Consider the following 461,373-nt stretch of genomic DNA (forward strand, 5'->3'; position numbering starts at 1 on the left):
CATGCCTCTGTCGATATCGATGATGGTAATGTCTTGTTGATCGATGACTATGGTCATCATCCAAAAGAAGTCGACGCCACCATTAAGGCCGCTCGTCAAAGTTTCCCTGATCGTCGTTTGGTAATGCTATTTCAACCGCATCGTTACAGTCGTACCCGTGATTGCTTTGATGACTTTGTCGAAGTGCTCTCAAGCGTAGATGAGCTATTATTGTTAGACGTCTATTCAGCAGGTGAAACACCAATTACAGGCGCTGATACCAAGTCACTAGCGCGCAGTATTCGTTTGCGTGGTGAGGTTGAACCGACGATTATTGATAAAGATAATTTAGCCCCTGTCATGCAACGTTTACTAAAAGCCAATGACATGCTCATTACTCAGGGTGCAGGTAATGTGGGACAGATTGCTGTCGACTTGGCTGCCAATAACCTTTACATTTAGTAAGCTAAAAATTTTAGGAACTGTCCTTATGACAACGAACGATAATCAAGAAAGTATAAACAATAATGATGCTATTGATGCTGCTGAGGATAAGACAGCCATTATCAATCCAGAGTCCGCTCTAGCCGCTGCTGCACAAGCAGAAAAAAATGATATGGAAAACAACCAGTCGAACCAAGACAAACCATTGCGCGCTGATGCCAACGAAGTAAAAGATGCTGGACAATTTGGTAAAGTAGCCGTCATTTATGGTGGCAGCAGCAATGAGCGCAGCGTATCGTTAGATAGTGGTGCCGCTGTATTGCAGGCGCTACAAAATCAAGGCGTTGATGCCATTCATTTTGATCCTAAGCATCAAGACATTACTGAGCTTCGTGACTATGATCGCGTGTTTAACGTGTTACATGGTCGCGGTGGCGAAGATGGCTTGCTACAAGGCGTATTGCAATGGTTTGATATTCCGCAGACGGGCTCAGGTATTCTGGCATCAGCGCTAGGCATGGACAAAGTTCGTACCAAGCAATTATGGCAAGGTTGCGGTTTAGCGACGGCACCATTTTCATTATTGACGGCCGATACCGACTGGCAGCAAGTGGTTAACATGCTAGGTTTACCACTTATTATCAAGCCCGTTCATGAAGGCTCCAGTATTGGCATGACCAAGGTCAACAATCTTGATGAGTTGCCAGCGGCTTATGCAACAGCGGTACAGTGCGGTGATGCGGTCATGGCTGAGCGCTGGATTACTGGTCGCGAGTTTACGATTGTCATTATCGATGATGAAGCCTATCCGGTCATCCGTCTTGAACCTGCTGATATCACTAACTTCTATGATTTTGAAGCCAAGTACAATCGTAATGATACCAGCTACTATATTCCTTGCGGCTTGAGTGATGCTGATGAAAAGCATTTACAAGACTTGAGCCTTGCGGCATTTCGCGCAGTAGACGCAAAAGGCTGGGGCCGTATCGATGCCATGCAAGATGAGACGGGCAATTTTTGGTTACTTGAAATCAACACCGTACCAGGTATGACCAGTCATAGTTTGGTACCGATGGCAGCTAAGGCGCGTGGCATGGATTTCGATACACTGTGCTGGCATATCCTTGCGCAAACGTTATAAACAATTGATAACCTTAGCTCAGATGTTTTTATCTAGGTTAATATAAATAACGCAGTTTATGACAGAATTATTGATAGCATAGATGTGTAGAAAACGGCTATTAACGAGTAAAAATAACCGTTCGAATAGCACTGATACTGTTGGTTGTTGGCAAACATAAGCATAATTGAATGTATCGCTAGCCCTGCTATACCACAGCTTCATGTAAACTTGTGTAAATTCGTTGTCCGTAGTAGGGGTTAGGCTATTGTTTGACCGCAAAATACGTTAATATTGTAATTATTGAATCGTTTTAGTGATATTTATGAATGATTTATGACCTTGCGTTGTAAATCGAGAGAAATAGACGCTTAATCGAGAATGATAGCGTCTCAAAGACGTTTTTAGATAAAATTTTTGATAGTATATTCGTTTAATATGTCGCTGCAAAATATAAGCAGACTCACCTTTAACAAAAGCACTATTGGCTTCATGCAAATAGCTTTATGCAAAAACAGGGACAAAGGTCATTATGGCTCAAACTGTCAACGACGTAACTGACTTGATGAGTGATAAAGCCCGTCGTCCAACATCTAACTTCCAAGTACCGAATTCGGTCAGATATTTTTTTATGGTATTGGTGTTAGGTTTGCTAGTGCTTATATTAATTATGGGTGGTAAAGCCTTACGTGATGCGCCTCCAGCTGCCATTCATGTCAGCAATCAGGGACTCACGGTTGCTCAGTACCAAAAGCTACAGCAAGTCATGAATCAACAGAAAGTGAGCAGTTTTTTTACTTCTGATTTACAAGCATTAAGAGATATTACTACGGGTCTTGCTTGGGTGGATCAAGTGAGTGTGACTCGTGATTGGCAACGTGGCATTGTGGTCACAGCGTTGCCCAAGCAGGCAGTTGCAAATTTTGGTACAGAACGTTTGGTTGATGCAAAAGGGATTGTTTTTGTCCCTGCTGATAGTAAGGATTTGACCCAAGCCCAGTTTGCCACTTTGCAAGGTGAGATAACACAAGCGCCGGTCATCATGCAACAAATGCAACAAATCAACGATTGGTATGCACCACTCGATATGCAAGTTGCAGATATTATCCTGTCGCCAAGAATGACATGGCTCATTCGTTTTGATAACGGTCAGCGAGTCATTGTTGATAATGAAAATACCGCGCAAAAGCTGCTGAATCTTAGTCAATTACTAGGTAATCAATTAAGTAATCGCCGAAGTGAAATACAGTCTGTAGATTTACGTTACAAAAATGGCTTTACCATCGCTTGGAATATGGCACAACCAGAAATCGAAGCACCAAAAAGCTGACTGTCATAAAAAATAGTGAGTAGCAAAAACAGTAAGCAAAAGTAGTTGATAAACCACCATTAATTAATGACACTTTGTTTATTTAGCATAGAGATTGTAGGTGCGGTAGGATATAACGGCGTAAAGATGGTGATTTTTTTAATGATTTAATGGAGACGTCATTTGGTCTCCTGTTTAGCGATAATTTGTCTGGTACCATGAAAAATACTGAAAATCTGGTTGTTGTCCATCTAAGTGCCACGGCAGTGTATGTCGTTATTGGCAGCGTTGTCTCTGCAAAAGACATTCGTATTATGGGTGTAGGGCAAGTCAAAAATAGTGACTTCTATCAAGGTCAAATAAAACATCGCGAACGCTTGCAAGGCGCTATCAGGCAAGCCATTCAAGAAGCAGAAGATACTGCCAATTGCCGTGTGCATAGTGTGTGGTTGACCTTGGCAACGCCTGAGCTCCTGAGCAAAAACAGTGCGGGCGAAGTACTAGTAGAGGATGAGGTCGTACGTGCCAAAGATATGGTACAGGCATTGTCCAACGCCAAATCACGCGACTTGTCCTCAGACTATTATTTGATGCATTGTTGCCAGCAAGGTATCTATGTCGATGAACAAGACTTTATGGTCGACGATGCGATTGAGACGGTAGCGCACAATATCAGCGTGATGTATCACATGATGATGATGCCGGTCGCCAGCCGTCAGAACATACAAAAACTATTGCAGAGTTGTGATGTCGGCATCGATCATATTGTCTTTGATGCGGTGACCAGTGCAGAATATAGCTTGATGAGTGATGAACGCCAGCAGGGTGTCTGTTTGGTTGATATCGGAGCGAGCACGACTAGCATCTGTGTTTATAAAGAAAACAAGTTGATTTTTACCCATTGTATCGCGACTGGCAGCCATGAGGTGACGATGGATATTTCAGCAGATGTCGGTATATCGATGATAGAAGCTGAAAAACTGAAAAAATCGCATGGTACGGTCGATGTCAATAGCGTCGATCCTAGCTCGTTCTTTATCTTTAAACCGCAAGGGACCAGCGACGAGATTAATATTGGTATTTATAACTTAGCCCGTATCATTGAAGCGCGTTATGTGCAAATCTTTACTGAAGTGGCGCGTCAATTGCATGAGGCAGATTTGATCAGCTATATTGATAAAGGCATCGTGCTGACAGGCGGCGGTAGTGTGATCAAAGGCATGATACCCTTTGCTAAGAAGCTGCTTAAAATGCCAGTCGTTTTGACCAATACCCACCCAGCAATCAGCGCTTATAATCACTTTGATAATGACGAATCATTCAAACAGCTAAATATCCAAGTCAATGATCGCGCTTATCAAACGGCATTTGGTACACTACTATATAGCCAAAGCGAGCAGTTTCGCCACAGTGAAAAAAGCGAACCGGAAGCGATTCAAAAAAACAGAGTAACTGGCGTCTTTCAAAGTGCAGGGCAACGTTTTGCTAGTGTGCTTAAGAAGATACTATAACTCCGCTGCTAACGATGTTGGTATAAACATATTTATATAAAAGAATGCTTATACAATAAGCGTTGTTGTTTTGAAAGATGTACCACAATTAAGCGTATAACGTAATATCAAAAGTAACATTGAAAGCAATATTGAAAGTAACATTGAAGTTAATACCCTGAGCAATGATGACATATTTTCGTCCAAGCTTAACGGTTTAAGATATAGCCCTGTTTTATTTAAATACATTTATATATAGTAAGTCGATAGCGCGTCATATGAGTGCGTTACCATGTATCGACCATCACGCTATCTGCAACTGGAGAATCTTTTTTATGTCAAAATACACCATGCCAGATGATAACCAGCTTCAAAATAACGGCCAAGCAAGCTTCACAGTATTCGGTGTGGGTGGTGGTGGCGGTAATGCGGTTGAACATATGGTACAACAAGGAATTAGAGGTGTGACGTTCGTCTGTGCTAATACGGATAAACAAGCACTTGATCGTCTGACAGCGCCGCATAAGTTACAACTTGGCGCAAAAACTAACCGTGGTCTAGGCGCTGGTGCCAATCCAGAAGTTGGACGTGAAGCAGCAGAAAGCGAAGAAGAAGCCATCCGTGCGTTACTCGAACATTCAGATATGGTCTTTATTACCGCTGGAATGGGCGGCGGTACTGGTACGGGTGCAGCGCCAGTCGTGGCTCGTATTGCCAAAGAGATGGAAGTATTGACGGTCGCTGTTGTGACTACACCCTTCAAGTTTGAAGGCGGGAAGCGTATCAAAGCAGCTAAGGCTGGTATTGAGCAACTGACCAACTTCGTTGACTCTATCATTACCATTCCAAATGACAAGCTGATGAGCGTCTACGGCAATATCTCTATGCAAGATGCGTTCAAAAAAGCGGATGATGTGTTATTACACGCCGTGCAAGGTATTGCAGAGACCATCGCTAGTGAAGGTATGATCAATATTGACTTTAACGATATCCGTACGGCGATGACTGCTAAAGGTCACGCCATGATGGGTATTGGTCGTGCAAGTGGCGATGATCGTGCGCGTCAAGCAACCGAAAAAGCCATTAGATCGCCATTGCTTGATGATTTACGTTTAGAAAATGCTAAAGGTCTACTGGTTAACGTTATCTCTTCTGAGTCGTTATCACTAGATGAGATGAGCAAAATCAGCGCAATCGTTGAAGAAATTACCGATATCGATGATGCTCATATCTTCTATGGTTCTGTCATCGATGAAAAAATGGGTGAAGATCTACATGTGACCGTTATTGCAACGGGTTTGACGTTGGATGAAAATGCAGGCCAAGAGCCAGAAGTAGTGGAGCAGCCTGTGCCTTCTGTGAATAGCACACAGCCTGTTGATCCTAACTTGCATACCAGTGCACTAAACAGCCAAAAGCAGTCACAAGCGCAGCTGCATCAGGATAGTCTAGCGCGTGCAAATCCGACGCAAGAGCAGCCCAAAACCAAGACTAACAGCATTCAAGACTATTTAAAGCGTCAACAAAATAAATAGGTATTCTGCAATATTATTGGTCAGAAAAAGCCAGCGCTATGTCGCTGGTTTTTTTGTGCTCGTCCATAAGAAATGATTTGTTTTGAAACATTATTTTTTAATAAGCCGTTGTTAGAGCGTGTTGAACATTCACAGATAGTCTCTGTCAGTACATGATTAAAGGATCAAACATGCCTTAGTCATGTACCATGCGATATATGCTGTAATCACTATATTTATTCCTAAATATCTGTTTATTAAGGTAATTTATAGGTCGGTAAAATATAATTCATTCGAATAAAAAAATCACGATAAGTGTTATCAATCAAAGAGATAAGAAAATTAACGCTTTTTAACTGTGGCGAATGAGGTGTGGATAATGGTACACTAGGTCAATTGTAACAAAATATGTGGGAAAACAGCCATGAACCAACGAACCATAAAAGCAGCGATAGCTGTTACAGGTACCGGTCTCCATAGTGGTCAGCCTGTTGATTTAGAGTTTCATCCACAGCCAGTTGATACTGGTATTGTTTTCGAGCGCTCAGATATTGAAGGCAGTCAGCCAATTCCAGCCAGTGCTTTCTTAGTACAAGATACTATGATGTCATCCAATCTCGTATTCGGTGGCGCACGTGTAGGTACTGTAGAACACTTATTAAGTGCAATTGCTGGACTGGGTGTTGATAACCTGTTGATTCGTGTTTCCGCATCAGAAATACCTATCATGGATGGTAGTGCTGCACCGTTTGTCGCGTTATTGATGCAAGCTGGTTTTTGTGAGCAAGAAGCTTCAAAGAAGTTCATTAAGATTGTAAGACCAATAAAAGTAAAAGTAGACGATAAATGGGCAGAGCTACGCCCTTATGAAGGCTTTGAATTAAATTTTGAGATTGACTTTGATCATCCTGCTATTGATAAAAACTTTCAGCATGCACAACTACAGTTTTCTACGCAAAACTTTATAGAAGAGCTGAGTTCAGCGCGTACTTTTGGTTTTTTACGAGACATCGAAGCCCTACGTCAGAATAACTTGGCTTTAGGCGGTAGTATGGAAAACGCGATTGTCATCGACGAGGCCAATATCCTTAATGAAGAAGGCTTACGTTTTAATGATGAGTTTGTGCGCCATAAAATTTTGGATGCTCTAGGCGATTTATATCTGATTGGCTATCCAATTTTGGGTCGTTTTAACGCTTATAAATCTGGTCATGCATTAAACAATTTGTTGGTACGTGAGATATTGTCTAATCCTGATAGCTTTGAAATTGTAACTTTTGATGACAATGTAACCTGTCCTATCGAATATTTGCCCCTAAAAGGGGTAGCAGTTGAAGGATGAATACAGGAATACACACGAAGTATCGAAACATTTACGCAATATTACATAAAATGGTTATAAGAACCGTTAATTTATATTCTCGTATATAGATATATAAGTAAGTATTTTTAAACAATACAACGTTAGCGTAGATAATACCGACGCTGTAGGTAATCAAAAAATCATCTGTTAGTCGCATTCACATTGTGAAGCTGACTAACAGATGATTTTTTTTGTTTACGTCATTACAAAAACCTAGCGTAAATGGCCACGATTTTTGGAAATAGTTACATAACTTTACATTATGAAGTCGGGATTTTTAATGATTTGCTAAGCGCAAAAGTGCTTTTTTGAGCTTTTCATCAGTGGTGACATGCTCTGCGGCCTGTGATATAGTCCGCTTTGTGTTTTGGCTAAGAGCCTGATTTTCATTGGCTTTGTGAGACTTTGATAAAGTTGCTGATAGCGCTAACGGTTTTTTAGATGAAAGACTATGCGCAGATATTTTAGCTACAACGACGCGAATTTGCTTGAGTTGTTTAAATGTAATCGACTGCTCTGTTAATATCTGCAAATAAGCGTTCTGTAAATAGCGAATATGGTTAGCAGCGGTCATTGAGCCCACACTGAGTGTTAATTGCTTAGAGGTTAAGCCAACGACCCAGCAGGTACTAAGAATTTCTTCCGGTAGACAGTCTATTAGAAGCTCTTTTATCTCAGTGGTTGCTTCAATATATAGACGCATATTGTCAGCAAGGGTTTGGGGTAGCGCGCTACCAGCAAAAGCTTGATGATCAATAAGTTGGGCAAGCCGATTAGGCTGTTTTTTTGACATCGTAATGACTCATCTAATAGGTGACAAAATCGATATTCATAACAAATAAGCTCAATATATATATGGGATGGATAGCAAACGATTTATGAAGCAGAAGACCGCGCTGCCAATAATACCAGCGTTAGTTACTGTAGAAAAAAGAGTGAGCTGTTGTACTAAGGATTTTATCATGTTTATTTGATGATTATGTCCTCTAAACTAATTGATGCTTTGTCACGGATGACGAGCAGTCTTGTATTAACAAATAGGTAGTAAATTTATGAAACAAGCTTTATTAATTTTGTCAGTACTGGGAATGGGCATAGCACAAACGAGTGGTGCTGCCGAGACCACCTTTCAACCAAATAATACCTTGAGTCATACCATCACCAACATCTCTACTTCTGCGAACTACGGTTCTAGTCGTAACATCTATAGCACTAATAGTGGTGCTCATGTATATAGCAACGACGAAATCAGTCAAGCGATTGACAACTTAAGCGAACATGCCAAGCAAAAAGAATATCAGCTTGCCTCGCTAACCAGTCGTTTATCGTATGAGCAGCGTCAGCAGCAAGCCAGCCGTGTGCCTGATCGCAACTCTGCTCCTGCCATGGCAGCAGCAAGCGCGTCACGAGTAGCGCTATCTAGAAGCTCTGGTTACTGTGCTCGCTATGTACGCAAAGCGCTACAATCAGCAGGTTATGAATTTACGCCAAATCCTTCAGCTTATCAGTACGCCTCTCGTGGTACGCTTGCTCAAGCAGGCTTTAGCAAAATCAGTAACGATATGTCGCCACAAGTTGGTGATGTTGTAGTCTACAATCGCACGTCAAGTCGTCCACATGGTCATATCCAGATCTTTGATGGCAATGATTGGGTATCAGACTTCCGTCAAAATAGCATTAGCCCATACAGTGGTACTTATAGCTATACTACATGGCGTGACTCGCAGTACGTTGATGATGCATCAGACCGTGGTATCTACCTTGCAATGGCTGACTAATAAGCGTCAAGTACATCGTGTTTTAAGTAAACCGTTTTCTCCGAATCCAGTAATGCTCTTAATGACATTGCTGGTTTTTTTTGTTTTAAAATATTAGATACGCGTTATCGTTCAGTTGCTATCGATGACGCTAGCTGGTTAAGTAAGGCAGTTTCAGGATCAAACCTAGACCAGTAGCGACGGTCGTGAAAGTCAGGCGGAGAGGCATGTGTAGGTGCGAAATATAAAGCGGTTTCACCGAACCATAAAATGACGCAAGGATGTATGTGCTCAATAGTCATATTACTGATAGCAAAATTTTGGCTAGACAGTTTGTCTAATGGCACACCCAAGGTTCGCTCGCAGCTATGATGTGTATACGTTTTCGATAATTTTTTCGAGGCATTGGCATTTATTGATGGTATTTGCGTATTTGCGTGGTCAGTCCAGCTAATCTTTGCGGGTGTACGCCCATTTGCTAATAACAAGCGGGGTGGTGGCAGAGTGGCAGGGTTTCGATAGCTGTCAAACTGATAAAGCGCATAACGACCATCTGGGCTGGCGTTAACTTCAATATAAGTTGAATTACTGCTAAGGTCAGTCATATCGTGATTATTTATTGAGTTACCTGTTATAAAGCATTCAAGACAGCTCTCTTCCCACAAATAGTCAGTAAAGCCGACGTTTGCTTCTTCCCAAGTAGGCCAGTCTAATTGGCTAACCAAAGATTGTGTGGGCAAGATGATTTGATAGGTTAGCTGTAAATGCAACTGTGGCTGCTGCATGATAGTCGCATGCACAACGACTTGGATAGCTCTTAGCGTGTCTATGCTAACGCCAAGCTGCTGGGCATTATCTGCTATCTTTTCAGTGGCGATGCAAAGGTTAAAAGTCTGGCTCATAATTTGGTATGACTCAAGTAGTTATAATAGGGTCTGTTAAACATTCAAATGTGGAACTGGCAGTCCTAATATTTGATTGTTCAACAGACCCTAAGTTCACAAAAAGATAAAAGCCGCGAGCAGATTGCATCGCGGCTTTTAGGTTGTATCAAAACACTCAAATCAAGCTGAGCATGACACACTATTGCGTGTGACGAGCAAGGTTTGATAGCTTAGGGTTGGCGTTTGGATTTTTACGTAGTAACAATGCCATGCGGCCAATTGAATGTACCAAAGAGGCCTTTGCTGCTGCGGCAAGCTCAGCACCGATGACATCGCGTTCTTCTTTTGTGCCAGCAGGTAATTTCACTTTGATGAGCTCATGATCTGATAAGGCGCGATCAATCTCTTCAGTAATGGTCGGGGTAATACCTTTATTGCCAATCATAACGACAGGTTTTAGCTCGTGACCGATGCCTTTTAGGCGTTTGATAGTAGCGTTATCGAGTTGCATAGAATTCCTAGGTGTTGGTAAAAATAAAAATGGTACTGTCAAAAAACAGTGATTGATCATTATAGATAATCTGTACCCATCTTGCATGAGATCAGCAGGATTTTGCACGATTTTACGTGTCGAAAATGTTAAACTGAATGTTTGGTCACATTATAAACGCTACTGCCTTATAAAGCAGTGTTTTAACCAATAGAATTTGGTCAGTTTGCGACCATCAACGAATAAATAGCCTGATTGATGACACATCTAGAGTAATCGACGCTTTATTGAATTTAGTTCGTCAGTGATAGAGCGATTCAAAAAATTGTATTCAGGTTTTGTAAGGTAATAGGAGCAGGTATTTTGGCCACGCGTATTGAGAACAAAAAACTGTCAAAGAGCAGCAGTGCTTGGATGAAAGAGCATATTGACGATCATTATGTCCAAAAGGCGCAAAAAGATGGCTATCGTGCCCGTGCCGCTTATAAGTTATTAGAAATAAATGAAAAGACCAACCTTATCAAAAAAGGCATGACGGTCGTTGATTTGGGTAGTGCACCGGGTAGTTGGTCACAAGTTGCTGGCCAATTGGTAGGTGAACAAGGTATCTTGATTGCCTCTGATATTTTAGCGATGGATACCTTGCCTGATGTTACCTTTATTCAAGGTGATTTCCGTGAAGCTGAGGTTTTTGACGCCATTATGGCAGAAGTCGGTGACAGGCAGGTTGACGTAGTATTGTCTGACATGGCACCCAATACTGCTGGCAATAGCGCAATTGATCAGCCGCGTATGATGTACTTGTGCGAGCTGGCAGTGGACTTTGCACTTGCAACCTTACCAGAAGGTGGCGCGCTTATTATGAAAGTGTTTCAGGGCGAGGGTACACAAGAATTACGCAAGCAGATGCAGCTCGATTTTAGTAAGATTCGTAGTATCAAACCAGGTGCATCACGACCGCGCTCAAAAGAGATGTTTTGGATAGCGATTAAATAGTTTTAACATCAATGAGTTGTTGCTATTGTAAGCGAGATGATGAGTCACCATAAAGTATCATTATCGCACTATAAAAACCGCTACAATCGTTAACTGAATAAAAGTGAAACCTGCTTGAATTATGCAGGACAACACCACATATCATGGTATATTAACTTTGTTTCGAGCATATGTTTTAAGCAAAGTCGTCTGAAAATAAGCGCTTTATCAGCTCATTTACGATAGGTCAATGATAGCGAGTACTTGTTAATGCGTCTTTTTAGTCGCTGCAATGCAAGTACAGTGTTAAATGTCTAGGCAGTTATTCAAGCAATGAGCAATGCGTTTATAGACGTCACGTGTTTAGTAAACACACCAATAAGTAAGGGATGGGAATAACTAGTGAGCGACATGGTAAAAAATACCTTATTGTGGCTGGTGGTAATCGGCGTTTTGGTGCTGGTGTTTAGCGGCTTTGACCAATCGTCTGAGCCGGATAGCCTTAACTACTCTGAATTTGTGACCGCTGTGTCAGAAAGTCAGGTAGCCAGTGTTGAAATTGATGGCGAGCAGATCACCGGCGAAAAGAAAAATGGCTCATCTTTTGAGACCATTAGACCAGCCGTGGCTGATGAGCAACTAATGCCATTATTGCGCGAGAACCAAGTTGAGGTTCAGGGCACAGCACCGAAACGTCAAAGCGTGTTGATGCAGTTACTGATAGCCAGTTTCCCAATCCTATTGATTATTGGTCTGTTCTTATTCTTTATGCGTAATATGCAGGGCGGTGCAGGCGGTAAAGGCGGCGGCCCAATGAGCTTTGGTAAATCAAAAGCCAAAATGCTGACCGAAGACCAAATCAAGGTCAACTTCGAAGACGTGGCGGGTTGTGAAGAAGCCAAAGAAGAAGTGGTCGAAGTGGTCGAGTTCCTGCGTGATCCTGATAAATTTACCAAACTTGGTGCAACCATTCCACGTGGTATCTTGATGGTAGGCCCTCCAGGGACAGGTAAAACGTTGCTAGCAAGAGCGATTGCTGGTGAAGCGAAAGTACCATTCTTCTCAATCTCAGGTTCTGATTTTGTTGAGATGTTCGTTGGTGTCGGTGCCTCGCGTGTGCGTGACATGTTTGAGCAAGCGAAGAAAAGCGCGCCCTGTATCATCTTTATCGATGAGATTGATGCAGTCGGTCGTCATCGTGGCTCTGGTATGGGCGGCGGTAATGATGAACGTGAGCAAACACTTAACCAACTATTGGTTGAGATGGATGGTTTTGAAGGCAATGAAGGCGTCATCGTCATTGCGGCTACCAACCGTGCAGACGTTCTTGATAAAGCGCTATTACGTCCGGGTCGTTTTGACCGTCAGGTACAAGTTGGCTTGCCAGATATCAAAGGCCGCGAACAAATACTAAAAGTACATTTAAGAAAGTTGCCGAATACCGTTAGTGTTGATGCGAACTCTCTGGCTCGTGGTACGCCAGGATTTAGCGGGGCACAGTTAGCCAACCTTGTTAACGAAGCCGCTTTGTTTGCTGCGCGTCGTAACAAGCGTAGCGTTGATATGAATGACTTTGAAGATGCCAAGGACAAGCTGTACATGGGTCCTGAGCGTAAATCAATGGTCATCCGTGAAGAGGAACGCCGTGCCACTGCTTATCATGAAGCAGGTCACGCGCTAGTGGCTGAGCTACTACCAGGTACCGACCCAGTGCATAAAGTCACGATTATGCCGCGTGGTTTTGCCCTTGGGGTAACTTGGCAGCTGCCTGAGCATGATCAAACCAGTATGTATAAGTCAAAAATGCTCAGTGACATTGCAATTCTATTCGGTGGTCGTATCGCTGAAGAAGTCTTTATCAATCAAATGTCGACGGGTGCCTCAAACGACTTTGAACGTGCAACCAAAATGGCACGAGCGATGGTAACTAAATATGGCATGTCTGATGCCTTAGGTATCATGGTCTATGAAGATGATGACAATTCACAAGGTTACTTCGGTGGCGGTGGTCGTACGATTTCTGAAGCAACGCAGCAAAAAGTTGATGACGAAGTTCGCCGCATGCTAGAAGAGCAATATGATATCGCTCGAGAACTGATTGAAGGCAATCAAGAAAAAATGCATGCGATGGTTGATGCGCTGATGAAGTGGGAGACCATTAATAGTGATCAACTACAAGACATCATAGCGGGTGAAGCTCCACGTCCACCTAGAGTGTACCAGCATAATGAAGTTAATTTAGCTAAAGATAATGTGAAAACGACGGGTTCAACTCCGCCGCCATTACCAGCGATGTAGTTTACCGCTCATGAGTAGCAAACATAAAAAGCCCTTTTTAATAGAGGGCTTTTTTATTGTCATCATTTTATGAAGGATTTAGAAAGACAGCAGATTTACTGATATCATAAGAGAAAAATAGAGCGCTAGCCCAGTTTTTATAAATTTAATCTACAACGGATTGGCTATGTCATTATTTCAACCTTTACCTATTTATACTGTTTCTAGTCGCGAAAAAACTTTAGATTTATCGCAACCACACATTATGGGCATCCTCAACGTCACACCCGATTCATTTTCAGACGGCGGCCAGTTTAATGCTATTGATAGCGCGCTTGCTCATGCCAAAGAGATGATAGCGGCGGGTGCGACCATTATTGATATTGGTGGTGAATCTACCCGTCCAAATGCTGACGCTGTTGCTACCACTGAAGAAATGCAACGAGTTGTGCCGATCGTTAAAGCAATTAGACAGCAACTTGGTAATGCCGTTTGGTTGTCTATCGATACCAGTAATCCTACCGTTATGCAGGCAGCTTTTGAGGCAGGCGCTGATATTTGGAATGATGTACGAGCGCTCAAACGCGAGGGTGCAGCAGCGTTAGCGGCGGAGCTTGATATACCAGTTATGTTGATGCACATGCGTGGTGAGCCGACGACGATGAATAATCTTGCGCGTTATGATGATGTGATCGCTGACGTCAAAGCGGAGCTAAGCGCTCGTATCGATGAGGTCACGAGCGTTGGTGTTAAGCGTGAGAAAATAATGATCGACCCAGGTTTTGGTTTCGCCAAAAACTACGAACATCATTGCGCGCTATTGTCTCAGCTAGGAGAGTTACAAAGTCTTGGCTTGCCCATGATGTTCGGTATCTCCCGCAAACGTTTTTTAGCAGAAGTATTGACCAAAAGTGGCGTCGAAGCGGTGGCTACAACTGAGGCGTTAGAACGAGATACGGTCGGCGTTGCTGCTGGTATATTTGCCCTGCAACAAGGTGCTAGTATTATACGTACTCATAATGTCGCGATGATGCAGCAAGCAGTGGCGTTATGGCAGCAGTTATCTGCCTACAATCAACACTAAAAAATCAATGCTAGAATAGCCCTAATCACTGCTATCGCACTATATGAATATCTAATAGTTAACATTTAATATTAATCTGAACACCTACTAAAATAATGAGAGTAATTCTATGACCACTACGACCCAGCCAGAGCCAACCAATGAACAGCGGCGTGTCATCTATCAAGCCCGTCGTGGCTTAAAGGAATTGGACTTTTATATTGACCTATATGTGAAAGAGCTTTATTTAACAGCAGACCCCGCTGAGCAGGAAAGCTTTGCCCAGATGCTGACTCATGAAGATCCAGATTTATTGGATTATTTTACCAATCAAAATCGTCCAGATGATGAAAGCATATGGGCGCTAGTGAATAAGATTAAAACATGGCGTCATACTAAGGATATATAGTCGATTTACTTTGAAACAGATACAGTGCGATTGGGATGAATTTTTCGTAGCCTCTGTGATAGCAGGAAGTAAAATTTATAACAGTCGTACCTAACGAGTAATGTATCGATTTTATTCCGAACTGACCATATTATAGCTGGATAGCTTAATTGATAAGCTATCCATGATTCTGAGTTTCCTTTTATGTGGTTAAATTTGTATTGATGACTGAGACAATCTGATAAATATGATGGTTCTTCCCATATGACAGGTCTGTATGTATGACAATGATTACCTCACCACGGATTGATACTGCTATCAAGACCGCTAGCCATTTGCGTACGTTACTGTATCTTGGTTTGGCGTCAGTCATGCTTGGATTGGCATGGCTTGCTGCATTGGCGCTGTGGCAATATGTACTGATATTAACGATCACGGCAGCCGTCGTTAGCTATCTGGCATTGTCGCGTCCTATTTTATTGCATCTAACGCAGCCACCGCTCGACCAGCGTGTCGATCAACAGTGGCAACTTCTGATACGTACGAGTCAAGGTGATGGGCTATGGCAAGCACAATTGAGGACTGTTCAACATAATTATTGGACGATGAGCTTTGATTTTATTATTACAGAGCCTTATCAGCGCCCCTTTTCCATGACTGTATTTCGCGATCAAGTGAGCCTTGAGCAATGGCGAGAGCTAAATATTCTGGCGAATGTGAATGCTGCAACAACAACTTGATTGGGCACACGAGGTTTCTCCTGAATGACATTAGGGTCTGTTGAACATTCAAATATTAGGACTGCTGATCGCTAAAATTACATCAAACTAGGCGTAAACCGACGATAATGTCGAGACCTTAGCTAGGTTTACAACAACGTTTGGGGTGATTTTAGCATTAGCCTTTCAGGGCAGAGCTATTTTTTGCCAATACATGGCGAAATTGTCTACCCTAGAATGACTAGGCATCAAAAATTTCACTGCGTATTGTCTAAAAAATAGCCACTGCCAGTGCCACATTTGAATGTTCAACAGACCCTAGGTTTGTAATGATTTTAATAGGCCAATATGGTGAATAACAAAACACCTATCTCGATAGTAAGATAGATTTGTTATATTGAAATACGAAAACATATTCAGCTTTTATGCCATCTATTGATTTTATAACAGTCTGGTCAGATGACATAGCGGCTTATGAACAACAAATAAAATGAACAAAAAGGAAGAAATTATGAGCTTATTAGGGAATTTAGTCAGTCAAGTAGCACGTAGTGCGATGGCTCCAGATGATGCACAGCGCAATCCTGTCAATCAGCGTACGACACCACGCCGCACTGGCGGGCTGGGTGATATTTTAGGTGGGGTATTGGGCGGTGGCCAAACCGGCGGTTATAACCCACAGCAGTATGATCGTCAGACGGATAATGGATTTGGTCTGGACGACATTATAGGTAGTCTCACTGGCAGCAGTCAACGCGGTGGTATGAGCACTGGTGCGGGTGGCTTGGGCGACATCCTAGGTAGCGTACTGGGTGGTCAAAGTAATAGAAGTAGTAGCGGTGGTAAAGGCATGCTGGTTGCCGCTCTCATGCCCATGGTGTTGAGCTGGATTCAGCGTAATGGCGGCTTAGGCGCTGCTCTCTCAAAAATTACAGGTATGGGTCACGACAATCAAGTACGTTCTTGGATGAGTAGCAATGAGGTCAATGATAATTTGGACCCCAATGAGATTAACCAATTATTTGACGAAAACGAGATTCAGCAAGTAGCTGCACAGACCGGTGCTAATGAGACTGAAGTGCGTCAAGGTTTAGCGGAGTTACTGCCAGAAGTGATGAACCAATTGACGCCAAACGGCAACCTAGACAATGAAGCTGAGGCCAATCAAGAGATTGAGCAAATCATTGGTCAGTTATCGAGTCGACTGGGTACGTTAAAATAACCACGCTAAAATAACTGCTTTTTAACAAACCAGTATTGATAAAAATGTAATAAAAAAAGAGTATGTCTAATGACGTACTCTTTTTTTAGACTAATCAATCGTTATGAGTCATTAGTCTAAAAGCGCTCATCTAACGTGTCTAGCGTATAGTTTAGCGCAGCAAAGCAAATATCACTCTTGAAACCTCTATATTGTAAAAATCGCAGTTGGCGAGCTTTGTCTTTTTGCTCAGTGGGGATGTCGTCACCATATTTTTTGGTGCGGGCGGCAACCGCTAATTTCAGCCAATCAATCCCTTCGACGAGGTTGTCAGCGCTGTCATCTACAAATTCGCTAAATTCATCTGACTCTGTATTCGCCATATCGATTAGCTCGTCGATATTATCAGGCATGGCCATCTTTTTACGATAAAACTCCTGCTTGATACGTCCACGTCCCCGACCTTTACGAATATTTTCACGAATAAGCATGAGGGTAGTGCGATAGTCACTTTGATAGCCTTTCTGCTCAAACTCTTCGAGTAGTGCATCGATTTTGGCAGGATTCTGCTCCTTATCGAGCAGCTTTTGTTTTAACTCAGCCTTGCCATGTTCACGGCGTGATAAATAGTAAAATGCTAACCAACGTAAGCGGCTTTCCGCTTTAATGGCATCAACATCGGCCTGTCGTTGTTCAGGGGTACGTAGATAGGCTTTTAATGCGGATGGCAAATTGTCCATTTGATTAACTGCAGCAGTGTCTTTCTCTGGCTCTGATAAATGCTCATCGGTGGAACCAAATGTGGTGTCGTCGATGACATTATCTGTATCTGAGTTTTCCTTTATATTGGACTTGTCATCGAGCGAGTTATCATGAATGTCACGTTTAACTTCCGCTAGCATCTCTTTGATACTTTGCGGTTCAGGCGATTGATAGGTAGGTACGTTATTGGGCTCTGGCTCGAAGTTAGCAGCCGGATGGAAGCGTTTCTTACGCTTTTTAGACTTGGTTTTAGAGGATTTGGATGAATGTTCAGGAGTAAAAAATGAGCTAGTGTCGTTGTCGGAATGATCAAAGGTTTGGGACGTTTCATCGTCCTCAGAAGTTGAGCGCGCGGGACTAGACTTTGGATGTTTTGATTTAACTACAGGCTGTTGTCGCTTAGCAGATTTTTTAGAGAGATACTTTTGAGTGGCTGTTTTTTGTTTAGAGACAGAGGTACTAGCTGAATCGGCTTCCGACTCAGCTAGAATTTCGGCTAATGTTTTAATCTTCATAACTATTGGGGCGTGTCCTCAATTCAATCGATGGTCATCTGAATGGGTCAAAAATGGTTAAATCCTGCCAAATAGAATCAAATAGCTGACTAATATATCGATATTATCTGCGCTATTTCTCTCTTTTGACTGCAACTTATCTCATTTTTATTGCCACTTTTAAAATGAGGACAGGCCCTAGTTAGCTAATCAGTAAAAATAGTCAGGTAACGATTATTGTACTGGACTTGCCGCTGTTTCTTTATTAGCTTTGGCTACCTCTGGTGCTTTACTATCGTCGGCAACACTACCATCATCGGCAACACCTAGCTTTTCAGCACGGATTTTGGCTTCAATTTCTTCAGCAATGACAGGGTTTTCTTTGAGGAATAACACTGAGTTTGCTTTACCTTGACCGATTTTTTCATCACCATAGCTATACCAAGAACCTGCTTTACCAACTGCGCCAATTTCGACACCCAAATCAATCACTTCGGCTAAGTGGTTGGTACCTTCACCATAAGTGATTTCGAACTCGGCTTGACGGAATGGCGGTGCCATTTTATTTTTAATGACTTTCACACGGGTTTGGTTCCCGATGATTTCATCACCGTTTTTGACTGCACCGATACGGCGAATATCCATACGGACTGAGGCGTAGAACTTGAGGGCGTTACCACCGGTTGTCGTCTCAGGGCTACCAAACATGACACCAATTTTCATACGGATTTGGTTAATAAAGACCACCATACAGTTGGAGCGTTTGGCATTACCGGTAATTTTACGTAGCGCTTGGCTCATTAGCCGTGCTTGCAGACCCATGTGTGAGTCACCCATTTCGCCTTCAATTTCTGCACGTGGTGTCAAGGCTGCGACTGAGTCAATGACGATCATGTCGACAGCACCCGAACGTACCAACATGTCGGTAATCTCAAGCGCTTGCTCGCCATTATCAGGCTGCGAGACTAGCAAATCATCGGTCTGTACCCCAAGTTTACGCGCATAGACAGGATCTAGAGCATGCTCTGCATCGATAAAGGCACACACGCCACCTTGCTTTTGGCATTCTGCAATCGCCTGCAAAGTCATGGTGGTTTTACCTGAGCTTTCTGGGCCGTAGATTTCAACGATACGCCCTTTTGGTAAGCCGCCGATACCAAGGGCAATATCTAGACCAAGCGAGCCTGTGGATACTACATCGACATCAAGCGCAGCAGAGTTATCGCCTAAATGCATAATGGTATTTTTACCAAATTGCTTTTCAATTTGACCTAGTGCCGCTTTGAGTGCTTTGGCTTTATTGTCGTCCATACTGGATTCCTTATCTTCAATCATTGGTGTAAGACTATAAATTTGGTGTTATAAAGAAAATATTCGTACCATGACAGTTAATGGCTTAATAGTGCTGATAATTATCTACATAGTAACCAGCGTTCAGCTAGATTATGTAGGTTGTCATATCGATGAGATAGATAGTAATATTGGATATATCACCTTACTATACAGTAAAATCAAATAATGATAAAAGTAAAATTAAGTCCGTAATTAATGGCTACAGGGGTAACTTCTAGACTGTATTAAGCTCGTTAATCATGAAGCGCTTCTTTGTGCCACTATTACTTAGGTAAGACAATTATAACAAAAACCACGGATCATATAGGGGGTTCGATGATGTTAAACGACACTATATGTCGCATGATAAACGACTGAAATTTTATATAGACTATGCTGGAATTTATGTATTATTTCAGACGGGATAATGGGGTAGTTTGTCAATAGATTTATAAGTTGTCCACAACAAATAAATAGCGTTTATTTACCTTATGTGAAACATCGCTAATATTAAAATAATATTTTAAAATATTAAAAATAATTTATTATGATTTAAATTTCCATATAAGTTATTGAATAATATAGGTTTTTAAATTGTACAAAAAATGAACGATTTTACCTAACCCTTTAAGCTACCTAGGAAAATTCTTGTCAAGTAGCGACTTATACACAGGGTTATCCACAGCTTATGGGGAGAACTCGTGCAGCCCTTATAGTGCCAATGTTTGCATGAATGTATAGTGTCAGCGAATCATTCAATTATATGTTTTGTGCCATCATGCAACTATTTTTTCATCTGGAAATTTCGTCAAAATTGCTATGTTTCACATATTGCTGCTCTGTAAATTTAATAAATAAAACTCTTCAAAGCGTCTCAAACAGAGGGTTTGGCTGATTAAATACTGAATATATCTAGATAAAATGAGGATGGGTAATACCAGCTGCATAAAAAAGCGGCTAAATGTCTTAGCCGCTTTGTCAAAAATCATTAAGGGTAACGCGATAAGGCTTACTCTTTAATATAGATTAAATCCCAGACACCATGCCCGCGCTCTAAACCGCGGCGCTCAAACTTGGTCATTGGACGAAAGTCAGGGCGGTCAGTAAAGTTGCCTGCGCCCGCTTGATTGGTGAGTCCTGAAAAACCGTCCAAAACCTCAACCATCCAAAAGGCATAATGCTCCCAGTCGGTTGCCGTATGGAACCAGCCACCTTGTTTTAAACTGCGCGTGACCATCGCCATACGCTCAGGGCTGACAAAACGACGCTTATAATGGCGCTTTTTTTGCCATGGATCAGGGAAGTAGAGCTGAATACGGTCGATATGATTTTCTGGAAGCTGCTTGAGCAATTGGATGGCGTCGCCGTTAATGATTTTGACGTTATTTAAACCCTTTGTACCTGCCATATAAGCACATTTACCGATACCTGGCTCGTGTACTTCAACACCCACAAAGTTACGCGTCGGCTCGGCAGCTGCCATCTCAATGAATGAGTCACCCAGTCCAAAACCAATCTCTACAGTAAGCGGCGCATCAATACCGTTGGGCGTATCGGCGAATAGTACGCGCAAGTCATCGATACCATCAAGATTGCCGTCACCGAAGCTGTTATTAACCAAGTAGTCAGCAAACTCTGGATCAGTGAGAGCCATCTCGGCGTTCTTATTCATGTGCGTGCGCCGTTTCATAAAAGTATTCACAATACGAATATGTTTATCATTTTGCGAAACGGTCTCGATGGCAGTATTAGGCTCAGCCACTTGATTTATATCATTTGAGTTATCGGGATTAGAGGATTGGTTCATAGGGTTACTAAGACTTTATAAAGTTGCGAATATGAGCGTATTATAGGTTAAATATGAGCAAGTGTGAACGTTCAATTATCAGGCAGTTGCTGATGGCGTAAACCGTTTTCACTCTCCTTTCAAACATTTTCTAAGTCTTTGTACATAATTTTAAACCGGCGTCGATGATATCGTCCGTAGAAACTTTGGCGTCAGCAGGTGATAAATAGTTTTTATCTGTCTCAGTATCTGTCTCAGTATCGCGCCAGATTGTATCTTTTGTACTGAGTGTTTTCATTGGTGGCTTATCAATGTCTGTATTTGAATCAGCATTGAGCATATAACGCTCTCCACTGAGGGTTGTTATAGAAACAATTGATTTGTCGTCAATGTCATCACATCTTATTACCACACTCTCGGCAGTAAATGGCCATTGACCTACAAAGGTGCTTTGATCAAAACCTAGCTCATTTTTATAAGGATCAGATATGGCACTGACGTTAACGATGATAAGGGTTATAGCAGTAGCGATTAGAACGGTAATAATCATAATCATAATGGTTATGATTATATTGCGCTTGAGTGTAGACATGAGATGCTCACGAATCAAATAAGGACAAGAGCTTAGTCGCTCTATGATTGGCTTTTGCATCAGTTTATACTAAAGATATTCTATAAATATGAAATATTAATGAAGAATATAAAGAGTGTATTTAATCTAATTATTCGCTGAAAAAAGTATCTTACAGTGATTATTGATACGCTTTTTATCGAGAGCCTACTGCTATGTTATTTATCGAGACGGATTCACCGCCACCTTTTTACCAAGAACAGCTGACTGCTGCCAAGCGTGAGCAGTTGGATAAATGGTTTATCGGTCATCGTACCCAACGCTATTATCTCAAGCGCTTCGCGGAGTTTGATAAGCAAGGCTATTTGTCGCCAAAATGGCACTGGGCCGCGTTTTTTATTACTTTTCCTTGGCTGCTATATCGCAAGCGCTATATGGATGCGATCGTCTATAGCGTGGCAGGTTGGTCTTTTATTCAGCTTAATATTGCGATTGTGTTGGTTGTCTTTGAATTTGTGGCGATGTCTTATATTCCTGATGCGTATCAAATGGCAACGCGGCTAGGTATTGCAGCGATGATTTGGCTGTATTGGGCGTGTATGGTGGCGCGTTGGACAGACGCTTATTATTACCGTATGGCACGGCGCGAAATCGCTGACGCCGTTGATGACCATCCACGAGATGACACCGCGCAGCAGGCACATCTGCGCCGAGAGGGTGGGGTGAGCTTATTTGGTTTGGGATTGGGTTTTGGGCTTTTTGCTTTCGCCTTACTGGTGATTAAGGTACAGTTTTTACCTATTATCGCGAAGCCAAAAGCCAATGAAATATTATTCAATGCTTATGACATCACCAAAACGACGCAGAATCGTGTGGCTGTCATTTACCAACAGACTGGGCAGTGTCCCATTGATTTGCCATTTAACATAGACGACCCGCAAGTGCTGGTGCGTATTGACACTCAAGTGCCGGGCGTTCCTAAAACAGATTGTGCTGTCATAGGAACGATTCATGATGTTAAATTCCCACTGCGTTATCTCAATGAGCAAACAGTGGCTTTCTATCATGTGGAAGATGGCGATAGTTGGCAATGCACCAGCTCGCTAAACGAAAAACTGGCGCCGCCAAACTGCTCAACGGATTAAGAAAGGTAGTTAGGCTTTAGGATCAGGAACGATATCGTCTTTTTCATCAACGGGCGTCGCTTGGTTTTTTAGGGCGTCAGAAAACTCACTCAAATCCATCTTACGCGCCTTGCCAATATCCTCATCAAACAAGCTTTCAAGCTCTGCCATTGATGATTGTACTGATTCAATCAGGCTAGCTTCATCATCATAGATGGCTTGCTGACGTTCAATCAAGTCGTCATCATAATCACGGAAAGTCTGTACGGTTTCGCGTGCTTTTTCTGGAGAGATGCCGAGCAGCTGCAAGGACTCACGCGACATATCTAACGACGATAAATAAGTCTCACGCCAAATATGACGCACCCCAACTTCACGTAGGCGATAATAATGCTGACGATCGCGCGCTCGTGCCAAGACGATTAAATCAGGGTAGTTCTTACGCAAGTATTGAGCGGTGGTAATAGAGCGCTCTAAGTCGTCAATGGCAAGAATAAACACACGTGCTTTTTTGATACCAGCGGCACGTAATATTTCAGGGTTTTTTGGATCACCATAATAGACTTGATTACCAAAGCGACGGACAAAATCCACCCGATTGGCAGAGCGTTCGATGGCTGTGAATTCGATATCATGCATGCGTAATACACGACCGATAATCTGACCGACACGGCCAAAGCCCGCGATAATGACCTGATGCTCATGATCGGGAATGGTGTCGTACTCACGGCTGGGTTTGCTTTTGGCAAATAATGGCTCTCCTATTTTTTCTAATAGTAAGAATGCCAATGGCGTCAGCGCCATAGAGATGGTCACAATGAGATTTAGGGTGTTTGCTAGCTCAGGTCGCAGAACGTTTTGGGCGGTAGCCACACTGAACAAGACAAACGCAAATTCACCCCCTTGAGCGAGAGTCACCCCCAATCTGATACTGGTTGGCCATCGATTGCCAGATATTTTTGCGATAGCGGTGACCACACCGAATTTGATAAACATCAATGCCATCGCACAGCCGATAATAAAGATGGGCTTGGCCAAAATGAGTTTGACATCAGTCAACATACCGACTGACATAAAGAATAGCCCCAATAGCAATCCTTTAAAGGGTTCGATACTGGCTTCTAACTCGTGACGGTACTCCGAATCTGCCAGCAATACGCCAGTTAAAAATGCGCCAAGCGCCATCGATAGACCAATTTGACCCATCAAGATAGAGACACCCATGACGATAAATAGCGCGACCGCAGTCAGTAATTCTGTCGCACCACTAGAGGCGACAAATTTAAAGAAAGGTCGAACCACATAGCGGCTGGCAAAAATCAGTCCAGCGAAAACGGCGAAAACCTTGCCAAAATAGATTAAGTCATAGCTCTGCTCGCGTACCCCTGACAAAAACGGAATGACCGCTAATAAAGGAATCACGGCAATATCTTGGAATAATAAGATGGTAAACGCTTCACGACCATGGGTACTAGACAGCTGCTGTTTTTCAGTCAGTATTTGTAGCACAAAAGCGGTGGAAGAGAGCGCCAAGCCGAAGCCGACAATAAAAGCAGTATCGAGTTGTAAGGAGAAAAATTGATATAGGATACCCATCAATAAGGTGCCGGACAGACCGACTTGCAAGCCGCCAAGGACGAATATTGAGCGGCGCAGCGCCCAAAGCCGTGAAGGCTGGAGCTCAAGACCAATGATGAAGAGCAGCATCACCACGCCAAATTCAGAAAAATGTAATAAGCTCTCAGCATCGCCCGCTACATCTAGCGCACTAGGCCCTAATATCAGTCCGGTGATCAAATAACCAAGGACGGTCGCAATACCAAAGCGCTTGCCAAGGGGTACAAAGAGCAGCGCGGCTCCCAAGAAAATCGTAGCTTGTAACATTAAATTTGGTGAGCCGGCGGCGGCAGCGAACATCTGGAATCCTCAAAATTGGCAATAAAATAAGCAATGTAAAACAGTCAATATAAAACAAGAAAGACAATAATAAATAACGCGAGCATACGTTATTTTTTGCGATAAATCTTCCACACGCCATTATCGGCAAGCGGATTGTTATAAGCGTCATTACGACGCTTACGCGGTGTCTGCCGACTGTCTATCATTTTAAAATTGGGCAAAGCGTGGACAATGAGTCCAGTACGATAAAAGCGCACGCGCTCAGGTTCTAACATCTCACCTTTATTATCGCGACAAAAGACGTACGCACGCAAATCAATAAATTCACGATGAGCGACCAAACGAGCCTCATCGTCGTTATCAAATACGGCTGCCATACGCGCAATCTCATCAGCGCTATAATCCCCGCATTTATCCGTAAGTGCACCGACTGAGCCAAAACTTTTAGATTCTTTAGCGTGAGTTTTGGTTAGATGCAGTCGTTGCACATGATAAATAAACTGCGGTATTTCGAGGCTGGCTGGTAGCGGCAGATAATCAGGTGGTAGATTGGCCGCAGGATAAAAGGCCATCGCGCGTTCGAGCAGAGTCTGCCAACACTGTTGATAGGCTTTGACTTCGGCTAAATTGCCTTCATAGATAGGCATGTCGCGAACTTGTCGCAAAATATCAGGTGGAAATTGCGCATCACGAAAGCTGGCGATGTCTTCTTGCAGGGTTGATAGCAAAACCTTGGCGTGTTTTTTGCCATCTTTTGAGGTAGGGTCGTCGATATAGTCTGGGGCGACAAAAGGTGCTGAGCGTCTAGACATAGTGGTATATCATCAATGAATAAATTAAAAAGATACTAATAAGTATGTTTGCCAATGTTCAATAGGGTTTGAATTGATCATTTATCATTAATTGATAGTTATTATAACCATATAAACTTACTGGCACTTTATTTTTTTAAAGTGATTGAGCAAATTTTAATGGGAGTTGCCAATATAGCAGCCATATGAAGAGTTGGCTTAGTATTAAATTAGCATAGCTTAATCTTAATATTAATACAGCATACAGATTTTGCTGAGTAGCGTTATTGACAGACTCTAATATAGCTGCTCAATGATTGTGACCAATATGACCCCCATTATCAACGGCTCGCTCGGAGATGTCACAGACTAACGCATCGCTATGGGTAGCTGTTTGCAGATGCGATAAGCTTTCGACCTGAATAGTCGCATGATGAATGCCAAGTGTTAACAAGCTTTTTTCCAGATCCTCAATCAGCAGACTTGATTCGTGAATACTCATTTCTCCATCGACGACAACGTGACAAGACAGTGCATTTAAGCCGCTGGTGATACTCCAAACGTGCAGATCGTGTACCTTGTGTACTTGAGGATGGGCGATCAGTTTTTGCTCCACATTGACTAGCGATATACCTGCTGGCGTGCCTTCCATCAAGATGTGGACTGAATCGCGTACGACGCGGTAACCGCTGATTAAAATCAGGATGGCAACGATGACTGACGCCGCCGCATCTGCCCACAACCAACCAAAACCTATCATTAGTAACGCGGCAATAATAGCCGCAACCGAACCCATCAAGTCGCTCAAGACATGCAAATAAGCACTTTGCATATTCAGATTCACTGGTGCTTTGCTATCAGATGCTTTGTCTGTACTGGCGCCGTGGCTATGCTCATTTTCAGCGTGGCTACCTCGGTGCATCAACCAAGCGACTAAAATATTAATCAGCATGCCAATGGTCGCAATGATAAGCATCCCTTGGGTAGCAATGTCAGGCGGTGAATTAAATCGTTTAATCGCTTCATAAAAAATCATCAGCGCGATAATAACCAAGGTAGCGCCATTTACCCCCGCCACCAAAATTTCAAAGCGTTTATAACCAAAGGTCTTTTGATGGGTCGCTGCTTTTTCACCAATTTTGAATGCCATTAACGTCGCGCCAAGTGCTACCGCATCGCTGAGCATATGACCGGCATCGGATAATAGTGCCAAACTACCGGTGAGCCAGCCACCGATCGCTTCGATAAACATGTAGCCAGTGATTATAATAAAGCTAAACAGTAAAGTGCGCTGATAGCCTTTGGTATCGCGCGGTGCCGTGGTCTGCTCTAAGTGTTCATCGTGGTCGTGAGTGTCTTGCTTGTCATGAGTGTAATTGCTCTCATTATCTTGAAGCAGAGGTTCAGGCATATCAGCATCGCTCTGATGAGAATGGTTACTTCGTTCAGGGTTTGAATTATTTTGACTCATAACAACACTCAGGATGATAGAAAGTAAAATGGATGGTTTATAAAGCTGGGTTTGCTGTGCATAAACCAGACAGATATACAGAATTTAGCACATTTAATAAATGCTTGCTGTATCTAGGGCGTGTCATCAATTAGCACATTTATATATTTAGTGGTCTTAAAATGGCTAAATTTTGCTAAACATCATCAGAAATTTTGCCAATATGTTCATATTAGCGGCTATTTCTTCCTTGTTTATCTGTAATTTTTCTCATTTTAAGCCTCACAATCTAATTGATGACACGCCCTAGGCGGTAAACGATGAATGACCGATTTTGAATAGCGTCCTTTAGTAACGGCGAGCTATAGTGTGATGATTGTAGTTAAAGGATCACGATTAGGAATTGGGCGTCACCAACCGACAGGATCGATATCCAAAGTAAGCTTCAGATATTTGGCACTGGGCAAGGTAAGTACCAATTGCCACCATTGATTTAATACCCGATGTAACTGTCGTCGATCTTTGGCTAGCAGTAGCAATTGTGCATGGTAGCGGCTATTCTTCTTGCTCATCGGTGCGTCGATAGGACCAAGCACAGCAAGATTATGGCCATTAGGTAGACTGGCAATCGCATCTTTCAATGCTTGCGTAGTGGAAGCAAGCGTTTTGCCTTCGCAGCGTATCAGGGCAGCATGGCTATGCGGCGGTAACCCCATCATTTTACGCTCTTGCAATAGCTCGCGAGCAAAGGACAGATAACCATCTTTTACCAGCTTTAATAACAGCTCATTATCTGGCTGCAAGGTTTGAATCAATACACGACCAGACTTATCACCGCGTCCAGCACGGCCAGCCACCTGAATCATCAGCTGTGCGGTATGTTCTGGCGAGCGAAAGTCGGCGGATAAAAAGCCACGATCAGCATTGGGCAAACAGACCAAGGTAACATTGGGAAAGTGATGGCCTTTGGCGACCATTTGCGTGCCGACTAAGATAGCAGGCTTACCTTCATTAATACGCTGATAGATATTCTCCCAGCTGTCTTTACGTCTGGTCGTATCACGATCGATTTGGATAATAGGATACAACTCTTTACTGGTTTGCGGATTGGCAAAAATCGCGTGCAGGTTTTCGCTGAGTCTTGTGGTACCCATCCCTTTGGCATCTAGGTTTTGACTGCCACAATCGGGGCAAACGGTGGGAATATAGGCTTGCCAATCACAATGATGGCATTTTAAGTACGAGCTGCTTGAATAGGAATTGGGTTGCGATTGACTATTATAATGAACGGTTAAATGCGCGTCACAGCGTGGACAATCTGCCTGCCAACCACAAGCCTCGCATAGCAAAACTGGCGCATAGCCGCGACGATTTAAAAATATCAATACTTGATCGCCCGCTTCGAGCGTTTGCCGTATCGCGCCAATTAACGCATCTGTCAGCCCCGTATCATAGCGTGCACCATCATTTTGAGTCTGTTGATGGGTACTTTGCAAGCGCGCATCAATCAGCTGCATGGTTGCAGGCTTTGCATTACCAGGGCGAGTCTGCAGTTGGCATTCTACTAATTTGCCGTCATCGACCAGTTTTAAATGCTCAAGAGACGGGGTCGCGGTACCAAGTACGACGGGAATGTTGCATTGCAGGCCGCGATAAAGCGCGACGTCGGCGGCATGATAACGTAGAGTATCTTGCTGCTTATAAGAGCCGTCATGTGCTTCGTCGACGACGATAAGTCCCAAATCAGCAAAGGGATATAGCACCGCTGAGCGCGTCCCGATAATGATTTGAGCATGACCCGTGCGGCAATCTTGCCAGCCTTGTAGACGATGAGTGTTGGTCATGCCGGAGTGTAGCAAGACAATATGGGCAGCAAAACGACTGGCAAAGCGCGCGCGCGTCTGCGGGGTCAAACCAATCTCCGGTACTAAAATCAAAACCTGCTTGCCCGCTTCTAATACGGCTTGCATCGCTTGCAGATAAACTTCGGTCTTGCCACTACCAGTAATGCCGTTCAGTAAAAACCCCGTGTAGCGCTCAGCTTCGTGCGCCGCAATAATAGCCGCAACGGCAAGCGCTTGCTCATCATTGAGATCGAGTGGCATTTTTGCGAGTTTGACATGAGCAGGTGCTTGTTTTGGCTCAATATAGCGCTCGATCAGGCCTTTATCTTCCAGCGTTTTTAAAAAACTGCGCTGCATGCCTTCTAACAGCAGCACATCTTCGCTCGCACCGCGCTCACCGTGTAGCTTAAGCATATCAAATTGTTGCTTCTGCTTTTTGGCATTGGCACGAAAATCGCCATCAGCAATATGCGGCAAAATTCGCCAGTGCGTAATCAGCAAGTCTAGCGGCTTGCCTTGACGAACGAGACTGGGCAAGATGACAGCTAACACATCACCAAGCGGATAGTGGTAATAGCTTGCCAACCAATACGCCAGCTTTAGCATGCTGGTATCCAAAATCGGCTCAACATCTAAGCATTTATTAATAGGTTTGAGTTTTTTCATCGGTACGCTGCTATCCGCTTCAGCGATATGAGCGACCACGATACCGATTAAGGTTTGACGACCAAAGGACACTTCGACGCGGCTACCAATTGGTGGTATCCATGGTGAGTTATTATCTGGCAAAGCATTCATATCTGCCGGTAAGCTATAGTCAAACACCCGATAAAGGGGCACGGGCAGAGCAACTTGTACCAACATAAAATACATCTCTATTGTTTGGGTATTTAAATAATGAGAATAATAGTAAGCCCAAATAGTGATATTTGGGCTTACGCTAACAACCGTTATTTTTACTCAATTACTTAAGAATTGAGTGTGATGAGCATCAAGATTATTCAATATATAGAATAGACTCAATTTCGACCACACCACCTTTTGGTAGAGCAGCGACTTGTACGGCTGCGCGGGCAGGGTATGGCTCGGATAGGTTGGCCACGAACACTTCATTTAAAACGGCAAAATCACTTAAGTCTGTCAAAGATACATTGAATTTAACCACGTCATTTAGACTGCCGCCAGCTGCTTCACAGATAGCTTTGATATTTTCGAACACTTGCTCAGCCTGTGCTTTAAAACCTTCTCTCAACTCCATGGTTTCAGGGTCGAAACCTAACTGTCCTGAAATATAAACGGTGTTACCGACTTTGACGGCTTGTGAGTAAGTGCCAACAGCGGCAGGGGCTTTATCAGTTTGAATGGTTTGACGGGTCATATTATATCCTTAAGGTGTTTTTTTCGTTTGATTGATTGGATTTACTGACTAAAAACGAAGTAGCAAAGTTTATCATTGTTTTGGGTTGTTCTGAAAATTCGAGATTAAAAGTAAGGGTATTTAACACTTCTATCTACAGCTGATAGAGTCGCATGATATTGGGAAAGCCCAGCAGCGAGCGCAGTTCGCGAATACCTTGTGCTAAATGATTGCGACTACGGACCACAATATGAATGATAGTGTCAGTATGGCGCACATCGACCGTTTCCACCCCCATATTTAACTGGCGCAGATGGTAGATAACCTCGCTGATTTGTTCGTCGCTGAGGGCAAGAGACAGCTTCAGATAAGCCGAAAAACGGACTTTGCTAGCGTGCTCACCGGATTCATTTTGTTTGATGGCCCTGTCATTGCGCCAGCGCAGCTGTATCACTTGATAAGGGTTGTCTTTGCGAATATCGTCGAGCGAGAAGCATTTATGGCGATGTACCACCAAGCCGTGACGGGATAAATGACCAACGATAGGGTCGCCATAGATCGGATGGCAACAATTGGCAAAATCAAGCTCTACCCCTGAGGCATTGACAATCAATTGTTGCGGTTGGGCATCATCATCATTTTGTTCTTTAGCCTGCAAGTCACTGACTTCGTCGCTAAATAAGCGAGTGACCACCAGTTGTGGTAGTAGTGTGCCCGAGCTAATCTGTTCAAATAGCGCACTTTTTTCTGTCAGACCACGCCATTCTGTCAAGTTTTTCCAGTCGCTGTCCGTTAAATCATCGAGGCTTTTTTGATAGGTTTTTAGCGCGCGATCCAAGGCTTGTTGACCATGATGCTGTTTATCAGCAGCAGATAAATCCTTAAACCAGCGTAAAATCTCTTCACGGGCTTTATTGGTCACGACAAACCCGAGCCATTCTGCCTTTGGCTCTGAGTGGCTATTTACTTCAATCTCGACCAATTGCCCGTTTTTGACCACCGTGCCCAGCTTGGCTTTGTTGCCATCGATATTGGCACCGACGGCCACATTACCGACCATAGGTCCAACAGCATAAGCAAAATCAAGCGCTGTGGCTCCTTGTGATAGCTCATAAGCGCGACCTTTGGGACTATAACAAATAATTTTACTTGAATGCAGGTAATCCATCAGCTCGCTAATCGTCGAGACGGCAGCAGTAAAGTCAGGGCTATTTTGATTTAAGCTGTCTTCATCAACCAAGTCTTTCATATTGCGTAATGACGCCTGAATGACTGATTGACTGACATCGGAGGCGTGTTCTGCCCCGATAACGCCAAGCCTTGCCGCATTTTGCATTTGCTTGGTCAAAATAGTGACTTTTACAAAATCATTATCCCGCTCATAAATAAGGGTCAGGGATTGATTGCCACCCGGTAGTGGGCGACGAATATTGTCAGCAATATGGGTATCATCGATTTGATATTTTTTGATAAGGTAATAAGCCAGTTTGTCGCAAGCTTCAATATTGTCGAGCACAATCTCAAAAGCATAGTGACGAAGTAGCGCATTAATTTCACCGCGATTGCGGAAAAACTGTCGATATATCACCACGCGATTGTCTAATACTTTGACGAGGCCATTGAGCCCTAAATTGTTTAAGACAATAGTCAGATAGCTATGAATAGCCTCTCTTTGAAAATTACGTCCCAGCCCGTGTTGCAGCAGCTTATCTGAAATCTTGTTATACATACCAGAATCAAGATTGCGGTAACACAGCACTTCAATATAATCAGCAATGTCATTGAGACCCATCAGACGGGCAAATGGCACATAAAAATCTAACGTCTCTTGCGCCGTCGTGCGCTGTTTTTCAGGACGTACCGCATCCAGCGTCGACATATTGTGTAAGCGGTCGGCAAGCTTAATGATTAACACCCGTGGATCAGCAAGGGTAGCCGTCAGAATTTTATGAAAAGTCGCCGCTTTATTTTGTTGCTTATTATGGGTCGAAGATTTTAATTTGGTGACACCATCAACCAGTCTAGCAACCACTTTGCCATAACGTTGCTCGATTTGCTCATCGCTAACGTCGGTATCTTCGACAGTATCATGTAAAATCGCTGCAATAATGGTATCTCGATCTAAACGAAAACCTGCCAATATTTCAGCGACCGCAATCGGATGAGTGATATAAGGCTCCCCTGATTTACGCTTGTCTTTAATATGCGCAATATCACCGAACTCACAGGCATCAACAATATCACGGCGTTCGGCAGCAGTCAGATAGCCAACTGAACGGAGCAAATTATATTGAGCATCATCGACTAGATGATGACTGAGTTTGGGAAGGGTTTGACTCATAAAGTGACGATCCTATTTTCCATTACCTATAATTGATTAAGCCCTGTTAAGGTAAATGGTGACTGAATGAATACTAATCTATCGTTAAAGCAAGATAATATCGATGTATGGATATATGGATAAAAAAGCAACCGTATGCAAGCTGTACCAGCATATCGTTTACAGGGTTGATGCTGTCACGCTTTTAAATTGCAGCGACCATATTATAAAAGAAAACGATCATTGTAAAAAAGAGTAATAATTATAATAGAGAGCAGTAGAAAGGCGAGACCACTCTCTAATTAATCGTAAATCGTATTCAATGTCAACTGCTAAGCGCTGGTGCCAGAAAAAAACTTATAAATTTATACCCAGTGGTATGATTTTGGGCGCAAATGGCTTTCATGATAGCCAAAAGCATACAGTTGTAAACGAAAAACCACAGCATAAGCTGTGGTTTTTATCATCAATATGCATTTGCATGTCAAACAGCTTTTACTAGAAGCTATGATCGCCTGACAGTGCTAAATCCATTGAGCTAGTAGCAAAATTATGCTCTGGCTGATTTAGAATATCGCGAGTGATTTTGCCCGCGGCAATTTCACGTAGAGCCAATACCGTAGGCTTGTCGTTATCGACTTCAACCAACGGTTCAGCGATACCTTTGGCCAGCTGACGGGCGCGCTTGCTTGCGACCAAAACCAGCTCAAAGCGATTATCAACATTATCCAAACAATCTTCAATCGTCACTCGTGCCATAAATAGCTACCTCGGTTGTTTTTATTAGTTACAGACATAGTCCGTCACTCAAATAAAAATAATATCAAAAATATAAAGGGGGATAGCTGGACATTGTAGCATTTTTTGCCTAGCTAGGTGGTTGCTTTTTATGTCCGCTTGCCAAATTAAACCCTACTGACAGGCAGTAATAACCTTACTCTTGTACTTTATTGCTTAGCAAGTTGCTAATCGTACGATGATAACGCTGCTGTTGGCGTTTAAGCGTCTGTCTATCAGCGACGATAATGGCTTTTAGCTCAGTCAAGGCGACTTCGAAATTGTCATTAATGATGACAAAATCAAAATTCACATATTGCGCCATCTCAGTCACTGCGCCTGCTAAACGCTGCTCTATGACTTCTATCGTGTCTTGCGCGCGAGTCGACAAGCGCTGGCGTAACGTGGCAATGCTTGGTGGTAGAATAAAAACCATCGTCGCGTCAGTAAATATTTTTTTGACTTGTAGCGCTCCTTGCCAATCAATCTCCAAAATCACATCGACACCGGCCTCTAATTGCGCACGTACGCTTTGTTCTGAGGTGCCATAATAATTGCCAAACACTTCGGCGTGCTCCAAAAACTTATTGTCGCCGATGGCAGTCACAAATTTATCGACATCGGTAAAATGATAATGATGACCATTAATCTCACCCGGACGTGGGACGCGAGTCGTATGGGAGACACTGACGGTCAAGTCATTGGTGGTGGCAAGTAGCTGCTTTACCAGTGAGGTCTTGCCCGTACCAGAGGCAGCGGTAATAATAAATAATGAACCTGTCATACAAAGTGTCCTAATGGGGTGTGCCCTAATAAAGTGTGCGCTAATAAAAGACGAAAAGATGCGATAGTGAAACGCCAAAGCATCAAAGGCTGGTAAAAATATAAAATGCCATCATGTAAGGTTAGAGAAACCATAACTACTGCCTAATTATAAACTGCTTTTGACACTTTTGTTTTTTTAAAGACCGACTGCGTCTATAGCGACTGGGACGGTGGTATTTTAAAAGGCAATAAAAGCAAATTATGCTAAAGTAGCGTATTGAATGCATCCCAACTTTTGACGTTAAGCTTTTGACGTTAAGCGATAAATACAAATTATCTAATGATAGGCCATCTTATGCAAATTTATCTTGCCAATCCACGTGGTTTTTGCGCTGGTGTCGATCGCGCGATTGCGATAGTCAACGAAGCATTGACCCGCTTTGAGCCCCCTATTTATGTCCGTCATGAGGTCGTCCATAATAAATTTGTGGTCTCGGATTTGGCCAATCGCGGTGCGGTATTTGTCGAAGAACTTCACGAAGTACCCGATGGTGCAATCGTTATTTTCTCTGCGCATGGGGTCTCAAAAGCGGTCGAAGATGAGGCGACTCGTCGTGACCTGACCGTCTTTGATGCCACTTGTCCGCTAGTCACTAAGGTACATATCGAAGTCGCTAAATTTGCCCAAGATGGTATGGATGCGGTGTTGATCGGTCATGCTGGACATCCTGAAGTTGAGGGCACAATGGGGCGATTTAACCGTCGTCATGGTGGAGAGATTCATCTAGTCGAAAATGAAGCCGATGTCGAAAATCTGACTGTGCAGGATGGCGAGCGTTTGGCATTCGTTACCCAAACGACTTTGTCGATGGATGATACGGCTCGCGTCATCGATGCACTGCGCGACAAATTCCCTAGTATCGAAGGACCGCGTAAAGATGACATCTGTTACGCCACCCAAAACCGCCAAGATGCGGTCAAAGATTTGGCCAGTCGCTGCGAGATAGTATTGGTGGTAGGCTCACCAAATTCCTCAAACTCAAATCGTTTGCGTGAATTGGCAGAGCGGATGAATTGCCGTGCTTATTTGATAGACAACGCCAGCGAAATGGACAGTAGCTGGTTTGATGGCGTAGAGAATGTTGGTGTCACCGCAGGGGCTTCAGCGCCAGAAGTATTGATTCAAGAGGTGCTACAGCAGTTGCAAGATTGGGGCGGTGACTTGCCAAGTGAGCTGTCAGGTATCGAAGAGAATGTCATATTTAGTCTGCCCAAAGCCTTACGTATTCCGGTCACGCAAGTAGGTAAGTAACATGAAAAAGCACAAAAAAAAGTTCGTATTGGCCGAAGCCACAGTCGATGACATTAATAAGCAATTGAAAATTAATATGTTTGTGATTGTTATTTTGGTATTGATGCTTATTCTTAATACGGCACAATTTATGAAAGATTATAGTGTCTTATATGGTGCCCTCATTGCTATCATGGCTTTTTTCCTTTTTATAATGGCTAAGAGTCGCACGTTGCTCAATATGAGAAAACAAGAGCTTACTAAATAAACAATAAAGGTAAGCCACGCCTGAAAATTACTAGGAAGTGATTAACACGCTCTAGTAACGCATAACTTTTTTATACAACCATAACCACTTCTCACAACAGTTACAAAATACTGGATGAATGAGCAAGATTTGAGACAACATTAAGGATGGTGAATGTCAGCTTATTACAACTTTATTAAACGTGAACAGCAAGACGATGGTGTGATGATCGCACATTATCAGCCCACCAAGAATGCCCAAGGCGCTTGGAATGAGCACGAGCAGCATATGGCACCAGCGACAGGATTACTGACCGCTGAGCTTAGTAGATTTGCTCCACAAGAGAATATGAGAATTGCCCGTATTAGTCTCGATATTTTGGGACTTATACCGCTCGATGAGTTTACTGTTACTACCCGTTGTATTCGTCCGGGCAGAACCATCGAGCTGGTTGAGTCGGTACTGAGCAGTCGTGGCCGTGATGCTATTATTGCTCGTGCATGGCGACTGATGACTCAAGATACCAGTGAGATTGCAGGGCTAGAGGATCAAAAAGCACAGTACCAACCTGAAGAATTGGCAGTCTGGGATGGTATGAAAGGTTGGCCAGGTGGTTTTATTAAAACAGTGCGCTTAGTCACTGATGCTGATCGTCGCGCTGGGCGTGGTATGGTTTGGATCACCAATGATGTTGAGATGGTCGAGGGCGAACCGACGGATGATTTGGTGCATTTATTGGGCATGGTCGATACTGCTAATGGCGTCGTGCCACGGCTTGGTCTCGGACTATCAAAGTTGGAGTGGATGTTTCCCAATACTGATTTGCAGATTCATATGCATCGCGCGCCGCAAGGACGTTGGCTCGGCATTGACGCGGTACAACAGTATGGCGCTGATGGGATTGGGGTGACCAGCGCAGTGTTGCACGATATATATGGGCCGTTTGGTCGCAGCGAGCAGATTTTGACCATTCGTCCGATGCCACGTTAAATGTTGAGTAATTTTATTGTTTTAAAAAACAAAACAAAAATATATATTTAATATATTTTACAGAATTATAGTAATCGGTTGTAATGGTGTCTATCAAGACAATATTACTGCACTGAAGGTTACTATGAAAACACATATGCACTTTTCAAATAAGCTAACGACCATTTGGGATTTATTGATAGAAGCTTACTCAGAATAAAGTTTAATATAGTCAGTTCAATATAATTTCGATACAAGGAAACCGAGTGCAAGTTATACATTAGTATGCTTAGCGAGGATGACGATGTAGCGGATTTATATAGACTTGACTATATGCCTTTTTAAATGATTATGTGAGTATATGGCTCACAAAAAACACCGCCTTAGCAAACTAAGACGGTGTTTTTTATTGAATAACCCTTTTGCGCTTGAAATTTTCTTCTATGCCCCTATTAGTATAAACAGCTTAACGGTATCCAACAGGCTAGCTTTGATAATGCTATTAAAGCGGTCTTGGCAGGTTCATCGTTATTTTATAATAAGTACTTAATAGAATTCAAAGGAGTGTTTTATGAGTGAAGCAACTCAAGCTAAAGGTCTGAATCCAGAATTAAAAAAACATACGTTTGAAGCGGAAGTGGCACAGTTGCTGCATTTGGTGACGCATTCGCTATATTCTAATGCCGATATCTTTGTCCGTGAATTGGTATCTAATGCCTCTGATGCCTGCGATAAACTGCGTTTTGAAGGGACTAATGATGACAGTCTTTATGAAAACGATGGTGAGTTAAAAATTCGCATCGCCGTCGATGAAGATGCTAAAACGATTACCTTTACCGATAATGGTATTGGTATGAATGAAGCGGATGCCATCGAAAACTTAGGTACGATTGCTAAGTCTGGCACCAAAGCATTTTTAGACAAATTGTCTGAGTCGCAAAAGCAAGAAGGTCAATTAATCGGACAGTTCGGTGTTGGTTTCTATTCAGGCTTTATCGTGGCAGATACGATTAGCGTAGAATCACGCAAAGCGGGTGAGCCTGCAGATAAAGGCGTACGTTGGGTATCCGATGGCACTGGTAGCTTTACCGTTGAGCCTATCACCAAAGACGCGCGCGGTACTGCCATCACGTTGCATCTAAAAGAAGAGTACGTTGAAGGCGAAGACAGCTATCTAGACCGCGCCAAAATTAAGCGCTTGGTGAATAAATACTCTGACCATATCAGCCTACCGATTCAAATGCGTAAAGAGATCTGGCAAGAAGACGTAAAAGAAGATGAGAACGACGACGCACCTACTGGTGGCGAGATGGTATTGACTGACGAATGGGAAACCATTAATAAGGCCAGTGCATTATGGACACGTTCAGCATCTGAGATTGAAGATGATGAGTATGTTGATTTCTATAAAAACATCTCATATGACATGGATGCGCCGCTTACGTGGACACATAACCGTGTAGAAGGCCGTGTTCAGTACACGCAGCTTTTGTATATTCCTAAAAAAGCGCCTGTAGATTTATATACTCGTGAGCAGCAGCATGGTCTCAAGCTTTACGTCAAGCGCGTCTTTATTATGGACGAGGCTGAGCAGTTGCTACCGATGTATCTACGCTTTGTCAAAGGGGTTATCGATTCAGCCGACTTGCCATTGAACGTCAGTCGCGAGCTATTGCAAGAATCGCGTGATGTGAAGTCTATCCGTGATGGTAATGCACGTCGTATTTTGACCTTGCTGGCAAGTTTGGCCAATAGCGAAGACAGTGATAAGCAAGAGAAGTTCGCGCAGTTCTACGCCGAGTTTGGTGATGTCATCAAAGAAGGTCTAGGCGAGGACATGGGCAATCAAGAACGTATTGCCAAATTGCTACGTTATGCGACCAGCACGCAAGACAGTGTGACGACCAGCTTTGAAGACTATAAAGCGCGCATGAAAGACGGTCAAAAGGCCATCTATTACATAACGGCTGATAATTTGGCAGCGGCAAAGAATAGCCCGCAGCTTGAGTTGTTCAAGAAGAAAGGCATCGAAGTTATCTTGATGACCAGTCGTGTCGATGAATGGGCGATGAACTTCTTAACCTCATTTGATGAGACACCGCTACAAAATATCGCCAAAGGTGCGGTTGATTTGGGTGATTTGCAAGACGAAGCCGAAAAAGCCGAAGCCGAAAAAGCCGAAGAAACCATGAAGCCAGTGGTTGATAAGCTAAAAGCAGCGTTAGGCGAGCGTGCGAAAGACGTGAAAGTGTCTACGCGCTTGGTCGATAGCCCAGCCTGTTTGGTCGTTGGTGAAGGTGAGTTGTCGCCGCAAATGATTCAGATGCTCCAGCAAATGGGTCAAGATGTGCCAGCGAGTAAGCCGACACTAGAAGTGAACCCAGATCATCCGCTGATTAAGAAGCTTGAGACCAGCGAGCAATCTGATGTCGATTTTGACAAGCTGGCGCAAGTCATCTTTGATCAAGCATTACTAGCAGATGGCGGTCAATTAGATGATCCAGCCGCTTACCTAAAACGCGTCAATGAGTTATTGATGAGATAGTGTTGAGTCGTTGATATAGAAGGAGGTCTTGTATGCAAGGCCTCCTTTTTTTAATTGATTTTCGGTCAGATTTGAGCGATTTTTTACAAATCAGCCTTATCCTCTTGACCGACAATCCGTTACAATCGCGTTAGATTGGCGAGCCATACTATTGACTCATGCTATTCGTTTTTTTGCTTATTCTATAGTGGATCAAACATAACGTCGCTGTGTGTAAGCCGCGCAAAAAATGTAAATAAATAACATTGAACGGCTGCTGCATCAAAATACTTATCATTGATTCACTTTATTTCTTTCGACTGGCTAGAGGTCTAAGTCTTTGTCACTTACGTCGCTAAAAACCGTATCGCTTCAGCGCTTTTCACTCAATTTCGCTGCCAATATTATCGCAACTTTATGGATGCTAGTGGGGTCAACGCGCGCGTTTTCTTGGGTTAAGCCCACCTTTATTCAGTTTGCGGTCTTCGCGCTATTGGCACTTGGTAGCAACGTGCTTTTCTCATGGCTGGCTGCTGAAGGCGGCAGTATTTTTAATGAGCAAGGATTGGTCAGCTATCTCATTTGGCCGATGATTATTTTATTGAGTGGCATTATTTTGGCACGGCGAGCGGGCAATCAAGCGCTGGTTTTTGTGCCTGTGGTGCTATGGTTGGTTGCTGACACCTTGTCGGCATTGTTACAAAGTCTGGTGCAGTTTTTTGGCAGTTATGGTTGGCTGCCGGACTGGAGTTATTCATTTTTACCCATTCTGTTTTTAGTGCTGTTCTTATGGCAGACGCTTGCCTTATTGTGGATTTTTTCTCGTCGCATGCGCACGCCATGGTGGGAGCGTATTATTGTGCTGGTAGGCGCAGTGGCGCTGCTGACTATTTGGCAGCGTAATGTCGCTGACCAACCCATATTTAAGCAAATTCCTGTAGAGCCGGTGTTAGAAGAGGCCGCATTGTACGAGCAGCCACGTCTGTTGCAACAAGCGCTTGATGGCATTGATCCAAGTATCGATGGCAAGACTGACTGGTACTTTATGGGTGTGGCTGGGTTCTCTGATCAAAATGTTTTTCGCTCCGAGATTAATAAAGTACGTGAGCTGTTCGATGTGCGCTTTGGCACCAGCGGTCATTCGCTCTCACTCATTAATAATCAGTACAGCTGGCTCGATGAACCAATTGCGACTAAGACCAGTATTTTGCGCGGCTTAAAAAGAATTGGTCGGCAGATGAATGCCGATGAAGATGTGCTATTTCTCACGCTATCCTCACACGGTACTGAAAATATCGTGCAATTGGCGAATCCACCACTTGCGATAGATAATTTAGATGCTACTTGGTTGCGTGAATCTTTGGATGCTTCAGGTATTCGCTGGCGTGTAATCGTCGTATCAGCGTGTTACTCAGGCTCGTTTATCGATGAATTGGCCTCACCAACCACAGTGGTGATTACTGCCTCAGCAGCTGATAAAGCTTCGTTTGGCTGCACTAATACGGCAGAAATGACTTATTTTGGGCAAGCCTTTTTTGCTGAAAGCCTGCGTGAAAACACCAGCTTCGAATCTGCCTTTAAGGATGCCCGCTTACGAGTGACTGAGCGCGAGAGTGTGATGGGTTTTGAGCCATCAGAGCCACAGATGGTGATTGGTAGCCTAATGGAGACGGCGCTACCTGCGTTTGAGCAAGTATTGTTTGATAAAACCCGTCCACCAGTCGCTAGCCTTACGAATAATGCGGGTTCTACCACCGTTAATATTTTACCCAGTAATACTGCAAACACCGCTTCCAACAGTACCTCTAACTTGCCAGTGGATGCTACCAGTGATATTGATTAAAATTTGAGCGCTATTTGACTTGTTATCAATGTGCTTTTTGCCTTATAAAGCGCTTTTTATAAGTCATCATTTATTTTACCTTGGATAAAGAGGAAGTTACTCATGAATAATACTTATAATAAAAGCCTGTCTGCTAACAGCCAGCTCACGCAAAAGAGTGTGAACCGCTGCTTTGATGGCGAGCAGCATTACTATAGTCATCAATCGACAGCGACGAAAACGCCGATGACGTTCAGTATTTATCTGCCTGATGAAGCGCTCGCAGGGCGGTTATGTCCTGCCGTTTTATATCTATCGGGTCTGACCTGTAATGCTGATAACGTCACCCATAAAGCGCATTTTCAACAAAAATGTAGCGAGCTTGGTATGATATTTATCGCTCCAGATACCTCTCCTAGAACTAGTGAAGGCAGTGAAGTGCCGAACGATGAGCGCTATTTTGTCGGTCAGGGCGCAAGCTACTATGTGGATGCGAAACAGCAGCCGTGGGCAGAGCATTTTAATATGCAAAGCTACATCGTCGATGAGCTATACGATTTGCTGCGCTCAGAATTTCCCATCCATAGCATGGGTATCACTGGACACTCCATGGGCGGTCACGGGGCGTTACTGTTAGGTTTTAAATTCCCAAGTAAGTTTGTCAGTGTCTCCGCCTTATCGCCCGTCTGTGCTGCCAGTGAGTCGGCATGGGGGCAAGCCGCCTATACTGAGTATTTCGGCGATGACCAATCACTATGGTCGCAAGCAGATGCATCGAAGATGATCGAAAAGGTCGGTCAGCAGTATGCCAGCATCTTGATTGACCAAGGCGCTGCGGATAATTTTTTAGCAGAAGGTCAGTTGCAAACAGGCAAACTTCAAGACGCTTGTACAAAAGCCAAGCAGCCTTTAACATTGCGTTATCAGGCAGGTCATGACCATAGTTATTATTTTATTCAGAGCGTTATCAACGACCATATCGAACATCATTGGCGCATGGCACAACTTAGCTAAGCGTCGATATCGAACTCTTTTCACTAAGCTGCTCAACACGCGCTAATGTTTAAAAGGTAAAATTATGGCAAGTTATCAAGATTTAACAGCATCTAATTCTGATGCGAACTCAATAAGTGATACCCATTCAATACGTGACACTCATTCAGAGTCTAAAAACGCGCAATCAGCACTTGCGATTATGCAAGCCGAAATGGATGCCGCTCTAAAAAATAAGCAGCATAGCAATAGTGACCGAGTCTCTAAAGCTAACTCAGATGAGTTCATCGCAAAAAATATCAATGACGCTGGTGACAGAGTGCTTGATGAGATTCAAGTCTCGCGAGTGATAGAGATGGCATGGGAAGACAGAACACCATTTGGCGCGATCGAGCACAGCTACGGTCTTAATGAAGCTGGCGTGATTAAGCTCATGCGCCAAGAGCTCAAGCCGTCGTCCTTTCGATTATGGCGTCAGCGCGTGAGCAACCGTGCTACCAAACATCAAGCGAAACGAGATTTTGGCGTCGGGCGCGCCTATTGTAAAACCCAGTACAAACAGCGCTAGAGCATGTCCTCAATCTAAACAGAAATGACTAAAGCTGACAGCAATTTTATTTTATTAATACTTTATTTAAACATCAATTAGGTAGCCAAATTATGATCAGTCCTTCTAAACCATATCTTATTGCACCATCGATACTCTCAGCTGATTTTGCACGTTTAGGCGAAGAAGTTGAAAAGGTATTAGAGTCAGGTGCCGATGTGATTCATTTTGATGTAATGGATAATCATTACGTACCCAATTTGACGTTTGGTAGTATGATTTGTAAGGCGCTGCGTGACTATGGCATTGATGCACCTATCGACGTACATCTGATGGTGTCACCTGTTGATAGTATGATTGAGCAGTTTTTGGAAGCGGGTGCGAGTATTATTACGTTTCATCCAGAAGCCAGTGGACACATTGATCGTTCGTTGCAGCTCATCAAAGATGGCGGTGCCGAATGTGGTCTGGTATTGAACCCAGCGACGCCATTACATTATCTCGACTATGTCATGGATAAAGTGGATCAGATTCTATTGATGAGCGTCAATCCTGGCTATGGTGGTCAGTCGTTTATTGAAGGTACTCTGGACAAGGTGCGCCAAGTTCGTCAGCGTATCATCACCAGTGGTCGTGATATCAGGTTAGAAGTCGATGGTGGTGTCAAAGCCAGTAATATCCGAGCCATCGCTGAAGCGGGCGCTGATATGTTTGTCGCTGGTTCTGCGATATTTAATCAAGAAGACTATAAGGCTGCTATCGATGCCATGCGTGTAGAGCTTGCATTGGCCAATAATAGCTAATAGTTATTAATAACTGCTAATAACTGCTAATAACTGCCGTATGACGTGATAGCAAAATTGACCCAATACCACTGGGGCCAAAAAGTATTAACATGTGCTGTATAATTTATAATGATGCCTAACAGCAAGTTCCGTAAAGGTAGGTGAAATATGGACACAAAAAATTCAATCAACTCGTCAGCGTCACCTGAACCAGTGGCAAGCAAAGCGCAGCAACGCAGCTTAGTACCCAAAGGTATTACCATTGGCTTGGCTATGTTTGCGCTTGTCTTAAGCTTGGCAGGTTACGGCTTTCGTCTCATGGTAGGTGATGATACTGGCGAAGTATTACGCCACGCTGCGGTCATCGTGCCTGCATTTATGCTGGGCATTCCGCTGTTGTTCTGGATAGGGTCACGCATATTTAACAAGATCAAAGGCACACATATAGAAGGCTGGAATGCGATTAGCTTGGGCTATTTAACCTCTTGTATATCGATACTATGGTTGATGGGCACTTATAGTTAATTTTTTAGTCACCAAGATGAGGTTGCTGAATAGCTATAACCTTATGAATGTTCAACAGACCCTAATATGGCAATATGTTTCATAAGCGGTTTTTACACACTTTTTCATCATTAAGTCATGCTCTATAAGCATGACTGGAATTTTACATGCGAATCATACCGACCAAGATTGCTAACATTATTTATCCAAAAGACTTACCAAATGGTTTATTTACCAGCTTAATTATCGCGTGTCTGCTGTTAGGGCTGGCATCACTGCGTCATGGTACAGATTTTCAAGGCTGGCTAAATGTCATCGAAAACTGGCTGCTTATGCTGTTGATATTTCCGACTGCTACTGCCACCGTTGCCTTACCGTTCAAATATCGAGATCCAACGCTAGAGTTAAAGCTCATGTATTACCTTGGCATGTTTGTGGCTTTCTTATTCACCATCGCAAAACTACGCTATTGGCGTTAATTGGTTTGCAGCGTCAGCAGGCGAAAGTTGCATTGATATGTAAGACTTGCGTGACAGCCCTTGAATTCTAAGGTCAAAGCGTCCATTGTATGAGTAAGATAGTTTTACCCGCGTTACTGTCAAATGCTAGCTTTATTAAATGAATTATTAGGGTTTCTTTGCAGCGATAAACGGGATAATAAGGATAACGTGAATGCCATACGACATTGATAATGAAATAGAAGTAGACAACGAAAGTACCGATCAATTTGCAGGATTTGCCAAAGAGACCACACTCGAGCTAGTAGAGGCGGATGATGGTCGATTGTTATTGCGTGACGCTGAACAAGATGAAGCGCCGCTGATGACCATTGATTTTTCTGAAAAACTAAAAGAGTTGCTTGGTAGTGATACGCAAGCGATAGGTCAGCACATGATTCATGCAGCGATTCAGGTCATTATGCAAAAGCAGATGAGCCAATGGCATGCGCATGTCTATGATAAAGAGCCAACACACTACAGTTAATCTGCACGGCTGTTTCTGCATGGCTATTAATAATAGCGAGTAAGTTAGTAAGGCAAGTTAAGCACAAATAGTCAAAACGTCAGCAATAAAAAAGGGTATATCAATTGATATACCCTTTTTTTGTTCAAATAATAGCAATTATTTGATTTTAGCTTCTTTAAAGATCACATGCTGGCGTACTTTTGGATCAAACTTTTTGATTTCCATTTTGCCAGGCATAGTGCGCTTGTTTTTGGTAGTGGTGTAGTAATACCCAGTACCAGCGGTTGATACTAACTTAATTTTATCTCTCATGATAGCTTTCCTGTAAATGAGGGGTCTTCAAACGATAGGTACGGATCTAAAAAATTAAATGGCTACAATAGATGTAGCAGAATAGCAGCTTAAGTGACAAAGATAATCGATGTCCTTAAGCTACCAGTCGTCACTTATACTTTTTGACCTTGTGCGCGCATATCTGCTAACACTTTATCGATACCAAGTTTGTCAATAGTGCGCATACCTTTGGTAGACACACGTAGACGTACAAAACGATTTTCAGACTCTACCCAAAAACGATGGTTATGAAGGTTTGGTAGAAAGCGACGACGGGTTTTGTTGTTTGCGTGCGAAACATTATTACCCACCATAGGGCGCTTTCCAGTCACTTGGCAAACTCTAGACATGGCGAACTCCTAATCTATGAGGTATGAGTTTTTCTCATACCAGTCTGGGCAAGTTGCACGTATTTGCGGCATGGACACAGCAAGCGGCAGCTTTGCACCAAACAAAACTATATGAAGGTTGAGCTGATATGACTGTCATCTAAAGGCAAATAACAGGCTAACCAATTCAGAAAATTTTAAAGCCGACATTTATACCATAAAAGTAATGAATACTCAAATATTTTTATGATAATTGTCTGCTTCAACGCGAGCTATTATACCTGAATTGAGCGAACTATGTGATTGATTATTTAACGGTAAAGGTTAATTTTTAGTTGTAAGTTATAACAAAAGTCAGTAAAGTTGCTGTTATAAAATTAATACAATCTGTTAATACAACTGGCTTTAATGTAAATCTATGTATCATTGCCAATCTATTATGATTCTGTGTAATGTTATTTTACTTATTTGCTCGAAAAAATTACTGCCTATGCGGAGTTCAAAACATGTCATATAGCTCATTACCACTTAGCTCTAAACTATTTCAATTTACAGCGCTAACATTGGCTTTAACTCTAGCAGGCTGTGGCGGCGGTGGTACTGATACGGTTGCACCAGAACCTGATTTGGGTGTGACGCAACCTGGGACGGGTGATAATGGTAATAACGGTGGTGGTGAGCAAGTCCCAAGTGTTGAACCTGATTTCTTTTTACAAAAGCTCAGTACAGCGCCTACTATCATTGAGCTATCCAATGAGCAAACGAACTTTAGTGTCACTGTCAAAGCTGCCGAAGTGAGTTCTGGTGGCGCGATGGCTGGTAAAGCAGTGACCTTGCAAGTAGTCAATTCTGAAACTAATGGTATTACCATCGAGGGCCAGAGTACCCAAACGACTGATAATGACGGTAATGCTGTATATACGCTTAAGCTCAACCCGCAAGCTGTCGCTGATAAAGATAGGCTAATAGCAGAAGGCTTCACTTTAGTGGCGACTGCCAATAAAGCAGATGGTACAGCTATCGCACCGCAAGAGCTAAAAGTTTCGGTAAGTAGAGAAGGCAGTGGTGATGGTACTCAAGTTATCGAAAGTGAGCTTGATATCAGTACTTCGTTGACTACCAGTTCGGTCTCCAATAACGTCTTAAACGTATATGGTGACACAGCAACCCTTAGTGTGATTGCCAAAAATAGCAAGGGTGCTCGTGTCAAAGACGTAGCGGTTGGCTTGGGTATTGCCAACGTCAAAGGAGTTGCTATCGTTGGTGGTAGTACTACAGTTACTGATGCTAACGGTTTAGCTACTTTTACGATTCAAGTTGACGATAAATTATCAGTCGCTGATCGTACAGCGCTAGTAGGTAAAACCATCGCTTATGCTATCAACATTGCAGAAGAAAATGGCGCTACCAAAGAAACTAATGGTGAGTTTAAAGCAGCGCTGCCTATCTCTGATTATGCTTTAACAGTGATTGGTAGTTCTAGTCGTCTTAGTGCTTATGGTGACAGCCAAACTATTGCTATTACTGCTACTGCCAAAAATTCCAAAGTACCGACAGCTATCAATGGATCGACGGCCACCATCAAACTTAATAATGGATTGACTGGAGTAAGCCTAAGCACTAATAAAGTGACTTTAGACGCTCAAGGCCAAGCCAATGTGACTTTGAATGTTGATGCTACTGTGAGCGCGGCTGACCGCAAAACTCTTATCAAAGACGGCATTAGTTATACGGTTGTTTTAACTGAGCCTAATCGTTCGTCAACCTCAAAAACAGCTTCTAGCACAGTTTATCTACCTACTGCAGAATATAAAATCAACTTTAATGAAAGCAATAAGAAGGAACTATCAAGCTCAGGTGGTAGTGCCGTTATTAGCTTCCGTGTCAACAATGATCGCGGCGGCATCATTGCAGGTCAGAAAGTTACAGCAAGCTTACCGAAAGGCTTAGCTGATGCTGGTCTACTAACGCTACAGAATAATTCTGAGCAAGTAACAGATAGTAAAGGTGAAGTTAGCTACACAGTACGAGTGCCTAACAACTTGACAGAAGATCAGAAACTGCAGTTAGAAAAGGCGACAACATTTGCTTTAACAGCAAGCATCATAGAGTCTTCAGGAGTACCTAGCTCTGTCAGTAGCGAAAAGATTCGTATTGGTTCAGACATAGGCCAGAGCGATATCCAATTGTCAGTACAAAGCTTGCCTGCAACGGTTAGCGCGCTAGCAGAGCAGTTCAAATTGCAGGTTGCTGGTAAACGTAAGAACGGTAGTGCAGCAGTGGGTCGTACAGTCAAAGTAGTGTTAGATCAAAGTACAAGTACTGGAATTACTATTATCGGTAATGAGCTGATTACTGATAGTAGTGGAATAGCAGAATTTAGTATTGGCATCAGCAAAAACTTAACGCCAACGCAACGTGAAAATTTGATAAAGTCGGGCATTGGTTATACAGCGGTAATAACGGACGAGGATGGCACTCAGTCTAGGTTGCCAGGAAATATCAAAGTTGAGCAGCCAGTAACCAGCATTCAGTTTGCTTCTATTGCGACACCATCTATCAGTGAGCTAGGTGGTAACGGTAATATCAATGTTAAGCTTACGACTAAAGGTAGCAATGTTAAGCCAGTTTCAGATAAAGAAATTACTATTCAATTGGGAGCCAAGGCACTTAGTTATGGAGTCACTGTCACTCAGTCGGCGATGACTGACTTTAATGGTGATGCCTTATTTGCGGTTAATATACCAAGTGATCTAACAGCCGCTGAACGTGCCGACCTTAAAAATACTGGTATTAACTATCAATTGTCTTATGTTGAAAATGGTATTGTCTATAACTCTGCAGCCACAAAAGTCACTATTATCACTCCAGTGGTCACTCTAAATATTCTGAATGCTACCAATAATATTAACAGTCAAGCAGGCTATATCCTCAATAACGTTGGTAGTAATGCTAGCATACAAGCCCAGTTGAATGACCAATCCTCTGGTGAGCAAATTGCCAATCAGCCTATTAAGTTAGTGTTTAATAATAGTGCATTAGCAGGATTGCTGACGGTCAACGGTCAAATCGGCTCTTCTAATATCACTGCAAATACGAATGAAAATGGTCTCGTTAGCTTCAATGTCGTGGTTTCAAACGATCTGACTGCTGAGCAAAAAGCTGCGCTAAGTACAGAAGTTTTGACAGCGACTTTGACTGAGACACTAACAGGTAAAAAGCAGCAAGTTAATGTCAAAGTCCAGTCTATGGCTTCTGCTATTTCTTTGCTTGTTAATTCATCAAAAGCTCTAAACTTAAACGGTGGTGAAACACAGATTGAAGTAGTGGCAAAAGACAAAAAAGGTAACGTAGTTACTGGTCAAAAAGTTTTCCTTGCACTGCCAGCTTCTGTCGCTAGTAAAGGGGTTACCTTAATATCTAGCAGTCAAACAACAGATAGTTCGGGTAAAGCTGTATTTACTATTGCCGTACCAAATAACTTAACCGATGCACAAAAAGCTGCTATCGGTAATAGTATTAGCATTGGATTATCTGCTGCTGACGTTAATGGCAACATTGTTACTCAAACAGCCAATGTCAGAACCGAAACACCAGTAGGCATTACAGAAGCACTGAGTATTGGTACTAATAAAGTGGTCAATACTCAAGGGGATACTTTTAAGGTATTTGTTAGAGCGACAGATAGTGATAGTAGCATTGCTAATCGAGAAGTGCGCTTGAACGTCAACGACCCTATCAGAACTGGGGTTAGTGTATCTGGTGACGGTGTCGCAATTACTAACAGTGATGGTGTTGCTACCTTTGATCTTGTACTAGAAAAAGGTGCCAACGTTAATCAGGCAATTTTGGAAGCAGGAATCGAGTTAACTGCAACCACCACCACTGCAAAAAATGTTAATTTAACACAAATTTATACCGTCGCTGTAGACACAGCTACCGTAGAGAGTTATCAGATCCTAGTATCATCTGACAAGCCTACGCTTATCACAGGTGGCGATCAAACCAATGCTATCTTCCGAGTGACTGATAACAGTGGCGGTATACTTGTTGGTGTACCAGTACAACTAAGCATTGAGAATCTAGAGGCAAGCGGTGCAGCCCTGACCACATCAAGTACAGTTATAAGCGATGAGGCTGGCAGGGTTGATGTCGGTGTATTGTTAGCAGCCAACAGTATCAATGCTCGCCTAAATCACAGTGTCGTGATCAATGCTAAGATCGTCATGCCGCAATATGATGCTAATGGTACTGTCAGTATGCAAGTACGTGAACAAAAATCCCTAAGCTTATCTGCAATCGGGACTACGCTCACACTAACGGCATCTGAAACAAACTTAAAAGATAATAGTACGACCACTTTGTCATCTATCTTAACGGATGGAGCAGGGCGCGCGATTGCCAATGCCAAAGTAGAGCTTGTTGATAGCGAAGGTGAAGTCATTGCAGATGATACGACTACTGATACAGATGGTAAAGCCAGCTTTACTGTCAATGAAAGTGACTTGGTTTTTGATAATAACGGTAATTTACGTGTCTTTGTAAGAGCCTCGGGTGAGCGTGCATTAACGATCCAGCGCAGTACCAGTAGTGTTGATTTGGTCAAGGTATCGCAAGCAGGTATTAGCTTCATCAATATCGAAGACGTTTATGATGTCAATGTTGCCCAAAATATCAACATACAAATTCGTACTAACTCTACAGCCGAAGCGACTGCGTTGCTTGGTAAGCGTTTGGAAGTGCAGACGACGATTGGAACATTTGGCAATAATAGTGTCATCTCAACCAAAGCGATAACAGCTGCCAATATTCAAGGTAATATCATTACAGTTCCAGTCGTACTGACATCGACACTTGCTGGTACTGCAGTATTGCAAGCGACAGTGCTTGGTGAGATGAGCAATGGTCAGCTCAAGTATCAAACAACCGTAGATACGCGTTTTAGAGCCACCACGCCAGCTAAGATGTTGTTCCAAGCTGTCAAATCAGTCATCACGCCAGGCAGTAGCACTGAGCTTGTGGCAACGGTCAAAGATAAAAACGATGTGCCTGTTGAAGGGCAAACCGTGGTATTCAGTCGCGATGCTGATTCGTCAGCAGGACGTTTGTCTGCAGCCACTGCCATCACTGATAGCAAAGGTCAGGCACGTGTGGTGTATTTGGCAAACGCCAGCTCACCGATCAATGGGGTGACTATTAACGCTCGTCTACTGAGAGACCCTACCAATATTGGCAGTAAGCCTATCAATATTACCGTTTCAAAAGATGCGGTTTATACGACATTGACGTTCGCTAACAAGATATCCTCTGACGATATTTACTATACCGTACGTGGCTCGATATCGGTTATGGATGGCTCAGGAAAAGCGGTCGCTGACAAAGAGGTATCCATTAAATCTTATGCAGTTGAATATGCACAGGGTCGAGTGTGCTTACTTGATAGCAGTATCTTGTATCAAGAGGCTGATACTGTAGATGTAGATGGCAATGTCAATACGCCAGAACCTAAAACGTTCTCTGAGAAGACATCTGTCCTACTACAGTCTAACTGGATCACAAGTGAGGACAGCCCAGAATATAACTACATCTTAGATAACGATGATGATGTAAACAATAACACTGTACTTGATACTATTAATCCAGTCGCTATCATCGGCGGAACATTCGCTGACGACGGTTACTCGTTTGTGACGGATGAAGAAGGTCGTGCTGATTTCGAGATTCGCTATCCTATCCGCTATTCAAACTGGGTAAAAGTAAGGTTTGATGCCTCAACCTTCCTAAATGGGAGTGAGAATACTCAAAGTTTGAATTACTCGCTACCGTATTTGGAAAGTGATCTAGATATCACTGGCAATACCCTATTCAGTCCTTGGATCGCTGATGCCAGTCCATTCGGTCCAGGCAACGCAACCTGCGTGAATAGCTTAAGTGTCAATATTAACGCTGAAAAAGATACTACGAAAGTTATACTTTCTCCATATCAGCCGAGCTATGCTGTATCGATCAATGGCATTGGCCCAGATGCACAGTCACAGGGTTATAACAGCTATATTGTAGACTTCAATCAAGCGTTCGAATTAGGCGCTACGTTAGGAATCGTTAGTAATGGCGCAGGTTTTACCAAAACCATCAAAGTCGAATAATACTAGCAACGAGTTAATAGGCTGAATGGCCCTATTACCAAAACCCCTAACCTCGCGTTGGGGGTTTTTACGTTATGAATCTTAATAACTAAAAAAAACCAACTCAGTCAGCAAAATATCGTAAAAGCGACTAAAATAGCGGTTTTCTTATACTACGAATAGATTCTAAAACCAGTAGTAAATTTTGATTTATTTTTTAGATTGGGCGCACTATGTTAAGTAATAAGACATCAGATACCACAATAACAGCTTCATCTTCTAACAATACCTCTGTTAACCCTGCCATTGATACCGCTACTCTTTTGATTAAATGTAAAGATCAAGCCGGTATCGTACAAGCGGTATCCGAGTTTATTCATCGCTATGGTGGCAACATCATTACTCTTGATCAGTATTCAACCGCTCATGAAGGCGGACAGTATTTTATGCGCTTAGAGTTTGCGCTATCAGGGTTAAGCGACATCATTGATAATTTTGAAGCCAGCTTTGGGCATACGGTTGCCAAGCGTCACAATATGACTTGGCGCTTACACGATAATGCTATTCAAACCAAAGTCGGTATTTTGGTCTCCAAGTTTGATCACGCTTTATTAGATTTGTTATGGCGCCACCAGCGTGGATTGCTCGATTGCGAGATAACCTCTGTCGTTAGCAACCATGAAGATTTACGCCAAGCGGTAGAAAACTTTGGTATACCTTTTCATTATGTGCCAGTGACCAAGGACAATAAGGCAGAGGCTGAAGAGCAGATTCATGAGCTAATGGCAGGCAATGACTTGCTAGTATTGGCGCGCTATATGCAGATATTGTCGTCTGATTTTGTGAGGCGTTGGCCGATGCAAATTATCAATATTCATCATTCGTTCTTGCCAGCCTTCGTCGGTGCCGACCCGTATCGTCAAGCTTATGATAAAGGCGTCAAGCTTATCGGTGCGACTGCGCATTATGTCACCGCAGAATTGGATCAAGGGCCTATCATTGAGCAAGATGTGCACCGTGTCACGCATCGTCAAGGTGTGGTAGAGTTGCGGGCTATTGGTCGTGATATCGAGCGCAATGTGTTGGCACGTGCCGTCAACTGGCATGTGCAAAATCGCGTCATTGTGACCGGCAATAAAACAGTGGTTTTTAATTAGAGCGGTTTTAAAGTTAAAAGAAAGCATTAAAAATAGAGTTAATGAAAAGCCGCCAGTAGTATTATCTAATACTACTGGCGGCTCCGCTTGTAATCACATTACGGTTTTAAAGCTAAGTTTATAAAAGCATCTCTAACACAAATTTGCTGCCGACAAAGCCAATAGCCAGTAGGATAAAGGCATAAATGGTGATGTTGGCCGCACGTTTACCACGCCAGCCAGCGCGCCAATTACCGAATAGTAGCGCGCCAAATAATAACCAAGACAGCAGGCTAAACACGGTTTTATGCACAATATGCTGTGCCATCAAGTCTTCTACATAAATAAATCCGATGCCCAGAGCAATACTTAGTAGGACGAATCCTACCAACAGCATATCGAACAATAGACTCTCCATACTTTGCAGTGATGGCAGTTTATTGACCCAAAAGCGATGGATAGTTTGATGCTTAAGCTCACGGATTTGTAGCCGCAAAAATAGCGCTTGCAGCGCTGCCATCAGCAGCACACAATAGGCGGCCAGTGATAATAAAATATGCGCCTCAAGACCAACGCTAATATCCGTGAGCGGTTGATAAGGAGCGCGGCCTATATAGCCGATCGTCATGCCTATCAGGGCAGTCGGTGCTGCCAAAATGCCGAGGCTAAGAATGGGGCGATAAAGACAGAACAGCACATAAAAGAATAAGAAAAACAGACTCGTCAGGCTAAACACATTAAATAAATTGAAATTTAGCCCGTATAAGGTGACGACGTACGGATAGAGTAGCGTCGCGTGTGCGAGCATGCCGACCAATAACAAGCCCAAACTGATGCTTTTATGGATAGGTTTATCCTGAATAAGCGCCCAGCCGATGTGGAAGCTGACGATGATATAAGCCATACTAGCAAGTAAGAATGCAAGGTGCACAGTTAAAAAGCCTCATCTCTTTATGAGCGTAAGATAGCCGCTCAATATAATGCTAAAGTGATCGTGTCAGAATGATTAGAATAATCGTCCAATTTATCATAAAATGGCAACCAATTGAGTGTCATCTTATTTATTCCTCATAAATGCTGAGCGATGGCATGATAAATAAGATCTTGTATCGGTAACTGATGAGTTTACCCAGCAACTATTTTGCAAAACGTCTATAAGTTTTTAATCACCTTAATGCTATAGTATTGATAATATGCTGTTTTATTTGCTTAAATTGCGACCATTAACGTAAAAACACACCTTAATATTATTTATAAGCCATTGGCATGGTTTACCTAACAATTATTTTAATTGCGAATTATTTTAACTGAGAGTTATTTATGTTTGATACCTTAACAGAACGCTTATCGTCGAGCCTGCGCAATATCGTAGGGACTGGGCAACTGACTGAAGACAATATCAAAGACACGCTGCGTGAAGTGCGCATGGCGCTGCTAGAAGCCGACGTGGCGCTACCAGTCACCCGTGACTTTGTAAAGCGCGTCAAAGAGCAAGCGCTTGGCGCAGAAGTGCTCAAAGAGTTGGCACCGGGGCAAGCCTTTGTCAAAATTGTCCACGATGAGCTGACGGAAATGATGGGCAGCGCCAACCAGCAGCTTGAAATGACAGGTAAGCCGCCAGTGGTTTATCTACTAGCCGGTTTGCAAGGTGCAGGTAAAACCACTACCGCTGGTAAATTGGCGAAGTTTTTACAAGAGCGTCATAAGAAAAAGGTGATGCTAGTCTCGGCTGACGTTTACCGTCCGGCAGCGATTGCCCAGCTTGAGCAAGTGGCTGGTCAAGTGAATGCTAAGTTTGTGAATTCAAGTACCGATGAAAACCCCATTGATATCGCACTACGCGCTATCGAAGAAGCCAAGATTCAATATCAAGATATTCTAATTATTGATACCGCTGGTCGTCTGCATATTGACGACAATATGATGGATGAGATCAAGGCGTTAACGGCAGCGGTCAATCCATCTGAGACCTTATTCGTCGTCGATGCGATGACCGGTCAAGATGCCGCCAATACTGCCAAAGCCTTTAACGATGCGTTGCCATTGACGGGTGTTATCTTAACCAAGACGGATGGCGATGCTCGCGGCGGTGCGGCGCTTTCTGTACGCGCCATCACAGGTAAGCCGATTAAGTTCTTAGGTCGTGGTGAAAAATTAGACGCGTTAGAGCTATTCCATCCTGAACGTATTGCCCAGCGTATCCTTGGTATGGGTGACGTACTGAGTTTGGTTGAAGAAGTCGAGCAAAAAATCGACCGTGATAAAGCCGAAAAAATGGCGAAAAAGATGCAAAAGGGCGGTGATTTCGACCTTGAGGATCTTTTGACCCAGTTCCAACAAATGAAAAGCATGGGCGGCATGGCAGGATTTTTGGATAAAATGCCCGGTATGGGCGGCTCAGATATGCAAAAAGCGGTTGAAGATGCCAAGCCAGAAGAAAAAGTGCGTGAAATGGAAGCGTTGATTAATTCGATGACACCATTTGAGCGTAAAAACCCTGATAAAATTAACCCAAGCCGTAAGCGCCGTATTGCCGCAGGTTCTGGACGTGAGATTCAAGACGTCAATCGTTTGCTCAAGCAGCACAAGCAAATGGCAAAAATGATGAAAATGATCTCCAAGCCTGAAGGCATCAGTAAAATGATGAAATCGATGCAAGGATTGATGGGCGGCGGCGGTGCTGGTGGCGGCGGTGGCGGTCCTTTATTTGGTGGCGGTGGTCAGCAAGGCGGCGCTAAAGACGTGAACCCACAACAAATGGCCAAGCAAATGGGTCTGGATCCAAACAACATGCCAAGCACCGAAGAGATGCAAAAGCAAATGCAGGAAATGCAACATCAAGCACCAAAGGATTTTAAAAAGCGTTTTTAATTAATATCTGCTCGGATCAATAAGCCGTTTTAATGACAGCCCCATGGCAAAAATAGCCTTGGGGTTTTTTATGTCTGCTACATTCTGATGGATTAAGTATGAAAAACGCAGAAAGTCATAAAATTTGCTTATCCTAAATGCTATGATAGGCGCTGTTTTATAATGCTAAGCGAATAGGCTGAGGTGAAGATGTTTTTAGCAATGGATACCGTATTTGATCAGTGTTCGATCGCGATTTTAGATGCCAGCGGTCAAGTGCTGTCGAGTCATACGGAGACGGGTAAACGCCAGCAAACCCAACAAATTCTGCCGATGATTGATGCCGCTTTGTCCGAGGCTAAGCTGAACCTTGCTGATTTGCAAGCCTTGATATTTAACCGTGGCCCTGGTGCTTTTAGCGGTATACGGATCAACACGGCAGTGGTACAAGCGTTGTCTGTCGCCCATGATATTCCTTGTGTGGGTGTCTCAAGCCTACAAGCGATTGCGCAAGCGGCGTATCAGAAATATGGTGTGACTGACGTGTATAGCGCCCTTGATGCGCGTATGCAGCAAGTTTATTTTGGGCAATATGTTGCAACAGATAATCTGATGCAGGCGGTTAATCAAGAAAATGGTGAAGATACCGAGCAGCTGCTCGATTATGACAGCCAGACAGTGCTTAATATTCCTATCTCTGGCAATGGTGCGTCGCTATTAGCATTACATGACGGTCAGATCATTCAGGCAGATATTCACCCTGACGCTACCGTAATAGGGCAGCTTGGTATTGCTCAGTTTATGGCGACAGGTGGCACAGAAGCATCACAAGCTTTACCAAAGTACTTACGTAACCAAGCGTGGAAAACCCTTAAAGAGCAAGGTAAAGCGTAGTCAATCCCTATTATTTTTAACGCTATGTAAAATATAACAACACACTAAAAACTGTACTAACCAATAGGTCTGTATCTAGGAAAGCCATCGTGGATATCATTTTATTAATTCAAGCTGTCATCATGGGTATCGTTGAAGGTATCACTGAATTTTTACCCATCTCTAGTACTGGCTACTTGATTTTATCAGCGGATTTGATGGGCTTTTGGACCAAAGAAAAAGTCGATTTGTTTGTGGTAGTGGTGCAGCTTGGTGCTATCTTAGCCGTCATTTATGATTACTGGGACAGACTCTGGCAAGCGCTCATGGGTCTACTGACCGGTAAAGCAGAAGGCATGAGTAATCCAAGACAGCTTGGATTGAGCTTAATTGTTGCGACTATTCCGGTGATGATCGTTGGTTTTACCTTCGCTGATGAAATCAAAGCCTATTTATTTAATCCTATCGTCGTGGCGATTATGCTGATTATCGGTGGTCTACTGATATTCTATGTAGAAAATCGTCCCAAAGTGATTATTGCGAAAGAAGCAGAAGACGTTAGTTTAAAAACAGCGTTGATGATAGGTCTGCTGCAATGTCTGGCATTGATACCGGGGACATCACGTTCAGGTGCGACGATTATCGGTGCATTATGGTTGGGTGTCTCTCGTAAAGCTTCCGCTGAGTTCTCCTTCTTTTTAGGTATTCCTGTCATTATCGGTGCGGCATTATTGGATTTGCTCAAGCACCACGATGTGTTGACTAATAGTGCAGACTGGCTGGTTTTAGGCATAGGTACGATCGTATCATTTGTGGTGGCTTTACTTTGCATTCGCCTGCTAGTCGCTTGGGTCAGTCGTCGTGATTTCAAAATATTTGCATGGCTACGTATCATCACTGGCGTCATCGTTTTGGTCGCTGCTTGGGGTTTTGGCTATCAAATGGCTGGCTAGATTTTCACTATATTTTTTAGCCTTAGAAGCAGTAAATAGGGTGGAGCAGTTATGACCGTTTTACACCAAGAGTCTAAAAAAGCTAGTACCTTTATGATGCATTGCCAACTTCTCTACGTTAGCGAGTCTCAGCAAGCCCAAGTCGAGCGCATACAAGCGCTGATCGCTGTACATCAACTGTCAATTATTCTAGATATTGAGCTGTTTACTGATAAGCTCAATCAGAAACGTCGCCAGCAATTAAGCCAGACATCAATTCAACCTATTCTCTTGTTAGATGAGAAAAACAAGCTTTCATGGCTGAGTGATGGATTGAGCGTTGCGCCAGAATGGGATAAATTACAACGCCGTGTAGTGAGTGCAGGGCGTAAGTCTGAGTTATTATTACAAGCGGCCAAAGTCACATCGGACAGTATAGTCATTGATGCGACGGCTGGTTTTGGTCATGACAGCCTGATATTGGCCAGCACGGGTGCACAGGTCATTATGCTAGAGCAGCAGCCCTTGATGGCATTGTTACTGTTAGTAGAACAGCAGCGTATGAGTGGGCTAGCAAATTGGCAAAAGCTGATGAGCCGTTTGCAGATTATCAATACCGATGCGCTCAGTTATTTTGACAGCTTGAATAATGTATCGGCAGCTGACCATAGTAAGCTGGTCGATGTGGTTTATTTGGATCCTATGTTTCCAGAGAATAGCTATCAAGATAGCAAAACAGGTAAAGGCGCTAAAGTAGGCAAGCATATGCAAGCACTACACCAATTAGCGCTCCCGCCCACAGCAGACGAAGAGCTGCAATTGCTACAAAGTGCGCAAGCAGTCGTCCGTCAAAATGGGCGAAACACACAAGTACAAGGCCGTGTGGTTGTTAAGCGTCCGCAACTTGCGCCGCAACTTGCGCATCAGCCAGCAAGTGAAAGCTGGCATAATGAAGCCGTACGTTTTGATGGCTATTTTGTTTGATGGGTTTTTGACGATGACAAGTCTACTTATTTAATAAGCTTAATGGACACGCGTAGAGATATTACGCTCAGATACTGAATATTTAGAGATGACACTGCCATGACTAACACTCACTCCGCTTTGAGTTTTAAAGAAAAGCTATATGCCTATATGCAGCTGACGCGCTTTGATAAGCCTGTGGGTATTGAGCTGTTACTGTGGCCGACGCTATGGGGCGTACTATTGGCCGCCATGGGTCAGGCGCAGCAGAACGGAGCGACGGCAGGTCTGCCAAGTCTTAAGATATTTTTGCTTTTTGCCCTCGGCGCGATTTTTATGCGGGCGGCAGGTTGTGCGATTAATGATTTTGCCGATCGTAAGGTGGATGGTCATGTGACCCGCACCAAAGGACGCCCGCTCGCTGATGGTCGCCTATCGGGTAAAGAGGCTATCGCTGCCTTTTTTGTGTTGGTGTTATTAAGTGCCAGTTTGCTGTTTTTCCTGCCCGTTGAAGTGTTCTATTGGTCGCTTGGTGCGATCATACTGGCATTCATTTACCCATTTATGAAGCGTTTTACCCATTTGCCACAAGTGTTTTTGGCAGCGGCTTTTGGCTGGGCGATACCAATGGCTTACGTGGCGGTACAAGGTGCTCCTGATGTTTGGTGCTGGCTGTTGTTTATCGCCTACATGTGCTGGACAGTGGCTTATGATACTCAGTACGCCATGGCTGACCGCGAGGATGATTTGCAGATTGGGGTCAAATCAACGGCCATATTATTTGGTCGTTATGATGTGATTATTATATCAATACTCCAAATGCTGTTTTTACTGATTATGGGCGCGGTCATGTGGCATTACTTTGCACCGACAACGTTAGGTATAACACCAGTATTTGGTCTCGCATTAGTGGCGATGATGTTTTCCAAACAGAACAGCGCTTGTGCCAGTCGCAATGCTTTGGCTTGCTTTCAGGCGTTTTTAGCCAATATATGGGTGGGACGTTACGTCTTTGCTCTCATAGCAATCGCTTGTATATGGACGACTTTTAATGGATAAGTTCAATAAATTTTCGAGATTAAAAACGAAAAAATCATCTGATACCAATACTAATGCACCTGTCATCGATTATCAGGCAAAGCTGGCTGAGCATGGGTTGACACGTGAGCAAGTTATCGCGACCGAGCGTAAACTGGCTAAGTTTGCTAATACGATGGATTCGCTCGTACGTGTGCCTTTTACCAAACAAGGAATGGGTGCCGATGCGGCGCTTTCGACCATTCCGTTGGCAGGAGATTTGGCAGGATTGGCGTTAACCAGCTATGCCTTTATATTAGGTCGTCAACTGGGTGTGCCTGCGCACAAAATGACGCCAGCTGTCAGATTGGCACTCATTGATATGGTGGTTGGCATCGTGCCTGGTATTGGGACGCTACTCGATATCTTTATTCGTCCCAGTCGCAAAACCTTAGGTATCGTGCATGAGCATCTACAAGACGAATACGGCATCACTGAAACCATGCATCTGGATCGGCCGTTTTTGCATCAATCACTAGAAGACAAGCAACAGCGCAGTCGCTTTGGTTTTTTTTGGCGCAATCCAGTTGTTGCTTGGTTGTATTTACATATCCCTGATATGCTCGGCGTAATGGTCATTGTGGTGATTGGCTGGGGACTGTGGGCAATGATTAGCTGGCTCGTGAGTCTGTTTGGTAAGACCACTGGTTTTGGCTAGAGGAAAATAGAAAGACCAAAAAGGCGGCACACGTTATTATCTAATATTAACGTGCGCCGCCTTTTTTATGACAAATTTTTATAAGTATTCAGGCTCAGATATTACTCAGTGATGACCTCTGCTTCAGCACTGACAGCATCGAAGCTAGTGACTTTATTATTTCGAATAAGATCAATAGTGCCGCCACCCGCATGGCTGACCAGCTGAATACTGCCGTCGCTTGATCGATAAGTTGGGTTATTGCCTTGACCTTCAGGCGCGCTTAAAGTCATTTTCGGTTTGTTCGGTAAGGTGACGATAGCATTGAGCACGCCCGCTGCCGAGGTCTCAAAAACGACAGAGAGTGATTCGCCAGCCGCATTTTTATAACGGACATCCGTGATTTGCGCGCCTTTAATGGCTTGTTCAGGACTGGGCGCTATGCCAGCATTATTCACTGACGGCTCAGTTGCACCAAGGTCGTTTTCTAGCTCAGTTAAGCTCACATCTTGTTCTGAATTTACTTCAGGCTTTGCGGTATCCTCACCATTATCAGCGGCCGTATCAACATTAATATTGGTAGTCACTGGCGTTGTTTGCGTTGAAGTTTCAGCCGCAGCTGTAGCGTCATTGATTGCTTCAGGTTCTGGATCTTTTTGGCAGGCACTCAATAGTGAGATACTCAAAAAAATAGCAGAAACAGCCTGAAAATAGAGGGTAGGTTTGGTTGGATTAAATATATGGGTTTTCATAAGGAGAGGAATATCCGTAAAGAGAGCTTTATTTAAACATAGGGACTCACGTAAAACCATCTATAACTAAGATCAAAAATTACAGTCATATCAAATACAGGCTTTCACAGTCATTTGCTATCACTATCAGTTTTTGTTCATTATTGGTAAGTATCATTTATTTCAGCTTTAGACTATCTGCTGCCACGCTGCTTTCTTTATAGACATCATCTAAATATCGACGGCTGGCAAGTAATTTGTCCACAACGCCACTTTGGCTTTGGATATTGAGTTTCTGTGAAAAATCTAAAATCGAGTTTAATTGATCTAATACTATGTCATAGCTGGTATTTTGTTTGTCGGTATCAATAATGACCGTTGTTGCATAGTATTGATCAAGGCTAAGGTAGTCGCTAATCAATTCTGGAACACGTGTGGCGATGAGTTTGTTGAGGGTAAATAGTTGTGATTCAGTGATTTGTTCGTGGTGGGTAGATTCGTACTGCTGCCCGATACTATCCATCGTCACTCGAAATGTCTTAGGTACTTGCTCGTCATAAAGTAGTTTGATAAAAGGATGGTGAGCTGAAAAGTTAATAATGCTGAGCCCATTAGCATGTTGATTATTCACCTCATTTTTTGCAGCGATACCTGCTTGAGATTGAGTGGCGACAATATTTGCAGAAGCTAAATATTCTTGATGCCGCTGTATAGAAGCAATTTGCGTGTGCTTAGATTTTTCTTTCATCACAAAAAATATGGGCACAATAACAATTAGGCTAAGCAAAATGAGTAGGGTAAAAAAAGACATGTTAGGGCTCTGTCGTTTAAAGTGTTATTTATTTTAAAAATAATTTTAGATTACAATATAACATGCTTGTGTTATGTTAAGGCAAAACAGCGGTCGATAAAAGTTGTATCTCGCTTCTATGTATCTAACTATCAATAAGTGTTTGCCTGTTTCTAATTAAGGACGATGATGAATAATGACACGATTACTAAGAGTCAGCTAGCTGCTTATAAACCAACTACTGCTTACGTCGGGACTTCTTGGGCGGTGATGTTGGTGGGTATACTGGCGTATTTACTTGGCTTATGGAACGCTCAAAGTATGTTGTTAAATGAAAAAGGCTATTATATAGCGGTGCTGGCGCTCGGTCTTTATTCAGCAATTAGTTTGCAAAAAACCCTTCGTGATCGTAGTGAAGGTATCCCAACAACCAATATGTATTATCTAATCAGCTGGGCGGCTCTTGGACTTTCTATTGCGCTTATCGCGATTGGTTTGATGAATGCGGGAAGCTTAAGCCTAAGTGAAAAGGGCTTCTATATGATGGCATTTACCATGAGTTTGTTTGCTGCCGTAACCATTCAAAAGAATACTCGTGATGAAGCGCAGATTCGAACCTTAACCACGCCGATGATTACGACTGATACTCAAAGTAGCACTAAAATTGCTCATCAAGGATCCCGCGACTCTGACTCTGGAAAATCACTTTTTGGTGCGGTTAAATCTAGAATGGAAAGCGGTGATTAAAACCTTTGACTAAAATTTTCAAGTCAGCGGTGTTTGTAAGCGCGTACGGTTTGGCGACAGTCGCGCAAGCGTCGCCATTGAGAAGGGGGCAAACGATCCTAACATCATATCTGTCAGCGCTTCAGCACATATTGGTGCAATGGCATACCCTTTAGCCCCCATCGCACTCATGACCCACATTCGTTTGCTGTTTGTTAGTACGCCAACGATTGGATGGTAGTCAGGCGTTTGAGTGCGAATACCTGCCCGTCCTTGCCACAAACTGAGATCTGTTGGAATGACAGAGTCCATCTCAGGAATGGCAGTCACTAGTTTATCGCGGCTAATTTTGTGCTCTTCTTTACGGATATCTATATCTGTGTCATTACGTATAAAGCTCGCGCCCAGTAATAAATAGGGCGCACTCACTATCACATTATTCAAAGTTTCATCGCCAGTTTTAGCAGTAAATAATGCACAGTAGCCACTATATTTAAGCGGTATTTTGGGTAGGCTTGTGAGCTGTGCGACTGTGGGCGTAAACCAAGAAAGCTGACCGCGAATTTTACGGCAATCAAAAATACGCTTGTCCAGCTCATGACTCTCAAAAGCAGCGCAAATCACCACATTATCAGCGCTAATGGATATTATCTGTTTATCCTGATTACTGCCCTCAATACAGACACTTTCTTCTGTTTCACTAGCACTCGTAACGTCTAACTGCTGAAAGCGAATGAGTGGGTGCGTCAAGATAGTATCCTTTAATGCTTGTGGATTGACCAAGCCAGACTGTGGTAAGTACAAATTCTCTGATAAATCTTGTGTTTTGAGGCCGCTCGCGTTTTGCGCCTGTTCGCAGGATAGCGTGGTTGCCATGTCATCAGGATAATCAGCGATTTGCTCTGTACCGATATTGGCCTTGATTAATAAATCGAGCGCGCCAGTTGGCTCCAGTATCGGTGCTCTACTTTCTTGCTCAGCTTTTGCATTCAGCAAGCGATATAATCTGCTGCTATAAAGATAACCTATGGTATGCAGATGTTCGTCGACATGATGAATGGGCGTCATCTTGGGAGCGAGTAAGGCACGCGGGTTACCTGAAGCGCCTGCTAAGGGGGCTGATTTATCTAGTAAGGTGACTTGAATACCTCGAGTGACCAGCGACCAAGCCATTAATAACCCAGAGACACCAGCACCAATAACGATGGTATGGGCGGGCAGATTATCATTAAGTTTGGCAGACTCGCTATTGTTGTCTGTGGCGGGCGCTACGGTACTAGCATTATCGTAAAAGGTGATGTCTTTACTATTATCATCGTTTAAGTTTATAGTATCCAGCATGATCGCCGTTAGCATTTGATTCTTACGGCCAAAGCCTTTTACTTTTTTAATCTGAAAGCCACAGTCTTGCAGCCCACGTTTTACGATACCGGCACAGCTATATGTGGCAGCGGTGGTCGTTGGTCGCGATAAACGCTGCATTTGTGCAAAAATACTATCTGTCCATAAAGTACTATTGCAGGAAGGTGCAAAACCATCTAAAAACCAAGCATCAACATAAGGCGCATGAAAGCTAGCAGCGTTATTTGCCAGTTTGGCTAAGCTTTCAGCAGCATCACCCAACCATATATCGACGGTCAGATTGTCCTCAAAGAAGTTTAGACGATGACAGCCAGCGATGAGAGGTGGGTATGCTGTTAGCAATGGCTCAATGAATTCAGCAAGCTCAGGCGCACGCTGTCCCCATAGGGCAAGGATCTGCGTTAAATCTGCAAGCGGGATGGGATATTTTTCAGTCGTTATAAAATGCAAGCGAGCAGTCGCTAATTGAGGGTGCATATCCCGCAGCTGTCGCCATAGCTGCCAAGTCGCTAAGAGGTTCAACCCAGTACCAAAACCCAGTTCAGCGATCGTAAAGCACTGCTTTTCTGCAAGGTTTGCTAGCCGCTCTGGCAGTTGATTGTGCGCTAAAAACACATGACGTGACTCTGCTAAACCATCAGCATTTGAAAAGTAAACATCACCAAACTCGCCCGATACAGGCACTTTATTACCCGTATCATCCATCTGCCAGTGAATCTTAGCAGGGGTAATGACGTTTGGCTGTTCAGCGTTATTTAGTTGAGCGTTAGACATGGCGAAGTTCTTAGGAAAGTTGCTAGCTACAGCCTGACCAAAATAAAATCACTACAGCGTCAACCTCGCTGATCATACTCATGTATGGCTTACACTCGGTTTTTGTTGTGAATGTTATTTTAGGTTGACTGTATATGTGAAGAGTCAGAAAAATTGAATTCCATAAAGTGCCGTTAAGCCAAGTGCCGTTAAGTATAGACAGACAATCAAATAATTTTAATCAATAAAAATAGATATTACCAACGTTCGCGGCGCACAAACACCAACCAAGACACAAAAATACCCACCAATAAGCTGATTAACACCGTGAACGCGCCATATAAAAACAGTTGACCTTTACTCTCATAGACCAAGACATTGGCTTGGGTTTGCAAGTCATTGACCTGTCGTTGGAGTTGGGCATTACGACTGAGTAACTCTTGATTGGCGGTATTTAGCGCCTTGTTGGAGGGTTGCAGCTGTGCCGCCAAGGTATTGTTAATATCAAGGCTTGAATTTGGGGTCGTTACTGGCGCGGTAGCCGCTTGTTCCGCTAACGGATCAGTCGTACCTGTATTCACACTCGTATTGGTAACGGTGGGGGCAGCGTGCGCTGACATAGCCGCGATTAACATGACAGCAGCAAGGCTACATTGATAGTGGCGACTTTTTGACAAGGATGCGCACTGATTCACGACTGTGCTACTTTGTCTGATACACTGTAATCGGGCTTGGGTAAGGTATGGATAAAGGGTCTGATATCGACATGACTGTACACACCGTCACGCAAGTAAGGCTCAGCGTTCGCCCATGTCTGTGCTGCTTCAAGAGAGTCAAAGTCAGCAATGATTAAGCTGCCTGACATCTCGCTTTTACCATGTTCAATAGGTGTCGGACCGGCGATAATTAACCGTTGTTCGCGATCTAATGCTTGCAGGCGCTCGACGTGCTCTGCACGAGTAGTCTGCCGTTGTGCGCTACTATTAGCAACGTCATGACCAATAATGGCAAATAAAGACATAATAATTCCTTAATAAATAGTAATAATAAATCGTATCATCATCAATATTAGGATTTTGCAGCAACGAGTTATGATAAGACAATAAACTTGAGTACCGAATGGTGAATGTTGGATCATTCTAGCGGCTACTTATCTAGCGACTACTTATCTAGCGACTACTTATCTAGCGCTTATTTAGCCGTTTTATCGGTCAGCGCTGGATTGATATGTTTTTTTAGCAGCGCAAACTGAGCGACTACGAACACCAACATAATAGGAATCCAGCCATAAGTTTTGAAGTTGATCCAAGCCTCATCCGACATGGTAAATGCCGTGATATAATGCAGTACGCCCATAAAGGCAAAAAACAGCGCCCAAGCGACGGTTAGTTTTTTCCAACCGCTAAGCGTCAAGGTAAAAACTTCTTTCATCGCTAGCTGCATCAACGGCTTATTGATAGCGGCACTGACAAACAGTGTCAAAGCAAAAATGCCATTAATAATCGGTGATTTCCAACGCAAGTAAATGTCATCGCGTAGCAAAAGCGTACCGCCACAAAATACGATGGTCAATAATAGAACCACCCATTGCTGCTTATCAAATTTGCCTTTTTGGCGGATAAAATGAATGGCGTAGACAACAATAGTGGCAATCAGTAAAGCGCCTGCTGCCGCCAAAATACCTTGGGTACGGGCGACAATAAAAAAAGCGATCAAGGGAACAAAGTCTAATAGGGCTTTCATAGCGTGTGGCATGTCCAACGAAACGTATGGGGTAGTTTACACGTCTACTGCGCCAAAAAAAAGCAATCAACACGATAATCGTTTTATATGACATCCCTTAGCCATTTTTTGGCATTTTATTGATACCATACTCATAAGCGTTATTACATTCAAAACCTTAAGGCCACTTTATATGAAAATCGACTTACATTGTCACAGTACCTGCTCAGATGGCACTTATGCGCCAACGGAAGTGGTGCAACGAGCCCATGCGGCTGGCGTCGATGTATTGGCATTGACAGACCACGATACATTATTGGGTATCGATGACGCGAGAGCCACTGCCATTGCCTGTGGCATGACGCTTATCAATGGTGTTGAAATCAGTTGCGAACATACCTTGAATGGTGGTTACGGTAAAAATAAATCCACCAACAAGATCATTCATGTGCTGGGACTGGATTTCACTGACCGCGAAAAAATGCATGCAACGCTGCAGCAATTACAGGATAGCCGCGCCACGCGTGGTCAACGAATCACTGAAAAGCTCAGCGAGCTATTAGATATCAACTATGATGAGCTGTGGCAAGCCGTACTGGATAAAGCGAGTGGTAATCCACAAGCGGTTGGGCGTGCACATATCGGTCAAGTGTTGTTTGAGCGTGGCGAAGTGAAAACGGTACAAAAAGCCTTTGATAAATACTTGGCAGACAATAAACCCGCTTATGTAGCAATCGAAGCGCTCACGATGCAGCATGGGATTGAGCTGATTCACGCGTGCGGCGGCAAAGCAGTACTGGCGCATCCAACGCGTTATCAGCTCTCAGCGACGCGAGTGCGTAAGCTTATCGAAGAGTTTGCTCAGCTGGGCGGTGACGCTTGTGAGCTGCCTGCGAATAGTGAACCGATTAGCACTCGTAGAATGGTCGATCGCAGCATAGCAGAGCACAAGCTCGTTACCTCGATAGGGAGCGACTTTCATGGTAGTAATATGCCGTGGCGACGGATAGGTGATGTACCGACGTTGCAGCCAGAACAACAAGGCATTTGGCAGTCTTTTACGGCATTGGCTTAGTCCAAAATAAGGTATCACTCAGACCCAATAGATAAGCTAAACTATCTTTGTTTAATAATGCTTAAATGTTATTTAATATTTTCAAAGGGCCACTCTTGATTATATTAAGTCATGAACGATAATAATCATTAAAATTTGACTCGCAATTATCAAGTAAAGCCATGACGCAAAGCCACGCCATAAAACAAGATGCCAGATATTGACGTATAAATCACTTAAACAGATTGATAGTTAAAGGAAAGATTGCCACACTAAATGCGACAATTTGGGTTTAATATAAGTTAGCCCCTTTATTTTCTTGTTTGGTCTTAGCTCAATCACTTTTATTATCTGCGGTAGCCCAATTATGGCTGTAAAGATATCTCATTTAGGCTATAAAAAACTCTCCCGAGTTATTTTTGAATGGCAGGCGGCCGATAGGGCGTCGCTGTTGGCCTTATTTGTGTTGATAGAAGTGTTTTCCCATTGGCTATGGTGCTTGATGGTCTGGTGGTGTCGAGATACGCTCAATGATTATGTCAATATTCAACTGTTATATCCACTATGGTTAGGGGTGACGGTAACAGGATTGTTTATTTGGTGGCTAATCGGCTGCTTATCTCGTAGCGGAAACAACGGTAAAGATTTGGATAAATGGCAAATAATGTTCATTGTGCCTTATACCATTTATATTGCCGTGATCATCGTGATGATAGGCTACAGCAGTTTGTTTGCAGGGGTATCGCTGGTTGGTGGTGCGATGCTAGGAATGGTGTTGATCAAGCGTCGTTATGCTTGGCGGGTATTTTTGCTGCAGGTTTTTCTGATTTTGTTGGCTATCGTATCGCCTTATCTTGGTATTGATTTGCCTAGCTTGCGTCAGCTAACGGTGATTTATCCCATGCTTGATACTCCAAGTTATTTGAATTACAACGAAGTCATGGCTATCGAAAATGCCGTTGCCGCCTCCGCTTTTGAAAGTGCGACATTGGACTGGGACAGCATGAGTGAATTACAGCTCTCTTCAACATTTTTTTGGCGATTAACCCATGTGTTTTTGGCATTGCCCAAAGCTATTTTTATCGTTTATATGTTTCGCACCTTGCTATTGATATTGGATGACAGCAAAAAAGAAGTGCTGCTACATGCCAATCAAGACGAATTGACCAAGCTAAAAAACCGCCGTTATGGTTTGACGCAAATGAAACAGGTGCTGAAGTCAGTAGAAGACCATCAAGATATCAGCGTTATTTTATTGGACTTGGATTGGTTTAAAGAGGTCAATGACAATTACGGTCATGAGATAGGAGACCGAGTTTTAGTGGAGGTCGCACAGACGCTCTTGCAGTCTTTAACTGATGAAACCATCATTAGTCGTTATGGCGGGGAAGAGTTTCTGATTGTATTGCCAGATACGAATCACGACACGGCTATGATCATTGCTGAACAACTACGGCTAAGCATTGCTAAGCAAACCATCATTGTCGATGAAAATATAAGTTTTAATGTGACTGCCAGCTTAGGGCTATATACGCTGACGCATGACGAGCGTAATTGCATAAAGCAAGCGTGCAAAACACCCATCCAAAAAGAAGCGTCGCAGTCGCTTGTAATACCGCGGATCATCAAATCATACAGCAGTAAACGAGCGAATCGTCAAACTCCCACAGCGCAGCTACCGCATGATATTTGCCAGCGTTTAATTTGTATGGCGGATAAAGCTTTATACGAAGCCAAAGGCTGTGGTCGCAATCAAGTGGTGAGTGCCAACGAGATGTTGGCAGCAGAAAATAATAATATTAAGGTGCTCTACGGCACATGACTAGCGACCATAGTCGAAGGACCGCATACGCTTTAGTGTATTAATTGTTTTGTTATGCTTGCCAAAACACTGGTGGCAAAGCTGCCTGTCGTCAAAGTAAAATTTAGTACCAAGATTTGCGTCTCACCTTTATCCTGCCACTCCCAAGATAGCGCTTCAATAGGTAGGCGTAGCGCACGTCGTTGTGCTTTTACCTCGCGCTGCTCTAAGCCATTTGCCAAGCGAGCCAATAGCGGATTTTGCTGAATCAGGTCGTTCTCGATATCTGCCGCCACACCGCTGACTTTATCATTGCCTGCACCCCATAGCACAGCAGTGGGATGGATATCACCCGTCTCAAGGCGTGTACGCAACGTATCGTCTATCTCCTCGCTAGTAAATATTGACCCTGAACCATCTAAGTTAAACACTTCGCCTGCCAATCCAGTATTCCAGCTGCCATTACGCACTCGTGCTGCCAATATCTCATTGAAAATCAAACTACGTGCAGCAGACAACTCCATGCTGTTTTGCTCTCGTGGTACGCGCTTACTTTTGCTCTTTTTGGATTGTGGTCGGCTTTGTTGCGGTGGACGCGCAAACAGCGATAATGCTTCTCTAATATTATTGCCATTACGTCCGAAGCGTTGAGGACCGAAATAGTTGGGCACGCCAGTGGTGCCGATGTTTGCTAAATGCTGCTCGACGCGTTGCTTTGCCAATACTAATTGCTCAGGTGTTGGCGATATCGTATCGAAATTAGTAAATTGGATATCACGCAAGGTAATGATGAACTGATTGGCACGATGCGTGCCGCGATTGAGTTTTTTATTGTGCCATTGCTGGTCGATGATAGTGACCGATTCATTGGCTCCGATATCTATCGGTGCAAACTCAGCCGCTGGCAACTGCTTTTTAGGTATTCGTAAGCTGAACCACTGCGTTGTCAATGCATGGCGATCTTTCAGGCCTGAATAGCCAACATCGCGCAGAGGGATCTCTGCCCACTCTGACAGCAGTTTTGCCAGATATGCGGTGTTCATCCCTGATTTTTGGATATGCAGCCATAGGTGCTCACCTTCACCGGTGAATTCGAGCGGCAATAGCTCATTAACGATGAAATCAGTTGCGTTGGCTTTATAGGTTGCTTGCTGTACAGGTGGTTGAATAGGCTGGGGCAACTGCGCAGTATCTGTCGCTGCGGTAATATCGATGCTTGATGTATCAAACTGCTCATTATCTTGAGTGCTTTCAAGAGGGGATTGAGGGCTAGTATTAATATCTGTGATGGCATTAGAAGAAGTCATAAAATCGTCTTTTATTTTGAGGATAAATTTTAACAAGAAGCGTTAAAGATAGGGATTAAAGGTTAAAGATTACGTTTTGCAACGCAGTAAACATACAAAAAAACAGCGTGTGCGAAAGGGTCTTGCTACTATCAATGCATAGCGTTTTAAAACAGCATTTAAAAAACAGAGAGAAAACAATGTTTTTCGTTGAGACTGACTGATGCGATAGGGTTATTTTCAACACGTTTGATTCAGAAAACCATTATAACTGTTAAGGAAGACTTATGACCAATGCAACGATTCACACAGTGACTATTAATAAGACCGATATTGCCAGTGGCGGCATGGAATCGTACAAGCAAGATGATGATAGTATCATCTTAATTACCCGCGACGACGATGCGTTTCAGGCATTCGATGGCAAATGCCCGCATGCAGGCGCAGATTTAGGCACAGGTTTGCGTTGTGGCAATCGCGTGGTCTGTCCTTGGCATCATGCGACGTTTGATAGCCGCGATGGCACACTGCTAGAGCCAGTAGCGACAGAAGGTTTGACTCAATATGAAGTGACCGATAACGGTGACAGCTTGACGGTGAATACCTCAGCGAAGATAGATAAACAGATTGCAAATGACAAACTGACGGATACACATACCCTCATCGTGGGCGGTGGCGCGGCTGGCTTTATGACGGCGCATCAACTGCGTAACACTGGTTATGGCGGCAAAATTACCTTGATTAGTGCTGATGACACAGCCCCTTATAACCGTCCATTATTGTCCAAAGCATTTTTAGCGGGTAATATGCCTGAAGAAAAGCTGCTACTGGGCGGTGCAGATTGGGTGAGCAAACACGATATTAATTTGCGCTTGAATCAAACCGTCAGCGAAGTAATGCCCAATGAACGTACGATTGTCATCAAAGATAAAAATGGTCATAGCGACACACAAACCGCTGATTTCTTAGTGGTCGCAACAGGCGCTGAGCCAAATATTCCGCCTTTTAAAGGTACTGAGCTTGATGGCGTTTATACACTGCGCAGTATGGATGATGCCAAATTGATTAAAGCGGCTAGTCACGATCAGCGTGTGGTGATTGTCGGTACTGGCTTTATTGGTATGGAGGTCGCTTCCGCATTGGCGCAAGCAGGCACGACGGCTTCTATTACGGTCATCGGACAAGATCATCGGGTGATGGGAAATATTGTCTCCGAAACGGTGAGTAATGCGCTGATTAAGCTGCATGAGGAAAAAGGTATTCAGTTTGTCTTTGATGCCAGTGTGACCGAAATCGTTGAGGTCGAAAAAGCAGATGAGACTAGCGACAGCAATTTTTCGCAAGTTGGCGGTATTAAATTAGCAAATGGTGAGCAAGTTGATGCAGACATCGTGATTTTAGGGACTGGTGTAGCACCACGTACAGAACTGTTCGAAGAAGTAAACGCGCCAGATGGCGTGCAAGTGGATGACCATTTGCAGCTACGCGATGGGGTTTATGCATTGGGCGATATAGCTAAAGCTTCTGGACAAATGGGACGCATGCGTATCGAACATTGGCGGGTGGCCTTGCAGCATGGTTTGGTCACTGCTGCCACTATCTTAAACGACCCTAATGTCAACTCACTAGCAGAGCGCATTCCTTTCTTTTGGACGATGCAGTATGGTAAGAGCCTACGCTATAGTGGTCATGCCGCGACACCTGATAACAGTATATTGTTTGGTTCACCAGATACGTTAGATTATATCGAATATTACTTTGATGATGATGGGGAAGACACACGTGCTAGTGCGGCTAGCACTTTAGGGCGTGATAAAGAATTGGTCGCTTTTTCTGAGCTACTTCGCCGTGGTCATGCACCGACGCGCGCGCAGCTCAATGCAGGTTTTGACATGATTGAGCAATCGCAGGAATTATCGCGCTAGCACTATAGACGGATAAGTATTAGTATTTAAACTGGCTTAGGGATCTAAGCCAGTTTTTTTATACATGAATAAAAAGGAAAAATTATAATATGAATGAAAATAATATAAATCAAAGCAATATACAAACAGACCATTTTGATAAAGAGTCCGTATTTTTACGTCAGGCGGAAGCAAATGATATTGGTGCACTAGAGCAATTGTTAAACTGCTGTTATCGGGAAACGGCAGGCTGGACCAATGAGGCAGATTTGGTCGGCGGTATTCGTATCACGCCAGATGAGCTGGCTAATACCATCGCGAATCCCAAACACTATCTGTTTGTGTATCCAAAAACAACCAGTGGTGAACGTGAGGCAGAAGAAACGGGTGAGCTACTCGGCTGTATCGCGGTCGATATCAAAACCAATAATGACTCAAACAAAAAAGCCTACATTGGTATGTTTGCGGTACATCCTGTGCTACAAGGGCAGGGCGTTGGCAACGTGATTTTGCAAGCAGCAGAAACTTTCGCTACTCGTCATTTATCGTCAAATGGGCAAGCAGCTGATAAAAACCCTGCGCGTTTGACCATGTCTATCTTGAGCCATCGTCCTGAGCTGTTGGCTTACTATCAGCGCCGTGGCTATCAGTTAAATGGTAATAAAATGCCATTTCCAAATGATGGCAATAATGGCGAGCCAAAGCGTGAGGATTTAGAGCTATTGGAGTTAGAAAAAATCGTTAGCTAACAAAGTCGATCTGTCTAAATCAACGCCAAAAATGACCAAAGGTCATAAATAGACCAATACTCAGTAAGATAAATGCCACGATAATTAAGCGCTTGAACCAGTTAAAAGCGGGCAAGCGCGTGGCATTATCATCAGACATCAGATAAGCAAACAAAAACAATAAGCTCGCTGCTAAGGTCATGATCCCAATACCAATCGGTAATATAAACAAATACACCTGCCACACAGTCATCTCTCAACAGTCGTTATTACCTGCATCATAGCAGCAACGGGATTGTGCTGTCAGTATGAACGTGACTTCGCTTAAATTTCCCAGAGCTATTAGAATAGAGGTGATTCAAGTATAGAAAATAGATATTGAATAAAAATAGGCAAATATCGAGAAATTAAGTTGGATTCTAAGATATAATTCTATATAGTTCGAGTAACTTTATAGATACATTAAGAACGAGGGGATTAGTGATAAATAATCAACGAAAATCTCAATTATCAGTAATAGTCATATAGATATCACATGACAATTATTGGTAATTGATGAACTTACAAAACCAGTTTTAAGATTTATCAAACGAGTGATGAGTTGATTTTGACTATTTAGACTGAGACATGTTCTTATAAGTTATTCCTAATAAAGTCGTTGAAATATATTAAACCAAGCTATCCTTATTCTTAGAGAGACAAAATGATAAAAAAAATCGCTTTTCTAACGATTACATCAATACTATTTGTTGGTTGTGCTTCTGTACCCACTGAAAATGTTGAAGTATCCAACGTACTCAAGCAAGTGAAAGCACCTAGTGCCAACAATGCTGGTCTATATATTTATCGTAGCAATAGTGTGGTGGGTGGGGCTTTAAAGAAAGATGTGTGGGTAGATGATGAATGTATTGGTGAAACTGCACGAGGCACTTTCTTCTATCATGAAGTACTAGGCAATATGCCGCACAAAGTTTCTACCGAATCTGAATTTTCTCCTAACGATTTAATGATTGATACTACAGCGGGTAATAACTACTTTGTAAAACAATATATTAAGCCAGGTTTAATTGTTGGTGGTGCGGGTGTTAAACTGGTACCTGAAAGTGAAGGCAGGGAAGCAATCGCTGACCTCAAACTCGGAATAAAAGGGACTTGTAGCAAGTAGTGCAAGTCACTATCTATAAAGAAAGGCTACCTCGTTAAGGGTAGCCTTTTTTAATATATTCCAATCTATCAAACTAACGCATCGTCACAAACTCTTCTGAGCCAGTTGGATGAATGGCAACGGTATTATCAAAGTCCGCTTTAGTCGCGCCCATTTTGATCGCGACCGCAAAGCCTTGAATCATCTCATCGACACCAAAGCCAAGACCGTGTAGACCAATGACTTTTTCATCATCGCCCAAGCACACCAGTTTCATCATACATTTCTGACGATGCTGGGTCACCGCGCTGTACATCGAGGTAAATGTTGAGTTATAGCATTTGATATTGTCTTTACCATAGCGCTCAACCGCGTCAATTTCAGACAAGCCAATGGTACCGATAGCAGGGTGGGTAAAGATAACGGTCGGTATCAACGTATAGTCTAAATGCTCATTAGGCTTGTTGTTAAATAGGCGCTCGGACAGACGGCGACCTGCGGCAATCGCCACTGGGGTCAAATCCACACTATCTTCGATAATATCGCCGACCGCATAGATATTTGCAACATTGGTGTTCTGGAACTTATCGACTTTGATTTTGCCGATTTCGTTCGTTTCTACACCAGTTACTTGCAGATTGATGTTGTCTGTCGATGGCGCACGACCAATCGCCCAAATCAAGCAATCTGTCGTGTCTAGACTGCCATCTTTGGTACACAAAGTCAGGCTGCCATCTTCATTTTTATTGACTTCCGTGAGCGTGGTATTGGTATGTAGTTGAATACCATCTTGCTCCATCTCTATGAGCAATGCCTCTACCACACTGTGATCAAATGAGCGCAGCGGCGAGTGCTGGCGTACATACAAATGCACCTCAGCGCCCAAACTGTTTAACACGCCTGCGATCTCGACAGCGATATAGCCTGCGCCCACAATTGCTACGCGTTTTGGCAAATGGTTCAAAGCAAAAAAACCATCAGAATCGATGCCGTATTCTGCGCCCTTGATATCTGGCTGAATCGGGTGACCGCCCGTGGCAATCAAAATATGGTCAGCGGTAATCAACTCGCCATTCACTTCTACAGTATTGGTATCGACAAATTTGGCAAAGCCTTTGATGACTTCTACACCATTTTTGGCCAAATTATTGTCATAAGAGCGGTGAATGTTTTCGATATATTGTTGACGGCTCTGCACCAATTTTTGGAAGTCAAAACCTTTAACATCCACATCGAACCCATAGTCTGGTGCATATTTATGAATAGCCTCGGCAACTTGTGCGCCATACCACATTACTTTTTTGGGAACGCAGCCCAAGTTCACACAAGTACCGCCCAATTGGTTGGCTTCGATGATAGCGCATTTTTTGCCATAGCTTGCCGCACGGTTAATGGAAGCAATGCCACCGCTACCGCCGCCTATGGCGATATAGTCATAATGTTTGGTCATAATGAATCTCTTTATTAAGTTGTTATTGGTGCTGTCTTTGACTCTACCGTAATGGGTCTTATCATCCATCTTACAAGTTTTTTGTGGTTAGGGTATGTTAAGTCGCTTCGATGTGGTTAGTATCTCACTAGAAACAGCCTAATATTTAAATGTCTATACCTGCCTAAACTCACTTGAACCCGCCTAAACCTACTTAAACAATGGCACGACGTCTATAAAATAGCAGTCCGGGAATGGATAAGCCTAATACCAATCCCGAGGTCACAAATAACGCCTCAAACAAATACACCATCATTTGGCTAAATAACTCATCTGAAAAACCGAAATAGCCAATCTGTACCATGCTCACCATCGCCTTATAAGCAGCGATACCGGGCATCATACAGATGACACTTGGCGAAATTAATGCTTTGGGCGGTAGGGTGTATTTCTTGGAAAAATACACGCCTAAAAAGCTGGCAAGCATCGCCCCAAAAAAGCTAGCAACCACGAGATGCACATGTTGATAAACAAGAGCCGTCTTTAGTCCGAAGCCAAACGCGGTCATCAGCAAACAAGGCAAGATATAGCGTTTGGGTACGCTAAACATCAGCGTCCAACCAAGGGTAATAATACACGACAGCGCAACGGTCTCAATGAACCACATCTTAAAACCCCCAGTGCTGTATGCGAAGTAAAACCAGTGCCATCACGATGCCAACGCACGCTGATAGGGTCAGCATATAAGTAAAAACCGCACGTCCAATCCCAATATTGACATAGCCTTTTAAGATATCTGAGAAAGAGTTGATCAAAGGAAAGCTTGGTACTAGTAAGAGCACACTAGAGGCAACCGCAATATCGGCATTATTACCAATATCAAAATAATAGGTCGTCGCTCCAATTAAGGAAGCGATAAATGCCGTCACAATGACGGTGATAAAAGGATTAAAATGCTGCTTGGACAGGTAAATACGGGTGAACATCGCTACCATACCCGCGATAAATGTCACTGCGGTAATCGACCAACTGCCACCATTCAGGTAAGCAAACGCCGCACAAGATGCGCCAACAAATATGCCTACCAGCCACGTTGGATAAACCGTTTTATCTAATTCATCAAACGCAAGAGTGGTGCGGTCAGTCAGCTCGGATTTCAGCTGATTGTTATCTGGCTTGTCGCTATTTGTGTCGGCTTCGGTTTTATTGATAATTTGCTGGATTTGTACCAGTAAATTGACGTTGATGCTTTGATTAATCGTGTCTCTGGTGGTGGTGATACAGCGCTCATCGCAGATGGTGGTCAGGGTAATGGCATTAAAATTCAGCGAACATTCTACGCTGTTCATACCCAATGCAAGCCCCAAGCGTTTGCATAAATCCACCACCACGGCAGACTCAGCGCCATACTGCATAAGGAGTAATCCGCAGCGCACGCATAGTCGAGTAATGTGCTGTTGCTGTACGTAGCTGATAGAAGTCATTGATTAGATACGCATGTTGGCTATTGTGATATTTGTGAATGGTTATTGTGTATCGATACGGAAAGGTAACGATAGCATAACTTGACGTGCTTATTTGCTACTATTATAAAGCGTAAACCCCTGTAGTAAGGAGAATAAAATGCATATCGCTATCTTAACCCTGACTTTTACTTTACCCGGTTGTGGCTCGTTAAAAGAAAAACGCCACCGTATGGGCGGCTTGCATGCACGCTTTGGCAACACACCAAGTGTCGCGATATGTGAGAGTGGGGAGCGAGATCGGCATGATGCCAGTGAGTGGACGTTTGTGATCGTTGGATTGTCTAAACGTGAGGTCGAGTCTCAGTGCAGCCAAATTGAGGAGAAGATAGAACGTACGGTAGATGCGCGTGTGATGAATGTTGAGAGGGAGTTTGTTTAGGTTAATTGGTAATTATCTCAAGTCTGAAAAATGTTTAACTTGTAGGTTGGGTGGAGCTTGCGACACCCAACGTTTACTTTAAAAAAGAATATCCTCATCCGCCCCAATTGATAGGAAGCAAACCATCTGTCACAAATCGATGAAATGAAGAATATTGCCAGTCTTTAGCCTGTTTAACATACCCATGTTTAATAGGGTTCATATGAATATAATCAATATGTGCTCGATAGTCTGATTCATTGCGAATGCAATGCTCCCAAAATCGACGTTGCCAAATACCGCGCTCGCTTTTTTTAAGTCTACTACTCGAAATAGATTCTGTTTTGGCAATGTTATAAGAAAAGTAATATTTAATGAGTTTTATTCGTTTAGAGAAGTCTGCATCATTATTTGGCATAGTACATAACATATGCAAGTGGTCTGGCAAGATAACAATGGCATCAATATGAAAGGGATGTTTTTGTTTGACCGTTTGAAAAGCATGTCGAAGCGTTTCAACTTCTTTGATTAGTAAATCGCTAGATCTATCAGCTAGGTTGATAGTGAAAAAGTAGGTTGCTCCTTTTTGATAATGCCTTCGATACTGCATGCTATTCTGCAAATTATAACTAATAGCTGATATTACTTAATTTTGTTGGGTGTCGCAAGCTCCACCCAACCTACGGATTGTAGGTAATTCCGTGTTTAGATTGTAGGTTGGTGTCGAGGGATGAGACCCAACGAGTTGGTTTTGATGAATATGAGACAGTTGGGTTTCCTTCGTCAACCCAACCTACGAGCTGTCGATGAAGGCGAGCTATATGAGATTGAGTCCAAATGGAGAAGTTTGCCTACAAAGTTTATGAATGATGAAGATTATGAACATGAAAAGGTCTATTTTCATCCTGATAGCGAGACTGAGTTTTATACTGAAGAATCACTACCGCAACTAATTTTGCACGAATTGATGAACATATAATTGATTCAGGTTTTTTTAAATATAAGAATAATGATTTTATAGGCAAAAAATGGTGGCAAGTCTGGAAGTAAGTATTACTATAGTCAAACAAAAAAAGCCACTCCCTAAAGAGTAGCCTTTTATCATCAATCATCTAAAAATTACTGATTAGTGCGGACGGCCTTGACCATGTCCTTCAGGTTTTTTATATCCTTTTGCAGTCATACAGGCCTCTAATTTTCAGCATCAGCATCAGCATCAGCATCAGCATCAGCTTACCTATCGAAATCAAAATAATCCGAGTAGTCCTGCAATAATACCTAATGAAAGACATGTACCAAGAAGTAAAGTCTTACACGTGGACATCTCAAATCCCTGTTCGTGATGACTTGAATAATGTCTTTTTTTATCATAACTCTTGAACAGTTCAGAATTACATATTTCTTTTTTAGTAAGTAAGCCAACGGCAACAGGGGTTTTATAATAAAGTTTATAGTATGTGACTTGAGTACCTACTAGTAATACGTCCTTGCCTGTATATTTACATAAATCGTAGTAAAAAACGGTATCTTCATAGGCATCCCGAATATAGGCTTTGTATAAGATACTATCTATATTAGTAATGATGCCATCACTTATATCAGGACCCATTCTAACCTCTATATTTTGTATGTTGAGTAAATTATGCCCTTTGGCATGCATACCTGTATCTAGTTTTTTATAATGGATGTTTGGGTTTCTATCAATTCAGCCTACGGGCTAACATTGATAAATTTATCTTCTCGTCAATTGAGAGAGTTGACTGTAATTCTTATCTTTTTTGAATTTAGATTCAAAGTGATAATACCAATTCCACATAAATTTAGGTAAAAAGCCATTTTCAGCTTTCACCTCGTTCATCATATTGAACAATCTAACTTTGACGTCATAATCTATTCGTACTGGTGATTTTGTACCTTCAGCTATTAAGTCTTTTAAAATATTGATTTTGTCGTTCCCGAATGACTGAAAATAAAGAAATAGTATTTCTTCGTCTTGATCAGATAGTTTTTCTTTATAAAAAATATACTTTCCAGCCTTTTTAAAATCACTTTTCTCAACGTACAAATTGGCAAGATTTTCACAAAGAAAAGAGTGTCCGTAACTAAGTCGCATATACCCTTGTAGATTGTTGATAGCAGTATCTATGTCATGATTGCGAATAATTTTGTTAATACCATTTCTTAGCTCAGCTTCAGTCACATGAAAGTTCCTTCGATATACAGTGTTGTATAATAGATATTATTCTAAAGCACAAAAAAAGGCCACCCTATTCAGTAGAGTGGCCTTTTATCAATAGTTCATTAACTGGTATCAGCTTACTTCTTTTATGCCTTGTTCAAGCATCGGCTTTAAGAATATACCCGTGTAGGACTCTTTGACTTCTGCCACTTCCTCAGGCGTACCTTCCGCGATGATCAGTCCACCACCTTTACCGCCTTCAGGGCCAAGATCAATCACCCAATCCGCCGTTTTAATGACGTCAAGATTGTGTTCGATGACCACGATAGTATTACCTTTGTCGCGTAGTGCATGCAGGATATTGAGCAGCTTATCGATATCATGGAAATGCAAGCCAGTGGTTGGCTCATCCAAGATATAGAGCGTTTGTCCCGTATCGCGTTTGGCAAGCTCACGCGCTAACTTAACACGCTGTGCTTCACCACCTGATAGCGTCGGTGCAGACTGACCCAAACGAATATAACTGAGACCGACATCCATCAAGGCTTGCAAGCGACGATAAATCGCTGGAATGGCTGAGAAGAACTCAGTGGCATCTTCGACTGTCATATCAAGCACGTCGGCGATGGTTTTGCCTTTATAGTGAATCTCTAAAGTCTCGCGGTTATAGCGCTTGCCTTCACAGGTATCACACGGCACATACATATCCGGTAAGAAATGCATCTCAACTTTGATAAGACCATCACCTTGACACATCTCACAGCGTCCGCCTTTGACGTTGAAGCTAAAGCGACCGGCTTTATAACCACGGGCACGCGCTTCTTGCGTTTGTGCAAACATTTCACGTACTGGGGTAAACACGCCCGTATACGTTGCTGGGTTTGATCGCGGCGTACGACCAATCGGGCTTTGATCGATATCGACCATTTTATCCAAATGCTCAAGACCGCTGATGCTGTCATGCTTATCCGCGATGAGCGTCGAAGCATTGTTTAACTGAGTCGCGGCAAGTGGCATCAAAGTACGGTTAATCAAGGTCGATTTACCAGAACCTGAAACACCCGTGATACAGGTCATGATACCGATTGGTAAAGACAAATCAACATCGTGTAAGTTGTTACCAGACGCACCTTTTAGTTCAATGGTCATCGGTACTTTTTTCGGTTTGGCTTTACCTTTTTCCTCAACGTCTATCGTTTTGGCTTTATGACGAATCGTTGGAATCTCGATTCTTTTCTTGCCAGACATATATTGTCCAGTCAGCGATTCTTTATTGGCCATGATGTCATCGACCGTACCTTGAGCGATGATATGACCGCCATGTACGCCTGCACCGACACCGATATCGATAACGTGATCCGCTTGGCGAATGGCGTCTTCATCGTGTTCAACGACCAATACCGTATTGCCCAAATCACGCAAGCGCGTTAAGGTTTTTAGTAAACGGTCATTGTCACGTTGATGCAAACCAATCGATGGCTCATCGAGCACATACATCACGCCCATCAAGCCTGCACCAATTTGGCTAGCAAGACGAATACGTTGTGCTTCACCGCCCGATAGCGTTTCAGCAGAGCGGGCAAGGGATAAATAATCAAGTCCGACACTGACGAGGAAGTTTAGACGTTCATTAATCTCTTTAAAGATTTTTTCCGCGACTTCACCTTTATGACCGCCAATTTTTAGTGTTTTATAATAATCAGCCGCATCACCGATAGACATTTTGACGATTTCAGCAATGGTGTGCTCATCGACACGGACATTGCGTGAAATTTCATTGAGACGCGCACCATCACAGACGTTACAAGTGGTATCAGCCAAATATTTGGCTAGCTCGTCACGGACGAGATTGCTTTGCGTTTTAGCATAACGACGCTCCAGATAAGGCAGTACACCTTCAAATGGTACGGTCTTGTTAGTCTTACGACCGCGCTCATCGGTAAAGTTAAAGGTCAGCTTTTCTTTACCAGAGCCATTCATAATAAGGTCTTGCTGCGCGTTTGGCAGATCTTGCCACGGTGCATCCATGTCAATTTTAAAGTGCTTGCAGACAGTAGAGAGCAAACCAAAGTAATAAGCGTGACGCTTATCCCAACCATTGATGGCACCTTGATTAAGAGACTTTTCGTGATGGGTAATCAGTTTCTCAGCAGAGAAATACTGACGTTTGCCGAGACCATCACAGCTTGGGCAAGCACCATACGGATTGTTAAAACTGAACATGCGCGGCTCAAGCTCAGAGACTGCACGATCACACACAGGGCAGGAGTGCTTGGCTGACATGACTTGGTTTTCATCGCCACCTTCTTTTGGATTGCCATCCATAAAGTGTAGCGTCACCAAACCTTGACCTAAGCGCAGAGCAGTCTCCAAACTTTCAGCGACGCGGTTACCTAAGTCATCGCGGACTTTAAAGCGGTCGACCACCACTTCGATAGTGTGTTTTTTCTTCTTATCGAGTGTTGGTAGCTCATCGGTGTCATAAACATCACCGTCGACGCGCACACGGACAAAGCCTTGGCCAATGAGCTGCTCAAGTAAGACCGTATGCTCACCTTTACGCTCACGTATGACGGGTGCCAAAATCATGATTTTGGTGTCATCTGGTAGTGCCATGACTTGATCAACCATCTCAGTCACCGACTGCGCGACCATTGGCTCGCCATGCTCAGGGCAAAACGGCGTACCAATACGCGCATAAAGCAGACGCAAATAATCATAAATCTCGGTAATCGTACCGACCGTAGAGCGCGGGTTATGGTTAGTCGATTTCTGCTCGATAGCAATCGCAGGGGATAGACCCTCGATACTATCGACGTCAGGCTTCTCCATTTGCGAGAGGAACTGACGCGCATACGCCGACAAGCTCTCGACATAACGACGTTGCCCTTCGGCATACAACGTATCGAATGCCAATGAAGATTTACCAGAACCTGATAAGCCAGTAATGACCACGAATTTATCTCGTGGAATGTCTAAGTCGACATTTTTTAAATTATGAGTACGTGCGCCGCGTATTGCGATATGGTCATGTGCCATCGGTGATAGGTTTCCTATTTGCTAAAATGGTATTTAAAAAAGATGGTCGTCGTTCAATAATAATATGAGTAACTAATATGAGTAACTAATATGAGTAACTAATATGAGTAACTAATGAATATGGGTAATTTAGGGTGAGTTCATGGGTTAAACAAAAGCGTGGATAGTTCTCAAATGCATATCGTTTGATAAAAGTTAAGCGTTGTATCGAACAATATGAATAACTGTTTTTATTTTGTGCTTTGTTTTGACTTTAATAAGCAAATCTAAATCAAATCAGTGTTAACTAATAGGGAGGGTTTGTTATAAATTTATCCAAGCTGTGTCAGTACAAGCTGTGTCAGTTTAGGATATGTCTTTTTATAAGGACATGCGTCATAAGTGCTGTTTAGGCAACAATGTCTGCGCTGCCTTGCTTTATTGTCATGATGGAGGGATTATTCAAGGTATGGTGACCCATCAGATGCACTTGGTAACAAAATTATGGTGTCACTCCTACAGGTGAGCGCAGGAATGGTCAAAGGAAGCGTAAAAAGACAAAAGTCTCGGCAACCTGATGGCGAATGTCTTATACTAGTGGGCTTAATTTATAGCTAAAGCCTTGATAGAGTCACAATAGTATAAGCAGCGCAGTAGTGATAAATCAGCAATGACGAACCAGTGAGGCAAGTATGAATAGCGTAGAAAAACGGGCAATTCTCGGGGTCGGTGGTATATTTGCCTTGCGGATGATTGGTTTGTTTATGATTGTGCCCGTGTTTTCTGTGTATGGCGACAATTATGCGCATGCGACACCGTTTCTAATTGGCTTAGCGGTCGGTATTTATGGGCTAGGGCAGGCGATCTTTCAGATACCGATGAGTCTTGCTGCTGATAAGTTTCCGCGTAAACCGATTATCTTTTTGGGTCTGGTGCTATTTGCTCTTGGCGGTATCATCGCCGCCAATGCCACGGATATTTATGAAGTCATTATCGGTCGGGCGCTGGCAGGTAGTGGCGCGGTCTCTGCGGTATTGATGGCGCTACTCGCTGATGTGACGCGCGAAGAGATGCGCACCAAAGCGATGGCCACGATGGGTTTAACCATTGCGACTTCCATCATGCTTGCTTTTGCTTTCGGTCCGCTATTGGTCGGTTCGCTTGGTATTTCTGGGTTATTTTGGTTGACCTCAGGGTTTGCTATTCTAGCGATGCTGCTGCTTTTTTTCGTACCGACGCCGCTACGAGTGCTCAAGCATAACTTAGATAATAAATCGATTGGTCAGCAGTTAGCGACGGTACTAAAAATCGGCGATTTAAACCGCTTGCATATCGGTATCTTTGCCCTTCATCTGACCATGACGGCGATATTTGTCATATTGCCGCATCAGCTCAATGAGGTGATGGGTCTATCGGTACGTCAGCAGGGTTTGGTTTATTTGCCTTTGCTATTTATCGGTTTTGCCGTCGCGATTCCTTTTATTATCGTTGCCGAAAAGAAACGCAAAATGCGCCAAGTATTCTTGGGTGCGATTGCCTTGATGACCGTCGCCTTAGCAGTGCTAGCATTGGGTAGTCAGGTCGGCGTCGGTATTATTTTAGGATTGCTGCTGTACTTTATGGGCTTTAACTTGCTTGAAGCAACAATTCCTTCGTGGATATCCAAGCGCGCACCAGTCGCCAATAAAGCCACGGCTATGGGGCTGAATTCTTCCAGTCAGTTCTTTGGTGCATTTGTGGGCGGGGCAATGGGTGGCTTGTTACTGAGTCAGCCTAATCTGCTGGCGTGGGGGATATTGGCTATCATTATGGGCATTTCGTTGCTGCTTATTATCCCAATTGCTGATCCACCGTATTTATCAAGTACGACCGTTACGATTCCCAAAAATATCAACATACAAGATTGGTCGCGGCAAGTGCTAGCAGTCGACGGCGTTGATGAACTGGTGGTTATGGCAAAAGAACAAGTGGCTTATTTAAAGCTGGATAAGACCCAGTTGACAGAGGATTCACGGCAGCAGCTATCGAGCTTGGCGCAAAGTCCATTAGATCTTTAATAGATTAACTATGCAACAATCTAAAGGTTATAGAAATAAGCCTAAATGGGCAAAACTGAGTAGACAATAACCGCGTAGACAGACCCTAATAAGTGAAAACTAAAAATTCATCTCTGTTTAAAAGGAATTAATATGAGTCAGTTTAAAATGCTGTTGAATGGTGCTTTTTTTGGTAAAGATGTTGCTCCCCGAGCAATGGTCAAGCTGGCGATAGGTTTTGGGCTATCTGCCACGCTTTTGACCTCTGGCTGCGCCACCCAAAATATTCAGGCTTATCAAAACAGCACACCAACGCTTGATATGCATGAATTTTTCTCCGGTCAGATTGATGGCTGGGGCATGTTTCAAGGTCGCAATGGCGAGGTCAAAAAACGCTTTTACGTCGATATTGATGCCACTCATGAAGGCGATAATGTCATTGTATTGGATGAGAAGTTTGACTGGGAAGATGGCACAAAATCGCAGCGTATATGGCGACTGACCAAGCAAATGGATGGCAGTTGGAAAGGTACGGCAGGCGATGTCATTGGCGAGGCGACAGGGGAAGTGGTTGGCAATACCTTGCATTGGAATTACGTATTAGAGTTGCCCGTTGAAGACAAGACGTACAAAGTGAATTTTGATGATTGGATGTATCTTATTAATGACGATGTCATGCTCAATCGTTCAGTCATGAAAAAGTTTGGTGTAGAGCTGGGTAGCGTCACTCTCAGTATGCATCGTAATAATAAATAATCGTTGGCATTACTGATATTTTATGGTGTTTTTCAGGGCTCTAAGGAGTCCTTTCTATTTATAATCCTCGCTAAGATGTTGATACTTCAAAATAATGAATAGTATTGCACAGAGGGAAGCTGATTTTTAATAGTGATAAAGATAAAGCCTCAACACTGCACGACGTAGCATGTCGTTTGCTGTATACAGTGACTAGATATTTTAAAAGAAAATAGTTAAAGTAAAGCCATATTACTGATAGAATTAATGGTTTATATTAAAGACTCGATTAAAGCTCGTAATTAAATTATTCATAAGTAAGAGGACGGAACTATGCGCGGAGTTAATAAAGTTATCATCATCGGTAACCTTGGAGCAGACCCTGAGGCACGTCAATTTAGTAACGGCGGTAGCGTGACCAATATCTCGGTTGCGACGTCAGAGCAGTGGACAGACAAGCAAAGCGGTGAAAAGAAAGAAGCCACCGAATGGCATCGCATTTCACTCTTTAATCGTCTAGGCGAAATCGCCGCGCAGTATCTGCGTAAAGGCAGTAAGGTCTATATCGAAGGCAGTTTGCGTACCCGCAAATATCAAGATCCCAATGGTCAAGACCGCTATATTACCGAGATTCGCGCTGAGCAAATGCAAATGCTGGATGGCGCAACGGGTGGTCAGGATAATGGCGGCTTCAGTAATAATAACCAAGGTGGCCAAAATCAAGGCTACGGCAACCAAGGCGGTCAAAGTAACCAGAATAATTTTGGTCAGCAAGCAAACAATCAGCCTGCTCAGCAAGGTGGTTATAACCAATCTAGCAGTGGTCAAAACAGCTTTAACAATAATCAAGGTGCACCTGCTCAGCAGAATCAGTTTAATCAACCTGCTCAAAAGCCTGCACAATCAAAGCCGACAGCAATGCCAGATGGACCTGTCGATGATGATATTCCGTTCTAGGATATACCTTAGAGGAATACGTAAATAAAGAATGTTGATTAAGTTAGATAGAGCCTATATAAATAGGCTCTTTTTTTATGGAGAAAATAAAGTAAGCGTAAATAGTTAATGAAGAAAATACTTATAATTTTAGCAATTACTTTATTGCTCTCGATAATGTTATACCGCATAAAAAAGTGAATTTGAAATACGATAGAATAAGAAAAACTCCTAATTTCTGTTAGCTATTTATCTGCTTGTTTATCATATCAACCATATCTATAAACGAAATTATTCATGGTTGTTTTTATATTTTTTTCGCTAGAGCTTATTCAAATGACCACTTATATCCTATATCAACCGTTCATTCTATTAGATTTCGCTAATACTAACGCTTCATTAAATGTGTTGATATAATCAAAAGTCGCCAATGATTTAGCAAAAATTACACCTTAAATCTTTTAAAAAAAATGGTTTTGAAAGAATTTATAAAAGTTCAAGGTAGGGTTGATTTATAGCCCAAAGTATCAAAAATTATTTAGGCAGCACCGGATTGTGGTCGTGTTTGCTTAAGTATCAGCGTTAGGTTTATCAGATGAATAATAGCGATGTATTTCGAAAAAGCGACTTGGGTCGAGAAGAAATTAAGACGCAAAGTCTAGGTGTGTTGCCGCGAGAGGCGAGAACATTGTTAATCATGATTGATGGCAAAAAGACTTATCAACAATATCTTGATTCGCTTGATAACAGTAAGATGTTCGCTGAGTTTGGCGGGATAGCACCTCTGTTTGAGTTGTTACAAGAGTTTCAGTGTATTGAGTTGATAGCAGATGATAATGCCAGCGTTGCAAGTCAATCGTATGTAACCCCGCAACCAGCGGCACCACATACTGTCATTGAGCAGCAAGTGGCTGAAATACAGCCCACGACGCGAGCAAACGAAGACAGCAAAGCACTTCAGTTTCAATCTATTCAATCGCAGAGCAATAGTGCCGCTGAGTTTGATGCTACCTTTAACGATAAGCCAAAAAAGGCAGCTTCCTTTACTGGCTATTTTAAGCGCAAAGCCGCTGATGTTAATTTTGAGACATTAAAGTCAGAATTGGCGACTTATATCGAAAAAAATGCACCATCTGAAGATGTATGGGGTTACCTGCTAAATCTGGAGCAGTGTACCGATGCCCCGCAATTATTGGCTCTCATACAAAAGATCAAGCGCTCTACCAGTGGTGGTTTATCGCAGGGTGTGGGTGAGTTTTCCAAAAGAATCAAACTCTGAATTTTACTCACTCATCGTAGCGATGCATTTGGCTATTGCTTACAAGAAAATCTAAATAATTTATCGGAGTGCGTTATGGACGTCGCTGAGCTGTCAGAAAAGAACCAGTCAAATATGCTACATGGCGAGCATATTATTATACGTTTGACCTATATTAGCCGTTATAACAAAGACAACCCTAATGGGGAGGTCACGCGTATTCTAGCGCAAGCGCAACAGAATAATGAGCATAATGGCATTACAGGTGCATTGGTATTCAATCACAATTACTTTCTTCAAAGCATTGAAGGAGCGAGACCTGTCATTAATGAGCTATTACGCAAGCTTGTAAAAGACGAGCGGCATTTTTCCCTACAGATTATTGAATGTCGCGAGATTGAGCAGCGCCACTGGAATAAGTGGTCGATGAAATATCTTATCCCAAGTGATGAGAATAAAGGACTGGCGCTTAAATTTTCGACAAGCACTCAGTTCAATCCTTATCTGATGAGCGCCAACCAGATCATGATGCTGATTGATACATTGTCAGAACTTCAAGAGCAAGAAGAAAAAGAGGCTTCTGCCAAGAAGAAGTCTTGGTTTGCTATCAGTTAATTGACGTTTATAAAGGTGCCAACACCCTATCACATTGCATAAGAGACCAGACATGACATCATCAACTTCAGATGCGCATATTTTAATGAGTATGACGTACGTGAGCCGTGCAAACCCAGATGTATCAGCGAAAGACTTTAATGAGATTTTGCAGCAAGCCCAAGCCAATAATGCGGCAAATGGCATCACGGGTATGTTGACCTTTAATAAAGACTATTTTTTACAAACGGTTGAAGGACCTAGAGCACAGATTAATCGTTTATTGTACGCTCTCATTGCCGATCAGCGTCATCACGATTTACAGGTGATTGAAACACGCGAGCTCAAGCATAGAAAATGGGCAAAATGGTCAATGAACTATGCTTCTCCAACCGAATCTAACGCCGCGATTTATCTAAAATACTCTACGACAGTTGATTTCAATCCGTATTTATTAAGTGCCGAATCCGCTCTTGATTTGATGACTGAGCTTAGCGCACAACGGGCTTAGTCTGTTGAATTAACATCGAATAATAAGCAGTATGTCACTTAAGTAATATGACACTTAAGCAGTTCAAAATAAAAGAGGGACATTAAAAATGGCGTTTTGCTAATATAAATTTTTCTCGCCTCCCTAGGCCGTGTCCTCAATTTGAACAGAAGCGACTATCTGAAGGTTTATCGTTTATAGCATTAATACGCTTACCTGTATTGAGCGGACTGACTAATGTTGTTTAATTATTGCTTTTTATAATATTGTTATTTACCGGATTTATCCATAAATTGGTCCAGATAAAGGTTTTTTAAGTGGATAAAAGATACAGTATTAAATTGGGCTAATTATTGGCTATTTCGTATGATATAGCCCGATCACCATAAAATTATTACGATAGTTATTTTGATGACTGCGTTGACATATAACTTATGATTGGTTTTATTGTATTGATATTGTTGCATATTGACTACAAAGTTCATTAATTCCCTATTGTTATGAATACTGTTTTTGTTTATATTGTCCCTACTTATTAATGCCACTGGTAATAGCTTATCAACGTCACTAATAATAACGTTTTGATAAGCAATAAATGAAATTGACTATTAATTTTCGTATTACTACTTATTATTTGTGAATTGACACTCTTTAGCGCTTAATAAATAGTATTATATTTATTAGGTTTATATCCCTTATATAAAAGTTGAATTTATTATGAACAACAATACTGCCCTTGATTTAGACAGCTTAAACGTCGATGAGCTACGTGCCATCACTGAAAACGCCCAACAGTTAATTGCTAAAAAGCAACATCAGCGTTTGTATGATGCTTACATGCAGTTTGAAAAAATTGCCGAAGAGAGTAATAGCACCATCGAAGAGATTTTAAAGGCTGGTGAGACGTTAGAGAAAAAGCGTAATATCAAGTATCGCAACACCGATAATAATGAAGAGACGTGGACGGGTCGCGGTCGCAAGCCACTATGGTTGGTTGATGCACTAGCAGCAGGTCGTGACATTGAAGATTTCGCTATTTAATCTGTCAAGATTCGAATAGCAATGCTAGGCATTACTTTGTCCCTATGACTTTCATAACGATTGAGTCAAAAGTGCATTAGTAGACAGAAGTCAGTATCTTTATTGCCAATATTTTGGTAAAAAGATACTGGCTTTTTTTCTGTCATCTGTATGCTATTGTTTGTTATGATAATGACGTTTTTACCTTATATAAGAGTTGTGTAATTGTGGCCCAAGTCTCTGCGTCGTCTCATAAGCGTCCCCGTAAGCTGTGGTGGCTATTTGGGTTTATATTATTTGCGCTATTTGCCTTATTGCAAATGCCCGCGTCGTGGCTACTTGAAAAATATGCACCTAATAATCCTTATGTGCAGCACGTGTCGGGCAACTTATGGCAAGGCTCAGCGATTTGGCAGCTGCCTTTGTCAGCAACGCCATTGACAGGTGCGGCGAATTGGTCGTGGCAGCCGTGGCAATTATTTTTGGGTAAGTTGGGTGCAGAAGTCGATATCACGACAGAGCAGACCAGATTAAACGGTCAAATAAAGCTGGGCACCAGCGCATGGCAGATTGATGATATGAGCGGCAAGATTGCGCCGGAAACATTGGCCAGTGTGGTCGATTGGCAGCTGCCCAACACACCGATTCAAGTCAATGCGGTATCGTTAAAACGGCAGACCGGTTCGGATAATGATTCCAATAAAAAGTCCTCTGGTTTCAGTGAGGCCGATGGTCAGTTGACTTGGGTCGGCGGTGAAGTAGGTTATCCGAGTGGTGGTAAGGTTTTTTATATCACTATGCCAGCGATGCGTGCCGAGCTTAGTACGGAACAAAAAAATGATAAAAATCTGCTGCACGTTAATTTATTAAATAATCAAGATAAGCGCTTAGGGGATCTGTATGTCGATGGCGATAATATGCTAGATGTTAGCTTGACCCAGCGTTTATTAGAGAATATGCCTGAATACAAAGGACAAGCCCCGCAAGATACGCCCGTTGTCAGTGTGCGCCAGCCATTGTTAGCCGGTTTGGGGACGCGCTAGATGTCTACTGCTACCTTAAAACCCATCATCAATGTTCTCAATCGCTGCGCTGGTTGGCTGCTACTATTAGCAATTGCTTGGCTGTGCTGGACGGCGGCACGGCTATTGTGGTTGTTGCTAGCTGCGCCTTTGGCACCAGCTTTACCGCTAGCTCCTCTACAAAATGCTAATACATCTGGCGATGATTACAGTGGTCTGTTTGCCATTTTTGCCGACCCCGATCCTGTCGCCGCAGCGGTACAGCCACCCCCTAATATTGGCTTAAAAGGGGTTTTGCTAGCCGTGCCAGAGAGCATGTCGTCCGCCTTATTAGACGTCAATGGCGAGGTCAAAAACTATCGCATCGGTGACAGTCTAAAAGACAGTGACTATACTCTGATCGCTGTCGACTGGAATGCCGTCATCATCGCCGATGCCCGTGATCAGCAAACGGTCATTAGAATGGCAGAGGCGATGGCACTCGACCAAAGCGATATGCTAGCAGGTGCCGTCAGCAATCAGCGTTTGCCAAACAGTAACGCATTGCCCAGTGCCCCAATGCCACCACAAGACAATACTGAGTCCACAGCAGAGACGAGTCCTGAGAGCAGCCCGCAATCTGCTATTGATGAGGCCATCACGTCACTGAAAGAAAATCCAGCCAGTTATCTGAGCAGGATGGGTGTCATGGCATCAGGCGAAAACTATCAGGTAACGGCGGCGATGCCTTCAAAACTACGCAATCGTCTAGGGCTAGAGCCGGGTGATCAGGTCTTGACCGTTAATGGTCAAAGTGTGGGCAATAATCCTAGCCAAGATGCTGGTATCCTGCAACAAGTACAGCAAGCAGGCGAAGCACAAATAGAAGTCAAACGTGGCGAGCAAGTGATTACGATTCGCCAGCAATTTTAGGCAAGCAATGTTTTAGTAAGCTCTTTCTTATTAGGCCGTTTTAAGTAAATAATGACCATCTGGTTGGGGCTATGGTAGCAACACGCCAGCTGACAATATTCAGTACATACTAAGCGACATCACTGTAGGTAATTATCAATATGGTACGTTCTCATAAATTTTCAGTCACGCCTTTGCACCATACCTTACAGCGCTTGATGCGCCTATGCCGTCCTCTTTGCCTAGCCATACCGCTATGGGCGGCCAGTACAGGTCCTGTTAGTGCCGAGAGTTGGAAAGTCAACTTGCAAGATGCTGATATTAAAGCCTTTATTAATGAAGTGGCGACCATTACCGATCAAAACTTTGTCCTTGATCCACGTATCAATGGCAATGTGACGGTCATCTCCAATAAAGCTTTGTCTCGCGATGAGATTTATCAGCTGTTTTTGAGTGTGATGCAAGTCAATGGTATTGCCGCGATTGACTCAGGTACAACAGTTAAACTGGTGCCGGATAATGTCGCCAAACAGTCTGGTGTGGCCGTCGATTTGCGCGGTGATAGTGTCGGTGAAGCACTGGCAACTCGGGTCATTTATTTAACCAATACTCAAGCGGCAGAGGTGTTGGGAGTCATACGACCACTCATGCCACAGTCTGCCCATGCTGCTGCTGTGCCTGGTGTTAATGCGTTGGTATTGTCGGATCGCGCAGATAGCTTGAATCAATTAACCGCGCTCATCCGTGATTTAGACAGCAACGTCAATGACAGTTTGCAAGTGATACCGCTACGACATGTCGATGCAGAGCGCATGATGGAGTTGATCAGTGCTTTGGTGGCAAGTGCCGGTAGTGGGCAAGCACAAGGGGGCAATAATCAGCTTAAAGTCATTGCCGATACGTCCAGTGATAGGCTGCTGGTCAAAGGCAGCCCTGAGATGATCGCCAAAGTCCAAGAAATGGTCAATCAGTTGGATACCACGCCTACAAGACGCCTGAGTGGTTTGCGGGTTTTTCGATTGAAGTATGCCAGTGCTGGTCATATTGCAGATATGCTACGTGGATTGCTAGCCAATCAATCTATCAATAGCGCTGGCGCGACCTCGACATTAGAGGCCGCCTCGCTAAATGATGCAAGTACGACAGGTGCATCGATTAATGGTGCAGCCAGTGATAGCATTGGTAATAGCAGTACAGCAGTAGTGCCTGCTAGCAGCGCAAGTGGAACGAGTACGGGGGTGGGCGGTCGGCCATTCAGTATCATCGCTGATGAAACGCAAAATGCAGTGATCGTCAATGCCGCACCCGAGCTGATGTTTGAGATTGAAGACGCGGTCAGCCAATTAGACAGTCGCCGCGCACAAGTATTGATTCAAGCCGCTATTGTCGAAGTATCGGGCGATGATGCGACCCAGCTGGGTGTGCAGTGGGCGCTGGGTAATGCCAACAGTGGCTATGGAGTAGTAAACTTCAACAATGTTGGTGCTAGTGCGACAACCCTTGCGGCTGCCGCCTTAGCAGGTACTGGTACGGCAGGTATCAGCGCTGCTGCCAGCTCTATCGCTGGTGCTTTGATAGGGATTGGAGACAGTCGAAAAGACAGTCAGGGTAATACTGAGTTTTATGGTGCCATCTTACAAGCACTGGATTCTTCTACCAGTGCCAATCTACTGTCTATGCCATCGATTTTGACATTGGACAATGAGAAGGCGAGTATTTTGGTTGGTCAAAACGTGCCTTTTGTGACTGGCTCTTTTACCACCAGTGGCAACAATTCAAACAATCCATTTCAAACGATTGATCGCCAAGATATTGGTATTAATCTCAATGTCATTCCGCATATTGGTGATAATGGCACAGTACGCTTGGAGGTATCACAAGAAGTATCGTCAGTCGTGCCAGGTAGTACGGGTAATGCCAGTGGTTTGATTACCAATAAGAGCCTCATCAACACGACTATTCTAGCCGACGATCAACAGACCATCGCTCTAGGCGGTTTGATGCGCGATAACACCACGACGCGCCAACAAAAAGTGCCTGGTTTGGGTAATGTGCCCTTTATCGGTCGATTGTTCCGTTCTGACAATGACAACACGCAAAAAAGCAACTTAATCATCTTTCTACAGCCGACTATCCTACGCGATGGCGGTGCAGTGGCGAGTGTGACTGAACGCAAGTTTAACCAAATGCGTGTCCTACAGCTGGTCATTGACAAAAACGGGACGATTAAGCAATTGCCCCTAAGTGGGACAGAAGGCTGGGATGGCAATGTCGATGCAGATTACGAATTGATGCCACTCAATCCGCTCGTACCGAGGCGCAATCAAGCACCAAAAGCTACGTCACAAGGTTTTACTAAAGTAGATAGTCCAAGTAGTGGTATCACGACTTACCCTCTCAAGCGTTAAACGCAAGCTCAATCAAGCTATCGTCTCGTGCGGTTTTATTGAAAATATGACACCGTACATAAGCTTGCGTATTCATAACACAGATAAACACAGCCATTACTATATCCCAGTATACTAAGTAATTTAAATACACCGAATATTGATAAAATAATGTTTTAGTGCACTCTAAAAGACAAACAAGCTGTAAAGGGGTGGAGGTGATGGCGCATCGTATTAGCAAAAAAAAATGGCTTATGTTAAGCGCAGTTGGTACGGCTTTATTACTAATACCGCGTCGTAGCAGCCGCCAAACAGGTAAAAGTCGACAATCAGACAGTCACTCACAAAGCGAGATTAAAAAACAAAACGCATCATGATCATTCAGATGCTAAATGTGTACTTTTCTCATGGTGATTTAGCCTATTATGAATATTTTTACTAACAACGATTAAGTTTGGAACCTGTTAATGACTGCTCTTGACTCACCATATATCGCGCCGCATTCATCATCTGTTCTGCCATTGATTGATACGCATACGCATTTTGATGCGCCAATTTTTGATGCGGATAGAGCATTGCAAGTCGAGGCCGCTTATGAGCAAGGAGTGCGCCACCTTATGTTGGTGGGTTATTTATATGAGCATTTCGATCGTCTGTATGAGACTAAACGCCTAATTAATGAAGATTTTCAATCGATTCCAGCGCAAGCAACTATAGTGCAATCATCGATGATTAAGGTTGCTAACCAGCATAACTCGTCTCTAGATGCTCATATTGCGCTGGGTTTGCATCCTTTTTATATCAAGCAGCATACAGAAGCACATCTGGGTAGTATGGCAAAGATGCTCGCTGACGAGCGCCCATTAGCAATGGGTGAGATTGGCTTAGATACTTTTACAGATGAGATGAAACAGCCTAATGTTCTAGCCAAGCAAGAGTATTTTTTTAAGGCACAATTGGATATGGCAGTGACCCATCAGCTACCAGTGATGCTGCATATCCGTAAAGCTCATGCTGAAGCGTTAGCCATATTGAAAGCGCATGATTATAATGCGCATAATTTGGGCGGGGTCGCGCATAGTTTTAGTGGTGGTGAGCAAGAGGCAAAGGCTTTTGTAAAACTAGGATTTAAGCTCGGAATTACTGGACAAGTCACCAATCCAAATGCTAAAAAACTGCGTCGCGCGATTCAAGCAGCCGTTGATAGTTATGGTCTTGAGTGCTTGGTGATTGAAACTGACTGTCCGGATATGACACCCATTATGTGTCAGCATTCAAACAATAGCCAGTCAGCGCTTGGGCAAAATTCAGCCAATGAAGGGGATGACACTTCCGCTCATAATAGAAACGTTCCCGCCAACTTACCATGGGTGCTGCTGAGTCTGAGTGAGTTACTCAATGTACCGTCACATCGCCTTGCCGAGCAACTATGGCAAAACAGTTGCGATGCCCTACGTACTGACTGGCACTATCCTATACTGTCAAAAGGGTAACGGCTACTAACAGTAAAAAGTAACGTGATAGAGAATAAAATAAAAGCAACTTAAGTTATAACCTTCAAAAGAGCGTTTAATCTGTTATGAGTGAAGCACAATTATTTGACCAGTCGTTTGTAGAGCCTAATACCGTTGAGCATTCTGTCGCTCATAACGACAGTGATAGCGCAAGTGAGCAATATGAGCGGCGTTTCCAAGGAACGCAAACCCTCTATGGTCGCTCAGCCGTTGATACTTTTGCGGCAGCACATGTGTATGTGATTGGCGTCGGGGGCGTTGGTTCTTGGGCAGCAGAAGCCTTGGCTCGTACCGCAGTTGGCACTATTACTCTGATTGATTTGGATGTATTGGTGGCTTCTAATGTCAATCGGCAATTGCCAGCGTTAGACAGCACCTTTGGGCAAAGCAAAATTGCGGCGATGGGGCAACGGCTTGGTGAGATTAACCCCAAGGCTACCGTCAACTTAATTGATGATTTTCTGACAGTTGATAATGTTGCCGCACTCCTGCCGAGCCGTGAAGAAGCAAAGGCTGCCATTGCTCAAGGTCATCCTATTGTCATTCTAGATTGTGTCGATGATATGCAGGCCAAACTTGCTATCGCCCTACATTGTCGTTTCAATAAATTAAAATTGGTCTGTGCAGGCGGTGCGGGTGGTAAGATAGACCCTAGTAAGATTACGGTAAGTGACTTGCGCGATAGCTATCAAGATCCACTACTGGCCAAGCTTCGCAATAAATTGCGTCACGAAAAAGGCATTAATAGCGCTCTAAAAGAAAAGTTCGGCATCAAATGCGTCTATTCTACAGAACCACCACGCGTCGATAAAAGCTGTCAAACGGGCGGTTTACATTGCGGCGGTTATGGTTCAGCAGTAGTAGTGACATCGGTCGTGGCAATGCTGATGGTGAGTGAAACGTTACAATTGTTGATAAAGCAGACGAACGTCTGATTCTAATGAATGGAGTCCACCTTGACGATACCCAACTCACCTAAGCGCAGCTACCCAGTCGCCGCAGATGAAGTAGATCGTATTAGCAAGCTCAAAAAATATCAGGTGCTCAACCATAATGATGAGCCTGCCTTTTCTCGTCTGACTGAACTTGCTAAGTTGTTTTTTGACATGCCAGTTGTCACTATTACCTTTATGGATGAGGAGACTCAGTATCTAAAATCTGTGCATGGGCTTGTTGATATATGTACGACGGCGCGTGAAGTGGCTATCTGTAACTATACCTTGCTGTCGGATGGGGTGTTTGTGGTCGCAGATTTGTCAAAAGACAGTCGCTTTGATCAAAACCCATTGGTGACGGAGTCTACCCATCTACGCTTTTATGCGGGTGCGCCCATTATCATGCATGAAGACAACAAGACGTATCGTCTAGGCTCTTTCTGTCTGATGGATACAGAGCCTTATTATGGCTTTGATGCTAAGCAAGAAAAATTATTGGCCCAGTTCGCGATGATGGCTGCCGATGCTTTACAACTACAAGATAAACAACGTGTCGCCAAGCATGCTAATGAGATGAAATCGGACTTTTTGGCCAATATGAGCCATGAAATACGGACACCGATGAATGGCATTATCGGCATGGTAGAGATGCTTAGCGAGACCAAGCTCAGCCAAGAACAACAAGAATACGTGGACAATATAAAAGTCTCAAATGAGCATTTGCTAGCGATTATCAATGGTATTTTGGATTTATCGAAAGTTGAGTCTGGCAAAATGACCATTGATGCCATCCCGATGAACTTGTCTACCTTATGTAATGAAGTAGTCAGTCTCTTTGCTATCAAAGCCCGACAGCGCGGCTTGATTTTAGACTACCATTATATGGAATCGCTATCGCCTTATGTACAAGGGGATCCGGTACGTCTCAAACAAATCATGGTCAACCTTGTCAATAATGCCATCAAATTCACCCGTGAAGGTGGGCGAGTGAGTATCGATGTTAAGCACGTGCCCAATTGTTGCTATATCAATGACAAGTCTAAAAATGACAAGTCTAGAAATGATGAATCTGATGATGTTTTGACTGATGAGACCATTAGTGGTGACAGTATCATTGAAGAGAGCAATACCCAAGAAAACATGACCTTATATATTCAGGTCACCGATACAGGCGTCGGTATCAAACCTGAATCAGTTGACGCGATATTTGATGCTTACAATCAAGCTGATAAATCGACCCATCGTCTGTATGGTGGTACAGGTCTTGGGTTGTCTGTGTGTAAATCTCTGGTGGATCTAATGGGTGGGTGCATTAATGTAGATAGTGTGGTCGGTGTCGGGACTACCTTCACGGTATTGTTGCCGCTACCTACTATCGGTGAGGAGCAGTACGAGAGCTGGCAAGATTCAAACGACTTTACTATGATAGTGCCCACTCAGGAGCGTTCTGGTCATATATTGTTAGTTGAAGATGACAGTGTCAACGCGACGATAGCCAAAAAAGCCCTGAATAATAGTGGTCATACGGTCACGCATGTCACCGATGGGCAGCAAGCGATTGAGACTTTTGCGTTGTACCCTGAGCGTTATGACCTCATTTTGATGGACCATCATATGCCGATTATGGATGGCGTACAGGCGACTATTAAGTTACACGAACTTTATGATCCTCAAGTGCTGCCACCGATTATCGCTTTGACTGCTAATGCCATGGATGGCGAGCGCGAAAAATATCTCAATGTGGGCATGCAGGATTATTGCACCAAGCCCTTTAAACAAGAGCAGCTAAACGCCTTGGTACAATATTGGCTGATGCATAAGCAATCGTCAGCTGATTAAGAGAGTAAGGCAGACTTAATTTTCCAAGATATAGTCAGAGCTCTTTTAAACCGCTACGGTGTTACCCATCCTAGATGTACGCAGTGTACTATTTGCGGTTGGGCGCCTTGTAGCGATTCTAAAATTCCTTGACTATAGATCTACTAAATCTCACAAATGCATTATTTATTGTGCTGATATTTATTGTGCTGATTGTCAAAACCGTTTTAGTGCTTGTTTATGATATTTTTTCGATAACTTTCTGACAAGTAATAAAAAAAGCTTAACCATTTAATAATGGTTAAGCTTTTTTTATGCGTTACTAGGGCGTGTCCTCAATTCAATCGAGCATTCTCTAAATGTGCTAAAAATGGCTAAATTTTGCCAAACATCGTCAAATAGCTTATCAATATCTCGATATTATCTGCACTATTTTCCTCGTTTGATGGCAATTTATCTCATTTTTATCGCCATTTTTGAAATGAGAACACCCCCTAAATCAAGTCGAGCGATTAGTTGACGCGAGTTTGGTAGTCACCAGTACGGGTATCGACACGGACGACTTCACCTTGCTGAACAAACAATGGTACACGCACAACTGCGCCTGTCTCTAACTTAGCAGGTTTGCCGCCACCACCTGAAGTGTCACCACGTACGCCAGGATCTGTCTCCGTGATTTGTAACTCAACGAAGTTGGGTGGCGTGATCGACAATGGACTTCCATTAAATAGAGTGATGGTACATATGGCATTGCTGTTTTCTTTTAGCCATTGTACTGAGTCGCCCATTGCTGTTTTGTCAGCTTGGATTTGCTCAAAGCTTTCAGGATGCATGAAATGCCAAAACTCGCCATCGTTGTATAGATAGTTCATCTCAGTGTCCATGACATCAGCCGCCTCTAAGCTATCACCTGACTTGAAAGTTTGCTCCAATACTTTACCACTACGAAGATTGCGCAACTTGACACGGTTAAAGGCTTGACCTTTACCAGGTTTGACAAACTCGTTTTCAAGAATGGCACAAGGATTGCCATCGAGCATGACTTTTAGACCGGCTTTAAATTCATTAGTAGAAAAACTTGCCACAAGAAACTCCTAAAGGTTGCGAATATATGATCAGTATTTGGGTGTGGAGATAACTGTGCTAAGCGCTGTCGTCACGCCAACTATTCATGGATGACTGGTATGCTTTGATAGGGTACTCACTAAGGGCGTATAATGACGCCTTTTAGGCACAGGTACTAGGTTGTCATGATAAACCATTTAATCACACAAAAAAACTGGCAAACGCAATTATCCGAAGGCATTACCAGCATTGATGAGCTGCTTAGTATCCTAAAACTAGAATCCTTGCGTGCTGACGTTTATGTGCCTGAGCATTTTGAGCTAAGAGTGCCGCGTGCTTTTGTGGCAAAAATGACCGTTGGTGATAGCAATGATCCTTTATTAAAGCAAGTGCTACCTGACCGGCAAGAGCAAGTCACAGTGACTGGCTACGTGGCAGATCCTTTGGCCGAAAACGCTCATAACCCGACCAAAGGCTTGTTGCATAAATATAAATCAAGAGTGCTGTTAACGATTACAGGTGCTTGTGCGATTCATTGCCGTTACTGTTTCCGTCAGCATTTTGATTACAGTGCCAATATGCCCACTGCCGATGCCAAACAAAGCATCATCGACTATATTACTGCCCATCCTGAGATCAATGAGGTGATCTTGAGTGGCGGCGATCCTTTAAACGTGACCAATAGACGGTTATTTGCTTGGTTAGATACCTTGGAAGCCATCCCACAACTGACCACCATTCGGCTACATACTCGTTTGCCAATAGTGATTCCAGCACGTTTGGATGCGTCATTATTAGAGAGGCTAGCACAAAGTCGCTGTCATATCGTCATGGTCATTCACTGTAATCATGCTAATGAGATTGATGTGCTCACAGCAGAGTATTTGCAGCGGGCGCGAGCAGCTGGCATGACTTTATTAAATCAGGCCGTACTTCTAAAAGGCATTAATGACAGCGTTGCTGCTCAAATCGCTTTAAGCCAACGCTTATTTGCCGCTGGCGTATTGCCTTATTATCTGCACGTGTTGGATAAAGTGGCAGGAGCTGCACATTTCGATAGCGACGAGCGGTCAGCAGTCGCGCTTTATTGGTCATTATTGGCAGCATTACCCGGTTATCTGGTACCTAAGCTGGTCAGGGAGTTGCCAGATAGACCGTTTAAGGTGCCGATTGACATTTACAATGGGGCTTAAAAGTTGCATGATGACGAGGCAATATTATTTATGGACAAATAATGACCAATAAGTGCATAAGCAGCTGTTATTACGACCTTCTATCGATAGCTAACGCTTACCCGCTTGCTAATAGTTTGTGCAGCTATCACTGCGTAATAACTAAGGATAGTAATGATAACTTTATCGGATTTTCAAGAGCATCTGGCTTCGACAGAGCCGTTACTGCCTGCTTCTAGCCACTCGACCAACGGTCAAGAGCAGCATTTGCGCAAGTGGGTGGCACTTTTGCCATCGCAAACAGAAGCGCAGCAAGCGGAGCAATTGGAAAAAGTACTCACAGAGTTGAGAGTGGCTGACGTAGATGATCAGCAACGTTTCAAATTAATTCGTATCGTCCTTGATGCTGCCGATCGGCTGATTGCTGCTTTACGTCAGTCTTACGTCCATGAGACGGGAGCGCTGAGTGATGCTCAGTTGGACTGTGTTGCTCAAGTAAAATCTTTATATTATCTTGTTATTCTGGTCTGCGACGGTGTGATACGCCGCGAAATATCGTTGTTAGACAGTCAAAAAACGCCGGCAAGTAGCGGCTGGCAGCGCCGTTTTACGGGCGAAAAATCTGCGCCAATGACGTTAGCCATCGTTATTTACCAGACGATGTTAACGTACCAAAAACTATTGATGGAAGAGGCCATTTGTTATCAAAAGCCACCGTCATATGTCTGGGCTGCACTCAATCGATTGTATTATCTTGCCTGTCAGCGCCATGCTGCAATTCTTGACTTAAGTGTTTATGTCGTTACCAACCGCGCGGACAGTATACATCGATTGTATTGTCAAATATGTTTGCACAGCTTGCTCAATGTGCGCGGATTGCGTCGTTCTAATATCTTGCTGGTCCATCGCTTATTACCGGAGTGGGCTGAACCAATTGTTGCGACCATAGAGCCGCAAACTGAGACACGCGTCTTTGTCAATTTGCATAGTGATAATCCACCTACTTATTTGACCGCCCACTCTAGCATCAATCCCTATGAGAGCCAGTACGACTGTCTCTTCATTGAGCTGGCATCAGTGATAGAGCATCTAAAATCACGCCAGCAAGCATTAATCAATGAGGGTAGCGAAGGCGTTGAGTGCTGTTTGCTGAATAAGATAGCAATGGCGATAACCTATCGCTATATGCAGCCGCAATTAACCGTACCGAATAAGTATAGCGCTAAGCAAGATGCCACAATGGTGATTGGATTTAACGATATTCATTATCATGCTAGTCATGCGCAAGGATTGATAAGCTTGATCGGCACCAAAGAGCTGCCGGATGGGGAGCGACCTCGCTATGATACCGTACCAAAAAAACCCGTGGACAGTAACTTATCAATCGTTGAAACCTTTGACAGCAAAAATGTCCTTTCGCCTTTTCGCACGTTGCAGCTGATGGTAAATCCTGTTGATGTTGATGTTGATGTTGACGTTCGTCCTCCCATTACCACTCCGCCACCGTTACAAATAATGAGTCTCTCTTTATTATGCCGTTCTGAGACGACGACCGCTGACTGGTCAATTGGGGTTGTACGCTGGCTCAATCTTGATACTCATAATCCAGAGGTAGAGTGGCAAGTCCTTGGTCACAAGTTAATCACTTGCGGGCTGCGTCTAGAGGATAGGAAGTCACGCAGTCAGCATTTTGTGCCAGCCTTCATTGTCGCTGGCGATGATCAGCTACAGACGACTTGCAGCTTAATAGTGCCGACCTTTCACTTTCAGACCAATGATAGAGTGATCATGCGCTTGCATAATAAACAGAAATTGTTACGTTTATTACATCCCTTATTGGTGACCGATGAGTTTAGCCAGTATGAAGTGGTACAACTGTAGTTTACGCAAGTATTTATTTGGATAGTGATATAGTCAATCCTATATAAATCGGCTGCGGTGGCAGCCTCTCTAAGTCTACTATTTGCCATACTTCAGCATGTCCAAGTTAAGTTAATATGCAGTCGGTTAAATTATTGTCTATAATGAGAGATACTGCGACTTACATTTTTATGGTCTAGAAATACCTACCTACCAAGTCAGTCATCCTAGACCGCATCAATAAACCAGTATTTTCAATACCCGCTGAGCCTAATACTTGTAGTGCTTGCTTATTTGCTGTGCTATTTTGATGTTAGAAAAAGCAGCAAGGTATCGAAATTAAGCGATAAAAATAAATACGATCATAAGATTCAAAAGGCCTCCTATGCGTACTCAGTCCGTCTTAAATCTACTAGTTATCGATGCCGATCAGCTCTATGCTGAGCGTCTGGTGGATTTGCTAGATTCTTATTATGACAGCATCAATCTAGGCTTTTTGGATGACAAGGAAGAGTTGCTCAAATCACTCCGCCAGCCGTGGGATGTTTTAGTTTTTGGCCAAGCCTATGATATGAGCTTTACCGACATGGTGGGCATCGTGCAAGAGCAGAGTATTGATCTGCCGATGATCTGTCTGATGAGTGCAGAGACAGCTCCGACTGCTCATAATGAGGACGGTTTGCCTTCTGTGATGAATGGCACGATGGTTAAGGCGCTTAGGGCAGACCAAGAGACAGCAGTGGTGATGGCTATTTGCTTACAGCATGATAATTTGCGTAGCCGTCGCCAGCTAAAAGCTCTGCATCATATACTGTCTGAGGCAGAGCAGCGCGCTAATATTTTAATCAAAAACTCCAAAAGTGCGGTTGCCTATCTTGACCAAGGTATTCATATCTTTGCCAATGACCCTTATCTTCAGCTATTTGGTTTTGAATCAATGAACGATATCATTGGTGTACCCGTTATTGATTTGATCGCAGGCGGCGACAATGTCAAAGCCTTTAAGCAGTTTTTGCGACAGTTTGATAAGGGTAGCCGTGAAGAGGTTGAGTTCAAATTCGAAAGCCTACGTAAGGATGGCAGTACCTTTGAGGCAAAACTACAGCTGGCAGCAGCCACCTTGGATAGTGAGCCCGTTACTCAAATTATTATCCAACAAAATAACAGTAATAGTGCTGAGGTTGCCAAGCGCTTGGCAGAAGCTGAGCGTAAGGATAGCTTGACAGGAATCAACAACCGCCACGGTTTTGAAGAGCAGTTGATGACGGTACACCAGCAAGCAATCGATGGCGTACTGACTGCAGGGCTAATGTATGTTCGGCTCGATAACATTGGTAAAATTAGAAGTAGCTTGGGTTTGCAGGGTGTCGATACGACGGTCAAGCAGGTAGCTTATACCCTAGACGATCTGGTGCCAGAGGGTTATGTAAGCCGCTTTAGCGATACAGCATTTACGATACTAGTAGAGAATCAGACAGCCGCCGAGCTCGAACAGCTCGCCGAGCACATTGGCTCACGTATTAGTGGGATGCTCATTGAAGTCGATAAGCGTACGACAAGCACCACCGTTAGTATTGGTATTGTCAAAATCGAAAAAAACACCGCTGAGCCTAAGATTGTATTAGAGCGAGCGATGGATGCCATTGCTCAGATTATGACTGAGACCTCCAATAAAGGTGGCACCTATCATTTATATGATCCAAGCGAGCATGCCAATAGTGATGACCATGCGCTCGCTGAGTCTTTAGTCGATGCCATTGCCAATAACCGCTTTGAGCTATCGTTTCAGGCGATATATGACATCAATAATGACCGTAGTGATTTTTTTGAAGTCTATCTGCGGCTGCCATTGGCAGATGCTGACAATACCGTGTTGACGCCTCAACAATTTATGGCAGTTGCTAAAGCGCATCAATTGCTAGAAAAAATAGATCGTTGGGTACTGATTAATGCCTGTAAAAAGATAAATGACGTCCGTAAGATCCATCCTGAAGCGCGATTATTGATACAATTGACCAGTGCTTCGCTGGTTGACAAAAAGCTGCCAAACGTTGCCAGTCAGCTGATTAATGCCGTTGGCGGTGCTGCAGGAGCATTGACGCTACAATTTAATGAACAAGATATCGCTGATCATTTAACGGTTGCCAAATCTCAATTTGAAGCACTTGACCAAGTGGGCTGTCAGCTTGGTATTACTAACTTTGGCTCGTCTACTAAGTCTGTTGAGATTGCCAGCGTTGTCCAGCCAGATATCGTACGTTTGGCTCGTAGTTACGTGCAAGATATCGATTCTGCGGATAATTTAGAAGCCGTTAAGTCTCTTATCGTGCGTACCAATGCAGTTAAAATCGATGTGTTGATGCCTTACATTGAAGAGGCGGCAACCATGTCTGTCGCTTGGAGTGTGGGTGCGCGCTATCTGCAAGGGTATTATTTGGAAGAGCCAAGCAGTACAATAAAAGTGGCTAGTAGTACATAAGAGCACCTAATCTTGTGTGCAACCATACAGGTATAACCCTAGACGTTTCTTAAGCGTTATTTATTGGTTTAGATGCCGATAAATAACGCTCTATTTTTAAACAGCTATCTATGCGTGCCGACCGATTTTGCCTGATTTCGCCTTGCATTATTATCGATATCGTCTTATATAGCTGGTGCTCCTCAACTAAAGATTGTCAAAAATGTCTATTATCAGTAAGTCATCATTGAGCGGTATTTTTACCGCTGTTCTACTGCTCACCGCCTGCGGGGAAAGTATACCACCTGATCATCGCGCGCCTGTCACGCTGCCACTATATACTGGAGGTAACGCTGTCAATGGTGCCCTAATTTATAAAGAGGCTTGTGGTCAGTGTCATCAGCTCAATGCCGGTCTCAATAAAAAAGGCCCGCAGTTGATGAATATATATGGTGCGCCCGCCGCAGAGCTAGAAGATTACACCTATAGTGATGGGCTAAAAAAATCAGGTTGGATATGGGATGCAAAAACGCTCGATCCTTATATTGCGGATGCGGAAAAAGCCATGCTAGATTCAAAAATGCTATCAAACCCTATGCCTGATGCTAAAGAGCGTGCGGATGTGATCGCTTATCTGTCAACGCTTCGTGCCGCCGCGCCCCTAGTGGAAGATGAGGCAAAGTAATTCCTGATTTATACTCATTATCCAAAAAACGAGCCAATAATTACTATGACCCATACAGCCATCAACATGTCCCTTTCCTCTACACGCCAGTCAACGTCAGAGATACTCAGTCAATCTGCGCCTAGTGCTAGCGACTATCGCCATAATCATCAAAAAATCGCCCAGCTTATGGCACAGTTAAACCAAATTGTGTTGGACAAACCTCAAGCCGTTAAGTTGGCGCTCAGTGGTATATTGGCAGGTGGTCATTTATTACTGCAAGATATACCGGGTATGGGCAAGACGACCTTGGCGCAGGGATTGGCACAGTTATTGGGCTTGAGCTTTAGCCGCGTGCAGTTTACTAACGACATGCTACCAGCAGATATTTTAGGCATGAGTATCTATGACCAAAGTAAACAGCAATTTGAGTTTCGTTCTGGGCCTATCTTTACTCAGCTGTTACTGGCAGATGAAATCAATCGCTCCAGCCCCAAGACGCAAAGCGCATTATTAGAAGCGATGGAAGAGCGGCAAGTCACCCAAGATGGGAAAACCTATTTTTTGCCGCAGCCGTTTTTTGTGATTGCAACCCAAAATCCTTTGCAGCAAGCAGGTGTCTATCCACTCCCTGAATCGCAGCTAGATCGATTCTTACTATGTTTGTCGCTCGGTTACCCATCACCTGCAGCAGAGCGTGAGCTCTTAAAAGGTCAGGATCGCCGCGAGCTATTAAAAGAGTTGGATGCTGTGCTAGATACGGATGCTGTTTTAGTAGCCCAGCAAGGGGTCAAGCAAGTTCATGTCGCGGATGTGGTTTTGGATTATCTACAAAGGCTGGTGGCAAAAACACGAGCAAGCCAAGAGTATCATGGCTTATCACCGCGTGGTGTGCTGTCACTACAGCGTGCTGCACAAGCTTATGCCTATGTATCGGGGCATATGGAGATGACACCTGAAGATATTCAAGCGGTGTTCGCTGCGGTCACTGATCATCGTCTCGGTCAGCGGTTTGTGCCTGCGTACGTGACGGGAGGGCAGGCGACACAAACCATCGCGCAACGCATTTTGGCAGACGTGGCTGTTATTATTTAACCGTTTGATTTTTCATAGCGTGCGTTTATGTCCAAAACTGCTATTCAATTGTGAATGAGAGTATTAATTTTATGGTAAGGATAGGGTAATCATGAGCTTTTTGCCAAAAGCCTTAACCGTACCAGCTACTTCAGCATTAAGCCGTTGGTTTGCCTCGCGTGCGCCTAAAAGTGATAGCGCCACGCTCAATTTGCGTAATGTCTATATCTTTTTTAGCCGTGAAGGGATGCTATTTGCGGTGTTATTGGTCATTACCTTTATCGCTGGCATCAACTATGGCAACAACTTAGTATTGGGCTTATGTTTTTATTTGGTCAGTGTCTGGCTGATCAGCTTTCATGTGACCTTTGCTCATATCTCAGGTCTAAAAGTACAATTAATAGAAGTGACCATGGCAGAAGCGGGTGCGCCTGTTTGGGTGACTTTGCAGCTGCGCAGTGAGAGCCGCCAACCAAGACGGCAGTTGTTATTCAGCTTTGAGCAGGTTGATAAAACAACCAATAAGAAGGCTAATAAGCAAATTAAGCATGACACGGATAGTCAAAACTCTGTGCTCGTTACACGGCTACAAGGTGAGCAAATTATTCGTTTGCCAGTACAGACGCATAGTCGTGGGCAGTTTGAATTACCACGATTAAAAATCAAAACCGTTTATCCTTTGGGCATTATGCGGGCATGGTCTTATGTCTATTTTGCGCGTACGGCGTGGGTCTATCCAAAACCTGAAGCCTTTGACTGGCAGGCGCAGTATTCGGTCGCAAGTCAGGAGGATTTAGCAACAGGCGGGCAATATCGGCAAGGTCAAGATGACTTTGAGCGGCTCGATAATTATATCGAAGGTGAGTCGCTGGCACGAGTTTCTTGGGGGCATGTGGCGCGCGGTCAAGGTATGTTTACCAAGCACTTTGCTGATCCAGTCGGTCATGAACAAAGCTTAGATTATGCCGATATGCCAGCGGTGCATCATGAGCAGAGGCTGGCTCAGATGACGTATGGGGCGATGAGGTTAGGTGAGCTAGGTGTGCCATTTAAGATGCGCTTGCCGAGTGATGCCTCTGCTGCTGCCCCGATGGGAGAAGGTGATAGTTTTGCGCAAGCGTGCTTGCTAAGGTTGGCAAAAACGCCATGACCAGTATCTCTAAAATAAATGACTCAAAGAAACCGGTAGAAGTATTTACTGGCTCTTCTAAATCAGACTTTATAAATTCTGCAAGCTTTGAGCAGTTGGCATTGGGTCAAAATATCGCTTCTCATACTGAACAGGCTAGCGATACTAAATGGACTCGCAAGCTATTTGCCTTGCCAGCGTATTATTGGGTATTAATCGCCCAAATCATTGTCATTTTACCTCATGCCGCGCATCTGCCTTTATGGCTGATTGGCTTTGCTGTGGTTAGTATCGCGGCCCAACTACCACGCATCAAAGCTAAATTCAAAAAATTGCGTCGTTTAAAACGTGTCTATCAAGGCATGCAAATGCTCGGCTTCTTGCTGGGTCTTGTCGGTCTGTGGCTGACGTACAATACAGCGTTTGGACTGGATATGGGCGTGGCATTTTTGGTGCTATGTCTCATCAGTAAGCTGTGGGAATTGTATAAGCGGCGCGATGCTTATGTGGTCTTAAATTTATCGCTATTCGTGCTTGCTGCGCTGTTTTTGATGGATCAAGGTCTTGTCACGACTTTAGAAGTAATCATCGGTGCTGTCATTATCTTATTGGCATTTATTGCACTCAATGACGACGGCAATACTCGCGGTGATGGTCGTCTGCGCACTTTGGGTGTATTAGGTCTTGGGGCACTGCCATTATTGGTTGTATTGTTTTTATTCTTCCCGCGCTTACCACCGCTATGGTCAGTGCAGCTATCGGGTCAGCAAGCAACCACTGGCGTCTCCGATAGTATGTCGCCCGGTGACTTTGCTAATTTGGGACAATCGACTGAGCTGGCATTTCGGGTAGAGTTTGCAGATAAGCGCCCACCGCAACAGCAGTTATATTGGCGTGGTTTGGTGTTTAGCGACTTTGATGGAATTACATGGCGTCCTAGCCCTCAGCAACAACAATGGCGGCCTGCACCGCAAATGCCTGTTTGGATTGAGAACGCCTTTGCTACTATCCCTGATGAAGTGAAAGTTGCGCCTACCAGCTATGAGATTATTTTAGAACCCACACAACAAAACTGGCTATTTGGCCTCGATTATCCTTTTGCCCAGCGCCAAGACATCAGTATTACTTCAAACTTTACCCTATTAAAAGACCAGCCCGTTACTCAGCAGTTCCGTTATGACGTATTGCAATTTGCACCGATGCGCATTGACCCTGTTCTGTCTGAAGCATTACGGCGGCTGAATCTTGCTCTGCCAGCTGATGGCAACCCACAAGCACGCGCACTGGCAAAGCGATTATTCGCGCAATCTGGCTCAGATCCAGTGCGCTATATTGCAGCTATTGAACGCTGGATTAATCAAACAGAATTTCGTTATACACTATCACCGCCACGGCTGAATAAGAACCGTATTGATGAGTTTTTATTTGAGACCAAAGCGGGATTTTGTGAGCATTATTCTTCAAGTTTTACGTTTATGATGCGGGCAGCTGGTATACCTGCGCGGGTCGTGGCAGGCTATCAAGGTGGCGAGCTAAGCCGCGGCGGCAATGTTTGGGAAGTTCGGCAGAAAGATGCACACGCTTGGACGGAAGTTTGGCTTGAGGGTCAAGGCTGGGTACGTGTTGATCCGACAGCTTTTGTTGCGCCTGAGCGCGTTGAGCAAGGCATGGATGCGCTGACGCAGTCGCAGGGAGCTGCGATGTTCGGTGATGGCGCTAGTGCGCAAATCAGCTATCAGCAATATCAAATGCTACAAACCTTGCGCCGCCTCTCAGATCAAGCCAGCTACTATTGGCAAAAAGACGTCGTCGGTTACGATCAGGACAAACAAGCTGACTCATTACTCAAATGGTTCAACATCCGCTCAGTCATGCAGCAAATTATTTGGTTGGCAGCGAGTGCTATCACTGTCATGGCTATTTTAATCTTTGTCATCTGGCAACGTCGCCGCAAGCGCTGGCATCTAGCAGACCTGCCGCTTGCACAGCTATCAAGACGTATTGGTAAGGTGGATAAATCGCTGGCTCGTGATAACAGCGAAGGCCAACTGGCATGGCTTGAGCGCGTGGCACTGGCTATTGATTCAAATGCCGAAGGTGGTACTGATAGCCGTTTAACAGACAGTGGTCACTCAGAAATTGTCCAAGCCAAAATCATGCAGATTCAACAAGATTATCGTCAGCTACGCTATGGGCGTCTCAGTGCACTTGAAATCAGTGATAAAGAATATCAAATAGTGTTCAAACAGCTCAAAAAAAATGTCGGTGAGTTATTTTGATGGCTGTTTGTGAAAGCGTGGTTTAGCGCATGAGAAGAGGTTAAGGGTAATAAAGGAGGTGGCTGTATGGCAATATATGTGGATTTTGTGCAGATAGAATTTAAAGGCTATAAATGGTGTCATATGTTAGCTGATACGCTGCAAGAGCTGCATGAGTTTGCCTTATTGATAGAAGTAGATCAGCGCTTATTCCACCGTCATGCCAGTTACCCGCATTATGATGTTACGGTACAAATGCGTGCGACAGCGATTGAATATGGCGCTATCCCTGCCGGTCGAAAAAAGATTATAGAATGTGCTAAGAAGTTAAAAATAGAGCTACACGAGCAAATCGCACAGTCTAAGAATGGCTAATAAATTAATCTTTTGAAGATATAAAAAAGGTGGGTTATGCTTTTGCATCCCACCTTTTTTGTGTTCATATTTCCATTTATAGCTTACTTTGCAATAGCTGCCTTACTGACACCATCAAGCGCTTTTGCGATGTTAGCTATCTCGGTATCACAACCTTTGATGTTATGACGGTCTTTGAGATATTCAGGATTATTGTACGACAACCAGACTTTTTTATCCGCATCTTCACTGATAAGGATTTTTTGTGGTAAGTCGATGGCGACGCTTTGCTCGCAATTCATCAATGGCGTACCCGCTTTTGGGTTACCAAACATAATCACCTGTGTTGGTCTCAATGTTAAATTGGCACCTTGCGCATTTTTTTGATGATCGACGCGTGCAAATACTTTCATACCTTTACTTTCGATAATCGCCGCCAGCTTATCAGCAGTATCTTGGACGGAATGATTACTTTGCATCGTAACCAAACCCTTTTCAGCATTGATAGCAGTCATCGTTTCTGGCATTGATGGCATTTTATCCGGCGCGTTTAAAATATTTTCAACGCTGGCACACGAGGACATGGCCAAAGCTAAGGCAGCGATAGAGACAATCTTAATCATAAAAATTCCTATTATTATGGTAATTTATTTAGCAAGTGATGCTTGGTTTTGTTAAACGATCTTCTTCTAATATTACAGATATTTCTTAATCATAGTGGATAAGATTCATTTTAAGTAAAACCGAATGTTAAGTAAAACCGAATAGTGGCTTTGTATGTTCATGCTAAATGCTCCGATAGATAATCTACCAGCAATCGAATCTTTGGCGATAAATGACGGTTGTGCGGATAGATAGCCCAGATACTTTCTTCAGGCTCTCTATAGTCATCCAACAAGCTGACCAGCTCACCTGATGATAAATACTGTTGCACATAATAATCCGGTAGCTGCACGATACCCAAACCTTTTAGCGCAGCATCAACTAGGCTATGACCACTGTTATATTGAACGCTGCCAGAAACGCGTAGATTTTTTTCTTTATCAGCATTTTTACCAGAATCTATTTTGCCATCTTCTATAAAGTGCCAGTAGTCACGTGTGCCTAGCAGACAATTATGTTTACTCAGCTCACTCAAAGAGTGCGGTGTACCGTGTCTCTCAAGATAAGCAGGCGCGGCACAGACAAAATTCGTACGACGGCTGAGTTTTTTTGCCATCATCGTTGAGTCACTTAGTTTGCCAATACGAATCGCCAAATCATAGCCACCGTCGATCAAGTCCATTTTTTGATTGCTCAAAAAAGCCGTTACTTCGATATCGCTGTATCGCACCATAAAATCATTGACCAGTGGTAATAATTGCTGCTCACCATAAGTGACAGGAGCGGTCAGTTTAATCCTGCCTTGTGGTTTTGACTGTAGGTGGCTCACTGCTTGTTCAGCGGCATCCAAGCCATCAAGCACACCGCGGCAATGCTGATAAAACACGCGGCCTTCTTCGGTCAGTGAGACCTTGCGCGTGGTTCGATATAGCAATTTTATATTCAAGCGCTTTTCTAACGCGCTGATCTGCCGACTGACTTGCGCAGTCGAGAGGCTCAATTCTTTTGCGGCGCGCGTGAAGCTCTCATATTCTGCCACACAAACGAATTCGCTAATACCATCCCAGCGCATGATTGTTACCACTGTGTAAAAGATATTTGCAAATATAGCATATTGTTATCATCTCAGAAACAACTATAATTATCGACATAGAATGAAATGTTTTACAGACTGCTACAACTGTAGCTTGCCTCTATTAGGTAAGCACTATAAGCTGAATAGGTCTGCGCTGAATAAGCGATAAAATTAATTAAAAAGAGAGACAACTATGTCAGATAAATTTATTAAATCGAAAGCCGCCATTGCTTGGGGTCCAAACCAGCCGCTATCTATCGAAGAAGTGGATGTGATGTTGCCGCGCAAAGGCGAAGTCTTGGTAAAAATCGTTGCTAGTGGCGTTTGTCATACCGATGCATTTACCTTATCTGGTGAAGACCCAGAAGGCGTATTCCCAGCGATTTTGGGTCATGAGGGTGGCGGTATCGTCGAGCAAATCGGCGAAGGCGTGACCAGTGTCCAAGTTGGCGATCATGTTATTCCTTTATACACCGCAGAATGTGGCGTCTGTAAAATGTGTACCTCAGGCAAAACCAATTTGTGTTCAGCCGTGCGCGAGACCCAAGGTAAAGGTCTGATGCCAGACGGTACTACGCGTTTTTATAAAGATGGTGAGCCAATTTATCATTACATGGGCTGCTCAACCTTTTCTGAATATACGGTCTTGCCAGAGATTTCATTGGCTAAAGTCAATAAAGAAGCGCCATTAGAAGAAGTTTGCTTGCTAGGTTGTGGCGTCACGACTGGTATGGGGGCGGTCATGAACACTGCAAAAGTCGAAGAGGGCGCAACGGTTGCTATCTTTGGCATGGGCGGTATTGGTCTGTCAGCGGTCATCGGTGCTACCATGGCAAAAGCCAGCCGTATCATTGCGATTGATATCAACGAGAGCAAATTTGAGCTGGCCAAAAAACTGGGCGCGACTGACTGCATCAATCCAAAAGACTATGATAAGCCAATTCAAGAAGTCATCGTTGAGCTAACTGATGGCGGGGTTGATTACTCATTTGAGTGTATCGGTAACGTCGATGTGATGCGTTCCGCGCTTGAGTGCTGCCATAAAGGCTGGGGCGAGTCAGTTATCATCGGTGTCGCTGGTGCTGGGCAAGAAATCTCAACCCGTCCGTTCCAGTTAGTGACTGGTCGAGTCTGGAAAGGTTCAGCATTTGGCGGCGTAAAAGGTCGTTCAGAATTACCAGGCTATGTTGAGCGCTATCTAGCGGGCGAAATCCCACTACAAGACTTCATTACCCATACCATGCCATTAGAAGACATCAACGAAGCGTTTGACTTGATGCATAAAGGCGAAAGTATTCGTACGGTTATTCATTTTTAGAAGTTAATCTTGAGATATAGTCAAAATACTCTAAAAACGCTACGATACTGCTGATATCAGTTTTTTGTAGTCTCTGTCTGCACAGGCACAGCAAGCAAGAAAAATTGATATCAGTAGTGCGTGATGTATCGATATTACTTTTCACTGACTATAGTAGTTTTAAAATGAATATCGTGTCATAGCAATAAAAAAATGCCGCTTCTACTAATAGAAGCGGCATTTTTGGTTTTATTGCTAAAAAGTTTGATTGCTAAAAATCAGAAGGGTTATTTGCTCTGATTATTAAGAATAATCTGATCGGTAAGCGTACCTAAATCGGATGCTATAAAATCAGGTGTGGGAACATTCGACGCTGATAGCAACGCATTATAAGGTCGCGTGAGAAACGCAGCGTGGCAGCCAGCCGCTTGCGCACCAATCGTATCCCAAAGGTGACAGGCGACCAAACACAACTCTGACATTTCAACAGACAACTCTTTGGCTACCATTTGATAGGTTTCAGGTGCAGGCTTGAACTTGCCAACAGTCTCAACGCTGAAGTGCTGCTCAAAAAACTGACTTAGTCCTGCTTTTTCTAATGGTGTTGGAGATGGACTGCTCGCTGAGTTGGTCAACGTCACCAGTCGAAACCCTGCTTCAGTTAGCTTGGTTAATGCTGGCACCGCATCAGGGTGGGCTGGCATTTTGCTCATACGCTCTTTTAACTCATCGATATCGCTTTTTGTCAGCGTGACATTATGAATATCAGCCGTCATCTGTAAGGCAGCGACGCCAAGTTCGCCAAAAGGTGTATAAAGACCGGATAAGGTCATGGTTTGAGAATAAAGCACCAATTGGGCAAACCATTCTCTCAGTATTTTTTCATTGTCAAATAAGCGAGAAAATAAAGGCGCGAGGGTATCAATATCGAGTAGCGTCTCATTGACGTCAAATACGATAATCGAAGGTGAATGCTCAGAAGACATAAGAGATTCCTTTATTAAGAGTCAATGTAAGAGCTAATAAAACCTAGTCTGGCATGTCAGCCAACTGCTGCAAGATACTCGTGAAGTTCTCCACTCCTTGAGCACCGCTAACCAAATGACGCTCATTGAATATCACCGCAGGTACGCTTTGGATACCTTGCTGCTGCCAATGTTGCTCAGCGGCACGTACTTCTTTAGCAAAACATTGGTCTTCCAGTACTGCTAGCGCCTCGCTACGATCGAGTCCAGTCTCCGACGCAATATCCGCGAGCACCGAATGATCAGAGATGTTTCTGCCATTGGTAAAGTGGGCGGTGAACAATGCTTGCTTTAACTCATGCATGCGACCTTGCTGATGCGCCCAATGTAAAAGCTGGTGCAAGTTAAAGGTGTTGTGCATGCGCATGTCATCACTAAAGTTGAACTCAAAACCAACTTCACTACCAGCTTCCGTCATTCTTGCTCGGCTGGCGTCAGACTCTTGCTTGGTCGAGCCATACTTTTCGGCAATATGCTCCCGAAAATTTTGACCTTCGCTTGGCATATTAGGGTTTAGCTCGAACGGATGCCAATGAATTTCGTACTCGGTATTGGTTTGCTTGAGTGCTTCAGCCAACTGTCTATAACCAACGACGCACCAAGGACAAACGACATCTGATACGATATCTATGCGTAGGGGCTTCTCGATATTTTTCATATGACCTCTCGTTATTTACAAGTTTGTTATTCATGATTTCGTTATTTATGACAGTAATTATAGTCAGTAAAAGTAATATCGATACATTACATACTGCTGACATCATTTTTCTTGCTTACTATGCCTGCGCAGACAGAGGCTACAAAAAATTGATATCAGCAATACCGTCGCGTTTTTAGGATACTTTGACTATAACTACCGTCTTATTCAATAAGATTTTAACTGAAAAAACTGCTGCTCGATTGTTTTCGAACAGCAGTCTCTCTTACAGCAGTATAAAAACACCAGAGGGGTTATTACAACCCCAAATTGGCGGTTTAATTAGTCTGCTTTGTGCCATTCAAATTTTTGGAATGGCTTGTCGATTGGCGTGTTAGCAAGATGGTTGGTGTAATTGCTCATCACTTTTTGCGCCGCAGCAAGGACTACTTCTAGGATTTGACGTTTGGTAAAGCCAGCATCCAAGAATGCTTGTACAGCAGCATCATCTACGTTACCGCGACCACGGACTACAGAGAGTGTAAAGTCACGTAGCGCTTCTAATTTCTCAGTCGGTAGTGTAGTTTCATTGCGCAATGCTTCGGTGATGGCATCATCCACTTTCATGCTTTTGGCGATACCAGTATGTGCAGGTACGCAATAATGACAAGCATGCTCGACGTTGATGGTTTGCCAGACAACGGTGACTTCTTCGTCATCGAAACTGCTGTCCAAAAACAACTGATGTAGACGTTGATAGCCTTCAAGCAATCCAGGCGCTTCAGCCATCACAGCATGCAAGTTTGGAACCATGCCAAATGCTTTGATAGAAACGTCTAGCAAGTCTTTGCTCTCTGCTGGTGCGGTTTCTTTGTCGTGTAATGTAAATTCGGTCATACAAAATCCTTAAGATAAATAGTTGTTAGGTCGTTTTTAAAGTGTTGTAGCTTATATTTCTTAGAGTAGATACCTGAAATCAGATCTCTTAAAAAGGACAAGTCAATTTGAGTGAATACTCAATTTAACATGTCAATCTTCTCTAAGTGAATCAACTGCAACCACTATAAACAAATTTGAGTGATTGCTCAACAATGAATTGTGAAGATATATAGCCAATTTGTAACGGCACCAAAAATGTGACTCATAAAAGGATAATGACTATATTGAAGATTTTACCGAACACATTTAAAACTTGTTCGATTGTCTACTGACGAATATAGAAAACTGACCAATGTAAAAAAGAGTCATCATCATAAATAAGATGCCCGTTAGCAGCATCACTCATGTCTCGACATTCTCTATGATTAAAAACTACCTATGATTAAAAACTACCTATGATTAAAAACTACACTGTAATAACTACAAAGTAAAAACAAAACAACTTTTTTGATACGTCATAATAAATTTATCGATGCCGTCTTTTGAGGCGTATTTTACCATTCCATTATGTTCATCTGCCAGCGAGAAGCCAGCATGTCTACTTTGACCTTAACAATCAATAAACAGGATTATCAGCTCGATAATCTTGACGCCCGTACGACACTGCTCGACGTCTGTCGTCAGCACTTACGAATTACTGGACCTAAAAAAGGCTGTGACCACGGTCAATGCGGGGCTTGTACGATGCTCATCAATGGACGACGGGTTAATTCTTGTCTGACACTTGCCGTCATGCATGATGGGGATGACATCACAACGATTGAAGGCATCGGGATGCCGGATTCGTTATCAGAATTGCAACAAGCCTTTAAAGACAACGACGCATTTCAGTGCGGATATTGCACCCCAGGTCAGATTTGCTCAGCGACCGCATTGATAGAGGAGATCAAACAAAATTGGCCAAGCCATGTCAGCACAGACCTGCAACATCCTGATGGTCTCCTTGTACAAGAAATCGCTGAGCGCATGAGCGGTAATATCTGCCGCTGTTCTGCTTATCCCAATATTATTAAAGCCATCTCGCAAGTGCTGGAGAGTCAATTATCAGAGCCTAATATTCAAACAACTGACAATACTGCGCAACATTCAAGCGTAACAGGTATTTGGTCACCACCGCCTAGTGAGGCGCAACTCGGCAAAGTCTCAGCAAATAATAAGACGGTAAATAATAAAACAGCAACTGCTACAACAGGAGGCCGCTCATGAAACGCTTTGAATACAGTCGTGCTGATGCACCAGAGCAAGCCGCCATATCTGCCAGTGCCAAAGATGCGTCTTTTATCGCAGGTGGTACTAACTTATTAGACTTGATGAAACTAGAGATTGAGACGCCAATTAAATTGGTCGATATTACTCGTTTAGAGTTAGAACAAGTTGAAACCACTGCAGATGGTGGTTTGCGTATCGGCACGCTTGTGACCAATAGCGATTTGGCAGCGCATCCTGACGTTATTGCAAATTACCCAGTATTGTCCCGAGCGATTTTGGCAGGAGCGACAGGTCAGCTACGTAACAAAGCGACCACTGGCGGCAATTTCTTACAGCGTACTCGTTGCTATTATTTCTATCAAACAGACAGTGCCTGCAATAAGCGCGAACCGGGGACTGGTTGTCCTGCTGTCAATGGTGAAAACCGTACGCTGGCTATTTTAGGCACGAGCGATGCCTGTATTGCTCAGCACCCCTCTGATATGGCAGTGGCCATGCGCTTGCTGGATGCCACTATCGAAACAGTTAAGGCGGATGGCTCGACTCGTGCTATCGATGTAAAAGATTTTTATTGCTTGCCAAAAGACACGCCGCATATCGAAAACGTGTTGGAAGCAGGCGAGTTAATCACTCATGTTGTCTTACCTGCACCTGTCAAGGGCATGCATACTTATGACAAAGTACGAGATCGCGCTTCCTATGCCTTTGCGCTGGTATCTTGTGCCGCAGTAATAGATGCTGACGAAAACGGTAGTTTGAAAACGGTACGATTGGCGTTTGGCGGTATCGGGACTGAGCCATGGCGTAACGAAGAAGTTGAGGCATTATTAATGGACACCGATGGCAATAGTGACGTTATCACGCAAGCCGCCGATCTGTTATTGCATGATGCCAAAGGTAATGGTCAAAACGACTTTAAGATACCGTTGACGCGTCGCCTACTAAAACAAGTCATTCAGCGCGCACTAGCGGGCAAGGGAGCATAATCATGTCATTATTTGAATCAATTACTCAGTCAGAACCGACCAAAAAAATGACCATGGATGAGCCTGTCGAGTCTCTGTTTAGCAAAACGGCGAGCAAACTGGTCGGTAAGCCAATCAACCGTGTTGATGGCTCGTTAAAGGTTAGCGGTCAAGCGCATTATAGTGCCGAAATCCACTTAGATAATAAAGCCTACGGTGTTTTGGTCGGTGCGACCATTGCCAAAGGTCAAGTCGAGAACATTGATAGCAGTTCTTTAGACGGCATTCCTAATATTATCAAGGTTGTCACAGACCCTAAGCATTTCTTGCGTAATTCTCAGCAAGGCGGGTTAAAAAAGGCACCAAAGCAGGGAGCAACTGAGATTTTTTATCATGGTCAACCTATCGCTGTGGTCATCGCTGAAACTTTTGAAGCGGCAACAGAAGGGGCGAAGGCGCTTAAAGTTATTTATAAAGATGAGACTGAGCAAGCGGCATTGAATTTTACTAAAGAGCTGTCTAACGCCCATGCAGTCGATGAAAAAAAAGGCTCTGATAAAAATTATGTTCAAGGCGACCCAGAGCAAGGTTTAGCTGATGCAGAGGTGACGCTCGATCGCTTTTATCATACGCCAAGTCAAAACAGCTCTGCAATGGAGCCGCATGCGACATTGGCACATTGGGAAGGTGACAAGCTAATTCTCTATACTGCCAATCAAATGCTTGCGTCTTGCAAGCAGCAAGTCATGGACGCCTTAAACTTAAACAAAGACCAAGTTCAGTTAATCGCGCACTATGTCGGTGGTGGGTTTGGTAGCAAGCTAGGTATCGCCCCTGAATCTATTGCCGCTGCGATCGCTTCAAAAGAGCTTGGTCGTCCAATATTGATTACCATGACCCGTCCACAAGTCATGGAAGCGACAGTCAGACGCTCAAACACTCGTCAGCGCATTGCGATTGGCTGTGACAAGGATGGCGTTATCGATACTTTAATTCATGATACCGTTTCTAGCAATTTGCCTGGAGAGGCATTCTTTGAGCCGACTGCTTTATCTACTCATTACTTGTACCGCGGTAAAAACCGCCGTGTAAACTATGAAATGGTAGACATGAACCAAGTGCTATCAGGCTCGATGCGTGCGCCTGGTGAGGCGGTTGGCATGATTGCCGTTGAATGTGCGATGGATGAGTTGGCTTCACAATTAGATATTGATCCTATTGAGCTACGTCGCCGCAATGAACCCGAAAAAGATCCTAGTAAAGACATTCCGTTTTCGACGCGCCAGTTAATTGCCTGTATGGAACAAGGTGCTGAACAGTTCGGTTGGAGTCAGCGCAATGCCAAGCCTGCCAGTCAATTAGAAGGTGACTGGTGGATAGGCACGGGCATGGCTGCGGCAGCACGTGGGAATCAATTACAACCTTCTGAAGCACGCGCAACTCTACAAGTAGACAAGTCAAAAGCACTCGGTGTCAAAGCAGTTATCGAGACAGACATGACCGATATCGGTACAGGGTCTTATACGGTGTTCTCTCAAGTAGCCGCAGATTTACTAGGACTACCCATTGACCATATTGAGATGAAACTGGGTGATAGTGCATTTCCGCCCGCAGCAGGTTCAGGTGGTAGTTGGGGAGCGGCGAGTGCAGGTAGTGGCGTCTACCTCGCTTGTGAACAACTGCGTGAGATGCTGGCAGAAAAAGTGGGTCTATACCCTGATACGATTCAGCTAGATAATGGTCAAATTAAGCAAGTAGGCAAGCACGATCTAACTGTTATAGAGGCAGCCAAAGAGAACGGTCAAGCGTTCGCTGATAATACTATTGATAAGCTATCAGAAACCACAGGGATTTCATTATCAGAGAATGTATTAGAAGAACAGTCAGAATCAGAAAAATATAATTTTGAGAATACAGAGTTTTATGCGCTTGCCGACGTGGTCGCGGGCTATGATGAGCAAAAAATCAGTGCCAAAGGTCAAATAAAGCCAGGTAAGAATGGTAAGAAGTATCGTCAATCCTCTTTTGGCGCGAACTTCGCTGAAGTAGCCGTCCACAAAGTCACGGGCGAGATTCGAGTGAAACGTATGACGGGTGCATTTGCCGCAGGTCGTATTCTTAACCACAAAACAGCGACTTCGCAATGTTATGGCGGCATGGTGTTTGGTATTGGTTCAGCATTGATGGAAGAGGTCATCCACGATAAACGTGATGGTCGTCTGTGTAATCATGACCTTGCTGAGTACCACGTCCCCGTCAATGCAGATGTACCGCAGTTGGATGTGATATTGGTCGAAGAGGATGATCCTTATACCAACCCGATGCATATCAAAGGTATCGGTGAGACCGCGATTGCTGGCGCTGCTGCCGCGATTGCTAACGCTGTCTATAATGCAGTCGGTGTACGTGTATATGATTTTCCGATTACCCTCGATAAGCTGCTTTATGAGATGCCAGAGTAATTTTTTAAGCCATATGTACGACAGGAACCCGCTTAATGAGCGGGTTTTTATAACTCAATCAGCAGTATATTTCATCATTATCAAAAAAATAAATATCAAATACGAGGCGTTATGAATCAAGTCGCTGACATTCTTGAGCTGGCAAGTACGGCTAAGCAGCAAGGCATTGATGCTGTACTGGCAACGGTCGTACGCACCGAGGGCTCAGCGTATCGTCGTGCTGGCGCGATGATGCTCATCTGTGAGGATGGTCGTTCAGTTGGAATGATTAGTGGTGGTTGCTTGGAGCCGCATATTATCAAACGTGCCTTTTGGCTCACGCGTGACGGTGCCACTGTGCAAGTCTATCAGACAGGCGACGATATTGAATATGCTGACAATGGTCAAGCGAAAGCAGGCGCTAATAAAAATGAAACTAAGCATGATATATATAATGAGCCAGATAGCGATTTAGACGACGTGGACTTTGATGAGTTAAATTTCGGCTTGGGCTGTAATGGGCGAGTGCATGTATTATTTGAGCGACTAACGACAGCAATGCCATTGTTAGCGACAATTCGTCAAGTTCGACGTAATCAGCAGCCGATTACTATGGCTACTTTAATTCGCGCTAATGATTGGCAGCATCAAGATTCTGTATCGCAAAAAAATGATAATTTAAAAATTGGTCTGCGCATTAATTTAGATGAATATCACAACTCGAAAGTCTTCTTAGAACAAGAGACAACAGATGCTTCAAGCGTACTTACCGATACTGTGAAGGAATTAGCAGAATATAAGCTGTCTAATAAAAATGCCGAACATGTGACGGTGGAAAACGGCAAGGCAACAACAGAATGGCTCGTGCAAAGCCTGCAACCACAATTGCGTCTCCTAATTTGCGGAGCGGGTAATGATGTGATGCCGCTGGTGACCATGGCCAAGCTACAAGATTGGCATGTGACAGTTATAGATAGTCGCGCGCAATATGCGACGCGCATGCGGTTTCCTCAAGCGGATACGGTGATGTCGCTATCTTTAGATGACAGTGAGACTTTGCTTCAGCTGAGCCATAACGCAGCAGTCGCTCTAATGTCACACAGCTTGACCCAAGATCGTGCTCGTCTAGCGATACTGCTCGAGCATGCAAACAATTATAAATACTTAGGGCAATTGGGGCCGCGCTATCGTACCGAACGTTTAATCAAGGAAATTAGCATAAACCTTAGTAATCCTACTATGTTAGAAGCTGGTATTCATAAATTGCATTATCCGATTGGCTATAAGTTAGGAGGCGACGGCCCTGAGGCACTCGCGCTCGGTATCATGGCAGAGATAAATGCGGTCATGCACAATCAAATCCCAATAGAAGGCGGCTCGTACAATAATTCTTCAAATATCCCAGCGATGAGTAGCGATACGGATATTGTATCGAGTATCGTATGAACAGCAGTATTTCTATAGAAAACATTGAACGACAAGGCCAAAATCATACGGTCATCATACTGGCAAGTGGCCTCAGTCAGCGTCTCGGTCAACCCAAACAGCTGCTCGTTAAGAATAGTGAGCCATTAATTCGATACATGATCCGATTGGCATTGAGCACCAACCCGCCAGTTATCGTTGTTGTCATTCCTGATAATCATCATTCAATTGCTAGTGTAATTACAGAGTTGGCTGTGCAGTACCCAACGGTTCAAATAGTAGTGAACCCGAAACCTGAAACGGGTATGGCGGATAGTTTACGTTTGGGTATTGAGACAATTGCGGCTTTTGAATCGATTTCAATCGATCGAGTGCTCATCATGGGAGTGGATCAAGTACTATTAGATGAGTCTCATTTAACATCATTGCTAGCGAGCAAGAAGCTTGTAGTAGCCAGTCGCTATCATAATTGGCAAGGTTTAGAAAAACACCAAAGTCTGCATAAAGGTGCATCTGATATCATAGGTTTACCTTTAGCAATTAACTATAAATTGCTTAGACAGTGGCAGTCAGCATTGATAGGCGATAAAGGGCTTCGTAACCTAATCAGAGGATTGCTTGCCGATCAAATAGGTATGGTCGATAATGACCAACTTAGCTACGACATTGATACGCCTGAGCAGCTAGCGTATGCAAAACAACAAGGCTGGCTCGATGGTTAGCTTTACGAATATAATTTATCCCAAACCATGAGACGCGAGAGAATAAAGTTATAAATATGATAGAAACCGACCGTCTGTACCTCAGACAATGGCAAGCAAGCGACTTTGCGACCTTTGCCGACATGAATGCTGATCCAGAAGTAATGCAATACTTTCCTAAGCTATTAACCTCTAAAGTAAGCGATATCATCGCCAATAAGTGCCAGCAGCTTATTGCAGATAATGGCTGGGGGCTTTGGGCAGTTAGCCTAAAAGTTGATGAAGAAAATAGCGGTGGCTTTATCGGGTTTGTTGGATTAAACGATACGCATGCTGATATGTCGTTTGCCCCTGCGGTTGAGATTGCTTGGCGGTTACATAGTGACTATTGGGGACAAGGGTATGCTACTGAAGCAGCTCGTGCGTCTTTAAATTTTGCCTTTACTGAGCTGGGGCTTGAGGAAGTGGTTTCATTTACCGCGGTCATTAATAAGCGCTCGCAACTGATCATGCAGCGCATTGGTATGACGGATACGCAAGACAATTTCTATCATCCTGCGCTCAAATCAACACATCCACTTGCTGAGCATGTGTTGTACAAGATATCTCGTCAGCAGTGGCAAAATATATAGAAAACTTGCCATAAAACTGCTCTGTATTGTTTATTCGTTTTGACCAGTCTCAACCCGCGAAAATGTCAAAATGTGTCCCTTAAAAGGCAAGTCTAGATAAGTAGTATTCTCGGGCTTGACATGCTTGCTGCTAAAGCCAAATTCAGTCATCTTGTTGGTCAGCTTGTTTTTGCGACCACGCCCAGGATCGACCACGATGACCTCGCAGGTTGGCAGAGCATGACGGTCAATGAACTCAGCCAGTATATCAATATGTTGGTCTTCATAGAGTAAGTCACTGCCGATAATCATATCAAACTTGCCAAGATGGCTATTGTCTTCTGCCCAGTCTAAACGCTCAAAATTGATCTCTTTGTTATTATTCAGCGTGGTATTTCTATCAAGGAAATACTCAACCGTTGGATGATAGTCGGTCGCTGTGATGTCAGCATGTCTGTGATTGAGTAGCAGACTAGAGAGCGCCATACCGCAGCCAACTTCCAAAATACGTTTGCCTGCAATATCGTAATCGAGCATATGATTGGCCAGTACCAAGCTTGACGGCCATATTACCCCAAACATTGGCCAAGAAGCCGAGCAAATGCCCAAATTCAACGCTTCATCGTCAGGGTCACTAAATTGTTGGTTGTCACGCAGGGTGCAAATATGGATATCGGTGTTGCCAATTTCAATCGTTTGATAACGCACGCGCACAGTGGTCAGCGAAGTCATAAACTGTCCTAAAAATAAGCAAGAATGCAAAGTTTGGCAGAGGTTGCCACTTTCAGTAAGGTAGGACGTTGGACGAGGTGATTTAAATCTTGGAGGCTTTATATTTTGTAGAAGCTAGGGTTTTATGGAAACTTAAACAGCGGTAAGAAAACATCTTACATGCATGAGAGGAGTATGACCTAAACGTTGACAAGTTGTTGTTAATTCTGAGGGTATTCTTATTACTGTGTGAAATTGACTAGAATTAGAAAGCAGTAGAAAAATGAATGGCATGAGAAGAGTTGGTGTAAGAGACGGCAGTGCGCTTAATTTTATATAAGCGTACTGAGTATTATTCTAGTGTGAAAGGTTGATGTTGAGCAGTATATCAATTGGTTCAACTGAATTAATTGAGAAACCTTAATCCAGAGGTTTTTAGTGCCCATACCAGCTCTACAAAGGCGCGGCTATTGGTCAAAGGTTCGCCATCGATGATGAGAACGTAGCCAGCATTATCTATCCATAAAAACACAAAGCTGGTCTCAGGAATGAGCAGATCGACCTGCTGAAAGAATGAGATAGCTTGGCTTTCTACTGCCCACCCACGTTGCTTTTGTCGTAGCATAAATCCTGAAAAATCAGCTGCCGCGACACTGAGCATATCTGCTTCTTCTTGGCTGTAGCCAATACGTGCCAAGCAAAACCCTTCATCAGAGCCAATGGCAGCACGGCGTTTGCCCGATAAGCTGGCAACCACATAGGGTAAAAACTGATCTAGTGGCAGATTTGGTGCTGGCAATAGGAGAGACAGTTTTTCAATCCAGCCATGTTCTATAAAGCTCTGTAGCCATTCATCAGAATAACGCTGGAGCCAATCAGCAGCGAGCAATGTCTGATCATAAGACAATAAATCCTGTAATGCCAGCTGCTCAACAGTCGGTTCGTTTTGTGAAAATGCTTCAAAAATACCGGCTGGGGTCAGAGTCAAATATGTTTTAGCAGCATTTAAATAAGAAGACATAGTAACTACCATTATGATGAAGGTTATAGAGTGGTGATAAATTAGTTTTTCATATAGTTGAATTCAAATGATTTCGATACAAGGAAACTGAGCGCAAGTTATACATTAATATGCTTAGCGAGGATGACGATGTAGCGGATTTATATGGATTTGGCTATAGTTTGATCAAGGTGCTGTTGGCAATCATCCCAACGTGTATCGAACTGCCAATCACTTTTGCCCAAGCGAAACCATACTAAGGAAAACGCCAAACGATCATTGCGCGCGATACAGTGGGCAAAAAACTCATTTTCGATTTGCTCAATCGTGCCCCAATCTTTGTCATCACGCGCTTGGATCAGCTCCGTCGTGATGTCTTTAGCGATTTCTTTGGCATCATCGCTGCTGATACGCAGCCGTTGTTTTTGCTCATTTAGAGAAGGAGATATCAATACGCTCCAGCGGGTCGCGAGCATACTATTGCGTTGAATATATCTTTTCTTATCGATACAGTCGCGGAACCCTTGTTGAATATGAGGGTACAGGCGATCTTTGACACGAATAAACAAGTTGTTTACATCGTAAGGAATGTCATACCAACAGCCATAAAAGAAGTCTGCAACAGCACCTTGCAGCGGTTCTCTTTCAGTCAATAGTAGCGCTGCATTGATACGTTGTTCATGAAAGTGACGGTTGTTGGGTGCCAAAAATACTTTGCGCGAGTAAAACCGAAATGCTCGGTGCGCGACTTTCTCATTCTCTTTGATAAGGTCTACATCAGACATAATGGTGTTCCTCAGTCCAGCAAGGTCTGCATCAAATCTATCATAAATTCGGCGTCTTCTTCGTTCATCGCCTCAAACCCTTGCGGCATACCAAGCTCGGCCAAGGCTTTTTTACCATCATCATCGTTGTGCAGATTGAGAATGGCTTCTATAAATATTTGTGCATCAGGGAAGCCGTCTTTGATAAGTAGCACGTGGCTGATGTCAGCCAAGTCACTTTCGATAAGTACGGATAGCTGGGTCTTGGTCAACCGCGAAAAGCTATGAAAAATCTCTGCCAAAAAGAACGCGGCTTGGGCATCCCCTTTAATGACTTTGCGGGCAGCTGCCTGATAGGTTTCAGTGACATCCCATGTCAGATCAGATTCTTCGATATCAACCGCTTCTAGCAATCGTAAGCCAATCAGTTTGACATCTCGGTTGTCTGCCATGGCGATGGTAGCGCCAGCCTGAATGTCTTCTAAGTGGTTAATGTCGCTATTTGCAGCAGCGGCAATGACCATTTCATCAGACTTTCCGATAGGGCGGGCGACCGCACGGTAGCCTTGTTCACGGATTAGGGTGGCTGCGTCAAAGGGATTGGCATAAATGACCTGAATGTCACCCGCATTAATGACTTGCTCTTGTTCAGCATGTGATGCGGGGATGTTTAAGTGCATATTTAAGTTGGCACGTTTTTGAATCAACGTATTGAACATGTGCCAGCCTGCAAAACGCTCAGGCGAAAAATCTGGGGCGATTAACATATTGTGTGTCGTCATGATTTAGCCTTCCTCGTTTTGTTTCATTTGGGCATATTGCGCCATTGCCGCTTCGATTTTGCTGCGTGATGGCTTGCGTCGTACGGATGTATAGCCGACGGTTTCGCCATGACGAACGTTAGGTACGACGGTTGCATAGACCCAATAATGACTACCATCTTTGCATAAGTTTTTGACGTAGCCATGCCATTTTTGCCCTGCTTCGGCAGTGTCCCACAGATCTTTATAAGCCGCTTTTGGCATGTCAGGATGGCGCAAAATGTAATGCTGTTGGCCAATCAATTCATCCACATGGTAACCGCTAATCTGAACAAAAGCATCGTTGACGTGTGTGAGTATGCCATCCAAATCGGTACGCGAGACAATCAATTTGCCATCTGGATAAGGGCGTTCGATACCCGTGTCATAGACAGTCCGCAACGTGCCATCATGGTAAGTCAGGGTAATCTGTTCGGCAGGCATATCAGGCTTGTGTGCATCAGGGATTGGAGAACCCATGGTCATCTCCTTCATTGGTCGTTATGTAGTTAATCTTCTATAAATTGGATACGGTGTCAGCCTTGCTTAGCCTACTACTTGTAGTACTTTCACCCGGCTTCCTTGTATCCAAATTATATTGAACCGACTATGTTTATAGTAATTAAAAAGCGAATAAATTCGATAAGCAGTCGCCAATCAAATGAGCTTTGCAAGGGCTTCTGAGGCACGTTTGATATCTAAGAATATCAAACCAAGCTTGGCATTTGGTTTTGCCATAATAGTGAGCACCGCCTCATCTCCCGATGACGTCATAATAACGTAGCCTTTTTCACCCTGAATCATAATACGATCGATACTGCCACGCGCCAACTCACGACCTGCACGATCACCCAACGATAATAGTGCTGCTGACATAGCACCCACACGGTCTTCATCGATACCAGTTGGTAGAGCTGAAGCAATCATCAGACCATCGTTAGAGATTAGGGCAGATGCTTCAACATCTGCTGATGAGCTGTTTAGGTCTTCTAGTATCTGTTGAAATGAATCGGTACGCATATCGCTTTCTCTGTACTGGTGATTGGTTTGTATTTATGAACTAGCTAAATTAGCCAGAAATATCCTTGTTATAAGAAAGGTATTATAATTCCTTACTAATAATATTGATATACATTTGCTCAATAAAAAGCGAGTTTTTTGGTATTTTTTACCGTTTATCATCAAATATTTTCCTTTTGTCTTTATTTTTTAGAGAGAAATGGCATTTTTCTATTATGTCTAGTCGATGAGCGGTTAAACGTGACAGCTCAAATTTAGCCAACAAAAATTGCTTATAGAGTTTTATGATGGATATATTTACTAGACTTATCAGTCTTAAAGATGATATATAGTTGTAAGATGAAAAATGTTGTCACTTCTAAATTTGCCATATAAGCACAAATTCAGTCAGCTTTTTTAATCCCATTTGTCTCTATACAGAACCTTGTATAGGGGCGATTTTAGTTTTACGTCAGCGTTCGTAATCCTCTTATCCGTTGTGATATGACGTGACGCTGACGTAAGTAAATATGATCCCCAGTTTTATCCTAAGGAAGAGACGTATGAGTATCAGTCAGGCCATCGAAAAAATCGAAGCACGTTATGCGCATCAGCCAGAGTTTATTCAAGCAGTAAAAGAGGTGGCGATTACGATTCAACCTTTATACGATGCTCATCCTGAATATAGTGCATTGAAAGTATTTGAGCGTTTGGTGGAGCCTGATCGGGTATTTGGTTTTCGTGTTAATTGGGAAGATGATAAAGGCGACGTGCAAGTCAATCGTGGCTGGCGCGTGCAGTTCTGTAATGCGTTAGGCCCTTATAAAGGCGGTCTTAGGTTTCATCCTACCGTCAATCAGTCGGTATTAAAGTTCTTAGGCTTTGAGCAAATTTTCAAAAATGCCCTAACTGGCTTGCCTATTGGTGGCGGTAAAGGCGGGTCAGATTTTGATCCTAAAGGCAAAACAGATAGCGAGATTCGCCGTTTTTGCTATGCTTTTATGCGTGAGCTACATCATTATGTGAGCAAAGACATGGATGTGCCTGCCGGTGACATCGGCGTCGGTGGTCGAGAAGTCAGCTACATGTTTGCAATGTATAAGAATTTAACACGTGAATCAACAGGGGTTATCACTGGAAAAGGCGTGGGCTTCGGTGGTAGCTTGATGCGTACGGAAGCGACTGGCTATGGTGCGGTTTATTTCTTAGAAAATATGCTTCTCGCCCAAAATGACACGCTCAAAGGTAAAAAGGTGCTGATATCAGGGGCAGGTAATGTCTCATTGCACGCTGCCGAAAAAGTGAATGCACTTGGTGGTATGGCAATAACTGTGTCTGATTCGCAAGGGACTTTGCATGATGAAAAAGGCCTTAATCAAGAAAAAATAGATTGGCTCAAAAAGCAAAAACAGCATAATAAACCATTGGCAGAGTATGTTGAAGTCTATGGTGGAGAGTGGCTTGCTAAACAAAAACCGTGGCAGTTTAAGGCTGATATTGCAATTCCATGCGCCACTCAAAACGAAGTCAATGAAGCTGATGCCAAATTGTTGGTCGAAAATGGTGTCAAGTACGTGGTCGAAGGCGCTAATATGCCGCTCACTGCTGAAGCGATTGATTATATCCGTTTGCACCGTGTCCATTATGCACCTGGTAAAGCGGCCAATGCTGGCGGGGTTGCAGTATCTGCGCTTGAAATGTCGCAAAACTCTGTCCGTCAGTATCAAACCTTTGAGCAAGTCGATGAGCGTCTAAAAGGTATTATGAAAGATATCCACGACAGTGCTGCGAATGCTTCAGAACAATATGGTCAAACTGACAATGGTTATGTCGATTATATGGCTGGTGCCAATATGGTTGGCTTCAAACGTGTGGCTGATGCGTTGGTCGCTTTTGGTATTTTGAACTAGTCTTACTTATAAGTGGTAAACAAGCCTTAGTGGTTGGTTAATATGGACAAATAGCAAAGCCCCAATCATTGAATGGTTGGGGCTTTTTAATTGAGATAAATCAAGATGAGTTATAGTCAGTTCAGAATAATATCGATATATTACTTATGGTCAAAGAACTCTAAAATGGGTACAAGGCAGCCGACTGTAGATTGTACAAGTAGTGCATCTAAGGAGGGTAACGCCGTAGCGGTTTAGTAGTTCACCGACTATAGATGCGACTGGTATAAATTTTCCTTGCTTGCTGCTATTACAGAGGCTACGAAAAATTCATCCCAACCACACTGTCTCTGTTTTAACGTAAATCCACTCTAGCTATATCATCTCGCGCCATTTCCCTTGAATCATAATGCCTTGGATAGGATTTAGTCCCATCTGATAGGCCAGATCAGCAGGACGGGCAATATCCCATAGCGCCAAATCAGCATCACAGCCCACTTCTACTTTTCCTTTATTAGATAATCCTAAAGCCTGTGCTGCATAAACGGTTGAGCCTGCTAATACTTCTTCAGGTGTCAGATAAAATAACGTACAGCCCATATTCATCGTTAATAAAAGCGACGTTAACGGTGAGGTGCCAGGATTACAGTCAGTTGAAATAGCTATAGGAACTTGGTGCTTACGTAATGCCTCAATCGGCGGCAACTTGGTGTCACGTAGCGTATAAAACGCCCCTGGCAATATTACTGCAACTGTATTGCTAGCGGCCATTTTCTTAATATCATCCTCTGACAAGTGTTCCAGATGATCGCTCGATAACCCTTTATATTCAGCCACTAAGGCGCTACCACCTATATCAGATAGCTGCTCAGAGTGCAGTTTGACGGGAAGATCTAATGAACGCGCTACCTCAAAAACATGCCTAATTTGCTCAGTATTAAAGGCGATGTTTTCACAGAAACCATCGACCGCATCGACTAAGCCTTCTGTATGTAGAATTGGTAGCCACTCACAGACTTGCTCGATGTAGTCGTCTGCACGATTTTTGTACTCAGGGGGTAGGGCGTGCGCCGCTAGATAAGTTGTGCTCACATGAATATCGTATTTCTCTCCTAGCTGACGGGCGACCGTCAGCATTTTGCGCTCCGTGTCTAAGTCCAAGCCATAGCCAGACTTGATTTCGATACTGGTAACGCCTTCTTTCATAAGTGCGACTAAGCGTTTCTCACTTTGTGCAAATAGCGATTCAATACTGGCGGCGCGGGTAGCACTGACCGTCGCGACGATACCGCCGCCTTGTGCTGCAATGTCTTGATAGCTAGCGCCTTGCAAACGTGCTTCAAATTCATTACTACGGTTGCCACCATAAACGATATGCGTATGGCAATCGATGAGTCCCGGGGTTATCCATTTGCCATCCACATCTGTGATTTGATGGTCTGGATATTTAGGCAAATGAGCAGTGATTTGATCCTGTGCACCAATCCAAGCAGTTTTACCGTCTTTAATACCGATGGCAGCGTTCAGTAGCTGTCCGTATGGATTACTATCAGTTTGATTGTCGGAGTAAATATCAAACCCGTATTGCGTTGAAAAGGTAGCGATATTGGCGTTAATAATGATGTGGTCAAATGATGTCATAGTAGACTCGTCTAGCATCTGTTCTGTAGAGTTTTTCAATACGGAGTTCTTTGATTTATTCATAATATGCTCCTAAATTATTGGGAGGCTAATGTATTTAAGTGATAATTAAATGCTGCTCTACAATAGTTGCTAGTAAGCGAGCAGCAACTTTGCAGCTACGACTGTCAATATCAAAGGTAGGGTTAATCTCAGCAATGTCTGCCATTTTTACTTTGCCTGATGCCATGATGATTTTGACCATGCGCTCAACGAAACCTAGTTCAATGCCGTAAGCGGCAGGTGCACTCACACCGGGTATAACACTGGCAGGAAAGCAGTCCATATCGATGGTTAAATATACGATATCGACCTGATCTACAAAGATTTTGACCCGCTCAGCAAGTGTATCCCAAGCCTGATAATGACAGTCTTCATCACTAATAACCTGTACGCCCAATTGCTTAGCGCGATCAAAGAGCGCTGCCGTATTAGAGAATCGACTGACGCCGATACAGCAATAGTGAAAGGGCTGATCGTATGCGTCAAGATGCTCGAAAATTTGACGAAATGGTGTTCCAGAGGTCGCTACATCAGACTGACGAATATCAAGATGGGCATCAAAATTAATAATCCCGATAGTAGGCATGGCATTTGTTTTGCTGGTATTTTCTAAGGCCTGCCATAATCCCAAAAAACTACCATAAGCGATGGCATGACCACCGCCAAGTCCGATGGGCAAACCACCTTGTTTGATAACATTGCTCACTGCATCGGCATATTTGATCTGAGCTTGCTCAAGAGTGCTTTCGGCAAAGCCATCATTATCATCACAATAAATGTCACCAGCATCACCCAACAAAGTTGATAATTGACCATCAAAACGTTGTTGCAATTCAGCGATGACTGGCAGCGTAGCAAAGGCTCGACGAATCAATGGCGGAGCAGATCTAGCGCCCACGCGGCCTTGATTGCGTCTGACGCCTTGATCACATGCAAAGCCAATTAGCCCAATATTTTGATCCTCATAAGGCTGAGCAAGCTGATACCAATAACGGGCGCGTGCAGTCTCAAACGGCTCTGCGCGTCCTGTCCATTGGGTCATATCAGCAGGTGTATGGCTAATGCGTGTGGTAGTCGTTGCTGTTGTTCTCGTTATTGTCATTGCTGTTTTCCGCCCATTAATCTTTATTTAGACTCGTACCAATCGCTGCGTAGTGACTGCCAATGTTCAGCAAGCGTACCGTCTAATACTAACTGCTTGGCCGCTTCGATATCAGGGGCGAGGTAGCGATCTTTATCATAGAAAGTCACTTGCTCACGTAGTTTTTGATGTGCGACTGTCAACGGCTCTGAGGTGTCTAGACCGCGATGGAAATCAATTCCTTGACCGGCAGCCAATAGCTCAATACCAATAATGGTGGCAGTGTTTTGCGCCATCTCGTATAGGCGGCGTGCGCAATAGGTCGCCATTGAGACATGATCTTCTTGGTTGGCAGAAGTCGGGATACTATCGACGCTACCAGGATGGGCGATAGATTTGTTTTCTGAGGCCAGTGCCGCTGCGGTCACATGGGCAATCATAAAGCCTGAGTTTACTCCAGCGTTATCCACTAGGAATGGCGGTAAGCCACCTGACAAAGTCGCATCGATTAGCAAAGCGACACGGCGCTCAGACATAGAGCCAATCTCGGCGATTGCCAAGGCCAAAATATCAGCGGCAAAAGCGACTGGCTCAGCATGGAAGTTACCGCCTGATATGGCGACAGGACCATCTTCGTTATTAAAGATAAGTGGGTTGTCGGTTACGGCATTGGATTCGATCAATAGCGTTTTACCTGCTTGATTGATGATATCGAGACAGGCTCCCATGACTTGTGGCTGGCAACGCAGGCAGTAAGGGTCTTGTACTCGATCATCCTGCTCGCCATCATGCGAGGCACGAATGGCACTGCCTTTGATTAATTGACGATGTGCTTTGGCGATTTCAATTTGACCATGATGCCCACGTACTTCGTGAATACGCGCATCAAATGGTGAGTCCGATCCTTTGGCCGCATCAATTGACAGGGAGCCAACGATAGTCGCTGTCTCCAGCAAGTCACGCGCTAAGAAATAACCCCGTAATGCCAATGCGGTTGAGACTTGCGTGCCGTTGATAAGTGCGAGGCCTTCTTTGGCTGCTAGGGTAATTGGCTCAAGTCCATGCTGTGCTAGCGCGTCTGCTGCAGGCACTTTTTCGCCAGCTACAAACACATCGCCTTCACCCATCATTGCAAGCGTCATGTGTGATAAAGGCGCTAAATCACCAGAGGCACCAACAGAGCCTTTTGCCGGAATGTTTGGCGTGATTTGATTATTGATTAAGGCAAGTAAGCTGTCCACTACCTCGCGGCGTACGCCTGATACCCCTTGCGCTAGGCTGGCCACTTTCATCACCATAATCAGTCGCACCACGCCGTCTGGTAACGCTTCACCAGTACCCACAGAGTGAGAAACGATTAGGTTGCGCTGAAGTAGCTCAAGTTGGTCATCACTGATACGCGTCTTTGCTAATAGGCCAAAACCAGTATTGATGCCATAGGCACTTTTGTCTCGTGCAATGATGGTACGCACATCTTCGTGTGAGGCATCTATTGCGGCATAAGCACTCTCAGGTAGTGTAAATATGACAGGCTGCTCATAGATATCACGTAGCATTTTAAAGCTAAGCTGGCGAGGGTGTAGGGTTAGTTGTTTGATATTATTCATAGGGGTAATCCTAGTTTTGTAAGCAGTATGGGTTATATTATTTTTGATTCGTATCTTTTTAAAATGAAGTTGTTGAAAGTTTTTAATCAACGAAATATCTATTATTGGGTTTGAATTTTTTAGCCAATCCAATTGAAGTACATAGCCAGATGTCCGAATGCTGCAGCCAATAAAATACTGAATACCACGCGCTCGAACCAAATGATGACCATTTTGCCAACAGAGATAGGAATCTCGGTCGCAAGCACACACGGAATCATGGCTGAGAAGAACAGCACACTGCTAATGGAAATGACCCCTGCGACATAGCGTGTCAGAATATCTGCCTCACTTAGTAGTAATGCTGGCAAGAACATCTCAGCCAATCCCGCTGACATTCCTTTGGCAGCGACGAGCGGTTCTGGTAAGCCGCCAAGCCATGTAAAGGGATAAAGCAGCAAGCCCAAGGCATCGAACACGGGCGTATATTTTGCTAATAGCAATCCTGTTAAGCCGACCGCGATGATAGATGGCACAATGGCGGCTGCCATCGTCAGACCATCACGAAAGTTAGACCATAAGATTTGTTTGAGGTCAGTGGCACGGCGCGAAGTAGACAAGCCTAAATCAAATGCTGCTGCTAACCGTGTACCACGTTTATGATCTAAAGCGGGACGTTCGACATGATCATCAAAGAGACTGATAGGTGGAATACGAGCGGTAATCGCAGTGACAATAAAGGTAATTACTAGCGTAGACCAAAAGAACACATTCCAAAACTCCATCAATCCAAGCGTTTTGGCAACAATCACCATGAATGCCGCTGATACAGTCGAAAACCCAGTCGCAATGATAATGGCTTCACGCGCTGAATATTGCTTTTGTAAATACACACGATTGGTGATGAGCAAACCAATGGAGTAGCTACCGACAAAGGAAGCAACGGCATCAATCGCTGATGAGCCTGGGGTTTTCCAAATAGGTTTCATAATTGGCTGCATAAGCACACCAACCATTTCTAGTAAGCCAAAACCAACCAAGAATGCCAATATCAATGCCCCAATTGGCACAATCATACCGACTGGTAATGCTAATTTTTCAAACAAAAACGGCAGCATGTCCTTTTCCATCATAAAGGCAGGCGCTACGTCAGCCACATACATCACTGCCAGTATCAGACCAATGATTTTAAAAGCAGTCATAATCATATGGGTGATATTTTTACGCCATGAGCCATCGATAAATGGCTTACTCACGCCATAGAGCATGAGTAAAAACAATAATGTCACGGATAAGGTTTGCTGCTGAGTCACCAGATAGGTCGCGCCATGATCGAACAAAATCGTGCTTTTTTCACCAATGGTAAAGGGTACGAAAAACATGACTAAACCGATCGCACTGAATACGATCAGCTGTATTAATGCAATAGGGGTTGATAGTAGTTTTTTCGATGATGTCGTTGTACTTTCATCGTTCAGACTAGATGTCGTATTTTGCTCAATCATATTATCCTCCTTGATAAAATGTGCTTGACAGGCTACTTAATCATTGGCAAATTCAAACCATACTCTTTCGCTGTTTTAATCGCCAGCTCATAACCTGCATCGGCATGACGCATGACCCCTGAGCCGCAGTCATTGACCAGTACTCGCGATAAGCGTTTGGCTGCCGCGTCTGTACCATCTGCGACAATGACCATACCTGAATGCTGCGAGTAGCCCATGCCAACACCGCCGCCATGATGCAGTGATACCCAAGTCGCACCGCCCGCGACATTGAGCATGCCGTTCAATAGCGCCCAATCAGATACGGCGTCTGAGCCATCTTTCATGCTTTCTGTTTCGCGGTTTGGACTGGCAACTGAACCTGTATCTAAATGGTCGCGACCAATGACGATAGGGCCTTTTAGCTCACCGTTCTTGACCATCTCATTAAATGCCAAGCCTGCTTTATCACGCTCACCAAGCCCTAACCAGCAGATACGGGCAGGCAGGCCTTGGAACTGAATACGCTCTTTTGCCATATCTAACCAGCGATGGATATGCTTGTTTTCAGGGAACAGCTCTTTGATTTTTTGATCAGTCTTATAGATATCTTCTGGATCGCCTGATAGTGCTACCCAGCGGAATGGGCCTTTACCTTGGCAAAACAGCGGACGAATATACGCAGGGACAAAACCTGGAAAATTAAAGGCATCTTTAACCCCTTCATCAAAAGCGACCTGACGGATGTTATTACCGTAATCAGTCGCTGGAATGTCCATCGCTTGCAAATCCAAAATTGCTTGTACATGTACCGCACAAGATTGAGCAGCTGCTTTGGTCAATGCTGCATGTTGCTCTGAATCTTCTTGGGCGGCTTTCCATTCTTCTACGGTCCAGCCGCTTGGTAGATAGCCATTGATCAAATCATGCGCTGAGGTTTGGTCGGTGACCAAATCAGGTTTCATGCCACCAGCGTTAGCGCACTTGACCATCTCAGGCAGGATATCTGCAGCATTACCAAGGAGGGCGATAGAGACCGCTTCGCCAGCATCAGTATGTTGTTTAATCAATTCATAAGCATGGTCAAGGTTGTCTGCTTGCTTATCGACATAACCCGTACGCAAACGGAAATCGATACTAGACTGCTGACATTCGATGTTCAGTGAGGTTGCACCAGCAAAGGTTGCGGCTAGTGGTTGCGCGCCGCCCATACCACCCAGACCAGCGGTCAAAATCCAACGGCCTGCCCAGCTGCCATCATAATGCTGACGACCCGCTTCAACAAAAGTCTCATACGTACCTTGGACGATGCCTTGAGTGCCGATATAAATCCAGCTACCCGCGGTCATCTGACCATACATCATTAAGTCTTTGCGATCGAGCTCGTTGAAGTGCTCCCACGTCGCCCAGCGCGGCACAAGGTTGGAATTGGCAATCAACACGCGTGGCGCGTTTTCATGCGTTTGAAATACGCCTACTGGTTTGCCTGATTGCACCAATAACGTCTCATCATCTTCTAATTCTTTTAATGACTCTAAGATTTGATCATAGCTTTCCCAGTTGCGGGCTGCGCGTCCGATACCACCATAGACGACTAGGCTTTTTGGGTTTTCCGCCACATCAGGATGCAAGTTGTTTTGCAGCATACGATAAGGGGCTTCAGTCAGCCAGCTTTTGCAATGTAGGGTGCTGCCAGTAGGCGCAGCGATTTCGCGGCTTTCGTCACGGCGGGTCAGCTTAGTCTCTTTGTTGGTTCCGTGGTCAGTCGTCATGATCATATCCTTGTGATAGCGAATAGGGCAATACAGTAATCAAAGTAAGTGTTTTACAGTCAGGCTATAAACGCAGCAAAATATCGAGTAGATAAAGCAGATTGTTTATGCTGCTGTAAAGTTGTATATACAAATTATCAAAGTTTATTTTTTCATGCAAGAAGTTTTTATAAATAACTCAATTATTTTTGTGCGCATTTTGGTAGATAGGTAGGTGTCATGTGGCTTTGCTGACGTTCATGAGAGTATCTCGTGATATTATGACGCTATTCTCATTGGTGAAACTGACGGTTAAAGGCGAACATGACAAAAATGATTCCGGCGTATCAACGTATAAAAAACGCCATATTAGACAACATTCATTCTGGTAAATGGCAAGCGGGTAACGCGATTTCGACAGAAATGGCACTGGCAGCCGAGTTTGGTGTGTCGCGAATGACGGTCAACCGCGCGCTAAAAGAGCTGAGCGAAGAGCGGGTATTAGAGCGTCGGCAGGGGTCGGGGACGTTTGTCGCGCAGCAGCAGTTCAATCATACGTTTGTAGAAGTGCGTAATATCGCGCAGGATTTAAAATCTGCCAATCGCGATTATCAGGCACAAGTAGTAAGTAAGCGCACGCTAACTGCCGCTATGTTGGACGATGAATTACGGCGTAAATTTGGTATTGATAAGGATGATGACCGTAATGAACACGAAGTAGCTGTTTTATACGAGGTAAAAATCATTCACTTTGCCGATGGTCAGCCCATACAGTTCGAAGAACGTTGGGTAGATGCGAATAAAGTACCAGCGTTTATCGAGCAGGATTTTAGTGTGGTCAATACCAGTGACTATCTCATTGCCAAAAGTCCACTAGAGCGTGGCAACTATACTATTCGGGCCTTAGCGGCACTTGATGAAGTAGCCAGTGCACTACAAATTGCCCCGCAGTCACCGACGCTCGTATTGCGTCGCCAGACCTACTCGGCAGGCCAAGTCGTTACTTTTGTGAAAATGTGGCATGCTGGTGATCGCTATCAGTTTTCAGGTGAATTATAGCCAGCACCTTACGTATACTCACTGATTGTGTACGTTTTTTCTGTCTAAAGTGAGATACTATATCCATAAGCTGGTATTTAATGAGCAGCAATTACTATTTATTGAATAGTAATAGGATTTGAACAAGCGTTAAAAATTCAAAAATAAACTAGAAATAGCATTGAAAAATCGCCTAAATAACCTCAAATTGGGCAGTCAAAGCCGAATATTGCAGGACAGTTTATACTGTTCTCTTGTGCCGGCTTTCCCTATTTATTAGCTTTATGCGTTTTCACTTTATTCATTTACTCTTATAAGGACGTCTTATGAAACGTCGTACTCTTTTAGCCCTTGCCGCCAGCACTATGTTCCTTGCCGCTTGTGGTCAATCTACTACCAACGAAGCCGATACCACGGCAACTGACAGCGCTGCAACAGGCGGTTCTGATTTGCTACAGCGTATCAATAATGGCGGCACCATCAACGTCGGTACAGAGGGTACTTATCCTCCGTTCACGTATCATGATGAGAGTGGCAAACTCACGGGTTATGATGTCGAAGTGACGCGCGCAGTGGCGGAAAAACTGGGCGTAGAAGTTGAATTCAAAGAAACCCAGTGGGATGCGATGCTGGCAGGTTTGGATTCAAAACGCTTTGATATGGTGGCCAACCAAGTCAGCTTGACGACGCCTGAGCGCTTAGCTAAGTACGATAAGGCTCAAGCTTATAGCTGGTCGGGTGCGGTTGTATTGGCACCAACGGACGATAATCGTTATAGCTCGTGGGAAGGTCTAAAAGGTCTACGTACGGCGCAATCACTCAGCAGTAACTATGGTGAACTTGCAGAGCGTTACGGTGCAGAGATTGTCCCTGTGGATGGTATGGCGCAAGCAATCCAGTTGGTCAAACAAGACCGTGCTGACTTTACGATGAATGATAACCTTGCAATATTAGATTATCTAAAAAAATTCCCAGACAGCGCGCTTGAGATTAAATTGGTTGCTCCTGCTAGCGAGCAGACTGGTTCAGGATTAGTCTTGATTAAAGGCGATGATGCTGTCGTAGCAAAATTAAATGAAGCAATGGCTGAGCTACAAGCTGATGGTACGTTGACCAAGCTTAGTCAAGATTTCTTCGGTGCTGATATAAGTCAACAAAAATAATGCTAGCTTCTATAACCTCATGGATAGCTGAATTGCTGGCACTGTTGCCATTCATGGATCCGGATCGGGCGCAGATTGTCATCAATTCATTTTGGCCAATGCTCAAAGGCGGTATCTATTATTCGATACCGCTAGCGTTGATCTCATTTGCGATTGGTATGGCGATTGCGTTGACAGTGGCGCTGATTCGTATTATTCCGCGTGCCAGCTGGTCCCATGAGATTGTCTACAGGCTTGCTCGTATTTATGTGTCTGCGATTCGCGGTACACCGATGCTGGTACAGTTGTTTATCATCTTTTACGGACTGCCTAGTGTTGGACTGAAACTTGATCCGTTTCCTTCCGCGATTATTGCCTTTTCACTGAATATTGGTGCTTACGCGTCGGAGACGGTGCGTGCCTCTATTTTGTCCATCCCAAAAGGACAGTGGGAAGCAGGATCGACCGTTGGCTTGACGTATCTACAGACTTTCCGTCATGTGATTTTGCCGCAAGCACTACGAGTGTCGGTGCCGCCGTTGTCTAATACCTTTATCAGTTTGGTAAAAGACACGTCGCTTGCATCATTGGTGCTCGTCACTGAGCTGTTTAAACAAGCGCAGATTATCACAGCTCGTAACTATGAGTTTATGCTGGTCTATACAGAGGCAGCGGTGATTTATTGGGGTATTTGTTTATTCTTGACCTTTATCCAAGGCAAGCTTGAAACTAGGCTTGATCGTTACGTGGCGAAATAGCGCCAGATAGCGATAGGTTAGTATGACATTGCTTACTGACCTATTGCAGGATAGCTTTAGCATCATCAGTACAACAGGAACCTTTATGATTCAAGTCACCAATATTCACAAAGCCTTTGGTAGCAATCAAGTGCTCAAAGGCATTGATTTGACCATCCAAAAAGGCAAAGTGGTCGTGATATTAGGACCATCTGGGTCAGGTAAAACGACTTTTTTACGTTGTCTTAATGCGCTGGAAATTCCAGATCAAGGCGTGATTGCCTTTGACGATGACAGTCTTACGGTCGATTTTGCCACTAAACCTAAGAAAAAAACCTTGCTCGCACTGCAACGTAAGTCAGGTATGGTTTTTCAGTCTTATAATTTGTTTCCACATAAGACCGCCATTGAGAATTTAATGCTTGGACCGACAGTGGTGCAAGGACAAAGCAAAGCGCAAGCCCGCGAGCAGGCAGTGGTCTTGCTTGAGAAAGTTGGTCTGTCAGATAAAGCCGATCTGTATCCGTTTCAGCTATCTGGTGGTCAGCAGCAGCGTATTGGTATTGCTCGTGCGCTGGCTATCGAACCGTCATTACTGTTATTCGATGAGCCAACGTCCGCGCTTGATCCAGAGCTGGTACAAGACGTCCTTGAAACGATGAAACAGCTTGCGTCTGAAGGTTGGACGATGGTCGTAGTCACGCATGAGATTAATTTTGCCCGTGATGTTGCTGATCATGTGGTTTTAATCGAAGATGGTGTTGTCGTCGAAGAAGGCAGTGCCAAGCAGTTGTTTGAGAACTCAAAGCATCCTCGTACGCAAGCATTTTTACAGCGTATTGATCAAAAGTAAGCTTGAGATGATTCAAGCTGTCTATTAGCTCTTCTTATTGTAAAGTGTTCGTCTTTAAGCGATGAAACCAAAAAGCCCCAATCATGATGTCATGGTTGGGGCTTTTTTATAGAAACGGATAGAAGGTATTTTAAATGAGCAAGCAAGAAAAATTGATATCAGCAGTGCGTGATGGTTCGATATTACTTTTCATTGACTATATTATATCTTTTGCCGTTGTTTTAACCAACGAGGTACGCGCGTAGCAGTACCGTTCAACACCGCATTTAATAAAGCCGCCAGCAAAATAAGCGCCACGCCCAAATACTGAATCCAAGACAAGGATTGATGTAGTAACAGCACCGCAAGGGCAATCGCAGTCAACGGTTCAAAAATCGTAAAGACTGATGCGCGAGTGGCGGGCAATTTTTCTAACGCTTTCATGTATAGCCCGAAAGGCACCACGGTACCCAATAATGACAACCCTAAAACATAACCCCAAGTCAGTAAAGGTAAAGTGAGCAGCTGCTCATAAGTATTATAGGTGTCGGGCAAGAATAGTAGTACACCGGCACTAATGATAATGGAGGTAAAGAATACCAAAGGGGCAGGGTGAGCATCGTGCATCGCGCGCTTGCCTAATACGCCATATAAGGAGTAGCACATTCCTGCTGACAAGCCGAGTAAAATACCCCAGTTGACTTGCGCTTGCTCGCCCAGCATCGTTAAGCCGACACCAAATACTGCCATTAATGCTAGCAAGACTGATTTGCGTGTAATGGACTCACTAAGCAAGAATTTCGAAAATAATAAGCTAAAAACGGGTGCGGTATATAGCAAGGCGACAGCAGGTCCAGCACCGACGTAAATCACCGCAAAAAAATAGCATAACGACATACCAAGCACACCTATCAAAGACTGGAGCGCCAGTCCGAGCCATTGCTTGGGTCGTAGTTTGATCAGATGTGGCCACAGTTTTGGTAGCATGGCTAGAATAATAAATGCTGCCGTGACGATGCGTAATATCGTCACTTGCCAGCCGCTAAAGCCAATTTGATTGAGATAGGTGGAAAATATACCTAACGTGCCCCAGCAGACAGCTGCCGTAATGATTTGGATAGTGCCTATCCATGATTGCCGCGCTGACATGACGCTATCGGTGTTTGCCATATTATTTTCTTCTTATTATCTAAGTGACACAAGGGTTTGTAAGATTGCCAGCGACTCAAGTCAAGCGCCTGAGCAATACTGAAAGTCGCGTAAATAAGAAAAGACAACCTGATGAAAGGCTGTCTTTTGTTTGTTTTTTAGTCTATCACTAAAAGAGAAGAAATGGCTACTAGGGCGTACCCTAAATTTAATCAATCCACAAAAACCACGCTTGTTCTCGGGTATCATTTTGCTGAATAAAGCACACTTTTTCAGCTTGGGTTCTTGGTTGATGTTTGACGTCGGCACCGCAGTCTTTTGAACGCTGTTTTATCCATTCTACTTGCTCTTGTTGTAAGCTGGATTCCATTTTCTTACCATATAAGCGTCTGACTTCATCTCGAATGCTGCGATAGCTATCATTCAGTTCTTGACCAGAGCTTTTATACCTATCATTAATAAGTCCGACTTGTGATGCTAACGGCAAATAAGTGGCATTTTCTTTGTAGGAGAAAGTACCGCTATCTGTCGTCCAGTTACTGGCTACGTATAGCTCATTATTTGATGGGTCTATAAATCCGTTGAAATCTTCCCCTTCAAAAGTATAACCCTGAAATCCACAAGGAGTCACGCCATCTTTACATAAGCTATGCTTGGTCTTAGCAGGATAAAGCTTAATGGCATATGGTGATTTATCCAGTCTTTCATTGAGCAGTTTCGTTTGCAATAACCGTCCTAAATCTGGAGCGACCAATAGCATGTCATCGCAAGTCACATGCCCTTCTGTAGAGCCTTCATAGAGGTTCAAACGTTGACCTTGGATGTCCATACCTAATATAAATGTTGCTTCTAAAGGTGCTACGGCTGAGCTAAAAGAAGCGGCTAATATTAGGCCAGAGAACAATGTGATACGTCTGAGTGGGCAAGATGCAATTAAGGACATGACAAACATAATGGGTTTATACCTGCATTAAAAAATTACTCAATAGACGCTTAGCACCTTCAGTCGCAAATGACTCAGGGTGAAACTGAACACCTTGAATTGGATAATCTTTGTGCGCCAGTCCCATAATCTCATCACCGGTCAATGCGGATTCATCAAAGCTCAAATCCGCACGGCTGTCATTGGCGACCACAGATGTGATCGTGAGGCAGCTTGGTATGGTATCGGCTTTCACAATTAGTGAATGATAGCGCATGATCTCAAGCTCTTGCGGCAGGCCTTGATAGATACCTAAACCATTATGGCGAATCGATGAGACTTTACCATGCATCGGTACGCTGGCACGCACCACATCACCACCGAACACATGAGCGATACCTTGCATACCCAAGCAGACGCCTAGTAGTGGAACGGTCTTACCCAGTGTCTCGATGACTTCTGCACAGATACCAAAGTACGCTGGATCATCGGGGGAGCCAGGGCCGGGTGAAATGATGATTCTATCCAGATTCATCGCTTGCACATCTGCTAAGGTAATCTCATTGTTGCGTTTAACGATGACACTGGCTTCTTTATCACTGTTCAAGGTTTGCAAAATCTCACCCACATATTGGTAGAGATTGAAGGTAAACGAGTCGTAGTTATCAATAATTAAAACATTCATGGGTCATAAACTCTTTTGTAAAAATATAGCTAGGTAAAATATGGTCAATGTACGAATTACGGTTGGTACAAATTACAGTTACATAAAGCTGTCTAATACGACTTTCATCGCAGACAGTTTACGCTGAATCTCTAAGTATTCATCGGCTGGGTTTGAGTCATAAACGTTGCCGCCACAAGTTTGGGCATAGGCAGACTCGCCATTGATGAATAGACTGCGAATAGGAATGGCAAAGATACAGTCGCCATTGAAATTGAACGAGCCTAATGCGCCGCCATAAGCACCGCGTCCGTCTGGCTCTAGCTCATTAATCACTTTGATGGCTTCTACTTTAGGCGCGCCTGATAGGGTACCAGCAGGGAAGTTGCTGGCAAGGGCACTAAACATGTCTTCATCAGGGTGCAAGATACCAACGATTTCAGAAGAAATATGCTGCACGTGAGAGAAGCGTTTGATATCCATCAAGCTACGGACTTTTACCGTACCAAATCGTGCCACACGGCCAATATCGTTACGATGTAAGTCGACTAGCATATTGTGCTCGGCAATTTCTTTATCATCATTGAGCAATGCGCGGGCAAGTTTACGGTCTTCGATCACATCGACGCCGCGCTTGGCAGTTCCTGCGAGTGGATAGGTTTCCATTTCACCTTGACGTAAGCGGAATAGCAGCTCGGGGGATGCACCAATGATGCACTGCTGGGCAAATTTCATAAAATACATGTGCGGTGACGGATTGACAGCACGCAGCTTTTCATAAATTGGCATCTTATCACCGGCAATACGATACTTAGACTTAAAGCCTACTTCACACTGAAAAATACGCCCAGCGATGATGTCCTCTTTGACCTGCATGACAACATTGGCATGCTCCTCTTGGCTCATGCCATCACCTAAGAACTCGACTTTCGGCGCTTCATAGCTAGGCGTTGGTTCATCGAGTAGGGCTTTTATTTGCTCAATACGGTTTTCTTGCTGAGCGGTCGGGTAATAAAAATAGAAGATTTCCCCCGTCATTTTATCTAGCGTCAATCCATCTAAATACACGCCAAACTTAAATGGCTCAAAATCTTCGCTGGCTTTTGCATTAAGGCTAGGCTCAAAAAAATTCACGCAGTCATAACCCAAGTAGCCGACCAGACCGCCGCTTTGATCGCGGGCGATGACATGCTGCGGCGTGATGGTACGGAGCAGTTGATAAGGGTTATCAGTTTGATAGTGGCTGGTTTCAGCGGTTTTATTATCGGTAATGGCAAGCGTGTTGCGGTCTAATGCTGCTATGGTCGTCACAGGATCAAAACCTATCGCATGATGGCGTGAGATATGGCTGTCTTCGCCCAATGATTCGAGCAGATAGCAGGTATCAAACGCGCTCTCGATGCGTTTGAATAACGCGAAGAAATCAATATCTTGCGTGAGCTTAATACGCTTTGGTTTGCTCGGAATATCAATAGGAGCAGGCTTGGTCTGTATGCGAGTAATAGAGGTCATAACAAAGTCCGAAATTCATCAAATGTGTGTCGATTAATAAGTAAGAGAGTAGCAATTAAAAAGGTGGATAGTGCTGAAATAAATGGCTTAAGAGCGGCTTCTATGAGTGGTCAGTAACGCGCTCACGTCATGGCTTTGTTTAGCCTTGGCACCGCGAGAGACAGTTGCGATACCAACGCCTAGCTGCTCAGAGATATCACGTTGCGTGATGCCGCGATCAAGCAAATCAAAAATCCGAATACGGTTGGCGATGTCGTGCTGCTCTTTATCTGTCAGCAGTGCACTGAGCAGCTTGTCGATATCTGAGCTATCAGTACAGTTCGTCAAATGTTTCACTAAGCTCTGATAAGGATCGGTAGTCATAATAGGTAATCTTAGCCAAAGAAAATAGATAAGTCGCTCATCGAGTAATTTTTCGCTGAGAACTATCTTGTTTCAGTATTCTAGTACAGTAGTACAAAAAAAACAAGTGCTAGACCATATCGTTATTATTGATCAAGACACGCCCTAGTTGATCTTTCATCAATGCTAAATCAGCCGTGATTGTAGCCTTGCATACTCTTGTATTTGTAATTATCAGAGCATCTCATTTTATATTCGTGCTTGATCAGCATTATTCATGCGAATTTTTATATTAATTATTGCCAAATTGTTAATACTTCGTTATTATGCCTCTCATTATTTAAACGCTAATCATTATCATTAACATTAATAATGTTATTCGCACGATGAGTCAAGTGTTTTAAAGTATTAAATCTTCTGATAGGCACTATTTCAAAGGTTATCTAACGACCTTTGAAAATAATTCTAAAAATTCTAATTTCTGATAGTCAATAAAGTGAGTGTGTTATGCGCGAAGTAAAGTTATCTAGTCAATTGACGGTATTGTCAATGGGTGTCGCAGCCGTATTGTGGACGCAAGCTGCCAGTGCAGCCACAGCAGAAGATATGCCAAATACGACGTTACAGACTATCACTGTAACAGCGAATAGCTCAGTACGTAACGCTGTACAAGAAGACTCTGTCTATATAGATGACTATACCCCAGCGGCACAAGCAAGCCACTTGAACGACTTTTTAGATGTGGTGCCAGGAGTGAGTGTCGGCGGCACATCATCGGTCAACCAACGTATTCGTGTACGTGGATTAGATGATACCAATCTGAAAGTAACGATTGATGGCGCACGTCAAGAAGGCGCGCTGTTCTATCACATGGGTGATATCACTATCGATCCTGACTTGCTAAAACAAGCAGAAGTTGCTGTTGGTAATAACTCGGTGACACTAGGTAATGATGCTCTTGGTGGCGCGGTTGCGTTTGAAACCGTTGATGCGGCAGACTTGCTCAAACCTAATCAAAAAATCGGTGCTAAAGTCAATTTGGGTTATGGTAGTAATAATGATGAACTATTGACTTCAGCCACCGTGTATGGCGCCCCAACAGAGAATATTGATCTGCTTGCTTACTATGGTAAGCGTGATACTAGCTCTGGTGAAGATGGTAGCGGTCGTGAGCTTTTTGAGGATAGTGAAAGCGAAAGCATCTTATTAAAGGCGGGTGCTAATATTACTGATGACCACCGCATTGGCGCTAGCTTTAGCCGTACTGAAAAAGACGGTATCTTTCCATTTCGCCCAGACTTTCCTAGTCTGTCTGATGAGCCAATACCGCAGAAAATAAGCCGAGATACCTATACACTTGATCATACTTATAATCCTGTAAACCAGCTGATAGATGTTGATACCAACATCTACCACACAGAGACGCAAATATTGCGTGATTCTGACAATGTGGGCAACTTTGACTTTGATGCTCAAGTAAAAACCACAGGCGGGAAAATTCAGAATACCAGTGTTATTGATAGCAATATCATTGAGGGTATCAAAGGCACTCATAAGCTGATCGCAGGTGTTGAGCACTATAAGAAAGAGTCAGAAATGGTTCGTGACGGTACTGCGGCAGGTAGTGATGAGGCAACCAATACTTCTGTATATTTAGAAGACCAATGGCAAATGGGTAAACTGTCCTTAACGCCAGGTGTGCGCTATGATCGCTACGAATCTCCAGAGTTTGTCTCTGGTGGCAAAACGTATGACAACGTCGTCGGTGCACTGGCTGCCAGTTATGAGATAGCCCCACGCACCCAAGTATTTGCGAGCTATACGCAGTTATTTAACGGTCCAGACTTAAGCCAAACTGTTTTTAATGATGGCGGAGCAGGGACTTATGCTAATAACGATCTAAAAGCGGAAGAAGGTTCTAACGCTGAGGTTGGTATTGCGACGACATTGCGTGGTTTAACGATCGCTGATGATGCTCTGCAATTGAGTGGTAAGTACTTCGTCACTGACATTGAAAACTATCAGCAGTTCATCAGAACAGGTGATCGCGCGGGTCGATATGGTCTCAACTGCGACACTGGTGCGCGCGGTTCATCGGGCAACTTACAAGATTGCCAAGGTACAATAAACAGCGACGAAGACTATGAAATCAAAGGGGTCGAACTGGCAGCCAATTATACGACTCGCAACTTTGGTATGGGTCTAAGCTATTCACGAGCACGTAGTGAAGGTGATGAAACAGGTGACAGTATTCCTTCGGTAAGTGGCGGCACGGCTGACTCGGGCGATCGCTACATGGTAAACTTAAATTATGCACCAACTGATATCGTTGATCTAGGTTGGCGCAGTACTTATGTGGCATCGGTTACAGATAATAATCAAGATACCAAGCCCAACTACGATGTTCACGATATCTTTATGACCTATACGCCAACTCAGATCGAAGGTGTTCAAGCGACGCTAGGTGTGTATAACATTTTTGATGAAACGTATGCTAGCCACTCATCTCGACTAAATGCGACCAGTGATGCTTCTACTGATTTTGACATGGGACGTAATATCAAAACGTCTTTAACCTACCAGTTCTAATTTTACGATGATAAGTCTTATAGCAAAAAGCCAGCTGTCTGAATAGAGAGCTGGCTTTTTATTGTAGATAGAGGTTTAAAAGTAGTATAGAGCACGATTCAACTTCATAAATGCTTTAGACAAGACTGGAATAGGATTAGAGCCCAACGGTATATTTTTCGCTATTGGAAGCTCGATAGAAGCAAAGATGAATATAAAGTGACTAAACGTCAAGATGCAGAATCTGACTCGTAGCGTTTATAACTGGGCAAGCTATCACTGAGGGTTTGTATGTAATGAGAAAGCTTGTATGCACTGAGAAATTTTCGATGTACTGAGGTTATACAGACGGCATCGTGAGGTATCTCTATTGTCACGTTGAGCACGGGTTTTGCATTCATTACAGACGATCAAGCGACGTGTTCAAACATTAATGATAATTATTCTCATTAATGTTTGAATTATTATTTCTATTCCGTTAAAGTGTGTTTCGTTCATTGCAGAATAGTTAAGGGTTCTTTGCCCTATCTATTTTAGAGAACTTCTTGTGATCCATATTTTAAATAGCTGGCCTATGTCAGTTGTAGCGTCACCAAACTTTTAACCCTATTCATTACCTATCTTTACGAATTTGCCTTATACCGATATTTGAGCCCTTTGTCTATGATTTTTGTCTATGCTTTAATCACATTTTAACGATACGCGTACTTCATAACATACTTGTATCGTTCCGCAGTCGTGCGTCTATATATACGAGCTTAGTTCTATATGTTGAGAATGTGGATACATGATAAGCATTGCATGCAAAGTGGCTAAAAATATTCGCTGTCAGTGCAGTTGCAAGGTACTAATGAGCCTAAGTGCTTCAAGGAACGTTATTTATGTTAAACCAATCAGGTCGCTCTGATCATTCATACCTCACTTCTCCAAAGAACGCTCAACGCTTAGTGACGGGCAAAGTTCTGCTCAGTATCGCTGTGGCCTCTATGCTTAGTAGCACGGCTGTTGCTGCTGAAGGCGATGAGAAACAAGCAGCGACTGAGCAGGAAGCAGTGCCTACGACTACACTAGACACGATTGTGGTACGAGCGGCCAGAGAGGAATTAGAACAAGCGGCGGGGCTGTCTGTTATTAATAAAGAGGCCATCGAAAAAGCCTCACTTTCTAATGATATCTCAGAGATTGTACGCAAAATGCCAGGTGTGAATTTGTCAGGGTCATCGACTTCAGGCCAACGTGGTAACCAACGTCAAATTGACTTACGTGGCATGGGTCCGAACAACACGCTTATCTTAATCGACGGTCGTCCTGTCACTTCTCGTAATTCCTCACGTCCTAGCCGTGGTAGCGAGCAAGACACGCGTGGTGACTCGCAGTGGGTGCCGCCAAGTGCGATTGAGAGCATCGAAGTATTGCGTGGTCCAGCAGCCGCTCGTTATGGATCTGGTAGTATGGGCGGTGTGGTAAATATCATCACCAAGCGTCCGACTGAAACAGAGTTTTCTGTTACTGGTCATTACGAGGCACCAGAAAACAATCTAGAAGGTAGCAGCTGGCGTACCAACGTCAATATGTCTGGTCCATTGACTGATAAGCTGTCCTCGCGTACCACTCTTGGTTACCACGATAGTGAAGGCGATGATCCTTATATCAATGCCAAAGATGCACAGATTGTTGATGGGCGCAGTGGTCCGGCTGCCTCGGTAGCGGCAGGTACTGAAGGTGTCGAAAATATCGATGTACGCCAATTGTTCGAATACGCGATGGATGCGATGAATACGGTCGGTGTTGAGGTCAGTTATAGCCGTCAAGATAATCGCTGGGCAGGTGATTCATTGTTCCAAACCGTGAACCAAAATTTGTTAGATGAGTTAGAAGGTGAAACAACGAGCAAAATGCAGCGTTATGGTGCAGCGATTACACATCGCGGTGAGTATGATGACGCTAGTAGTAACAGCTTTGTAGAATACACTCGGACAGTTAATGAGCGTCTGGGTGAAGGCAGTGCTGGTGGCGGTGAAGGACAAATTCAGATACCTGATGACGGAGAGGAGTTTGAGTGGACAGAAGCCACTTACGACACGCTAAATGCTAAATCAGAGTGGGATATCTATTTTGATCGTCATACCTTGACTGCTGGTGCTGAGTTCCGCGGTGAAAAGCTGGATAACCCTGTGGTATCTGACTTGGCATTTGCAGATGGTTTTGATTTTGGTGATGTAGAGACCGACCCTGAAAAGCGTGATCCAACATCAGACGCTTACCTCATAGGTGCTTATTTAGAAGACAACTACGAGATCACACCTAACTGGTATGTCACACCGGGCTTGCGTTTTGACTATCATAGTGAGGCGGGTAGTAACTGGTCACCTAGTATCAACAGCACTTGGCACTTTAGTCCTGATTGGTCAGTGAAAGGTGGTGTCAGCCGTGCCTTTAAAGCACCATCGCTGTATCAACTTGATCCAAATTATATTTACTATACTGGTGGTAATGGCTGCCCGTCTTGGGTACCTACTGACGAAAGAGGTTGTCATGTTCTGGGTAATCCTGACCTAGAAAATGAGACCTCGTGGAACAAAGAGATAACCTTTACTTATGATGATGGCACTGGGCTAAATGCTGGCTTGACTTACTATCATAACGCTTATGACAACCGTATCGGTGCTGGAGTTGACCGTGTGGCATTAGATACAGCGACAGGTCGCTCGATCTTCGTATGGGAGAACCAAGGCGAAGCGATTATCGAAGGTCTAGAAGGGTTTGTAAAAGTGCCTGTTACCGACACGGTGTCATGGTCTTCTAACGTAACAGGTATTCTTCGCTCAGAGCGCAAAGACAATGGCGAGCCGCTATCACTTATTCCTAAGTTCACTGTGAACACGGGTGTCGATTGGGACATTACGCCTCGCTGGAATGCTGACTTTGATGTGAGCTACTATGGCACGATTGAAGCTCCCAAGCGTTCAGTGACCACAGATGATGCACTCGATACACTGTCGCTCGACCGTGATCCGTATGCCATTGCCAATGTAAGTACTCGCTATGATCTGACAAAAGCGATTACCGTTGGTGCAGGTGTCAAAAACTTGTTTGATAAGGGTGTTTATCGAGAAGGTACCGCTACGAATGCGGGTGCACGTACGTTTAACGAACCTGGTCGTACTTATGTATTTGACGTTAGTGTTGATTTTTAACAGGTAGATACAGGGTTTGTTCGATTAAAAAAGGTCTGAGCTATTGGTTCAGACCTTTTGTGTTGTCAGTAACTTTCTTTAAATGAGCTTATTTAAGCAAGCCTCTTTAAGTAGATTCTTTAATCAATAACTATCACAATATAACAGCAGATTTATTTATGTCATTCAATCTTCGCCTCAGCTGCCTTTGGATTCACCGTTATACGGGGCTTGCCATGGCAGCATTTTTAATTATCGCCAGTATCACTGGTGCACTATTAGCTTTTCATGACGAGCTGGACGATGTGTTCAATCATAAACTAGCTCAGGTCGACGTCCAAGAGACACCGCAACTGCCTATCGCCACGCTTCATGATAGAGTCATCAGTGCCTATCCAGAACATACCTTTTCTAGCATGCCGACGTCGATAGCGATGGACAGGTCGGCAGTATTTTCGGTAGATAGAGTCCGAGGTAAGACCGCCGAAAATCAACCGAAAGCACCGTTTCAAGAAGTGTATGTGAACCCCTATGACGGTAATATCATCGGTACTCGTGATAGAGATGAGTGGGTATGGCGTAATACCATGTGGAAAGTATTTTGGTTACACCGTGATCTATTGCTTGGCGACATTGGTAAATGGGTCTTGGGCATTGTCTCACTGGTCTGGACTATCAATTGCTTTATTGGTTTTTATTTAACCTTTCCACGAGCGGTTAAATCAAATAAAACCAAGCAAGCTTCTAACAAAAAGCGCGCCTCGCTTTTTAAACGTTGGCTACCTGCTTGGAAAATTCGCCGCAAAACCAATACCTTTAAATTCAACTATGACTTACATCATGCTTTTGGTTTATGGCTTTGGATTATGCTGTTTGTCATTGCTTGGTCAAGTGTCGGATTTAATTTAAAATCCGTCTATCAGCCAGTGATGCAAGCTGTTGTCGGATTGACCCCAAGAGAAGGGCGACCAACTACCAAACCTGAGCCGAATAAAACAGCAGAACAAAACAGTCGTGCAGATGGGAGTGCACATTCAAATACGGGGGTCAATAATCGCTTAAACGATGTGGATGTAATCACTCATGTGGTGAATAAGACCAATAGCATTGCCTATTTAAGCGCACAAGCCGATAGTGTAGCGCAACAGAACGGCGTGTCTGTGCAGCAGCTGCTAGGTATTCGCTGGGTCGAAGAAGACAAGCAGTGGCAGATGCGCTTTCAAACGGATAAAGATATCGGTACACACGGTGGAGCGTCATCTATTACTGTTGATGCGGCAACAGGTAACGTCGAGCGCGTCAATTTTGGCTATCAAAACTCATCATTTGGCAGCAAAGCTGATCAATGGCTATCGACCTTGCATATGGGGCAGATCGGTCAAGGTTGGGGACATCGGCTATATCAAATATTTTTAGCAATGATTGGACTGGCTGTAGCAGTATTATCAGGGACTGGTGTTTATCTGTGGTGGAAAGGTCGTCAAAGTCGATTAAAGGCGCTGCAAAAAGGCATGCCCTAGTTATCATTTTAATTGCAAAAATATGGTGTATGCTATCGAGACAGTAAAAATGAAGTAAGCAAACGTCTCACCTAGCATGACATTTCTATGCCAGCTATTATTTTCGTCATAGTTTTTTGTATAATCTACTGAAGAAATATCTTGAGTAGAATCCATAGGAATAACGACTAATCTTAGAGCATACAAAGTGAAACCTAACCAGGTTAGGGTATTTGCTATGTCTTTATCTACAGCGGAAGACAGGCACAGACAAAAGCTCACGATTAAAAATAATATCGATAGATTTTTGTAGTTTATCCATCGATGATTCAATAGGATTTTATGCATCGACAATTCCTTTTTCGTTTGCAAAGTTCTGTACTTAAACCGCATCAACAATCACGGGACGACCTTGATGGTTTAGCACGGTCACATCGACATTGTACAATTCTTTCATGGTCTCTTGCGTAATGACATCGACTGGCTGACCAACAGCCATCACTTGTCCTTCTTTCATCGTGACCACCGTATCAGCGAATTGTGCGGCTTGATTGATATCATGTAAGACAATCACTACGGTCTTCTGCTGACTGTGGCTCAGCTCTCGTAGTTCACGCATCAGGCGACCAGCGTGATACATGTCTAAATTATTCAGCGGCTCATCAAGCAACAAGTATGGCGTATCTTGGCAAACAATCATAGCAATCAGTACGCGCTGGCGTTGACCACCGGACAATGTCGATAAGAAACGGTCGGCCAACAGCTCAAGCTCAAAGCGCTCGATAATCTCTTGTACCTTCTGCTGATCATCAGCCGTCGGCTGCCCTTGATGATAAGGGTAGCGCCCAAACATCAGCAGCTCATGCACACGCAGTCGCCCTTGCACTTGGTTATCTTGTCCAAGCATGGCCACTGTCTTGGACAAGGTTCGCGCATGACAGCTAACAATATCATGCGCACCGAAACTGACTTGTCCCGACTGTAGCGGTTGCAGGCGTGACATAACTGAAAACAAGGTGGATTTACCCGCCCCATTGGGGCCAATCAGAGCAATAATCTGTGCGCTTGGCAAGGACAGCGTAATGTCATGCAAGATTTGTTGCTTGCCGATATGGTGCGAGATATTATTGAGTTGAATCATAATGAGTCTTATCTTAAAATTTTTTATGTGTATCTAAATTAATAGTGTCAGCTAAGTGGTCATAACGAACGGCGCTGAGACATAAAGATCAATGCTAAAAACATTAAACCGCCAGCTAGCTCTATCACTACTGACAATACGCCTGCCATATCTAGCACTTGCTCAAAGATAGTCTGACCCAGTACTAAGCAAATCATGGCGACTAGACTGACCAATATCAGTCGTTCGCTATGATACATATGACGCGCAATACGATTGGTTAGCGCACAAACTAGCAAGCCAAAAAAGGTCACTGGACCGACCAACGCGGTGGCTGTAGCGACCAAAACCGCAATGACCGTTAATAGGCCAAATGCGAGACGTTGATAATGGATACCAAGGTTAATAGCTTGGGACTTACCGAGCATCAACACATCACACTGATAACGCCAGCGCCATACAAATATCGCAGTGATAGCACAGATAAATAAGCTGATACCCAGTAGCTGAGGGTTGACTGTGTTGAACTGTGCGTAGCTGGCGGACTGTACGACCACAAAATCATCGGGGTTAATCAGTCGCGCAATGAGTGCCGATAAGCTACGAAATAACACACCAAAGATAACGCCCACCAATATCAAGCGCGTCAAATCCTGATTGCTTTTAGAAAATAGCAGCTTAAATAATAATAAAGACGCACCAAACATCAAAACAATTTCAAGGGTGAATTTGGCGATAGGATCGAGACTGGTAAAACTTATTGCGCCCAAAAAGAAAACCAATAAGCTTTGCAATAGAACATAGAGCGAATCAAACCCGAGTAGGGAGGGGGTGAGAATCGGGTTGTGCGTCAAAGTTTGGAACAGCAATGTCGAGACCCCAATCGCATAGCCAATGACCATCAAGGCGAGCAGTTTTTTGGCACGTAATGGTAGGGCAAAGTCCCAATGTCCATTGACGTTGAGTGTCAAAAACAAAGCCATCGAGATAATTAGAATAATGGCTGCGATGGATTTTGGATGCTCAGCTATGAATGCCCAAAATTTTGCCAACTGACTCTGAATAGCAGAGGTGGAATATGGGCTGTCTGTTGAATATGAGCTATCTATCGCTGTGCTGGTTTTGGTAGCACCAGTCTTTGTGGCAGTAAGCTTAGTTGATGAGAACATACAAAAATCCTATGGTGCCAAGCTTATCTAATAAAGCAGAAAATGAACGACGGTAAATAAGTGCCGAAAGTGAATAAAGACCTTGCTACTGCTCAGCTGGGGCGCGCAATAGTAGCCATAAAAATAGCACCGTACCAACCACGCCAAACACTGTAGCGACAGGCACTTCGAACGGATAGCGAATCGAGCGCCCGATAATATCGCACAGCAGCACAGCTGAGGCACCAAGTAACGCGACTGCTGGCAAGCTACGACGTAACTTATCTCCCATCAATCGGCTAACAATATTTGGCACGACCAAACCAATAAAAGGAATCATGCCAACGGTGACAACGACAACCGCGCTCATCATCGCAACCATGCCGACACCAAGCCAGGTTACCTGCCGTTTACTAATACCTAAGTTCAGTGCGATATTATCGCCAAGTCCCACAATGGTGAGCTTATCAGCGATGATATAAGCCAAAACACACAGCGCGCCCGTCAGCCATAGCAGCTCATATCGACCGGCTAGCACGCCAGAAAAATCACCAAACTGCCAAACGCTCAGCATCTGCAATGACTCAGTTTGATAAGCGATAAAGGTTGTCACTGCTTCGATAATGCCGCCAAAGACAATGCCAATCAGTGGAATCATCAAAAAATCCGTCGGCGGAATACGATGAATCAGCAGCATAAACAGCATCATGCCAAATACGGCAGCGATGGTCGCCACGCCCATTTTGACAATAAGTGCACTAGCGGGAAATAGCAGACTAACCACTAGCAAACCAAGTGCGGCACTTTGAGTCGCACCGACCATGGATGGCTCTACAAAGCGGTTTTTTAGCACCACTTGAATAATCATCCCTGCCACTGCCATGGATATACCGGTCAAGATAATCGCAATAGTGCGGGGGAGTCGGCTAACCAAAAAAAGCGAGCTATCAGAGTTGGCGCTATGATTGATAAGGCTGTGTAAAAAACCGGACCATGAAAAGTCAGCGACACCAATCGATAAGCTCAATAACACCAAAAGCCCCATAATAATGAGGCTTGCTGTATTCATTAACCATGGTGGTATGACGGCACGTCGATGTTTAGAATTGAGACTGTTGCTAGTGCTTCTTTTCCAACTTGATGTTGCCGCTGGCAAAGAAGTATTAGCTTTAACGCTGGCATGAGCGCGAGAGGAAAATAACGACATAACATCTACTGGCTTATTAGTATTTGATTAAAAATATGGCTTGTATGGTCATCGCTTTTATTTCGCGTTAGCGAAGGCTGTCTTAATCGTCGTTAGATCCTGCATCCACTGATAATAACCGCCAAAGGCAAGATATGAGTCTGGGCTAAGGTAAACCACTTGCTGCTTGCCCCATGCGTTGGTTTGCGCGACCAATGGATTGTCTAATACGGCTTTAGCACCAGCGCCATCTTCCCCAATGGCGGCACTGCGATCGATGACGAATAGCCAATCTGGATTGGTTTTTTGTATATATTCAAATGAAATTGGCTGACCGTGGCGCGCGTCGGCAATTTGGTCATCTGCCATTGGAATATCAAGCACAGTATGGATAAAGCCATAGCGAGATTTGTCGCCGTAGGTAGACAGCTTATTGCCATTGACCATGACCACTAAGCCCTTGCCTTTATCTTTGGTTAGTGTTTTGGTTTCATCAATGAGCCCGTCGATATTGCCTTGCAGTTTGGCTGCTTGAGCACTTTTACCGAACAATGCACCTAGGTCATGCAAACGCTGCTTACTCGACTCATAGATATTTGCGGTATCAATCGTCATATCAAGCGTTGGCGCAATACTAGATAACGCATCATATTTTTCTGCCATGCGTGAGCCGACCAAAATCGCTTGCGGCTGCATCGCGTTCAACGCTTCAAGATCTGGCTCAAATACGGTGCCGACTGTTTTTGGCTCAGGTTGTGTTTTAGACTGTAAATTGTCTAATTTTAGACCACTTGGCATGCCGTCGACTGCCACATCTAACGCAGCCAAATCCTGCATCAACGTCATATCATAGACCACTAATGGTGATGGATTCATTGCCAAATCGACAGTGCCTTTTACCGTGTCGACCGTTATTTTCTCAACAGAGACAGCATCATTATTGACGACATTCGCAGCATTATCCGCCGTTTGATTTTCAGTTTTAGCATCGGCTGGCTCAGAGTCGTTAGACTCAGGTGAGCTACAGCCTGCCACACTGCCAGTCGCTACGAATGCGGTCATCATAGCAGTCAGTAAAGGACGTTTAAAAAAAGGGGCCGGAGAACGGTTAGAAAGTAAAGCAATAGACATAAATAACTCGGTATATCAGCTGGTTGGACAACGTGTAAATAAAATGATTGGCCATATGAAAATAAAGAGAGCTTGTCTAGCGTGATGCTTCACGCCATACAATGCTCGACGGTATTGCTTTAAAGGTCATGTTTTTTATTGATTGTTTTTTACGCTTAAATATAGAGACGCTTATATTATTAAGATATGCCCTAATATCTTAAAAGTTTTTATATTATAAGATGGGCAATCCATCAGTGGCTATGATAAATTAATTGAGACTCATTATCAATACAAATGATAATGAGTTTTATTAACGTTTCTGTGCTTATTGATTTTGACTGCCACAACACAATAAGTTTCGATAGCGATATTCGAGATAGGATAGCCGAATGACTAAGCAGATTTTTCTTTTCAAATAAGGCAAATTATTGGTTCAGCATTTGCCTGATAAGCAAATCATTATAAATTTATTATTGATAATAGTTATCGTTTGCATTATTATCTACGCCATTCTACCTCGGTTAATTAATATTAGGGTGTTATGAGTTCAACGGATTTAGACGCGCCACCACTCAAATTGATACTCGCGGCTATTATTATAGTGGTGGGCTTGCATGTGCTGACAGCAGTCGCATTAGTGGCGATCAAGACCCCTGAGATAAAAGTTGAACCAGAAAAAGACACGCCACCTATCGAGATCGAGATGGTGACGTTACCGGCTGAAACGAAAGAGCCAGAGGTTGCGATAGATACTGCTGAGCCTGTAAAACCTATACAGCCACAGCCACAGCCACAGCCACAGCCACAGCCACAGCCACAGCCACAGCCACAGCCACAGCCTAAGTCTGTCGCTACCACTAAACCTAAAATAGTGAAAGAATCTCAGCCGCTAGCGAAGACTAAGCCAGCTGTCAAACCAGTGGTAACATCAGAAAAGCCTAATTTGAAGCCTAATTTGAAGCTTAATTTGAAGCCTAATTTGAAGCCTAATTTGAAGCCTAAAACGAAGGCTGTGGAAAACGAACCTTTTAAACATGAAGTAAAACGGCAAGAGTCGATATCAAAAGCTCAAGCAGATGCTTTAGCTGCTGATAACAACCGTAAGATATTGGCAGCACAAGCTGAAAAAGCCGCGCAAGAAGCTCAACAATTAGCCGATGCCAAAGCTGCCCGAGAGGCTCAAGCCGAAGCGGATGCCAAAAAAGCAGCAGAAGCAAAAACGGCTAAAGCGGCCGCAGAAGCCGCTGCTCGTGCAAAAGCACAGGCCGCCGCTGCCGCCGCAAGTAATACTCCTGTGAACTTCACAGCGACTAATGCCAATTGGGCGTCACGACCGAATTTTAGTTTTCCGACTAGTGCGGCACGCAGAGCTAGGTCAGGTGATAAATTGACTGTCGTTTTAGTGTTGCGAGTAAATAAGCAGGGCGGGATTGATAATGTACGCGTTGCTCAATCTTCTGGTAATAGATTATTAGACCAAGCTGCACAAAAACAAGCTGACTCTGGCAAGTTTAAGCCCTTTACCGAAGCTGGTGTGCCAGTAGTAGGCAACGTGACCTTGCCGATTGAATATGTCGTTCCTTGACCATAAGAATTTTGACTCATTATTTATATATGGCACTAATGTCGTCGCTGTCATCTGCATAGATTTATTAGCTGCAGTGAGACTAGATAATAAAACAATACTCTAAGGAGTCTAATATGGACTTTATGCAATACTGGCAAATCAGCGACATGGTGACAAAAACTTTGTTCTTTTTGTTGCTGGCTTTATCTATCCTCTCTTGGGTGACTGGCATTATTCGTGTGCTACAAAGCCGCAAGTTGGCGGCGACGGTTGCAGATGATTTGAGTCAACAGATTCAGATAAAACAGGGCGAGATGATAGCCGCAGATACCTCTACTCGCCGTGTGGTTACTGAGCAGACCCTACTAAAGCATATTGGTCGTTATCGCTTTGCAAGCGAGCGTGGATTGCCTATCCTTGGGACGACGGCAGCGATTGCGCCGTTTATTGGCTTGTTTGGGACGGTATGGGGTATTTTCCATGCACTGCATAATATTGGTATGAGTGGGCAAGCGGGCTTGGGACAAGTGGCAGGACCAGTTGGTGAGGCGCTTATTATGACAGGTTTGGGGATTGCCGTAGCGATTCCAGCAGTGGTGTTTTATAACCTTGCAGTGCGTATCAACCGCCATGTGATGTATCACGCCAACGACAGAGCGCATGACCTATTGGCACATTCTGCCGAGATGGTAGTCACACAGCAACCTTCAATAGATAGCAAATCTACCGTTGCCCAAGATCCATTGGCAAAAAGTATGCACTCAAACGCAGCAGATGCTCAGCAAGTGACGCATTATCAGAGTTCAGCCGCGTCGCAGCCTTAACAATTATCCATTGATGAAACAGTCTGTTAGGCGAGAGCCAAGCGAGCTGTATTGCGAATAACCAAATGTATTGAGAGTGATTATGGCATTTCAATTGGGCGATGATGATAGTCAAAGTATGAATGAGATGAACCTCATTCCGCTTATCGACATCATGCTGGTATTGATGATTATATTTCTATTGACGGCGACCGTACTAAATCCGACGGTGCCATTAGAGTTGCCGAAGACCAGTGCCGAGGTTAATGAAACACCACCAGAGGCTATTCAAATCAGCATTGATAAAGACGCAGGGATATTTTGGGACAGCGATGCGATTAGCATGGAGGAGCTAGAGGCACGGTTACAACAGCAAAGTGCTGCGGGTAAAGATCCTTCTGTACAATTGCGTGCTGACAAAGACAGTAAGTACGACACTGTCGCTCAAGTGCTCGCCGCTGCCAGTCAGGCTGGTCTTAGTAAAATAGCTTTTGTTAACGAATAAAATAATTTGCCGTGCCTAATACCGTGCTTATATTAAGAAGCTTATCAGTAAAATTAGCAGGCTGAGTGATATAAAAATAACCAAGATAATAATAAGAATAATTAAAATAATAAACTTTTTTCAACCTCGCTAGGGTAACCTTGCGAGGTTTCCTTTAATGCAAGATTTGTTTACTACACTGTCCCGTTTGCCACAATATCTCATTCAATTATCGCTATCTTGATTTCGATATGGTTTTTTGAAGGGATAAGAAGCTTTATATGGTTAGCAAGGATAACAATGTTTAGCAAAATTTAGCCATTTTAAGACCACTAAATATATAAATGTGCTAATTGATGACACGCCCTAGATTACCAGCCATAGACAAACGGACTATAACCATAACGACCAGCAGGTCCGTAGGCAAATGGATAGGGCGTGCGTAGATAATCAAGATCACGCTGGCGAATATAATAGTAGCGTCCTTGAGAGTAAGCTTCTTCTAACTTCTCGATGCCCTCAAGGGGACAGACAGGCTGCCAGTCATAGCCTTCGCGACCAATTTTATAAGCATTGAGCTCAGTACAGTAGGTCTTCAGACCTTGCTGTCGACCTTGTTCCCATTGAATGCGGTTGGGGCTAGCACCGCCGACGCTGGCGCATTGATTGGTATATTGACCAAAGTATGCGCCCGAGCGTCCACGGATGCCATCAGCGTAGCCAACTTCTTGCCAATTGCTGCTTTGGCACTGCTGCGGTGTGAGACTTTGGGTCGTGGCACAGCCTGACAGGGTGAATAATGCGGCGCTCATCATCGAGAAGATGATACTGGTTTTACTCATGAATTTATTCGTCAGTTTGCTGGCTAAAAGAGCGGTTGATGAGTTTGACTCAATAAGATAATTCATAATAAACCTGCGCGCGTCTAAAATTATGGTTTATCATAGCACTTTTTGCTGTGTACAACTTTTTGTATCTTGTTATTAAACTTATTTTTTTGCGTACTAACTGATTGATATTCCAGTATAAATAGTAGGATTGCTGGGTGAAATGCATTTGCCACTCAAGTGCCAATAAAATGGCAATCAAATGGCAAACACCTGATTATCGACTAATCCCTTTATGAGCCCTGCTTGATTTTTTATGGTTCGTGCTTATTATAAGGACGGGTACGACAAATCACTGGTCAGTCCGTTACTCGTTAATAGGTTTTATGATAGATCAGGTCAAATGTATCGCCTCAGCAGTATTTTAATTCAGCTAAAGGTCAGGTTGTTATGGGAATATGGATTGTCATCGCCATTGTACTATTTGTACTAGGGAGTATGATGGCGCTCAAACCGAGCGGTATCGATCAGCGCTTGGATCATTTACGCATGACCGCCCGTCGCTTACAGTTGAACCCAAAACTGATCGCTTGTCCAGATTGGATCAGGGGCAAAGACAATGAATATGGTCGCGGGATGCTTGGTCAGTATGGCTTGGTGCTAGATAACGTCAAACTGCCGCTAACCCGTTATCAGGTTATCGATGGGTGCTGGCGACCAGACAGCAATGCAAACAGCAACGCAAATCCTGCAGACAAAAATGCGAGTGGCAGTAGTAATGGCAATACGCCACCTCAAACCAATTTTAGCTTGGATAAAGTGCCGCTAGCATTGCCAGCCAGTATTGAGCCGTTTGTAAAAGCCTTGTTAATCAAGTCCAATAGCATTGTTATTTACTGGGAGGATATCGCCTATGTGCGCCCAGTAACAAACCCTAATTATCAGCAAAAAATGATTGAGGCAGACTTACTAGTACTGAAAGCACAGCTTGAAGCGTGGGCATTACAGATGCAAAAAAATCGCAAGAACTAGTAAATCGTTTTTTAGTCTCCATTAATGAGCAATAGGCAAGCAGTTTTGCGATGCCCCAGTTATTTACAGTTGACAGCTCAGCGCCTAGCAGTGTAACGTCTTTGTATCTTTATTGCTGTTTTATGACTCGTATCGGCGTTGTTGCTTGCTTTATACCTTTTTATATCGGCAGCTATTATTACAATAAATCGTTGATCTATGATGATCAGCTTCCATAAATTGCCGTGCTGCTGAATTTAACCTTACTTTTAAACTACTTATATTATGGTGTCGTCAAATATGGCAAAAACCACAACTAAAAAAAGTCCAGCTCCTGTCTCTGACAGCTCCAAAGGTAAGTCTTTGGTGATTGTCGAGTCACCAGCCAAGGCAAAAACGATCAATAAATACCTCGGCAATGACTTCGTTGTTCGCTCGAGTATCGGACACGTACGCGATTTACCCGTCGGTGCGAGTAAAAGCGCGAAGAAGCCAGCGACTAGCAAAAAAGATGACAGTCTGAGCAAAGAAGAAAAAGCGCAGCAAGCATTGGTACGTCGCATGGGTATCGACCCTGAACATGACTGGGCAGCAGTGTATGAAGTACTGCCAAACAAAACCAAAGTCATCAAAGAGCTCAAAGCCTTAGCCAAAGACGCTGACAAAATCTATCTGGCAACGGATATGGATAGAGAAGGGGAAGCCATCGCTTGGCATCTCAAAGAAGTCATCGGTGGCGCTGATAGCAAGTATGAGCGCGTGGTCTTTAACGAGATTACCAAAACCGCTATTCAAAATGCCTTTAAGCAACCCTCAAAACTCGATATCGACCGCGTCAATGCCCAGCAAGCACGCCGCTTTTTGGATCGCGTCGTTGGTTTTATGATATCGCCATTATTGTGGCAAAAGGTTGCACGCGGTCTGTCAGCAGGGCGTGTACAGTCGGTCGCCATGCGTTTGGTGGTCGAGCGTGAGCATGAAATTCGCGCCTTTATCCCAGAAGAGTACTGGCAGATTCATGCTGATACTCACGTCGCCAGCAGTAAAAAAGACGCTGAACAAATTGCCATTCGTCTAGAGGCAACCAAGCAAGGTGGCAAAACGCTAAAGCTCGTCAATAAAGAGCAGACGGATAAAGTCTTAGAAGTGCTGAACGCCAACGACTTTATCGTCAAAGAGCGTGAAGAGAAACCCACGCAGTCACGTCCAAGCGCGCCGTTTATTACCTCGACGTTGCAACAAGCTGCCAGCACGAGATTGGGATTTTCGGTTAAAAAGACCATGATTTTGGCGCAGCGCTTATACGAAGCCGGTCATATTACCTATATGCGTACCGACTCGACTTTTTTATCCGGTGATGCGCTTGCTGCTGTCCGTGGTTATATCGAAGACAGCTATGGCGCGAAGTATGTACCAGAAAAGCCTAACTTCTATGGTAATAAGCAAGGCGCACAAGAGGCGCATGAGGCGATTCGTCCGTCTAATGTCAATATGAAATCGACACAGCTGAAAGGCGTTGAACGTGATGCGATACGTCTGTATGAGCTGATTTGGCGTCAGTTTGTCGCCTGCCAGATGCTGCCAGCAAAGTATCTGTCAGTGAACTTGTTTGTTGGTGCTGATGATGTCGAGCTAAAAGCGCGTGGTCGTACGTTAGTGTTTGACGGCTATACCAAAGTCATGCCGCCGGCGAAGACCGATGATACCTTGTTACCTGATGTCAAAAAAGGCGATAAGTTAACGCTAGACAAGCTTGATCCAAGCCAACACTTTACCAAGCCTGCACCGCGCTATACCGAGGCAAGCTTAGTCAAAGAGCTTGAGAAAAAAGGCATCGGTCGTCCATCGACTTATGCTTCTATCATCTCAACCATTCAAGATCGTGGTTATGTGAAGCTTGAAAACAAGCGTTTATTTGCTGAAAAAATGGGTGATATCGTCACTGACAGACTGACGGCAAGTTTCCCAGATTTGATGGATTATACCTTTACCGCCGCGCTTGAAGACAAGCTTGATCATGTGGCAGAAGGCGATACAGACTGGAAAGATGTCCTCGATAATTTTTACGGTGACTTCAAAACCACGCTTGATCGTGCTAAAGAAAAAGACGGCATGCGTCCAAATGATCCGACCGATGTACCAGACGTCCACTGCGATATTTGCGATCGTCCGATGCAGTTACGTACAGGTTCTACGGGTGTCTTCCTAGGCTGTACGGGTTATAACTTGCCGCCGAAAGAGCGCTGTAAAGGCACTAAAAACTTAATGCCAGTCGAAGCTTTTGCCAATCTTGATGATGCTGAAGGTGAAGAGGACGAAGCAGCCGAAGTCAAAGATTTGATGGAGAAAAAACGCTGTCCGAAATGTGGCACCGCAATGAACGGCTACATCGTCGATGGTGGTCTTAAGCTACACATCTGCGGTAACAACCCTGATTGCGATGGCTATATTCTAGAAGAAGGTAAGTTCGAAGTACCGGGTTCAGATGCGCCGACCATCGATTGTAATAAATGTGATGGGCAGATGGAGCTGAAGACGGGACGTTTTGGTCCATACTTCGCTTGTCAGAAATGTGACAATACTCGTAAAGTGCTAAAAACAGGCGAAGCAGCACCACCGCGTATGGATCCGATTCACTTGCCAGAGCTAAAATCGGTCAAGCATGAGGATTACTTCATTTTGCGTGAAGGCGCAGCTGGGATGTTCTTGGCAGCATCTAAGTTCCCGAAAGTAAGGGAGACACGTGCACCAAAGCTCGCTGAGCTAAGAGAAATTAAAGATAAAATGGAAGATAAGTTCCAATATCTCTTTGAAGGTCCAGACGAAGATCCTGAAGGTAATGCAACGATTCTACGTTGGTCGCGTAAGAAAAAAGAGCAATATATTGGCTCTGAGAAAAATGGCAAAGCCACGCGTTGGGGTGTGTACTGGCGCAAAGGCGAGTGGGTAGAAGAGTAATGCTTTTTTACCTTTAGGCTTTGTATCTCTATCTTGCCATCGTAATATTTTAAGTCATAAAAAAACCTCTTAGATAATCTAAGAGGTTTTTTTTGCTGTCAATAAACTCTAAATGCTATTAGTTCTTTTCGATGATACCACAAGCGATACGGTCGCCTGCATTACCTGCTGGCTGACTAGTATAGTCATCAGTACCACCGTGAACGATAAAGGCTAAGCGATTAACGCTGTATTTACCCGCTTCTGTTGCCGCGATTTTTTTGTTCACATAATTAATAGTAGCAACACCATTCTCATTTGCCGTTAGGTTTGGCAAATCACCTGCATGACCATTCATATCATCAGGATTAGAATGTGGCTTTTTGTCCGGATTAAAGTGACCACCTGCCGCTTTACCCATAACATCACAGCTACCAGTTTCATGAATATGTAGGGCAACAGTCTGACCTGGTGTCAGGTTCATTAGCTTACCGTAGACCTGTACACCACCATCGACTGGGCGTAAGAAAACTTGTCCAACTTCCGTTTTATTCGCGTCTGTTGTTTTGAGCGCTGACTTCAACACAGGTTGATTCAGTGGATTGCCAGTCTTTAATTGACCTTCTGTACTTTGGCAACCAGTCATAGCTAGAGCAGAACCACATAATAGAGCGCTTGCAAGAATTACTTTTTTCATCGTCTTCTCCGTTTATTTAAATAGTCTTTCAAATGTTTATATTTATAATCGTTACTGGTTTTGTTACAACATTCGTTGATGTCGCAATCAGTATAGCCAAGGGCTTGTCATAGATATTCATTAAAAGCGCAACAATCGGTTAATAAATGTAAGTATCGTATGGGTTTGAAAGTGTATTAAGGTTTTTTCTTTGCTTTACTTTTCCATATCAGTGTTTCGCCAGAATCTAGCGTTTGGGTGAGTAAGTAGTTTGGCTCTGACTGCTCTGTAGTTGTCTTTGCCTTATTATCCGCGTGCGTTAAGATCAGTCGACTCTTACTATGGGTCATCATACGTCGAAGCCGTGATTCGACATCATCAAGAGCATCGCCACAGCTCATCATAGTAGAAGGAAAGCTGCCAGTTAGTAAACTTTGATTGATAGAGAGGGCGTAAGGTCCACTAATGCCGTTGCAGCCAATAGAGATACCAAAGCTTTGACCATATATACCTGACTCAAAGCCATTTTGTTCGTCACTCTCATCGCCACCATAGTTATCCAAACCATAGGAAAGCATAATAGGCTCTTTTATTTGCGTAAATTCGCTCAAGGCTGCGCCTGCTTTGTCCGTCACTTGTACCAGCTGCCAGCGATAGCGCTCCAATAACTCATTGGTAAGCGGTATGCCAGTCACGGGATGCTCAGGTTTGGGCGTGCCCGAAAAGATAAGGGTTTGTCTCTTACTGGTCTTTAAAGCGAGCTGTTTTTCTACGGTTTTATTAACCTGTATGGACTGAATTATCGCGGGATTAAATATAAAATTTGTTCCTGCGTAGCGCCCAAAAGTCATATTTAGTAGATGTGCTGTATCGCTAGGGATGATTGTGTTACCACGCCAGTCTTGGATGGTTGCTTGATATATCGAAGTGCAGTCAGCAGCCGTGACTGGTGATTTAGCTGTATCTTGTACTGATGCATCTGTATAAGGATAAGGTAAGGGCAACCACATATCAAAAGTCACGAGATATCGGTAACAGCCGTCATCGAAGGTTAATAGGTCTGGGCGAACGTGCATAGTTAGGGGTGGCTGAAGAGTGAGACCTATGAGTTTATCATCACCATCACTGACATGCGTTAATTGCCAGTCGTAGTTGGTGATCGTTTGAAACAGTCTGGGTTTTAGTGTGGTCGCTGACCAGTTTTTATCGTCGATAACGGTACTGGTTTGTGCTGAATGATTAAGGCTGTTGGTTTGGCAGCCTAACAAAGCGAGGGGTAGTAATGCACTTATTATAACTAGAGGGATTCGTAAACGATTTAACAGCATATATTTCTACTTGATAAACATTTGTCTAAAATATAGCACAAGGTCTTAGAGGAATTGTTGTTTATTTTTGTCAAAAAAAAGCCGCCCATCATAGTGATGAGCGGCTCTTTAATTTGTAAGACTGGATTAGTAACTAATCAGATTAGTTATGTAGCGCTTTGCTTGAGGTTTTATCAACCGTCACTTTAGCAGGTTTAAGAGGCACTGGCATACTCACCAACGCAACTTTTAATATCTCATCAATCGTTGCGACTGGCTGAATAGTCAGGCCTTCTTTGACGTTATCAGGGATATCAGCCAAATCACGCTCATTGGTCGCTGGAATCAACACATGCTTGATACCACCACGATGTGCTGCGAGTAGCTTCTCTTTGAGACCACCGATACGCAGGATTTTACCGCGCAAGGTAATCTCACCTGTCATCGCAATATCTGGACGAATGGCAATACCCGTTAACGCAGAGACCAGTGCTGTTGTCAGTGCACCACCAGCTGATGGGCCATCTTTCGGCGTGGCGCCTTCAGGCATATGCACGTGGACATCCGTGGTTTTGAACGTCTCGTAATCAATCCCTAAGCTGTCACCGCGAGCACGAACCACACTCATCGCTGCACGAATCGACTCTTTCATGACATCGCCGAGTGACCCTGTAAAGCTAAGCTCACCTTTGCCTTTCATCGCAACTGCTTCAATGGTTAATAATTCACCACCGACTTGTGTCCACGCCAGACCAGTAATACGACCAATCTCAGGCTCTTCTTCAGCTAGACCATAGTCATATTGATGGACGCCGAGATAGTCATCGATGTTTTTGTCATCGACCACGATTAGCTCACGTTCTGCTTTTTTCGGAGCGCGCGCGCCATGATTTTCGACCGAACCGCGAACAACTTTGCGGCATATTTTATTCACTTCACGCTCAAGGTTACGGACACCAGCTTCACGCGTATAGCTACGAACGATACTGTGCAGCGCTGCTTCAACAATCTCAATCTCGCCCTCTTTGAGACCGTTATTCTTAATTGCTTTTGGCACTAGATACTTCTGTGCGATATTTACTTTTTCTTCTTCGGTGTAACCCGGTAAGCGAATAACTTCCATCCGATCAAGAAGCGCTGCTGGAATATCCATGCTGTTTGCCGTACAGATAAACATCACTTGCGACAAGTCTAAGTCCATATCTAAATAATGGTCGTTAAACGTATCGTTCTGTGAGGGATCTAACACTTCAAGCAAGGCTGATGCTGGATCACCGCGGAAGTCTTGCGCCATCTTATCGATTTCATCCAATAAGAATAGCGGGTTTTTAACTTCTACCTTGGCCAAGGACTGAACGATTTTACCCGGCATCGCACCGATATAGGTACGGCGATGACCACGAATTTCCGCTTCATCGCGCACGCCGCCAAGCGCCATACGCACGAACTTACGACCAGTGGCACGCGCAATCGACTCACCCAATGAAGTTTTACCGACACCTGGAGGACCGACGAGACATAAAATCGGGCCACGAAGTTTTTTCACACGTGATTGGACTGCGAGATATTCTAAGATGCGGTCTTTTACATCTTGTAAACCATAATGGTCTTCGTCTAATACGGTTTTAGCTTTGTCTAGATTGATAGAAACTTTAGTCGTCGCATTCCACGGCGTGTCCAAAATCCACTCAATATAGTTGCGTACGACTGATGATTCACTCGATGCAGGTGGCATCATTTTGAGCTTCTTAAACTCTTGCTCTGCTTTTTTGCGTACATCTTCTGGCAGGTCAGCATCTTCTAAGCGCTGCTCAAGCTCGGCGACATCGTCTTCACCATCGAACGCGCCGTCATTCATATCTGACAGCTCGTTTTTGATGGCTTTCATTTTTTCATTTAAGAAGTATTCGCGCTGATTCTCTTCCATTTGCTGACGGACAGCTTCTTGGATATCTTGTTCGATATTTTGCTCAGCACTTTGTTTGACCAAGTATTCAGTCAAGGTATTGATATGTGTCTTGATATCGTCTTTTTCTAAGAACGACTGCTTGATATCAAGATCCATCGACACACGAGTTGAGATGAAGTACACCAACTCAAGTAAGTCGTCGATGCGTTTCGCCACACGCGTTAGCTCACGCGCATTACGCAGACGCGCATCAGCATAGCTTTCAAATAGCGTGGTCAGCGCTTGAATGGTGTTCTTTTGCTGGCTTTCATCCATACTGACATCGAGGTCAGCACGCTCAAATTTTGCCATCAATAACGTGTCATGATCTTCTATATTGTCAACGCGCGCACGATACTGACCTTCGATCAATACCTTGATGCAATTTTCATCGCTATCATGTGGCATGGTGCTGACGATGCGGCACACCGTACCGTATTGATACAAGTTGTCTTGATCAATGTCTTCGGTCAGCGAGTCTTTTTGAGCGACGACCAGTACTTTATTGCCGTACTCAGCCTGTGCCAGTTCAACTGCTTTAACCGATGGTGCACGACCTACGAACAAGGCAATTTGCATATGTGGATAGACGACCACATCACGCAGTGCCAATAACGGTAAGTAGGTGTCGTCTTCAACGCTGTCTTTAGCATCGTCGTCTTCACTGGTACTGTTTTCACTATCGTCATCTTTGACAGTGGTTTCAGTATTGTCAGACGCTGTCTCTAACTCGCTTTCTGACGCATGACTAGACAACGTGTCTGGCTGGTTATCATCAGCAACAGTAGATGAAACGTCGACATCTATGTCGATATTGTCTTGGGCTATTTTATGTTCACTCATATATTTTTCCTCGTTCACCAGACTTGTAAAGTCAAGTTCGTGGTTCATGTTTAGATAAATGGTGCTCCCAGATAAAATTGCAAGGCTTGTACTCAAACTCACTTGCTTAACTGTGCAAAATATTTATATCTAACTGAATACAGAGCATCATATGGTTATAAGCTTAATGTGTCACTGGTGATAATCAGTATATCGGAAGTAACCATACAAGAATCATAGAAAGCAGTCATAACAGATGCTTATAGATCACTTATAAATAGCATCTATCAAATATCTATTGGGGTCTACGCATAGGTTTTATAGGCAAAATAAGGTAAACTGTCGCGCGTCTTAAACGGTGTGTTTTAGAGTAGAACGCTTTATAGACACATTCGAGAAAAAGCATTTTTGAGACGATGGCGATATCCATACATTATGAGATATCAATAAGTTTAAATTGAAATAAAGCAAATAGAATACGAGGCAACACATGGCAATCAATGCGGTACTGCTGGCAGTCATCATCATGTTGGGGCTGTCACTTGCGCGAGTGCACGTGGTGCTCAGTTTATTAATTGGTGCGCTGGCTGGTGGATTAATAGCGGGTCTTGGTATTACTGATACGCTCAATGCTTTTCAAGAAGGTATTCGTAATGGTGCACAAATTGCACTGTCATATGCGTTACTTGGGGCGTTTGCGGTCGCCATTGCTCATTCGGGCTTGCCGCAATCACTAGCAGGATCCGTCATCAAGCGCATTGATGCAGGTGGCACCAGTGGCATGATTAAGTACATGCTGTTTGCAGGCTTGATTACCATGAGCTGCTTTAGCCAAAACTTAATCCCTATTCATATTGCCTTTATTCCGCTACTTGTACCGCCATTATTGTTAGCATTTAATCGAATGCATATTGATAGACGTCTGATCGCTTGTCTGTTGACCTTTGGTTTGGTCACCACCTATATGTTTATCCCATATGGCTTTGGTGATATCTACCTCAATCAAATCATGCTAAAAAACGTCGGTGAGGCGGGCATTGATATCGCTAATATCTCTGTGGTCAAGGCCATGGCGATTCCCGCACTGGGGATGCTAATTGGTTTGCTAGTCGCCGTATTTATCAGCTATCGTAAGCCGCGCGTATATCAGCAGATTGCGATAGATCAGCAAGCGCATGATGCCGTAGTAGAAGGCGATGCATTGAGTAAAACTGCGGCTGGTGCACAGTCGCAAAGCAAGCTAAAGACACTGGTTGCACTAGCTGCCATCGTGACTGCTTTTGTCGTACAGCTCTATACCGATTCGCTATTGCTTGGCTCAATGTTTGGTTTTGGTGTCTTTATGGCCACAGGCGTGGTCAAGTGGCGTGATGCTGATGGCGTCTTTAATGACGGTATCAAATTGATGGCGATGATTGGCTTTATTATGATTACTGCGCAGGGTTTTGCAGAAGTCATGAAAGCGACGGGTGAGATTGCGCCATTGATTGATGGGGCAACCAACTTGTTTGCCGGTAATAAAGCTATCGCCGCTTTTGTCATGCTTGGCATTGGTTTGGTCGTAACGATGGGTATTGGCTCATCATTCTCGACTATTCCGATTATTGCTGCGATTTATGTGCCGCTGTGTATCTCTTTAGGGTTCTCGCCACTGGCAACTGTTGCTATTATCGGTACGGCTGGCGCGCTGGGTGATGCGGGTTCGCCTGCGTCAGACTCGACTCTGGGGCCAACGTCTGGTCTAAACATTGATGGACAGCATGACCATATCAAAGACAGTGTGGTGCCGACTTTCTTACACTACAACATTCCACTACTGGCCTTTGGTTGGATTGCGGCGATGGTGCTGTAGTAAATGATTTAAACTCTTATAATAGATATGAAAAAGGCGAGTGATTTTATAATCATTAGCCTGTTTTAGTTTGGTTGTTAGTTAGCACAAGTTGGATATTTAAGTCATTTTTAAATACCGGGTACTATGCCATTAAATTGATTTTCTACCAAAAAATCGCTGCAAAAGAAACAAGCAAGCCTGACAAAAGCAAATAACTAAAAACAGTAAAAATGATAAGAAAGTCCAAAAAATCATACAGCCTAGTGACGGCGGTGCATGCATTGCCACCATACCGAAGCAAAGTAAAAATAACGTGGTAATAATCAGCATGGTAAAAAACTTCCACTGGCTACGCATGTATACATCGATAGTAACGAGAAAGCTTAAGTGAAAAATCACCGCAACCACCAATATTATGACGAGCTCCATAGCATATGAGTGCGGCTCAGGAGCATCAAGCATCTCTAACGCATAAGGATTTGGCTCAAAACCTGAAGTAGTAATAAGACCGACAAACAGAGCCCATAGAATAGCGAAAACTATTCGTAGTGGCTTGGCTTTAAAGTAGCCAGTGACTGCCTTTATGGAAGGTATTTCTGTTTTCATAGATTGTTCAATATCATTCATTTCGTACTGTTAATATCACTCTCATCAAAATCTCTAATCTCACCATTCAAACTACTCAAAAACGCATCACTTTGCGCCAGTAATTCATTTAAGCGTTCTTCATTGACAAGTCTTGTCATCTCATCAGCGCTAAAGGGCTGCTCTTGACTGTAGTAGCGTTGCTCTCTAGCGTCCTCATTGCCTAATGTTTGCAAATACTCATCCACGTTATCAGCGCTAGAATTTTTTTCAGACTTTTTATCGTCATCTTTCATCAAAACCACCTTATGCCGCTTGGCGTAATTAAGCCATCTAATGGCACATCCCACGGTTGGCGCTCTAATTGCTCAACCACTTGAAAGTCATAACACCAGCCAATTTTTAATGGTTTTTTTGCTCCTGACCGATAGTTGTTCCCAAGCGTCGTATCATAGAACCCACCACCCATGCCCATACGATTACCGTTTAAATCTACTGCCACCAGCGGACAGATAATAACGTCCAATTCTCGCGCCCAAAGTAGACGACGATGGTGGTTTTGCTTCATACCTAATCGATGGATACGTGTCGGTATGTTGAGTAGCTTTGAGTGATAAACAGGTACGAAACGTAGATGTTTATCATCGTTGCCATTGCTATCACGGCCGAGCGAGCCGACGACTGGTAAATAAGGAAAATAGCCTAAGCGTTGACACCAGTCTAATATTGGTTGAGTGGGTAGCTCACCAAAGCCATCGTAATATAAGCCAATGCGCGCATGTGCTGGTAATCGCTGCTGTAACTTCGTCAAATGCAAGCTCGCTGCTTGCCCCATATTCCTACGCGCGCTGTCAGTTAGCAGGCGACGCTGGCGAGTAAAGTGTCGTCTGGGCAGATTGCTAACTGTCGATTCCTTTGACGCTACGTTTTTTGGTTCAGGATGCATATCTATACTATCCGCTAGTTTGTGAGTTTGATGATGACAGCTGCTTTTAGACGTTAGCAATGGCTATTTGTCAATATTCAACGGGTCGTAGTCATGCTATCATAACGCCACTTTACATCGTATTCTCCTTTATGTGCAGCAGCTGTTGCACTTTTTATCGTTCAGTTATTTAACAACAAACCATCAAAGAGGGTAGTTATGTCGACACAGAATCAGGCAACTCGTACCGAAAAAGACACCATGGGCAACGTAGAAGTCCCAGCTGACGCTTATTGGGGTGCACAAACCCAGCGTAGCCGCGAAAACTTCAAAATCGGTGGCGAGACTTTGCCACGTCCAATGATTGAAGCAATGGCATTGGTCAAAAAAGCCGCTGCGATTACCAACGCTAGCCTTGAGCGTATCGAAGATGACAAGCGTGATTTAATCGTACAAGCTGCTGACGAAATCATCAACGGTGGTCTAACGGATCAGTTCCCATTGGTTGTATGGCAGACGGGTTCTGGTACGCAGTCAAACATGAACATGAACGAAGTATTGGCCAACCGTGCCAACGAAATCGCTGGTTCTGAGCGCGGTAGCTACACACCAATTCACCCAAATGACCATGTGAACCATGCACAGTCTACCAACGACAGCTTCCCAACAGCGATTCGTGTGGCTGCTGCTCGTCAAATCAACAGCTTGTTGATTCCTGCGGTAAAAGCACTACGCGACACATTAGCGGCTAAGGCCAAAGAATTCGATAGCATCGTAAAAATCGGTCGTACGCATTTACAAGACGCGACGCCTTTGACGTTAGGTCAAGAGTTCAGCGGCTATGTCAGCCAACTTGATCACTCATTGGTACGTATTGATAATGCGTTACAAGGTCTATATGAATTGCCACTAGGCGGTACTGCGGTTGGTACTGGTCTAAACGCGCATCCTGATTACGCAGTAACTGCTGCTGAGCAGTTAGCGACTTTGACTGGCTTGCCATTCGTCACCTCACCAAACAAATTTGAAGCACTAGCTGCTCGTGACGCTGAAGTATTCGCGTCAGGCGCACTAAAAACGCTAGCAGCTAGCTTGAACAAAATCGCTAACGACGTACGTTGGTTGGCATCTGGTCCTCGTTGTGGTCTAGGCGAATTGACGATTCCTGAGAACGAGCCAGGCTCTTCTATCATGCCGGGTAAAGTAAACCCAACTCAGTCAGAAGCATTGACGATGGTTGTTGCTCAAGTCATGGGTAACGATGTAACGATCAGCATGGCTGGCGCATCAGGTAACTTTGAGCTAAACGTTTATAAGCCAGTTGTCGCGTTTAACTTATTGCAATCTATCAAACTATTGGGTGATGGTTGTAACAGCTTCAATGAAAACTGTGCCGTTGGTATCGAGCCAGTAAAAGATAAAATTGATGACTTCTTGCATAACTCATTGATGCTGGTGACTGCATTGAACCGTCATGTTGGCTATGAGAATGCGGCGAAAATCGCTAAGACTGCTTATAAAGAAAACAAAACGTTGAAGCAAGTTGCGGTTGAGCTAGAGCTATTAACTGAAGCTCAGTTTGATGAGTGGGTAATTCCTGCGGATATGGTACATCCTAAGTAAGTTATTAAAGACTTTTTAGAATAGAAAAGACCTTGTCATGTGGCAAGGTCTTTTTTGTTTTAGAAGTTGGCTCTGTTTTTTTATTCATCTAAACCAGTAGGATACCACCGCAGTTAGAGCTATATTAGACCCCTTTTATATTTAATAAATTACACAGGACACCAGTGAATATAATATACGAATTACAACGACATGTTTCTAAGCGAATATAAAATGATAGTAAATCTACGTGACTATATAAAGCAATACACTAAATCTCAACAATTCGGAATTTATATCATATTTTTCTTAATTTATTTAGGTTTGTTTATGAAAATTTGGGGGTATCGCTTAATAGCCGATAAGTTAGCCGAAGATCCAAGCAATTTTAAACAAGGATGTATGTATTATGAAAGTACATTTATAGATAAAAAAATAAATATGAAGATTTTGACTGTATCTATAGATGGCTATAAAAGTGAACATATTCATATTTTTGCGAATAGCTTTCCTAGTAATAAAAACTGGAAAGGGAAAACGTATAAGAGGTTTATTGACTATATAGAAGCACATCGACGAGACTGCCATCCTGTAGAATATATAGAATTTCCTTTACTGATAGGACGCGAGATTTATATTTATAATTATTTAGGTGATTTTGGTAACACCATTAGCTCCTCTGATACCACTGACTCTACTTTCAATACCACTAAGGACTAATACCATGACGGTTGTTAAAAATAAAGTAGTAAACAATGAAGATCTTAGCGACATTTCTAGCGGATTAAGTAGTGTAGGGTGCGCCCCACGCACCTTTCAACTTGGCACAGCCTTACGTCGCTAAATTTATCTAAATAAATTTTTGAACCAACTATCGGGCATCAAGTTTTTATCAATTCTTTTCCTTTCAGATAATGATAGTTCTTCTAGTTTAGCGGCTTCTGGCAACGAATGTTTTGTAGCAGTTTCAAAGGCAGATTTAAGACCAAAATAACAAATGTCATTATTGATTTTCCTTAACCACTTATAGCCTATTTTGAAGGAGTTAATAGCAGTTTCAGGGTCATCTATTGACAAACTAAATTCAAAAATTTGTGTAAGCGTCATGTTGCCTAGATTGCTATGCTTCCATCTATTGAATTGTTGAAGCTCATGGTCAATAAGTTTAATGCTTTTAAAGCCATCGGTAAACTGCTCAGATTTGATGTATAGCTCTAATAAAGATTGATAGCAAATGAGTCTATCCTCATGAGAGTCGGTTGATGCAAGCTCTTTTCTCAATAATTCGATAGCGTTTGCATAGTCCTTTATCTCTATATACATATACTTTAAAGTGCTGTCTTTATCAGCTGAATCTGGTGTTTCTTCATTCCATTGCTCAAGATATTCTCTGGCAAGACTGTAGTCGTTGAAATAGATACTACGCTGATACAAAGTATATAAGCTTTCGTTCTCTATTTTATTAGGATAATCATTTGCTAAACCTTCCCACCAATCCGCTAATGAGCTGTCGCAATCCGATTTTGAGTCGTATCCGCTAATATCAGGATATATTTCTGGAAAAGTTTCTCGAACAAAGTCGTTAGTCTGATCCCCTAAAGCACAAAATAAAAATTCGGTACCTATAGTACAGCTGGCATCAAAGTTTGAATGTTTAGCTTCATAAAAGAGTCTAATATCATGGGGGTTTTTGAACCTAGCAAGTAAGTAAGCACTCAATAGCAAAGCATCCTCACCTCCTTGGATAGAAAAGTTATTACGAGCTATAATTTCTTGCTCTAATAAATATCTAACCAAACTCTCGTCTTCATTTCTTAAATGATACTGAAGCTCAATTAGTAGCGCATAGCGAGGCTTTTCATTTTCATCAAAAGTATTTTCAGATTCAGACTGCTTTGGAGAGTTTTCGATATCTTTCCATTTGTCTCGATCATTTCTATATAGATTCAGTTGACTCATTCGCGTTTGCCTACTTAGAGTTTTCGTTTAATCTATCACAAAAAAAGCCAAGCAAAACGCTCAGCCTTCTTATCTTACACTTCCAACAGCTCAATTAGAACTTATAAAGCAAACCAAGCGTCGTTGCCGCTTCAGTACGTGAGTCTACCATTGGGCTGTCGTATTGCTCAGTCGGCAGATAACTTAGGCTTTGACTGGCGAATCCTGCCCAACGCTCATTGAAATCGTAGTTGGCACTAATATTGATATAAGGATTTAAGCTCGAATTAGATTTATAAGCAGCAACGCCCGTTTCTGCTGATTCTTTTTCACTGACGCCATAATAGTATTCATTATAGTCAGCATCATAATACTCAAAGCCAATGCTTGGATAGACCGTTAGCTTGTCTTTGGTGATTCTGGCAAGGTAGGTCAAGCGCGCCGTGTTACCACCACTACGATCTAACACGTCAGCTCCTATTTGAGCACGGAAACCACCGACAGGGGTACGGCGTTGATAGCTAAGCCCTGCTTCTGCTGACGACTTACGTTCATCAAGACCTTGAAGCGCGCCATTGGCATCATCAGGATCAAACTCGCTGCCCGCAAGCTTGGCATAAGCAGACAACTGATTCACACCATCATTGATTAGATATGCACCCGCTTGAGCACCGCGCACATAAAACTTATTATTGTCATAAAATGCACCCGGAAGCACCCGCACTTCGGTGCTGTCTTCTAGATCATAGGCTGACTTGACCGCCATGACGTTAACGCCAACGCTTAGCTCAGCATCTGGATCAGCAGGTAAGTTTTTATTAAAAAAGGCGGCATTTGACATGCTGGCGACACTAAATAGGGCAGTAGCTATTAAGGTGTTGAGCAAGGTGCGCGTAGAGATAGTGGGTAGCACTAAAGATTTAAACATAATCAAGTCTCGTAAGTAGGTAAAAATAGCCGGATAACAATAGAGGAGTAAGAAAAGCCAAAATCAGATGTCTGTTTTTGTGAGCTGTTTAATGATCATAGATAAGTGTCAGCATTTACTCAACAGCTTTTAGCACTTGCACTATCTGCTGATGAATATCTTGCCACCACCAGACAAAGCCAATGCTTATGAGCAACATCACCAGCCATGGCAACAGTTGCCAAATGAGGGCAGGTTTGACCGCTGTTTTTTGCTCGATTGTTTCTTGATCGATAATGTGGACACGATTAGCGTTCGTATTTATAGCTAAGTTTACACCAGTGTCGTCATCAAAATGAGCATTATTATCCAAATCAACGTTGCTTATCGTTGACTGATTGATATAGCTGGTTTGGTAATTGTTTTGAGTGGTGGTTTGGGTATTAGCTTGATAAGGGCTCTGGTTGATAGCGACTGTCTGCATGATGGCTGCCATACGCTGACGATGGACGATTCCGATTGCCAGTGCAATGATCAATCCAGTAACCGCACCGCCAATATGACCAGCATTGTCAATGCCCGGCACAGCAAAGCCATAGACGAGGTTGATGCCCATAATAAGTATCAAGCTCTTTAAATTGAGCACTAAGCCATTGACCGATATTTTAAACAAAGCAGCTATTAGTAACGCCGCACCGATACCCATGATACCGCCAGAGGCACCAGCCGATATTCCTGGCTGTCCGGTTCCTTCCAAAATACCTTGCCACGTCACATAGCTGTTCAGTAAATTGCCACCGATGGCCGCCAATAAAAACAATGCCAAAAACTTAGCAGAGCCAAACATCGGCTCGGCAACTTGTCCAAAGAAATACATGGCAAAGCCATTAAACAATAAATGCATGAGGCCAATATGCAAAAACGCACTGCTCACCAACCGCCATGGATCGTCGCCCATGGTAAAAGGTAAGGCACTAGCGCCCCATTTAAGCAATGCCTCAGTCGATGGATTATTGGCATCGACGCCTGTCAGCACCTGCATGATGAATAGTCCAATAAAGCTGACTAATAGAAGGGTAGTCACGGGTGCTGTTTTTAAAAGCTGTTGAATGGTCATAAAAGCTAGCTATCAATTCAAAAGGTGACGTAGAGTATAAAGGGTATGATCGGATCATGTCAGTCAACTGCATGTTATTAGCGATATCAAAAACTCATATGACGCTTTATAAGTAAGTGCATCGTATAGGCTTTCAATATTAATGTCTTATGTCTTGTGCCTCATAAACATTTTAGTGTTGATGCTTCATGACGCAGTGTTACTTGATGACGGGATAGTAATTATCCTATGGCAGATACTATGACGCCAGCAGCTGCTGTAAGTCCATGACTGAAAACGGATAATCCAGACGCTGCGTCTTTGTCAGTAGCACCGGAATGCTAGTGGCAAATTCCATCATCAGCGATTCATTAAAGTCGGCGATATCGACGTACTGGTAGGTAAGTGGCTGTACTGCTTGAAACTGAGTCAGCAGCTGCGTCGCCACGTCACATAAGTGACAGCCGGTCGTTCCAAGTAACCACCATTGATCAATACTTTCAGTGTTCCCAAGATCAGGGCGTACTGCAACAACACGGTTCCGTAATGTTTTTATACTATTATCATTATGCATGTTTCTACTCTTATTGTATGCCTTCAAAATGCTTGTTTAGCGTTTTTAAGCCGACACATCAATGTGGCTTAGCGGTTATGACATGATAAAGAAGTGGGGTAAATAATGACAGCGATTGTGAGATTAGGTAAGATGAGCTGCTGTTTATGATTATCAATTTTATCTTATTACCTCTTTAACCACTCGGATATCGCGCATGGCAAGTTTTGGCACATTCATTAAACGACTGTTATTGGCAATTATGTTATTGGTCGTCGCATTCCATATTTTGATAGTTGGGCTACTATTAATCTGGAAAACACAGCCGATTAATAACAGTATGTTTATGTTGACGCATCGCTTAACTGGCGGCACGGTCACTCAGACGTGGGCTGAATACGATGCTATCGCCAAGTCAGCCAAGCAAGCAGCGATTGTGAGTGAAGACTCGACGTTTAGTCAGCACAGTGGCTTTGATTTTAAAGGTATCAAAGCGGCGCAAAAGAAAAACGAAGAGACAGGTAAGATGTCGGCTGGCGGCTCGACCATCACTCAGCAGCTGGCCAAAAATCTATTTTTGACGTCGCATCGCTCTTATGTTCGTAAAGGTGAAGAGGCCATCATTACCGTGATGATTGAAACGCTTTGGGACAAGCAACGTATTATGACCGCTTATCTTAATGTCGCTGAGTTTGGCAATGGCATCTATGGTATTGATGCAGCAGCGCATCACTATTTTGATAAGTCTGCGGCCAATTTGAATCGAGACGAATCAGCACTCCTCATTGCGATGCTCACCAATCCAAAGTATTACGAAGACAATCAAGGCGACAGACGCTTACGTAACAAGCAGCGTATTATTAAAAAGCGTATGAAGAATGCAGTATTACCGCAAGCGTCTTGATCGGCATGTGCTGGTAGTGGTTTGCTGAATGATAAATACAATTATAAATAGCACGATAAACGAATGACATGATCAATAGTCATGTGGCTGCAATGATAGGACGTCACTATTATTAAATTCACTATTATGAATGCCACTATATACACTATAGATAGGTCAATATAAAAAGGATACAGCGAGGCTGGGATAATTTTTTGCAGCCTCTATCGGCGTAGGCACAGCAAGCAAGAAAAATTTGTACCAGCCTCATACGATAATATGGTGTATCTACTTTATTCAGTATCGACTATATATAGATATCAAAATATATAAGCATCAAAATATATAAGCGTCAAAATACAGCTTTTCAAATAAGTTAGGAAGAAAAAAGATAGCTGATGACAGTAAAGACAAATTACTCATTGATGATAAATTGATAACGACAGGGGAATAGCGGTATGGCAGATATGAATAATCAGAACGACAGTGTCATGACTAACGACAATACCGATGTTAACGACCTGAATATGCACCAAATGACTCAGCTTAACGCAGCCGATAGCGAAATAGAATCTAGAATAGAACAGCTTAGCCAACAGCTGACTGACCTTGCATGGCAGCGCTCAGAAGATGGTGGCTATTCGCCCAGTAGTTATATCAATCGTGATTTGTCCTTATTGCAGTTTCATCTGCGGGTCTTAGCGCAAGCCGCCAGTCCTCACCATCCGCTACTTGAGCGCTTGTTTTTCTTAATTATTTTTTCATCCAATCTCGACGAGTTTTTTGAGATTCGTGTCGCGGGTATCATGCAAAAGCTCAATATAGGCGACGTATCGACCAGTGCTCATGGGATGCGTCCGAGTGAAGTGCTAAACGAGATATCCGTTATCACGCATGATGCCATCGCTGAGCAGTATCGTATTCTTAACGAAGACATCTTGCCTGCGCTCGCCAAAGAAGACATTCGATATCTAAAACGCGATGAGCTGAATACTGAGCAATCGGCATGGATGAAGCGCTATTTTACAGAACAAGTCTCACCAGTGCTGACACCTATTAGCATTGATCCTGCGCATCCGTTTCCGAGGTTGGTGAATAAAAGCCTCAACTTTATTGCCACTTTAGAGGGCAAAGATGCCTTTGGTCGGGATATCAATCTTGCGATTGTCCCAGCGCCACGTAGCCTGCCACGGGTCATTCGTCTGCCAGATGAGCTGACTGGTGGCAAAGAGCACCATGTCATGCTGTCCGCCATCATTCACGAGCACATCGGTGAGCTGTTCCCGGGTATGCAAGTGACAGGCTGCCATCAGTTTCGGCTCACGCGCAATGCCGATTTGGATTTGGCAGATGATGTCGAGGATATTGCCAAGGCATTAGAAGGCGAGCTTGAAAACCGCCGCTTTGGCGACAAAGTACGGCTTGAGGTGACGACTGATTGCCCAACACCGATTAGCGATTATCTTCTCAATGAGTTTGAACTACATGACAATCAGCTGTACCGTGTCAATGGTCCTGTCAATCTAACGCGCTTGCTGTTTGACTTTAATATACCCAAGCTGCGCTATGAGCCTTTTACCCATATTGTGCCAAAACCCTTTCGCCGTGAGCTGGACAAGCTTGATAAAAGTACCAGTATATTTTCTGCCATGCGCAAAGGCGATGTCTTGGTACATCATCCCTTTCATGCGTTTTCACCGATTATCAATTTACTTTGGGAAGCGGCCAGCGATCCCAAAGTATTGGCAATCAAACAAACCCTGTATCGATCAGGTACCAATTCAGAAATCGTCAAAGCGCTGGCTGCTGCTGCTCGTAATGGCAAAGAAGTCACTGCTGTCATCGAGTTACGTGCCCGTTTTGATGAAGCATCCAATATCGCTGTCGCCAATTTTTTACAAGAGGCTGGGGCAGTGGTGGTTTACGGGATTGTCGGCTACAAGACCCATGCCAAGCTGATGCTTATCGTGCGCCGCGAAGACGATCGCATTCGTCGTTATGTGCATCTCGGCACCGGTAATTATCACGCAGCCAATGCCAAAGTCTATACCGACTATGGCTTGTTCAGCGCTGACCCTGATATCTCAGAAGACGTACATAAAATTTTCCAAGAACTGACGGGTATGGGCAAACCTGCCAATCTAAAAAAACTGTTGCACGCGCCATTTACGTTGCACGAAAAGTTAATGAGCTTTATCGATGATGAAATTACTCATGCCAAAGCAGGCAAGCGTGCGCATATTATTATCAAAGTGAATGCTTTAACCGAACGTCGTCTGATCGACAAGTTATATGATGCCTCGCAGGCAGGTGTCAAAATAGAATTGATTTTGCGCTCCATGTGCTGTCTGCGTCCACAAGTAAAAGGCCTATCTGAAAACATCACCGTACGCTCAGTCATCGGGCGCTTTTTGGAGCACACACGCGTTTATTACTTTTATAATGATGGTGATGAGCGCTTGTATTGTGGCAGTGCTGACTGGATGGATCGCAATCTATTCCATCGTGTCGAAGTCGCTTTTCCGATTGAAGATAAAAAACTGTTCAAGCAGGTTTATCAAGATGGGCTGCTCAATTATCTACAAGATAACGTCCAAGCATGGCTACTTAATGGCGATGGGGCGTGGCAGCAAAGTCAACCAGCCGCCGATGAAGCACCACATATTGCCCAAGATCATTTGCTACGGGTAATCAATCACGTCGGTGAGCCAATATAGACGAAGGTTTTGCTTATATTGTTTGCTAATGCTGTAACTTGTGACTGCCTGTTTAGTGTCGCCACACGTATGAATGTCACTCAATGGCATTAGCCCTATAAAAGCCCTATGATTTATTGAACCAAGCGCTGGCTACGACCGACGCTTGGTTTTTTTGCGCTCGGATAAGTTACAAACTGTCTGGTAACCTCACATTTATTCACATATTGATACGGCAGTACACTGGTGCGCTGTTGGTTGGCTTAACTATAATTGATGACAGTTCTACCGCTATTGCACAGATATTTTTAATAAAAAATTATACTGAGATGCTTACCTTTGTAGAATGTTATTCGATTTTACAAAGGTAAGCGTAAAAAGGATGGCTGGTTTACTAAACAATGATAATAATAGGAATTGCACCATGAGTAACACTAACAACGATACTTCAGACATTAAAAAAGCAGCAGAGCAGGCAGATGATCATCAAATTGAAAAAAACTTAAATGAAGATAAAAAGGTAGATGCTCCTGAAGAGTTGAGTAAAGAAGAGCAAACCTCTTTTATTGATGATGAGTTACGGACAGATAAATAAGCAGCAGTTTGAACGATATCAATGACAACGATATCAGTGACTATGCTAAATGAAGAATTAACATCATAAACGCGAGGGACACGCTATGACAGTCAATACAAAACCAAATAACAAAGAGAAAGTATTGGTCGATGATCCCGTAGCATCAGAACCAAAAAATACCAACGAAAACACTAAAGACAGTTATAAAGGTCGTAAACACGAACCTGATATCGATGGACCACAGCAGGATTCACAGGAAACAGACGAGATATATTCTGACCCACGTGAAGAGGAGAACTTACCAGCAGGTGGCAAAAACGTGGCGGATCTCAATGCTCATGATTTGAGCAAAAATAACAACACCTAGTATTTGCATGACTGCTTGGTATTTTCTATTAATTAAAACGCTGACATCATTCGTTGGCCTCCTAACACGATAAGGACATGACTATGCAACCGCAAGATCCTGCGCTAAGTAGAACCGCAATTGATGATACTAATGTTGAGGCAATGCATAAAGAACCCGTCAATGACCATGACGACGTTGAAAGCCATACCAATCAAAACAAAGGGACTGATACTTTAAAAGAAGAGATTGTTGATTCAGAACATGTGAATGACAATGATAATCCTGCACGCCAGCCTGACCGCCGTGATCAACAAGGCAGCAGTCCGTTTGATGACAATGTTAACGAAGACACCGTGGGCAGTGAAGCGCCAAAAAGTGAAGGCATCACAGACATGAATAGATATGCCAATATTGACAATGCACAAACTCGCGTCTTAAACCCAGACGAAAAAGACTGAAAATCTGATTTTAGCTAGAGCGTGTTGAATATTAGACCACGGCAATGACTGATCAAAGCTTGAGTTGGACAATATGAGTTAGAAAATAATTATTGTAATAATAACTATTATAACAAGGAGTGGTGATGAATAACTCAAATGATAGGGCTGACACCGATAACCTTAAGCTCAAAGATGCGGATGATAATAATGGTATCGTCCCTGATAATGCACTACAAAAGGCAAATCCAGCCGCTGCAGAACAAGCGATTGACGATCATGATCCGCATAATGTCGCGAAAAATCACAAACAGTACGACAGTCCGCTTATGGAAGATAAGAAATAGTCATAACTGACTATTATATTCTGTACAGACAAATAAAAAAGCTAACGCTAAGCATGGTTTAAGACGCTAATGTTAGCTTTTTTATGCGATCGATATGGGTACTTTTATATAGCGCTTATTTAACAAAATCTGCCAGCTTAAACGCTAAGCAGGGGTGCCGCTGTGAAAGCGCAGCTCAGTATCAGGACTGGATATCAACTCTGCTTCTACTGCTTTAAAGAATGCGACACGCTCATCGATATCGTCATCAGATAGCGATTGTGCCAATGCCAAATAATCTTCGAAATGGCGGCTTTCTGACTTCAATAAGTAGCGATAGTATTTTGCCAAACGCTCATCATCGATGACGTCAGAAAGCGCAGCAAAGCGCTCGCAAGAGCGTGCTTCAATGAATGCCCCAATGATAAGCACATCTACCATTGCTGCGGGCTCATGCGTACGTTTATGCTTGAGCAACCCTTTGGCATAACGCCCCGCACTCAGATATCTCCACTCTTGCCCGCGCTCATGCATGATGCCGAGCACTTGCTCATAGTGCAACATCTCTTCACGTATCAATTGTGCCAACTTGCGCTGCAAATCATACGAGAACTCATAGCGGAATAATAGATTCATCGCTGTACCAGCCGCTTTTTTTTCGCAGTTGGCATGATCTTGAATGATTAATGGCACATCAGCAGTAGCCGCATCTACCCACGCCTGTGTGGTTCGCGAGCCCAAAAAGTCATAGACAGCGGATAGGTCGACCTTAATAGGGGTGCGCAGTTGTGCGATATCGGCACTCTCTTTTTCTATACTGTCTTTTTCTATATTGTCTTTGTCTATAACGTCTTTGTCTATAACGTCTTCTACACGGTTGTGGGAAGCAACGTCGTCTTTGCTGTTGCTGGGTTTCATACTTTCTTTATTCATAGTCTTTGCCATAGTGGAATGTTAAACACTTCTTAATCAAATATTAAAAGTTAAATAGATAACCGTTGAGCATAAATAGAGGCTGTAATGATTACTTACAGTTTATACTGAACGTATAACGGCCTAGCTCTAAAGTATGGATTAATGCCTCTAGAGTAGATGGCTCATAGAGTATCATTATTATACAGCCTAAGTATTTACTTAGTGAATGGCGTTTCCTTGTTTATTTTATTATTTGATAGTAGGATGATATTTTGCTTTTCAGGCATTTTGTCTTACTATTGATTATCATTTAGTAGCGGCTAATGCGCATTATATCAACTGCCAATCCTGTATCAAAACACAAGATTTATAGACCAGATCTTCTTAAAGACGGTCCAAAAATTATAGATGCTACATTAACCAGATGTTGTATCAAACAGGTTTTACACTAACCAGATATCACATGAGCAGCTGCCCGATTATAGCTGACAGTACATATTATTATGTTTGCTATTTATCCACTGTAAAGCAAACTAGGCATAAATGCTGCAAGGGCACACATTTTCCAACCATTAGAGTAGCAACCTAGCATTAACACACCTCACGAACAGATAAGGATAACAATATGAGCCAGTCTTCTAACGCCAACCGTGTTCAAAAAGGCATTCTTGCCATCGACCAGCAGATGTATGACTTTATTGAAAACGAAGTGCTGCCGAAAGTCGGTGTTGATTCAGGAAGTTATTGGTCAGGTTTTGAAAAAGTCATTAAAGAGTTTACTCCGCGTAATAAAGCGCTGCTAGAAACTCGTGACAAGATTCAAGCTCAAATCGATCAGTGGCACCTGCAAAACCCTGCCAAAGACGGCGAAATTGATTACCCTACTTATAAAGCATTCTTAAAAGAGATTGGCTATCTGTTACCAGAAGGCGATGATTTTAAAGTTAGCACGCAAAACGTTGATGATGAGATTGCTCATATCGCAGGGCCACAGCTGGTCGTGCCAGTCCGAAATGCTCGCTACGCACTTAATGCGACGAACGCTCGTTGGGGCAGCTTATACGATGCTTTGTATGGTACTGATGTCATTAGTGATGATAATGGCAAAGAAGCGACGGGCAGCTATAATCCGACTCGCGGTGCGGCAGTTGTCGCCTATGCCAAAGCATTTTTGGACGAGCATTTTACATTAGCGTCAGGCTCATATAACGATGTGACTGGCTTTAAAGTGCTCGATGACAAACTTGAAATCGTCCAAGGCGATAGCAGCACTGAGCTAAAAGATACCGCCAAATTTGTTGGTTTCGTTGGTGAGGCTGAATCTCCTACTGGCATTTTATTAAAAAATAACGGCTTACATGCTGAGATTCAAATCGATGCCAATCATCCGGTCGGTAAAGATGACCCAGCAAACATCAAAGATGTACTATTAGAATCAGCGATTACGGCGATTCAGGATTGTGAAGATTCAATCGCTGCTGTCGATGCAGAAGAAAAAGTAGAAGTATATCGCAACTGGCTGGGTCTAATGAATGGCGACTTGCAAGAAACCTTTGAAAAAGGGGGCAAGACCAGCACTCGTAAGCAAAACCCAGACCGCGAATATAACACCCCAGACGGTGGAAAGCTGATCTTACCTGGCCGTTCACTATTACTTATTCGTAATGTCGGTCACTTGATGCAAAACCCTGCAATCTTAGTAGATTTGGGTAATGGTCAAGAACAAATCTTTGAAGGTCTAATGGATGGCTTGATTACGCCACTATTGACGCTCAATGATTTGAAAGGTCAGAACGAGCTATCAAACTCACGTAAAGGCTCCATGTATATTGTGAAGCCAAAAATGCACGGCCCTGAAGAAGTCAAAATGGCCAATGACTTATTTAACGCTTCAGAAGATTTATTAGGGCTTGAGCGCAACAGCCTTAAAATCGGCATCATGGATGAAGAGCGTCGCATGACGGTCAATCTAAAAGAAGCCATTCGCCAAGCGAAAGAGCGTGTTATCTTTATCAACACCGGTTTCCTTGACCGTACTGGCGATGAGATGCATACCAGTATGAACGCAGGCCCATTTGTCCCTAAGGGTGACATGAAATCACAAGCATGGCAGCCAGCCTACGAGCAGTGGAACGTCGATATCGGTCTAGAGACAGGTCTACAGGGTGTCGCTCAGATTGGTAAAGGCATGTGGGCGAAGCCTGATGAGATGAAAGAGATGATGGATACCAAGGCCGCTCATCCTAAGTCTGGTGCGAGTACGGCGTGGGTACCATCGCCAACGGGTGCTACCTTACACAGCATGCACTATCATCAAGTCAACGTTGCTGATGTACAGGACAGCCTAAAATCACGTGAGCGTGCCAGTTTAGACGATATCTTGACCATTCCATTGGCGAAAGACACCAACTGGACAGACGAAGAGAAACAGCAAGAGCTTGAAAACAATGCTCAGGGCATCCTAGGTTACGTCGTACGCTGGGTAAACCAAGGCGTTGGTTGTTCTAAAGTCCCTGACATCAATGACGTTGGTCTCATGGAAGATCGTGCGACCTTGCGGATATCGAGCCAACACATTGCCAACTGGTTGCATCATAACGTCGTGAGCGAACAGCAAGTGATGGATACGATGAAGCGTATGGCAAAAGTCGTCGATGAGCAAAATGCAGGCGATAGTGACTATCAGCCAATGGCAGATAACTTTGAACACTCTTATGCGTTCAAAGCGGCTTGTGATTTGGTGTTTAAAGGTCGCGAGCAGCCAAGTGGCTATACTGAGCCACTATTGCATCAAGCGCGTCTTGATCTCAAAGCAAATGCCTAAAACGATAGGTTAAGTATCATGTTTGCTCATGTAATCTAAGTGCTATTTAAGCCTCTAGGCGTGATCAGGCATTGATGCATCTTACCCGTTTGTGACTGTCATATGTGTCAGAAATATGACAAACAATTCTTTATGAGCGCTATTTATTTATCAATAAGTAGCGCTTTTTTTGGGTCAATGTATCGTATTTATTACCGTCATTTAATATTATCAGTAATGATATTAATTAATGATTATCGTATCTATTTGAGTCGATAGGGGTTTTTTCGTAACGGTTCAAATATGACAAAGCATTTGTTATTCGATAGTAGATGTATCGAAAAAGCAAAAAAAAATGTTGCAAATTATGTCAAAGTTGTTATGCTTGTATTCGAAGTATGAGTTTGGTAACGGATGTTACGCAACGGAGTGATAAAGACCAAAGATTACATGGCAGTTACGTTCTAATCCCAGTCATGTGAGTCATGGTTTTTTTTGTCTTATTGTAGTAGAAATTCGCCACACTTGTTTTAGACCAATCTCGGTAGCCAGTTACACATTATATCTTTGAGGATTTGTGACGATACCATTATGGGCGCCGGCTAATCATAGCTTGCTCATTACTACAATTGTAAAGTGGAGATACCCCATGAAAAAACTACTTTTAGCTACAGCCATCGCAGCCCTATCTGTATCTGCAGCCAACGCAGCACCTACTGTTTATGGTAAAGCTTTCGTTACTGCTGACTATGTAAATGCTGAGCGTGATGGTAACGATGATCAATTCGACGTAGACAGTGATTCAGTACAAATCAACTCAAACATTTCACGCCTTGGTTTTAAAGGTTCTGAAGCAATGACTGCTAACACTGATGTTATCTATCAGTTAGAGTATGGCATTGCCATCGATGGTACTGATGACAATATTGGTCTTAAAAGCCGTGATACCTATCTTGGTCTAAATAACAAGCAATATGGTCAATTCCGCTTTGGTCGTAACTACTCAGTAACTGACTACATCAATAACGTGACCGTTACTGAAGGTTTTTGGGATAATTTAGGTGTTAGTAATCTTGATATGGAAGGCGATGTTCTTGATGCTGTAACTATGGCTGATGGCGGCCGTGTTAATGACTCTATCGTATGGATTGCCCCTAAATACAACGGCTTGCCTTTAGAGCTTGCTCTACAATACGGTGCAGACGAGCGCTTTGTAACTGACAGTGACGACCGTGACAGTGGTTATGGTGCTTCATTGATGTTTGACCAAGGTACAGGCTTCACTGCTGGTGTTGCTTACGAAAAAGACATGAGCCAAGCTGGTGATCTTTTACGTGGTAGTGCTACCGTTGACCTAGGTAAATACATGGCTTATCCAGTTATGTTAGGTGCAATGTATCAAGTAGCTGATTTCGATGGCGGTACTGAAGATGAAAAAGGTCTAATTGTAAGCGCTGAAATGGGTCTAGCTAACTTTGCTCGTCCAGCATCTGTATATGTACAGTACAATGGTACTGAAAACTTAGCTGGTGTTAACAACCGTGATTCAGATCAAGTTGTTGTAGGTGGCAAATATAACTTTAAAGACAACATGATTGCTCATGCTTATGTTGGTAACAACTCTGCTGAAGACAAGAGTACTAATACTGATCTTGACGTATTCGCACTTGGTGGCGGTCTAGAATACTTATTCTAGTATCACACTCAAGTAGATAGTATAAAAAGACTCATCCTTCGGGATGAGTTTTTTTATGCGAAAAAAGAAAGTAGCCCTTCATTGTAATCAGTCTTAAAATACATAGTTACAGGCATGTAAATTTTGTTCTTTCATCTTACTGTAATATTTGCTTGATAAAGTAGTGTCTAAGCCGTTCTGGTGGCTCGTTATATATCATGGTCTTGGGAGTTTGTAGCAATACCATTGTACATGCCAGTCAATCTTAGCCAATTTATCACTCAAATCGTCAAGTGGAGATACCCTTTGAAAAAATTACTTTTAGCCTCAGCAATTGCAACGCTATCAGTTTCTGCCGTTCAAGCCGCGCCAACGGTTTATGGCAAAGCATTCGTCACTGCTAACTATGTCAACGCTGAGCTTGATCGTCAGTCTATGGATCTGCCTAACGACACTATCAATATCAATGAAGACAGCAGCTCAGTACAAGTCAGCTCGCATTCTTCACGTCTAGGGTTCAAAGGGTCCGAAGCAATCACTGCTAATACCGATGTGATTTATCAATTAGAGTATGGCATCAAGATCGATGACAGCGGTAGCAGCAACATTGGTTTTAAAAGCCGTGACACCTATCTAGGTTTTAAAAACAAAGACTACGGTCAATTTCGCTTTGGTCGCAACTACTCAGTGTCAGATTACGTCAACAACGTAACCGTTAACGAAGGTTATTGGGATAATATCGGCTCAAGCTCTCTTGGTGGTGATGGTACGCTGAGTGAGGCGCTTACCTTGACTGATGGTGAGCGTATTAATAACTCAATCGTATGGATTGCACCCAAATACAATGGTCTACCATTAGAGCTTGCCTTACAATACGGTGCTGATGAGTCTTTTGTCTCTGATAGCGATGACCGTGACAGTGGCTTTGGTGCTTCATTGATGTTTGATCCAGGTACTGGCTTTACCGCAGGTGTGGGTTATGACAAAGACATGAGCGTCACAGGTGAGATTCTTCGTGGCAGTGCTAGTGTCGATTTGGGCAAATACATGGCTTATCCAGTGAAGCTAGGTGCGCTATACCAGCAAGTTGATTTTGATAATTCAGATGATGAAGAGAAAGGATTGGTCGTTAGTGCTGAGATGGGTTTGACTAACTTTGCTCGCCCAGCATCTGTTTATCTTCAGTATGATAAGACTGAGAACTTGGCTGGTCTTGATGGCAACGACTCAGACCAAATCGTATTGGGCGGTAAATATAAGTTCAAAGACAATATGATTGCTCATGCTTATATCGGTCAAAACTCTGCAGATTTAGAGAACGGTCTGCTCGTTGTTAGAAACAATGCTGATGATACCATTGACTCAGTTAAAGCTCGTGGTGATGCGGATGTATTTGCTATCGGTGGCGGTTTAGAATATAAATTCTAACTCAATATAGTCAGTTCAATATAAAAAAGAGACAGTGTGACGGATATGAATTTTTTGTAGCCTCTGTCTGCGCTTACACAGCAAGCAAGAAAAATTTGTACCAGTCACGCATTATAATGTCGTGTATCTATTTTATTTAGTATCGACTATATGCTGCATAAATACTCTGCTAAAAAGCTCATCCTTCGGGGTGAGTTTTTTTATTATGCGTTTTTAATCAATAAACATTGAGCAAAAACCAAGAGTTTCGGATAGTTTGCGCTTTTGCCCTATATTTTTTGGCGTATCTTTAGTAAAATCCTTCTTTACCAATTACCGAAAGAGTACTATGACCAAGTTTATATTTGTGACCGGTGGGGTAGTGTCCTCACTAGGAAAAGGTATCACTGCTGCTTCTCTTGCTGCGATACTCGAAGCGCGCGGTGTGAACGTGACAATGACCAAGATGGATCCGTATATTAACGTCGATCCAGGTACCATGAGTCCGTTCCAGCATGGCGAAGTGTTCGTCACTGAAGATGGGGCGGAGACGGATTTAGATTTGGGTTATTATGAGCGTTTTTTACGCCACTCTAAGATGAGTAAGAGTAATAACTTTACCAGCGGTCGCATCTATCAGAACGTACTGAATAAAGAGCGCCGTGGTGAGTATCTGGGCGGTACTGTGCAGGTTATCCCGCATATCACTGATGAGATTAAGAGCAAAATCCTTGCCAGTGGCGAGGGTTATGACATCGCTATTATTGAGATTGGTGGTACGGTCGGTGATATCGAGTCACTACCCTTTATGGAAGCGGTACGCCAGATGCAAGTAGAGCTAGGTCGTAATCGCGCCATGCTGATGCATTTGACCTTGGTACCTTATATTGCCAGCGCCGGCGAAACCAAAACCAAGCCTACCCAGCACTCGGTTAAAGAGCTTCGTTCTATTGGTTTACAGCCTGATGTCTTAATTTGCCGCTCTGATCATCATATCTCACAAGACAATCGCCGTAAGATTGCGTTGTTTACCAATGTCGAAGAACGCGCGGTCATCATGTGTGAAGATGCGCAAAGTATTTATCAAATACCGCGTACCCTTTATGAGCAAGATCTTGATGATTTGATTTGTGAGCGCTTTGGTTTGGATGTACCTGAAGCAGATTTGAGCGATTGGGACAAAGTGGTTGAAGCCCAGCTCAATCCTGAATCAACGGTCACCGTAGCGATGGTCGGCAAATACGTCGAGCTGCCTGATGCGTACAAGTCAATTAACGAAGCATTATTACACGCTGGTATCACTCATAAAGTAGATGTGAAAATTGATTATATCGATGCTGAACGTTTGGAAGGCGACGATGTTTTATTTGCGCAGCTTCATGATGCCGATGCTATCTTAGTGCCCGGTGGCTTTGGTGAGCGCGGTACCATGGGTAAAATGAAAGCCATTACTTATGCTCGCGAAAACAACGTGCCATATTTGGGTATTTGTCTTGGTATGCAATTGGCCGTTATCGAATACGCACGTAATGTGATGAGTATCGATGCCAACTCTTCTGAGTTCGATCGCAAGACTGCTGAGCCAATTATTGGTCTGATCACTGAATGGTTAGATGAGCGCGGCGAGCTACAGATTCGCAGTGACGATTCAGACCTTGGTGGTACCATGCGTTTAGGCGCACAGCAAGCTGAGCTGGTCGCTGGTAGCAAGCTGAGCCAAATCTATGGCGCTAGCAATATCACTGAGCGTCATCGCCATCGTTATGAGATGAACAATCGCTATATCGAGCCATTAGAGCAAGCAGGCATGACGATATCGGGTTATTCTGCCAAACAGCATTTGGTTGAGTCGGTTGAGATTAGCGAGCATCCATGGTTTGTCGCCGTACAGTTCCATCCTGAATTTACCAGCTCGCCACGTGGTGGTCATCCACTGTTTAACAGCTTTGTGAAAGCCGCAAAAAATCATAGCGAAACAAAGTAATCGTTAAAATGTGAAGTGTTGTGAAATATAGTGTGAAAGCGTTATTTTCACCAAAAAAGACTGATCTACGGATTGGTCTTTTTTTTGCTTAATTTGACGGGTGATAATGGTTGTTTAGATATTCTTTTAGTTAGCGATATCTAATTACGCTTGGATACTTTTTTTAATTGGGCTATCGGTTACAATATGGGATAGACGTGTTGATAACAATAATGAGGACAAGGGTTTCATGGAAAATCTATTAACAGCGCAATCACATATTCAGCTTAAGACTCCGAGTAATAACACTATTAATATTGGTAACGATCAGCCCTTTGTGCTGTTCGGTGGTATGAATGTCTTAGAGTCCAAAGAATTAGCGTTCGAAATTGCTGAGCAGTATGTCGAGATTTGTCAGCGTTTGGGCATCGGCTATGTGTTCAAGGCCAGTTTTGACAAGGCCAATCGCTCAAGCCTGCATTCGTATCGAGGTCCTGGATTAGAAACAGGTATCGATTGGCTGGGACAAATTAAAGAAAAGTTCCAAGTGCCTATTATTACTGACGTGCATGAGCCGTATCAAGCAGCGCCCGTCGCTGAAGTTGCTGATATCATCCAACTGCCCGCTTTTTTATCGCGTCAAACGGATTTGGTGCATGCGATGGCAAAAACAGATGCGATTATCAATATCAAAAAAGCGCAGTTTTTAGCGCCGCATGAGATGCGCCATATCGTCAATAAATGCCTCGAAGGTGGTAATGACAAGCTGATACTTTGTGAGCGCGGTAGTGCTTTTGGTTATAATAATTTGGTCGTCGATATGCTGGGCTTTGACACCATGAAGCAGATGGACATACCGGTATTTTTTGATGTCACCCATAGTTTGCAGCAGCCGGGTGGTCGTAGTGATAGCGCTGGTGGACGACGTGAGCAAATCACGACACTTGCACGTGCAGGTATGGCAACTGGATTGGCAGGGTTGTTTTTGGAAGCGCATCCAAATCCAGAAACCGCAAAATGTGATGGTCCGTGCGCCTTGAGAATGAGTCAGTTAGAGCCATTTTTACGTCAGCTTAAGCAAATTGATGATCTCGTTAAAGGCTTTGAGATATTAGATACTCATTAATAGTATAGATTATAAGAGAGTAAGATAATGGCCATACAAGTTGCACAAGTCAGTATCGAAAACATCGATGACGCTGAAGGTCTTGATAGCTTGATGACAGCGCTTAAGAATATTACAGGAGTCACTGCGATTGAGCTTGATCCTGATAATGACGTTGCAACCGTGCGCTATGATGATACCAATACCAGTATTCACGCCCTAACTGCCGCGATTAGCATGGTCGATTATGTTACCCAACCGTTTCCTATCGATTCACCGCAAAATCCACATCATGATGATTAGCGTTGAGCAAAACATTCTTTGATGATAGGTCTTTTAATAAAGTAACAACCAAACAGTCTTGTTACTGAAGATGATAGCGCTTATGCTTGTTTAGTGTAGCTTTGATAAACTTTAAAAGGTAAATATTAAAGAACACCTATCAAGGCTATCTTCACTAATAAAAATAAGGAGCCTAACATGGCAAACCAAACACGTATTATTAAAATCGACGGCATGACTTGTGGTGGCTGTGTGGCGAGTGTCCATAACGCCACCGCCGATATTGATGGGCTAGATGATATCAGTATCGAGCTTGCAGACAATCAAGCAACGGTCACCTTTGATGATAGTAAAACCAGTGCAGAAGTCATTGCATCAGCTATCGATGACGCTGGTTTTGATGCTACCGTTGCTAACGCTTAATCTTATCCATTTGTATAAAAAACCGGCTATCATGGCTGGTTTTTTAATGGTTAAAAATTATTGATAGTAGCGTCAAAATATAGAGCTATCCTTTTCAATACAGCTGAAGAAGTCAAAGAAATTGAAGAATTTGAATGACTACTAATCATGACCATTTAGGATCATTATTTAGCATTATTGCCATTACTGATGATAATAGCATGCTAATTATTCGATTCGATTACAGTAATATTCAATAGCAGAATGTTTTACTTGTTTGACTTAGATGTCCCCTCCACTGGGTTGTTGTTTTAGCCCAGACGACTTTATAACGCCATAACGCATAAACGCCATACCGAGTTTTATTTATGAATGATTCTACCCAAACTGACAATCATAACGCTTACGATGTAGAAACTGACATTCAATCCAATACGCCGCTCGCGCCGCAGCGTGCGCACTTGCAGTTGGCTATTGATGGCATGACATGTCAGGCCTGTGCCTCGCGAATTGAAAAGGTGCTCAATAAAAAGCCGTCGGTATACGAGGTGAGTGTGAATTTCGCTGGCGAGACCGCGAATGTCGATTATGATCCGACCCAGACGACGCCTGAGCAAGTCACAGAATGGGTAAATAAAACAGGTTTCGTCGCCAATTTGCAGGCAGCTGATAGTTTGTTTGCCCAAACTGATAAAGATACCGCGACTCAGTACCCGTGGCGCTTGATTGGCTTGTGGCTATGTTTGCTGCCGTTTTTAGTTGGTATGGCAGGTATGCTGACAGGTTTTGGTATGGCGTGGATGCCACCGGTTTGGATTCAGTTTGTCCTAGCGACGATTGTACAATTTGGCTTGGCATTACCGTTCTATAAGAGCGCTTGGGCATCCATCAAAGGTGGTCTTGCTAATATGGATGTGCTGGTCGTCATTGGTACGGTAACCATATGGGCGTATTCAACATATCTGTGGCTGACGCATGGCGATGGTACGTTAAATAGCCTGCTACAAAGTGGTCACGCTGGTGGTCATGGGACTGGCAATAGTCCTGCTGTGTATTTTGAAGCTGGGGTGATGGTTATTGCTTTTGTGCGAACGGGTAAATATTTAGAAGAGCGTACCAAAAAACACAGCCTTAATAGTATTGATTTATTATTGTCTTTAACGCCTGATGAAGTTGAACAGCAGCAGCCAAATGGTGATTTTCATAATGTAGCTCTTAAAGATGTGCAAATTGGTGATATTTTGCGTGCCAAACAAGGTAGCCGTGTGGCAACGGATGGGGTAGTCATCGAAGGTAGTGGCTGGTGTGTGGAGAGTCATTTAACGGGTGAGTCAGTACCTCTCAAAAAAGAAGAGGGTAATAGTCTGCTAGCAGGCGCTTTAGTCGAAAACGGCAGCCTACTATATCGCGTCAGTGCTAAAGGCAGTGATACGAAGCTGGGTGATATGGTACAAGCCCTCAGCGATGCGCAAGGCTCAAAAGCCGACTTGGCGCGTCTAGCTGATCGAGTCACGGCTATTTTTGTACCAGTGGTGGTAACGATTGCTTTGGTCACCTTTGGGGTCACATGGTGGCTAACAGGTATGGTTGATACTGCCCTAATGCATGCCGTATCAGTATTGGTCATTGCTTGTCCTTGTGCGCTTGGCTTAGCCACGCCAGCGGCTATCATGGCTGGTATGGGAGTCGCTGCTCGTCATGGCGTTTGGTTTAAAGATGCGCAAAGCCTAGAAGCTGCAGGTAATATTGATACGGTCGTGCTCGATAAAACGGGTACATTGACTATTGGTAAACCGACTATCGTCGATCAGGTGATGGTTGATAAGTCGCTTGCTGTGGATGATGTATTGCAGATTGCCGCCAGCGTCGAGGCGCATGCCAGCCATCCGTTAGCCACCGCGTTAATAAATACTGCCAGAGACCGTAATCTGCCATTAATGAATGTTACGGATATTAGTGTCGTTAAAGGCGCTGGTATACAAGCGAGCATTGAAGGTTTGGGTGTGGTAAAAGTCGGCACCGCAGAATTTGCTAATTTAACGCTACCAAAGCTGATGCCAAAGGTATGGCAAATCGCCAGTACCGTTGCCATTAGTATTAATGATGAAGCCTTAGGTGCTTTTGCTTTAGCTGATGATTTAAAAGCCGATACCCCTCAGGCCATTACTGCGCTGCAAGATGCTGGTATCAATGTCATTTTGATGAGTGGTGATAAGCAGTCCGTCGTCGATCATGTCGCAGGGCAGCTGGGTATCAAGCAAGCTTATGGCAAGATGAGTCCACGTGATAAAGCGAGCCAGATTGCCTTGTTGCAAACGGCTGGTCACAAAGTCGCAATGGCAGGTGATGGCGTCAATGATGCGCCAGCGATGGCAACCGCTGATGCCAGCTTTGCGATGTTTGAAGGCACAGATGTTGCCCAGCATAGTGCTTCTGCCCGTTTGATGGGCGAGTCGCTGATGCATATCGATGCCGCGCAAAAAATTGCGCAAGCCACGCTACGTAATATTAAGCAAAATCTGTTTTTTGCTTTTATTTATAATTGTCTTGGCATTCCGCTTGCCGCTTTTGGTTTTTTAAATCCTATGATTGCCGCCGCTGCGATGGCGCTTAGCTCTATTTCTGTATTAATGAATGCGCTACGTTTAACCCGATTCAAAACGGAGGTTGAACTTGATAACACGGTATCTGCCTCTCAGACTAGAGCGGAACGCCCAATAAAAGCATAAGAGTCATTTTACTTTTGATATCAGCTACTGAGACAAATTGATAATTAATATTTGGCTATCTATGTGTGGTTTTATGACCGCCAGTCGATGTAAGATAAGGGAAGTTTGGTAAAATTTATGCTATGATGCCAACCACTATAGCTGACGGTTAAAGTACTAAACAAACCCTGAAGCCTGCTCAAAACTAGCCGAGTATATCAGTAGAAAAATCTGGTCTAGGTATAGGGCTATATGATATTTTGCTTTATCTTTTTTGTATTCTAGTTGCCGTTATTTACCCCACAAACTTGGCATGACCAAAGGAATTAACAGACATTATGTACGCTGAAGAAACCACCAACGTTGCCGCAATTAAAGACATTCGTGCTCGTGAGATTTTAGACTCGCGCGGTAACCCAACGATTGAAGTCGATGTTATCTTAGCTGACGGTACTGTCGGCCGTGCTGCTGCCCCAAGTGGCGCGTCTACTGGCTCACGTGAAGCACTTGAGCTACGTGATGGCGACAAAGACCGCTATATGGGCAAAGGCGTCAAAAAAGCCGTTGCCAACGTCAATAGCCAGATTCGCAGTGCGTTGATGGATAAAGAGGTCACCGAGCAGCAAGGTATCGATGATGCCATGATTGCGCTAGATGGTACAGAAAACAAAGACAGCCTCGGTGCCAATGCGATGCTAGCCGTGTCTCTTGCCACTGCAAAAGCTGCTGCCAAGTCACAAAGTTTGCCACTACATCAATACATCGCCAATTTGCGCAACCAGACGTCGTTGACCATGCCTGTACCCATGATGAACATCTTAAATGGTGGCGAGCATGCGGATAACACAATCGATATCCAAGAGTTTATGATTGAGCCAGTTGGTTTCACCAGCTTCTCAGAAGCGTTACGTGCTGGCACGGAAATTTTCCACAGTCTAAAGTCCGTCCTAAAATCACAAGGCTTGAGTACAGCAGTCGGTGATGAAGGCGGCTTTGCTCCGAACCTACGTAGTAACGAAGAAGCTATCACTGTTATCATGCAAGCGATCGAGCAAGTCGGCTACAAAGCAGGCGAAGACATTCATCTTGCATTAGATTGTGCGGCGAGTGAGTTTTATAAAGACGGTCAATATATCTTGGCAGGCGAGGGTAATAAAGCATTTGATAGCCAAGGATTTTCAGATTATTTAGTAGGGTTGGCGCGTCAATACCCTATCATCTCTATCGAAGACGGTCTTGATGAATCTGATTGGGATGGTTGGAAATACTTAACTGAGCAGATTGGTGATAAAGTCCAATTGGTTGGTGATGATTTATTTGTGACCAATCCTGCTATCTTACAAGAAGGTATTGATAAGCATATTGCCAACGCGATTTTGATTAAATTCAACCAAATCGGTACCTTGTCAGAAACGCTAGATGCGATTTATTTGGCGAAGAAAAATGGTTATGCGACGATTATCTCGCATCGTTCAGGTGAAACTGAAGACAGCACCATTGCAGATTTAGCCGTTGGTACTGCTGCTGGTCAGATTAAAACTGGCTCACTATGCCGCTCAGATCGCGTGGCGAAATACAATCAGCTATTACGTATCGAGCAACAAGTACGTGCAAGCTACCGTGGTCGCGAAGAGTTTATCGGTCTACGTGGCTAATTAGCTAAGGTTAGGTTAGCTAAGGTTAGGCAATATGTCATTTTTGATATATTGTCTAGCAAGCTTAGCTGGTATTTATTTTATTATCTCTCTATCGTTTGGCCTATCACATGAAATACTTTAGCCAATTTATACTACTTGCTTTAGCCGTTGCGGTGCTGTTAGGACTGCAATATCAATATTGGCTGGGTGAAAATGGGCGCTTTGAGCATAATAAACTACTGACTCAGACTGAAGATCAGCAACGCTTAAATGACAATCAAGTAGCCGCAAATAACTTATTACGTACTGACGTCTATGATCTAAAAAATGGACTTGAGGCAGTAGAAGAGCATGCGCGTTTAGACTTAGGTTTGATTAAGCCAAATGAGACGTTTGTCCAAGTATCAACCGCACCAACGACGCACAGTCGCTACTAATTTTTAACGCCATCGTAATGAGTGTTCATTGATAACGATGGCTTTGCTTTTCTCGAAACCGTTATTACTCCTCTTCTTAATACTCATACCTTCCCAGTCATATAATCATGCAAGCAAACCCTGATTACTACTTTATGAACACCACCTTATGAACGTCACCTCATGAATACTACACCTAATATACATGCCATTATCGTCGCTGCTGGTCGCGGTAATCGTTTTGGTGCCTCTATCGCCAAGCAATATACTATGCTGCAAGGGCAGACCTTGCTACAGCACAGTGTGGCACGGCTTGGATGTAGTGCTTATATTGATAAATGTTTATTGATCGTCGCAGCAGATGACAGCAAAGCAGAGACGCTCAATTTTGCGCTTCCAATTCATTATGCTATTGGCGGCGCTGAGCGCTGGCAGTCTGTACAGGCAGGGGTAGAGGCGATCGTTAATACAGGTGCGGATGACTCAGACTTGGTGCTCATTCATGATGCTGCGCGTCCAGCAGTTCCCACTCATGATATTGAACAAGTCATTGAAGCGGCAATGCTTGAGCCTTATGGCGCTATCTTAGCGACCCCTGTTGCTGACACTCTAAAGCAATCCTGCAAACAATCCAGCGCTCACTCTGAGCTTATGCGTGATTCTCTAAACGTAAACAAAGACACGTCTAGCGCTTATGTTAAACAAACGATTGATCGCAGTAATATGTGGCAAGCCCAAACGCCCCAAGTATTTCGTTTAGGACAGCTAAGACAAGTATTGAAGCATGTGGCTGAACACAAACTCGATATCACCGATGAAGCCAGTGCATTTGAATACTTAGCACTGCCTATTCGTCTAGTGACTGGCAGTCGCCAAAACATCAAGCTCACCTATCCTGATGACGCTATCTTGCTCGCAGCGATTCTTAAAGCCCAGTCTTAGGACGTATCTTCAATTTGAAAAATCGCTATCTGAAAGCCTAGTTATTTTGATAAATATCAAAAAACTACCTTCTCTTTATTGGCTTACCTTCACTACTTGTTATTAGTCCAAATTATTATGCTGGCATATTGATGAGTTTGCATAACGCGGCAAGTGATATTGTCATAAGTAGCATTCTGTACCAATCTTACAATCTAAATGAGGGTTCTATCGTTAACTGATCACGTTTTTTATCATTATGAATGAATATATTATATTATTTAGTATTACTACTTAATGATGTAATATAAACATATATTGATTTGATGACTAAACTAGCCTATGATGTAACCAACTTAATACAATTAATATAAACATTTATAAAATCAATAATATACCAAGCCAATTCGATGTTTTCGAAAGTCTTGTCTCTATGTTTTTTCTAAAGTTAGTATGGTTGTCTTAGCTACATTTACCTGAAAATAGGGAGAAGCTGATTGTCAGTAGTCAATGATTCGACAAATCCAGTAACGACAGATCTCTGCCAACTTGTGTATTTGAGCCGCATCACGTCGACTGGTCTATCAAACGCCAGTACACTGAACGATATCGCAGAAGTCGCCAGCAAACATAACAAAGCTGATAATATTACAGGTATTCTTTGCTACGGCAATGGTTACTTTTTACAGTGTGTGGAAGGTAGTGAGCAAGCGTTAACCAATCTCAAGAATCGCTTGATAATGGATGATCGACATAAAGACTTAACCATTTTAGATTTTTCAGCACTGGAAGATCGTCGTTTCGCTGGTTGGTCACTGCGCTCGATTACCCTTGAGCGCTGGATGATTAAAGAGCCTAAGCTTAAGAAGTTTATGCCGTTTAAGCCTTATGCGTGGAGCACTGACGAATGGACGGAGTTTTTAGATATCTTGCAAGGTTATTATGAAAAGCATGTCAGCACAGGCGAAACTGACAGTCAGCCGATACAATATAGCACCTTAGGTTTAACCTTAAGTAAAGTTGTCGGACAGCACCAAGCCTTTTTCTTGATTCAGACCGTATTGGGCTCGCTGATTATATTAGCGCTACTGTGGTTCATGATATCGGATAAGATTTTTTAGAATGTTTTGATTTTTTAGTTCATAAAAAGTAGACCGCTTATATCGAAAAGCCAGCAAAGATTGCTGGCTTTTTTTGTTATGAATTTTGATAGCGTTTGATAACTATAGTCAGGTCAATATAAAAAGAGACAACGTGACCGATATAAGTTTTTTGTCGCCTCTGTCTGCGTACGTACAGTAAGCAAGAAAAATTTGTACCAGTCACGCATTATAATGTCGTTTATCCATTTTATTTAGCATCGACTATAACTTTGATATAACAGCAGGAGTGAAAAAACAGATAAAGGAGAGGATTGGTAGGCGGATTTTTTATTTGTCGTGTCTTTTTTATACTGAGCTGACTGTACATCCATGCTTGTCCATGCTCGAAAGTTACAGTAGCAGTTAGTTGCGATACTAAGAAAGTAAATCGGGAAAATGAACAGAGAAAATGAACAGGTATAAAAAAAGTCCAATCACGATATATTGTGATTGGACTTTTTGATGGTACATTTATCAGTCTTATCTGATGCCTTTCGATAACAGTGCTGATAAGTGACGCCAAATAGTGGCGTCCCCAGGGGGATTCGAACCCCCGTTACCGCCGTGAAAGGGCGGTGTCCTAGGCCTCTAGACGATGGGGACTAGTAACACAACACCTCAGCTGCTTTCACCATTTATGCCGAAGTGGTGCGTATTTTAATGGCGTCTGCGCTTGCTGTCAAGCCTTTTTCTTCGTCTTTTTAATATTAAGTATCTTTTTTTGAGCGCACGGCGTGGATGTAAGTCATTACTCTTTAAATGATGGCGAATCCATAGAGATGTGCAAGCACTAATAGTTAAGGCGAGCAGCATATAGCCGATGATGGTGCCCCATAACTTAAGTTGTGGATCCATAATAAAGTCCCTCCTATTACGCCTTAACAGCAGCAGTGCTACTAACAGCAGCTATCAAGGCAGTGTGAGCAACTTAAACCATCTATAGGATATAACGGCGTCGTTTGAGAGTGCAATAGTGGCAAGCAAGTAAGCTATTAAGTCCCTTTAACAGTACTACATAAAGTCAGGAAGGCTTGTCAACTTACTGAAAGTGGTATCAATCATATCCCTATTGATTGTCAGATCAAGATGTCCAAGATGTCAAAGTCATCAAGTATTATAAATAGCACTATTATGTATGGTTGGCAACATAGGATATGTGATTTATGTATTATCGCTATCGCCCGATTCTTCTTTAGTGTCCTCATTATGCATCGCGTTGGCCAGCATAGGATAATGGTTAAGTATATGACAGAATAGCTCGGCTGTTTTTTGGGTGTCATATAGTGCGGAGTGGGCATTTTTGCCGTCAAACTCAAGCCCTGCTGCTTTACAAGCGCGTGCCAGCACTGTCTGACCGAAGGCAAGCGCTGATAGAGTCACCGTGTCAAAGACTGAAAAATTATGGAATGGGTTGTGGCCTTTACTGTTGGTACGTAGCACGGCTGCATTTAAAAACCCTAAATCAAAATGTGCATTATGTCCAATCAAGACACATTGACGGCAGTCTTCAGCACGGCGGACTTCTTTTAAGCCTTTAAAAATTCGGCGTAGTGCGGTTTTTTCATCTTCGGCAATGGCTTTACGCATCGGATTGTTGGGATCAATGCCAGTAAAGGCAAGCGCACTTGGCTCAAGATTCGCGCCTTCAAAGGGCTCGATATGAGCATTGAATGCCTCACCAGGATAAAACACACCCTGCTCATTGAGTAATACAGGAATGCAGGCAATTTCTAGCAAAGCATCCGTTTGCGCATTAAAACCTGCTGTCTCCACATCGACGACGACAGGCAGAAACTTGCGAAAACGGTCTTTCAAGACCATGGGCGCTTGCTCGTCTGCTGCGGTATCTTCGAGATGAGTAGTGGACGCGACATTGAGGCTAGTATCTACATTGCTTGATGGGTTGTCGTTCGGTAAGGCGGCATCGTTTTTAGTGGTCATATCAGGTTAAATCGCTTTTATCAGTCGTATTGTTATATTGAATTAGAAATGAGTATCCCATGAAATCAACCGCTCCTTCAGTACAAAGGCATTATTGATATCATAGGATAAAATAAAGAGGTTGCTTTATAAGTGCTATTCTTTATAAGTACTATTCTTTATAAGTACTATGCCTCATAAGTACTATGCTTTGATAGACCAAGGCAGCGTCTCGCCCGCCATAAGCGGGGTCAATGATGAGCCATCAAAATAAGGGTAGCTTGCAGGTACTTGCATAGGCGTTTTGATTAGGGTAACCGTGCTTTCATTGACTGGCAAGCCATAGAATTGAGCACCAAAGCGACTCGCAAATCCTTCTAACTTGTCTATTTTGCCAACACTATCAAAAGCGGTGGCATACAAAGGCAAAGCAGTTGCCGCACTATAGCAGCCAGCGCAGCCGCAAGCCGCTTCTTTTTTATCCGTTGCATGTGGGGCAGAGTCAGTGCCCAAGAAGAACTTTGGATTGCCACTGGTGGCGACATCTAATAAGACTTTTTGATGACTTTCGCGCTTCAAGATAGGCAAGCAATAAAAGTGTGGTTTAATGCCACCAACCAACAGATGGTTGCGATTAAACATCAAATGCTGCGGGGTGATAGTAGCCGCAATATGCTTGCCTTGCCCCAAGACAAAGTCAGCAGCATCACTGGTAGTAATGTGCTCCATCACAATCTTTAACGTCGGGAATTTGATGATAATTTGTGCCAACACCTCATCTAAGAAGCGTTTTTCGCGGTCAAAAATATCCACATGGTTTTGTGTCACTTCGCCATGCAACAGTAGTGGCAGGTTGTGCCTTTCTAACGCTTCAAAGACATCCACACAGGCGTTGATATCAGTGACACCATCTGCAGAGTTGGTCGTAGCACCAGCAGGGTAGAGCTTGACTGCTTGGACGATACCTGACTGTGCTGCCATTTCGATATCTTTCGCCGTCGTCTGATCTGTTAAGTATAACGTCATGCGCGGGTCAAATGCTGCTTGGCGCTCCGCAGCCAAATCGCTAGCTTGTAGATGCTCCATGATCCGCGCACGATAGGCACGCGCATCGTCGACATTTTTGACAGGTGGTACTAGGTTTGGCATACAAATAACACGGTTAAAACTACTGGCTGCATGCGGTACGGTAGTGGCTAAGGCGCTGTCATCACGGAGGTGAATGTGCCAATCATCTGGCTGAAGGATGGTCAATTCGGTCATTGAATCAGTCATAGTGTCATCGCGCTCTATATCGTCATTTATGGGAATAAAAAGAAATGATGCTGTGTGGCTATAATAACAGATTTGCCTGCGCGACTAAATATGCGACTAAATATGCGACAACATATCTGTATATCATTTAAGGGTCATTGTGTATTTACCAAGATGAATAAGGATTTTATGCACATAATGGCGTGAGACGATAAGCAAATGAAGGCCAAAAGCTAGCACCTTGTGGCAGTTACACTTTTGCCGATAGTAAATATGATGTACACTGAGCAAGCAATGTATCTTTTGATTGATTCTTAGCGTCTTTTACCCTTAGCATAGTTCACACAGTCAATTCTCATAATAGGAGTTATTCATGGCTCAGCTTGATCCAAAAAATATTAATAAAATCGTACTGGCCTATTCAGGTGGTCTTGATACCTCAATCATCGCAAAATGGCTACAAGTAACCTATGATGCCGAAGTGATTACCTTCACTGCTGATATCGGTCAAGGCGAAGAAGTTGAGCCAGCACGAGCCAAAGCTAAAGCCATGGGCATCAAGCACATTCATATCGAAGACTTGCGTGAAGAGTTTGCCCGTGATTATGTATTCCCAATGTTCCGTGCCAATGCCATCTATGAAGGCGAGTATCTGCTAGGTACTTCTATCGCGCGTCCATTAATTGCCAAGCGTTTGGTTGAGATTGCCAAAGAGCACAACGCCGATGCGATCAGCCATGGTGCGACTGGTAAAGGTAATGACCAAGTACGTTTTGAGCTTGGTGCAGTTGCCTTGTCTCCAGACGTTGTGACCATTGCGCCTTGGCGTGAGTGGGATTTATCAAGCCGTGAGAGCTTGATGGAATATGCCAAAGAGCATGACATTGCCATCGACTATGCAGGTAATAAGAAAAAATCACCTTATTCTATGGATGCCAACTTACTGCACATTTCTTATGAAGGCGGTATCTTAGAAGATCCCTATGCCGAAGCAGAAGATGATATGTGGCGTTGGTCAGTCAGCCCAGAGCAAGCCCCTGACGAAGCCCAGTATCTAGAGCTAGAATATGAAAAAGGCGACATCGTTGCTATCGATGGCGAGCGGCTCAAACCTTATGAAGTGATGATTAAGCTCAACGAAATCGGTGGCAGTCATGGTATCGGACGTTTGGATATCGTAGAGAACCGTTATGTAGGCATGAAGTCACGTGGCTGCTATGAGACGCCAGCAGGTAACATTATGCTAAAAGCACATCGCGGTATTGAGTCGCTAACCCTTGATCGTGAAGCTGCGCATCTAAAGGATGAGCTGATGCCGCGCTATGCAAAAATCATTTATAACGGCTACTGGTTCAGCCCTGAGCGTATGATGCTACAGGCGTTGATTGACAAATCACAAGAGTATGTCAACGGTACCGTTCGCGTGAAACTATATAAAGGTGCTGTGAGTGTCGTCGGTCGTAAATCAGACGATTCACTATTTGATGAAAAAATTGCTACTTTTGAAGATGATGCTGGTGCGTATGATCAAAAAGATGCCGAAGGTTTCATTCGTTTGAACGGATTACGTTTGGCGATCGAAGCCAGCCGTGGTCGTGATTTATCTAAGTAAGTTTTTTGGACGATTTTTATAGCTAAGTGAAAATTTAAATCGCAAAAAAAGCAGAGGCCTATATTGATAGTGCCTCTGTTTTTTTACGGCTGCTTTTTTTATGACCATCCGTGTCTACTCAGTTTTTGCAGTGTCTGCAATGACAGGCTCATCATCGTCTACTTTTACGATGGCCACATCTTGCTGCTGACGTTCTTCGAGGAGGTCCTGCTCTATGACCTCTTCTGTTGCAAGGATGGCACCATCAGATTTTTGGCTTTGATATTTGAGAGTGGCGAGCGCACCAAGAATACCGATGACGACAAGAATGATGAGAATAACGGGATTTTTCCAAAGCGGTGTTGAGGTCTCATACTCAATCGGTTTTTCACTGATCGTTGCCGGTGTGTTGTCGTTATTGCCGCCGATCAGTCCCAAACTTACCAAAGGCGGTTTAGGTGGATTGGCAGGTTCAGAGTTTACGCGCAGACGGTTTCGGCTGAGATAGATATCCGAGATTTTGGCTAATTGTAGCAGCCAGCGCTGGTGGGGTAACGCAATTGCCTGCATTTCTACAAACACCAACATGTCATTATGGCGGCCTTGCTGCAAATTATCAGGTGAGCGCCCGATGGCTTTTAGGTAGTTGCCAGTTGCCAATTGCATGTCTTGCACAGGATCATGATTTTCAGGTTTGAATGCCGTCAGCTCGTACCAGTAAGTATCAAAAGCTGGCGGGGCGCTTGGCAGCTGTTCCATGTTTAATAAATGTGGTTCTGTGCTATCTTGTGCATTTGGGGCGTTTTCGGCTGCTAAAGTGTTTGTCTCAATTGCTGCAAAACGTGTTGCGGATAAAAACTGCGGTTGTAAGGCGAACCATTTATTAATTTCATCATTATCGAGTTGACTGTATTCTGCCAAGATAGCCAGCTCACGGAGTACAATCACACACAAAGCGGTGAGTAAAATTTGTGCTTGTTGCGTCGTTGCGTCAATTTTTGCTGCAATACGATCGCTTGCTTTAATCACTCGTGCACTATCATTGAATATGGCGTCCGCAGCATCATGCCGATGATACAATGTTGCATTAATAGTCGCAAAGTTCATCGAGTTATATTGCCGTAGCTCCTTGACAGCACTGCGTCCAAACAGTTTTTTACTCACTGTTTGACCATCGTGGCGCTGCTGGTAAGCGAGAAGGGCACTAATAATGGCCTGCAAACTGGCATCCATGGCATAGCGCGCTTGCGGCAATGACAGCTGGGCGGCATCTGCCAATAATGACACCATCGGCTTGGTATCTTGATATAGAAAATCATACATCGACACACGTGTCGGTGAAATAGTCGTCATAATCTGCTAGCATCAAAAAGTGTGCCTCTATATTACGGTGCCAAATGCCTTGATACAATCCCTTAATAATAGAAAATCTCAATCATTTTACGCATTATGCTGTCAATAATGACGTAAAGGACAGGCGGATATATTTATGAAAAACAATAATCAATTTGATATAAATTTGATCATCAATATCGCTCAGCAAACTTTGACGGTATATCAGCAGCATAAAGAAGTGGCACAATACCAAGTATCTACTGCTAAAAATGGCATAGGTAGTCAACAAGATAGTGGCTGTACGCCGCTAGGGAAGCACGTGGTGGCAGAAAAAATAGGCGGGAGTGAGCCTATGAATGCTGTGTTTATAGGGCGTGTCCCTACAGGCGAAGTGTATAGTGCGGATTTTGGCGTATTACATCCTGAGCGCGACTGGATACTGAGTCGTATTCTTTGGTTGAGCGGTCTTGAGGAAGGCGTTAATAAAGGCAGAAACAGCCAAGGCAGCTGTGATACTTATCAGCGCTATATTTATATCCATGGCACACCAGATACTGAACCAATGAGTACTCCACTATCACATGGCTGTATACGTATGCGTAATAAAGATATTGTAGAATTATTTGAGCAAGTAGAAGAGGGCATGCCCGTTACGATCGTTGTTGATTAGGTCGTGTTGCGTACAAATTTAGCCATGGCGCTGATAGACACTATTTAAATACGATAAAAAAATACAGCCTGTTATACAACAAGCTGTATTTTTTATGGAACGTTCTTATTTTATGAGAGTAGTGTCCGTCTTAAAAATAATATTGCTACTACCAAAACGTTGAGCTGTCCGCAAATTTTGCTAAACGTGCGTCAATATGACTTTGGTCATCAGTCAGTATGGCTGCAAACCAACCCGCGCCATATAAAGCATTAGCATCTGTTGTTGATTTTAGATTGTAGAACTGCTGATATTGATTATCATCGTTCAGTTGTTCTAACGCTTTTTGCGCTTTTATCAGCCGTTTTAGCCAACGTTTGGTTTTCTTCTTAGCTTTTTTCTTACTTAGTAAAGGTACGGAGAATTCACTGATGTAACGCAAATCTCTTAACTGATTGAGCAACTCGCTTTCAGGTTGGTCATTATGAGCGATGTCTTCGTCTACATCATCGCTCATAAGCTCAGTAACACTTACCTCGTCAGTTTTTTTATTGGTTTTAAGGCATTTTTTATATTGTTTGGAGAGGACTTTCGTTAGCTTATCGCGGGCAAGCTGATCAGTCTGAGGTTCAATGCTGGGATCGCTCATGGTAAAGGCAATCAGCTCTAACAGCGTTATTTGAAAGTCATTGGCTTGCAGCGTATTGATAGGTGTGATCTTGATATTTTCGATATCTGTCGTCCAGTCAACGGCAGGCGCGCCACATGCTTGTAGCTCAGGTTCGATCTGTGCATTGATATAAGCAAGTTGATAGTAGTCGCTAAGCAAGGTTGCAGTTTGATTAAGTATCGGCAGCCATTCAGGGTTAATTTCATCAGAGAAATCGACAAATGCTTTCAACGCAGTACGCAAGCGATCAATACCAATCCGTAATTGTAAAGTATGATTATCATCTATGCTGCCAGCGACGATAGCACTACTATTTGGTAGTATCTGTAATAAGCAATTGTGTACTACCGCACGTATAAAAGCAGGTGCACTGCTGTCTTTGTCTATTTGTAATTGACTTAGGTTTGCGTTGACTGCAGGACTGTGGCTCTGCTCATTAATAAGTAAGCCACCATTTTCGGCTTTGGTGACGGTAGATAGACACAGCTTATAGCGCTTGCACCATGTTTTGGCAGTCGTAAATAGAAAATCTAAATCTCCTGACACCAATTCAAACTCTATTTCTCGAATAGCTTTGCGCCGAGTTTCATCAGTACCATGAATAATTTCTCCCTGATCATAAGCCATTTCGATACAATTATCGGTTTCATCCTCATTACTTTCTGTTAGCAACCGCGTAGTGCGCTCGACGTCAGTAACATAAAGTCGTGTTAACGTCTTTGCTAGCTTTTTGAGTTTAAAATCAGCCAATGCCTCAGCGATTGGAGTGTCTTCATATATTGTCAAATCAGGCGTCAGCTCATGATTATCGAGCATCGTTTGTACTTGCTCATTATCGAGCACGGCATTATGCTCTAAGCGCGCCGCAATCCCATCACCACCCGCTTTGATAGTCTGTACCCATGTATCACCTTCTTTGCGAATACGCAGGCCTATACTTGCTTGTGCAAGCTGCTGGTCAGGCGTATCGTAATAGTGTGCCGCTAGTTGCAGTACTTGTGACGATTTAACGTGCGTTTGACGCATCAAACCTTTTAACCGCGATTCTGGCACCAAAAACTTCAGCTCTATTTCTTGCATCGTATTTTCCTAGTCAGGTAATCAAATTTCGATAATCATAGTCAGGTATTAGTGGTTCGATAATTATAGTCAGCTGACTAACATCGTATGAAAGCTGCCTCATAATGACAAGTAAAATTTTGACAGTTTGCATGCGTTTTATCCTTAGCAATATACTTTTGGCAAATAATCATTATAATCAAGGCAAGGAATTAAACAAAAGTAAGATAAAATGGAGTTACAGCGATGAAAACGAGACCAAAAAAGACAGGGGCTTTCTCTGTAAGGCAAGCCCTCAAATCAAACACGTCAGCATCAGATTACAGTGACTCCATCTTCCAAACGGCGACCTGGGTTAAAGTATGTAGCGTTATAGCCTTGACTGCCATTATCGCTAGTGGCTGCAGTCAACAAAATGAGGAATATGAATCAGAACAAAATAGCGCTGAGACCGAATATGTGGCTACGGAACAAGCGATTGAAGATATAGCGGATCAGGGTGCTGATATATCAGATACCAATAATAAAGACTCACCTAAGTTACAAGTACAAAATCTATCTAATGATAGTGAGCAAACCCTTAATAGCCAAGCGGCTGATATAAAAATAGCAGGTAAGACCTTACTTATCAATGCGGCAGCTGACTTTAAAGTAGAGGATGTGGTAGAGAGTAGTAGCGCTATTGAAAGTTTAACCTATCAGCAAAAGGGTTACGTTGCATCAAGTCATATTAGCAATCGGGAGCGCGATAGTCGTGGTTTTGTTCAAGGGGATAAGAACGTTGTTTTGACAACCTATTATCGACAAGCTGAGATGACCGTACGTATCCCTAGACAAAACGTGAACAAGTTCCTAAAACAAGTACAGCAGCAAGTGGCTTTTTTAAATGAGCAAGAGTTCTCAGCTCAAGACGTCACTTTGGATATATATCGTGAGCAACTGGCAAGTAAGCTCAATAGCGATATGGCAAAGGATCTCAGTCAAGAACGACTTGATAGCAAAAATGATAAAGATCAAACCAGTAATGTCGATACGATCGCCGCCACCTATGCGGCGCGGCAACAGCAGGAATATGCGCAGTTAGAGCAAATGAACATTGCGGATAGAGTGAAATATAGTACGATCAACTTAACCTTTACGCAACCGGATATTAGCTATAAAGAAACGACGCAGAATTTAGATCTACTGATAGAGGCTGAACGTCCAAGCTTTAGCGCACAAGTGGGTCAGGCATTCAAAGAGGGTTGGGAGATGTTGAGAGAAGTCGCCATCACTTTGATTAGACTATGGTGGCTTGTTGTATTAGTAGGGGTGTTTTATATGGTTTATAGACTTATAAAAACACTGTATCGCACATTTCGTAGAAGTACTAGGCGTATGAACCACGCCAAGCTCAACGCAAAACGTAGGTCTGAGATGAAAGCTAAGGGCAATAGCCATACTGATGACCGTCATTCTAACGATTAAAGCGCGTTTTCTATCGAGAGTCAGTTTTTGAGATGCTTGTTATTCAACTGAGTTTTTGATTGTATTCTTTATAGTGGGTAACGTCTGCCCATAAAAAAGCCGCCCTACGTGATGTAGGGCGGCTTTTTTTATAACTTTTACTGATAAAAATTACTTACAAAGTGTCGGTGATTAGAACTGGTTCATTGTGTTCTTGCCGCCGCCAGCTTTCAGAGCATTATCGCCTGAGAAGATTTCTTTGTGATCATCGCCAAGGTCAGAACCTGCCATTGCTTGGTGCTTAACACAAGAGATGCCTTCACGGATTTCTTTACGTTGTACGCCAGCAGCATAAGCAAGCATACCTTCTTCACCGAAGTAGCCTTTAGCAAGTTCATGAACGCTAAGAGCAGTCGTGTGGTAAGTCGGTAGAGTGATTAAGTGATGGAATACACCAGCTTCACGTGACGCGTCTTTTTGGAAGTTTTTAGCCGCTTCATCAGCCGCTGCATCCAATTCAGTACCGTCATAATCAGCGCTCATCAAGTCATTCTTGTTGTATGCTGAAACGTCTTTACCAGCTTCTTCCCATTCAGCGATAACTTGCTTACGGAAGTTTAGCGTCCAGTTGAACGATGGGCTGTTGTTATAAACCAGCTTCGCTTTTGGTTGCTCTTCTTTAATACGATCAACCATCATTTTGATGTGTTCAACGTTTGGCGTAGGCGTTTCGATCCATAGTAGATCAGCACCGTTTTCTAGAGCAGTTACGCAATCAAGTACAACGCGATCGATGTTGGTGTCTTCACGGAATTGATACAAGCCGTTTTGCAAGCGAACAGGGCGTACTAGTTTGCCGTTGTGCTTAAGCAAGCTGTCGTTTTCTAGAGCATCTTCTAGCGTTACTTCTTCCATTTCGATAAAATCGATATATTTAGAAGCAAGATCGCCTGGCTCATTTGATACTGGGATTTTTTGCGTAAGTGACGCGCCTTCAGAGTCAGTACGAGCAACGATAACACCGTCTTCAACACCAAGCTCTAAGAATGCATAACGAATAGCATTGATTTTTGAGATGAAGTCTTCATGCGGTACAGTTACTTTACCAGCCTGATGACCACATTGCTTAGCATCAGATACTTGGTTTTCAACCTGAATAGCACAAGCACCAGCTTCAATCATTTGCTTAGTTAGCAAGTAAGTCGCTTCTTCGTTACCGAAACCAGCATCGATATCAGCAATGATTGGCACAACATGCGAATCAAAGTTTTCGATTTTTTCTAGAATGGCTGAGGTGTCTTGACCCGCTTCTTCTGCAGCGTTTAGCTCACGGAAATAGTCATTCAATACTTTAGCATCAGCTTGACGTAAGAACGTATAGATCTCTGCGATTAGCTTAGGTACTGACGTTTTTTCGTGCATTGATTGATCAGGCAAAGGACCAAACTCAGAGCGTAATGCTGCTACCATCCAACCTGATAGATAGATGTAAGTTTTAGCCGTAGTACCAAAGTATTTTTTCTTAGCATACATCGTTTGTTGTGCAACAAAACCATGCCAAGCACCTAGAGACTGAGTGTACTGAGACGTATCGTTGTCATAGTCTTCCATGTCTTGGCGCATGATTTTTGCAGTATACTTTGCAATATCTAAACCGGTTTTGAAGCGGTTTTGTGCCATCATACGTGCAGCATCAGTTTCGCTGATATTTTGCCAGTTACCGTGTTTTTGCTTTAATTCACGTACTAGATCGATCGCTGACTTATAAACAGTTGACATATATAGTCTCCTTGGTGGGGTGTAAAAACGATAAAAATTAAGTGATAAAAAATGATTACGACTGTCTGTTATTAAAAGAAATAGAATAAGATTTTATTAACGTTATCGACATCTAATAAGAATGGACATCACTAAAAAGGATGGATGGTTATATTCGCCAAAAATAAATGTCTATCAAACGTAGCTCCACTTACCCTAAACAAACCTACCTATAAACACAAGGAATTTGCTGAACTCAGCAGTTGACAAATTATCTGGTACAGGGCGATAGCTTTGCGCTCACTCAGTATGTTTTATAGACTGCCAAAACAATTATAGAGTTGTGATTTCATAATTGGCGATGAGAGGTGTTACAATAATCAATGATGCTATCGTCCAAAAAATATAATCGTCTAAAAGTTAATTTAATAGTATTGATGGTCAATTCATTATGTTTTGCTATCGATATAGACCATTAAAATATAGTGTTGGTCAGTAAGGCTTATAATCAGCATCTCAACCGACAGTTTCTTGCTTACATGACGACTTGTCTGTGTCACTTACTATAACTGCCTTACCAAGATTTATCTAATTTATGATAGTTATCTTGGGTATTTTATTTAGTTATAATATATAAAAAACAATGTCTTATGATTGCTGGTTTGCGTTATAATTGGCAAATACTAGAAAATTTTAATCAAAAAAACAACGATATTGTGCGGTTCTAGAGAATAAATCTCTATGACAGCATTAAAAATACCAATATTTATAATGGTATTTATTCTAAGGCAAAGAGAAATATATATGAATTTGCAGCGGGTTGATTTAAATTTATTGGTACATTTAGATGTATTGTTACGAGAAAAAAACGTGACACGTGCTGCCGAGCAGCTTGGCATTACTCAACCTGCTATGAGCAATATTTTACGGCGTTTGCGTAAACTATTTAACGATCCATTACTGGTACGTTCCTCAGAAGGCATGACGCCAACCGAGCGCGCGCTTGAGCTACAGCCCCGTATCCGCGAGATATTGGCTGACTTGACCCAAGTTCTAGAGCCACGTACCGAATTTCGCCCTTATAGTACCTCACGTGTCTTTCGTATCATGACCTCAGACTATGCAGAGGCGACCTTAGTACCCAAACTGGTAAAAGCATTACGGTCTGAAGCACCCAATGTCATCTTGGATTTCTTGACGCCATCCGATGTCTCTTATCGCGATATGGAGCAGGGGCGCGTGGATTTGGCCATCAACCGCTTTAATGAAATACCGCAAAGCTTTCACCAAGTGTTGGTCTGGCGTGATACTTTTAGCTGTTTATTGTCTTCTGACAGCCCTTATGCCAACCGCTTCAATCTCAAAAATTATCTAAAAGCGCAGCACGTTTGGGTGTCCAAAACAGGGATGGGCGTAGGGTTTGGGGTCAACCCAGAAAAATCTGGCGGGTTAGGTTCTATCGATCAAGCATTGCAACGTTTGGGACAAAAACGCCAAATCAGCGTTTTTACCCGTCATTACCAAATGCCGGCTATGCTGGCAGCCAATAAAGATTTGATCGCGACATTGCCCACCCGTGTGGCAAAAATGCAGGCCAACAACGACAGTATAAAGATGGAAGAACCACCATTTTTTATCCCTGAATTTGAGCTGACTATGGCGTGGTCACCTTTATTACAGCATCATCCAGCACATAGATGGTTGCGTCAGCTTATCATGCATGTGGCACGTCAAATCGTTGACGAAGAAGAAAATCCACCGCAAGACATTCCTATTATTAATCATTTGTTTTAATTGGTTTTTAAGCAATTATGCAATCAATATAGTCAGTTATTGAATTACTTAAAATACCGTTAACGAGCTCGTATTTAGTACAGACCATGAACCAGCCTTACAATTAGGCTGGTTTTTTTGTTTAGTTTTTCTAAAAATAATTATTCAATATTTAATTATTTATTAATAAGATAGTCACACTATTAACATCTTCAACACACTTCACAATATATTGTAAAACTCTTCGCCGATTACCTTGTTATTATAGTTGCAGATGGAAGGCGACTTACCGACATGTCGTCCTATCAGCGTGACAACTAAATAATTACAAGTCACGATTACACTGAAAGTCACGACTATACTAAATATATAAAATTCAAATATATAAAACCAAATAACAAGGGCAGCAATTATGTCAGACATTACTACTATCAACCCAACCACGGGCGAAGAGATCAAAAATTACGATTACATGAGTACAGATGAGGTCAACAAAATTGTTGATGCCTCACACAATGCGTTTTTAGAATGGCGCAAGGTGAGTCACGAAGAACGTGGTCGTGCCATCAAATCTATCGGTGATAAGCTGATGGAATATAAAGAAGAGCTATCTAAGCTAATGACCGAAGAGCGTGGCAAGCTTTATAGCCAGAGTTTACAAGAGTTGGATCTGTGTAAAGCAATCTGTGATTATACGGCTGAAAATGGTGTTGCTTCTTTAGCGGACGATGTACGTGATATCGAAGGTATGAAAAAAGGTATCGTATCGTATCAGCCTATCGGTATTATCTACGGTATGCAGCCTTGGAATTTCCCAGCATATCAGGTATTTCGTTACACCATCGCCAACTTGATGGCAGGTAACAGTATTCTACTAAAGCATGCGTCTAACGTGACGGGTTCAGGCCTATTGATAGAGAAAATACTTCACGAATCTGACTTACCAAGCGATTTGTTCCGCACTATTATCATTGATCATGATCAATCAGAAGCGTTGATTGGACACGATAAAGTACGCGGTGTGACATTGACTGGTAGTGACTCAGCTGGTGCTATCGTTGGACAACAAGCTGCTAAAGCGATCAAAAAAGCCGTATTAGAGCTTGGCTCAAATGATGCATTTATCGTATTAGAAGATGCTGATATAGAAGTGGCAGTAGAAACTTGTGCTCAAGCTCGCTTGATCAACAACGGCGAAACTTGTGTGGCTGCCAAACGCTTCATCGTCGTCGACAGCGTGTATGATGAATTCCGTAAGCGCATCGTCGAAAAGTTTGAAGGAACAAAAGCTGGTGACCCAATGGATGATAGTTCAGACATCGGTCCTCTAGCACGTATAGATTTACGAGAGCAGCTCCACGAGCAAGTAGAAAAGAGTGTGGCTAAAGGTGCAACCATCGCTGTTGGTGGTACAGTTCCTGAAGGTAAAGGCAGTTTCTACCCAGCAACTATTCTAGAAAATGTGCAAAAAGGTCAGCCTGCATATGACGACGAACTGTTTGGTCCTGTCGCGTCACTCATTCGTGCCAAAGACGAAGAAGATGCTATGCGTATTGCCAACGACAGTCGCTACGGTTTAGGTGGTGCTATCTTCTCTAAAGATGAAGAGAAAGCCATTCGTTTAGCACGTGAGCAATTCGACACAGGTATGATTTACATCAATGGTTACGGTCTTGCCAATCCTGCACTGCCTTTTGGCGGCGTGAAAAACTCAGGTTATGGTCGTGAGCACGGTGGCTTTGGTGTGAAAGAGTTTGTCAACATCAAAGGTGTTCATGTATTTTAAGAATACATACCAACATGCTTATGATTGTTTATATTTTTAAAATATAAATGGTCGTTAGATAAAAAAGCCTAGTTACTCGTTATGAGTGACTGGGCTTTTTATTGTGTTATGGTCAGTAAAAAGCAATATCGATACATCACGTACTGCTGATATCAATTTTTCTTGCTTGCTGTGCCTGTGCAGACAGAGGCTGCAAAAAATTAATATCAGCAGTAGCGTAGCGTTTTTGGGGTATTTTGACTATATATAAATTGCGTTATAAAAAAATGACTCAGAAAACTGAGTTTTTTATACGTCTATAAATAGTTGTAAAGGCAAAGCTGGCAAGTAAGTTGTAGCCTTTGACGAGATGTTGTCTACTTCTAGCGATAACACATTTTTTGCTAACAGTAAAATCGTCCAAGGCAGTAGCTGGTGTTCAAGCTTCTGTACCCGTGACTGCAAGCTTTCTGCTGTGTCATTAATATTGACGTTCAATACCGCTTGGGTTAACACTTGACCTGCATCAAGCTCAGCGGTGACGACATGGATACTACAGCCATGATGACGTTCACCCGCTTGCAACACTCGTTGATGAGTATCTAACCCCTTATAAACAGGCAGCAGAGAAGGGTGAAGATTGATCATCGGTGCTGGTGCATTATCGATAAATGAGCTGCTCAGCACCCGCATAAATCCAGCCAAAACAATTAAGTCAGGTTGCCACGCCATTAATTGGGCACTAGCATGGCTCTCAAAGGTTTTGATAGCCATGCGCTTACCGCTATCAGTGTGCGATAACACGGCGACAGGTATGTTGGCTTGCTCAGCACGCTTGATAGCGTAGGCATCTTCACGGTTACTGATGATACCTACTATTTCAATCGGTAGCGCGCCTGCTTGCATCGCATCTATTAAGACTTGTAGATTGCTACCACTACCTGATACTAGCACGGCAATACGTAACGGCTTGATGGGTTGGCTTGATTGATCAAGGGACATTAACGGTATACCACTGCGTCGGCTTCACGATTGATCATCTCACCCAGTTTCCAAGCATTCTCACCAGCATCATTTAATGTTTCAATTGCCTTGTCAGCGTGCTCTTTAGGCACAACAATCACAAAACCAACGCCGCAGTTAAAGGTGCGGTACATCTCACTTTGCTCGATATTACCTTGGGTTTGCAACCAAGTGAACAGCTCTGAAAACTGCCAGCTATTGGTATCGATGCTAGCGGCTAGCGTTTCAGGCAATACACGCGGTAAGTTATCGGTTAAACCGCCACCAGTAATATGCGACATAGCATGGAGGGCTGAGCTGCCAAGGGTATCTTGTAGGGCTTTAATGGCTTTGACATAGATACGCGTCGGTGCCATCAGCGCGTCTTGAATAGATTGACCATCTAACTGCTCATCGCTGCTAGTGACATCAATACCGCTGACTTCGATGACTTTACGCACTAGTGAGTAGCCATTAGAATGCACGCCACTTGAGGCAAGAGCGATTAAAACATCGCCTTCTGCAACATTTTCGCCAGTGATGACTTCCGCTTCTTCGACCACGCCCACACAAAATCCAGCAAGATCGTAATCATCGTCTTGGTACATGCCTGGCATCTCAGCGGTTTCGCCACCGATAAGTGCACAATTAGCCAGCTTACAACCATCACCAATGCCGCTGACGACAGTCGCAGCGACATCGACATCGAGTTTACCAGTTGCATAATAATCTAAAAAGAATAAAGGCTCAGCACCGCACACCAATAAATCGTTGACACACATCGCTACCAAGTCGATGCCGATCGTCTCATGACGATTCAGCTGCAAGGCAAGCTTGAGCTTGGTACCGACACCGTCAGTACCAGAGACTAATAAAGGTGAGGTGTAACCTGTTGGAATACGGCACAACGCGCCAAAACCACCCAACCCACCCACGACTTCAGGACGAGTCGTGGCTTTTGCTACGGACTTGATTCGCTGCACCAATGCATCACCTGCATCGATATCAACACCGGCATCTTTGTAGCTTAACGAAGGCTTGTCACTCATAGTCATCTCACAGTTGGGGAATATAATTAGAATTAAAAGGTAAAGTAATTGATTATGCAAAAATCAAGGTTATAAAGTTCGAAGATAGTGGGCGCATTATACCTAATAATAGACCTCACTCGCAAAGCAACTTGCCAATATTCGGCTAAGATTAAAGATAAGCGACAAATTAAACGCTAAGAAACAAAAAATGACTGCTTTTTTTATCTACTCTGCGATAATAAAGTACTTAGAATCAAAGCACTTAGAATTTATAGACGTAAAGATAACCAGACAGTTATTTGGTAGCAATAAAATTGCCTTTTTAACGCTAAGTTATCGATATCAGCTTACTTGTAGGATAGCCCTTAATGATCAACCAATCGATTGACCCTTTTTTTCGGCGCTTATTTATCGTCGTCGCGCTTATCATCACTTTCGTTTTGCTGTATTTAATGCTACCAGTCATTCTGCCGTTCATTTTTGCTTTTGTGCTCGCTTACTTATTCAATCCGCTGGTCAAGCGTCTCTCGAAATACATCAAACGCTGGATAGCCATTATTATTGTCTATTCTACCATTACCTTGGGGATGGTACTGCTGCTTTGGTGGTTGATACCAACATTGTGGCATCAGCTACAAGCGGCTTGGGAATATTTGCCTAAAGTGTTGAGCTGGTACAATGAGGTAGTACGTCAGTGGTTGATCGCCAATACCAATATCCGCTTGCCCCTACTAGAAGCGAAGGGTGTTTCTGAAACGTTGGTTGAATACCTGCAAACGCATTATAAGTTCTCTGATGCCAGCTCGATGATGAGTCAAGTGCTTGCTTCGAGTATGAGTTTTATCAATAATGCAGGATTGATTGTTTTAGTGCCCATTTTGACCTTTTATTTCTTGTTCAACTGGGACAAACGCCTGCAGATGTGGAAGATGGCGATTCCAGCACCATACTGCAAAAAAGTCATTGGTATTGCCCAAGAGTGTGATCGGGCATTAATGGCGTTTATCAAAGGTCAGTTGTTGGTGATGGTTTTATTGGGTGCCATTTATGCCGTACAGCTACAACTTATTGGGCTGGAGCTAGGTCTTATTATCGGGATGGTGGCTGGTATCGCCAGCTTCGTACCTTATCTGGGCTTTGGTATTGGTTTTATCGCGGCAATTATCGCTTGTTTGTTCCAATTCGGCTTAAATTGGACATATCTATCATTGATCGTTGGTGCATTTTTAGTAGGACAAGCCGCAGAGGGCTATATCCTACAGCCTTTATTATTAGGTGATAAGATTGGATTGTCACCATTATGGGTCATATTCGCGGTACTAGCTGGCGCGAGCCTATTGGGTTTCGTTGGTATGCTTATCGCGCTACCAGTATCCGCGGTCATTAATGTATTATTCCGCCATTTGTACAGTTATTATCTCTCCACGGACTTTTATAAAGGTCGGAAACAGTTGGTGTTATTTAAAAAATAATGAACATCTTGTCATTGAAAGTTGATAAATTTATTAGATAATAAACATGAAATTTAAGCCTGATGGATGATGACTGACAAAGCTTAGTAAGTAAAAGACTTGTCAGTCATTTTGCAAATATGTTATATATAGGAGCAGTAGTAGCGGTAATAGCCGTTACTATGATGGTTTTGAGAAGCGTCGTCAGTTTTGATAATTGTCAGGTTAGACTAAGCTTGATTGAAACTTCAAATCTGTTTAAGCGTTTTTGATTAAGCCTGTTTAAAAGTTACTGAACCTTTTTCCTTTTCTACCTATTGCGCTACGCAAACCGAGTTGATGATTCATGGCAGAAGCCCAGCTAAGTCTCAATCTGGACATTAAGCATGATGCGAGTCTCAGTGACTTTGCCGGTCCCGGTTGGATGTCGATTATTGATGCAGTGCGGCAGCTACATGTCGGCCTGATTGGTCAGTTGTACCTGTTTGGCAGCCCCGCTACTGGTAAATCCCATTTACTATCCGCTATTTGTGAGTCTTTCATTGAAATGGACAAATCTGCGATTTGTTTGTCACTCAACGAGTTGATTCATGCCGATGTCCACGTGCTCTCATCTTTAGAGAACTTCGACCTTATCGCAATCGATGATTTGGAAGTGCTGGAGCAGAGCAGTCAATGGCAAGAAGCCTTATTCCATCTCATTAATCGCAGCCGTGAAGGTCAGCGTCAGTTATTATTTGCCGCCAATAAATCTGCCACTGACTTACCGTTTCAGCTGACAGACCTGCTCACTCGTTTGGCACAAGCGCCTACCTTTAAAGTACCAAATGGTCACGATCTTGCTGACCGTCAAGCCTTGTTGCAGTCTATTTTGCGTCGTCGCGGTTGGCAGTTTGATGAGCGTATTATTGATTATCTACTTACCGAAGGGCCGCATCGTATCGGTGCTATGATGGAGGTGCTCAACTACATCCAGCCGATGTTCTCAAACTTAGGGCGTAGTAATATCTCTAAGGCGGTAATCAGTGATGCCTTGCGTACGATTGATGAGCAAACGCTAGCGGCGGAGCTTGCAGATATTGCCCAAGAAACGCAAGTGGACAATGATGCCGCCAGTCAAGACCAACATACGATGCCACTCGATTTTTAATATTCAAAATGTAATTTATTTTATTCAAAATACCGCTGTTATCAATGCCTTTATTATCAATGGAACCACTTATGAAAACCAATGCTTCTTTACTAAAAAAACTGACCATCAGCACCTTACTAATTAGTGCAGGATCGGTGTCTATGCTCTCACATGCCGCTGTTACTTTGCTCGTCGATGACTATATCAAAGTGACCGCCATTAATGGTCAAGAAGTTCAACAGAGTGCCTTTCAGCCATTGACCAAAAAATTCACTTTGCAGCCTGGTCAGCACGCTATCACCGCGAAATATGACCGACTGTATCAGTTACCTCGTGACGAACATGATTATCTGCGTTCAGGAAATATTAGCGTGACAGCAGAGTTGGCAGACAATCAGACATACCGCTTGACCATGCCCAATCAACCAGAAAAATATGAAGCAGCCAAAGAGTATGCGGATCAACCAACCCTCGCAGTGCAGCAGAACAATACTATTGTCGCTAGTCAAAAAAGCATTGCAAACAACGACGGTGGTTTATTTGCTGGATTGGGCAAAGCGATAGGCGGTGTATTTGGTGGTAGCACTGATGCAGAATTACAAAATCAGCGTGCGATTGCGGCTATTGGTCAGCCATCAGTCACTACCCAAAGCAACGTCAGCATAGCGCCAACGGCTCCTGTTAGACAGGCTACGAGTGTGAATACCTCTACCAACACGTTAGATGCATTTATGCAGGTTTGGCTACAAGCAACCCCTGCAGAGCGCGAAAAAATGCGTCAGTGGATTCAACAGTAAATCAATACTCTATAAAGCATTGATAATAATAAAAAATTATTGATAATAAAAAAGCACCCATATCGGGTGCTTTTTATTGTTCTACATTCGACTATTATTTAAATTATCGTGATCTGATTGTTATTAACCCAAAAAAGCGTTGTACATCCAGATCAGCTTTTCTTGCTCTTGTACGTATGCGTCTACGAGGTCGGCGGTGCCTTGATCTTCACTTTCTGCTGCCAACGCTGATACTTGACGTTGCTCTAGAATCAGCTCTTGTAGGCCAGTTACTACGCCTTTCACACAAGTATTGCCATCTTTGACGTTTTTATCTTCTTTGATACTCGTATGCTGAGTAAAGTCGCTATACGCGTGGAGTGGTGTACCACCTAACGTCAAGATACGTTCAGCGATTTCATCGATTTGTACTTGTAAGCTGGTATACAGCGCTTCAAACTGTGGGTGCAAAGTAAAGAAATGCTCACCTTTGACATTCCAGTGGTAACCACGGACGTTGATATAGAACATGTGATAGCTTGATAGTAAGCTATTAAGCTCAGTGATTACAGCGCTCATATCTGCTTTTTCTAGGCCGATTTGGTTAGTAGCGTTATTAGAGTTACTCATAATATTATCCTTATAGTGTGAGTGTTGTTATACGGGATTAAATAAAGAAGAGTAGTTCTAGTTACTCAATATACAAAATATATCAATGTAAGCTCTATCTCTTCCTTTGATGCTTATGATAATAGCAAACTATCATTAATAAGTTAAATTTAATAAATACAATTTTACGATTGGTTTTATAAAACCAACAATAACTCTCTCTACCACACATACAAATGCTAAAGAGACCCGACTGTCATTATGCTGGTGGTTGTAGATTCTCAGGGTTTAATCCTTTAACGGGGATCACTTCTTGCAAATGCTGACGTACCGTATCAATAGGAAATTTTTGTGCTTGTAGACGTTTAGGGACAATCTGACTGCCTTGTTGACCTTTCATCTCAAACATCATAAAGATATAGTCGTCTGTTTCATCCCAGCTTTTGATAGCAGTCCAAGGTATAACGGCTTGTTGAGTGTTGCTCGCGCGCATTTGCATGCCACGCATTTGTGAGTTTTTCATCATATCAGGTTGATTGACGGGCATTGCCATCACTAAGCCGTGCTTTTGTACACCCAACTTCATCTGGCGCATTTCATCTGGCATCTCTTGATCCGCCACTTGTTTTTCAAACTCTCTTTTGACATACCATTTAAAACCTAAAGTGCGAACCAACAGATAGACCACTACTGAAACCAACATGACCCAAAAGATAATTGTGGAATAGCCGGTGACAAAGATTAACCCTGCAATGGCTAGTACCACCACCACCGCCATGATGATCCACTCTTTGGTCTTTAAACTTGATAGACCAAATGAAGGGCTGGCACTGGCAAACAGTTCATACTGTGCTTGGTGAAATTCAGCCTCAGTCAGGTTTAAGGCGACAGGTTGGAGCGTGTAAGGATACAGAGCCATAAAGGTTTCTCAAATACTTGTGTTAAAAGTGTTGGATTTAAATCGCCAAAGTGGAGCAGCTATGCGGTACTTGGCTGAAAATGTAAGAAAGGTATGCGCTTATCTTACCGAAAAGTATTCCTAAATGAAACATATAAGCAGGTCTGTTCGCTGATAGACGCGATATTAATGGCATTAATAGAGAGGGGCGAGGCTTATTGGGGTGAGCTGAACGTTAGGCCATGTATTTAAGACAAATGTGATTTTCTATAGATAATAAAAGTAATAGATGAGAACTTAGTCAAAAGTAGCCAAAACATGGTCAAATCTGCTGCGTCTTGGTATTATAGCGGCTACAAGATATATTGATGCAAAACATAGCGGCGCAGGCATTAAGCAATTATTATATTAATAATATTTTTAACCCTTTTACTCACCTTTAGTGTTACAGGCAACTATTATGATTGATCCGAAACTCTTACGCGGCGATTTAATCGACTTACAACAGCAGCTGGCCACTCGTGGTTATTCACTTGACATGGATTTTTGGCAAACGGTCGAGTCAGAACGTAAATCTTTGCAGATCAAAACTGAAGAGTTGCAGTCGCGCCGTAATGCGGGTGCTAAGCAAGTAGGCGCGCTAAAAAAATCAGGCGAAGATGCCAGTGAGCTATTGGCTGAGATGCAAAGCGTCAGCGGTGAGATTAAAGCGGCTGAAGATGAGTTGCGCACTTTGCAGGAACGCATCACCAAAGCTGGCATGCAAATCCCTAATATTCCAGCAGCCGATGTGCCAGTGGGTACCTCAGAAGATGATAACGTAGAAGTGCGCAAATGGGGCACGCCTCGTACGTTTGACTTCGAGATTCAAGATCACACTTATATTGGCGAGACACTTGGTATGCTGGACTTCGAAGCGGCGACCAAGCTGACTGGCAGTCGCTTTAATGTGCTAAAAGGACAGTTGGCGCAAATGCATCGCGCATTGATTCAATTTATGTTGAACACGCATACCATGAAGTACGGCTATCTTGAGACCTATGTTCCTTATATTGTGAATTCAGACAGCCTCAAAGGTACAGGGCAGCTGCCAAAGTTTGAAGATGATTTATTTAAGCTAAAAAACCATACTAATAACGAAGACATGGATTTTTATTTGATTCCTACCGCTGAAGTGCCAATGACCAACTTGGTACGTGGCGAGCGATTGGACATTAGCGAGCTGCCACTTAAGTTTACCGCGCATACGCCTTGTTTCCGTAGTGAAGCTGGCTCTCATGGTCGTGATACTCGTGGTCTGATCCGTCAGCATCAGTTTGAAAAGGTTGAAATGGTCAATATTGCGACAGCTGAGCAGTCTGATGACTTGTTAGAGGCAATGACTGGACAAGCTGAATATATCTTGCAGCAGTTAAACCTGCCATACCGCACGGTGCAGTTATGTACGGGTGATATGGGCTTTGCGGCGCAAAAGACTTATGACATCGAAGTATGGTTACCGAGCCAAGATACTTACCGTGAAATCTCAAGCTGCTCTAACTGCGGTGACTTCCAAGCGCGCCGTATGGGTACGCGTGTCAAAGACGGCAAGCAAACCAGCCTAGCACACACGCTGAATGGTTCAGGTTTGGCCGTGGGTCGTACGCTATTGGCCGTCATGGAAAATCATCAAAATGCTGACGGTAGTATCACCATTCCAGAAGTATTGCGTCCGTTTATGGGCGGTGCTGAAAGAATAGAAGTTTGATAATAGTCACGTCATGAATACATTGTCTACAATTGATCAGCTCAATTACTCACAATATCTCATCCACGGTCAAAGTAGTGGCGACAATTTGTTAGGCTTTGAAATAGATGCCAATGTGTATTTCTGTTGTATGGAAAACAATCTTGGTTGCGACTTTCTTTATCAAGAGCGTCATGATGATGCAAATTGTATGCTCACGTTGTGTTGCAACTTTGCGCACAATGTAAGCCATCAGCAAATGGCAGATTATCTAGAGGAGAAATGGCTTCAATATGTTTGCTATCAAGAATTTGAGAAACACTATATTGAAGTCGTTAACGGTCAGTTGATTTTTTATTATGTGACCCGATCAAGTTGTGGATTAGGCGTAACAGGGAAAATTGTTGCCACTTAGTTTATAATGAGCCATCTATTCCAGTATCTAAGCAAATTTAGTTCAATAACTTTTTTCAATCAAGTAAACTCTCCTTTAATCTTAGGACACTCTATGCCAGCTCCAATTAGCGAACGTAAATTAGCCAATGCCATCCGTGTACTGTCGTTTGACGCGGTTCAAAAAGCCAATTCTGGTCATCCAGGTGCTCCGATGGGCATGGCTGATATTGCTGAAGTTCTGTGGCGCAAGTTTTTGAAGCACAACCCAACCGATCCACAGTGGCATAACCGTGACCGCTTTGTCTTATCGAACGGCCATGGCTCAATGCTTATTTACTCATTGCTACATTTATCTGGTTATGACGTCAGCGTTGATGACCTGAAAGGTTTCCGTCAGCTGCATTCAAAAACTCCAGGTCATCCTGAGCTTGGCTATACACCAGGTGTCGAGACGACTACTGGTCCACTAGGACAAGGTATTGCTAATGCCGTTGGTTTTGCAATTGCAGAAAAAACTTTAGCCGCGCAGTTCAATCGTGAAGGCCATAACGTCGTAGACCATAACACCTATGCATTCTTAGGCGATGGTTGCTTGATGGAAGGTATAAGTCATGAAGTTTGCTCATTGGCTGGCACGTTAGGTCTTGGTAAGCTGGTATTCTTCTATGATGACAATGGTATCTCTATCGATGGTAATGTCGAAGGCTGGTTCACTGATGATACGCAAGCGCGTTTTGAGTCTTATGGCTGGCAAGTTATCAAAGTAGATGGTCATGATGCGGATGCCATTACTCAAGCAACTGAGCAAGCGCTTAAAGAGACTGCTAAACCAAGTCTTCTGATTTGCAAAACGACGATCGGCGCGGGTAGCCCGAACAAACAAGGTCTAGCAGCCAGTCATGGTGCCCCGTTAGGTGATGACGAAATCGCCTTGACTCGTGATGCGTTGTCTTGGAAGCATGCACCGTTTGAATTAGATGATGAAATCTATGAAGCGTGGGATGCCAAAGCCAAAGGCGACGTACAGCAAAAGAACTGGGATGCGGACTTTGACGCTTATAAGAAAGCCTATCCTGAACTGGCGTCTGAGCTATTGCGTCGTCTAAATGGTGATTTGCCTGCTGACTTTGATAACCAAGCACAAGCTTATATTCAGAAAACGCAAGAAGCGGGTGGCGATGTTGCTAGCCGTAAAGCCAGTCAAAACGCCATCAATACCTTACAGCCATTACTACCAGAATTGCTAGGCGGTTCAGCGGATCTAGCTGGTTCGAACCTGACGCTATTTAAGGGCGCTAAGGGCATCGAAAAAGACGCTGACGGTAATTATATCTATTATGGTGTACGTGAGTTCGGTATGACTGCGATTGCCAATGGTATCGCGTTGCATGGCGGCTTTATCCCTTACGTAGCGACGTTCCTAATGTTTATGGAATACGCACGTAACGCGGTACGCATGGGCGCACTCATGAAGCAGCGCGTCATCCATGTCTATACGCATGACTCTATCGGTCTGGGTGAAGATGGCCCAACGCATCAGCCAGTTGAGCAGTTGACTAGCCTACGTACCACGCCAAATCTACGCACATGGCGTCCGTGTGATGCAACTGAGTCTGCAAGTGCTTGGGTAGAAGCGATCAAGTCTGAAAACAACCCATCAGCATTGATCTTTAGCCGTCAAAGCCTGCCACATCAAGCACGTGACAGTGAGCAAGTAGCGAACATTACCAAAGGTGGTTATGTACTTGCGAAAGAGCAAGGCGATCTACAAGCCATCATCATCGCCACTGGTTCAGAAGTTGGCCTTGCGATGGAAGCATATGAAGCATTGAGCGCAAATGGTGTTGGCGTCCGTGTGGTCTCTATGCCATGTGCAGAGATCTTCGTTGAGCAAGATGCTAGCTATCGTGAAGCTGTATTGCCTGCCAATATCCGTGCCCGCGTAGCAGTCGAAGCAGCGCATGTAGATTACTGGTATAAGTTCGTTGGTCTAGATGGCAAAGTCATCGGCATGACCACTTATGGTGAATCTGCCCCTGCAGATCAGTTATACAAAGAGTTTGGTATTACGACTGACGCTGTGGTTGAAGCGGTAAATAGTTTGGTGTAATAAACCTAATTTAGTTAGTATGTAAAAAAAGAGCTACTAGAGTAATCTAGTGGCTCTTTTTTATGTTAAGCCGATAAAAATATGTTGACTAGTTTTGATAAAAATCTATAATTCTATTTGTAATAAAAAGTTATTTTAAGTTTGTAATATGTAACAAGTACATGTGGTTTGGTGCATAGCATAAACCACTAAATAACCTTCTTAAGCGAGTCCTTGCATGCCAAGCATCCATCCTATCAAAAAATTAAGCTCTGCAGTTATTGTTATCTTGTTTGCCACATCATTAACGGCTTGTGGTGGCGGTAGTGATTCTAATAGCCAAAGTAACAATAGTCCTAAACCTACTAATCCAACGCCTACTGACAAGTGTAAAGACGTTACCGCTAACAATTCTGGAAAAGCTGATTTAGACGAGGATGGCATCGTTGATGAATGTGATGCCGATATTGATGGCGATGGTGTTGCGAATGCAAAAGACGCAAGACCCTTGGATGCCACTATTGCTGGCATCAGCACTAGGTCTTATAAGGGAAATGGTGTAGGTTATGTTGATGCAACAGAAAACTCTTACTTCAATGCTAAAAAACAGCTTATCGAAAGAGAGTATTTATCTTCTTATAATCCTGAACGAGCTAATTATTTACAGCAATTTGTCTATGACAGTAAGGGTCGATTAGTTCGTCTTACAAAGACTTACGGCACTAGTATCAAAACTGATAGAGTTGATGTTTGGGTATACAATCAAAAAGACCAATTGATTGAGCACAAAACTAATTCTGATGGAGATAGCGTTTTTGAAGAAACGATAATCTATGAATATAATTCAAATAATGACATAGCACAGATAATAGAGAGAGATACGAGTTCTACAAATTCGTTTGATAACCTAACAAGAATGTATGTTTATAATAGTCAAAACCAATTAGATCAAATCAAGACTGATGAGTCTAATGACGGTAATATAGACCGAATTACTGATTTGTTTTATTATGATAATAACTACCTCAGAAAATCTTCTTTGTATTACATTGATACTGACGAAGGTACCAATAACGAAATTAAAAGATTATATCGGACTCTTGAATATACTTATGATGACGAGGGTAACGTATTGTCTACTGCTTTCGACTCGACATCAGAGCTAACTACTTATACTTATAATCGTGAAGGGAATATTACTAGAAAAATAACTAACGAAAGTGAAGGTATATTAATTACCGATACTGAAGTAACTTACAATAAAAGTAATTTAGCGACCGGCGCTACAACTAAGTACGATAGCTATCTCAATCTGCAAGGTAATACTAATAAGGCCGAGTACAACAACTCTGGGTACTTAGTTAAAGTTTTGAAAGACGTTAGTCTGGATGGTGATGTTGACCAAGAAATTACCTATAGTTATCAAGGTAGTGTACCGATTAAATATAATGTAGCGTCATTTTTAGACCTAGGCGGATATTCCGATAGAATGCCCACTGCTATTAGTATTTTGAATGAAGTTAGTATTGGCTATGAAGCAGGCGTAGTCAAAAAATCTTGTTACGATCAATTAAGTATTTATAGTTGCTAATTTTAAGCATAAAAATTGTTAAGCATCACCTGTTGAATAAAGCATAATTATTTTATATTGGGTTAATAATTTAATTATGAAATCTATCTAATTTTCAATAGAAGCACCCGTAGCAATACGAGTGCTTTTCTATTGTTAAACGGCAGTGTCAAAAAAAATATGGCGTTAGAAATAATATTATTAATACTTTTGGCTATTATGGTTATAAAAACAAGCTGTAGACAGCATGTGAAAAAATTAATTATATTAGACAGTGAAGAAATTGACTTAAAAATTATTATGACGTGTTTAGAGTAGAGGGTATGGATATTAAATGAGTAATAATTACACAGTCGATGATAATAGTATCGCTTCAAACCCAGGTAATGCAGAGCTAAATAAGTGGGTGTGGTTTTGTCATAACAAATTGATGGTAGGTTCACTAACATTGTTTTTGATTTGCTCATTATTAGCTACGATATTCATCGATATCATGTATTTATTCGTTGTGGTTATTGCAATTGTTATGAATCTTTACTACTGGACAAATAAAAAAGAGCATTTCTTAAGTGGAGATTCAAATGGCGGCATCGTTGTAGGTATTCATCCGACGCTAATTGCAGTTAATACAAGTTTAACTAAGGGTTACGGTGATTTTCCGGTAGTCAAAATAACGAAACGCGCTTCACTGAAAAATGTATCTATCGGCGATAGAGTCCCAACAGTTGCGCTTTATACTGCCTCAACTAATGAGCATTTAGCACATTGGCTAGACTTCGACCCTATTCCTTTATCATATGCAATTAATGATGTAAGGGTCATAAACTTAGCGATGCAAAGTTATCCAAGCGAGCAGTGGGAGCAGCTAGAAAAATATTTATTAGAGTTGGAGAAGCCCTATAAAATAGGTTTGTATCAAGTTAATAAAGAACAGAGTGGTTGGAATGAAATATCGAGTGATGCTATGAGTGTTCTAGATGATCTTGAAAAGGGAAATGGAAGTATAGACTTCAAGAAAATAGTAATTGGTGTAATTATATTCATCGCTATTTTGAAAGTTTTTGAATTTTTTAGATAGAAAATATAAGCTTTAATTAGTCATTCTTTGAGATTTCTGCTATGTCCCTAAAATCCAGTTTTAAAGGTTTCCTAGGCGAGACCGTTATCAACGTCGCCATGTGGTTAAAACTAGAAAAAAGCATTTACCACCGATTAAACGGTATTACCTTGCCAAGAGCCAACGGTGGTAGTACCCAAATCGATCATATCATCGTCTCCGTATACGGCATTTTTGTGATTGAAACCAAAAACTATAAAGGCTGGATATATGGTAGCGAGAACCAAAGACAGTGGACACAAGCTTTCCCAAATGGAAGTAAATTCAAATTCCAAAACCCATTACATCAAAATTATCTACACATTAAGACGCTCGCAGATTTATTAGGGTTGGAGCTGAGCTATTTTCATTCGATGATTGCCTTCATTGGTGAGTGCGAGTTAAAAACCCGTGATGAGTTACCCGAAAACGTATTGACGAGTGGAATGGCGTCTTATGTTAAGAAAAAGCAGGATGAAATACTGACTGAAGACGAGGTTGAGTCCATCGTTGAGCAGATTAACAGTAATAAATTTAGCAAATCTTGGAAAACCAATAGAGAGCACAAAGCCTACTTAAAAGACAAGCATAGCCCCTCAAACAAACAGCCTAGCGGTAACGCTACTGATAAACTAGTTGCTAAAGTGGCTAATAAGTCTACACCAGAGCCGATAGTAAAAGAAACCGCTAAACGAGCCACGCTAAAAAGTAGAGAAGTACTGCGATGGTCTGGTCAAACTGAGATTGAATCTAGCGACTTACCAATTGATAGCTTGAACACTCAGCAGATAAGTACGCCGCATACCAGTATGTCCCATGATATTGCCGATAAAGTGTTTCTTACGCCATTCGAAATTGTAGAGCTTGAATTAGCAACGGATTCCTCTGCGACACTTGAGGTGATAGACCATACATCTGATTTGATCCAAACACCAACCTGCCCAAAGTGTAGAAGTGAGATGATCAAGCGTGTTGCCAAAAAAGGCCTGAATCAAGGTCAGGCCTTTTTTGGTTGTAGCAAGTTTCCTAAATGTCGCGGTGTGGTAAATATTGACTAATCTTTAGTTACTTTAACCATATATTTCTTCTAAACGTAAACATGCAACCAATCGGCCGTCCCATTCGCGCAGTTGCGGTTCTATTTCACTGCATTGTTGTTTGGCATATGGACAGCGTTTGTGCAGGGCGCAGCCACTCGGTGGATTGAGCGGGCTTGGTAGCTCACCTTGTAGCGTCAAGTCGTTCTTATGGCCGTTCACAGTTGGTGCAGCTGCTAATAAAGCGATGGTATAAGGATGTTTTGGCGCATTATAAATCGCTTCTTTAGGGCCGTGTTCGACGGCTTGACCTAAGTACATCACCATTACATCATCCGCGACATGGCGTACGACTGACAAGTTATGCGAGATAAAAACGTAAGCGGTACGATACTCATCCTGCAAATCCATAAATAGATTTAAGACTTGTGCCTGAATCGATACATCGAGCGCGGAAGTTGGCTCATCAGCGACGACAATCTTAGGGTTGAGCATCATCGCGCGGGCGAGGGCAATCCGTTGGCGCTGACCACCAGAAAACATATGAGGATAACGACCAGCATGTTCGGGACGTAGACCAACATTTCTCATCATCTCGTTGATTTTGTCACGCTTTTCTTCTTTAGAGAGTTTGGTATGGATATCCAATGGTTCAGTCAATTGATAGCCAATAGTATGGCGCGGATTTAAGCTGCCATAAGGGTTTTGGAAGACCATTTGAATTTCGGTACGCAGCTCTTTGAGTGCCTTTCTACTATAGTCAGTGGTGCCTTCATCATTGATAAATAGCTGACCATGAGTGGGCTCTTCGATCAGCGTCAGCTGGCGGGCAAGCGTGGATTTACCGCAGCCTGACTCACCAACGACTGCCAGTGTCTTGCCAGCCTCAAGCTCGAATGAGATACCATTGAGGGCTTTGACATACGCTTTGGCCTTACCCAAGCCTTGAGATACGGGGTAATGCTTGTGTAGATTGTCTGCTTTTAGGACCACTTTATTACTCATGCTTGTGACTCCAAGGTAGCAGCGTGAGAGATAGGGTTGCGAGAAGAAGGATCAGCATGAATACAACGCACCTTGCCATTAGGCGTGTCTAATATGGGCGGTGGTACCTCGCAAGCGGACTCTTTGTACGGGCAGCGAGGAGACAGTAAGCAGCCGCTTGGGCGATCGTATTGACTGGGCACAACTCCTGGTAAGCTATTCAGTCGGTCTTGACCGATAGCCAACTCAGGGATAGCTTGGAGCAATGCCTCAGTATAAGGGTGCGCAGGGTTTTGAAAAATCTCCGGTACGGTACTAGTTTCAACCACTTGTCCGGCATACATGACCGCAACATCACGCGAGTTTTGTGCGACCAAACCCAAATCATGAGTGATCAATACCATCGCCATTTGTTTTTCGCGTTGCAATCGGCTGAGCAAATCCATGATTTGCGCTTGTACGGTGACATCGAGCGCAGTAGTAGGTTCATCTGCGATGAGTAGTTTTGGCTCACAAGCGATTGCCATCGCAATCATAACCCGTTGACTCATACCACCTGATAGCTGATGCGGATAGACCTTGAGTCGGTTTCTTGCATCGGGCATCTCGACCAATTCTAGTAGTTCTAAGATACGTGTCTGTACGGCTGACCCTCGCAAACCAAGATGCTTGCGTAGTACTTCACCCAACTGCATCTCAACCGTAAAGCTTGGATTTAGGCAAGACATCGCATTTTGAAAAATCATAGAGATATCTTTACCAATGATGCCGCGTTTCTCTTTGGCTGGCATACTGAGCATGTCTTTATTATCGAACATCACTCGCTGAGCGCGAACGGTTGCAGAGGGTGGCAACAGTCCCATCAATGCCATCATAGTGACCGATTTACCTGAGCCAGATTCACCGACGACAGCGATAACCTCGCCTTGTGTTATTTTCAATGACACATCATCGACGGCACGAAAAGCACGTACCCCTTGCCCAAAAGTGACCGACAGGTTTTCAATGTCCAATAGCAACGGTGATTCTTTCTTGGATGCACCATTCATAGAGGTATGGCTGGTTGGCGTTTTAATTAATGGATCAATCATCTTAGGTCACCTGCTTTAATTTGGGATCTAGCGCATCGCGTAAGCCATCACCAGTCAAGTTAATCGACAGGGCAGCCAAGAAAATAGCGACACCCGGCCAAATAGCGAGCCAAACATTACTCTGAATATATTGACGTGCCGTACCTAGCATCGCGCCCCATTCGGCATCAGGTGGCTGTACACCAAAGCCTAAGAAACCGATCGCGCCTGCTTCTAAAATAGCAGAGGAAAAAATCATCGTTGCTTGTACGATGAGCGGCGCCATACAGTTGGGTAGAATGGTCACAAACAATAACCTGAGCACACCAGCACCCATTACTTGCGAGGCAACAAAGTACTCACGTTGTAGCTCTACCATCGCAGTGGCACGTGTCAGCCGAATAAACGGTGGTGTACAGACCAGTGCGATGGTAATAATCGTGTTGGTCATAGAAGGGCCTAAGATAGCGGCAATGATGATCGCCAATAGTAAGCTCGGATAAGACATTAAGATATCATTGACCAGCATGACAGCTTTGCCCCAAACTTTGGGCCAAAACGCAGCACTCAGTCCTAATGAGACACCCACCAACATGGCAAGAGTCGTCGCACTTAGACCGATAAACAACGAGTAACGCGCGCCATACATCACCCGAGATAAGGTATCTCGGCCAGCATCATCAGTACCCAGCCAAAACATGGTATTACCGCCATCCAGAAAGGCAGGTGGCAATTGCTCTTGACCAGTAAATAATTCATAAGGGTCATGAGGGGCAATAGCAGGCGCGAGTATGGCAATAAGCACCATCAATGCCAGTACAATAAAACCAAGTACCGCGCCTTTATTGCGGCAGAACGTCGATAAAAATAGCTGCCAAGACGAGGGCGGTGTCATGGCTGTAAGGTCAACATCAGAGGGAAGAACAGAAGGCTTCATGAGCATTTCCTATAGTGGCTAGCGCATCGAGCGTGTTTAGATTGTTGTTCCTAACAATCATTAAGATAATAATCATTATGAATTTGCTAAAAAATCCTAAAACCATGCAAGCGCTAATCTTCACTATTTATAATATGAGTATTTATCAATGTGACATTAAGAGGTATGTCGAATACGTGGGTTTATCAGACCATACAAAATATCAATAAATAAACTGACTAAAATCAAGGCGGTGGCGACCAATAAAATACCGTTTTGCACAATAGGATAATCACGGGTAAAGAACCCATCGAGTAGCCAATTACCAACACCTGGCCAACTAAAGATAGTCTCGGTAATAATAGCGCCAGCGAGCAATGTTGCCATCTGTAAACCAACGACGGTAACCACCGTAATCAAGGCATTGCGCATCACGTGTATCAGTATCACTCGCCGTGGTGATAAGCCTTTGGCTCGTGCCGTACGCACATAATCTTCATCTAACACCTCTAACATCGCTGAGCGTGTCATCCGCGCAATCATTGCTAGTGGAATGGTCGATAAAGCAATGGAAGGTAAGATAAAGTGCTTGACCACGTTCCAAAATGCGCCAGGTTCTCCCGAGCTTAGAGAGCCGAGCAGCCATGATCCATACAATGGCTGGACATCTAAAAACTGCGCCACAGATATCACCCCAGCAACGGGCAGTAGACCTAAGTAGTGGGCAAATATACCTGTCAGGATAGGGCCTAATAAATAGATGGGCATAGAGTACCCTGCCAGCGCCCCTGACATGAGGGTGTAATCAATCCACGTGCCACGGCGTAGCGCGGCAAAGATGCCTAAGCTCACACCAATGACGCTAGCAATGACGATGGCGCACAATGCTAGCTCTAAAGTGGGTACAAAATGGGCAAAGAAATCTTGTAATACGGGGGTACGAGTGCGGAAGGACTCACCAAAATCACCTGTTAAGATACCGGTCAAGTAATCCCAATATTGGACGATGAGAGGTTTGTCTAATCCTAGCCTTTCTAGGGCACGAGCATGTAGCTCTGGATCAACCATACGCTCACCCATCATAATCTCGACGGCATCTCCAGGTACGAGACGAATGAGAGTAAAGGTTGATAGCGTTAAGCCAAGATAGACAGGAATGAGAATGGCAATACGACGCAGAATATAAAGTAGCATGGGCTGCTCAATAGTTGTGGTTCAATGATTAGAGTATTGGTAGTGATGAGAGTGTCGGTGACAGAACGCTTAACGAAGCGTTTAACTCATATGAGTTCGGCTGGAGCAGTGTATCTGACCCAGCCGAATATAAATGAATCAATCGTATGTGTCGTACCGAAATTAATCAGTTAAGATTATTCGACTTTCACACCATCGAAACGTATTGAGCCAAGCGGGCTAATCTTATAATCAACTACGTTTGGTGCGGTGAATACCGTCACGACTGAATGCGCCATCGTCGTCCAAGGTAGCTGCTCTTTGAATATCTGCTGAGCTTGTTCATACTCACTGATGCGTTCGTCTTGATTGTTGATCTGACGGGCATTGGTCACTAAATTATCAAAGTCTTTATTACACCAGCGCGAATAGTTGTTTCCGCCGACAGCGTCACAAGACAATAATGAACCAAGCCAATTGTCAGGATCACCATTGTCACCAGTCCAACCGGCTAGAATGACATCGGGCTCACCTTTAGCAGCGCGCTTTAGATACTCACCCCACTCGTAAGTCACAAGATTGGTATCAACACCAATCTTAGCCCAATCTGCTTGGAGCATTTCAGCCATAAGTTTGGCATTAGGGTTGTAAGGTCGTTGAACTGGCATATACCATAGATTGATAGCGAGATTGTCTGCACCCGCTTCTTTGATAAGGGCTTTTGCTTTTTCAACGTCATAAGGCGCATCTTTGAGGGATTTGTCGTAGCCCCACTGCGTTGGCGGCATAGGATTGGTCGCTTTGAGACCTTCGCTCTGATAGACCGCATTGATAATAGCGTCTTTATTGATGGCCATATCTAGTGCTTGACGGACTTTCAGATCACTCAGCTTAGGTTTTTCTACGTTGTAGCCGACGTAGCCGACGTTGAAGCCAGGCTGATCAAGGACCGTGGCTTTGCCTGATTTTTTGACAGATTCAATCTCGGCAGGTTTTGGATAAGCAGATACATGACACTCGCCCGCTTGCACTTTTTGAGCACGAACCGCTGAATCTTTGGTGATAACAAAGACCAGATTGTCGATATGGATGTCGTCTTTGTTCCAATAATCTGGATTCTTGGTATAACGAATTTGCGCATCTTTTTGATAGGAAGTAAAGACGAAAGGTCCAGTACCCACTGGCTTGGTATTAATATCAGCCGCATTGCCATCAGCCATTAGTTTGTTGGCGTATTCAGCAGAGTTGATATAAGCAAAGGGCATCGCTAGGTTCTGTAAAAACGGTGCATTGGTCTCGTTGAGCGTAATTTTGACAGTATAATCATCAACCTTTTCGATATTGGAGATGATATCAGGCAGTCCCATGCCGACAGAATATGGGAATTCAGCAGGATAGGCCTTGTTAAAGTCAAAGTCTGGGTTGGTTATGCGTTCTAGCGTGAAGAGAATGTCATCTGCATTAAAATCTCGAGTGGCAGTAAAGTAATCCGTCTTACCAAATTTGACGCCTTTGCGCAGATTAAAGGTGTACGTCTTACCATCTTCGCTGACATCCCAGCTTTCAGCCAGTCCTGGTTGAATTTCGGTACCCGCTCTTTTGAATTCTACTAAGCCGTTGTAGATGGGGAAGGCGCTCGCATCAAAATCAGTGCCTGACGTATACTGTGCCGGATCGAAACCAGCGGGGCTACCTTCTGAGCAATAGAGCAATGTTTTAGCTGCTTTGGCATCTGAGCTGGCAGCAGAGTCATCGGTGGTTTTGTTGTCTCCACTACAGGCACTAATACCCAAGGCAAGCGTCGTCAACATCGTAAGTTTGAAGAGTGAGTTCTGCATTATTACATCCTATGTAATGATAAATAGCCGCCAATATATTTATAGTTTCGCTTTCGAACCATAAATATAACTGACGAGCTTCTAATTCCCTTTAGAATAGTATTTATATAATATTTTCAGTATACAAAATAAAAAATGAATGAGGTTGTATTCACCTGAATTCAGATTGCAAAAAATACCAATATAAATAAGTCGTTTAAATATACTCTTTTAAACAGTGGTAACGCAAGCCATCTCTAAGATAATTTTGATAGAAAACGTACCGTTTTAATATCTTTATTTCCGAATGTATTAGGGCGTGTCCTCATTTTTAAAATGAGGACACGCCCTAGCCCTAATACACTAATAACCACTGAATGTAGCAATCTAACGCAGCTTGTCGATTTTTTCGGTATTCTAAAGCTAGAAGATAGATTGCTAGGGTCTGTATTTGAATATTCAACAGACCCTAATATAGAATGGCCTAAATAAGTCCTAAAAATAGCGACGAAAAAACATGAGCCAGATTTTTATACAATCGGCTTATTCTCATTTTTTTGAATATAAAGTTTTTAGTAGATACGATTTTTAAAAAAGAGCACCCATCATAAGGTGCTCATCCTTCTGTATTTTATGAATCTGTATCTTATGAAATAGCTTGCTCAACATTTTCATGTTTGGCTTTGATAAGATCGGCCATTTTCTCAGCAATCATAATCGTTGGTGCATTGGTGTTGGCGCTAATCAGCGTTGGCATCACTGAGGCATCAATCACGCGTAATCCACGCACACCGCGTACCTTTAACTCTAAGTCAACCACTGAGCTCTCATCTGAGCCCATGCGGCAAGTGCCCACCGGATGGTAGATAGTGTCCGACTTGTTGCGAATATAGCCAAGCATGCCGTCTTTTTCGATATAAGGGGCAGGGTAGTCTTCGGTAATATATTTGGCCATTGGCGACTCTTGCATAATGGCTCGCGTACGCTCAGCGCCTGCCACCATATACTCTACATCTTTGGGGTCAGAGAGATAGTTTGGATCAATCAATACCGCGTCTGAGGGATTGGCAGAGTCAAGCCTGACGGTACCGCGGCTTTCAGGGCGTAGATAACAGGTATGACAAGAAACGGCAAAACCACGTCTAAGATCACGTCCGTGTTCAATTACGCGAGAGATGACAAAATGCAGCTGAGTATTTGGCCATTCTTTTGGGTCGTCACCGACACTAAAGAACGCGCCTGCTTCTGCATAATTGGTAGATAACAGACCTGTACCATCTTTTCGCCATTGACGAATGCTTTTGGTCAAGGTTGAAATAGTCGCCATACCAAGACCGATGACATCAGTCGTATTGACCTCGTAATCAAAAACGACGTCTAAATGATCTTGTAAGTTACCGCCAACGTCGGGTGCATCTACCAATACCTCGATGCCATGCGACTGCAAATGTTCAGCAGGACCAATGCCCGATAGCATCAAGACTTTAGGGGAGCCAAAGGCACCGCCTGATAGTATGACCTCTTGGTGCGCCATCACACTATGCTCGACACCGTCTTTTTCGTACGCCACCCCGACGGCTTGATTGTCTTTAATAATGACACGGTTGGCTTGCGCATGAGTAATGACCGTTAAGTTCGGGCGATTTTGGACGGGATGTAGATAGGCGGCTGCGGCAGAGCAGCGTTGCCCTTGTTTTTCTCCGTGGAAATGGGTGACTTGATAGAGACCTGCACCGTCTTGTTTTTTGCCGTTAAAGTCATCATTTTGATCTAAACCATTGGCAATGGCAGCTTCTACAAAGGCTTTCGAGATATCGCGTGGACTTAGTAAATCGCTGACATGAAGTGGTCCACTATCACCATGCAGCTCGTCGCTACCATGGATATTGTTTTCTGCTTTAATAAAGTAGGGCAGTACATCATCAAAACCCCAGCCTGTGCAACCTTGCTCGACCCAGCGTTCATAATCAAGCGCACTGCCACGGGTATAAATCATGGCATTGATAGCGGAGGAGCCACCCAAACATTGACCGCGCGGTTGAAAGCCGCGTCGGTTATTAAGGTGTTCTTGAGGGGTAGTGTGAAAGCACCAATTGTTTAATTTTAGTGGCTTGCCCGGTACCATTAAAATCAGTCCAGCAGGGACACGAACTGCCAAGTCTTTGCCGTCACCACCGTACTCTAATAAGCAAACACTGATATCTGGGTTTTCTGTGAGACGGCTGGCGAGCACACAGCCTGCTGAACCGCCACCAACGATGACGTAATCAAAATTTTTGTCAAATTCCATTTTATATTCCTTATAGCATCCATGCTAATTAAAACGCGCACATTAAAGTAGGGTACGCTTTACAATATCTATTATTTTGCTGAAATAATAAAATAAAAATGACTCTGCGGTATCTATTTGCGTGAGCACTATAGAACAGACTGGCTTAAGGATATTAAGCTCATCGTTTAGAGTTTACGCTGTCTGATTTTGTACCAAACGCCCTTATACCGCACAGACTTCTGAGCGTACGATAAAGCGTTTACCTTCAGGTATTTCTAGCGAAAAGCTGGCACCGCGTCCGTTCACAACATCAATGGTCAGATCGGTATGTTGCCATAGGTTATATTGCGCTTTGCCCATATAAAATGGACAACCAACCAGATCACTGACGAGGACGTCTTGCCCGCCCACTTTAAATTCACCCAATGGGTAGCACATGGGCGAGCTGCCATCACAGCAGCCACCCGATTGATGGAACATCAGCTCGCCATGCTTAGATTTCAGCAATTCAATTAATGCTTTGCAGGATTCTGTCGCCGTGACTTTCATAACTAACTCCTTGTAACTTATGAATAGCTCATTCTTATCGATACTTTTAATTCTTATCGACACTTTTCATTCTTATCGAGACTTTATTAAAGCAAAAATGCAACCTACCTTGCGACAGATTGCATTGATTTATTTAGAAAACGACCAAAGACTGATTTAAAAGAAACCCATCGCTTTAGGACTGTATGAAACCAGCATGTTTTTGGTCTGCTGATAATGATCGAGCATCATTAGATGGTTTTCACGACCAATACCAGACTGCTTATAACCGCCAAACGCTGAATGCGCAGGATAGAGGTGATAGCAGTTCGTCCAAACGCGACCGGCTTTGATGCCACGACCGAAACGATATGCACGAGTGCCGTTACGTGTCCAGACACCAGCACCTAGGCCATATAAGGTATCATTGGCCAGCGCCATCGCTTCTTCATCATCTTTAAAGGTAGTAACAGCAAGCACAGGACCAAAGATTTCTTCTTGGAACACGCGCATGTCATTGGTGCCTTCAAAGATGGTTGGCTGCACATAATAACCGTTTGCCATATCGCCATCATGTTTGGCAAGTTCGCCACCGACTAAGACTTTGGCACCTTCTTTTTTACCGATATCAAGATAAGATAGGATTTTTTCTAGCTGATCTGAGCTGGCTTGAGCACCAATCATGGTATCGGTATCAAGCGGGTTGCCCATTTTGATGGCTTTAACGCGGGCGATACAGCGTTTCATAAATTCATCATAGATGCTTTCGTGTACGAGTGCGCGTGATGGGCAAGTACAAACCTCGCCTTGGTTCAGCGCAAACATCACCAAACCTTCGACGGCTTTGTCTAGGAAGTCATCGTCTTCGTCCATGATATCGGCAAAGAAGATGTTTGGACTTTTACCGCCCAGCTCTAGCGTTACTGGAATGATATTTTCACTGGCGTATTGCATGATTAAGCGACCAGTGGTGGTCTCACCCGTAAAGGACACTTTATCGATACGTGGATTAGAAGCAATTGGTTTACCAGCTTCTACACCAAAGCCATTAATGACGTTCAGTACGCCTTTAGGCAGAATGTCCGCCGCGCCTATTATGTCAAGCATAAATAAGACAGAAGCAGGGGTTTGCTCGGCAGGCTTTAGGACGACGCAGTTACCCGCTGCAAGTGCAGGCGCAATTTTCCAAATCGCCATTAGAATAGGGAAGTTCCACGGGATGATTTGACCGACGACGCCAAGTGGCTCATGAAAATGATAGGCAACGGTATCTTCATCAATTTGGCTAATGCCGCCTTCTTGTGCGCGAATCACACCAGCGAAGTAACGCAAGTGGTCAATGGCGATTGGAATATCTGCGGCGAGGGTTTCACGTACGGGTTTGCCGTTTTCATAGCTCTCAGCGATAGCGATTGCCTCTAAATTGGCTTCGATACCATCGGCAAGTTTGAGCAACATATTAGAGCGTTCAGTGACGCTGGTTTTGCCCCATGCGTCTTTTGCTGCATGAGCGGCATCTAGGGCAGCTTCAACATCTGCTTCTTTAGAGCGTGCGATCTGACAGAAGGTTTTACCATCGATTGGACTTGAGTTATCAAAGTATTCGCCATCGATGGGGGCTACCCACTCACCATTGATAAAGTTGTCGTATTTTTCGCGGAACTGGACGGGACTGTTTTCAGTATTGGGATAAGCGTATAACATTAACCACTCCTTGTTGTGTATTATGGCTATTTAAAATAGGGTTACTTAAAGTATAGTCAGGTGAAGCGTATAGTCACATGAAGATAAATACTTGGTCTTCCTGAACAAGTTATCACCCTATCGTACTGAGCTTTGGTGCGGAACGATAATGACTTTTTATAATGATATATTTTGTATCACATAACTTTAAGTTATGTGATATGTAACGGTTAAAGTGGTTCGCAAAGCGAATGCAGCTGTTATAATTGTTGCCGTCTATTTTGGCTTGCTATCTCGGCTTGCTAGGGTTCTTTACCTAGACGTGGCAGCTTTCTTTTTCTATACTTTATTTTTTATGCTTTTCTTCTTATTACTATTCATTTAATTGGTTTGGATCTATGCGTCAATCTTCTGCTCTTGATATCCTAAAAACAGGTCAAAACGTCTTTTTGACTGGCTCAGCAGGTTCAGGTAAAACCTATACTCTCAACCAGTACATCGACTATCTTCGTGCGCGACGTGTGCCGGTTGCCGTCACCGCGAGTACGGGCATTGCCGCAACGCACATGAATGGTACGACGATTCATAGTTGGTCGGGCATTGGTATCAAAGATGAGTTGTCTGATCGCGACTTGAGCAATTTAGCGCGTAAGCAATTTTTAGCAGACCGCTTAAAAGATACTGCGGTATTGGTCATCGATGAGATATCGATGCTGCACGCCAAGCAGATCAATTTGGTCAGCCAAGTACTCAAACATGTACGCAAAAATGACAAAGCGTTTGGTGGTATTCAGGTAGTGGTGGCAGGCGACTTTTTTCAGTTACCGCCGATTGGTAGTAAAGGTGAGAGCAATCGTGAAAAGTTTGCTTTTATGTCGGAAGCTTGGCTCGATGCTAAGTTCCACATCTGCTACTTGTCTGAGCAGCATCGGCAGGTCAGCGACGCGGCAAATGGCGGGCTTGATTTAGACGATATTCTTAACCAAATCCGTCGTCAGGAAGTGACTTTTGAGGCGATTGCTGCGTTAGAAGCCACCTATGATCAAAGCGTCGATATCAAGCGCACTCGTCTCTATACACACAATCTCAACGTCAATAAAATCAATGACAAAGAGCTTGCCGCGCTAGATGGAGAGATGATGCGCTTTGAGGCGACTGCGACAGGCGATAGTAAGCTGGTTGAGACTCTAAAAAAGACGGTACGTACCCAAGATGAGCTGATTCTCAAAGTGGGCGCAAAGGTGATGTTTATCAAAAACAATGCCGAGCTTGGCGTCTCTAACGGTACGATGGGTGAGCTGATTGGTTTTGCTGCTGTTAAAATCGATGAGAGCAAGGACAGCAGTGAGGCGTTAATCGAAGATGATAGTAGTGACGATACTAATGAAGACAATGCTAATGAAGATGCTGTCGAAAATACCGCTAAAGGTAAAAAGAGTGCTGCCAAAAAAGATAAAGAAAAACCAAAAACCAAAAAACCAACCACGCAAAAAATGCCGGTGGTTAGGCTTAACTCAGGCCGTGAAGTCATCGCCGAGCCTGAAGAATGGATGATCGAAGATGAAACTGGTGATGTGCTGGCAAGCTATGAGCAAGTACCGCTCTGTCTAGCATGGGCGATTACGATTCACAAATCGCAAGGCATGACCCTCGATGCGGCTGAAATTGACTTATCACGTACCTTTGAGCTTGGGCAGGGCTATGTGGCACTGTCACGACTCAAATCGCTGTCTGGCTTGCAACTGCTGGGTATGAATGACATGAGCTTGCAACTTGATCCGTTGGCACGTGGGGCAGATAAGCGGTTTTTGGTACTGTCTGACGAAGCCGATGCCAATTATGCGATGCTAGATGAAGAGAGCATGCAGCAGGCACATGAAAAATTCACCTTGAAGTCAGGTGGTACACTGAGTAAGTCGGTGATTGATGCCTATGCCACTCTACAAAAAAAGCGCCGCGAACAACAGCATGCGAAGCTCGATAAAAAACAGAAGCTTGGCAATCAGGTCTCTGATAAGTCAGACAGCACCTTACTTGCGACCAGAGTGCTGTTAGAAGAGAGCTTGACCATTGCAGAAATCTCGCAAGCGCGTCAGCTGTCACAATCAACCATCATGCGTCATATTGGCGATCTAAAGGCACAAGATCCAAGCCTCGCCTGCGACCATCTGCGCCCAGAGGATGAAGTGATGACAGCCGTTGGTAATGCCTATGTCGCCATTAAAGTCGCCAATAATCCAAACGACTTTAATGATGATGGTAGTATCAAACTGCGTCCGATATTTGATCATCTTAAACAAAGTATCGACTACAACACCATTCGCTTAGCGCTGATTTTTATCACGCCATAACGTCTATTAAGCTTTGATAGGCAGCAGCCATCAAATCAAAGTACGTTCAAGGTGACAGCGCGCCGATCCTACCGCCCTTTATAAAATAGCGATAACTTGTTATGCCTGATTTTTCTAGCGCCACTTATCAATTGACCTCTGACCCGATAGCAGCGAGCTATCGTACCACTGGTGAGCACGCGCAGCCACTGAGGGTTGCTATCAATGGGTTTGGACGTATAGGGCGCAATGTACTTCGCGCCTTGCTAGAGCGCTTTGAAGTGTTAGGCCGTGCCATTCATGTGGTGGCGATTAATGATTTAGCGCCAGCGGATATCCTGCTGCATTTGTTAAAATTTGACAGCACGCACGGTCGCCTCAGTAGACTGGGCGTCAATGCTGAGCTTGTAGAGAGTGGTGCAGATGACGCTAGCAAGACCCAGCTTTGTCTTACCAAGAACAATCTGACTTACTGCATCAATATGCTATCAGAGCCTGATCCACAAAACCTACCTTGGCAGGCGCTGGGTGTCGATGTGGTGCTAGAATGTACTGGACACTTTCGCTCTTATGAGCAAGCAACGCTACATATCGACGCTGGCGCGCAGCAAGTGATTATCGGTGCCGCGCCATTCGATGATGTGGATGCCTGTATCGTTATGGGTGTGAATACGGAGGCATTAACGCTTGAGCTACCGATTATATCGAGCGTCTCTTGTACCACGCAGGCATTGGTGCCGCTCATTGACACCCTTGATAAGGCGTTTGGCGTGACGTCTGCCATGATGACAGAGATTCATGCGGTCACCGCTGATCAGACCGTACTAGATCAGGCGCACCGTGACCCAAGACGGGCGCGCGCGTCCGGCTACAACATCATTCCCACCACCTCTAGCAGTATCGCTGCGACAGAGCGGGTGCTACCAGCGATGGTAGGCAAGATAAATGGACATTCGATACGCGTGCCAACCATCGATGTGGCGGCGATCGATGTCACTTTTGTGTTTGATACACCAGATGTCAGTATTGAATCGATTCGTGAGGTACTCAAATCGGCCAGTCAGGCACATTTGCATGACATCATGGCTTATACCGAAGAACCACTGGTATCCAGTGATTTTATCCATCAAACTGAATCGCTGATTATTGATGGACAACAGCTGATGCAAGTGGGCGGGCAATACAAGGTTTTTGCATGGTACGACAACGAATGGGGCTATGCTAATAGGCTGTTAGATATGTGCTTACATCTGGCATCTCATAAAAAACCTATCGTCAATCCTATATAAAAGAGTGACAGCGTTAACCTCGTTTGAAGTATGACTTATACCTCTGCACTCAGTTGCCTTAACTCTCTTTTAAACTGAATCAATGATAGCATCAAAATAATTTAAATTCGTTCAATTAATTGCTTGCATTCTCATGTTATATCGCTATAATATTGCACCAATGGAGACGTGGCAGAGTGGTTGAATGCACCGGTCTTGAAAACCGACAAGGGTTTGTAGCCCTTCGAGAGTTCGAATCTCTCCGTCTCCTCCAAATTCGAAAGCCGCAATTATTATTAATGATTGCGGCTTTTTTTGTTGCATTTTTATTTTATATCGTTATAATGATCCACCAATGGAGACGTGGCAGAGTGGTTGAATGCACCGGTCTTGAAAACCGACAAGGGTTTGTAGCCCTTCGAGAGTTCGAATCTCTCCGTCTCCTCCAAATTCGAGATAATAGCAGAAATTGCTAAAAATCTTACTAAGCCTGCCTTGTGCAGGCTTTTTAATGTCTGTAATTTGAGGTTAGTGTACTGGGCTATGGGCTGGTTATTTGTGTTATATCGTTATGAATGCTTTGTAATGTACTATAAATAAAAGTTTTCCAGTATTGTTGAGCTAAGAAGCCCTGCTAAATAGCAGGGCTTTTTTTGGTCTAATGTAAGATGCTTGAGGCTGAAATACACACCACGATACGTATCCGATTTATTCGTGCAATGCCTTATATCGGCGCTCTAAAGCAAGTGTTATCAATTATGACTTAATATCGTTATACTGAGGTCCACATCTAAAAGTGCTATAGTTTTTTAGTTAGAAGATGAAGCTCTTAATCTATTAATACTATAAATAAGGATATATAAAATATGAAATCAGAAAGTATTGAAGAGTTAGATGTTGTTGAGGAATTTAAGAGTCTTCTAGAAACTGATTTTGAAAAAGAATTTTATGATTCTATTTTAGAAAGCTATAACTCTAATAATAATATATTGAAATTCCAACAGTTCGCATGCTCAATAAGAGAACTTTTACGTAATATTCTTGAAAGAAAAGCTCCTGATGACGAAGTTGTGAGGTCAGATTGGTATCAGAGCCAAGATAGAGAAAAAGGTTTAGATCGAGTAACAAGAAGAGAACGTGTCAAATATGTTATTCAAAAGAAAATCCCAGATGAATATATAGAGAAAACTACCCTTATAGTTGATAATACTGTTAAAAAGTATGTAAAAGAAATAGATAAATTAAGTAAATATACACATATCAATAAAGGTTATTTTTCTAAAAATTCTGACGAAATGACTGCAGACATGGAACGCATTTTGTCAGCAGCTATAGAAGCTTTATCTCTTATCAATGAAATTGAATCCGATATTCCTTATTTGTTCGAAGATGAGATTTACAAGACTAACCTTGTCGGGTGTATACCGGGAAGTATAGATATTTTAGCAGAACGTGTTTTTATTGATGAGTATGAGATAGAAGATATTGAGTTCTTGAATATAGATGATAACTATATCTATATGAAAGTGTATGGTAACGTAAGTGTTGATCAAGAGTATGGTCCTAAAGACGACTTGTGTAATATCCCTATGTGTTATCCTTTTTCACAAGAATTTAAAATCAATATGAACGATTTTAGCCAAATTACATTTGACTTAGAGGAGATGGAAATTGATACCTCATCATGGTACGGAGAGGACTAATGTATTTTTGCCACTAAATCCAGCCGCGTTGTCAATCCACCATACTTGCTATAAGTATGTACCGTTTTATCCACCGTCCATCTGAGTGCATCAATATCTGCCTTGAAGCCCTGTAATGTTACGGGGCTTTTTGTCGTCACAGCAAGATAGGCGTAAGCTGGATTAATACTGAACTTGGCTTGTTGATCTTTAATACGTTTCGACTCAGCATGTGCACGGCCGTTGCCGCTTCTTTACTCTTGTACGTGCCTTTGAATTTTTTGTCTTAGTCTTTGTGCTATTAGTATCGACCGTCTTGCGTCTGGCCGTCTTTTTGTCCTGGTAACTTGTCGGCACATTATCATAATTGCCTTGCCTGTCCTCAATGCTGTAGCGAAATTGGTTACCCATTTGCCATGTAATCACGATTATGCTCACTTGCAACGACATCCTTTATTTCATTAGCGACTCATCAAACTCCACTGTTTGTCCATCCTCTAACGTTAAAACACCTTCGCTAATCATAATAGTCATGTCCTTGGTGTTTTTTATGGCTCGCATGACGTTGATGTCTTCTATGCTACTCTCAATGATAATTTTGCCAGACTGCTCTGGTTGAATGGGAGGATCAAACTGTGTCGAGGGCACATTGAATCTTTTGCCTTTCGTCAGCTTCGCATCTTGCATGATTAGCGTCCCTTTAAAGCTTTGAATAGCGACCTGACCGTGGTTTGATAGCATAAACTGTAGTTTTACTTGATTTAAGCTGTCGCTATCACTGGCTTTGACTGGTAATAGAGCGACAGGGTAATTCTGTGCATTGGCACTATAAGTTGGCTGACTGCTGACAATAGGGCTTTTTTTACCGGTAGGGTTGTTTGGGTGCAAGCGTTCATATTCACGCTGTTGCACAAGGGCTTGCTTGATGGTGGTACGCGGCATCGCACCAGATTCGTATGCGTCACTGAGCTTCATTCGCAGCATATATCGGCTAAGTACTTGTTGATCGGGCTGGGATAATTGCTCAAAAGTTTGCCCCAATTTCTTTTGCCATTGGTCTGAATCTGTCGGTATGGTTGTTTTACTTGGGTCAGTCTGCGGCGATGAGCAGCCAGTCGCAATTACTAGCATTGCTACCGTCATGGTTGAAAACAAAGTTTTGTTGAAACGCTGATGTAAGCTCGTCATCGTACACCTCCTTGTAAATCTTTATTATGTTGAAACCCAATAAATAGTCGCGATTATTTTATTAATATACCTCGTTTAATGACAGCTTGTGTTTAATTATGGCTAAATACGGTAGCAAATTTAATACAGCGCTAAAAAAGACGAGTGACTTTAAGTACGAAAGGAAAGCACATAACGAGAAGAGGATTTAAAAAATATCAATAATGCTTTAATCTTTATAACAGACAAAAAAAGACCAAGTTCGCTGTAGCAAACTTGGTCTTTTTTAATAAAAATCATTATGAGGTTTTATATGACCGATCGATGACTTTTTACATGTACTCTTATAGTGGCACTTAATAGCAGTGCTACTAATCGTTATTCTGTAGCTCAGACAAAGGATGAGAAATATTGTTATTGTGCGTTACCACAATAGCCTCATCGATGATATGTTGGCTCACACCGCGCTTACGGAGGGTTTCGATAAATACTTCATCATGGGCTAGGGTGTAATCCTGATGGTCACGATCGAGACCTTGGCGAATATACAAGCGTATAAGACCTTGAATACGTTTGAAACCTAATTCAGACGAAGTCGCTTCTAGTAGCGAAATCATTTCTTCAGACAGACGAATGCTGACTGGCCGCATGATTTTTTGCGGATGATCAGAAAACTTATTTTTTATACGTACAGGTATCATAATAAACCATTACTTTTAGTGAGTAGGAGCAAAGCACTCAAACAAAAACAAACCCAATCAAGACTAACCTTACCATACAACAAAAATGTCTAAAAGAACACCGCAGCTGTGCTAATATTATTAGAAGTAAATATAAAAGGGGTAACAATAAAAAAACCTCCATCAAATTATGATGAAGGTTTTTAGTATATGGCTCTCCAACCTGGGCTCGAACCAGGGACACACGGATTAACAGTCCGTTGCTCTACCAACTGAGCTATTGGAGAATAGATGGTCATAACAGCAGATTGTTCATGCTTTATATCAAAGCGATTACTTATCTTGTTTGCGTTATGTGGGGCACATTTTAGCCAAGTCGTTCGAGGCTGTCAACCTTATTATGACATTAATAATAAATATTGTCGTAACTTATCAAAAATAACCCGTAATCCCTTATTGAACGGGCTGTTTTGGTGAACCCCTATATCTGAAATCTTTATTGAGTGACTAGATTAGGTGACTAGGATTAAATAACTAGGAAAAGCCTTAATTGATAGGCCTTTACAGAAGGTTTTAGCTGTATTCATTCATCATTAAAATAAGCACTCATCAGTGTTAGTTATCAGTCTTTGCAATCATATTTGATTAGATGAATTGCCTATCTTTTTGAATACTAAGAGAATTTGCACATCGCCTAGAAATATAAAATTGTAAAATTACCTTCACATTGCTGGTTTATTTCTATAGAATACCGACCGTATGGTTTCTTTTGTATACGGTGCTTTGCTGCTATGTGCCATAAATTGTTATGGATGTTCTAAATATGAGTCCTACCACTATTGCTTATGGATATTTAGCCATTGCCATCATTTGTGAAGTGATCGGCACCACCTTCTTGATGAAGTCAGAGCAGTTTACGCGTTTGGTACCGACGCTCATTATGGGTTTGCTTTATGTCATCTCGTTTTACTTGTTGACGCAGACCCTTAAAACCATACCGCTTGGTATTGCCTACGCGCTGTGGGGCGGACTCGGAATCGTACTGACATCACTCGTGGGCTTGGTGTTTTTTAAGCAAAGCCTCGATACAGCAGCAGCAGTTGGTATCGCTATGATTGTGGGTGGTGTGATGGTGATGAACTTATTCTCTAATTCTGTGGTGCATTGATATGGAAGTGGAAAACGCTTACAAACGTAAAAAACAGCCAGAAGTTGTGCGTCGGGCGCTGCTCGATCAGGCAGCACGAATAACGCTAGAGCAAGGGTTGTCTAAAGTGACCTTTCAAGCAGTCGCTGATGCTGTTGGGGTAACTAAAGGTGGCGTTATGCATCATTTCGCCACTAAAAACGCGCTTATTTTGGAAGTGTTTCATGACGCGATGGCGAAGTTTGAGGCAGAAGTAGATACAGCAATGGCTAAAGACCCCGTGCGTTATGGCTCTTTTACCCGCGCTTATATCGATGCCACGATTAGCCTAGGCGAAAAGGGACAGGCAGAATTTCATAGCCAAGCAACGCTGTATGTATTGATGCTAGGCGATAGTGAGCTGCGCGAATTATGGGCTGAGTGGTCAAATCAGCAATTGAAAAAGCATGAGCCAACTGATAATACCGAGACCTTATGTATGGCACGTTTGGTCGCTGATGGGATTTGGCTCTCAGATTTTTCCGGCATTGACATAGTAGATAAACAGTCATTACGTGATCGTTTGATAAAAATGACGCAACGTGGCTTTGATGCATAAAGATGGTGCAGCACGTTTATTAAAACGCTGCGCTCAAATAATTTATTAAAGAACAATTGATAAGTACATAACGATTTTTAGCCATATAACAAATTTTAGTCACACAACGACTTGTAATCACATAACGATATAACTTTTATTTTTACAACTTAAACCATGACGACATTATTCGGTACTAGCTTAGTTATAAGGCTTTTGCCAGTCGTCGATAGGAGCACTGCATGACAGCTACTAATACAAACTCAAATAACTTAACAGATATTATCGACTTAGAACAAATACAAACGGCTTATATTAACGGCCGTTATTTGGCGGTAGATGAAACGCTGACGACTTTTGAAGATATCAATCCAGCGACGGGTGAAGTGCTGGCGACGATTCAACAAACGACCAATGAGCAAATTGATGAGGCGGTTAAAGCAGCACAAAAAGGTCAAAAAGTTTGGGCAGCACTGACAGCAGTTGAGCGTGGTCGAATCCTATCAAAGGCCGTTGAGATATTGCGCGAACGCAACGATGTGTTGGCATTGCTAGAAACCAAAGACACGGGTAAAGCTTACTCTGAGACCAAGTATGTCGATATCGTCACTGGTGCGGATGTCGTTGAATATTATGCAGGTCTGGCACCGATGATTGAAGGTCGTCAGATTCCACTACGTGATACCAGCTTTGTCTATACTCGCCGTGAGCCACTTGGCGTGGTCGCTGGTATTGGTGCATGGAACTATCCGATTCAAATCGCGATGTGGAAGGCAGCACCAGCACTAGCTGCTGGTAATGCAATGATTTTTAAGCCATCAGAAGTGACACCGTTAACTGCATTGAAACTGGCAGAAATTTTGACAGAAGCAGGCTTGCCAGATGGCGTGTTCAACGTCGTGCAAGGCAATTATAAAGTGGGTGAGGCCTTAACTCAGCATCCTGATATCGCCAAAGTATCGTTTACGGGTGGCGTACCGACGGGTAAAAAAGTCATGTCGAGCGCGGCATCATCGTCTCTTAAAGACGTGACATTAGAGCTGGGTGGTAAATCGCCACTAATCATATTTGATGATGCGGACATCGATACAGCTGCGGACATCGCAATGATGGCGAACTTCTATAGCAGTGGTCAGGTTTGTACCAATGGCACGCGTGTATTTATCCCTAAAGCCTTACAGGCCAAGTTTGAAGAAGCCATATTATTGCGTGTTGAGCGTATTAAATTGGGCGATCCAATGGATGAAAACATCAACATGGGCCCACTAGTCAGCTTCCCGCATATGGAAAGAGTGCTTGGCTATATCGAGCAAGGTAAAGCTAGCGGTGCACGTTTGCTAATAGGCGGTGACCGTGTGACAACAGGCGAATTGGCAAATGGTGCATTCGTTGCCCCGACGGTATTCACTGACTGTACTGATGAAATGACTATCGTACGTGAAGAAATATTTGGCCCAGTGATGTCGATATTGACTTATGAGACCGAAGAAGAAGTCATTCGCCGTGCCAATGATACCGATTATGGATTGGCAGCTGGCGTCGTGACTGCTGATTTGACCCGAGCACATCGAGTCATTGCTCAAATTGAAGCGGGTATCTGCTGGTTAAATACATGGGGCGAATCAGCCGCTCAAATGCCAGTCGGCGGTTACAAGCATTCAGGTGTTGGCCGCGAAAACGGTATTGAAGCCCTTGAGCATTATACGCAGACCAAATCTATCCAAGTAGAGTTGGGCGCATTTGAATCTGTCTTTTAATCAATCTTATTGAGAAAATTCTTAATCAGTAAAGTGGTTCAGTAGTAGAGCTAATTTGTTCTTTGTTCGACTTTACTGATAGTAAATGATTTATTTTTCAATATTATGGAGCGTTTTATGACATCAACCACACCTGAGTATGACTACATCATCGTTGGCGCAGGATCAGCAGGCAATGTGCTGGCCACGCGTTTGACCGAAGATGCCAACATTAAGGTGCTGCTATTAGAAGCGGGTCGTCCAGACCACCGCTTAGATTTTCGTACGCAGATGCCAGCAGCGCTCGCCATGCCGTTGCAAGGAACGACCTATAACTGGGGCTACAAGACCGATCCTGAACCGAATATGAATAACCGCGTCATGGACTGCGGTCGCGGTAAAGGACTTGGCGGCTCGTCATTGATTAACGGTATGTGTTATATCCGTGGTAACGCACTAGATTTTGATGATTGGTCTAAGATTAAAGGCCTAGAAGATTGGACGTATTTGGACTGCCTGCCTTACTTTAAAAAGCTAGAAAACCGTGATGCTGGCGAGAATGACTATCATGGTGTAGGTGGTCCCGTTGAGATGACCACTTCAAAACCAGGGGTCAATCCACTGTTTCAAGCGATGATTGAAGCGGGCGTGCAAGCTGGCTATCCAAGTACCGACGATTTAAACGGCTATCAGCAGGAAGGCTTTGGGCCGATGGATCGGTTTGTGACGCCTAATGGTCGCCGCGCCTCAACGGCTCGTGGTTATCTTGACCGTGCTAAGCCGCGTAGTAATATCACGATTTTGACGGGTGCGCTAACCGATGTGATCTTGTTTGATGGCAAACGCGCAATCGGTGTCAAAGTCGAGCACCAAGGTCAAACCAAGAACTTTCATGCCTCTCGTGAGGTGATTATCTCTTCTGGTGCGATTGCTTCGCCACAATTATTGCAGCGTTCTGGTATTGGCCCTGGTCAATGGCTAAAGGATTTGGGTGTTAATGAGATTATAGACTTACCAGGTGTTGGTAATAATCTGCAAGATCATTTAGAGCTGTATATGCAGTATGAATGTAAGCTGCCAGTGTCGATTGCACCTGCCAATAAATGGTGGAATAAGCCAGCCATCGGTGCTGAGTGGTTGTTCAACGGTACGGGTCTTGGCGCGTCAAATCAGTTCGAAGGTGGTGGTTTTATTCGTACCGATGAAAAATTCACGCATCCTAATATTCAGTACCATTTCTTACCACTTGCGGTACGTTATGATGGCCGCAGTGCCGTGAAGTCTCATAGTTTCCAAGCACATGTGGGCTCATTACGCTCGCCCAGTCGTGGCCGCGTCAAGCTGACGTCGAAAGATCCAAGTGCTCATCCAAGTATCTTGTTTAACTACATGTCTCATGATCAAGACTGGCAAGAGTTCCGTGCTGCCATGCGCATCACTCGTGAGATTATGCATCAGCCAGCGCTTGACCCTTATCGTGGTCGATCGATCGCACCAACCGATGATCTAGTGACCGACGCGCAGTTGGACGAGTATGTCCGTAACCACAGCGAGACGGCCTATCATCCATCTTGTACTTGTGCGATGGGCGAAGACAATGATTCGGTCGTCAATGGTGAAGGTCTGGTGCATGGTATCGATGGCTTGCGTGTCGTTGATGCATCGATTATGCCAAATATCATCAGTGGTAATCTCAACGCGACGACCATTATGCTGGCAGAAAAAATCGTTGATAAGATGCGCGGTGTGCAGTTACCACGCTCGACGGTAGATTACTTTACTGCCAATGGTGCACCATTGAGAGCTGAGCCGATGCGTGCTTATGGCTCTGTTTAAATTAAATATTAATAAGAAGGCCTTTTTATAAAGGTCTTTTTTATCCGTGCTACTGTTTTAGAAAACGAACACCATTAAAATTGATTTTTTAATGACTTACCTTGTTGCTTAAATAATTACTGAAGTGGCAATTACTTAAGTGGTCATTACTTGAGCAACAAATTTTTATTTATTGGTACTGCTTTGTGCGTCATGCAGTTATTTGTATGTCACGCGGTTATCAGTCATAAAGTTATGACGGACAAAGCAATATCAGACCCTGTTTAATTTACCTATTGAGGTCTTTTATGTACAGCTCGCCATCAAAGGATGCGACGAAACCCCTGACTCTAAATAAGACGGTTTTTTTAGGCTCAGCTATTATTTCTATTTTATTGATAATCTGGACGATTGCGTTTCCAGATTATAGTGAGGCGCTATTAAGTTCGAGTATGGCATGGGTATCAGAGAGCTTTGGCTGGTATTACATGCTGGTGGTTGCCGCTTATAGTATATTTGCCTTGTTTGTTGGCTTTTCTAAGTATGGCGATATCAAGCTTGGTCAAGATCACGAAAAGGCGCAATTTCCCTTTTTAGCGTGGGCAGCGATGCTGTTCTCCGCTGGTATCGGCATTGATTTATTGTTCTTTGGTGCGTCTGAGCCGTTGATGCATTATCTGACGCCGCATACGGGGCTCGAGCCTGCCAGTGAAGCGGCTATGCGTGAAGCACTTGCGCAGACCTTTTTACATTGGGGTCTACATGGCTGGGGCATTTATGCTTTAATCGGGATGGCATTGGCGTACTTTGCTTATCGTAAAAACATGCCACTCGCGTTACGTTCACCACTGACGCCTATCTTTGGCGAGCGCTTAATTAAAGGCTGGCTTGGTGATGGTATCGATACCTTTGGTGTGGTTTGTACCTTGATGGGTATCGCGACCAGTTTGGGTATTGGTGTATTGCAAGCCAATGCTGGTTTGACTCATGTGTTTGGGATTGAATCTAGCAAAATGGTTCAAACCTTTATCATCATAGGTGTGGTCGCTGCCGCGGCGATCTCTGCGATGACTGGTGTGGAAAGAGGCGTCCGCCGTTTATCCGAATTCAACATGCTGTCTTCGATATTGCTATTAATCGCGATATTGGTGATGGGTAATACGGTTTATTTGCTGAATACCTTTACCCAAAATATTGGTCAATACTTCCAAACCATCGTTTTCAAAACTTTTGATGTTTATGCTTATGATGGTCAAGCAGGCGCTGATTGGAAATCAGGCTGGACGATATTTTTCTGGGCATGGTGGGTCGCTTGGGCACCGTTCGTAGGTCTGTTTATTGCGCGTATTAGCCGTGGTCGTACCCTGCGTGAGTTCGTATTTGGTGTGATGTTTATCCCACTTGGCTTTATCTTTGCTTGGTTCTCTATCTTTGGTAACTCAGCGATAGATTTGGTTGCCAATGGTGCCACTGAGCTTGGTGAAATCGCAGTTAATGATGCGGCGATGGGCATGTTTGCTTTGTTTGAGTATTTTCCTTACAGCGAAGTGCTGTCATTTGCAGGTGTTGTGATTGGGTTAGTATTCTTTGTGACTTCAGCTGACTCAGGCGCGCTAGTATTAGCGAACTTGAGCTCAAGAGGTATGACCAATGATACGGATGCACCTGTTTGGTTACGCTTATTTTGGGCAGCAGCGACCGGTCTTATTACCTTGGGCTTATTGTTTGCTGGTGGTTTTGCCTCATTACAGTCAGTATCTGTGATTGCAGGTTTGCCATTCTCACTCATTCTTGTGCTCTATATGGTGGCGATGTGGAGATCATTAAAAGAAGAGGGCAATAAGCGCAAAGCCAGTACGATTGGTACGGCTAACGTGCTCGATAGCGGTAAGAGCTGGAAAGCACGCTTGCAACGTATTGTCAGTTTCCCTAAACATGCACAAGTTGAACGGTTTTTACAAAATGTGGTCAGACCTGCTATGACGGAAGTTGAAAAAGAGTTTGCCGCAGGTGGTCTAAAAACCTCTTTGGATATCCGTAACCCTGAACATATCGGACAAGATATAGATGAGGGTATGGACGAGAGTAGCGGTCAAATAGATGGTCTCAAATTGCGTGTTGGACATGGCGATGAAGATGACTTTATTTATGAGGTTAACCTGATTAAAGCTGAGCGTCCTAACTTTACATTGAGCACCTCAACTAAGAACGCAGAATACTATTATCGTGCAGAAGTGTTCTTAAGCGAAGGCTCACAAGAGTATGACTTGGTTGGCTACTCCAAAGAGCAAGTATTGGTCGATATTTTAAACCAGTACGAGCGTCATTTGCAGTATCTACATTTAGAGCGTTAATAGCTAAGTAATATACTCGACTTTACACTGACCCTATAAGTTGAATGCAGCTTATAGGGTTTTTTTATGAACCAATGATAGGCAGATAGTAGATATAGGGTAAAATCTATAGAGACAAAATTTGAAGTACCAGCAAAGGATAAATTTGTGACCACATTAAAGTACATCGCTCATTATTCTGAGCAAATTCAAACCCAAGCCGCGTTACTCATTAGCGAAGGTAAACTGGGCGCTTATCTAGAAAAAAAGTATCCCACTCAGCATCAGGTGCAAAGCGATAAGGTGCTTTATCAATATATCAATGACATTAAAAACCAGTATATGCGCAAAGTTGGCCCGTTATCGAATGTCAGTTATAGCAGTAAATTAAAAGTCTTAAAACATGCGCTGGGTATTCATACCACTCAGTCTCGCGTACAGGGCAGTAAGCTGAAATCGCATAATAGCATCACCGTGGCCAGCTTGTTTCAAGAAGCACCGCCTGAGTTTTTGCGCATGATCGTCGTGCATGAGTTGGCGCATTTTAAAGAGCATGAGCATAACAAAGCTTTTTATCAATTATGCTGCCATATGGAGCCTGAATATCACCAGTTTGAGTTAGATACACGGCTTTGGTTGCACTGGCGAGAGTTGTAACCCTAATAGTCATTCCACTATAAAAGTATTACAGCGTTAACCTCGCTTGAAGTATCAAATATACATCTACACTCGGTTGCCTTGTACTACTTTTAAATTGAATCGACTATAGTATGAATAGTAGCCCTAATAATGTTCATAGTAATGTTAATAACAGCCATATAAATATCGTGTCCTTTTCTGTGGCAATTATCTGAGCCGCTAGGGCGTGTCCTCAATTCAATTGATCATATCTAAACGGGCTAAAAATGGCTAAATTTTGCCAAACATCGTTAAATAGCTGGTTAATATCCCGATATTATCTGCGCTATTTTCCTTGTTTGACTGCAATTTATCTCATTTTTATCACCATTTTTAAAATGAGGACACGCCCTAGAATTACGTTATAATCCTAACCAAATAATCTATACCCCAAGTCAATAAAAGGTTGTAAGCAATGATCAATACCAAAATATATAAATCTATTTATAAATTGGCAGAAGAGTTACTAGAGGCTGACCGTATCGGTAATCAAGAAAAATTTGATGCGTTTTATGCTGAGCTAAAAGCCATCTGTACTGATAATGAAAACACAGACAAAGATCATCCAGAGCAGTGGGAAACGCTTGCTGACTTTACAGAGGATTTGGACGAAGCACTGGTCATTTATGACAAAGCACTAACCAAAGCTACGGCGATCAATTCAAAAGATCATCTGTCGTCGATTGCTTTTTCTATGGCAGTGTTACAGCTTGAGACAGGTAACAAAGAAGCGGCTATTCAAAGTCTACAAAATGCCAAAATCACGGCAAATAAGATTGAAGATAAAGAGTTTAAAGTTGAGATAGATGAGATGCTGACTAAGTTGTTGGGTGAGTAGTTTCAATTAAGCAGGAATGATTTTATATGCAAGACGTACCTATTGTGATTGTTGGCGGTGGCTTAAGCGGTCTATATGCAGCATTTTTATTAGAGCAAAAAGGCATCGATTATATATTGATAGAGGCTCGTGATAGATTGGGCGGGCGTATCACTGTTGCCAAGTCATCAGCAGATATGAGTACTAGCAGCCAAAGTGTTGATCATAAAAAATCAAACGACGGCTTTGATTTAGGGCCGTCTTGGTTTTGGCCAGAGTATCAGCCGCAATTAAGTGATTTGATTGAGGCATTAGATTTGACACGTTTCGCTCAGTTCGAAGAAGGCGACATGATGGTTGAGCGTGCTGCCAATGAGATGCCTATCCGCACGCAAGGCTATCAGAGCTCGCCACCATCTATGCGCCTCGTGGGTGGAATGACGGCTCTAACTGATGCTTTATATGCTCGCTTAGATGTCAAGCGTGTCATAACCGATCAAATCGTAAAGCGTTTAACCAAAACTGGTCAGCATAACGAAATAGAGAGCGAAGATAGCTTTAGGTATGCGACTACGTTGCGAGCGCAGCATGTATTACTTGCGCTACCACCTCGGTTGGCGATTAGTAATATCGTATTTGAACCTGCTTTACCGCAAGATTTGGCAACAGCATGGCAAGAGACCGCCACTTGGATGGCACCACATGCCAAGTATGTGGCGGTTTATGACTCGCCCTTTTGGCGCAATCAAGGACTGTCAGGTGCAGCACGCAGCGCGATAGGGCCGCTTACTGAGATTCACGATGCTTCTTTAATAGAGGGCGAAGGTGCTGTGTTTGGTTTCTTTGGCGTCCCTGCACAAGTGCGCCAAAGCGTTTCTGAGACGGAGCTAAAAGCGCATTGCCGCGCGCAGATGGTACGTCTATTTGGTGTACAAGCAGACAAACCAAAGGCTGAATATATCAAAGACTGGGCGCAAGATTCATTTACGGCGATGCCTGCTGATGTCAGTGGCGCAGGTCAGCATGCAGTAGCACCTGCTTCCAAGCCAACAGCAGGTGTGTGGCAAGGCAGTCTAACTGGTTGCGGTAGCGAATGGTCAGAGGCGTTCTCTGGTTATGTCGCTGGTGCTATTGACGCGGCAAACAGAGCGGTACAAGGTTTGCCTAATGTTGTAGTGCAGTCTGGGTCGTAAACAGGTGCAGGCTTTCGTTTTCTAATATGTCTGGTTTAACATAAGTTGAGACAGTATATTTCTAGAAAATAACGGGCAAATATAAGTGTAAATAAGCGTGTTCATCCGATGAACGAACACGTAGTAGGCAGTATTGAAAGCGCTAATAAAGAGACTGATAAGGACATCTACAACGGCTACTTAATTAAGAAAAAAAGATATATTCTTTATTTCTATCAGACGAAATTAATTTTTCTAACTGTTCAGACTGACGTATACTGATGAGGCTCCATATATAAAATATGCCCACGGACGAGCACTAAAATCACTATAAGGATATTCAGATGTTAGGAAAAATGATGTATCAGCCGCTGCTCATTAGCAGCCTCATTGAGCACGCCGCCCAATATCATGGTGATACCGCTATCTTGTCAAAAGAAGTCAATGGCGAGATGACCAAAAGTGATTGGTTGACCGTCTCCAATAACTCAAAACGTCTGGCAAATGCGCTACAAGCACTGGGACTTAAGTCATCAGAGCGCATCGCCACCTTGGCATGGAACAATCGCCGTCACCTAGAAGCGTGGTACGCAATCTCGGGTAGCGGTATGATTTGCCATACTATTAATCCTCGTTTATTCCCCGAACAGCTTGCCTACATCATTAACGATGCGAAGGATCAAGCTTTATTCTTTGACATTACTTTTTTGCCACTAATTACCGCTATCAAAGAGCACATCAAAGGCATTAAGCACTTTATTTATTTGGGTGATAGAGACGAAAAAGTCTTGGAGCAGTTACCGAATGCTCTGTTCTTTGATGAGTTGCTGGCAGATAATAGCCCTGATTTTGACTGGCCGCAGTTTGATGAAAAGCTTGCAAGCTCACTCTGTTATACCTCAGGAACGACAGGCAATCCCAAAGGCATTTTGTACTCTCATCGTTCCTCAGTTCTGCATGCGATGGCTTTGTGTATGCCCGATGTGTCCTCGTTGTCTGCCCAAGATGTCTTGCTACCAGTAGTGCCGATGTTCCATGTCAACGCGTGGGGCACGCCTTATGCCGCTGCTCTGACGGGCTGCTCTTTGATACTGCCCGGTCCTAATCTTGATGGAGACAGCTTAGTGTCTGTGATTGATGACTATAAAGTGACTGTGGCTTTGGGCGTACCAACTATTTGGCAAAGTCTCCTAACCGCTGCCAAAAACAAAGGCAGTAAGCTTGACAGTATGACGCGTACGATCGTCGGCGGCGCGGCATGTCCGCCATCAGTCATCAAAACCTTTAGAGAGGACTTTAACTGCGATGCAATACATGGTTGGGGCATGACGGAGACCAGTCCACTCGGTACGATGAACCAGATAAAAGCCAAGCACAAGTCGCTCAGTAAAGAAGAGATTAACGAGCTGCGTAAATCGCAAGGTCGCCCTCCTTACGGTGTCAAGATACGTCTAATGGATACGGAGCAAAAAGACAAGCCAGTCGCCGAAGATGGCGAGTCACAAGGGCGCTTACAGATTCGTGGGCATTGGGTCATTGATGATTATTTTACTGAAAATAAAGATGCCATTACTGCAGATGGCTGGTTTGATACCGGTGATATCGCCACAATTGATGCCGATGGTTATATGAATATCCGTGACCGTTCAAAAGATTTGATCAAATCAGGGGGCGAGTGGATATCTTCTGTGGAGTTAGAAAACATCGCTGTGGAGCATCCAGAGGTTAAGATGGCCGCAGCGATTGCAGCGGCTCATAAACAATGGGGCGAGCGTCCAGTCTTAATTGTCGTCAAAGAAGCAGACTCGGCAGTAGATGAGGCGCAGATTCTTGAGTTCTATAAAGGTAAAGTGGCCAGTTGGCAGATACCTGATAAAGTCGTCTTTGTAGATAATATTGTGCTCAACGGCGCAGGGAAAATGATGAAAAATAATTTACGTGATGAGCATGGTGATATCCTGCTTGCTTAATATAGTCAATCCACTATAAATCAGGTATGGAGGCAGGCTTGTTTAGTCTACTATTTGTAGTGCTTTAACTTGCCTTCTTTGTACCTGAACGGTCTTGAACCGACTATGGCATTAGGGCTAATTGATTCGAGGTTCGTTCAAGGTTACATAGATATTCTTAATCATATTTTTGACGAAAAAGTCCGCCTATAAGCGGACTCTTTTAGTTTTGATGCTAAGTCCGATGTCAGTTTCGCTTATACGTGCTGACACACCGAAATTATAATACGCTCTCTGCATCCTTTTGCTTTACAACTTTATGCTGGTCTTCTGTGCTATCGATTTTCCAATAACTAGATATGTATAAATGGGTCTTTGGTATTGGACGCTCTACTTTAAAGTAGTGGCGTAGGGCACGCATACTATGGAATTCACAAGCGGCCCACACCGCAGGTTGTCCTGTCAACCAAGTAAGCGTTTTAACACGATCAAGTAATGGGCTGCTTTGTGCATTTGGATGTGCGTTTATCACCCAATGAATGTCGACATTGTCGGGTTTTTTGAGTAGTTGCTTATCTGCTTCGGTGGTAACCTCAAGGACTGCATAGCCGTGTGCGTCAGCAGGTAGCTGGGCAAGATTGACGGTAATCGCTGGTAATGCTGTCATATCACCGATCAATAAAAACCAATCGGCCTCATTATTAATAAGCTTCTTTGGTCCTGGGCCGCCTACTAATATTTGCTCACCCACTTGGGCGTTACGTGCCCATGTTGAAGCAGGGCCTTCTGTCTCATGCAAAGCAAAATCGACATCTATTTCTTCATCTCGTTGAACACTAACGGTATAAGTGCGCACTAATGGTCGAGTCTCCTCACCTTGAGGAAACATCAGTTTGATATAAGCACTTTCTTGGTCTACTGGAAAATCAGTCAGTCCAGCACCACCAAGTGTGACGCGGCACATATGTGGCGTAAGGTATTTACTGCGAACAACTTCTAGCATTCTTGGGGTGGGTTTTGCCATTTTAATACCTTCCTTTATTTGACTGATTGGTTGTATATCAAAAAGTATGATGATTATAATTTAAACAACTTTTGATGATTTGAAAGCCCTTTAGAATCAGAGCATTGCTTTCTTGTTGATTTTTATTGGTAGCATGCTTTTTAAAACAACACTGAGTATAAAAAGTTTGATGACTAAGAGTTAAATAATAATGATAATCATTAACATGTGTATATTACGCTAATTGGCACTTATGTCAATTGGGTTGTAAGTGTTTGGTCGTTGGTCTTGATCATTTGCTTCTCATACTAGAGTAAAAGTGATATTAGATAGCAGGTGAAGTTTTGAGGTTCTTAAAGGCAACAGACCCTAATATAGATACGGCTCATAATGTGAATTGTGCTATAAATGATGGTGGAGAGAATCAGGTAACTGTTTTTGATTAGCGTCTCTTAAATGAGAAAGGCTAAACGTCGGCAGTAAGCACACTTAAAACCAAGGAGTAGGTATGTCTGCAAGCAAAGAAGAAATCGTCGCTTTTATAGAGGCGGAGTTTCCGCAAACCAAATGTAGGGTCGAGTCAGTAGATGAGAAGGGTTCGACCTTATCTCATGAGATAGGTATCAATGAGCTGCGACCTGGTGGCACGGTCTCTGGGCCGGTGTTGATGAGTGTCGCTGATGTGGCCATCTATGTGGCAATATTGGGAAAAATTGGTATTGTACCGTTGACTGTGACGACGAGCTTGACCATTAATTTTTTGCGTAAACCCTCAGCAGATGCCCGTATTATCGCCGAATGCACGTTAATGAAAGTAGGGCGCACATTAATCGTGGGCGAGGTTTCTCTTTACTCAGAAGGCTCTAGTGACTTGGTCGCCCATGTGGTTGGCACTTATTCTGTACCACCACAACCGAGACAGACGACTTTATAGCAATCTATATTATGTGGCTATATTATTTAACCATGTTATTGATTGAGATTTTGACTAAGGCAAGAGATAAACCATAGATAAATCAAACACTTAGTTAAATTAATAGACACAAAAAAACCTCAAGTAAACTAATACTTGAGGCGAAACTTGCTTAAACTCGAAAGTTTAAATTCGTTTTAAATATGGCGCAGCGGACGGGACTCGAACCCGCGACCTCCGGCGTGACAGGCCGGCATTCTAACCAACTGAACTACCGCTGCTTAGGTCGTTTTTAGCATCTTACTCGTATAAATAGAGCCCACTTCGCTAAAAGAGTGGTGGGTGATGACGGATTCGAACCGCCGACATTCTGCGTGTAAGGCAGACGCTCTACCAACTGAGCTAATCACCCTGAGAAGCGTTAGCTTCGCAAGTTAAAATTCCTTAAAAGGAATCTTATAGAAGTCTTAACATTTAAAGTTGTCACACTCTAAATTAATAAAAATTCTAACAACATAGAACTTAATTAAGTCCCCTTGCTGTGGGTGTGTATTATATAGATTTACATATGCCTGTCAAACGTTATTTCATATATTTTATAAATTAATGATTATCTTTCCTTTACGTTAGCGACATTAAGACTTGTTCAGCCCATATGGTGGGTACATAGTTACCTATTGTGTGCGCGCTAAAAGCTACTATACTGATAATGCTTTATGGTACGTGCAGGTATTGAATAATTTGATTTGTATTAATTGACTGATTGGTTGATGGAGGCAGGCATAGACACTTTTGCTATTGAAAAGTACTTTACGACATGGTCATTGGGTGACTTTGCAGAATTGGGGCTGATATTACATGTCGTGCTCATGATACTCATGACATTACGAATTGTATCGGTACAGCGCAATATTGGCGTATCGATCGCTTGGGTTGCTGTGCTCTATACCTTGCCTGTCGTAGGATTAATTGCCTACATACTGCTTGGTGAGCCAATGATCGGACGTCGCTATCGTGAACGCATGGATCAAGCCAGCCTGCTAATGAACGAGATGGCAAGGCGGGAGCATTTGGTCTTTGATAAAGGGCAAGATTTGTTGCCTGATAACTATCGCGGTGTCAGCCAAATAGGGACGCGCTGGACAGGGTTCGGGGTGTTTCCCGATCACCAGATGCAGCTACTAACCGCGCCCAGTGCTATTTTTAAGCGTTTGATCGATGATATTGAGTCAGCAAAGAGTATCATCTTGATGGAGTTTTATATCATCTATCCGAAGGGGCAGGTAGTAGAGGTGATAGAGGCGTTGGTCGCTGCCGTACAGCGCGGGGTTGAGTGTCATATATTGGCTGATAGTGTTGGTAGTTTTAGGTTTTTTAATAGCAATGAGCATCGAATATTAGAGCAAGCAGGTGTCTTTGTTCATCAGTCGTTGCCGGTAGGCTTGTTTAAGACCTTATTTAAACGTTCAGATCTGCGTAATCACCGAAAAATGGTGGTCATTGATGAATACATTGGTTATATCGGCAGCTTTAACTTGGTCGATCCTAAGTTTTTTAAACAAAATAAAAATGTCGGACAATGGATCGATGTGGCGATACGTAGTGTGAGCCACCGTACCATCAGTATAGCGACGGCGATGGCAAAAGTTGTGGTCACCGATATCGGCGCTGAAAATAACAACAATCTAGACGAGCTCAACCAGCGAATCAATAACTATACCCGCAAGCTATATGTGATGGATCCAACTATCAATGACATCAACAGTCGGGTAAAATTTTTGGGTGATAGTATCGATGCTGATGAGCCGCTACATACTGGCTCAATGTCGATAGTCATACCACAGATGCCCGTAATAGAAGGCGTGATCGCGCAGTTGATACCTTCGGCACCGCAGGTAACAGCGCATGTTATTTATAATACCTTGGTGACGGTTATTCATCGTGCTAATAAACGCATTTGTATTACTACGCCATACTTCGTACCTGATGAGGCGCTATCAAGTGCGCTGACGATCGCGGCTAAGCGCGGGGTAGAGGTGACGATTATCGTTCCCGAAAAGGTCGATTCGTTTTTAGTGCAGCATGCGTCACAAGCGTATTATGAAGAGTTATTGCAGGCGGGCGTCACCATTGCCTTATTTAAGGGCGGGCTGCTACATGCTAAAACCGTGGTGATCGATGATGATTATTGTCTGTTTGGTACAGTAAATATTGATATGCGCAGTTTTTATCTCAATATGGAAGTCAGCTTGGCGATTTATACCCCTGAAATGGTCGCTCAAATTGCTAACTGTCAAGAGACTTATCTACAGAGCTGTCATTTTTTAACGTTAGCAGAATGGCAGCAGCGCGCAGGCTATGAGCGTTTGTTTGATAATGTGGTACGCTTGTTTAGTCCTTTACTGTAGCGGTTTATTGTAGCGGTTTGAATTTTAGGCTAAGGTAAACTATCTACACATTGTCTTTATCCACACATTGTTTTACTGTCGCCATCATAACGATGTCATCCTATTCATTACCTACTTAACTGTAAAAGGACACGCTGGTCTTATGTCTGCATCGCCTCTAACACCACTGGATTATATCGCCGCAGGCTATTGGCAAGATTTCTTAGCGGGACGCCCTATCGCAGGTGGTATTGCCTATGAAGCGGAGTTGCGTGATTGCACTTTGGATGAGTCGCTATCGAGCTTACAGCGGGTAGATACTTTGCTATCGCAGATACGCCGTGATCTGATTAAAACGGGTAACTGGGATGAAGATGCGCTGTTAACGGATGAACGCTATCGTAATCTTATGATGTTTTTGGCATTTTATGCTGGCCAAGTATTGGCACAGCATTGGCAAAATACGCCGCATTGGTATGGTCAATTCGAGCTGCGCAAACGTTATCCAATATGGTCGCTGAGCACCGATGATTTTTATCAGCATATGGCAGTGTTATATTGTGAAAACAATAGTGCCAATATTAATGACAATGACAATATTAATGACAGTACCAATATTAATGACAGTGCCAGCTTGCCAATATTTTTTGCCCTAGAACCGATAGGCTTGCGCTTGTTCGGTCATGTCGATCGACCCTTTGTCGCGGTTCAAGGCGGGCAAGTTGCTAGTGGCTTGTATCAAGCGGTTAGTGCCAGACTGCCAATCGCTAATAATTACGTGTCTACCATTACCACTCAAGACAATAAATCTAACGTGGCTGCTCGCATGGCTTCTCAAGTGGACTTAGGCTCAAGTAGCATAGACTCTAATTCTCAGACAGTGGGCACTAGCGTAGACTCTTTGATAGAGCAGAATATTACGGTCACACCAGCAGATGATTTGAATAGAGCTGCTTTGAATAAAAATGCTTTGAATGAAGCTACTGCTTCGCAAATGATAGCCGATCCACTGGCAAATAAAGACTTATCGAATGAACAACAAGGTGAGATAAAGCCTGAGCTGTCTAAATTGGAACCGGCATTAACGCAAACTAAGTTAGCTACTTCTGTCAAACCCTCACCAACCCCAGAAATTTTTAGCCAATTACTCATAGAGTTAGATGAGATTGAACGGCCGCAAACTGCGGGCAATGCTGAATATCAGCAAGCCCGTAAAGTCTTGGATCAGTTTGAACAGCATGTTGCAAAGCAATCTAAACCGCGTGCGCAAATTAACTTTTCAGAGAATCATCTGGCGGCAAAAAAGCAAGCGTTGTTGAAACTACAAGAGGCCGCGCATGTTGGGAATACCGCTGCTATGCTGCGTTTGGCGATGTATGAGCTACTCGATGAAGGCTTGGTGATTGATAAAAATGCTGGTATAGAGGCAGGTGTTGAATGGGTTAAGCAAGCCGCTAGCAAAGACGACAGCCGAGCGCAGCGCTTACTCAGTAAGATGTATTACCAAGGGGTTGGTGTCGTGCAAGATATCAATAACGGTAAATATTGGTTAGAGCAAGCTGCCCAAAACGGTCACGTGGAAGCGGCCAGTTTGGTGGCACAGTGGCAGCAAGCGCAAGCGTTGATAACGACACAAAAGCAAGAGCAACACAGTATTAAGCGCTATCAGCTGTTACTGGCGGTAGTGCTAGTAGTGGCGGTGTTAATATTAATTATTGTCTAAACGATTTTTGTTAGCTCATACTGCGTAAAAGCTTATTATTAAGCAGCAAATTCAGGTAGAATTGTCGCGTTTTTTACCATCAGTTTTTTTGAGAATGGTATTATCTGATCCATTACTAATCTGGGCTGTTCTATGCCATCTTCTCCTACGCCATCCAAACCCTCTACCACCGCATCTTCATCTACCGCGTTGTCCAGTCGAGCAGTGTATCAGCCACCCTTTTATTATCAATGTATCATTGGCTTACTAAAGCCGCTATATCGCCTACAGGTTTGGCGACGCTCACACGAGCGCGACAACTATCAGCAAGAAGTGGCGCAGCGTTTCGGCAAGCACTATCCTGCAGCGCCAACAGCTGATATCAAAGCTGAAATAAACCATAAAGCTGAGATGAATAATAACGTTATCTGGTGCCACGCGGTGTCTTTAGGTGAGACCAATACAGTAGCGCCGTTGCTAGACATGCTATTGGCTCATGGTTATCAGATTTGGCTGACCAATACCACGCAGACAGGTTTTGCCCGCGGTGCCAGTCGTTTCGCTGATGACATTGCTCAGGGTCGGCTTAGTCATAGCTACGTACCTGTAGATAGCCCTGCTGTTATCGAAACGTTTTTAGCGCACGTGCAGCCAGTTGCGGCTTTATTTGTAGAGACCGAGCTGTGGGCAAATATTTTAGCCAAGCTATCCGAGCATCGTATTCCGAGCATCTTAGTCAATGGTCGTCTATCAGCCAGTTCATTTACAAGCTATCAAAAAATCGCTGCTGTCAGCGCCAGTATGATGAAAAACCTGACGTTAATTATTGCGCAAGACAATGAGTCTGCCAAACGCTTTCGTCAGCTGGGTGCTCATAGTGCGCAAATCCGGGTGGCGGGCTCACTCAAGTGGGTCATTAATAGCCCAGTGCTCAATAATGAAACGATTGATAGCAAAACTGATGATGTACAAGCGACTGATGGCAGCGCTGTTAAGAAAGAAGATGAGCGTGCCACTATACAAAAGCAAAAGAGCGCTATTGCCGTCGAGTTGGGAATAGCGGATCGTCCTATTTGGGTCGCGGCCAGCACCCATAGCGGTGAGGAAAGCATCGCTCTGTTATTACAAGAGCAGCTATTATCCAACCCAGCGCTGGCAGACACGCTGTTGATTATCGTGCCCAGACATCCTGAACGCTTTGATGAAGTGGCGACGCTTATCCAAAACAGCACGTTGATGATGGCACGGCGCAGTAACGAAGAAGTAATCAATACGGACACGCAAGTCTATTTAGCAGATAGCATGGGTGAGCTGATGACATGGTATGCATTAGCGGATGTGGCGTTGGTGGGTGGTTCGTTGGTCGATGTGGGCGGACACAATCCAGTTGAGCCAGCGAGTGTGGCAACACCGGTGCTAATGGGACGCCAAACCCAATCGTGTCAAAGTGTGGTCGATAAGCTGGCGAGTGTGGGCGCGTTATATCAGCCAAACAATGCGTTTTATCGTCCAATTAATATAGAGGATGTTGCTACCAATAATGAAAATATCGCCAATTCAGCTATCAGTAGCTCAGATATCAGTAGTCTAGATATGAAGGGTAAGCAAAAATCCTCGCGCAATAAGTCCTCATTGGCTGCTAACGATACGGCGCTCATTTATGATCAGCTACAGTCTTGGCTTATCCATCCGCTATTAGCCAAACAAGCAGGGCAAGCTGGCGAGCAGATGACCGTACAGCAGCAAGCAGTATTAACGCGTCAATTTGCCATGATCGAAAAGGTGATTGAGCAACACTCAAACCAAGAGACGCTATGAACTGTCTATTACTGCCTGCCGAAAACTTTTCGCAAAATTCTGCGACAATCAATAATCTATCGCAAATCAACCATATCAATGACGTGTTGACCGCAGCAGTGGGAGATACCCTCAAAATCGGGCAACTCGGTGGCAATCTTGGTACAGCGATGATTGAGGAGATTGCTGCTCACCGTATTCAGCTAGGTGATGTCCAATTGTCAGTTGCGCCACCTGCTAAGTTGAATCTAACGGTCATCTTAGCATTGCCACGTCCAAAAGTGCTGCGCCGCTTGATAATGGATATGACGGCGCTTGGTGTGCGCGACATTATCCTTATCAATAGCTATCGCACGCAAAAGAGCTATTGGCAAAGTCCGATGTTGAGTCGCCTCGATGAGTTCGTATTAGAAGGCTTACAACAAGGAGTGGATACTGTTGCCCCGCGCATTACTTTGCAAAAGCGTTTTAAACCCTTTGTCGAGGATGAGCTGGCAAGTCTAATCACCAACCGCGCTATTGTCGCGCACCCTTACAGCGATCTGTCATTTTCGCAATATGTGCAGCAGCAAGTGCTAGCAAAGCAAGAGCAAACTGCGCCATCGTTCGTAGAAACCAACTCAGCTAATAGCACCTCCTTGCCCAGTCTCGTTTGTATCGGCGCAGAAGGGGGCTGGATCGACTATGAGATTGAGCTGCTTGCCAGTCAAGGCTGTCAGCCAGTACATATAGGTCCACGCATATTGCGTACTGAAGCGGCAGTCAATGTAATTTTGGGGCAATGGCTGTTATAAAAAAGTGTTGAGCGAACACTATTTGGCTAAATCATTGCTTTTGAAATTGTATTTTAAAAGCAATGATTTAGCCAAACAAACACCAGTTTATCCAGTTAAATAAATGTATTGATAATTAATCTCATTTCTATTAGTATGTTGTTTTCAACTAATATGCTCTTATTACTCTTAATGAGTAATGTTTTTTATCTCTCTCACTTATCCGTAGCACCATTATGGGGAAAACCATGTCATTGAAAGCTTTCAGCGCAAATTTACCTTCTACCAAGCTCACTTTACCTGTTGCCGTATTTGGCATGATGCTAGGGCTTGCGGGTTGTAGTAATTCCTCTACGCCAGAAGAAAGCGTTGATGCTGAAGCGGCGCCAGCCAGTAGCGAGCAAGAAGTGGCTAACGATGGCGCGACGAGTGCTGAAGGACAAACGATTACGATCTACTCATCACGTAACGAGCAGCTGATCAAGCCTTTGCTAGACCGCTATACAGAAGAAACAGGTGTCAAAATTGAACTGGTCACTGATAAAAGTGGTCCATTGATGGCACGCTTGCAAGCGGAAGGTCAAAATACGCCAGCGGATATGCTATTGACTGTAGATGCGGGTAATTTGTGGCAAGCCACAGAACAAGGATTGCTCCAACCAGTCGCATCGACGGTATTAGAAGCCAATGTCCCTGCAAAATATCGTGATCCAAAAGGTCAGTGGACAGGTCTGTCATTACGTGCCCGTACTATCATGTATGACCCAAGTAAAGTCAGCGCCGACCAATTATCTACTTATGCAGATTTGGCGGATCCAAAATGGAAAGGCAAGCTTTGTTTGCGCACCTCAAACTCTGTATATAACCAGTCATTGGTTGCCAGTATGATTGAAAACTTAGGCGAAGAAAAAACCGAAGCCGTCATTCGTGGTTGGGTAGATAATTTAGCCACTGACGTATTCAGTGATGACACTAGCATGTTAAAGGCTATTGCTGCCGGTCAGTGTGAAGTAGGCTTGTCTAACAGCTACTACTATGGTCGCTTGCTCGATGAGCAGCCTGATTTTCCTGTCAAAGTCTTTTGGGCAAACCAAGGCACTACTGGTACCCACGTGAATATTTCTGGGGCAGGTGTGGTGACAGGATCAGACAATCCTGATGGCGCCCTCAAATTAATGGAATGGTTGTCTTCGGATAAGGCGCAAGGCCTCTATGCCAGCTCTGATAAAGAATATCCAGTCAAAGAAGGCGTTGATGAGTCAGATATGCTCAGATCGTGGGGCGAATTCAAAAAAGATGATATCAACGTGCAAAAGTTTGGCGAGCGTCAAACCCAAGCGATTCAAATGATGGACAAAGCAGGTTATAAATAGAGTATCACAAGCCAACCATGCCCAAAAAATGACAGTAGCCATAAGATAAATGTCAGTATGACTCTTAGTAAGCGGAACAGTAAGCTGAGCAAGTTTGACAGAGAAAATGGTGTTTTTGGGTGTGCGATAGGCGAATTAGATCGAGATCTCTATGCGTATGACATGGTAATAATTATATGATAACAACGCCAAATGCGTCTGTTCGTCAAGACAAGACAGCCAACGACAATAACAATGGCAGTGACCATAGTAGTTTGGCTGTTAGTCAAGACCATGCCGTTCGCAAACGTATCCTCTCAAAATCAGTCTTAGGACTGATTTCGTTGTTTATGCTGGTACCAATTCTCATCGTCCTGCTGTCATGGACGCAGCCAGTGGCAGATATCTGGACGCACATGCGCGAGTATGTGCTGCCACAAGTCCTCAAAAATACCGCGATTTTATTGGTGATGGTGACGGTTATCTCTGGCAGTATCGGCACCGCACTTGCTTGGATCACCAGCATGTATCGCTTTCCCGGACAGCGCTTTTTTTCGTGGGCGCTGATGCTACCGCTGGCGATACCGGCTTATGTACTGGCATTTGTTACCGTCGGTATTGTTGATTTTAGTGGACCGCTACAGACAGGTTTACGAGAGTTAGGCATCGATACAGCCATTCCGTCAGTACGCAATGTCTGGGGCGCAGGTTTGGTATTGTCATTGGCATTTTATCCCTACGTTTATTTGCTAGCGCGTCAGGCCTTTTTGTCACAAGGCAGGCGAGCGATTGAAGCGGGTCAAATGCTTGGTTTAAGCCGCAGTCGCGTGTTTTTCCGCTTGGCATTACCGCAAGCGTTGCCGTGGATAATTGGCGGCTTGTTACTCGCCAGTATGGAAACGCTTGCGGACTTTGGTGCGGTTTCGGTCTTCAATGTCGACACTTTTACGACGGCTATTTACAAGGCTTGGTTTGGATTTTTTAGTCTAACGACTGCCGCGCAATTAGCCGCTTTGTTAATCGGTGTGGTATTTATCGTCGTATTGTTTGAGCAGTATTGGCAAGCCAAGCGCGGTAATATAGTTACCCAAGGCAGCAATCAGCGTTTTGAAGCCAGTGCGTCTGCTAAACTGGCCATGACGCTGCTATGTACACTGGTGTTTTTGCTGGCTTTCCTAATACCGTTCTTGCAGTTGATCTACTGGACCGCGTTGAATTTTCGCCAAGATTTTGACGCCCGTTATATTGATTTTGTCACCAACAGTCTCATGATTGCGAGCATGACCACCATTTTCATTGCTTTTTTAGCCATCATTATTGCGTGGATCAAGCGCCAATATCCTGATAAATCAACCAAGCTTATGACGACTTTAGCCAATCTAGGCTATGTTGTACCGGGTACAGTACTGGCTGTTGGTATATTTATCCCAATTGCTTGGATAGACAATCAGCTGATTGCGTTCGGTGTGACCTCAGAGCAAGTGCTGTCGGGTAGTGTGATCGTGATGCTCCTTGCCTTATCGACGCGCTTTATGACGGTAAGTTTTCAGCCAGTCGATCGGCAGTTACAGCGACTGACTGTCAATCAGGAAGCAGCTGCTAAACTACTGAGTGACAGCCCTTATCAACGTTGGCGGCAAGTGATGTTGCCTGTACTCAGCCCTGGGGTTCTAACGGCCTTATTGATGGGTTTTGTCGAAGTGATGAAAGAGATGCCGATCACTTTGATGACACGGCGGCAAGGCTGGGATACGCTAGCAGTGCGGGTGTTTGAGATGACCAGCGAAGGCATGTGGGGCAGAGCAGCATTGCCAAGTTTGCTGATTGTGTTGGTCGGTCTTATTCCCGTTTGGATACTGCTGCGCCAAAGTGATAAGCAGGGATAAGTTGAAAACAGTTTATTATTTAAGACATTGCCGTTTATTATTTAAGAAGTTAAAGACAGAGTTGATCGCGCTTAAGCCTTCATTAGTACCATAATTTTTTACCGTTTTATTTATTGGTTTTATTCATTAATCGCTTACTGGTACCATCTATGTATACTGACTTGATTAAAGACTCAACAGACCCAGCCAATCCTAAGTCGGCTACGGCTAAAGTGAAAGTGCACGCTGATAATGTAAAAAAATCATTAGTATCAAGAGATGAAGTTTACCAAATGCAGGATAATAATATCGCTAAGCACGATGCTAACTTTACCGCACATACTGAGACAAATATCACCACCAATCCTTACTTTAGCGTCCAAGATTTAATCGTCGGTTATGACGATACCATCATCGTTAATGGACTATCGCTAAGCTTACAGCAAGGCGAGATTGGCTGCTTTTTGGGTTATAGCGGTTGCGGCAAGACCACGGCATTACGAGCCATTGCGGGATTAGAGCAAAGTCGTCGCGGCACGATTGGCTTAAATAACCAACGCTTGACAGAACAGACGCCGACGACCTCGTTTGCCGTCGCGCCAGCCAAACGTGGCATGGGCATGGTGTTTCAAGACTATGCGTTATTTGGGCATTTAAGCGTGGCAAAAAACATCGCTTTTGGTCTCAATAAATGGTCAGCAGCCGACAAAAAAGCCCGCGTGGCTGAGATGCTAAGCCTTGTTGAATTGACTGAGCATGCTGACAAACGACCCAATGAGCTCTCAGGTGGACAGCAACAACGCGTTGCTTTGGCACGAGCGTTAGCGCCCAATCCCAAACTCTTGCTACTCGATGAGCCCTTTTCTAATTTGGATGTGGTACTGCGTGAGTCATTGGCCATGAATGTCCGTGATATTCTCAAACGTACCAATACCACCGCTATTTTGGTGACTCATGATCAAAATGAGGCTTTTGCGCTGGCAGATAAAGTAGGCGTGATGGATAAAGGTCGACTGGTTCAATGGGCGACACCAAGCGAGCTATATCATGAGCCAATCAGTCCGTTTGTCGCCGAGTTTGTCGGTGAAGGGGCGATGATAGATGGCATTATCAAAGAAGGTCACGTCGAGACCGCGTTAGGTGATATTTACCGTCGCATGGAAGTTTATGATGAGTCAGGGCAGCCGCAGTATTGTGAGTACGATTATCCCAATGGTACACCGATTAAGGTGCTCGTGCGCCCTGACGATATAATCCATGATGATGATAGTACGCAGACCGCTTTGGTAATTGGGCGCGTCTTTCGCGGTGCCAATTATCTGTATCGCTTACAACTCGATGATGGGCAGACAGTTTTGTCCTTGGTCGCCAGTCATCATAATCATGAGATTGGCTCGCAAATTGGGATTTTGCCGATACTTGAGCACGTTGTTGTTTTTGATGAAAAAGACATCAATGCGACGACTTGGTCAGAGTACGATCGGTCCGAGCGAGTGGCAGAAGCGAGATAGTCGCTTTAGCAAATTATGATTTAAACGCTCGTTATCATTAAGCTTATTCAACTTAACGAGTTGCCATTATATGTAGATAGCGACCCAGCCATTTATACGGCTCTCGTTGTGAGTAGCGCAGCTCCATGCGTATGACTGCATCAGGATCATTATGACCACCGCGCTTGAGCGGTGCATAATCATGAAACACGCGCAAGCCACTGGTTAGAATGGTTTGGTAATGATGCGTTGTGAGCCAAGATTCGACTTCTTCTTTGGCGACCGGATAGTTAGGCGTCAGGCTTTTTTTAGTGTCAGCCTTATAATCCGTGTTATCGAGCAGATTAAAATTACCCATAATTAGATTACGATAGTCAAAGCTCGCTGGATTATAAAAGCACAATGACAGCGCGCCATGCTCAGCCAGCTGCCGATCACAAAAGTTCATGATGGCGGCTGGTTCTGCGAGCCATTCGAGTAGGGCATGCGACATTATCAAATCAAACTTAGCTGTTTTCTCAGCATTCTTAGCCATACTGTCTTTATTCTGCAACTCATCGATTGCCAATTTATCCTCTATCTCTTGATAAGGGCACACATACCAGCGTATATCTAGATTCTTATCGATTTCTGCGGCGCTCTCTTTTGCTTTCTCTAACATATTGGCAGAGATGTCATTGATGACCACGCTATGCCCTTGAGCCGCAAGCTCAATCGCAATCTGTGCAAGTCCCGCACCCACATCTAAAACCCGTAAAGGTCGCCCAAGCTCTTTACTCATCTGCGCTGTATAGGCAAAGATATCACGGCGCAATACTGCCAGTCGAATGTCGCCTTTAAGACCACCGTAGACCTTTTTTTCAAAATAATCGGCAATCGTGTCAAAGCTACGATCAGTGCGCGTCTCGTCTTGCATCGCCGTTTCTTTTGTTAGATCTGTCGATTGGCTGTTGGTTTCTTTCGTGCTTTGACTGCTGGTTTGCATAGGGTGATATCTGTATTAGGGTTAAATTTGGAACATCGTACAACAAAGACTAAAGCTAAGCTAGAACTGCTTTAACGGCAACAAAATTTTCTGCATAAGGTAAAAGACGTCACTCAGCGCATGTTTTCCAGTAGCTTTTCATAAAATTTTACGGTATAAATAGTAAGGTTTAAGAAACAATAACTATTGAGCAAGTTTTGCTAAAAAGTGCTTAATACAAATCATTGATGAAAAAAGCTGCCAAACTAAACGGCATTTACTGCCAAAAAATTTCAGCAAACGTCTGATTTACCATTGCTAAGGACAGCAACCATGATCAAATCCACCACGGATACCAGCGGCAAATTATCTGCCCCTTCATCTGCCCCTATCTATCAATCCATGTCTATCACTACCAAAACACCAACGATGTCACGCTGCCTATTGTCGGTAGCCGTTGCCAGTGCTTTACTACTCACCGGTTGTGGAGATGACGACGATGATAACGACACAGCATCCGTCATTTTTCCTACTAGCGTTGAGACAATTAGTGCCTTCAGTACTGCTCAAATAGATGGTATTCCTGGATTGGAAAATGCTGGTACGCCTGATGCTAAGTGTGATATTAAAGTAGAAAAAGTCACCTATCAAACGGTAGGGTCAGCAGGCGAGGTTACCAATGCAACTGCTGCTTTAATGCTGCCTAGTGGTGAGGGTGCAGATTGTTCGGGTGATCGTCCAGTATTATTATATGCTCATGGTACGACTACCGATAAAAGCTATGATTTTAGCCAAGTTGGCAATCCTCAAAATTCAGGCTCGGGTGAAGCCACCTTGATAGCAGCAAACTTTGCCGCGCAAGGCTATATCGTCGTAGCCCCTAACTATGCTGGCTATGATGATTCAGAGCTTGATTATCATCCGTACTTAGTTGCTGAGCAGCAATCTACTGATATGATTGATGCGTTGAATAGCTCGCGTATCGTTATCGATGCACAAAAACGAGATAAAAATACCAATTACGCCAATATCGATGATTCAGGCGAGCTATATATTTCAGGGTATTCACAAGGCGGTCATGTTGCTATGGCTACGGCTAGAGCGCTAGAAGCACAAAACAAACCAGTGACAGCCATTGCGCCTTTATCAGGCCCTTATGCTTTGGCCGCCTTTGGTGATGCTATCTTTACGGGGAACGTTAACCTTGGTGCAACGCGATTTGCGCCATTATTAACGACAGGATTACAGAAAAAGTATCCAAGTATTTATGATAATGTTAATGAGATTTTCACTGACCAGTATGCCAATACTATCCTTCCAAGTGACTCAAGTTTTGAGCAATTAGTCGAGGATAATAAACTGCCTGGATTTGCGCTGTTCCAGTCAAAATCTACTGGCAATGCAGTACTTGATCAGCTACCTTTTAGTACACTACCTTTTGCATTTTTAGGATTTTCTCCTGATAACTATCTCATTAAGACGGACTTTCGTGCCGCTTATGTGACAGATGTGCTTGCAAATCCTGATGGTTTGACAGCAGCAACACCAGCTGGAATACCAGCCGCTTCTCCACAGAACGAGCTTCGTAAAGCTCTAAAAGACAACGATTTACGAGGATATGTACCAAAGATGCCAACATTGTTATGTGGTGGTCATCGTGATCCAACGGTATATTATGATTTAAATACAGGTGCAATGACGGCTCAGCTGCAACAAGCCAATCTAAATATCACTGTTCTCGATGTCGATAACGAGAATGAAGCGGGTCGTGGCATTCCAACGTTGCTGCCTTTAGGTCAATCAGCATTAGCAAACCCTTGGCTAATGACCAATACTATTGATAATATTCAGTCGCGATTTAATAATAATGTCGACGCTGCTGGAGCTGGCCTCTTATCTAGCTATCATGGTGGTTTAGTCGCTAGTGCTTGTACTGACGCCACTCGTGAATTCTTTAATCAAGACTTCAGTGCCAGTGCCAGTGCCAACCGAACTTAATATGACCAAGCGGCAATAAGTTATTTACAGATGAATGATGTCAAAAAACTGCATCCCAGTGGGTGCAGTTTTTTTTATGTATAAACCCATTATTTTTTAGGAGGATAAAACAATGAAGTCAATAATGTTATCTTTGCTAGCGCTCACCTTTGTATGATTGCCTATGAGTCAAGCACAAGCAAAAAACACGCCTTGCTCCGGTAAGATGGGCGGCGTTTCTCATTGCTCAAAAGATGGTGAATGCGTCTGTAAAAATGGCAAAATTAGCCAGTCTAAGCGAGTATGTCATTAAAGATATTTCGGTGGATATTACTGGATCTAAAAACCTGCGCTAATGAGCTGTTTTGCTTGATTTTAATGACAGTCAGAACCCCCTAAATCAACAAATTTGTGCTAAAATAGCTTCTTTTATTCAACATTACTTTTAACAAAAACCGTATCGCCATTTTCCTATGGTTTTGCACGTTTTGAGGTGTTTTTTAGCGTTTATATAACAATCATAGTTGCGCATTTGTGCAGCTATATTTTTGTATCAGCTTAAACCTTTTTAAGGTGTGCAATCCTTAGAGAAATTATGTGAGTGAAGGAGTGTATATGAGCGACTCGATCAGTCCTATTGCCATCGTGGATGAATTAAAGCAATCCTATTTGGATTATGCGATGAGCGTGATCGTCTCGCGCGCGCTGCCTGATGTGCGTGATGGGTTCAAACCAGTGCATCGCCGTGTGATGTATGCGATGCACGTGCTGTCTAATGACTACAATAAAGCCTATAAGAAGTCGGCGCGTGTGGTCGGTGATGTCATCGGTAAATATCACCCGCATGGCGATAGTGCGGTCTATGATGCGATTGTACGGATGGCGCAGGACTTTAGTTTGCGTTACCCGATGGTTGATGGTCAAGGTAACTTTGGCTCGATTGATGATGATCCACCGGCGGCTATGCGTTATACCGAAGTACGTATGACCAAGCTGACTCATCAGATGCTGGCTGATCTCGACAAAGACACTGTCGACTGGGAAGACAACTATGATGGCTCTGAGCGTATGCCAAGCGTGTTGCCTGCGCGTGTGCCTAACTTGTTGGTCAACGGTGCGACTGGTATTGCAGTCGGCATGGCGACCAATATGGCACCGCATAACCTGACCGAAGTTATTAATGCGTGCTTGGCATATGCCGAAAATCCGCAAATATCAGCTGAAGAGCTGATGACCCATATCTCCGGTCCTGACTTTCCTACGGGCGGTATCATCTACGGTCGTGCAGGTATTTTAGATGCTTATCGCACCGGTAAAGGCCGCTTGCACATACGTGGTCGCTATATCATTGAAGCGATGAGCGATACGGGCGTCAACCGTGATCGTGAGCGCATTGTATTTACCGAAGTACCTTATCAGACCAATAAAGCCAAGCTCATTGAGCGTATCGCTGAGCTGGTACGTGACAAAAAAATCGAAGGTATTACTGAGATTCGTGATGAGTCTGATAAAGACGGCATGCGTATCGCCATTGATTTGCGTCGCGGCGAAACTGCCGAAGTTATCGTCAATAATTTATTCCTGCAAACACCGCTTGAGTCTAGCTTTAGTATCAATATGGTGGCGCTCGATAATGGTCAGCCAAAATTATTGACCTTACGTCAGCTCATTGCTGCTTTTGTACGTCATCGTCAAGAAGTGGTGACGCGCCGGACCATTTATGAGCTAAATAAAGCTCGCGTTCGTGGTCATCTGCTCGAAGGCTTGACCGTTGCACTGGCGAATATTGATGAAATTATCGCTGCGATTAAAGCGTCTGCAAACCGCGGCTTGGCACGTGAAAGCTTACTAAACAACACATGGGGTTCAGGCAGTGTCGTGGCGATGCTAACCGCTGCTGGCAGTCAATCAGTACGTCCTGACTTCATCGAAGGCGAAGATCCAAAAGCACCGTTTGGTCTGATTGAGGGTAATGAGCATTATCGCTTATCGCTTGAACAGGTCAATGCTATTTTAGATATGCAACTGCATCGTCTAACGGGTCTTGAGCAAGACAAACTGACTGAAGAATACCAAGATTTACTGCGTGAAATCGCCCATTTAGAGTCTATCCTTGGCGATTTTGACAAGCTAATGACCATTATCTCTAATGAGATGATTGAGATTCGTGAGAACTTCGGTGATGAGCGCCGCACTGATATTATTGATTCACGTATGGACTTTAACCGTGAAGATCTTATCCCAGAGCAAACCGTAGTCATGACCGTTTCTCGTACTGGTTATGCAAAAACCCAGCCAATTGATGATTATGTTGCGCAAAAACGTGGTGGTAAAGGCAAATCTGCGACTGCGATGAAAGAAGACGATGTGATTGATCATCTAGTAGTGACCTCAACGCATTCTACAGTATTGTGCTTCACTGATAGTGGACGTGTCTTTAGCCTACGCGGCTTTGAAGTACCGATTGCCAGTCGCGGTGCCCGTGGTCGTCCATTAGTGAATTTAATTGGGTTAAATCCTGATGAAACCGTGACAACTATCTTACCTATTCCAAAAATAGTAGAAGAGTTACCGGTAAAAGGTGACACATCATTAACAGACACCTTAATAAATGATGATGATGAGTTATCAGAAGATAACAATCAAGCAGAGCCACCTTTTGTATTCTTTGCAACTGCTAATGGTACAGTGAAACGGGTAGAGCTTAAGCAGTTTGCCAATATTCGATCAAATGGCTTGATTGCTGTTGGATTAGAAGAGGGCGATAAGTTGGTCAGCGCTCGTATCACCAATGGTAGCCAAGAAGTGATGTTGTTTGCTTCCAGTGGCAAAGCCATTCGTTTTGATGAAAATGATGCTCGCGCGATGGGTCGTACTGCGAAAGGTGTCCGTGGTATGCGTTTGGCTGCTGATGAATTCATTAAGTCGTTAGTCGTTATCGAAGATGATGTCCGCGAAATCCTAATCGCTTGTGAAAAAGGCTTTGGTAAACGTACCTTTATCGATGAGTTCAATACCCAAAATCGTGGTGGTGGCGGTGTAATCGCGATTAAGACCAGTGAGCGTAATGGTGCGTTAGTACGAGCCACCAAGGTTGACTCTACCGATGATATTATTTTGATCTCTGACAAAGGTACATTGGTTCGTACGCCAGTTGAGCATGTCGCTAGCTCTGGTCGTAATACGCAAGGTGTCACGCTGATTCGTCTGTCAAAAGATGAGAAACTGGTTGCTATGGCACGTGTTGAGCACGAAGAAAGCGATGATGAGCTAGTTGATGCTATGAGAGAAGATGGTACGTTGCATGTAGAAGGTCAAGAGCAGATAAATATTGATGCGGCAACTGGCAACACAGCCACAACTGAAGTTGATGATGCTATCGATATTGCAAATAATGATGAGTTAGACGGCGAATAAATGTCTCAGTAGTTAGCTTTGTGATCTAGGGCATGTCATCAATTAGCACATTGATACATTTAGTGGTCTTAAAATGGTTAAATTTTGCCAAACATCGTCAGAAATCTTGTCAATATGTTCATATTTACGGCAATTTCTTCCTTGTTTGGCTGCAATTTTCCTCATTTTAAGTCTCACAATCTAAATGATGACACGCCCTAGTTTTATATGATTGTTATAAAAAAAGCCTCTGACGTTATCGTCGGAGGTTTTTATTTTTTGATTCTCATTTTTCTCAATAATGTAAATAAGGTTCTATTTTTAAGGCTGTTGTTATGCTTACGACCAATCAAACTTTTCAGGGAACTGTCGCATCGGTATCATCGAGTTTTTTATTTTCGATGATGTTTGTATTTGGGCTGTTTATGTTGCCCTTAACGGGGACACAGGTAGCATCATGGCGTGTCCTTATGATGCTATTAAGTTTGGTAATATTGCTTAGTTTGACCAAGCAGTGGCAGCATGTCTTTGATTATATAAAAACGCTAAAGACAGTAAAGGAGTGGTTGATATTTATATTGCCCGCACCGATTTTGGGTGGACAGATTTGGTTGTTTATGTGGGCGCCCGTTAATGGGTTTGGTCTGGACGTTACGCTGGGTTATTTTTTATTGCCGCTTGTGATGATTGTGCTTGGTCGGTTTTTTTACCATGAGCATATGAGCGTCCTACAGTGGGCAGCCGCACTATTCGCAGCGTTGGGCATCGGTTACGATATTTTTCAGTATGGTTCGGTATCTTGGGTGACGCTGTTTGTGTGCTTGGGCTATCCACCTTACTATCTGTTGCGTCGTACACTTGCTGTGCCACCAGTGACGGGGCTGTTGTTTGATTTGACTCTGCTAACGCCAGTAGTGCTCATCATACTTTATGTGACTGGTGGTTTTGACGTTGCGGCACAAGAGATGAAGTTTTGGTATCTATTGCCGCTGCTTGGTGCTTTGAGTGCGCTTGCGATGTCACTGACGATGATTGCGAGTAGTAAGCTGCCCGTGTCATTGTTTGGGGCGTTAAGCTATATAGAGCCGATGCTGTTGTTTGTATTATCCATTACGGTTCTGAGTCAAAACCTCGATGAAGGCGGCTCGCTCTTTATGTATGGCATGATTACGCTTGCGCTACTGGTCATGATGGTTGATAGTGCCACAGGCTATCTGGTTCGTCGTCGTAACGATCATCTTTATGGTTATAGAGAGCCACAAGTGGGCGGTTTCCCACCGCGACGCCATTTTATCAATCAGCGTATCGATGGCGTACTAAAAGCGCATCGTTTTCGCAAGATACGTCGTTACCAAAAAAAGATGAATAAAATACAGCAAAAAATTGAGCAACTTGATTTAAAATAAGCACTTAGAGTCATTAAACTTACTCAACGAAGAAGTTGATATACTAAATGAAAGGCAGTATTGCTTATCTATTCTGACTTTGACATAATGCAGCCCATGATATAAGCACGACATATCAAAAGCGTTGATCTTGGATTGCGCGACGACCTTATATGCAAAAGCCTCAGACGTTCTCGTCTGAGGCTTTTGTTTTTTTTAAAATTGCCAAGGATGTGCCCCAATCTCTAAAGGCTGCTGTGATGCTGACTACTAACCAAACCTCGCAGGGTACGATCACTGCTGTGGCTGCAAATTTCTTATACTCTCTGCTGTTCTTATTCAGCTTGCTGCTGCAACCGCTATCAGGTACGCAGGTCGCTTCGTGGCGTGTGCTAACGATGTTTTTTAGTTTGGTGCTATTGGTAAGTATATTAAAACAATGGCAGCATATTTTTGACTATCTAAAAACATTAAAAAACGCCAAAGAGTGGTTTTTATTTATATTGCCCACCCCAATTTTGGGCGCACAAATCTGGATATTTATGTGGGCGCCAGTGAATGGTTTGGGGCTTGAAGTGACGTTGGGTTACTTTTTATATCCAATGATTATGATCGTTGTTGGTCGATTTTTTTATAATGAGGATATGAGCTTACTTCAGTGGGCTGCCATTGTATGTGCGGGTCTTGGTATCGCTTATGATATCTTTGAATATGGTGCTATCTCTTGGGCGACGTTGTTTGTCTGCTTGGGTTACCCGCCGTATTACCTACTGCGTCGCTATCTAGCCGTACCACCCATCACTGGTCTTATCTCAGATCTTGTGTTGCTATTGCCAGTCGTATTGGTTGCGCTGTATATGAATGGTGGCTTTGAAGTAGCGATAACCAACCATAAACTGTGGTATCTGTTGCCTTTACTTGGCATTATTAGTACCGCTGCCATGTCATTGACAATGATAGCGAGTCAGAAATTGCCAGTCTCGTTGTTTGGAACGTTGTGCTACCTTGAGCCGATATTTTTGTTCGTATTTTCGATTGCGATTTTGGATCGTAACTTACATGATGGTGGATCCATGCTGATGTACAGCATGATTTTTGTGGCATTGCTTATTATGATTGCTGATAGCGCGCTGGGTTACTTGGGACGCAAACGTGATGACCGCTTACATGGCTACAATGAGCCACAAGTGGGCAGCTTTCCACCACGCCGTCGCCTAGAAAATCGCCGTATTAAAGGCGTGTTGGCCGCGCATCGATTCCGCCAAATCAAAAAATATCAGCAAAAAATAGACAAAATGACGCGAAAAATAGAAGTACTCCACGCCAAATAAGTAGAGGTTGTTGTAAAACCAAAGTTGACTTGGCAGGCATTATTTTTCGTAACTACTCTACACAGTTGTGGTGTCAAAGCCGCGTTAAGTACGCTATTATCAGTAGCAGCAGTATCACACTCGACCTAATTTGGCACATGATATCTAGGGCGTGTCCTCAAGCTGAACGAAAATACTTAAATGGGTCAAAAATGGCTAAATCTTGCCAAACTGTGTCAAATAGCTGGTTAATATCTCGATATTATCTGTGCTACTTTCCTCGTTTGGCTGCAATTTATCTCATTTTTATCACCATGTTCAGAATGAGGACACACCCTAAAATAGTATAGCGGACTCACAATTACTTATTACTAGGATGGTTTATGTTACACCTTCATCATTTAGCAAACTCACGCTCGTTTCGTATTTTATGGTTATTAGAAGAGCTCAAAGCTGATTATCAACTGACGTGCTATGAGCGCAATAAAGCTTACCGCGCGCCTGAGAGTCTAAAAGCCATACATCCGATCGGTCATGCACCGATATTGGAAGTGGATGGTCGCCCGCTGATTGAGTCAGGGTTTATCATCGAATATCTACTCAAGCATTATGATAAAGCCCATCAGTTCAAACCTGCCGATGACAATGAAGCAGCGTGGGAAGCTTATACGTTTTGGTTGCATTTCGCTGAAGCGTCTGTGATGCCACCGCTCATCATGCGATTGGTGTTCACCAAAGTGGTTGAGCAATCGCCGATGTTGATTAAACCTGTTAGCAAGGGCATCAAAGCAAAAGTCGAAAAAAGCATGATTGCTAACAGCTTAAACAAAATACTCGACATGATGGAGCAGCATCTACAGGACAATCATTGGTTCGCTGGTGAAGATTTTAGCGCCGCCGACATTCAAATGCATCTAGCGGTAGTAGGTGCCAATGCTGGTCCGGGCTTAGATAAGAATAAATATACCAATATCTTAAATTGGCTAAAACGCTGTGAAGAGCGTGATGCCTTTAAGAGCGCAGAAGAAAAGGGCGGTCGTCTTAAGTTCTAGTTGCTGGCGTTTACACATGTATAAGCGCTTGATTTAATATTTTGATAAAAGGTTTTGTTTATGCATAGACAAAACCTTTTTAGGATAAAGTAATGTCTGATCTGAATAAATTTGAAAACAAAAGCATCGATACCGATGTCAATGCTAACCCATCGCTTGCTCGTCAAGAAATCAATAGCCAGCAGGTGTCTATCAAAGCGTGGTCACAAAAACTGCTGGTCGTGCTGCTATGTGTAGCGAGTTTTTATGGTGGTTGGAAGTCTTATGAGTCTAATATGGTCAATGAGTGTACTGCCAATGGTGGACAAATGGTAGCAGGCGATCGAACCATGATATGCCAGTTGTCATAAGCCGTATCATTCATTAATAATGTTGTATTATGAGTGCTGAATCATGCTCAAACTGACCTTTTTAGGCACCTCAGCAGGGGTGCCAACCAAACAGCGCAATGTCACTGCCTTAGCGATCGAATGCTTGAATCCTTATTCATCGGGCGCTAGTCAGCAGCCTAAAAAATCGCGTCCGTGGCTATTAATTGATTGCGGTGAAGGTACGCAGCAGCAATTGCTGCACACCAAGCTCTCTCTACATCAATTAATCGCCATTTGTATTACCCATGTGCATGGCGACCATTGCTATGGTTTGCCAGGATTGCTGGCGAGTGCGGCTATGTCTGGACGCCGCGAACCGCTGACCCTCATTGCACCAAACGCCATCGCTACATTGCTTGAAGCTATTACCGCCCCCACAGAGTTGTATTTGCCCTTTGCCATCAATTTTATGGCGATTGAAGAGTTATTGTCTCCAGATAGTGGGGGTAACGGTCAGGTAAGTATCAGTTTAGACAGCCAGCATCAGCTTGATATTGATATCACACCACTATCACATCGCGTCGCCTCTCATGGTTTTGGTATCACTCAGACTATCAGCCAGCGCACGCTTAATAGGGATAAGTTGACCGCAGCAGGTATCCCAGCAAGTGCGCTGTGGGGCAAACTGCAGCAAGGTACAGATGTCATGACCGAAGACGGTCGTGAGCTGAGATCAGCAGATTATGTCAATAATGACGTTAAGCGCACACGGGTAGTGGTAGCGGGGGATAACGATACGCCAGCTTGTCTCACCTCTGCGTTGGTCGATACTGATTTACTGGTGCATGAAGCGACATATACGCATGAGGTGTTGACTAAGATTCAAGCCAAAAATCCAGACTTTGATCCCATGCATAGTAGTGCGCAATTGGTGGGCAAATTTGCTCAAGATATCGGGCTTAAGAATTTGATTTTGACCCATTTTAGCGCACGTTATCAAAGCTTTGATAACCCAGATAGCAGTACGGCAAACATGGGGCATATTCGCTTAGATGCGCAACGTGTGTATCAAGGCAAGCTATGGTTGGCAGCAGATTTTGACCAATATATGGTCGATGGCGCAGTTGATTTGGCAAGCAATCAAGATGAGAATCGCGTGCAGTATCTAGGCTCTGCACGCAGCAATGAGACATGATTTATAGCTTGTTATTTACCAATTGACTATCTGCGAAAGCCAATTGCGTTTTTCCACTCCAATAACGACTGAATTGATAAGCGACCCGTCCCGAGCGCCCACCGCGTTCAGAGGCCCAACGTAGCGCGTCCTTTTTGATCTTGTCAGGCATGGTCTGACTTTCCAAAACATTCTTAGCATCGCTATCCATATCAGCTGAGATTTTCTGCTGCTCTAAATTCAGATAATGCTGAACGATATGCAGATAAGTCTGCTGATCCATAGGATGGAAAGTGAGTGATAAACCGAATCTATCTGACAATGACACGGTCTCATCAATAGCCTCATAGGGGTTGACTTCATCCGTCTGACCATTGTAGATATTGACATTGTCTTTCATCATTTGCGGTAGCAGGCGACGGCGATTACTGGTGGCATAGACCAGTAGCTTGTCTTGCTCAGAGTCTAGCGAGCCATCAAGCACGCTCTTTAGCGTACGATAGCTTTCATCTTGACCGTCAAACGCGAGATCATCACAGTATACGATGTAGCGGCAATTACAATCTGCTGGTAGGGCATTAATGGCAGCGCGAATCTTATCTAATATTTGCAGATCATCGCGAGCAACTTCAATAATACGCAAGCCTTCACTATGATGGGCTTGTAGCAAGGCGCGAATCAATGATGATTTACCGGCACCGCGTGTACCCGTCATCAGCACGTGATTGGCAGGGTAGCCTTTTAGGAACTGGCGCGTGTTTTGTACCAGTTTAGACTTTTGCGTATCGATACCATGCAAGTCATCTAAGCTCAAAAATAGATTGACCGACAAAGGCTCTAAATTACCAGTGCGTCCACCAACCCAGCGATAAGCAAGCTGGCATGGATCGATTTCAATCGTCGGTGTCACCTGCTCTTGCAAGTACTGACTGAGCAAATCTAACAACGGTTGAGGTAGGGCATAAGTAGGCTGATTAGAGGGCGTGGTTGGGATGATTGGTTGTGACATAGTGGCTCAAGTATTTAAGGTTGTCTTTAATACCATACCCAAAAATATCATTAACGTGGCTAAACTTTTGGCACCTACTGAGCGTAGTACTGGTCAAAATTATTCGCGCTACTATTATTTTTGGAAATGATACGAACAGGCAGGCAGTAATCTCACCCTATTATGAGAAAAACACCATGGAAAATAGTGCCAGTAATCTGTCTATTAAGCAAGCGTTACAGGCGCAATCTCAGCAGCTATTACCCATTATTACGCAAGTACTGACCACACTGCATTTTAGCGAAGTCGTTCACCAGCGTATTACTCAGCAAAATCATGAGCATACGCAAAATATTGAAAATACTTATTATCAAGGCTTAACACGCGCCCAACATACACGGTTTGGTCATGTCATGATCAAATGGCAGTTGAGTGATGCCGCTTATCGTATCTCGCCCAATTTAACTCATGAAGCAGACGTTTTAGCTGCTGTAAATACTTCATTGAAAATCAAAGATAATGCTATCGCTATAGCACCGCCACTATTAGCTCATCATTGTGTAAACGTTCAAATACTAGAGCAGCCTCAAAAGCTGGTAATAGTAGTCATGCCTTATTATCTTAATGGTAGCTTGGCGAGACAGTTGAGTGGGCGAAAATATCTGTCACTGATAGCGTCACAAAAGCATCACTTCATCAATCAATCAGCGTATTTGATAGCCAATTTGCATCACGCTGGCTGGTTGCATAATGATATTAAGCCCAGTAATATTTTGCTAGATGGTTTGTTGCCAAATAGTGCGGATAATAGCAGTGTAATGCCTGATTTATTGTTGACCGATTTTGCCTTAGCGCAGCGCTTCAACGCAATAAGTGTGGCAAATCCTGCAGGCACGCCAGCGTACCTCGCACCTGAGCGTTGGCAGGGGAAGGGCGCAACGGTGCAAAGTGATATCTATGCATTTGGCGTCATGATGGTTGAGATATTGGCGGGCAGGCGACCGTTTCAGGTAAGCGTCAACAGCAATGATAAATTAAAAGCGTGGGCGATTCAGCATTGCCAACAGCCTATTCCAAAGCTGTCATCAGAATATAGTCGTTATCAATGTATGGTCGATAAGGCATTGGCGAAGCGGGTGGAGAAAAGATATCGGAGTATGGAAGAGGTGTTGGAGGGTTTAGAGCGTTTGTGATAATAGATAGCTAAACTCCAGACACAAAAAAACCTGCTAAAAAGCAGGTTTTGATATTTGGTCTAAGATGTACTATCCGAAGATGGTGGGGCTGGAGAGACTCGAACTCTCACACCTTGCGGCGCCAGAACCTAAATCTGGTGCGTCTACCAATTCCGCCACAGCCCCATTTTCGTTACTCTATCATTATTAGCGTTTAAACTCAAACACAACGTAGATAGTTAACTGATTCGGTAGTGCGTCTCAGTGGTTGGCTATTATATAGAGTTTGAATGGTTTGACAAGCCCTTTTTGCAATTATTTTTAATTATTTAACGATTATTTCTGATTTATACGATAAATAATTGATTTTACTGGAATTATTAATTCAATGATTTTGCGTTTTTATTACTCTTTGGTCTGCGTCTCTGCTGCTGACATATCTAACTGCTGTAATTTACGGGTGAGCGTATTACGTCCCCAGCCGAGTAAGTTGGCAGCCGCTATCTTTTTGCCACCGCTATGATTGAGTGCCGCTGTAAGTAACACTCGTTCGAACTCAGGCGTTGCCGTTTGCAAAATGTCAGTTTCGCCTGTTTGTAGCGCTTGTTTGGCCCACTCTGCCAATGCCTGCTGCCAACTTGGATTTTTAGCGATGTTTTGAGTTTGGATGTTTTGGCTATTTAGATTGTGGCTGTTTAAATTGTTGCCATCTATATTATTGCTATCTATATTGGGGCTATGTGAGCTATCACCGGTGTGCTGCTGGTTGTACTGATCAAATTCAGACGAGGATGACGTTTGTTGTGGCTGCAACTCTGTGTTTGCTGGCATCGCTTCAAGCAGCTCTGGCGGCAAGTCATCAACCATGACTGTATCTCCGGTTGCCATGACCGTTAGCCATAGGCAGACGTTCTCAAGTTGACGCACATTACCGCGCCAGTCAAAGGCTTGCATAATCTGTAGCGCCGCAGGCTGTAGCTGTTTTAAGGCGGTGTTCATTTGCTTAGCAGCGCGCTGCATAAAATAACTGGTTAAAGCAGGAATATCTTCGCGGCGCGTCCGTAGTGGTGGCAGCGGTAGACGAATGACATTGAGACGATAAAATAAATCCTCACGGAACCGACCTAGTTTGACCAGTTCTTCCAAGTTTTGATGGGTGGCAGCAATGATGCGCACGTCCACTTTGACCGGTTGCTGTCCGCCCACACGGAAGAACTCACCGTTTGCCAGTACCCGTAGCAGCCGCGTTTGGGTGCTGAACGGCATGTCACCGATTTCATCCAAAAATAACGTACCGCCATCAGCTTGCTCAAAACGACCTTGCCGTGTCGTCGTTGCACCAGTGAACGCACCTTTTTCGTGACCGAATAACTCCGACTCAATCAAATCATGCGGAATCGCGGCCATATTGAGGGCAATGAATGATTGCTGATGACGCGGTGAATGCTGATGCAGGGCACTGGCGACCAGCTCTTTCCCTGTGCCTGATTCACCGGTAATCAAAACGGTAATGGGTGAGTGCGCCAATCGCCCAATCGCACGAAACACTGTTTGCATCGCTTGTGACTGACCAATGATGCCGCTGGGGTTGTCATTGGCTTGTGAATCATTTTTGATCTCAGCTTTGTTTTTAGTCGTCTTATGGGCTTTGGTGGCTATCTTAGTGTTATGAGTGGCTTTATTTTTACTAGTGGACTTCGTATCTGTCTCAGGCGATTTATTTGCAGTTGTTTTGGCATCCGACTCATTTGGTTGATCTATTTTCGCCATGTCTGGTTGAAAATTAATCGCTTTATAAATCGTAGCGACTGCATCATCTAAGTCAAACGGCTTCGGCAGATATTCAAATGCTCCTGTCTGATAACTATTGATGGCAGAGGTCAAGTCTGAATGCGCTGTCATGATGACAATCGGCAACGCAGGGAAGTGCTTATGCACCCAGTCGCTAAAAGACAAGCCGTCCATCATAGGCATCCGAATATCGGTCAATATCACATCCGGTAGCTGCGTGGCTGACTCGCGCTGCTGCAAGATATCATTGAGGCGTGTCCATGCTGCTTGTGCTTGGGTAAAGCTGATGACCGTCAATCCAGCATCTTCAAAAGTATCCGCCAGTACCAAGCGCAGCGCTGCATCGTCATCGATGAGCCATAAGGTCGCAGGGTTGTCAGCAGGCGCATTATTGACCGTTACTTTCATAGCTTGGTTATTAAGTGTTTGATTGTTAAGTGCTTGGTTATTAAGCGTTTGGCTGTCAAATGTTTGATTGCCAGATGTTTTATCATTCGAGCCTTGATTGTCGCTGTTAGATTTAAGGTTGTCGTTATATGCAGTCATGTATCAGGCCTAATGAGCAAGTGATTCAGGGTTGTTGTTTGATAGGTTCAGCCATAATTTTTACGCATCGGTTGCGGGCTGTTTAAAGGGTAAGTACAGCGTAAAACGAGTCTGACTGTTATTGTAATTATAACTGGGATTAGAATTTGGGTTAGCGCTTCGTGCTTGATTTGAGCTGACGTCAATCATACCATGATGGCAGCTGATAATATCTTGCACAATCGATAAGCCAAGACCAGTACCAGTGGCACGACTGGTCACCATCGGGAAGAATATCTGCCCAATCAGCGCCGCATCTATCCCTGAGCCATTATCCGTAATGCTAACTTGCAAAGCTTGTTTGTGCTGTTGGCTGCCAATCGTATGTTGGAAGGCAATGCGCGTTTGAATATGCAGTTTTGGTTGATAGGTTTTCTCAACCTCAAGACTACTATGCAAAATATCTGAAGGTAATTGATCAGCTTTGGCTGGCGCGTTTTGTTGAAGTGTCTGCTCAAACTCAGTCATTGATTCACAGGCATTGTTAATTAGGTTTAAAAACACTTGAATCAACTGATCTTTATCAGCGCATAACTCAGGTAACGACAAATCATAATCACGTTGCAGTGCAACTTGGGGGTACTGATTGAGCACTAAGGTTAAAACATGCTCAATTGGCTCATGAATGTTAAGCATTTGCCAGTTTGGTAGCTGATTGGAGCCAAGAAACTGTCCGATAAGATGGGTTAAGCGGTCTGTCTCCGAGATAATGATATCAGTATAACTACGGAGTTTCTGCGCTGTTTTTTGCAACTGCTTATCACCATTCGGAGCTGGATTTGCGCCAGAATTTATATCGCTAATAGCAGGAGATGGAGGGTTGTGTAAAGCAGTCGCCTCGCTGAATTTGATAAATTGTCGCTGTAATAATTGTGCCGCGCCGCGAATACCAGCCAATGGGTTTTTGATTTCATGGGCAACCGAACGCAGCATATGACGGGCAACATTATATTGCTGTTGCTGACGCTGCTCTTCTGAGATACGGCTTTGACGGTCTTTACCCCACATCTCAATGATAAAGTAAGGTTGCTGCTCATAGATGACAGGCGTCACGCTATAGTCGATTGAGAGCGGTAAGTTGCCGTTGAGTGGGGTTTTGATGATGTGATCATGATCGATAAAGGGTTGTTGATATTGCTTTGCTTGATGAAATCGCTCGGTCAAGGCGCAGTGATTATCTAGCTTGTTATGTTCGTTGTTATTGTTGTCGTTATCCAGAGTCTGAGCAGCGCGCTCATCGAGCTTTAATTCATCGGTTGCGAGCAGGGTCAATATTGACTGATTGAGCAAGCGTTCACTGCTGATGGCTAGTAATTGTTCAGCTTGGGCATTTAGCCACGTAATGACTAGCTCGTCATTGACCCACAAGATAGCGGTGAATAAATGCTGTGATATAAAGGCTAAGTCAGGAGTCGGTTTGGCGGTTGTAAAATCAGCTGTCATTGTCAGTGCCTAATAAAGAATAATACTGAACGTAATATTTAACCATAAATCAATACACTAGCGCGGCAAAACTGGTGATTATCACAAAAAAAACGTACAATGCGCTCAGCCAATTTATCTCTAGCAAGGTCAGCCATGCCCAAAACTTCTATCGAGTCTATTAATACGACAATCGCAACATCCTCGTCAGCGTCTATTGCCCCAAAAGACACTGCCACCCTCTTTAATCCTGCCAAGCCGACAGCAACGCCTGCGCAAAGCTCGACGGATAGCAGTGAACCTTACCATCATAAAGCCAATCACAATCAAAACCGTAGCATTGAGCAAAGCAGTGAGGTTACGACAGCCAATGCGACTGCCACGATGCCTGTTAGTGCCGCGCCAAAGATTGGTTTTGTATCACTAGGTTGCCCAAAGGCACTAGTGGATAGTGAGCGTATTATTACAGAATTGAGCCGCGATGGGTATCAAGTTGCCAGTGATTACGAAGGTGCCGATCTCGTCGTGGTCAATACCTGCGGCTTTATTGAATCTGCGGTGCAAGAATCATTGGACGCCATCGGTGAAGCTATTAGCAAAAATGGTAAAGTGATCGTTACTGGTTGCTTGGGTAAAGAGGCGGACAAAATCCGTGCCATGCACCCAGCCGTGCTAGCCGTGACCGGTGCGCATGCGTATGACGAAGTGATTACGGCAGTGGCGCAGCATGTACCCAAGCCGAACCGCAGTTTGGACGCAAACTACGACCCAAAGATAAATTTAATCAATGAGGCGGGTATTAAATTAACCCCAAGCCATTATGCTTATCTAAAAATATCGGAAGGTTGTAACCATCGCTGCACCTTCTGCATTATTCCAAGCTTGCGCGGAGATTTGGTCTCGCGCCCGATTGATAATGTCATGAATGAAGCCATGGCGCTAAAAAACGCTGGCGTGAAAGAACTGCTAATTATTTCGCAAGATACCTCTGCTTATGGGCTGGACTTGAAGTATAGAACCAGTTTTTGGAATGGCATGCCGCTCAAGTCGAAGTTTTATGACTTATGCCAAGCATTGAACGACTTGGGTATTTGGGTGCGTCTGCATTATGTCTATCCGTATCCGCACGTGGACAAAGTCGTTGAGTTGATGGGCGAGAAGAAGCTACTGCCTTATCTTGATATTCCATTCCAACATGCCAGCCATCGCATTCTAAAGGCAATGAAGCGTCCAGCGCACAGCGAAAACACCTTGGCGCGTATCAAAGCGTGGCGTGAGATTTGTCCAGACATCGTTATTCGTTCGACGTTCGTCGTTGGTTTCCCCGGTGAGACGGAAGAAGATTTTCAATGCCTGCTTGATTGGTTGGTCGAGGCTCGCCTTGATCGCGTGGGTGCCTTTACTTATTCAGAAGTCGAAGGCGCAGTGGCTAATGATTTGCCAGACCACGTTCCTGAAGAAGTGAAGCAAGAACGCTACGAGCGTTTCATGGCGCTACAGCAAGACATCTCAGCACAGAAGCTACAAGAAAAAATCGGCAAAACCTTGACGGTATTGGTCGATGAGATTGATAGTATCGAGGGCATTGCGATTTGCCGCAGCTATGCTGACGCCCCTGAGATTGACGGTCATGTCTATGTTGATGATATCAATGCGCAAGTCAAAGTCGGGCAATTCCTCACGGTCACGATTGATGATGCTAGCGAATACGATTTGTTTGCCAGTTATCAAGGTTAGATGACTGCTATTTAAATGACCGCTATAAAGGTTAAATGACTACGATAATATGTGAGTGAAAATTGCCCAATGATAGGCAGTTTTTGCTACAATTAGCGCAATTTAGCCTTTTTACACGCCTACCATCAAGTATGGCGGTATAAGCGAGTTTAAAGGCTAACTGTATTTGTGTTTTACCGATGATTTTAATTATAATTAACGAAACTATAGTTTAACGAAATAAGGTGACCTCATGTCTGACAAAAACCCGCGTTACTCTCGTATCTTGCTGAAACTCTCTGGTGAAGCCTTAGCCGGTAGCAAAGACATGGGTATTGATACCGAAGTGCTCGATAAGATGAGCTTGTCTATCGCGCACTTGCGAGGGCTTGGGGTACAAGTCGGTATCGTGGTCGGCGGTGGTAACTTATATCGCGGTGCCCAGTTACAAAAAGAAGGCTTGGTTGGTCGTGTCACCGGTGATCAGATGGGTATGCTAGCGACGGTCATGAACGGTCTGGCGATGCGTGATGCCCTTGAGCGTCGCAATATCAAAACGCGTTTGATGTCAGCTTTGCCTATTGGCGAAGTGACCGAAAGCTATAGCAGTCGCAACGCCATTCGCTACCTAAAAAATGGCGAAGTGTGTATCTTTGTCGCGGGTACGGGCAATCCTTTCTTTACCACTGATACGGCTGCTTGCCTGCGCGGTATTGAAATCGAAGCAGGTTTGATTCTAAAAGCCACCAAAGTAGATGGGGTTTATGACAAAGACCCAAGCTTACATGACGACGCAGTGAAATACGACGGTTTGACTTTTGATGAAGTATTAGAACAAAAGCTTGGCGTTATGGATTTGACCGCGATTGCTTTATGCCGTGAGCACAACGTGCCGCTACAAGTGTTCGATATGACCAAACCTAATGCTTTGTTGAATGTCATTATGGGCGAAAATGAAGGCACACGAGTTTTTCATTAATTCATATTGATACAGCGGTCATTAGCACTATTATGGCAATGGCAATAAATAGCTCACTGGTTTAACAGTTAATACCTTAATAATTAACAACAATGAATGATTTGTCGATAGCGATAAATAAGGATACATGATGATCAAAGAGATTAAGCAAGACGGCGAAGCACGCATGCAAAAGACATTGGAAGCGCTTGAGAGCACTTTTAGTAAAGTTCGTACGGGTCGTGCGCATCCAGGTATGTTGTCAGGTGTGATGGTCAGCTACTACGGTTCTGATACAGCACTTAATCAGGTAGCCAGTGTGAACGTTGAAGACTCACGTACATTACTTGTTCAACCGTTTGACCGTACCATGGTACAAGCGATTGATAAAGCCATTCGTGAAGCAGATCTGGGTCTGAACCCAATGACTGCTGATGTGATTCGTGTACCGATGCCAGCATTGACCGAAGAAACGCGCCGCGATATGCAAAAGCTTGCGCGTGGAGAAGCAGAAAACAGCCGAGTCTCTATCCGTAATATCCGCCGCGATATGATGAATGACATCAAAGAGCTGGCCAAAGAAAAAGAAATCTCAGAAGATGACGAGCGCCGCGCCAGTGATGATATTCAAAAAATCACTGACAAATATATCGAAACTATCGATAAAAGTCTGACCAAAAAAGAAAGCGATTTGATGGACGTTTAAGCACTGTCTTTGATTTATTTTTTATCAATAAAAAATAAATCAAGCGCTTAAAAATTAAGTTTTTTGATGCAGACAATATCATAATAATAGACAGCTAATGGTCAATCACTATTGGCTGTCTATTGCTATATGGATTGTGATGACATAAGCACAGAGTTTTATAACGTTTCTTTAATAGCTCGCAAATAGGCCTTAACAGTTTACAAAAATGGTTTTCCAATCTTCATTAGCTCTAAACTGGTTTATGATAAGTTTGTGAATCTTAAGCATGACGCTTTTTTAATGCGATAGAGCGCGTTATGATTGTTTTACCTCAATACATTATTTTACCTCAACAATAAGTCGTATCGCCCATGTCTACTCCCACCGTTTTGGCTCCTGTACTCATTCCTCGTCATATCGCCATTATCATGGATGGTAATAATCGCTATGGTACAGCCAATGCGCTCGGTAAAGGCCAAGGCCATGTGGCGGGTAAAGATGCGCTAGATCCTATCGTGGAGTATTGTGTCGATGCGGGTATCGAAGTATTAACAGTATTTGCTTTTTCCAGTGAAAACTGGCAACGTCCCCCTAGCGAGGTGGCGCTATTGATGCAGCTGCTAACATCGACCATTCATGAGCAGATGCCGCGTATGAATGAGTACCGCATTCGCTTGCGTTTCATCGGTGATCGTAGCCAGCTTAGTCATGATTTACAGACATTGATGGCAGATGCAGAAGCAGAAACGGCTCATTTTGAAGCCATGACATTGGTGATTGCCATTAGTTATGGGGGGCAGTGGGACATCGCCAATGCCGCAAAACAGCTGGCACAGCAAGTAGAAGCCGGCGAGTTGCGCGCTGCAGAAATTGATAAAGAAATGCTTGGTAACTATGTGCAATTAGCCGATGCGCCTGCAGTTGATATGTTGGTGCGGACGGGCGGTGAGTACCGAATTTCTAACTTTTTATTGTGGCAATCAGCTTATGCTGAGCTGTTCTTTACCCAGACATTATGGCCGAACTTTACTGCCGATGAGTTGGCAGCAATGGTAGCAGAGTTCGCACAGCGTCAACGCCGTTTTGGCAAAACTAGCGAGCAGATAGTGAAAGAGCAGCAGCGCTAAAGCCATCGATTTAGTCAGGATCGAGTGGTTCATGATGACGTGATTCATTATTAAATCTGTAGCATATTCGCTGGCATTTATTGACGAAATACAGTCACTGTTTTAAAACGTGTGTATTCGAAAAATCTATCAAGCCATTAATATTACTTGCTTGTGCAGTCACAAACCGCTTTAATTGGTCTCAATCACCATTAGTAGGCTATTGTAGATTAGCTATTATATAAGACACTTTTATATAAGGCACTTTTTGACCAGACATTTTTCATTATTATAAGGTTCGACAAGTATGTGGCAACGAATTAAAACGGCAATTGTTCTCGTTATTATCGTTGGTATTGCAATGTTTGCGAGCCAAACCCCTATCTTGTTTGCCCCATTATTGGCCATTGGCGTGATTATCGCGGCGCATGAATGGACAAAGCTGATGCCAAAGTGGCGCCAGCCTGCGGTGTTTGTGGTATTGGTATTGGTACTGACTTTAGTTTCGCTGATGTTCAAAGTAACTTGGCTGTTTTGGTGGGTGGCTTCACTCGCTATATGGTTGATGGCGCTATCTTGGGTCAGGGTATTCCCGACGCACACCAATTGGTACGGAAAGAAACTAGCGTTGATGGGTGCAGTTATATTGACTGCATCGATTACGGCGATGTTTTATTTGTGGCAGCTGTCAGCATGGTGGCTACTCTACGTATTCTTACTGGTTTGGTGTGCGGACAGTGGTGCTTATTTTGTAGGTCGCAAGCTCGGTCGCCGAAAAATGGCACCAAATGTCTCACCTAACAAGAGCATGGAAGGATTGGCTGGCGGTCTTGTGACTGGTCTGCTAGTGGTGGTTGCTATTAGTGTCTTCAAACTGCAATTAACTGGTGTACCATTAATTGCATTTGTGTCGCTATCAGCCATCACTATTCTTGCCTCTGTACTCGGTGATTTGTTTGAATCGATGCTCAAGCGCCGCGCTGATGTAAAAGACTCAGGAACGATTTTACCGGGGCATGGCGGGATACTTGATCGTATTGATTCGCTATTGTCTGCGACGCCAATATTTGCGCTTGGCTTTTGGGCGATACAGCAGTTGGGCCTCATCGTCGTTTAAGGGACTGATGCAGGCTCATTGATTTGCTGAGTCTGATTAGGCGACTGGTTTTTGCCAACATCTTAGTTTTATCTATTATAATAAAGCATCGATATAATCTAGCATCGATGCTTTGCTGTTATTCATACCTTTATTCATACCTTATTAACTCTCCTGATTTTTTATTTAAATTTTAATAGTAACAATATTGTGGGCACCGATGGTTATGACGCAACGCATCGCCGTACTAGGCGCAACAGGCTCGATTGGCGATAGCACGCTAGCAATTTTGGCGGCGCAACCGCTCAATTACCAAGTCTATGCGCTATCAGGCTACCACCGCTTAGACAAATTGTTTGCGCTTTGCCAGCAGTTTTTGCCCAAGCGTGTCAGCGTGCCGACAGCCGCAGTCGATGACTTTGCCAAACGCCTCAGCGCGGCAGGTCTCAATATCGATGTGGTAGGCGGGGCAGCAGGGCTGGTCGATATTGCTACCGATACGCAAACTGATACCGTTGTTGCTGCTATTGTTGGCGCCGCTGGCCTGCCTTCTACTTTGGCCGCCGCACGGGCAGGCAAGCGTATTTTATTGGCAAATAAAGAAGCGTTGGTAATGGCAGGTCAGGTAATGATAAATGCCGTTAAAGCGAACAATGCCACCTTGCTGCCGCTCGATTCTGAACATAATGCAATTTTTCAGTGTCTGCCGCTCGCTATTCAACGAGATAACACTCAAATTCATCAGCCAAACCATGGTGTCCGTAAGTTATGGTTAACCGCATCTGGCGGGCCATTTTTGCAGCAGTCATTTGCTCAGATGCAGCAAGCGAGCGTCGCTGAAGCCGTTAAACACCCAAACTGGTCGATGGGGCAAAAGATATCGGTCGATTCTGCAACGATGATGAACAAGGGACTTGAGTTGATTGAGGCTTGTCATTTATTTGATTTGCCTGAAGATAAAATAAATGTGGTCATTCATCCACAAAGTATCATCCACTCAATGGTAGAATATAGCGATGGCAGCTTTTTAGCGCAGCTCGGCAGCCCAGACATGAAAACTCCGATTGCTCATGCGCTCAGTTACCCTGATCGTATCGAAAGCGGCTCGCAGCCTTTAGACTTGTTTGCGCTAAGTGCTCTAGAATTTATTCAGCCTGATTTGCAGAAGTTTGCGTGTTTGCGTCTTGCCCGTCAAGCCATGCAAGCAGGCACACAGACAACGATTGTGCTTAACGCTGCTAATGAAATTGCCGTTGCTGCATTTTTGAACGGTCAGATTCGTTTGACGGATATTGCTGATATTAATGAGCAAGCCTTAAATGAGATACAGGTACCACCATTAAACGACACGGCTGACATAGAAGATATATTAACAATTGATAAGATAGCGCGCCATCTTACTGACAAGCTTGTGGCAAAGTTGGCATAATCATGGCAAGAGTTTCTTAGTTTAAAAGTGATATTAATAGAAGATGCTAAGAGAAAATACTGAGAAAAGATCATGACGTTTTTATTAACGCTCCTTGCGGCAATATTTGTCTTAGGTCCGCTTATTGCCTTACATGAATGGGGGCACTACATTGTAGCGCGACTCTGCGGTGTTAAAGTTTTGACCTATTCGATCGGTTTTGGTCCTAAACTCTTTGGCTGGACGAGCAAAAAGAGCGGTATTGATTATCGTATCTCAGCGCTGCCGCTGGGTGGTTATGTCAAGATGCTGGATGAACGTGAAGGCGAGGTAGCCAAAGATGAGCTACATTTGGCCTTTAATCGTCAGCATCCGCTAAAAAAGATTGCGATCGTTGCCGCTGGACCTATCATGAACTTTGTCATCGCGATTGCGTTGTTTTGGGTGTTATTTATGACGCCATCAGAGCAGTTGGCGACAAAGATTGGGCAAGTATTACCTGATACACCAGCGGCTATAGCACAGCTGCCCGTTGGTGATAAAATCGTTGCGATTGATGGTCATGAGGTGCAAACGTGGGAAGGTATTAATTATCGCCTTGCTGGACGGATGGGCGAGACTGATAACGTCAGTATAACCTTGAAATCAGAGTCACAGACTTCCAATGCAACGAAGACTTATCAAGCACCCGTTAAAACCTTTATGCAAGGCACCTCGCAAGGTAAAGACGCGCTAACGAGCTTTGGCATGCTACCATGGCAGCCAGATATTGAACCTATCGTTGGTGATTTGAGTGCTGATGGTGCTGCCAGTCGGCAGGGGTTAAAAGTCGGCGATCGCATCACAGCTATCAATGATACAGAAATTAAAGATTGGATTAGTGCTACCCGTATCATCCGCGATAATCCTGAAACACTGCTTAATTTTATGGTTTTGCGTGACGGAAAATCTGTTCAATTACAGATTATGCCGCAAGGTAAAAAAGACAATCTAGGTAATGACTTTGGGCAGATTGGTGCTATGGTAGCGCAGTCTGAGATTGTCATTCCCGATGCTTATAAAGCCACCGTCGTGTATGGTCCTGGTGAGTCATTGGTTAAGTCGTTTGAAAAGACAGAACAGTTGGCGGTGATGACGGTCAGCTCAATGGGAAAAATGCTCTCAGGTATGATTGGTCTGGACAATTTATCAGGGCCTATTACGATTGCTAAAGTCGCCAAACAAAGCTTTGATATCAGTTGGCAGATGGTATTGTCCACCGCTGCTTTGATTAGCCTGAGCCTCGCCGTACTCAATCTTTTACCGATTCCAGTGTTAGATGGTGGTCATATTGTGTATTATCTCATAGAGCTGATACGTGGTAAGCCTCTCTCGGAAGGAATACAAATGGCAGGGCTAAATATCGGCTTACTCTTGCTGGCAGGTTTCATGGTGTTAGCAATTGGTAATGATATCAGTCGGCTGTTTTGATAGACTACAGAGCAGTCTAAAGGGTAAGCCGCGATACACTAATGGTTTTGCGCGTATCGTGCGCTGATTATTGGTAGGCGTGCTGCGCTCTTTTGTATCGCTGTCTCTGTACTAATCGTAATTTTTAGTTTATTTTATGATGCGTTTTATATAAAGTGTCCTGAGTCTCCCGCGAGTGAGCGAATGATTTCACTCGGATTGGGCTAGACAACATGTGCTTTTTAACTTAACTTCAGCAAGTTTTTTATTGACGGATAGTGTTTATGCGTACGCCTTTATTTATGAGCGCGGCAGGGTTGCCGTTAGTTGTAGCGATGATGAGTATGCCTGTACAGGCGGCAGAATTTGTGGTCACTGACATCGGTTTCAATGGTTTACAACGCCTAACTCCTGATAGTCTCTATCCGGTTTTACCTATTTCGGTAGGCGACACGGCGAATGATAGTAGTCTGGCAGCCAGTATTAAGGCGCTATATGCGACTGATAACTTTGCCGACATCCAAAGCCGTGTCGAAGGCGGTCAGCTACGATTTGATGTCGTTGAGCGTCCAATTATTGCTGAGGTCAGTTTCGAAGGTAACAAGCTCATTCCAAAAGAAGGTCTAGAGCAAGGACTTGGCAACGCTGGTCTGTCAGTCGGTAGTGTACTTAAGCAATCGACATTGCAGGGTGTCGCTAATGAACTACAGCAGCAATATATTAGCCAAGGTTATTACAATAGTAATATCGAAGTTGATCAAACGCTACTGGATGGCAACCGTGTCAAGCTTGATGTGCGCTTCATCGAAGGTAAGCCTGCTAAAGTGGTTGATATCAATGTTATTGGTAACACACATTTTAGTGACGAAGAGATTAAAGACGTTTTCGCTGTCAAAGAGTCGTCATGGACACGTTTGCTGTCTAAGTCTGATCGCTACGCAAAAGAAAAGCTGGCTGCCAGTTTAGAGAATTTGAAAGCGCTGTATCAGAACGATGGTTATGTGCGTTTTAACGTGGATAATGCGGTACTCAATATCAGTGAAGACAAACGCAGCGTCTTTATTGAAGTCAGCTTGAGTGAAGGCGAGCAATATCAGTTTGGGGAAGTGAATTTCTTAGGTAAGCCGACATTTGAGACCAATGAGCTTAAAGAATTGGTTACTTTTGAGCAAAATGAAAAGTATTCACAAGCCAAGCTTGATGCCACGACTGCTTCTCTAAAGAGCCGTTATGGGAATGAAGGTTATTATTTAGCACAAATTCGACCAGTACCGCGTATTAACGACGAAACTAAAATGGTCGATGTCGATTATTATATCGATCCAGCACGTCCTATCTATGTACGCCGTATTAACTTTACAGGTAATACCAAAACTCAGGATGTGGTACTGCGTCGTGAAATGCGTCAATTGGAAGGGGCGCTCGCCTCTAGCGAAAAAATTCAGTTGTCACGTACGCGTCTGATGCGTACAGGTTTCTTTAAAGCAGTCAACGTCGATGTCAAGCCAGTACCGAATCAGCCAGACCAAATGGATGTGAATTTTACGGTTGAAGAGCAGCCTTCTGGTAGCTCAACGATTGCTGCCGGTTACTCGCAAAGTGGCGGTGTTACTTTCCAGTTAGATTTGACGCAAAATAACTTTATGGGTACGGGTAACCGCGTTAAAGCGGCGCTATCACGTTCAGAAACTCGTGATTCTTATAGCTTGGGTTATACCGATCCGTACTTCACCGAAAACGGTGTTTCTCAGGGTCTGAGTGCCTATTATCGCGAAACCAAATATGATGACAGAAACGTCAGTAACTATGTCACCGATTCTTATGGTGCTACGCTGAACTATAGCTATCCTGTCGATGAAACCAAGCGTGTTAGTGCTGGTCTAAACGTTGATAACACGTCAGTACGTGGTGGTCGCTTCCTTGGTGTATCAAACGTACAACAGATTATCGATGATGGCGGATCGTTTGAAAACTTTACTGGAGACTTTGAAGGTCGTACTGGCTTCAAAAACGACTATCAGACCTATAACTTGCTGTTTGGTTGGGATTACAGCACTTTAGATCGCCCAGTATTTCCGACCAAAGGCATGAGTCATACGGTTGACGCGACCATTGGTCTTGGTGATGCCAATTATCAAAAACTCGTTTATCAAGGCAATGTGTACTATCCACTTTATAAAGATTTAGTAGCACGTGGTTATACCAAGCTCGGTTACGGCAATGACTTACCCTTCTACGAAAACTTTTATGCTGGTGGTTATGGCTCGGTGCGTGGCTATGAAGCGTCAACACTAGGTCCTAAATCACAAGGTTATTTTGACGCGATTAATAGTGACAGCCGCTTTAAAGACGAAGAGGTCGGTGGTAATGCCTTGGTCAGCTTTGGTAGTGAGCTGATCTTACCAATGCCATTTAAGGGTGATTGGGCAGATCAAGTGCGCCCAGTGCTATTTGCTGAAGGTGGTCAAGTATTTGATACTACGAGTAAAGAAGATCGTACGTTTATTGACCCTAATACGGGTGACCCGACTAAGAATTCAGATGGCAGTGAAATAAAGCTATTAACGCAAGATAATGACATGCGGTATAGTGCGGGTGCGGGTGTGACTTGGTATACGCCAATCGGTCCAATTTCATTGAGTTATGCCGTACCGTTCGGTGATAAAGAAGGTGATGAGACTGAGAAAGTACAGTTCCAGATTGGTAGCACGTTCTAAGTTGCCAACGATTATTAGCTTAGTTTAATGGTTTATATTAAGTCAATATTATAAATCAATCAAAAATCTGATCTTCATAGGTCATCGAGTTGATGTTTCAACTTGATGACCCTTTTATTCATTCTAATGTTAATGCCAACTATGATAACGATTGAGCAACTTATCACGCGGATTGAGCAGCGTCAGCCTATCATTAATAAGGCTGATCTTAGCGCTGAACAGTTACAGCTGACACTCAACAGTGTTGGTAGTTTAACCACTGCTAATGATGCACAATTAAGCTTTTTGGCAAATTCTCATTACGTCTCTAGCTTGACCAACAGTCAGGCAGCGGCAGTGTTTGTCACTGCTGAATACCGTGACCAAGTACCAGCAATGTCGATAGCGCTGGTAGTGGCAGCGCCTTACTTAGCTTATGCGAGTGCCAGTCAACTATTTGCTCGTCAAACGCCAGAGGTTGGTATCCATCCTAGTGCGGTCATTGCGGATAGTGCGATCATTGGTGAACAGGTCAGTATTGGTCCATTTTGTGTAATTGGTGACAATACGAGCATTGGTGCGCGCAGTCGTCTTGATGCCCATGTGGTCGTCGAACCCCACAGTACTATCGGTACTGATTGCCTTATCAAGTCGCAAGTCGTCATCGGCCATGACTGTATTATTGGCAATCATGTTAGGCTGCATGCTGGCGTCAGCGTAGGGTCTGAAGGCTTTGGTTTTGCCCCAACCAGAGACCCGAGTATTACGGGCTGGGAGCGCATCGCTCAGCTTGGTCGTGTGATCATCGGCGATCATGTACGTATTGGTAGCCAGACTTGTATTGATCGCGGTGCTATTGATGACACGGTAATTGGCAATCATGTTATTATTGACAATCTTGTACAGGTTGCTCATAACGTGCACATCGGTGATGGGACGGCTATTGCTGCCCACACGGCAATTGCGGGCAGCACGAGTATTGGCAAACGCTGTGTTATCGGTGGGGCAGTTGGTATCACTGGTCATATTGATATCACCGACGATGTGACGTTGTCGGGAATGACCATGGTGACCAAGTCAATTAAGGTCGCAGGGTCATATTCCTCTGGAACAGCTGCCATGCCGACTGCTAAATGGCGCCGTGCCGCTGTACGCTTTCGTCAGCTCGGCAGTGAATAGTGCCTATACAAGTTCGTCATCCATAAATTTTTTAACATAGCTTTTTACATACAGCTTTTTTAATATAGCAAGGAAGCGTCATTATGAGCAGTACCCATATCGATATCCCATCCGACGAAGACATCAAAAGCTTAGCGGAGCAAGGTCTGACGTTGCCGCTAACCTATCATACGCTCAAGCATTATTTGCCACATCGTTATCCTTTTATGTTGGTAGACAAAATTATTGCTTGTCAGCCTGGGGAATGCATTACTGGTATCAAAAACGTGACCATTAATGAAGAATTTTTCAATGGCCATTTTCCTGATGAACCGATTATGCCAGGGGTATTAATGGTAGAGTCCATGGCGCAAGTTTCTGGCGTATTAGGCTTTATTAGTGCCGGATTGACTGCCGAAGATGGCTATCTATATCTGTTTGCAGGGGTGGATAAGGTGCGTTTTAAGCGCCGTGTTATTCCTGGTGATCAACTGATTATCCGTGCCAAAACGGTTATGCAAAAGCGCGGTATTTATAAATTTGATTGTACGGTACATGTTGAAAATGAGCTGGCCGCAAGTGCTCAAGTCATGATTGCCCGCCAAGAGCAATAGTTTATCTTCACTATCTTGGAATGAAGACTGGCTTAATCGTTCAAAGACTGACGCTTATATCGGCGATAGTACTAACCACTAATTATTATAATCTGAACGGGTATTGGCTTAATTTATAAAGTTAAATTGGTTGTATTTGTTTTACTATTTACTTGCATCAGATGATACAAAGGCCTAAATTATGAGTCAGATCCATCCAACAGCACTCATCTCACCGTCCGCTCAGATTGATGAGACTGCTATCATCGGTCCTTATTGTATTGTTGGCGACGAGGTGACGATTGGCGCATATACGACGCTGCATCGGCATGTCGTCGTGGCAAGACTTACCCGTATTGGCAGCCACAATCAGTTTTATCAGTTCGCCAGCATCGGTGAAGATCCACAGGATTTGAAGTATGCAGGTGAGCGTACTTGGCTTGAGATTGGCGATCATAATACCGTTCGAGAAGCTTGTAGCTTACATCGTGGCACAGCCCAAGATGGTGGACTGACCAAAATTGGTAGCCACAACCTGATGATGGTTAATACGCACATCGCTCATGACTGCTTGATTGGTGATCATAACGTACTGGCTAATAATGTTGGCATCGCAGGCCATGTAACGATTGGCGATCATACGATTATCGGTGGTAACTCAGGTATTCATCAGTTCTGTACCGTGGATGATTATAGCTTGGTGGGCGGTGCCAGTTTAATCTTAAAAGATGTAGCAGCCTTTACTATGGTGTCTGGCAATCCGGCAAAAACCCATGGTCTCAATGTAGAAGGAATGCGCCGTAAAGACTGGTCTAAGCACACGATTGACATCTTACGTCAAGCGTATCGCACGATCTTTAGATCAGGCTTAACGACAGCTCAGTCGCTTGAAATTCTAAAGCAAGAGCTATTACCGAAAGAGCCAAAAATTCAGCTGCTTATTGATTCTTTGCAAAAAAGTCGTCGGGGTGTCGTTCGCTAGTCAAGTGATAGATAGTGTACGGATAGAAAGTTAGAGCATTACCTTGTCGAAGGTTCGATGAACCAAACGGTTGTTAAGTAGTCATAAACATAAAAAGCCATAGCCAATTGTTATGGCTTTTTATGTTTATGACTACTTGACTTTTTTAGTCGCTTAGCAGAAACTGAGCGTTTACGATATTGTAAACAATTCTTTCATAATGTTGCTAGGCGCGTCACATTGAAGCGTTAATTAGATAGTCTGTGGTACGGAGGACTATTTAAAATAATCATGGAAGATTATAAGCGACATTAATTGAAGCACGAGGACAGAAAAAATGGCTATCAATAAACAAGAACATGCACAGTGGAGCTCAAGTTTTGGCTTCGTATTAGCAGCGGTTGGTTCAGCAGTAGGTTTAGGAAACATATGGAAGTTTCCATATATGGTTGGTGAAAGCGGTGGTTCAGCCTTTGTTATTGCTTATTTATTCTGTATCGCGCTGGTAGGTTTTCCTATCTTAGTTGCTGAATGGTTGATTGGTCGTCGTGGGCAAAAAAACCCAGTCAATACTTTTGCAGACGTAGCCGCAAGCGAAGGTAAGTCACGCAGTTGGGGTATCGTTGGGGCCACTGGTATTTTGGGCGGCTTTTTGATCCTATCTTTTTATAGTGTGATCGGTGGTTGGGCGCTCAATTATATTACTAAAGTAGGTACGGGAAGTTTTGTAGGTCAAGATAGTGATTCTGTCGCTGCGACCTTTGATGCCATGCTCGCTTCAGCTGGTACGCTGACGATTTGGCATACCGTATTTATGGCGTTGACCGCTTTGATTGTTGGTATTGGTGTGACCAAAGGAATCGAAACCACTGCCAAAGTTTTAATGCCGCTACTAGGTGTGATTTTATTTGTCATCGTTGGTTATAACGTGATAAATGGTGGCTTTGGTGAAGCAGTAGCTTACCTATTTACGCCAGATCTTAGCAAGCTGACCGCTGACGTTATGCTTGCAGCCTTAGGACATGCTTTCTTCACGCTATCTATTGGTATGGGTATCATGGTTGCTTACGGCTCATACTTGGGTCGAGAAGTGAATTTGCTTAAGACGGCACGTACCGTGGTTATTTTGGATACGGTCATTGCCTTGGCAGCTGGTTTAGCTATCTTCCCAATTATCTTTAGCAACGGTCTTGATCCTGCTTCAGGTCCTGGTCTTATCTTTGTGAGCTTGCCGATTGCTTTTGGTAGTATGGGCGCAGGTACGATCATTGGTACCTTATTCTTCTTACTCATTACTTTTGCTGCTATTACCTCATCCATCTCATTACTTGAGCCAACGGTTGAGTTTTTAGAAGAACGTACTCCGATGAATCGTACCGTATCAACCATCGTTGCAAGTACAGTGATCTGGTTATTAGGCATCGCCGCTTTATTATCATTTAACCTATGGTCTGAGTTTACGATTATGGGCAATGGTATCTTTGATGCCTTGGACAAAATTACCAGCAAATTCTTATTGCCATTGACGGGTCTGGCGGCGATTATTTTCCTTGCTTGGAAAATGGATCAACGTACTATTCAACAAGAGCTTGGCTTATCGAATGGTGCTTGGCAGCTTTGGCAAATTGTCGCTAAGTTCGTAGCACCAATTGCCGTGATCGTGGTATTTGTAACCTCGTTAATGGGCTAGTACTGATTAATTAGAAATAATAAAAGCAACACAGTAAAAAGGGCTTAAGATAATTCTTAAGCCCTTTTTGTATTTATAACTATTTCAAAAAATATGATTAGCGTAAGTTTAGTTCAGGAACCGCTTGTCCACGCTTGCTATAAAACTCAGTGACGAATTCATCAAATTTGTCTTGTTCAATAGCGTCTCTAATACCTTGCATCAAACGTTGGTAATAGCGCAAGTTATGAATAGTCGCCAACTGCGCGCCTAGCATCTCTTTGCACTTGTTTAGATGATATAAATAGGCACGGCTAAAGTTTTGGCAAGTATAGCAGTCGCACTCTGGGTCCAATGTACCTTCATCATTGCGATATTGGCTGTTACGGATACGTACAACGCCGGCGTTGTCTAAGTCGCCTGTAACGAAGTAATGACCGTTACGCGCGTTACGAGTCGGCATGACGCAGTCAAACATATCAACGCCGCGACGGACTGCTTCGACAATATCTTCAGGTTTACCAACACCCATCAGATAGCGTGGCTTGTCGGCTGGCATCGCATCTGGAATATAATCCAAAACATCCATCATCTCGTCTTTTGGCTCACCAACAGATAGACCGCCGATGGCATAACCATCAAAGCCGATATCGAGCAGGCCTTCGAGCGACTGCTGGCGCAAATCGGCATACATACTGCCTTGAATAATGCCAAATAAGGCATTGGTGCTGCCCAGTCTGTTGTGCTCATCAACGCAGCGCTGTCCCCAACGTAGTGAGAGCTCTAACGATTTTTTGGCTTCATCATGAGTCGCTGGGTAGGGCGTGCATTCATCGAATTGCATGACGATGTCTGAGTTTAAGCTGTACTGAATCTGCATCGATTTTTCTGGTGATAAAAATACTTTAGCGCCATCGATAGGAGATTTAAAATCGACCCCTTCTTCGGTGATTTTACGCATGGCACCCAGACTGAATACTTGAAAGCCACCTGAATCGGTCAGAATAGGCTTGTTCCAATGCATAAATTTATGCAAACCACCGAACTTATCGATGACTTCAGTACCCGGACGCAGCCATAAATGAAAGGTATTACCTAACACGATATCAGCGCCAATGGCTTCAATATCACGTGGCAACATACCCTTGACCGTGCCATAAGTACCGACAGGCATAAAAGCAGGCGTTTGCACGTCGCCATGATTGAGATGAACCGTACCACGGCGTGCACGCGTCTCGCCGCTGGCCGTTTTATGTAAGACAAATTGCATATGATAATCGCTATTTACGCTATGAAAATGGCGCTAATTATAGCATTGTTAGCAGTTTTTTTGGATACGGATGTTTGTTTATCGATAATATAAATCTTCGATATGATCGTGCTATAACCTAAAGAACACAGAGGGTATTACGGAAACACACAGACAGCATTACAAAGTAATTGGTACAGTAGATTATAAATTAATGATAAAAAAATCATCATCAAATTTTCTATTTGGATGCCGGAGATGCAATATGACAAAAACAATTCCTCTACTATTAAGTGGTTTATTATTCATACCAGGAGTTGCTATGGCCGTTGAAGAGCCTGATTACACCGTAATAAGTCAATCGGAAGATTTTGAACTACGCCGTTATGACCCACAGTTGGTGGCTCAAACACTGGTAACTGGCGATCAAAAAGATGCCAGCAATAAAGGGTTTAAAGTATTAGCCGATTTTATTTTTGGTAACAACACTGCACCGACTGGTGGCAGTGGCAAAATCAGCATGACAGCACCAGTCAAGATGCAACCGTCACAAGAAATCGCAATGACGGCGCCAGTTAACATGCAACAAACCGATGGGAAATGGCGCGTACGTTTTGTGATGCCGAGTCAGTATACGATGCAGACATTACCAAAACCTAATAATCCAGAGGTCGAAATAATTGAAGTGCCTGCTCAAACTTACGGCGTTATCAAATTTTCAGGATTTACCGGAAGCAGTAAAGTGGATGATAAGACGGAGGAGTTGCGCACTTGGATGCAAAGTAAGAATCTAACACCTACAGGTGATCCTGAACTGGCGCGTTATGACACGCCATGGACACTCCCATTTTTACGCCGTAATGAGGTGATGATTCGTTATCAGTAAGCGTATTTGCTACAATATTAGTTAAATAGCGCCCATAAAAAAGACAGCAGATGCTGTCTTTTTTGTATTGAATTCTTAAGAAAGCTAGCTTAGTTTTTTTGCTCACGGATAATATTTAGCATGCGGCGTAATGGCTCAGCTGCGCCCCATAATAGTTGATCGCCAACGGTAAATGCGCCTAGATACTCAGGGCCCATATTAAGCTTACGCAAGCGACCTAATGCCACTGTCAAAGTTCCTGTTACTGCCACTGGTGTTAAGCGGTTCATGGTGGCTTCTTTGTCATCTTCGACTAAATCTAACCACTCATTGCCACTGCTTTTTAGTGCCGCTTCGATTTCCTCTAACGGGATGTCTTTTTTGAGCTTGATGGTCAAGCCTTGAGCATGACAGCGCATAGCGCCAACACGGACACACATACCGTCGATAGCAATCTTATCAGCTTCAGAGTTACCAAGAATTTTATTGGTTTCGACACCGCCTTTCCATTCTTCCTTGGATTGCTTATTTTCTAATTGTGCATCGATATAAGGGATCAAGCTACCAGCGAGTGGTACACCAAAATACTGCTTAGGAAAGCCCTCTGAGCGTTGGGTCTGGGCAATCTTTTTGTCAATCTCAAGGATCGCGCTCGCAGGATCAGCCAATTCATCTTTGACCGCATCGTGTAGCACGCCCATGCCGCTAATGAGCTCGCGCATGTTGTTGGCGCCAGAGCCACTCGCTGCTTGATAAGTCATCGCGCTGACCCATTCTACCCAGCCTCTATTAAACAATTCACCAATAGCCATCAGCATGAGTGATACCGTACAGTTACCACCGATAAAGTCTTTTTGACCATTGGCTAGGGCGCTATCAATGACGCTGCGATTGACTGGATCAAGAATGATGATACTGTCATCTTCCATGCGCAGAGTGCTTGCGGCATCAATCCAATAGCCACTCCAGCCGCTAGCACGCAGCGGTTGATGAACTTTTGAGGTGTAGTCGCCACCTTGGCAGGTAATAATCACATCACAAGCTGCTAGTGCGTCAATATCATGAGCGTCTTTTAGTTGGCTGGTTTGAATACCATCGAAACTTGGCGCATCACCACCAGCATTACTGGTTGAAAAAAATACCGGCGTGATACCGTCAAAATCTTTTTCTTGCTGCATACGTTGTATCAATACGGAACCAACCATGCCGCGCCAGCCTACCAAACCTACTGTTAAATCACTCATGAATCTTAATCCTTTTTTACCATTATTTATTGCATTGCCAGCCGATAACAATGCCGTGAATGACCATAAAAAGCAAGGCGTTTTAGCAGATTTTGGCTGTTTTTCATACACTAATAACTATGCTCACTATAACTTTACGTTATCATCATGAGCCTATTATGAGATCTGCTGTTTTCATATTACATAAAGTCTGAGAAAAATGACGAAAAATATAACAAGCTCAGTATCGTGACTGCGCTGACATTGTAACGTTTTATGGTCAGCTGAGCATATTAACGCTCCGTAGTAGGCGATAGACTGATGAAATGCTAAAGTAATACCAAACCCAAATATACGACTAGCTGTGTCAAACTCGTTTAGTCTACAATGCGTAGTATTTACACTCGTTTTCCTTGCTACTCTAATTTTTGTGAATGGTATAAGCATCTATTCTTATCAAAGATAATCATGATACAAACGTTAGTCACTGGCTGACGATGAGTATATGAATCATTGGCTCAGCCAGCAACTCAATAAATGGTTAATACATATTATGGATCTCTCATTATTATATTATGGCGCGCAGTGGTTAGCTGGACTTATCGCGTTTGTGACGATTTGGGGGTGGTTGCCTCTTGATAATTGGTGGGTGCGCGGCGTTGAGTTTCCCCGTATTCAAATAATGGTGCTTGGGATCATTGCTTGGATTGGCATGTTGGTATTTTGGTCAGACTGGCAGCTGGGGCAGTGGTTATTGTTCGTTGCCTTAAGTCTCACTTTGGCTTTTCAGATTAGAATGGTATTGCCTTACACCAAACTATGGAAGAAAGAAGTACAAAGTGCCAAGAGCAAGCCAGATGGCCAAGATCATCAATTAAAAATCATGGTGTCAAATGTCTTAACCCCTAATGATGAAATGCAAAAATTGGTCGATTTGGTCAAGCAAAGACAGCCAGATATTTTGATTACGTTAGAAAGTGATAAAAAATGGGAACAAGCATTACACCAAATCGAGCCAGACTATCCCTATACCGTAAAAGTCCCGCTGGATAATCTGTATGGTATGCACCTTTATTCTAAGCTTGAGCTGATAGATCCTGAAATCAAATATCTGATGATTGATGATATTCCCTCTATCCACACGCAGCTGCGATTGCAAAGCGGCCGAGTAATTTGGCTGTATTGTTTGCATCCTATGCCGCCAAGCCCGACGGAAGCGGACAAATCAACGACTCGTGATGCCGAACTGCTCATGGTCGGCAAGCATATCAAAGAAAAAAATCAAACAGCGATACTGGCTGGTGATCTCAATGATGTAGCATGGTCAAAGACAACTCGTCGCTTCCAGCGTATCTCAGGGTTATTAGATCCACGTATTGGTCGTCATTTTATCAATACCTTCCATGTCAGTTATCCATTTTTACGTTGGGCGTTAGATCATATTTTCCATAGTGCTTGCTTTACAGTGGTCGATATCCAGCGTATGCCATCTGTAGGATCCGACCATTTCCCTGTTATGACGACCTTACAATACGAGCCAGAAGAAACGAGTCGACAAGAAGGTAATGCCCCCACGGCACAGGCAGAAGATATCCAAGAGACAGAAAACAAAATTGAAGAAGGCAAAAAAGAAGGCAAAAAAGTCTCAGATGAGCACAGAGAAGAGCAGCGAAGTTTTGGGTAATGGCAGACCTAAGTGATGGGGTGAAATGCGCTATCATGACGTAAGCATATGCTTACGTTAAATAAGGTCTTTAGCCTCTAGTCGCATCAAACTGATTGCCTTAAAATACCACCATCAACACAAGGATACGCATGGATGCAGTGTTGAGACCGTATCAATAAAAGCACAGGTCAGCCCGCTGTCTTATAGGATACTGTTTGTGACTTAGGATGAGTCAACAAGGAAGAAATAACAACAATAATATGAAGCGCCATAGCCCCGAACCAATCGCCCTAGGTTCGGGGCTTTTCTTTGTGTATAAATTATTGATTTATAAATTTCAGCTTCTAGCATATCAAGGTTTGAGAGCATTTAGATATAGTCAGTGAAAAGTAATATCGATATATTAGCAGTATCGTCGCGTTTTTGGGGTATTTTGACTATACGAGAGTTTGAGTTGAGGACATGCCCTAGGGTAAAAGAAAAAAGCCTACGCGTTGTTCATACAAAAGAAGGGTACATGCAATGGCATATACCCTTTTTTTATTTAGAAATGTGTACTGATATTCAGCTTGCTAGCGTCTCGTCAAGCAATTAGCCAAGCACTTGAATATAAGCGCCAGCACGTAGCTCTTGTAGCCAATCTTCTTTGGCTTGTGGTGCTAGACGTTGATATAACGCTTGACGCGCCATGTTACGGCGATATTGCTCACTAACGTCTTCTTGACGCTTACCTTCTACTTTTAAGATATGCCAACCAAATTGGGTCTTAAAAGGAGCAGAATAATCACCAACTGCTGTATTTTTCATCACTGCTTCAAATGGTCCGACCATATCTTCTGCGCTTACCCAGTCCAGATCGCCACCGCGTCCTGCTGAGCCTGGATCATCCGAATAGGTTGATGCCAAACCAGAAAAGTCAGCGCCGCTGCGTAATTGCTCATACAGATCATTAATCTTCTGCTCAGCAAGGGCATCCGTTTGTAGCTCATCGACTTTGATCAAAATATGACGAGTGTTCCACTGCGGTATGAGCATTTTATCACTTTCTTTTTTATCAGCAAGCTTAATGATATCAATGCCTTCAGGCGTCAATAACGGCGCACTCACTGCGCCGACATCGAGCTTAGTAATCTCACTCGATAACTCTGTCGGTAGCGAGGCCGCTTTATGAAAGCCCATATCGCCACCTTGTATAGGGATAGCGTAGCTGCCTTGACTGGCAGTAACGGCTGCAGCCACGTCGACATTTGGTTCTAATAAGCGTGCACGCAATGCTTGGGCCACTTTGAGTGCTTCAGCACGCTGGGCTTCTGACAGTCGGCTGTAGTCATCCATATAAGGGACGCGTACATGAACAGTTTGGTACTCGCTTTGGTTCAAACGTTTGGCTTCTGGAGAAGCCAAAAATGCGTCGATATCTTGCTCACTAATACGCACACGACTGCTGATTTGGCGTTGTTGCAAAGACTGAATGGCGGCATCTTCAATGAGTTTGGCTCGTAGGGTCGCATAGCTCCCAGGTTGGTCAGCGTCTAAGCGTTGCTGTAAAGCGGCAATACTACCAAGCCCTTCAGCTTGAGCAATTTGACCAAGACGCTGATTGATATCGGCTTCGTTAGGATTTAGACCCACACGTTTGACCAGTGACAGCTGCAGCTCACGCAAGATGAGAGCATTTAACACTTCAGACTGTAGCTGTGCTGAATTGGCAATCGGTTCACCAGCAGCTTGTGCCCGTGCTTGTGTTTGGGTGATCGCATCAATCAAGTCGCTTTTTAAGATAGCATTTTCATTGACCAAAGCAATGATGCCATCGGTACTGTTTGCTGGGGTCAAGCGATTGACGTTACTTTGCTCAGCGCTAGCATTTGTTTTAGATGCTGTTGCAGAATTAACGGTGGCAGCTTGCGCGCTGAAACTAAGTACAAGGCCTGCACTCATACTCATAGAAAGCAGTACGGCTCGGCTGGTCTGACGTAAAGAAAAAAATCTCATGATGCTCCTCATCAATGTCATCGCATCGGATGGTAGTCGGTCAACGCTATCTAATATCTTTAATAAGCAAATATTGTCTAAGGTTGCCCATAATAGGGTTACAAACAAGGTTATATAAATAATGACGAAAACAATGCCTTAATATAGCATTATTTGCGCCTTGTTAGTCTTTCCATGCAGTCTGGACGGGTTCAAAGCCCAAGACCTTATCAGCGAGCAATCGTGTCAAACGGCTGCTATTGTTACCAAGACCATTTAATCTAATCTCTGCCATAATTGCTTGTGTCGGTTTGTCTTTGACGTTTAGGTCATTATAGTAACGACGACCGTAAACGGCAAAACCAAAGCAGCAATCTTCATAATCGATGCCGATTAGCGAATCGAGCATTTTATCACGATTGTAATCGTATTGACCTTGAGCCAATACTCGCCAGCTGTTATTGATCGGGAACACGGCTGAAGCAGTAAAGGCAGACAGCGGCAATTGATTGGTGTTTTCATCGCGCTGACGCTTAACAAAGCCAACGTTAAACAAGCTATTATCCGATGGCTGATAACGTAGTTCTGTCGTAACGTAGTTCAAGTCATAATCATCGGTTAGCGCACCGCTGACATCCACCCAAAAATTGTTGTAGGGTTGCGTACTGGTATCCCAAACCATTCCTGAAGAGGAAGAGCTAAAGACAGGTTGTTGATTTTCAAGGGTCACGCGACCATCATCGATATAAAACTGCTCAGCAATGCTACCATCAAAACGTGTCACACCCGTTGCATCGATGTAACGATAATTAATCCCAGGGGTAATAGAATGCAAATCCTGCAAGCGATCATGACCTAAAAACCAACTGTCTGAAAACAACTGCTCGTAGTTAATTGAGGCGATACGAGTGTTAAAGTTAGGGATGTCGTTTTGGTTTTTAAATGGTGAGTAGGTGTATTTCAATCGTGGACTTAATAGGCGATAGCCACCCATGGTATCGTCAAAGGCACCGAAGGGTGAGCCTGATTGGTAGAAGTGCAAACCTGCATCAATACTGGCTTGCGGTACAAATACCGATTGGCTACCATCTTCTTCACTAAGTTGGTTGTCCGCGAGGCTGTCTTCGTCATATGAGGTATACAGATGTTGTAGGCTCAGCTTGGGCTTAATATAACCCCATGATTTTTCCATCGGATAAACAGCGCTGATTTTGTTATAGACCCGCGCACCACTTTTTTCATTCTCAGAACCATCATCGATAGATTTTTTGAAATAAGCAGAATCATGCACACCAGTGATATCAAAACGCTCTGCCCACGGTAATCGATAGTCAAGTTTGAGCTGTGGTAAGCGTGAATAAGGCTTGTCTTTGTCTTCCAACGGCTCACCATTATCGGTAAAAGCATTGAGCGTTTGGAAGGTCTCAACTTTTAGCTCACCGTTGACATAATCGTTGTAATAATTAAGTCGAGCGCGACGTGGCAAGTTTAAAGTATTGTCTGATAAACCCAAAGTATCAAAGTCGTTAATATAATCTTCATCCGACACATAGCTGTATTTAGCATCACCACTTAAGCGTGGGATACTGGTAGATGACCAATAATGATCATAAAAAAAGCTGGTGCGATCTTCGTCATCATATTCTTTGTCGTTCGGCAAATATGAACCGTTAAAAATCCCTTCGCCATAATTTTCGGTCAAGTAGCGAAACTCACCTGTGAGCATAGGGTTGCGATCGCTATAGATGTGAGTATTGATCGTCGCATCATAATTGGGTGCTAAATTGAGATAGTAGGGGATATCAACCTCAAGCCCACTTTCACTACTAATACTCGCATTCGGTAATAAGAACCCTGTACTGCGTCGGCTGTCTATGGGGAAGTTAAAATAAGGCAGATAAAACACTGGAACATCCGCAATACGGAAAGTCGTATTGTAAGCTTCACCGCGACCAGTCTCCGTGTCCAAATCAATACTTTTGGCATCGAATTGCCATTTGCGGTCAGTCGGTGGGCAAGTGCTGAACATGACCTGATCCAGCTCATATTGGCTGTCATTAGGTCGATTAAGGCGCTTGGCATAGCCGTGTGCTTGGAGCTCTACGCTCGCAAACGCCACATCGTTAGCCGTTGATTGTCCAGTTTCAGTATTGTAAGCCAGACTGTCTGCGACACCAATGAGACCGCCTTTGGCTGCCTGTTCGGTGATACTGCCTGTACCTGTGTTTCTAGTGTTAGCACGGGTTACTTGATTGCCAGTTGCTTGATCGGTAAACATGACTTTACCTTGTGCAGCGGCAACACCACGACTCAAATCTAACAAGATACTATCAGCTTCAATATGCTGAGTACCTTGATCGACAATCACGTTACCAGATAGCTCCGCATAGTCGACATTGTCATAATAACCATAGTCGGACTCTGCAAATAAAGGCGCTCGATTATTAGCCACGCCATTCAGATTGGTCGCCACCTGACCATTATCCATCGCCGCTTCATTGACGGCTCGTTGATAATTAGCATTTTGTTGCGGATAGACCCATCGGCCTTCGCAGCGCTGGGCACTATCGATGACGTTTGGTAGCAGCCGTAAGTTTTTGCCCACTTTGGCGATGGTTTGCGTCGCAGGTGATAAATTATTTTGGATATTATCTGGTTCAGACGCTAAAGTACTATCACTCGTATTTAGGGTTGATAAATCGGTATCAGGGGTCAGCTCATAAAATTCTGCCAAACGCAGCAAGCTGTTTTGAATGCTCTCATCGCTGGCATCGATTGCATCGCTGTCATCAATCGGTTTCAGCGTATTGCTAGCGTTGTCAGCCACTCGCAGATCGTTATTTTTCGGATTGGTGTTGTCACCGATGGTCGTTAGGGGTTTTCTCTGTGCTTCTACGCCAGAGATAGCATCACTATTATCATTGATTTTAGTGATGTCTAAATCGCTATTATCAAGTGTGTTACTAGCCATTAAAGCAGCGTTGCTGGCTTCGGGCGTGATACTTGCAGTTTCTTCGTTTACTGCTTCATAAGCGCTATTCTGTGCAGTGACGCGTGGGTAACTAATGTCTTGATTGACGGTGTTAATATTGGTATTGGTATTAGAGCTGGCATCGGTATTGACATCGCCGGCTGGGTCAGAGACATAACTGCTGACAGTATCGGTGGCTAATGGCGCAGTTGTCTGTGTGTCAGCCTTGGTGAGCGCTGCACTGACGGTCAAGCTCGATAAGCCTAAGGCACCGAATAAAACCAAACGGATGCTTTGGTAAAGCGGAGAATATAACAAGGGCACACCTATGATTGCAGAGCCTATTGGATTACGATATTTAGTTTAATAGCCATGTTTTAGCTATATTTAGCGGTTCATAAATGACTAAAAACTTAGTGGTTCATAAATGATTAAAAAATCAGGAATTAATCATATAATCTCAAAAATTTGGCTGTTTTACATATAATGACGACTAATCATAGTCAAAAAAAACCAAATCAGCTACACTATTTACCAAAATTTATGACATTGCTAAGCTGTTTTCTTGAAAATTGCTGGGCAACATTGATAAAACTATGTGTCAATACCTACATTACAACAGATACTGTCAATCAAGCTGTCACTATTTTAGCAAGGTTTTGCCTGACTTATCACTACTTTAATGATTTACGACTTATATTTAACCTGCGATGTACTCTATGACTGATACCATGCCTTTGAACGCCACCCTGAATGCCACTCTGAACGACAGGAATAACCGCCAACAGCAGCTAGAGAATTGGTTGCAGCAAGTGTTTTCTGACCAAAAATTTGTGCTCGATAGTTTGCCTGGTGATGCGAGCGCCCGCCAATATCACCGTATTCAATTGGCTGATAAGGATGACGCCACCGCGCGCTATATTGTCATGGATTCTGCTGACGAGCAAGACGCCTTGCAGCAGTTTATCAATGTTGCAAAGCTGATGGCGCCCGCCATCAATGTGCCAACGCTGGTTGCGCAAGATGTAGCAAAGGGCTTTTTGGTATTGCAAGATTTTGGCACGATAGAATTTGCGCATTTGCTCGTCGATGCGACACCTGAGCAGATTAATGATCATTATCAATTGGCCATGCAGACCTTGGTAGCGCTACAGACTGTGCCGGTAGAGACTGCAAAAATTCAGTACCAATTGCCTGATTACGACAGCACGTTATTGAACCGCGAGATGGATTTATTCAGTGATTGGTTCATACCCTATATCGGGGTCAAACTCGATAATGAGCTATGGAACATTCTAAAAACGGCATTGATACAAGAGATTTTACAGCAGCCAGCAGTGATCGTGCATCGTGATTATCACAGTCGCAACCTGATGCAAGATCAAGCGGATCGCTCGCGCTTAGGCGTGATTGACTTCCAAGATGCGGTGATTGGTTCTTATACCTATGATTTGGTGTCGTTGGTGCGTGACGCTTATGTTGAATGGCCAGAGCATCAAATATCTGGTTGGATTCGTGACTTTTGGCAGTTACAACAACAGGCGGCGCTCACCACCGCCGATAGTGCTGAACAGCTTGAGAATGATGTGAATGTGATGGGCGTACAGCGGCATCTTAAGGTACTAGGAATCTTTATCCGTTTGTCTGAGCGCGATGGTAAAGACCGTTATTTGGCTGATATCCCCAAAGTCATGCGCGATCTACTGCTTGAGTTAAATTGGCTTGCTGAGCATGGCAATGAGGCGATGAAGCAAGCGCTACAGCCATTTAATCAATGGCTTGCAGATCAAGTATCACCTGCTTATCAAGAGAAATTTTCCTCGTTATAGAGATGGATAATAAGTTGCATCTATCTCTCTCATTATAAATTGAATAAGGAGCGTGCATGTCTACGATTACGCAAGCAATGATTTTGGCTGCTGGTAAGGGAACGCGCTTGCGTCCGTTAACACTTGAAACCCCTAAGCCCTTAGTAGAAGTGGGTGGACAGCCGCTGATTGTTTGGCATATTAAGGCGCTACAAGCCGCGGGCATTACCGATATTACGATTAATGCCTCTTGGCTTGCTGACAAGCTCATGGACACATTGGGTGATGGTAGCGAGTACGGGGTCAAATTGCATTGGTCAGTAGAAGATGATGAGCCGTTAGAGACCGCAGGTGGCATTTTTCAAGCATTACAAACTGGTAAACTGCGAGATGAGCCATTTATTTTAGTCAACTCCGATGTCTGGACAACGTATGATTTTGCTCAGTTGCGGGACTATAGCCTGAGCGCTGATCAACGGGCGCACCTATTATTGATTGACAATCCAGAGCACAACAACGGTGGTGATTTTGCGCTCAATAATGGTCTGGCGAGTGAGCAGCCAATTGGTGATGCAGACAAATATACCTTTGCCGGTATTAGTGTGGTGTCACCACGATTGGTCGATGGCGTAGTAACAGGGCAACCGGCAGCGCTAGCACCTCTGCTCAGGAAAGCCATGCCTAAATTCCAAATTACGGCGGAAGTCATCACTGATAATTGGATAGATGTAGGGACGCCTGAGCGTTTAATGCAGGTCAATGAGTTTATTGACAGTCATGGCGTAGCTAACCATCGCGGTGCATAATTTTCAGTAATAGTACTTTAATTAATAGTACTTTAAGAGACCATACTTTAACGAAGATCATAAAAAACGCCGCACTGGTTATAAATCAATGCGGCGTTTTTGTTTTTTTGTTTAGCGAAATAAGGAAGGTTTTACACACCCATCGCCAATTTTATCAATTGGGCAATGGTAAAAATAACGGCAAACCCTGCTATATATAAACCAATGAACCATGCCCATTGCGACTGTTTTTTACTGAGTTTTTTCATACTCATCTCCATTGACGTATTAAGACGCTTGTTGGCTTAAGCACTCGCTGTGGTAAATACGAACCGTAGCGAGTGCTATTTTTACGCTTAATACATATGCTCGTGACCTGTTTTACCTTTAAAAGTGTAATAGGCAAACGCGGTATAACTCAAGATAATCGGCAACATGATACCGGCCCCGATCAGCATAAAGGACAGTGAGGTATCGGCAGCGGCCGCCTCATAGATAGTCATTTGATACGGTACGATATAAGGGAATATCGCTGTACATACCCCAATATAACCCATCAAAAACAGTGCGACGGTCAATAAGAACGGACGATACTCACGTTCAGTCCGTAAATCTTTACGCATGAAAAAGAACAGCAGCAGCACGATAATTGGCATTGGCGCTAGATATAATGCACCCGGCAAACTGAACCAGCCTTCAAGGGCCTCGATATCTGAAAAATACATAAACACGGTAACGACAATCATCGCCAATACCAATGCTGATAATATCCAACCAGACACTTTACGTGCCCATACTTGCAGCTTATGTTCGGTTTTAATGATTAACCATGTAGAGCCAAGCAAAGCATAACCAACTATCATGGCAAAGCCGCAGACGATAGAGAAGGGGGTGAACCAGTCAAATGGGCCACCAGTATACAGACGATTGCTCGCCTCTAAGCCTTGTACCAAGGCACCGAGCATAATACCCTGCGAAAAAGTTGCCACTACTGAGCCGACGAAAAAGAACGTATCCCATACATGACGACGTGAAGAGGCTTTGAAACGAAATTCAAATGCCACCCCGCGCATAATAAGTCCAAATAGCATCGCAGTTACAGGCAAGTAGAGACCCGTCATAATGATGCCGTAAGCGACTGGGAAGGCGGCGAATAAACCACCACCGCCCAATACCAACCATGTCTCATTACCATCCCAAAAAGGAGCAATAGAGTTCATTATACGGCTACGGTTTTTATCTGATCCGGCAAAGGGAAACAAGATACCACAGCCCAAATCAAAACCATCCAACAGCACATAGATGAAGACGGATAGGGCAATCAATCCGCCCCAGATTAAAGGTAAATCTAATACATCACCGTAATTAAACATTAGCGTAACCCTCCATCATCGACATCATTTGCAGGTGCGTCGATATCTTCAGAGTCATCATGCTCTGTTTTTTCGCTCGCCTTCTTATCGCCACTAAGCGTACGGCCTTGACCTTCGGTGATAGAGTGCTCATAAAAATTATCATCTGCTGGGTCTTCATAAGGCTTAGGCCCCTGCGCAATCAAACGCAAAATATAAAAACTGCCTGCACCGAACACGAAGATATACAGTATGATGAAGCCAATCAGCGTGGTTGCTACTTGCTGTGCGGCAAGCGGTGACATGCTTTCGGCTGTACGTATAACGCCGTAGACTGTCCATGGCTGACGCCCTGTTTCGGTCACAAACCAACCGGCGAGTAGAGCGACAAAACCAAGCGGTGTCATCATCATCCAAGCACGGTGAAACCAGACACTTTTAGGGTCAAATTGTTGTTTTTTGAAGAATTTGTACAGACTAAATAAGCCCACTAGCACCATTAACATGCCAATACCAACCATGATACGGAACGCCCAAAATACGATAATAACGGGAGGTTGGTCCTCTGGTGCCCAGTTTTTAAGACCTTTTACTTCACCATCTAAGGAGTGGGTCAAAATCAAGCCAGAGACATAAGGGATTTTGACTTCATATTTATTGGTCTGGTTTTCTTGGTCAGGAATGGCAAATAAGCGCAAAGCAGCACCGCGCTCATCTTCCCAAATACCTTCCATCGCTGCCACTTTGGCTGGTTGATGCTCCAAGGTATTTAGACCATGCTCATCACCGATCAACACCTGCGCTGGCGCGACAAAAATCGCCATAACCATCGCCATACTAAGCATGACGCGGCCATGCTGGCGATGTTCAGTATGCTTTTTAGATTGGAGATAATAAGCGCCGATACCACCAATGACGAAGGCAGTAGTTAAGAACGCCGCGGTCATCATATGAGCGTAACGGTAAGGAAATGAGGGGTTAAAGATAATCTCAAGCCAATTGGTTGGATAGAGTAGACCGTCCGCACCCATCATAAAGCCCTGAGGCGTTTGCATAAAGCTGTTGGCTGCCAAAATCCAGAAGCCTGAAATCAGCGTACCGATGGCGACAATGGCAGTTGAGGCAAAGTGCATGCGTTTGCTGACACGTCCCCAACCAAATAGCATAATACCTAAGAAGGAGGCTTCTAAGAAAAAGGCCGTCAATACTTCATAGGCGAGCAGTGGTCCTAAGACATTACCGGCTTTATCGGAGAATACAGCCCAGTTAGTCCCGAACTGGTAGGACATAACGACACCTGAAACCACACCCAAGCCGAAAACAACAGCGAATATCTTGACCCAATGCTTATAGACTTCTGCATAAATGGGCTTGCCCGTTCTGAGCCATCGAAACTCAAGGACTGTCAAAAAGCTGGCAAGTCCGATAGAAAAGGCAGGAAAGACGATATGAAAGGATATGACAAAAGCGAACTGAATGCGCGCGAGCGTCAGCGCATCAAGCTGGTCAATCATAAACGTAGCGAACATAAACGGTTACCCTTATCTGTTAGCTGAATAGCGCTGGCTTCCATGACACGCTCAAGTAACTGTCCGTAAAGCAGGATGACAAGTGTTACGGGCAATGGCTTAGTATTAGTTAGCAACCAATATCAATGTATCAAATGCGGCTAAGCTAAGACTGTTTAGCTGAATGAAGTAATTTATATCCCTATAAATTAATGTATGACTGTCAGTTAAGATGAATATAGTATGCGCCACCCTAAGTATACACGCAAGCTACTCATGGGGCTGGTCGCATACCTAACAGTCACCAAAACTTCCTTGAAGAAACACCCTTTCGGCTGATCAATTAGGCTGACATCATTGCTGTAACTGTTCATGCAAAATCTGTCGCAGCGTTAGTACGGTTTGTGGATTTTCTTGGATGCTATGACCGCCATTAATGACGGTTTCAGAGGCGGCACCTTCGAGATGGGCACTGGTGTAGGGGACGATACCATCTGACAAGCGTTCGGTCAGTGCTTGGCTGATATCTTCATCGACAGTCACAGCGGCGACGAGCGGTTCACTGATTGATTCAGATTCAGATTCAGATGCAGGGCCATTGCTTGCATTCTCGCTACTGTCCTCTTCTGATACTTCTTGGGATAAGTCAATTCTTGCACCACCGGGTTGCATTTGCGCCAAGCCGTTAGTGATATCGGCATCGTTATTAGCGATAATCGAATGATAAGTAATGCGATCATTGATGCTGATGTCTTTGGTTAGCTGAATAAAAGACGATTTATCGCTTAGCTGGCTGGCACCATTCTGCAAATACAGAGCACCTAAGGGGTTTTGCGCCAAGTCGCCCTGAATGGCGAGGGTGGCCACGTTATCGGTGACAGTCTTGACCAATCCCACAGGTAAGTACACGATGCGCCTTAGCGCTCGAGTAAACCAGCGATCAGCGTAATCGGTGCCTTGAAAGGGTGAGGACAAGAAGATTGCAGTATCGACTTGTGGCAGGGTGTGTAGCTCAAAACGGTTACGCAGATCGTCGTTAGCAAAGGCTTTTTTCAGCATGTCATCGACTCGTCGTTTACTGCTGTTTTCGAGTAAATTTTTATCCTCTAAAGCGTCTAAGTTGTTGGCCAAATTGTCATCAGACAGCATCATGCGGGAGATGATACCACCCATGCTATGACTGATAATCACGCTGTTTTTGCTGGCGCGATTTTGTCCTTCAGGATCGGTCTGTTGATACGTACTATTGATCAATTCCTGAATTTGATAACGGTTCTCTAAAATAGGTAAATTGGTCGGATAAAAAATCTGCCATACCTGATAGTTATCACGCAACTTATCATCATTGAAAATATCGTTGGTCAAATTCACCCATGTGGCGGGACTAGACGCCAAGCCATGCACCATGATGATTACCCGCTTGTCAGGATCGTAAGGCTCTAGCATAAACAGCTTGGGTAAACTGGCCTGTTTTTGGCGGGTGATTAGGTTTAAGTAGCCGACGCCATCGAGCTGGTTTTCTGCCAGCCATAGTCCATAGCCAGCAGAGAAGTTCGCTGCCAGTGGATAGTCATCGCCCAAGATAGTGGCGCTCTCGCTGCGATAAGGGTTGTATAAATGAATATCGAGCTGATGACTGCTGAGCGTATCAAGGACGCTATCTCCCGCGGGCTTAATCAAGCCAGTCATCAATAAATGCCCTGTAGGATAGATGCGTGAGCTGGGCGCGCTATCATCTTTTTTTCCGTCAACGGTATCTTTATTGAGCTGCCCCGATAGCGATGAAACCAGCAGCTGTCGGACGGTCGTGGTATAGCGATCATCCAATGAAGCGACTAAGCTAATACCCAGTCCTGGACGTTTGCTGATTGAGTTGAGGCCTGAGAGACGCAGCTCATAAGTGGATACCAAGTCAGCGAGCGCTGAGGTTTGTTTTTGTGCATTTTTTAGATAGTTACTTTCGTTGGGCATAAATATATTGAGATTATAACGGTCTACTTGCACCTTCATCACTTCGATCTGGTCAGTAGGTTTACCGTTTAACGATGCTCGGTTTGCGATCGCTTCTTGTTTGCTCGTATCTTGAGAAGCCGTGCTCATTGGTAGATAGTCCACTTCGGTCTTACCCATCAATTTATTTGTGCCATCTACCGATTGATATAGTTGGGTAATGACGTCATTGCTGGCTGCGTTATAAATATCTTGAGTTTGGATGTCAATATCGCTTGGAATACGGTTTTTTGCCTGAGATTGACTTTTTACTTTATCTGCTCCTTCAAAGTCATGTGCCAAACTGTCATAAAACAGATAGGTATAGCTGGATTTGATGGCATCAAACAGTTGACTTTGGTAGTTGATCAAGCATTCGTCTGTATTCTTCTGCTGACTCTCAGACTCATCATAGCTCAGAGGCGCGTTGGCATAATAAGGATCAAGCGGCGGACGAGTGAGGGCATTTTGACACTCTTTGGAGTCGGCAAGCTGACGAGCTCTGGCATAATGTAATTCTGAAAACACAGCCAGCGCTGGACGGTAATTTTCATTGAGCATGCTGTCAGTGAGCTGCATTAGGCACAAATCAAACTGTTGAAAACAGGCCTGTTCGTTGAGTCCTGCTGATAACAAGGCTGACGCTGTATCAGTACTGAGCTCATTGTCTGTGACGATATTGCCGCGCTGTGCAGAAATGGTCTTTGCTGATGCTTGCTTTTCAACCGATACGGTACTACAAGCTGATAGTAGCGCCATTGCCATTATGAGCCCTGATAGAATGACAGGTTTTATTTTTATAGTAGCGTGTGTTGCCGGATTACTGACAGGGCGAGTGAAGGTCATAGGTAATTCCAATAAATAATAGTCATGCCTATAGTCATCATAGGTCGTCAATATAATAAAACGAGTGTAGCGCAACTTTTTGGATTTCACTATTTTATTTGAAACTTCAGGTGTAATGGACAAAATTCATAGTCAAATCTTGTTTAATAATATTTAGAATAAAATGAGTGTGACGACAACGTAGCAAACTTTTAGCCTGCATGGCTAAAGGGGTTATTTGAATAAGTAAAAGAAAAAGAAAAAGCAACAATGACTAGGGCGTGTCTTCATTTCAAAAATGGTGATAAAAATGAGATAAATTGCCGTCAAACAAGAAAAATAGCGCAGATAATATCGGGATATTAACCAGCTATTTGACGATGTTTGGCAAGATTTAGCCATTTTTAGCCCATTTAGATGACTATCGAGTGAATTGAAGACAGGCCCTAGCATTGAGCCAAAAAAACCTTCTTTTTATATTGATATCAAACCAATAAAAAAAGAAGGCGCTGCGTACTTTAGTTTTAAATCAGATACTAATAATTGAGATTAATAACTGGATTTATGCCCCTGGCTTCACGTCGATATCAGGCGCTGGTATGTCCCAAATATAAAACTTGCCATCTTCAACGAGCTTAATTTGTTGACGAATAACCGCATTATTAGGGACTTGTTGCTCGAGACGACGCAAACGCTCTAGAGCATTATCACGGCGATCACTTAATAGATCTGACTGCGCCAAGCTTTGCTCCGCTTCGGTGTAGCCCAAAGAGACGGCTCGGTCTAAGTATTTCTGACCTTCTTTGAAGCCACCGCCTTCTGATAACATCATACCGTATAAGAAGTTAGCTTCACCACTATCAGATTTGATCTTAATGGCACGGTCGACATATTTGCCGCCACGTACCGTATAGTCTGAGCCTAAGTCTAAATTACGTCCCATACCATTGAGTTTGGCCGCCCGAAGTAGCACGTCATAAGAAGCATTTGGCGATTGGGCATAAGGCTCAATCCATTCGGTTAATACTTTGATTTTTTCACGAGTATAGTGACGTTGTGAGCGATTAGGAAAGTTTGGTGGATAATGACGGGCGTTAGGAGAGACGTCTTCAATAAAGTCATCTAGCAAGCTAACGTCAAGCTTATCAGTACCCAAACCTTGCTGCTGTGGAACCAACACTGTCGGTACAAAGCTAACGCTTGAAAGTTGCACTTGCGGGGTTGGAATATTAGATAGCTGACCACCACGAAGGTCAATACCGGTTGCTGTCATTGGTCCACGCTCGTACACACGAGTCGTCCCTGTCAATTCAGGAGTTGCTACTGCTGGTGCCTGCGGTACTGCTGCTGACTGTGCAGCATTTAATGGCGGCTGACTTTGCTGAGTGCCAGTTGGTAGGGCATTGTTTTGCTGGGTACTATTTGCCGTTGCCATATTTGCCGCTACGTCGGTTTGAGCCGTACTGGCAGCAGCGTTAGCATTTGGCTTAGCAAGACGAATGACGCGTCTGCTTGAATCCATGGCACTAGGGACAGCAGCGATTGTGCTAGCGCTAGCTGTGCTGTCAGTTTCGGCTGCATTAACAGGGACAGACAACATCATGGCACAGGCAGCCGCTAAGGCGGTCAAGGTCGCAAACTTAGGCGCTTTGGTATATGAGTCGGTAGACAAGCTAGAGTGGTTGATGGCTTTCATAAAAGTCGTTACCTTGTGTATTAAGTCGTTATTTACAATCGATTGATAGTTGTTTTGTATTATCGAAGCTATTTTGTATTGTCTAAAATGTTTTGTATTATTGGCGCGCAATCTTGCAAATTTCTAATACCCTAGCAAATTAAGCTGAATGCTATCAGTAGTAGGATTGTTAAATTAAATAATTCAGTCAGCCCTATGAGAGGCGCTACTCACTATGCATTTACAGATGATAAGCCGTGGCTTTCATCCGATTTGCCATCCAGCGCATGGTCTGACGCACCGGTGGTGATAAGGCCGCGCCGCCACTTGCTAGTGCCAGCTCGCGATGGTGCAATTCTTCAATATCCATTTGCGCCAGTATCTCTCTTGAGCGCTGATCATGGACGGGTAATTGCCCAATATGCTCTTGCAAATGCTCGCTGACTTGCGCCTCGGTTTCGGCGACAAACCCCAAACTAAACTCGTTGGAGATAGTGCCTGCTACCGCGCCAAGACCGAAGGACATGCCGTACCATAATGGGGTAAAAAGGCTAGCATGACTGCCTAATTCCTTTAAACGTGTCTCGCACCACACCAAATGATCGACTTCTTCTTGGGCTGAATGCTGCATGGCTTGCTTGACGCCATTGTCTTTGGCAGCAAAGGCTTGACCGTGATATAGCCCTTGCGCACATACTTCGCCAGTATGATTGATGCGCATCAGTCCTGCCACGTGACGCGCCTCCGTAATGGTCAGCTCAGGAATATCGTCATTACTGACGGGCAATGGACGGGTACTAGGGTTTGAGTGCGGAACAACCGCTCGCAATGCCTTGTCAACCCCAAGTAATAACTGGTCAATTTTAGATAAGGGACGCAGGGCCATGATTCACTCCTGATGGCTTTATTTTTTATCAATAAAATACTTTTATTAAGGCTACTTGCTTTTTAAAACAGCAATATTCTGTTCATGCACATTACTATAGCAAACAATACAAATTATCGGCACCACTATTATCGGCTGTATGATTCAGCAAACACCAACTCTACTAATGCTCGTTAGATCTTCTAAGTATTTAATCCTGTCGGCTAAGCTCGTCATCATGAGTTTGGATGACCGCATGCTTTACGTGTTTGTTCAGCTTAATATATAAAAACGCACCAAAAGCAATGTTTAGCAGACCAGTGACCAAGAATAATTGCGGTAGCGTCAATCCTAAGGTGTTGAGCACCACAATCGCAAAAATCGCTGAGCTGACCATAAAGATGGCATTAAAAATGTTGTTGGCACCAACGATACGTGCGCGGTGGCTTTTGGGCGCGTAAGCCTGCATAGACGCATATAAAGGGACAATATATAAGCCGCCACTAAACCCTAAAAAGAACAAATCAGCAAACACGCGCCAACTGCCACTCACGCCAAACAAATCACCAATACCCAGTAACGTCTCAGTATTAACGTCAATGTTTAGTCCTGACAAGGAAAAATACAAATCAATAGCAAAAATACTTAAACCAGCAATACCAAAAGGCAGTAAGCGTAAACTGACTTGGTTTTTGGTCAAGGTTTTACATAACAAAGACCCGATCGACACACCAACAGAAAATAACGTTAATAGGAAAATAACCACTGATTCATCGCCATGCAAAATGACTTTGCTGAATTCTGGTACTTGGGTCAAAAACGTCGCCCCATAAAACCAAAACCAGCTGTTGCCAAGAATGACAAAGAATAAGAAAGGCAGCGAGTATAAATAGCGTACCGTCGACCAGCTGGTGGTAAAAATATTCCAATTAATCTTGAGCGTCGGCTGCATGGCTGGCATCGTAGGAATATATCGGGCTGCTAGATAACCCAAAATAGCGACGACCAATACGGTGGCGCTAATCCAATAAAGGGATTGCGATAGCTGGGTCAAAACACCGGCGACAATCATACCAATGAGGATAGCCAGTGAGGTGCCCATCTGAAACAAACCATTGGCACCGACGAGCTCATCTTCCTTCATCGCTTGCGGCAAGTAAGCGTATTTAATCGGGCCAAAAAAAGTTGAATGTGTACCCATCAAAAACAACGCCACAAATAATAAGCCGTACCATTCAAAGACAAAGCCTACAGCAGCAATCGCCATAATGACCAGCTCAAGCATTTTAATGAAGCGCGTGAGCTTTGACTTTTCAAACTTATCAGCGATTTGTCCCGCCAATGCCGAAAATAGAAAGTAGGGTAGGATAAATAGCATTGCCGCTAAGTTATTTAAAATACTAACTTCCATGCCCAACTGACTGGCAGCGGTATAAGTCAGTACTAATATGAGTGCTTGTTTAAAAATATTGTCATTGAACGCCCCCAAAAACTGGGTAAAAAACATGGCGCTAAAACGGCGGCGCTTAAATAACTGAAACTGGTTGGCCATGAAGATTCCTACAGATGGATCGCGGCTAATAGACGAAAAATAAGGGCTGCGTGCAGCTTTTGAGGTGTAAGCAATTATCAATATTATCAAAAACTTATCGAAATATAGCATAGGTTTTATCAATATTAAGCCGTATAATAGCAAGGCTTTGATAAAAATACATGCGCCCGATGCTATGATTTCATAATTAACTAAGTTATGATTTGTAATTTTACATGGTTGTCTTTTGAAGGGTTACCTTGTGAAAGCATCAATGAGGTGAAGGTATCAATGAGACTCAAGACTCGGTATCACTTAAAACGACCTATTTTATGCTAGCAAGTTTAGATGATATACGTTCAGCGCTAAAACTTAGCAATAAAAAAGTACGGTAGTCCATAGAGCATCTCAGCTAACTGTTATAAGTTTATTCACCGGTAATACCTGATGAGTCTATCGTCAGTGACTTGTGCCGCGTGAGGTGATAGGAAATAAGTATACATGGAACAGCAGCCTTCAACTCTAGCGCGCCACTTGTCAGTTACGCAGTGTAATGCGTTAACCAGTCATGATGGGAACAATATCAAACCCTCTAAATATGCCGCGATTGATGAGTTGCAGCCGGCGTTGTCGCGTACTTATTTTACACGCTCAGCGATTTTTAGTGCATTAGCGACCAGTTTGGTGGGCTTTGGCATCGCGCCTATGGCATTGGCTGAGACCACGACAGGTATCGATACTAGCAGTCAAATCATTGATAGTCAGAACGCTGGTTCTCAGAATGATGACACGCAAAATACAGCCAGCCGGTCAACCGCCAGTAGTACGACACTAGCCCAACCACCAACACCCTCACAGCCCCCAACCCCTCGTGAGCCATCTTCTACTGAAGACACTCAGCTCGATATCGCATTGGATGCCTTGCGACTAAAAAGAGCCGTGGAACAAGGCATCATTGATAAGTCAGTATTAGATGATTATAGAGAGCAAAACCTAAGCAATAAGCAGCCTAATAGTAAAGAGACAGACGCGCAAAATTCACTATCTGAGCAAGCATCTGCAAATCAGCAAGGCGTCGATGATAATGTCGACAATGCCAATACCAATGACAATGATTTGGATAATGAGCTTTATGATGTAGACGACTTGAGTGACGCGCAGGCGAACGTTGCCAATAAGGATTTGTTGCAGCAAGCCGAGACAGTTCAGCAGCAAGGCTATCAGATGATGACGCCTGAGGAAATTGATCGCGAGCTGGCAGCGCTAGATAGGCAAAATGCGCAAGACATTGACAGTATCAATAATGGTAGCGCCGCTACTAGCACTGATATTAATGGCATGAATGGTATTAGCAATAACGACAGCGACTTTGATGCGCCTATCGCGACGTTAAACGATACCAACCCGCCTATCGGTTTAGATGTGAGTCTCGACGCCACCAACTTGCCAGCACCGAACAACCTTGATACGTTAGGAAGAAATGAGACGGCGGCTGAACAGGCTAAGACCGCTGAAATCATGGCACGACCCATTAACGTAAGCGATGCTGTCAGTAGTGGAAGCGCTGATGACGATAATATTATTATCGATGACCAGATGTCAGTCAGTGCAGATAATGTGATAGGAGAGGAAGGCGAACAATCAGATATCATCAATCCAAATGATTATTTGCCAGATTATCAGTCCGAAACCCAAGCCGTCAATCAAAGTATCCTGCAGGCCAAAAAGCCTAAGGCGCTGTCTCGCAAAAAAACCAATATCGTTAAGCGGCTCTATGATAGGTTGTTTAATGATGGTGCTCTAGCGCTACCACATGTAGAGACAACGGTTTACTTGCAGCAAGTCGCTGCTGACGATGCGACTAACGCTCAACCAAAAGTTATCGAAGCAGACGAAGACACGCAACCGATTAAGAATATTAAGGCAGCGCTTGATGACACGACCGTCCAATCTGTCGTTGACTTTACGGCAGCTTTACCGCGTCTGCGTCAAACGGCATTAGATGCCGCAAAAGCCGTTGGTTATTACGATGTGACCTTACGTCTGCGCCAACCCAATAGCGACATCATTGAGGTGGTTATTGAGGATTTAGGCGAGCCGGTCACTGTGGACAGTCGTATTGTCGAGATTCGTGGTGAAGGTAGCGCGCAAGAAGAATATCAAGCGTTAGAAAAAGAGCTGCCACCGCAAGAAGGCGATGTATTTAACCACCGCGTCTATAAAAACAGTAAAGCAGCGCTTGAGTCACTCAGCAATACTTATGGCTATTTCGACCAATATTGGTTGAATAAATCAGTCGATATTATTTTACCAGACCACACCGCTGATATATCGCTGGTTTATAACACGGGCGACCGTTATGAATACGATGATGTGGTGTTTTTTACTTATGATGCAGCGACCAATACTCTGACCCGCGACCCTGATAAGCTACCTGTCGAATTGTCATTATTGCAGCAGTTGTTTGATTTTAAACCCGGTGATCCGTTCTATCGCCCCGATATTACCAAATTTAGTAACGATTTATCGGCGACGCGTTATTTCAACACTGTGAATGTCGAATCCATTTTGCCACCCAATGAAAGCAGCGAAAACAGTACTTTAGCTTTTGATAATGCACCCGCCAATGCCATTGGTAATACTCTTGACAACGATGTTGATGGTGAGGTCAATGCTTCAGAAATTATCGATGGCGTAGCGGCAGCAAATAATGGGGCAGAGAGTAGTAATACGAATGGTACTGTTCAAAATGGCACTGTCCAAAACAGTGATGAGGCAAATGGCAGTGAAGGCACCAACACTGCCAACAGTGGAGAAACAGTCAATCCGGCTGATATCGCTGCCATTGAGTTTGAGGCAGACGAGCAAACACTGGAAAAACTTCAAGCCATTAAACAAAAAGCCAATCGTTTAAGTCGCCTACCAGATGATCGGGTATTAGACGAAAAAGACCAAGAGACAGACACGATTTTAGGTAAAATCAGTGACTCTATTAGCAATGTGGCACAAAAAATATTTCCGGATGAAAAAAGCATTCTTGCGGATGAAAACTTTGTACCACCAACGCTGGCAGGACGTAAAACGCCGCAACAAGTACGAGAGAGTAAAAAAGTCCCACTATATGTCTTTGTCTCTGCCAGTAAGCCACGCGATGCCCAAGTAGGTATTGGTTATGGTACCGATACTGGCGTACGTGCCACGGCGAAGATAGATTACAATCTACTCAATCGTCAAGGCTATCAGGCAGGGGCAGAAACAGAAGTCTCTAGAATTACTAAGAATGTTTCGGTCTATGCCAGCCGACCGTGGAAGCATCCGCTTAATGATAAGTTAGATGCTCGCCTGACTTATGAAGAGGAAGTCATCGATCAAGGCGAAGGCAACTTTGATCTATCTACCCGAACGCTAAAAGCGGCATTGGCACGTAATATTCGCCGTGACAGTGGCTGGAATCGTAGCTACTCTGTGCGTTACCGTTTAGATGAGTTAGAGACGGGGGTGGATGAGGCCAACTTAGAAGATCTGCCCATACGTTTTACGTCTTCTAGCCCGCAGCAACAAGCGCTGTTATTGGGCTATGGTATGAATAAAACGGATGTGGATAGTGCAACCAATCCGACACGCGGTATCCGTCAGTATTACTCTATTGAAGCAGGAACTGAAAAGGCATTAAGCGATACGGATTTGGCAATTGTGCGTGCGGGTGTCAGCGGTATATATAGTTTTGGTAATGATAATAAACACCAAGTTCTTGGTAGCCTCAATACCGGCTACATTTGGGCCGATGACTTTTATGACGTGCCTTACAAGTTGCGCTTCTTCGCGGGCGGTGACCAAAGTATTCGCGGTTACGATTATGAAAGCTTATCGCCAATTGACAAAGGCTATCTGACGGGTGGACAAATCCTCGCCGTTGGTAGTGCCGAATATAACTATGAATTTAGACCTGGCTTCCGCGGTGCGTTGTTTACCGATGTGGGTAACGCCTATGACAAAGACTTCGAGACTGAAACCAAAGTCGGCGTCGGCGTTGGTATTCGCTGGGCATCACCAGTCGGTGTGGTGCGGGTTGATGTCGCTGCTGGTGTGACAGAAGAGAGTATTCCGGTTCGATTGCACTTCTTTATCGGATCGCCTTTATAAGAGCCTCGTCAATCGTTTTTTAGCGATTGTTGACAATTATTTTTTAACGTAGTTGAGTGTGATGTTGACCGAAAATACCCCGCCTAATGATTCATCGGATGAAGATCCGGCGCAACGAGATGCCCGTGCTGTAAGACGTTGGTATCCGCTGTCTTTTTTGCTCAAACTACTGGTGCTCATACTAATTGTGCTAGCAATTATGTTCGCCGTATTTTTTTATGCGGCTGGTACTGAATCAGGTACCAAGTTCTTATTAGAAAAGATCAGTGCCGAAACGGGTATTAAATTCAAATATGGGCGCGGTAATTTACGTGATGGTTTGTTGGTCACGGATATCGATATCGAGGCGACCGAAGACCTTGAAGTACGGGTAGATAAGGCTTATGTCAAAATAGGCTGGCGTGCAGTATTTGCAAAAGAAGTCCATCTACGGGATGCAGACATTCAACGTATTGAGATTATCAATAAAAAGCCACCAACGGGTGAGGCATTTGATTATAAAACGCTCAAGCTACCGGTGAACCTACGTTTTGATCAAGCAAAAATAAAAACGATTGTCTATAAGCAAGTGACCAAAGACCCTATCATCGTTCATGATATTACCGCTCGTGACTTGACATGGGTTGGCAGCATGGTCACGGTAGGTCGTGGTGACTTACGCTATGCGGACATCGTCAAAGTCAGTGCTTTACAAGGTGAGATTGATCTTCAAGGTGACTATCCGTTAGATTTGAGTGCTATTGCTGAAGTGAGTGCTTTAGACAAAGCCTATATCGATCCGCTAAATATCACTGCCACAGGCAGTTTAAAGCGTACTGTCGGCAAAGTGCGTAGTCGCTATAATAATAGCGATGTCAGCGGTGATTTTGTCGTACAGGCATTGGACAAGGATTTGCCACTTCAAGCAAAATTGCAATGGGATGATATTTTGATTCCTTATGCTGAAAGCCAAAATATTCGTTTAAAAAGCGGCACGGCCACTGCCTCAGGTGTCATCTCTGAGATACGCCTGCGTATCAATACCGAATTGACTGCCAAAGATATCCCCTCAGGGCATTATCAAGGGCGGGCAGTGATTGCCAATAGCCAACTGCGCATTGATCGTTTGGATGCTCAGGTTCCAGCTGGAAACTTAATACTACAAGGTATTTTAGATTGGAAAGATAGCTTCGATGCAAAAGTACGAGTGACCGGTAGCAACTTCGATATTCGCCGTGTTATTCCTGACGACTATGCCGATTTCAAAGCCTATGCCCCGCAAAAATTAAACGGTCGACTATCGCTACATTACCAACAACAGAATAGCGCGGGTAACTTAGAAGTTGACGCAGATTTCCGTCAGCGTGATGGCGAACATATTAATGCCAATATTACCCAAGGTAAGACCTCTGCGAAGATCAAACAGGCAGCGCCTTTATATATCGATGCCACTTGGCAAAATCTGACCCGTCGTAACGTCCCTAACATCGGTAATATCGATAGCCCAAGCGGTCAAGCGGACGTCATCGTGCGCGGTTCGACCCTCTCTATCGATGCCAATGCGGTGATCAATGAGCTGAATGCCGCTCCCAAAGGCAACTACGATGTACGTGTCCGCAAAGTGGGTAATGTCATCGATATCAATCGCCTTAATTATGATGGCATCGTCGGTGACCTATCGGGTACAGGGCAGATCCAACTGGCGAGCAAGCAGCGCCCATTGACGTGGCAAATTGATGCCCGTACCAATGGCTTACTACCCAAAGAGTATCGTAGTGATCTACCGCTTGAGCGTTTAACGGGCAGCATTAGTGCCAGTGGTCGCTTAGTGAGTATCACCAAAAGCGGGGTCAAGGGTCAGCGTCATATTATTAATTTAAACAATACCGATTTGCAGGCGCAGCTTGATGCCACGCAAGACGGTCGTGCTATCGGTATTACTGGTGGCGGTGACGCCAAAGTTGATATCGTTGGTGGCGAGCTGTCTATGTTTGATGCGCGTTTTGATGGGCAGGTCGATACTGCGGATGTGCCAAAGGGTCGTCTGTCTATCGATGCAGCTGGCACGCCAAAGCTGATCAGTATTCGCAAGCTCAATTACAACGGTGAGGCTGGCGCAGTGAATGCAAAAGGTGTCATCGATTTGCGCAAAAATATTGGTTGGACAGTTGACGGTCGCTTTGATAACTTCAATTTGGGTTATTTTTTACCCAATAATCCCGCCATTATTACTGGTGATCTAAAAACCAATGGTGAGTGGCAAACGGCATCCAAGAACAACGCGAATGCTAAAGGTAAATTGAATAGCTTTGCAGTAAATTTTAACGGTGTATTAGATGCCGAGCAGCTACCAGCAGGCAAACTCACCATTGATGCCAGTGGCGATGCTCAACTCATCCGTATCAAACGCTTCCGTCATGTCGGCGCTGCAGGTAGTATCGATGCTAGCGGCACTGTCGATGTACGTAAAGGTATCGCTTGGGATATCAAGGCGGTAATGAATCGCTTTAATTTAGGTTATTTCCTCAAAAGTACGCCAAGCGCTATCACTGGTACTATAGATACCGACGGTCGCTGGAGTGATACTCAGCAAACCATTAATATCAAACAAATCAACTTGACTGGCATGTTAAAAGGTCAGCCGCTTAGTGCAAAAGGCAGTTTAGCCGCGAAAATGCGTCTGCCAAAAGACTTGGCGAGTTACTTTAAGCGTCTGCAAACGCAAGATGCACAAGCACAATATAAGCAAGTGAACGCCTTAATCGACAGTTTAAATGCCAATAACCTCGTCTTACGTTGGGGTGATAACTACATCACTGCTAATGGCAATGCCAAGCAATTACAAACCAAGATTAATATCACCAGTCTTGATCAGCTCTCCAATAAGCTGACCGGTAAAGTGACCGGCGGTGCGACCTTATCGCAACCTGCGGGACAAGCCTTGCCCACTATTTATATTGATTTGGTCGGTGAGCGTATTGCGCTCCCAGGTTTTATATTGCGTCAAGGTCGTATTCGCGGCAAAATCGTCAACTTAGCAAATAGCCCAAGTCAGCTGATTGTCAGCGCTGAAGGCTTAGACGCTGCGGGACAGAGTTTTAAAAGCGTTAATGCGTCTTTCAATGGTACTGAAAAGTCGCACGTGGTCGATCTAAACGTCGCGAATGAGCAACTTGATATTGCGGCAAGACTCAAAGGTGGCTTTAATCGCGACACACTCAGTTGGTCTGGGGTGATTGGTAAAGGTCGCGTCAAGTCTAGATATGCCACGTTGAACCAACTACAGCCAGCGCAATTAATCGTCAATTTACCCAACAATCAGAATGGCAATAGCCGTGAGCTTAAAGTGCAACTCGCCGCACACTGTTGGCAGGCGGCAGATCAAACTGGCAAGCTGTGTTTGCGTGAAAAATTAATCGCTTCGCCATCTGGTGGTCAGGTTGACGTAGTGCTACAAAAGCTGGATACCTCGCTATTTTCAGTATTTTTACCTAAAGATATTGATTGGCATGGTCAGATCAATGGTAAAGCCGTTGTCGGTTGGCAACGCGGTCGTCCACCGACTATTAATACCACTTTATATTCTGACAATGGCAAAATCGGCTTGCTACAAGACGGTGATAGCGCTCCTATAAGTTTGTCATATAAGCGTGTATCACTGATTGCCTTGTCAGTACCTGAGGGTCTCAAACTGCGTACAGACATCAATACTGGTCGCGGGGCACGTGGTTATGCGGAAGTTATTGTCGATCCTTATAAAGATCCTAAACCCATCTCGGGCGCATTGGTGCTTAATGAGCTCAATTTAGCGATTTTCAAACCTTTCTTCCCCGGTATGCGCGTACTCGAAGGTAATATCACCATGGCGGGTGGTGTGGGTGGCACATTGGATAAACCACAGTTCTATGGCGATGTTAAATTGGCTAATGGTCGTATCGCGATGCTCGACCTGCCTGTCAATTTAAGAAAAGTTAATGTCGACGCTAAAATTCGTGGCACGCAAGCGACTGTTGATGGAACCTTTAATAGTGGTACGGGCAGCGGCACGCTAACCGGAACGGTAAACTGGCAGCAAAAACTACAAGCCAAACTGAGTATCGCTGGTGAGCGTCTAGTACTGACCCAGCCGCCATTGCTATTGGCTGAGATTAATCCTGATATCGATATCATCGTGCGTCCAGGCGACCGTTACGTCAACATTACAGGTGCTATCAGTGTGCCGTCGGCGACCATTCGTCCGCCAGAAGCCAGTGAAGACATTATTACGCAAACTGAAGATGTGGTCGTCCTTGATCGTCGTCTTATTGGTAATATCGACGAAGTTTTAGCTATCTCAAAACCTTGGTCGATCAATGCTGATATTGGCGTAGATTTAGGAGATGATATTAATTTCCGTGGATTTGGTGCCGTTATTCCTTTGGCAGGTGCTATCAATATCACTCAAAACGGCACGGGCATTATGCGCGCCACAGGGGTGGTACAGGTATCACGTCGTACCAATATCAATGCCTTTGGTCAGAGTTTAGAGCTTAACTATGGTCAAGTACGCTTCAATGGTGATGTCATGAAGCCTAACTTGAGTATTGAGGCCGCCAAAACCATTAGTGGAAAAACAGTTGGCGTGCGCGTTAAAGGCAGTACTGAAAGTCCAAATATTATTGTCTTTAACAATGCTGGTCTTACTCAGCAGCAAGCAATGAATGCCTTGGTAACGGGTCGTATCGATAATAAGAGCGCCACACAAATCAGTGAGCAAGGATTTAAGTCACAAGTGACTAATAATCTAGCCGCTGCTGGCCTGAGCTTTGGCCTGAGTGGTACACGCAACTTGACCAACCAGATTGGTCAAGCCTTTGGTCTACAAAGCCTGACCGTTGATGCTTCTGGCGGTAGTGAAGATACCAACGTCAATGTCACCGGTTACGTGACCCCTGACTTATATATTCGCTACGGTGTGGGTGTCTTTAATGCGCAAAACAGCTTATCTGTCCGTTACCAGTTGACCCGTCGCATTTACGTCGAGGCAACGTCAGCGGCAGAGAACGCAGTTGATGTGGTCTATAGTTGGCAGTTTTAGGTAACGCTGTCATCCGTTGCTTATTCATCAATGAATTGCAATAGTGGCTCGATAGCACTTACCATGTTCTACCTAGTAAAACGCCATCCAATAAAAAACGCCTTCATCGAAAGGCGTTTTTTATTGAGGTGTAATTTTAACTATTTGGTCAAAATTAAGCGATTGTTGCGGGTTAAGCGTAAGCGATATTCCTCACCTTCGTGCTCAATACGTACTTCTTTGGTCAAGGCAAACAGATGCTGTGACTGTAAAGTTGGTAGACGGTTTTCGCGGCAGTTCAAGTAACGAGAGATAACCATGCTCATAGTAAATTCCTTTTGATAAAACAGTTGAGTAGTCGACATCAGAGATGTAATCGTTATTAACGATAATAATTATCATTTAGATTGAGTTTTTTTGCAAGGTAATTGATAAAATAAAATGCAGTTATTATGTAAACTTATATGAAGCAGTAGTGATAAAGCCCATTTCAAATAAATTTTCACCAGTCTTGTCGACCTTTTGATTCCATAGCAGACCACCATTTCAAGTTATTATCAGCAAACAATGAAATAAGCATTTAAGGACAGTATTATGCCAAACCTCTCAAAAATCCCAGCAACGAGTCATCAAAAGATTGTAAACGTCGCTGTCGCTGTTATTCATTATCAAGCACATTATTTGCTTGGGTTCCGCGATGCGGCTCAACATCAGGGTAATCGTCATGAGTTTGTAGGTGGCAAGATTGATGCGGATGAAACCGCAAAACAGGCCTTAATACGCGAAGTTGCTGAAGAAACTGGGATCGATATCCATGGCAATACGGTCGTCAAACTTGGACGGCTACATCATGATTATGGGGATAAGCAGGTAAGCTTGCAGGTCTATAATATTGAGCTGACAGCGCTACAGTACGAACAGCATCGCCATCTTCGCTATGGCTTAGAAGGGCAGGCGCTAAAATGGGTCAATAAATCTGCGCTATTGGCGGGAGAGTATCACTTGCCTGCTGCCAATAAAACGATTCTTGAATGGTTGCGACTACCCACGCAGATAGCGATTACTTATCCTCTGGCACACTTTAGTGATCGACCCAATCCAGCAGCAGAATGGTTGACTTACCACGAGGAAAAGGTAGCGCCTCATGCTTGGTTATACATTCGAGTTAAGGAGTCAGATGTAGATGATAGCGTAAAGCAATTGATGTCTTTGCGTCCAGATATTCAGGTGATTCTGCCTTTTGATCATCACGTGCAATCCGACTATCGAATCGTTGCTCATCAAGTCGTTGTTCATCAAATTTCTCAGACTGCGCTCATGACATGGTTTAATAATGAGGAGCACGTTTCTGTAGGTGAGCAAACGTTATCTAACGATCGACCATTGATAGTTAGTTGTCATGATGCGGCTAGTATTTATGCTGCCAATAAGCTTGCTAGTGCTCGTTTACAGCAGCAGCTACCACCAGTTATCGGTATTTTTCTATCACCGTTATTAGCGACCCAAACTCACCCTGATACTGCACCATTAGGCTGGTCAGATTGGTCAACTCTGGCACAGCTGGCAGATATGCCTATCATCGGCTTGGGTGGCTTGTCACCAGCCATGATTGAGCAAGTCGCTCAGTACGGTGGTATCAGCGTGGCAGGTATTCGTCAGTTTATTTAGCAATTTTTTTAGGTCGTATCTTTATTTTTATCGGGTATTTGTCATAAAAGGTTCATTCAAGTAATGGATCTTCTCTATATTTATCCAGCCAGTAACTCTGTGTTTATTCTTTAGCACAAACATAGAATTACTTACAAACCGTTGCGTTTTCCTACATTGCAACACTGTTTTAATCATAGTGCTGCCATTAAGATAAGCTATCAAATTAGGAAGTGTGCACGCTATTTTTTATAAATGATGATTTTAGTTTTTATGAGCTAATAATCGGGTTAAGCTGTCTTCACTACTTCTAATAACATTTAATTTTACTCGTATTATTTTTCACATTAGCAGTGTGTTTGAGCAAGAAATTAAATGGTAATCATTTGATAATTGATCAATTTTAACCATCACCACTAATTAATGGTACCTCTATGAAAACCAATAAGTTACCTCAGTCAGCATGGTCTGATTCACAGGCAGCCGGTTCTCAAGCGCAGCAAATCAGCCAATCAAAGGCTCGCTATCCGCATGATAGTGGGCAACATGCCAATAGTGCTAGCAACGATGCTAGCTATGACAGTTATGACGATGAACGTTCAGACCATTTGGCAAGAGATACGTCTTTGCAAGACAGCTATTTTGGATACAAGAGTATCGACAAAAGCCTTACACAGGCAAAAGAGTTTGCTATGATTGAAAACGGTAGTATCGATAGTAACGATCCAAAAAACAGTGATCCAGAAGATTTTGACACAGCCAATGGCTACAAAAAAGCCAGTGGCTCTCAAAAAATCAGCGGTTATCAAGAAACCAGCGGCTATAAAAAAGTGCAGAAGAAACAAGCACAAAAAATCAGTGGATTAGATGCACTTATGTCAGAAGATTACGCTGATACTTCAACAGAAAAACCTCAAAAAACCGATGATTTATCATTGACTACTACTTCATACAAAAAAATACCGGAGCGTATATTCATGAACGGGCTTATCAAGCATACCGGCATTGCCTTAGCGATTATTATACCGTTGGCAGCATTTTCGGCATATGCCGCACCGTTGCCGGCTACAATGTCTGCCAATAAAACCTCTGCTACGGCGACGACTGATAAAGCGACCACAGAGACATTGTCTGTGAAGCCTAGCAGTATCATGCATAGTTCTGCCAATGTACCGATGACCGTCGATAGTGTGGATCTCAAACAATATGCAGGTACGTGGTATGAGATAGGTCGATTGCCGATGTATTTTCAACGCAATTGTGCCAGTGATGTCACTGCTAATTACACCGAAAAAACAGATGGCTCAGGAATTATAGTCACTAATAAGTGTCAGGCCGAAGACGGTTCAGGCATTATAGCTGAGGGGTTGGCAAAACCTGCTGACGATACAGGTAGCAAATTGAAAGTAACGTTCTTGCCTTCATGGATTCGCTGGCTGCCAGTTGGTCGCGCTGATTATTGGGTGTTGGCACGGGATCCGGATTACAAGACAGCTTTGGTCGGTACACCCGATAAAGGTAGTCTATGGTTGTTGGCACGGTCGCCCAATATCAGTCAGGAAACTTACGCAAAATATCGCCAAATTGCCCAACAACAGGGGTATGATTTGAAAGAATTTAAACTGACAGCGCACAGCAATCAAACGGTTACTTTGGTGCCATAACCGTCTAAAATATTCGTGCTTATCAAAAGGTAGCGTAATAAGCTGCCTTTGTTTTTATAATCTATTAAATATACCCTCAAAACGCGTTATAAGTGCTTGCTGATCGGTTAGCACTGGCAAAATAGAGCGTTTTAAGCTAAAATCTAGGCGACCTAAACACTCTGATGAAAATGATTGACATGAATATTCTTCTGTCATTTTATTTGAGTAGCTACTTAGACTAAATTTAATCTATCTGTTTGATACTTTTTCATAATACTTTACTGATCATAAGGATGTTTCTCGTGAGCAATGCTGATACCTTACGCCAACTACATCAAGAGCACTTGAGCAATTACAACAACCAAGAGCAACACGCGATCGAGCTTATGGGGCTATTGAATAAGCTCTATAATGAGCAAGATGTACAAGTAACATTGTTCGGTGAAACGCTAGGTACTACCTCAGTTGGTCAGATATTAGCACTACACCAAAAAGTAGCACTGCGCGACCATGGTGCTAAGTCTATTGATATCGCTGACACGTTAGCGATGGTAAAAGTCATCGCAGAGAGCAAAGACATTCAAGCCACTCGTATTGATGTTGGTCAATTGATTGCTAATGACACTGACGTACAAGCTGCGCTAAAATCTGTCAATAATGCAGCTGCCGTCAATGGCGCGACGGATGTTGTATTGTATGGTTTTGGCCGTATTGGTCGTATTTTGACCCGTTTGTTACTGTCACAAGCGTCAAGCGCAAAAGGTTTGCAACTAAAAGCCATCGTTGTACGTCCAGCTGCTGCTGGTGATTTGGCTAAGCGTATTTCATTGCTTGAGCGTGACTCGATTCATGGTAGATTTTTGGGTGGCATTAGTATCGATGATGACAATAACGGCATGATTATTAACGGTCGTTTTGTGCAAGTGATTTATGGCAAAGACCCTAGCGAAATCGACTACAATGCTTATGGTATCGACAACGCTTTGGTCATCGATAATACAGGTATCTGGAAAGATGAAGCAGGCCTTGGCAAGCACCTACAATCTACTGGTGTGAAAAAAGTTCTGTTAACTGCACCTGCTGGTGGGGATATTAAAAACGTCGTTTATGGTGTGAATAATAATACTATTGGCGACGATACGATCGTGAGTGCTGCTAGCTGTACGACCAATGCTATTACCCCAACGCTTAATGTATTGAACGATGAGTATGGCATCGAAAACGGTCACGTAGAGACCATCCACTCATTCACCAATGATCAAAACTTAGTCGACAATTATCACAAAGCAGATCGCCGTGGTCGCAGTGCAGTTATGAACATGGTGATTACCAGCACTGGCGCAGCAAAAGCAGTTGGCAAAGCATTGCCAGAACTAAGTGGTAAATTAACGGGTAATGCTATCCGTGTACCAACGCCGAATGTCAGTTTAGCTATTTTGAATTTGAACCTTAAAACGGCACCAAAAAGCGCTGATGCGTTAAATGAATTTTTGCGCAAGACGGCCAACAGCAGCACTTGGCAGTCGCAAATTGCTTATACTGACTCTACAGAAGCTGTGTCAACGGATTTTGTTGGCACGACTCATGTCGGTATCATCGATGCTCAAGCAACTATTTTGACGGATAATCATGCCATTGTTTACATTTGGTATGACAATGAAGTCGGCTATAGTACGCAAGTATTGCGTTTGGCGACGCAAATGGCTGGAATCAGCTACACTCAGATTCCAGCATAAAAAGTCTAAGGCGGTATCATTTATGCGGTAGTATTTATACGGTAGTACCTTGCAATCCGTATAGATGCGTCGGTTTTTAGATGCGCTAGTTTTTAGATGCAGTACTTAAGCACCCGATAGTCCGATTGGTTATCGGGTGTTATTGTCATAATGACTACCAAGGGCGGCTTCACACACGGGTCGCAAATATTTTTTAAATCAGTTTTTAAAATTATTGGTTTTTATAACCACACAAACACATAGCTATACCCTAAAATACAGTCGTTGGCTGTAACCAGTTGATAAACTGGATGGTAAATTAAGGAACGTAAGATGCGATTTATTGATGAAGCCGTCGTAACGGTAAAAGCAGGTGACGGTGGTAACGGAATCGCCAGTTTTCGCCGAGAAAAATATGTCCCACGTGGTGGACCTGATGGTGGAGATGGTGGCAAGGGCGGAGATATTTACGTCATTGCAGAGGATAACACCAACACCCTAGTGGACTATCGTTATACCCGTCGTCACGATGCTATGCGAGCAGAGAATGGCCACAGTAGAAACTGTTCAGGCAAGGGCTCTGATGATTTGTTTTTACCAGTACCTATCGGTACCACAGTAGTTGATACCGAAACTGACGAAGTGTTGGGTGACTTGGTTGAACTTGATCAGACGTTACTGATTGCCAAAGGTGGCGATGGTGGTTTGGGTAATACCCATTTCAAAAGCTCGACCAACCAAGCACCACGTAAGGCTACGTCTGGTTTTGAAGGTGAGTTAAAAGTTCTTAAATTTGAGCTAAAAGTTGTGGCTGATGTTGGCTTGATTGGTTTGCCTAATGCTGGTAAATCTACCTTTATTCGTCAAGTCTCTGCTGCTAGACCAAAAGTTGCTGACTATCCGTTTACCACTCTCGTTCCGAATCTAGGTGTGGTTGATATCGGTCGTCATCGCTCATTTGTGATGGCAGATATTCCAGGTTTGATCGAAGGTGCTTCAGAAGGTGCTGGACTTGGCATTCGTTTCTTAAAACATGTGGCTCGTACTCGTCGTCTGTTACATGTGGTTGATGTAAAGCCAATTGATGGCAGCGATCCGGTAGCCAACGCTTGTGTTATCTTGAATGAACTTGAGCGTTTTTCGCCTGAGTTATCCAACTTACCCCAGATTTTGATATTAAACAAAATTGATCAGGTGCCTGACGAAGAGTTAGATGAGCTTTGTACTCATATTGTCGCCGAGCTTGAGTGGACAGGCGATGTATTTCGCACGTCAACCTTAATGGGTGAAGGGACTGATGCAGTTAAATATCATTTAATGAATGAGATTGAGCGTGAGCGTGAGCGTGAACTAGAAGATCCTATCTTCGCTGAAGCACAAAAAGCACGTTTTGAGCGTTTAGAAGCAGAAGTGCGTCTCAATACTGAAGCCCAGCGTGAAGCATATCGTGCGGCTCGCAAAGCGGCGCGTGAAGGCACAGACTTAGTCAACGAAGACGAACTGGATGATGATGACGATGGCGTTGAAGTCGTATACGTTCCCTAAGTTATTTCGTTTGAGTTGATATATTTGAGCTGATTTTTTAAATTAACCCCCGTAATTAATCCATAAAAGAAATAGGAGTTTATATGGCAGGTGACATAGAAAACACGACCGAAGAGGCAAGGTTTATTAAGCAAACTCGCAACTTTGATATTCAGCGCGTTATTGTCAAGATTGGTTCATCGTTATTAACCAATAACGGTAGAGGGCTAGATCGTACTGCCATATATGAGTGGGCAAAACAGATTGCTAAGCTGCACAAAAAAGGTGTGGAGGTGCTACTGGTATCGTCAGGTGCCGTTGCTGAAGGTGTGGTACGTATGAACCTTGAGGAGCGCCCTAAGAAACTAGCTGCACTACAGGCCTGCGCTTCTATTGGTCAGATGGGTCTGATTGAAACGTGGTGGTCAGCATTGATCCAGCATGGTATTCAAAGCTCGCAGCTACTACTGACTCATGATGATTTGTCCAACCGTAGCCGTTACCTCAATACGACGGGTGCGCTGACGCAATTACTAGAATGGCGCGTACTACCTGTCATTAATGAAAACGATACCATCACTATTGATGAGATCAAATTTGGTGATAATGACACGCTAGGTGCAATGGCAGCAGCGATGGTCAATGCTGACTTGTATATTATCCTAACCGATCAAGACGGTGTGTTTACTGATAACCCACGTGACAATCCTGATGCCAAAATGATTCGTCAAGAGCGGGCGATGGCTGATTACTTGTTTGATATCGCAGGGGATGGTGGCAAGCTCGGACGCGGTGGTATGTTGACCAAAATCCGTGCTGGTCGTCTTGCAGCGATGGGTGGGTGTCCAACCGTTATCGTGAGCGGTGCTATTGATGATGTTATCACTCGTGTCGTTTCAGGTGAGGCAGTGGGTACATTACTGACTACCAACGAAGAAGACAAAATCATTGCTCGCAAACAATGGCTTGCAGCGCATCTGCGCATGTCAGGTAGCTTGATTGTCGATGCTGGTGCAGCTCGCGCGCTGACTGAACACAATAGAAGTTTGCTGCCAGTTGGGGTCGTAGAAGTGCGCGGCGGTTTTGATGAAGGCGATGTGGTAGAGATTATTCATCAAGATACAAACGAACGTATAGCCGTCGGGCAAGTGAATTTTTCATCGCATGATGCGCGACGTGTGGCTCGTGAGCGTACCGAAAGCTTTGATAAAATTTTTGGTAGTAATGAAGAGCGCGTAGTCATGGTACATCGTGACAACTTAGCATTGACGGTATAGTCAATCCTATATAAATTGGATACGCTGTCAGTCTCGCTTAGTCTACTATTTATAGCACTTTTTATAGTACTTTCGCTCGGCTTCCTTGTATCCAAATTATATTGAACCAACTATATAATAAGGTTATGGCCTGTTTGCGGGTGTTGATGAGTCATAGAGATGTGTCGGTTGATAGCTTATATACGTCATAGCATGACTTATCAACGTTTAAAAATTGTCAACATGTAGGCATTTATCAGTATTTAGCAGTAACGAGCACTCAAAAATCTAAGAACCAGTATTACTTAATGATACGAGACGTTTTTGGATTCAAAGACAGCGTTGACTAAAATGTGTCTTTGAATGAAAGCTTAATTATCCAACGTGCAACGCGTTTTATATCCTTTATATTCAACTTATTTTATCCAGCACGGTATTCATTGAAAATAGTAACAATGAATACCGTGCTGCTTTGGAGATTTGTACATGAGTGCTTCAGACCATAGCAACTCGCTTCAGCAAGAATTTGCCCCTTTAAAAAACGACAGATTGCTACGCGCATTTCGTTTTGAGACGATAGACACCACCCCAGTGTGGATGATGCGTCAAGCAGGTCGTTATTTACCAGAGTACAAAGCCACCCGCGCTGAAGCAGGTGATTTTATGAGCTTGTGCCGAGATACTGACCGCGCAACTGAAGTCACTTTGCAGCCCTTACGTCGTTATGATTTGGACGCCGCTATTTTATTCAGTGATATTCTGACCATTCCTGATGCTATGGGATTGGGTTTGTATTTTGAAGCTGGAGAAGGGCCGAAGTTTAAACACCCTATTCGTACGCAAGCAGATTTAGATAGATTGCCTGTGCTTGATGTGAATGATTCTCTTGAATACGTCATGCGTGCGGTGACAAGTATTCGTAAAGCGCTTAATGGCCAAGTCCCCTTGTTTGGCTTTTCTGGTAGCCCGTGGACACTAGCGACTTATATGATTGAAGGCGGTAGCTCAAAGGATTATCGTTATACCAAAGGCTTTTTGTATAGCAACCCTGCTTTTTTGCATCAATTATTAGATAAGCTTGCTACGTCTGTTATTGACTATTTAGATGCGCAAGTCGTTGCTGGTGCTCAAGTACTACAGATCTTTGACAGCTGGGGCGGCGCGCTTGGTCATCGTCAGTTTATCGATTTTTCACACGCTTATAATAAGCGCATCGTCGCTGAGCTAAAAGTGCGTCACCCTGATATACCAGTGGTATTATTTACCAAGGGTGGCGGACTATGGCTAGATATTCAAGCGGATAGTGAAGCGGATGCCTTAGGTCTAGATTGGACGATGCCGCTTGATCGTGCGCGTCAGGCGTTGACTGAGAGTCAGCGTCAATTGACTAAGCAGCATAAAAAACTACAAGCTAGCAAAGCGCTTCAAGGTAATCTGGACCCAGCAACCTTGTATGGTTCTCCTGAAACCATCCGCTCAGAAGTAAAATTAATGCTTGATGATGCCTATGCTAACGGCGAAAAAACCGGCTACGTGGCGAATTTAGGTCATGGTATTACGCAGTGGGTCAACCCTGATAATGCCAAAGTATTTATCGATGCCGTGCATGATTATAAAATCTAGCCACTGTTTTATTTAATTACTGTTTTATTTAATTACTGTTTTATTTAATTACTGTTTTATTTAATTACTGTTTTATTTAATCACCGTTTTATTTAACTACTCTGCTATTTAGCCACTGGGGTATTTAAATGCTATGATAAATTTGACTTATAAATTTAAAATCCAGCTATAGCGATAGCTAGCAATTACATTATTGAGTAAAAGGGGATATCTTATGATTTCAGCAGCAATCGTCGGTGGCACAGGGTATACAGGTATTGAGCTGATTCGCTTACTATCCGCTCATCCTGAAGTTTCTATTGATTTGCTAACGTCACGTAGCGAAGCTGGTACACGTGCTGATGAGATATTTCCAAGCTTACGCGGTATCTCAGACATCGTCTTTAGTGACTTGGGTGATGATACACTTGCAACGTTGCAAAAATGTGATGTGGTATTTTTTGCCACGCCACACGGTGTCGCGATGAAGCAAGCGGAAGCATTGACTCAAGCAGGCGTGCGAGTCATCGATCTGGCAGCTGATTTTCGTTTGCAGTCTTTGACGGAGTTTGAGCATTGGTATCAACAGTCGCATACATGCCCTGAGTTATTGAAGACAGCTGTTTATGGACTACCTGAAGTCAATCGCCACAAGCTTGCAAACGCCTTAGTAGTAGGGAACCCTGGCTGTTATCCAACCACGGCTATTTTGGGACTAAAACCTATTATCGACGCGCAAAACAAGCAAGCAGCACGCTTGATCGACGCACGTATCGTTATTGATGCCAAATCTGGTGTTTCAGGGGCGGGACGTCAGGCAAGTCTGGCGCTTAATTATGCGGAAACGACAGACAATTTTAAAACTTATAGCGTTGCAGGTCATCGCCATTTGCCAGAGATTGAGCAAGGAGTTTCGCAGCTATTAGACAGTCAGTTTAGCCATCGCATTCGCTTTTTACCGCATTTAGTGCCGATGATTCGTGGCATGTTAAGCTCTATCCATATGGAGATGACTGAGGAAGGCGCGGCTATTGATTGGCAACAAGCATTTGAAGAATGCTATGCGTCAGAGTTGTTTATTGATGTCATGCCAAAAGGTATTTATCCTGATACGCGCAGTGTACGTGCCAGCAACCGTCTGCGGATTGCGGTACATCAAGACAATGACCGTGCTGAACTGACGGTTATCGTGGTGCAAGATAATTTAGTGAAAGGCGCGGCAGGGCAGGCGGTACAAAATATGAATGTGATGTTTGGTCTTGATGAATCACTGGGATTGAATTTCGCGCCTATTGTTCCTTAATATTGAGGCGTGTTGAACGTTCATAAATAAGCACTGTCATGGTCGAGGGATCAAACATAACCTATTAAGTTACCTCATTTTTTTATTGTCACATCGTTCATATTGATGGTGCTAGGTATTGATTATAAATTCCGCTATAATAACCTGCCCTTACTGTTAAGAGATACTGTCTAAATGCGTGTTAAGATTGTACTACGCTTTTGCTCACAGCCAGCACGTTTATCGTGCCAAGACGCTATTTCATATAAATTGGAGCGTAGCCGACATTCTTTACAAGTCAGTAATGGCACTATCGATAGTCGGAACAGTCTCAGTGCGAGCCAAACAGGTGCTTCGACACTGGTACTGGCGCTTTTTGTCGTGGCCATATTAGCGACAGCTATCGTTGGGTTGGTGTTTGGTCACAAGCTTGGCTATCAGCGCGGCTTTCATGCGATGCAAACTGAGACCAAACAAGCGATTATCAACAGCACTGAGGCAACTAAAGAGCTGAAAGATCTACGTGTTAGCAATAAGATTGCCACGAGTGAAGCCGCCACTGCCAAGCAAGAGCTGGCGATAAGTTTGACAAATTTAGAAGAGTTACGCGCCACACAAAAAGAATTAACCATTGAAAACAAACAAGTTACCCAGCTTAATGAGCTTTATACTGAGGTGATTAGTGATAATGGTGGCATGCCACTACAGATAATTGGCGCTAATATTAAGCCGTTACCTGAGAACGCTTTCGAGTATGGTTTTGATGTCGGTATGCTGAGTAAAGATGGCACTGCCAAACGTTTAACACCAATTTTGACATTAATTGACAATGATGACTTTGTGGAAGTACCACTAGATCCTGCCAGTTATTCGATCAAAGGTATTGTACGTATTCGTGGTCGCTTCATGATGCCATCAGGATTTAAGCCTTTACAGGCTAAACTGACTTTAAGAGCTGGTGGGCAACAAAAAGAACAGCTGTATGATTGGAGGCTTGGCGATAGGGTCGACAATATGCCGCTCTCCCTATTAGACTTGCCAGAAGTAGATGAAAGTCCTATTGAACCTTGATTATTACTCAAATTTTAATAAGCACTTGAAATTTAATGGTATGAGCCAAAGTTAGTTAAACATAATGGCTGCTAATAGCAGCTATGTGAAAGCAAAGGTGCTTTGTTACATGCCAATTATGCACCAAATAGCCTCTCTGTATAACCTCCTTTTTATTTAGAATTTACCTTATAATTATATTTTTATTATGATAAAACCTATGACTCTACAAGCTAGGCCAACCGTTTTCGATTGGCATTTTCCCAACATACCTGCACAGCGTGCTCAAGACAGTGCGCCAGAGGATGAGACGTCGCCGCAAGCAGACGTGCTCGTGGCCGAGCCAGAAGTGGCGAAGCCGCCGATGTATGCGGTCGTGATGTATAATGACAATTACACGCCGATGGAATTTGTCGTCTATGTTTTACAGTCGGAATTTCGCCACAGTGTTGATTCTGCCGTTGAAGTGATGTTGACGATTCACAATAGCAGTAAAGGTATTGCTGGTATCTATCCCAAAGATATCGCTGAAACTAAAGCCAAAAAGGTAAATAGCTTGGCTCATCGCGAAGGTTATCCATTATTGACTCAAATTGAACCACATCAAGGTGAATAGCCGTCACAACGGCTTTATTTTTTCTCAGCTTTTCACCTTGCTTGATATTATTTAATCAGCTATTTAATGCTGCCACTTCCAAGCTTATATACCCATAATATTTTTTAAAAGCCTTTTTACTAGGCAGTTCTACTATTACTTCACCGCAAATCAGCCCTTATACCTCTCCTAAGTAATCAGTCTTCTTTCTGCTTTGATCTTGATTTTTATCTCAAATAGCCTTATATACTAAACATAACGTCGTGTGATAAATGGATGTCTTGCGTTCAGTTTTTTAGCATTTCGCTATGTTCCTAATACCCTGATGATTTACGCCCTTATTTTGATAAGATCTTTTTTATTCTCAACTTCTCATTTGTGTAATTCGTTATTTTCTGACTTTCTCGTCTCCAACATCCCCTCACAAAGTGTGCTTAGATACATTTTAGTATGCGTTAATAGATTGACTATGTTTGAGTATCATGTTGAGATAAAGAAAAGCGAATATGAATTATCACAATCATTGCTAGATAGGTCGAAACACTCACTAAATGATACACGGTACACTTCAATCATCGTTTGGTCGTGTCTCTTAATAATACTAACATTGCCCTTGAACAATACATCTATCGCCCTGATTTACTACCTAACTCATTCATAAAGCTATCAATTTATAAGATAGGTACAACCGTAGGAAGTCCTTATGTTAAGTCGTCATCTTGAAGTTTCTTTGCGTTTAGCAATGACACTTGCGCGCCAAAAATCGCATGAGTATCTCACTGTTGAACATTTATTGTTGGCACTGTTAGAGAACACGCATGCTGCCAACACATTAACGGCGTGCAATGCAAATGTTTCAACGCTACGTACCGAGCTCGAGGCTTATATCAATAAGCATACGCCAACGGTAGATGCAGAAACGGAGCAATCACCACAGCCAACCCAAAGCTTTGATCGCATCCTGCAACGTGCTATTTTTCATGTGCAGTCTATTGGTGGTGGTCGTTTGGTCGAAGGCTCAGATATCTTGGTATCTATGTTTTCCGAGCACGATACTTACGCTGTTTATTTGCTCAAAAAACAAGGCATCAGTCGTCTTGAGCTGACCCAGTATTTATCACATGGTCAAGATAAAGATGAGCCATCAGAGCCTCGTGCTTCTACGACTGGAGAACGTCGTAGTGCTTCTGAAAAAACCAGCAAAGATCCGTTGGTTGAGTTCGCTACTAACCTAAACCAGCGTGCGGCAGAAGGTAAAACTGATCCATTAATTGGACGTACTTCTGAGATTGAGCGTGCGGCGCAAGTACTCTGTCGTCGCCGCAAAAATAACCCATTGTTGGTTGGTGAGCCAGGGGTTGGTAAAACGTCTATCGCTGAAGGTTTGGCATGGTTAATTATCAATGATAAAGCACCAAAGCCGCTTAACGGCTGTGTGATTTATAGCTTAGATATTGGCTCACTCATTGCTGGTACTAAGTACCGTGGTGATTTTGAAAAGCGTATGAAATCGCTCCTTGATGCAATGAAGAAAAAGCCCAATGCCATCTTGTTTATCGATGAGATTCACATGATTATTGGTGCAGGCTCTTCAATGAGTAGCAACATGGATGTGTCTAACCTAATCAAACCGGCGCTTGCCAACGGTGAATTGCGTTGTATTGGTTCAACGACCTTCACTGAGTATCGTCAGGTGTTTGAAAAAGACCATGCACTCTCGCGTCGTTTTCAAAAAATTGATGTGAAAGAGCCAAGTGTCGATGACAGTATCGATATTTTACGGGGTCTCAAACCGCGTTACGAAGAGTTTCACAACGTTGAATATACAGATGAAGCATTAGTCACCGCTGTACAGTTATCGGCCAAGCATATTCACGAGCGCTTTTTACCTGATAAGGCAATTGATGTTATCGATGAAGCTGGTGCTTATAAGCGTTTAGGCGTGATTCCGGATACCGATGATATCGAAGCAGAAGAAAGCTTCATTGCTGATTTGGAGCAAGACTTCGATGCGCAGATTGATGCCGATGTTGAAGCTCTTGAGAGCGATATTCATAATGACATAACCGGTGATGACGACGATAATGAAATGCAGGATGAAGCCAATACTGCAAAAGCCAATGATCGTGCTAAATCATCTGATGAGTCAAAAGCGGCGAAGGCCAAGAAAAAACCACCGATGAAAATCGATGTGGCAGACATTGAAGCCATCGTGGCCAAGCTTGCGCGTATTCCGCCCAAGTCGGTATCAAGCGATGATAAGAGTATTCTTGAGCATTTAGATCGTGATCTTAAGCATTTAGTATTTGGTCAAGACGAAGCGATTGAGACCTTGGCAGATGCCATTAAATTGTCTCGTGCGGGTCTAAAAGCGCCAGATAAGCCAATTGGGTCATTTATGTTTGCCGGTCCGACAGGGGTTGGTAAGACAGAAGTATCGCGTCAGTTGGCAAAATTATTAGGCGTAGAATTGGTGCGCTTCGATATGTCAGAATATATGGAAGCCCATACCGCATCACGTCTGATTGGTGCGCCTCCCGGCTATGTCGGTTTTGATCAAGGTGGACTGCTTACTGAAAAAATCAATCAGCATCCGCATTGTGTTTTATTGCTTGATGAGATTGAAAAAGCGCATCCTGATGTGTTCAACTTGTTATTACAAGTGATGGATCATGGTACGTTGACGGATAATAACGGTCGTGTCGCTATCTTTAAGCAAGTGATTGTCATTATGACCACCAACGTGGGTGCTGATAGTATTAGCCGCTCTTCGATGGGCTTTACCCAGCAAGATCATAGCCGTGATAATACAGAATCGCTCAAACGTGTCTTTACCCCTGAATTCCGCAACCGCTTAGATGCCACCATTCAGTTCAATTCACTAGATACATCAGTGGTGGTATCAGTGGTCGATAAATTCTTGGTTGAGCTACAAGTACAGCTCGATGATAAGCAAGTCACGCTAGAGATTGATGATGAAGTACGTGATTACTTGGCTGTAAAAGGATATGACCGTTTGATGGGTGCGCGTCCGATGCAGCGTCTGATTCAAGATGAAATCAAAAAACCATTGGCAAGTATGATTTTGTTTGGAGATTTGGTTAACGGTGGGGTTGTTCATCTTACCTTAGAGCCTGAAGCGGGCGATGAGCAAGATGGTGCTACTATGAAACTGGATAAGGTATCGGATAAAGGTTCAGCGAATAGTCGGATTATCTTAACAGTCGTTGAGACCCATGAGCCGCGCTCAGACTCTGAATCATTGGCCAGCTAAACGGTTTTACATTAGCTTTATAAAAACGGCTACCATATCTCTGTGGTAGCCGTTTTTTTGTTGCTATAATTTATCAACAAACCTCACATCATTTTTTGTTACCATCAACTTTTAAACCACGCTATAGTCAGTGAAAAGTAATATCAAACCATCACGCACTGCTGATACCAATTTTTCTTTCTTGCTGTGCTTGCGCAGACAGAGGTTACAAAAAATTAATATCAGCAATACCATCGCGTTTCTAGGATATTTTAACTATAGTTACGAAGTAATTATTCATAACAAATATAATAAGGATGTACCATGGAACTGTTTGACGAACAGCCGACGAAGACCCCAGAGCAAAGGCAAGCGATTTTAGACAATGTCCGTCTACCAGCAGATTGGAAAACGGCACTAGCAGATGAATTGACCTCTGAAAATATGGATAACCTACGAGCTTTTTTGAAGGAAGCGTACCAATCAGAGGAAAGTGTTTATCCACCTGCACCGCTGATGTTCAATGCCTTTAACCTAACCCCTTTATCGAAGGTTAAAGTCGTTATCTTAGGACAAGACCCTTATCATCGTCCAGGTCAGGCAATGGGGCTATCTTTTTCTGTGCCCAAAGCGATTCCCAAGCCGCCGTCACTTAATAACTTACTCAAAGAAATGGCCAATGATATCGGTACTAGTTACTCAGCGCATGGTGATTTAACGTATTGGGCGCAGCAAGGAGTTTTACTCTTGAACAGCTCATTAACGGTGCGAGAAGGTGAGCCGAATAGTCATCAAAATAAAGGTTGGGAGCAGTTTACCGATGCCGTGATTGATGTGGTCAATCAACAAACGGAGCACACGATATTTATATTGTGGGGCAGTAAAGCGCAGAAAAAAGGCAAGTATATCGATACTGAAAAACATCTGATTTTAACGGCTGTGCATCCTTCACCGCTGGCTGCCAATCGTGGTGGATTTTTTGGTTCCAAGCCATTTTCTAAAACCAATGATTACTTGGTACAGTATGGACAAACACCAATTGACTGGCAATTACCACAATAGATAAAAAATAATCTAATGATAAATTTACACTCTCATCCGTTAATACCTAGCCAATTGGCCGCTATTGAAGTAGAGATGCCACTTGCAAGCAGTATATTTTGGTCGCTAGAGGACGTTAAATGGATGCAAAAAGCATTGCTACTGGCTAAACAAGGGGCTGCACTCGGAGAAGTGCCAGTAGGGGCAGTGTTGGTACACAATCAGCAGATCATCGGGCAAGGCTTCAATGAGCCAATTGGACGCCATGACGCGACTGCTCATGCTGAGATAGTTGCACTAAGGGATGCGTGCGCGCGTTTAAAAAACTACCGCTTGCCATTACAGACAACTTTGTACGTGACTTTAGAGCCCTGTACGATGTGTGTTGGCGCACTCATTCATGGCCGTGTGGATAGACTGGTCTATGCGGCGAGCGAACCTCGAGCGGGCATGGTAGGCAGTCAAATGAACTTAGCCATGCAGCCTTTTTATAATCATAGTATTCAAGTTGATAAAGGTTTATGCCGTGAGCATAGTAGTCAGATGCTAAAGCATTTTTTTCGTGAACGTCGCCGCGCCGCCAAAAAAAGTAAAAACACTGTCATTAACAATTAGGGTCTGTTGAACATTAAAATATTAGGACTGCTGATCGCTAAAATCTTCCCAAACTAGGCGTAAACAGACGATAATGTCGAGACCTTAGCTAGGTTTACAACAACGTTTGGGGTGGTTTTAGCATCAGCCTTTCAGGGCAGGGCTATTTTTGCCAATACATGGCGAAATTGTCTAACCTAGAATGACTAGGCGTCAAAAATTTCACTGCGTATTGTCTACAAAATAGCCACTGCCAGTGCCACATTTGAATGTTCAGCAGACCCTAAAACAGACATTCAACAAGATATCAGTCTTGTGGCTAGTGATAACGTGGTTTTTTTGCTATAATATCGCCCTATTTGATTGCTAATAAGTTAGTAGTCTAACAAGCAGTTGATAATTAAGTAAATATTGCGTTGTTACTGTTGCATAAGTAGCATTCTAGCTAATGTGCTTTTTAATATAAAAGCAGCCATATAAGCAGTGCCTACTATTAAGTGATAAGTGAGTCCTATGACCGTCTCTACACCTACTAATGATAATAGCCAAGCGCAGCCAGTGCGTTATCCTGTTATTTGTATTGACGGTCCAAGTGGCGCAGGCAAAGGCACGGTAACTTGGCGTCTGGCACAAGCATTGGGTTATCAGCTGTTAGATTCAGGCGCTTTATATCGCATCGTTGGTCTAAAGGCGTTTGAAGCAAGATTGATTACTGCCGATGCTAGCAAAGCGATTGATGAGATGGCTGTATTGCATCTGACACAAAGCTTGGACATTGCTTTTGTGCCTAATAATAAGTCAGGCCGTGTCGATATCATCGTTAATGGCGAAGCAGTGGGTGAGCAAGTACGTAACGAAACGATTGGTGGTTACGCCTCACAAGTGGCTGTCTATCCAAAGGTTCGTAATGCCTTGCTAACGCTACAACAAGACATGGCAACCCGTTCAGGCCTAGTGGCTGATGGTCGCGATATGGGTACAGTGGTGTTCCCAGATGCTGACGTTAAAGTATTTTTGACTGCCAGCGCGGAAGCACGTGCCAAGCGCCGTGTCACACAGCTAATGGAAGCGGGACAAGTAGCAGATTTTGAGGAAATATTAACGACGATTAAAGCCCGTGATGATCGTGATGAAAATCGTACGACAGCACCATCAAAGCCAGCAGACGATGCCTTAGTATTGGATAGTTCCATGCTAGATGCAAATGCGGTTTATGAGCAGATAAAAAAACACTGCCAGAATCAGGGTGTCTGCTTTAATAGCTAATAGAAACAACATATTGAGCACTAAATAGTTTCCTATATCTTTGATTTTAGTATAAAATTATAGTATGTCGGATAAGCAGTGATTAGAACAACGTTGTCGTTTTAATAACACAAGACAGTTGTTGCTAATGAGCTCTATAAACATTGTGTTTATGAATAATGCGCTTATTAGCAACAAACGTTTTTTTATATGACTATGTAGGATATAAAACCAGTATTCCGTTTTATATAGTCATAAATTTGATCCGTACTGTGCTGGACAGGATACGGCTATACAAAGGTAGACATAATGGAATCATTTGCTGAACTATTTGAAGCGAGCATCGAAGAAACAGGTCTTGATATCGAGCGTGGCTCGGTTATCACAGGTACTGTTGTAGCCATCGATAGTGATTGGATTACAGTAGATACTGGTCTTAAGTCTGAAGGTATCGTCGCTCGTGAAGAGTTTTTAAGCGAAGAAGGCGAACTTGAAGTTGAAGTTGGCGATAGTGTTGATGTTGTGGTTGAAGCGGTTGATAACGGTATGGGTCAAACCTTACTGTCACGCGAAAAAGCCAAACGCGTTGAGACTTGGAATTTCCTTGAGAAAATCTCTGACAATGATGAGATCGTTAAAGGTATTATTTCTAGCAAAGTTAAAGGCGGCTTTACCGTAGATATCGGTTCAGTACGCGCGTTTTTGCCAGGTTCATTGGTAGATGTACGTCCTATCCGTGATACCACGCATCTTGAAGGCAAAGAGCTAGAATTCAAAGTCATCAAACTTGATCAAAAACGCAACAACGTTGTGGTTAGCCGTCGTGCAGTTATGGAAGCTGAAAACTCAGCTGAGCGCGAAGAGCTATTGAACAAGCTTGAAGAAGGTATCGAGATCGAAGGTATCGTTAAGAACCTTACTGATTACGGTGCATTCGTTGACCTAGGTGGTATCGATGGTCTATTGCACATCACTGACATGGCATGGCGCCGTATCAAGCACCCATCTGAGGTGGTTGAAGTTGGTCAAGACCTAAAAGTTAAAGTATTGAAGTTTGACCGTGAGCGCAATCGCGTAAGCCTAGGTCTAAAACAACTTGGTACTGATCCTTGGGATAACGTTGGCGGCACATACCCAGTGGGTAGCGTTGTTAAAGCACGCGTTACTAACCTAACTGATTATGGTTGTTTTGCTGAGATTTCTGAAGGCATCGAAGGTCTAGTGCACGTGTCAGAAATGGATCATACCAACAAAAACATCCACCCATCAAAAGTAGTTCAAGTGGGCGATGAAGTTGAAGTAATGATTCTTGATATCGATGAAGAACGTCGTCGTATCAGCCTAGGTATCAAACAGACTCTAGCCAATCCATGGGATGAGTTTGATAAGAAACATGAGCGCGGTGATAAAATCACTGGTACGATCAAATCAATCACTGACTTCGGTATCTTTATCGGTTTAGATGGTGGTATTGATGGTCTGGTTCATCTATCTGATATCTCTTGGAACGAAACTGGCGAAGATGCTATCCGTAACTACAATAAAGGCGACACCGTTGAAGCAATGGTATTGTCTGTAGATGCAGAAGCTAACCGTATCAGCCTAGGCGTTAAGCAGTTAAGCTCTGATCCATTCAACGAATACCTAGTCAACAATGACCGCGGTGCTATCGTTAATGGTAAAGTGAAAGAAGTAGACGCTAAAGGTGCTACTATCGAACTTGCTGACGAAGTAGAAGCTTATCTACGTGCCTCTGAGATCCAACGTGACCGCGTTGAAGATGCGACTAAGCATCTAACAGTTGGTGATGATGTTGAAGCTAAAATCATCAGTGTTGATCGTAAAACACGCAACATCAACTTGTCTATCAAAGCGAAAGACGAAGCTGAAGAGCGTCAAGCGATTAAAGATCTTGGTAGCACTAGCACGACTGCTGCTCCAGGAACTGATGCACAGCCAAAAACAATTGGTGACTTGATCAAAGAACAAATGCAGTAAGTTGCTAAGCTATTGATATAAAAGTAATGTAAAAAAAGCGACTCCGGTCGCTTTTTTTTATGATTAAATTTGTATAACGTGGTCAGTAATGGAAGTTTTTGCTCAAACAGACAAACTCTTATTTCCATTTATCCTAATATCCGCTATCATTTGCAACATTGAGTAACAATATATCAGTCGGATTTAGTTTTATATAAATAATATCGGCTTATAGAAGCAGTTGTGACTTTAGATGTTTCTAAGTTAATTCAGTATAATGCTATAAATAGTCATCGTAAAAACCAAATTTTGACTCACAATCATTTTATCCATTAATCAACAGGGCAAGCGTCATAATGCAGCAAGCGATTAACAAATCCGAATTTATTAGTAATTTGAGTGCGAATTGTGAAAATATAACTGACACAGTTGTAGATGATGCAGTACGTGAAATATTAAATTTGATGACCCATACTTTAGCCAATGATGGTCGGGTAGAGGTTCGTGGGTTTGGTAGTTTTTGTCTACATCATCGCCGCGCTCGTATGGGGCGCAACCCAAAAACAGGGGAAAGCGTGCCTGTACCTGCCAAAGCTATTCCGCATTTTAAGCCGGGTAAAGCACTACGTGAAGCCGTAAATGATAAAGTAGCAAATAATTAGTACTGGTCATAGATGTGTTAATTGATGATGCACTCTAGAATGCTATCTTTAAACTGTTAGCTCCATTCAAAACCGAGGTATCTTTCATGCGCTTTTTACTGTTTGTATTACTGTTTTTAAGCTTTGCTTATTCGCTTGGTTTGGTATTAGCAAATAATACTGAGGTTGGCGTAAACTTGCTGTTCTCACAAGCACCGACGATGAATTTGGGGTTGCTGCTGATACTCTGTTTAATACTCGGTATAATTATCGGTATTTTGCTAGCATTGCTTATTTTCCGCGTCTTACAAAATAAGTGGGAAATCTCGCGCCTTAACAAGGCCAACAATCACTTGCAAGAGCAATTGACCCAAGCCAATGTCGTTATTGATCGTCAAGCAAATGCACCAACAGTAGAAGATGCGGTCTACGGGACAACGGCGACCCAGACTCAAGATACAGCAGTTAATATAGATGAAGGTTCTACTTTGATTAAGCATAAGCGAGACTAAGCGGCTTGATAATGGCGGCGCGGCTAATTTTAAAAATATAATGCTTTGATAACTCTGATATATGGCAAAACCATGAATAATATAACTAACTCTCCAGTCATTGTTGCTTTAGATAACATGACTTTAGATGCATCCTTGGCGCTAGCTGACCAATTAGACCCAACGTTATGTCGATTAAAAGTGGGTAAAGAGCTATTTACTCGTTGTGGCCCTGATATCGTCAAGGCATTGCATCAGCGTGATTTTGAGGTGTTCTTGGACTTAAAGTTTCACGATATTCCCAATACCACGGCTCAAGCAGTATTGGCGGCAGCTGAGCTTGGCGTATGGATGGTTAATGTCCATGCAAGCGCGGGTTTAGAGGCGATGTCATTGGCCAAACAACGCCTGTTAGACGGTAATTTTGAGACCTTGTTGATTGCTGTCACTGTGCTGACTTCTATGGACAATCAAGCATTGATGCAAACGGGCATCACAGACGGTTTAGATGCGCAAGTAAGCCGCCTAGCACAATTGACCAAGCAAGCTGGTCTAGATGGTGTGGTGTGCTCTGCCCAAGAAGCAAAAGCGCTTAAGGCTTTATGCGGTAAAGACTTTAAGCTGGTCACGCCTGGCATCCGACTCGCTGAGGACAGCGCGGATGATCAAAAGCGTATTTGTACGCCGAGTCAAGCATTGATGGAGGGTTCTGATTATCTGGTCATTGGACGCTCTATTACTCAAGCGCAAAATCCTACCACTAAGCTACAGAGGATACTTCAAAGTATTTAAGTTTGAATAGATGTTAAGAAAAAAAGACAGCCTAAATGGCTGTCTTTTTACTTTTTGATGGACAAGGAAAAGCTGCTACACTACTTAAATTTATGCTTACAATCTTTCTAAAATATAATGACCATATCAAAAATGTTCATCTAACTAAATATTACTATTACTATTACTATTACTATTATGAGCGTTTATCGCTAATTAGATTTTTAATAATAACGCCACTAAATGATGTTGGATAATATGAAATTACAGATATTAAGTGACTTACACATTGACAGCTATGCCCGGCAATTGCATCCGATGGGGCATATTCCTAAGACCGATGCAGACATTGTATTGGTCGCTGGTGACACCGCTAATAGTGATAGCGGCATGCCGTGGCTACAAGAGCAAGCTGCACGTTTACAGGTACCGCTTATTACCATCGCGGGAAATCATGAGTATTTCAAAGAAGATGTGCTAAATTTCGATCAGAAACTGGCAACATGGGACAATTACGATGAAACCTCAGCCAAAGGCATGCGCGTGCTCCAGTGTCAGCATATTGACATCGGAGAAGTACGCATCTTAGGGTGTACGCTGTGGACTGATTATCAGTACCAAGCGAATGAGGACACTATGGTCGCTGCTAAACGCTTTATGCGGGACTATACGCAAATATATGCTGGTGATCAGCTATTCTCACCTGAGCTTTCTATGCAATTGCATGCTGAGCAGCGTCAATGGTTACAACAAGCCTTGATAACCGCGAAAACACTGGGCAAAAAAACGATAGTGATGAGTCATCATAGCATCAGTGCATTATCAGTGTCTGAGAAGTATGCTAGCCTACCTAGTAATGCAGCGTTCGTCAGTGATTTATCTGGCTGGATGCATGAAACTTGGGCGCCTAAGCTGTGGGTGCATGGACATACGCACGAAGCATTTGACTATCGTATTGGTAATACCCGAGTGATTGTCAATCCACGCGCTTATCCAAACGAGGTGAGTAGTACAGCATTAGCCTTTGCTTGGGATAAAGTCATTGATATTGGTTGAGCCGTTTTTCGTGTAAATACGTTGGATCGCTAGCAGTGGCTTAGCGCATTCTGAAATAGTCTATCATTCATTATTGGTCTTAAAAGTCCGTTCATTATCGCTGCTTATATTGCAACTGGATTTATATTTTGTTCATTCCTGATAAAAAATCTGCTAGGCTTGCTAGCATGAGCAAATATCCTATTAGTACCCAGTCAAAACTATCCGCAGATAAGCTTGCGAGTCACACGCCAAGTGCGCCTGCGCCGTCACACTTACCTGACAGTATGATCTCTTCGGTCAGCTTATTACCTGATAATAAGCGACTGATTTTATTTACTAGGCACTCTCTACGCGAGCGTTCTGATGGTAACGGTTTTGCCAGTTATCAGTTGCCGCTCACGCCTAAAGGTCGCATATTGGCTAAGTCTTGGGGACGTTGGCTAGCAGGACATCTGCCGTATTCGCTCGATGTCGATAGCATCTCAAGTCCGATTGGGCGCTGCATTGACACAGCACAATTGATGCAAGAAGGGGCGGGGTTACAGCGTCATATTGCTCATCAATCATTGCTGGTGGAGCCGGGCAGTCTGGTTACTGAACCTGAGATTGCCAATGTCGTATTCAAAGAAATTGGTGTGCTCAACTTTATTAATCGTTTTTTACAAGGCAATCTTGAAGGGACTAAAAATGCCTATCAAGGTGGTCTTGATATTTTATCGCTCTTTTATCAACATCAGCCGCAGCATGGGCATTTAATGCTCGCTGTTAGTCATGATACTTTGTTATCAGCTTTTTTGGCGGTAATGCTTGATGTGACCGAAATCGATTGGAATGATTGGCCTAAGATGATGGAAGGGGTGTTTTTGTGGTTCGATGATAAGCCCTTTGATCAGGCAAATGCTTATTTTGTCTGGCGTGGTGAGGTTTATATTCGTCCTGTTAGTACTCTGTTAGACGGTTACCGTGCTGCAGGCTTTCATCCTAGCAAATTGTTGCTGCCACCAAAAGTGAAGTGGACTTAATTTTTTAAGGGGTTTTATGCTTATTAAGCATAAATTTGACCCATTCATCTCAAAAATGGAAAATCAGTCGAATTTTATTTTTTATCCCTCTGTTCGGCTTTTACCATAAGAAAACTGAGAACGATCACCCACACTGCGACCATGTTTCCATAATTGCATGCCATGTGATAGCTGGTTGCTCTCCCCTGCCTGTAAGGCTTTAGGAACGTTATGACTATGGTCAACGAGTGCCTCTACCAACGAAATAGCGTTTGCTGCTGCTTTTGCCGTACCCGCTGCTGTATGAGGCCGAGGAATAAAAGCGGCATCTCCTATCAGTGCCATTCTATCGAAAGCCATCTGCGGCACTGTTAAGTCTAAAATCGACTGTACAAAAGGCTCTTTAGTCGCGGCTACTAATTTTTTGAAGGGGTCAGCGAGTACAAGATCTGCGTAGCTTCGCATTGCTCGATCAACAGCAGGTGACATCATTCCTGGTGGCACAGAATGCGTTCTACATTTACTGTTTTTGTCGGTAAGTATATGAGCTAACTCCGTTTTCTCATCATAGTTGACGTACCAAACCCAGTTAAATCGGCGTTTTCCTGGAACCAGCGATTCGTTTTCACCAGGAATGACGTAGGCCAAAATATGTGAGTTTGGAAAATCATAAAATACAAACCGTTCAGTAAATATCTTAGCCACTTCTGGCGCTAAGTCAGCTTCGTCGATCAAACCTCTATAAGCCACGTAACCTGCGTATTGAGGCTCATAAGTGGGCAAAAGCTGTTGGCGTACTGTTGAATTTGGCCCGTCAGCACCAATCAATAAATCTCCAGTTTCACAAGAGCCATCAACAAAAACAGCTGTTACTTTAGCGCCTTTTGATTGTACCTGCGCTAATACTTTACCTTGATGATAATGCTTATCTGGAAAGTGTCTTCGCATCGAGCGATAGAGAATATTCCAAGAGGTAAGCGTCTGACGCATGGCCATTTTTTCAATTGAACCATTTTTTTGCAGATAATAGCGCTCAAGAGCATCGACGCCTAGCTTGTCTGTCGCAATTCCCGCCTTTTTAAGAGCAGTCACGACATCAGCTTGCAAAACAACACCACCGCCTCTGCTATCCAAATCATGAGCAGAACGCTCGTAAATATCTACTTGCCAGCCAGTAGAACGTAATAGCGTCCCTGAAAACAGCCCAGCTAACGAACCACCGATCACGATTGCACGCTTATTCATTGATTCCACTGAGCCTCTCCTGAATATCTATATACAAAAAAAATAGCATAAAAAAACCTTGCCCCAGTATTAGAACCAGTGACAAGGTTTTTTTATGCTTACGGTCTAAACAGAACAAATCTTAAGCTTGAAGGCCTTTGATTGTTTTGTTTAGGCGGCTCTTACGACGAGCAGCTTTATTCTTATGAATAATACCTTTGTCAGCCATACGATCAAGAACCGGTACCGCTTTTTTGTAAGCTTCGGTAGCCGCGTCATAATCTTTAGCTGCGATTGCCGCATCAACACGTTTTAAGTAAGTACGAACCATAGAGCGTTGTGACGCAGAGTTCTGACGACGTTTGGTGTTTTGACGGGCGCGTTTACGAGCTTGTGCAGTATTAGCCACGCGTATCTCCTTGATAAAGACAGATAAAAATATGAATGTTGATTGCAATAATGGGTTTAACAATCATCGGTGACGAGCAGCCTCTCGCCAAACATGATGTCGATGTCTGATATTAATAGGGTATCTAATATCAATAGATCATCGCAAGCGTCAGAACTGTTTGGAATAATTAAACAGCGTTGACGTGTAAAGCCGGTTATCTTAGCAAATTATTGCGCTTAGAACAATATATTTGATGGTTAATGCTCAAAGTAGTTAGACTATTTGCTAATATTTTACTTTATTAGGCTATTAAGAGCAAAGTCAGTTGCCAAGTCATACCTATCACTGACAAAATCTCTTACAATAAACTGTGCTTAATGAGCTCAGTTATCTGTTAATTTAGGTATGATAGAGGAGCAATCTGTCTTTACGGATATGTCTTCTCATAATCATAGATTTTCTAACATTATATAAATGGATAAGGTATGCAGCGAAAAGCAATTATGATTGGCGCGACAGGATTGGTGGGGGAACACCTTGTCAAACAATTGAGTGAGCTTTACGACACGTTGATTGTGATTGCACGGCATCCGCCACGCTACATCAATGCCAGTATGCGCTTTTATCAGGTCAATGACTTCGACAATCTAAGCGAAATATTTGTCAGTGTGGGTGTTGATCGAACGACAGATGCCTTTAGTTGCCTCGGCACCACAAAAAAGCAGGCTGGCAGTGACGAAGCGTTTCGAAAAGTCGATCACGATTATAATATGAACTTTGCCAAACTATGCCGCGATAAAGGCGTTGAAAATTTCTTTTTATTATCTTCAATGAACGCTGATATCGACAGTCGGTTTTTGTACAATCGAGTAAAGGCTGAAACTGAGCAGTCAATTAGCGCATTAGATTTTGCGCAACTAGTGATTTTTCGCCCGTCATTGTTACTTGGCAAACACAAGGGACGTCCGCTTGAAAGCCTTGGTCAAAAAGCCTTTAAACTTATCTCGCCGTTATTGTCAGAGTCTTTATCATTGCATCCCATTTCTGCCAAACGCGTCGCTAGTGCAATGGCGATGAGCGCCAATGATATTTATCAGCGTAGTAAATACCGTACGGAACCGCTAATTAAGCATACTAATATTATCGAAAATAAGCAGATGCTGGCGATGACCAGAGTGAAAAAATAGCCTAAGCGGTATATCAAAAAAAGTTAAAATCAATCATAAGTAGTTAGGGAGCTTGATCATGTCAGACACGATGCCAGAATCAACCGCGATGAATAAAGAGAACTTTGTGACCTGTGATTTATTGGATGCCAATCCTGAGTCGCAGGTATGTTTGCCCAATATCGAAGGCAAGTCGTTTCATCGTTTTGGTGGCAAAGACAGATTTTGCGGTGAAATCGTGACGGTGAAATGCTTTGAAGACAATAGCCGTGTAAAATCATTACTGAACAGCGATGGCAAAGACAAAGACGGTAATGGCAAAGTATTGGTGGTCGACGGTGGTGGCTCAATGCGTTGCGCGCTGTTAGGCGATATGATTGCACAGTCAGCAATTGATAATGGCTGGGCAGGGGTCGTGGTGTATGGCTGTGTTCGTGATGTCGATGATATGGCAGCAATGGATATCGGTGTCATGGCACTCGGTTGCATCCCTCGTAAATCAAATCGCCGCGATGAAGGCCAGACGGACATTGAAATTAGCTTTGGTGATTTGACACTAAACTCTGGTATGTTTGTCTACGCAGATAATAATGGCATTATCGCGAGCGACAAGCCATTAATTTAAAAACAGCTTATAATTTAAAAGCAGCTTAATGATTATAACTCAAAAACCTCAGCTCAACCGTTGAGGTTTTTACATTTAATTATCCTGTCTTTATGTACGAATACTATTTTTATCAACTATTTAGCTGTTGGTTTTTTAATAAAAATGCTAAGTGACAAACCGTTACGGCATAAATTTTGGTAATTGCTGAAATATTCGTATAATAGCTTTCTGACTCTTAACATTGATCCTATCCTTTATGCCTATCACTGCTTTGACTGACGCCTTTGACCCGATTAACCAGCAGTTGTTTCCTATCCAAAATGCCCAGCGGCGTTGGCTGGCTCCTGTGCATGGGGCTGTCAGCAGTTTATGGCTGGCAAGTCTAGTACAAACGCCGCTATGGAATGTTGCTGACCGTTTGAAGGTTGTGGTAACCCGTGACCAAAACCAGCTCAATCAGATAGAGACGGAATTGGCATTTTGCGGGGTCGATGCTTATGTGTTCCCCGATTGGGAGACATTGACTTATGATGAGCTGTCCCCGCATCAAGATATTGTCAGTGAGCGTATCAATCTATTAACCGATATGCCAACGACAGGGGTGCTGCTCATCTCGGTTCAAGCTTTGATGCATCGGGTCGCACCGCCAAGCTGGCTGATAGGGCAGCATTTTGATTTGAGTGTGGGTGATCGATTTAATATCAACACTCAACGTGGTCTATTGGCAAAGGCAGGTTACCGTGCAGTTGAGAATGTCTTTGAGCCGGGCGAATTTGCCGTACGCGGTAGCATCATTGATATCTTTGCGATGGGTCAGCCGTTTCCGCTACGTCTAGATCTGTTTGACGATGAAATTGAGACCATTCGCTTCTTTAATCCGCAGACCCAGCGGACGTTGACCGTTGATGACCTTAAAACGATGATGAGTGGCAATGATAGTAGCATGGGCAAAGAGTCACTATCGCTACTGCATAAACTGCCAGATATCTCAAAGCCTATCCAGCAATTTCAAATCCTACCGGCGAAAGAGTTTCCGCTCGATGAAGGGCGTGAGACTTTCCGCACCAACTTTGCTGCCATGTTCCCTAGTGCCAGTAGTCGTAAGTTTGAGCTGCATAAAGATGTGATGGCAGGTATCGCCAGTAGCGGATTAGAATACTACCAACCATTATTTTTTGATTTAAAGGATTGGGAGGCGGAGAGTAGCTTATTTGCCTATTTGCCAAGCGATGCCTTATTTATAACAGATGAGCTAATTAACGAAAAGCAAGCAGATTACTGGTCACAGATTCAGCGCCGTTATGAAGAGCGTCGTCATGATATTGACAAGCCTATTGTCGCCCCTGAATTGTTGTATTTATTATCAAATACTTTAAACGAACACCTCAACCACTATCCACGCGTGATTTTAAGTGCGCGCAATGAGCTGGCTACCATGACCGATGTCGCTGCGATTGATAGCGATGATGCGTTATTAGAAGATGCTTCATTGTTAGAGGTTGAACAACAGTCAGATTTACAGCCACAACTGCCACTTGCAGCAAATAAACAGCAAGGCTTGGTGACGTTAAGCGCGCTAGAGCCACCGCAATTATCAGTGAACCATCAAAAAGCTGAACCTCTCACAGAGTTATTAGAATTTTTAGTGCTACAAGCGCAAACGGCGACACCAGTATTAATCGTTGCCGAAACAGCAGGTCGCCGTGAGATTCTCATTGAGCTGTTTAAAGGTAAAATAGACATCAAAGCTTATGATAGCTTTGAGGCGTTTTTAGCAGCTGACAAAACTACTGGGCTTAATGCTAAAAATCTGCCGCAGGTTGGGCTAACCGTTGCACCCATTGAACGCGGGGTATATGTCCCTGAGCGTTTGGTATTGATTAGTGAGACACAATTATTTGGTCGGCAAGTACTGCAAACGCGTCGCCGTCGTCAAAGCGGTGTATCAGAAGAGTTTTTGGTTAAGAGTGTCACCGAGATAACCGAAGGCAGCCCTGTGGTGCATATCGAGCACGGTATCGGTCGCTATAATGGTCTGATTACACTAGATGTGGGTGATGGCGAGCAAGAGTTTATTCATTTGAAATACGCTGATGATGCTAGTATTTATGTGCCAGTCGCCAATCTACAAATGATCAGCCGTTATAGTGGCGGTGATCCTGCACTTGCGCCATTGCATAAAATCGGCAGCGGCAAATGGGACAAAGCCAAGCAAAAAGCTTTGGAGCAAATTCACGATGTTGCTGCTGAACTGCTCAATATGCAAGCAAGGCGTGAAGCTAAAGTCGGTATTCATTTTAAAATCGACTCGTCACAGTATGAGCTGTTTGCCAGTCAATTTGCTTTTGAAGAAACACCTGATCAAGCCAATGCTATCCATGCCGTTATGGAGGACATGAGGCAAAACCAACCAATGGATCGCCTTATCTGCGGTGATGTGGGTTTTGGTAAAACTGAAGTCGCTATGCGCGCTGCATTCATCGCGGTTAGTGCTGGCTATCAAGTAGCCGTATTGGTACCGACGACTTTGCTGGCAGGTCAGCATGAAGACAATTTTCGCGATCGCTTTGCTGATTGGCCGGTACGAGTCGAAACGCTGTCGCGTTTTGGCGGTAAAAAGCATCAAGATACGGTATTGGCTGACTTGACGGCTGGTAAAGTTGATATTGTTATCGGCACTCATAAGTTATTACAGCCCGATGTGAAGTTTTCTAATTTGGGCCTGATGATTGTCGATGAAGAGCATCGCTTCGGTGTGCGTCATAAGGAGCGTATCAAGGCCATTCAGACCGATGTAGATAGTATGTCGATGACAGCGACCCCAATCCCTAGAACGCTTAATATGGCGCTCTCCGGTATGCGTGATATGTCGATTATTGCTACGCCGCCTGCTCGTCGTCTGGCGATTAAAACCTTTGTCATGCAAAAAACAGAAGCATTAATGAAAGAGGCTATCTTGCGCGAGTTACTGCGTGGGGGACAGGTGTATTTGCTTCATAACGATGTTGCCAGTATCGAGCGTATGGCTGAGACCATTCGCGAGCTAGTACCAGAGGCGCGAGTGGGGGTCGCTCATGGACAGATGCAAGAGCGCCAACTTGAACAAGTAATGCAGCAGTATTATCATAAAAAATTCAACGTCCTGATATGCTCGACTATTATTGAAACCGGTATTGATGTGCCCAATGCCAATACCATTATCATTGAGCGCGCTGACAAGTTTGGCTTGGCGCAATTGCATCAGCTGCGTGGTCGAGTTGGTCGTAGCCATCATCAAGCATATTGTTACTTACTTGTACCGTCTATTAAAGGTCTCAAAGGCGATGCCAAGCGACGCTTACATGCCATTGAACGCGCCAATACGCTGGGTGCAGGTTTTATGCTGGCAAGTGAAGATTTAGAGATTCGCGGGGCTGGTGAGATACTTGGCAAGCAGCAAAGCGGTAATATGCAGGCGATTGGCTTCAGTTTATATATGGACATGCTGGAGCGCGCGACCAAAGCGATTAAAGCGGGTAAAGAGCCTGATTTGAGTACGCCATTGTCACTGACTAGCGAAATTAATCTGCATAGCTCGGCATTGATACCAGAAGAGTATTTACACGATGTGCATCAGCGTTTGTTGTTTTATAAACGTATCAGTAATGCCGATGATAAAGAAGCGCTCACTGATATCCGTACCGAAATGATTGACCGTTTTGGTATATTACCCGATCAAACCAAGCAGCTTTTTGCCATTCACGGACTGCGTATACAAGCCGAGCCACTAAAGATTAATAAAATTGATGCCAATAGTAATAGTATGACGTTGGAATTTGCGCCTGATACACCTGTTGATGCGTTAGCGATTATTAAACTGATTCAGAGCAATGGTCAGCGCTATCGTATGAATGGTGCTTCTGGTATTCGTTACCAAGATGCCGATAAACTGGCAACACCGCAGCAGCGCGTCACTGTGATCCAAGAGCTATTACGCTACTTTAGTGAGCATATGGTGACAGAGCCTGTTTAGCTTTGCTTTGTTCTAAGCAACGGCTTAGCAGGTACAGGCGTCAACTATGCTACGCCAAACGAACATTCCAAGGCAATCAGTCATGGTGCTATTTTATCAACTGGATAACTGATAAAATAGCGACATTCTATATTTAGCCTATTATTTTTATACAGTCGATTCACTCTAAAAATCATCCCAGCTGGATGCTTTATTTGTCGTATCTTTTTAATATTGAACTGGCTATAACCCATTAAGTTTTTAATTCATTTCCTTTTATTCAAGCGTCATAACAAGAGAACCGTCATTATGTTCCAACTTCATCATAAACTTGCTGCTGATAGTTTCTTAGTGGGGGATTTCCCTTTATCGACTTGTCGTCTAATTAATGATTGCCAGTTTCCTTGGTTGATATTGGTGCCACGAGTATCAGGCATCAAAGAGTTATATGAGCTGTCTGAGGCAGACCAAGTGCAGTTTTTGCGTGAGTCGAGCTGGTTATCAAGCCAACTGGCCAAGACCTTCCAAGCCGACAAAATGAACGTGGCAGCACTGGGCAATCAAGTACCGCAGCTACATTTCCATCATATCGTCCGTTATCAGAACGATATGCAATGGCCAAATCCAGTATGGGGTGTCCCTGCTATACCGTATACCAAAGAAGTATTGGCGCAGATGCAACAGACGCTAATGATGGCGTTACGTGGTCATCATCAAATGCCGTTTGATTGGCAAATGCAGTAAAACTTAAATGGCACCTCAAAAAGTATACTGAGGGATCAAACGAAAGGGGTTAGACCACCCAATGCGGTTTGAGTCAGAGTCGGGGTGTGCTGTTGGTGATTGTGTTGTCCAGATTGCGCGTGGGTTTGAGCTTGAGTGGAGAGTAATAAATATAAAAAACCACCCAAAGGTGGTTTAGAATGAAATATTAAAAACTACCCTTTTTCACCATCAAACTGCCAAATGACTTCACCCCATTGGTTATTAGGGTAATCCGGCATGATGTCGTCTTGCTTAAAGTAAGCACGACTATCAGATTTTGCTTGCGTGAACCAGTAGCCTGATTTAGGGCAGGGCTGACCAGCTAGGCAGCGGCCTTTCGCTTGACTGGTGATTTCGGGTTTATTAGGCTTGGTTTTATTTTCATAATAGGGCGTCAAGTCTTCTCCAGCCTCTTGACGCTTAATAAACTCTTCATAAGTTATTTTGTAAGGGTCGATAGAGACAAACTCACTAGTATCTATGCCTGTTTCTTTAAGTACTAGTGGTAAAGTATAGTCAGGTTGGTTTTGCTGGATTTTTAGACCTGTTTCTAAAGCTTGGGTTTCAGCGTATAACCTAGATGTAGGCAAGTCTGGATAAGCCTTTGTAAAAGTTGATTCCAAAGTATCGTCTGGATTGTCATAACTGAGATAGCTGTTGATATGAATTTCTTCGGAGCTAAAATCTAAGCTGATCATATAAACGTAATTGTTAATCTTTTCTTCAAAGTTGTATTGCATAGTAATATCTAAAAAAACATCATTACCGTTTCGTAGATCCCAAAATTGCAAGCTAGGTAGTTTCTTGAACTGATCTAAGGTTAAAGGGTATTGATAGTTTATAAAGTTATCTGAGACATTTTCACTAGTACCGTAAGTATAACTATCTTGAACAGATATACGAGGGTCATCAATTCGATGATCATCCTGCCAACCTTGCTCTTCGAGCTGTTTAAACAACTTTTGCATGGCGACATAGGCATCTTTTTTCGTAACACCATAGCTGCCTTGAGAGTTAGGGACGAAAAAATCAATTCGAACCGACTGTATGCCTCGTTTAGGTTTATCATGAATATAGAAGCCTGAGGTCATACCCACATTATCAACAGTAAGTGATGGAACGTTAGGGTAGTTAAAGGTAGCAGTCCCATCGTTAGATGGAAAGTTAATTTCGTAAAAAGTAACGCCTAAGCTGCCAATATTGAGCGGATTATCATTGAATCTCCAATACTTTTTAATGCTTTCATTATTTTTCTTAAAGGTTTCAGGACTTTCTTCTACTGAAACATAAGCATGAGGGGAGATGATAACCTCTTTTTTTGCTTGGCAGGCAGTAGTTAGAAGCATAAAACTAAAAAAGAACCAATTGCTAAATATTTTTTTAAACATAAATTAATTATCTAACCATCATTCCATTTTTATAATAAATAACAAGAGGCTCATGCAAGGTGTATTGTTGTGAGTTCAACATTATCTTTGAAGTCATCAGTACCTGAGCGTATTCATTATTTATAGTTAACCACTTCATTGGCGTCGTTTTAGCTGAATCAATAGGGTTTCCTGGAGAAGTCAGTTTACCTTTGTTTTGGCCTTCGACTTGAGAAATGTCGTATTTAAAAAACTGACTATCATGTACTCCTTCAATATAGCATTCAGACCTTACGTCATGATAACAGTAAACTAACATTTCTTTAGTTGGATGAACTAAATAAACTACTTCTCTAGGATCATCTGAATTTAGGATATTATCTAAAGATGTTTGTGAATTATAATCCTGAATATCTGAGTTTGCTAATAGTTTAGAGCTATCATTATTTAGATCAGAGGTTTCTATTTTATTAGATAGAAGGTTATCTGAGTCAATTGATAGTTTGGAAGAGCTTTCAGTATTAGATTGATTTTTCAAATCATTGCCATTCATATCAGCATTCAACTTTTCATCTATAGATTCAGTCGCTCCGCATCCAAGTAGTAGAATTGATGATAGTAATATTGAATTTTTCATATATTATCCACAGTGACACTTTTTGGTCGGTAAAAGCCAAACATCTCCAAGGTAACCCAATGCATAATCATCCTGATAATTCATTGTAACAACAGTGGCATGCCCTGATTTAGCCATAATAAAAACATCTTCATGTGTTAAAGCTGATTTCAATTTATAGAAATCATCTGTATTTGTAAGTGTGAAATCTGGCTTGCCCGCTATCTGTTTTAAATACTGGTTCATTTTAAGAGCAGAAATTATGTATCTTTTATTATCGGAAAAGTTTTTATTTGAACCTGGCGCATTAGCTTTTATTGGTTTTCCTGCGTAGTTCAAACCATAACTGACTCTGGCAGCGCAGGAATTTTGAGTTCCGTTAGGTCCGTTTATTCCATACTCTTTGTTTATGTTTCCACCAATTTTTTCCCATGACTGTGCTCCTGTATATCTGTCATAAAATAAATAGTATTTTTTAAACTCATCAGCATATGGTAAAGCACAGTGACATTTTCTGACTCTACTAATATTAGTTTGAGTAAGCTTGTGAACTTCTAAAGTTTGTGAGCTTGATACTCGGTCTCGACCTCTTAATACTGCAAATGGATCATCTACAGGCATCTGTTATTCCTTATTTATTTCGGTCTTTAAATGGTCTTTAAATGGACTTTAATTTCTTGTTTAATCGAAGTGTAAATAGCTTCTGTCAAACCGCCTTCATCAGTCGTACCTTCAAACACTTCCCCCGTTATTTCAGCCTGCGCAATATAATCAACGAAACTATAGGGAATATCATCATCGTCAGCAAACCTAAACTGAGCAGTGTAGTTATCTAATTTCAAATGAACCTTAATCTCATCAGAGTTAGAGCTAAAGAAAGTTTCCGTATTTCCCTCAGCATCAGTTATGCCTTCAAAAGTCTCTTTTGTATTTTCATTAATAGCAATATATGATGTGTTGGCATAGGGAATATCATCATCGTCAGCAAACTTAAATTGCGCTTTAAACATCGCACCAGCTATCAAACTCGGCAACCCTGCCAATCCCAGCCCATCCAAACCACCACCAGCCTTACTATGCTTACCGCCTTTCTCCGTAAACTGCTTAGCCGTAATTGTAATATCTGTGCCATCAAGTGTAATACTCGCACCACCAGCCGTCAGCGTAATCTTATTCGCTGCGACTATTTCAACCTCTTTGGTGGAGGAGGCGATATTCACCTCTTGTTTTGCCGTGGCTTCCAGTTTTCCTGTGTGCGCAGAAAGGGTGATATTTTCTTTCACATTGGTCATGCTAAATTGACCATCGACTATTATATTGAGTGACTCGCTGCTGACTTGGTTATGGCTATCGCTACTACTAGTTAGCATATCTTGCTGGGTGGTGGTGATCATCTCACCCATGCTTCTATGAATCAGCGTATCGTCACTGACGTAGCTACTGTCTGCTGCGCTGTCGATTAGCGTGAATGGCATTGTTTGATGAGTTTTGGTTTGCTGTTCTTTAGCGATAGTCTCAAGTTGCGTCTTAATCGCTTTGTGGTCATTGACATGACGTCCAAGCCCTGTTGCCAATTGTGTTAAACGTTCGGCTAAATGCTGACCGCCAAGACCAGTTTGGGTGAGGGTCGGGGTATGATGTTGATAATTGTGCTCTTGGACTTGCGCGTGGGTTTGTGCTTGAGTGGAAAGGGCTAAGGCTTCACCTGATTTGATATTAACTTGGGCGTTGGTAGCCGCATTGATGCCTCGACGCTTGGCGGTGTCTGATGGATTGATGACCCCCATCTTTAGACTGGCAGATATCCCAGCACTGTCTATTTTTAGCTGAGAGTAAGCTTTTTCTGTACGATGGTCAGTGATCCATTCCGATAAACCGTTGCCCGTGTTGCGATAACCGCTTTCAACCGCTTGTTCATTGTCCGTGGCAAATAGGCTAGGGCGACTCGATGATAATAAGCTACCCGTATTAATCAGATGCTCGCTATCACCGATAGACTGCATCAGGGTTTGGTCGTCCGCTCGATGGGTGAAGTGTGTGCCATAGTTAGCGCCAGCTTGTGCTTCAAGGCGATTGATAGGCTGGGCTGGACTATCCAGTAAGTAGCTTTTGGTCGGGGTCATATGGTTGCGACTGTCTGTATCGCTTTGATTGTCCGTAATTCCTGTCATCGGTGGCAGAGCCTGTCTGCTGTATAGAGGACCGACCCATGGAGTATCAGCGGTAATGAGGCTCAGCTGGGTTAAGTGAATGCCAGCTTCTAAACTGGAAGCATGGCGCTGATGATGGCGGCGGCTTATGGTGAGTCCAGTCACATGTGCCAGACTATTGCGTGCCAAATGAACGATATGGGTAGCGCGGTAGTGTTGATTGAGCGCACTGTGATCAACAAGCATAAAAGTATCAGCAACACACAAATCCGTAGCATGGGCGAGGGCGTGATAGACGCTATATCTGCTTTGATGGCTGTTAGCGACTATGCTTGCCTCATCTATAGTTTCGGTATCGGTTACTGGTGCAAAGGCGGCTGGGCTGTCTAAAGTGAGTGAATGACTACTCGTTTGATTGTTTTCTTTATCCCCATTATTGCTCGTCGCAATATCGGCTGACTGGGTTGGGTGTGCGACATTTGCTGCATTGAAACGCTGCATCGTTACTGAGTTTGGTTGGGTGATGACCTGCTCACTGATGGCCAAGACAGGCGCATGGACACGGTCGTGTAATATTTGTTGATAGCGTAATGCGCCAATATTTAGGCTGACGCCATCGCTATCGCTGGGATGGGCGGAGGTGATAATGAGCTTTGGCAGGCTGTGATCGTCTGTTTGCTCATGGCGCAGATAAGCCGTCAGCCCTTGACGCGCGAGGCGCTCACAAATATGTGACCAGTGACTCATTTGCCACTGAGTCATACGAGCGGGTATCCAGTTCGTATCATTTTCACCGTTGCTGCTGTCATCGACCACGTCCACATCTAGTGTGCTGAGGCGCTCTGAGACCATAGTGAGAACAGATAAATTGGTGTCTATTTGACTGTGTAGATGCTGATGCAAGCGATAGGTAATCGGCTGTGCCAGCAGACGGTAATAGCCATAACTGCCATCATGATCCAATTGACGAATGGCTGTGATATAGAGATGACGATAGGTCAATCCGCTCGGCGTATCAAAGCTCAAGGTTAATGCACTACCGATTAAAGCCGTCAACGGTGTGAAAGGGGGATGATGGCGCTCATGGATATAGACGTGTAATAGATAGGTATCAATACCGTGCTGCTCGTGCTGGTGACAGCCGTTCGGGTTTAGCTGAGCGATGATGTGCGCTTCCTCATGAGCGTGAGTCAGTTTCTGTAGCCACGCTCGGTGAGCCGCCATATCTTGTCGAGCACTGGCGTAAGGGGCTTGGCTATTGCCTTCAATCGCATACAGCCTATCAGGGTGCATCGGAAGCACGGTGTTGGTCAAGCGTAACATAGGGGTAGTCCCTCTTGTGTCAGAGACGGCATCATAAGCATCAGTGCTTAGCTGCCACAATCAACGTATATAGCAGCGTTATTCACCAAGGGTAAATTCGATCCGGCGGTTACGAGTGCGTCCTTCTTCATTGTCATTACTCGCGATAGGATCAGCGTCACCTTTACCAGCGGTACTTAGACGGGCCGCATCAATGTTACGACCGATGAGGTATTGCTTAACCGCTTCGGCACGCTTGTTAGATAAGACCAGATTGGCGCTTGGGTTGCCCACATTGTCGGTATGTCCAATGATGGTCACTGGTTTATCGCCAACACGCTGCAGGACGCCAGCCATATCGTCTAGAATACCCAGACCCAAGGAGGTCAACTTCGCGCTGCCGGATTCAAACTCGACGATACGGTTACCCAAGGTGTCATCGATAAGTCGCTGCTCACCTTCTACGACGACCAATTGATTTTCTAATTGGTAAAGATCGGTGAGGCGCGTGTGTATCCGGTTTTGGATGGCTTGCTTTTGCTCAATGCTGCTCACCTTGCCATGCAAGCTAATGGTAGTCCCATGAATATCAATACGACCCTGACGGATATTGGAGATATCACTATCGATAATAGCGGTCGCTACCTGTTGCCAGTTGGTCGGTATGCTAATGTTAGAACGCACTTCGATCTCATCTCTGACGGGCTTGTTAGGGTATTGCGCCTTTAGCTTTTCAAGGAGTTGCTGCTTATCCGAGCTGGTAGCCACGACACCTTTAATAACCACGGGCACATCTTCAGGGCTATTATTAATATGAGCGTCATTATGAGCCGCAAACACCGCCGCACTCATAGACAAAGTAACAGCTGCGAATAATAGGCTTTTTTTACGACGTGTTAATTTAGGTATTATGGTTGAGACTTGGGCTAGCATAAAAATACCTTTTTTAATCTTACTGTTATTGAGAGCATGCTTGTTAACGACCAATTATCGAATAGCTACTGTGCCAAGAAGGTTTTTTTAAACAGTTGTCTAGTATCGTACAGATAAAGGTCATCTTGCAACAATATTTTGTTAAACCGAGTCAAGCCGATATCTTCATCGATATAGCTTTGTGTCCAGTCACTATGAGCAATGATTACCCAATCATCGGGATGACTGTCCTCACTACTTGCCAGCTGGCTAAGCATGCGACCATCCGGCTTGGTAAAGCTCAATAGTAGGCGGTAGCAGCTCGAAACTCGGTACAGATACGTATTCAGATAAAGCTGGTGTGGCTGATAAAAACCGCTAATAAGATCATGCCAAAAAGTCGCCATATGTATGGCGTTTTCTCTATCGGAGGTCAGGGTCCAGTATATGGCTTTATTCAGACCGCTAAAGCCTTTGCTATAAGTCGGTAAGAATAACAAGCCTGTGGCTATGATTTGTTGTATCAGTTGTGATTTACTGATGTTCATCAATATCGCGATGTCGTGCAATGTGGTGGTATTGATAAAATCGTAATAGTGGGTACTGGCGTTTTTATTGACGGTAAGCTGACCGTCGTTCAGACCCGCCATAACCTCAGCGCTATTGGTTTTAGATTTAGCCACGCTCAGGACTTCATAAGTCTCATTCCACAGCGTTAACGACTTAACGGGCAGATAGTTCATCCAGCTTTTTGGTTTATCGAGATGAAGCACACCAAAACCGATAAGCGGATAGTTTCTATGGCTACTGTCATGACTAGGAAGCAGGACGCCGGTAATAATCTCGTTAGATACCGTATCTACGTGACTAAAGTTCAAAAAAGCAATGTTGCTCGTCGGTGGGCTGTCTATCAACGAGTCACTCGCATCACTGAATAAGTTTTCTGATATCGCCAAGGCTTGACTGACCCATTGATCAATCGCATTGGTCTCAGCGATATGAGCGCGCGCCCTGATAAAATCTCCACGAGCTGGTAATTTGCCAAAATAAACTAAGGGTAGTGATTCAGGAGTCATGGCGTTGGCTCCTGCGGCGCAGAGTTAGCCGTAGTTGGAGACGAGGCAGTTTGTGTGCCATTGCCACTATTGTCCTCAGTGTTCTGAGCGTTACTCGTGGTAGCACTGGTGTTGACACCTGTATTGGCGTCTGTACTAGGAGCCAAGTTCAACACGCCTGCTACTGGAGGGGCTGTGCTCGTTTGCTCAGTATTTTGACCGGTTGATTCACGAGCATTATTGCTATTAGGGGTATTAGCCGCTGCACTGTTGTCCGCAACAGGTCTTGCCGTACGTGTGACCCCAAGGGCAATCACCTCGTTAGGGAGTTTCATACTAGTAAAGGGGTTGTTAGAGCGCCCTTGACTGGCTGTGCTACTGCTACCACTGATGATTCTAAAACGTACCGGAATAGTGATGCCATCACCTGACCATGCCATCTCAAAGATATTGTCGCCAAGCTCAGTGCGGCGAGCACTATTGATCAGTCTTTCAACGCCAAAGCTACCAGCTTCCTCAAATATGGTGTAATCCTTGCCATCGTAGTTTTTGGCTCTGATACTGGCCCCTGGTTGACTACTTGGATTTGGCCATACAAACGTCGTCCATGCTTGCGTACCCATACGATAACGCAGCTGCTGTCCATCAACGACGATCGTATATTCGGTCAAACCGCTAACCGGTAAAGGCATGATTTGGAATGTGGTTTGATTAGCCGTCGCAGTGCCAGCACTGGCACCTGTCGAACTTCCAGCATTGCCACCGGTATAGTTGACAAAATATCTGCCAAAATCAGCGACGAACTTAGGATTCAGACCTAAGCCTGCACCATTCCAAATTTTACTTGAGATTTGGTCGCCTCGGCGGATGATAAAAGGCGATAAGGTTTCGTTGACGAACTTGGCGACATAGCCATCTTCCCCGAAGAATTGTCCAATCTCAGCAGGGGTTGCCTCCAAGTTAGCATTGGCGGTAAATGGATATTTATTGCCCAAGTTATCCAAAAAGGGTTTGTATACTTGTGCTTGCCAGACTTTATTAATCTCAGCCTTAGTCGGGGTGAGGAGCATCGTAAATGAGCGAGTTAGTGGTTCACTTAGCAATGGACGTACCAGCTGTTTTATTTCAGAGTTGGCTTGGCTAAGTATTTGCTCATCTAATATCTGCAAGGACTTGGTCATCTCTGAGCCTTCAGTGCTGAGCGTTTGCGAAGCAAATAACAAGGCATCAGGACCGATATCATCGCTACGGGCTATGTTATTGAACCGCGTTCTAATATCTCCTAAGCTTGCCAAATAGTTGTCTAATAGCGATAAGTCTTGATTGTCCTCTCTTGGGGTGACTAGGTTGTGTATTGAGGAGAACTCCTGCGCTACCATGCCGGTGCTGGCAGGGACGGCCGCCGCCTCATTAGTACTGTTATTACTGCCATTATTCATCGCCGCTTCTGCTTGACGAAGCTCAGCTGGGCTTTGACGCAGGATCGTTTGCTTGAACCAATTGACAAATGAGCGCCGAGAGTTGGAGCCATTCGCTGCGGGTTGGTTTGCGGCTTTATTGTCCCACTGGGTCTGACGATCTACCGTCTCAAATAGTGTTTTTAGCGGTGATTCGGTGGCGTTAGACAGCTGATTTAATAAGAGCGCATGATCGTCGAAGCCTTTACTATCACGGATGTAGACCTGTGATAAAAAGCGCTTCCACTCAATGATGTACTCTTGCTTGTAGCGATTGACCAGATATTGACGTATTTGCTCAGGGCTGCCTGTCAGCGTCAAATCATCTTTGCTACTGGTCGCAAGTACCCAGTCGTCGGCAACCACTCTATTGGTAGCAGCTCTATCAATCTCATCACTTACGAACGATTCCCATGCTTGCTTGGTAAAGGTACCGGAGATCACATAGCTGCCTAGCAGTACTTCATTGGCACTATCTTGAGTAATTTGCGCGACAGTCACCGATGGAAAGCGAGCAGAGGAGCGCATTTTAATCTCAGAATAGACACGCTCACGGGCAGGCTGGCCTTTACTGGCTTTAGACAGCGTCGTACGGGTTTTATCCACCAGTCCCAAGTCATTTTGAATCAACGGAAAGGCGGGGTCGTCGACATGAGCAAGCGTAAAGCTTAAGATGCGCTCAGCCTGACGAATCATCTTGTCACGTGGCATATCAGCACGGTTGGACTCAAGCCAAGTGCGCCAAAAACGTGTCATCTGATCGCTCAAATGGCTGGTTTCTAAGTGCTCATGATTGCCCAGCATCAGATAAGCTTTCAGCGCATTATAAGCATCCTCTACGTCGGTAGGGTCAGATTGTATATAAGCGTTGTTACTCACGGTTTCGGATTCGACTGCTGAGGTTGCTGCCTCCTGCACTTTTAGATCTGCCGCATTCGTATTGACGTCGGTCAGAAACCTTTCAATGTTCTGCTTGGTAGGCGCTAACACGATAATGCCTATACCATTATAATATTCAGATAGCAGTTTTTCCTTGAGCTTATCTCCTTGATATAACCCAAAGCTCAGCGACAACGGACGATCCTCGTCGTAGCCTTCGAGTTGCTCTATTCGGCTTTGCAGGATAGTAAGCGACTCAAGTTGCGACTGCAAATCACCATTAGCATTTTTTTGCATCAGCGCGACTTGCTGTAAGTCAGCCTCTACGCGTTCAGTCAATTGCTTGTTATTGGCATAAGACCAAGTCCATAAACCAACCGCTGTACATAGCACCACCACAGAGGCGAGGGTGGCCAGCGCGCGATGGCTACGCTTGTTGCGGTTTTTATGTTGTTTGACCAAATGCTTGTCTTTTAAGATGACTTTAGAAAATAAATCATGCAAGAAGTAAGGCTTGTCAGCGGCTTCTTGCTGAGCACTTAAAGGCACTGCAGGTGGTTGCAGGTCGTAATTTTGCACCATTTGCAAGGTCATTTGACTGCTGACTTGCCCTTCTTGTAAGGCACTGGTGAAATAAAATCCGCGTAGTATGGGCTTAAACTGAAAAGGATTGTCTTCGAATAAGGCGTGCATCAGTGTTCTAATCATCGGACGCAGTGACTGGAACTCCATGGGAAAAGTCATCAGACTTGGAGATACCGTACGTTGGTGACGCAGAGACAACTTAGTGGTGCTAAGATCTTTTAGACCGTTGACCAGCACGCCAAAATGCTCTTCAAACACATCGCTGATATTGATGCTATCAGGGTCTTCGGGGTAGGGAATCGTCGCGCCCCATACTTGCCCGCGTTCTTCTTGCTCGTAATCATTAAAAAAGTCACGGAAGCCTGATACCAAATCCATTTTTGTGAAGACCACATAAACGGGGGCATAAACTTCTAATTGCTCTGTTAAATCTTGCACACGGCTACGCAAGTTTTTAGCCAAATCCAGTGCGTAACTGGGATCATTTTTGGTAAGCTCAGCGATACTAACGGCGATAATAATACCGTTGATAGGCGCTTTGGGGCGGTTCTTCTTCAATAGGTTTAAAAACGACAGCCATTCTGAGCGGTCATCTTCGTAGGCGGAGTAGCGCCCTGCGGTATCGAGTAGGATGCCTTCGGTAGAAAAAAACCAATCACAGTTACGAGTACCGCCGACACCTTGTACCGACAGCTTGTTGGTTTTTTCCATAAACGGGAATTTTAGCCCAGAGTGAAGTACCGCCGAGCTTTTACCCGCTGCTGGGTTACCAATGACCATATACCATGGCAACTCGTATAGTGCAGCTTTGCCAGTTTGATCGCCAATTTTTGACTTGCGAATGGTCTTAATGGCGTCTTGCATTTGCTGACGTAAGGCCTGTACTTCCTGTGCATTCTCGTCTTTAGCGGCACTATTATTGACACTATTAGCGCCTTCATCGTTATTGTCTTCTACTAAATCTGCGAGCTCAGCGGCCGCCTTTTTACGCTTTTTCCACCAGTAGTAGCCAAACCATGCTAGTAGCAGACAGGTTATGGAGACACCGATAATGACGAAGAAGGTTTGTAGCGCGACATAATCATAGAGTAAGACCAGAGCGACTATGATAGCTAAGACCAATAACACTCTTGGATTGTAGATGAGATGAAAAAACCTTGAGAACATGCCTGCTACCTAATGTGATCTTGAAATAATAGAGAGTCATCATTTCATCATAAACAATGACTGATATAAGCGATAAAACGAGCAATATTAACTGAACTAAAAGTGGCTAAAGCGTTTGGTTGGATTCCGCAAGCCATACTACGCAGCAGCGCTTATGTTGGGTAATAAGGAGTTTAATGTCAGACTCCTGTGGCTGGTCTTTGGTGGCGCTGACCAACAGTGCGAGACTTAAAAAAGGCTGTAACCATGAGTTCAGAGGCATATAATGCCCTAAATGGTGGTCATTTACTAGCGCCCCTTGCGCTATAAATTCATCGATAAATGTCATAAGTAGGGATAAGTCGTAAGGTTGTGTTGCTGGATTAATGTCTGACAAGAGGGTGATGCTATTTTCGCTTAACGCATCTGTCATTGTTGTTTTATTGTCAATGGCCTGTGCTGACTTTTTTTCTTCTGCCTTGGTTTTATCGTCATGGCGATCTAATAGAGCAAATGAATTATCTAGTAACAGCTGTTTTATCGTTTTTAAATTTGCTAAATAATGCTGGCGAGTATTGCTATAAGCCTGCTTCGGCACCTCAGCGGCCATACTACTGGCGTCATTGGGTAGCGCCTCGCCAATTTCAGTCATGGAAAAACGGATCTTGTGATCTAGATCGAGAAGGTCTTTGGCGGCTTTGTTATAAAAAATCAGCAATATACCGGCTTCGGTAGGCAAGAGATTGGAGGCGTTGTCTGCATATAAATTTGCTTCAAGCCATTGCTCATTAATCTGCGAGTCGACGGTGATAAAAAGACAAATCTCGGGGGTCGCAGCTTTGGTCAGGGTAATAAGCTGCTCATGAATGAATTGCAGCGGCTGATAGGACTCGCTATCAGCACCGTCATGGCTATTATGAGAAGAATTGGTATGACGAGCATTTTTATTAGGAAGATTTGGGTCTTCATCAGCGATGATGGTTTGAATAGTGAGTAGCTGCTCGGGAATGCCATAGGTTGCCAATTGCTGTTTTAGCCTTTCAACCAGATAATTAGCGTCAGCCAGCTCAGGAATAGACAAATAAACAGACAGCGTAGACAATGAGGTAACGGGGAGGTTGGTATCTGCAGAAGGGTCTTCCTGTGCGCTTGCGATATAGTGTTGCTGCCATTCTGGGTGGATACTGAGAGCGGAATCTGGCTCATGGTTATTTTGTTGCATAATGCGCTCGAAATGCTGAGCCAGTACACTTAGTGCATCATCACTTGCGGTAAGTTGATTATTAATCAATGCCCATAGACGCACTGTTAGCTCATTTAGGCTTTCAGCCGCGTCTTCAGGATATGCCTCGTTATCTAGCTCATCATCGTAAGCGTAGAGCGCTGCTTGTTCGGTGATGACACCCTCAATCGGCTTGGTTAATATTGGTAAGCCGTCAAAGTCTGATAGTGCCTCACTCAATACCGTGAGATCGTCATCATTGTCTATGACCTCAGACCAACTAGTCCCTTCGGGTAGACAGATACTACTATCTATAAACAATTGATAGGAATCGATAGGTGGAATCTTCACTTTTTTGCTTATTTTCTGAGCTGGCGCTAGCTTTTCTGCTTCTGATTTTTTTTGTCGCCATCTGATAAACATGATAAAGCCAAACAAAGTTATTGGAATAATCACAAACCATAAGAGAAGTCTTGCAGAGGTAAGTTGCAGCGTATTATCTTTAAAGTACATCCAAACCAATAACAGATAAATGACTAAAAAAAGTGCAAGAGCATAGCGCCCGTAAGTTATTAGCTTTTTTACGCCCACTTGCCATACCCCTTATCTACATAATTTTATTAGAGGTAGTTTATGGTATTTGAAGATTTCTCGCTACCATGTATCATTACTTTGCTTGGTTAAATAGCTTAGAATGGTTTTTATTATCGATTTTTGCTCATCGCCATGCTATAGCGCTAGTCAATATAGCCAGTTAATAAAAAATACAATTAAGTTGGGTTTTTTGTAAAAAAACATCTCATCTGTCTATATAATAGCCAGCTACGACATGCTGATGGCTGAACATTAGTATTTTCCAATACTTTGCCCGCTGTTTTTCTTTATGCCTCACTGTGCCATTGTTTTCCTTATGATTTATTTGGTCGTTATCCTTTTTACGCTTGTCTCCATTACAGTGATTATCATGCTTTTTGATCGTCAGCTGTATGAGCGACTGTTTAATAAGGTGAGCACTGCTTGGCAAGGCATCTCAGCGATTAAATTTCGACGCCCCACGCTCAAGCTGCCAGTTGTGCCACGTATCTCGTATCACAGCATTCCTATCGTTCCTGTTTTATCTGTCTTAGCCATTCTCACGACGACAGCAGGGTGTTATTTTCTGATTACGCATAACTCTCTTGAGGTTTATCATGCTCAAGATGACTCATTGAATACCGCCAATTCGCAAATCAGTCAACTACTGGTCGGGGAGCGTTTGCGACCGCCACCTGAGCCGCCCGCCGAGCTTTTCGCTGAGCTAGAAGCAGAGATTGCTAGCTATCAAGCCACGCAAACCGACGAGGGCTATTGGCCAGAGGTGGCGACAGACGCGTCACCAGTACAAAGGCCTTTAATGCTCCCTGAACCTGACCTGTCTGATTTAAATACCCAAGACCATAGTACGGGCTACTCGGGTGATATTTTGGCATCGCATATCAGCAATGGGCACATTAACATCAGAAATGCTGACCGTAATTGGAATAAGATGAACTCTGAGTTTGTCCAACGGCTGTTGACTGTCTATAAGGTGATGAGTGATCAGTATGGTTATGACATGGTGCTGTTAGAGGGCTATCGTAGTCCGGGAAGGCAAGCACGCTTACTCAAAAAAGGCCCAAATGTCACCAAGGCAGGATCTTATAAGAGCTATCATCAGTTTGGTCTAGCAGGCGATAGCGCCTTTATTAGAAATGGTAAAATTGTGATTACTGAAAAGGATCCATGGGCGATGCAGGGCTACAAGTTATATGGTAAAGTAGCAAAATCGGCTGGACTAGTGTGGGGTGGTGACTGGCGTATGATGGATTTGGGCCATGTTGAGCTGCGCAAAAAAGGCGTGCTTGGTCGCCCGCAAATGGCAGAGATTTTGACCAGTCAATAACGACAATAACAAAGAAAAATACAGAAATAATATGGACAAATGTATGAAATTATCTATAGCGGCAGTGGCTCTTGGTTGTGTATTAACGACCACGCTATCAGGATGTAGCCTCAGTGGGACTAGTAAGTCTGATAGTACTGCGTCTGTACTGGCTGGCAAGTCAGGCACCACTAACGAAGCCTCCGTCATCGATAGCATGAAAGACGTTATTAGCCATAAAAGCACGGCAATGAATGAAGATTTGCAAAATCTAAAAGCGCAACTAGAGCAGCAGCAACAAAGGCTTGAGTCAATGAATGACGAACAAAAAGCATTACAAGAACAGCTAAAACGTCAAAGTATTACTCTGCAAATTCTTCCTGCGGCTAATGCCAATGCTGGACGTGCCAAACAAGGCACTGCGAGTACGGCTTATATTGGATTTTTAGAAGAAGAGAATCAATTCGCCGAGGTAGAGGAGCGGGCTGCTAAAGAAGTTAGCGTCATTCCCAATCGTGCCACGAGTCTTAAGCTAAGTATTCCACAGGATGCACAGTTTATTGCCATCAAAGTTGGACTGAGACATACGCAAAAACGCTCGCAGGTATTGATACCACTTGATAGTATCGATTTTGACCAAGCACTGGTTTTAAATGTTGGTGCTTGTGATATCAATATCAAAGAAGGCGTCAATCCAGAGTTAGTGCCTGACTTTACCACCAAACTTAAATATTATCAGCAACCGCTGGTTAGCTGCCTGTAGGAGATAGCCTTGAGTAAACATAGAGTATTATGGGGAGAGGGGCTGTTTTTAAGACCCCAGCATTTTCAGATTCAAGACAGCTATCATAACTCGCAACGTGCACTAAGTATGACACTGATGCACCCTTATGCTTATGGCATAGCAGACGTACAAATTGATAAGCAGTTGCTAGAGAGCAATTTATTAAGCTTCCAAAGCATCTACGGTGTGCTACCAGACGGCACTATCTATCAAGCGCCACGTACCGATGCGCTGCCAAAGCCAATCACGCTTGATACTCACAGTAACGACGATGAGATATTTGTGTTTTTGAGCCTTGAGATTGTTCATAGTGGCGGTAGCAATATACAGACAGAACAAAGCGATAACCCAGCACGCTATGTGAGAAATACGGTCGAGGCACAAGACCTGTACAGTCAAGCTGCCGAAGCGATGATCGATGTTATTCAACTGTCGCCAAGCTTGCAGCTGAGCCATTCTGCTCAAGCGCCCAGTCAAGATACTGTCTCTTTACTAGTTGCTAAGTTGCTGCGTACCACCCAAGGTGTCTACCAAGTGGAGGAGGATTATATTGTACCTAGCGTCCATATCACCAGTAATCCTGCATTGGTCAACCAAGTCTATCGCTTGATGACGATGATTAATACCAAGTCCACCTCTCTCTATGACCATCATCGTCAATCTAACAATGATTTGTTGGAGTTTCGCTCATCAGATATTGCGTCTTTTTGGCTTTTACATACGCTGAATACCGCATACTCTCAGCTCAGCCATTTATACAATAATGCCAAACTACATCCAGAACGGCTTTATGAGGCGTTATTGAATGTTGCCAGTCAATTGGCGACCTTTAGCTCATTATATAAAGTAGGTGATTTGCCCTCCTATCAGCATAACAATGCCAATGAGTCTTTTATTAATATCATTCTGATCATTCGTGAGCTGCTCAATACGGTGATTGCTAGCAACTTTATCTCTATTCCTTTGCGTCAAAATAAATCGTCTTACTACACAGGGGAGCTGAGCAGTGACAAGATTACTCGCAGCTCACAGCTGTATCTGTCTGTTAGCTCATCGCTACCGATGCATGAACTCATTGATATCGTGCCAAGACGCTTTAAAGTGGCAACGCCAGACGCGGTAGAGAAGCGGGTACTATCAGCACTACCGGGGTCGCCAGTCTCGCATGTCACCCAAGTACCTAGTGCGATACCGGTAAGACCAGGCTTTAGCTACTTCACTATTGAACCAGTCGGTGAGCTGTATGATGAGATGATTAAGTCTGAGTCTATCTGTATTTATGTACCGAACGGCTTTGATGACTTAAAAATAGAGCTGATGGCCATTGTGCAGTAGTTTTTCTGAGAAATTTTATGAATAAGGGTTTATGAGAAATTGATGTTCATATCTAAAATATCTCACTCAATTTTCGCTTACGGATAATCTTTAACCAAACCCTTTTATTCAGTTGTATTTCAAATAATAAGTATTAGGAACGATCATGTCAGCAAATAATTCAACGGGTTCTGCGCCTTCATTGCTAGATTCAGGCGAGGTGGCATCAAAAGTATCAGCGAATGGCCTTGATAGACGCATCAGTAGCCAGTCGCTGGTTGATATCATGTATGACGGCTTTTACTTGGTTTTTTTATTGCGTAATCATTATTTTAGTACCGAACCACGTAAGTTCCGTCAAAAAATTTACGAGTTTTTAGATAAGTTCGAAATGAACGCTCGTAAAAAAGGCTTTTTGTCAGAAGATATTCACGAAGCCAAGTACGCTTATTGTGCGCTGATTGATGAAACAATCATGACGTCGCAAGAGCCAGAGTTTCAAACGTTAAAGGACGCTTGGGAGCTAAACCCTTTACAGTTAGATTTGTTTGGTTCGCAAATCGCTGGCAATGAGTTCTTTGAGCGTTTAGATGGTCTGCGTGAACAAGGGGAGAGGCGTCTGCCAGCGTTAGAAGTCTATCACTATGCGATGCTACTTGGCTTTCAAGGAAAGTATCGTTTAGAGGCACCAGAAAAGATTCGCTATCTTATCTCGCGTTTGGGTGATGAGATTGAGCATTTGCGTGGTAATAAAAATGAGTTTTCGCCATTTTGGGCGATTCCTGATCAGATTAAGCACACACTGACCAGTGAAACACCGCTATGGATCATCGTTGCCGTAATGGCAGTGCTATTGACCGCGATATTTACAACCATGTGGTATCTGACCAATAGCTTCACGGATCATCAACTCTCAGCTTATGATAACGTCATCCAAGAAAATAAAGAACAAGCGCATATTTCAATTTTCTTGCCGTAACTGCTTGTATTTACCGATAATAATGTAAAATACGGCCGTTAGTTTAGCACTGACGGTCGTTTTCATGAGTCAGTAGTAAAATATTTTTAGGATATAGTTGAATTCAAATAATTTCGATACAAGGAAACCGAGTGCAAGTTATACATTAGTATGCTTAACGAGGATGACGATGTAGCGGATTTATATGTATTTGACTATAGTTAAAATATCCTAAAAACGCGACGGTATTGCTTATATCAATTTTTTGTAGCCTCTGTCTGCGCAGGCACAGCAAGCAAGAAAAATTGATATAAGCAGTGCGTGATGTATCGATATTACCTTTTAATGACTATACCATCTAAAACATAAAGCAATAAATAACACCCATAAAAAAACCCCCATCAAAGTGATGAGGGTCTTGGCAAATGCCATAATCGAATCAAAGATGACTCAAAAAATTTACTACTAAAATATGGCTCTCCAACCTGGGCTCGAACCAGGGACACACGGATTAACAGTCCGTTGCTCTACCAACTGAGCTATTGGAGAATAAGCTGTAAGTGTTTAATGGCTTACAACGAGCTTAGAAAGTCTCTAACGAGTTCTTGCTAAGTGGGGCGTATTCTAGCAAAGATAAAAAATACGTCAAGCTTTTTTTGCATAATTAACAACATTAATGGTTTTTAATAGGATGATGACGGTTTTTAAGACGTTTTTCATTACCGATAGTGGTTAAAGCCACAATAAAAAAGACGCCCACATATCGTTTATGCGGGCGTCTTTTTTCTTTACATATTTCTAATGCTTATTACTGTTTATAGTAGATTTAACTATAATCGTTATTCAGCAACGTCTAAATTAGCAACCGCTTTTTCGATACGCGATAAGGCGTCTTTTAGCGTCGCTTCATCAGTGGCGTAAGAGATGCGCATATAACCACCCAGACCGAAGGCATCGCCAGGAACGACCGCAACGCCAACTTTTTCTAAAAGCCATTCTGAAAACTCAGTACATGACGATAGGCCAGCGGCTTTGATGAGTGGTTTGATGTCAGGATAGACATAAAATGCGCCATCAGGACGTAGGCAAGTAATACCTTTGATCGCGTTTAGACCATTAACGACCAAATCACAACGCTTTTCAAATGCCGCGACCATAGGCTCTAGTACGCTTTGATCACCACTGATAGCAGCTTCGGCGGCGACTTGACTGATAGAGGTTGGGCATGAGGTTGATTGTGATTGTACTTTTTTCATTGCACCGATCAATTTAGCAGGGCCACCAGCATAACCGATACGCCAGCCCGTCATCGCATATGCTTTTGACACGCCATTTAGGATAATCGCGCGGTCTTTAAGCTCAGGCGCGGCATTCAAGATATTGTAGAACTTATCACCCGTCCAGCGAATATGCTCGTACATGTCGTCAGAGGCCACATAGACTTGTGGGTGCTTTTTAAGCACTTCAGCAATGGCTTTTAGCTCATCTAACGTATAAATCATACCCGTTGGGTTAGAAGGACTGTTCAATACCAGCATTTTGGTTTTGTCAGTGATGGCAGCTTCTAATTGCTCTGGGGTAATTTTGAAGTCCTGCTCAGCTGGACATTTAACAATAACTGGCACGCCTTCTGCGATGATGACCATGTCAGGATAGCTGACCCAGTACGGTGCTGGAATGATCACTTCATCACCAGGATTGATAAAAGCTTGGGCAAGGTTAAAGAAGGACTGCTTACCACCGACCGATACCAAGATTTCGTTTGGTTCATAGCTGATGTCGTTATCACGCTTAAATTTTTCAATGATGGCTTTTTTTAGCTCTGGGGTGCCATCGACGGCAGTGTACTTGGTGAAGCCGTCATTGATGGCATCGATTGCTGCTTTTTTGACATGTTCTGGCGTATCAAAATCAGGTTCGCCAGCACCTAGACCAATAATGTCTTTGCCTGAGGCTTTTAGCTCTTTGGCTTTATTGGTGATTGCTAAGGTAGGGGATGGTTTGATGTTGTTGACACGGTCAGACAATTGCAATTCGCTCATGAGAGCTCCTTTTTGTATGGGAGTGGGTTGGTGAAAATCTGCTGGTAATTATATAACGTTTTAAGCGTTATCAGGACACGTTATAAGATGGTTTAAGCGTTTTTAGCGTCATTTTATTATGCATATCAGGCATCGCCGAATAATACATGGCTATTACTGAATAATAAGTCGTTAGCGCTCAGTATAAAGGTTGCCAGTTTTGGCATTGTAGCATGCTGCTATTACGCTGTCTCATAGAGGCGGTAACAGAAAATGACGCTTTTGCAGAGAGTTTTAACCTTTATTTGATCAAGTATATGTCACATTGATACCATGACTTGTGCGTCATTGATTGCGAAGTCACAACAATAGAGATGCAGCCTTATACTATAATTATTTAGATTTAGTAAATAAGCGCCATGATTGGTTAATGTAAATGCTACTAATACTCACTATCAATAAACATAAAAAATGAGCGATTAATGCATTATGGCGGTTAAGATTTCTATATGATAAAACTGGTTAAAAAGGATATTAACGATGACAAACGCTCCCGAAAAACAACACATACTTATCACTGGCGCGACCTCAGGCATTGGTAAGCAACTGGTCAAAGATTATCTGTTAGACGGTCATCATGTCCATGCCGTTGGACGTGATGATGAAGCGCTGGCTGAGCTGAAAGCACTAGGGGCAGAGACGATAGATTTGGATCTTATGGATCGAGAAAAAGTCATTGCAGCCTTTGACAAGATTAGCCAGATTGATGTGGCGATTTGCGGTGCTGGCATGTGTGAATATTTAGACATGCCAAACTTTGACAGTAGTGTGTTTATGAAAGTCATGTCAGTCAATATGGGCACGTTATCGCACGCCATCGAAGGCGTATTGCCAAAGCTGATTGCCTCAAAAGGTCGCTTGGTCGGTATTGGCTCAGCCTCTGCTTATGTGCCTTTTGCTCGTGCCGAAGCCTATGGTAGCTCAAAGGCTGCTATCCATTATTTAATGAAAACCTTGCAAATTAGTCTCGCACCGCAGGATGTATCGGTGAGCTTAGTGGTTCCGGGCTTTGTCGAAACGCCGATGACCAAACAAAATGATTTTCCTATGCCATTTATACAGACACCAAAGCAGGCAAGCCAAGCGATACGCGATGGTATTGCCAGCGGGCATGACGTGATCGAATTCCCCAAAAAACTTACCTTGCCATTAAAAGTGCTGGGTACATTGCCAGATTTGGTTTGGCAACAAGTGGGTAGTAAGTTAAGTAAAAAATAAGACTTTGAGATTTATAAAATATCGCTTATCCAAAGATAGCAAAAATAATATAGAAAGGAATGCTTTTATGCTGTTCAATCGTCGTAAGCGTGCTAGTACGAATACAGGGTTAACCAATAAAAAACAGCCCAACGCCTTTAAAGGTTTAGCTAATGCACCCGTGAAAAAGCGTATCGCTATTATCGGATCGGGGGTGTCAGGACTGACTTGTGCTCATTATCTGATAGCAGAGCATGAGGTGACGATATTTGAAGCCAATGATTATATTGGTGGGCATGTAAATACCATCGATGTGGCGCTACAAGATGGCAAAAAAGCAAAAAACAGTAAAGTAGAAAACAGCGCGATAGATACCGGCTTTATTGTCTTTAACGAGCGTACTTATCCCAACTTTTTTCGCTTGCTTCATGAGTTACAAGTGCCGTTTCAAGCAACGGATATGAGCTTTTCAGTAAAAAATACCGCTCGCAACTTTGAATATAATGGTCATACACTCAATACATTATTATCACAGCGCAAAAATGTCCTCAATCCTAAGTTTTGGCAATTTATCAAAGATATCCTACAGTTTAATAAGCATATCAAGCAGCTGCGCCAAGATTATGATACGGCGCGCGCACAGGGGCAAGATGTCAGCGGCTTTACTGCGCAAACATTGGGCGATTATTTAGCGCAAGAACGCTATGGTCAGCTGTTTACCGATAACTATCTACTGCCGATGGTGTCTGCTATTTGGTCAACCAGTCTGGACGAAGTACAAGATTTCCCATTGGTGTTTTTTGCCCAGTTTTTTGACAATCACGGCCTGCTCGATGTGGTTAACCGCCCGCAATGGTTTACGATCAAAGGTGGCTCTAAGCAGTATGTTAACAAATTGATTCCCCGCTTCGTTAAAGCAGGCGGCAAGGTAAAAGTCAATACTCCGGTACAGTCTGTGGCTCGTGATGGTGATAAAGTATTATTGACAGTTCAGAACAAAGATAATGCTAATAACAGTATCGATAATTTTGTGTTTGATGACGTTATCTTTGCTTGCCATGCAGATACCGCGCTCAAGATTCTAAAAGATGCCAGTACCGATGAAGCTGACGTGTTGAGTCATTTCCGCTTTACCAAAAATACGGCTGTCCTGCATACCGATACCCAAGTGTTGCCCAAAAAACCTCTAGCGTGGGCAAGCTGGAATTATCTGATAGATGATAAGACTGATTCTACAAAGACTGAGCGCGTAGAGGCCGCCTCAAAACCTGTACTCACTTATCATATGAATATTCTGCAACGTCTGACCAAAAAGCATAATTATTTGGTCACACTGAATCCAACCGCAGCTAATGAAAATATTGACGATAGGCAGGTTGTTAAATGTATTGATTACAGCCACCCCGTGTTTGATCTAGCGATGATTGATGCTCAAGGTAACTGGTCAGACATCTCTGGCAGTGGTCTCCATACGCATTTTTGCGGCGCGTATTGGTTCAATGGTTTTCATGAAGATGGCGTGCGCAGTGGTCTAAGAGTTTGCCAAGCGCTCGGCCATACGATTAATATAAAAGATGAAGTCGATCCAAGTCACTTGCCGGATAGTGATAGCGCACACACGCCGTTTCGTTATAAAGACTTGCCAGTAAAAGCGGATAAACAGTCACGTAAACTGACGAAGCGTCAGGTAGTGACGGCAACGACCAATCAGGAATTGGTTGATTACGTTCACCGTTTACAGTCTGCCACTAATGACTCGATGCAAAAGAAAAAACGTGGCTTATTTGGTCGACGTAAAGCCGAACAGCATAGTACTAAGCAATATAGTACCAAGCAGTATAGTAATGAGTGAAATAGAAGAGAGTCTTATGACGACCCCAGCGCATCCGTCTCACGCAATGCCAGAGCATGAGTTACCTTGTACCTCTGACAGCTTGCCGCACCAGTTATTTCATGGGACTACGTGGCACAGTCGGCTACTGCCAAATGTGCATAAGTTTGTGTATCCTTATCGCTATTGGGGTGTCAATATTAGCGCGTTAGCAGCAGGGCAGGCGCTCCCTGAAGTCGATACAGCAGGCTTTGGTAAACGTCAGCGCTTAAAAGGACTGCCATTATTTTCCACAGGAAAAAAGGCATTACAGCAGTTTTATCCTGATGATTATTTACAAGGCATATCACAAAGCTCAAGGTCGCAAGAGTTAAATAGCCTAAGTGAAAATAATAATCCGAATGATACCAAAAAATCGCTCGATGTAAACGCTAAAACCAGCGAAAAATCTAACAATAGAGTACCTAATTTAACTAGCTACCAAGACCTTGAGCAAAGACTGCATCAGGCTTTTATGACCCATGCTGGTAGCGCGCCAAGTGGTGACATGCTGGGTTTGGTCGTTTGCCGCAATGTAGGTATATATTTTAGCCCTGTCAATTTTTATCTGGGCTTTAATGAGCAGCAGCAGCCAACGCATTTACTGGCTGAAGTCTCTAATACACCATGGAATAAACGTCACTATTATGGGTTTTTATTAGATGGGACAGATACCGAATTCTGCCATGACAAAGACTTTCATGTCTCACCATTTAATCCTATCGACCAGCTCTATCGCTGGCAAGTTAAGGTTAAACAACAGCCAGATAACTGCTTACAAGTGCGCATTGCCATCGATATTAGCGACGAGCGGGGAGAGGTGCTAAAGACTGGAATAAAAATGTCTGGTGTACCAATGACCGAGGCAACGGTGCGTGATAGCTTGCGCAAAAACCCGCTGATGAATATGACGTCGTTAACGCGTATTTATTGGCATGCTTTTAAGCTATATGCGATTAAAAAAGTGCCTTATATTAATTATGATGAAAAGCTAGCCGATAGCAAACAGCAGCAAGCGGCTAATAAAAAAGACAGTGTTTAACCAACGCAAAGTTAATATTCAGTATCAATGTAAAACTCAGTACAGAATTGAAATCAAGTTTCAGAATTAAGCCACGCGACTTCAAGAGCCTAATGTCCAAACATAAGGCCTTTAGATAAGGATAAGTAGACGATGTCAGCACGACCGACCAACAGAAATCCAGCTTCGACATTAGGAAGATTTACCGCACGTATCAATAAAACCGTTAATGACAGTGCTGTATTGCGACCAGTCAATGACCGTATTAATAATTTGGCAAGAAAGTTAATCTTTCGCGCGTTAAAGCACGTGCAGTTCGGCAGTATTACGTTGATCGAAGCATTCGATGAGCACGCGCCTAAAGAGCAAAGCTTTGGTAGCAAAGCCGCTGAAGGGATGAGCAGCTCAGCAGTGGGTCGCCATCCTTTAAATGTGACTTTGATGATTCATGATAGTGCCGTCTATCGTCAGCTGCTATTTGGTGGCTCGATTGCCCTAGCGGACAGTTATATCAATGGTGAGTGGGATACGGACGATCTGACTGGTCTGATTCGGTTGGCAGCGCGCAACTTAGCCGTGCTTAACCAGTTAGAAAACCGCTTCGCTGCGGTCAGCAAAACTTTTGAAAAAGCCAAGCACCGACTGCGTAGTAATGATAAATCTGGCTCAAAATCTAATATCTTAGCGCATTATGATTTGGGCAATGATATGTATGAGCGGTTTTTAGACGATACTATGATGTATTCGTCGGCAGTATATCAGTCGCCTGATACGACACTGAGTGATGCCCAGCAGCATAAGCTGGCACTTATCTGTCAACGCTTACAATTGAGCGCTGACGACCATGTCATTGAAATCGGTACTGGCTGGGGCGGTTTCGCTATTTATGCCGCCAAGCATTACGGCTGTCATATAACGACAACGACCATTTCTGATGCGCAGTATAACGAGGCACAGCAGCGTGTCGAAGCTGCTGGACTATCTGATAAGATTACCCTTCTCAAGCAGGATTATCGTGAGCTGACTGGGCAGTATGACAAGCTGGTTAGTATTGAGATGATTGAAGCGGTCGGGCATGAATTCTTGCCGACGTTTTTTGCCAAGTGTAATAGCTTGCTTAAGCCAACAGGGCTGATGGTTCTGCAAGCGATTACCTTTAATGATCAGAACTATCAAGACTATATCGATTCGGTCGACTTTATCCAGACCCATATTTTCCCAGGTGGTTGTCTATTGTCCAACCAAGAGCTCAATACCCAGTTTACTGAGCAGACTGATATGGTTATCAAACAATTGCATGATTATGGTTTTGATTATGCTTATACGTTGCGAGATTGGCGCACAGCGTTTATGGCGCAGCGCGACGAAATCAAAGCACTTGGTTACGATGAAGCCTTTATCCGCTTGTGGGAGTTTTATTTCTGCTACTGTGAAGGCGGGTTTTTGGAGCGCACCATCGGCGTGGTGCAAGTAACAGCGGTCAAACCAAATAACATCGATACGCTGCATTTTTCTGATTTGCCAGCGGCAGACAAGGTATCCGCTTAACGCATTGTTTGACCTGAGGTTGCGTGTTGGTGCAAAAGCGTCTAATGCTGAGCAACCCTTATAAAAGGATATTATTATGGCTTACGTATTTATCTATCTGGCTGCTGTTGTCATATTTTTGGGCGTTGATGCGGTTTGGCTTACGACCATGAAAGGGGCTTTTTATGAGTCACGTATCGGTCACCTATTGGCTGATGAGCCCAATATGATGGCCGCTGGCGTGTTTTATATGTTTTATATATTGGCACTCTGTATATTGGTTCTGTATCCGCAAATCAAGGCAGGAGCGTCTATTGGTCATATTTTCTTACTGGGTGGTCTGATAGGACTGATGGCATATGGAACTTATGACTTTACCAACTTAGCTTTGTATAAAGGGTTTACCTTAGATACCGCGTTAGTAGATTTTGCGTGGGGCGGAATTTTAACTGGCTCAGTGAGCGCTATCGTTGCTTGGCTGGCGTACCGTTTTCATTGGTTGAGCTAACCATCATTTATATACTGACTATTTCTCTGAAATACAGTCCAAATTTATTAGGGCAATAAAAAGGGTATATATAAAAGACAGTAGATATATAATTACCATATTTAAAACAATAGTAACTAAAGTATGAGCATTGAAAACATAGATATCGAAAGTGACACCGCCAATCAAATCGCTAACCCAATAGAAATTATCTATGAAGATGAGTTTTTGGTGGCGATTAATAAAGAGGCAGGTCTATTGGTGCATCGCAGTTGGCTGGATAAAGGCGAGACCCGCTTTGCCATGCAACTCACCCGTGATGCGGTAGGTTGCCATGTATTTCCGGTACATCGGTTAGACAAGCCGACATCAGGCGTGTTGTTGTTTGCCAAGAGCTCAGCTGTGGCGCGTAGCCTTACTGAGGCTTTTACTGCGCATAAGGTTTCTAAGCAATATTTAGCCGTGGTGCGTGGCTTTATGCCAGAGCAGGGCACCGTTGATTATGCATTAAGTTTCAAGCCCGATGCCATTGCCGATAAGTTTGCCAACTTGGACAAACCCGCTCAAGAAGCGGTGACCCATTGGCAGAGTTTGGCTCAAATTGAGCTGCCATTTGCAGTGTCAAAAAAGCATGAAACTAGCCGCTATAGTCTAATGCGCTTAACCCCCGAGACCGGTCGCAAGCATCAGCTGCGTCGGCACATGAGACATCTATTCCATCACATAGTGGGCGATACCAGCCACGGCGACGGACGGCACAATCGATTTTTTCGTACTCAGTACGACTGCGCACGTATGCTGCTACATGCCCAGACTTTAGCGCTCAGCCATCCGGTCACTGGTGAGCCATTATTGCTAAAAGCGGGATTAGACGATCAATGGATGAGTATCATGGAAGCGTTTTCTTGGGTAGAGAGCGCTGAAGTTTGAGCCGCGTAAAGTTTAGGTTCTGTCTTATAAAATCATTTCAAAATAGTCGAAATACTGGTATGGAGTTTAGCCATGTTAATTTTTCATTTAACATCGTCATTGCCAATAATTAAGACGGCAGTGATTTCTACTTTATTAATCGGTACTGTCCAACTAATGACAGGCTGTGACTCACAGTCCTCATCTTCGAATAATGACGCCATTGTACAAACGAATACTGCACAAACGAATACTGTAGATAAAGACATGGCTAAGAATGATGAGATGTCTGTCAATCCATCGCCTACAGATACGAGTGCTATGGATAAAGCACAACGAAGCAGCAGATATAGCTGATGAGCAAACCGTCAGCCCGTCAGGGTATCAGAAGTTAAGCTTTGGTCAGGTTATTACCCCTGAGCTGCTAAGTAGCCTAGGCATGACCAAAGCAAAGAGCGATAACGAACAGTGCTACTACGTCAGTAATCCAAAATTGAGCTATATCGATAAAGAGTACGGTGAACGTGCTGCTGTGCTATATCAAATCATAGATGGTAAAGTTGCTCTGATTAGTATTCAGGATCCAAGCATATCGTTTTATAAAGACATCAACGTTGGCGATTCAGCTACAGCGGTTATGAAAGTGCATGATGACGAGCTCACTTACGATGTCGATAAATATGCGGTTGATGGTAATTACTATAGCTTGATTGCTAATGTTAATTTCAAGGTAATAAAAGAAAGCCCACTTGGAGAATCATTAAAAGACGAAAATATTGAACTCAATAATAAACAGGACAAGCTGCCTCTACAAATTGAATATCATATCAAGGGCGGTCAAAAACTGAGTGATTCTACAATTAAGGCGACTGAGTGGACAGCAGACCATAAAAGCCTATTAAAAGGTGAGGTAGAAAGCATAGATATCGGTATACCAGAAGCGATTTATTTGGTCGAAGGGTGCTCTTAAAAGTTGAATGTAAAAACCCAGCATCTAGCTGGGTTTTTTATGAAAGGCTGTTTTCTATAAGGTTGCTTTGTGACTCAAGATTAATTAACGAGTCATCGCACTCTCTAAAATCGTATAGGCTGCTTTGACCCTATCTGCATTTGGATAGTTTTTATTTGCCAGAATAACAATGCCTGATTTTTTGGCAGGAATATAAGCGATATAGCCACCGAACCCATTAGTAGCGCCTGTTTTGTTGACCCAGACGTTATTTAAGACAGCCGTTGGATGATTGTCTATTGTAATGGTTTGAGGCTTTAGCACCACATCCATTGAGTTACCTTCGAGTAAGGTATCTAGCTGAGTAGGATAAGGGTACATCTCCCATCCTAACCCTTGTGTAAAAGTGCTCGCCTGATAGTAACCTTTTCTATTATTATTTAGTGCTTGCTGAATATCTTTATCCAGCGGTACTAGCCCCATATTCGCCGCCATAAAATGCGTCATATCTTTAATGGTGGATTTAATGCCATAGGCTTCAGCGTCTAACATGCCAGGATTGACTCGGATAGCATCGCCAGCAGCGTTATAACCAAATGCATAATCAGCCATCTTGTCACTAGGCACATTGATAAAGGTGTTGGGCATATTGAGTGACGGCAGTATTTTTTCTTCCATCAATTGTGTGTAATCAGCGTCCATGCTCAATGCCGATATATAGCCAAACAGACCGATACTGGCGTTGGAATATAAACGCTTTGAGTTGATAGGGAATACAGGCTGCCAAGATTTATAGTAACGGAGCAACTCTTCATTGTTTTTGACGTCATCAGGGACTTGTAGCGGTAGACCACCAGCTGAATAGGTGGCTAGGTTTATAAGCTTGGTGTTGCCAATGGCGCTGTTTTTTAGGTAGGGAATATATTTGTCAGCGGTATCTTCTAATGCAAGTGTGCCATTTAATTCTGAATAACTGGCTAAGGTAGCAGCAAACGTCTTACTAATTGAGCCTAGCTCAAAAATAGTGTTTTCTGAGACAGGTATTTTGGCTTTCTTATCAGCCAAACCATAATGATAGAGATGTGATTTACCATCAACAATAATACCAAAAGCCATTCCTGAAATATTATGCTCATTCATTAGTAATTTGGCTTGTTGATCAACTGTGCTCTTTAGATGGTCATTGTTATCTGCTGCTTGTACGGTTCCAGATAGTAATGATGCTGTCACTAAAGCGGTAAGTCCCACTTGATTTAACAGGGTTTGAAAGGGTTGTTTCATTATAGGGTTTCTCATTTATTCTAATAGATGTATTAATAGTTTAATGCGTATGCAAATAGCGCTTTGCTTTCAGTGCGGGTATGCCGTTTTACATTATAGTCAGTGAAAAGTAATATCGATACATCACGCACTGCTGATATCAATTTTTCTTGCTTGCTGTGCCTGTGCAGACAGAGGCGACAAAAAATTAATATCAGCAGTATCGTAGCGTTTTTGAGGTATTTTGACTATATCTCAGAACACGGAATCCCCGACAATCTTGGCGATACCGTACCGTTGATTGGATATTTTAAGGTATACCCCAAGGGAACCAGTGATTTCACCTTTTAAACCTATTTACAAACCACTCAAAATAGACTGCTATAATGGGAACTATTATAATAGACTATGAGAATGGTTATCTTTATAAAAAATTACTGAAGGCAAGTGATCAAAACCCGTTTGGTCGCTTAAGACCAATAAATTTTAGAACACCGTAAGGAATGTTATGCCCCAGTACAATACTACCTCCACCGCCAAAAAAGCCCCTTTGAACCATGAACTATATATGACGGTGCTAATGACCCCTGATATGGCAAATTTCATCGGCAATGTACACGGTGGTGATTTACTCAAAATGCTCGATCAGGTCGCTTATGCCTGTGCCAGTCGTTATAGCGGCAACTATGTGGTGACGCTATCGGTTGATCAGGTGATGTTCCGTGAGCCAATCTATGTGGGTGAGCTGGTGACCTTTGCCGCGAGCGTCAACTACGTGGGTAGAACGTCGATGGAAGTGGGCATACGTGTCGAAGCAGAAGATGTGCGGGCGCGTACGGTTCGTCATACCAATAGCTGCTATTTTACGATGGTCGCCATCGATGACAATGGCAAGCCAACTCCTGCGCCGCCACTTGATATCAAAAATTTGATGCAGCAGTGTCGTTTTGATGCAGGCTTAGAACGTAAGAACCTACGTATGCAAAGCTCACACCGTCCTAGCTGTGATATTGAGAATATGATTGGTGAGCTAGCCAGCAGTCATGACAATCAAGCTAAGTAACATGACACAGTAGCCAAGGGTTTCCGGCTTAGTGGTTAAATATTCGCTATTTTACTGAGACTATCATGAGTTTGAAGCCATCAAAAACCAATTCAAATATTCCTACTCCTAATCAGTCAGTACGCCGCAATAGTCGTGCTCGAGGTGCTGGTACGCCCATTAACGACGCCACTTCTGATGGTAATTCTCGTTCTGGCTTTGATGGTTCTTCTAAGTCAGCAACCAACAAAGAAGAACAACATTCTGCCTCATTGACGACGGTTTTGATTGCCGTCGGGGCCAACCTCATCATTGCTATTGCCAAAACTGTAGCGGCGTTTATGACAGGTTCTGCTTCTATGATTGCAGAGTCAGCACATTCTTGGGCAGATGCAGGTAACGGCACCTTATTAATTGTCGCCGAAAAAAAATCCGTCAAACCTGCTGATGAAAGTCATCCGCTCGGCTACGGTAAAGAGTCATACGTCTGGTCGATGATTGCGGCATTTGGTGTCTTTATGGCAGGCTCTATTGTATCCATTTATACTGGTATCACCGAGTGGAATGCGGCTGAGAGCGAGACCGACTATACCATTGGTTTTATTATATTAGCAGTCGCCTTCGTGCTAGAAGGCTTTTCGTTGGTGCAGGCGTACCTGCAAAGTAAAAAACATGGTGAAGCGATTAATGTCAGCGCTATTGGTTATGTGGTCGATACGTCGAACCCCACTTTACGCGGTGTATTTTTCGAAGATTTAGCGGCTGTAATTGGCTTGGTTATCGCTGCGGCTGCGATGGGTATGCATGCTTATACTGGGCAGCCATTTTGGGATGCGCTAGGTTCTATCGTCGTCGGGCTATTATTGGGCGTGGTCGCTATCTTTTTGATCAGCCGTAATCGGGATTTTTTGATTGGCTACAAGGTGTCTGATAGGATGCATTCCTATGCGTTGAGCGAGCTGCTTAATCATGCAGATATTGATAGTGTTTCTTACTTACACCTAGAGTGGGTGGGACCCAAGAAAATATTTATGGTGGCAGCAGTAGACATCGCTGGCAATCAAAAAGAAAAAGAAATCGCGCAAAAATTTGAAGACATTGAAAACTTGTTTCGATTTAATCCTATCTTTCAAGAAGCTATTTTGACACTGTCTGTACCCAATGCCAAAACGTTATCTTTACCGGAAAATTATTTAGCTAATGAACAAGATTTCGCATGACAGTCTAGATGACAATGCTATTAACAACTACTATGGCTAAATCTTGCCAAACTGCGTCAAATAGCTGGTCAATATCCTGATATTATCTGCGCTCTTTTCCTTGTTTGGCTGCAATTTATCTCATTTTCATCACCATTTTCAAACTGAGGACACGTCCTAGTCATTCTAGGTTAGTCATTCTAGGTTAGACATTATCGTCGGTGGATGCCTAGTTTGGTGAGATTTTATCTATCAGCAGTCCTAATATTTGAATGTTCAATAGACTCCAGTTACTCTTAACTATACAGGTCTAATAACTATACGAGTCTAATTCGAAAAATTAGGCTAAGATAACAACGATAATTAGCAGCAGAAACTAGATACTAAAATAAGGTGATAATATGACATATATTTTGAAAAATACCCTAGTGTCCCTGACGTTTGGTCTAAGCGTCGCTACTATGCTGGCAGTACCGACGCTCTTTGCACAGGCTGCGGTACCTACTGACAAGTCAGTGAGAGAGTTAGTAAATGTCACACATTTGAATGAAACAATTAAACAGATGTCCTCGAAAGATAGTTTACAAAAGATAGTTAATGACTCTATGTTGTCTAGCCTTGTGACTGATGACATGAGTGCTGCCCAACGTCAAAAACTAATCAAAGTTTTTTCTAATTATAGTAGTAGTATATTTGATGATGAGTATATTGAAACTATCAATGAGGCACAAATTCAAGCGTATGTTAGTGCTGTAAAAAAGTATTTTACTCAAGAAGAAGTTGACGCTCAAATCGATTTTTACGAAAGCGACTTAGGGGCTAGCATAATAGAAAAGCAGCCTATTATGATGCAAGAGTATGCGAAAGATGTCAGAGCTATTATGACACAGAATGTTTCAGCCGAGCTAAAGAAAGCTTTGCCCATTATGATAGAAGAACTAAAAGCCCTGAAATAGAAAATAATAGAATATGCGTGCATAAAAAAAGGTCACCCAATCAGGTGACCTTTTCTATTTTTGCTTCATATAATAACGTTAATAATCAACTAAATTTGTAACGGTATTATTTCTTTGGCGCATTTGCACCGATGAACCATGCATCTTTATCAATAATACGGCTGGCTTCTGTAAATAGATCCGCTGTGTCTTCGTCGCCTGCATCACCAGCAGTAGCGATCGCTTCTCTCAAAGCTTCCGCAACTTTCTTGTAGCGGCTCGTCAACTCGCGAACATGTTGATCTACTTCGGTAATGTCAGTAGGATAATCGTCTAAAATAGACTCTTTTACCACGCGACTGGCCAAGCCGTTTGGCTGACCGCCTAAAATTACGATGCGTTCAGCGATTGTATCTGATACTTCAAGGATACGATCTGACGTATCATCTAATAATTGATGCACACCGATAAAGCCAGTACCTTGTAAATTCCAATGGCATTGTTTGCCATCTAAAGTTAAATCAATGACATTTGCTAGGTTAGCGTTTAATACATCGATCATTTTTTTAGCGGTTTCATCGGAAATTCCACTTGCGTAACGTTCTCTCATATCTTACTCCGTTATGTATTTTGTTTTATTGAATTAAATAGGTCACTTGTTCTTATTTGGTTTTTGTATTAGTAGTGCTTGTTGATTCGTTATGAATAATAACAGCTTAAATCTGTGATGGAACCCTTCAGTGTTAGGCTTTATGAGGTGGTCGTGTAAGGAGTTTGTTAACCATGAAAATCTTTGTAAATTTATTCAAGATTGTGTGAGTTTTTTATAACAATATAAGACTTACCACCTAATAAAAAACTGATTCTTCGATAAAAAATGTCTTTATACACTTGCATTTCGGGCTGTGGAATATCACTGTAATCATAAGATAAGCCTCGTCACCATCCGTTAAAAAGCCTTTAAAAACTGCTGCTCAGACCCCATATTGTTATAAACCTCAAGAAGAAGAAAGCCATTATGCGTATGCCCGAACCGCGCTCATCGCGTCAGTTAAACCAATTGGCCACTCAGCTCCAAGGCGAAGCTGAAATTAGTGGTGTTAATGCGTCAGGGACGCAAATATCGAGTCGTGCCTTTGAGATGGTCACCGATTTTGAACCAGCAGGGGATCAGCCACAAGCGATCAAAAAGCTGGTCAATGGTATTAATTCTGGTATGAATGAGCAGTTGCTATTGGGGGTGACGGGTTCTGGTAAGACTTATACCATGGCCAAGGTCATCTCTGAGACTCAGCGTCCGACGATTATCATGGCGCACAACAAAACGCTTGCCGCTCAGCTGTATGGTGAATTTAAGTCGTTTTTCCCGAATAACGCGGTGGAGTACTTCGTCAGTTATTATGACTATTACCAACCTGAAGCTTATGTCGCAGCGAGTGATACCTTTATCGAAAAAGATAGCGCCATCAATGATCATATCGATCAGATGCGTCTGTCAGCGACGCGTGCTCTATTAGAGCGTCGTGATGCGATTATTGTAGCTTCTGTATCGTGTATCTATGGTTTGGGTGATCCTGAAAGTTATCTAAAAATGCTACTGCATGTCGTGGTCGGTGATCAGATAGATCGTACCGCTACCATTAAGCGTTTGGTTGAAATGCAATATACGCGCAATGAGCTAGATTTTGGTCGTGGTACGTATCGCTTGCGTGGTGAGCTGCTCGATATCTATCCTGCTGAATCTGAACAGTTGGCTGTACGTGTGCATTTATTTGATAATGAAGTGGAAAAAATCACTTGGTTTGATCCTTTAACGGGCAAAACAGTACGTAGCGTGCCGCGTATTACTATTTATCCAAAATCGCACTATGTGACGCCGCGCAATAAACTAGAAGCTGCCAGTCATACGATTCGCGCTGAGCTAGAGCCGCGTTTAGAATACTTCCGTGATAACAATAAGCTGATAGAAGCGCAACGTCTCAAAGAGCGTACCCAGTATGACCTTGAGATGATTCAACAGCTAGGTTACTGTAACGGTATCGAAAACTACTCACAGCATCTATCTGGTCGTCCATCAGGGGAAGCGCCACCGACGTTGTTTGATTATATTCCAGAAGATGCCTTGTTATTTCTTGATGAATCGCACGTCACCGTTTCACAAATTGGAGCGATGTATAAAGGCGATAGATCGCGTAAAGAAAACCTCGTCAATTACGGCTTTCGTCTGCCAAGTGCCATGAACAACCGCCCGATGAAGTTTGAAGAGTGGGAGCGTATCAAGCCTAAGACCATTTACGTTAGCGCCACACCAGCATTATATGAGCTTGAGCATAGTGAGCAAGTCGTTGAGCAAGTCGTCCGTCCAACGGGTTTGATTGATCCTGAGATTGAGATTCGTCCTGTATTGACGCAAGTCGATGATGTGTTATCAGAGATTACCAAGCGCCGAGAAAAAGATGAGCGCGTATTAATTACCACATTGACCAAACGCATGTCAGAGGATTTGACCAGTTATCTAAAAGAATATGATGTCAAAGTTGCTTATCTGCATTCTGACATTGATACCGTTGAGCGTATGCAGATTATCCATGAACTGCGCACTGGCGTGCATGATGTGTTGGTCGGCATTAATCTATTGCGTGAAGGGTTAGATATGCCAGAAGTATCATTGGTCGCGATATTTGATGCCGATAAAGAAGGCTTTTTGCGTTCTGAGCGTGCACTTATTCAGACCATTGGTCGTGCTGCGCGTCATATCAATGGTAAAGCTATTCTTTATGCTGATCGCATTACCAACAGTATGCAAAAGGCGATAGACGAGACCGACCGTCGCCGTGAAAAACAAGTGGCATTCAACCTTGAGCATAACATCACCCCAAAAGGGGCACGTCGCAGTATCACCGATAAAATCGATACGGGTGACGATCAGAATGCCAATGACAATCAAGTGATTCCTATCAAGAGCAATCTGCCTGATGTTGATATCAGTATCTTACGCAGTCCTGATTTGCTGGCGAAAGAAATCAATCGTCTTGAAAAGCTTATGAAGCAGATGTCACGTGATTTGAAGTTTGAAGATGCCGCTAAAACGCGTGATAAAGTGCTTGAATTAAAGGCGCATTTGATCTAGTGTTCAACTTGGATGTGATTGAATGATGTATGTTGAATAGCGTATGTTTGACAAAAAGGTGAGTTGCAAGTAGGGCAGCTCACCTTTTTTTATGGTTTTTAGAGCTGCAAAAAGATGGTTTTTATCTATTGCTATTAATAACTAAAATTTGGTTGTAACAAAACTTGTGTTTATACCAAATGCCCCTTAATATGATATCAATGAGCAATATGAACTTATAACAACGGACGTTGAGGCACATAATCCATCATGCAAAATAACAAATTCTTAGAATTAAATGCGAATGAAAACTCACTAGGCATGTCAGACTCTGCCAAACAAGCCATTATAGAATCTTTAGGTGAGGGCTTTCGTTATCCAGATAATCCACGCGCGGCGCTCATTAGAAAAATTGCCACCATCCATGGTGTGGCAGAAAACCAAATCTCATTAGGCAATGGCTCGACTGAAAATATGCGAGCGGTCATACAAATGCTGCAACACAAAGCCTTAAAAGAAGGTAAAGCATTCCAGATGGTCATTCCGGTACCAACGTTTGATTGTGCAGAGATGTATGCAAATTCTATTGGCGTGCCGGTAGTTAAGATACCATTGACCGCTGAAAACTATGATTATGATTTTGATGAACTACAAAGGGCTGCTGACGATTTTGATGGCATCAGCCTACTTTATATTTGCAATCCAAATAATCCAACTGGCATCATTACATCAACGGAAAAGCTCAAAAATTGGGTAAGTAATGCACCAGATAACCATTACTTTTTATTAGATCAAGCTTACTTGGAGTACGTGTCAGATCCAAGCTTTGAGAGTGGGATTGAGTGGTTAAAACAAGGGTTATCAGACAATCTTATTGTTATCCATACTTTCTCAAAGTTATGTGCCTTAGCCGGTATGCGAGTGGGCTACGCGATTTCTAACCCGCAAGCTATTGAGACTGTCGAAGCATTTATGTCTATGGACAATACCAATTTGTCAGGTGCGGTTGCTGCTATTGCAACGTTAAATGATGCAGCGTTTTTAGAGCTAAGTTTGCGTAATACCAATCAGTCACGTCAAATGATCGAAACAGTATTAGACGATCTGGGGCTGCGCTATTTACCCTCACAGACCAACTTTATTTTTCATGAAATAAAAGGCGATTTAAAAACTTATATCGATAGAATGCGAGACAATGGCATTAAGGTTGGTCGCGAGTTTCCACCTGTCACAGGCTTCAATCGCTTGACGCTTGGCACGCCTGATGAGATGGAAGTATTTATCAAAGTGCTAAAAACATTTCGTGAAAAAGGTTGGGTTTAGCGCCTGTATTGAAAGATTGGTAAGTTTCAAACTAGCTGAGTTTGAAAGACGGTATTATAAGAATTTGACTTTGTCAGGCATTGCAGCCTGACTCAAGTAAATCTGTCTCCGATATATTCGGGGCGGTTCAGTTTGCATGGCGATACCAAGCTGCTTTGCGGTCGCTGAGATATTGCCATTATTGTCAGCGATCTTTTTAACGGCTTCAGCCTTAAATTCGTCACTGTAGGTTCTTACTTTCTTGGTCATGATAAACTCTTCATCAAGTCGTTAGTTTACCCAGTTTATCTCTACGGTTTCTTCAGCATAGCTCAGTCTGATGACAGCATACTTTTTAGAACATCACCAAAAAATAATATAGCTAAGTTTTGACTTAGTCTGAAACAGGCGTCAAATCACGCTTATCAATCCAGCCGAACTTAGTGGCATTCTTATAAGAAACTTTGACCCAGTCTTCGTTTTGGTCAAAAGCTTCAATCAGATCACCTTTGATATAATAATTTGGCTTAGTTCTCGATTCAAAACTTTCATCAAGTATTTCTGCTTTTTCTTTTTTAACTGTGTACTTAATTGGAAGTGGAGGACAGTCTTGCGATATTTCATTATCGCTTTTATCTAAACTACTGGTTCGGCTATCTAAACCTTGTAAACTAAATTCTTGATTATCAATACAATAGTATTCTTTACCATTTGCCAAGTAACCTTCAGTTGCAAAATAATTTATATGCCATTTGTTATTCTTTAAAATAAAATAATAGTCCTCAAAAGGAAAGCCTTTACTTGAAAAATATGTTGATAAAGAAAAACCGTTATTATTAGGTCTTGGTAATATTTCAGCTAAGAAAAAGCCTCCATCGTCAGTAAAACTACTAGTCTCCAAGCTTAATTTGTATTTACCACCTTTGTCTCCAATAAGAATATAAAGCTCGTTACCCTGATATAGATTAGCATTATCATTGATACGACTAATCACTAAATCGTCTATACCATCTGAAGTAACATCGAAATTAAATATCTTAAACTGATCTTCTCCCAAGTCCTTTTTAATTTCCTGTAAAGATAGAGGTTCATTAAATACAAAATCTTCAATGGTACCATCTATATTCCATGATTTAGAAATACCAATTCTATTACCATTTTTATATTTAAAGTCGTAAATATAAATATTAGGATATGACGAGTATTTCACGTAACAACGACCGTTTTCGACACCATATTTATAAGTGCATTCATGTATCAGATCACCCTGCTCATTCCATCCTTTAGATATTCCTTGTAAAACCCCGTCAATATAATGGATCTCACTTTTTTTCTGACCATTTTCGAAGTACTCAATCCAAGTCCCTGTCGGCTTATTATTTTTATAGAGTGATTCTATTTTTTTGTCACCAGACTCAAACCATACTATTCTTGCTCCTTCTCTTGAATAATAGTTATTGGGATGAGCTGCGTCCTCATTATCAGTATATTCAAGCTTACCATCTGTTAAAATATATGGGTTTGTAAACTTTTCTCCAGAGATAAAAAAGTCCTGCACTAAGTAACGGTTATTAGGTAGTTCCTTAATGAGAACTCTATAATAATGGGCATCTGACTTAGAGGATTTTTCAAGACCAGATAAATCGTGAGCTCTCATATACAGAACGATATTTTTCTTAGCGTTAATGTCGCTGTTAATGTTATTCACTTCAGCCGTGGTTATCGTTTCTTCATTGCTTGGTTGATGTTCTGAAGAAGTTGATTGTGCATTACAAGCGACTATTGAAATCGGGACTATTAATAAAAAAAATATTTTTAGCGTATTTTTCATTTGATTTGGGCTTACTAGAAATTCAAAAAAAATGGCTACAACCAATCACAATCATCATTGTAAGTTGAAAACAAATATCTATCATCTTTGCAATTGAACGTTTGGTTCATCTCATTCGATTCAGAGTTAAAGAAGCTTATTATATTTTTAGTCACTTTAAAATCATCTGACTGAGGGCTATATGAAAAGCTCACAAACCTTTTAGCATACTTGTTATCGTAGCAAGACGTATATTCAAGAGTAAACTTACCTGAGCTTGTACTGATATCTTCCAAACCGTCCATCATGCAGCCATTGAGTGGGTCCTTAAACATTAACGTGTTCTGTTGCCATAGAGAGACTTCCTTATTGACCATTCGATATACGGAAATTTCAAGATCAAAGTTTCTATCGTCTTGTTCTTTAGGCTTTACAACGCTTATGAAATCGCTATCGCCGTCCATATCTAAGTCAGCTTCTTTTTCTAAAATGACCTTATTAAAGTTATCATCAGATTTTAACCTGTTTATAGCTGAATCAGCTGCATTTAAACTACTTACATGAACGTAACCAATATTTGACTTGTTATGAACAAAAAGCCAATCGCCTTCTATCCATAAAGCAGTAACTTTACTACCATTGTTAAACTTACCTACACGTTTAGAATTAGAGCTAGGTAGTTCTCTGATATTAGTATTACCATCTTTATCGGCTACGATATAGCTTGTATTAAGTATGCGAGATGACATTGCTTGATAGCGCTCATAAAAAGTGTCAATAAATACTTTAAAAGACTGTGAGTTATTTGCCTTGAGGTAATACAGCTCGCTGGGAAATTCATCGTTCCAAATAACATTACCAAAGTAAAATTTTGCAAAACGCTCAAGCTCATCTTTATTCAGACTTTCACTAATGCTTATCAGTAAGTTAGGGTCATTAATAATGGCTTTTTGCATGTTATGCTTGAACTGAGATATTAAATCAACGTCCCATTTAACATTAGCGCCTATACTAGCAAACGATAGAGTTAACTCACTAGTCGAATAATCAGAAATACTATCGAAAAAGTCATTAATCATATCTATTTTTTCTTCATCACCGTACTGATTGGTATCAAGAAACAGCCTAAATTCATTAGCATTTTTAAAATGTAATGGAGTATCAGACGCTGATTGCTTTGGTGTAGTAATACTACCAACAGAACTCTTAGTTTCAGGTTGATTGGTATTACCCGTACTATCACAGGATACTAAGGCAAGGGTAATTAATAATACAAATGCTTTCATTTAGTAGCTCTCAGTTATTTTAATTCGAATTTTATTAAGGTCAGAATTCTCAAATAATTTATAGAAAGCAAATACAGTATTGGTGCTATTACCCACAAAGTCTTCACCCTTTGAACTTCCTAGTAAGATACAGCCATCAGTATCCTTTGGATAATTTCCAATATGAATCAATATATACCTGTCAGCAAGAACATCATCATTAAAAAGAACAAAAGCCTTCCCTAGAGAGCGATTTAGCGTTGTTTTATGCCATTTCACTCTATAAACTCCTGTAGGAACTCTTTTGCGCATATTCCTAGTAGTAGTATCGGGACCTGGTCTTTCTAGTACAAAGCCGTCGAAGTTATGACTTGGAATGGAAAGGGTGCCTACTGTTGATTGAGAGTTTTGACTAGTTCTATTAATGATTATATCAACCGTAGAACTTTCAACTGACGTAGTAGGAGGGCGTATTGTTTGGCATTCACTGACTCGAAACACTTTTAAGCATTCTTTAAAGTGATCTATTCTATCTTTCCGAGATGGCGTATGTTCGTTGACGATATCGACAGTCTTTTCAAAATTCGATATCGTAGAGCCCTTATTAGCAATTTGATAAATTTTGTTATCATACCAGTAAGCCATAGAAGCTATTGTTCCCTCTTTAATATTATTAATATTAACAGCAGTAATCTCTAGATTAAAGTCTGGAAATATTTCCCTAATGTTTTTGTTAATTGGATCATATTTATCTTTTCCAGTGATTTGAATTATGCCTCTACCTCTATATTTCCAACCATCTCCACTGTCCCTGTCACCATTACCTAATCGATTTGCATATGCGATATTTGCTATCATTTCTTGATTTGCTGGATTTCCATCGTATCTACCATATTTTTTAGATAACGACTCGTTACCCCTGAAAGCTTTAAACGGGCTCTTCAAAAGTTTTTTGCCATTTTTCGTAATAGTTGTAGTTCTATACAGATTTTCCCAACTGTAATTCAAACTTTCTCCGTCTTTTATATTAAACTTATTTCCGACTTCTTCCATTATATGTGCAAAGAAAAATGCTTTATTTAAACAGTTGTTCATCAGAAAATTTGAATTTGCAAAATTAAAAGCATCAATACATATTTGCAATTTTTTAGTTGTTTCTGAGTCTTGTGAAAATATAGAATGAAGTTCATTAATAGTTAGCGTTTGACATCTTGGGCAACCATCAGTTGTCACATCAACTTTAGGTGTTCCTGTCTGACCTCTGTCATCACTTGCTTGAGTTTCAATAGGATTTGATGGTTGCTTAGATTGTGATGAATTAGCAGAGTTAGAGTTATCAGATTCTTCATTATTCTTTCTTTGGGTTGATTTACTTGGAAAAGAACGAGAACTATCAGCTGATTCACCTTCTTTAGTATCACTAACAGCATCATTAAAATCTTCAAACCCTTCTTTTAGACTGCTAGCTGCATCTTTAAGAGCTTTTTGCGCTCTATCAAACAACCCTTTTCCTTCACTATTAGATGAATTCGAAGGAGTAGAGGGCTTCGTTGTTGTTTGAGCAGCGGGAGAACTGGCTGAACTACTATCACGCAGTTTAATTGTCTGCCCAGCTTGTAGTGTTCTCGGGTCTGTTATGCCATTGAGTCGTTTTAAATCTGCAACCGATACACCACTTCTTTCTGATATACCTGAAAGCGTTTCATTTTTTCCTACGGTATGTTCGGTTTTTAGTGATAAGTCACCATCTTTAGAACTAGTTTGGGGGCTTGAATCTGTGGAGGTTTTTTGCCTTGCTTTTGTGGGTGGTAATTTTAAAATGTCCTTTGGTCGTATTTTGTAAGGCTCTTTTAAACTATTAAGTTGGGCTATTTGCTGCCACTTCACTCCATATATTTTGGCAATAGAGGATAAAGTTTCTTTAGCTTCAACTTCGTGAGTTTTTCTTAAATAGTCTCCTGCAGACCCTTCGAACATTTTAAGTTTAAATTTGTGCTTTGCAAAAGGAGCTTGCGCCTCGAATGTCATTTCCCTAATAGGTACGATAAGGTCTTTTATGATACTTACCATTGAACCATTACGAGGATCTTTTATAGATATATTAACGAGTGTACCTGCTGGTCTGGTTATCCATACCGTATATCCTCCAGCTATAGACGTTCCTGAACAAGCGGTTCGTCCATTTATCGTTACTATATGGTACAAGCCTTCCAGTGGCACTTTATACAAATCTACAAACTTTATTCTGAATTTTATAATTTTAGTATTACTCACGCATTAGACTCCTGCGAGTTTTTTATAGAAAATTAATTAGTAAATCTATAGTGGATAAATTTTTTAAATCAGTAGCGCTACTATAAGATTATTAATAGTAAATCCATTGACTTTCTACTTTATCGCCGTCAATGGTCGTCAAATAATAATAAGTTGGTAATGCTGCATTAACTGTGAGGTAGTAGTAATTTTTATTATTATGAATAGCTACTTGATTAATATATATGGAATACTCTTTAGGCTCGTATTCGTCCACACAAGCAACATTGTCGTACTGATCAATAGAACAGTCGACGTTTCGATTTTCAGAAATTCTAGAAGGAATACTATCTACTATTTTTTTTAAATGCTTGTCTGCTATAGGTATAAACTTGCTGTTTTTATAGTTGTCATTCAATGCAATAATATTTGAGTCATTAGTGATATCTTTGATTAGAATACAAGCTCTTTTTCTTGTTAATAATATATTTCGATCACTATTTGCAATGTTTGATGTCTCTCTTAGATCATAGGTTAGCAGATCGTTACAATTACTGATTTTAATCTTTCGGTCTAAATAATCAATATCTTGGAATCCGCCATCAATGAACTTGTCAATAAAAATTAATTGATTATATTTTTTTATTGGTTTTATGAATCCTGCTGTAAGTTCATTAATATTATAAATAGGAGTATTTGCGATTGAATTGCCACTATCTAAATTTGAAGACAAAGAATCTTCTATGCTTGTAAAAGTATTAGTAATAGGCTCAATACTATCAGGTTGTATTTTCATACATCCTGATCCAAAAGTTAGTACACACGATGAGGCAATCAAAATTAAAAAAGGTTTCATTTACTGTCTCGATTTCTGTTGTTGATTGGCTAGCAATAAAAGCTCTCTTACATGCACATTTCTAGAATTACGAAGTTGTGGTCTATTCGATTCAGTAGCAGCAGATGCGAAATCTTTATTCTTAAGATGTCTATTAAAACTAGGAAATTTCGAAACACCCATGCTAGATATACCTAAGTTATAAGCCATATCTAAAATAGCTTCTTGAGCTGGGACTGGATAATCATCAAACTCTGAAAATGCTTCTCGAGCAGAATTGAGATTATCCTGAATATGAGCGAGTGTTATTGCTTTTGCATCTTTCTCTAGCATATGAATTGTTGTCAAAGATTCAAAGTAAGACGCTCGATTATTATTTCTACCCTGAACCGAATTGTAAACTGTATGCCACGCTTGTCTTATTTGAGCATCGGTTGCTGATAAATTTCCGATATAAAAAGGATGTTTTGACGCTTCATCCGCAGACGACAGCATTTTGCCATAGCCTACGGTTACAAGGCTCTTAGGTTCGGCACTATCAAGATACATGTGATTGTAGAAGCCTTCCTCTTTTACAATTGCTTCAAAGACTTTGTTTAAGTCTAGTTCGTCAGTCTGCTCTATAGCTAAATCATCTGCACTTTCCTCTTCAAAAATATACGATACGCCCCATTCGGCATCTTTAAATCCTACATAAGCCTCAACCTCTTCTTCTTTATCACTAATCACAGGGGTGGTGCGTCCATGCGCATCTAACACCCCTTCTATCAGCTGCCCATCAGGTCGTAGCATCTGAAATTCAATGTCATCAAAATTGTACTGATAAAACAAATCATAAACATCAAGCTTATTACTAAACAGTGGGATAGTCTTAGGCATCATCGGTAGGGCATAGTTAGCTCTCGCCCCATTCACCAAACTCTTCTTCACCGCCTTAACTTTAATCGTCCCCGGACACACCAGCTTAATACCACTCTTATCGATCGTAATGGATGCTCCTGCACTGGTTTGCAGCTTAATGCGCTTAGGACTCGATACATTCACCTGTCCTGACTCACTGCCAATGGTCATACCTTGCTGGCTGTGCAATTGCAGCTCACCGCCTTGTGCCTGTATCGCTAGCGGCTCTCTATTCGCACTGATATGTAATCCTGATAGATTGGCTTGACCACCAACCCCTGTAAGCGAGTCAATCTTATCCGCCATCAGCGTATAATTGCCCGCCACCACATCCGACTGCGCCGCGCCTGATTGTCTGACTATTGTTTTCGCCGTCCATAGCGTATTGCTTGCAGAGGCTAATATACTGTCTTTACTGACCAGCATCACATCGGCTGCGCCTAAGACTTCCGTATTTAGCGTCTCATCGATAATTTGCGCACTGGTTTTAAAGGCTTCTATCGACTGTCGGGCATCGCTAAGTGCTGCCGTGGATTGCAAGTGCGCCTGCTTTGCCTCTTTAAAGGTCTCGCTCAGCTCAGTGCCCATTGTTAACTGACGTTGTCCTGCATCATTGACCCATGCCGACTCATGCTCTGATTGCGTGTGTCTGATATCAAAGGTGGAGAGTAGAACGCCTGTATCACCTGTGATTTGTAAACCATGGTCGGTTGCTAGATTGATCCCTTGACCGCTATCGCTTGATTGATGATTGCTAAAGCGATGCCGCAGCACGCCAAGCTCTAATACATGCTCATCAGGGGCAAAGGTCGCTTGATCTGTAATCGTTGGCATCTCAGCATTGGCTTTACTGCCCGTATTAACCGTCCACTGTAGACCGATCTTGTTTGGCGTGTCATCAAAGCTCATGGCCACTTCAGAGTCGCAGGTCAGCCCATACTGGGCGATACCTGATAACCAGCCACTGTGTCCATCATCTTCACTTATCTGTGAGTGACCCATACCACCGCCATGCCATCTAGGAGAGGCACCGCCTTGTAGGTTGTGTCTATTAGATAAGCCAGCATCGCGAGTAGTGATGTCTGTTGCGTCCACATCGCCCATACCGATACCGTCATAGAGCGATCTGCTAATCACTGGACTGTCAATATCGCCGTACCAATGGTTAAGCAGGACAGATTGTCCAAGCCGTGGGGCGAATTGCCAGCCATGACTGCTACCGGATGACAGTTGCAATGCGCGCAGGGGCGGGGTAGTGCCGTCGTCGTGAGGGCTGATGCCTGAGTAGACGGGGGTCGTGATGGTTTGTTGTAGGTTGTCATCGGTGACACTAGAGTCATAACTTGGTGTAGTAGCGCTGCCAGTACGCGCTTGGGTCAACCCTTTATAAGTATGACTGGCAAAGAACAAGTTGCTGGGATAAGGGGCGTATACAATTGAGGCGTCAAGCAAAGTCGCTGATACCCAGACCCCAGTGTCACGAGCAATATCGTAGCCATGATCGGGGAGGAATATCCCGCTCTGTTGCGTAGTACGTTGTAACCACTCTTTGATATAGGCTTGGTTGTGATAAGACACGCTGTCGCTGTCCGGCTCAATCCCAACCATCTGCGTACTGATACAGTAGCTAGTCAAACGACTGATAGTAGGTAAATTATGAATACTCACAGGACTACCGACCACCATGCCTCGCATCGCACCAGCCGCTTGGTAATGTTCACGCTGACAGCGATTGGCATTCACCCATTGCTGTGCCAACACCGTCGCTGCGCTATCGCTATCGACGCGTGAGGGTGCGCCTAAGAGCACAGTCGTGTCATCTGTTGCTAGTGCTGACTCATCAGCGGCTTGGCCTTCATAAATGGTATCCGCGCTTAAGCCATCTGCTCTTACTATCACCGTCTGACTACCCAGTTGCTGCGACCTCATTTGTAGCTCATTAACCGTATCTTGTCCTGACTGGATAGAAGACTGGGCATAACGATAGTCTAATGGTAGTAACTCTGTCTCATCAAAACTGCTTAGTAGCATCAGACACCCTAAATTATCTAATGAATCACCCGATATCCATAAGGTACTGACACCACTATCAGCAAGTAGCCCGGTTATAAACTCCCAATCACTGACATCCGACTGGGTGCGCATAGAAAGCTGAGAAGACAGGCGCTCTGATGCCTGCAAAGTCTCAGATAACTGCCAATCAAATTCATAGTCGGCAAAGAGGGTAGTGACGATGTCGAGCGTAGATTGATTGATAAAAGTACGAGTATGAATGCACTGGGTTAATTGCCAATCGGGGCTGACGATGTCTAAAGTGTAAAAATGCAGTGCGCCATCTGACTGCTGGTAGTTGACGGCTTTAATAAGCCCAGTGCGATGACTGGGTTCACGGGAAACTGAAAGGGTATTTAAGCAGACAAATGTATTTACTAAAGATAAACAAGAGTTTGAATCTAAAAAAGCATGCGAATAGAACAATAGCTGACTAGTAGCCACTTTATCAATGGCGCTTGACCAAGAGAATGCAGCAGGATATAAGGTGGTAATAGGTATATTATTGGTTTCAACGGTAATCTGGTGTAGACGAGCGGTTTGCGAAGGCATAAGGGAGGTTCCCGTGACTGCAGATTTAAGGGTACAGTCGGTCGCTTAAAAGTAAGCACTGCTAAAATATATACTAAGAAAAGTATAGAGTTTATTGAAATATTGTCAAGTATCTGTATAATCGATTTGCAATAAGTTTTTAATTAAAGAACTTTAGTTCTAAATATATTCTATTATAACGTCATACTTTCTCTTATTCTTTTTGTTTTAATGATGATGATTTGCTTATGAATTCTATTGATTGTACTAAGCTGAAAGGGGTAGGTCTGCTATCAGTGATGTTCAGTGCCAGTGTGTTACTGACGGCGTGCGGTGGCGCCGCGAAGAAGAACACACAGCCCTTAACGGTTTCTAAGCCAACAGTGGCTAAGCAGTTGGATGAGCCTTCACTCTCTTATCTTTCTGATGCCATGAAAGTCGATGATGGGCGTGCAGTGACAGCCCAGCAATGGATGACCATTGCCCAAAGCAACTATCAATCAAAAAAGTACGCCCGTTCATTAAGAGCTGCAACCGAAGCATTGAGTCTCGATGATCAGCTGGTAGGAGCGCGTCAACTTGCTATGCTCTCTGCGGTCAAAGTAACGGAGAGTAATATTGACGCTTATAGTGACAATGCGGTGATGAACGATAATGATAAAGCGAGATTCAAAGACACTTTAACCAATATGACGACCTTAGTTAGTACGGCTGATTAACCATTATCGAGTCAACAGATGCATACATCTCATATTAATAATAGCGAGCACCGATTTACGATGACAAGTATTAAAAACGCTATCAAAGTCACTAATAAAATACCCAAGACGATCTTGACCGGTCTACTTATTATGGGATCGGTTATGAGTACAGCTCATAGTGAGCTTTCAATACAAGAGCAAGATCCAGGGTCAAGTGTCATTAACCAGTATGCTGCCCTTAAAAATGCGGATGCAAAGTCACCGCAGTTGCATCAATTGATTGCTGACTTAAATCAGAGGCTAACTCGCAATCCAAAGGATTCTTTGGCTTGGGAGCTGTTGGCTCAGATTTACGCCAACAATGGCTATCATGCTTATGCTGTCTACGCAGCGAGCGAAGCAATTGACTCAGGTCAAAGCACCGCCACGCTCAAAAGCATCCTTATAAATAGCAGTGCCCTTGTCTCACAGAGCCAATTACAGTCAGATTACTTGACGGATGATATGGATACGGCATTTTTAACTGAATATCAGCACGCGCTTAGCAAGATATATGGTGAAGTCTACGGTTTTAACTATGATGAGTCTTTGCCAAAACCACCTGCGCCTGTGGTGAAGGCTCGATCGACTAGAAGCAAAAACGTGTCCAACGCGAAGCGCCGCGCAGCCGTCAAAAGACAAGCCGCCCCTGTTAAAAGAAAAGCAGCAGTGAAACAGAAGTCACGTCCAGTGCCAAAAGCGAAGCCCGTTCAGAGACCGGCTAAACCATCATCCCCTAGAAGTAGCAACACCAAATCTACTGATCCATTCAGTATATTACGTTGAAACCAGAAACTGCTGAGGCAACTTATTATGGCTAATCAAGATAGTGTGCAAAAGAAACTCGCAAAAGTACGTGCTCCTCGGGTGCATTTGACTTATGACGTTGAAGTGGGCGATGCGATCGAAACGAAAGAAATTCCGTTTGTCGTTGGGGTGTTGGGAGAGTTTTCAGGGGATTCTACTCTTGAGCAACCGCGCTTTAAAGACAAAAAGTTTGTCGAAGTGGATTTGGATACCTTTGATGAGGTGATGTCAGGTCTAGCACCGCGTGCGACGTTCCGAGTAAGCAATGACTTGAGTGACAAAGGCGGCGAGTTCGCGGTTGATTTGGCATTCAATAGTATCAACGATTTTCGCCCTGAAGCGGTTGCTGATCAAATTGAGCCATTAAAGCAACTGGTGCAAGCACGAGATCGCTTGGCAGATTTACGCAACAAAATATCAGCCAACGAAAAACTCGAAGACCTATTAGATGATGTACTTAAAAACACTGAACAAGTCAAGAAAATGGCGGAACAAAACCAAACTGACGGTGAGGGTTAAACGATGAATGCTCAAGCCCAGCAGCAGATAGCAACGGATCCATTGAATAGCGAGAGCTATGACTTACTCGAAGAAATCGTTAATAAAAGCAATGTTGCCAAGTCCGATGATGAAAAAAATCGCGCGAAGTCGCAAATCGCCGAGCTGGCCAATGAAGTCATGCAAGGCACGGTGACATTATCAGACAATTTAGCCTCATCTATTGATGCACGAATTGCCCAAATTGATGCGCTGATCTCTAAGCAGCTGACCACTGTTATGCACGCACCTGAGTTTCAGAAGCTAGAATCTAGCTGGCGCGGTCTGCATTATCTATGTAGCCAAACCCCTTCTGAATCCATGCTTAAGATACGCATGATGAATACTACGAAGCGCGAGCTTACCAAAGACTTTCAATCTTCAATTGATTTTGACCAAAGCACGCTGTTCAAAAAAATATATGAAGAAGAGTTCGGTAGTTTCGGTGGTGAACCATATGCAGCAATCGTTGGCGACTTTGAATTTACTCGCCAAAACTCTGATATGTATCTGCTCGAGCAGTTGTCTCATGTTGCGGCCGCTTCCCATGCACCGTTTGTGTCGGCGGCTTCCGCTGAGATGTTCGGACTCGATTCTTTTACTGATATTGGTCGCCCACGCGATTTATCAAAGATATTTGAAACGGCTGAATACATACGCTGGCGCGCTTTTAGGCAGTCAGAGGATGCTCGCTATGTGGCGCTGACAGTGCCTAGCTTTTTAGGTCGTCTGCCTTATGATCCTAAAGATGGCACAGTGGTAGAGGGTTTTAACTTCACTGAAGAAGTCTCTGGTAATGATCACAATGATTATCTATGGGTAAATGCCGCTTATGCTTTTGCTTCGCGATTGACCTCAGCCTTTTCTGACTATCGTTGGTGTGCGGCTATTCGCGGTGTGGAAGGTGGCGGCTTGGTTGAAGGTTTACCGGTCCATACCTTTAAGACTGATGAAGGGGACTTGGCGCTTAAATGCCCAACGGAAATCTCTATTACCGATCGCCGTGAAAAAGAGTTAAGTGACTTGGGTTTCATTCCATTAGTCCATTGCAAAAATACCAATTATGCCGCCTTCTTTGGTGCGCAATCAGTTCAAAAAGCCAAAACGTATCAAAACGATGATGCTAATGCCAATGCGGTACTGTCGACTCAGTTGCAATATATCATGGCAGTATCACGTATTGCCCATTATCTAAAGGCAATGATGCGCGATAAGGTAGGTAGTTTCTTAGCACCTGGTAATGTTGAGTCGTTCTTGAATGATTGGATTTCTCGCTATGTCTTGCTAGATGACGGAGCCTCACAAGAAGCAAAAGCCCAGTACCCACTGCGCGAAGCTTCTGTACAAGTTGTAGAAGTGCCAGGCAAACCTGGTGTCTACAAGTCCGTGGTCTTTTTGAGACCACACTTTCAGCTTGACGAATTGTCTGTTTCTTTGCGTCTGGTCACTCAACTGCCGCAGTCTAGCAACAGCTGATCGTTTATTAAAATCCAACGTTAAATTTAAATTTTTAAATACAAGGTGTGTGATATGAAAGATATTTATATTCAGTTCCGTGGTAAGTACAAAATTGACGGTGAGTCTCGTGACAGCGAGCATAAAGGTTGGCTTGAAGTAAATACTTGGGATCACTTGATTCGTCAGCCAAAATCAGCGACAGCCAGCAGCGTTGGTGGTCACACTTCTGAGCGCTGTGAACATGCCGATATGACCTTTATGAAAGATTTGGACTCGACCAGTCCTAAGCTATGGGAAGCATGTTCTGCTGGCTATACTTTTGATGAAATTCAAATTGACTTTTATCGTGCCAACGGTGATAAGCGCGTTAAATATCTTGAAGTAAAGCTTAAGCATGCGCTCATTGCTAGTGTTGAGCCAACTGTCCGCTCTGAAGGCGTACCAATCGAAAAAGTCGGTATCAAGTATGCTGCTGTTGAGTGGACTTACACCCAGCAAGATATCGATGGTACTGCCAAAGGTGCTGTGACGAAGAAGTGGTCATTAGCCAATAACACTGCTACTTATACTGCCTAAACTGGTGTTAAGTGTTATTCATTTATTGTGTCAATGAAGAAAGGTTTATATCTAGGCCTTTCTTTTTTATTTTCTTAAATGAGGATGACTGTATCCATGAATTACGCCGCTAACGCCTCTAATCATAAAGTTGGGTTTCGCCCAAATTTATTTGAGCAACTATTCGATGACCAGCCTCGTAATTTAGCGCATGAACTCGTGGTTCGCAGGCTTAATATTGATGAGTTAAAGTCTTCAGTAGCCCAAGACCTAGAAGCGTTATTAAATACTCGCTGTGTGGTGTCGAGTAAGCTGCAAGCCTATCAACATGTACGCTCATCGATACTAAACTTTGGCATATTGGACTTTGTGGGACTGAGTAGTGCCAATCCTGCAGACTGTGATTATATCTGCCGACAAATCGCGCAGACAGTCGAGCAGCAAGACAGTCGTCTGCAGAATGTCAGAGTATCGCTAGATATTGGCGCAGTAGATGTCAATCAGCTGTGTTTTTCAATTGAAGCGTTACTGAAAGTTTATCCTGCCCAAGAGTTGGTCAGTTTCGATGCGTTCTTTGAGCCAAGCTCTCAGCGTTATTTAATAAAATAGTCATTATTAATTTAATGAAATAACCAGTGCTACCGCTCAATCTTTACAGTTAACGGCGATCACTATATTGAGGCATCATGGACAGTCTACTTCCTTATTTTGAGCATGAGCTTAGTTTATTTAATAAGCAATCAAAAGAATTTGCCAAAAAGTATCCCAAAATTGCCAATCGGTTATTGATGGGTCACGATACGGTAGATGATCCGCATATTGAGCGATTGATACAGGCTTTTTCACTGATTAGTGCGCGCATCAATAAAAAGCTAGATGATTCATATGCAGACTTTACCGAGTCTTTACTTGAAGTCGTTTATCCCGATTATCTTAAGCCTTTTCCATCAGTCTCTATTGCACAGTTCAACCTAGGCGTGCAGGGCAATGCGATGAGTGAGTCTGTTTTAGTGCCTAAAAAAAGTATGTTTGCTAGTCAAAAAATAAACGGCACACCTTGCCAGTTTCAGTCAACCCAAGACGTGACGTTGCTACCGCTACAGATAGATAGCGTTGATTTTGAGACGCGCCAAGAAGTATACGATAATCAGCATGGACTGCTTAACGGCTGCATTAGCATTAAATTCAAAGGTCTTAATCCGAGCTTTGACTATCAGGCTTTGTTAAATCATCCGCTAGATTTATATATAGATGAGGATGCCAGTCAAGGCACCAGCTTGTGGGATCTGCTAGGGTGTGATGTGAAACAAACACACCTTCATGGTAGGCAGGTCAATAAGATAACGGGTAGTCCGTTTGAGATTATAGGCTTCGATCCTGAGCAGCAAATTCTTCCTAGTCATCGAGTAAGTAATGCTGCCTCTGCATTATTAAAAGAGTATTTTTATTTCCCTGAAAAATTCAATTTCTTGCGCCTCAATCTTGGCCGTGTTTGTCCCAATTTAAAAATTGATAGCACTGGTCTTGAGATTCGCTGTTATTTTAAGTTTGATAAAAAAAACACCATCCATTTAAAAAACTTGCAGCAACTGAGTGCCAGCAGTATTAAGCTGTTTTGTACGCCCGTGGTCAATCTATTCAAGGCAGCCGCCAAGCCCATTCAAGTCACTCATCGCTCTATCTATTATGATTTGGTGCCCGATACTCGTGCGCTTTTTCAACATGAGATTTATGAGGTCAATAAAGTCATAGAGTCCAAGCAAAGTAATAATCGTTTGATACAACGCGAATACCATCCGTTTTATGCGCTCAATCACTATGAGCAGCAAGATGACGGTCGTTATTATCATATCAAACGCGATAAGGATATGGCTGAATTTAAGCAGGGCTTTGAATATCAGATTATGTTTGTAGAAAAGCAGCGTGAGGATGTGTCAGGTGCGGTGAGCATAAGTGCTGCTCTGCTATGCACCAATAGAGACTTGCCCGCGCAAGTAGTGTTCGGTCAAAGCCGAGGTGATTTGTTTAGTGAGGGGATGACGGGCTTTAGTAGTCTGTCATTATTAAAGCAGCCTACCAGAACGGCACGTTTTGAATACACTGGTGAGGAGCGTTGGCGACTAATATCGCTGATCAGTTTGAATTTTTTATCACTTGCTGCCCAAGACGCTGAGCTGATGAAAGAGTATCTGTCGCTCTATGACATTACCCAGTCTGCCTCGAATAAACTGCTGGTAGAAGGCATCGTCTCTGTCACCACCAGTATCAAAGCTCAGCGGATTCAGCGCTTGCCGCAACCTGGGTTTGTACGCGGTACGGTCATTGATATTCAGATTAACCAAAAGAATTTTGCTGGAGTGAGTATTCGCCAATTTGCTCATTTATTGGCCCATGTTTTTGGCTATCACGCCAGCTTAAACAGCTTCGTTGAGGTTGCCATCAGTGATGCCGTTACCAAAGAGGAGATATACAGATGTCAGCCACGCAGCGGTCTCAGTCCTCTTATTTAACGGATTTACTGGCGGCACCGCAATCCTATGAGCTATTGCAAGCACTGCGTTTGGTTCAACATGAAGTCGGTATGGGGCATGCCCCTATTGAGGTGCGCTACCGTGCCTCGTTGTCATTGGCGTATCCGCAAGCTGAAATTGAGTCGATGGCGCTCATTGCTCAAGACAATATGGAAGACAGTGGCCGTTCAGTAAAGGATGACCAAATAAAGGACAATTCATTAAATGTCAGTTCGTTAATGGCCAGGCAGATAGAGGTTTGTCCAGCAGTTATCGGACTCACAGGCCCATTATCAGCTTTGCCCGCGATGTATACCGATCATTTGGCATCGCGAGTCAATCATGCAAAAGACAAAGCAGCCCCCGCTTTTTTAGATTTATTTAACCATCGTTTGACGGATTTGTACGTACAAGCGAGCTGGTTTTATAATTTGCCATTACAGTACGAGATAAATAATAAAAAAGACAACTATCTACTGAGCTTGCGAGCGCTGGCACGGCAGCCGAAAAAGCTAACGGCAATCGATAGCTTGATTGCTTATGCTGGCATGATTGCCCCCGGACGTCTGACCGCTGATCAGTTAGCACATGTACTGTCGCACTTCTTGGATAGCACGGTCAGCGTTCAGCAGTTCGTGCCTGAGTGGTTTGATCTGCCCGCTAGCGAGCAGACCGCACTCGGTGGTCAGCATGCGGCACTTGGGATATCTACATTTTGCGGCGCGCGGGCTGTACAGTTCGATAGCAAAATTAGAATCGTCTTTCATCAGTTGGATGCCAAACGCTATTTGAGACTGTTGCCAGCAGGGGATATGTATCGCGTCATTATCGATTTTATTCGTAAATGGTGCGGTGTGAGCTTGGCGGTCGAAATGCAGCTGGAGCTAGACAAGCAATATATTACCCCTTTGTCATTATCAGAAAGCAGCTTTGGTGGCTTAGGGCAGGGTGGGTTTTTGGTATCTCAGCCTGCAACCGAGCACTATGATGATACCCGCTATGCGCTGCCTATTCAGTAAATATTTTATTGCTAATAGATAAATTGCTTGTTTACTAATAACGCTCAATAATCACTCTAATTTTGATGCATCCGTTTAATAAACCAGTTTAATAAAAATAATGTTATACCATTCACAAAAATTAGAGTGGCAAGGAAAACGAGTGAAAGTACTACGACTTGTAGGCTAAGCGAGTTTGACACAGCTAATCTTACTTTTTGGGTTTGGTATTAAGTCTAATGAGAATGCTAAAGGAAAAGATTTATGAGCCAGTTAAAAGCTGTAATTACCCGCTTGAGCCCGAGCTGCCGACAGTGTTTGCAGCAGGCAGCTAGGCTTTGTATCAATAATGGGCATCGTGAAGTCGATACTGTCCATCTATTGCATGAGTTGATTGCGACGCCGCACAATGATGTGGCTCAAATACTGACATTAAATAAGATTAATCAGCAGGCATTGCTAGTAGACATCACAGACTTGCTTGGTACTTTTAGTCAGGCAACAGGCTCGACCCCTGTGTTTAGCCAAGGGTTGATGGCGTTGTTAGAAGATGCGTGGGAGCTAGCGAGTAGCCAGCATAATCAAAGCGCTGATAATAACAATCCACTAGAAATCCGCTCTGGGCACATATTACTGGTGTTATTGGCGTATGAGCGTTATCAGTCATTATTAAAAACCCTCCCTGAGCAGCTGCAGTATATTGATCGTTTTACCCTAAAAGATGATTATGAACGCCAATGTCTTGGTAGTACCGAGGGTAGTGGATCAAGCAGTAATAAAGGCGTCAATAAGGGTGCTGATGATAGTGCAGACAATGATACTAATAATCAAGAATCTTTAGACGCTAAGCAAACTGAAGCTAAGCCAACCCCTGCGTTGGATAAATATACTTATGATTTGACTGCTAAAGCCAGTGCAGAGCAAATAGATCCAGTGATAGGCCGTGAGTTTGAAATTCATCAGTTGATCGATATTTTGATTCGTCGTCGTCAAAACAATCCAATTTTGACGGGTGAAGCCGGTGTGGGTAAAACTGCTGTGGTGGAGGGCTTGGCGCAAAAGATAGTTGCCAGTCAAGTACCTGATCAGCTCAAAGACGTGACGATACGTAGTCTCGATATGGGGCTATTGCAAGCTGGGGCGAGTGTCAAAGGTGAATTTGAAAATCGTCTAAAGCAAGTCATCGAAGAAGTACAAGCGTCGGTACAGCCGATTATCTTGTTCATCGATGAAGCGCATACCTTGATTGGCGCTGGTGGGCAAGCGGGTCAAAACGACGCGGCGAATTTGCTGAAGCCTGCGCTGGCTCGTGGTGAGCTCAGAACCATTGCTGCGACGACGTGGTCAGAATATAAGAAATACTTTGAAAAAGACGCTGCATTGTCACGTCGCTTTCAGGTAGTCAAAGTCGATGAGCCTGATATCGATACGGCAGTGGCGATGATTCGTGGTTTGAGTGCCAAGATGCAGGCGCACTTTGGCATATTGATAGATGATGATGCACTGCAAGCAGCCGTTGAGCTGTCAGCACGTTATATCAGCGATCGACAACTGCCAGATAAAGCGGTCAGTGTATTAGATACAGCGGCTGCAAGGGTGAGCTTATCAAAAACAGCCATGCCCAATCAGCTGGATAGATTACAAGCCAAAGGTGTGCAGTTAGAGCAGCATATCAATAATCTCAGTCAACAGCTTGAGCGTATCGGCGGTGTGGACGAAAAAGAAAAAGTCAGTCAAAAAATTGCCGTGCTTGATGAACAGCGTCAAACCAATCAGCAAAGCATCGCTGACATGACCAGTCGCTGGCATGAGCAACGTCAGCTTAATGATCAGCTTGATGCACTCAATCAGCAGTTGAATGGTAAGGCTGATGGCGCTGATACGCTCAGTGCAAAAGAGCGCTTAGACAAACAATCTGAATACCAAAGTATTGAGCAGTCGCTAAAACAAATACAAGAGACACATCGTCTCATTCATCCTGTATTAGACAGACAAGTTATTAAGCAAATTATCTCAGATTGGACTGGTATTCCACTCAACGATATGGCGGGAAATGAGAAAGACCATATCTTGAATTTGGCTGACACCTTACAGATGCGTGTGATTGGCCAAGACCATTCTGTGGCTGCTATTGTCAAGCGGATTCATACCGCAAAAGCTAGGCTAGACGACCCAAATCGCCCGCAAGGGGTGTTCATGCTTGTCGGGCCAAGTGGTGTGGGCAAGACAGAAACCGCATTGGCGCTATCAGAGGTATTGTATGGTGGTGAGCGTAATCTTATTACCATCAATCTATCAGAGTATCAGGAAGCGCATAGCGTTGCCTCCTTAAAAGGCTCGCCTCCAGGTTATGTGGGCTATGGTGAAGGTGGTGTACTAACGGAGGCCATCCGCCGTCGTCCCTATAGTGTGCTTTTGCTTGACGAAGTAGAAAAAGCCCATCCAGACGTATTGGATCTGTTTTATCAGGTCTTTGACAAAGGAGTCATGGAAGACAGCGAAGGGCGTTTAATTGATTTCAAAAACACGCTTATTTTATTGACCAGTAATGTTGGTTCATCGCAGATTATGCAAGCGTGCATCAATACTGATCCAGCCGTTACTGACTTTAGCTTGCCCGATAGTGACAACCTAAAACAGGTGATCAATCCGCATTTATACAAAGCCTTCAAGCCTGCCTTTTTGGGTCGTCTAACGGTCATTCCTTATTATCCGTTAACGGATGACGCGCTGGCAGAAATCATTCGCCTAAAGCTGGAAAAAATCACTGGTCGCATCCGTGACAATTACGATGTCCCTTGTGTCATTGACCCTGAGGTCGTTGAGCTCATTTTATCGCGCTGTCATGAGGTCGATTCTGGCGCACGTAATGCCGATGCCATCATCAGCCATACCTTGTTACCGCAGCTGGCAGGTCAGCTACTGGCTCATGATGACAGTCAGAGTGTGCTAAAGAAAATTACTGTATTCGTCGATGCAGAGGATAATTTTGCGTATCGTCTGGATACCGATGCGGTTGTGCCACTGAATAAAATGGCGCAATACAGTGAAGATGAGACTGAGAATAAGGTTAAAAATTCGGCAAGCAGACCAGTTTCAGCTAAAAAGCCTGCTGCTAAAAAGCCAACAGTTAAAAAAACAGCACGCAAAAAACCTGTTAAAGAGGAATTACTATAATGAGCACTGATAACTCTTTAGCCACCAATATGGATGCCCTTATCGCTCCTATTGATGGCAGTCATCATGGGGTGGGTGAAGATCTCATCTTCGATCCACGTATCGATGCCATCGTTGCGGCTCGTCAAGAAGATGACCCATTACTGGAGCAAGGCAATTGGGTCACTGAGCTAAAAGTCGCCGACTGGGACTTTGTCAAAAACCAATGTGCCGAGTTGCTCAGCGATACCAGTAAAGACATGAAGCTGGCACTGTGGTACGTCGATGCCCTGAGTCACACCAATCATTTAGCAGGCATCAGTCATGGGCTGAGCGTATTGCAAGCATTCAATGACGAGTACTGGCTCACCATGTATCCACCATTAGACGGTGAAGAAGACAGTATGGATATCAGGGCAGGGCTGCTGTCGTGGTTCGTCAAGGCACTATCCGATGATATCAAGCAACTATCGCTGGCTGATACAAAGGCCGAGAGCTACAACTACAATTACTATCTAACCGCACGTGATCATGATAAGCAGCGTCAGCAAAACCCCGATAGCGAAACATCCAACCAATTAACACTGAGTGACTATAACCACGCCATAAAGACCAGTAGTGAGACTTGGCAACAAGCACTGATGAGCAATCTTAATAAAGTCACTGAGCAGTGGCAGACCTTGACCGATCAGCTCAATGATCTGATGGGTATGGATGCGCCAGTCTTCGCACCAGTGACGGATTTATTGATTGCACTGACGCAGCATTTGCGTCCATTGATACCAGAATATTCTGATACTGCTCATAGTATGGATCAAGAGAGCCAAGCCGATAATGTCGACCTGATTGATACTAATGAACCTATGATGTCGGATAGTAGTGGACAATCAGCCAGTACAAATAATATTAGCTCAACCAGTTTTAATCCTAGTAACCGCGATCATCAAAACAATCGTCGGCAAGCGCTTAAATTGCTGGCTCAAATTCAAGACTACTTTGCAACCAATGAGCCGCACAGCCCAGTGACTTTTTTACTCGGTCGGGCGATTGATTGGGCTGATATGCCGCTGGATCAATGGCTCACTCATATCATCAAAAACGAAGATCAATTATCGATGCTGTCTGACATGATTGGTATTCAGCCCAAACGTGATTCCTCTGACGATGATCATTAAATTAAAGTTGGATTGATAGAACTGTTGGTTAAATTGCAATGTTCGCATTATTTTTTACTTGGTAATTTTGATCGCTAAACCTTTAGATAGAGAAGGGCTTGTCATGGTATGGACTCAAACAAAGCGGCATGTGCAACTTAGTAGTGCCCATCCTGATATTGCCACCAGTATTATTCAACAGGCTGACTTGGTTGAGAGCTTGTTAGGTATGCCGTTACCTGACAGCGTTTGGCGTAAGCCCACGCTTATGCCAGCGCCTGATGCCTACCCAAGCCCCTACCATCATGACCAACGTGTTCAAAGCTATACCGACCGTCAGCTCGCGCTTTATACTGGCTACCGTATTAGTATTACGTTACTGCACCCACAAGCAGGACTGGATATACAACAATGGCTAGGGCAAAAACTAGCCATGCACTGGCACACGGGTGACGCCATACTACCAAACCAAACCCGTCACGGTATCATCACCGAAGTCGTTGCCCTTGGTAGCAACAGTGGTATGGCCGCCTACCGTATTATCTGCGAACCTACGGTAAGCCAATTACGCCTTAACAGTCATAATCGCCGTCATCATCATCTAAGTTTAAGCGAGCTTATCAAAGATATTATTAGCCCATATGATATGGATATTGAGATTGACGAGCGCCTCAGTGATGACAGCAGCTATCATATTCAGCATAGCGTCCAATACAACCAAACCGATCTCGCTTATCTCACCCAATACCTTGCCCTCTACGGTATCACTGGCTACTATCGTCACGAAGCCGACAAACATACTTTAGTCCTACTACCACAAGACAGCGAAGTTCTACGTCCAGACCATGACGACATCCATAGCATCTTAAGTCAAAACTCTGCCAATCTCGCTGACAGACAAGACCGCATCACCGCCATTCGCCCCCGTATTGCCCAGCATACTCAGCAAAGCGACCTACATCGTTATGACAGTCGCTTGATGAGTACCTATACCGGCAGTAGCAGTAGCGAGCAACCTATCGACTCATCAAGCAGCACGCATCAGCGCTTTTTGCACAGTCATAGTTATTTAAACGATGATGGACTCACCGCACTTGCCACCCGCTATCAGCAGAACGCACAGCAGCTGGCCAATCTAGGCAGTCTAACCGGCAACATCCGTCATCTGAATTTGCCAAGTAGCCACTATATCAATGGCAACCCTTATTTGATTGATCCGATCAGTCTCGTCTCTATTCATCAGCACATTAACAATCATATATCAGCAGACTGGCTCGGCGCTGCGCCCTTTGATCCCATTACTTTACAGCCCAATACGAACCATGCCAGTCATGAGAGTGATGACGACAATGACAACAACGTCCATCATATCACTGCCTGCTACCTACCGTTTCCACATCACCACCACATTCCCTATGGGGAGCAGTTTGCTACACTTGGACAACCGCATCCCAGTCTGACAGGTCTCATGAGTGCGAGTATTATTGATACAGATAGCAGCGCCATCACCCATGATCGTAACCACCGTGCGCATATCAGATATCACTGGCAGCAAGAAGAAGATGGGCAGGATAACAATAGTGACAGCGGTCATTGGATACCCATTGCTAGTCACCTCGTTGCCGACCACATGGGACAGACCCATCCTCTGCGTCATGGACAGCATGTCCTCATTGACTTCATCGGTGGCGACATCACCCATCCCATCATCATCGGTAGCACTCACAACGGCCAAGGTAATTCTGATGCTCAGCATAATAGTATTGTAAGTGACTCAGGTAGCCTTGACGCCACCAGTCCTGCTTGGTTCATCAATCAAAGCCATACTTATCCCATAGATGGAATTAAGACTCAAAGTATTGATAGCAGTCGCACAGGCGATGCCACCAAAGACAGCATCATCAATGGCTATAACCAGCTCATGTTTGACGCCCATCCTGATAGTCCGCAAATTAACGTCTATAGCAGTAGCTTTCAGTCTAGCTTAACCATTGGACATCTGTATCAGCATAGCGACCACACTCGCGGTCAAGCACGGGGCAAAGGCATCAGCATCGAGACTCAAGCCGCTGCCAACATTCAAGGCAGCACTGGCATTCATATCAGTAGCAGTCAGTCAGACCCCTCATCAAAATCTCACATGAGTCATGACAGCCACGGCAAACTACAAACAGCCGATCAACACCAGCAAGCCTACACCCAGCTGGCTGATACCCATCAGCCAGTGGGATTAGAGGGCAGCAGCAATAACAAGCAAAGCAACAGTAAAGATGCGCAAACGCCATTTGCCCAATTTAGCAAAGATACCAATGACGAAACCTTAAGTGAGTCTGGACAATGGCAACAAGCCAATCTGCTGATCGACTCTCAGCGTCATCTAGCGTTGCTAAGCGGACAACACAGCCAACATACCAGTACCCAAAACACGCACAGCCATGCTACAGATAGCACCCATCATCATAGCCAAACCCAGATGAATCAGTTGGTGGCAGGCGATGTTCATTACTACTCAAACAAAGCCCAAACCCATACGGCAGCGCATGGTGATGTGACGATACAAGCGCATCAAAGTGAAATGCGACTTGACAGTGAGCAAGTACTACGCATCCATAGCCGAGACAGTGTTGAGATTATCGCACCTGATACCTTAACGCTAAAAGCAGCAGGTAGCGGTATCGAGATATCGGGTGGTAATGTGACGTTTATCACGCCAAGTCAAGTGGGGTATAAGGCAAGCAAGGTAGATTGGGGCAGTGGGGGTGGTTTAGGGTTTCCTGCTGTACATTTACCAAAGGCGAAATTACTTGAGAACTTAGACTATTATCTACGCTATATAGTACATGACCAAGATGACAATCCGCTTCCCTTCACTAAATGTATGCTAATTAAACCTGATGGCTCAACAGAAATGCACACGACTGACTTTGAAGGTAAGTTAAAGGTCTTGGTTGATGATGAATCTAAAGACTATGAGTTGCATGCGCTTGTTGATAAAGAAATAGGTGAAACCCAAGTAGAGGAAGATTGAATATGGCAATTAATAAAACAAGATTAACGGTCATAGTAGACAATATAAAGATTATTTCTTCATTAAAATATGATCTTTTGATAACTTATAAACGTCTTAAATCAGGACGATTACCTGAAAAAATTATTACTATAAAACCAGCTATCGATGCAGTCTTCACAGCAAGTAAAAACGGAGCTGTTACTCGTGAACACAAAATAGCAGTAACTAATATAATTAAAGTTGTTTTTTTAATTAAAATAAATAATGAGGCTGTAAAGAATTTCGATGTTACAGATGATGTCCTGAAGGGAAGACCTAGCTCATGGAAACTACCAACTACTCATGCTAGCTCCTTAAAAGATATCAACAATGAGAAAAGAATCAAAATAAAAACAAAAAAATACATAGTCTGGACAGGTACCTATTTTGAAGTATCCACAGGAAGGAAAATTATTGATACAAAGCTATATGAATTTAAATTGACTAGTGAATGTGTTTCTGGAACTAAATATACCGTTGATGTTCGTGCTACTGCCGAGGTGTTTGTAACAGATATAAGCATCTTTGGAGACAGTTCTGTTGGTCAAGGCGAAGTCAAGTTTTATCAGAAAGCTGATACCCCTCTCGATCCTAAAGTTTTTAACGGAGATTTTGCATTAGGTGCGATATCTGGCAGCTTTGGCTATACCGTCATGGGACCGTTAGCTATGGGACAAACACTAGGAGATAATAGTGGTCCTGGTGCAAGTTCAGACCTAATAGCTATTGAAATGGGTAGAGGTACAGCAAAGGTTACAGATTATACGAAGGAGAGTTGTAATTGAATATTAGTGTTAAATATATAATACTTGCTATTATTTCAGTAGACTCGCTTATTTTACTTTTAGTGAAAGAAAACTGTGGATCAATTATATATTCTTTAATGATAGAGTCTCTATCAATGCAAGTGTTCAGTCTGTTATGTTCAATCGACTCGAAATTTAGCCGTGTTATTACTAATATATTTAATATAAACTTGATGAAAATGAAGGTTGGTGCCTTTTTTGTTATATTGATTTCCTTTTACCTAATTTTTTTAGCAAGACAAGGAATAGCTTTTCAAAATCCTATTAGAGGTTGTGCTTAAAATTGAGAGTAATTCATTAGCAAGTGTTTGTGCACCAACGCTAAATCTCTAAAAAATAAAACTATCTTTTAACAAATTTGTATATCAGGAAATAAAAATGATTCTTAAGGAGATATTAAGTAAATTCACTCATAAAAAATTTGTATTAATACTATTTTTAGGTATTTTGTCGTCTTTCATTCTTCTAAAAGTAGTAGAAGCGGATGATAAGAAAACGCAATATGACTCAGTATTTGCTATGCAAAATTATGTTGTTGATAATGATCCTGATAAACAGGTTTTTTTAGGGAATATGTATTATTTTGGTGATGGTATTAGTACAGGTCAAAATTACGATAAAGCTTTTGAGTTGTATGAAAAGGCGGCTCAGCAAGGCAATGCAGAGGCTCAACATAACCTTGGGGTAATGTATTACAGTGGTGATGGTGCTATTCAAAATTATATGCAAGCAAGAAAATGGTTCGAAAAAGCGGCCATTCAAAATTATGCTGATGCTCAGTTTAGTCTTGGAGTTATTAATGAAGATGGTGAAGGTGTGAGTCAAGACATGGCTATTGCTAAAGAGTGGTTCAGTAAATCTTGTGATAATGGCAACAAAGATGGCTGTGAGAGCTATCAATTATTAGATGCAAAATAGACTCTGAAATAAAAAATAAATGAATAACTACATCATCAGACCGCAAGAGATTTACCTACTAGAGCGCTATAGCTCACCCGCTTACTTTAAAGAAATGCGCGATGCCTTTGCTCAAATGTTAGAAGCTGCTGAATACGCGCTGGAGTTGTTTGTTAACGACTTACCCTTTGATTACCGAACGCGTCCTATTAACAGACAACCTGATATTGTCTGGGGCGAGCGGGTATTACCGAATCTGCGTAGTACTTTAGATAGTCTTAATGTTGGCTATCAAGAGCTGTTAAAAGGGGATCTAGCAGCGATAGGATATGGGGGTAATGTTGAGAGTGATTTTCGCGCTATCAATATGGATTACGATATTGACTGGATGCCAGAGCAGCAGCAATATGATTATGATAAGTGGGAGCGACAAGCAAGTCTGTATGCTTTTAATATGAAAATAACCAGTTATTTTGGTTGGCAAATAGGTAGTCTGACTGAACGATACACGACTGAGTCAAGAGGACCGCTCAACCCACCCGAGTCATGGCCTATTTATCGGCTCAACCCAAAATATACTGTTGAGTTAGATGAAGTCGTCCCTGTGGCAGGCATCTATATACCAGATAGAGAAGATGCTAGCGCCCAAGTGCTACTAGATGGCATGTTAGCAAATGAAGCTTACGTCGGCTATGACCCTGAAACTATGCAAGCTGTTGGCATGGCTCCTGTCACTTGGATGCTGGTAGAACGTATCGCCGATACTGGCGGCGGTAGCCATAACGTCGCACCAAAACGCTTACGCTGCGAGTCAGGTAAACCGTGTCCACAGACGGCATCATGGTGGTCACCATCCAGCCAGGATGTTAAACACTTTAAAGCAGGTGACATCATGCCAAAGATGAAGCGGCTTGAATGGAAAACCATTTGGTATTTTAACGAGACCAATCAGGTAGACGATTAAGATAGATAACTTACGCCTTATCAATGACTAATAACAAATGAGCCTTATATATGTTAAATCATTTAATTCCAAAGACCTTATTTAAAATGTGGCTGTGTGTGTCCCTACTATTGATGAACTAATGGAGATTAAAAATGGCAAAAAAAGCATAAAAGATATGGAGTTTAAAGCGGATACAAAAGACGATATCACAGCCATGAAAATAGGCATAGATTTGTTTGAAAATTTTTATCCTGCAACATATCTCACCGAATATCTGATATTGAAAATATTAGATTCAACAGCTGATTCAGACTTGCCATATTCTAAACAGTTCCATGTGTGTTATTTATAGAATCAATAGGAATAATAATGCGTTTAAATAAAAATATAATAATTCCAAATATGCTATTTGCTATAAGTAGCCTATTAGGATGTATGAATGTAAATTCTTCAAACAAGATTTTTTTGAATAATAAAACAAGTTTTACTCTTTATACTTCGAAGTTTGAGACCGAAGATAGTGATACTGAAATTACCTTAGAAGAGATGGAATCGGAAAAACGTATAGTTCTAGATGTCAATGAAAAAGATCTTTATTGTGTTAGTGATTATGCTTTATTAGCGGATTCCCTCGTTAATATTGATATTATGTGGCATGTTACCGATAAGAACAGTGAAGGAAAGCCTTCGTACAAAAATCAGGGAGAGGTCTTTAATGTATCAGATACAGAAAAAGGTTTTTGTAGCTACGAAATCGATATTTATGATACTCATACTGAGGTTAGAGGGCTAGGTGAAGGGTTGTGTGATAAAAAGATAATACTCAATGAAGATTTCTGACAGATTATAGGAGTTATCAAACTTAGTATCTATACGATGATAAGCAGCGTATAGAACAGATCATTGATGCTGAAGGTAATGCTGTTCACTATCATTATGACGATAGTAAACCTTGGCTAAGTACCCTCGTTAAACGAGTCGATTATCCAGATGGCAATAGCATCGAAATGCGCTACGATGATATCGGTCAGCTGACTGATAAATATGATGATACGTTAGGTATTACTACTTCAACTCACTATGATGTTGATGGTCTAGTCATCAAACAAGTAGACGCATCAGGCAATAGTACTGCTTATGCTTATGATGACTATCGTAGTCTAAGCCAGCTCACCAATGAGAATGGTGAACACTGGACCTTTGAGTATGATAAAGGTAATAATCTTGTTGGTGAAACCCGTTTTGATGGTCATCAAAGTCGATATCGCTTTGACGCGCTTGGCAACTTAATAAGCCAAACTGATAATCCGCATCTGCCCTTAAACCAACAGCGCCGTATCAGTTATGAGCGAGACTTGATAGGACAGATAGTGACTCAAATCAGTACAAGCGCAGAGCAGTCTGCACAAGTACAATATCAATATGATAAAGCAGGCAAACTGCTGAGCGCAACCAACCCGCACAGTCGAATCGATTTCGCTTACGATGCCAATGGACAACTCATCAAAGAGCGTCAAACCAGCACCCTTAACATTGCAGGCCTACAACATGAGTATCGCTTAGCGTTACAGCATCAATACGACGAGCTAGGCAATCGTACCGCCACCACCTTACCTGATGGCAAAGTCATCAATCAGTTGTATTACGGCTCAGGTCATCTATACAACCAAAGCCTACATGACCCAAGTACCGATCAGCATATTGACATACGTCACAGTGAGCGTAACAAACTCCATGTTGAAGTCAACCGTCAACAAGGCATTCTTGACAGCGTTTACACCCATGACCCCATGGGACGACTCATCAATCAAAACAGTAGCATTGGCGACCATATCATCGTTGGACGTCAGTACCAGTATGATCCTATTGGACAACTCACTGACATCAACAGTCAAACATCACTTACCGGTAAAGACCACACCGTCCAGCAGCACACTCGCAACCATCACTACCAGTACGATGCGATAGGCCGCCTCACTGAGCATAAACTAGCAGGGTCAAACACCAGCATCATCGAGCAATTCGCCTTTGACCCAGCAGGCAATAGAGTATCGGCTCATAGCAGTAGAGTAGAGGATACTAATAAACAAACTCAAACAGCAATACCTAAACCTCAGGGCCACCCAACTGAAATCATCAGCCAAGGTAAGCACGTGCGCTATACTTATGACAATGATGGTAGAGTCGTTCATAAAACCATAGCAGCCAACATGAACCAGTCAGACAACAACCTAGTACAGTTTAAAAAAGAGCTAACATTCAAATACAATGCTAACAACGAATTAAGCCAAACTGTACTCACGCATCATAAGGGTAGTGACACCATCGTCACCACGACCGATTACTACTACGATGCCTTTGGTAGACGGATTCATAAGCACAGTCAAATCTGAGCTATGCTGAAGAAACCGTAGAGATAAACTTGGTAAACTAATGACTTGATGAGGAGCTTACCATGACCAAGAAAGTATGATCCTGAAATAATAGCTGTTCTAGAAGAGAACAAGCGCCTCAAACGACAGCTTAAAGTTGCCGAGGAGGAGCGCGAAATACTAAAAAAGGCGAAGGCGTACTTCGCCAATGAGGAACGTTAAGAAACAGTCTAGTAGACTGTTTTAGTGACGCAAGACGTAGGGCTATGCCCGCAGTGACAGTTAGTAAAGTACGCCTTTATCAAAGACAATCAGCTGAGCTATGCCGAAGAAACCGTACACCTAAACTTGTGGCCTTCTACTTGTTGATAAACACGCCACCACTGACTGCAGCGGGCCAATCGCATGATCGCGTAACCAGTAACGCCTATCCATGTTAGTCCTTGCTCAAAAAACTGATTGATGTTGGCGGCAAGCATTAATGAGCCAAACATTTGCAACATTACTGAGAGACGGTAATACCAATCATCGGGATCGTACTCTAAGGCAAACCAAGTAAAGCTCGTCCAAGCATTCTACAATATAAAAAATGCCACGATAAAAGTTAAAAATCCAAAAAAGTCATGCTCAAGTAAGCGGTGATGAAGCCCGCTTGCAGCAGCAGAGCAACAGCAATGACATAGACAAGATCAAATCATAACTTAAGCGTACTAGAGGCTCGATGTTGCTCATTAGGGTCTCTAGCATGGATCGTGGGTACACAAATCATTCACTATGCTTCAATAGATATAATTTGAATAATTAAAAAACTAATACCTATCCCAATAAGGATCATCACCGAAACGTTCAGCGATAAGATCAATTAAATAGCGGCAACGCTGAGATAAAAATCGATTTTTTGGATAGACCGCATAGGCATTTAGTGTGGGCAGCTGGTACTGCTGCATGATAGGGACTAGCTCACCACTGGCTAAGGTTTGATAAGTAATAAAGGTTGGCAAAAAGGCAATGCCTTGGCCTTTCACTGCCATCTCACGCAAAAAATCACCGTTGTTGACTTTTATTTTTGAGTTAACCTCTATCTCATGTTTTTTGCCTTGCTCATCTATCAATTCTATCGTGCTAGATTTACTCAGACCATATTGCAAAATTTTATGCGTTGCTAACTCTTCTACCGTTTTTGGTGTGCCCATTTTATCCAGATATTCAGGACTGGCACACAATGCATAACGAATGAGTGCGAGGCGTTTGGCTTGATAGCTAGAATCTTGCATCTCTCTAACACGAATGGCCAGCTCAAATCCTTCTTCGACCAAATCCACATGTCGATCAGAAAAATCTAACTCAAAATTCAGATTAGGGTGTTGATTGGCATATTCATCAATAACGTCATTCAGATGCATCAAGCCAAACGATAATGGTGCGGTCATTTTTAGCGTGCCCTCGATACGAGTCGGAGCACCACTCGTTTCTTCGTTGAGCGCGTCTACTTCACTCAGTATGTTGCCGACCTTTTGGTAATACTGTTCACCAGCCTGCGTTAAGTTTGACTGGCGCGTGGTTCGGCTGATTAACTGACTACCCAAGCGTGTTTCTAACTCTTTAAGACGGCGGCTTACAGCTGATTTAGCAATGTTCAATTGCTCAGCGGCTTTGGTAATGCTCCCTGCTTCGACAATGCGGACAAACATTGCCATATCTTCTAGTTGTCCCATTTGAGCTACTCCTTGACTGTTCTTAAAAAAAGAACTTACATTTATAATTATCACGGTTTATCTATCTATAAGCAACGACTACAATTACTGTGTTTCCTAATCAAATAAAAGCTACTTAAACAAACGTACTCATTACTGGAGCATCACTATGGACAAACTACAACAGCTAAGCACGCCAATTGGTCGTTTATTTTTATCCATGATCTTTATTTTTTCAGGCTTTACCAAAATAACAGGTTACGCTGCTACCCAAGGTTATATGGAATCTATGGGCGTACCTGGGATGCTATTACCTTTGGTTATTGCGCTTGAGTTATTTGGCGGTATCGCCATTCTGCTTGGTTTTAAAGCGCGCCTGATAGCTGTGTTGTTTGTTGGTTTTAACATCGTATCGGCGCTTCTTTTTCATCAATTCTGGATCGATGAATCACAAATGAATCCATTTATGAAAAACATTGCTATCGCTGGCGGCTTCTTAATGATTTTTGCCCATGGTGCAGGTGCGTATTCAATTGATAATAGTAAGACGCATAAAATTTAGTATAGTAAATGCTTCACTCATCAGGTTTTATCCTCATTAAGGAGTTGCTATGAGCGCATCCATCAATATTGCACTGATTATTGGGAGTTTACGCAAAGAGTCCATCAATCGTAAATTTGCAGAATATATTGTGTCGCAGATGCCTGACCGCGTGAATATCAAAGAAGTGGATATCGCAGACTTGCCGCTTTATAACCAAGATTATGATGATACAACGATTGATAGCTACGAGCGTGTACGTCAGCAATTAAAAGACGCTGATGCAGTGTTAATCGTCACTCCAGAGCACAATCGTACAATGCCCGCGGCTTTAAAAAATGTCGTAGATATTGCTTCGCGCCCTTATAAAGAAAGTATTTGGACACATAAGAAAGTTGCGGTAGTGACGGCCTCACCAGGTAGCTTTGGCGGTATCAATAGTGGACTTGATGTCAGAAAAAGTATGCAAATGCTTTCGGCACAAATGATGATTGATCCCGAAATTCATTTAAGTCGAGCAACTGACAGTTTAAATGAAGATGGCAGTGTCACTGAACGCACACAGAAATTCTTACAACGCTTCGTCACTGATTTTGTAGACTTTGCAGAGAAATTAGGTGACTAAATCAATCTCTAACGATCCTGACAATAATACCCATACCATTAACGATGATAAGACAGTGTTAGCACATTCGAAACCGCCAAGTTTTTGGCAACGTTATCAAACGCCCGTACTATTAACAGTAGTCGGTGGTGCTATCGATACTATTGGTTTTATTACCTTGTTTGGTTTTTTTACTGCGCATGTCACCGGTAACTTAGTGATGGCGGGTAGTGGATTGGTCAAAGGTGAGCAAGGTCTGTGGATTAAGCTTGCCGCTTTACCATTGTTTATTCTAACGGTCATGGTGACCAAGATATTTATTGATCATAGTAAAAACAAGCAGCTAACGCTGAGCCGTTTGTTTTTAGCAGAAGCTGTTTTTTTGATAGCCTTTATGATTGCTGGTCTTTACTACCAGCCTTTTGTGGATGCAGGGGACATCACTGTGGCATTAACAGGTGGTCTGGGTCTGATAGCTCTAGCCATTCGTAATACAGCAAGCAAAACAGTGATTAAGCACATGAGTCCGACCGTATTAATGACGGGTAATACCACACAACTGGGTATTAATCTGACCGATTATTTGATCAATCGCACCGCAGATAACGGTAAAAAGTTGACGCACAGCTCAGCATTGGTTTTTAGCTTTCTAGTTGGGGCGTTACTGGGTGCACTTTTATATATTCAGCTAAATTTTTGGGCAGTCGGATTGTTTGTACTACCCGTACTGTATTTGTCAGTAATGGCACGTGATAAAGCGTTCTTGCAAAGTATTGCCTAGTATTTTCTAACGTAACGGAGCCTTGCATTACTATTCAGTAGTGTGGATTTTCAAAACTGATGTCTTGTGTCTTGCTATATCAACCTTTATCTTTCAATAATAAAAATGCCCTATCTTGACGGATAGGGCATTTTTTATGTCATCTACATGGTTGTTACTGATAGATATTATTCAAGGCGTTGCTTTGTGAAATATCGAGTTGTCTTGATATTCTGGATGCTTGTCTATGTAGGCTTTGATATATGGGCAGATAGGTTTGACTCTTAGGTTTTTAGCTGCTGCATCGTCTAGTATTGATTTAGCAAGATAACCTGCAATACCTTGCCCGCTAAGCTCTTCGGGCACCTCGGTATGGGTATAAGCAATGCCATCTTCACCTTGACTGGTGGTAAAAAATTCATAATCTTCAAAGGCGATATGCCCATCAACATGAATTTCAAAACGTTTCTGATCTGTATTATCTATTACATCATAATTCAATAATGGTTTATCTGACATCGTTAGGCTTCCTTATATCGTAAGTGTGATTAGACTTATTCTATATGTACTTTCATTCTATGAAGCGTAGCAGCCATTTATGCTACTGGCTCTGTTTAGAAGATATAGTGTTCTACCACAAATATATTACGCTATATTGATGGTTTTATTGTTCTAATAATAAGAATAGTCATTTGTATTTATCGATATTTATCTCTTCTTAAACAACAATTATAATCGTTCCATTGTTTAGACAAGTTCGTTAATAGTAAATTTTCAGACATGTTTAACTCCCCAATAACTAAGGATAAATTATGAAAACTATCTATCATGCAGCAAACTCTCGTGGCGATGCAAACCATGGCTGGCTGAAAAGTAAACATACCTTTAGCTTTGCGAATTATCACAATCCAGAACGTATGGGATTTGGTGCGCTACGCGTCATTAACGATGATTTTGTTATTGGCGGTCAGGGTTTTGGCAAGCACTCACATCGCGATATGGAAATCATCAGCATTCCACTATCGGGTAAGCTCGGTCATGGCGATAACATTGGTAACAATGGCATTATCGAAACGGGTGAAATCCAAGTTATGTCAGCCGGTACAGGCATCACTCATAGTGAGATGAATGGCGATGACAAAGAGGATGTAAAGTTCTTACAGATTTGGGTCATTCCAAACAAGATGAACGTAGCGCCTCGTTATCAGCAAGTACGCATGGGTGACATCATGCAACCAAACAAGTTCAATCAAGTGTTATCGCCAAACGCTGACGATGCTGGTGTCTGGATTCATCAAAATGCATGGTTCAGTATGGGTGACTTTGAGCAGGGAGTCACTCAAAAATATACGCTAAATGATGCGAACAATGGCGTGTATGTTTTCGTGATTGAAGGTAGTGTGACCATTGATAATAACGTGTTAAATACACGTGATGGTCTAGGCGTCTGGGATACTAAAAGCATGACTATGGACGTTCTAGAAAACTCAAAAGTATTAATTATGGAAGTCCCTATGACTTTTTAATACTTTTTTACGCTCATTATTTGTGACACATAAGATATCAAAAAAGGAGTTAGTTCATGAGTATTCAAACGTTAGAGCCAAGATTGGCTGATGTCGGCGGTATTCCAATTGCGCGTTTACTACCTAACAAAGGTAAGCAACCTATCGGTGCGTGGTGCTTTTTAGATCATGCAGGTCCTGCTGATTTTGGTGAAGATGACGCAGGGATGCAGGTGGGTCGCCATCCGCATACTAACTTGCAGACTTTCAGCTGGATGCTAAATGGCGAAGTGCTACACAAAGACAGTTTAGGCAATGAACAAGTCATTACTAAAAACCAAGTTAATGTCATGACCGCAGGTACGGGGTTGAACCAAGGTATCAGTCATACAGAACAAAGTGTCTTTCCAGATACGGGCGGTTCAGAAAATGCCGCACGTGGTATCAGTATGGTGCAGCTATGGATTGCGCTTCCCACTGACCAGAAGATTGAGCGCAGTTTTCATCATTATCCTGAGCTACCAACGTGGAGCGAGGATAACGTAGAGATGATACTGACAACAGGCAGTTATACCAATACATCAGGTGAGACATTTGAAGCGCCTACTATTCAGTATTCTAAACTGGTCGGTATAGATGTGTACTTCAAGCAAGATGGTGAGGTAACATTGAATTTAGAGCCAGGCTTTGAGTACGGTATCTTGGTTTCAGAAGGGGAAGTAGAGTCCGAAGGCAATATTTGCAAGCAAGATCAATTATTCCGTTTTCATGATAGTGATGTCGCCAATAACAAAAGTATTAAGCTGGCTGCAAAAAAGGGTACGCGTATCATGTTTATCGGCGGCGAACCGCTCAATAACCAAGTGCTACTATGGTGGAACTTCGTAGCTGATAACAAAGCTGAGATTGAACAATCTATTATTGATTGGAATAATGGTCATGAGCGTTTCGGTAATGTTGACTCTGATATGAAGCGTTTGCCAGCGCCTGAGCTACCTGCAGGTTTTAAAGGCTAATTACTATCTGCTTTGATACCTTACATTCAATATTAATTCATACAAAAAAATTGGAGAAAATTATGTCAAATTTACAAGAATTACAGCAAGTGGCAGAAAAACGCCGTTCTATTTATGCACTAAGTAATCAACTACCAGTATCAAATGATGAAGTAGTGAAATTGGTTGAACATGCTATTTTACACACACCATCAGCGTTCAATTCACAGTCAGCTCGTATTGTTGTGTTGTTTGGTGACGATCACAACAAGCTTTGGGATATCACCGAAGAGACACTAAAAGCTATCGTTGGTGATGAAGAGAAATTTAAAGGAACAAAAGATAAAATCGCTGGCTTTAGAGCAGGTGCAGGAACCGTCTTATTTTTTGAAGACAAAGGTGTCGTAAGAAGTATGCAAGAAGCCGCGCCTTTATATGCCGATAAATTCCCAATTTGGGCACATCAAACCAGTGCGATGCATCAGTATGTGATCTGGACAGCATTGGCTAGTTTAGATATTGGTGCAAACTTACAACATTATAATCCAGTCATTGATCAAAAAGTCGCTGAGGAGTGGAGTATTTCTGAAGATTGGGAGCTTAATGCGCAAATGGTGTTTGGTGCGATCGAGCAGCCAGCAGGTGATAAAGCGTTCAAGCCTGTTGAAGAACGTATGAAAGTATTCGGCTAGTAATTTTTAGCGTTAAAAACCATATAACTAATGAAACCGCCATGATATGTTCATAGCGGTTTCATTGGTTTTTTATAATTATAAACTGGATAGGACGTACCATTGAAAATAGCTTAGGATGGTTTTTGACAGGAACGAAGTATTTCTTATCTTCAGGCTTGTGACTGCTAATGCTTAGATCTGAACGGAGCGCTTTTCTATTCATATCCTAGATCTCGGTGTAATGGACATTTTTCATGCTGGCGCAGGGTCTAACGCTATATACTGTCTATATTTGCAAGGAATCAACGCCATGAATCAAAAAACTGCCCTTTTTGTAGTGATAAACACACCAAGAAGAATGGACGTAAGCTTGGCAAACAGCAGTATCAATGTCTAGCTTGCAGGCGGCAGTTTTTAGGTGGCAAAAGACTTAATAACCGAACGCTTTGGACTGAATATACGCAAGGAAAACAGACCTACCAACAACTGGCGGATAAATATCACTGTAGTCTTAAAACCATTCAAAGACGCTTAGATAAAGTCAGTATTGAGTATCCAGTTAAACGTCCTAAGACTGCTAATATCATCATGGACACCACTTACTTTGGTCGCAAGTTTGGTTTAATGGTCTTTATGGACAACACCACTAGAACCGTTCTTAATTATGTGATAGTCAGTCATGAAACCAATAGTGCTTATAAGCAGGGAATTGATCATCTAGTATCGTTAGGCGTTGATATACAAAGCATCACCTGTGATGGTAGACGAGGACTGAGGACGTTATTCACCCGCATCCCTTGCCAGATGTGCCAGTTTCATCAAGTGCAAATAGTGACCCGCTATTTAACACGCCGCCCTAAGAACAGTGCCAGTATTGAGCTTAGACGACTTACTTTAGAAATAAAACAGCTTGATAAAGATGCGTTTGTAAAGTGCTTAGATCACTGGTATTTGACTCATGAAGCCTATCTTAATGAGTCAAATACCAATGAGGATACCGGTAGAACGTGGTACACCCACAAGCGTCTTAGAAGTGCTTATCGTAGCTTAAGAACCAATAGCGATTGGTTGTTTACTTATCAAGAATATGGGCATTTAGACCTACCAAATACCACTAATTCTCTCGAAGGGTTATTCAGTGAGCTTAAGCGACAATTACACAGTCATCATGGGCTAAATGAGTATCGTAAGTTACGGTTTATTAAAGACTTTTTAGGGTCAAAGACACTCAAATAGCATGAATTTTGTCCATTAGCGACTACCTTCTAATCTCTAGCATGAATTTTGTCCATTACACCTAGATCTCCATAAGTACACTCAAAACTCGGTATACTTAAAGTGCATGGATTGGGATAGATAGAGCAGGACAGTATAGAACGCCAGATACAACAAAGCCCCTGATATCAGGGGCTTTAGCTGTTCTATAAGATAGTATAGGACTATGTAATGGTACCCGGAGCCGGACTTGAACCGGCACGCTATTGCTAGCGAGGGATTTTAAATCCCTTGTGTCTACCAATTTCACCACCCGGGCAAAACTTGTTTTATCTTTAACGTAAGCTAGCTGATAGACAATCTAGTTACTAGATAAGTGGTCGCTATTATAATCGGTTGTGATAATAATGCAAGCCAAAATTAACGTAAAGTTAATAAATAATTGGAGGCTGGAGTCGGAATCGAACCGGCGTTAACGGAGTTGCAGTCCGCTGCATGACCACTCTGCCATCCAGCCAATCAAGGTGGCCTATATTAGCAAAAATATAGTAAATTACAAGTCATTTTTTAGTTAAAAGCAGGTTATTTACTATCTTGCCTGCACTTAATCCCAGTTTAGGGGCATTTATGCTGCTAATAGGCTTTGTTAAGTCATTAATAAACGAATATTTAGCGATGATCGTTAAAAATGTAATAGCTAGGGTACGTTAAACAATATCCCTATTGTCACGTTTGGCCTTTTTGATATCGCGATAGGTGGCGGTACAAATCAATACCAGTACCCCAAGAGTAATGGCGGGCCAAATTAAAATATATAAGCCGTAGATAAAAACGTTGTCCATGATATCTCCTTATAATATTTCTAAGTAAATAGCGATTGGTCATATACTGATAACTAATCACTACTTGGATAAAACGATTTTGATTTAAGATTTAGGTGATGAGGGTATTTCAGTTTTTTTATCGTAATTGCCTACGCGCTGCTTAATCAACTCAAAGTCGAAATGCTCATCGCCCATGAGACTGACGATCACACAAACGATAGTACTGGCACCGTAAGCGGTCAGTGAAGCGAGTAAAATCATGTACTGGCGTAGAAACCCAGTGGCAAAGATTAACATCAGCACCAGCGTAATAGCAGCCGCGCCCATGCCGATCTTACGACCTAAGAAACCAAATACCATCAGACCGATGACAACTGCACCACCAACGCTGGCTAAGATTTCAAAGAATAGGGCAGTGATGCCAACGATAGGTATCAACTCAAAACGCGCCACACAGAATAATAGGAGCCCGACAATCACTGCTGAAGTAAAGGCGGCATTAGTGACACGATTCCAGAATACACTGGCGATCACAGGGAAAACAATCGCACCCCATAAGGCACCAACGAATACCAGCATTACTAGAATATCAAGCTTGAAGCTGGCAAAGATAAGTCCCGCTGCCGTCGCGACAATCATCGTGCCACGACCGACGAGCATCATGGTTTTAGGTTTAACCTGACCTTTTTTGGCGATATTTTTACCGTAGACATCGGCCATCATAATGGTTGATAGCGCTGATAAATCCGAGTCAGCTGTGGAAGATAACGAGCCAATGACCAGAATAAAGAATAATGCGATGAAGACGGGATGCAGATAAGTGCTGACCATTTGCGGGATCAGGTTGTTCATATTGCCATCAAGTGGTTCAATACCAATGGTCAAGGCCATCAAGCCAATCATACCAAGCCCAATGACGATACCCGCATAGCCGACTGTGGCGGTAATAAATGTCGCCTTAATCTTGGTTTTATCAATCGCAAATAAGCGCTGAGTAATGGTTTGGTTACCGATAGCATAGGCCAATACCGCGACAAAATACGGTGCACCTTGCTGAAAGAATGCCTCAGAAGAAAAGAAATCCTGCTGCTCTAAGGTCAAGTTCGATAGTCCGCTGACCATCACTGCAGGACCTCCCATGGAGAATAGCACCGCTGGAATGATGATGACACCAATCGCCATCAAAGCGACCAATTGGGCAAAATCAGTAAAGACGGAGGCGCGAAACCCTGAGGTTAAGGTATAGCTCAATACCCCGACACCCGCGATAATTACCCCTGTCTGGAACGATAATGGTGACAATACTGACACCAATGCCCCAGCAGCGGTAAAGTTGACCATCAAGCTAATTAAGCTGCCCATAAGGTTGGATATGGCTAAAATTAATTGGCTTGATGAGCCGTGGCGGGCGTGGATAAGCTCACCTAAAGTGTGACCGTTGGGAGCAAGCTCACGAAAGCGCATGCCAAAAGGGTAGATGAACAAAATCATCAATGCACCCCAAAAGCCGTAATGTATCGGCCCTGATACGCCATATTTATAGCCAGAGGTAGCGGCAGCGTAAAATGAGGCCGCCCAAATCCAGGTCGCGGTCATACTTGCCGCGCCCATTCCAAAGCCCACATTGTGGCCTGCGACCATAAAGCCGGAAGTTGTCTCTTTGTCTTTTTTAATTAATAAAGACAGCAGATATGTACCACCATAAAACGCCACCAATAATAAAATAATGGTGAGCGCCGAAAATTGAAACAATGACTCAGTTTTCAAACTCATACCTCGCAATTGTTTTAAGTAAATAAGGTTTAGTAAAATTATCTATTCCAAACTATTTAGCATACGACATAGTCTAAAAAGCCCTCATACCAAATGTATGTGGCTAATATAAATAGCAAAAATAGCAACTGTAATGTTAAGCAAGTGCTAAGCGTCGTGCCCTAGTTTTGATGCCACACATCGTGTTAAATCAAAATGACAGGGGCTACTCTCGATAGGTGTCAGTTAATGGATAAACCATGACGCTATGAATAGGCATACACAAAGGTAGCTGAGTGCTAAAAAAAGCTCATATGATGAGCGTCTATAGCGGAATTACGAATAAGCACTAAGCCATGATTACATGACCTGAACTCGATTTAGACAGCCTTATCAGCTGTAATAAGCAATAGTTAAGAGATTTTTACTCAATTATTGCATGGATGCATCACCTGTAATTTAAATACCAAATCCAATACTGTGTGCATAATCAGCACAATGAACTTAGCATTAATAAATAAAACTACAGATCTGTTAAGTGTATGTAACATGTTCGTGAGGGTAGGGTAACCTATTACGTCGTTAACCTCAAACTTTATCCATTGGAATGATTTGAATAGTAAGTGACTCTGCTATCACGTAAAAATCCAGCCAATCCTAAGCCATAGCGCTCAGCAACACGCACAGCAGTACTGGTAGGTGCAGACATGCCGATCAGCCAAGGTATGTGACTTCGAATAGACTTTTGTACCAGCTCAATCGATAGGCGCGAGGTCATGACCACGCAATTGATATCTGCCTTGTGTTGCAGCTGCCAACCAATGAGCTTGTCGAGGGCATTGTGACGGCCGACATCCTCAAAGAGGTGCAAGTGTCGTCCTTGCATAGTTGCCGCTGCATGGACAGCGCCTGTCAGTTGGTGGGTATGTTGCATAGTATCGACTTTTTGCCGTATTTCTAATAGGTCACCAAGGCTTGGTGTATTTACTTTTACTCTGTTCTTGTCTTGGCGATAGATACTTAAGTCGGGCAGCGCTTGTGTTAAGCCCGTGATACCGCACATGCCGCACCCTGTACGCCCTGCCAGCTGCCGCCGTTGGGCTTGGATGCGCTGATGACTGCGCTGATTTAAGGTCAGCTCCACCACATAAATATCGTAGTCCTGCAACTGTGCTAAGGTTTGCCCAAAGGAACCAGCCGTACCGTCTTCATCTGAGTGTTGAGTAAATCTTTGATAGCTTGCAACATCTGTCAGCTGGGTGACTTCCCAATCTAATAAGTCATGGCTGTGTTGAATCAAACCTTCGCTGAACAAAAAGCCTATCGCTAGATATTCTAACTGATAAGGACTTGCCATCAATACTGCATAATGAATGCCGTTAATGATGATAGAAATCGCTGCTTCTACGACCAAATTTGCCGATTGATCTTCAATATATACTTGCTGGCTACCACTTGATTCCGTAGGCGCATAATAATGTTTTTGCACCAAATGCGCGCGCGATAGTGGTGTCACATCAGATTTTGCCGTCGCTTCAGGCATGTCGATGGCTGAAGCTTGAGTGTTTAATTTAGCCATCATGAATGCTGACAGCCTTTTATCATTATTAACATTACTTACCTTTCGTTTTGCACACGTTTATTAGGCAGAAGCCGCCAGCTCGCCTGTATTGACGCGCTCTAAGACGACGGTAACAGACTTGTAGGCGGGAATGTGAGAGTCTGGCGCATGTGTGTCCAAATCAAACAAGTCATTACATTCAGGATAGTAGGTAGCCACGGCGTTGGCAGCGATATCCATGTCGGTAAGTACCAGAGGCCCCAATGTGCGTTGCTCACCATGGCTGTCTTGACGCGACACCATGATACTGTCGCCTTTTCGCCATCCCAATCGTGTCATTTCATCAGGATGCATAAACAAAACATCACGGCGATTGGTCTGACGATAACGGTCTTGATAGCCAAATATCATGGTATTGAATTGATCATGGCTCCGTACACTGGTTAACTGCCAGACTTTTTGTTCTATGTTTTGACTGTCATTAGTATTTTGGGCGTTTTGGGCATCAATTTTAAACGCGGACGTTTTCTCTGCCATCTGGCTTGCGACATAAGTAATCGGATACTTTGGTACTTCAAACTGCGCTTTGCCGCTATCGGTGTTCCACACGCGATGACGCGCCGCATGATATAAATGAAAGCCGCGCTCAGACTCACGGATACGCACGTTAAAGTTCTCAAAGCCCTCGATAGCTTGGGCGATATAATCACGAATCAAGTTGAAGTCTTCTCCCATCGCTTGCCAAGGAATGGACGAGTCAGAGCCAAACATCTGGGTTGCAATATCGGCGACTATCTGTGCTTCAGATTTCAGAATATCGCTAACGGGTTTGAGCGTGCCCTGAGTGGGTACGATCTGACACATAGAGTCTTCAATAGTGGCAAATTGCTCACCCTTTGTCGTAACGATACGCTCAGTACGGCCCAAGCAGGGCAGAATCAAATTGTTTGCCCCTGGATACAGCATGGTTTCGTTTAGTTTGGTGCCAACAAAGACGTTAAGCTTATTTTTGGTTAATGCCTGTTGGATGTTATTTGAATCAGGCGCTGCAACCGAGTAGTTGCCGCCCATGCTAAAGAAAGCCTTAATATCACCTTGTATCATCGCTTTTGCCCCTGCAACGACATCAAGACCGTTGTCTTGTGGCATTGGGTGCTCGAACACACGTTCTAAGCTATCAAGCAAGCTTTGCTTAGGACGCTCATGGATACCCATGGTGCGATCGCCCTGTACGTTGGAATGACCTCGCACAGGTGATGCACCCGCACCGTCAATACCTATCATGCCCATCAGCAATAGCAAATTGGTAATCATAGCGACATTGTCATCGCCCTGCACATGCTGGGTAATGCCCATGCCCCAAGTGCAAATAGTCGCTGGACTGTCTGCTACGAGCTTAGCAAGATTAATAATCTCTGCTTGAGAAATGCCGCAACCAAGCTGAATATCTGCCCATGATTGCTCGGTCAACCATTGTTTCAATGGCTCAAAACCTGAGGTATGGGTGGTAATAAAGTCGGTATTAATTTTATCATTCTCAATCAGCCATTTAGCCAGACCCGTCAGTAGAGCCGCATCACCACCGATTTGAATTTGAACGACCTCATCGACCATGTCATCGCTCTGTCCTGCTGCCATATGTGTCGGTTTTTGCGGGTTTCTAAATTTACTTAAGCCTTGTTCACGCATAGGATTTATCGAGATGATTCGGCATCCTTGCTCGTGAGAGTGGGCAAGCATCTCAAGCATACGAGGATGATTGGTCGCTGGATTTTGGCCGAACATCAGTATCAATTTGGCTTGCTCAAAATCTTCTAGCTTGACCGTTGCTTTACCGATGCCTAATTGCTTGCCAAGCATGACCGAAGTTGGTTCGTGACACATGTTAGAGCAGTCTGGTAGGTTATTGGTACCGAAACAGCGGACGAATAATTGAAATAAAAATGCAGGCTCATTGGTGACACGGCCTGAGGTATAAAACAATGCTTCATCTGGAGAATCAAGCTGTCCCAACTGCTCAGCGACATGCTCATAAGCGGCCTGCCAAGAAATAGGTAGATAATGATCTTGCACAGCATCGTAGTATAGCGGTTCGGATAATCGACCAATATGTTCTAGCTCATACCCTGACCAACCTTGTAGCTCAGTGACAGTATGGTCTAAAAAGAATTTAGCGTCTGCCTTTGTGGTCATCGTTTCACTTGCCAGTACTTTGATACCATTTTCACAGACATCAAGCATTTTATGCGATTTATGATCAGGCCATGCGCAACCCGGACAATCAAAGCCACCTTGAGGTTGGTTGCTTTTGAATACGCTGACACTGCCACGCAAAAAAGTTTGATAGTCCATCAGTTTACGAGTGGAGGAAATCAGAGCAGGCCAACCAGCAGCAGGGTGAGTATAAACAGGAATTTTGCGCATGACAGACCTCATAGATGAATAATGATAAGTGGGTACTGATATATAACAACTATATAGTGACTAATGAAAAGTTTGTACAAGCATTAACTATAGATAACAAAAAACGCCTGCTATGGAACAGGCGTTTTCTATTTTTCAGCTTAGATTTATTTAACTGAATTCTTTAACTCAAAATCAAGCTGTCATCTTCCACTTTCTCACCGCGCGTTTGCTCAAACATATCGAGCAAATCATGCACCGTCATACCCTGACGCTTATCTCCTGCCACATCTAGCACCACTTGTCCTTGATGTAGCATGACAGTTCTAGTGCCATGTGCCAAGGCTTGCTGCATCGAGTGCGTGACCATCATGGTGGTCAGTTTATTATCCGTGACGATTTTATCGGTCAGCTCTAACACAAAGGCGGCTGTCTTAGGGTCAAGGGCGGCAGTATGCTCATCAAGCAAAAGTATCTTGGATGGCTGTAGTGAGGCCATGAGTAAGCTTACCGCTTGGCGTTGGCCACCAGATAATAGCCCCATACGATCCGTTAGACGATTCTCTAATCCAAGCTTGAGAACAGCCAGCTTTTCTCGAAACAGTTCACGGTTATTTGGGTTTAATGCAAAACTCAAACCGCGTTTACCACCGCGCTTATAGGCCAACGCCATGTTTTCTTCAATGGTCAGTGCTTCACACGTACCAGCCATGGGATCTTGAAAGACACGAGCAACCCAATGGGCGCGTTGGTGTGCGGTCTTTTTAGTAACATCGATGCCATTTAATAAGATTGAACCGCTATCCACACGTGTCGTACCACTTACTGCATTTAAAAAAGTCGATTTCCCCGCGCCATTGGTACCGATAACGGTGACAAATTCACCGTCAGCGATGTTCAAATTAATACCACGCAGGGCAGGGTTTTCGATGGGTGTGCCGGGATTAAAGGTCAACCGCAAATCTGTGGCTTGCATCATAATCGTTATTCCTTATATTTGCTTCAAGCTTGGCGGATGGTTATCGCCTATCATCGCTTTAGTCGTTTGATATTAAGCCCGTACTTTACGGCTCAAAAACTTGGTTTTGGCTTTTGGTAACACCAATGCGAACACCACCAGCAGGGCAGTAATCAAGTTCAAATCTTGCGGGCCAAAGCCAATACTACGCAATGTGTCGCTTGATAGTGCCACTTGAATAAATAGTTTATAAAGGATGGCACCAATGATCACGGCAACGGTAATCAACCAAATACGTTTGGCAGGAATAATCGTTTCACCGATGATGACGGCTGCTAAACCAATAACAATCGTACCAATACCAATAGAGATATCCGCGCCGCCCTGAGTCTGGACGAATAGCGCCCCTGCAAGGGCAATCAAACCATTAGATACGGCCATACCGATGATGGTCATCCATGAAGTATTGATACCTTGTGCTTGTGCCATGCGCAAGTTAGAGCCAGTCGCACGCATGGACAGTCCAGTTTCGGTATTATAAAACCAATCCAGCAACAACTTTGCGGCTATAACGACCACGCCAATAATTAAGCAGCGCATCCAGTAGCCATTACCATCGGTGACTAGCGTACTGAATACGGTAGTTTCACCCAGTAGCGGTAAGTTTGGTGCGCCCATAATACGTAGGTTGACTGAATATAGTGCCACCATGACCAAAATACTGGCCAATAACTGCAATATACCAAGCTTTACATGCAACCATGCAGTGACAATACCAGCGACCGAGCCGGCCAGCATACCAAAGGCACATGCCAGCCAAGGATTGACACCAGCAACGATAGAGATACCAGCGACTGCGCCCCCTAATGGAAAACTACCGTCTGCCGTTAAGTCGGGAAAGTCGAGAGTACGAAATGAGATAAGTACGCCAAGTGCGACGAGGCCGTAAATCAGACCACTTTCAAGTGCACCAAAAAAAGCAATTAAAGACATAAGGTATCAGTAAGTCATAATCAAGCGTTTAGCGATTATTATCATAGATAAACAGGCAAGCAGCAATGAATAGTGCTTTCTATAATCTAGAGTAATCTAAACGGCTAAGCGGTGAATTTAACAGATTAAGCAATCTGCGGTTAGGGTAAACCAAAACATCTTCCTATGAGGAATGAGCATAAAATACCTTGGTTCGAAATTCGGTTTTAATGCTTATATCACATTAAAAATAACCCAGCTCATATACCAGTAGCTGGGTTATTTTTACACTGAAATAATAGCAGTAAACACAAACGACAATCTATCATTAATATCATCGTTTGACTCGATGCTTATATTCAGAGGACGCTATTCTACCACTTCTTTTGCTTTATCAATAACGGCTTGTGGCAATGTAATGCCTTCCGCTTTAGCATTTTTTGGACTGACATATAAATCAAGTGCTTGAGGGGTATAAACAGGGATATCACCTGCTTTTTCGCCATTCAAAATACGCACCACAATTTTACCGGTTTCGCGGCCAAGGGCATAATAGTCAACGCCTAATGCAGCAATAGCACCACGTGCAACAGAGCTGGTGTCTGAGGCAACCAGTGGGATTTTGCTTTCTTTGGCGACTTGGAACAGCGACTCGTAAGCAGAGACCACGTTATTATCGGTTGACGTATAAATCATATCAACCTTGCCAGCCAAGCTACGTGCTGCCATGGCAATATCCGTACTGCGCTGAGCAGGCGCTTCGTGTACGGTGATGCCCATTGGTGTCAGTTTTTCTTTTAGATTTTTTAGGATAATAGTAGAGTTCACTTCACCCGGACTATAAACATAGCCCACATTTTTTAAGCTTGGAATAATTTGGCGCATCAATTCAATTTGTGGCTCATAAGGGAGCGCATCAGAACCGCCAGTCACATTGGTGCCAGAACCATCAAGCTTAGATACCAGTTTGGCTTCTACTGGGTCAGTCACCGCAGAGAATACCAAAGGAATAGTGCTGGTAGCTGCCGCAACCGACTGCGCTGATGGCGTACCAATGGCAACGATAACATCTGAGTTGTCTGCAACAAATTGCTTGGCAATCTGCCCAGCGGTTGCCGTGTTACCCTGTGCGCTTTGGAAATTAACAGTTAAGTTTTCACCTTCTGTAAAGCCTGCTTCAGCAAGCTCTTCAATCACCCCTTTACGCACGTCATCAAGGGCTGGATGCTCAACGATCGCCGTAATGGCAACGGTTTTCATAGCGGTTGCCGCATCGCCAGTGGCCGCGCCATCATTGGCCGTAGTGTCTTCTGCTGACTGGCTACAACCGGTCAAAATAGCGGTACAAACGCCGCCCCATAGTAAGGCTTTAGCAAAACGATTCTGATACAACATGGGTGTTACTCCTAAAAATAATAATGTGTCCATACATAAATAGTTAACGTGCTTATTGAGCGCTTACGGCTTGTACTGCGGGTTACTTGTTATCGGTTTTTGCTTTGGTATCAACGTTGACTGCGTTTTTCATCATCTCTGCTGATAGGCTAACGCCTTGTGCTTTGGCATGCTTCGGACTGACATATAAAGTTAAGTCATTCATGATCTCAGGCTTGATGGTGCTGACAGCCTCGCCATTTAAAATTCTATAAACCATTTTGCCGGTCTTGCGACCAAAGTCATAGTCATTAACGCCTAAAGCAGCAGTCGCCCCGCGCTGAACGCTAAACTCATCAGAGGCCACAATCGGCATTTTTAGCTCATTTGCGGCTTGTGTCATGGCTTCAAAAGCAGACGCTACGTTATTGTCCATTGAGGTATAGATGATATCCGCGCGTCCTTGTAAGCTACGCGTTGCCATACCAATATCGGTTGGACGGTTGGCAGGTATGTCGAGTATAGACAATCCACGCGTTGGCAAGATTTCTTTTAGCCTATCACGCAGTGCTACTGAGTTGGCTTCACCAGGGCTATACACATAACCGATGGTTTTGGCGTTGGGTTTGATTTGTTGTAATAAGTCAATTTGTGGCTCTAATGGCAACTGGCTTGACAGTCCGGTCAAGTTATCTTGAAATGGAGTGCCATCTGCATTGATGAGCTTGGCTGCAAGTGGGTCTGAAACCGCCGTATATACAATTGGCACGCTTGTGGTGGATGCTACGACCGATTGTGCTGACGGGGTAGAGATGGCCACGATAGCATCTGGATTGTCTCCTGCGAACTGTTTGGCAATTTGTCCAGCAGTTGCCGTATTTCCTTGCGCGCTTTGGAAGTTAATAGTCAGATTCTGGCCTTCGATATAACCATTATCTGCTAGTTCATCAATGATGCCGCGGCGCATATCATCTAGCGATGGATGCTCAACAATCTGCGTGATGGCCAGCGTTTTGGCTGGTTTATCTGTCGTTGTCGTGCTATCAGTAGTTGCCGTATCGTCAGCGTTTGAGCAGCCGATTAGGCCGAGCGTACTGAGGGCAATGCTGCATAGGCTTAGGCGTAGAGTAGAAGCAATGGTCATTATTAGTCTGGCTCATAGGTTAGAGAGTGCAGGTCAGCCGAATGACAGCAGTATCAGTTCTGTAATATCAGTTCTGTGATGTCAATTCTGCGATAGTAGGCTAACATTGAGGTGATCGATTCCTTGATCATGATGGCTATATTATGACAGCAATGTAACTTATCGCAATAAAAAATTAATTTGCGTTTGTTATGGTGATAGATAGAATGAAAATCATAACTTTTTTTTGATATTTTAAAGATTGCCATAAGAAAAAGATGCCACTAAGGACATTTTTTTGTTCAATAGAATTACAATTAAAAAGCCTACACGCTAGCAACGCACCTATTACGAACTCACTTTATAATTAACGTAAGCTAATTTTGATACGAGAATTATTGTGAGTCTAAAATTTTTACCATTCCATTATTATGCTGGCGTGGTGAATGTACAGCACACTCTAATATCTCCTTAAGTTTTTTCGAATGAATATTTTAAGGATAATAATATGAACACTGCTAATTTTAAACTATTAACCATTGCCGGTATCACGGCTACTTCATTAATTTGCTTGCCTGCTATGGCAAAAGACAATCATGGAAATGGTAACGGTAATGGGCACGGAAACGCCAAGGGTAACTCTGCTCATATTAGTAAAGATTACAAGCATAGTGGCAACGCCCAACCAAATATCAACGCTTATCGCAATGCTAGCTCGAATGCCTCATTTAAGCGTGATCTCGATAAATATGGTTACAGAGTAGTCGGCAATATTGATAGAAGAGATTATGATCGTTCTGTCGTTTTGGACCGTTATGATGATCGTTACGTCCGTCTTCGCACGCCAGAAAATAACATTGTGACGGTGATTAATGATACGTTGCAGATCATCGATGTTTTAACCAGATAAATATAAGATTCGATTTTTAACCATTGTATAAATCAACCATAAAAAAGATGCCGCTAGGGCATCTTTTTTATTTTTTACTACTAAAAATCACCGTTAAGCAAGCACATCACCAACGACACAAGCATCCGGTAAGGTAACGACCGTTAATCCTGTCTTTGGCTCGCCAGTTGATAGTACCATGCCTTCTGATATGCCAAATTTCATCTTACGCGGGGCAAGGTTGGTCACACAAATGACCTTTTTATCAACCAATTGCTCTGGCTCATAAAACTTACGGATACCACTGAACACATTGCGCGGCTTGTCTTCGCCAACATCTAGCGTGAACTGTAGTAGCTTATCAGCACCTTCTACATGGTTACACTCTAAAACGTGAGCCACTTTCATCTCAACTTTGGCAAAGTCTTCGATACCAATATAGTCAGTTTGTTCAGCATCCGCATCTGTTGCAGGTGTTTTATCCTTTGCGGCAGGCTTGTTACTTTCAGTCGCGGCAGGAGCGTCTGCTCGTGCGAGAGAGGCTTTTGAGTCTTCAACCATCGCAGCAACGTCTTTTTCTTCGATACGCTGCATGAGTGGTTTGAACTTATTGATTTTGTGACCCAGCAACCATTGGTTACGACTGGCAAAACTTAAATCATCAATGTTCAAAAACTCTTTTGCATTGGCAGTCAGTTCAGGCAAGACAGGAGCAAGATAAACCATTAACTGACGGAAGATATTAATGGCCACCGAGCAGACATCTTGAACTTCTTGCTCTTTGCCTTCAATTTTGGCCAGTGACCATGGCTTTTTGTCATCAATGTATTCATTGGCCTTGTCTGCACACTGCATGATCAAGCGCATGGCACGTGAGAACTCACGGTTCTCGTAGGCAGCAGCAATTTCATCACCCGTTTTGGTGATGTCTTCTAATAATGCCGATTCTACGCAAACTTCTGACAGCATGCCGTCATATTTTTTCACCAAAAATCCAGCGCTACGACTGGCGATATTGACGACTTTACCAACTAAGTCAGAATTGACCTTTTGCATAAAGTCATTTAGATCAAAATTAATATCTTCAACTTTGTCAGACAATTTGCTGGCGAAGTAATAACGCAAGTATTCAGGGTGCAAATGCTCTGCGTAAGTTTTGGCATTGATGAAGGTGCCACGTGACTTACTCATCTTTTCGCCATTGACCATCAAGAAACCGTGGGCAAAGACACCGGTTGGCGTGCGTAACTCACTACCAGCTAGCATGGCTGGCCAAAACAAGGCGTGGAAGTAAACGATGTCTTTACCGATGAAATGATAGACCTCAGTTTTGTGCTCGTTTTCTTGTGCCCAGTAATGGTCAAAATCAAGCGCTTGGTCTGTACCTGCACGCTTATCACATAGGTTTTTAAAGCTTGCCATGTAGCCGACTGGCGCATCTAGCCATACATAAAAGTATTTGTCTGGCTCATCGCTTGGCGTATCTGGAATTTGAAAACCAAAATAAGGCGCATCACGAGAGATGTCCCAAGTCGCTAGTCCAGAGTCGAACCATTCTTGCAATTTATTGGCCACTGACGTTTGCAAACGGTTGTCACTGCGCGTCCAATCTTTTAAAAACTGCTCAAACTCTGGCAAATTAAAGAAATAATGCTTAGAGGTTTTGAGTATGGGTGTTGCGCCTGAAATAGTTGAGCGTGGATCTTTTAACTCTACGGCATTATAAGTCGTGCTACAAACCTCACAGTTATCACCATATTGATCTGGTGAATCACACTCTGGGCAAGTACCTTTGACAAAGCGATCGGCCAAAAACAATTGCTTTTCAGGATCAAAAAGCTGCTCGACATCTTTAGTGCTGATATGCCCAGCGCTATTAAGACGACGATAAATCAGTTCAGAGAAATGCTTGTTTTCTTCTGAATGGGTGGTGTGATAATTATCATAATCGATGAGGAATTTTGAAAAGTCTGCTTCGTGTGAGGCTTTTACCGCCGCAATTTGTTCTTCTGGCGTCACGCCATTGGCCTCTGCTTTGAGCATAATACCAGTGCCATGAGCATCGTCCGCGCAGACATAAGTGACTTTATGGCTTTGTGCTTTCATCGCACGCACCCAAATGTCAGTTTGAATATGCTCTAAAAGATGCCCCAAATGGATGTCACCATTGGCGTAGGGCAGCGCACTGGTTACTAGAATCTCACGCACAAAATCACCTATATTTTTATAAAAACGGGTTAGTTATCGAACATCTTAAGCGGTTAGTCACTCGTCGATGCGATGTTATTAATACTAAAAATAATAAAAATTCAAAAAGTGTGCCTATGATACCGTAATTCAGATAAATTTGTGATATTCCTTAGTAATTACTTATCGTTTGTCAGGCATCTGTCAGCCATAAACAATAGGCTTGCGCCATATTTGATAGTTATAGAATGGTTATAGAGCAGCCACAAAAAACCCACCAAGCATTTTGCCAAGTGGGTTTTTATTGAGGTGTTACTTGTGTAGGTATTAATAGTCGATACTGATAAACGACTTATAGGTTAACTCAATTTAGAATGAGCCAAACATGGTACCTAAGGTAATAACAGCGACCACAGCCACTAATGGAATGACCATCGTAACCATGGCTAAGTTTAAGTAAGACTGCTTATGGGTCAGTCCACAAATCGCTAGCAAAGTGATGACAGCACCACTATGCGGAAGCGTATCCAAACCACCCGCTGCCATAACAGCCACACGGTGCATCAGCTCAGGGTCGATACCAGCATTAACGGCCATTCTCAGATAATCTTCACCCAATGTCGACAGCGCAATACTCAAACCACCAGACGATGAGCCTGTGATACCAGCCAGCGTGGTCATTGCGACTGCTTCTGATATCAAAGGGTTGTCAGGAGTTAAGTTTAGAATGCTGTCACGAATGATAAGAAACCCTGCTAATGAGGCGATAACTGCACCGTAACCCACTTCTGATGCGGTATTAAAAATCGGCAACATAGAATCATAAGTACCACGGTTAATGGTTTTCTGTAGATTGTTCCAATGACCAATACGCAGCAAAATTAGCACCACACAAGCCAAGACTAATGAGATGATAATCGACCACAGTCCAAGTGAACCTGCGATATTTAGGTCTGGAAACTGGGCTTGTAGACTACTGAAGTCTATCGAAGGAAAAATTGCATAAGTTAATAAGGCATTCAAGCCGATGACCAATACCAGCGGAATCATAGCAACCGTAAATGAGGTTTGGTGAGTACTTAATACCTCAGCTTCTTTTGCAGTCGCACCAACGCCGCCCACATCTTCATCATCATGCTGACCATAGCCTTCGCCCGCTGCATTGGCTTTTTTGGCACGTGATTGTAACCACAACCAACCGCAAATAAACATGATAGTACCGCCGATAATACCCAAAATAGGCGCGGCAAATACGTTGGTGTTGTAATAAGGAATCGGTATGGCATTTTGAATGGCTGGCGTGCCCGGTAATGCCGTCATCGTAAAGGTAAATGACCCAAGCGCAATGGCTGCTGGAATTAAGCGTTTAGGTATATCAGCGGCTTTAAACAAGTCTTTGGCGATTGGATAAATGGCAAATGCCACGACAAATAACGACACACC

At 43.4% G+C, this 461,373-nt stretch carries 367 protein-coding genes, 10 tRNA genes and 2 pseudogenes (2 of these 379 cut by a window edge); 230 read left to right on the forward strand and 149 right to left on the reverse strand.

Features of this window, described 5'->3' with window-relative positions:
* The 6 genes from murC to lpxC form a co-directional block, all read left to right on the forward strand.
* Positions 1-441: the 3' portion of a UDP-N-acetylmuramate--L-alanine ligase gene (gene murC / locus ACTQ9T_RS01210; protein WP_210540425.1), read on the forward strand. It extends 996 nt beyond the left edge of the window; the window shows 441 of its 1,437 coding nt (coding positions 997-1,437); the start codon falls outside the window, past its left edge; its stop codon occupies positions 439-441.
* A 154-nt stretch (positions 442-595) separates the two neighbouring features.
* Positions 596-1,564: a D-alanine--D-alanine ligase gene (locus ACTQ9T_RS01215; RefSeq protein ID WP_440464441.1), complete on the forward strand. Its 969-nt coding sequence runs from the start codon at positions 596-598 to the stop codon at positions 1,562-1,564.
* Positions 1,565-2,075: 511 nt separating this feature from the next.
* Entirely contained in the window at positions 2,076-2,873 is a 798-nt protein-coding gene (locus ACTQ9T_RS01220) for a cell division protein FtsQ/DivIB (RefSeq protein ID WP_210540424.1), read from the forward strand.
* Positions 2,874-3,070: 197 nt separating this feature from the next.
* Entirely contained in the window at positions 3,071-4,363 is a 1,293-nt protein-coding gene (gene ftsA, locus ACTQ9T_RS01225; protein WP_201592179.1) for a cell division protein FtsA, read from the forward strand.
* A gap of 314 nt (positions 4,364-4,677) precedes the next feature.
* Positions 4,678-5,877 carry a cell division protein FtsZ gene (gene ftsZ, locus ACTQ9T_RS01230; protein WP_010201472.1) on the forward strand — a complete coding sequence of 400 codons (1,200 nt, stop codon included), beginning with the start codon at positions 4,678-4,680 and terminating at the stop codon, positions 5,875-5,877.
* A 403-nt stretch (positions 5,878-6,280) separates the two neighbouring features.
* The gene (lpxC, locus tag ACTQ9T_RS01235; RefSeq protein ID WP_189585450.1) at positions 6,281-7,198 is read left to right on the forward strand and encodes a UDP-3-O-acyl-N-acetylglucosamine deacetylase; all 918 of its coding nucleotides are present in this window, start codon (positions 6,281-6,283) and stop codon (positions 7,196-7,198) included.
* 298 nt (positions 7,199-7,496) lie between these two features.
* Here the strand turns inward: lpxC and ACTQ9T_RS01240 are convergent, their stop codons facing one another.
* Positions 7,497-8,012 (reverse strand): hypothetical protein, encoded by a 516-nt coding sequence (locus ACTQ9T_RS01240; RefSeq protein ID WP_440463822.1) that lies wholly within the window; start codon positions 8,010-8,012, stop codon positions 7,497-7,499.
* 259 nt (positions 8,013-8,271) lie between these two features.
* Here ACTQ9T_RS01240 and ACTQ9T_RS01245 point away from each other — a divergent pair, with 259 nt between their 5' ends.
* The gene (locus ACTQ9T_RS01245; protein ID WP_439292975.1) at positions 8,272-8,997 is read left to right on the forward strand and encodes a CHAP domain-containing protein; all 726 of its coding nucleotides are present in this window, start codon (positions 8,272-8,274) and stop codon (positions 8,995-8,997) included.
* A gap of 104 nt (positions 8,998-9,101) precedes the next feature.
* Here the strand turns inward: ACTQ9T_RS01245 and ACTQ9T_RS01250 are convergent, their stop codons facing one another.
* Positions 9,102-9,878 (reverse strand): hypothetical protein, encoded by a 777-nt coding sequence (locus ACTQ9T_RS01250; RefSeq protein WP_440463823.1) that lies wholly within the window; start codon positions 9,876-9,878, stop codon positions 9,102-9,104.
* A 181-nt stretch (positions 9,879-10,059) separates the two neighbouring features.
* Positions 10,060-10,371 (reverse strand): YhbY family RNA-binding protein, encoded by a 312-nt coding sequence (locus ACTQ9T_RS01255; RefSeq protein WP_010201459.1) that lies wholly within the window; start codon positions 10,369-10,371, stop codon positions 10,060-10,062.
* Between the two features lie 342 nt (positions 10,372-10,713).
* On the opposite strand from ACTQ9T_RS01255, the gene ACTQ9T_RS01260 reads away from it, so the two are divergent.
* From ACTQ9T_RS01260 to ACTQ9T_RS01285, 6 genes are all read left to right on the forward strand, one after another.
* Positions 10,714-11,346: an RlmE family RNA methyltransferase gene (locus tag ACTQ9T_RS01260; protein WP_025652421.1), complete on the forward strand. Its 633-nt coding sequence runs from the start codon at positions 10,714-10,716 to the stop codon at positions 11,344-11,346.
* A gap of 381 nt (positions 11,347-11,727) precedes the next feature.
* Positions 11,728-13,623 carry an ATP-dependent zinc metalloprotease FtsH gene (ftsH, locus tag ACTQ9T_RS01265; protein WP_440463824.1) on the forward strand — a complete coding sequence of 632 codons (1,896 nt, stop codon included), beginning with the start codon at positions 11,728-11,730 and terminating at the stop codon, positions 13,621-13,623.
* Positions 13,624-13,789: 166 nt separating this feature from the next.
* Positions 13,790-14,686, forward strand: a complete 897-nt coding sequence (gene folP, locus ACTQ9T_RS01270) for a dihydropteroate synthase (protein ID WP_440463825.1) — start codon at positions 13,790-13,792, stop codon at positions 14,684-14,686.
* A gap of 109 nt (positions 14,687-14,795) precedes the next feature.
* Positions 14,796-15,074 carry an FAD assembly factor SdhE gene (locus ACTQ9T_RS01275; RefSeq protein WP_010201454.1) on the forward strand — a complete coding sequence of 93 codons (279 nt, stop codon included), beginning with the start codon at positions 14,796-14,798 and terminating at the stop codon, positions 15,072-15,074.
* A 260-nt stretch (positions 15,075-15,334) separates the two neighbouring features.
* Entirely contained in the window at positions 15,335-15,793 is a 459-nt protein-coding gene (locus tag ACTQ9T_RS01280; protein ID WP_440463826.1) for a hypothetical protein, read from the forward strand.
* A 490-nt stretch (positions 15,794-16,283) separates the two neighbouring features.
* A complete protein-coding gene (locus ACTQ9T_RS01285; RefSeq protein WP_440463827.1) occupies positions 16,284-16,994 on the forward strand; it encodes a YidB family protein in 711 nt (236 codons plus the stop codon).
* A 116-nt stretch (positions 16,995-17,110) separates the two neighbouring features.
* Here ACTQ9T_RS01285 and ACTQ9T_RS01290 read toward each other — a convergent pair whose 3' ends face one another.
* The 4 genes from ACTQ9T_RS01290 to ACTQ9T_RS01305 all read right to left on the reverse strand — a co-directional run bounded on the left by ACTQ9T_RS01290 (position 17,111) and on the right by ACTQ9T_RS01305 (position 21,939).
* Complete coding sequence (locus ACTQ9T_RS01290; protein ID WP_440463828.1) at positions 17,111-18,250, reverse strand: regulatory protein RecX; 1,140 nt, start codon at positions 18,248-18,250, stop codon at positions 17,111-17,113.
* A 213-nt stretch (positions 18,251-18,463) separates the two neighbouring features.
* Positions 18,464-19,540 (reverse strand): recombinase RecA, encoded by a 1,077-nt coding sequence (gene recA / locus ACTQ9T_RS01295; RefSeq protein ID WP_194619332.1) that lies wholly within the window; start codon positions 19,538-19,540, stop codon positions 18,464-18,466.
* Between the two features lie 1,030 nt (positions 19,541-20,570).
* Positions 20,571-21,368 (reverse strand): tRNA (guanosine(46)-N7)-methyltransferase TrmB, encoded by a 798-nt coding sequence (gene trmB / locus ACTQ9T_RS01300; protein WP_440463829.1) that lies wholly within the window; start codon positions 21,366-21,368, stop codon positions 20,571-20,573.
* A gap of 130 nt (positions 21,369-21,498) precedes the next feature.
* Entirely contained in the window at positions 21,499-21,939 is a 441-nt protein-coding gene (locus ACTQ9T_RS01305) for a hypothetical protein (protein ID WP_440463830.1), read from the reverse strand.
* 194 nt (positions 21,940-22,133) lie between these two features.
* On the opposite strand from ACTQ9T_RS01305, the gene ACTQ9T_RS01310 reads away from it, so the two are divergent.
* Positions 22,134-23,063 carry a DUF2628 domain-containing protein gene (locus ACTQ9T_RS01310; protein WP_439292967.1) on the forward strand — a complete coding sequence of 310 codons (930 nt, stop codon included), beginning with the start codon at positions 22,134-22,136 and terminating at the stop codon, positions 23,061-23,063.
* Positions 23,064-23,072: 9 nt separating this feature from the next.
* Here ACTQ9T_RS01310 and ACTQ9T_RS01315 read toward each other — a convergent pair whose 3' ends face one another.
* From ACTQ9T_RS01315 to gmk, 8 genes are all read right to left on the reverse strand, one after another.
* A complete protein-coding gene (locus ACTQ9T_RS01315) occupies positions 23,073-24,959 on the reverse strand; it encodes a monovalent cation:proton antiporter-2 (CPA2) family protein (RefSeq protein WP_440463831.1) in 1,887 nt (628 codons plus the stop codon).
* 89 nt (positions 24,960-25,048) lie between these two features.
* Positions 25,049-25,753, reverse strand: a complete 705-nt coding sequence (locus ACTQ9T_RS01320; RefSeq protein WP_440463832.1) for a hypothetical protein — start codon at positions 25,751-25,753, stop codon at positions 25,049-25,051.
* Between the two features lie 289 nt (positions 25,754-26,042).
* A complete protein-coding gene (locus ACTQ9T_RS01325; RefSeq protein ID WP_440464442.1) occupies positions 26,043-27,143 on the reverse strand; it encodes a cation diffusion facilitator family transporter in 1,101 nt (366 codons plus the stop codon).
* A 449-nt stretch (positions 27,144-27,592) separates the two neighbouring features.
* Positions 27,593-29,890, reverse strand: a complete 2,298-nt coding sequence (locus tag ACTQ9T_RS01330; protein ID WP_440463833.1) for a primosomal protein N' — start codon at positions 29,888-29,890, stop codon at positions 27,593-27,595.
* A 133-nt stretch (positions 29,891-30,023) separates the two neighbouring features.
* The gene (locus ACTQ9T_RS01335) at positions 30,024-30,404 is read right to left on the reverse strand and encodes a RidA family protein (protein ID WP_010201437.1); all 381 of its coding nucleotides are present in this window, start codon (positions 30,402-30,404) and stop codon (positions 30,024-30,026) included.
* A gap of 133 nt (positions 30,405-30,537) precedes the next feature.
* Positions 30,538-32,724 carry a RelA/SpoT family protein gene (locus ACTQ9T_RS01340; protein ID WP_194619324.1) on the reverse strand — a complete coding sequence of 729 codons (2,187 nt, stop codon included), beginning with the start codon at positions 32,722-32,724 and terminating at the stop codon, positions 30,538-30,540.
* 477 nt (positions 32,725-33,201) lie between these two features.
* Entirely contained in the window at positions 33,202-33,462 is a 261-nt protein-coding gene (gene rpoZ, locus ACTQ9T_RS01345; protein WP_010201435.1) for a DNA-directed RNA polymerase subunit omega, read from the reverse strand.
* 175 nt (positions 33,463-33,637) lie between these two features.
* Positions 33,638-34,264 (reverse strand): guanylate kinase, encoded by a 627-nt coding sequence (gene gmk, locus ACTQ9T_RS01350; RefSeq protein ID WP_440463834.1) that lies wholly within the window; start codon positions 34,262-34,264, stop codon positions 33,638-33,640.
* Between the two features lie 336 nt (positions 34,265-34,600).
* On the opposite strand from gmk, the gene ispH reads away from it, so the two are divergent.
* The 11 genes from ispH (at position 34,601) to ACTQ9T_RS01405 (ending at position 44,911) form a co-directional block, all read left to right on the forward strand.
* Positions 34,601-35,557: a 4-hydroxy-3-methylbut-2-enyl diphosphate reductase gene (gene ispH / locus ACTQ9T_RS01355; protein WP_440463835.1), complete on the forward strand. Its 957-nt coding sequence runs from the start codon at positions 34,601-34,603 to the stop codon at positions 35,555-35,557.
* 1 nt (position 35,558) lies between these two features.
* Positions 35,559-35,804 (forward strand): hypothetical protein, encoded by a 246-nt coding sequence (locus ACTQ9T_RS01360; RefSeq protein WP_352309546.1) that lies wholly within the window; start codon positions 35,559-35,561, stop codon positions 35,802-35,804.
* Between the two features lie 153 nt (positions 35,805-35,957).
* Positions 35,958-36,773, forward strand: coding sequence for a thioesterase family protein (locus ACTQ9T_RS01365; protein ID WP_440463836.1), 816 nt, complete (start codon positions 35,958-35,960; stop codon positions 36,771-36,773).
* A gap of 550 nt (positions 36,774-37,323) precedes the next feature.
* Positions 37,324-39,297, forward strand: a complete 1,974-nt coding sequence (gene htpG, locus ACTQ9T_RS01370) for a molecular chaperone HtpG (protein WP_440463837.1) — start codon at positions 37,324-37,326, stop codon at positions 39,295-39,297.
* A gap of 319 nt (positions 39,298-39,616) precedes the next feature.
* Positions 39,617-41,119, forward strand: coding sequence for a C13 family peptidase (locus ACTQ9T_RS01375; RefSeq protein ID WP_440463838.1), 1,503 nt, complete (start codon positions 39,617-39,619; stop codon positions 41,117-41,119).
* Positions 41,120-41,221: 102 nt separating this feature from the next.
* The gene (gene fghA, locus ACTQ9T_RS01380; protein ID WP_440463839.1) at positions 41,222-42,112 is read left to right on the forward strand and encodes an S-formylglutathione hydrolase; all 891 of its coding nucleotides are present in this window, start codon (positions 41,222-41,224) and stop codon (positions 42,110-42,112) included.
* A 298-nt stretch (positions 42,113-42,410) separates the two neighbouring features.
* A complete protein-coding gene (locus ACTQ9T_RS01385; RefSeq protein ID WP_320158392.1) occupies positions 42,411-42,659 on the forward strand; it encodes a TIGR03643 family protein in 249 nt (82 codons plus the stop codon).
* Positions 42,660-42,751: 92 nt separating this feature from the next.
* A complete protein-coding gene (rpe, locus tag ACTQ9T_RS01390; RefSeq protein ID WP_189585381.1) occupies positions 42,752-43,441 on the forward strand; it encodes a ribulose-phosphate 3-epimerase in 690 nt (229 codons plus the stop codon).
* Between the two features lie 150 nt (positions 43,442-43,591).
* Entirely contained in the window at positions 43,592-43,948 is a 357-nt protein-coding gene (locus ACTQ9T_RS01395) for a hypothetical protein (RefSeq protein ID WP_440463840.1), read from the forward strand.
* A 146-nt stretch (positions 43,949-44,094) separates the two neighbouring features.
* Positions 44,095-44,406, forward strand: coding sequence for a hypothetical protein (locus ACTQ9T_RS01400; RefSeq protein ID WP_010201409.1), 312 nt, complete (start codon positions 44,095-44,097; stop codon positions 44,404-44,406).
* 193 nt (positions 44,407-44,599) lie between these two features.
* On the forward strand, positions 44,600-44,911 hold the full coding sequence (locus tag ACTQ9T_RS01405; RefSeq protein ID WP_010201404.1) for a hypothetical protein: 312 nt from the start codon (positions 44,600-44,602) through the stop codon (positions 44,909-44,911).
* Between the two features lie 138 nt (positions 44,912-45,049).
* Here ACTQ9T_RS01405 and rpmG read toward each other — a convergent pair whose 3' ends face one another.
* Together rpmG and rpmB are read right to left on the reverse strand one after the other, a co-directional pair.
* Positions 45,050-45,205, reverse strand: coding sequence for a 50S ribosomal protein L33 (gene rpmG / locus ACTQ9T_RS01410; RefSeq protein ID WP_010201403.1), 156 nt, complete (start codon positions 45,203-45,205; stop codon positions 45,050-45,052).
* Between the two features lie 134 nt (positions 45,206-45,339).
* Entirely contained in the window at positions 45,340-45,576 is a 237-nt protein-coding gene (gene rpmB / locus ACTQ9T_RS01415; RefSeq protein ID WP_010201401.1) for a 50S ribosomal protein L28, read from the reverse strand.
* Positions 45,577-46,061: 485 nt separating this feature from the next.
* Here rpmB and ACTQ9T_RS01420 point away from each other — a divergent pair, with 485 nt between their 5' ends.
* Complete coding sequence (locus ACTQ9T_RS01420) at positions 46,062-51,701, forward strand: beta strand repeat-containing protein (RefSeq protein ID WP_440463841.1); 5,640 nt, start codon at positions 46,062-46,064, stop codon at positions 51,699-51,701.
* 212 nt (positions 51,702-51,913) lie between these two features.
* The gene (purU, locus tag ACTQ9T_RS01425; protein ID WP_440463842.1) at positions 51,914-52,837 is read left to right on the forward strand and encodes a formyltetrahydrofolate deformylase; all 924 of its coding nucleotides are present in this window, start codon (positions 51,914-51,916) and stop codon (positions 52,835-52,837) included.
* A 118-nt stretch (positions 52,838-52,955) separates the two neighbouring features.
* On the opposite strand, the gene ACTQ9T_RS01430 is transcribed toward purU, so the two are convergent.
* A complete protein-coding gene (locus ACTQ9T_RS01430; protein ID WP_010201396.1) occupies positions 52,956-53,747 on the reverse strand; it encodes a cytochrome C assembly family protein in 792 nt (263 codons plus the stop codon).
* A 389-nt stretch (positions 53,748-54,136) separates the two neighbouring features.
* Here ACTQ9T_RS01430 and ffh point away from each other — a divergent pair, with 389 nt between their 5' ends.
* From ffh to ACTQ9T_RS01460, 6 genes are all read left to right on the forward strand, one after another.
* A complete protein-coding gene (ffh, locus tag ACTQ9T_RS01435) occupies positions 54,137-55,687 on the forward strand; it encodes a signal recognition particle protein (protein WP_189585371.1) in 1,551 nt (516 codons plus the stop codon).
* A 189-nt stretch (positions 55,688-55,876) separates the two neighbouring features.
* Complete coding sequence (gene tsaB / locus ACTQ9T_RS01440; protein WP_440463843.1) at positions 55,877-56,560, forward strand: tRNA (adenosine(37)-N6)-threonylcarbamoyltransferase complex dimerization subunit type 1 TsaB; 684 nt, start codon at positions 55,877-55,879, stop codon at positions 56,558-56,560.
* An 89-nt stretch (positions 56,561-56,649) separates the two neighbouring features.
* Positions 56,650-57,492, forward strand: a complete 843-nt coding sequence (locus tag ACTQ9T_RS01445) for an undecaprenyl-diphosphate phosphatase (protein WP_440463844.1) — start codon at positions 56,650-56,652, stop codon at positions 57,490-57,492.
* A gap of 51 nt (positions 57,493-57,543) precedes the next feature.
* Positions 57,544-58,455, forward strand: coding sequence for a class I SAM-dependent methyltransferase (locus ACTQ9T_RS01450; protein ID WP_440463845.1), 912 nt, complete (start codon positions 57,544-57,546; stop codon positions 58,453-58,455).
* A gap of 99 nt (positions 58,456-58,554) precedes the next feature.
* Positions 58,555-59,493: a 4-hydroxybenzoate octaprenyltransferase gene (gene ubiA / locus ACTQ9T_RS01455; protein ID WP_440463846.1), complete on the forward strand. Its 939-nt coding sequence runs from the start codon at positions 58,555-58,557 to the stop codon at positions 59,491-59,493.
* Entirely contained in the window at positions 59,486-60,169 is a 684-nt protein-coding gene (locus ACTQ9T_RS01460; RefSeq protein WP_201592226.1) for a DUF4112 domain-containing protein, read from the forward strand. Before ubiA ends, ACTQ9T_RS01460 begins: the two co-directional genes overlap by 8 nt.
* Before the next feature lie 101 nt (positions 60,170-60,270).
* Here ACTQ9T_RS01460 and ACTQ9T_RS01465 read toward each other — a convergent pair whose 3' ends face one another.
* Together ACTQ9T_RS01465 and ACTQ9T_RS01470 are read right to left on the reverse strand one after the other, a co-directional pair.
* Positions 60,271-60,900: a hypothetical protein gene (locus ACTQ9T_RS01465; protein ID WP_440463847.1), complete on the reverse strand. Its 630-nt coding sequence runs from the start codon at positions 60,898-60,900 to the stop codon at positions 60,271-60,273.
* Between the two features lie 157 nt (positions 60,901-61,057).
* Positions 61,058-61,690, reverse strand: a complete 633-nt coding sequence (locus ACTQ9T_RS01470; RefSeq protein WP_440463848.1) for a hypothetical protein — start codon at positions 61,688-61,690, stop codon at positions 61,058-61,060.
* Between the two features lie 168 nt (positions 61,691-61,858).
* Here ACTQ9T_RS01470 and yiaA point away from each other — a divergent pair, with 168 nt between their 5' ends.
* Positions 61,859-62,416: an inner membrane protein YiaA gene (gene yiaA / locus ACTQ9T_RS01475; protein WP_440463849.1), complete on the forward strand. Its 558-nt coding sequence runs from the start codon at positions 61,859-61,861 to the stop codon at positions 62,414-62,416.
* 18 nt (positions 62,417-62,434) lie between these two features.
* Here the strand turns inward: yiaA and mnmD are convergent, their stop codons facing one another.
* The 4 genes from mnmD to ispZ all read right to left on the reverse strand — a co-directional run bounded on the left by mnmD (position 62,435) and on the right by ispZ (position 66,253).
* The gene (gene mnmD, locus ACTQ9T_RS01480; RefSeq protein WP_440463850.1) at positions 62,435-64,531 is read right to left on the reverse strand and encodes a tRNA (5-methylaminomethyl-2-thiouridine)(34)-methyltransferase MnmD; all 2,097 of its coding nucleotides are present in this window, start codon (positions 64,529-64,531) and stop codon (positions 62,435-62,437) included.
* A gap of 236 nt (positions 64,532-64,767) precedes the next feature.
* Positions 64,768-65,187 carry a hypothetical protein gene (locus tag ACTQ9T_RS01485; RefSeq protein ID WP_227676192.1) on the reverse strand — a complete coding sequence of 140 codons (420 nt, stop codon included), beginning with the start codon at positions 65,185-65,187 and terminating at the stop codon, positions 64,768-64,770.
* A gap of 14 nt (positions 65,188-65,201) precedes the next feature.
* Positions 65,202-65,531 (reverse strand): YciI family protein, encoded by a 330-nt coding sequence (locus ACTQ9T_RS01490; protein ID WP_440463851.1) that lies wholly within the window; start codon positions 65,529-65,531, stop codon positions 65,202-65,204.
* Between the two features lie 170 nt (positions 65,532-65,701).
* Positions 65,702-66,253 (reverse strand): septation protein IspZ, encoded by a 552-nt coding sequence (ispZ, locus tag ACTQ9T_RS01495; RefSeq protein ID WP_352309565.1) that lies wholly within the window; start codon positions 66,251-66,253, stop codon positions 65,702-65,704.
* A gap of 172 nt (positions 66,254-66,425) precedes the next feature.
* Here ispZ and ACTQ9T_RS01500 point away from each other — a divergent pair, with 172 nt between their 5' ends.
* The gene (locus tag ACTQ9T_RS01500; RefSeq protein WP_440463852.1) at positions 66,426-67,307 is read left to right on the forward strand and encodes a PHP domain-containing protein; all 882 of its coding nucleotides are present in this window, start codon (positions 66,426-66,428) and stop codon (positions 67,305-67,307) included.
* Between the two features lie 346 nt (positions 67,308-67,653).
* A complete protein-coding gene (locus ACTQ9T_RS01505; protein ID WP_440463853.1) occupies positions 67,654-69,108 on the forward strand; it encodes a diguanylate cyclase in 1,455 nt (484 codons plus the stop codon).
* Between the two features lie 32 nt (positions 69,109-69,140).
* Here ACTQ9T_RS01505 and truD read toward each other — a convergent pair whose 3' ends face one another.
* Entirely contained in the window at positions 69,141-70,394 is a 1,254-nt protein-coding gene (gene truD, locus ACTQ9T_RS01510) for a tRNA pseudouridine(13) synthase TruD (RefSeq protein ID WP_440463854.1), read from the reverse strand.
* Positions 70,395-70,660: 266 nt separating this feature from the next.
* Between truD and ACTQ9T_RS01515 the strand changes: the two genes are divergently transcribed.
* Together ACTQ9T_RS01515 and ACTQ9T_RS01520 are read left to right on the forward strand one after the other, a co-directional pair.
* Complete coding sequence (locus ACTQ9T_RS01515) at positions 70,661-72,298, forward strand: FAD-dependent oxidoreductase (RefSeq protein ID WP_440463855.1); 1,638 nt, start codon at positions 70,661-70,663, stop codon at positions 72,296-72,298.
* A gap of 89 nt (positions 72,299-72,387) precedes the next feature.
* Entirely contained in the window at positions 72,388-73,026 is a 639-nt protein-coding gene (locus tag ACTQ9T_RS01520; protein WP_440463856.1) for a GNAT family N-acetyltransferase, read from the forward strand.
* Positions 73,027-73,045: 19 nt separating this feature from the next.
* Here the strand turns inward: ACTQ9T_RS01520 and ACTQ9T_RS01525 are convergent, their stop codons facing one another.
* A complete protein-coding gene (locus ACTQ9T_RS01525; RefSeq protein WP_440463857.1) occupies positions 73,046-73,258 on the reverse strand; it encodes a hypothetical protein in 213 nt (70 codons plus the stop codon).
* Positions 73,259-73,708: 450 nt separating this feature from the next.
* Here ACTQ9T_RS01525 and ACTQ9T_RS01530 point away from each other — a divergent pair, with 450 nt between their 5' ends.
* Positions 73,709-74,170 carry a DUF2846 domain-containing protein gene (locus tag ACTQ9T_RS01530; RefSeq protein WP_440463858.1) on the forward strand — a complete coding sequence of 154 codons (462 nt, stop codon included), beginning with the start codon at positions 73,709-73,711 and terminating at the stop codon, positions 74,168-74,170.
* Between the two features lie 73 nt (positions 74,171-74,243).
* Here the strand turns inward: ACTQ9T_RS01530 and gorA are convergent, their stop codons facing one another.
* From gorA to ACTQ9T_RS01545, 3 genes are all read right to left on the reverse strand, one after another.
* A complete protein-coding gene (gene gorA / locus ACTQ9T_RS01535; protein WP_413191056.1) occupies positions 74,244-75,599 on the reverse strand; it encodes a glutathione-disulfide reductase in 1,356 nt (451 codons plus the stop codon).
* 193 nt (positions 75,600-75,792) lie between these two features.
* Positions 75,793-76,245 carry a threonine/serine exporter family protein gene (locus ACTQ9T_RS01540; protein WP_194619273.1) on the reverse strand — a complete coding sequence of 151 codons (453 nt, stop codon included), beginning with the start codon at positions 76,243-76,245 and terminating at the stop codon, positions 75,793-75,795.
* Position 76,246: 1 nt separating this feature from the next.
* Positions 76,247-77,062, reverse strand: a complete 816-nt coding sequence (locus tag ACTQ9T_RS01545) for a threonine/serine ThrE exporter family protein (protein ID WP_189585326.1) — start codon at positions 77,060-77,062, stop codon at positions 76,247-76,249.
* Positions 77,063-77,201: 139 nt separating this feature from the next.
* Here ACTQ9T_RS01545 and ACTQ9T_RS01550 point away from each other — a divergent pair, with 139 nt between their 5' ends.
* Entirely contained in the window at positions 77,202-77,483 is a 282-nt protein-coding gene (locus tag ACTQ9T_RS01550; RefSeq protein WP_440463859.1) for a DUF503 domain-containing protein, read from the forward strand.
* A 94-nt stretch (positions 77,484-77,577) separates the two neighbouring features.
* On the opposite strand, the gene ACTQ9T_RS01555 is transcribed toward ACTQ9T_RS01550, so the two are convergent.
* Complete coding sequence (locus ACTQ9T_RS01555) at positions 77,578-78,072, reverse strand: REP-associated tyrosine transposase (RefSeq protein ID WP_440463860.1); 495 nt, start codon at positions 78,070-78,072, stop codon at positions 77,578-77,580.
* A gap of 120 nt (positions 78,073-78,192) precedes the next feature.
* Here ACTQ9T_RS01555 and ACTQ9T_RS01560 point away from each other — a divergent pair, with 120 nt between their 5' ends.
* Positions 78,193-78,441: a hypothetical protein gene (locus ACTQ9T_RS01560; protein WP_440463861.1), complete on the forward strand. Its 249-nt coding sequence runs from the start codon at positions 78,193-78,195 to the stop codon at positions 78,439-78,441.
* A 267-nt stretch (positions 78,442-78,708) separates the two neighbouring features.
* Here ACTQ9T_RS01560 and ACTQ9T_RS01565 read toward each other — a convergent pair whose 3' ends face one another.
* The 3 genes from ACTQ9T_RS01565 to uvrA form a co-directional block, all read right to left on the reverse strand.
* Positions 78,709-79,122 carry a hypothetical protein gene (locus ACTQ9T_RS01565; RefSeq protein WP_440463862.1) on the reverse strand — a complete coding sequence of 138 codons (414 nt, stop codon included), beginning with the start codon at positions 79,120-79,122 and terminating at the stop codon, positions 78,709-78,711.
* A gap of 72 nt (positions 79,123-79,194) precedes the next feature.
* Positions 79,195-79,662 carry a DUF6584 family protein gene (locus ACTQ9T_RS01570; protein WP_440463863.1) on the reverse strand — a complete coding sequence of 156 codons (468 nt, stop codon included), beginning with the start codon at positions 79,660-79,662 and terminating at the stop codon, positions 79,195-79,197.
* A gap of 111 nt (positions 79,663-79,773) precedes the next feature.
* Positions 79,774-82,680 carry an excinuclease ABC subunit UvrA gene (uvrA, locus tag ACTQ9T_RS01575; protein WP_440463864.1) on the reverse strand — a complete coding sequence of 969 codons (2,907 nt, stop codon included), beginning with the start codon at positions 82,678-82,680 and terminating at the stop codon, positions 79,774-79,776.
* 671 nt (positions 82,681-83,351) lie between these two features.
* On the opposite strand from uvrA, the gene ACTQ9T_RS01580 reads away from it, so the two are divergent.
* The 13 genes from ACTQ9T_RS01580 (at position 83,352) to ACTQ9T_RS01640 (ending at position 98,316) form a co-directional block, all read left to right on the forward strand.
* Positions 83,352-84,716, forward strand: coding sequence for an MFS transporter (locus ACTQ9T_RS01580; protein WP_010201347.1), 1,365 nt, complete (start codon positions 83,352-83,354; stop codon positions 84,714-84,716).
* 132 nt (positions 84,717-84,848) lie between these two features.
* Entirely contained in the window at positions 84,849-85,451 is a 603-nt protein-coding gene (locus tag ACTQ9T_RS01585; RefSeq protein WP_440463865.1) for a DUF3833 domain-containing protein, read from the forward strand.
* A 312-nt stretch (positions 85,452-85,763) separates the two neighbouring features.
* Positions 85,764-86,387: a single-stranded DNA-binding protein gene (ssb, locus tag ACTQ9T_RS01590; protein ID WP_201592261.1), complete on the forward strand. Its 624-nt coding sequence runs from the start codon at positions 85,764-85,766 to the stop codon at positions 86,385-86,387.
* Positions 86,388-86,961: 574 nt separating this feature from the next.
* On the forward strand, positions 86,962-87,645 hold the full coding sequence (locus tag ACTQ9T_RS01595) for a hypothetical protein (protein WP_440463866.1): 684 nt from the start codon (positions 86,962-86,964) through the stop codon (positions 87,643-87,645).
* Between the two features lie 75 nt (positions 87,646-87,720).
* The gene (locus tag ACTQ9T_RS01600) at positions 87,721-88,239 is read left to right on the forward strand and encodes a BLUF domain-containing protein (RefSeq protein WP_440463867.1); all 519 of its coding nucleotides are present in this window, start codon (positions 87,721-87,723) and stop codon (positions 88,237-88,239) included.
* Between the two features lie 52 nt (positions 88,240-88,291).
* Positions 88,292-88,729: a BLUF domain-containing protein gene (locus ACTQ9T_RS01605; protein ID WP_189579874.1), complete on the forward strand. Its 438-nt coding sequence runs from the start codon at positions 88,292-88,294 to the stop codon at positions 88,727-88,729.
* 696 nt (positions 88,730-89,425) lie between these two features.
* Entirely contained in the window at positions 89,426-89,749 is a 324-nt protein-coding gene (locus ACTQ9T_RS01610; RefSeq protein ID WP_189579877.1) for an H-NS histone family protein, read from the forward strand.
* 206 nt (positions 89,750-89,955) lie between these two features.
* The gene (gspN, locus tag ACTQ9T_RS01615; RefSeq protein ID WP_194619253.1) at positions 89,956-90,771 is read left to right on the forward strand and encodes a type II secretion system protein N; all 816 of its coding nucleotides are present in this window, start codon (positions 89,956-89,958) and stop codon (positions 90,769-90,771) included.
* Positions 90,772-91,662 carry a type II secretion system protein N gene (locus ACTQ9T_RS01620; RefSeq protein ID WP_440463868.1) on the forward strand — a complete coding sequence of 297 codons (891 nt, stop codon included), beginning with the start codon at positions 90,772-90,774 and terminating at the stop codon, positions 91,660-91,662.
* A 140-nt stretch (positions 91,663-91,802) separates the two neighbouring features.
* On the forward strand, positions 91,803-94,049 hold the full coding sequence (gene gspD, locus ACTQ9T_RS01625; protein WP_440463869.1) for a type II secretion system secretin GspD: 2,247 nt from the start codon (positions 91,803-91,805) through the stop codon (positions 94,047-94,049).
* Between the two features lie 446 nt (positions 94,050-94,495).
* Positions 94,496-95,521, forward strand: coding sequence for a TatD family hydrolase (locus ACTQ9T_RS01630; protein ID WP_440463870.1), 1,026 nt, complete (start codon positions 94,496-94,498; stop codon positions 95,519-95,521).
* Between the two features lie 86 nt (positions 95,522-95,607).
* Positions 95,608-96,477: a tRNA threonylcarbamoyladenosine dehydratase gene (locus tag ACTQ9T_RS01635; protein ID WP_440463871.1), complete on the forward strand. Its 870-nt coding sequence runs from the start codon at positions 95,608-95,610 to the stop codon at positions 96,475-96,477.
* Positions 96,478-96,498: 21 nt separating this feature from the next.
* Positions 96,499-98,316 (forward strand): ATP-binding protein, encoded by a 1,818-nt coding sequence (locus ACTQ9T_RS01640; RefSeq protein ID WP_440463872.1) that lies wholly within the window; start codon positions 96,499-96,501, stop codon positions 98,314-98,316.
* Positions 98,317-98,807: 491 nt separating this feature from the next.
* Here the strand turns inward: ACTQ9T_RS01640 and efp are convergent, their stop codons facing one another.
* On the reverse strand, positions 98,808-99,380 hold the full coding sequence (gene efp, locus ACTQ9T_RS01645; RefSeq protein ID WP_010201332.1) for an elongation factor P: 573 nt from the start codon (positions 99,378-99,380) through the stop codon (positions 98,808-98,810).
* 165 nt (positions 99,381-99,545) lie between these two features.
* Here efp and epmB point away from each other — a divergent pair, with 165 nt between their 5' ends.
* The 8 genes from epmB (at position 99,546) to ACTQ9T_RS01685 (ending at position 110,350) form a co-directional block, all read left to right on the forward strand.
* Positions 99,546-100,553: an EF-P beta-lysylation protein EpmB gene (gene epmB, locus ACTQ9T_RS01650; RefSeq protein ID WP_440463873.1), complete on the forward strand. Its 1,008-nt coding sequence runs from the start codon at positions 99,546-99,548 to the stop codon at positions 100,551-100,553.
* Between the two features lie 153 nt (positions 100,554-100,706).
* A complete protein-coding gene (locus ACTQ9T_RS01655; protein WP_440463874.1) occupies positions 100,707-102,413 on the forward strand; it encodes a hypothetical protein in 1,707 nt (568 codons plus the stop codon).
* A 364-nt stretch (positions 102,414-102,777) separates the two neighbouring features.
* Complete coding sequence (locus ACTQ9T_RS01660) at positions 102,778-104,871, forward strand: EAL domain-containing protein (RefSeq protein WP_440463875.1); 2,094 nt, start codon at positions 102,778-102,780, stop codon at positions 104,869-104,871.
* Between the two features lie 202 nt (positions 104,872-105,073).
* Complete coding sequence (locus tag ACTQ9T_RS01665) at positions 105,074-105,535, forward strand: c-type cytochrome (protein WP_189579910.1); 462 nt, start codon at positions 105,074-105,076, stop codon at positions 105,533-105,535.
* Positions 105,536-105,601: 66 nt separating this feature from the next.
* Complete coding sequence (locus ACTQ9T_RS01670; RefSeq protein ID WP_440463876.1) at positions 105,602-106,609, forward strand: AAA family ATPase; 1,008 nt, start codon at positions 105,602-105,604, stop codon at positions 106,607-106,609.
* Positions 106,610-106,700: 91 nt separating this feature from the next.
* Positions 106,701-107,738, forward strand: a complete 1,038-nt coding sequence (locus ACTQ9T_RS01675) for a hypothetical protein (protein WP_210540339.1) — start codon at positions 106,701-106,703, stop codon at positions 107,736-107,738.
* Positions 107,735-109,996 (forward strand): transglutaminase family protein, encoded by a 2,262-nt coding sequence (locus ACTQ9T_RS01680; protein ID WP_440463877.1) that lies wholly within the window; start codon positions 107,735-107,737, stop codon positions 109,994-109,996. Before ACTQ9T_RS01675 ends, ACTQ9T_RS01680 begins: the two co-directional genes overlap by 4 nt.
* Before the next feature lie 66 nt (positions 109,997-110,062).
* Positions 110,063-110,350, forward strand: coding sequence for a DUF4031 domain-containing protein (locus ACTQ9T_RS01685; RefSeq protein WP_010201315.1), 288 nt, complete (start codon positions 110,063-110,065; stop codon positions 110,348-110,350).
* Positions 110,351-110,433: 83 nt separating this feature from the next.
* Here ACTQ9T_RS01685 and ACTQ9T_RS01690 read toward each other — a convergent pair whose 3' ends face one another.
* Together ACTQ9T_RS01690 and ACTQ9T_RS01695 are read right to left on the reverse strand one after the other, a co-directional pair.
* On the reverse strand, positions 110,434-110,952 hold the full coding sequence (locus ACTQ9T_RS01690; RefSeq protein ID WP_440463878.1) for a DUF302 domain-containing protein: 519 nt from the start codon (positions 110,950-110,952) through the stop codon (positions 110,434-110,436).
* Between the two features lie 158 nt (positions 110,953-111,110).
* Positions 111,111-112,004 (reverse strand): LysR family transcriptional regulator, encoded by an 894-nt coding sequence (locus ACTQ9T_RS01695; RefSeq protein WP_440463879.1) that lies wholly within the window; start codon positions 112,002-112,004, stop codon positions 111,111-111,113.
* Positions 112,005-112,200: 196 nt separating this feature from the next.
* Between ACTQ9T_RS01695 and ACTQ9T_RS01700 the strand changes: the two genes are divergently transcribed.
* Positions 112,201-113,325, forward strand: coding sequence for an S-(hydroxymethyl)glutathione dehydrogenase/class III alcohol dehydrogenase (locus ACTQ9T_RS01700; protein ID WP_440463880.1), 1,125 nt, complete (start codon positions 112,201-112,203; stop codon positions 113,323-113,325).
* Positions 113,326-113,591: 266 nt separating this feature from the next.
* On the opposite strand, the gene ACTQ9T_RS01705 is transcribed toward ACTQ9T_RS01700, so the two are convergent.
* The 3 genes from ACTQ9T_RS01705 to ACTQ9T_RS01715 all read right to left on the reverse strand — a co-directional run bounded on the left by ACTQ9T_RS01705 (position 113,592) and on the right by ACTQ9T_RS01715 (position 115,863).
* Complete coding sequence (locus ACTQ9T_RS01705) at positions 113,592-114,290, reverse strand: haloacid dehalogenase type II (protein WP_440463881.1); 699 nt, start codon at positions 114,288-114,290, stop codon at positions 113,592-113,594.
* A 43-nt stretch (positions 114,291-114,333) separates the two neighbouring features.
* Positions 114,334-114,987 (reverse strand): DsbA family oxidoreductase, encoded by a 654-nt coding sequence (locus tag ACTQ9T_RS01710; protein WP_440463882.1) that lies wholly within the window; start codon positions 114,985-114,987, stop codon positions 114,334-114,336.
* A 321-nt stretch (positions 114,988-115,308) separates the two neighbouring features.
* The gene (locus ACTQ9T_RS01715) at positions 115,309-115,863 is read right to left on the reverse strand and encodes a carboxymuconolactone decarboxylase family protein (RefSeq protein ID WP_189579932.1); all 555 of its coding nucleotides are present in this window, start codon (positions 115,861-115,863) and stop codon (positions 115,309-115,311) included.
* A gap of 576 nt (positions 115,864-116,439) precedes the next feature.
* Between ACTQ9T_RS01715 and ACTQ9T_RS01720 the strand changes: the two genes are divergently transcribed.
* The 6 genes from ACTQ9T_RS01720 (at position 116,440) to ACTQ9T_RS01745 (ending at position 123,278) form a co-directional block, all read left to right on the forward strand.
* Complete coding sequence (locus ACTQ9T_RS01720) at positions 116,440-117,111, forward strand: 2Fe-2S iron-sulfur cluster-binding protein (RefSeq protein WP_440463883.1); 672 nt, start codon at positions 116,440-116,442, stop codon at positions 117,109-117,111.
* Complete coding sequence (locus tag ACTQ9T_RS01725; RefSeq protein WP_440463884.1) at positions 117,108-118,100, forward strand: FAD binding domain-containing protein; 993 nt, start codon at positions 117,108-117,110, stop codon at positions 118,098-118,100. The genes ACTQ9T_RS01720 and ACTQ9T_RS01725 overlap by 4 nt, the downstream gene beginning before the upstream one ends.
* A gap of 2 nt (positions 118,101-118,102) precedes the next feature.
* The gene (locus ACTQ9T_RS01730) at positions 118,103-120,541 is read left to right on the forward strand and encodes a molybdopterin cofactor-binding domain-containing protein (RefSeq protein WP_440463885.1); all 2,439 of its coding nucleotides are present in this window, start codon (positions 118,103-118,105) and stop codon (positions 120,539-120,541) included.
* 111 nt (positions 120,542-120,652) lie between these two features.
* Positions 120,653-121,966, forward strand: a complete 1,314-nt coding sequence (locus ACTQ9T_RS01735; protein ID WP_440463886.1) for an XdhC family protein — start codon at positions 120,653-120,655, stop codon at positions 121,964-121,966.
* A complete protein-coding gene (locus tag ACTQ9T_RS01740) occupies positions 121,963-122,667 on the forward strand; it encodes a nucleotidyltransferase family protein (protein ID WP_440463887.1) in 705 nt (234 codons plus the stop codon). Before ACTQ9T_RS01735 ends, ACTQ9T_RS01740 begins: the two co-directional genes overlap by 4 nt.
* A 56-nt stretch (positions 122,668-122,723) precedes the next feature.
* The gene (locus ACTQ9T_RS01745; protein WP_440463888.1) at positions 122,724-123,278 is read left to right on the forward strand and encodes a GNAT family N-acetyltransferase; all 555 of its coding nucleotides are present in this window, start codon (positions 122,724-122,726) and stop codon (positions 123,276-123,278) included.
* Positions 123,279-123,308: 30 nt separating this feature from the next.
* On the opposite strand, the gene ACTQ9T_RS01750 is transcribed toward ACTQ9T_RS01745, so the two are convergent.
* The 6 genes from ACTQ9T_RS01750 to ACTQ9T_RS01775 all read right to left on the reverse strand — a co-directional run bounded on the left by ACTQ9T_RS01750 (position 123,309) and on the right by ACTQ9T_RS01775 (position 127,552).
* A complete protein-coding gene (locus ACTQ9T_RS01750) occupies positions 123,309-123,989 on the reverse strand; it encodes a class I SAM-dependent methyltransferase (RefSeq protein WP_440463889.1) in 681 nt (226 codons plus the stop codon).
* 385 nt (positions 123,990-124,374) lie between these two features.
* The gene (locus tag ACTQ9T_RS01755) at positions 124,375-124,989 is read right to left on the reverse strand and encodes a hypothetical protein (protein ID WP_440463890.1); all 615 of its coding nucleotides are present in this window, start codon (positions 124,987-124,989) and stop codon (positions 124,375-124,377) included.
* Positions 124,990-125,129: 140 nt separating this feature from the next.
* Positions 125,130-125,753 (reverse strand): hypothetical protein, encoded by a 624-nt coding sequence (locus tag ACTQ9T_RS01760; protein ID WP_440463891.1) that lies wholly within the window; start codon positions 125,751-125,753, stop codon positions 125,130-125,132.
* Between the two features lie 11 nt (positions 125,754-125,764).
* The gene (locus tag ACTQ9T_RS01765) at positions 125,765-126,514 is read right to left on the reverse strand and encodes a PhnD/SsuA/transferrin family substrate-binding protein (RefSeq protein ID WP_201592333.1); all 750 of its coding nucleotides are present in this window, start codon (positions 126,512-126,514) and stop codon (positions 125,765-125,767) included.
* Positions 126,515-126,517: 3 nt separating this feature from the next.
* Positions 126,518-127,012 (reverse strand): PAS domain-containing protein, encoded by a 495-nt coding sequence (locus ACTQ9T_RS01770; RefSeq protein ID WP_440463892.1) that lies wholly within the window; start codon positions 127,010-127,012, stop codon positions 126,518-126,520.
* A 177-nt stretch (positions 127,013-127,189) separates the two neighbouring features.
* Positions 127,190-127,552, reverse strand: coding sequence for a roadblock/LC7 domain-containing protein (locus ACTQ9T_RS01775; RefSeq protein ID WP_189579969.1), 363 nt, complete (start codon positions 127,550-127,552; stop codon positions 127,190-127,192).
* Positions 127,553-128,094: 542 nt separating this feature from the next.
* Here ACTQ9T_RS01775 and gdhA point away from each other — a divergent pair.
* Entirely contained in the window at positions 128,095-129,441 is a 1,347-nt protein-coding gene (gene gdhA / locus ACTQ9T_RS01780; protein ID WP_440463893.1) for an NADP-specific glutamate dehydrogenase, read from the forward strand.
* 354 nt (positions 129,442-129,795) lie between these two features.
* On the opposite strand, the gene hutI is transcribed toward gdhA, so the two are convergent.
* The 5 genes from hutI to hutU all read right to left on the reverse strand — a co-directional run bounded on the left by hutI (position 129,796) and on the right by hutU (position 137,026).
* The gene (gene hutI / locus ACTQ9T_RS01785; protein WP_440464443.1) at positions 129,796-131,079 is read right to left on the reverse strand and encodes an imidazolonepropionase; all 1,284 of its coding nucleotides are present in this window, start codon (positions 131,077-131,079) and stop codon (positions 129,796-129,798) included.
* Between the two features lie 79 nt (positions 131,080-131,158).
* Positions 131,159-132,205, reverse strand: coding sequence for a formimidoylglutamase (hutG, locus tag ACTQ9T_RS01790; protein ID WP_440463894.1), 1,047 nt, complete (start codon positions 132,203-132,205; stop codon positions 131,159-131,161).
* A 23-nt stretch (positions 132,206-132,228) separates the two neighbouring features.
* A complete protein-coding gene (gene hutH, locus ACTQ9T_RS01795; protein ID WP_440463895.1) occupies positions 132,229-133,791 on the reverse strand; it encodes a histidine ammonia-lyase in 1,563 nt (520 codons plus the stop codon).
* A gap of 119 nt (positions 133,792-133,910) precedes the next feature.
* Positions 133,911-135,275 (reverse strand): YjiH family protein, encoded by a 1,365-nt coding sequence (locus tag ACTQ9T_RS01800; RefSeq protein WP_440463896.1) that lies wholly within the window; start codon positions 135,273-135,275, stop codon positions 133,911-133,913.
* 32 nt (positions 135,276-135,307) lie between these two features.
* Positions 135,308-137,026 (reverse strand): urocanate hydratase, encoded by a 1,719-nt coding sequence (gene hutU, locus ACTQ9T_RS01805; RefSeq protein WP_440463897.1) that lies wholly within the window; start codon positions 137,024-137,026, stop codon positions 135,308-135,310.
* 312 nt (positions 137,027-137,338) lie between these two features.
* Here hutU and ACTQ9T_RS01810 point away from each other — a divergent pair, with 312 nt between their 5' ends.
* From ACTQ9T_RS01810 to ACTQ9T_RS01825, 4 genes are all read left to right on the forward strand, one after another.
* Positions 137,339-138,064, forward strand: coding sequence for a UTRA domain-containing protein (locus ACTQ9T_RS01810; RefSeq protein WP_189582410.1), 726 nt, complete (start codon positions 137,339-137,341; stop codon positions 138,062-138,064).
* A 305-nt stretch (positions 138,065-138,369) separates the two neighbouring features.
* Positions 138,370-139,206, forward strand: a complete 837-nt coding sequence (locus ACTQ9T_RS01815; protein ID WP_010201058.1) for an amino acid ABC transporter substrate-binding protein — start codon at positions 138,370-138,372, stop codon at positions 139,204-139,206.
* On the forward strand, positions 139,206-139,943 hold the full coding sequence (locus ACTQ9T_RS01820; protein ID WP_037033588.1) for an amino acid ABC transporter permease: 738 nt from the start codon (positions 139,206-139,208) through the stop codon (positions 139,941-139,943). The genes ACTQ9T_RS01815 and ACTQ9T_RS01820 overlap by 1 nt, the downstream gene beginning before the upstream one ends.
* 85 nt (positions 139,944-140,028) lie before the next feature.
* Positions 140,029-140,775 (forward strand): amino acid ABC transporter ATP-binding protein, encoded by a 747-nt coding sequence (locus tag ACTQ9T_RS01825; protein ID WP_440464444.1) that lies wholly within the window; start codon positions 140,029-140,031, stop codon positions 140,773-140,775.
* A 201-nt stretch (positions 140,776-140,976) separates the two neighbouring features.
* Here ACTQ9T_RS01825 and ACTQ9T_RS01830 read toward each other — a convergent pair whose 3' ends face one another.
* From ACTQ9T_RS01830 to ACTQ9T_RS01850, 5 genes are all read right to left on the reverse strand, one after another.
* A complete protein-coding gene (locus ACTQ9T_RS01830; protein ID WP_189579991.1) occupies positions 140,977-141,924 on the reverse strand; it encodes a DMT family transporter in 948 nt (315 codons plus the stop codon).
* A 187-nt stretch (positions 141,925-142,111) separates the two neighbouring features.
* Positions 142,112-142,846, reverse strand: a complete 735-nt coding sequence (locus ACTQ9T_RS01835; protein WP_440463898.1) for a lysozyme inhibitor LprI family protein — start codon at positions 142,844-142,846, stop codon at positions 142,112-142,114.
* A 16-nt stretch (positions 142,847-142,862) separates the two neighbouring features.
* Positions 142,863-143,510 (reverse strand): anthranilate synthase component II, encoded by a 648-nt coding sequence (locus tag ACTQ9T_RS01840; protein ID WP_189579999.1) that lies wholly within the window; start codon positions 143,508-143,510, stop codon positions 142,863-142,865.
* A 78-nt stretch (positions 143,511-143,588) separates the two neighbouring features.
* Positions 143,589-145,001, reverse strand: coding sequence for an anthranilate synthase component I family protein (locus ACTQ9T_RS01845; protein WP_440463899.1), 1,413 nt, complete (start codon positions 144,999-145,001; stop codon positions 143,589-143,591).
* Between the two features lie 87 nt (positions 145,002-145,088).
* Complete coding sequence (locus tag ACTQ9T_RS01850; protein WP_194619191.1) at positions 145,089-145,364, reverse strand: Trp family transcriptional regulator; 276 nt, start codon at positions 145,362-145,364, stop codon at positions 145,089-145,091.
* Between the two features lie 486 nt (positions 145,365-145,850).
* Between ACTQ9T_RS01850 and ACTQ9T_RS01855 the strand changes: the two genes are divergently transcribed.
* From ACTQ9T_RS01855 to ACTQ9T_RS01865, 3 genes are all read left to right on the forward strand, one after another.
* The gene (locus ACTQ9T_RS01855; RefSeq protein ID WP_440463900.1) at positions 145,851-147,932 is read left to right on the forward strand and encodes a TonB-dependent receptor domain-containing protein; all 2,082 of its coding nucleotides are present in this window, start codon (positions 145,851-145,853) and stop codon (positions 147,930-147,932) included.
* Between the two features lie 860 nt (positions 147,933-148,792).
* A complete protein-coding gene (locus ACTQ9T_RS01860) occupies positions 148,793-151,108 on the forward strand; it encodes a FepA family TonB-dependent siderophore receptor (RefSeq protein ID WP_440463901.1) in 2,316 nt (771 codons plus the stop codon).
* A gap of 158 nt (positions 151,109-151,266) precedes the next feature.
* Positions 151,267-152,607 (forward strand): PepSY-associated TM helix domain-containing protein, encoded by a 1,341-nt coding sequence (locus ACTQ9T_RS01865; protein ID WP_440463902.1) that lies wholly within the window; start codon positions 151,267-151,269, stop codon positions 152,605-152,607.
* A gap of 361 nt (positions 152,608-152,968) precedes the next feature.
* On the opposite strand, the gene ACTQ9T_RS01870 is transcribed toward ACTQ9T_RS01865, so the two are convergent.
* From ACTQ9T_RS01870 to ACTQ9T_RS01885, 4 genes are all read right to left on the reverse strand, one after another.
* Complete coding sequence (locus ACTQ9T_RS01870; RefSeq protein ID WP_440463903.1) at positions 152,969-153,727, reverse strand: iron ABC transporter ATP-binding protein; 759 nt, start codon at positions 153,725-153,727, stop codon at positions 152,969-152,971.
* 59 nt (positions 153,728-153,786) lie between these two features.
* Entirely contained in the window at positions 153,787-154,875 is a 1,089-nt protein-coding gene (locus tag ACTQ9T_RS01875) for an iron chelate uptake ABC transporter family permease subunit (RefSeq protein ID WP_440463904.1), read from the reverse strand.
* 85 nt (positions 154,876-154,960) lie between these two features.
* Positions 154,961-155,923, reverse strand: a complete 963-nt coding sequence (locus tag ACTQ9T_RS01880) for an ABC transporter permease (protein ID WP_440464445.1) — start codon at positions 155,921-155,923, stop codon at positions 154,961-154,963.
* A 195-nt stretch (positions 155,924-156,118) separates the two neighbouring features.
* A complete protein-coding gene (locus ACTQ9T_RS01885; protein WP_440463905.1) occupies positions 156,119-157,171 on the reverse strand; it encodes a siderophore ABC transporter substrate-binding protein in 1,053 nt (350 codons plus the stop codon).
* Between the two features lie 523 nt (positions 157,172-157,694).
* Between ACTQ9T_RS01885 and ACTQ9T_RS01890 the strand changes: the two genes are divergently transcribed.
* The 3 genes from ACTQ9T_RS01890 to ACTQ9T_RS01900 all read left to right on the forward strand — a co-directional run bounded on the left by ACTQ9T_RS01890 (position 157,695) and on the right by ACTQ9T_RS01900 (position 160,028).
* The gene (locus ACTQ9T_RS01890) at positions 157,695-158,738 is read left to right on the forward strand and encodes an energy transducer TonB (protein ID WP_440463906.1); all 1,044 of its coding nucleotides are present in this window, start codon (positions 157,695-157,697) and stop codon (positions 158,736-158,738) included.
* 116 nt (positions 158,739-158,854) lie between these two features.
* Positions 158,855-159,544, forward strand: coding sequence for a MotA/TolQ/ExbB proton channel family protein (locus ACTQ9T_RS01895; RefSeq protein WP_440463907.1), 690 nt, complete (start codon positions 158,855-158,857; stop codon positions 159,542-159,544).
* Positions 159,545-159,626: 82 nt separating this feature from the next.
* Positions 159,627-160,028, forward strand: coding sequence for an ExbD/TolR family protein (locus ACTQ9T_RS01900; protein WP_210540267.1), 402 nt, complete (start codon positions 159,627-159,629; stop codon positions 160,026-160,028).
* A gap of 350 nt (positions 160,029-160,378) precedes the next feature.
* Here the strand turns inward: ACTQ9T_RS01900 and ACTQ9T_RS01905 are convergent, their stop codons facing one another.
* The gene (locus tag ACTQ9T_RS01905; RefSeq protein WP_440463908.1) at positions 160,379-160,915 is read right to left on the reverse strand and encodes a DUF2799 domain-containing protein; all 537 of its coding nucleotides are present in this window, start codon (positions 160,913-160,915) and stop codon (positions 160,379-160,381) included.
* Between the two features lie 369 nt (positions 160,916-161,284).
* On the opposite strand from ACTQ9T_RS01905, the gene ACTQ9T_RS01910 reads away from it, so the two are divergent.
* Positions 161,285-161,866 carry a hypothetical protein gene (locus ACTQ9T_RS01910; protein WP_189580033.1) on the forward strand — a complete coding sequence of 194 codons (582 nt, stop codon included), beginning with the start codon at positions 161,285-161,287 and terminating at the stop codon, positions 161,864-161,866.
* Between the two features lie 279 nt (positions 161,867-162,145).
* Entirely contained in the window at positions 162,146-164,803 is a 2,658-nt protein-coding gene (gene topA, locus ACTQ9T_RS01915) for a type I DNA topoisomerase (protein ID WP_010196278.1), read from the forward strand.
* 118 nt (positions 164,804-164,921) lie between these two features.
* Here topA and ACTQ9T_RS01920 read toward each other — a convergent pair whose 3' ends face one another.
* From ACTQ9T_RS01920 to lon, 3 genes are all read right to left on the reverse strand, one after another.
* Positions 164,922-165,479, reverse strand: a complete 558-nt coding sequence (locus tag ACTQ9T_RS01920) for a superoxide dismutase family protein (RefSeq protein WP_189580036.1) — start codon at positions 165,477-165,479, stop codon at positions 164,922-164,924.
* 176 nt (positions 165,480-165,655) lie between these two features.
* On the reverse strand, positions 165,656-166,786 hold the full coding sequence (locus tag ACTQ9T_RS01925; protein ID WP_440463909.1) for an META domain-containing protein: 1,131 nt from the start codon (positions 166,784-166,786) through the stop codon (positions 165,656-165,658).
* 142 nt (positions 166,787-166,928) lie between these two features.
* Positions 166,929-169,556 carry an endopeptidase La gene (gene lon, locus ACTQ9T_RS01930; RefSeq protein ID WP_440463910.1) on the reverse strand — a complete coding sequence of 876 codons (2,628 nt, stop codon included), beginning with the start codon at positions 169,554-169,556 and terminating at the stop codon, positions 166,929-166,931.
* A gap of 469 nt (positions 169,557-170,025) precedes the next feature.
* Between lon and ACTQ9T_RS01935 the strand changes: the two genes are divergently transcribed.
* On the forward strand, positions 170,026-171,387 hold the full coding sequence (locus ACTQ9T_RS01935) for a Na+/H+ antiporter family protein (RefSeq protein ID WP_440463911.1): 1,362 nt from the start codon (positions 170,026-170,028) through the stop codon (positions 171,385-171,387).
* Positions 171,388-171,519: 132 nt separating this feature from the next.
* Here the strand turns inward: ACTQ9T_RS01935 and ACTQ9T_RS01940 are convergent, their stop codons facing one another.
* Genes ACTQ9T_RS01940 through ACTQ9T_RS01950 form a run of 3 tightly spaced genes read right to left on the reverse strand, consistent with a single transcriptional unit; the run spans position 171,520 to position 172,900 of the window.
* A complete protein-coding gene (locus tag ACTQ9T_RS01940) occupies positions 171,520-171,975 on the reverse strand; it encodes a hypothetical protein (RefSeq protein ID WP_440463912.1) in 456 nt (151 codons plus the stop codon).
* A gap of 17 nt (positions 171,976-171,992) precedes the next feature.
* Entirely contained in the window at positions 171,993-172,250 is a 258-nt protein-coding gene (locus tag ACTQ9T_RS01945) for a hypothetical protein (protein WP_440463913.1), read from the reverse strand.
* Positions 172,250-172,900 (reverse strand): 5-formyltetrahydrofolate cyclo-ligase, encoded by a 651-nt coding sequence (locus ACTQ9T_RS01950; RefSeq protein WP_440463914.1) that lies wholly within the window; start codon positions 172,898-172,900, stop codon positions 172,250-172,252. Before ACTQ9T_RS01950 ends, ACTQ9T_RS01945 begins: the two co-directional genes overlap by 1 nt.
* A 198-nt stretch (positions 172,901-173,098) precedes the next feature.
* Between ACTQ9T_RS01950 and fumC the strand changes: the two genes are divergently transcribed.
* Complete coding sequence (fumC, locus tag ACTQ9T_RS01955) at positions 173,099-174,502, forward strand: class II fumarate hydratase (RefSeq protein ID WP_440463915.1); 1,404 nt, start codon at positions 173,099-173,101, stop codon at positions 174,500-174,502.
* 309 nt (positions 174,503-174,811) lie between these two features.
* Positions 174,812-175,201: a hypothetical protein gene (locus ACTQ9T_RS01960; RefSeq protein WP_240215342.1), complete on the forward strand. Its 390-nt coding sequence runs from the start codon at positions 174,812-174,814 to the stop codon at positions 175,199-175,201.
* Positions 175,202-175,327: 126 nt separating this feature from the next.
* Here ACTQ9T_RS01960 and ACTQ9T_RS01965 read toward each other — a convergent pair whose 3' ends face one another.
* The 4 genes from ACTQ9T_RS01965 to ACTQ9T_RS01980 form a co-directional block, all read right to left on the reverse strand.
* Positions 175,328-176,440 carry a hypothetical protein gene (locus ACTQ9T_RS01965; protein WP_240215343.1) on the reverse strand — a complete coding sequence of 371 codons (1,113 nt, stop codon included), beginning with the start codon at positions 176,438-176,440 and terminating at the stop codon, positions 175,328-175,330.
* A gap of 94 nt (positions 176,441-176,534) precedes the next feature.
* Positions 176,535-177,347, reverse strand: a complete 813-nt coding sequence (locus tag ACTQ9T_RS01970; RefSeq protein ID WP_440463916.1) for a MipA/OmpV family protein — start codon at positions 177,345-177,347, stop codon at positions 176,535-176,537.
* Positions 177,348-177,462: 115 nt separating this feature from the next.
* Positions 177,463-178,443 (reverse strand): rhomboid family intramembrane serine protease, encoded by a 981-nt coding sequence (locus ACTQ9T_RS01975; RefSeq protein WP_440463917.1) that lies wholly within the window; start codon positions 178,441-178,443, stop codon positions 177,463-177,465.
* Between the two features lie 238 nt (positions 178,444-178,681).
* Positions 178,682-178,996: a glutaredoxin family protein gene (locus ACTQ9T_RS01980; RefSeq protein WP_440463918.1), complete on the reverse strand. Its 315-nt coding sequence runs from the start codon at positions 178,994-178,996 to the stop codon at positions 178,682-178,684.
* A 196-nt stretch (positions 178,997-179,192) separates the two neighbouring features.
* Here ACTQ9T_RS01980 and mtgA point away from each other — a divergent pair, with 196 nt between their 5' ends.
* The 6 genes from mtgA to ACTQ9T_RS02010 all read left to right on the forward strand — a co-directional run bounded on the left by mtgA (position 179,193) and on the right by ACTQ9T_RS02010 (position 184,264).
* Positions 179,193-179,879: a monofunctional biosynthetic peptidoglycan transglycosylase gene (gene mtgA, locus ACTQ9T_RS01985; protein ID WP_010196335.1), complete on the forward strand. Its 687-nt coding sequence runs from the start codon at positions 179,193-179,195 to the stop codon at positions 179,877-179,879.
* A gap of 506 nt (positions 179,880-180,385) precedes the next feature.
* Positions 180,386-182,575, forward strand: a complete 2,190-nt coding sequence (gene ppk1 / locus ACTQ9T_RS01990) for a polyphosphate kinase 1 (protein WP_440464446.1) — start codon at positions 180,386-180,388, stop codon at positions 182,573-182,575.
* A gap of 403 nt (positions 182,576-182,978) precedes the next feature.
* Entirely contained in the window at positions 182,979-183,149 is a 171-nt protein-coding gene (locus ACTQ9T_RS01995; RefSeq protein WP_189580095.1) for a hypothetical protein, read from the forward strand.
* Between the two features lie 85 nt (positions 183,150-183,234).
* A complete protein-coding gene (locus ACTQ9T_RS02000) occupies positions 183,235-183,498 on the forward strand; it encodes a hypothetical protein (protein ID WP_440463919.1) in 264 nt (87 codons plus the stop codon).
* Positions 183,499-183,581: 83 nt separating this feature from the next.
* Positions 183,582-183,938, forward strand: coding sequence for a hypothetical protein (locus ACTQ9T_RS02005; protein ID WP_440463920.1), 357 nt, complete (start codon positions 183,582-183,584; stop codon positions 183,936-183,938).
* Between the two features lie 125 nt (positions 183,939-184,063).
* On the forward strand, positions 184,064-184,264 hold the full coding sequence (locus ACTQ9T_RS02010; RefSeq protein ID WP_440463921.1) for a hypothetical protein: 201 nt from the start codon (positions 184,064-184,066) through the stop codon (positions 184,262-184,264).
* A 144-nt stretch (positions 184,265-184,408) separates the two neighbouring features.
* Here ACTQ9T_RS02010 and ACTQ9T_RS02015 read toward each other — a convergent pair whose 3' ends face one another.
* Entirely contained in the window at positions 184,409-185,176 is a 768-nt protein-coding gene (locus ACTQ9T_RS02015; protein WP_440463922.1) for a tRNA-(ms[2]io[6]A)-hydroxylase, read from the reverse strand.
* Between the two features lie 607 nt (positions 185,177-185,783).
* Here ACTQ9T_RS02015 and ACTQ9T_RS02020 point away from each other — a divergent pair.
* From ACTQ9T_RS02020 to ACTQ9T_RS02075, 12 genes are all read left to right on the forward strand, one after another.
* On the forward strand, positions 185,784-187,982 hold the full coding sequence (locus tag ACTQ9T_RS02020) for a malate synthase G (protein WP_440463923.1): 2,199 nt from the start codon (positions 185,784-185,786) through the stop codon (positions 187,980-187,982).
* A gap of 628 nt (positions 187,983-188,610) precedes the next feature.
* Entirely contained in the window at positions 188,611-189,657 is a 1,047-nt protein-coding gene (locus tag ACTQ9T_RS02025) for a porin (protein WP_440463924.1), read from the forward strand.
* A gap of 285 nt (positions 189,658-189,942) precedes the next feature.
* Positions 189,943-191,064, forward strand: coding sequence for a porin (locus tag ACTQ9T_RS02030; RefSeq protein ID WP_413190994.1), 1,122 nt, complete (start codon positions 189,943-189,945; stop codon positions 191,062-191,064).
* A gap of 328 nt (positions 191,065-191,392) precedes the next feature.
* On the forward strand, positions 191,393-193,027 hold the full coding sequence (locus ACTQ9T_RS02035) for a CTP synthase (protein ID WP_210540234.1): 1,635 nt from the start codon (positions 191,393-191,395) through the stop codon (positions 193,025-193,027).
* Positions 193,028-193,256: 229 nt separating this feature from the next.
* The gene (gene kdsA, locus ACTQ9T_RS02040; protein ID WP_440463925.1) at positions 193,257-194,132 is read left to right on the forward strand and encodes a 3-deoxy-8-phosphooctulonate synthase; all 876 of its coding nucleotides are present in this window, start codon (positions 193,257-193,259) and stop codon (positions 194,130-194,132) included.
* Positions 194,133-194,159: 27 nt separating this feature from the next.
* Positions 194,160-194,414, forward strand: coding sequence for a cation transporter (locus ACTQ9T_RS02045; protein WP_210540230.1), 255 nt, complete (start codon positions 194,160-194,162; stop codon positions 194,412-194,414).
* A 177-nt stretch (positions 194,415-194,591) separates the two neighbouring features.
* A complete protein-coding gene (locus ACTQ9T_RS02050) occupies positions 194,592-194,816 on the forward strand; it encodes a heavy-metal-associated domain-containing protein (RefSeq protein WP_010196358.1) in 225 nt (74 codons plus the stop codon).
* Positions 194,817-195,163: 347 nt separating this feature from the next.
* Complete coding sequence (locus ACTQ9T_RS02055; protein WP_440463926.1) at positions 195,164-197,524, forward strand: heavy metal translocating P-type ATPase; 2,361 nt, start codon at positions 195,164-195,166, stop codon at positions 197,522-197,524.
* 317 nt (positions 197,525-197,841) lie between these two features.
* The gene (eno, locus tag ACTQ9T_RS02060) at positions 197,842-199,158 is read left to right on the forward strand and encodes a phosphopyruvate hydratase (RefSeq protein ID WP_201592438.1); all 1,317 of its coding nucleotides are present in this window, start codon (positions 197,842-197,844) and stop codon (positions 199,156-199,158) included.
* Positions 199,159-199,268: 110 nt separating this feature from the next.
* Positions 199,269-199,577: an FtsB family cell division protein gene (locus tag ACTQ9T_RS02065; protein WP_010196361.1), complete on the forward strand. Its 309-nt coding sequence runs from the start codon at positions 199,269-199,271 to the stop codon at positions 199,575-199,577.
* Between the two features lie 162 nt (positions 199,578-199,739).
* The gene (gene ispD, locus ACTQ9T_RS02070; RefSeq protein WP_440463927.1) at positions 199,740-200,498 is read left to right on the forward strand and encodes a 2-C-methyl-D-erythritol 4-phosphate cytidylyltransferase; all 759 of its coding nucleotides are present in this window, start codon (positions 199,740-199,742) and stop codon (positions 200,496-200,498) included.
* A gap of 476 nt (positions 200,499-200,974) precedes the next feature.
* On the forward strand, positions 200,975-201,598 hold the full coding sequence (locus tag ACTQ9T_RS02075) for a BLUF domain-containing protein (protein WP_189580140.1): 624 nt from the start codon (positions 200,975-200,977) through the stop codon (positions 201,596-201,598).
* Between the two features lie 548 nt (positions 201,599-202,146).
* On the opposite strand, the gene ACTQ9T_RS02080 is transcribed toward ACTQ9T_RS02075, so the two are convergent.
* The 4 genes from ACTQ9T_RS02080 to pyrC all read right to left on the reverse strand — a co-directional run bounded on the left by ACTQ9T_RS02080 (position 202,147) and on the right by pyrC (position 204,814).
* Positions 202,147-202,222, reverse strand: a tRNA-Glu gene (locus ACTQ9T_RS02080).
* Positions 202,223-202,276: 54 nt separating this feature from the next.
* On the reverse strand, positions 202,277-202,474 hold the full coding sequence (locus ACTQ9T_RS02085) for a hypothetical protein (protein ID WP_141629673.1): 198 nt from the start codon (positions 202,472-202,474) through the stop codon (positions 202,277-202,279).
* Positions 202,475-202,780: 306 nt separating this feature from the next.
* The gene (gene rnt, locus ACTQ9T_RS02090) at positions 202,781-203,440 is read right to left on the reverse strand and encodes a ribonuclease T (RefSeq protein ID WP_440464447.1); all 660 of its coding nucleotides are present in this window, start codon (positions 203,438-203,440) and stop codon (positions 202,781-202,783) included.
* Positions 203,441-203,743: 303 nt separating this feature from the next.
* Entirely contained in the window at positions 203,744-204,814 is a 1,071-nt protein-coding gene (gene pyrC / locus ACTQ9T_RS02095; RefSeq protein WP_440463928.1) for a dihydroorotase, read from the reverse strand.
* Positions 204,815-205,166: 352 nt separating this feature from the next.
* Between pyrC and ACTQ9T_RS02100 the strand changes: the two genes are divergently transcribed.
* Positions 205,167-206,405, forward strand: a complete 1,239-nt coding sequence (locus ACTQ9T_RS02100) for an argininosuccinate synthase (protein WP_010196371.1) — start codon at positions 205,167-205,169, stop codon at positions 206,403-206,405.
* Positions 206,406-206,519: 114 nt separating this feature from the next.
* On the opposite strand, the gene ACTQ9T_RS02105 is transcribed toward ACTQ9T_RS02100, so the two are convergent.
* Complete coding sequence (locus ACTQ9T_RS02105) at positions 206,520-207,737, reverse strand: hypothetical protein (protein WP_440463929.1); 1,218 nt, start codon at positions 207,735-207,737, stop codon at positions 206,520-206,522.
* 136 nt (positions 207,738-207,873) lie between these two features.
* Between ACTQ9T_RS02105 and ACTQ9T_RS02110 the strand changes: the two genes are divergently transcribed.
* Complete coding sequence (locus tag ACTQ9T_RS02110; protein ID WP_440463930.1) at positions 207,874-208,389, forward strand: L,D-transpeptidase family protein; 516 nt, start codon at positions 207,874-207,876, stop codon at positions 208,387-208,389.
* 148 nt (positions 208,390-208,537) lie between these two features.
* Here the strand turns inward: ACTQ9T_RS02110 and ACTQ9T_RS02115 are convergent, their stop codons facing one another.
* On the reverse strand, positions 208,538-210,118 hold the full coding sequence (locus ACTQ9T_RS02115; protein ID WP_440463931.1) for a CYTH and CHAD domain-containing protein: 1,581 nt from the start codon (positions 210,116-210,118) through the stop codon (positions 208,538-208,540).
* A 225-nt stretch (positions 210,119-210,343) separates the two neighbouring features.
* Between ACTQ9T_RS02115 and ACTQ9T_RS02120 the strand changes: the two genes are divergently transcribed.
* Positions 210,344-211,564, forward strand: a complete 1,221-nt coding sequence (locus ACTQ9T_RS02120; protein ID WP_440463932.1) for a DUF4349 domain-containing protein — start codon at positions 210,344-210,346, stop codon at positions 211,562-211,564.
* A gap of 171 nt (positions 211,565-211,735) precedes the next feature.
* Here ACTQ9T_RS02120 and ACTQ9T_RS02125 read toward each other — a convergent pair whose 3' ends face one another.
* Entirely contained in the window at positions 211,736-213,322 is a 1,587-nt protein-coding gene (locus tag ACTQ9T_RS02125; RefSeq protein ID WP_189580155.1) for an isocitrate lyase, read from the reverse strand.
* Between the two features lie 783 nt (positions 213,323-214,105).
* Between ACTQ9T_RS02125 and ACTQ9T_RS02130 the strand changes: the two genes are divergently transcribed.
* Positions 214,106-215,095, forward strand: a complete 990-nt coding sequence (locus tag ACTQ9T_RS02130; protein ID WP_010196381.1) for a LysR family transcriptional regulator — start codon at positions 214,106-214,108, stop codon at positions 215,093-215,095.
* A gap of 391 nt (positions 215,096-215,486) precedes the next feature.
* The gene (locus tag ACTQ9T_RS02135) at positions 215,487-216,860 is read left to right on the forward strand and encodes an NAD-dependent succinate-semialdehyde dehydrogenase (RefSeq protein WP_440463933.1); all 1,374 of its coding nucleotides are present in this window, start codon (positions 215,487-215,489) and stop codon (positions 216,858-216,860) included.
* Positions 216,861-217,148: 288 nt separating this feature from the next.
* Here the strand turns inward: ACTQ9T_RS02135 and purN are convergent, their stop codons facing one another.
* On the reverse strand, positions 217,149-217,841 hold the full coding sequence (gene purN / locus ACTQ9T_RS02140; protein WP_440463934.1) for a phosphoribosylglycinamide formyltransferase: 693 nt from the start codon (positions 217,839-217,841) through the stop codon (positions 217,149-217,151).
* The gene (gene purM / locus ACTQ9T_RS02145) at positions 217,841-218,890 is read right to left on the reverse strand and encodes a phosphoribosylformylglycinamidine cyclo-ligase (protein ID WP_440463935.1); all 1,050 of its coding nucleotides are present in this window, start codon (positions 218,888-218,890) and stop codon (positions 217,841-217,843) included. Before purM ends, purN begins: the two co-directional genes overlap by 1 nt.
* Positions 218,891-219,240: 350 nt before the next feature.
* Between purM and ACTQ9T_RS02150 the strand changes: the two genes are divergently transcribed.
* The 3 genes from ACTQ9T_RS02150 to ACTQ9T_RS02160 all read left to right on the forward strand — a co-directional run bounded on the left by ACTQ9T_RS02150 (position 219,241) and on the right by ACTQ9T_RS02160 (position 222,252).
* Positions 219,241-220,344 carry an AI-2E family transporter gene (locus ACTQ9T_RS02150; RefSeq protein WP_440463936.1) on the forward strand — a complete coding sequence of 368 codons (1,104 nt, stop codon included), beginning with the start codon at positions 219,241-219,243 and terminating at the stop codon, positions 220,342-220,344.
* A 325-nt stretch (positions 220,345-220,669) separates the two neighbouring features.
* Positions 220,670-221,473 (forward strand): DnaA regulatory inactivator Hda, encoded by an 804-nt coding sequence (hda, locus tag ACTQ9T_RS02155; protein WP_010196392.1) that lies wholly within the window; start codon positions 220,670-220,672, stop codon positions 221,471-221,473.
* Positions 221,474-221,544: 71 nt separating this feature from the next.
* Complete coding sequence (locus ACTQ9T_RS02160; RefSeq protein WP_440463937.1) at positions 221,545-222,252, forward strand: DUF2057 family protein; 708 nt, start codon at positions 221,545-221,547, stop codon at positions 222,250-222,252.
* Between the two features lie 123 nt (positions 222,253-222,375).
* On the opposite strand, the gene ACTQ9T_RS02165 is transcribed toward ACTQ9T_RS02160, so the two are convergent.
* Positions 222,376-222,861 carry a Dps family protein gene (locus ACTQ9T_RS02165; RefSeq protein ID WP_201593681.1) on the reverse strand — a complete coding sequence of 162 codons (486 nt, stop codon included), beginning with the start codon at positions 222,859-222,861 and terminating at the stop codon, positions 222,376-222,378.
* 238 nt (positions 222,862-223,099) lie between these two features.
* A complete protein-coding gene (locus tag ACTQ9T_RS02170) occupies positions 223,100-223,759 on the reverse strand; it encodes a YcxB family protein (protein ID WP_010196398.1) in 660 nt (219 codons plus the stop codon).
* A 439-nt stretch (positions 223,760-224,198) separates the two neighbouring features.
* Between ACTQ9T_RS02170 and serS the strand changes: the two genes are divergently transcribed.
* The 6 genes from serS (at position 224,199) to ACTQ9T_RS02200 (ending at position 231,673) form a co-directional block, all read left to right on the forward strand.
* Positions 224,199-225,485, forward strand: coding sequence for a serine--tRNA ligase (gene serS, locus ACTQ9T_RS02175; RefSeq protein WP_440463938.1), 1,287 nt, complete (start codon positions 224,199-224,201; stop codon positions 225,483-225,485).
* Positions 225,486-225,498: 13 nt separating this feature from the next.
* Positions 225,499-225,879: a hypothetical protein gene (locus ACTQ9T_RS02180; protein WP_010196404.1), complete on the forward strand. Its 381-nt coding sequence runs from the start codon at positions 225,499-225,501 to the stop codon at positions 225,877-225,879.
* 93 nt (positions 225,880-225,972) lie between these two features.
* Positions 225,973-227,970: a transketolase gene (gene tkt / locus ACTQ9T_RS02185; RefSeq protein ID WP_440463939.1), complete on the forward strand. Its 1,998-nt coding sequence runs from the start codon at positions 225,973-225,975 to the stop codon at positions 227,968-227,970.
* Positions 227,971-228,187: 217 nt separating this feature from the next.
* A complete protein-coding gene (locus ACTQ9T_RS02190) occupies positions 228,188-229,540 on the forward strand; it encodes a hypothetical protein (RefSeq protein WP_440463940.1) in 1,353 nt (450 codons plus the stop codon).
* A 313-nt stretch (positions 229,541-229,853) separates the two neighbouring features.
* Entirely contained in the window at positions 229,854-230,597 is a 744-nt protein-coding gene (locus ACTQ9T_RS02195) for a DUF3239 domain-containing protein (protein ID WP_440463941.1), read from the forward strand.
* 41 nt (positions 230,598-230,638) lie between these two features.
* Positions 230,639-231,673, forward strand: coding sequence for an NERD domain-containing protein (locus ACTQ9T_RS02200; RefSeq protein WP_440463942.1), 1,035 nt, complete (start codon positions 230,639-230,641; stop codon positions 231,671-231,673).
* A 12-nt stretch (positions 231,674-231,685) separates the two neighbouring features.
* On the opposite strand, the gene ACTQ9T_RS02205 is transcribed toward ACTQ9T_RS02200, so the two are convergent.
* The 8 genes from ACTQ9T_RS02205 to exaC all read right to left on the reverse strand — a co-directional run bounded on the left by ACTQ9T_RS02205 (position 231,686) and on the right by exaC (position 242,116).
* A complete protein-coding gene (locus tag ACTQ9T_RS02205; RefSeq protein WP_440463943.1) occupies positions 231,686-232,657 on the reverse strand; it encodes a peptide ABC transporter ATP-binding protein in 972 nt (323 codons plus the stop codon).
* Positions 232,654-233,727: an ABC transporter ATP-binding protein gene (locus ACTQ9T_RS02210; protein ID WP_440463944.1), complete on the reverse strand. Its 1,074-nt coding sequence runs from the start codon at positions 233,725-233,727 to the stop codon at positions 232,654-232,656. The genes ACTQ9T_RS02205 and ACTQ9T_RS02210 overlap by 4 nt, the downstream gene beginning before the upstream one ends.
* 1 nt (position 233,728) lies before the next feature.
* Positions 233,729-234,643: an ABC transporter permease gene (locus tag ACTQ9T_RS02215; protein WP_189580195.1), complete on the reverse strand. Its 915-nt coding sequence runs from the start codon at positions 234,641-234,643 to the stop codon at positions 233,729-233,731.
* Positions 234,644-234,799: 156 nt separating this feature from the next.
* On the reverse strand, positions 234,800-235,816 hold the full coding sequence (locus tag ACTQ9T_RS02220) for an ABC transporter permease (RefSeq protein ID WP_189580197.1): 1,017 nt from the start codon (positions 235,814-235,816) through the stop codon (positions 234,800-234,802).
* A 176-nt stretch (positions 235,817-235,992) separates the two neighbouring features.
* Positions 235,993-237,633 carry an ABC transporter substrate-binding protein gene (locus tag ACTQ9T_RS02225; RefSeq protein WP_440463945.1) on the reverse strand — a complete coding sequence of 547 codons (1,641 nt, stop codon included), beginning with the start codon at positions 237,631-237,633 and terminating at the stop codon, positions 235,993-235,995.
* Between the two features lie 625 nt (positions 237,634-238,258).
* Entirely contained in the window at positions 238,259-239,902 is a 1,644-nt protein-coding gene (locus tag ACTQ9T_RS02230; protein WP_440463946.1) for a GMC family oxidoreductase, read from the reverse strand.
* 204 nt (positions 239,903-240,106) lie between these two features.
* On the reverse strand, positions 240,107-240,433 hold the full coding sequence (locus ACTQ9T_RS02235) for a DUF779 domain-containing protein (RefSeq protein ID WP_440463947.1): 327 nt from the start codon (positions 240,431-240,433) through the stop codon (positions 240,107-240,109).
* A 156-nt stretch (positions 240,434-240,589) separates the two neighbouring features.
* A complete protein-coding gene (gene exaC / locus ACTQ9T_RS02240) occupies positions 240,590-242,116 on the reverse strand; it encodes an acetaldehyde dehydrogenase ExaC (RefSeq protein ID WP_210540193.1) in 1,527 nt (508 codons plus the stop codon).
* A gap of 377 nt (positions 242,117-242,493) precedes the next feature.
* Here exaC and ACTQ9T_RS02245 point away from each other — a divergent pair, with 377 nt between their 5' ends.
* The 5 genes from ACTQ9T_RS02245 to ACTQ9T_RS02265 all read left to right on the forward strand — a co-directional run bounded on the left by ACTQ9T_RS02245 (position 242,494) and on the right by ACTQ9T_RS02265 (position 247,396).
* Complete coding sequence (locus tag ACTQ9T_RS02245; protein ID WP_194619099.1) at positions 242,494-244,446, forward strand: AAA family ATPase; 1,953 nt, start codon at positions 242,494-242,496, stop codon at positions 244,444-244,446.
* Between the two features lie 101 nt (positions 244,447-244,547).
* Positions 244,548-245,714, forward strand: a complete 1,167-nt coding sequence (locus ACTQ9T_RS02250; RefSeq protein ID WP_240215368.1) for a type I glyceraldehyde-3-phosphate dehydrogenase — start codon at positions 244,548-244,550, stop codon at positions 245,712-245,714.
* Between the two features lie 162 nt (positions 245,715-245,876).
* Positions 245,877-245,967: transfer RNA gene (locus ACTQ9T_RS02255), tRNA-Ser, on the forward strand.
* 83 nt (positions 245,968-246,050) lie between these two features.
* A tRNA-Ser gene (locus ACTQ9T_RS02260) sits at positions 246,051-246,141 on the forward strand.
* Between the two features lie 418 nt (positions 246,142-246,559).
* Positions 246,560-247,396: a hypothetical protein gene (locus ACTQ9T_RS02265; RefSeq protein ID WP_440463948.1), complete on the forward strand. Its 837-nt coding sequence runs from the start codon at positions 246,560-246,562 to the stop codon at positions 247,394-247,396.
* 432 nt (positions 247,397-247,828) lie between these two features.
* Here ACTQ9T_RS02265 and ACTQ9T_RS02270 read toward each other — a convergent pair whose 3' ends face one another.
* The 3 genes from ACTQ9T_RS02270 to ACTQ9T_RS02280 all read right to left on the reverse strand — a co-directional run bounded on the left by ACTQ9T_RS02270 (position 247,829) and on the right by ACTQ9T_RS02280 (position 249,509).
* Entirely contained in the window at positions 247,829-248,563 is a 735-nt protein-coding gene (locus ACTQ9T_RS02270; protein WP_440463949.1) for a hypothetical protein, read from the reverse strand.
* 350 nt (positions 248,564-248,913) lie between these two features.
* Positions 248,914-249,243, reverse strand: coding sequence for a CopG family transcriptional regulator (locus ACTQ9T_RS02275; RefSeq protein WP_189580346.1), 330 nt, complete (start codon positions 249,241-249,243; stop codon positions 248,914-248,916).
* A 190-nt stretch (positions 249,244-249,433) separates the two neighbouring features.
* Positions 249,434-249,509, reverse strand: a tRNA-Asn gene (locus ACTQ9T_RS02280).
* A 536-nt stretch (positions 249,510-250,045) separates the two neighbouring features.
* Here ACTQ9T_RS02280 and ACTQ9T_RS02285 point away from each other — a divergent pair.
* The 9 genes from ACTQ9T_RS02285 (at position 250,046) to ACTQ9T_RS02325 (ending at position 261,467) form a co-directional block, all read left to right on the forward strand.
* Positions 250,046-250,390: a DMT family transporter gene (locus tag ACTQ9T_RS02285; protein WP_010196452.1), complete on the forward strand. Its 345-nt coding sequence runs from the start codon at positions 250,046-250,048 to the stop codon at positions 250,388-250,390.
* 1 nt (position 250,391) lies between these two features.
* Positions 250,392-250,967, forward strand: a complete 576-nt coding sequence (locus ACTQ9T_RS02290) for a TetR/AcrR family transcriptional regulator (protein WP_189580347.1) — start codon at positions 250,392-250,394, stop codon at positions 250,965-250,967.
* Between the two features lie 221 nt (positions 250,968-251,188).
* On the forward strand, positions 251,189-252,703 hold the full coding sequence (gene betB, locus ACTQ9T_RS02295) for a betaine-aldehyde dehydrogenase (RefSeq protein ID WP_440463950.1): 1,515 nt from the start codon (positions 251,189-251,191) through the stop codon (positions 252,701-252,703).
* Between the two features lie 117 nt (positions 252,704-252,820).
* Entirely contained in the window at positions 252,821-254,518 is a 1,698-nt protein-coding gene (gene betA / locus ACTQ9T_RS02300; protein WP_440463951.1) for a choline dehydrogenase, read from the forward strand.
* Between the two features lie 287 nt (positions 254,519-254,805).
* Positions 254,806-256,851 (forward strand): choline BCCT transporter BetT, encoded by a 2,046-nt coding sequence (gene betT, locus ACTQ9T_RS02305; protein WP_194619092.1) that lies wholly within the window; start codon positions 254,806-254,808, stop codon positions 256,849-256,851.
* Positions 256,852-256,998: 147 nt separating this feature from the next.
* Positions 256,999-257,487 carry a M48 metallopeptidase family protein gene (locus tag ACTQ9T_RS02310; RefSeq protein WP_240215372.1) on the forward strand — a complete coding sequence of 163 codons (489 nt, stop codon included), beginning with the start codon at positions 256,999-257,001 and terminating at the stop codon, positions 257,485-257,487.
* Between the two features lie 436 nt (positions 257,488-257,923).
* Positions 257,924-258,346: a tetratricopeptide repeat protein gene (locus ACTQ9T_RS02315; protein ID WP_352311026.1), complete on the forward strand. Its 423-nt coding sequence runs from the start codon at positions 257,924-257,926 to the stop codon at positions 258,344-258,346.
* A gap of 26 nt (positions 258,347-258,372) precedes the next feature.
* Entirely contained in the window at positions 258,373-259,518 is a 1,146-nt protein-coding gene (locus tag ACTQ9T_RS02320) for a flavin monoamine oxidase family protein (RefSeq protein WP_440463952.1), read from the forward strand.
* Between the two features lie 323 nt (positions 259,519-259,841).
* Positions 259,842-261,467, forward strand: coding sequence for a long-chain-fatty-acid--CoA ligase (locus ACTQ9T_RS02325; RefSeq protein WP_440463953.1), 1,626 nt, complete (start codon positions 259,842-259,844; stop codon positions 261,465-261,467).
* A gap of 259 nt (positions 261,468-261,726) precedes the next feature.
* Here ACTQ9T_RS02325 and ACTQ9T_RS02330 read toward each other — a convergent pair whose 3' ends face one another.
* Positions 261,727-262,470 carry a siderophore-interacting protein gene (locus tag ACTQ9T_RS02330; protein WP_440463954.1) on the reverse strand — a complete coding sequence of 248 codons (744 nt, stop codon included), beginning with the start codon at positions 262,468-262,470 and terminating at the stop codon, positions 261,727-261,729.
* A 487-nt stretch (positions 262,471-262,957) separates the two neighbouring features.
* On the opposite strand from ACTQ9T_RS02330, the gene ACTQ9T_RS02335 reads away from it, so the two are divergent.
* Positions 262,958-263,383 carry a PaaI family thioesterase gene (locus ACTQ9T_RS02335; protein ID WP_210540173.1) on the forward strand — a complete coding sequence of 142 codons (426 nt, stop codon included), beginning with the start codon at positions 262,958-262,960 and terminating at the stop codon, positions 263,381-263,383.
* A 183-nt stretch (positions 263,384-263,566) separates the two neighbouring features.
* On the opposite strand, the gene ACTQ9T_RS02340 is transcribed toward ACTQ9T_RS02335, so the two are convergent.
* Positions 263,567-263,643: transfer RNA gene (locus ACTQ9T_RS02340), tRNA-Asp, on the reverse strand.
* A 55-nt stretch (positions 263,644-263,698) separates the two neighbouring features.
* Positions 263,699-263,774: transfer RNA gene (locus ACTQ9T_RS02345), tRNA-Val, on the reverse strand.
* 358 nt (positions 263,775-264,132) lie between these two features.
* Between ACTQ9T_RS02345 and ACTQ9T_RS02350 the strand changes: the two genes are divergently transcribed.
* The 7 genes from ACTQ9T_RS02350 to ACTQ9T_RS02380 all read left to right on the forward strand — a co-directional run bounded on the left by ACTQ9T_RS02350 (position 264,133) and on the right by ACTQ9T_RS02380 (position 274,749).
* Positions 264,133-265,770, forward strand: a complete 1,638-nt coding sequence (locus tag ACTQ9T_RS02350; protein ID WP_440464448.1) for a cardiolipin synthase — start codon at positions 264,133-264,135, stop codon at positions 265,768-265,770.
* A gap of 142 nt (positions 265,771-265,912) precedes the next feature.
* Entirely contained in the window at positions 265,913-267,472 is a 1,560-nt protein-coding gene (locus ACTQ9T_RS02355) for a tetratricopeptide repeat protein (RefSeq protein WP_440463955.1), read from the forward strand.
* 132 nt (positions 267,473-267,604) lie between these two features.
* On the forward strand, positions 267,605-269,269 hold the full coding sequence (locus ACTQ9T_RS02360) for a 3-deoxy-D-manno-octulosonic acid transferase (RefSeq protein ID WP_440463956.1): 1,665 nt from the start codon (positions 267,605-267,607) through the stop codon (positions 269,267-269,269).
* Positions 269,266-270,042, forward strand: coding sequence for a 16S rRNA (uracil(1498)-N(3))-methyltransferase (locus ACTQ9T_RS02365; protein WP_440463957.1), 777 nt, complete (start codon positions 269,266-269,268; stop codon positions 270,040-270,042). The genes ACTQ9T_RS02360 and ACTQ9T_RS02365 overlap by 4 nt, the downstream gene beginning before the upstream one ends.
* A gap of 227 nt (positions 270,043-270,269) precedes the next feature.
* Complete coding sequence (locus tag ACTQ9T_RS02370; protein WP_189580428.1) at positions 270,270-271,394, forward strand: extracellular solute-binding protein; 1,125 nt, start codon at positions 270,270-270,272, stop codon at positions 271,392-271,394.
* A 176-nt stretch (positions 271,395-271,570) separates the two neighbouring features.
* Positions 271,571-273,259 (forward strand): ABC transporter permease, encoded by a 1,689-nt coding sequence (locus ACTQ9T_RS02375; protein WP_240215382.1) that lies wholly within the window; start codon positions 271,571-271,573, stop codon positions 273,257-273,259.
* Positions 273,260-273,408: 149 nt separating this feature from the next.
* Positions 273,409-274,749, forward strand: a complete 1,341-nt coding sequence (locus ACTQ9T_RS02380) for an ABC transporter ATP-binding protein (RefSeq protein WP_440463958.1) — start codon at positions 273,409-273,411, stop codon at positions 274,747-274,749.
* Positions 274,750-274,801: 52 nt separating this feature from the next.
* Here the strand turns inward: ACTQ9T_RS02380 and ACTQ9T_RS02385 are convergent, their stop codons facing one another.
* Positions 274,802-275,713: a methyltransferase domain-containing protein gene (locus ACTQ9T_RS02385; protein WP_440463959.1), complete on the reverse strand. Its 912-nt coding sequence runs from the start codon at positions 275,711-275,713 to the stop codon at positions 274,802-274,804.
* Between the two features lie 312 nt (positions 275,714-276,025).
* Between ACTQ9T_RS02385 and ACTQ9T_RS02390 the strand changes: the two genes are divergently transcribed.
* From ACTQ9T_RS02390 to ACTQ9T_RS02425, 8 genes are all read left to right on the forward strand, one after another.
* Positions 276,026-277,690, forward strand: a complete 1,665-nt coding sequence (locus ACTQ9T_RS02390; protein WP_440463960.1) for an alpha/beta hydrolase family protein — start codon at positions 276,026-276,028, stop codon at positions 277,688-277,690.
* 163 nt (positions 277,691-277,853) lie between these two features.
* Complete coding sequence (locus ACTQ9T_RS02395; protein ID WP_266097129.1) at positions 277,854-277,982, forward strand: hypothetical protein; 129 nt, start codon at positions 277,854-277,856, stop codon at positions 277,980-277,982.
* 302 nt (positions 277,983-278,284) lie between these two features.
* Positions 278,285-281,086, forward strand: coding sequence for a DNA gyrase subunit A (gene gyrA, locus ACTQ9T_RS02400; RefSeq protein ID WP_440463961.1), 2,802 nt, complete (start codon positions 278,285-278,287; stop codon positions 281,084-281,086).
* 314 nt (positions 281,087-281,400) lie between these two features.
* On the forward strand, positions 281,401-282,471 hold the full coding sequence (gene rarD / locus ACTQ9T_RS02405) for an EamA family transporter RarD (RefSeq protein ID WP_194619068.1): 1,071 nt from the start codon (positions 281,401-281,403) through the stop codon (positions 282,469-282,471).
* Positions 282,472-282,710: 239 nt separating this feature from the next.
* Positions 282,711-283,781 (forward strand): EamA family transporter RarD, encoded by a 1,071-nt coding sequence (gene rarD / locus ACTQ9T_RS02410; RefSeq protein WP_440463962.1) that lies wholly within the window; start codon positions 282,711-282,713, stop codon positions 283,779-283,781.
* A gap of 362 nt (positions 283,782-284,143) precedes the next feature.
* Positions 284,144-284,812, forward strand: a complete 669-nt coding sequence (locus ACTQ9T_RS02415; protein WP_189580454.1) for a glutathione S-transferase — start codon at positions 284,144-284,146, stop codon at positions 284,810-284,812.
* Between the two features lie 92 nt (positions 284,813-284,904).
* Positions 284,905-285,162, forward strand: coding sequence for a hypothetical protein (locus tag ACTQ9T_RS02420; protein WP_440463963.1), 258 nt, complete (start codon positions 284,905-284,907; stop codon positions 285,160-285,162).
* A gap of 43 nt (positions 285,163-285,205) precedes the next feature.
* Positions 285,206-286,318, forward strand: coding sequence for a ribonuclease Z (locus tag ACTQ9T_RS02425; protein WP_440463964.1), 1,113 nt, complete (start codon positions 285,206-285,208; stop codon positions 286,316-286,318).
* A 1-nt stretch (position 286,319) separates the two neighbouring features.
* Here the strand turns inward: ACTQ9T_RS02425 and ACTQ9T_RS02430 are convergent, their stop codons facing one another.
* Positions 286,320-287,306, reverse strand: a complete 987-nt coding sequence (locus ACTQ9T_RS02430; RefSeq protein ID WP_440463965.1) for an ATP-binding protein — start codon at positions 287,304-287,306, stop codon at positions 286,320-286,322.
* Between the two features lie 176 nt (positions 287,307-287,482).
* Between ACTQ9T_RS02430 and ACTQ9T_RS02435 the strand changes: the two genes are divergently transcribed.
* On the forward strand, positions 287,483-288,478 hold the full coding sequence (locus tag ACTQ9T_RS02435; protein WP_440463966.1) for a serine/threonine protein kinase: 996 nt from the start codon (positions 287,483-287,485) through the stop codon (positions 288,476-288,478).
* A gap of 83 nt (positions 288,479-288,561) precedes the next feature.
* Here the strand turns inward: ACTQ9T_RS02435 and ACTQ9T_RS02440 are convergent.
* The 3 genes from ACTQ9T_RS02440 to ACTQ9T_RS02450 all read right to left on the reverse strand — a co-directional run bounded on the left by ACTQ9T_RS02440 (position 288,562) and on the right by ACTQ9T_RS02450 (position 292,279).
* A tRNA-Leu gene (locus ACTQ9T_RS02440) sits at positions 288,562-288,646 on the reverse strand.
* 219 nt (positions 288,647-288,865) lie between these two features.
* Positions 288,866-290,659 carry a sigma 54-interacting transcriptional regulator gene (locus tag ACTQ9T_RS02445; RefSeq protein WP_440464449.1) on the reverse strand — a complete coding sequence of 598 codons (1,794 nt, stop codon included), beginning with the start codon at positions 290,657-290,659 and terminating at the stop codon, positions 288,866-288,868.
* Positions 290,660-290,857: 198 nt separating this feature from the next.
* Complete coding sequence (locus tag ACTQ9T_RS02450) at positions 290,858-292,279, reverse strand: two-component system sensor histidine kinase NtrB (RefSeq protein WP_440463967.1); 1,422 nt, start codon at positions 292,277-292,279, stop codon at positions 290,858-290,860.
* 135 nt (positions 292,280-292,414) lie between these two features.
* On the opposite strand from ACTQ9T_RS02450, the gene rimO reads away from it, so the two are divergent.
* The 12 genes from rimO to ACTQ9T_RS02510 all read left to right on the forward strand — a co-directional run bounded on the left by rimO (position 292,415) and on the right by ACTQ9T_RS02510 (position 307,777).
* Entirely contained in the window at positions 292,415-293,995 is a 1,581-nt protein-coding gene (gene rimO / locus ACTQ9T_RS02455) for a 30S ribosomal protein S12 methylthiotransferase RimO (protein WP_440463968.1), read from the forward strand.
* Between the two features lie 232 nt (positions 293,996-294,227).
* The gene (gene pyrH / locus ACTQ9T_RS02460) at positions 294,228-294,953 is read left to right on the forward strand and encodes a UMP kinase (protein ID WP_010200240.1); all 726 of its coding nucleotides are present in this window, start codon (positions 294,228-294,230) and stop codon (positions 294,951-294,953) included.
* Between the two features lie 130 nt (positions 294,954-295,083).
* Positions 295,084-295,638: a ribosome recycling factor gene (frr, locus tag ACTQ9T_RS02465; protein ID WP_010200239.1), complete on the forward strand. Its 555-nt coding sequence runs from the start codon at positions 295,084-295,086 to the stop codon at positions 295,636-295,638.
* Between the two features lie 353 nt (positions 295,639-295,991).
* Complete coding sequence (gene uppS, locus ACTQ9T_RS02470; RefSeq protein WP_440463969.1) at positions 295,992-296,747, forward strand: polyprenyl diphosphate synthase; 756 nt, start codon at positions 295,992-295,994, stop codon at positions 296,745-296,747.
* 286 nt (positions 296,748-297,033) lie between these two features.
* A complete protein-coding gene (locus tag ACTQ9T_RS02475; RefSeq protein WP_010200237.1) occupies positions 297,034-297,843 on the forward strand; it encodes a phosphatidate cytidylyltransferase in 810 nt (269 codons plus the stop codon).
* Positions 297,844-298,042: 199 nt separating this feature from the next.
* Positions 298,043-299,251 (forward strand): 1-deoxy-D-xylulose-5-phosphate reductoisomerase, encoded by a 1,209-nt coding sequence (gene ispC / locus ACTQ9T_RS02480; RefSeq protein ID WP_440463970.1) that lies wholly within the window; start codon positions 298,043-298,045, stop codon positions 299,249-299,251.
* A gap of 72 nt (positions 299,252-299,323) precedes the next feature.
* A complete protein-coding gene (gene rseP / locus ACTQ9T_RS02485) occupies positions 299,324-300,700 on the forward strand; it encodes an RIP metalloprotease RseP (RefSeq protein ID WP_440463971.1) in 1,377 nt (458 codons plus the stop codon).
* 263 nt (positions 300,701-300,963) lie between these two features.
* Positions 300,964-303,396 (forward strand): outer membrane protein assembly factor BamA, encoded by a 2,433-nt coding sequence (bamA, locus tag ACTQ9T_RS02490; RefSeq protein ID WP_210540134.1) that lies wholly within the window; start codon positions 300,964-300,966, stop codon positions 303,394-303,396.
* Between the two features lie 141 nt (positions 303,397-303,537).
* Complete coding sequence (gene lpxD, locus ACTQ9T_RS02495; RefSeq protein ID WP_201591074.1) at positions 303,538-304,554, forward strand: UDP-3-O-(3-hydroxymyristoyl)glucosamine N-acyltransferase; 1,017 nt, start codon at positions 303,538-303,540, stop codon at positions 304,552-304,554.
* Between the two features lie 83 nt (positions 304,555-304,637).
* Positions 304,638-305,147 carry a 3-hydroxyacyl-ACP dehydratase FabZ gene (gene fabZ, locus ACTQ9T_RS02500; RefSeq protein WP_189580613.1) on the forward strand — a complete coding sequence of 170 codons (510 nt, stop codon included), beginning with the start codon at positions 304,638-304,640 and terminating at the stop codon, positions 305,145-305,147.
* A gap of 181 nt (positions 305,148-305,328) precedes the next feature.
* On the forward strand, positions 305,329-306,108 hold the full coding sequence (gene lpxA / locus ACTQ9T_RS02505; RefSeq protein WP_189580617.1) for an acyl-ACP--UDP-N-acetylglucosamine O-acyltransferase: 780 nt from the start codon (positions 305,329-305,331) through the stop codon (positions 306,106-306,108).
* Between the two features lie 316 nt (positions 306,109-306,424).
* Positions 306,425-307,777 carry a sodium-dependent transporter gene (locus ACTQ9T_RS02510; RefSeq protein WP_010200218.1) on the forward strand — a complete coding sequence of 451 codons (1,353 nt, stop codon included), beginning with the start codon at positions 306,425-306,427 and terminating at the stop codon, positions 307,775-307,777.
* A 97-nt stretch (positions 307,778-307,874) separates the two neighbouring features.
* On the opposite strand, the gene tgt is transcribed toward ACTQ9T_RS02510, so the two are convergent.
* A complete protein-coding gene (gene tgt, locus ACTQ9T_RS02515) occupies positions 307,875-309,026 on the reverse strand; it encodes a tRNA guanosine(34) transglycosylase Tgt (protein WP_010200213.1) in 1,152 nt (383 codons plus the stop codon).
* Between the two features lie 301 nt (positions 309,027-309,327).
* Here tgt and ACTQ9T_RS02520 point away from each other — a divergent pair, with 301 nt between their 5' ends.
* Positions 309,328-309,891, forward strand: coding sequence for an SOUL family heme-binding protein (locus tag ACTQ9T_RS02520; protein ID WP_189580621.1), 564 nt, complete (start codon positions 309,328-309,330; stop codon positions 309,889-309,891).
* An 89-nt stretch (positions 309,892-309,980) separates the two neighbouring features.
* Here the strand turns inward: ACTQ9T_RS02520 and asd are convergent, their stop codons facing one another.
* Positions 309,981-311,114 (reverse strand): aspartate-semialdehyde dehydrogenase, encoded by a 1,134-nt coding sequence (asd, locus tag ACTQ9T_RS02525; RefSeq protein ID WP_440463972.1) that lies wholly within the window; start codon positions 311,112-311,114, stop codon positions 309,981-309,983.
* A gap of 484 nt (positions 311,115-311,598) precedes the next feature.
* On the opposite strand from asd, the gene ACTQ9T_RS02530 reads away from it, so the two are divergent.
* The gene (locus ACTQ9T_RS02530; protein ID WP_227669860.1) at positions 311,599-312,777 is read left to right on the forward strand and encodes an endonuclease/exonuclease/phosphatase family protein; all 1,179 of its coding nucleotides are present in this window, start codon (positions 311,599-311,601) and stop codon (positions 312,775-312,777) included.
* A 573-nt stretch (positions 312,778-313,350) separates the two neighbouring features.
* On the opposite strand, the gene ACTQ9T_RS02535 is transcribed toward ACTQ9T_RS02530, so the two are convergent.
* Both ACTQ9T_RS02535 and ACTQ9T_RS02540 read right to left on the reverse strand, forming a co-directional pair.
* The gene (locus tag ACTQ9T_RS02535; RefSeq protein ID WP_189580627.1) at positions 313,351-314,754 is read right to left on the reverse strand and encodes a peptidylprolyl isomerase; all 1,404 of its coding nucleotides are present in this window, start codon (positions 314,752-314,754) and stop codon (positions 313,351-313,353) included.
* Between the two features lie 163 nt (positions 314,755-314,917).
* Positions 314,918-318,022 carry an LPS-assembly protein LptD gene (locus ACTQ9T_RS02540; protein ID WP_440463973.1) on the reverse strand — a complete coding sequence of 1,035 codons (3,105 nt, stop codon included), beginning with the start codon at positions 318,020-318,022 and terminating at the stop codon, positions 314,918-314,920.
* A 401-nt stretch (positions 318,023-318,423) separates the two neighbouring features.
* Here ACTQ9T_RS02540 and ACTQ9T_RS02545 point away from each other — a divergent pair, with 401 nt between their 5' ends.
* On the forward strand, positions 318,424-319,533 hold the full coding sequence (locus ACTQ9T_RS02545) for an aminoglycoside phosphotransferase family protein (RefSeq protein ID WP_440463974.1): 1,110 nt from the start codon (positions 318,424-318,426) through the stop codon (positions 319,531-319,533).
* Positions 319,534-319,589: 56 nt separating this feature from the next.
* Positions 319,590-320,318, forward strand: coding sequence for an N-acetylmuramate alpha-1-phosphate uridylyltransferase MurU (gene murU, locus ACTQ9T_RS02550; RefSeq protein WP_440463975.1), 729 nt, complete (start codon positions 319,590-319,592; stop codon positions 320,316-320,318).
* A gap of 131 nt (positions 320,319-320,449) precedes the next feature.
* Here murU and ACTQ9T_RS02555 read toward each other — a convergent pair whose 3' ends face one another.
* The 7 genes from ACTQ9T_RS02555 to ACTQ9T_RS02585 form a co-directional block, all read right to left on the reverse strand.
* Positions 320,450-320,566: a DUF2474 domain-containing protein gene (locus ACTQ9T_RS02555; protein ID WP_373299586.1), complete on the reverse strand. Its 117-nt coding sequence runs from the start codon at positions 320,564-320,566 to the stop codon at positions 320,450-320,452.
* An 87-nt stretch (positions 320,567-320,653) separates the two neighbouring features.
* A complete protein-coding gene (gene cydB, locus ACTQ9T_RS02560) occupies positions 320,654-321,670 on the reverse strand; it encodes a cytochrome d ubiquinol oxidase subunit II (protein ID WP_189580639.1) in 1,017 nt (338 codons plus the stop codon).
* On the reverse strand, positions 321,670-323,178 hold the full coding sequence (locus ACTQ9T_RS02565) for a cytochrome ubiquinol oxidase subunit I (RefSeq protein WP_189580642.1): 1,509 nt from the start codon (positions 323,176-323,178) through the stop codon (positions 321,670-321,672). The genes cydB and ACTQ9T_RS02565 overlap by 1 nt, the downstream gene beginning before the upstream one ends.
* Positions 323,179-323,511: 333 nt before the next feature.
* A complete protein-coding gene (locus tag ACTQ9T_RS02570) occupies positions 323,512-325,992 on the reverse strand; it encodes an esterase/lipase family protein (protein ID WP_440463976.1) in 2,481 nt (826 codons plus the stop codon).
* A gap of 541 nt (positions 325,993-326,533) precedes the next feature.
* Complete coding sequence (locus ACTQ9T_RS02575) at positions 326,534-327,667, reverse strand: tetratricopeptide repeat protein (protein ID WP_440463977.1); 1,134 nt, start codon at positions 327,665-327,667, stop codon at positions 326,534-326,536.
* Positions 327,668-327,887: 220 nt separating this feature from the next.
* Positions 327,888-328,526, reverse strand: a complete 639-nt coding sequence (gene coq7, locus ACTQ9T_RS02580) for a 2-polyprenyl-3-methyl-6-methoxy-1,4-benzoquinone monooxygenase (protein ID WP_240215765.1) — start codon at positions 328,524-328,526, stop codon at positions 327,888-327,890.
* A gap of 196 nt (positions 328,527-328,722) precedes the next feature.
* Positions 328,723-330,063 (reverse strand): MFS transporter, encoded by a 1,341-nt coding sequence (locus ACTQ9T_RS02585; protein WP_440463978.1) that lies wholly within the window; start codon positions 330,061-330,063, stop codon positions 328,723-328,725.
* Positions 330,064-330,543: 480 nt separating this feature from the next.
* On the opposite strand from ACTQ9T_RS02585, the gene ACTQ9T_RS02590 reads away from it, so the two are divergent.
* Together ACTQ9T_RS02590 and ACTQ9T_RS02595 are read left to right on the forward strand one after the other, a co-directional pair.
* A complete protein-coding gene (locus ACTQ9T_RS02590) occupies positions 330,544-334,185 on the forward strand; it encodes an autotransporter assembly complex protein TamA (RefSeq protein WP_440463979.1) in 3,642 nt (1,213 codons plus the stop codon).
* Between the two features lie 61 nt (positions 334,186-334,246).
* Positions 334,247-339,241 carry a translocation/assembly module TamB domain-containing protein gene (locus tag ACTQ9T_RS02595; RefSeq protein ID WP_440463980.1) on the forward strand — a complete coding sequence of 1,665 codons (4,995 nt, stop codon included), beginning with the start codon at positions 334,247-334,249 and terminating at the stop codon, positions 339,239-339,241.
* A gap of 140 nt (positions 339,242-339,381) precedes the next feature.
* On the opposite strand, the gene hemP is transcribed toward ACTQ9T_RS02595, so the two are convergent.
* On the reverse strand, positions 339,382-339,540 hold the full coding sequence (gene hemP / locus ACTQ9T_RS02600; RefSeq protein ID WP_227672156.1) for a hemin uptake protein HemP: 159 nt from the start codon (positions 339,538-339,540) through the stop codon (positions 339,382-339,384).
* 274 nt (positions 339,541-339,814) lie between these two features.
* On the opposite strand from hemP, the gene ACTQ9T_RS02605 reads away from it, so the two are divergent.
* The 19 genes from ACTQ9T_RS02605 to ACTQ9T_RS02695 all read left to right on the forward strand — a co-directional run bounded on the left by ACTQ9T_RS02605 (position 339,815) and on the right by ACTQ9T_RS02695 (position 363,610).
* On the forward strand, positions 339,815-340,888 hold the full coding sequence (locus ACTQ9T_RS02605; protein WP_440463981.1) for an NUDIX domain-containing protein: 1,074 nt from the start codon (positions 339,815-339,817) through the stop codon (positions 340,886-340,888).
* 413 nt (positions 340,889-341,301) lie between these two features.
* Positions 341,302-342,531, forward strand: coding sequence for a lipocalin family protein (locus ACTQ9T_RS02610; protein ID WP_440463982.1), 1,230 nt, complete (start codon positions 341,302-341,304; stop codon positions 342,529-342,531).
* 275 nt (positions 342,532-342,806) lie between these two features.
* Positions 342,807-344,249 (forward strand): glyceraldehyde-3-phosphate dehydrogenase, encoded by a 1,443-nt coding sequence (locus ACTQ9T_RS02615; RefSeq protein ID WP_440463983.1) that lies wholly within the window; start codon positions 342,807-342,809, stop codon positions 344,247-344,249.
* 312 nt (positions 344,250-344,561) lie between these two features.
* Positions 344,562-345,773, forward strand: coding sequence for an Obg family GTPase CgtA (gene cgtA / locus ACTQ9T_RS02620; protein WP_010200157.1), 1,212 nt, complete (start codon positions 344,562-344,564; stop codon positions 345,771-345,773).
* Between the two features lie 83 nt (positions 345,774-345,856).
* Positions 345,857-347,029, forward strand: a complete 1,173-nt coding sequence (gene proB / locus ACTQ9T_RS02625) for a glutamate 5-kinase (protein WP_201590950.1) — start codon at positions 345,857-345,859, stop codon at positions 347,027-347,029.
* 465 nt (positions 347,030-347,494) lie between these two features.
* Complete coding sequence (hemE, locus tag ACTQ9T_RS02630; protein WP_440463984.1) at positions 347,495-348,631, forward strand: uroporphyrinogen decarboxylase; 1,137 nt, start codon at positions 347,495-347,497, stop codon at positions 348,629-348,631.
* Between the two features lie 214 nt (positions 348,632-348,845).
* Complete coding sequence (argC, locus tag ACTQ9T_RS02635; protein WP_440463985.1) at positions 348,846-349,913, forward strand: N-acetyl-gamma-glutamyl-phosphate reductase; 1,068 nt, start codon at positions 348,846-348,848, stop codon at positions 349,911-349,913.
* A gap of 174 nt (positions 349,914-350,087) precedes the next feature.
* On the forward strand, positions 350,088-350,963 hold the full coding sequence (locus tag ACTQ9T_RS02640; protein WP_201590941.1) for a hypothetical protein: 876 nt from the start codon (positions 350,088-350,090) through the stop codon (positions 350,961-350,963).
* 199 nt (positions 350,964-351,162) lie between these two features.
* A complete protein-coding gene (locus tag ACTQ9T_RS02645; protein WP_010200136.1) occupies positions 351,163-351,558 on the forward strand; it encodes an ATP-dependent Clp protease adaptor ClpS in 396 nt (131 codons plus the stop codon).
* A gap of 682 nt (positions 351,559-352,240) precedes the next feature.
* A complete protein-coding gene (locus ACTQ9T_RS02650) occupies positions 352,241-354,811 on the forward strand; it encodes an AAA family ATPase (RefSeq protein ID WP_440463986.1) in 2,571 nt (856 codons plus the stop codon).
* A 303-nt stretch (positions 354,812-355,114) separates the two neighbouring features.
* Positions 355,115-355,852: a uracil-DNA glycosylase gene (locus tag ACTQ9T_RS02655; protein ID WP_440463987.1), complete on the forward strand. Its 738-nt coding sequence runs from the start codon at positions 355,115-355,117 to the stop codon at positions 355,850-355,852.
* Between the two features lie 75 nt (positions 355,853-355,927).
* Entirely contained in the window at positions 355,928-356,446 is a 519-nt protein-coding gene (gene tadA, locus ACTQ9T_RS02660; protein ID WP_440464450.1) for a tRNA adenosine(34) deaminase TadA, read from the forward strand.
* Positions 356,447-356,938: 492 nt separating this feature from the next.
* A complete protein-coding gene (gene cmk / locus ACTQ9T_RS02665; RefSeq protein WP_440463988.1) occupies positions 356,939-357,691 on the forward strand; it encodes a (d)CMP kinase in 753 nt (250 codons plus the stop codon).
* Between the two features lie 288 nt (positions 357,692-357,979).
* Positions 357,980-359,668 (forward strand): 30S ribosomal protein S1, encoded by a 1,689-nt coding sequence (gene rpsA, locus ACTQ9T_RS02670; RefSeq protein WP_189580689.1) that lies wholly within the window; start codon positions 357,980-357,982, stop codon positions 359,666-359,668.
* Between the two features lie 335 nt (positions 359,669-360,003).
* Positions 360,004-360,309 (forward strand): integration host factor subunit beta, encoded by a 306-nt coding sequence (locus tag ACTQ9T_RS02675; protein WP_010200120.1) that lies wholly within the window; start codon positions 360,004-360,006, stop codon positions 360,307-360,309.
* An 86-nt stretch (positions 360,310-360,395) separates the two neighbouring features.
* Complete coding sequence (locus ACTQ9T_RS02680; RefSeq protein WP_189580692.1) at positions 360,396-360,800, forward strand: lipopolysaccharide assembly protein LapA domain-containing protein; 405 nt, start codon at positions 360,396-360,398, stop codon at positions 360,798-360,800.
* Positions 360,801-360,872: 72 nt separating this feature from the next.
* The gene (gene pyrF / locus ACTQ9T_RS02685) at positions 360,873-361,571 is read left to right on the forward strand and encodes an orotidine-5'-phosphate decarboxylase (protein WP_440463989.1); all 699 of its coding nucleotides are present in this window, start codon (positions 360,873-360,875) and stop codon (positions 361,569-361,571) included.
* A 237-nt stretch (positions 361,572-361,808) separates the two neighbouring features.
* The gene (locus ACTQ9T_RS02690; protein WP_440463990.1) at positions 361,809-362,606 is read left to right on the forward strand and encodes a metallophosphoesterase; all 798 of its coding nucleotides are present in this window, start codon (positions 361,809-361,811) and stop codon (positions 362,604-362,606) included.
* 167 nt (positions 362,607-362,773) lie between these two features.
* The gene (locus tag ACTQ9T_RS02695; protein ID WP_010200102.1) at positions 362,774-363,610 is read left to right on the forward strand and encodes a histidine phosphatase family protein; all 837 of its coding nucleotides are present in this window, start codon (positions 362,774-362,776) and stop codon (positions 363,608-363,610) included.
* Between the two features lie 81 nt (positions 363,611-363,691).
* Here ACTQ9T_RS02695 and ACTQ9T_RS02700 read toward each other — a convergent pair whose 3' ends face one another.
* Both ACTQ9T_RS02700 and rpsT read right to left on the reverse strand, forming a co-directional pair.
* A complete protein-coding gene (locus ACTQ9T_RS02700) occupies positions 363,692-364,834 on the reverse strand; it encodes an FAD binding domain-containing protein (RefSeq protein WP_440464451.1) in 1,143 nt (380 codons plus the stop codon).
* 121 nt (positions 364,835-364,955) lie between these two features.
* Positions 364,956-365,222 (reverse strand): 30S ribosomal protein S20, encoded by a 267-nt coding sequence (gene rpsT, locus ACTQ9T_RS02705; RefSeq protein ID WP_010200097.1) that lies wholly within the window; start codon positions 365,220-365,222, stop codon positions 364,956-364,958.
* Positions 365,223-365,689: 467 nt separating this feature from the next.
* Between rpsT and ACTQ9T_RS02710 the strand changes: the two genes are divergently transcribed.
* From ACTQ9T_RS02710 to ACTQ9T_RS02725, 4 genes are all read left to right on the forward strand, one after another.
* A complete protein-coding gene (locus tag ACTQ9T_RS02710) occupies positions 365,690-366,391 on the forward strand; it encodes an NAD-dependent epimerase/dehydratase family protein (protein WP_189580705.1) in 702 nt (233 codons plus the stop codon).
* An 88-nt stretch (positions 366,392-366,479) separates the two neighbouring features.
* On the forward strand, positions 366,480-366,995 hold the full coding sequence (gene rraA / locus ACTQ9T_RS02715) for a ribonuclease E activity regulator RraA (RefSeq protein WP_227669915.1): 516 nt from the start codon (positions 366,480-366,482) through the stop codon (positions 366,993-366,995).
* 238 nt (positions 366,996-367,233) lie between these two features.
* On the forward strand, positions 367,234-370,989 hold the full coding sequence (mfd, locus tag ACTQ9T_RS02720) for a transcription-repair coupling factor (RefSeq protein WP_439293430.1): 3,756 nt from the start codon (positions 367,234-367,236) through the stop codon (positions 370,987-370,989).
* Between the two features lie 288 nt (positions 370,990-371,277).
* Positions 371,278-371,712, forward strand: a complete 435-nt coding sequence (locus ACTQ9T_RS02725; protein WP_010200089.1) for an HIT domain-containing protein — start codon at positions 371,278-371,280, stop codon at positions 371,710-371,712.
* 194 nt (positions 371,713-371,906) lie between these two features.
* Here ACTQ9T_RS02725 and ACTQ9T_RS02730 read toward each other — a convergent pair whose 3' ends face one another.
* From ACTQ9T_RS02730 to ACTQ9T_RS02765, 8 genes are all read right to left on the reverse strand, one after another.
* Positions 371,907-373,121, reverse strand: a complete 1,215-nt coding sequence (locus ACTQ9T_RS02730; RefSeq protein ID WP_440463991.1) for a hypothetical protein — start codon at positions 373,119-373,121, stop codon at positions 371,907-371,909.
* 7 nt (positions 373,122-373,128) lie between these two features.
* Positions 373,129-373,737: a hypothetical protein gene (locus ACTQ9T_RS02735; RefSeq protein ID WP_440463992.1), complete on the reverse strand. Its 609-nt coding sequence runs from the start codon at positions 373,735-373,737 to the stop codon at positions 373,129-373,131.
* Positions 373,738-373,740: 3 nt separating this feature from the next.
* Complete coding sequence (locus ACTQ9T_RS02740) at positions 373,741-374,337, reverse strand: T6SS effector amidase Tae4 family protein (protein WP_201578609.1); 597 nt, start codon at positions 374,335-374,337, stop codon at positions 373,741-373,743.
* Positions 374,338-374,363: 26 nt separating this feature from the next.
* Positions 374,364-377,189, reverse strand: a complete 2,826-nt coding sequence (locus ACTQ9T_RS02745; protein ID WP_440463993.1) for a DUF2345 domain-containing protein — start codon at positions 377,187-377,189, stop codon at positions 374,364-374,366.
* A gap of 78 nt (positions 377,190-377,267) precedes the next feature.
* A complete protein-coding gene (locus tag ACTQ9T_RS02750; protein WP_194619003.1) occupies positions 377,268-378,101 on the reverse strand; it encodes an OmpA family protein in 834 nt (277 codons plus the stop codon).
* Positions 378,102-378,166: 65 nt separating this feature from the next.
* The gene (gene tagF / locus ACTQ9T_RS02755) at positions 378,167-379,156 is read right to left on the reverse strand and encodes a type VI secretion system-associated protein TagF (RefSeq protein ID WP_440463994.1); all 990 of its coding nucleotides are present in this window, start codon (positions 379,154-379,156) and stop codon (positions 378,167-378,169) included.
* The gene (gene tssM, locus ACTQ9T_RS02760; RefSeq protein WP_440463995.1) at positions 379,153-383,223 is read right to left on the reverse strand and encodes a type VI secretion system membrane subunit TssM; all 4,071 of its coding nucleotides are present in this window, start codon (positions 383,221-383,223) and stop codon (positions 379,153-379,155) included. The genes tagF and tssM overlap by 4 nt, the downstream gene beginning before the upstream one ends.
* A 106-nt stretch (positions 383,224-383,329) precedes the next feature.
* The gene (locus ACTQ9T_RS02765; RefSeq protein WP_440463996.1) at positions 383,330-384,847 is read right to left on the reverse strand and encodes a hypothetical protein; all 1,518 of its coding nucleotides are present in this window, start codon (positions 384,845-384,847) and stop codon (positions 383,330-383,332) included.
* Between the two features lie 541 nt (positions 384,848-385,388).
* Here ACTQ9T_RS02765 and ACTQ9T_RS02770 point away from each other — a divergent pair.
* From ACTQ9T_RS02770 to icmH, 4 genes are all read left to right on the forward strand, one after another.
* Positions 385,389-386,345: a M15 family metallopeptidase gene (locus ACTQ9T_RS02770; protein ID WP_440463997.1), complete on the forward strand. Its 957-nt coding sequence runs from the start codon at positions 385,389-385,391 to the stop codon at positions 386,343-386,345.
* A 43-nt stretch (positions 386,346-386,388) separates the two neighbouring features.
* Positions 386,389-387,087, forward strand: a complete 699-nt coding sequence (locus ACTQ9T_RS02775; protein ID WP_440463998.1) for a hypothetical protein — start codon at positions 386,389-386,391, stop codon at positions 387,085-387,087.
* A 9-nt stretch (positions 387,088-387,096) separates the two neighbouring features.
* Positions 387,097-388,443, forward strand: coding sequence for a type VI secretion system baseplate subunit TssK (gene tssK, locus ACTQ9T_RS02780; protein WP_440463999.1), 1,347 nt, complete (start codon positions 387,097-387,099; stop codon positions 388,441-388,443).
* A 145-nt stretch (positions 388,444-388,588) separates the two neighbouring features.
* Positions 388,589-389,401, forward strand: coding sequence for a type IVB secretion system protein IcmH/DotU (gene icmH, locus ACTQ9T_RS02785; RefSeq protein WP_025652084.1), 813 nt, complete (start codon positions 388,589-388,591; stop codon positions 389,399-389,401).
* Between the two features lie 452 nt (positions 389,402-389,853).
* Here the strand turns inward: icmH and ACTQ9T_RS02790 are convergent.
* Both ACTQ9T_RS02790 and ACTQ9T_RS02795 read right to left on the reverse strand, forming a co-directional pair.
* A tRNA-Asn gene (locus tag ACTQ9T_RS02790) sits at positions 389,854-389,929 on the reverse strand.
* A 290-nt stretch (positions 389,930-390,219) separates the two neighbouring features.
* On the reverse strand, positions 390,220-391,422 hold the full coding sequence (locus tag ACTQ9T_RS02795; RefSeq protein ID WP_440464000.1) for a pyridoxal phosphate-dependent aminotransferase: 1,203 nt from the start codon (positions 391,420-391,422) through the stop codon (positions 390,220-390,222).
* 519 nt (positions 391,423-391,941) lie between these two features.
* Between ACTQ9T_RS02795 and ACTQ9T_RS02800 the strand changes: the two genes are divergently transcribed.
* From ACTQ9T_RS02800 to truC, 6 genes are all read left to right on the forward strand, one after another.
* On the forward strand, positions 391,942-392,679 hold the full coding sequence (locus ACTQ9T_RS02800) for an SDR family NAD(P)-dependent oxidoreductase (RefSeq protein ID WP_210541598.1): 738 nt from the start codon (positions 391,942-391,944) through the stop codon (positions 392,677-392,679).
* A 67-nt stretch (positions 392,680-392,746) separates the two neighbouring features.
* Entirely contained in the window at positions 392,747-394,510 is a 1,764-nt protein-coding gene (locus ACTQ9T_RS02805) for an NAD(P)/FAD-dependent oxidoreductase (protein ID WP_440464001.1), read from the forward strand.
* A gap of 16 nt (positions 394,511-394,526) precedes the next feature.
* Complete coding sequence (locus tag ACTQ9T_RS02810) at positions 394,527-395,570, forward strand: DUF1365 domain-containing protein (protein ID WP_440464002.1); 1,044 nt, start codon at positions 394,527-394,529, stop codon at positions 395,568-395,570.
* Positions 395,571-395,702: 132 nt separating this feature from the next.
* The gene (locus ACTQ9T_RS02815; protein ID WP_440464003.1) at positions 395,703-397,097 is read left to right on the forward strand and encodes a class I SAM-dependent methyltransferase; all 1,395 of its coding nucleotides are present in this window, start codon (positions 395,703-395,705) and stop codon (positions 397,095-397,097) included.
* 76 nt (positions 397,098-397,173) lie between these two features.
* Positions 397,174-397,584 carry a DUF2177 family protein gene (locus ACTQ9T_RS02820; RefSeq protein ID WP_440464004.1) on the forward strand — a complete coding sequence of 137 codons (411 nt, stop codon included), beginning with the start codon at positions 397,174-397,176 and terminating at the stop codon, positions 397,582-397,584.
* 123 nt (positions 397,585-397,707) lie between these two features.
* Entirely contained in the window at positions 397,708-398,493 is a 786-nt protein-coding gene (gene truC / locus ACTQ9T_RS02825; protein ID WP_210541594.1) for a tRNA pseudouridine(65) synthase TruC, read from the forward strand.
* An 83-nt stretch (positions 398,494-398,576) separates the two neighbouring features.
* Here the strand turns inward: truC and ACTQ9T_RS02830 are convergent, their stop codons facing one another.
* Complete coding sequence (locus ACTQ9T_RS02830) at positions 398,577-398,768, reverse strand: hypothetical protein (protein ID WP_440464005.1); 192 nt, start codon at positions 398,766-398,768, stop codon at positions 398,577-398,579.
* Here ACTQ9T_RS02830 and ACTQ9T_RS02835 point away from each other — a divergent pair.
* Positions 398,753-399,442, forward strand: a complete 690-nt coding sequence (locus ACTQ9T_RS02835; RefSeq protein ID WP_440464006.1) for a hypothetical protein — start codon at positions 398,753-398,755, stop codon at positions 399,440-399,442. The genes ACTQ9T_RS02830 and ACTQ9T_RS02835 overlap by 16 nt on opposite strands.
* Positions 399,443-399,526: 84 nt before the next feature.
* Here ACTQ9T_RS02835 and ampC read toward each other — a convergent pair whose 3' ends face one another.
* The gene (gene ampC / locus ACTQ9T_RS02840) at positions 399,527-400,702 is read right to left on the reverse strand and encodes a class C beta-lactamase (protein WP_010200011.1); all 1,176 of its coding nucleotides are present in this window, start codon (positions 400,700-400,702) and stop codon (positions 399,527-399,529) included.
* A gap of 487 nt (positions 400,703-401,189) precedes the next feature.
* Here ampC and ACTQ9T_RS02845 point away from each other — a divergent pair, with 487 nt between their 5' ends.
* The 3 genes from ACTQ9T_RS02845 (at position 401,190) to ACTQ9T_RS02855 (ending at position 403,878) form a co-directional block, all read left to right on the forward strand.
* Complete coding sequence (locus ACTQ9T_RS02845; protein ID WP_010200010.1) at positions 401,190-401,744, forward strand: acyl-CoA thioesterase; 555 nt, start codon at positions 401,190-401,192, stop codon at positions 401,742-401,744.
* A gap of 65 nt (positions 401,745-401,809) precedes the next feature.
* Positions 401,810-402,943: a cation diffusion facilitator family transporter gene (locus ACTQ9T_RS02850; RefSeq protein WP_440464007.1), complete on the forward strand. Its 1,134-nt coding sequence runs from the start codon at positions 401,810-401,812 to the stop codon at positions 402,941-402,943.
* Positions 402,944-403,323: 380 nt separating this feature from the next.
* Positions 403,324-403,878, forward strand: coding sequence for a DUF2059 domain-containing protein (locus tag ACTQ9T_RS02855; RefSeq protein WP_352310054.1), 555 nt, complete (start codon positions 403,324-403,326; stop codon positions 403,876-403,878).
* A gap of 106 nt (positions 403,879-403,984) precedes the next feature.
* On the opposite strand, the gene dps is transcribed toward ACTQ9T_RS02855, so the two are convergent.
* On the reverse strand, positions 403,985-404,467 hold the full coding sequence (gene dps, locus ACTQ9T_RS02860; protein ID WP_010200004.1) for a DNA starvation/stationary phase protection protein Dps: 483 nt from the start codon (positions 404,465-404,467) through the stop codon (positions 403,985-403,987).
* 408 nt (positions 404,468-404,875) lie between these two features.
* Here dps and uvrB point away from each other — a divergent pair, with 408 nt between their 5' ends.
* Both uvrB and ACTQ9T_RS02870 read left to right on the forward strand, forming a co-directional pair.
* Complete coding sequence (gene uvrB / locus ACTQ9T_RS02865; protein ID WP_194618974.1) at positions 404,876-406,987, forward strand: excinuclease ABC subunit UvrB; 2,112 nt, start codon at positions 404,876-404,878, stop codon at positions 406,985-406,987.
* A 249-nt stretch (positions 406,988-407,236) separates the two neighbouring features.
* Complete coding sequence (locus tag ACTQ9T_RS02870; protein ID WP_440464008.1) at positions 407,237-408,289, forward strand: pyridoxal phosphate-dependent aminotransferase; 1,053 nt, start codon at positions 407,237-407,239, stop codon at positions 408,287-408,289.
* A 129-nt stretch (positions 408,290-408,418) separates the two neighbouring features.
* Here ACTQ9T_RS02870 and ACTQ9T_RS02875 read toward each other — a convergent pair.
* The 6 genes and pseudogenes from ACTQ9T_RS02875 to ACTQ9T_RS02900 all read right to left on the reverse strand — a co-directional run.
* Positions 408,419-408,538, reverse strand: a pseudogene (locus ACTQ9T_RS02875) (transposase); the annotation flags it as partial.
* A 124-nt stretch (positions 408,539-408,662) separates the two neighbouring features.
* Complete coding sequence (locus ACTQ9T_RS02880; protein ID WP_440464009.1) at positions 408,663-410,099, reverse strand: toxin-antitoxin system YwqK family antitoxin; 1,437 nt, start codon at positions 410,097-410,099, stop codon at positions 408,663-408,665.
* Positions 410,100-410,134: 35 nt separating this feature from the next.
* Complete coding sequence (locus ACTQ9T_RS02885; protein ID WP_440464010.1) at positions 410,135-411,364, reverse strand: SH3 domain-containing protein; 1,230 nt, start codon at positions 411,362-411,364, stop codon at positions 410,135-410,137.
* Complete coding sequence (locus tag ACTQ9T_RS02890) at positions 411,365-413,617, reverse strand: DUF5675 family protein (RefSeq protein WP_440464011.1); 2,253 nt, start codon at positions 413,615-413,617, stop codon at positions 411,365-411,367.
* Positions 413,618-413,708: 91 nt separating this feature from the next.
* The gene (locus tag ACTQ9T_RS02895; protein ID WP_440464012.1) at positions 413,709-414,392 is read right to left on the reverse strand and encodes a hypothetical protein; all 684 of its coding nucleotides are present in this window, start codon (positions 414,390-414,392) and stop codon (positions 413,709-413,711) included.
* A 60-nt stretch (positions 414,393-414,452) separates the two neighbouring features.
* On the reverse strand, positions 414,453-417,935 hold the full coding sequence (locus ACTQ9T_RS02900) for a contractile injection system protein, VgrG/Pvc8 family (protein ID WP_440464013.1): 3,483 nt from the start codon (positions 417,933-417,935) through the stop codon (positions 414,453-414,455).
* A gap of 227 nt (positions 417,936-418,162) precedes the next feature.
* Here ACTQ9T_RS02900 and ACTQ9T_RS02905 point away from each other — a divergent pair, with 227 nt between their 5' ends.
* The 17 genes from ACTQ9T_RS02905 to ACTQ9T_RS02985 all read left to right on the forward strand — a co-directional run bounded on the left by ACTQ9T_RS02905 (position 418,163) and on the right by ACTQ9T_RS02985 (position 437,920).
* On the forward strand, positions 418,163-418,633 hold the full coding sequence (locus ACTQ9T_RS02905) for a hypothetical protein (RefSeq protein ID WP_240215503.1): 471 nt from the start codon (positions 418,163-418,165) through the stop codon (positions 418,631-418,633).
* Between the two features lie 144 nt (positions 418,634-418,777).
* Positions 418,778-419,440, forward strand: coding sequence for a hypothetical protein (locus ACTQ9T_RS02910; RefSeq protein WP_240215504.1), 663 nt, complete (start codon positions 418,778-418,780; stop codon positions 419,438-419,440).
* 27 nt (positions 419,441-419,467) lie between these two features.
* A complete protein-coding gene (gene tssB / locus ACTQ9T_RS02915; RefSeq protein ID WP_240215505.1) occupies positions 419,468-419,980 on the forward strand; it encodes a type VI secretion system contractile sheath small subunit in 513 nt (170 codons plus the stop codon).
* A 3-nt stretch (positions 419,981-419,983) separates the two neighbouring features.
* Positions 419,984-421,474 (forward strand): type VI secretion system contractile sheath large subunit, encoded by a 1,491-nt coding sequence (tssC, locus tag ACTQ9T_RS02920; RefSeq protein ID WP_194618964.1) that lies wholly within the window; start codon positions 419,984-419,986, stop codon positions 421,472-421,474.
* Between the two features lie 54 nt (positions 421,475-421,528).
* Positions 421,529-422,032, forward strand: coding sequence for an Hcp family type VI secretion system effector (locus ACTQ9T_RS02925; protein ID WP_025651832.1), 504 nt, complete (start codon positions 421,529-421,531; stop codon positions 422,030-422,032).
* A gap of 96 nt (positions 422,033-422,128) precedes the next feature.
* Positions 422,129-422,620, forward strand: coding sequence for a type VI secretion system baseplate subunit TssE (gene tssE / locus ACTQ9T_RS02930; protein ID WP_440464014.1), 492 nt, complete (start codon positions 422,129-422,131; stop codon positions 422,618-422,620).
* A 77-nt stretch (positions 422,621-422,697) separates the two neighbouring features.
* Positions 422,698-424,521 carry a type VI secretion system baseplate subunit TssF gene (gene tssF / locus ACTQ9T_RS02935; protein WP_440464015.1) on the forward strand — a complete coding sequence of 608 codons (1,824 nt, stop codon included), beginning with the start codon at positions 422,698-422,700 and terminating at the stop codon, positions 424,519-424,521.
* Complete coding sequence (gene tssG / locus ACTQ9T_RS02940) at positions 424,485-425,540, forward strand: type VI secretion system baseplate subunit TssG (protein WP_440464016.1); 1,056 nt, start codon at positions 424,485-424,487, stop codon at positions 425,538-425,540. The genes tssF and tssG overlap by 37 nt, the downstream gene beginning before the upstream one ends.
* Positions 425,541-425,783: 243 nt before the next feature.
* Positions 425,784-428,696, forward strand: coding sequence for a type VI secretion system ATPase TssH (tssH, locus tag ACTQ9T_RS02945; RefSeq protein WP_440464017.1), 2,913 nt, complete (start codon positions 425,784-425,786; stop codon positions 428,694-428,696).
* Entirely contained in the window at positions 428,696-429,850 is a 1,155-nt protein-coding gene (tssA, locus tag ACTQ9T_RS02950) for a type VI secretion system protein TssA (protein ID WP_440464018.1), read from the forward strand. The genes tssH and tssA overlap by 1 nt, the downstream gene beginning before the upstream one ends.
* A 103-nt stretch (positions 429,851-429,953) precedes the next feature.
* Positions 429,954-432,857 carry a contractile injection system protein, VgrG/Pvc8 family gene (locus tag ACTQ9T_RS02955; protein WP_440464019.1) on the forward strand — a complete coding sequence of 968 codons (2,904 nt, stop codon included), beginning with the start codon at positions 429,954-429,956 and terminating at the stop codon, positions 432,855-432,857.
* Between the two features lie 2 nt (positions 432,858-432,859).
* A complete protein-coding gene (locus ACTQ9T_RS02960) occupies positions 432,860-433,663 on the forward strand; it encodes a hypothetical protein (protein ID WP_439293405.1) in 804 nt (267 codons plus the stop codon).
* 399 nt (positions 433,664-434,062) lie between these two features.
* Entirely contained in the window at positions 434,063-434,602 is a 540-nt protein-coding gene (locus ACTQ9T_RS02965) for a tetratricopeptide repeat protein (protein ID WP_439293404.1), read from the forward strand.
* A 19-nt stretch (positions 434,603-434,621) separates the two neighbouring features.
* Positions 434,622-435,545, forward strand: coding sequence for a hypothetical protein (locus tag ACTQ9T_RS02970; protein WP_440464020.1), 924 nt, complete (start codon positions 434,622-434,624; stop codon positions 435,543-435,545).
* Between the two features lie 121 nt (positions 435,546-435,666).
* Complete coding sequence (locus tag ACTQ9T_RS02975) at positions 435,667-435,879, forward strand: hypothetical protein (RefSeq protein WP_440464021.1); 213 nt, start codon at positions 435,667-435,669, stop codon at positions 435,877-435,879.
* A 17-nt stretch (positions 435,880-435,896) separates the two neighbouring features.
* On the forward strand, positions 435,897-436,367 hold the full coding sequence (locus ACTQ9T_RS02980) for a hypothetical protein (protein ID WP_440464022.1): 471 nt from the start codon (positions 435,897-435,899) through the stop codon (positions 436,365-436,367).
* A 167-nt stretch (positions 436,368-436,534) separates the two neighbouring features.
* Positions 436,535-437,920, forward strand: coding sequence for a hypothetical protein (locus tag ACTQ9T_RS02985; RefSeq protein WP_440464023.1), 1,386 nt, complete (start codon positions 436,535-436,537; stop codon positions 437,918-437,920).
* A gap of 299 nt (positions 437,921-438,219) precedes the next feature.
* Here the strand turns inward: ACTQ9T_RS02985 and ACTQ9T_RS02990 are convergent.
* Both ACTQ9T_RS02990 and ACTQ9T_RS02995 read right to left on the reverse strand, forming a co-directional pair.
* Positions 438,220-438,411, reverse strand: a pseudogene (locus ACTQ9T_RS02990) (low temperature requirement protein A); the annotation flags it as partial.
* 297 nt (positions 438,412-438,708) lie between these two features.
* Entirely contained in the window at positions 438,709-439,614 is a 906-nt protein-coding gene (locus tag ACTQ9T_RS02995; RefSeq protein ID WP_440464024.1) for a LysR family transcriptional regulator, read from the reverse strand.
* Between the two features lie 148 nt (positions 439,615-439,762).
* On the opposite strand from ACTQ9T_RS02995, the gene ACTQ9T_RS03000 reads away from it, so the two are divergent.
* Genes ACTQ9T_RS03000 through ACTQ9T_RS03010 form a run of 3 tightly spaced genes read left to right on the forward strand, consistent with a single transcriptional unit; the run spans position 439,763 to position 441,519 of the window.
* Positions 439,763-440,155, forward strand: coding sequence for a DoxX family protein (locus ACTQ9T_RS03000; protein ID WP_440464025.1), 393 nt, complete (start codon positions 439,763-439,765; stop codon positions 440,153-440,155).
* Between the two features lie 49 nt (positions 440,156-440,204).
* Positions 440,205-440,759: an NADPH-dependent FMN reductase gene (locus tag ACTQ9T_RS03005; RefSeq protein ID WP_440464026.1), complete on the forward strand. Its 555-nt coding sequence runs from the start codon at positions 440,205-440,207 to the stop codon at positions 440,757-440,759.
* A gap of 55 nt (positions 440,760-440,814) precedes the next feature.
* Positions 440,815-441,519: a YoaK family protein gene (locus ACTQ9T_RS03010; protein ID WP_440464452.1), complete on the forward strand. Its 705-nt coding sequence runs from the start codon at positions 440,815-440,817 to the stop codon at positions 441,517-441,519.
* 171 nt (positions 441,520-441,690) lie between these two features.
* On the opposite strand, the gene ACTQ9T_RS03015 is transcribed toward ACTQ9T_RS03010, so the two are convergent.
* A complete protein-coding gene (locus ACTQ9T_RS03015; protein WP_201593146.1) occupies positions 441,691-442,017 on the reverse strand; it encodes a GNAT family N-acetyltransferase in 327 nt (108 codons plus the stop codon).
* A gap of 293 nt (positions 442,018-442,310) precedes the next feature.
* Here ACTQ9T_RS03015 and ACTQ9T_RS03020 point away from each other — a divergent pair, with 293 nt between their 5' ends.
* From ACTQ9T_RS03020 to ACTQ9T_RS03035, 4 genes are all read left to right on the forward strand, one after another.
* Positions 442,311-443,024: a pirin family protein gene (locus ACTQ9T_RS03020; RefSeq protein ID WP_440464027.1), complete on the forward strand. Its 714-nt coding sequence runs from the start codon at positions 442,311-442,313 to the stop codon at positions 443,022-443,024.
* A gap of 56 nt (positions 443,025-443,080) precedes the next feature.
* Positions 443,081-444,019, forward strand: coding sequence for a pirin family protein (locus ACTQ9T_RS03025; RefSeq protein ID WP_440464028.1), 939 nt, complete (start codon positions 443,081-443,083; stop codon positions 444,017-444,019).
* A 62-nt stretch (positions 444,020-444,081) separates the two neighbouring features.
* The gene (locus ACTQ9T_RS03030; protein WP_440464029.1) at positions 444,082-444,690 is read left to right on the forward strand and encodes a nitroreductase family protein; all 609 of its coding nucleotides are present in this window, start codon (positions 444,082-444,084) and stop codon (positions 444,688-444,690) included.
* A 270-nt stretch (positions 444,691-444,960) separates the two neighbouring features.
* Positions 444,961-445,908 carry an IS256 family transposase, variant Zn-binding type gene (locus tag ACTQ9T_RS03035; RefSeq protein ID WP_440464453.1) on the forward strand — a complete coding sequence of 316 codons (948 nt, stop codon included), beginning with the start codon at positions 444,961-444,963 and terminating at the stop codon, positions 445,906-445,908.
* A gap of 211 nt (positions 445,909-446,119) precedes the next feature.
* Here the strand turns inward: ACTQ9T_RS03035 and ACTQ9T_RS03040 are convergent.
* From ACTQ9T_RS03040 to ACTQ9T_RS03085, 10 genes are all read right to left on the reverse strand, one after another.
* Positions 446,120-446,206: transfer RNA gene (locus ACTQ9T_RS03040), tRNA-Leu, on the reverse strand.
* 124 nt (positions 446,207-446,330) lie between these two features.
* A tRNA-Cys gene (locus ACTQ9T_RS03045) sits at positions 446,331-446,404 on the reverse strand.
* A gap of 190 nt (positions 446,405-446,594) precedes the next feature.
* Positions 446,595-446,729, reverse strand: coding sequence for a putative transporter small subunit (locus ACTQ9T_RS03050; protein WP_210539970.1), 135 nt, complete (start codon positions 446,727-446,729; stop codon positions 446,595-446,597).
* 84 nt (positions 446,730-446,813) lie between these two features.
* Positions 446,814-448,463, reverse strand: a complete 1,650-nt coding sequence (locus tag ACTQ9T_RS03055; RefSeq protein ID WP_415196369.1) for a sodium:solute symporter family protein — start codon at positions 448,461-448,463, stop codon at positions 446,814-446,816.
* Between the two features lie 595 nt (positions 448,464-449,058).
* Entirely contained in the window at positions 449,059-450,042 is a 984-nt protein-coding gene (locus ACTQ9T_RS03060) for a formate dehydrogenase accessory sulfurtransferase FdhD (protein ID WP_440464454.1), read from the reverse strand.
* A 63-nt stretch (positions 450,043-450,105) separates the two neighbouring features.
* Entirely contained in the window at positions 450,106-452,448 is a 2,343-nt protein-coding gene (locus ACTQ9T_RS03065; protein ID WP_440464030.1) for an FdhF/YdeP family oxidoreductase, read from the reverse strand.
* A 163-nt stretch (positions 452,449-452,611) separates the two neighbouring features.
* The gene (locus ACTQ9T_RS03070) at positions 452,612-453,406 is read right to left on the reverse strand and encodes an ABC transporter ATP-binding protein (RefSeq protein WP_189580970.1); all 795 of its coding nucleotides are present in this window, start codon (positions 453,404-453,406) and stop codon (positions 452,612-452,614) included.
* A 72-nt stretch (positions 453,407-453,478) separates the two neighbouring features.
* Positions 453,479-454,378: an ABC transporter permease gene (locus ACTQ9T_RS03075; RefSeq protein WP_194618938.1), complete on the reverse strand. Its 900-nt coding sequence runs from the start codon at positions 454,376-454,378 to the stop codon at positions 453,479-453,481.
* Positions 454,379-454,726: 348 nt separating this feature from the next.
* Entirely contained in the window at positions 454,727-455,752 is a 1,026-nt protein-coding gene (locus ACTQ9T_RS03080; RefSeq protein ID WP_194618937.1) for an ABC transporter substrate-binding protein, read from the reverse strand.
* A gap of 82 nt (positions 455,753-455,834) precedes the next feature.
* A complete protein-coding gene (locus ACTQ9T_RS03085) occupies positions 455,835-456,875 on the reverse strand; it encodes an ABC transporter substrate-binding protein (protein ID WP_440464031.1) in 1,041 nt (346 codons plus the stop codon).
* A 487-nt stretch (positions 456,876-457,362) separates the two neighbouring features.
* Here ACTQ9T_RS03085 and ACTQ9T_RS03090 point away from each other — a divergent pair, with 487 nt between their 5' ends.
* Positions 457,363-457,764 carry a hypothetical protein gene (locus ACTQ9T_RS03090; RefSeq protein ID WP_189580985.1) on the forward strand — a complete coding sequence of 134 codons (402 nt, stop codon included), beginning with the start codon at positions 457,363-457,365 and terminating at the stop codon, positions 457,762-457,764.
* Between the two features lie 93 nt (positions 457,765-457,857).
* On the opposite strand, the gene metG is transcribed toward ACTQ9T_RS03090, so the two are convergent.
* Entirely contained in the window at positions 457,858-459,951 is a 2,094-nt protein-coding gene (gene metG / locus ACTQ9T_RS03095; RefSeq protein WP_440464032.1) for a methionine--tRNA ligase, read from the reverse strand.
* Between the two features lie 348 nt (positions 459,952-460,299).
* Positions 460,300-461,373, reverse strand: partial view of a GntP family permease gene (locus tag ACTQ9T_RS03100; protein WP_440464033.1) — the 3' portion only. 342 nt of this gene lie beyond the right edge of the window; 1,074 of the gene's 1,416 nt are visible here — the last part of the coding sequence; its start codon lies beyond the right edge, outside the window; it ends in the stop codon at positions 460,300-460,302.

This window comes from Psychrobacter sp. ASPA161_6 (assembly GCF_051970285.1).
In the GTDB taxonomy this organism is placed as follows: domain Bacteria; phylum Pseudomonadota; class Gammaproteobacteria; order Pseudomonadales; family Moraxellaceae; genus Psychrobacter; species Psychrobacter glaciei.

What these genes read in the sequence shown, in the direction of transcription:
- ACTQ9T_RS02055 (WP_440463926.1), top strand. Translation starts at nt 195,164, where the DNA reads ATGAATGATTCTACCCAAACTGACAATCATAACGCTTACGATGTAGAA.
- ACTQ9T_RS01830 (WP_189579991.1), bottom strand. Translation starts at nt 141,924, where the DNA reads ATGGCAAACACCGATAGCGTCATGTCAGCGCGGCAATCATGGATAGGC.
- ftsZ (WP_010201472.1), top strand. Translation starts at nt 4,678, where the DNA reads ATGTCAAAATACACCATGCCAGATGATAACCAGCTTCAAAATAACGGC.
- icmH (WP_025652084.1), top strand. Translation starts at nt 388,589, where the DNA reads ATGTCAGCAAATAATTCAACGGGTTCTGCGCCTTCATTGCTAGATTCA.
- ACTQ9T_RS01770 (WP_440463892.1), bottom strand. Translation starts at nt 127,012, where the DNA reads ATGGGTTCTCCAATCCCTGATGCACACAAGCCTGATATGCCTGCCGAA.
- ACTQ9T_RS02230 (WP_440463946.1), bottom strand. Translation starts at nt 239,902, where the DNA reads ATGGAATTTGACAAAAATTTTGATTACGTCATCGTTGGTGGCGGTTCA.
- kdsA (WP_440463925.1), top strand. Translation starts at nt 193,257, where the DNA reads ATGGAAAATCTATTAACAGCGCAATCACATATTCAGCTTAAGACTCCG.
- ACTQ9T_RS02985 (WP_440464023.1), top strand. Translation starts at nt 436,535, where the DNA reads ATGCGCTACGATGATATCGGTCAGCTGACTGATAAATATGATGATACG.
- ACTQ9T_RS01850 (WP_194619191.1), bottom strand. Translation starts at nt 145,364, where the DNA reads ATGACTACCGATCCTTATCAGAGCTTAGTGAAACATTTGACGAACTGT.
- ACTQ9T_RS02015 (WP_440463922.1), bottom strand. Translation starts at nt 185,176, where the DNA reads ATGAATAAAGAAAGTATGAAACCCAGCAACAGCAAAGACGACGTTGCT.
- ACTQ9T_RS01910 (WP_189580033.1), top strand. Translation starts at nt 161,285, where the DNA reads ATGGGAATATGGATTGTCATCGCCATTGTACTATTTGTACTAGGGAGT.
- asd (WP_440463972.1), bottom strand. Translation starts at nt 311,114, where the DNA reads ATGAGTGATTTAACAGTAGGTTTGGTAGGCTGGCGCGGCATGGTTGGT.
- ACTQ9T_RS01820 (WP_037033588.1), top strand. Translation starts at nt 139,206, where the DNA reads ATGCTAGCTTCTATAACCTCATGGATAGCTGAATTGCTGGCACTGTTG.
- ACTQ9T_RS01655 (WP_440463874.1), top strand. Translation starts at nt 100,707, where the DNA reads ATGATAACTTTATCGGATTTTCAAGAGCATCTGGCTTCGACAGAGCCG.
- ACTQ9T_RS02315 (WP_352311026.1), top strand. Translation starts at nt 257,924, where the DNA reads ATGATCAATACCAAAATATATAAATCTATTTATAAATTGGCAGAAGAG.
- tssA (WP_440464018.1), top strand. Translation starts at nt 428,696, where the DNA reads ATGAGCACTGATAACTCTTTAGCCACCAATATGGATGCCCTTATCGCT.
- ACTQ9T_RS02165 (WP_201593681.1), bottom strand. Translation starts at nt 222,861, where the DNA reads ATGAGTAACTCTAATAACGCTACTAACCAAATCGGCCTAGAAAAAGCA.
- ACTQ9T_RS02870 (WP_440464008.1), top strand. Translation starts at nt 407,237, where the DNA reads ATGCAAAATAACAAATTCTTAGAATTAAATGCGAATGAAAACTCACTA.
- ACTQ9T_RS02415 (WP_189580454.1), top strand. Translation starts at nt 284,144, where the DNA reads ATGTTACACCTTCATCATTTAGCAAACTCACGCTCGTTTCGTATTTTA.
- ACTQ9T_RS02200 (WP_440463942.1), top strand. Translation starts at nt 230,639, where the DNA reads ATGTCCCTAAAATCCAGTTTTAAAGGTTTCCTAGGCGAGACCGTTATC.
- ACTQ9T_RS01290 (WP_440463828.1), bottom strand. Translation starts at nt 18,250, where the DNA reads ATGAAGATTAAAACATTAGCCGAAATTCTAGCTGAGTCGGAAGCCGAT.
- ACTQ9T_RS01555 (WP_440463860.1), bottom strand. Translation starts at nt 78,072, where the DNA reads ATGCAGTATCGAAGGCATTATCAAAAAGGAGCAACCTACTTTTTCACT.
- ACTQ9T_RS01595 (WP_440463866.1), top strand. Translation starts at nt 86,962, where the DNA reads ATGAATAATAGCGATGTATTTCGAAAAAGCGACTTGGGTCGAGAAGAA.
- epmB (WP_440463873.1), top strand. Translation starts at nt 99,546, where the DNA reads ATGATAAACCATTTAATCACACAAAAAAACTGGCAAACGCAATTATCC.
- ACTQ9T_RS02640 (WP_201590941.1), top strand. Translation starts at nt 350,088, where the DNA reads ATGCGTGTTAAGATTGTACTACGCTTTTGCTCACAGCCAGCACGTTTA.
- ACTQ9T_RS01670 (WP_440463876.1), top strand. Translation starts at nt 105,602, where the DNA reads ATGTCCCTTTCCTCTACACGCCAGTCAACGTCAGAGATACTCAGTCAA.
- ACTQ9T_RS02390 (WP_440463960.1), top strand. Translation starts at nt 276,026, where the DNA reads ATGATCAAATCCACCACGGATACCAGCGGCAAATTATCTGCCCCTTCA.
- hutG (WP_440463894.1), bottom strand. Translation starts at nt 132,205, where the DNA reads ATGACAATAACGAGAACAACAGCAACGACTACCACACGCATTAGCCAT.
- ACTQ9T_RS01330 (WP_440463833.1), bottom strand. Translation starts at nt 29,890, where the DNA reads ATGTTGGTACAAGTTGCTCTGCCCGTGCCCCTTTATCGGGTGTTTGAC.
- ACTQ9T_RS01940 (WP_440463912.1), bottom strand. Translation starts at nt 171,975, where the DNA reads ATGAAAACAGAAATACCTTCCATAAAGGCAGTCACTGGCTACTTTAAA.
- mfd (WP_439293430.1), top strand. Translation starts at nt 367,234, where the DNA reads ATGCCTATCACTGCTTTGACTGACGCCTTTGACCCGATTAACCAGCAG.
- ACTQ9T_RS02910 (WP_240215504.1), top strand. Translation starts at nt 418,778, where the DNA reads ATGAGTACAGCTCATAGTGAGCTTTCAATACAAGAGCAAGATCCAGGG.
- ffh (WP_189585371.1), top strand. Translation starts at nt 54,137, where the DNA reads ATGTTTGATACCTTAACAGAACGCTTATCGTCGAGCCTGCGCAATATC.
- ACTQ9T_RS02420 (WP_440463963.1), top strand. Translation starts at nt 284,905, where the DNA reads ATGTCTGATCTGAATAAATTTGAAAACAAAAGCATCGATACCGATGTC.
- gspD (WP_440463869.1), top strand. Translation starts at nt 91,803, where the DNA reads ATGGTACGTTCTCATAAATTTTCAGTCACGCCTTTGCACCATACCTTA.
- cmk (WP_440463988.1), top strand. Translation starts at nt 356,939, where the DNA reads ATGACCGTCTCTACACCTACTAATGATAATAGCCAAGCGCAGCCAGTG.
- ACTQ9T_RS03075 (WP_194618938.1), bottom strand. Translation starts at nt 454,378, where the DNA reads ATGTCTTTAATTGCTTTTTTTGGTGCACTTGAAAGTGGTCTGATTTAC.
- ACTQ9T_RS01825 (WP_440464444.1), top strand. Translation starts at nt 140,029, where the DNA reads ATGATTCAAGTCACCAATATTCACAAAGCCTTTGGTAGCAATCAAGTG.
- ACTQ9T_RS02335 (WP_210540173.1), top strand. Translation starts at nt 262,958, where the DNA reads ATGTCTGCAAGCAAAGAAGAAATCGTCGCTTTTATAGAGGCGGAGTTT.
- ACTQ9T_RS01470 (WP_440463848.1), bottom strand. Translation starts at nt 61,690, where the DNA reads ATGTCTTTTTTTACCCTACTCATTTTGCTTAGCCTAATTGTTATTGTG.
- lpxA (WP_189580617.1), top strand. Translation starts at nt 305,329, where the DNA reads ATGAGTCAGATCCATCCAACAGCACTCATCTCACCGTCCGCTCAGATT.
- ACTQ9T_RS02110 (WP_440463930.1), top strand. Translation starts at nt 207,874, where the DNA reads ATGAAAAACAATAATCAATTTGATATAAATTTGATCATCAATATCGCT.
- tagF (WP_440463994.1), bottom strand. Translation starts at nt 379,156, where the DNA reads ATGACTCCTGAATCACTACCCTTAGTTTATTTTGGCAAATTACCAGCT.
- ACTQ9T_RS02885 (WP_440464010.1), bottom strand. Translation starts at nt 411,364, where the DNA reads ATGAAAGCATTTGTATTATTAATTACCCTTGCCTTAGTATCCTGTGAT.
- ACTQ9T_RS02235 (WP_440463947.1), bottom strand. Translation starts at nt 240,433, where the DNA reads ATGAAAGTCACGGCGACAGAATCCTGCAAAGCATTAATTGAATTGCTG.
- serS (WP_440463938.1), top strand. Translation starts at nt 224,199, where the DNA reads ATGATTGATCCGAAACTCTTACGCGGCGATTTAATCGACTTACAACAG.
- ACTQ9T_RS02900 (WP_440464013.1), bottom strand. Translation starts at nt 417,935, where the DNA reads ATGCCTTCGCAAACCGCTCGTCTACACCAGATTACCGTTGAAACCAAT.
- topA (WP_010196278.1), top strand. Translation starts at nt 162,146, where the DNA reads ATGGCAAAAACCACAACTAAAAAAAGTCCAGCTCCTGTCTCTGACAGC.
- rimO (WP_440463968.1), top strand. Translation starts at nt 292,415, where the DNA reads ATGCCCAAAACTTCTATCGAGTCTATTAATACGACAATCGCAACATCC.
- ACTQ9T_RS02430 (WP_440463965.1), bottom strand. Translation starts at nt 287,306, where the DNA reads ATGTCACAACCAATCATCCCAACCACGCCCTCTAATCAGCCTACTTAT.
- ssb (WP_201592261.1), top strand. Translation starts at nt 85,764, where the DNA reads ATGCGCGGAGTTAATAAAGTTATCATCATCGGTAACCTTGGAGCAGAC.
- ACTQ9T_RS01600 (WP_440463867.1), top strand. Translation starts at nt 87,721, where the DNA reads ATGGACGTCGCTGAGCTGTCAGAAAAGAACCAGTCAAATATGCTACAT.
- ACTQ9T_RS01835 (WP_440463898.1), bottom strand. Translation starts at nt 142,846, where the DNA reads ATGTCCTTAATTGCATCTTGCCCACTCAGACGTATCACATTGTTCTCT.
- lpxD (WP_201591074.1), top strand. Translation starts at nt 303,538, where the DNA reads ATGATAACGATTGAGCAACTTATCACGCGGATTGAGCAGCGTCAGCCT.
- ACTQ9T_RS02125 (WP_189580155.1), bottom strand. Translation starts at nt 213,322, where the DNA reads ATGTCAACTGTTTATAAGTCAGCGATCGATCTAGTACGTGAATTAAAG.
- uppS (WP_440463969.1), top strand. Translation starts at nt 295,992, where the DNA reads ATGTCTACTCCCACCGTTTTGGCTCCTGTACTCATTCCTCGTCATATC.
- htpG (WP_440463837.1), top strand. Translation starts at nt 37,324, where the DNA reads ATGAGTGAAGCAACTCAAGCTAAAGGTCTGAATCCAGAATTAAAAAAA.
- tssH (WP_440464017.1), top strand. Translation starts at nt 425,784, where the DNA reads ATGAGCCAGTTAAAAGCTGTAATTACCCGCTTGAGCCCGAGCTGCCGA.
- ACTQ9T_RS01735 (WP_440463886.1), top strand. Translation starts at nt 120,653, where the DNA reads ATGAATCAAGTCGCTGACATTCTTGAGCTGGCAAGTACGGCTAAGCAG.
- ACTQ9T_RS01560 (WP_440463861.1), top strand. Translation starts at nt 78,193, where the DNA reads ATGAGACCCAACGAGTTGGTTTTGATGAATATGAGACAGTTGGGTTTC.
- fabZ (WP_189580613.1), top strand. Translation starts at nt 304,638, where the DNA reads ATGAGCAGTACCCATATCGATATCCCATCCGACGAAGACATCAAAAGC.
- mtgA (WP_010196335.1), top strand. Translation starts at nt 179,193, where the DNA reads ATGGCAAGTTTTGGCACATTCATTAAACGACTGTTATTGGCAATTATG.
- betT (WP_194619092.1), top strand. Translation starts at nt 254,806, where the DNA reads ATGTACAGCTCGCCATCAAAGGATGCGACGAAACCCCTGACTCTAAAT.
- ACTQ9T_RS02475 (WP_010200237.1), top strand. Translation starts at nt 297,034, where the DNA reads ATGTGGCAACGAATTAAAACGGCAATTGTTCTCGTTATTATCGTTGGT.
- pyrH (WP_010200240.1), top strand. Translation starts at nt 294,228, where the DNA reads ATGTCTGACAAAAACCCGCGTTACTCTCGTATCTTGCTGAAACTCTCT.
- ACTQ9T_RS01895 (WP_440463907.1), top strand. Translation starts at nt 158,855, where the DNA reads ATGGACTTTATGCAATACTGGCAAATCAGCGACATGGTGACAAAAACT.
- ACTQ9T_RS01530 (WP_440463858.1), top strand. Translation starts at nt 73,709, where the DNA reads ATGATAAAAAAAATCGCTTTTCTAACGATTACATCAATACTATTTGTT.
- ACTQ9T_RS03015 (WP_201593146.1), bottom strand. Translation starts at nt 442,017, where the DNA reads ATGTCAGATAAACCATTATTGAATTATGATGTAATAGATAATACAGAT.
- ACTQ9T_RS01325 (WP_440464442.1), bottom strand. Translation starts at nt 27,143, where the DNA reads ATGCCTGAACCTCTGCTTCAAGATAATGAGAGCAATTACACTCATGAC.
- ACTQ9T_RS01980 (WP_440463918.1), bottom strand. Translation starts at nt 178,996, where the DNA reads ATGCATAATGATAATAGTATAAAAACATTACGGAACCGTGTTGTTGCA.
- murU (WP_440463975.1), top strand. Translation starts at nt 319,590, where the DNA reads ATGTCTACGATTACGCAAGCAATGATTTTGGCTGCTGGTAAGGGAACG.
- ACTQ9T_RS02980 (WP_440464022.1), top strand. Translation starts at nt 435,897, where the DNA reads ATGCGTTTAAATAAAAATATAATAATTCCAAATATGCTATTTGCTATA.
- ACTQ9T_RS02435 (WP_440463966.1), top strand. Translation starts at nt 287,483, where the DNA reads ATGGAAAATAGTGCCAGTAATCTGTCTATTAAGCAAGCGTTACAGGCG.
- ACTQ9T_RS01420 (WP_440463841.1), top strand. Translation starts at nt 46,062, where the DNA reads ATGTCATATAGCTCATTACCACTTAGCTCTAAACTATTTCAATTTACA.
- ACTQ9T_RS02880 (WP_440464009.1), bottom strand. Translation starts at nt 410,099, where the DNA reads ATGAAAAATACGCTAAAAATATTTTTTTTATTAATAGTCCCGATTTCA.
- ACTQ9T_RS02370 (WP_189580428.1), top strand. Translation starts at nt 270,270, where the DNA reads ATGTCATTGAAAGCTTTCAGCGCAAATTTACCTTCTACCAAGCTCACT.
- ACTQ9T_RS01585 (WP_440463865.1), top strand. Translation starts at nt 84,849, where the DNA reads ATGAGTCAGTTTAAAATGCTGTTGAATGGTGCTTTTTTTGGTAAAGAT.
- ACTQ9T_RS01975 (WP_440463917.1), bottom strand. Translation starts at nt 178,443, where the DNA reads ATGACCATTCAACAGCTTTTAAAAACAGCACCCGTGACTACCCTTCTA.
- rpoZ (WP_010201435.1), bottom strand. Translation starts at nt 33,462, where the DNA reads ATGGCACGAGTGACGATTGAAGATTGTTTGGATAATGTTGATAATCGC.
- ACTQ9T_RS01900 (WP_210540267.1), top strand. Translation starts at nt 159,627, where the DNA reads ATGGCATTTCAATTGGGCGATGATGATAGTCAAAGTATGAATGAGATG.
- ACTQ9T_RS02535 (WP_189580627.1), bottom strand. Translation starts at nt 314,754, where the DNA reads ATGAGATTTTTTTCTTTACGTCAGACCAGCCGAGCCGTACTGCTTTCT.
- ACTQ9T_RS01320 (WP_440463832.1), bottom strand. Translation starts at nt 25,753, where the DNA reads ATGTCTAGACGCTCAGCACCTTTTGTCGCCCCAGACTATATCGACGAC.
- ACTQ9T_RS03065 (WP_440464030.1), bottom strand. Translation starts at nt 452,448, where the DNA reads ATGCGCAAAATTCCTGTTTATACTCACCCTGCTGCTGGTTGGCCTGCT.
- ACTQ9T_RS01490 (WP_440463851.1), bottom strand. Translation starts at nt 65,531, where the DNA reads ATGTCTTTATTTGCCATTATTGGTCATGACGTTGCTAATAGTAGCGCA.
- ACTQ9T_RS01630 (WP_440463870.1), top strand. Translation starts at nt 94,496, where the DNA reads ATGACTGCTCTTGACTCACCATATATCGCGCCGCATTCATCATCTGTT.
- ACTQ9T_RS02810 (WP_440464002.1), top strand. Translation starts at nt 394,527, where the DNA reads ATGACGACCCCAGCGCATCCGTCTCACGCAATGCCAGAGCATGAGTTA.
- rpsA (WP_189580689.1), top strand. Translation starts at nt 357,980, where the DNA reads ATGGAATCATTTGCTGAACTATTTGAAGCGAGCATCGAAGAAACAGGT.
- ACTQ9T_RS01635 (WP_440463871.1), top strand. Translation starts at nt 95,608, where the DNA reads ATGAGTGAAGCACAATTATTTGACCAGTCGTTTGTAGAGCCTAATACC.
- fghA (WP_440463839.1), top strand. Translation starts at nt 41,222, where the DNA reads ATGAATAATACTTATAATAAAAGCCTGTCTGCTAACAGCCAGCTCACG.
- ACTQ9T_RS01745 (WP_440463888.1), top strand. Translation starts at nt 122,724, where the DNA reads ATGATAGAAACCGACCGTCTGTACCTCAGACAATGGCAAGCAAGCGAC.
- ACTQ9T_RS02360 (WP_440463956.1), top strand. Translation starts at nt 267,605, where the DNA reads ATGCCATCTTCTCCTACGCCATCCAAACCCTCTACCACCGCATCTTCA.
- tsaB (WP_440463843.1), top strand. Translation starts at nt 55,877, where the DNA reads ATGTTTTTAGCAATGGATACCGTATTTGATCAGTGTTCGATCGCGATT.
- trmB (WP_440463829.1), bottom strand. Translation starts at nt 21,368, where the DNA reads ATGAACCAATCCTCTAATCCCGATAACTCAAATGATATAAATCAAGTG.
- ACTQ9T_RS02120 (WP_440463932.1), top strand. Translation starts at nt 210,344, where the DNA reads ATGAAAACGAGACCAAAAAAGACAGGGGCTTTCTCTGTAAGGCAAGCC.
- tssC (WP_194618964.1), top strand. Translation starts at nt 419,984, where the DNA reads ATGAATGCTCAAGCCCAGCAGCAGATAGCAACGGATCCATTGAATAGC.
- ACTQ9T_RS02690 (WP_440463990.1), top strand. Translation starts at nt 361,809, where the DNA reads ATGAAATTACAGATATTAAGTGACTTACACATTGACAGCTATGCCCGG.
- ACTQ9T_RS02330 (WP_440463954.1), bottom strand. Translation starts at nt 262,470, where the DNA reads ATGGCAAAACCCACCCCAAGAATGCTAGAAGTTGTTCGCAGTAAATAC.
- ACTQ9T_RS01755 (WP_440463890.1), bottom strand. Translation starts at nt 124,989, where the DNA reads ATGTCTTCTTATTTAAATGCTGCTAAAACATATTTGACTCTGACCCCA.
- ACTQ9T_RS02005 (WP_440463920.1), top strand. Translation starts at nt 183,582, where the DNA reads ATGCAACCGCAAGATCCTGCGCTAAGTAGAACCGCAATTGATGATACT.
- rarD (WP_440463962.1), top strand. Translation starts at nt 282,711, where the DNA reads ATGCTGACTACTAACCAAACCTCGCAGGGTACGATCACTGCTGTGGCT.
- ACTQ9T_RS01840 (WP_189579999.1), bottom strand. Translation starts at nt 143,510, where the DNA reads ATGAATGTTTTAATTATTGATAACTACGACTCGTTTACCTTCAATCTC.
- ACTQ9T_RS02730 (WP_440463991.1), bottom strand. Translation starts at nt 373,121, where the DNA reads ATGTTTAAAAAAATATTTAGCAATTGGTTCTTTTTTAGTTTTATGCTT.
- betB (WP_440463950.1), top strand. Translation starts at nt 251,189, where the DNA reads ATGACAGCTACTAATACAAACTCAAATAACTTAACAGATATTATCGAC.
- ACTQ9T_RS01220 (WP_210540424.1), top strand. Translation starts at nt 2,076, where the DNA reads ATGGCTCAAACTGTCAACGACGTAACTGACTTGATGAGTGATAAAGCC.
- ACTQ9T_RS01405 (WP_010201404.1), top strand. Translation starts at nt 44,600, where the DNA reads ATGCCATACGACATTGATAATGAAATAGAAGTAGACAACGAAAGTACC.
- purU (WP_440463842.1), top strand. Translation starts at nt 51,914, where the DNA reads ATGTTAAGTAATAAGACATCAGATACCACAATAACAGCTTCATCTTCT.
- ispZ (WP_352309565.1), bottom strand. Translation starts at nt 66,253, where the DNA reads ATGAAAGCCCTATTAGACTTTGTTCCCTTGATCGCTTTTTTTATTGTC.
- ACTQ9T_RS01715 (WP_189579932.1), bottom strand. Translation starts at nt 115,863, where the DNA reads ATGACCGAATTTACATTACACGACAAAGAAACCGCACCAGCAGAGAGC.
- ACTQ9T_RS02170 (WP_010196398.1), bottom strand. Translation starts at nt 223,759, where the DNA reads ATGGCTCTGTATCCTTACACGCTCCAACCTGTCGCCTTAAACCTGACT.
- ACTQ9T_RS03070 (WP_189580970.1), bottom strand. Translation starts at nt 453,406, where the DNA reads ATGATGCAAGCCACAGATTTGCGGTTGACCTTTAATCCCGGCACACCC.
- fumC (WP_440463915.1), top strand. Translation starts at nt 173,099, where the DNA reads ATGTCGACACAGAATCAGGCAACTCGTACCGAAAAAGACACCATGGGC.
- ACTQ9T_RS01310 (WP_439292967.1), top strand. Translation starts at nt 22,134, where the DNA reads ATGTTATTTATCGAGACGGATTCACCGCCACCTTTTTACCAAGAACAG.
- ACTQ9T_RS02995 (WP_440464024.1), bottom strand. Translation starts at nt 439,614, where the DNA reads ATGGGACAACTAGAAGATATGGCAATGTTTGTCCGCATTGTCGAAGCA.
- ACTQ9T_RS02655 (WP_440463987.1), top strand. Translation starts at nt 355,115, where the DNA reads ATGGAACTGTTTGACGAACAGCCGACGAAGACCCCAGAGCAAAGGCAA.
- rseP (WP_440463971.1), top strand. Translation starts at nt 299,324, where the DNA reads ATGACGTTTTTATTAACGCTCCTTGCGGCAATATTTGTCTTAGGTCCG.
- ACTQ9T_RS01970 (WP_440463916.1), bottom strand. Translation starts at nt 177,347, where the DNA reads ATGTTTAAATCTTTAGTGCTACCCACTATCTCTACGCGCACCTTGCTC.
- ACTQ9T_RS01925 (WP_440463909.1), bottom strand. Translation starts at nt 166,786, where the DNA reads ATGCTGTTAAATCGTTTACGAATCCCTCTAGTTATAATAAGTGCATTA.
- ispD (WP_440463927.1), top strand. Translation starts at nt 199,740, where the DNA reads ATGAATACTACACCTAATATACATGCCATTATCGTCGCTGCTGGTCGC.
- ACTQ9T_RS01690 (WP_440463878.1), bottom strand. Translation starts at nt 110,952, where the DNA reads ATGATTAAGATTGTCTCTATCGCTGCCTTAGCTTTGGCCATGTCCTCG.
- tssB (WP_240215505.1), top strand. Translation starts at nt 419,468, where the DNA reads ATGGCTAATCAAGATAGTGTGCAAAAGAAACTCGCAAAAGTACGTGCT.
- ACTQ9T_RS01215 (WP_440464441.1), top strand. Translation starts at nt 596, where the DNA reads ATGGAAAACAACCAGTCGAACCAAGACAAACCATTGCGCGCTGATGCC.
- ACTQ9T_RS01935 (WP_440463911.1), top strand. Translation starts at nt 170,026, where the DNA reads ATGGCAATCAATGCGGTACTGCTGGCAGTCATCATCATGTTGGGGCTG.
- ACTQ9T_RS02795 (WP_440464000.1), bottom strand. Translation starts at nt 391,422, where the DNA reads ATGAGCGAATTGCAATTGTCTGACCGTGTCAACAACATCAAACCATCC.
- ACTQ9T_RS02555 (WP_373299586.1), bottom strand. Translation starts at nt 320,566, where the DNA reads ATGAAAAAACTCAGTAAAAAACAGTCGCAATGGGCATGGTTCATTGGT.
- purM (WP_440463935.1), bottom strand. Translation starts at nt 218,890, where the DNA reads ATGAGTGACAAGCCTTCGTTAAGCTACAAAGATGCCGGTGTTGATATC.
- ACTQ9T_RS01460 (WP_201592226.1), top strand. Translation starts at nt 59,486, where the DNA reads ATGGATAAGTTCAATAAATTTTCGAGATTAAAAACGAAAAAATCATCT.
- ACTQ9T_RS02130 (WP_010196381.1), top strand. Translation starts at nt 214,106, where the DNA reads ATGAATTTGCAGCGGGTTGATTTAAATTTATTGGTACATTTAGATGTA.
- ACTQ9T_RS03005 (WP_440464026.1), top strand. Translation starts at nt 440,205, where the DNA reads ATGAGCGCATCCATCAATATTGCACTGATTATTGGGAGTTTACGCAAA.
- ACTQ9T_RS02135 (WP_440463933.1), top strand. Translation starts at nt 215,487, where the DNA reads ATGTCAGACATTACTACTATCAACCCAACCACGGGCGAAGAGATCAAA.
- ACTQ9T_RS03080 (WP_194618937.1), bottom strand. Translation starts at nt 455,752, where the DNA reads ATGTTGTATCAGAATCGTTTTGCTAAAGCCTTACTATGGGGCGGCGTT.
- ACTQ9T_RS01565 (WP_440463862.1), bottom strand. Translation starts at nt 79,122, where the DNA reads ATGCATGCCAAAGGGCATAATTTACTCAACATACAAAATATAGAGGTT.
- tssE (WP_440464014.1), top strand. Translation starts at nt 422,129, where the DNA reads ATGAATTACGCCGCTAACGCCTCTAATCATAAAGTTGGGTTTCGCCCA.
- ACTQ9T_RS02805 (WP_440464001.1), top strand. Translation starts at nt 392,747, where the DNA reads ATGCTGTTCAATCGTCGTAAGCGTGCTAGTACGAATACAGGGTTAACC.
- ACTQ9T_RS02590 (WP_440463979.1), top strand. Translation starts at nt 330,544, where the DNA reads ATGGAACAGCAGCCTTCAACTCTAGCGCGCCACTTGTCAGTTACGCAG.
- hutU (WP_440463897.1), bottom strand. Translation starts at nt 137,026, where the DNA reads ATGACGACTGACCACGGAACCAACAAAGAGACTAAGCTGACCCGCCGT.
- ACTQ9T_RS02350 (WP_440464448.1), top strand. Translation starts at nt 264,133, where the DNA reads ATGGAGGCAGGCATAGACACTTTTGCTATTGAAAAGTACTTTACGACA.
- ACTQ9T_RS01520 (WP_440463856.1), top strand. Translation starts at nt 72,388, where the DNA reads ATGAATGAAAATAATATAAATCAAAGCAATATACAAACAGACCATTTT.
- lon (WP_440463910.1), bottom strand. Translation starts at nt 169,556, where the DNA reads ATGAGTGAACATAAAATAGCCCAAGACAATATCGACATAGATGTCGAC.
- ubiA (WP_440463846.1), top strand. Translation starts at nt 58,555, where the DNA reads ATGACTAACACTCACTCCGCTTTGAGTTTTAAAGAAAAGCTATATGCC.
- recA (WP_194619332.1), bottom strand. Translation starts at nt 19,540, where the DNA reads ATGGACGACAATAAAGCCAAAGCACTCAAAGCGGCACTAGGTCAAATT.
- ispC (WP_440463970.1), top strand. Translation starts at nt 298,043, where the DNA reads ATGGTTATGACGCAACGCATCGCCGTACTAGGCGCAACAGGCTCGATT.
- ACTQ9T_RS02680 (WP_189580692.1), top strand. Translation starts at nt 360,396, where the DNA reads ATGCGCTTTTTACTGTTTGTATTACTGTTTTTAAGCTTTGCTTATTCG.
- ACTQ9T_RS01240 (WP_440463822.1), bottom strand. Translation starts at nt 8,012, where the DNA reads ATGTCAAAAAAACAGCCTAATCGGCTTGCCCAACTTATTGATCATCAA.
- ampC (WP_010200011.1), bottom strand. Translation starts at nt 400,702, where the DNA reads ATGAAACAACCCTTTCAAACCCTGTTAAATCAAGTGGGACTTACCGCT.
- ACTQ9T_RS02570 (WP_440463976.1), bottom strand. Translation starts at nt 325,992, where the DNA reads ATGACCTTCACTCGCCCTGTCAGTAATCCGGCAACACACGCTACTATA.
- ACTQ9T_RS02585 (WP_440463978.1), bottom strand. Translation starts at nt 330,063, where the DNA reads ATGGCCAACCAGTTTCAGTTATTTAAGCGCCGCCGTTTTAGCGCCATG.
- ACTQ9T_RS01875 (WP_440463904.1), bottom strand. Translation starts at nt 154,875, where the DNA reads ATGTTCTCATCAACTAAGCTTACTGCCACAAAGACTGGTGCTACCAAA.
- ACTQ9T_RS01760 (WP_440463891.1), bottom strand. Translation starts at nt 125,753, where the DNA reads ATGTCTGATGTAGACCTTATCAAAGAGAATGAGAAAGTCGCGCACCGA.
- ACTQ9T_RS02020 (WP_440463923.1), top strand. Translation starts at nt 185,784, where the DNA reads ATGAGCCAGTCTTCTAACGCCAACCGTGTTCAAAAAGGCATTCTTGCC.
- ACTQ9T_RS01870 (WP_440463903.1), bottom strand. Translation starts at nt 153,727, where the DNA reads ATGATTCAACTCAATAATATCTCGCACCATATCGGCAAGCAACAAATC.
- ACTQ9T_RS01580 (WP_010201347.1), top strand. Translation starts at nt 83,352, where the DNA reads ATGAATAGCGTAGAAAAACGGGCAATTCTCGGGGTCGGTGGTATATTT.
- ACTQ9T_RS02740 (WP_201578609.1), bottom strand. Translation starts at nt 374,337, where the DNA reads ATGCCTGTAGATGATCCATTTGCAGTATTAAGAGGTCGAGACCGAGTA.
- ACTQ9T_RS01845 (WP_440463899.1), bottom strand. Translation starts at nt 145,001, where the DNA reads ATGACCTCTATTACTCGCATACAGACCAAGCCTGCTCCTATTGATATT.
- ACTQ9T_RS02365 (WP_440463957.1), top strand. Translation starts at nt 269,266, where the DNA reads ATGAACTGTCTATTACTGCCTGCCGAAAACTTTTCGCAAAATTCTGCG.
- ACTQ9T_RS02000 (WP_440463919.1), top strand. Translation starts at nt 183,235, where the DNA reads ATGACAGTCAATACAAAACCAAATAACAAAGAGAAAGTATTGGTCGAT.
- ACTQ9T_RS01280 (WP_440463826.1), top strand. Translation starts at nt 15,335, where the DNA reads ATGACAATGATTACCTCACCACGGATTGATACTGCTATCAAGACCGCT.
- betA (WP_440463951.1), top strand. Translation starts at nt 252,821, where the DNA reads ATGACATCAACCACACCTGAGTATGACTACATCATCGTTGGCGCAGGA.
- ACTQ9T_RS02845 (WP_010200010.1), top strand. Translation starts at nt 401,190, where the DNA reads ATGCCCCAGTACAATACTACCTCCACCGCCAAAAAAGCCCCTTTGAAC.
- argC (WP_440463985.1), top strand. Translation starts at nt 348,846, where the DNA reads ATGATTTCAGCAGCAATCGTCGGTGGCACAGGGTATACAGGTATTGAG.
- ACTQ9T_RS02100 (WP_010196371.1), top strand. Translation starts at nt 205,167, where the DNA reads ATGGCTCAGCTTGATCCAAAAAATATTAATAAAATCGTACTGGCCTAT.
- ACTQ9T_RS02010 (WP_440463921.1), top strand. Translation starts at nt 184,064, where the DNA reads ATGAATAACTCAAATGATAGGGCTGACACCGATAACCTTAAGCTCAAA.
- pyrF (WP_440463989.1), top strand. Translation starts at nt 360,873, where the DNA reads ATGAATAATATAACTAACTCTCCAGTCATTGTTGCTTTAGATAACATG.
- ACTQ9T_RS03000 (WP_440464025.1), top strand. Translation starts at nt 439,763, where the DNA reads ATGGACAAACTACAACAGCTAAGCACGCCAATTGGTCGTTTATTTTTA.
- ACTQ9T_RS01725 (WP_440463884.1), top strand. Translation starts at nt 117,108, where the DNA reads ATGAAACGCTTTGAATACAGTCGTGCTGATGCACCAGAGCAAGCCGCC.
- ACTQ9T_RS01945 (WP_440463913.1), bottom strand. Translation starts at nt 172,250, where the DNA reads ATGAAAGATGACGATAAAAAGTCTGAAAAAAATTCTAGCGCTGATAAC.
- ACTQ9T_RS01340 (WP_194619324.1), bottom strand. Translation starts at nt 32,724, where the DNA reads ATGAGTCAAACCCTTCCCAAACTCAGTCATCATCTAGTCGATGATGCT.
- ACTQ9T_RS01400 (WP_010201409.1), top strand. Translation starts at nt 44,095, where the DNA reads ATGCGAATCATACCGACCAAGATTGCTAACATTATTTATCCAAAAGAC.
- ACTQ9T_RS01360 (WP_352309546.1), top strand. Translation starts at nt 35,559, where the DNA reads ATGAAAAAGCACAAAAAAAAGTTCGTATTGGCCGAAGCCACAGTCGAT.
- tadA (WP_440464450.1), top strand. Translation starts at nt 355,928, where the DNA reads ATGCCACTTGCAAGCAGTATATTTTGGTCGCTAGAGGACGTTAAATGG.
- ACTQ9T_RS02025 (WP_440463924.1), top strand. Translation starts at nt 188,611, where the DNA reads ATGAAAAAACTACTTTTAGCTACAGCCATCGCAGCCCTATCTGTATCT.
- frr (WP_010200239.1), top strand. Translation starts at nt 295,084, where the DNA reads ATGATCAAAGAGATTAAGCAAGACGGCGAAGCACGCATGCAAAAGACA.
- uvrB (WP_194618974.1), top strand. Translation starts at nt 404,876, where the DNA reads ATGCGTATGCCCGAACCGCGCTCATCGCGTCAGTTAAACCAATTGGCC.
- ACTQ9T_RS02105 (WP_440463929.1), bottom strand. Translation starts at nt 207,737, where the DNA reads ATGACGACTATTTCACCGACACGTGTGTCGATGTATGATTTTCTATAT.
- ACTQ9T_RS01525 (WP_440463857.1), bottom strand. Translation starts at nt 73,258, where the DNA reads ATGACTGTGTGGCAGGTGTATTTGTTTATATTACCGATTGGTATTGGG.
- gyrA (WP_440463961.1), top strand. Translation starts at nt 278,285, where the DNA reads ATGAGCGACTCGATCAGTCCTATTGCCATCGTGGATGAATTAAAGCAA.
- ACTQ9T_RS01860 (WP_440463901.1), top strand. Translation starts at nt 148,793, where the DNA reads ATGTTAAACCAATCAGGTCGCTCTGATCATTCATACCTCACTTCTCCA.
- rpmG (WP_010201403.1), bottom strand. Translation starts at nt 45,205, where the DNA reads ATGAGAGATAAAATTAAGTTAGTATCAACCGCTGGTACTGGGTATTAC.
- ACTQ9T_RS02925 (WP_025651832.1), top strand. Translation starts at nt 421,529, where the DNA reads ATGAAAGATATTTATATTCAGTTCCGTGGTAAGTACAAAATTGACGGT.
- ACTQ9T_RS02375 (WP_240215382.1), top strand. Translation starts at nt 271,571, where the DNA reads ATGATAACAACGCCAAATGCGTCTGTTCGTCAAGACAAGACAGCCAAC.
- ACTQ9T_RS01905 (WP_440463908.1), bottom strand. Translation starts at nt 160,915, where the DNA reads ATGAATTATCTTATTGAGTCAAACTCATCAACCGCTCTTTTAGCCAGC.
- ACTQ9T_RS02960 (WP_439293405.1), top strand. Translation starts at nt 432,860, where the DNA reads ATGGCAATTAATAAAACAAGATTAACGGTCATAGTAGACAATATAAAG.
- ACTQ9T_RS02775 (WP_440463998.1), top strand. Translation starts at nt 386,389, where the DNA reads ATGAAATTATCTATAGCGGCAGTGGCTCTTGGTTGTGTATTAACGACC.
- ACTQ9T_RS02855 (WP_352310054.1), top strand. Translation starts at nt 403,324, where the DNA reads ATGACATATATTTTGAAAAATACCCTAGTGTCCCTGACGTTTGGTCTA.
- ACTQ9T_RS01395 (WP_440463840.1), top strand. Translation starts at nt 43,592, where the DNA reads ATGGACACAAAAAATTCAATCAACTCGTCAGCGTCACCTGAACCAGTG.
- ACTQ9T_RS01620 (WP_440463868.1), top strand. Translation starts at nt 90,772, where the DNA reads ATGTCTACTGCTACCTTAAAACCCATCATCAATGTTCTCAATCGCTGC.
- ACTQ9T_RS01710 (WP_440463882.1), bottom strand. Translation starts at nt 114,987, where the DNA reads ATGAAAAATATCGAGAAGCCCCTACGCATAGATATCGTATCAGATGTC.
- ACTQ9T_RS02595 (WP_440463980.1), top strand. Translation starts at nt 334,247, where the DNA reads ATGTTGACCGAAAATACCCCGCCTAATGATTCATCGGATGAAGATCCG.
- ACTQ9T_RS01920 (WP_189580036.1), bottom strand. Translation starts at nt 165,479, where the DNA reads ATGAAAAAAGTAATTCTTGCAAGCGCTCTATTATGTGGTTCTGCTCTA.
- ACTQ9T_RS01605 (WP_189579874.1), top strand. Translation starts at nt 88,292, where the DNA reads ATGACATCATCAACTTCAGATGCGCATATTTTAATGAGTATGACGTAC.
- ACTQ9T_RS02195 (WP_440463941.1), top strand. Translation starts at nt 229,854, where the DNA reads ATGAGTAATAATTACACAGTCGATGATAATAGTATCGCTTCAAACCCA.
- ACTQ9T_RS02650 (WP_440463986.1), top strand. Translation starts at nt 352,241, where the DNA reads ATGTTAAGTCGTCATCTTGAAGTTTCTTTGCGTTTAGCAATGACACTT.
- ACTQ9T_RS02445 (WP_440464449.1), bottom strand. Translation starts at nt 290,659, where the DNA reads ATGAAAGTAACGGTCAATAATGCGCCTGCTGACAACCCTGCGACCTTA.
- ACTQ9T_RS02250 (WP_240215368.1), top strand. Translation starts at nt 244,548, where the DNA reads ATGCCTGATTTTTCTAGCGCCACTTATCAATTGACCTCTGACCCGATA.
- ACTQ9T_RS02965 (WP_439293404.1), top strand. Translation starts at nt 434,063, where the DNA reads ATGATTCTTAAGGAGATATTAAGTAAATTCACTCATAAAAAATTTGTA.
- ACTQ9T_RS02380 (WP_440463958.1), top strand. Translation starts at nt 273,409, where the DNA reads ATGTATACTGACTTGATTAAAGACTCAACAGACCCAGCCAATCCTAAG.
- ACTQ9T_RS02245 (WP_194619099.1), top strand. Translation starts at nt 242,494, where the DNA reads ATGCGTCAATCTTCTGCTCTTGATATCCTAAAAACAGGTCAAAACGTC.
- ACTQ9T_RS02035 (WP_210540234.1), top strand. Translation starts at nt 191,393, where the DNA reads ATGACCAAGTTTATATTTGTGACCGGTGGGGTAGTGTCCTCACTAGGA.
- ACTQ9T_RS01540 (WP_194619273.1), bottom strand. Translation starts at nt 76,245, where the DNA reads ATGTGGTTCATTGAGACCGTTGCGCTGTCGTGTATTATTACCCTTGGT.
- ACTQ9T_RS03060 (WP_440464454.1), bottom strand. Translation starts at nt 450,042, where the DNA reads ATGGCTAAATTAAACACTCAAGCTTCAGCCATCGACATGCCTGAAGCG.
- hda (WP_010196392.1), top strand. Translation starts at nt 220,670, where the DNA reads ATGGCAGAAGCCCAGCTAAGTCTCAATCTGGACATTAAGCATGATGCG.
- ACTQ9T_RS01465 (WP_440463847.1), bottom strand. Translation starts at nt 60,900, where the DNA reads ATGAAAACCCATATATTTAATCCAACCAAACCTACCCTCTATTTTCAG.
- ACTQ9T_RS02290 (WP_189580347.1), top strand. Translation starts at nt 250,392, where the DNA reads ATGGAAGTGGAAAACGCTTACAAACGTAAAAAACAGCCAGAAGTTGTG.
- ACTQ9T_RS02735 (WP_440463992.1), bottom strand. Translation starts at nt 373,737, where the DNA reads ATGAAAAATTCAATATTACTATCATCAATTCTACTACTTGGATGCGGA.
- hemP (WP_227672156.1), bottom strand. Translation starts at nt 339,540, where the DNA reads ATGGTTATCTCTCGTTACTTGAACTGCCGCGAAAACCGTCTACCAACT.
- ACTQ9T_RS02815 (WP_440464003.1), top strand. Translation starts at nt 395,703, where the DNA reads ATGTCAGCACGACCGACCAACAGAAATCCAGCTTCGACATTAGGAAGA.
- ACTQ9T_RS01695 (WP_440463879.1), bottom strand. Translation starts at nt 112,004, where the DNA reads ATGCGCTGGGATGGTATTAGCGAATTCGTTTGTGTGGCAGAATATGAG.
- ACTQ9T_RS02565 (WP_189580642.1), bottom strand. Translation starts at nt 323,178, where the DNA reads ATGTTCGCTACGTTTATGATTGACCAGCTTGATGCGCTGACGCTCGCG.
- proB (WP_201590950.1), top strand. Translation starts at nt 345,857, where the DNA reads ATGGCAGGTGACATAGAAAACACGACCGAAGAGGCAAGGTTTATTAAG.
- rnt (WP_440464447.1), bottom strand. Translation starts at nt 203,440, where the DNA reads ATGGTCTTGAAAGACCGTTTTCGCAAGTTTCTGCCTGTCGTCGTCGAT.
- ACTQ9T_RS01550 (WP_440463859.1), top strand. Translation starts at nt 77,202, where the DNA reads ATGCATATCGCTATCTTAACCCTGACTTTTACTTTACCCGGTTGTGGC.
- truC (WP_210541594.1), top strand. Translation starts at nt 397,708, where the DNA reads ATGAGCATTGAAAACATAGATATCGAAAGTGACACCGCCAATCAAATC.
- ACTQ9T_RS02180 (WP_010196404.1), top strand. Translation starts at nt 225,499, where the DNA reads ATGAATACATTGTCTACAATTGATCAGCTCAATTACTCACAATATCTC.
- ACTQ9T_RS01705 (WP_440463881.1), bottom strand. Translation starts at nt 114,290, where the DNA reads ATGTCTTCTGAGCATTCACCTTCGATTATCGTATTTGACGTCAATGAG.
- ACTQ9T_RS02835 (WP_440464006.1), top strand. Translation starts at nt 398,753, where the DNA reads ATGAGATGTCTGTCAATCCATCGCCTACAGATACGAGTGCTATGGATA.
- ACTQ9T_RS01505 (WP_440463853.1), top strand. Translation starts at nt 67,654, where the DNA reads ATGGCTGTAAAGATATCTCATTTAGGCTATAAAAAACTCTCCCGAGTT.
- ACTQ9T_RS02605 (WP_440463981.1), top strand. Translation starts at nt 339,815, where the DNA reads ATGCCAAACCTCTCAAAAATCCCAGCAACGAGTCATCAAAAGATTGTA.
- ACTQ9T_RS02895 (WP_440464012.1), bottom strand. Translation starts at nt 414,392, where the DNA reads ATGAAAATACAACCTGATAGTATTGAGCCTATTACTAATACTTTTACA.
- ACTQ9T_RS02385 (WP_440463959.1), bottom strand. Translation starts at nt 275,713, where the DNA reads ATGCAAACCAGCAGTCAAAGCACGAAAGAAACCAACAGCCAATCGACA.
- pyrC (WP_440463928.1), bottom strand. Translation starts at nt 204,814, where the DNA reads ATGACTGATTCAATGACCGAATTGACCATCCTTCAGCCAGATGATTGG.
- ACTQ9T_RS02520 (WP_189580621.1), top strand. Translation starts at nt 309,328, where the DNA reads ATGGCCGTTGAAGAGCCTGATTACACCGTAATAAGTCAATCGGAAGAT.
- ACTQ9T_RS03090 (WP_189580985.1), top strand. Translation starts at nt 457,363, where the DNA reads ATGAACACTGCTAATTTTAAACTATTAACCATTGCCGGTATCACGGCT.
- ACTQ9T_RS02355 (WP_440463955.1), top strand. Translation starts at nt 265,913, where the DNA reads ATGTCTGCATCGCCTCTAACACCACTGGATTATATCGCCGCAGGCTAT.
- ACTQ9T_RS02850 (WP_440464007.1), top strand. Translation starts at nt 401,810, where the DNA reads ATGAGTTTGAAGCCATCAAAAACCAATTCAAATATTCCTACTCCTAAT.
- ACTQ9T_RS01700 (WP_440463880.1), top strand. Translation starts at nt 112,201, where the DNA reads ATGTCAGATAAATTTATTAAATCGAAAGCCGCCATTGCTTGGGGTCCA.
- gorA (WP_413191056.1), bottom strand. Translation starts at nt 75,599, where the DNA reads ATGACCAAACATTATGACTATATCGCCATAGGCGGCGGTAGCGGTGGC.
- ACTQ9T_RS02210 (WP_440463944.1), bottom strand. Translation starts at nt 233,727, where the DNA reads ATGATTGATCCATTAATTAAAACGCCAACCAGCCATACCTCTATGAAT.
- ACTQ9T_RS02425 (WP_440463964.1), top strand. Translation starts at nt 285,206, where the DNA reads ATGCTCAAACTGACCTTTTTAGGCACCTCAGCAGGGGTGCCAACCAAA.
- ACTQ9T_RS02115 (WP_440463931.1), bottom strand. Translation starts at nt 210,118, where the DNA reads ATGCAAGAAATAGAGCTGAAGTTTTTGGTGCCAGAATCGCGGTTAAAA.
- ACTQ9T_RS02770 (WP_440463997.1), top strand. Translation starts at nt 385,389, where the DNA reads ATGCTTTTTGATCGTCAGCTGTATGAGCGACTGTTTAATAAGGTGAGC.
- ACTQ9T_RS02510 (WP_010200218.1), top strand. Translation starts at nt 306,425, where the DNA reads ATGGCTATCAATAAACAAGAACATGCACAGTGGAGCTCAAGTTTTGGC.
- ACTQ9T_RS02270 (WP_440463949.1), bottom strand. Translation starts at nt 248,563, where the DNA reads ATGACGAGCTTACATCAGCGTTTCAACAAAACTTTGTTTTCAACCATG.
- uvrA (WP_440463864.1), bottom strand. Translation starts at nt 82,680, where the DNA reads ATGGCACATGACCATATCGCAATACGCGGCGCACGTACTCATAATTTA.
- hemE (WP_440463984.1), top strand. Translation starts at nt 347,495, where the DNA reads ATGAGTGCTTCAGACCATAGCAACTCGCTTCAGCAAGAATTTGCCCCT.
- ACTQ9T_RS01285 (WP_440463827.1), top strand. Translation starts at nt 16,284, where the DNA reads ATGAGCTTATTAGGGAATTTAGTCAGTCAAGTAGCACGTAGTGCGATG.
- ACTQ9T_RS03085 (WP_440464031.1), bottom strand. Translation starts at nt 456,875, where the DNA reads ATGACCATTGCTTCTACTCTACGCCTAAGCCTATGCAGCATTGCCCTC.
- ACTQ9T_RS02220 (WP_189580197.1), bottom strand. Translation starts at nt 235,816, where the DNA reads ATGCTACTTTATATTCTGCGTCGTATTGCCATTCTCATTCCTGTCTAT.
- ACTQ9T_RS02745 (WP_440463993.1), bottom strand. Translation starts at nt 377,189, where the DNA reads ATGTTACGCTTGACCAACACCGTGCTTCCGATGCACCCTGATAGGCTG.
- tssG (WP_440464016.1), top strand. Translation starts at nt 424,485, where the DNA reads ATGTCAGCCACGCAGCGGTCTCAGTCCTCTTATTTAACGGATTTACTG.
- ACTQ9T_RS01750 (WP_440463889.1), bottom strand. Translation starts at nt 123,989, where the DNA reads ATGACTTCGCTGACCACTGTGCGCGTGCGTTATCAAACGATTGAAATT.
- ACTQ9T_RS01765 (WP_201592333.1), bottom strand. Translation starts at nt 126,514, where the DNA reads ATGACGACACACAATATGTTAATCGCCCCAGATTTTTCGCCTGAGCGT.
- ACTQ9T_RS02150 (WP_440463936.1), top strand. Translation starts at nt 219,241, where the DNA reads ATGATCAACCAATCGATTGACCCTTTTTTTCGGCGCTTATTTATCGTC.
- ACTQ9T_RS01775 (WP_189579969.1), bottom strand. Translation starts at nt 127,552, where the DNA reads ATGCGTACCGATTCATTTCAACAGATACTAGAAGACCTAAACAGCTCA.
- ACTQ9T_RS01665 (WP_189579910.1), top strand. Translation starts at nt 105,074, where the DNA reads ATGTCTATTATCAGTAAGTCATCATTGAGCGGTATTTTTACCGCTGTT.
- ppk1 (WP_440464446.1), top strand. Translation starts at nt 180,386, where the DNA reads ATGCACCAAATGACTCAGCTTAACGCAGCCGATAGCGAAATAGAATCT.
- ACTQ9T_RS01800 (WP_440463896.1), bottom strand. Translation starts at nt 135,275, where the DNA reads ATGATTGAGCAAAATACGACATCTAGTCTGAACGATGAAAGTACAACG.
- ACTQ9T_RS02275 (WP_189580346.1), bottom strand. Translation starts at nt 249,243, where the DNA reads ATGATACCTGTACGTATAAAAAATAAGTTTTCTGATCATCCGCAAAAA.
- ACTQ9T_RS01250 (WP_440463823.1), bottom strand. Translation starts at nt 9,878, where the DNA reads ATGAGCCAGACTTTTAACCTTTGCATCGCCACTGAAAAGATAGCAGAT.
- tkt (WP_440463939.1), top strand. Translation starts at nt 225,973, where the DNA reads ATGCCAGCTCCAATTAGCGAACGTAAATTAGCCAATGCCATCCGTGTA.
- ACTQ9T_RS02190 (WP_440463940.1), top strand. Translation starts at nt 228,188, where the DNA reads ATGCCAAGCATCCATCCTATCAAAAAATTAAGCTCTGCAGTTATTGTT.
- ACTQ9T_RS02675 (WP_010200120.1), top strand. Translation starts at nt 360,004, where the DNA reads ATGCAGCAAGCGATTAACAAATCCGAATTTATTAGTAATTTGAGTGCG.
- ACTQ9T_RS02970 (WP_440464020.1), top strand. Translation starts at nt 434,622, where the DNA reads ATGAATAACTACATCATCAGACCGCAAGAGATTTACCTACTAGAGCGC.
- ACTQ9T_RS01890 (WP_440463906.1), top strand. Translation starts at nt 157,695, where the DNA reads ATGAGTTCAACGGATTTAGACGCGCCACCACTCAAATTGATACTCGCG.
- ACTQ9T_RS02800 (WP_210541598.1), top strand. Translation starts at nt 391,942, where the DNA reads ATGACAAACGCTCCCGAAAAACAACACATACTTATCACTGGCGCGACC.
- ACTQ9T_RS01660 (WP_440463875.1), top strand. Translation starts at nt 102,778, where the DNA reads ATGCGTACTCAGTCCGTCTTAAATCTACTAGTTATCGATGCCGATCAG.
- rpmB (WP_010201401.1), bottom strand. Translation starts at nt 45,576, where the DNA reads ATGTCTAGAGTTTGCCAAGTGACTGGAAAGCGCCCTATGGTGGGTAAT.
- rarD (WP_194619068.1), top strand. Translation starts at nt 281,401, where the DNA reads ATGCTTACGACCAATCAAACTTTTCAGGGAACTGTCGCATCGGTATCA.
- ACTQ9T_RS01965 (WP_240215343.1), bottom strand. Translation starts at nt 176,440, where the DNA reads ATGAGTCAACTGAATCTATATAGAAATGATCGAGACAAATGGAAAGAT.
- ACTQ9T_RS02975 (WP_440464021.1), top strand. Translation starts at nt 435,667, where the DNA reads ATGGAGATTAAAAATGGCAAAAAAAGCATAAAAGATATGGAGTTTAAA.
- ACTQ9T_RS03030 (WP_440464029.1), top strand. Translation starts at nt 444,082, where the DNA reads ATGTCAAATTTACAAGAATTACAGCAAGTGGCAGAAAAACGCCGTTCT.
- ftsA (WP_201592179.1), top strand. Translation starts at nt 3,071, where the DNA reads ATGAAAAATACTGAAAATCTGGTTGTTGTCCATCTAAGTGCCACGGCA.
- ACTQ9T_RS02765 (WP_440463996.1), bottom strand. Translation starts at nt 384,847, where the DNA reads ATGTTTATCAGATGGCGACAAAAAAAATCAGAAGCAGAAAAGCTAGCG.
- ACTQ9T_RS01680 (WP_440463877.1), top strand. Translation starts at nt 107,735, where the DNA reads ATGACCAGTATCTCTAAAATAAATGACTCAAAGAAACCGGTAGAAGTA.
- ACTQ9T_RS03050 (WP_210539970.1), bottom strand. Translation starts at nt 446,729, where the DNA reads ATGGACAACGTTTTTATCTACGGCTTATATATTTTAATTTGGCCCGCC.
- bamA (WP_210540134.1), top strand. Translation starts at nt 300,964, where the DNA reads ATGCGTACGCCTTTATTTATGAGCGCGGCAGGGTTGCCGTTAGTTGTA.
- ACTQ9T_RS01675 (WP_210540339.1), top strand. Translation starts at nt 106,701, where the DNA reads ATGAGCTTTTTGCCAAAAGCCTTAACCGTACCAGCTACTTCAGCATTA.
- ACTQ9T_RS02450 (WP_440463967.1), bottom strand. Translation starts at nt 292,279, where the DNA reads ATGACAGCTGATTTTACAACCGCCAAACCGACTCCTGACTTAGCCTTT.
- gmk (WP_440463834.1), bottom strand. Translation starts at nt 34,264, where the DNA reads ATGACAGGTTCATTATTTATTATTACCGCTGCCTCTGGTACGGGCAAG.
- ACTQ9T_RS01365 (WP_440463836.1), top strand. Translation starts at nt 35,958, where the DNA reads ATGTCAGCTTATTACAACTTTATTAAACGTGAACAGCAAGACGATGGT.
- ACTQ9T_RS01740 (WP_440463887.1), top strand. Translation starts at nt 121,963, where the DNA reads ATGAACAGCAGTATTTCTATAGAAAACATTGAACGACAAGGCCAAAAT.
- ACTQ9T_RS03020 (WP_440464027.1), top strand. Translation starts at nt 442,311, where the DNA reads ATGAAAACTATCTATCATGCAGCAAACTCTCGTGGCGATGCAAACCAT.
- ACTQ9T_RS01335 (WP_010201437.1), bottom strand. Translation starts at nt 30,404, where the DNA reads ATGACCCGTCAAACCATTCAAACTGATAAAGCCCCTGCCGCTGTTGGC.
- gdhA (WP_440463893.1), top strand. Translation starts at nt 128,095, where the DNA reads ATGAGTATCAGTCAGGCCATCGAAAAAATCGAAGCACGTTATGCGCAT.
- ACTQ9T_RS02050 (WP_010196358.1), top strand. Translation starts at nt 194,592, where the DNA reads ATGGCAAACCAAACACGTATTATTAAAATCGACGGCATGACTTGTGGT.
- ACTQ9T_RS01500 (WP_440463852.1), top strand. Translation starts at nt 66,426, where the DNA reads ATGAAAATCGACTTACATTGTCACAGTACCTGCTCAGATGGCACTTAT.
- ACTQ9T_RS01880 (WP_440464445.1), bottom strand. Translation starts at nt 155,923, where the DNA reads ATGAATACAGCAAGCCTCATTATTATGGGGCTTTTGGTGTTATTGAGC.
- purN (WP_440463934.1), bottom strand. Translation starts at nt 217,841, where the DNA reads ATGTCCCTTGATCAATCAAGCCAACCCATCAAGCCGTTACGTATTGCC.
- ACTQ9T_RS02695 (WP_010200102.1), top strand. Translation starts at nt 362,774, where the DNA reads ATGAGCAAATATCCTATTAGTACCCAGTCAAAACTATCCGCAGATAAG.
- ACTQ9T_RS02225 (WP_440463945.1), bottom strand. Translation starts at nt 237,633, where the DNA reads ATGCAGAACTCACTCTTCAAACTTACGATGTTGACGACGCTTGCCTTG.
- tgt (WP_010200213.1), bottom strand. Translation starts at nt 309,026, where the DNA reads ATGCAATTTGTCTTACATAAAACGGCCAGCGGCGAGACGCGTGCACGC.
- ACTQ9T_RS02160 (WP_440463937.1), top strand. Translation starts at nt 221,545, where the DNA reads ATGAAAACCAATGCTTCTTTACTAAAAAAACTGACCATCAGCACCTTA.
- yiaA (WP_440463849.1), top strand. Translation starts at nt 61,859, where the DNA reads ATGAATAATGACACGATTACTAAGAGTCAGCTAGCTGCTTATAAACCA.
- lpxC (WP_189585450.1), top strand. Translation starts at nt 6,281, where the DNA reads ATGAACCAACGAACCATAAAAGCAGCGATAGCTGTTACAGGTACCGGT.
- hutI (WP_440464443.1), bottom strand. Translation starts at nt 131,079, where the DNA reads ATGCTAGACGAGTCTACTATGACATCATTTGACCACATCATTATTAAC.
- ACTQ9T_RS02205 (WP_440463943.1), bottom strand. Translation starts at nt 232,657, where the DNA reads ATGAGTAATAAAGTGGTCCTAAAAGCAGACAATCTACACAAGCATTAC.
- ACTQ9T_RS02065 (WP_010196361.1), top strand. Translation starts at nt 199,269, where the DNA reads ATGAAATACTTTAGCCAATTTATACTACTTGCTTTAGCCGTTGCGGTG.
- ACTQ9T_RS02615 (WP_440463983.1), top strand. Translation starts at nt 342,807, where the DNA reads ATGTTTCTCGTGAGCAATGCTGATACCTTACGCCAACTACATCAAGAG.
- ACTQ9T_RS01720 (WP_440463883.1), top strand. Translation starts at nt 116,440, where the DNA reads ATGTCTACTTTGACCTTAACAATCAATAAACAGGATTATCAGCTCGAT.
- ACTQ9T_RS01610 (WP_189579877.1), top strand. Translation starts at nt 89,426, where the DNA reads ATGAACAACAATACTGCCCTTGATTTAGACAGCTTAAACGTCGATGAG.
- ACTQ9T_RS01855 (WP_440463900.1), top strand. Translation starts at nt 145,851, where the DNA reads ATGCGCGAAGTAAAGTTATCTAGTCAATTGACGGTATTGTCAATGGGT.
- ACTQ9T_RS02325 (WP_440463953.1), top strand. Translation starts at nt 259,842, where the DNA reads ATGTTAGGAAAAATGATGTATCAGCCGCTGCTCATTAGCAGCCTCATT.
- ACTQ9T_RS02955 (WP_440464019.1), top strand. Translation starts at nt 429,954, where the DNA reads ATGGTATGGACTCAAACAAAGCGGCATGTGCAACTTAGTAGTGCCCAT.
- eno (WP_201592438.1), top strand. Translation starts at nt 197,842, where the DNA reads ATGTACGCTGAAGAAACCACCAACGTTGCCGCAATTAAAGACATTCGT.
- ACTQ9T_RS01810 (WP_189582410.1), top strand. Translation starts at nt 137,339, where the DNA reads ATGATTCCGGCGTATCAACGTATAAAAAACGCCATATTAGACAACATT.
- ACTQ9T_RS01730 (WP_440463885.1), top strand. Translation starts at nt 118,103, where the DNA reads ATGTCATTATTTGAATCAATTACTCAGTCAGAACCGACCAAAAAAATG.
- tssM (WP_440463995.1), bottom strand. Translation starts at nt 383,223, where the DNA reads ATGTTCTCAAGGTTTTTTCATCTCATCTACAATCCAAGAGTGTTATTG.
- ACTQ9T_RS01995 (WP_189580095.1), top strand. Translation starts at nt 182,979, where the DNA reads ATGAGTAACACTAACAACGATACTTCAGACATTAAAAAAGCAGCAGAG.
- ACTQ9T_RS01450 (WP_440463845.1), top strand. Translation starts at nt 57,544, where the DNA reads ATGACCGTTTTACACCAAGAGTCTAAAAAAGCTAGTACCTTTATGATG.
- ACTQ9T_RS02905 (WP_240215503.1), top strand. Translation starts at nt 418,163, where the DNA reads ATGAATTCTATTGATTGTACTAAGCTGAAAGGGGTAGGTCTGCTATCA.
- ACTQ9T_RS02725 (WP_010200089.1), top strand. Translation starts at nt 371,278, where the DNA reads ATGTTCCAACTTCATCATAAACTTGCTGCTGATAGTTTCTTAGTGGGG.
- folP (WP_440463825.1), top strand. Translation starts at nt 13,790, where the DNA reads ATGTCATTATTTCAACCTTTACCTATTTATACTGTTTCTAGTCGCGAA.
- ACTQ9T_RS02265 (WP_440463948.1), top strand. Translation starts at nt 246,560, where the DNA reads ATGAAATCAGAAAGTATTGAAGAGTTAGATGTTGTTGAGGAATTTAAG.
- cydB (WP_189580639.1), bottom strand. Translation starts at nt 321,670, where the DNA reads ATGTTTAATTACGGTGATGTATTAGATTTACCTTTAATCTGGGGCGGA.
- ACTQ9T_RS02710 (WP_189580705.1), top strand. Translation starts at nt 365,690, where the DNA reads ATGCAGCGAAAAGCAATTATGATTGGCGCGACAGGATTGGTGGGGGAA.
- ACTQ9T_RS01275 (WP_010201454.1), top strand. Translation starts at nt 14,796, where the DNA reads ATGACCACTACGACCCAGCCAGAGCCAACCAATGAACAGCGGCGTGTC.
- rraA (WP_227669915.1), top strand. Translation starts at nt 366,480, where the DNA reads ATGAATAAAGAGAACTTTGTGACCTGTGATTTATTGGATGCCAATCCT.
- ACTQ9T_RS01315 (WP_440463831.1), bottom strand. Translation starts at nt 24,959, where the DNA reads ATGTTCGCTGCCGCCGCCGGCTCACCAAATTTAATGTTACAAGCTACG.
- ACTQ9T_RS02645 (WP_010200136.1), top strand. Translation starts at nt 351,163, where the DNA reads ATGACTCTACAAGCTAGGCCAACCGTTTTCGATTGGCATTTTCCCAAC.
- tssF (WP_440464015.1), top strand. Translation starts at nt 422,698, where the DNA reads ATGGACAGTCTACTTCCTTATTTTGAGCATGAGCTTAGTTTATTTAAT.
- ACTQ9T_RS02610 (WP_440463982.1), top strand. Translation starts at nt 341,302, where the DNA reads ATGAAAACCAATAAGTTACCTCAGTCAGCATGGTCTGATTCACAGGCA.
- hutH (WP_440463895.1), bottom strand. Translation starts at nt 133,791, where the DNA reads ATGAATAATATCAAACAACTAACCCTACACCCTCGCCAGCTTAGCTTT.
- ACTQ9T_RS02575 (WP_440463977.1), bottom strand. Translation starts at nt 327,667, where the DNA reads ATGAAAGCCATCAACCACTCTAGCTTGTCTACCGACTCATATACCAAA.
- ACTQ9T_RS03025 (WP_440464028.1), top strand. Translation starts at nt 443,081, where the DNA reads ATGAGTATTCAAACGTTAGAGCCAAGATTGGCTGATGTCGGCGGTATT.
- ACTQ9T_RS02820 (WP_440464004.1), top strand. Translation starts at nt 397,174, where the DNA reads ATGGCTTACGTATTTATCTATCTGGCTGCTGTTGTCATATTTTTGGGC.
- ACTQ9T_RS01950 (WP_440463914.1), bottom strand. Translation starts at nt 172,900, where the DNA reads ATGCATCCTGAACCAAAAAACGTAGCGTCAAAGGAATCGACAGTTAGC.
- cgtA (WP_010200157.1), top strand. Translation starts at nt 344,562, where the DNA reads ATGCGATTTATTGATGAAGCCGTCGTAACGGTAAAAGCAGGTGACGGT.
- ACTQ9T_RS01255 (WP_010201459.1), bottom strand. Translation starts at nt 10,371, where the DNA reads ATGCAACTCGATAACGCTACTATCAAACGCCTAAAAGGCATCGGTCAC.
- ACTQ9T_RS02285 (WP_010196452.1), top strand. Translation starts at nt 250,046, where the DNA reads ATGAGTCCTACCACTATTGCTTATGGATATTTAGCCATTGCCATCATT.
- ACTQ9T_RS02085 (WP_141629673.1), bottom strand. Translation starts at nt 202,474, where the DNA reads ATGGATCCACAACTTAAGTTATGGGGCACCATCATCGGCTATATGCTG.
- dps (WP_010200004.1), bottom strand. Translation starts at nt 404,467, where the DNA reads ATGAGAGAACGTTACGCAAGTGGAATTTCCGATGAAACCGCTAAAAAA.
- ACTQ9T_RS02700 (WP_440464451.1), bottom strand. Translation starts at nt 364,834, where the DNA reads ATGAATAAGCGTGCAATCGTGATCGGTGGTTCGTTAGCTGGGCTGTTT.
- ACTQ9T_RS02395 (WP_266097129.1), top strand. Translation starts at nt 277,854, where the DNA reads ATGAGTCAAGCACAAGCAAAAAACACGCCTTGCTCCGGTAAGATGGGC.
- ACTQ9T_RS01515 (WP_440463855.1), top strand. Translation starts at nt 70,661, where the DNA reads ATGACCAATGCAACGATTCACACAGTGACTATTAATAAGACCGATATT.
- ACTQ9T_RS01960 (WP_240215342.1), top strand. Translation starts at nt 174,812, where the DNA reads ATGAAAATTTGGGGGTATCGCTTAATAGCCGATAAGTTAGCCGAAGAT.
- ACTQ9T_RS01885 (WP_440463905.1), bottom strand. Translation starts at nt 157,171, where the DNA reads ATGTCTATTGCTTTACTTTCTAACCGTTCTCCGGCCCCTTTTTTTAAA.
- ACTQ9T_RS02045 (WP_210540230.1), top strand. Translation starts at nt 194,160, where the DNA reads ATGGCCATACAAGTTGCACAAGTCAGTATCGAAAACATCGATGACGCT.
- ACTQ9T_RS01685 (WP_010201315.1), top strand. Translation starts at nt 110,063, where the DNA reads ATGGCAATATATGTGGATTTTGTGCAGATAGAATTTAAAGGCTATAAA.
- exaC (WP_210540193.1), bottom strand. Translation starts at nt 242,116, where the DNA reads ATGTTATACGCTTATCCCAATACTGAAAACAGTCCCGTCCAGTTCCGC.
- rpe (WP_189585381.1), top strand. Translation starts at nt 42,752, where the DNA reads ATGATCAGTCCTTCTAAACCATATCTTATTGCACCATCGATACTCTCA.
- ACTQ9T_RS01815 (WP_010201058.1), top strand. Translation starts at nt 138,370, where the DNA reads ATGAAACGTCGTACTCTTTTAGCCCTTGCCGCCAGCACTATGTTCCTT.
- ACTQ9T_RS02530 (WP_227669860.1), top strand. Translation starts at nt 311,599, where the DNA reads ATGAATCATTGGCTCAGCCAGCAACTCAATAAATGGTTAATACATATT.
- ispH (WP_440463835.1), top strand. Translation starts at nt 34,601, where the DNA reads ATGCAAATTTATCTTGCCAATCCACGTGGTTTTTGCGCTGGTGTCGAT.
- ACTQ9T_RS01245 (WP_439292975.1), top strand. Translation starts at nt 8,272, where the DNA reads ATGAAACAAGCTTTATTAATTTTGTCAGTACTGGGAATGGGCATAGCA.
- ACTQ9T_RS02750 (WP_194619003.1), bottom strand. Translation starts at nt 378,101, where the DNA reads ATGCTAGCCCAAGTCTCAACCATAATACCTAAATTAACACGTCGTAAA.
- truD (WP_440463854.1), bottom strand. Translation starts at nt 70,394, where the DNA reads ATGACTTCTTCTAATGCCATCACAGATATTAATACTAGCCCTCAATCC.
- ACTQ9T_RS01305 (WP_440463830.1), bottom strand. Translation starts at nt 21,939, where the DNA reads ATGTCTACACTCAAGCGCAATATAATCATAACCATTATGATTATGATT.
- mnmD (WP_440463850.1), bottom strand. Translation starts at nt 64,531, where the DNA reads ATGTCTAACGCTCAACTAAATAACGCTGAACAGCCAAACGTCATTACC.
- ACTQ9T_RS01545 (WP_189585326.1), bottom strand. Translation starts at nt 77,062, where the DNA reads ATGACTTCTATCAGCTACGTACAGCAACAGCACATTACTCGACTATGC.
- ACTQ9T_RS01865 (WP_440463902.1), top strand. Translation starts at nt 151,267, where the DNA reads ATGTCATTCAATCTTCGCCTCAGCTGCCTTTGGATTCACCGTTATACG.
- ACTQ9T_RS02320 (WP_440463952.1), top strand. Translation starts at nt 258,373, where the DNA reads ATGCAAGACGTACCTATTGTGATTGTTGGCGGTGGCTTAAGCGGTCTA.
- ACTQ9T_RS02545 (WP_440463974.1), top strand. Translation starts at nt 318,424, where the DNA reads ATGACTGATACCATGCCTTTGAACGCCACCCTGAATGCCACTCTGAAC.
- ACTQ9T_RS02215 (WP_189580195.1), bottom strand. Translation starts at nt 234,643, where the DNA reads ATGAAGCCTTCTGTTCTTCCCTCTGATGTTGACCTTACAGCCATGACA.